Origin of the sequence: Sorangium sp. So ce117, assembly GCF_051524395.1 — a bacterium.
Classification (GTDB): Bacteria; Myxococcota_A; Polyangia; order Polyangiales; family Polyangiaceae; genus Sorangium; species Sorangium cellulosum_B.
The window spans coordinates 9,376,686-9,838,058 of sequence record NZ_CP150309.1; the positions used below are offsets into that span (position 1 = coordinate 9,376,686).

The window sequence follows — 461,373 nt, forward strand, 5'->3', positions numbered from 1 at the left end:
CGACGGTGAGCTCGGGGTGCCGCTCCCGCAGGATCTCGATGAGCTCGTACCGCAGGCGGGATTTGCCGATCCCGGGCGGCCCGGTGATCAGGATGGCGCGGGGCTCGGGCCCGCCGAAGCTGTCCTCCAGGAGCTCGCGCAGGTTCCGGAGCTCCCTGTCGCGGCCGACGTAAGGGCTCGGCTTGCCGAGGAGCGTCCGCGCCGACCGGCCGACCTCGCGCTCATGCAGCAGGAAGAACGTGCCGTGCCGCGCCGGCTCGATCTCGAACCGCGCGTCGAGCAGCGCCCGCGTCACGTCGTCGATCCACACGGGCGCGGGCCTCCGCTCCGGGCGCGCGTCGCGCTCCGCGAGGGCGAGGAGCGCGGCCGCGCGGTCCATGACCGGGCCGACAGGGAGGCTGCCGGTGTGCTCGGCGCGGCCGGTCGTGAGCACGACGGAGGCCTCCGGCACGAGCTCGACGAGCTTCAGGGCGCACCGCGCCGCGCGCGCGGCCTGCAGGGCGGCGTCGCCCACGCCGGCGATCGAGAGCACGATCGTCCCGTCGGCGAGCGCGTCCACGCGGGCCCCGAACGGCTGCGCGCTCGTGTAGAGTTTCCTCGTGAGGTCGCTCGGCTCCGCGGCGACGAGCGTGCTCGCCGCGCTGTCGCAGGCCGAGAAGCGCGGCTCCCGCGCGGCCACCAGCGAGAGCAGCCGGAGCTCGCACGCCGTGATCGCCTCGTACAGGACGGGGGGCGCGGCCAGGCCGCTCGTCGGATCGCGCTCGAGGGCGTCGAGCGCCTCGACGACGGCCGAGCCGTCGCGCGGCCGCTGCTCCGGGTCCTTCGCGAGCATGCGGGCGACGAACTCGTCGAGCTCCTGCGGCACCTCGGGCCGGAGGTTCCGCACGCGCGGCGGGTCTTCCATGAGGAGCTTCGCGAGGAGGGCCATCACGTGCTGGCCCTGGAACGCGGGCCTGCCCGTGAGGCACTCGAAGAGCACGGCGCCGAGCGAGAAGATGTCGGCCCGCGCGTCGAGGCGCTCGCGCTCGCCGGTGGCCTGCTCCGGGGCCATGTAGCCCGGGGTCCCCATCACCGAGCCGGTCTGCGTGAGCGCGCCGATGGTGCGCTTCATCCGGGCGATGCCGAAATCGAGCACCTTCAGGCCGACGACCTCGCCGCCGACGAGCAGCAGGTTGCTCGGCTTGACGTCGCGGTGGACGATGCCCCGCGCGTGCGCCGCCCCGAGCGCCTCGGCGGCCGCGCGGAGCAGGGCGAGGCTCTCCTCGAGATCGAGCTTCTGCCGGGCGAGGCGCTGCGCCAGGCTCTCCCCTTCGAGCCATTCCATGGCGAGGTAGGGCACCCCGTCGGGGGTGATGCCGTGGGCCACGTGCCGGACGATCCGCGGGTGATCGAGCTCGGCGAGGATCCGCGCCTCGTGCTCGAAGCGGTGCGCGGCGCTCCGGTCGGGCTGGCCGAGGAGCTTGAGCGCGACCTGCGCCCCCGTGGCCCGGTCGACGGCGCGGTAGACCGTCCCCATCCCACCGGAGGCCGCGACGCGCTCGAGCTGGAAGCGGCTGTCGATGACCTCTCCCGGGCGCATAAGGCGGAGGATGCACCGGCGTCGAGCCGTCTTCAACGGTCCGGCGGGCACCCGCCGGTCGGTGTGCGGCTATACGCTCGCGCGGCGCGCCAGGCGGTGAGTCGCGCTTCAGCTCTTCGGGATGCGCCATGTCACGCCGGCGCGGAAGAAGAGCACGTTCGGGATGCTCTGCCCGCCTCCGGGGATGGCATCGTCCTCGTCGTTCATCGGCTCGTAGCGACGGAACAGGCTGTGTCCCGCCTGGGCGGTCACCCACACCGACGAGAAGGCGCGCACGCCGAGGGTCACGCCCGCGGTCACGACCGAGTAGGCGACGTGATCGAGGCACTCCTCGGGCCGCGCCGCGCGCTCGTCCTGCTCGGTCGCCGGGTCGTCGGCCGGCTGGGCCGCGCACGGCCACGCCCCGGTGACGCGCGGGTCGCGCACGGCGTAGGCGTTCCCCGCCAGGTCCGCGCGCAGGCCGACCTCGACGCGATCCGAGAAGAGGAGCTTCACGGCCGCGAAGCCCGGCAGGAAGGCCTCGACGCGGAAGAGGGGGCTCGGCGTCCAGTCGACGTACGCCGCCGGCAGCGGGAGGAACGAGCCGAAGCTGTACGACGCGAGCGCGCCGCCGCCGAGGACGAGCTTCTCCGAGAGCGTGCGGGTCACGAGCCCGAGCGCGCTGACGCGGACGAGCCCGCCGTCGAAGGCCTCGAAGTCGCCCGCGAGCCCCGGCGCGACGCGCAGCGAGAGCGACCAGTCGTCGGGGAGCAGCTGGACGAACAGCACCGGGACGTCGACGGCGTGGAAGGCCCGGAGCTCGTCGAAGCCGGGCGGGGCGCCGGCGTACGAGATCGCCTCGACGTGGTACGTCGCCCCCGGGATCAGGAACGTCTTCTCCCCGAGGGGGATCGGCACGTTGGCGTTGACCTCGTACGACGAGATCTGCGCCCGCACGGGGCGCGGGTCCTCGATCGCCGCGCCCGGCATGTACTGCGCGCTCAGGTCCACGAGATCGGGGAGCTGGGCCCACGCGGCGCCCGGCGCGAGGACCGCGAGGACCGCGAGCAGCGGCGCCAGGGCGAGGAGCCGCGGGGGGCGCGCGCTCCGGCGGGAGGGGCCCCCGCCTCGGCGCTCGTCCGTGGAGCGCGCGGCGGCGCGATCGGCGGACCTCATCGCGCCACCCGCTCGTCGAGCCAGTCGAACAGCCGCGCCTGGGCGAGGAGCTGGTTGCCGCCCTGGCAGTGGACCTGCGACGCCGTGCCCGCGTCGAACACCATCATGTGCTTCGGGCACGTGAGCGCGCCGTAGAGGCGCTCCGACTCGCCTGGAGACGCGTCCTCCGCGCTACCCTCCATGATCAGCGTCTCGCAGCGGATGCCCGCGACGCCATCGGCGTTGTCGTACTTGCGGAGCTCGTCGATCACCTCGTGCGGCGTCGAGACGCCGTGCTTCCATGTCACGTCGTCGAAGTACCAGCGCGCGTCGGGCAGCACAACCGAGGCGGCGTCGATGGCGCGGTCGAAGGCCGCGGGGCCGCGCGCGTGCAGCTCGAGCAGGCCGGGCATCGACGCGAAGTGGCGCAGCATCGCGTCGCGCCAGCTGACGACGCCCGGGTTGGCGACGAGGGCGCGCAGGCGGCGCTCGCGCGAGGCCGCCCGCGGCGCGAGGTAGCCGCCGAACGAGAGGCCCATCAGGACGAACTTGCCGGCGTCGAGCCGCTCGTCGCGCTCGGCGAAGTCGAGAACGCGCCCCACGGGGACCTCCCAGTCGGGCCGGAAGGGGTGCCCGTGGAGGCGCAGCGAGGCGCCCTGGCCCGGGCCGTGGAACGAGAGGACGTGGTAGCCCCGCTCGAGCGCGCCGTCGACGACCCACATGGTGTCCTCGGGCCACGCGTGGAGGCCCTGCTGCAGCACGATCGTGGGCGCGCGCGCCACCCCGGGCGCGTAATGGATGCGGCCGTGGAGCACGCCGTTCTCGTAGGGGATATCGACCTGCCGGGAGTCGTAGCCCCGCATGCGGAGCGCCCGCCCGTGCAGGTCGAGCCCCGCGATCGTCGCCTCGACAAGGCGCGGGTCGGAGCGATCCGCGTAGCGCATCAGCCCGGCGCGATAGTAGGCGCCCGCGCGCAGGAAGTGCGACGCGGCGCTCCGGGCGTGGCCGCGGGCCTCCGCCTCCTCGCCGTAGCCCCGCACCCGCTTCGCGGTGGCCAGCCACTGGTCGAACCACGAGCGCTCGTCGCCAGGGAGGATGCGGGTCGCGGTGTCGAGCACCTCGCCGACGTCGGTCAGCCCCATCGACGCGAGGCCGAGCCAGAACACGATCTGCGCGTCCATCACCGGCTGGCCGATGAACTTGAACCGGTGCCAGACGGGCGCCGCCTGGCCCCGCCCGAGCGTGTCGTCGCCGTGGAACCGCGCGGACGCGACCTCCTGATCGACCCCGCGGCGGCCCGCCGCGAACCCGAGCGCCGCCGCGCCCCCCGCGACCGCCGTGTGGGTGAGAAACCGCCGCCGATCGAGCATCGGTGCACCTCCAGCGCCTGACGAAACAAGTGATTGAAACATGTGTTTTAAGAATTGACGCCTGCCAGGTGCATCGTCAAGGTATGTTTCAAACAATCGTATGAACGACCGTGACCCCCTCGCCCCTGCGGACGATCTCGATCCACGGCAGCGGCTCGTGGTCGCTGCGATCGATCAGATCGAGAAGCACGGCATCGGGCAGCTGACGGTGCGGAAGCTCGCGGCGGCGGCCGGCGTCAACATCGCCGCGGTGAACTACTATTTCCGGTCGAAGGAGGCGCTCGTCGCGGCGGCGCTCGAGGGGTCGATCGGGAACATGCTGTCGGACACCGAGGACTTCCTCTCCCGGATGCCGGGCGATCCCCTGGAGGCGCTGAGCGGGCTGCTCGGCTACTACCTCGAGGGCGGGATGCGGTACCCGAACGTGGGCAGGGCGCTCCTGCACGACGCGTTTCACGAGGACGACTACAGCGGTCCTTTCCCGAAGCTCTTCGCGCCGGTGATGGAGCGCCTGCGCGATCTCGTCCGGGCGGCGGTGCCCGGCCTCGAGGAGCGGGCGGCGGCGCGCCGGGTGGTGGCGGCGCTCTCGGCGGTCTTCTTCCCGACGTTCTTCGCGGGGCTTTACGAGGGGCTGAGCGCGCTCGGCTCGCCGGCAGACCGCCTCGCCTATGCGCGAGAGCTGGCGCGGCAGACGCTGGCGCCCGTCGCGGTCCCGGAGGCGGCGGCGCCCGCGCCCCAGGGCAAGCGGTCGAAGCGCGGGTGATCCGCGGGGGATCGCGCGCTCCCGCCAGAGCGGCGGCTAGTCTCTCCCGCGCCCTTGCTCCTTCACTCGCACTGGGGCGGCGACGGCGCAAAGCACTCCCCCGCCGCGTTGCAGTACGTCCTGCCACACTTGAGCTTCGGCTTCGCATCGGGCAGCGGGCCGCGCGCGCCCGGCGAGGGCTTCCTGATCCCCGCGGCGCTCATGGACGGCGCAGCGCTCGCGGGCTGCGCGGGCGGCGCAGCGCTCACGGACTGCGCGGGAGCGGGTGCAGTGCCCGGCGGCGCGGCGGTCCCGGGCGCGGTCGCCCCCTCGGGCGCCTCCGTGACGGCCCCGGGCGCCGTCGCGGAGGCCCCGGGCGCCGCCGCGGCGCTGGACGCATCCGGCGCCGCGCGGTCGGGCGACGGCGCCTGGGAGCGACCGCAACCGGAGCTCGAGAACGCCGCGAGCCCCAGGGCCACGGCAACGACGCACGCTCGCGGGCTCGTCCTGTTCATCACCGATGGCTCCGTGCCCACGCGATCTCGCTCTGCCCGGCCGCGATCGCGTCCATCCACGCCGCGAGCCCTGGATACGCCGCCTTCACCTGCTGCGCGTACCCGGCGAACGTCCCGGGATCTCGCGCGGCCTGGAGCTCCGCGGCGAGCCCGCACGCCTCGGGCGCGAACACGCCGCCGAGCACGCGGAGCCGCGCCGGGTCGACGGCGTCGAGCTCCTCCGGGCCGTGGATCAGGTACTTCATGAGCCTCGGATACCGCAGAGGATCGCCCGGATCGGCGGGCGGCGCGAGCCGGGTCGGATCGGACGGCGGCCGGCGGAGCCACCGCCCGAACGAGCCGGCCGCCTCGACCTCGGGCCGGAGCTCGTCGAGCGACGCGCGCTCCGCGCCCGTGGGCTCCCGGAAGCGCAGCCTTCCGCGGCCGCTCGCGGCGACGTGCGGCGGGGCTCCGTAGAGCAGCACGCCGTCGACCTCCCCCGCCGCCAGATCGTCCGGCAGGAGCTCGGCGATCTCCACGAGGAGCCGGCGGACCTCGCCGGCCCGCAGGCGGAAGCTCGGCGCCGAGAGATCGGCGTCCACCACGGCCGTGGGCGCCTCCTCGAAGAACGGCTCCGCCTCGCCCGGCCGCCACAGCCTGATGCCTATCGCGCCCCGCAGCGCCGCGGGCGACGGCAGCGGCAGCCGCATGAGCGACGCGCCCGGGGGCACGCTGCCGATCGTGATGCCCACGAACATCGGAAAGCCGAGCACATACTGCGGCTCGACATCGATGCCCACGAGGGCCGGGCCCGGAGGTGTGATGTCCGGAGCGCTCACTTCCACGCGAGCCCCTTGTTGTCCTCGAGGTGGACCCGCCTCACCTCCTTGAGGTGCCTGCCGCAGACGTCGCTGCCGGTCTTCCCCGACGTCCCCCGGATGAGGTTGCGCTTGTCGTCCAGCATCCAGTTGGGCCTGTAGTTCATGCAGCACGTCTTGTCCCGCGGCGCGCGGAAGTCGAAGTACCCGCACTTGTGCGGCATACCGAACGCGTGGACGAGCTCATGAACGATGGTCCCGACGATGCGGCCGCGGTACGTCGGCTTTGGCAGGCCGGTGCCCGCGTCGCGGTAGGCGTTGTGGTGCGTGAACATGATGGTCCGGCCAGCGAAGTACTCCTTGCCCTTGGCCGTCACCGTGGGGCTGATGCCGGCGGTGTAGAAGGCGCCCGGGTTGAACAGCTTGGCCTTCACCTTTGCGGCCATCCCGTAGCCGCCGGGGGTCACGGCGCCGCCCTTCTTCCGGAACCTGGGCGAGTAGTTGAACCGCACCTTGTACGCATGCGCGAGCGACCCGTCGCCCGCCGTGAAGTCCGGCTGGGCGTCGTGCTCCACGATCCAGCAGCGCGTGATGGGGCCGGCCGCCGTCGTCTCGGTCTGAACGCTGAACAGGTTGAAGCCGACCGTCTCCGAGCCGGAGGTCAGCTCGGCGAAATCCACGTCGGGGAACGTCCCTGGAACCTCGAAGAATTCGAAGAGGTTGGCGCCCGCGCCGGCGCTCTTCAGCTCGACGTCCCCCTCGAAGACCTTGTCGCCCTTCTTGATCGGCAGAGGGTGCGGCTCCATCGCGGAGATGACGCAGAACCAGCCGGGGTTCGACCTGTTCGAGAACACCTTGTTCACGTAGGCCACGCACTCGGTCTCGAGGTCGTCGTCCTTGGGCGCCATGTGCGGCTGGTCCGGCACCTCCTTCTCCGGCTCGCAATCGAGCTGGACGCAGCACGGCTCGAACGGCACGGGCACCTCGTCCATGGGCAGGGCGAACGCGCTCTTCATGCGGACGGACTCGACCCGGATCCGGTGCCACATCGTCATGATGCCGGTCTCGGCGCCGAACCCCTCCACGTGTGTTGCAGCGTCGATGTCCGCCCGGAGGATGAAGTTGTCCCCGGCCGTGTCCGGGCAGTGGAAGACGACCTTGCTCTCGTCGCCGACGATCGTCGTCTTCGCCTCGGTCGCGGCCGCGGACGCGAGCGCGAAGCCGGCGACCGCCTCCCAGGGCGGGCTCTTCGCTGGCTTGCCCTCGTTATCGGCCGCGCGCGAGCCCTTGTGATCCCCGGCGGCGTCATAGTCCTTCTTGTCGACGTACGCCCCCCACGCGGCGTGAAAGCCGGGATCGTCGTTGGTCGGGTCGTCCGGCTCGACGACCGTCCACCGGATCTTCGCGTCCGCGGGGAGCTTCCCCCGCTGGATCGTCACCTTGGCGGTGAGCTGGATGAGCTGCTTGTCCTTGGCCCAGCTCCCGGCGAGGTCGCTGTTGAGGTACACCCGGCCGAGGTGGTCCTGGCTCGTGTACCCGGGCCTCGCCTCGGCGCGCTTCACCCCCGGCGCCCCCGGCGAGACGGGCGCGTGAAGCCCCAGGATCTCCGTGATGGAGACGAGCACGGTGTTCGGCACGCGCAGCGTCGCGCGCGTCTTCTCCCCTTCGGCGACGCGGGGCACGAGCGCCGCGCCCGGCGCGGCGGGCACCTCGCGCGTGAGCACGTCGCAGCGCAGGAGCGGACCTCCGCCGAGCTCGTGGACCCGGGTCGCGTAGGGGCTGCTCAGGCTGCCCGTCACGGCGCCGAGGCGCTTCGGGCCGGCGTCGCCCTGATCGTCCCAGATCTCGACGGCGATCGGGATCGCCCCGTTCGCGGCGACCTCGAGCTTCCACGGGATCGCCTCCGCCGTCAGATCGACCTCCCTGGCGCCAGCCGGGATCGGCTTGCTGCGCCCGAAGCGCCGCCCGGCGATGAACCCCAGCGCATACGGCTTCTTCGCGCCGGCGAGCAGCCCGTCGACGCCGAGGACCTTCTGGAGGGTGATCGTGACCGCGGCCGTCTGTGCCATTCGTTCCTTCTCGTCACGCGCCGTCGTGGCGTTTCAGGAGCTTCGCCCGCGTCGCGTCGTCGAGGACCCCGGTCGGCGTCAGCCCCGACACCGACTGGTACCACGCCACCGCATTGGCCAGCTCGGGCCCGTCCTTGCCGTCCACCGCGCGGGAGAAATAGCCGAGGTTCTTGAGGCGCCCCTGGACGCCGCTCGGGACCTCGATGGGATCGAGGTGCCCGAGCTTCAGCGCCCAGGTGACCCCGCCTGCGCGCGCCGTCTCGTTGCCCGGCGTGTCCGGCCAGGCCGCGAGCTCGGCGTCCTCCAGGTCGGCGGGGATGGGGTGCTCGATGGGGCTCTTGCCGTCCGTCGTGCCGGCGACGACGACGTCGCGGTACGTCAGCTCGTACGCGAACGGCTCCTCGACCTCGAGGAGGAGGCGGAGCATCGTCTTCGGGACCTTGACCGTGAAGACGTGCTTCCCGCCCGTCGGGACCTCGACCTCCTTTGGCGCCGCGTCCGGGATGACGAGGACGTCGCCCGGATAGATGAGGTTCGGGTTGGGACGCTTCTTCTTGAACTCGGCGTTGTCAGGATGGTTATAGATGACGCGCCAGTCGGAGAAGCCGTACTTCGGGGCGATGCTCGAGAGGCACTCTCCCTGTCGGACAACATGCTGGTGTGGCATCGTTCATCCCATGATCCCATCCCATGATCCCGGAGCGAGCATCCGCGAGCAGGCGATGCGTCGAGCACCGTAACGCGCCCGAGCGGCGCCCTCAAGCGCCGCGAACGGGCCCGCGCGCACGGCCGTGAGGAGCGGGGGCGACCGGGGGGGGCGCGACGGCCGGGCCCCCGCATCGATGCCTGACCCGCTCCTGGCCCGCGCTTGACTCTCCCCCGCGCGGCGTGATGGCATGGGCCAGGGGCGAATCGAGAACGCGATGCGCGACCGCTGGGGTTTCGGCTGCTTCCCTGACAAGGTGTGGATCGCCCGGCGGGTTGATGCGCCGTTGCCGGACGGGGCCAAGGCCCTTCCTGCGCTGGAAGCGACGTGGCGGCTGGAGGCGTGGCTCGCCGACGGCGTCCACGGCAGGGTGCTCCTCGCCGAGATCGGCGAGGCGCTCGGCATTCCGGTGTCGACGGGGCCTTCGTTCGATCCGAGGGCGCTCGGAGCGCGGCTGCGGGAGGCGCTGCTCGACGGCCGCCTCCACGCCTACCGGATGCCGTACGTCGCTTCCGGCGCGCGCTTCGCGCCGCCCGAACCGCTCGAGCCCGACGCGCCAGCGCCTGCGCCCAGGGAGGACAAGACATGGGTCGGGATTCAGCTCATGGACGACGCGGACCCGCCGCAACCTGTCCCGTTCAAGAGATACCGTATCGAGCTGCCGGACCGCTCCGTTCGCGAGGGATTGCTCGATCAAAACGGCCAAGCCGTGATCGTCGGCATCGATGCCGGGACATGTAAGATATCGTTCCCTCAGCTCCACGCGGACGACTGGCGGCCCGCGTAGGCCCGCGTCGCCCTCCGGGCATGGGTCTGGCCTCGGATGCTCTTGCGGCTGCGCTCAGCAATCGAAGAAGCGGCGAAGCCCGGGGCGGATGACCTCGTCGATGGTCTCATCGAGCAACACCCGGGCTTTCAGGCCGCTGCACAGGCCGAGCTGCTCCCCGTCCGGCGGGGCGTCGTGGGCCGGCAAGTGCGCGTGCTCGTGCTCCACGAGGTGCCGGAACGCGACGGGCAGGTAGCGCTCGACCGCTTGCCGCTCCGCCGAGGAGAGATCCGGCGCGACCTGCTCGAGGAGGCGCCAGCCGAAGCGGGCGTGTCCGACCTCGTCGGCGTAGATGCGCGTCAGCAGATCGAGCAGCGGCCCGGGCGGCATCTCCAGCCGCTCCGCGCCGATGAGGGCCACGGCCACCGTCTCGCTCATGCAGCAGATGTGGATGACGTTGCGGAGCGCGGCGGCGCGGGGGGGCGCGTCGCGGTGCAGGGGGAACTCCGGGCGCTCCGGGACGCTCGCGGTCGCCGTCCCGCCGAGGGCCTCCACCACCGCGCCGCAGAGGATCCCGTGACGGCGCTCCTCGTCGGCGAAGCCCCGGCACGCCTCGGCGAGCTCCGGCGGGAAGCCCGCCTCGGCGAGCTGGCCTGCGAGCGCCTCGAACACGGCCGACGATCCGTGCTCGTTCACCATCCGCGCGTGCCAGGTGCTAATCGCCGACGGGAACAGCGCCGCGGGATACCCGCTCACGTCGAAGGCACGCGCGCGCGCCTCGCCGCGGAGATCGAGCGTCGCGGCGTTCATGCGACCTCCGGCCGGGCATCATAGGCGTCGAGCGCCGGCGGGACCGGGGGGCCCCAGGGCGTGCAGAACTTCTCGTTGTAGAGCTCCGCCTCGGGAGCGACCACGTTGCCGAAACAGCAGACGTGCCGGATGGGCTCGGCGTCTCTGTAAGAGATCGCGTCGGCGCCCACGCCCACGATCAGGGCCGTGCAGCAGTTCACGAAGGAGGCGTCTCCGGCGAGGGCCGCCCGCTGCTCCTCGGAGATCCCCGTCCCGGGGGCGGGCAGGCGCTGCACGCCATAGTCGACGCAGCACTCGAGCTCCGCGCGAGGGCGAGCCTCCGTGTCGTCGAGGCTCACCTGCTCGGCGCACGCGAGCCCGGTCGGCATGGACGGCGCGCCGCCCGCACCGCCCGCGCCCCCTGCGCCGCCCTCATCGGGCGCCGGAACGACCCCACTTCCCGTCGAAGGTTCCCCACCGCCGCCGGTCGTCGCGCCGACTCCGCTCGTCGCGCCGACTCCGCTCGTCGCGCCGACTCCGGCCGAAGCCGGGCCGTCCGGCTCCCCCGCCGGGATCTCCTCGTCGGGATCCAGCGGTGACGACTGCCCGCCAGAGACGTAACGTCCGCTGCAGCCCGCCAGGGCGCCACAGGCCAGCGCTCCCAGCGCGACCCTCGCTGCTGCACGCAATGCTGCCCGTCTCGTCTCCTCACGCATAAGCTCTCCTCCAGTAAAATAGGCTGTTTGCCGCAGGGCGCGGCACGGGCCGAGCACTCGGCCCATGTGGACCAGTGTAGGCGCGCAGCACAGCGAAGAGAATCTGCATTTTCCGCACACCATTGAACTGAAATTCAGAACAATGGCGCCGCGGGATCCTCCGGCGAGCTACGCGAGCAAGCGCGTCTGGATCCACGCGCGCGCCTCCGTCTCCGCCCGGGACGGTGCGATGCGCGCTGCGAGGCAGAGAACCTCGGGGCTCGGGTCGCGCTCGCGCCCCTCGGCGGCGAGCTTCGTGGCCGCCGGCTGGCCCAGGACGAGAGGTCCGAACACCTCGGGATACTCCCTGCACGATGCTCAGTTCGGAAGGGGTTGACACGCAGCGACACCTACAGTTCGCTCTACGCTCGGTAGAGGAAGCGCGTGGACCCCCCTAGCATTGTCGACCTCCATCCGGGCGCCTTGTTTCACCGGCGCTACCGCGTCATCCGCCGCATCAAGGCCGGGAACATGGGCGCAGTCTACGAGGTCACGGACGAGAAGACTCGGAGCCGCCGCGCTCTCAAGGTCATGCTTCCGGACCTGGTCGAGCATCCTGATCTCCGGAGCCGTTTCGAGCTCGAGGCGCAGGTCACGGGTGACATCGAGAGCGAGCACATCGTTCGCATCTCCGATGCGGGGATCGACGAGGCCACCGGGACGCCTTTCCTGGTGATGGACCTGCTTCGAGGCGAGGAGCTCGGAGCGCTTGTTCGCAAGCAGAAGGCGCTGCCGCCGGGTGAGGTCGTGATTTACCTGCAGCAGGTGGCGCGCGCGCTCGACAAGACGCACGCCGCGGGCATCATCCATCGCGATCTCAAGCCCGAGAACATGTTCGTCACCCGCCGTGACGACGATTCGCCGTGCGTGAAGATCCTTGATTTTGGCATTGCCAAGGTGGTGGAGCAAAGCCAGAAGGCTCGGACCACCCAGGCGCTCGGCACGCCGCTGTACATGTCGCCCGAGCAGATCCGGGGTGACCGCGAGATCGACCCCCGCGCCGATCTCTACGCGCTGGGCCACATCGCCTATGCGCTCCTCACCGGAGAGCCGTACTGGGCCGAGGAGGCAAACCTTCACGAGGCTATCTTTCCATTTCTGTCGACGGTCCTCGGGGGTGTGGTCGAATCGCCCAGCCACCGCGCCCAGCGCCGGCGCGGCGCGGCGCTGCCGCCTGCATTCGATGCGTGGTTTCAAAAAGCCACGGCGCCGCGTGCCGAGCACCGCTTTGACCGAGCGAGCACCGCGGTCGCCGCGCTGGCGACGGTGCTCGGCGTGAGGACATCGAAGCGGCCGGCATCGTCGCCTGGCGTGTACGAGGCTCCGCGCTCATCGCCATCCTCGCATGCGCTCGACGATACCGTCCCTGTGGAAGACGCCGTCCAGCGTCCGCCGGAGCAGAGCAGCAAGCGACCGCTTCCAACGTTGGTCAACGCCGCGCAAAGTGCGCAGGAGCAGAACGGCACGGTGCCGCTCCCCACGCTGGTCGGCGCCGCGCAGCGTGCGGCGGAGCAGCACAGCACGGTGGCTCTCCCGACATTGCGCCGAGCGACGCACCGGCGTAGTCAGGACGGAAGCACCGTCCTTGCGCCCGTCAACACGGCTGCGGTTCGATCGAGGACGTCGAGGACGCTCCCACCCGTGCTGGGTGCGTTGCTGGTTGGGGGCGCTCTATGGTTTGGCGTCGCCATGCTCCGCGATCAGGCTTCGACGAGCCAGGCGGAGGAATCCGGCCTGCTCGCAACGACGACGCTCGCCGCAACTGGAGCGCCCAGCGCGTCGGCGGTCTCCTCGGTGGCGCGACTGGCGGACGAGAGCGTGTCGCTTGGCTCCTCACAACCCTCTGCGACCGCCGAGCCACCCTCTGCGACCGCCGAGCCGTCCGCAACGCCTCCCATGAAGGCGCAAGCTCCTGCTGCACAGCCCTCCGCCAAGCCTATATCCATCGCCGAGCGTGCTTTGCCGCCGAACGTACCTGCGAGCACTCCTACCGCGAATCCGAACCCACCAACGACGAATGTGCCTCAAAACCAGCAACCGGCCGCAGCCGGCGTGAATGTCGCGGCGCCGCAGACCAGCGTGGCGACGCTCAGGGTTGTCATACCGAACCCGGTGGCGGCATTGCCCGGACTGAAGGTCACACGCGACGGACAGCAGCTAGGACAGGAAGAGTGGAACACGCCGCGGCCGATCGACAAGGGGACGCACGTGCTCATGGTGACGGCCCACGGGAAACAGCCATGGATCAAGCAGGTCCATATCCATGCCGACGGTTTTGACGCATCCTTTACGGTCCCTATGCTGCGTGATGCCGAACCTGCCGCGCCAAAGCCACCTACCTCGCCCTAGCGAGGGCGATGGCGGCCGCGCCGTGACACCGTGGATTCAGGGGTCGCCCCCTCGCCCCGGTAGCGCGGTCGTCCGAGAGACGACGCGCTCGCGCAAGCTCAGGAGCGCGGCTCTCCGCCTCCGGCTCGGTACGCCCCAGGCGGGACCCCGACCTCTCGGCGAAATGCGACGTTGAAGGCCGCCTCGTCCTGGTAACCCACGGACGACGCCACCTCGGCGAGCGCGAGCCCGGGGCGCTCTCGCAGCGTCTCCTTCGCCAGCTCCATGCGCCAGCGCGTCAGGTGGTGGAGGGGGCCCTCTCCCACGTGCTCGCGGAAAGCGAGGGCGAAGCCCGAGCGGCTCATGCCGGCCTCCCGCGCGAGCGAGGCCACGGTCCACGCGCGGGCCGGGGCCTTGTAGAGCGCGTCCAGGGCGCGGGCGACGCGCTCGTCCGCGAGCGCCGCGCGAAAGGAGCCGGGAGGCGCGGGGCGCTCGAGCTCCGCGCGGATGGCCTGCAGGAGGAGCAGCTCCGCGAAGCGCGCGGCCATGACCGGCGCGCCCGGCCGCCGGCCGCTGACCTCGTCGCGGATGCCGTCCAGGAGCCGGCCGAGACCGGGCACCGGCTCACCGGCCCCGCCGTCGAGGAGCACCACGGAGGGCAGCGCGCGGAGCAGCAGCGACCGCCCGGCGCCCGCGACGTGCATGGCAGCGCAGAGCACCACCGTCCTCGCGCCGTCGCCGCCCAGCCGGCGCCGCACCGTCTGCGCGCCCGGCCGAGGCGGCGAGAGCCAGCGCTCCTCGTCGACGACGGCCGCCCCCGGCCGGTGCCTCAGGCAATGGGGGACGCCGTGGGGCAACAGCAGCAGATCGCCCTGGCCGGCGCGGATCTCTCGGCCGTCGAGCTCCAGCCACATCTCGCCTTCGAGGAGGTGGTGGAGCAGGACGACCTCTCGGGGGCCGATACGGGCCCCCCACGGCGCGCCGAGCTCGACGCGGCCGAAGAGGCTGGTCTCGATGCGCACGTGGCGGAGAAGCGCTGTCAGGACATCGGGCATTGGACGATCACAAAAGAGCGCTGGACGCTATCACATGGAGGGTCCCCCGGTCCGTCGCCATGGTTCAGCCACCGATTCACGAGGAGGCAACCATGGACGTTTTCATCACCGGCGCGAGCGGCTTCATCGGATCTGCGGTCGCCCGCGCCCTGGTCGCGCGCGGCCACCGGGTGCGCGGGCTCGCGCGCAGCGACGCGTCGGCAGCGAAGGTGCGGGCCGCTGGCGCGGAGCCGATCTGGGGCAGTTTATCGCAGGTCGACACGCTCGCGCGCGCGGCGGCGGCCGGCGACGGGGTTGTGCACACCGCGGCGACGACAGGAGAGGATCGCCCGGCGACCGACGAGGCGGCGGTCACGGCGATGCTCTCGGCCATGAGCGGCGGGGTCTTCATCACGACGACCGGGGCGCCGCGCGCGCGCTCCTCGCGGGTGCCGGTGTCGGAGGAGGAGAGCGTCAACCCCGGCGGAGCGCTCGAGTGGCTCGTCGCGGCCGAGTCGCGCGTGCTCGGCGCGAAGGGCGTCCGCGGCCTGGTCGTGCGGCCGCCGATCGTCTATGGCGACGGCGGAGGTCCGGTCGCGGGCCTGGTGCAGGGCGCGCGCGCCGCGGGGGTGGCGCGTACTATCGACGATGGCGAGAACCGCTGGTCCACCGTCCACGTGCGGGACCTGGCGGTAGCCTACGCGATGCTGCTGGAGTCGGACGCGAGGGGCGTATTCCACGCCGCCGAGGCGGCGCCCGAGCGCATGGCGGCGCTCTTCGCGGCGATAGGCGACGCCGCCGGGGTCCCCGTGGGCTCGTGGAGCCTCGCGGAAGCCCTCGCAGCGCACGGCCCCATCGCCGGCTTCCTGGCCATGGACGCCGCCCTCGACGCGACAAGGCTGCGCGGCCTGGGCTGGTCCCCGGAGGTCGGAGAGGCGCTCGGAGGCATCTGCGGCGCCCTGCGCGACCCGGCGCAGGGGTACCGCGCGCCATGAGCGGCGCCGCAGGCTTCAGGGCGAAGCGCCGTCGCGCGCGGCGCTCGCCTCCTCCCCTCCTCGCTTGTTGTCGAGGGCGAGCAGCACGAGATAAGAAAGCGCACAGACAACGAGGCTGCCGAACACGAGCATCGGCAGCGAGTAGGCCAGCCGCTCCAGACCCGCCCCCTCGATCAGCTTGCCTGTGAGGGCCGGGAGGACCATGCCGCCGAGGCTGTCGCCGACCAGCACGAGCCCGGTCACGAACGCCGTCATGGGCACGATCTGCCCCGCGAGCGTGAAGCCGCTGGGCCAGAGCGGCGCCATGAAGAGCCCGAGCCCGAGCGCGACACCCCACAGGAGCGCGCTCGAGGGCGGCAGGAGCAGCATGATCGCGGACAGCACGAGACAGCCGCCCAGCCCCACAGGGATGACCTGGCGCGGCGTGAAGCGGATCGCCACCGGGATCGAGAGAAGCCTCCCGATCGTGAACGAGAGCCAGAACCCCGAGGTGAGGTACGCGGCCCCGGTCGCCGAGACGACGCCCAGCGTGAGGGCATAGGTGTAGATCCAGCTCCCGAACGAGATCTCCCCGCCGACGTAGGCGAACAGGTACAGCACCGCGACGAGCACCGGAAGGACGGGCAGCGCGCGATCCGCGCCCTTCGCCGCGGCGTCCTTCCCAGCCTTTTCCTGAGGCTCGGGACAGTGTCGCATCGAGAGCATGCCCAGGGCGACGAGCGCCGAGAAGGCGGCCACGGCCCAGTACGCCGCGTGGTAACCGCCCCAGGCGCCCGGGACGCGCGCGACAAGGAGCGGCGACAGGAACGCGCCCAGCCCGAAGCAGAAATGAAGCCCGTTCATGTAAGGGCTGACCTTCTCCCCGTGCGTCCAGAGGAGCAGCGCGTTCGCGCCCGTGTTGACAAGCCCCTCCGCGAGACCCCGGCAGAACGCCACGACCACGAGCAGCCATAACCACGGGACGGCCGGGATGACAGCGAGGCACGCCGCGGCGATCAGGTGGGCTCCCCCGAGCAGGTTGTGCCCGTGCACGCGATCGAACAGCTTGCCTCCCCAGAGCGTACCGAGCGTGTAACCAACCCCCCCGCCGAGGAACAGCGAGCCCATGTCCCCGACGCTGGAGCCCGTCTGTCGCGCCAGGTCCGGCAGGGTCGGCCCGGTGATCGCCGTGATGAGGCCCAGGCAGATGAAGAGCCCGTAGTAACCGGCCGTCTGGCGCAGCGCCCTGTCGCTCCACCGGCTCGAGACCGGACGCTCCTCCACGGCTGCAGTGCTCATCGCTTCGCTCCTTTTACCCGATGCGGGGACTCATGTGCCGGCCCCGGCGCGGCAGGGGATCCGGGGGGATCGTCGGCGCGCGAGGCGCTGGCCGCGCGCTCCCGCTCGTGCTCGATGCGCCACGACTCGAAGGCCAGCGCCTGGAGCGCGGAGAGGACAAGGACGGAGACGTCGGTGTTGACGTAGAGCCAGATGAACCCGAGCCCCAGGCCGCGCACGAGCAGGGCCACCGCCGCCCCGACGGCGACGTTGCCGCCCCAGAACAGGAGGCACACGCCCACGCAGCGGATCGCGCGCCGGAGCGCGGGCGGGAGGAGCCCGGCGCGCATCCCCCGGCGGCGCCCCGCCGCGTAGACCACGCAGGACGTGGCGGCGACGACGCCCAGGATGTAGAGCGCGTCCGGCACCGCTACACCTCCCCGCGGAGCCGCGACAGCGCGCGCGCCGCGAGTTCCTGGAGCAGCCGGCCGATCGCCGAGAGGCGCTCCCCCGGCAAGCTCGACGCCGGCGACCCCTCCTGGACGGGCGCGGCGAGGACCTCGAAGCCCGCGCGCTCGAAGAGCCGGCGCGCGCGGGCGATGCGGTGCGCGCCGGTGACGAGCAGGATCCTCCTTGCGCCCCTGGGCAGCAGGAGCTCCGCGCTGCGCTCGGCTTCCACCGCGGTCGTCAGCCCGCGCGGCTCCGTGAGCAGGGCCGACGCGGGGACGCCGAGGCCCTGCGCGAGGCGAGCGCGCGACTCGGCCTCGCTGGCCGGCCCGTTGCGGCTGCCGAGCATCAGCACGAGCGGCGCTCGCCCCTCACGGTACAGCGCGACGGCCTCGACGGCGCGCCGGAGCGAATCCTCCGGGAGCCGCCCGTCCGGATCGACGTCCGCGCCGAGGGCGACCACCGCGTCGGCCTGCCCCGCGTCGGGCGCCGACGCCATCCAGCGATCGAGCGGCGCCGCGGCCGGGGTGAACGCGGCGACGGCGAAGGCCACGAGCCCGATCACGCCGGCCGCGGTGCTCAGGCGGTCCCACGCTCCTTCCATGCGCATGCGTCGGATCCCTGGAGCCGCCCCTACGTGGCGCCCAGGAGCGCGGGCCCCGAGGAGCGCGCGGACAGCCGCCGCGCCTCCAGCTCCTCCGCGACGCCGTGGATGGCGGCCTCGACGCGCTCGAGCGTCTCCTCGCTCATCCGGCCGTGCAGGGGCAGGCAGACCTGGCCCGCGCAGAGCCGGTCCGTGTTCGGGAGGGCGACGCCCGTGGGGAAGCCGTCCAGCGCGTGCAGGGGCGGGTAGAAGTAGCGGCGCGCCTCGACGCCGCGCCGCGCGAAGGCCGCGATGACGTCGTCGATCGGGGCGTCGATCAACCCGACGCCGAGGTTCTGCCCGTTGGGGTTCACGCCCGGCGGGATGCGCTGGGTGCGGTACACCTGCGGGTGCCGGGACAGGGCCGCGCGCAGCCGCTCGAGGTACGTCCGCCTGCGGGCCAGCGCCTCCGGGAGCCGGCGGAGCGACGAGAGCGCCAGGGCGGCGCGCAGCTCGTCCAGCTTGGCGTTCATCCCCGGGACCGACGCCGAGAGCGGCTGCGCGAGCCCGTGGTTGCGCAGCCGGCGCATCGCCGCGCTGACCTCCCGGTCCGGGGAGACGACAACGCCGCCCTCCGCGGCCACGAGGACCTTGGTGGCGTGCAGCGAGTAGGTCGTCGCGGTGAGGAGCGCCTCGGCCTCGCGGCTCGCCGCCTCGGTGCCCATGCCGTGCGCGTTGTCGTAGATCACGGCCGCGCCCGCGCCGCGGGCCTCGCGCGCGATGGCGGCCAGATCGGGCGGGACGCCGAACACGTTGACCGGGAGGACCAGCGTCGCGCCGCGCTCCGCGAGCAGGCGGCGCAGGTGCCCCGGATCCAGCGTCCAGGTCTCCGGGTCGACGTCGCAGAAGACCGGCTCGAAGCCCGCGTGCACCGCGGCGTTGAGCGTCGCGATGAAGGTGAAGGCCGGGAGGATCGCCTTGCCCCGCCGCACCGCCGCGGCCTCGATGGCGAGGCTGATCGCGACGGCGCCGTTCGAGACGGCCACGGCCTCCTCGACCCCGAGGAACGCCGCGATCGCCCGCTCGAAGCCCTCGGCGAGCGGGCCGCCGTTGCTGAGCCGCCCCGAGCGCAGGACGTCGGCGATCTGCGCCGCGATCGCGTCCGGCTCGTCCACCTGCGGCGAGACCATGGGGATGAAGGGTCGCTGGTCGCTCATACTTGTCTCTCCGGACGAAGGCGCTGGTGGACGACGCGGCCGATGAACTCCGGGATGCCGAGCAGGTACCGCCGCCAGAGCCGCCGCGGCTCGACCGCCAGGCGGTAGAGCCACTGGACGTGGCTCCGGCGCACCCACTCGGGCGGGTACGCGACGGCGCCCGCCACCTGATCCAGCAGCCCCCCCATACACCAGGTGGCGCGCACCTGGAGCGCCCCGAGGTGCTGGCTCACCCAGAGCTCCTGCTTGGGCGGGCCGAGGCCGACGATGAGCAACGCGGCGCCCGACCCGTTGATCTCCCGGACCACCGCCGCCTCCTCCTCGGGGGCGAAGTACCCGTGGTGAACGCCGGCGATCCGGAGCCCCGGGCGCTCCGCGACCAGGCGGCGCGCCACCTCGTCGGCGATCCCGGGCGCGCCGCCGAGCAGGAAGACCGAGGCCCCACGCTCGGCGCAGAGGTCGACGATCCGGCCCAGCTCGACCGGGCCCACGTTGATCCGCTCCGGGCACGGCCCGCCCAGCAGGCGCGCCGCCCAGACCACCCCGATGCCGTCGGCGTACACGACGTCGGCCCGGGAAACGGAGGCGCGGTACGGCGACTCGCGCGCCGCCAGCGTGGCGCAGTACGCGTTGACGTAGGTGTAGTAGTCGGGCCTTTCGCGCTCCGCCTGCAAGGCCTCGTCCAGGCGGCGCAGCAGCTGCTCGAAGGAGAGCCGCGTGACGGGGACGCCGAGGACGTCGACCCGGGACGCGATCGAGGGCGGAGCGACGGTCATGCCTCTCCCCTCGCCGGCTCCACCTTGTCCTGCGCGCTGATGAACGCGCGGGGATCGCTGACCGGGGCGCGATCGAGGACGGGCCGCGCCTCGTCGGTGCCGAACATCGCGACGTAGTCGCCGTGAAACCCGTCGCAGATGTCGCGGAGCGCGCAGCGCTGGCACCCCGCGCCCTTCTGGTAGCCGTTGTGCTCGACGCGGTTCAGCGCGTCGTGGCGGTAGGCCGCGTCGCGATCCCCGCGGCGGCGGAGGAGCCGGTAGGACAGCCCTTCCAGCTTCCTCATCACAGGGCCGAGCCGCGGGTCCGTGTCGGCGCGGAGCATCCGGCCCCGGAGGTCGATCGCGTCCGCCAGGCGGAGGAGCGGCTGCCGGAGCCGGCCGAGGCGGGGCCGCGCGCCGAGCGGGACGGGCGGCGACACCGCGCCGGGCCGCATCCGCTGCGGGCCCTTGTTGGTCCAGGTCCAGCTCGCGAAATCCCACTCGTGCGGGTCGTACGAGAGCTGCTGGTAGTTGTACACCGACGGCCAGTGGCGCTCGGGGACGATGCAGTGGGGCAGGTACCGGACGTTCGCCTCCACGCCGGCCTGCGCGAGCACGTCCAGGGCCTCGTCGAGCGGGCCCCGCAGGTCGCCATAACGAGGCACGTTCTCCGCGGTGCGGGCGCCCTCCTTGCGCTGATCCGCGAACGGGTTGAAGGCGAGGAAGTTGACGGCGCGCGCCCCCAGCTCCACCGAGAGCCTCGCGATCGCCGGGAGCTGCGGCACCGCGAGCTTCGACATCACGCAGTTCACGCGGAACGGCACGTCGAGCGCGATGAGGTGGTTCAGCGCGCGCATCTGGCGCACGTGCGCGCCGCTCACGCCCACGGCCACGTCGTGCGCCTTCCCGAGCCCCTGGACGCTGACAAGGAAGTCGGCGACGCCGGAGTCCTTGAACTGCTGCGCCTTGTCCCGCTTGTCGAGCACCAGCGCGTTCGTGATGAGCGTCGGCGCGAGGCCGATCCCGGCGCAGTACCGGATGAGCGCATGGATGTCGCGCCAGATGGTCGGCTCGCCGCCCTGGATGTCGATCGCGTCGTTCCCGTAGAAATCGACGAGGGTCCGGCAGATCTCCTGCGCCTTCTCCAGCGACATGAACGGGTGCTCGGGGTGCTCCTTGTCCTCGATCCGGTCGAGGAAGTAGCAGAAGTGGCAGCGCAGGTTGCACGTCTGCCCGAGCCACAGCACGCCGCGGCGCGTGAGCTCCCGGGTCTGGCCGTGGGGCCGCGGCGCGGCGGCCGGGCGCGTCGCCGGCACCGCCAGGGCGCGGGCCCGCTCGAGCAGGATCTCCGGCGGCTCGATGTCCGCCGAGACCAGCGACTCCTTTCGCCTGAGCTGCACCAACGAAACGTTGCTATCCGTGCTGGTCTTCACGTGGTCCTCTCCTGGATTGGATCCTTCACGCGCGGCGCGGCGCCCTGCCGCTCCACGTGACCGCTGACGGGAAGTTGAACCGCACCGCGATCGGGGCGATAGGGGAGCGGCATGCGCGCGCGGCGACCTCCGGTCAGGGATCTCCTCCATCCATGACGTCGTCGGCGCTCCGCGAGGACGCCCCGCCGCCGGCGAGGCGAAGCGTCTCGGGCAGCATGGCGCTGAAGACCGCGAGCGATCTCGTCTCGCGCGGCGTCCGCATGCTCCTCGCCGTCGTCGCCGCGCGGCTCCTGGGGCCCGCGGGCTTCGGCGACTACAGCTACGCCTTCGCCGTGGGCTTCCTGCTCGGCGAGCTCGCGGACCTCGGCCTGCACCTGTTCATCGCGCGGGAGGTGGCCCGCGATCCCGGCGCTCCCATCGGCCCGCTCGTGCGCCTCAAGCTCGCCGTGACGGTGGCCGCCGGCGCCGCCGGCCTCGTGGTCGGCCTCCTCGCGGGCGCGGCCTCGCCACGCCGGACGCTCGTGTGGCTGCTGACGGCCGCCTGGCTGATGGCCTCGTTCGTCGAGATGCTCAACCAGGTGTTCCGCGGGCACCAGCGGATGGAGCGCGAGGTGCTGGTGGCGGTCACCATGGCGGTCACGTCCTTCGGGCTGGGGACGGGCGCGCTGCTCTCGGGGCTCGGCGCGCTCGGCCTGGCGTGGGGCCTCGTCGCGGGCCACCTGGTCGCCCTCGCGCTGGCCCTGGCCCTCGCCGCCCAGCTCCTCGATCGCCGGCAGTGGTCCAGCGAGGGCGCGGCGCTGCCGCAGGGCTTCCTCCGTGAGGCCGGGCCGCTCGCGGTGGTGATGGTCGCCAGCCCCCTCTACTTCCAGCTCGATCTCCTGATGCTGGGCTGGATGAGCACCCCCCACGCGGTCGGCGACATGAGCGCGGTCCAGCGCATGATCGGCGGCGCCATGATGCTGCCGGGCGTCGTGCGCGCGGCGGTCTTCCCCGCCTTCGTCGCCAGCCGCTCCGCGAGCGCCCGCAGGCGCCTCGCCACGCTCACCTTCGTCGGGCTCATGGCCGCGGGCGCGCTCATGAGCGCCGTTGTGTGGTGGATGGGCGGGCCGCTCGTCCGGCTCGTGTTCGGCCCCGACTACGCGAGCGCCGTGCTGCCGCTGCAGCTCCTGACCACGGCGCTCGTGTGGATGGTGCCGGAGCTCGCCATCGGCCCGATGCTCTTCGCCGCGGGCCAGCAGCGCCCGTACGCGGCCCTCTGGACGGTCACCGTGCTCCTCATCGCGGCCGGGGACCTGTGGGCGGTGCCCGCGCACGGCGCCGCCGGCGCGGCCGCGGTGAAGCTCGTCGTCACGCTCGGCCTGGTGGCCGGCGAGGTGATCGTCCTCTTTCGCGTCAGGGACCACCTCGGGGCCTCCTGAGCGGCCGGGGAGCGGTCCTTTCGCGGCGTCGTCGATCGCCCGGCGCACGGCGTCAGTAGCTCCCCACGCCGAAGAGCATGCGCAGCGGCGTGATCGCCATGATCTTCAGGTCGCCCCAGAAGCTGGCGTTGGTCAGGTAGTAGATGTCGAGGATGACGCTCTGGTCGAAGGTCACCTGGTTGCGCGCCACGACCTGCCACAGGCCGGTGATCCCGGGCCGGCCTTCGGTCCGGAGGCGGTGCCACGGCTTGAGCGCGTCGAACTCCGCCATCGGATAGGGCCTCGGCCCCACAAGGGCCATGTCGCCCGTGAGGACGTGGAGGAGCTGGGGGATCTCGTCGAGGCACAGCCAGCGCAGGACGCCGCCCAGCCGCGTGACGCGCGGATCCCTCGGGTCCTTGGGGATGACGACCCCGTCGTCGCGCACGAAGCCGGGGATCTCGCCGCGGATGACCGAGAGCCGCGCGGCGTCGCCCCTGTCCTCGCCGTCCCGGCGCTGCGTCCGCATCGTCCGGTACTTGAAGAACCGGAACGGCTTCCCGCGCAGCCCCGCGCGCGGGGCGATGTGGAACGGCCCGCCCGGGGACTCGAGGTGGATCAGCAGCGCGATCGTCAGCCACAGCGGCGCGCCCCCGAGCAGCACCGACAGGGCCACGAGCTTCTCGACGGCCCGGCTGGCCGCGGCGTCGAGGCCGCCCCGCTCGCCCGAGCCGAACCGGACCACCGGGAGCCCCTCCGCGGTCCGCTCGGACAGGCCGAGGCGCGCCGCGAGCCACTCGAGGTCCCGCGAGGCGATCGCGACGGCCTGCGCCCGCCCGCGCGCCCGCCGCAGCACCTCCCCCACCGCGTCGAGGCCCTCGACGACGACGGGGGCGCCCGGATCCAGCGGAGCAGGCGGCGCGGTTGCACCTTGAGGGAAGGACGTCGTTGCACAGGTCAAGAAAACCTCCTGGTGGTCTCCGGTCCGGCGTCGCGGCGGTTCCCCCGCCCTGCCGTCTCGCCTCAGCCCTCTCTCAGCTGCTCCCCGAACGCCCGGCGCGTCCGCCACCGCGCCCACGCCGGAAAGAGCTCTCCCACCACGCTGCGGAGGCGGAGCCGCAGCGGAGCGCCGCCCTGCGCCCGCGGCGCGCGCCAGAGCGCGGCCACGCTCTCGGCGACCCGCTCCACCGGGACGCCGCCGTCGTGCGGCCGGGCCACCGAGCCCCGGCGCCGCCGCTCGTCCTCGTGCAGGCCCGTGTCCACCCAGCCGGGGTGCACCTGGGAGACCCGGATCCCGCGGGGCGCGAGCTCGAGCTCGAGCGCGTCGCTCAGCCCGCGGACGGCGAACTTCGTGGCGCAGTAGACGCTCTTCATGGGCACGGCGCGGAACGAGACCTCCGAGCCGACGTTGATGATGTGGCCTCCGCCGTCCCCCATCGCCTGCGCCGCGTGCCGGCATCCGAGGATGACGCCGAGGAGGTTGGTGCGGACGATCGCCTCGACCTCTTCGAGCGCCATCTCGTCGAGGCGCCCGTAGCCCTCCCGGGCGGCGTTGTTGACGACGACGTCGATCCTGCCGAGGAACGCGCGCGCCGCGCCGAAGAAGGCGCGCAGGGAGGCGTCGTCGCCGACGTCCACCGCGCCCGTGCCGAGCCGGCGGCCGGCGCCCTCGGGCGCGGCGCTCTGCTGCAACGCGAGGAGCGCGCGCTCGTCCCGCGCGCCGGCGAACACCCGGTGCCCCTCCGCGAGCGCGCGCGCGACGATGGCCCGCCCGATCCCGCGCGAGCCGCCGAGCACGACGATGGCGAGCGTCCGCTCAGGCACGCGCGACCCGCGCCAGCAGATCGCGCCCCAGGCTGCGCGCGAGGAGCTGCTCGCTGCTCACGAGGTGCTGCTGGTTGAGCCACGGCGCCGCGCAGGCGAAGCAGCCGTGATCGCGCAGGTGCTCCCACGCGGCCCGGACGCCGACCTCGAGCACGCTTTTGGCGGGGAAGTCCGCGAGCCGCTGGTTGCACGGATACATGCGGCCGTCGCCGTCGATGAAGGCGTAGTACCGGCCCGCGCTGCACGGCAGGTACTCGAAATGCTCCCGCCGCTCCTCCCGGGTGACGCGATCCCCCTCGTGGTGTTTCCACCAGCGCGCCATGTTCTCCCAGACGCGCTCGCGGAAGACCATCGGCGCCCCCCGGCGCTTGTGATCGAGCAGCGCGTCCGCCAGGGCCTGCCGCTCGCCCGCGTCGAGGGAGTTGTCGCCGTGCATGCGCAGCTGCCGATCGGACTGCGGGGCGTAGGTCATGACGACCTCGAGCCGCGCGCCGAAGCGGCCCGCCAGCTCGAGGAGCCAGGGCACCTGGTCCTTGTTCCGGCGGTTCAGCACCGCCTTCACGATGCGCGGAATGCCCCGCGCCTGGCACGCCTCGAGCGCCGTCATGGTCACGGCGAAGGTCCCCTGACCGCGGTTCAGATCGTTAATCGGCTCCGGACCGTCGACGCTCACGACGATCGAGCTCAGGCTGGCGAGCTCATCCACGCGCTCCTTGACGCGGAATCCGCTGGTGACCATTCCCACCGAGATCCCTCGGCTCACCGCCCGCTCGACGATGCGGCCGATGGATTTATGCAGCATCGGCTCACCGCCCGTGAGCGTCAGGACCGCCGTCCCCAGCGCCGCCGCCTCGTCCACGATCGCGAACAGCTGCTCGACCTTGAGCTGTCCGATGTCGTCGTGCCGGTGGTGGTAGTCGCCGTAGCAGTACTCGCAGCTCAGATGACATCGATTGGTAACACACACATCCACCCAGATTGGACGCGCTTCGCGGGCGAGCTTTGCGCGGACGAGCGAGCCCAGGTAACGAGGTGAGCGGTGCACGCGCTGCATGATAAGGAACTCGCCTCCAGATGTCATCCGGTCTTTGTAATATCTATTTCCTATGGTAAGGAGATTTCGACCAATCACGGCGCCACGGCCCAGAGCTTTACCGAACAGCGCGTCAAGGAGGTATTTTTCCGATGAGTGCGAGCAAGCGAATCCTGGTCACGGGTGGGGCTGGTTTCCTCGGGTCGCACCTCTGCGCGCGGCTCCTGGCCGACGGGCACCACGTGATCTGCGTCGACAGCATGGTGACGGGGCGTGACGAGAACCTCGGGCCGCTGCTGAAGAACCCGCGGTTCGAGCTGCACCGCTGCGACGTGAGCGAGCCGCTCCGCTTCGAGGTCGACCAGATCTACAACATGGCCTGCGCGGCGTCGCCCGTGAAGTACCGGGCTGATCCGGTGCACACGCTCAACACGAACGTGTTCGGCGCGATCAACGTCCTCCGCCTGGCGCAGGAGCTGGGGGCCCGGGTCCTGCAGGCCTCCACCTCCGAGGTCTATGGCGACGCGCTCGTCCACCCTCAGCACGAGGACTACTGGGGGAACGTCAACCCGATCGGGCCTCGGGCCTGTTACGACGAGAGCAAGCGGGTCGCGGAGACGTACTTCTGGGAGTACCGCCAGACCCGCAACGTCGATACCGTCATCGTGCGCATTTTCAATACCTACGGCCCGAACATGGACCGGAACGACGGCCGGGTCATCGCCAACTTCGTCGTGAAGGCGCTGCGCGGCGAGGCGCTGGAGCTGTACGGCGGAGGCCACCGCACGCGCTCGTTCTGCTTCGTCAGCGACCTCATCGAGGGGCTGGTTCGCGTGATGAACGCCAAGGACCTGACCGGGCCGGTCAACCTCGGGAATCCGGCCGAGACGAGGATGCAGGACCTCGCCGAGCTCATCATCCGCAAGACCGGCGGGCGCGCGAAGCTGACGATGACCGATGCCCTCATCGACGATCCCCATCGGCGCAGGCCCGACATCTCCCGGGCCACCGAGCTGCTCGGCTGGCGTCCTCTGGTGGACCTCGACTCGGGCCTCGATCGGACGATCGACTGGTTTCGCCCGCGCGTTTGACGCCTGGTGGTGCTGGCGCGTCCCCTCGAATTTTCCGGAGGGAAAGTTCACAGGGAGGCGGGGAGGCGGGGAGATGAGAAGGGGATTAAAATCCCATCAATCTCCCCGTCTCCCCGTTCAATTTTCCGCTTGACTGCCAACGGATTGAGGGAATCTGTCAGCCAGCGATGAGCAGAGTCGCCCTGCCGGGACGGGCGCTCAGCCGCCCTTCGACGGGAGGCGGCCGGAGGTGGCCATGACGCGCCCGCCGCGGCCGGCGCTGACGTCTGCCAGGATGCGATCGCGCTGCGCCCGGATCCGCTCTCCGAGCACGCGGTGGATCGCAGCCCTGAGGGCCATCCCTCCGAGCCCGCGCGTGACCGCGAAAGGCCCCGGCGCGGATCTCAGCCGGTCCAGGAGGATCCTTGGCGCCGACTGCGCCGAGAGCAGGCGGGCGCCGTCGCGCCGGTAGAGCTCCGGGTAGCTCGAGCGGAGCTGCTCTCTCGCGGCGGCATTGCGCGCCAGCGCGCGGACCACGTCGGCCATGCTGTCCACCTCGAAGTGGATGGGCGCCTCGGGGACAACGACCAGCGCGTCGCCGGCGACGAGCGCCGTGAGCCACGAGTCCTCGGTCACGAGGTCGACGGGCAGCCGAGGGAGCGCCCCGGCAGCCAGGAGCCCACGATCGGCCATCACCGCGCCCAGCCGATCGCGATCGATGGCATAGAGGCGACCGGAGATGTAGTCCTGACCGAGGCTGGTCGTCAGCAGGCGGAGGACGGTGCCGAGCGGCGGCGGCGGCGTCCCGCGCGGCTGCTCGAAGGCCGCGGCGACGGCGGCGTGCGGAGAGCGCTCCAGGGCGCGCAGCAGGGCCGAGATGGATCCCTCGGCGGGGCGCACGTCCGCGTCCGTGAACACGAGGCGACGGTTGCGCGCCCGGGCCACGAGGGCGTTCCATGCGTTGTTCTTTCCGAGCTCGCTCTCGATGACGGCGAGCCGCGGCTCCCGCCCCCGGAACGCCTCGACGACACGCTCGGTGCCGTCCGTGCACCCGTTGAGACAGACGAGGATCTCGTCCACCTCGGGGCCGAGCCGCGACAGCTCGGTGAGGGTCGCCTCGATGGTGCGGACTTCGTTGTACGCCGGCAGGCAGATGCTGGCAGCCATCGACTCCGACGCATACCACCACGCCGGCTCGGGTGTCACGCGGCGCGCGCCGCGCGGGATGGCCACCCAGGAACGGACGATGCCGGCGATGCCGACGATGCCGGCGACGCTGACACCCCCGCATCCATTGCACGAATTTTATGCTTGGGTAAGGCTCCTGATTATGTTAGCGTCGAAACAACCCCGCGTGACCACAAAGTCCGCCGGAGGTTCGCGCCGTCGCGCTGGTTTCGCGCCTGACGTCATCGTGATCCTTGGGTGTGCCGGTCCAGGTGCGGCGCTGAAGGAGAGCTTATGCACAGGCTTTTTGCGTTCGGGCTCGCTGGCACGGTGCTTCTGGGAGCCTCGCCGCCGGCGCATGCGAAGCGGCCGGTCCTCGCCGAGGGGTCGCCCATGCACGGCACCAATGGGATGAATGTGGGGCCGGATGGTCGGCTGTACGTCGCGAGCTTCCTTGGCAATGAGATCGCCATCGTGAACCGCAAGAGCGGCGTCATCGTGGATCGGCTCGACGCGTCGGACGGGATCGATGGCCCGGACGACCTCACGTTCGGCCCGGATGGCTCGCTCTACTGGACCTCGCTCATCCCTGGCAATGTCGTGCGGCACGCGCCGTCCGGGGAGATCACCCAGCAGTTCGTCGCGCCGGGCGTCAACCCCATCACGTTCTCCGATACGGGGCGGCTCTTCGTGGCGCTCGACTTCTTCGGTGACGGGCTCTACGAGGTCGATCCGGAGCTGTCGGCTCCGCCGCGCCACATCGCGAGCAACCTCGGCTTCCTGAACGGCATGGACTGGGGGCCCGACGGCAGGTTGTACGGGCCGATCTGGACGCAAGGCAGGGTGATCAGTATCGATGTCGACTCCTGCACCGGCGCGGTCGACCCGGAGGTGGAGTGCGATCTCCAGACGGTCGCGGACGGCTTCTTCATCCCCGCGGCCGCCAAGTTCGACGGGCTCGGTCGGCTCCACGTGGTCGATCAGAACGGCGAGGTGGTGCGGATCGACATCGAGACGGGCGAGAAGGAGGTCATCGCGGAGCTCACGCCGGGGCTCGACAACCTCGCCTTCGACCCGCAGGGCAATCTCTACGTGTCGAGCGCCAGCGACGGCTTCATCGTCCGGATCAGGCCGAACGGCCAGGAGCGCACGATCATGCCGGGCGGCATGATCATGCCCGGCGGCGTGGCCGTGACGACCGAAGGATGCGCCGAGTCGGTCTATGTGGCCGATCTGTCGTCGCTGCGGAAGTTCGATGGAGACACGGGCGCTCCGCTGGGCGTCGAGCGGTCGTTCCTCGGCCAATCGGAGTTTCACGCGCCTGCCACGGTGTCGGCGGACGGCTCGAATTTGATCTTGACAGCGTGGTTCAGCAGCGTGGTTCAAACCTACGACCCGGCGACGGCGACGGTCCTCGAGACGTACAGCAACTTCGTCTCGCCGCTCAACGCGGTCCGGTTCCAGGGAGATCTCGTGGTGGCCGAGCTCGGCGCGGGCCCTGGCGCGGCGCGCGTCGCCCGCCAGACGGCCGGCGGCCCCGTGACGCTCGCGCCGATGACCGTGCCCTCGGGCCTCGCGGTCTCGGGAGGCGACCTCTGGGCCGCCGACTGGGCCACGGGCCAGATCCTCCATGTGGCGGGGGGGGGCGTGACGCTCTCTCCGCCGCTCGTGGTGGCCGACGGCCTGGATCAGCCGGAAGGGATGGCGGTCGATCTGGACGGCACCCTGCTCGTCGTGGAGGTCGGGAAGCGCCGCCTGCTGCGCGTCGACCCGTCGACGGGGGACACGTGGGTCGTGAAGAAGCACCTCAAGGTGGGGCTCGAGGCGGTCACGGGGACGGTGCCGACCTATGCGTTGAGCAGCGTCGCCGTGGGCCCGTCAGGGACGATCTATGTCTCTGGCGACAAGGACAACGTGCTCTATCGATTCTGACCCAATCGCGACGAGGCGGCGCTGTTCTCGCTCGTCCTCGCCCCTGAATCCAGACGTGAGGCGCGCGACCTGCGGCTCTGGCCAGGAGCAGCGGGCGATCGATAGAGGAAGAGCCTCGTTTCGAGTAAGCTCGCGGGCTGCATGCCTGCCCCGACGCTGACACGAAGAGACCTCAACCGGGCCACGCTCGCGCGGCAGATGCTGCTCGCGCGGGAGCAGACCTCGGCCGTCCACGGGATCGAGCGGCTGATCGCGCTCCAGGCCCAGCTGGCGCGGCCGCCGTTCATCGGGCTGTGGTCCCGGCTCGCGGCGTTCCGGCGCGAGCAGCTCGTCCAGCTCGTCGTGCGCCGCGAGGTCGTCCGGGCGCCGTTCCTGCGCGGCACGCTGCACCTCGTGAGCGCAAGGGACTATCTGGATCTTCACCCGGTCATCGCGCCGGTGCTCCACGCCGGGATGCGGTCGGTCCTCCGCGAGCGCGCGGACACCCTCGACGTCGCTCGGCTGGTCGCCGAGGCGCGCGCGTACTTCGACGCGGAGCCGCGGACCATGGACGAGCTGCGCGATCACCTGGCCGAGCTCTACGCCGACGGCGACGTGCGGGCCATGGCCCTCGCGGTTCGCATGCACCTGCCCGTCGTCCAGGTGCCCGGCGAGACCCCGTGGGGATACCCGGGAACGGCGGACTTCGCCCCGGCGGCGTCCTGGCTCGGCAAACCGCTCCGCGACGGCGGCGCGCCGCAGGCGCTCGTGCTCCGTTACCTCGCGTCGTTCGGCCCGGCGACAGCGGCCGACGTGCAGACGTGGTCCGGCCTGACCCGCGTCAAGGAGGTGCTTCACGCCTTGCGAGAGCAGCTCTGCGTATTCCGCGACGAGCGAGGCCGGGAGCTCTTCGATCTGCCCGACGCGCCGCGGCCGCCCGCGGACACCGCCGCGCCGGCCCGGTTTCTACCCGATTACGACAACCTCCTGCTCGCGCACGACGACCGCACGCGGGTCATCGCGGACGAGCATCGCCCGCGGATCGTCCTGTCCGCCAACCTGCGCATCCTGCCGACGTTCCTCGTGGACGGCTTCGTGGCCGGCACATGGACGATCGAGCGGAAGAAGGCCACCGCCGCGCTCGTGCTCGAGCCGTTCGAGGCGCTTGGCAAGGCGGCGCGCGAGCAGCTCGCCGAGGAAGGGGAGGCGCTCCTCCGATTCATGGAGGAGGACGCCGGCACGTTCGAGGTGCGCTTCGGGAAGGCGGGGTCCGCGAAGGCGCCGGCGGCACGGGCGAAGGCGAAAGGCGGGGGAGCCGCGAAGGCGCCGGCGGCGCGGGCGAAGGCCGGGAGATGAGGTCGCCAGCAGACGAATCCCTCACGTTATTGGCATTTACGAGAAATTGAACAGTGAGGCGGGGAGACAGGGAGATCCGGAGGTCTCGCGCTGGATGCACGTCATTGCCGCCCGCAGGGCATCCATCGCTTCGTCATCGTGCACGTGAGGAGTGAAGCAGCAAACGGTGCGTTCGACCTACGGCGCCAGCTTCACGAGGAAAGCGTCTTCCGTGCCGTCCGCGGCGAGCGCTCCCCCGCCGAGGTCGACCTCCCCCACCGTGCTGCCAGCGACGAACACGTGACCCGCGCTGTCCGCGGCGACCGACAAGCCCCGCTGGACGTCGGGACCAGAGAGCTGAGCGACCGACAGCAGGTCGCCCGCGCCGCTCAACGTGGCCGTGAAGGCATCGTAGTCGCTCTCGCTCCCGGTGGAGAAGGGGCTCCCGGCGAAGTCGCCCGACCCATAGAAGCTGCCGCCGAGCAGCAAATTCGCCCCGTCGCTCGCGATGCTCGATACCCACACATGCAGCCCGAGACCTTTGCTCCAGAGGTGGTTGCCGAGCGGATCGAGCTTCGCCAGGAAGGACTCGTTGGCCTCTGGCAAGCTCGACAGCGGCCCGCCGCCGAGATCCAGGGTCGACCCGAACTTGCCCATCACGAAGAGGTTGTCGTCCGCGTCCACCGCGACGGCCCGGCCGGACTGCCACGCGTCGTCGCCGAAGTTCTTGCTCCACAGGTGATTGCCGAGCGCGTCGTACTTCGCGATCAAGACGTCGTCCGAGCGCCGCGTGGCCTTCGACAGCGGCCCACCGCCGAAATCGGCGGTCCCCCGCAGCGCGCCCACCACGATCACGTTGCCGGCCCCGTCAGCGGCCGCGCTCCACGGACGCATGTAGTCCGTCCCCACGAAGCCCCTGCTCCAGAGGTGCTCGCCGCCCGGAGAGAGCTTCACGAGGAACGCATAGCGGCCGACCGTGTTCGTAGGAGGGACGCGGCCGCCGCCGAAATCGATGCCCGAGTCGGAGCTGCCGGACAGGAAGATGTTCCCCGCGCCGTCGACCGCCAGCGCATCGAGCGACCTGACGCCGCCGGTGCTCAAGCGCTTGCTCCAGAGGTGGGCGCCGGACGGGTCGTATTTCGCCATGGCGACCGTCGGGATGCCGCGGCCGACCGGCCCGCCGCCGAGGTCGATGTCGAGCGTTCCCTCGGCGCCCACGAGGACGACGATGTTGCCAGCGCTGTCCACGACCATGCGCCGGATCGGGTTTGGCGAGAGCGGCGGGCCGACGTCGAAGGCCCGGCTCCATAGATGCTCGCCGGCCGGAGAGAGCTTTCCCAGGAAGATCGCGGGCCCCCCCGGCGCGAGCTCTCCGCCGCCGAGATCCACGGCGCCGCCGAGCGCGCCCAGGAAGACCGCGTTGCCGTCGCCGTCGGCTGCCACCTCCAGGATGGAGTGCTGTACGCCGTCGTCCTGCCTCCCTTCGCCGAGGTGGCACTGCCGCGCATCGCCGCCGGTCGATGGCGCGAACTCCACCACGAAGCCGTCATCCCAGCCGGGGGCGCAGCCGAGGAAGTTGTAGTCGCGGCACTCGATGAGATCGCCTGGCTGGAACTGGCCGTCGTAGCGGCCCGCGAGCATCCCCCGCGGACCTTGTCCGGTGACCTTCCAGGCGAGCCCCGCTGCGCGCTGGTCCTGGGCGTCGCCCGCGCGGCGGCTCCAGAGAGGCGCGCCGCTCTCGTTGAGCGCGGCGTAGAAGAGGTCGTCGCCGCCGGCGCTCGTGAGCGGCCCCGCGCCGAGAGCGATCTGGCCCTGGAACTCGCCCGCGAGCAGGGTCACGTCCCCCTCCGCAGCAGCGATGGCCTTGCCGCGCTGATCGGCCTCGTCTCCGAAGCGCGCGCTGTGGAGGTGGTCCCCGGTCACGCTCAGCCAGGCCACGAAGACGTCGCGGCCGCCCGCGCTCACCAGCGGCCCCCCGCCGAAATCCGCCTGTCCCTCCAGGTCGCCTGTCAGCAGCACCTCGCCCGTCTCGCGCGCGTCGAGGTCCCCGACATGCTGGTCCTGAGCGTCGCCGAAGCGCTCGCTCCAGAGGTGCTCGCCGTGGGCATCGAACCTGGCCACGAACACGTCATCGCCGCCCGCGCTCACGAGCGGGCCGCCCCCGAACTCCGCCTGTCCCTGGAGATCGCCGGCCACGATGACGTCGTCCGCGCTGTCCACCGCGATCGCCTCGCCGCGCTGGTCCGCGGCGTCGCCGAACCGCTGGCTCCAGACGGCATTGCCGTCAGGATCGAGCTTGGCGACGAACGCGTCGTCGCCTCCGGCGCTCACGAGGGGGCCGCTGCCGAGGTCCACAGTCCCCTGGAACCGGCCGGTAATGAGGATATTTCCTTCGCTGTCCGCCGCGACCGCCTCGCCGCGCTGATCTGCGGCGTCGCCGAAGCGCCGGCTCCAGACGTGCTGTCCGCCGGCGTCGAGCTTGACGACGAAGATATCGTCGCCGCCGGCGCTCGTGAGCGGGGCGCCGCCGACATCCACGGTTCCCTGGAACACGCCGACCACGACGACGTTCCGGGCGGCGTCTACGGTGACGGCGCGCGCCCGCTGTCCGCCGGGGCCGCCGAGCCGCCGGGACCAGAGGGGGATGTACGCCCAGTGGGGATCTTCGCTGTCGCGCACGAGCTTCATCACGAAGGCATCATCGCCGCCGGCGCTGTACATCGAGCGCCAGCCGTTGCGATCCATGGCTCCCGCGAAGTGGCCGGTGACGATCATGCCGCCGTCCGGATCGATGGCGACGTCGGCGGCGACCTGCGCGTGGGCGCCGCCGAAGCGCTTGCTCCAGACATGGCCTCCTGTTCCGTCAGCGCCTCCGGTGCCGCCGGCGCCGCCTGTTCCCCCGACACCGCCTGTTCCGGCAGCGCCTCCGGTGCCCCCGACACCGTCCGTTCCGCCAGCGCCTCCGGTGCCCCCGACACCGTCCGTTCCGCCAGCGCCTCCGGTGCCCCCGACACCGTTCGTTCCGCCAGCGCCGCCGGTGCCGGCAGTGCCGCCTGTTCCCCCGACACCGTCCGTTCCGCCCGCACCGCCGGCGCCGCCCGTGCCCCCGACTCCACCGGTGCCGCCCGTACCCCCGGCTCCGCCGCCGCCCGTGCCCCCGGCTCCGCCGTCTCCGCCCGTGCCCCCGGCTCCGCCGCCGCCCGTGCCTCCGGCTCCACCGGTGCCGCCCGTACCCCCGGCTCCGCCGCCGCCCGTGCCCCCGGCTCCGCCGTCTCCGCCCACTCCCCCTGCGCTCGCCTCGCTGGTAGCCGGAGATGATCCCGCTCCGCTGCTGGAGCCCTCCTGCTCACCGACGTCGCAGGCCAGCGCGGGCACGGTGATGGCCAGCAGGACAGCTGTCCTTGTCAGCCCTCGCGCCCCGCGGACCGATCGCCACCGCCCTCGCGACTCATCCTTCGCGCACATGCATCCTCCACCCGGCTCGCTATGTTGCGCCAGCTCGACAGGACATTCACGAGAAAGCTGGATCCCGTCCGGGTTCACCCGCGTGCGGAAGGAGAAAAGAACACCTACACCGAAACACTTTGCAAGTAACCTTGCCAAACAAACGGTGCTGGAACGCTCTGACTCGCTGTCGCCGGCGCTTCTCGGGTATGGTCCGTGTCCGAGGGATCGCACCGATGCGCAAGAATTTGATTTCGATTGGGTTGCTCAGCTGCCTGCTCTGGTCCTGCACCTCGTCCACGTCAGCTCCGGACGATGCGGCAACGAGCACGACCACCAGCAGCACCGCGAGCACGGCTCAAACGAGCGGAACATCGGCGAGCGCCGGGGGCGGCGCGGGCGGCAGCAACGCGGGAGGCAGCGGCAGCACGTCGGCCGGTGGGGGTGAGACGAACGAGGGTGGAGGCGGCGGCACGGACAGCGCTACGTCCGGAGGCACGGGCGGCGCGGGGACAGGCGGCGCGGACACGGGCACGGGCGGCATGCCCGATGAAGGCCCCAAGAACCTCGCGGAGAAGTACGCGAGCCTCTTCCCGATCGGGGCAGCGGTGGATTCGCAGTCGTACATGACGCACGCCGCGCTGCTGAAGACGCACTTCAACAGCATCACCGCCGAGAACGAGATGAAGTTCGAGTCGCTCCAGAGGAACGAGAACAGCTTCACCTACGACGCGGCGGATCGCATCGTGAGCTTCGCGGTCACGAACAAGATGAAGGTCCGCGGGCACGCCCTCGTCTGGCACAGCCAGAACCCGGCATGGCTGTTCTCGAACGGCTCGGGCGGCACGGTGTCGAGGCAGACCTTGCTGACACGCATGAAAAACCACATCAGCAACGTCGTGCGCCACTTCCGGGGCAAGGTCTACGCGTGGGACGTCGTGAACGAGGCCATGATGGAGGACGGCTCGTACCGCACGGGCAACCTGGCAGATGGCCAGAAGAGCCGCTGGCACGAGATCCTCGGCGAGAGCTACATCGCGGAGGCCTTCAAGGCCGCGCACGAGGCCGATCCGGACGCCAAGCTGTTCTACAACGACTTCTACAACTACATCCCCGCGAAGCAGCAGGGCATCTACAACATGCTCAAGGGCCTGCTCGATCAGGGCGTGCCGGTCCACGGCGTCGGGCTGCAGGCCCACCTCAACATCGAGCCTTCCGCGGTGACCACGAACCAGGCGTATCACCAGAACGTGGCCAACATGGAGGAGGCGATCAAGCTCTATTCGTCGCTCGGCCTGGATGTGCAGGTCACGGAGCTCGACATCTCGCTGTACATCCCCGGGGTGACGTACAACCAGAGCACGTTCTACACGACCGCGACCTTCACCGACGCGCTGAAGGCCAAGCAGGCCGCGCGCTACCGGGAGTTCTTCGAGCTGTTCCGGAAGTACAAGTCCGTGATCACGGGCGTCACCTTCTGGGGCATCGCGGACGACAACACCTGGCTGTCGGAGTTCAGCTCGGGGCGCAAGGACTTCCCCCTGCTCTTCGATCTCAACCACAACCCCAAGCCCGCCTACGACGCCGTGGTACGCTTCTGAGGGGTCATGACAGCCAGACGAGCCGGCGTGGCCCGGCTCGCGCTCGCGCTCGCCGAAGCGCGCCCGCACAGCGGGCGATGACCTGAGCCTCCGGCCTCCCACGGGCGTGGCCGTTTCCGGCCACCCCATGGCCACTCATGGCCATTGTGCACGTGATTCCCGTGCTTTATCCCTCTGCCATGAGCTCCGAACGCGCGCCATCCTCCACGGCGTGGGCCGTGGGCAAGGCCCTCTGCATCCTGGCGGCCGTCGCTTACGGCCTGTTGACCGGGCTGATCGATATCCTCGATCCGCATCACCTCCGGAACCCTGACTGGCCCGGACACGCGAGGTTCCACCTGCTCTGGCAGATCAGCGCCGGCGCCCTCGGCGCGCTCGCTTCCATCTACCTCTTCTGGACGGCCACGCCGCGCACCGTGGAGCGTGTCCGGACAGGCGCCTTCCTGGGCGCCCTCCAACTCGGCGGATTCATCCTGGCCGCCGTCTTCACGAGCGCCGCCGGCGCCGAGTTCGACGCCGGTGGCCGGGTCCTGCTCGGCTTCCTCCCGCCGAACATGCTGCACCTGGGCACCTCCGCCGCCCTGCTCTTCGCCGGCGTCTCCCTGTGTCACAAGAGAGGGGCTGCCACATGAGCCATCGCACTATCTCTGCTCCTGTCCTCATCATCGGCGCTGGCCCCTCGGGGATGGTGAGCGCGCTGTGCCTCGCCAGGCGCGGCGTCGACTGTGTGCTCATCGAGCGCCGGCCGGGCCTGGAGAATCACCCCAAGGCCCACGAGCTCTCGGCGCGCTCGATCGAGATCCTCCACGAGCTGGGGCTCGGCCATGGCGAGCTGTCCGCGGAGGCGTCGCCGGAGGAGGACGCCGCCAAGATCCTGTTCTGCGGCACGATCGGCGAGGAGTTCGGCTGCATCGATCTGCGAGCCAACGGCGTCGGGCGCAAGTACCGAGAGCACCTCGAGGCGCCCATGCCTTACCTCAACCTCTCGCAGGTCGAGCTGGAGAAGCTCCTCCGCGAGCGCGTCTCGGCGTCGCCGCGCATCCAGGCGCTCCATCACCATCAGTGGGAGTCCTTCGAGCAGGACGCGGAGGGCGTCACGAGCCGGATCACGGACCGGACGACGGGCGAGACCTTCTCGGTCCGGAGCCAGTACGTCATCTGCTCCGACGGCGCCGGGAGCCGGAGCCGCAAGGCCCTCGGGATCGAGATGAAGGGCCCGGACAAGCTGCTCGACGTCGTCAACGCCTATTTTCAGGCGGATCTGCGCCACGTGGTCCGCACCCGGGGCAAGCTCTACTTCATCTTCTCCCCCAAGGCGCCGGGCAGCGTGTTCATCGCCCACCACATCGAGAAGCGCTGGGTCTTTCACCTCCCCGTGGCGACGCCGCACGAGAAGATCGAGGAGTACACGCCCGAGGTGATGCAGAAGAAGATCAAGGCGGCGCTCGGGCGGGACGACATCGATATCGAGATCACCTCGATGAGCCACTGGCGCATGACAGCGCAGGTGGCGGAGCGCTTCCGCAGCGGGCGCGTCTTCCTGGTCGGCGACGCTGCCCATCGCTTCCCGCCCACGGGCGGGCTCGGCATGAACTCCGGCATCGGCGACGCGCACAACCTGGCCTGGAAGCTCGCCATGGTGATCGAGCGGCGGGCCGCGCCCGGCCTGCTCGACAGCTACGAGGCCGAGCGCCGCCCGGTCATCGAGACGAACTGCGACGAGAGCCGGCTCAACTTCGAGAGGATGAGCGAGGTCGCGGAGGCCTTCGGGATCGAGGTCGAGGAAGCGCAGTGGGTCAACGAGAAGCTGGCGAGCTCCACGATGCGCGCGCTGCCTGCCCCGCTCCGCGCCTGGACCGAGCGGCAGGTCCAGCACTACGGCGAGAGCATCCTCTCGCGGTACCATCGCGATCCCTCGGTGCGAGAGCGCGTCCTCGCGGCCATCGCGCAGCAAAGGTCGCATTTCGACAGGATAGGGCTCGACCTCGGCTACACGTACGAAGAGGGCGCGCTCCTCGGCGACGGCACGAGGCCGCCGGAGGTCGACGATCGGGTGTCCTCGTACCTCCCGTCGACGCGGCCGGGCGCGCGATTCCCGCATTTCTGGCTGGATGGCAACAGGAGACAGCGCGGCAGCCGCTCCATGATCGACTACGGCGCGTCGATCCTGCTGCTCGGCGCGGCCGTCGAGGCGCTGCCCGCGGACATCGAGGCGCTGGAGACTGTCGAGGCGCGCCACGGCGTCCGGCTGTTCAGGCTCGGCGCGGCCGACATCCCTGCCTGTCACCAGGCCGCGGTGCACGCGCTCTCACAGATCGAGCAGGACGGCGCGCTCCTGATCCGGCCGGACGGGCATGTCGCGTGGCGCCAGCAGCGCGGCGTGACGCTCTCCGTGGAGCTGATCGCGTCGATCGTGGAGCAAGTCTACGGGGTGTAGCCGCCCGGTCAGGCGGCGGCTCAAGCCGTGTCCGGCGGCGCGCCGACGAACGCGCTCTCGTCGTAGTGGCTGCGGGGGTTCCACGCCGCGTAGCCCGCGCAGCCGGCGTCGTCGTTCGCGCGGATCTGCTCCCGGATGTGCCACGGCGTGTACTCGTACCGCTGCATGGGGCGCGAGCTGTCCAGATCGAACGCCTGGATCCAGCTGCGCAGCAGCCCGATGCGCCCCGGGAGCGCTGCCACCCTGCGCCAGCCGGCCGAGAGCGAGGCATACAGGGTCTCGTAGGGGTGATGCGCAGGGTTCGCGAACCCGAAGCTGCCAGGACCCCAGTGCGATGGGTACGGCATCGGCATCACGTAGTCGAAGAGCTCCACGGCGTCCTCCAGCCGCTGGCCTATCCCGTCCTGCGGCCCGAGCAGCGTGAACCCGAAGACATCCGCGGAGATCGGGCGAGACGCGGCATTGCCGACCTCCGCGCGGAGGAACTCGAAGAAAGCGCGGATCGTCGGCGCCCTCTCCTCGATCGGCGTCCGCGACCGCGGCTCCCGCGCCGCGCCATAACGCACATAATCGTAGTTCACCTCGTCGAAGCCGGCGTCGTACGCCCGGAGCGAGATCTCCGCGATCTCGTGCCATCGCGGCTGCGAGGCCGGGTCGTACCAGCCCCGCGGGCCGCCCTTGAACGCGACGAGCCGGGCGATGAGGTAGATGCCGGCCTCGCGCAGGGCGCCCAGCTGGGCCCTTGTCACCTCGTCCCGCTCGAAGAGGAGCGCGCCCCCCTCCGACCGGATATCGATCACCAGGGAGTTCAGCTCTGTCCGCTGGACCAGGGAGGAGAGCCGATTCAGCCGCTCCACGTTCCTCCCCGCCGCGAAGTTCACGTAAATCGCCTTGGTGATCGTGGGCATGCTGTTCCCCCCGCCGAGGGGAGAGCACGTCCCTGGCCAAGGGAGCGCCGCGCGCGCCGGAACACCTTTCGCGGCCCTTTTCAGCTGGGAAATTGAACAGGGAGGCGGGGAGACAGGGAGTATTTGAGGATTTACCTCCCCGTCTCCCCGCCACCCTGTGAATTTTCCGAAGAGTTTGTGGGGGATGCCTCAGGCGCCGCCCCCCGCGCCCCGGGTCACCCCCGCATCGCCTGGATCGGGCTGATCCGCGCAGCGCGGAGCGCCGGGAAAAACCCGCCGAGCAGGCCCATCACCGCCGCGATCGCCACCGACGTCAGCAGGATCCCGGGCGTCGGCTCGAACGTGAACACGACCTCCGACCAGCTCGCGAAATTGACGGTCGAGAAGCGCACGAACCTCATCCCGAGCGCGGCGAGCACGCCGAGCGCCCCGCCCGCCAGCGCGAGGAGGACCGACTCGATGAGGAACGACACGAGGATGCTGAACCGCGAGAAGCCGAGCGCCCGCAGCGTGCCTATCTCGCGCTGCCGGTTGGCGATCGACGAGTGCATCGTGATCATCGCGCCGATCATCGCGCCGATCGAGAAGAACACCGCGATGAGCACGCCCATCACCTTGATGAACATGCTCGTCCCCTCGGACTGCTTCTCGTAATAGACGCTCTCGCGCATCACCTCGAGCCCGAGGTTCCGGTTCTGCTCGATCGACGCCTCGAACGCGTCGAACTTGCTGGCCGAGGCGAGCCGCGCCCGCACCGCAGAGACGCCCCCCTCGCGGCCGAACGCCGAGCGCGTCGTGTGCAGGTCGGCCCAGACCTCGGACTCCAACGAGGAGCCGCCGTCGTCGAACACCCCCACGACCTTCACCGGCCGGTTCTTTCGCAGCTCGAACGACTCGCCGATCGACAGGCCCTTGAAGCGGCCGCTGATCGCCTTGCCCACGATCACCTCGTCCGTGCCCGGCTGCGCCGGCCGGCCCTCGATGATCTTCACCTGCGAGCGGAACGCGAGCACGTCGTCGGGCACCCCGCGCACCTGCACGTTGGAGATGCCTTCCGTGCCGAGCTTCTCGAGGAGGATGACCGCGATCACCTCCCCCACCCCGTCCGGCTTGCCGTCCTGCCGCTTCGCGACCTCGGCGCTCGCGAGGATCACGCCGATCTGCTGCTCCTCGATGCTGCTCACCATCTCGGCGTCGGAGCCCTTCCGCATCACGATCGCGACGTCGTCCCGCGCGGTGCGCCCGAGGGTGCGCTCCACGCTGTTCGCGAGCATCAGCACCGACGCGAACACGAACACCACGAGGCCGAGACCGGACGCCGTCGCGAGGGTCGTCGTCTTGCGCACCACCAGATTTCGAACGTTGTAAGCGACGGGGATCATGAGCGCTCTCTCCCGCTTTCAGGGTGTCGAAGACAGGCTGCGTGGGTCGCTCACGCCACGCGCCGGAGCGCGTCGGTGACCGAGAGTTTCGAGGCGTTGTACGCCGGGATGAGCGACGCGATGAGCGACAGCCCCATCGAGAGCAGCACCGCCATGACCATCGTCGAAGGCTCGATCCGGAAATATGGGAACCAGGCGCCCATGTCCTCCTCCAGCCACCGGCCCAGCCCGAGCTCGACGATCGGATACGAGACCACGAGCCCGAGGAACCCGGCCAGGAGCCCGATGGTCGCCGCCTCCCCGATGATGAAGATCCTCACGTGCTTCGGCTCGAACCCGAGCGCGCGCAGCACGCCGTACTCCCGCGTCCGCTCCCGGACGCCCATGGCGATCGTGTTGCCGAGGATCATCATCATGATGAGAAGGATGATGACGGACACGACGTTGAGGGCCGTCAGCACGGCCGACATCATCGCCATGAACGACAGGTTCATCGCCCGCTCGCTCATCGTCGCCGTCTGGACGTCCTTCTCGTCGAAGATCTTGTCGATCGCCGCGCTGATGTCCGCGCTCCGCGACGGGTCGTCGATCCGGGCGGCCATCCAGCCGATCTGGTCGCGCTGCCGCTCGGGGAGCGACTCGTTCAGGTAGTCGTAGTGAAAGATGAACTGCGACCTGTCGATCGACTTGCGCGTCGCCGTGTAGATCCCCGAGACGTTGAACTGCCAGTTTCCGGGGTAGATCGTCCCCTCCAGCGTCACCGTGTCGCCCGGCTTCACCTTGAGCCGGCCCGCGAGGACGTCGCCGAGGATGGCGCCCTTCCTGTCGCCCTGCCACCGCTCCATGTCCTCCGGCGAGACGACCATCTCGTCGTAGACCTTGAAGAAGGTCTTCGACTCGACGGCCATCGAGGCGAAGAAATTGTTGGCGTCGCGCGGGTCCTTGGCGCCGAACCAGCTCATGAAGGACCCCTCCGTCACGCCGGGGACCTCGCGGACCGTGTCCATGTAGCGCTTCGGCAAGGGGAGGATGAACGAGATCTTGTGCCGCGTCGCGATCCGGTCCTTCGCGGCGTGGTCGGCGGCGACGTTCCACGCCGAGAGCACCGTCCGGAGGAGCACGAACGCGAGCACCGCCACCACCGCGCCGATCACGGTCAGCAGCGTCCTGAACTTGTTGCGAAGGACGTTCCTGGCGGCGACGGAGACGAGGTTCATGACAGGTTCCCCTTGTCGAGCCGGCGCGTCACCGTCGCGCGCTCGGCGGCCTGCGGATCGTGCGTGACCATCAGGATGGTCTTCTTGAACTCCTTGTTGAGCTTCTCCAGGAGCGCGAGGATCTCGTCGGCGCTCTTGCGATCGAGATCGCCGGTCGGCTCGTCCGCGACGATGATCGTCGGGTCGTTCACGATCGCCCGCGCGATCGCGACCCGCTGCTCCTGGCCGCCGGAGAGCTGCCGGGGATAGTGGCCCATCCGCTCCTCGAGCCCGACGACGCGCAGGGCCGTCTGCGCGCGCTTCCGCCGCTCGGACGACGACAGGTTCGTGAGCAGGAGCGGCAGCTCGACGTTCTCGACCGCGGTGAGCACCGGCATCAGGTTGTAGGCCTGGAAGATGAAGCCCATCGTCCTGGAGCGGAAGCGCGCCAGCTCGCCGTCGCTCATCCGCGTGAGGTCCTGCCCCGCCACGCGCGCCGAGCCGCGCGTCGGGCGATCGAGCCCGGCGATCAGGTTCAGCAGCGTCGACTTGCCCGAGCCCGAGGGCCCCATCAGCGCCTCGTACGACCCCTCCGGGACGTCGAGCGTGATGTTGTCGAGCACCACGATCGGCTCCTTGTCGCGGAAATAGCTCTTGCCGACCCCCTGCAGCTCGACAATGGGCTTCGGCTTCCCGTCGCGATACCCCTCGGTCATTCGCTCCCCTTTTCCTTCTCTTTGATCTTCTGACCGTCCGCGAGCTCGGCGGACGGCCTCGCCACGAGGCGCGCCCCCGGGGTCGGGCCGTCGAGCAGCTCCAGCCCGCCGGGCGCGGGGCCGCCCACCTTGATGGGCACCATCTTCACCTGGCCCTCGTTGACCACGAACACCACCTTGGCGCCGCCCCGCTCGACCACCGCGGCCTCCGGGACGACCCGCTTCGGCGGCTCCTTCATCGCCTCCTCGGACAGCGCCTCGGCGAGGAAGCTCACCCGCGCGCTCATCTCCGGCAGCGCCTCCTTCGGCTCTCCGACGAACTTCACCTTCACCGGGATGGTCGCCTTGGCGCGGTTCACCCGCTTGCCGATCTCGAGCGTCGTGCAGCGGTGCCGCTTCGAGGGGTACGCGTCGAGGACCACCTCGCACGGCTTGCCGGGCTCGACGAGGTAGAGGCGCGTCTCCGGGACATCGGTCTCGACGACGAGCGACGTGAAGTCGGCGATCTCGACGAGGTGCGGCAGCTCGAGGCCGACGACCTCCCCGATTTCCGGCGGCTTCGACATGATCGTGCCGCTGATCGGCGCGACGATCTTCCGGTCGGCCAGCGTGACCCGGAGGCTCTCGACGTCGGCCGCAGCGGCCTTGACCTCGGCGTCGGCCGCCGCCGCCGACTGGGTGAGCGAGTGCATGCGCGCGGTGAGGTCATCCATCGAGGCGCGGCCGGTCACCTGGCGCTCGACGAGCAGCCGCTCCCGCGCGAGCTGCTGCTCCACCTCGCCGATGCTCGCCCGGGAGGCCGTGGCGCGCGCCCGCGCCGCCGCCACCTTGGCCTGGGCCGCGGCCACGAGGCTCTTCTGGTCGGCGTCGTCGAGCTCCACGAGCAGGTCGCCCTGCTTCACCACGTCGCCTTCCTTGACGTGCACCCGCGCGATGCGGCCGGGGAACTTGGCCCCGACCTTGGACACGACCTGCGGGACCACATACCCGGTCGACGTCACGGAGATCGACGCCTGCGCCGGCGAGACCAGCGCGACCTCCGTGGTGGTGACCTCGGTCTTGAAGAGCGCGCTCTGCGCCTTCGGCACGGCGAACGCGGCGGCGCCGGCGACCGCCGCGAGCACGACCACGGCGACGAGGGCGGTGCGGAGCGGGCTCCGCCGATCGGGATCGACGTCCCGCTGGATCCGCAGCGAGGCGAGATCCGAGCTGAGCTGATCGGACACGGCCCCTCCTTAACACGCTTCGGGCGTCGCGTTGAACTTCTATCGCCCATTTCTGACGCGCGGCGCCACCCGCGCCCGACACGCAGGATGCGGCCTCGCGCCCGGCCCTGGAGCGGCGCTTGCTTCGTATCGAAATCGCCTCCCGCCGTGACAATCCGCCCGTCCAGACCGCAATGCGCCGCGCGGCTGTGCCCGCCGCGCCTCACCCGTGGCTGTGCGCTCCCCGGCGCGCAGCGGCGCGCGGACCTTCGCGCGAAGCGCGGCGGGCCTCACGTCCGTTGGCTGGCGCACCGGCGCATCGCTCCAGCGATGGAGCCGGAGCGGAGCGAGAGGAGGGAAACCGCCACAAGTAATCGAAAGTATAAGCATTTATCGAACCAACGTTCCCGAACGACGGCGCAGCACGACGGCGGAAGTGCCAATCACCGATCCACGCGGCGGAGCAGGCGGAAGGCGCGCTGCGCGCCCCACACGGGGTGGGATGGGTGCCTGCGGCGCTGTGCGGCGCTGTCTGTGTCGACGCGGGGCGCGGGGCCGCGGAGCGGCGATGGTGCGAGATGCGCGCCTCACGCTCGCGGGCTCCCGAGACCAACACCCTGTCTCGACGCCCCGACGCCGCACGTCTACGCTGTCACGATGGGTTTTGTCGCGAGCCTTTTCATCGTCTACGGGGTCGCCGGGGTGGTGCTGGGTGTCGCGGTCGCCATCGCGATCGGGCGCTGCCACCACCACCGGCGGCGCTCGCAGATCGCCGCGTATGCGCGGAGCCCTTCGGCGTCACCCGGCGCGATACGCGAGGGGTTTGCGCTCCTGCGCGGCGAGGTGAGCGCGGAGGACGCCGCGCCGGGAGACGCGGTGATCGCGGTCGAGATCCCGTGCGGCGGCCAGGCCGGCGCCGCGCCGAGCGCGTGGCAGACGCGGGCGCGCGCGTTCTCGCTCCGGCTCGCCTCGGGCGCCACCGTGCGGGTCGAGCCGGCGAGCGGCAGGCTGAGCCTCGACACCACCTTCGTCCCGACGAGACGAGGCGGCGCGCCCGCCTACGTGTCCGAGGTCCGCCCCGGCGACACGATCTACATCGCGGGCTCAGTGCGCCGCGAGATCGACGCGAGCGCCGCCGGCAAGGGGTACCGCGACGCCGCGCGGGCCTGGGTGCTCCGGGCGCCCGCGCACGGCAGCCTCTGCGTCGCTTCCGAGACGGTCATCGCCCACCACGCCCAGCGCGCGCGGTTCCACCGCTCCTGGGCGCTCGCGCTCGGCGGGGCGCTCGCCGCGCTTCACCTCGGCCTGTTCCGCGCGTTCCACGCGAGCATGCTCGGCGCCGTCGATTCGGCAGGGAGCATCGACATCGGCCCGGCCGCGCTCGCGCTCTTCTTCGTCGGCGCCGCGGCGCTCACCTACCGCACCCTGGCCGAGCAGACCTCTCCCTGGATCGAGCTCCGCGTGGATCGCTCCAGGACGGCCTAGATCAGGCTGCGCGTTTCGTCCCGTAGCGGCGTCTTGCCCACGGCAGCGACGAAGTTGCCGGTGCCGCACGAGGCGACCCGCTCGCCGCAGGCTCGAACGAGACCCGGACGGCCGTCACGCAGCTCTCTCGGCTTTCCACCAGCGCACGCCGCACCGCGCGCTGAAATGAGGACACAGGAGACGCGCCGATGGAGAAGCTCATTTCCTACATCGAGCAGCACGACCCCGGATTTGCTCCACGCATCCGTGGCGCAACGCCAGACGAGATCGATTCCCTGGAGCAGACCGCCGGCCATCCGCTGCCTCCCGATTACAGGTATTTTCTCTCCGTCATGGGCCACGACGACGGTCAACTCTTCAGCCAGGAGGGCATCAGCACAGACGTCCCGAGTCTCCTCTCATTCTATCGAGAGAGCGTGGCGACTGGAGAGAACGCAGTACCGGAGGACTGCATCGTCATCGCGGTAGGCTGCGCCGCCATTGAACAGGTCTATCTCGAGCATGACGGGCTCGGCCGCGTCTTCGAAGGGGGCGAGGGCGAGAAGTTCTCGCTCTGGGCAAAATCCTTCAGGAACCACCTTTATCAAAACGCCTACATGGCGCATCGCCAGCGCTGGCTACCGCACGCGGTCATGTACAACAGCACCGATCAAACGAACCTGTCAGAGGATGTTCGTGCGGTGGTGCGTTCGGCCGGGCTCCTCGAGCTCGATTTCTCTGAATCCGTGACGATCTGCGCGGAATCTTCTTCAGCGACGCTCGCCTTCCGTCAGATCACCGGCGAGACAGCCTGGGTGCGTGTGGCTGGCATGGACAAGGCTGCCGTGAACGATGTTTCCAGACGACTGATGAATATCAGAGTAGAGAGACAATTCGACGCTCATGGATCTTACCCATTTTCAAGGTTCCGCTGAGCGGGACATTCATATATTCCGCGATGGCGTACGGCTCGAGGACGTGGAGGCAGCACTGCGGCAGGTCGCGCGCGATCTAGCGTATCATTTCATCGCGCTTCGCGGCGATCGAATGACGAATGAAGCGGAAGCATTGACAGAGATCGCTCGAGCGTTCGAGCTGCCTCACCATGACGACCCGGGTTACAGGCGGAACTGGGATGGCACCGCAGATCATATCATGAACATGCGTTGGCGGCATCGGCCGCAGTCGCCGAGCCAATTCCAATGTGGTCATCTCGTGTTATACTGCGAGCCGGCGCATCTCATTGCCGGCGATGCGCTCTCGTTCGCAACGTTGCTCGATCTCCTTGGGACGCGACCCGAGTCCTCCGAAGGCCGCGAGGTGCCGCTTCATATCGCTATCGGCCCGATGAGCTTCCGCCATGAATTCTTTGCGACCCTCCTCAAGGTGGAACGACACTTCTGCCATGACTGCCAGCTTCTGGGCCGAGCCGAGGCGGACGAACAGGATCTTCGCGTCGAGGCCAGGGACTGACGGCGAAGGAGTGAAGGAGTCCGTTGTCCACGCCGAGCAAAGAATCCGAACCATGTCCATGCGCCTCGTGAAGACGCCGATGCCAGATAGATTGTTGCATGGCAAAGGGAGCGCAAACGATCATGAGGCGGCTGGTGAAGTCGTGGGCGGCCTCCTATCCCGAGGCGCGCCGAAACCCGCCAGCGCGGTGGGTGCAGAGATCGGGACGATCGTGATAGCCAAAGATGAGCCAGCAAGAATACGCATCCAGAGAGTTCCGCCGTAGGATCGGCGCTTCCCAGGTGGTCGTCCGCTGTGGCGCCGATCTCGAATTGCAAGCTGAGATGCTTCTCGATGTCGTGGCCAGGTACCACGAGGGAGGCAATGAACTGAACGATGGAGCGACCGTAGAACTCGAGGACATTTCCTTCACGCTTCGCCACGTGGGTGGCGAGATTGTCGTGCACGAGCCAGATTTCAAGGGCAGCCCACCACGCGATGCTGTTCCTGGGGCGGACCAAGCCCTGCGAATTCTGTACGAGCAAGAGGCGGTCGTGAGGCGTGTCGGTGGTCACGGTAGGGACGGCCCTTTCGGGCCGCCCCCCGTACAGAACCCGGCGTGCGGTTTTCCCGCACCGGGCTCCCACCTCCGGTCTACGGATGAGAAGCGCACGGTGGGATAGGGGTGTGTGATGCGCGGCGGAGGAAGCGGGAAACGCTCGTCGAAACGGGTCCGTTGGTCGTTCGTCCAACGAGCCCGCTGGCTGCGACGTTGCATGCCCCTGTGCCACGCCTCGCGCACTTGGTGGCGAAACGAGCCCAGGGCTCGCGCGTTTCCAGGTACCCCGTAGTAGTTGTAGTGCCCTCGGAGCACGGCGCTCAGCCATCGGTGTTGCTCCCTGGCTGGGTCGTGCGCCTTGCGCCTCATTTTCCTACGGAGATCCCGCAGCTTTGCTGCCCTCTTCTTCCGGGAGGTCCGGCGCACGAGCGCGAAACGTCCATCCACGCGCTTCGCGCTGATGTGCGTAAAGCCGAGGAAATCAAACGTCTCTGGCCGCTCGTGTCCTTCCTTGCCGCAGTGCTCCGATGCGTACCGCCCAAACCGGAGCACCCGCGTCTTCTCAGAATGCAACTCCAGTCCGAACTGAGCGAGGCGCTCCGCAAGCGCTTCCTGCATCGCCCGTGCGTCCCGCTCGTACTGGAAGGTCATCACGACATCGTCGGCGTAGCGCACGATGTACATCTCCCCGCGCGCGTGCCGCTTCCGCCATCGATGCGCCCACAGATCGAGCACGAAGTGGAGGTAGATGTTTGCCAGCAGGGGGCTGATGATCCCCCCCTGCGGCGTTCCCTCCTCCACGTCGTGGAGCTGGCCGTCCTCCATGACGCCCGCGTGCAGCCACTTCATCAGCAGCCGCACCATGCGTCGATCCACGATCCGGTGCTCGACGAACTTCTGCATCCACCCGTGATCGATGGTGTCGAAGAACGCCCGGATGTCTGCGTCGAGCACCCAGTTCGTCTTTCTGCTGACGATCGCTACGCTCAGCGCGTCCAGAGCCCCGTGCGCCGACCGGCCTGGCCGATAGCCGTACGAGAACCCCAGGAACTCGCTTCGCTCGTAGATCGGTTCCAGGAGCATCCGCGCCGCCAGCTGGACGATCTTGTCTTCCAGCGCGGGGATCCCGAGCGGCCTCGTGCGGCCATCGCCTTTCGGGATGTGCACGCGCCGTACCGGTTGCGGATGGTAGCTTCCGCGTTGTACGCGGTCCTGAAGGTCGAGCAGCCGTGCGTCCAGCCTCTCGCCGTAGCTGCTCCACGTCTCACCGTCGACGCCAGGTGCCGCGTCTTTCCGCAGGCGCTCGTACGCCTCCTTCAGCAGCGGCGCCTTGATGTAGCTCAGCAGGTTATCGAACCGCGTCCCTTTCTCCTTCGTCGCTCGCTTTCCGACTCGATCCAGGTGCGTGAGCGCGTCTTGCCGATCCTGAGCCCGGGACGCGTTTCGCTGGTCGAGATTCCCGTTGGCCTCGCCCCTTCCCTCCATCGACTCCTCGGGCGTTACCCGCGAGTTCGCCGACTTCTTCGGTACTATGGGCTCGTCCGACTCCATCGGGGCATGCGGCTCCGGGGCTTTCGCCCTTGCGGCTTGCGGCTTGTCGCCTTCCCGCGCCTGCCTCCCGCCCACCACTGGCGAAGAGGCGCCTCCGAGGCCTCCCGGTTCCCGTTCATCAGGCAAGTGCTGACGTGCCGAACTCTCCGACCCCGAGGGGAGTGCAGTGCCATCGCCCACCGCTGTCTTTGCGGCCGCTGCACCGTGGCCTTCCGCGGTCTTGGAACGCGTCGGCTCCCACTGACTGACTTGTTTTCGAGGCTCCATCGCCCGGCCCGTCCGCTCGTCTTCCTACGCTTCGCCGTCGTGGTCGCCCACGCCGCCGCAAGGTTGACTTCCCGGGGGTGGGCACCTCCCGGGGTAGGACTTGCTTCTGTACTGCTGCATGCTCACCTACTTCCTGATGCCGGTTTTACCGGCGCACCCAAGCGGTCAAGCGCGCCACTCCGTGCCCTGGTAAGGATGGAGCAGAGTAGTCTGAGGTCACTCCGCGTCTGTCTACGTCGAATGGTCCCGAGCGATCCCCAGGATTCCGGCTGGACCATTGGTGCGTTGCGCGATCCCGCCGGACCGGAGGAAGATATCGTCACGACGACGGTTTCAGAGATACTCCGCGTGCGCCCCTGGTTGGGAAAGGTCCTGACGCTGCCAACTGGATACCGCGCGGCGGCGAACTTCCACAACATCGAGTCTATCGAGACCGACACCGGCGAGCACGCCTGGATAGTCGATCCATTGATGCTGGCGCACCTCTCGCGATCGGCGCTGAAGGAGAGGAGGCTCGCCGATCTCGATCGGACGGTGAACGCACTGCTCGAGTGCACAACAACGGAGATCGAGAGCCTTCGCCCGCTTCGCCAGCTCGCGCGGCGATGGGGAGGTGGCCCCTGGATGGCGTACGCCAACGCCCTCACCACGCTAACCCGCCTGAGGCATGACGAGGACAAGGCCGTGGAGGTCCGCTCTCTCGTAGAAGACCTTTGTACTGCGCTCTCACCGGGTGGAGGGCTCGCTGGGGAAGAGGCACCGTTCGCGATCACCGAGAATTTCACCACGCTCTATCGCCACTATTGGCGGGTTGAAGCAGCGGAAGTGCTCGAGGGCTTGCTCGCTCCAGGCTCGGCCCAGCAAGCAGCGCTTCTCTTCCAGCGCGCCGCGCTTGCCAGGGACGCGGGTGATTATGCGGGCACCGTCGAGGCGCTGCGACGCTCGGTCGCGATCGAGCCACGCTCGCCCACCTTGTGGTTCCTTCTCGGGACAGTTCTGCTCGAAGCCTCGACGCTCGAGGAGACTCCCACCGTCCTTCTCGATCCAGCGGGTGAAATGGTCGAGGCTTTCGACCGCGCGCTCACGCTCCTCGATGTCAGGGACACGTTGACGGTGGATCACTGCGTCCGCGCCCTCGATCACCGATATCTGAGGGCAGACTGAACGCTGGTGGATCTTCTCTGCAAGCGCACCGTAGCGCTCCGCGATGTGGGTCGACTCGACGAAGCACTGGCGTCGGCTAACCGCCTCGTTGCCGCCGCCCCGGATGAACCGCGATCATGGGAAATCCTGGGCACTGTGCTGATCTACCTCAGTCGTCACGACGACGCGATCAACGCTTATAGCGCGGCCATCCGATGCAGCGCGCAGGCGCCTCCAGAGCACTCGATATTGGCACACCATTTCGCGAGCCCATGGTATAACCGCGCCGCGATGCACGCTCTGCTGGGCCAGCGCGCTGAGGCTTTTGCCGATCTTAGGCAAGCCCTCGCTGTTGCGCCGAGTTGGGCCGAAGCCGTGCCGTTCGACGAGCGCTTCAAGGGGCTCACTGCGGACGGTGAGTTCCAGCGCCTCGTTGAGGAAGGGCGTGCGGCGGCTCGGACGTGCCAACAGCAGAATCTCGACGATGGGACAGCTGAACCGGGCACAGGTGTCTGCGTTCCGCCTTCGTCCTCCGAGACATCAAAAAGCTGAATCGCGAAGCGAAATCGAACTCGTTATTGTATACAGCAACTGATGAAACAGACCTCGGAGCGTGAAACGATAGGCCACAAGCCATGAGCGAACAGAAAATGGCGAAGCAATACATCAATGCATTGATCCATGGAGATTTTCAGAACGCGGAGCGCATCTTCGAGCGGCTCCCACACAAGGGGCGCCAGCGCTCGTTTGATCCGGGACAGGTTCTAGTTGAGCACAGGGCCACCTATGGCGATCGTGCACTTACCTGGCTTGGAGCAGAGGGAATGAAAGGTGCTTGGCGCGCTGCGGTGAACGGGAGGTGGGTGCTCTACGGCTTCGACGAAAATATCGTCTTAAGTCCACTCATATCCGCTGATGACCAGCAGGCGCTGGCGCGCCATGGGTTTGTGGACTAACGAAGCCAGGAACGTCTTCCCGTGCGGCAGTTGTTATCCCGACCCGCTTCAGGTCATAGATTTCCTCACCGCGAACCACGCGGTCTGCAGAGCGGCTGCGTAACGTTTGCGGCGGGCCATAAGACGCCCCACTCAGGCCATGGCCGAGGCGGCTGAGCGCCGGATGCCCAAGTCCAGCGGCGGAAGGCGGCCGTACAGCGTGACAATCGACAAGCGTTTGCCCGAGTTTGGGGACATGCTAGAATACGCGCCATGGCCGCGCCTCAGCCAACAGTGACACCGCGGCGCATCTTCGTGATGGGCGACCCGCAGGCGCCGATGGCCAAGGTGATGGCCGTGCTCGCGTCGCACGCGTTGCTCGGCGCGGACGGCCGGCTGGTCGACGACGTCGTGCTCGTGTCGATCGGCGATCACTTCGACTATGACCTCGATGATCCGGTGGGCGCTGGCGCGGAGGGGCTCCGCACGCTGCACTGGCTGGCCGGCCACGATCCCGCGCAGGTGCGGCTCCTGTTCGGCAACCATGACGCGGCGCGGGTCATGGAGCTCGCCGGCCTCGACGACGTGCGGTTCGCTGCGGCGCGCGCGCTCGGGCGCTCGATCAAGGAGACCAGGCGGCGTGAAGGCGCCGAGGCCGCCATGCGGCGCGAACACGACGAGTTCGCAGCGCAGTTTCCCGATGTGGCGACCCCGGGGCTCGCGGCGCGCGATTACGCGTCGTTCAGCGAGTCCCAGCGCGAGCTCGTCATCGAGCTGCTGCTCTGCGGCCGTTTTCATCTCGCGCTCTCAGGCGTGCTGCCCGACGGCCGCGCTGTGTTGCTGACCCACGCGGGCGTGACCACGCGCGAGCTCGCGATGCTGGGCATGCCGGACGAGCGCGACCCGCACCGGCTGGCGGCGGCCCTCGAGCGGCAGTTGCGCGCCGCGGTCGACGCGCGGCGCACGGAATGGCAGGGCGGCGCACGCACGCCACTTTCGCTCGATCCTCTCCACATCGCCGGCGCCGCGGGCAACGAAGGCGGCGGCCTCCTCTATCATCGACCTGCGTGCGTCGATCGCGTTGGTGGCGATCCGGCATGGGAGCTCGATCCGGCGCGGCCGCGGCGCTTCGAGCCGCGTTCGCTCCCGCGCGGCCTGCGGCAGGTCGCCGGTCACACCGGTCACAGGAAGTGCAAGGCGGAGCTCGGTCACGACTGGCTCACGGCGGCAGCGCACCAGAAGGAGATCGGAGGAATCCGCACGCTGCGCGTCGACGGCGACGTCGTCACGTACGACCTCGGGATCCTGGACGATCGACCCGGAGCGGCCGACCTCTACCTGATCGACGGGGAGATGCGGTTTACCGCGGCCGCCGATTACGCTTTGCTCCCGCTCGCCGAGCTGATCGTCCCCGCGTGAAGCCCGCCCCGCGGAGCTCCGGAAGCAGCGACGGCCGGCAGGGCGCGCGGCGAGCGCGCCAGTCCACCTACATCGCCGCCCGCGCCCTCACCGAATAACTCACGCGCTCACCCGCGACCACGGATTGCCACCCTCGCGGCAAATCGCGCAGGACGCTGGCCGTGTTCGCTCGATCGGACGACCACAAGAGCTCATCCACCAACTGACGTGGCCTCACTGGGGTGGTGTTTTCATGTCCATTCAGGATCCCTCGCGATCCACGCCAGTCGCGCAAACATCATATCGGATTGGATCACGGGCCGTCCTCACGTGATTGTTTCACTCAGAGAGGCGCGCTGCCCGTGTCAAGCCGATAGCACGACTGTGGCCGCGGATTTGCTCTGAAGGCAAAGACACTCGAGAGGGTGCGTGGACGGCGGCACGGCGCGGCGATCGCGAGCGATCGTCGCCCGGATCCGCGAGCGGATTGGCCGTCAAGTTACATCAGCAGCGGAGAGGCTGGCGGCGCTTGCGGCCTCTCCTTGACAGCGCTCCGTCTCGCCGCGCCCTGGCTCCTGAGGGGGGTGGTGCGGCGCTCTCCGACATCGGGGGAGATGGGCGCATCGGACCGAGCCAGGAAAGGAAGATCCAATGAAGCGCTTCAAGTCACACCTCACCGCGGCTGCCCTCACCGCAGCGTGCGCGTTCGCGCCCGGCTGTCTGAGCCTCGACGCCGGTGACGAAGCGGGGCCGACCCCGACCGCCTCGGGGACGCTGACCGTCGCCGTCGCCAATGGCGAGGCGCGGTACATGCTGGAGCGGGAAGATGGGGTGTTCGTGCGCCTCGACCTGGGCTCGATGACGGACGCGGCGCCGGGCGCCGAGCCGTCGACCGACTGGCGCACGGCGAGCGGCTCCCCGGTGGACGTGTTCGGCACCGTGACCGACGACGGCATGATCGTGGTCGACATGATGCGGCCGGCGGAGGGCATCGGCGAGCTGACGAACGCGCTCGTCACGACCGGGACCAAGCGCGTCCTGGTGCTGCGCGTGCAGTTCAACGGCGGCCAGACGATGGGCACGGAGCAGGACGTGCGCAACATGATGGCCGGAGCGGCGACCCACCTGGCGGGCTCGTCGTTCGGCAAGATGCAGCTCGAGTACGACGTCGCCGGCCCGTTCAACATCACCTTCGGCAAGTGCGACGACTACGACCGATGGCAGAACGAGGCCAGGACCGCGGCGAAGAACGCCGGCTTCAATCTGAGCGCGTACCAGCACTACATGGTCATGGGGAACATGGATTGCGGGTACGCCGGCATGGGCGCGCAGCCCGGCAACGCCACCTGGATGGCCGGCCTCTGGCCCGAGGTCGTCGTGCACGAGCTCGGCCACAACTTCGGCCTGTGGCACGCCTCCTCGCGGACGTGCCGCAACGGCGGGGCGACGGTGACGATGAGCAACGACTGCACCTTCGACGAGTACGGCGATATTTTCGACCCGATGGGCGACGGCATGAAGCAGCACTACAACGCCAACTACAAGGTGAACCTCGGGTGGATCCCGTCGTCGCAGGCCCAGACGGTCACCGCGGACGGGACGTATACGCTCGCCCCCTTGACCGAGGCGAGCACCGGGATCCAGCTGCTCCGCGTCAAGGGCCCGAACGACATCATGTACCAGATCGAGTTCCGCCAGCCGGCGGCGACGAACGTCGTCGACTCGCGCAACCTCTCCACGAAGGGCGTGCTCATCCATGCGTTCTTCACGCAGTCGCGGGAGAGCGGCCGGGCGCACCTGCTCGACATGGTCCCCGGCGGGAACTTCAGGGACGCGCCGCTCGTCGTCGGCGCTTCCCATCAGCTCTTCGGGACGAACGCGACGCTGAAGGTCCTCTCCGTGTCGGCAACCGGCGCGCAGGTCCAGATCTCCGGCCTGGGCGGCGGCACGACCGATCCCGGCGGCGGCACGACCGACCCCGGCGGCGGCACCGGCGGCACGACCGGCCAGAGCCTGACGGCCCTCCATTCCGGCAAATGCATGAGCGTCAACGCGGCGAGCCTGGACAGCGGCGCCACCGTCGTCCAGCGGCCGTGCACGGGGGCGAGCGACCAGCAGTGGCAAGTCGAGATCATCAGCGGCACCACGGCGACCGTGAAGAACGTCAACAGCGGAAAGTGCGCCGACGTGCAGGGGTCCAGCCGGAACAACGGGGCGAACATCACGCAGGCGGACTGCAACAGCAGCAGGAACAGCCAGAAGTGGGATCTCATCGATCGCGGCAACGGCGTCGTCTCGCTGCGCTCGGTCAACAGCGGAAAGTGCGTGGACGTCTACGGGGCCAGCACCGCCGACGGCGCCAGGCTCGCCCAGTACACGTGCAACAACGGGACGAACCAGCAGTTCCGGCGGCAGTAGCGCACCTCGCTTCGATGAACCGTATCGCCCTCGGGCTCGCCGCCGCCGCGGCGGGCCTCGCCCTCTCCGCCGCCCCGCCCGCGCGCGCCAACGGCCGATACCCCACCGCCGGCCAGATCCTCGTCGATCCCGCCGATCCCCAGCACATCGTCGTCCGCGCGACCTACGGCGTCCTCACCACCCACGACGGCGGCGAGCGCTGGTCGTGGATCTGTGAAGCGGCCATCGGCTACAGCGGCTTCGAGGACCCCATGCTCGTCGTCACCGCCGACGGCTCGATCCTCGCCGGGCTCTTCGACGGGCTCAGCGCGACGCACGACCGCGGCTGCGACTGGCGCATCGCCGAGGGCGCGCTCGCCCAGCGCAACATCGTCGATCTGTCGATCGATCGCGCGGATCCCGCGAGCGTCCTCCTGCTCGGCTCCAGCGTCATGGCCAGCGACGCGATCTTGACGCAGGTCTGGGAATCGAAGGACGACGGACGGACCTGGACGCAGGCCGGGGTCGATTTCCCGAGCACGTTCCTCGGCGTGACCCTGGACAGCGCGCCCAGCGATCCGCGGCGCATCTACGTGAGCGGGCGGCGCAATGGCCCCACGTTCGAGGGGATCGTGCGGCGCTCGGACGATCGGGGCGCGACCTGGGAGGAGTTCGACGTCCCTGGCAGCGACGATCGCAACCTGCCGTACCTCGGCGCCGTGGACCCGAAAGACCCTGACGTGGTGTACGTGCGCCGCGACGGCGACGGCGCGGACGCGCTGCTGGTCTCGCGGGACGGGGGCGCCACGTGGCGCGAGGTGTTCCAGGCGGCGAGCCTCCTCGGCCTCGCCCTCTCGCCCGACGGGACCGAGATCGCGGCCGGCAGCGATCTGGACGGCCTGTGGGTCGCGCCGACGGATACCCTGGAGTTCACCCAGGTTGGGCAGCTCGGCGTCCGCTGCCTCACCTGGACGGCGCGGGGCCTCTTCGCCTGCGCCGACGAGCCCGTGGATGGCTTCTCCGCCGGCGTTTCCACGGACGGGGGCAGGACGTTCTCGCCGCTCATGACGCTCGACCGGCTCTGCGGCTCGCCGGAGGCCTGCGGGGGCGACAGCTCGACCGGCCGGACCTGCCCCGGGCTCTGGCGGGCGACAGCGCGCTTCGTCGGCGCCGGGGCCTCGTGCGAGGCCGGCGGCGCCGCGGGCGCGGGCGGAAGCGATGCGAGCGCCGGCGGCGAGGCCGGCGCGGGCGCAGCCGAGCCGAGCGCCGGCGGCGGCTGCTCCTGCGGGGCGTCGGGCGGGGGGCGCGCCGGGGCGCTCCTGAGCTGCCTCGCCGCGGCCGGCGGCGCGCTCCTGCGCGCGCGGCGACACGGACGCCGCCGCGCTCAGGCGCCAGGAGCGCGGTGACGGCCCGGGCCGTTCCCGCGTCGGGCGCTCGCGTTTGGAGCCCCTAACGCGCCTGCACGTAGAGCGAGAACGGGATATTGCCCTCTCCGCCGGCGAAGGTCGCGTCAGGGACGTCGATCACGAACTCGTGCGTGCCGGCGCTCGCGGCGCCCCACGGGACGATCCGGGTGTCGATCACGTCGCCGGGGCACCAGTTGCTGAACGACTGCCACTTTTTGTCCGACTGCGGGGACGCCCCGTAGATGCCGTTGCCCTGGGTGTTGTACTTGCGAAACGGCTCGCACGACGTGCGCCCGGGCTTGTACTGCAAGGCCAGCTCGCCGTCGACGTACACGTAATGCTCGCGGCGAATGTACTCCTCGCCGCCCTGGTTGGCGCCGTGATTCGACGTGATCAACACGAGCTGTGCATTCTGTGTATCCGCCGGCAGTTCGAAGCTGACGGTCTTGCGGGTCGTGCCGACCTTGTCGCTGGCGCCCGTGGCGTAGTTGTTGAATTCTTCGCTGATCGCCAGCGGCAACAGGACGCTGAAGTCCTGGGCCTCCTGCGTGCTGTCGGTGTACAACAGCAGCGATCCGAGCTGCGTGTCATTGCGACCAGCGCACCCGGGGATCTCGTCGTTCGCGGCATAAGGCACGCCGAAGATGCCCAGTTCGAACCAGAAATCGTGTTCGGCCAGGAGGTCGGGGTCATTCAAGATCGGCACGAGGTTGCTGGCCTCCCATTCGTAGGGGACCGTCTTCGGCTGCTTGTTCATGTCCATGAACGGCGTGACGAACCGTGCGATCTCGATCCGGTCGACCTCGTCGGGAACGTAGGTCTGAGCGCCCTTGGGGACCAGCGCCAGGTTGACCGAGCCGAGTCGGTCGTAGTTATCGCACAGCGCTCCCACGACCACGCGGACCTTCAGGGTGGTCTGGATCCTGGCGAGCAGCTCGTCGGTCAACCTGGTCGCAACCAGCGAGTTGTTGTGGCGGATCACGCCGTCCGGGATCGGCTCGTCGACGGTCTCGGCGTAGCCGTCGTAGAACGTGATGTTCTCCAGCACCGGGACCTCCTCGGGCTCCTGGAGCGGCTCGTCGCCGCTGCCGCTGCTGCCGCCGCTGCCGCCGCTGCCGCCGCTGGCCGCAACGCCACCCGTGCCGCCACTGCCTGCGCTGGTCCCGGTCTCTGCGCTCGTGCTCCCGTTGCTCTCGGAGGTCCCGGTGCCTCCGCCAGTGCCCGCGTCAGAGCGCTGCTCGTCCGTGCACGCGGCGAGCAGGGCCAACGGACAGAGGTAGGGGAGCGCGCGACGCAGGTTCATTCGTCGAACTTATCAGATCGCCGGCTCGATGTCGTGCTGGAGCGGCGGCGGAGGTTGAGAGATCCGGGGGCGCGTACCAGGCCGAGCGTCTCCCTCCGGGGCTGGATTTATCCAGCGCAACAAGCGCCGTACTCACGTCGAGATCGTCCCGGCGAAACCGATGCTTGTGGATAAATAGGTAATACAATGGACGCGATGAACGAGTTGCTCTCCTTCCTGCAGCGGTTGCATGCTGGCCATCTTAGCTACACCCTCGCGCACAACCGAGATGAGTCGATCATGGTGCTCGTGGCGGTGCCGGGCGAACGGTGGGAGGTCGAGTTCTTTTCCGACGGAAGTGTGGAGGTCGAGGTCTTCACGAGCAACGGTAAAATCCTCGCCGGCGATGCGCTCGCGGGACTCTTTGCGAGGCATTCGAGCGCTGAGCATGAATGAAAAATTTCGAATCAAATAAAAGCTGAATCGAACCCAGGTTTGTGCTGGCTACCTCCCACGCCGGCCGGCCACCCGGCGCGTCGCGTGTGATGGTCCGGTGTCGGTGCTCATCGCGTCCCGCGTCGGGTCGGTGAAGAAGCCGGTCACGTGATGGCCGGTATTCACCCTTCACTGCCGGCACCCCCGCCGTTCTGGGTTGCGCTCGCCGGCGCGGGAGCGCCCGACGGCGCGGAGCCAGGCGGCGGCGCCGATCGCGACGGCGGCCAGCGGGGCGCTCCACCCTGGGCCGCCGGCGGCGGGCGGCGCCGCGCTGCAGCGGACCATCTGATCGTCGGCGCACTCGGGCGAGAACCCGTGCGGAGGGATGGGGTTGCAGGTCGACGTGGAGAGATCCCGAGGGGGGTAGATCTGGCAGATGCCCGCGATGTCGTCGTCGTGCAGCGTCCTGAAGTTCATCGGGTCCGCCCTGTCGTACCTCGAGTGCATGGTCGCCTCGGGGCCGGCCATGCTGTGGTCGAGGCCCAGGAAATGCCCTGCCTCGTGCGTGACGATGGCGAGCAGATCTTCCCTCGGCGCGGCGGAGTCGTCCCCGACGGTGAAATCGTAGAGATCGGTGTTGATCTCCATGTCGGCCCCCCAGAGATTACCGGTCTTCCTGTCGAACTGCACCGTCGTGAGCGCGAGCATCTCGCTGTTGTGCCCCGAGCTCGCGAGCCACTCCAGATCGCGGAAGACGACCACGTTGGTGTTGCCCGGCACGAGGCCATCGACGATCCTTGTCTTGCCGTCCCTCGCGTTGAGCTCCACCGCTCCGCAGGCGACGGGCCCGAGGTTCTGGACGCGGAGCCCCGGCGTTCCCCCGTCGCACGGCGCCTGCATCCACGTGTCGAACGCGGCCTCGAGCACGTCGGAGATCTCCTGGTAGGAGATCTCGCTGGACGCGTCTTCCTGGATGCTGAAGCCGATGCAATCGCCCGCCCAGCGGAGAGGCTTGCATTCGCCGACCGGCTGGTCGTCCTGCAGGCAGAGCTCCGACCTTTTGCAGGTGTTCGAGCGGCAGTAGGCCGACGCCTGCTGCGCGCTCGCCAGCACGGCGAGGGCGGCCGCCACGCAGGAGCACCATGCACGCTTCATCGACATCGACTCCTCCACGATCGGTTGACCCTACGCCGACGGTAGCAGCGCGCGGCGGGCGCGTGGGGATTTCGCCGGGGGCGCCCTTGCCGCCCGCTGGCCTTCCGCCATCCTGAGGTGATGGGGCATGCTCGTGGGTGAGGCGGGCGGCGGAGCCGATCCAGCGCAGGGCGGCGCGGCCCCGGCGCAGGACGGCGCGGCCCCGGCGCAGGGCGGCGCGGCGGCGCAGGACAGCGCGGCCCCGGCGCAGGGCGGCGCGGCGGCGCCGAGCTTCCTGTGCGACGCGATGCTGGGCGGCCTGTCGCGCTGGCTGCGCGGCGCGGGCTACGACGCCATGTTCGAGCACGGCATCGACGACGGCGATCTCGTGCGCCTCGCGCAGCAGACCGGCCGGGTGCTGTTGAGCTCCGACGCCGGCGTGTTCGAGCGGCGCTCCCTGCGCACCGCGGCCGTGCGCGGGCTCTACGTGCCGCGCGGGCTGCGGCCGACGGAGCAGGCCGGCTTCGTGCTGCGGGAGCTCGGGCTGCCCGTGCGGGATCCCCGCTGCATGGCGTGCGGCGGCGCGCTCACGGCCGCCCCGAAGGAGAGCGTCCGGGATGCGGTGCCGGCGGCGGTGGCGGATCGCCACGACGAGTTCTGGCGGTGCGATCGATGCGGCAAGGTCCTGTGGAAAGGCAGCCACTGGGGCGGCATCGTCGCCGGCGTGTCCGCCGCGGCCGGGGTGGCTGCCGCGACCGAGGCCCCTGCACCGCCGGCGGGCGGCCGAAAGCCTCCGCCGTGACGCGCCGCCGGGCACGCCTTCCCACCCGGCCTCGGTGAGGCGTCCGCCCTGACCGTCGGCGCCGGCGCGCCCGGCGCGCCGTCTTCGCCATTGCGGCCGTGCTCGCCCCCGGCGCCGTCCTTCGCGCCTGCGCCGGCCAGGCCTGCGTTGCTGGGTTCGGGTCGGCAGCGGCTCCTCGTCCTCTCCATCCCCGCGATTCGGGGTCCCGTCACCGCCTTTGCCGCCCGTCGATACTTGGTCGCTACACACGCTCGTCACGGCGGGCGCGCCGGTCACGGGGACTGCCGAGCAGGCGTCCTTCCCGATCCCGCCGATCTCCCTTTGCAATGGCAGTGCGAGCAAGTCGTCGCCGTCCCCCTTTCTCCACATTCAGAACCGAACAGCGTGTTCCGCCCGTGTGGCCCTCGGCCACACGGCGCTGCGCCGCTTGCCGGCAGTTCATCCGCCGCTCGCTTGTGGTGGGAGAGCGCGCATGCTACGCGGCTGGAAGCTTGGCAGTGTGGCCGAATGCGACCCGCTATATTTCAGAGCGGGTGCGACGGACGTGCCCGGACTTCGTGAACGAGCTCCTGCAGAACATCATGATACGAGCGTGGTGCTCCTATGTTTGCGTCAAGACCGGGACCTCGCCGCCCGAGGTCGTCGCCGTCGGTGCCGGCGCCATCTCGGCACTCAGGAACATCTACTTCGGACCCGTCTGTGTGCCGTATCCGTGAGCAGGAGCGACGATACCGTGAAGCCTACCCAACCGCGAGAGCCGCGCACCATCCGTCGAAGATCGGACCCTGACGACAAGGAGGGCGAGGCCCTCAACAACGCCTTCGACCTGTTGCGTGAGATGACCTCGGCCCGCAGGCTGTCGACCCTCGTGAGACGACCGACGCGCGCGGAAGTCCTCCTGGCGGCCGACGACTACATCGCGTATTTCCCGCTCGATGAGCCCCGCGAGCGAGCGCGAGAGCTCCGTGAAGCGGTTCTTACCTGGAGAGAGGGCGAGGAGGTCCCGCAGGCAGTGTACGAGGCGGCCCGGCGTTTCTGTCTTTCGCTCGGCATAAGGGTGCCCGCCTGCGGCTGGGAGAACGACGACGGCTACCAGGTCCGGGCGACGGATCGCGACACAGACGACGCGGAGCCGCCGCCCGAAGCGGAGGCCGTGGGCGCGCCGCGGGGTTACGGCGATGCGTCGAAGAAGGCGGCCCAGCTGGCCCAGGCACTCGCGGGCGCAGTGAACGTCGCCGAGCTGCTCGCCTCGCCGTTGCTCTGGGCCAAGGCGACGTCGTGGCCGTCGCGAGAGCATCTGGTCGAGCATATGGACCAGCTCCTGTCCGCATTCGGAACGGAGCTCGATCAACAGAAATTCGCCGCGCCCGCTCGGAGGCTTCGCGCGCTGCTCTCGGCCTGGGAACCGGGGCCCGAGATCCCCAAAGGCATCTCGAAGGCCGCCCGCGAGCTCCTCGCCGCACTGGGAATTGAAGAGCCTCCCGGCGGGTGGGACGCGCCCGAGGGGCCGCTGGAAGGACCAAGCAACGACAACGCATAAGGCCTGCTCGCCGGCAGCGCTGCACGTGACGGGAGCAGACGAGGCGCGATGGAAGTTCCCGGCGCAGACGGCGAGATGGGAGCGGCCGTCAACACAGCGGCTGGTCCTGGGGCGAGGCGATCGTCCTACCCTGTTCCCGACCGGTCAGGGGAACCGGTCGCGGCGCTCCCGCGCGCGCACCTACCGCGCGAAGCGCATCGTCTCGGCGGCGAAGCCGTCGCTGCCTCGGTTCGCCTTGTCGCGCGTCTCGTCCTCCACATCCGCGATGCCGCCCGGGCCCCCTTCGCCGATCTCGAACGTGACGCGATCCAGGGTGAGCTGCTCGTCGTCGGCATAGGCGATGCCGATCGAGGGCCCGCCGGCGCCGCCGCCGCCGTAGCCGCCCGTACCGCCCCAGCCGCCGTAGCCGCCTCGGCAGGCGTGTTCGCCGCCCTGGTCCGGCGGCTGCCCCGGCGGGCCTCCTTGCACGCCTTGCCCGCCCATCTGGCCTTCGCCTCCCCGGCCGCCGTAGCCGCCCTGGCCCGTGATGACCCGGGTCTCCCTCAGTGTCAGCTTGCTGCCCGCATGGGCGAAGATCGCGATGCTCGCGCCGCCCGCGCCGCCGCCACGGCCGCCCGAGCCGCCACAGCCGCCGCCGCCGCCCGAGCCGCCCGACGCGCCGCCCAGCGCCGCGTTGCCGCAGGCGCTCCGGCCGCCCGGCGCGCCGCCGCCGCCGCCGCCCCCCTGACCGGGCGCTCCCGTGCCGCCCTGGCGGCCGGGCACGCCTTCCCACCCGGCCTCGGTGAGGCGTCCACCATAACCGGCTGCGCCGGGCTCGCCCGGCGCGCCGTCATCCCCACGACGGCCGTCCGCGCACGGGGCGCCATCCTTCGCGCCCGCGCCGCCCAGGCCCGCTTCCCTGGGATTCGGGGCCGTCAGCGGCTTGCCGTCCTCGGCATCGCCACCGCGGTCCGGGGCCCCGTCGCCCCCTTTGCCGCCCGTCGACACCATGTCGCCGCATACGGTCGTCACCGCGGGCGCGCCGGCCACGGTCGCTGCCGAGCAAGCGTCCCTGCCGATCGCTCCGATCTCCCCGTACGCTGGCTGCGGATCAACGTAGACCGCATCCTGGCCGGCCTCGCCCGACCCGCCCCTGTCCGCCTCAATCACGCTCCGAAGCACCTCCACGACCGCGCCCGGCTGGAGCCTCATCGCGATGGAAGAGCGATCCGAATGCAGTCTGCGCTCGTGCTGCACATGCATGTCCACGATCGTGGATACGCCGTCGGTGGCCCCTTCGCCGTCGCCCAGTGCTGCCACCACGGTGATCGGGGGACCTCCAGCGTCCGGTGAAGCGAGGTTCGCCGGCTTGTTGGTCGCCCCTTCCGTGTAGTGTCTCCATCTCGACCAGCAAACGAAGCCGCCCCACAGATCGATGCCGGAGGGCAACGTGATGGCCTCGGTGTAAGCGTCGGTGCAGGCGAACACCCGCCCGCGCGCGTGCGGCGCGAGCGCGAGCGCCCGGGTGAGCGTCTTCACCGGCTTGTCCATCGTGCCAGGATTGCTGTCGTCTCCCCACGCCCGGCTGGCGAACACCCCGCAACCGGCTTGCACGCGCAGCGCGGCGAGGCCCTCGAGACATTCCTCCTCCGAGGGCGCGGCCGAGGGCTCTGGGTCGCAGGTGCCCCCCTCGGCGCACGGTGGGGCGAACGGCTCCGCTCCGCACCCCAGGGCGGCCGGAGAAGACAGCACGAGGACCCATGCAACGGCTGTGATCTTCATGATCTTCTCTCTGCCCATCCCCGTGCGAAATCCATCATCCGGGCGGCACGATCAGCTCGGGGAAATCCCAGAGCGTTGCGGCCTTGCCGCTCTCCCCGCTGGCTGTGTCCTCGGTTGGGTTGCCTCCGAGTCCCCCGGTGCCGGGGGCTCCGGTGCGCCCGAAAGCGCTCTCCGTGAGGTGAACGCTGCTGTCCACGCGCGCGACGGCTATGGAGACGCCCCCGAGCCCTCCGCCGCCATCGCCGCCTTTGCCGCCATCGCCACCCATCCCACCCTCGCATGCACGGTAGCCCGTGCCTGGGATAGTTCCACGGGCACCTTCCCCCCCGCCCCAACCACCCTCTTGCCCCTGCCCTCCGTTGCCGCCGCGACCGCCGTCCCCCGTGATGATGTCGGTCTTGTCCACCATGACGTGCGCATGCAGCGCGATGATCCCGAAGCTGCCACCCCCGTAGCCGCCGCCTCGGCCACCGCGTCCCCCGCAGCCGCCGCCCCCGCCCGAGCCGCCGGACGGTCCGCCTTGCGGATCCACCGGGCGGCACTTCCCGTTCGGCCCGACGCCACCACCGCCGCCGCCCCCCTGGCCGATCCCCCCGTTCTGGCCGTCCTTTCCCGAGAAACCCTGCCAGCCGCGCGCGCTAATGCTTCCGTACTTGAGCGGGTCGTCTACGCCCGTCCCGCCGCCGACCCCGTGCGCGCCGGCCTCCCCAGCGCCGCCATTCTTGCCGGGCGTGCAGGTCATCGGCCCGCCCGTTCCCCCTTCGCCGTTGTCGACCGAGCCAGGCGCTGGTGCCGGTGCGCCCGGCCCGCCGTCGCCGCCCGCAGCGACATCGCCGTCACCACCCGTGCCGCCGATGGATGTCGTGCCGTCCTCGCATACGGTGACCGCCGACGGAGCGCCCTCCGTCCAGTCCTCTAGGCACCCGTCCCCCCCCTTTTGGCCACCCGCCCCATCCGGCGCCCGCCATCCTTGCGGAGCGCTCTCCCCGTCCGCCCCATTCGCGCCGTTCCCCGCCAGGATCTCGCTCGACACCACGTCCACCGCGGCGCCCTCGCGCACGATCATCGCGATAGACGACCCGCTCAGGCGGATCGCGTCCGCCGCCACCAGCCGCACGCCGAACACGGCCGACGTCATGCTCGCCTCTCGCGCCTCCACGATGAGCGGCACCCGCTCCGGCCCCGGCGCGACCTCGGTGAAGTGGTCCTTGCCGCCCCAGGTCCACGCCGCCGTGGAGCAGTCCCGGCCGCCCCAGATCGCGACGCCCGACGGCAGCGTGACCGCCTCCTCGAAGTCCTCCGCGCACGCGTACACCCGCCGCGTCCCCCCAGGTTCCGACGCCTTCTCCACCGCGCGCTGCAGCGTCCGGACGGGCGCTTGCCTCGTCCCGTCGCTCGCGTCGTCCCCGCGCCGCGCGACGAACACCCCGCACCCGTCCTTCGCCGGGCTCGTCGCGGGATCGCCTTCACACGGAGACGCCGGCAGCGCCGGCGGCGTCTCGCCAGGGAGCGGCTCGCAGCTGTACGTCGTCGTGCAGTCCTCGGCATAGGAGCACCCTGCGCTCCCCGCGGCGCTCCCGCATCCGAGCGCGATCGCCGCGGCCGAACGCAGCATTCCTCGACCCTGCCTCCCGCGCGTCCCCATCACCCCTCGTCGTCTCACCACACGCCCCGAAGAACGAGCCCGGCCTGCGTTCCCGTCGCGCTCGGGACCACGTGAACGCCTGCACGGGCCGGCGTGCCGTCGAGGAGCCATCCCTCCACAAGGAACGATGCCGCCGTCGCGATCCCGAACACGGCCCCCGCTGCCAGCGCCACGTTGCCGAGCGTGGCGAACCGACCCCGCTCGGTCGCCTCTTTGCGGATCTCCGCGCACGCCGAGGGCGCGTTCGGCCCAAAACACGTCGTCGACGTCCATCCGCGCTGGCGGAGCACCACGTCCCGCTCGGCCAGGTTGCCGTCGATCACATCGGCCCGCAGCAGGAACACCGTGCCGGCCGCCAGCGCGGCCGTCACCAGCGCCGCGCCCCCGATCCGCAGCTCCGTCAGGGGAAGCGCCCGCCGCGCCGCTGGAGGAGGCGACGGCGCTGCCGGCCGCGCCGGACCGGCGCCGGCCGCCGTGAGCGCGCCGCGCTCCTGTGCGCTGCGCTCCGGCGCGCGAGGCAGCTTCAGGGTCAGCGAGCTGGCCTTGCCCGCCTGCCCGTCGAACGCGCCCACCGCCTCGCTGTGGCCATCCAGCCGCGCCCGCACGGTGTGCTGCCCCGGCTCCAGGAACAGCTCGTACGTCGGCGCCCGGCGACCCAGCGCTCTGCCGTCGACGAAGACCTCGGCGTCCGGTGGACTCACACCCAGATAGAGCGTCACCACCCGGCTCTCGGCCTTCAACAATCCTTCTTCGGCCCGCTCCGCCAACGGGCTGCGGAGCACGCCGCGGTGTCTCAAGCTCTGCGCCAGGTGGTCCGCCGCGTCTCGATAGCTGCCCAGCGCCAGCTCGCACAGGCCGAGCTCCGCGGCGATCTCGGCGCGCGCCGCGTCGGTCGTCCACGCCACGTCGGCCGCCTTCAGCGCCGCCTCGTACGCCGCCTCGGCCTCGGCCCATCGCCTGGCATCGCGCGCCTGCCGAGCACGGCGCAGCAGATCCTCCGCGGTCGATGTCTCCTGCGGCCCCGCAAGCCCATGGGCATCCTGCGCGCTCGCCACGCCCTCTAGCGCCACGACGACGCCGAGAAAGACGCACGGCAGGACGGAGAGGAGCGCATGGCGCACGCCGCCCCGGAATACTCCTGTGCGCGGGCCCATGTCAACGAGCAGGGACCCGCGAGCGCCGAGCCTCCTCGTATTTCGGCCTCGTGGTCCAGTGAGCTCACGATGGTCAGAAATCGTCCGTAAGCCACCGGATACACGAGAATTTCAGCAATGATGATACAATGCACGACTCCGCTCCGGAGGGCCTTTGAGGACGGAAAGAGCACCGCCCCCACGACGGCCGCTGGGCACGCGTTGAGACCCGCAGCCGGCGGAGGAGGAAACCTCACCGAGCCGCTCGGTCCTCTCTTCGGGCTCGCCCACCGTGGAGCCAGTCGCCGCGCTCCTTGCGAGGACTCGGTCGATTCTTTCGATTTTTTGACCGTCGAGCCGGGGCCGGATCGTCTGCTGGATCGTGGACCGACCAACGCCGACCTGCCCTGTACCCACCCGCGTGAGAGCGCTCATCAGCTACGCTGGCGTGCCCGAGCGGGACCGCGACGACGTCGCGCAAGACGCGATGGTGCGGCTCTGGGAGCGGCGGGAGCAGGCCCGATTGGCCAAGAACCCGAGCGCGTGGTGCGACAGCGTCGTCCTGAACACGGCCCGCGATCACCGGCGAGCGTCGCGCAGGCGCGAGGAGGCGCTCACGGGCCTCGACGAGGCGGCGCTCTGCGATGAGCGAGAGAGCCCCGAGGAGCACGCCATCGCTCGCCAGGAGGCGGAGCTGGTGCGGCAGTTCATCGAGGAGATCGGCGAGCGGCGCCGCGGGGTGTTCATCGCGTGCGAGCTGCTCGAGCGGCCGATCGCCGACGTCGCTCGAGAGCAGGAGATCCCGCTGGAAACGGCACGAAGTCGGCTGCGCCGGGCCTGGGAGGAGTTCGAAGAGGCGGCGGCCCGCTGGGAAGCGAGGCAACGACGCCGCGGCGCTCGCCGGCTGCGCGCCGCGCTGTTCCCGCCCTGGCTCCTGGAGCGGTGTTCCTGGCGGCCAGGTAGTCCCGCGCGCTGGATGGCGCGAGGGTTCGCCATCGCCTGCGCGGCGGCGCTCGGTGTGCTTGCCGTGGGCCCGGTGGAGCCCGTCGAGCTTCTCCGCCCCTGCATGGCTCCCCTGCTCTCCAGGAGGACGACCGGGCCGGCGACCGAAAAGACCGCGCGTAACCCCGCCGGGCCGGCGCGCGCGAGCGGCGCGCTGGGCGGGGCGATGATGGCCCCTCCGGCGCTGGATGGGGCGATGGCGGCCCCTGCCGTCCCCGCCATGCCGACAGGCTGGCCAGCGGCGCAGCGCCCGCGGATCAGCTCCCGCGAGCAGGAATTGATCGCCCGCGCACGGACGGCCATGGCGGCCGGTGATGCCGTGTCGCTCGTCGAGGCGCGACGCCTGCTGGAGGAGCACGGGCGGCGATTCCCGCGCGGTCGCCTGGCGGGTGAACGCGAGGCGCAGCTGGCCGGGCTCAGGTGATGACGGCGCCATAGGCATCGCTGCGCACACGGCGTGCCCTTTCGTCACGGAGGCGGTGCTGGACCACCGTGGTTCGCGGCCTTCGTCGCAGGGGATTGAGCACCTCCTGAGAGCGCGTCGCGCGCCGAGCGACGCCCGCAGAGGAGCGATCGTGTCCGCGCGCGGACGAGCGTTCGCGCGGAGCATTCACGTTTCACCTGGAGGCGAGCCATGGAGCTCCTGGCGCTGCCCCCGCGAGGGGTGATGATGCATTCCATCAGAACACACGTCTTCGCCAAGGAGGCGGCTCCTCCGGCGCGACACAACAGGACGGTTCTTTCGAGCGCATCCGGCGCGCCTCGCGCCGCGCAGCGGACGACGGCGCAGCCGGGACCTCGGAAGAACGAGGTGAAGCCTGCCGCGAGCCCGTCTCGGGCTCATGCGTTCCAATGCCTCTTTCAAGCAGAGACGATTCGGCGCGTTCGCCGGTGGCTCGCGCGGCTCCGTGTGCCCGAGCGCGATCGGCACGACCTGAGCCAGGACGTCTTCCTGGCGGCTATCATGAGCTTCGGCAACTATGACCCCTCGCGCGGCCCGAGCGCGCGGTGGCTGAACGGCCTCGCGGTGAACCTGGCTGCGCGTTACCACGCGAAGGCTCCTCGGCGGAACGAGGTCATCACGGATCCCGTGGAGCTGAGCGAGGGCGGCGGGGGTGCGACTGCCATCGAGTTCCTGCTCGCAGCGGAGCGGCGGCGCCTGATGAGATCACTCCTCCGGGAGCTGCCGTTCGAGCTGCGTTCCGTGCTGGTCCAGCGCGACCTCCACGAGATCTCCATGAGAGACATCGCCGAGACGAGAGCGATGCCCCTCAGCACGGCGTACAAGCGGCGCACGAGAGCGCTCCGGGGCGCGCAGGAAGCGCTCGCGAGGCGCCTCGCTGCGGAGGAGGAGCGCACAACAAAGCCCCGGGTTCACATGCCACCGGGGGCATGGTGAAGCAGCGAAAGAAAGAGCAGCCTCGCGAAACCGGACCCGATCACGGGCAGGCAGCCCGGCAGCCTCGCGACCGGATCCGGTCGCCGGCAAGCAGCTGGCTACAGGCACGTGTTGTCGACGACCACGCCGGTCTCCTGGAAGCGCACGGTCCCCGGCTCCCCGTCGAGCGTGACGGTGATATCCATGTCGATGATGCACGGGATGCCGGTGTTCGGCTCAGCCTCCCACGACATCGTCCCGGTGGCGCCGGTCACGGCATGCGTGCGCTCGTCGTCGGGCGGCATGCCCGGCTCGGTGCAATCGCCCATCTGGTCGGTGAGCGCCACGTCCAGCACGCCCCAGAAGTCCTCCAGCTCGACCCCGGCATAGAGCGGATCGCTGTCGGCGAACGCCGCGATCGAGATCGCCAGACACCGATCTTCTCGCAGGTCGGCGTGGTGCACATAGACACGGTCGTGATCGGCGATCACGTAATCTGCGCTTGCGCAAACCGTGTCCCTCGACGCGTTCACTCCGGCCGCGTGCGCCATGCACTCATTGCAATAGGTGCGCTGATCGCACCCGCAGACCCCCTGACATTCGTCCGGACATTCCCCGACCCTCGGCCTCGGCGTGCATTCGCCCTGCGCCTCTGCGGCGCACGCCAGGTCGGGCGTCGCGCAGTACTCCGTCTCGCCGCAGGTCGCTCCCGCGCTCCCTCCGCAGGCGACCGGCGCAGCGCCTCCGCTTCCGCCTCCGCCGTCGCCGGTCGCACCGCCGCCAGCGCTGCTGCTCGTGCTGCCGCCCGCGCCGCCCATGCCGCCCGCTCCGATCGGGGACACGTTTTCATCATCGCCGCAGGCGGCGAGGAGCAGTCCGCACAGCACGGAGCCAAGGAGTTCACGTCTCATGAACGGACTATGCCATGACCGCTCGCCGGAGAGGAGCGGCCACGGCGCTGTCATGGCCCTGCCTATCCCCGAGGCGCCTGGCCCTCCGCGGAGGCGCTGCCGCGCCGCCGCCGGCGGAGCGCGCCGGCCAGCGCCAGCGCGATGGCCGCGAGCGGCGCTCCGAGCGAGCCGTGCGCGCCGGCCACGGTGCAGCCGCACCCGCTGTCCGCGCCGGAGCCGCCCGCGGCGGCCCCGCCCGAGCCGCCGCCGCCCGAGCCGCCGACACCGCCGCTGCTGCTAGCCGTGGCGCCGCTGCCGGCCGGATCGGTGAGGCCGCCGCCCGCGCCGGAGTCCAGGCCCGCGCCCGTCGAGCCGCCGGTCCCGCTCGCCGCTGTCGTGCTCGTGTCCTCCACGCAAGCGCCGCCGGCGCAGGTCTGCCCGCTCGGGCACACCGCTCCAGCGCACGCGTCCACGCACGTGCCCGCGTCGCAGCGCTGGCCAGGCGGGCACTCGACGCCAACGCAGGCCGACTCTCTGCAAAGCCCGCTCGCCTCCTCACACGCGCGCCCGCTCGGGCACGGCGTGCACGGGCACTCCGGCTTGCACACGCCGCCGTCACAGACCGTGCCCTCCTCGCAAGTCACGGTGCTGCACGGGTCGACGCACACCCCGACCCGGCACACCGTCGGCGAGGGGCACTGCACTCCATCACAAGGCGCGCGGCACTGCCCGCCGACGCACACCTGGCCCGCGTCGCAGGCGACCTCGGCGCAGGCCGGCTCGACACAGAACCCCGCGGCATTACATGCCTTGTCCGAGGGGCACACGAACTCGCCCCTGCCGCACGCCTGCACGCACACGCCCCGGTCGCAGACGTGCTCCGGCGGGCAGAGGTCGCCTTCGTCGGCGGTGCCGTTGCAATCGTTGTCGAGCCCGTCGCAGGTCTCCTGCGACGACGGCACGAGCCCCTGGCAGGTGAGCCCATCCGCCGCGCACTGGGTCACCCCTGGCGCGCACACGCCGGGCAGCCCGGTGTCGCACGGCTCGCCGCCGCCGGTGCAGGTGAGGCCGCTGAAGAAGTAGACATAATCGTTGTAGTCGCCATCGTTGTTGAAGTCGCCAGGCTTCGGGCCGACGTTGCCATCCTCGAACGCGACGTAAAACGCGTTCGGCGTCACCGTCGAGGCATAGATGACGGCGGTGACCCAGGGCCCGGGCGTGGCGCAGCCCGTGCACACCTGATTCCAGCGCTGCTCGGAGTAGTGGGTCTGCGCGCCGATGAGGGCGAAGCCGATCTGCCCGCCCGCATAGGCTGGATTGCTCCGGATATCCGCGGCGGTGATGATGGTGCCGACCGAGGAGCCGGCGGGGACGATCTCGTGGATGTCGTCGATCGCCGGCGGCGCCGTGGCAGCGGGGTCGACGTTGTACCAGCCGACCCCGAGGCGAGAGCCTGTCTGCCGGAGCACCAGCTCCGCCGTGAAGCCGCAGAGCGGCGAGAACGTGGACGGCTCGGTGTTCCCATCGGCCTGGTAATCGAGCGCCTCCTCCCGGTTGGCGAACAGGGTGTAGAGCTGGACCTCGTTGTTCATCGAGTCCTGCGGCATGACGCTGCCGTTCGGCTGCGTGACCAGCGCGCTCGCGGGGAGCGACGAGAGGCCGATAAAGAGCGCTCCCGAAAGGCTCAAAGCGTATTTCATCACCTGGTGATACAGAGACGCGCGCCCCAGCGTCAACGGAAACATTCCGTGACAGCAGACAGGCGAAATGTCGGGCGCCCGCCTACAACACCGCTCCGGCCGGCCCGGGCGCTCAGGCGACGCTGCGCGCGGGCCCGGACGCGGGCGCGGCGCCGTACGTGGCGCGATAGCGCTCGTACCGATCGAGGAGCTCGCCCGTGGTCTTGGGCATCGGCACGCGCGCGCGCGTGATGTACGAGATCACGTTCTTGCCACGGACGATCAGCTCGACGCCCCGGGCCGCCTGCTCCCGCTCGTGAGGCGAGGCGTCCGCGCCGAGCAGCGGCTGGAAGCCGGCGAGCTTCTCCGCCGACACGACGAACGACGTCCAGACCTCGAAGATGTCGTCGTCGGTGCGCAGCGTCTCGCACTTGATCTTGGCCGCGTGCGCGAACTCGCGGGCCAGGCGGTCCAGCCCGGCGAACATCGGCGAGCCCGCGAAGGTGGCGATCATCGCGTCGCGAATGCCGTCGATCGCCCTCATGCTCTGGGCGATCTTGACATACCGGCTGTTGTAGAACGCCTCGATCGGGAACGAGAACGCCTTGAAGGGCTCGCCCCAGAGCTCGTCGAGCCCCTCCTCGCCGCTGCGGTGGAGCACCATCTTCCCGAGCGTCAGCGCCTCGAGGAGGTGCTCTCCACACTCGCGCATCAGGGCGTTGTCGGGCTCGATGGTGACCCCGAGCGCCTGGATCTCGACGAGCTTGGTGAAGATATCCGTCGCTCGATTGAAGATCGCGCCGGCGAGCATGGCGCCCTTGACGCGCTTCCGCTGCGGATCGGTCTCCGACTCGAAGGCGAGCCGCGCCTCGTCCAGCCGCTTCCCTGGGACGTTGATGCCGTGCTCGACGTGGTTGAACAGGCGCCGCGTCAGCGCCTCGATGAGGCGCTTCTTCGCGAGCAGCGTGTCGGCCGGCGCCTCGTAGGCCTTGATCCAGTAACCGTAGTAGTAGACCCGCAGCTGGCCGTCGATGATCTGCTTCTTCCCGAGCGGTATCGCGCTTTCCATGGCCCGCCTCCGATCGGCTGCCAGGCGGCGCCCCTGCGCGGGAGGCGCGCGGGGGAGCATGCCCGTGCGAAAGCCGAGTAGCATGGGCGCAAGGCGGCCCGCAAGACGTGAGCGACGCGATCCGGCGGAGTTCTCCGCCGGAAACCGGGACTTAACCGACAGGAAAGACAGCGGCTCGCGGCGTCGCCGCGGCCGAGCGCCGGCCCGCGCGCCCGCCGACCTCGGGGGCTACTGCGCGCACCCCTCGAGCTCGGCCATCATGCGCCAGAACGCCATGGCCTTGTTCTCGCAGGCGCCCTGGGTCGTGTGGGTGTGCTCGTATTCCGCGTTGCCGGAAGTCTCCACGTCGTAACGCGGGTGCTGCATCGGGATCTCGACGCCGTCCACCGTGATGGTGTGCCGCTCGCCGTCCGCGTGGACGTCGAGGTCCTCGAAGTCATAGAGGATCTTCCCATGCTCCCGGCAGAAATCGCGGATCTGCTGGTTGCGCTCCGTGCGGTTCACGCCGTTGTACTCCTCGTCACCGGGCCCCGTCATGTAGATGAAGGTCACCTCCGGGAACTCCTGCCCGAGCGCGTCGAGCACGTCGAGGTACCGCTGCACGTCCTCCTCGGTCTGCTCGGAGATCTCCGAGGACCACGCCCACATCGAGTACCGGATCTCCGGGTGCCCTCCGAGGATGGTGCGCACGTCGTCGATCCCGGCCTCGGTCGCCCAGTACTGCTCGCCCGGGATGAGGTCGGTGTCGATCATCCCGTCCCACATCAGGAAGGCGCCTTCCTGCTGCGGGACGTCGCAATACTCCGTCTCGAAGGCGTAGGTAGGGGTCTTCGCCTCGATGCTCTCGGCGCCGACGATGATCTGGAAGCCGTGCGAGCGGTGGGCGTAGTGGAAGACGAAGTCCCCCGACTTGAGCGCCTCGGCGCAGCTCGCCGGGATACCGTCCAGGCTCGCGTGCCGGTGGTCGAAGGTCCGCGCGTTCGCGGGATCGGGATTGGGATCGCCGCCGGACGCCGTCGTCACCCCGCCGCTCGAAGCCGACGCCGACGTCGACGCGCCGCCCGACCCGCTGGTCGCCCCGCCGCCCGACCCGCTGGTCGCCCCGCCGCCCGACCCCGCCGTGGTCGCCCCGCCGCCCGACCCGCTCGTCGCCCCGCCGCCCGTTCCAGTCGGGTCTGCCGGGCTGTCGTCTTCTCCACAGGCCAGCGCGCCGAGAGCGAGGGAGAGACCAGCTGCGATGATAGTTGAATTGCGAAATAATTTGTTCATTGCAGTGTGGATTCTAGACGGAGGCAAGGGGATCGCAATAGCTCTCGCGGGCGGTCTCGTGCTGCCGCGCGGGGGTTCGGAGGTCGGGGTGTCGTGGCTTTTTGGCGACGCCGACGCCGACGCCGACGCCGGCGCCGGCGCGGGCTCCGGCGGACCGCCGCGGAGGCCCGGCGTGCTGCGCTGCGCAAGCATGGCCCCCGGTGCTCCGCTCACGAACGCGCGCCGACGTTGCGCGCGCAGCGTCCGCGCTCGCCGTCATCCCGAGCACATCCCCCTCGCCGAACACCGCCGCTGTCAGGAACGTCACGCACCGGCGGCGCTCTCGACGCCCGCGTCGGACCCGGACCTGCCACGACGATCCGGGGAGCCATCTCGCGGCCGTGTCGAGCCCGAGGCGCCCGGAACGTGGCGCACAGAAGGATAATCCATCTGACATCTCCCGCCTCGTCGTGGCCGGCGCCTTTCCTATCCTGTACGCTCCCCTCGCCTCCCTCGGCTATCAGGAGGAAGCCATCACCATGCAGTTCGCTCCGGATTCCGTCGTAGGTGGGAAGTATCGTCTCGAACGACCTCTCTCGCACGGCGGGATGGGCTCGGTGTGGGTGGCGCGACACGTCAACTTGGGCTCTCTCGTCGCGGTCAAGTTCATGGACCCGACCTATGCTGCGTCGTCGACGTTCCTCGCTCGCTTCGAGCGTGAAGCCAGGATAGCGGCGAGCCTCCAGAGCCCACACGTCGTCTACGTCCAGGACTTTGGCGTCGACGACGACACTCCGTACCTCGTGATGGAGCTGCTTCAGGGCGAGGACCTGGGCACGCGCCTCTTGCGCGTCGGCCGGCTCTCTCTCGTGGACGCCACCCTGATCCTTGTGCAGGCCGGCAAGGCCATCCGTCGCGCGCACGACGCCGGCCTCGTCCATCGCGATCTCAAGCCTGCCAACCTGTTCCTCGTGCGCGTGGAGGGAGAGCAGGACGAGGTCGTCAAGATCCTCGACTTCGGCATCGTCAAGGACACCGGCGCAGCGCTGACGGAAGAGGTGACCCGCACCGGGGAGCTGCTCGGCTCGCCCCATTACATGAGCCCGGAGCAGGTCCGGGGCGAAAAGGACATCGATCAGCGCAGCGATCTCTGGTCGCTCGGGGTCATCCTCTTCTATGGCGTCACCGGCGAGCTGCCCTTTCAGGGGGCCCAGCTCGGCGCGGTGATCGCCAACATCCTGGTCGGTCAGGTGCCCAGCGCGTCCCTGATCGCGCCCGACCTGCCGCCGGAGATCGATGCCTTCTTCGCGCGGGCGCTGGCCCGCGAGCGGGCGGAGCGCTTCCAGTCGGTCGGAGAGATGATGGGCGAGCTCCGCCGTGTCGCGGGCATGGCGTCTCCATCGATTCCGGATCTACAATCCCCGTGCTCCGGCGTGCCGAGCACGGCTCGGCCGAGGCTCAGCGGGACGATAGCGCTCGACGTCGCCAAGCTCGACGAGCCGGCGGCCGCGCCCCGCTCGGCGAGGCCTGGCACCCTGACCGGCGCCGGATCGACGGCGCAGGAGGCCCGACTTCAGGGGCCTCAGCGCGCGAGGCTGGCGATCGGCATCGCGATGGCGATGCTCGTCGGCGCAAGCGTCACCATCGTGCTGCGTCGGGGCGGATCGAGCGCCGGGGGCGAGGCGGGCGCGAAGGTCGCCTCGGCCGGCGCGACGGCGTCGGAGGAGGTCGCCGCCAGCGCGTCGGCAGAGGTCGAGCGCTCCTCGGAGCCGCTGGAGAGCGTGACGCCCGCGGCGCCCCTTGCAGAGGCGACGGGCTCTGCAGCGGACGCCGCCGGCGAGACCGCGGCGCCACCGGCGCCCTCGACGTCCGCCACGGCAGCTCGGCCACCGTCGAGCCCCACGCCCAGGACACCGCACACGGGTGTCCCCGCTCCTTCCAGGAGGCCGCCGAACCCGCCGACGACCGCGCCGGGGCATGACCGCGCGCCCATTCCGGAGGTGCCCTTCTAGCGCGGAGACCCCTTGTTGGCATTTTTAGGAGAAGAAGAAATTGAACAGGGAGGCGAGGAGACGGGGAGAGTGATGGGATTTCGCTCCCCGTCTCCCCGACTCCCTGTGAATCCTCTCGAAAAAACCGAGGGGTCGCGTCAGCTCACCGGCAAGACACGTGTCAGCTCCGGGCGTTTCGCTGCCGGCGACGGAGCGTCAACAGCGCAAGGCCCATGGCGACGACCGCTGCGTACGAGCTCTTCGGCTTGGCATCGCCGGCGGTGACGGCGCACCCGCCCGTTTCACCCGATTCACCTGCAGACTCCGAGCCCGCGCCGGTGGTGGCGCTGTCCGCAGCGCCGCTCGTGCCGCTCGTGCTGCTCGGATCGCTGCCGCCCGTCGTGGTGACCTCGCCGCCGCCAGCGGGCTGCCCGCCAGAGCCGACGGTCACGCCCTCACCGGTGCTTCCGCCGTCCCCCGATGCGCCGCCGCTCCCCGCAGCAGGCCCGGCGCCGCCGACGTTCTGATCACCCCCGGAGCCGTCGCCCGAGCCACCCGTGCCGCCGCTGCCGGCAGCCTCGGAACAGTCGGTCTCCGGATCGGCGCCACCGGCCTTGTCGAGCCCGAAGAAGGCGAGGATGGCATCGGCCTCGTACGGCATGGAGTGCGCGCCGTTTCTTCCTGACCAGGCCTCGAACACCGTCTGGCCACACTCGTTCTTCCAGAACTGGCGATCGTAGGTGGTCCCGCTCGCGGTGATCATGTCGGTCGAGGACGGGGTCTCGCTCAGCTCGAGGACGTTCGTCCATTCCTTGATCGCCTCGGCCTGGTTCTTGTAGTTGATCGTCGCGTCCGCCGTGCCGTGGAAGATCTGGAGGCGCGGGCGATGCCCCGTGTACCCAGGAAACATCCCGCGGACCTGGTCTCCCCATTGCTGCGCCGACTTGCTCGTCCTGCCCCCCGCGCAGTTGTTGCTCCATTGCTGGCCCCCGTCGAAGCCGTCCGCCCAGCACCCGGCCGCCACCCCCGCCCTCGCCGCGCCGGCCCGGAAGATGTCCGGGTACACCGCCAGCATGGCTTGCGTCATCATCGCTCCGGACGAGCCGCCCATCACGTAGACGCGCTTCGGGTCGCCTTTGTACTTCTCGAGCGTGTACTTCACCATCTGAGCGACGGCCTGCGTGTCGCCGCCGCCGTCGTGGGTCAGCGATTTCGTCGTGCCCACGTCCCAGCAGTTCCGGCCGGTGGCCTCCGGAAGGATGATGATGAAGCCGTTCTTGTCGGCGCCCGCTTTGACACCCGAGATGCTGTTGAAGAACGAGCTCACCGGCGTGCTGCACGAGTGGCAGCCCACCACGATGGGCGGATTCTCGGCCAGCTTGTCGGGCACGTAGATGTTCATGTTGACGTAGCTCGGGACGCCGTTCGCTCCCCACGTCGCCCGGCTCACCGCCTGCACTGACGCCGCGTACACCGGCATGGCCGCGAACAGTCCCAGAGAGAACGACGCGACCACGAAAACGCGATTCTGAAATCGACGCATGTTCGATTACCTCTAAAGCTGACGTCACCGACGATGGCGCGCGATCGGTGCGCGATCGGCGCGCGGATGCTATCGACACAGGAACTTGGGCGCAAGCCGCTTTGGGTTCTTCCAGTCCGCGAAAATTGAACCAAGACCTTGCGCATCATGGCGCCTTCTCGCGCTGTGAATGGCCGTAAGCCCGCAGCTCACCCCTTCACGCCGGGCGGGCCGCCTTTCGACCTCGCTGCCGCGCACCGCTCTGCATAGACGGCCGGTGTGAAGCCGACCTGGGCCTTGAATTCCCGGATCAGGTGCGCTTGATCATGATACCCGAGCTCTTGCGCGAGCGCCGCCCACGCGACGGACGCGCCCGTGGCCACGCGCTCCGCGGCCTCCTGCACGCGTGACCGCCGGATGATCCACTTGGGCCCGACGCCGATGTACCGCTCGAACGCGCGGTGCAGCGTGCGCACGGAGACGCCCGCGATCCGGGCGAGATCCTCGGCGCGGTGGATGTCGCGGTCTTCCTGCGCGCGGACGGCGAGCGCCATCGCCTCGTCGAGCCCGGCGTCCTCCGGGCCCTTGCGCGCGCGCAGGAGCTCCTCCACCGCGCGGATCGCGACGGCGTCGTCCGGCTGGTCGAGCGCGGCGCGCTCGAGCGGCCCGGCTGCGCCGCCGAAGATCTCGGCGAGGGGGACGACGCTGTCGACCAGGCGGCGCATGGGGAGGGGCGCGAACGGGAAGAAACCGCCTGGCTTGAACTTCGTCGCGACGACGCGCCCCGTGCCCTCGAGCCGGACGACCTCGCGGCGGGTTCCGATGCCGTGCACCGCCGAGCCCGGCGCCTCGATGGCCAGGTTGACGCAGGGGTGCGGCAAGAGCTCCTGCTCGAACGGCCCGGTGAGCGACCAGCGGACGACCCAGTGCCAGTCGACGAGCCTGGCCAGGTCCGGCGCGGGCGCGTGGCGGTGCAGCTCGAAGCGCTGGAGACCTGCGGCCGGGTTCAGGATGCCGCGGGTGGGGTCCTCGGGGGTGATGCTCGGGCTCATGATCGCGCGTGGCGCTGTTTTACAATACCGCGCCTGGCCCGGGCAGTAGCGTCCGCCCCGGAGGCAACAACATGGCTGATTCGACCACGACCCCGAGGGGCAACCTCGTCTTGTTCCATTCACCGAACTCGCGCTCGGTGGGCACGCGCATCCTGCTCGAGGAGCTGGGCGCGCCCCACGAGCTCCGCGTGCTGAACATGAAGGCCGGGGAGCAGCGCAAGGCCCCTTACCTCGCCGTGAACCCGCTCGGCAAGGTGCCCGCGATCCTGCACGACGGCGCGCTCGTCACCGAGCAGGTCGCGATCGTCATTTACCTCGCCGATCTGTTCCCGGAGGCCGGCCTGACCCCGGCCATCGGGGATCCGCTGCGCGGGCCGTACCTCCGGTGGATCGCGTACTACGGGTCGTGCTTCGAGCCGGCCGTCGTCGATCGGGCGATGAAGCGCGATCCGGCCCCGGCCGCGACGTCTCCGTACGGAGATTTCGATACGATGTTCGGCGTGGTGGCGGAGGCGCTCCGGAAGGGGCCGTACCTGCTCGGCGATCGATTCTCGGCGGCCGACGTCCTCTGGGGCAAGGCGCTGGAGTGGATGGTGAAGTTCAAGCTCGTGCCCGAGCTGCCGGAGGTGACGGACTACGTCGCGCGGGTGTGCAGCCGGCCGGCGTTCGCGCGGATCGCGGCGAAGGACGCAGAGCTCGCCGCGGCGCACGAGGCCGCGGCCGCAGCGGAGGCGCGGGCGAGCTGATCGCCGCCCTGGCTGCCGTCTACTCCGGCTGCCCCCCCAGCTGCTTCACCGCCCTCGATCCCGCCTCGATCCCGCGCCGCAGGCACTCCGCCTCGCGCGCGCCCTGGAGCTCCGCGGTGATGAACCCGGCCGCGAACGCGTCGCCGGCCCCGGTCGAGTCCACCACCTCGACCCGAGGCGCCGGCTCGTCGAGGCGCACGCCCTGCCGTCCGCCCACCGCCGCGCCCCGCGCGCCACGCTTGATGATCACCCGCTCGAAATAGGCGCCCAGCGCGATCATCTGCGCTGTGAGGTCCCCCGTGCCCGAGAGCGCCTCTGCCTCGTCGGCGTTGGCGAGCAGCGTCGACATCCCTCGTGTCCACTCAAGGAAGCTCCCGACCCCCACCTCCCGCAGAAAGCCCACGGACGCGGCGTCGAGGGCGATCGGGACGCCGCGGCGCCGCGCCTCTTCGGCGAGCCGCAGCACGGCCTGCCGAGGCCCTTCGGCAAAGAGCGAGTACCCCGAGAGGAGCACCAGCCGCGTCTCGTCCAGGAGCCCCACCGGCATGTCCGAAGGCTCGAGCGCGAGGTTCGCCCCACGGTCGGTAAGGAAGCTCCGCTCCCCGTCGGCGTCGACGAGGATGACCAGCACGCCCGACGGACTCTGCGGGTCGGCCGCGAGGATCGGATCGACATGAAAGCCCTTGAAATAGGCTTCGAGATGCGGCTTGTCCCTGGCTCCGACCCGGGCGACGAACGACACCTTCGCTCCCATCGAGCCGAGCCACACCGCCTGGTTGGCCCCCGAGCCTCCGGGGCGGCTCTCGATCTTGGCGCGCCGGTCCGAGCCGCGCACCAGCGGCCCCTCGGGGCGGACGATCACGTCCGTCATCACGTCGCCCACCACGAGCACGCGGCCGGCCTCGCTCATGCCTTCGACTTCGACTTCGACTTCGACTTGGGCCTGGCCCCGAGCTCGCTCATCGCCACCGCGATCTCCGCCGCCACCGCCGCGTTGTTCTCGACCAGCGCGATGTTCGCGATGAGGCTCTTGCCCTCGGTGAGCTCGAAGATGCGCTTCAAGAGGAACGGCGTCAGGTCCTTGCGGCTCACCCCCTCTGCCTCGGCGCACCGGATCGCCTCCTCGATCCGCGCCTCGATCGCCCTGGCGTCCATCGCATGGCTCTCGGGGATCGGGTTGGCCACCAGGACGCCGCCCATGCCGAGCTCGAACTGCAGCGCGATGACCCTGGCCGCCTGCTCGGCGCTCTCGATCCTGTGGTCCACCTTCTGCCCGCTCTGCCGCGCCCAGAAGGCCGGGAAATCCTCCGTCCTGTAGCCCAGGACCGGCACGCCATGGGTCTCCAGTGTCTCCAGCGTCTTGGGGATATCGAGGATCGACTTGGCCCCCGCGCAGACCACCGCCACCTGCGTCTGACTCAGCTCCTCGAGGTCGGCGGAGATGTCGAAGGTCGTCTCCGCCCCGCGATGCACGCCGCCGATGCCCCCGGTGGCGAACACCTGGATACCGGCCCAGGCCGCCGCCATCATCGTGGTCGCCACGGTCGTTCCGGCCAGCCCGCCAAGGACGAGGAGCGCCGCCACGTCGCGCCGTGAGGCCTTGGCCGCCTTGCCGCCCCCCCTGGCCAGCCGCTCGAGATCTTCTCCCTTCACCCCCACCCTGAGCTTGCCGTCCATGATGGCGATCGTCGCCGGCACGGCGCCGTTCCGGCGGACTACCGCCTCCACGCGCTGCACCATCTCGAGGTTCTGCGGATACGGCATGCCGTGCGTGATGATGGTCGACTCCAGCGCGACCACCGGCCGGCCGTCAGCGAGCGCTTTCCTGATCTCGGGTGAGATGGAGAGATAGTCCTTGATCGACACGCGGAGATCCTTGGGCGGCGAGGGTTTGGCGGCTATAGAGGCACCGGGCACGAGCGTCAAATTCTGCCGTGTTCAGGAGGTTTCAGTCCGTTTATCGCTCTAGGACCCGGTGGACTGGTACCGCCGCTCCCCGAACCGCCAGATGCGCAGCGACACGAGCAGGAACGCCACCCCCACGAGCGGCGACGCCCAGCGCGCCGCCTCGGGCAGCGCGGGGACCGTGGGGCGATCGAGCAGCGCGCCCGCGGGGATGTAGCTCACGAACGCGAGTGGCACGACGAACGTGAAGAAGCGCCGGAACCAGTCGCGGTACAGGGTCAGCGGGTACTGCGCCGCCTCCGTGCCGCCATAGGTCAACGCGTTCATGATCTCCAGCGACTCGACCGTCCAGAAGCACAGCGTGGCCTGGAGCACGAGGAGCCCGTAAAACACGCAGGCCCCGCCGACGATCGCGCCGGCGAGCAGCGCCAGCCTGGCCGCTGTCCACCCCACGCTCAGCGCGCTGCCGGCCCACACGAGCATCACGAGGCCGACCGCGAGCCGCCCTGCGCGCAGGAACTGGAACTCCCCGGTGGCGACCTGGAACGCCGTGGAGCGCGGGCGCAGGAGGAGCCGGTCGAAATCGCCCGATTTCACCATCGCGGAGAAGGTGTCGAACCCGCGGCCGAACGACTCGGCGAGCGCGAACGAGACGTTGACGAGGCCGAACAGCAGCGCCACCTCCGCGAAGCGCCACCCTCGGACCGCGCCGAACCGGTCGAACAGCGCCCACGCCCCGAGCAGCTCGATGCCCACCGTGATGAACTGCCCGACAGACCACATCACGAACGACGCGCGATACTGCATCTGCGCCCGCAGCGACGCGGCGGCGAGCCGGAGGTAAAGCCTCGTTGCATCGAGCGACATCTCGTCTGTTCCTCGCCCTCGCCCTCGCCCCTCAACCGCCCTGCACCACGAGCCGGCGCAGGCCGCGCGCGACCATCGCCCTGCCGAGCGCCACGAACGCGGCGGTCCACAGCGCCTGGTGCAGCAGCACGCCGGGGAGCGCCCCCGCGGGCAGGTGCCCGAGGTAGAGCCGGAACGGCGCGTCGACCATGCCCCGGAACGGCAGCGCGTCGAACCACGGCAGCATCCACGCCGGAAACAGCGGCAGCGGCACGATCATGCCGGAGGCGACGAGGACGAGCGACGGCACGATCCGCGCGATGCCGTCACCGGACGTCGTCCACAGCATCGTCGACGTCACCGCCGTCGCGAACGCGCCCACGAGCGCCGCCGCGCCGACCATCGCCGCCGCCCACGCGCCCGCGGCGGCCAGCGACGGCGGCAGCCCCATCCCGAGGAGCGGCACCGCGACCGCGAACATGGGGACCGCGCGCAGCAGCGTCGGCGCGACGCGCGCGGCGAGCGCGCGGGCGAGCCAGAGCGCGTGAAGATCGAGCGGGCGCGCCAGCTCGTAGCCCACCGCGCCGGTGCGGATCAGCTCGCGCACCTCGGGGTCGGGGTTCGTCGAGAACGGCAGCAGCTGGAAGAACGCCTGTCCGAGCCACGTGTACGTGATCGCCTGTCCGAGCTCCATCGGCGGCGGCGCGCCCGAGACGGCGTTCCCGTAGAACGCCTCGAGCACCATGACCTTGATGAACCCCCAGAACAGCTGCGTGCCGAACCCGGCCGCGGCGGCGGCGCGGTACTGCAGGAGCGCGCGGCAGCGCGCCCGGAACACGGCGGCACAGGCGGCGAAATTGGCCGCAAAGCGCTCGAACGGCGCGCTCACGGCGGCGCCCCCGCCTCGCCGCCCTCGCCGTAGAGCCGCGCCACGATCTCGTCGATGGGCGGGTTCTGCACCAGGAGGTCGCGCACCGGAGTGCGGGCCGTGACGCGCCCGACCAGCTCCGCCGTCGAGATCGCGGCGGGGTCGAAGCGCAGCGTCACGCGGGCGCCCTCCCGGCGGATCACCTCGGCGCCCGGCTCGGCGATCTCCGCGGCGGGGTCCGCCAGGTCCACGATGAGCCAGCGCTCGGCGGTGACCTGCGCGCGCAGCGCCTCGAGCGAGCCGTCCGAGAGCACCCGCCCCCCGGCGATGAGGATGACCCGCGAGCAGAGGGCCTCGATGTCATCCATGTCGTGCGTCGTCAGGATCACCGTGACGCCGCGCTCGCGGTTGAGCCGCTGCACGAAGCGCCGCACCGCGAGCTTCGAGACGGCGTCGAGGCCAATCGTGGGCTCGTCGAGGAAGAGCAGGTCGGGCGCGTGGAGCAGCGCGGCCGCGAGATCGCACCGCATGCGCTGGCCGAGGCTGAGCTGCCGCACCGGCGTGTCGAGCAGCGGCCCGAGATCGAGCATCGCGACGAGCTCGTCGCGCGCGCGGGCGTGATCGGCCGCGCCGACGCGGTAGATGTCCCGGAGGAGCTCGAACGAGTCGATCACCGGCAGATCCCACAGGAGCTGGGTGCGCTGGCCGAACACGACGCCGAGGCGCCCCACGTGCGCGATGCGCTCGCGCCACGGGACGCGGCCGGCCACCTCGCATCGCCCCGAGTCCGGCACGAGGATGCCCGCCAGGATCTTGACCGTCGTCGACTTGCCGGCGCCGTTCGGCCCGATGTACCCGACGAGCTCGCCCCGCTCGAGCGAGAACGAGACGCCCGCGAGCGCTTCGACGGCGCGGTAGCGCGGGCGCACGAGCCCGGCGAGCGCGCCCAGGGCGCCCGGCCGGCGCTCGGCCACCCGGTACGCCTTGCGCAGGTCCTCGACGACGATCAGCGGCATGACGGCGGCAAGGGTCTCACGGGCGGCCCGGGAGCATACTTGACCTCGGCCGGGCGGCCAGCGCCGCGGGCCCCGATCTCGATCGAGCCGCCAGCGCCGCGAACGCGGCCTACGTGCTGAGCCTGCCCGCTTACGATCCCTGCCGCGCCCTCACTCCGGCTTCGCGAGCGGCGAATAGCGGCTGTAGCGGTAGTCGTTCGAGGTCGCGTAGAGCACGCCCGGGGGATTGCGCGAGTTCCCCGCGGCGATGCAGGTCCGGTACCAGGGGTAGCAAGCCTGGAGCGTGTCGTAGACGAACGACGGCACGGCCGGCGCGCCGCCCCGTTGCACCCAGCACGCGACGGCCGCGCCGGTCTGCGGCTCGACGAGGCAATAGCGCTGCATGTCGGAGGCGCAGCCCGTGCAGTCGGTCTGGATCGCGTTGATCGCGTGTCCGACGTTCGTGCAGCCGAAGCTGAAGATCGCTGCATTGAGCCCGTTTTGCTGCGCTTGCCACCAGAAGCCGTTCGCGAAGTTCGAGCACACGTACGAGCCAGGGGTATACGTGCATTGCTGCACCGTGATGTTGCCCATCGCCGTCGCCAGCGGAGTGCCGCCCCACGTACCGAGGTTGGGTGCCGGTGGGCACGCGGTGCCGGGCGGAACGGCCGACGGCGCGGTCTCGTCGGGCACAATCCCGGTCGGCTCCGCCACGACCCCACCGAGGTCGGTGGGATCTGGGGCCTCGTCGCGCGGAACGCACGCGGATCCCGAGCTGTCATCACACAGCGCCACGTCGCTGGTCATGGCGTAGGCCGCAGGCTCCAGGTCGAGGTCGTCGAGATCGCCGCTCGCGCTCGAGCACCCGCTCAGGGCGCCGAGCAGGCTCACTGACGCGACGAAACCCGCAGCGAAAACCATCGCATGACGATTCATAAGAACGCCTTTCTCGCGGTGAAATGCAACGCGCCGCGCCTGTGGCGCGCACGGATTGGCGGCGCAGCGCGCCTCCGCGTGGGTTACGCGCGAAGTCCGGCGCCGGTTCCGTTTTCGGGTGGCCTTGGTCAGCGGGCCTCCCGCCCTCCGCCACCCACCATCGGTCACCAACGTTTACGTTTACGTTTACGTGGTCGTGAACGTTTACGTGGTCGTGGTCGTGGTCGTGGTCGTTCACGGCCTATCGTCGACGACCACGACCACGACCACGACCACGTAAACGTCAACGTAAACGTTCGGAGGCAGGAGAACGCGACACGCGGCTCGATTCCGCGATGGCCGCGCGGGCGCGCGCGGGGTACGGTACCCTCCGCCTCGATGCCGCCCGACCCCAGCGCGCCCCCCGGCGATCGATCCCTGTTCCCATCGTTCGACGGCCCCGGCGGCTTCGACCGGATCCGCGCCGACCTCCCGGCCTTTCTCCCGGCGATCCGCGCGGTGTGCGAGCGCCACGGGCTCTCGTCGGGCGGGCTCTCCGCCTTCGCGCACGGGACCAACGTGGTCGTCTCGAACGACGCAGGCCAGATCATCAAGCTGTTCCCGCCCTTCCTCCGGCACCAGTTCGAGGCCGAGCGCCTCTCGCTGGGGCGCTTCCACGGGAACGTCCCCGTGGCCACGCCTGAGCTCCTCTGGCAAGCGGAGCTCGAAGGCTGGCCCTATCTCGTGATCTCGCGCCTCCCGGGGCGCACGCTCGAAGAGGCCTGGTCCGCGATGAGCGGCGCGGAGCGCGCCGAGGCGCTCGCCCGCGTCGGCGAGATCATGAGGGCCGCCCACGCGCTGCCCACCTCTGGACTGGAGAGCATCGATCTCGGCTGGGATGCGTTCCTGGAGCGCCAGATCGCCGGATGCGAGGGCCGGCACCGGCGGATGGGCTTGCCCGAGCGCCTTGTCTCGCAGATCCCGGCTTACCTCGAGTCTGCCCGCGCTCTGCTGCCGACGTCGGTGGTCCCGGTCCTGCTGACCGGTGAATACACGCCGGAGAACCTCCTCGTGACCCGAGCGGGCGGGAGGTGGAGCGTCACCGGCATGATCGACTTCGCGGACGCGTGCCTCGGAGCACCCGAGTACGATCTCCTGGGCCCGTGCCTCTTCCTGTCGGCCGGCAACGCAGGCCTCCAGCGCGCATTTCTGGGCGCCTACGGCTACACGCCTGCCGACCTGGGCCCAGCGCTGAGCCGCAGGCTGATGGCCCTGGCGCTGCTGCACCGGTACAGCAATCTCAGGTTCCAGCTCAGGCTCGAAGGCTGGGAGTCCCAGGTCTCCTCGCTGCCCGAGCTGGAACAGACGATCTGGCCGTTCTGACGGGAGATCTGGCCGAGCTCAGTGGCTCGCGGCCGGCGCGCCCCGCCGCGCTCACCCGGCCGCGAGCAGGGCGGCGACGTCCTCGCAGGAGTGCTCCTCGACGGCCCGGCAGTTCGCCACGTCAGCCCACGGCCACCAGCCGCACCCCTCGGCGTCCTCCTCGCACGCCGCTTCGAGGTCCGGAGAGACGACGAGGTCGCAGATCTGATGCGGCGACGGCCCCTCCCACACCAGCGTCGGCCCGCACTCCATCCCTTCGCGCCCGCAGTGCCTCTCGCGCGTCTGCACCAGCGCGGTGCCGTCGCCCAGCACGAAGATCAGCGATTCGGTCTCGTCGACGTACGGGCCAGGCGCGAGCATCGAGCTGAGGACGCCCGTGCCGCCTCCAGTCACCAGCTTGGCCGCGCACGAGAGCGCCTCTGGCGGGCTCGGATAGGCGTGCATCGTGACCGGCTGACAGCTCGGCTCGAAGCTGCAAGCGAACAGATCGAGAGCCGGATCGGGCGCGTCCGCGCCGCCGCCCGACGTGGTGTCGGACGACTCCGGCCCGGGATCCGCGTCGTCGCCCCTGTCCGGCTCCGCCTCGGCCTCGGCGCCGTCCGAGCCCTCGACGACGCGAGCGCAAGCGATGACGAATGGAAGCTGCGCCGCTGCCAGCAGGAGCGCTCCTTGAATGACGCGATGTGCTCTCATGGTATTGCCCTTTCCCAACGAGCCTGTGGAGGTTGTGCCAGGCATGGCGCAACGCAAGCGGCGCGCCACACCGTCCTCGCATCGCGGCGGCGCCGTTGCGCTCCGCGGCTCCAGCTCTCACCCGCAGGCGGACAGCGGCGGGGCGACGTCGACCCCCGAAGCGCCACGAAAATGACGCGCCGCCCACAGGGCTTGCCGCTGACCCACGATGGCACAAACGGGCCATCAGACCCACCACCCGGCACATAATGGCGCAGCCCCGCGCCTCGAAGCCCTGTTGGAGCGCCCCAAAGCCTCCTCTTGCAATGGCGCTGTTCTCGAAGCAGTATCGCGGCGGAACGGGCCAGCCTGCCTGTGCCCCTCCCTTGGTTTTATTTGTAATGAGTCTTACTTATCCTTGTCCACTTCGAGGCAGCGTGACGGACGCAGCATCTTGGCGTTTTGAATGTCGTTACGGCGTCGCTCTCGACGGTTGCAGATGCCCAGGGAAACATCGTTTACCAGAACAACGCCTTCTTCCCCGTCGACGAGCGGAGCTTCATAAACACCGTCACTCATCACCGCTGCCGTGAGTCAGGAAACGCGCGCACCAGGCCACAGCCACCTCGACGCATGGCGGCGTCCCCCCGTGCGCCACGATCACGAAAACGGATGCCAACCCGAAAAATCGAGGCGATTGCGTGATCAGATCGGCGTGCTGCGGGAATTCCCCCGGGCCACACCAGCGAGGTGCAACCTGGGTGACACCCAGCCAACTCGTGCAGAGTAGGCGAACTCTGCCTCCGAGCTTCATCTGTCAACAACTATCGACCACGGAACCCAGCCCGACCGCAGGCGACGCGGCGTGCAGCGAGGGGCCTTCCGCGCCGGACCGTGTCCGCGCGTCAGGGGCGCCTCGCTCCCACGCGCCTCCGGCGGCCCGGAGCGGGCGCGTCCTGACCGGCGCTGCCGGTGCAGGCCGAGCCTGCGGGGGCCTCGGGACCGTCGGTGTGCATGTCGCGCCGTGGTGATCACCGGGATCGCCACGGCGTGATCGCTCGGAACAGCGCCTCGTGATCACCGGGATCGCGATCACGATCGCGCGGATCGCCGCAGGGATTTGGACGATTGCATAGGAGCGCCCGGCCTCAGCGCCGGAGGTCACGGCCCGTGTCCAGCGCGGGCGCGTCGACGACGCCGGTCAGCCGCATCAACGAGGGAAACACCGTTATGAGTTACGCACGCATGGTCATCAGGAAGGGTCGAATCGGATCCTCGCTACTCTGCTTGCTGCTCCCCATGTCGCTCGCTTCGTTGACCGCCTGCGGGTCGGATGGAGCGAAGGGCGATCCGGGAGAGCCGGGCGCGCCCGGCACGCCCGGCGCGCCCGGCGAGCCGGGGCCCGAGGGTCCGCCCGGCGAGACGCCTGTGTCGCCGGTCGACCCGGTGACGGGCTCCCTGGAGAAGTACGTTTCAACCGAAGGCGGAGCGGATCGCTTCCCCCTCGCCGTGAGCGGCAAGGTCGCTCCGCTGGTCGTCAGCGAGAGCGATTATGCGGGCGTGAACCGCGTCGTGGGCGACCTCGCGACGGACATCCAGCGGGTGACCGGCACTGCCGCGGCCGTCAACAAAGAGATCCCGGCGTCGGCGAAGGAAGTGGTCCTGGTCGGGACGGTGGGCAAGAGCCCGATCATCGATCAGCTGGTGGCGGACGAGCGGCTCGACGTCTCCGGCTTGACGGGCAAGTGGGAGACGTTCGTCACGCAGATCGTCGAGCAGCCGGTGGAGGGCGTGGACCGAGCGCTCGTCATCGCGGGCAGCGACCAGCGCGGCACCATCTTCGGCGCGTACGACCTCTCCTCGCAGATCGGCGTGTCGCCCCTGTACTGGTGGGATGACGTCCCGGCCCAGAAGAAGCAGGCGCTCTTCGTGCTCCCCGGGCAGCACACCCAGGGCGAGCCGAAGGTGAAGTACCGCGGGTTCTTCATCAACGACGAGAACCCCGCGACGGGCAACTGGGCGGCCAAGATGTTCGGGCCGGGCAAGGCGGAGGGCTTCCCCGGAGGCCTCAACCACCTTTACTGGGAGAAGATCTTCGAGGTCGCGCTCCGCATGAAGGCGAACTACATCTGGCCGGCCGTCTGGGGCCGCGCGTTCGCCGAGGACGACCCGGAGAACCACGCGACGGCCACGCGGTACGGCGTCGTGATGGGGACCTCGCACGAGGCCCCCATGATGATGGGTATCGAGGAGTGGAATCGCCACGTGGTCCCCGAGGTGAAGGACGCGGCCGGCACCGTCACCAAGCCGAAGACCGATCCGTACGGCGGCACGGGCGACTGGCGCTTCTCGGTGAACGCCGAGGCGCTGAAGAAGCACTGGACCAAGGGCATCCAGCGGATGGTCGACGAGAACATCGAGGGCGTCGTCACGCTCGGCATGCGCGGCCCCGGCGACGTCAGCCTGCCCCCGGCGGACGGCATCCCGCTGATGAAAAACATCGTCGACTCCCAGCGGAAGATCCTCGCCGACGTGACGGGGCGGGACGTGACGACCATCCCCCAGGTCTGGACGCTGTACAAGGAGATCCAGGGTTACTGGGACGCCGGCATCACCGTGCCGGACGACGTCACGGTGGTCTATTGCGACGACAACTGGTCCAACATGAAGCGCCTGCCGGAGCTCGGCAAGGAGCGGGCCGGCGGCTTCGGCCTCTACTACCACTTCGATTACGTCGGCGGCGGCCGTAACTACAAGTGGGTCGACACGATCCTCCTGCCCAACGTCTGGGAGCAGCTCCACCTCGCCTACAACTACGGCGTGGATCGGCTCTGGGTCGTCAACGTCGGAGACTTCAAGAACGAGGAGCTCCCGCTCCAGTTCTTCCTCGATTACGCGTGGAACCCGGACCGCTGGCCGGTCGAGCGCATCGGCGAATGGGAGCGGCGGTGGACCGAGCTGCAGTTCGGCTCCGAGCACGCGGACATCATCGCCGACATCCTGCACAGCTACGCGCTGCTGCAGTCGGATCGGAAGCCGGAGCTCACCAACCGGAAGATCACCGTCGATTACGATCTCATGGTCAGCGCGCCCACGACCGACGTCCCGGATCCCGACACGGCCGCGATCACGTACGACGACGGCGCGAGCCCGTTCAGCCTCACGAACTACCGTGAGCTCGAGAGCGTCACGGAGGAGTGGGAGGCGCTGGCGTCGCAGGCGGAGTTCGTGGAGAGGCTCCTGCCGGAGGAGGCGCACGACGCCTACTTCCAGCTCGTGCTCTACCAGGTGAAGGCGACCGCCAACCTGTATGCGCTGCGCCTGGCAGGGTTCAAGAACAAGCTCTACGCGGCGCAGGGGCGCGCGGCCACGAACGACATGGCGGCCGTCGCGGAGGCGCGGCTCCAGGACGATCTGGCGCTCGCCTCGTACTACAATCACGATCTCGCCAACGGGAAGTGGGAAGGTTTCCAGACGCAGCCGCACATCGGCTACGGCGCGCCGGGGAACCCGTCCTGGCAGCAGCCCGAGCACCAGTACAACAACATCCAGGAGTTCATCTGGCCTGAGCTCGTCTCGATCGATGTCCCCGCGGGGGCGGAGCTCGGCGTGGCGATCGACGGATCGAGCAACTTCTGGACGGGCGAAGGCGCGGGCGACGGGACCACGGTGACCCCCGAGCTGCCCGCGTTCAGCCGGTATCAGACGCAGCCCGAGCAGTACATCGAGGTGTTCAACCGCGGCAGCGGGCCGCTCGAGTACGCGATCGACGTCGCTCTCCCGGTCGAGTGCCCCACCGGTTGGGCCGCGAACACGCCGTGCCCGCCGTGGCTGAACGTCTATCCGAGCCACGGTGTCGTCGACAAGGAGGTGCGCGCGACGGTGAGGGTGGACTGGGTCATGATCCCCACGAACCAGACCTTCCCGGTCGATGTCCCGATCACGGTCACGGGCTCGGACGGGAGCTCGGTGCTGGTCACGGCCCGCGTCGAGGACCCGCGGCAGGTCGCGTGGAAGCCGAACCGCTTCATCGAGGCGAACGGCTATGTCTCGATGGAAGCGGACCACTTCAGCCGCGCGATCAGCACGGAGGACGTCGAGTGGAAGCTGCTCCCGGACATCGGGCGCACCGGGTCGGGCGTGACGCCGTTCCCTGTGACGGCCGAGACCCAGGAGCCCGGCGGCGCGTCGCCTCGCCTCGAGTACGACATGCACCTGACGAGCAGCGGCCCGGTGAATGTCTATGTCTACGTGTCGCCCAGGAACAACTTCCAGAACTGGAAAGAAGGCCTGCAGTACGCCGTGTCGTTCGACGACGGCCCGGTCCAGAAGGTCAACACGAGCCACGCCGTCGAGCTCAACGGCAACGGCAACAAGATCTGGGAGCGGCACACCTCGGACAACGCCAACATCATGCGCACCAAGCACACGATCGCCGCGGCGGGTGACCACACGCTGAAGGTGTGGATGGTCCATCCGGGCGTGATCGTCCAGAAGATCGTGGTGGACGCCGGGGGCGTGAAGGAGAGCCTCCTGGGCCCGCCCGAGAGCTACTGGATGGGCAAGGGGCCGGAGCAGCAGTAAACCATCGTCTGTGAGCAGTCCGAGGGCCCGCCGCGCACACGCTGTGCGGCGGGCTCTCGTCATTTCTGCGCCCTGCCACCTATCGACAGCGGATCTTTCTACCGGCGGCGCCGCGATCGTGGACGCGCCCTCTTCGTGCGCGGTGATCGCGCGAATGGCCGATGGTAGGATCCTCGCCGGGATCAGGGATGCTGCGACAGAAGCTGGGATGGATGGGTGTGGTGACGCTGCTTCCGGCGCTCGCCGCGTGCGGTGAGAGCTCGGGGGCCGGGGCGGCCGGCGGGGGCGGCGCCGGTCAGGCCGCATCGACGGGCGCCGAGGCGTCCACGGGGAGCGGAGCGGGCGGCGCGAGCGCCAGCACGAGCGGCAGCGGAGCCGGCGCGGGCGGGACGTCCGCGAGCACCGGCGGCGCGGGTGGAACCTCCGCGAGCGCCGGCGGCGCGGGCACGGGCGGGAGCGGAGGCGACGGGACGCCGGGCGCGCCCCAGGGCTTCATCCTCGGCGCGGACATCTCCTGGGTGCAGGAGCGCGAGGCCGGAGGCAAGGTGTTCCGCGACATCGATCCGCGGACGGGTGAGCTCGTCGAGAAGGACATCCTCGAGATCTTGAAGGCGCACGGGTTCAACTGGATCCGCTTGCGCCTGTTCAACGACCCGACCGCGGTGTACGCCGACGCGGCCGTCGACGACGACCCCTACTCGCGCGAGGGCTTCTGCGATCTCGAGCACACGATCGAGATGGCGCGGCGCGTGAAGCGAGCGAACATGGGGTTCCTGCTCGACTTTCACTACAGCGACGTATGGGCCGACCCCGACGATCAACACAAGCCCGTCGCCTGGACCGATCTCGAGGGCGACGCGCTGGCGAGCGCCATGCGCGAGTTCACGCGGGACGCGATCGAGCAGCTGAGCGCCGCCGGCGCGCGCCCGGACATGGTGCAGATCGGCAACGAGACCCCGCAGGGGCTGCTGTGGCCTGACGGCTTCGTCACCGGGCAGGCGTTCCAGGGGCTGGGCTCGCTCCTGAAGGCCGGGATCCAGGGCGTCAAGGACGCCGACGACACGATCACCGTCATGCTGCACCTCGACCGCTGCGACGACAACGCGGCGACGCGCTGGTGGGTCGACGGGGTGCTCGGGCAGGGCGTCAAGTTCGATGTGCTCGGCCAGTCCTGTTACACCGAGTACCAGGGGCCGCCCTCGGGGTGGAAGGCGAACTTCGATGATCTCGTGAAGCGCTATCCCGACCTGAAGTTCGTGGTGGCGGAGTACTCGTGGGAGAAGCGCGCGGCCAACGACCTGATGTTCAACCTCCCGGACAAGCGCGGGCTCGGCACCTTCATCTGGGAGCCGACCGAGTGGCACGAGCGCATCTTCGCGCCTAACGGTGATGTCATCGAGAGCATGATCGCTCCCTACGATCAGATGAAGGTCGACTACCGGAACTTCTAGAGCGACAAACGGATTGAAAAGGCGAAGAAGGCGCGAGAATTCAACGCAAAGGCGCAAAGGCGCAAAGGCGCAACGAGAAGATCTCTTTTTTTGCGCCTTTGCGCCTTTGCGTTGATCTCCCGGCTGCCTCATCGTCGGTGCTCCAGAGCGAGCCGATGTCGGCCGCCGCACCCTCGCCGAGGCTGCCGAGTTCGGGCCTGCCGATGATCGCCGCGGGGTAGAGGGCGCGGCGGGCGGCGAGCAGCGCGCAGGGTGCGCCGCGCCCGAGCGCACGGCAGGCACGAGCTCCCGCAGGCTGCGGCGTGACGGCGGCGTCCTTCGACGCATGGGGCAAGTCGTTGATATAGCGTTGCTTTTTCTCATGATGGTGCGCCAGATCGCAGCGACGGATGGGCCGCCGACCGGGGCGAGGTTCCGCAGTTGGCGCTTGACGTTTCGGAAGGCTTTGGATTTCCTTCTCCCTGCGTTGGTTCGTCGAGTTCTCGTCGTCATGCAGAGCACGCCGCCGACCCTTCTCCCTCGGGAGGCGCCAGGAGGAGAGCGGAGGCGACGGGGGCGCAGCGGGGGAGCGGCTCCCGGCAGGGGGGTCGCGAAGCGCTGTGTGTCCTTCAGCCATCAGGGGGAACGCAACTCTCGAGCACACGGCAGAACCAGCGTCGGCCGACGAAAGCGAGCGAGACGCAGATCAATGAACCGAAACAGTCAAGCGCACCTCGGTGAGGACGCCTATCAGATCACGGAAACCGTGGCCGTACTGCCGCGCAGCATCTGGCGGCGCGCGCGCCGCGCGACGTCCGGCGCGAGCGTCCTTTTGCACTCGCTCCGGGACGAAGTCGCTCAGCCGCGCCGGGCCCTGGAGCTCGAGCTGCAGATGTGGCGTCGAATCGGCACGCTCGCGATCGACGGCGGCGTGCGCGAGGTGGACGGCGAGCTCTCGCTCATCATGGAGGACTTCGGAGGCGCGCCGCTCGAGATTCCCGCGAAGGGTCTGGAGGTCGGAACGTGCCTGGAGCTCGCGCTCGGCATGTCTCGCTTGCTGCATCGCTTGCACGAGCAGGGGCTGCTTCATGACGACGTGAGCCATGGCAGCTTCCTGGTCAATCTCGAGACTCGACGTGTCGAGTTTGCTGATCTCCTGGCAGTCTCCGGAGACGCGGCGAGCGGCGCCGCTTTCGAATCCTCGCCCTCGCTCGCCCACGTCGCGCCGGAGCGGACGGGCCGCCTCAACCGTCGCCCTGATCATCGAGCAGACTACTATTCTCTTGGCGTCACGCTCTTCCAGATGCTGACGGGCCAGCTGCCGTTCGCGGCGAGCGACGCCATCGGCTGGGCTCATGCGCACGTGTCCAAGCGCGCTCCGCTCGTCACGGAGCTGTCGCCCGACATGCCGCCAGTCCTCGCACAGCTCGTGTCCAAGCTGCTCGCGAAGAACCCTGACGAGCGCTACCAGAGCGATCACGGGCTGCTGAGCGACCTGACCACGCTCTGTGAGAGCTTCCGGCGAACGCAGACCCTCCCTGCCGTGGTCCTGGGGGTGAACGACGTTTCCAGTCAATTCATGGTCAGTCGAGACGTCCAGGGACGCGACGCCGAGCTGTCGGCGCTGGGAGGCGCCCTCCACGACGTGTGCTCCGGCAAGAGGCTGCTCGTGCTCATGCCAGGAGCCGCGGGCATCGGCAAGTCAGCCGTCGTCGCGGAGTTCCTGCAACAGCACGGCGGGGCGCCGGCGCGCCTGCTGTCGACGGCGTTCGAAGAGCGATCTCAGGCAGTGCCGCTGTCTGGATTGGCGCAGGTGCTACGAAACCTGGCAGGGGACCTGCTGTCGCTCTCCGAAGCCGAGCTGACGGAGCTGCGGCAGCGCGTGACCGCGGCGCTGGGGCACAACGCAAGCATGATGACCGAGCTGGTGCCGGCGCTCTCCTGCGTCACCGGTCCCTCCACGGCCATCGTCGCGTTGAACCCCATCGAGGCGCAGCGCCGGTTGCAGCATGTCTTCCTCTCCTTCATCCGTATCTTCGCCACGCCGGAGCGTCCGCTCGCCTTCGTGCTCGACGACGCTCAGTGGCTCGACGCCGCCTCCGCCGAGGTGCTGGCTGCCATTCTGACGAATCCCGACTCGAGTCACGTGATGGCGCTGGCCGCGTTCCGCGGCGGTGACGTCAGTGACGTACCGACGCTCCTGAACCTGCAGAGAGCGTTGCACCGGGCGAACAAGGTCGTGCTGACGTTGCCGCTCGGGCCGCTGTCCTCCGAGGCGGTCGCGGAGATCGTGGCTCGCTCGCTGCGCGCGCCTGTCGCCGAAGCCCGTGGGCTCGCGGAGATCGTCAGGCGCAAGACCGACGGTAACCCGTTCTTCATCGGTCAGCTGCTCGTCTCCTTGCATCGACAGGGCATCCTGCGCCTGGAGGTCGAGCGCGGCCGATGGTCCGCTGACGTGCAGCGCGCGGAGGCGCACCCCGCTTGCGACAATGTCGGCGCGTTGATGGCGGATCGCCTCGAGAACCTCGGTCCCGAGGCGGCGAGGCTGCTGTCTACCGCAGCGTGCTTCGGCATGCGCTTCGATCTGCAGACCCTGTCGGAGGCCGTGGACAGACCGCTCGCGGCCTGTCTCGAGCTCGTTCGGGAGGGGCTGGCCCATCATCTCCTGTCCGAGGTCTCCGTCGAGGCTCGAGAGGAGCCGTCTGCGCCTGGCCGGAGCCACGAGCCTGCATCGTACGCCTTCGAACACTCGCGCGTGCAGCAGGCGGCGCTCTCACGCGCCAGCGACGCGGAGCGCGTGGCAGCTCATGGTCGCATCGGACGGATCCTGCGCGAGCGCCTGCGGGGCGATCGCGCGCCGAGTCGAATCTTCGAGGTCCTTCATCATTTAAACGCCGCTCGCCGCGTGATCCATGACCGGGAAGAGCACCTCGACCTCGCGGAGCTCAACCTGACCGCGAGTCACCAGGCGCTCCAGAGCGGCGCGTGGAGCATCGCGGGGACCCACGCCGAGATCGCCGTCGAGCTGCTGGCCAGCTGGGAGAGCGAATGTTCGCCGGATCTGGCCTTTCGAGCGATCTTCGCGCGCGCCGAGACGGCGTTCGTGCTGGCGGATCCGCAGGTCGAAGCGCTCTGCGAGGAAGCGTTCAGGCTCGCCCCCGACCGCCTGGCCCGCGGCCGAGTTCATGTCTTGAAGACCCGGATCCTCGAGCACGGCGGGCGAATGCTGGACGCCGTGGCCCAGGTGCGCGCAGCGCTGGCCGAGTTCGGCGTGCGCTTGCCGGAGGCGCCCGACGAGATCAACCAGGGCATCGGTGAGGGTATCGGCAAGCTGCAAGCGCACTTGGCACGCGTGACGATCGAGGGCCTGCCGGCTCTTCCGACGGCAGAGGACGCAGAGTCGCGCCTGGTCCTCGAGCTGCTGGCCCAGGTGATCCCTCCGGCGTTTCAGACCTATCCGCCCTTGTTCTTCCTGGCGGAGCTCATCATGTTCGACCTGGCGCTATGCCGCGGCGTCAACGCGGTCTCGTGCAAGAACTTCGCTGACTGCGGCATCATCCTCCTCGCGATGCTGGGCGACTACGATGCCGCCTATCGCATCGGCCTGGCTGCCTTCGAGCTCTTGAAGCGCTTCTCGCCGACCCCGGTCGAGTCGGGCGTGTGCTTCGTGTTCGCGGGCTTCCTCGCGCACTGGAAGGCGCCTTACCGGGATCTGTTCGCGGTCTACGACCGAGGCGAGAAGAGCGGGCTCATGCTCGGCGACCTGCAGCACGTCGCCTACGCCAAGAACGATCGCGCCCAGCGCTCGTTCCTGGTTGGCGCGCGGCTGCGGGCCTGCCGCGAGCAGGTGGCGGAGCTGCGGCGGTACCTGACGCACATTTCGGCGGCAGGTCAGCTGGTCGATGCGCTGGTCGTCGAGCGAGCCGTCGCTCGATTGACGGCGCGCGAATCGGAGAAGCAGGCCGTCGCCGCGGCCGACGGCGAAGCGACCGCCGTGGTGGTTGCCGAGAAGAGCACCCAGTACTCCTACGCCTACGGGCAAGCCCAGATGATGACGAGCTTCATCCTGGGCGACTTCGCTTCGGCGCGTCAGTGGATGGAGTTCACCCGGGAGTTCTTGATCATCGCGTCGGGGCAGTTCTCGCTCCCCGATTACAAGCTCCTGGAAGGGCTGCTGGCGGCGAGGGCGTGCCGCGAAGGAGGCCCGGAGGCGCGGGAGGCCCTGCTCGCTGTCGTCGAGGAGAACCTGAAGCAGCTCGAGGCCTGGTCCCGTCTGTGCTCGGAGAACTTCGCTCACAAGGCTCACTTCCTGGCCGCCGAGCACGCGCGCGTGACGGGGCAGCCGCTGGAAGTCGTGCTCGCCCGCTACCGCGACGCGATCAGAACGGCCGGAGACGGGTTCATCCACTTGCGGGCGCTCGTCCACGAGCACCAGGCCCAGATGTGGCTATCGCTGGACGAGCCCCTTCACGCCAGGGCATGCCTCGAGACGGCTTACCGGCTCTACGCGGACTGGGGCGCCACGGCGAAGCTCGAATCGCTGGCGCGTGAGCACCCCGCTTTGCTCGCGGATGCCGTCAGAGGAGACATCGCGACACCACGCGGCGCGATGGTGGCCGGCCAGGGTTTCGACAGCGCGTCCCTGCTCAAGGCGACGCAGAGCATCTTCGTCGAGGTCGAGACCGAGCGGCTGTTCGCCGCGCTGATGGCCACGTTGATCGAGAACGCCGGGGCAGAGCACGGCTGCCTCGTCTTGCGAGACGACGCCGATCGCGCGTACTACGTGGAGGCGCGCGCCCACGTGGAGCGCCCGATCACGAACCTCTCGCAGCGCGTGGAGTACTCGGAGGCCGATTTCTTGTGCCCCACCGTCGTCAGCTACGTGCTGCGCACGGGAGAGGCCGTCACGCTGGACGACGCATCGAAGGCCGGCGCCTTCCAGGCGGACCCGCAAGTTCGAAAGCGGGGCGTGCGTTCGGTGTTGTGCGCTCCCATCATGCGCAAGGGCGACGTCCTGGGCGCGCTGTACGTGGAGAACAACCTGAGCGCGTATGCCTTCACGCTCGATCGATTGGCTGCGTTGCAGGTGATCGCCAGCCAGGCGGCGATCTCGATCTACAACGCCCAGCTCTACGAGAGCCTGGAGCGACGCGTGGCCCAGCGCACCGAGGAGCTGGCGCTCAAGAACGGTCAGATCGCTTCGATGCTCGACAATCTGGACGAGGGCGTCTTCACCATCGACCGGAACCGGCGCGTCGAACCGGGATACTCTCGACGATTGGCGGAGATCCTCGGCGATGCCGAGCTGGCCGGTCGCGACTGCCTCGCGCTGCTGTTCGGTGGCTCCAACGTGCGACCGGACGCGTGGAGCGCGGCAGAGGCAGCGCTCACCTGCGCCTTCGGTCAAGAGCAATGGCTGGCGGCGCTGAACACCCATCACCTGCTCCGTGACGTGGAGCGCACGGGTCCCGGCGGCAAACCTCAGTTCCTGGAGATCTCTTGGAACTTCATCGAGTCGGAAGCGGGCCAGGTGGAGCGCATGTTGGTCACGGTTCGCGACGTGACCTTGCTGCGTAGCTTGAGGCAAGCGGCGCACAACAAGGAGCGCGAGGTCGACATCATCGTGCAGGCGCTCGATTGCGGCGTCGAGACCACACGGGCGTTCTGCGTCGACTGTCGCGAGCTGCTCGCCGCAAATCGCGCGGCGCTCGGGCCGAACGTCGAGAGCTCCGAGCAGCTCTGTGATGCCGCCTTGCGCGACCTGCACACCCTGAAAGGCAACGCCCGCCTGCACGGCTTCACGCACCTCGTGGACTGCCTGCACGCTGCGGAGCACGCCTGCCAGGCGTTGCGCCGGGAGCCAGAGCGGCCGATCGACAGGCACGAGCTGCTGCAGCAACTGGATGCCGTCGAGCGAGCGGTCGCGGAGTACGAGTCGGTTTGCCAGCAACGGCTGACGGCCGTGATCCAGAGGCTGGATGAACGGAGCGAGGGTGTCCTTCACGACATCCGGGGCCTGGTCGCGACGGCCGCTCCCACCGACGCGGCCGAGGAGCTGGTGCGCAAGCTGCGTGGAGCCCTCGCGCGCCTCGACCCTACGTCGGTGGCGCGCTTGGTCGACGAGACGCGCGAAATGCTGCCGGGCTTGGCCGCCGAGCTCGGGAAGCCCGCGCCCGCGGTGCTCACGGAGCAGGCCGAGGCGCAGCTGGCCAGCGACTGGACGGGACTCGTGAAAAACATCCTGGTTCAGTGCTTTCGCAACTCCCTCTATCACGGCATCGAGATGCCTGACGTGCGAGAGCTCGCCGGCAAGCCGGCGCAGGGCCGCATCGATGTTCGCGTGCGGAGCGGAACGCGCGCGCTCGAGCTGCAGATCTTCGACGATGGCAGCGGACTTTCACTCGAGAAGCTGCGCCGGCGGGAGAGCGTTCATGGGCTGCCCGATGAAGCCCTGGCCGACCAGATCTTCCTGTCCGGCGTCTCGACCGCGGAGACGATCGGTCAAGTAGCCGGTCGAGGTGTCGGGCTCGACATCGTGCGCGCGAGCCTCCGGGCTCGCGGCGGTGACGCCCTTGTGCGCTTCACCGGGGAGGAGCGCGATGGCCACCGGCCGTTCATGCTGGTCCTCCTCATGCCGAAGAGCGCGCTCGCCTCCCGCTCCTTCGAGCCCCCGGTCGTTCGGCCCTCTCCCTCGCAGGCCTCCTGACGCGCGCCTGGGCCGTCACGTCGACCCGCGGCGCCCGGCGCCCTCGGTCACGGCGGCTCGTGTCTGCATCTGCATCTGTCGCGCGCGCCCGCGAGGGGTATGCTGGCGGGCGTCGTGGACTGGGATGACGTGCGCCATTTTCTCGCGCTCGCTCGAACGGGCTCCGTCCGCGCGGCGGGCGCGATGCTCGGCGTGAGCCACTCGACCGTGGCGCGGCGGGTCGAGGCCCTCGAGGCGCGGCTCTGCGTGAAGCTGTTCGACCGGCACCGCGACGGGTACCAGCTGACGGACGCGGGCAACGAGATGGTCGCGGGGGCGGAGCGCGTCGAGCGGGAGATGGCCGCGCTGGAGCGCGGCCTCGCCGGGCAAGACGCGCGGCTCGAGGGGCCCGTGCGGGTGACCTGCACCGACCCGTTCATCGCGAAGCTCCTCCTCCGCGCCCTGGCCGGCCTCTGCGAGCAGCATCCTGGCATCGAGCTCGAGCTGGATGCCGACGCCAAGAACCTGGATCTGTCGAAGCGCGAGGCCGACGTCGCGGTGCGCGCGCTCTTGCCCGGCGCGTCCCCGCCGGAGCACCTGATCGGACGGCGGCTCGTCCCCATCACCCTCTGCAACTACGTCGCGACCGCGCACGCTGCCCAGCTCGACCCCGAGCGCGGCGCGCGCCCCGCGCGCTGGCTCGGATCCACCGTGAACAGGATCGTCAAGGAGCTCGTCGCGTCGTCGAGCTATCCCGAGGTTCCCCTCTGGGGCACGTTCGAGTCGATGGCGATCATGATGGAGGCCGCACACGCGGGCCTCGGCTTCGTGATGTTACCCACGTACGCCGGCGATCCGGAGCCCGGGCTGCAGCGCCTCGCGAGGCCGGACCTGCGCCACGTCGCCGATTTCTGGCTCCTCAGCCACCGCGACCTCCGGGACAACGCGCGCCTTCGGGCCGCGCGCGAGGGCATCACCGCGGCGCTGACAGCGCGCGCGGCGCTGTTTCGCGGCGAGGCCGAGGGTTGGCGCGAAACTGCGCCCCTGCGTCACGAACTTGAACCGGGCGCGGGCGCGCCGCGTGCGTAGATTCGTCGACCATGACGACCGCCGACGCCAAGTTCTGGGACGACCTCGCCGAGAAGTACGCCGCCAAGCCGGTGGCGAACGTTACCGCCTTCGAGCGCAAGAAGGCCATCACCCGCGAGCACCTGCGCCCGGGCTCGACGGTCCTCGAGATCGGCTGCGGCACCGGCTCGCTCGCCCTGGAGATGTCGCCGTGCGCCGGCCACATCCACGCGATGGACGTCTCGGGCGAGATGATCCGCATCGCCGACCAGAAGAAGCAGGCCCAGGGCGCGACCAACGTCACCTTTCGCCAGGGCACGCTGGACGGACCTACCCCGTACGAGCCCGAGCACTTCGACAGCGCCTGGGCCTACTCCATCCTCCACCTCGTCCCCGATCGGCGGCGCACCCTCAAGACAATCTTCGACCTCCTCAAGCCCGGCGGCTCGTTCATCTCGTCCAACGTCTGCCTCGGCGGCACCTGGGTACCTTACGGCGCGATCATCACGGTGATGCGCTGGTTCGGGAAGGCGCCGGTCGTCCACAGCTACGATCGCGAGACGATCCTCCGCGAGATGCGCGAGGCAGGGTTCGTCGACATCGAGGAGCGGGAGGTTGGCGGCGGGAGGATGGTTGCGTTCGTCGTGGCGAAGAAGCCGAGGTAGCGCGCAGCTCGCCACGACCGACCCTCATGCGACCAGCCAACCCTGGTTCCGATCGGAGATCGGATGCTCCCCGCGGCGCTCGCGGACGGCGCATGGGGGCACGGGGATGCGCGAGCAACAATAACGGCAAAATCCGAGTCAGAACTGCGGCCGGGAACCGTGGCGGGGAACCGCGCGATCCCGTGCCAGCATAGTTCGTCAAGCTCTCCGTAAGCACCGATGAGCTTGGGGGACAGTCCCCTACAATCCACGTTACTTCAGGTCGATTTCGCGACGCCTCGTTGCTCGTCGAATTCTTGCTCCGACCAGCTTTTCACTCGGCAGGTCTGCTAGCACACTGCATTCATTCGTTGGAGGCGATCGTCTCCGGGCGAAGCACGGCGAGCAGGTGGCAGGGCGGCAGGGGCGTACCGCGCTCGCGACAGCTCGCCCCCTCGACGCGTGGAAGCCCATGAAGGCGCCTCGAGCCTGCGGACCGGCCGAGGCGCTCGCATCCACGTTGACCTGTGTCCGCTCCTGGAGAACACCCATGTTCAACCTCACCCATCATCGCCTCTCGCTGCTCTCCCTGCTCGGCGTGCTGGCCGCGCCAGCGCTCGCCTGCGAAGCCCCGCGCGAGGGCGGCGTCGCGGGGGACCTCGCCCAGGCCGAGCTCGACGTCGAGGACGATGTCGGCGCGCTGGCCGCGGCCGAGGTCGCCGTGGCGGACTATTTCATCGCGACCCGTCCTGATTACCGCAGATGCGCCGCGCCGATGTGCGGCGGCCATTTTGTCGCCCGCGTCAACACCAGCGTGACCCGCTGCGCCGATGGAACTTGGCAAGAAGAATGCCACATGTTCGAGCTGGATCTGTCCGGGCTCGGGCTCGACCGCTCGACCGAGGCCAAAGCCAGAGCGGCGTTCGGCGCCGGGCAGGCGCTGGTCCGCGGCGGCCTGAAGCAGGTCCAGCTCGGCGACCTGCAGTCGCCGCCGGCTGACGTCCTCATCGCCAGCGAAATCTGGCTCGGGGTGACGGGCAATGCGCCGAAGGGCCACTTCTCTCGGGTCGACAGCAGCGGGATCGTGTGCGTGACGTACCCCTGTCCCTCCTTCTCCGAGCACAGCCTGAACACCAACCTGAGCGGTTCACTCGACGGCCTCGATCTTCTGTCCGCGTCCGGGGCCACGGAAAAGCAGGTCGACGGCGGCATGAAGGCGCTGTCCGGGCCCGGTCTGCTGGTCGCCGGTCAACATGCGATCACCGCCGGTCCGGCCGGCTCGATGAACCGCCTCGGCGTGGCGGAGTTCTACCTGCGCCTGAAGTGACGCCGGCTGGGCGGCTCGTGCTCCTTGCGCGCCGCGTTCACAACGAACCAGATCATGGCCAGCGCCGCGAAGGCGATGACGCCCGTGGCAAGCGCCTTTGCCCCGCTGGTGAGCTCGCGGAGCCGAGTCCGACCGGTTCGTTCCATGTTGAACGAGAGCCTCCGCGACCCAGAACGGGCTCGCCCGCACGGCCGGGAGCTGAACGAGCGCAACGACTTATCCATGGCTCGAAGATGCCGTGTTCGCCCGACAGCCAGCGAGCGAGATCCTTCACCGACCGCCAGGGCAGCGTGACATGTCACGTGACATGTCACGATCGCGGCGTGACATGTCACGTGGAGGCCCTGGAGGCGGCAGCGCCGGCCCGAGGGGGCGGCGCTGCGCGGGGGCGCGCGCCAGCCACGTGACGGCAGCGGGCAGCAGCCTGCGACGGGCCAGACGACGGCGCCGACGAGCATCGTAGAGCGGGGTAGCGAGAGAGCGGCGCGCCTCTCCACGTGCATGGGCAGGTACGCCTTCTGCATGCGCGTACGCGCACATGGGGGCCTGCCGTCTCCAGGCGCCGGTGGTTCAAGAGGAGATCCGTGATGCATTTTCATTCACCATTACAACGGTGGCTATTCATCTTATCGACATGGCTGTTCGGTGGGGCGCTGCTGGCCTGCGGCGCCGGCTGCGGCGTTGAAGCGCCCGCAGGCGTCAAGCTGCGGCAGCAGTTCCCCGATCAGGCAGCGCAGGTCCTCGAGGCCAGCGAGGCGTTCGTCGCTATCAACGACGGTTTCTCGCTCGCCTCGCTCGGCGATCCGAGCCGCGAGCTCGACATCGAGGCAGCGTTGCTGCGCCGCGGCGGGCTGCACGCCGCCCTGCCGGCCCGCGGCGAGGGCGAGATCCGGTTTCATCTGCCCGGCGGGTTCGAGGCGCGCGTGCGCGAGCTCGACGCCGAGGGCGAGGGCGAGCTCGCCGAGCGCGCGGTGGCGTATCCGCGCAAGGGCGGCACGTCGTTCTGGTCGGCGATCGACGCGGGCTACGAGGAGTGGCTGCTGCTCGACGCGGGCGTGGCGCGCGCGGATGCGCCCGCGGCGGTGTGGCAGGTCGAGGGCGCGACGCTCCGGCAGCAGCGCGACGCGGTCGAGGTGGTCGACGAGGCCGGCGCGGCGCGGCTGCGCGTGACGGCGCCGGCGGCGTACGCGCGCGGCGGGCGGCCGATCGCCGTGCGCCTCGAGGTGCGCGGGGCGACGATCGAGCTGTGGGCCGACGCGGGTGGAGAGCCGGCGCTTGTCGACCCGGTCTGGACGTGGGCGCCCGCGATGAGCACGGCGCGCAGCGGGCATACCGCGACGGTGCTCTCGAGCGGCGACGTGCTCATCGTGGGCGGCTACAACGGCGCTGTGGTTGCGAGCGCGGAGCTCTATGACCGGGACACGAATACCTGGTCGCCGGCCGGTTCGCTGACCACCGCCCGCCGCTACCACACGGCGACGCGGCTGAGCAACGGCTGGGTGCTCATCGCGGGCGGCAGCAACGCCTCCAACGTGTCCCTCGCGAGCGCGGAGCTCTATGACCCGAACACGAACAGCTGGTCATCGGCCGGGAGCCTGACCGTGGAGCGCTCCGGGCACACCGCGACGTCGGTCGAGGACGGCAAGGTGCTCGTGACCGGCGGCCAGAGTGACAGCTCCACCTACTTGGCGAGCACCGAGCTCTACACTCCCGGGTCCAATAGCTGGTCGCCGGCCGCGCCCATGACCACGAGCCGCAGCGGGCACACGGCGACGCGGCTCCTCGACGGCAAGGTGCTCGTCGCGGGCGGGCGCAATGGCGCCTACCTGACGAGCGCGGCGCTCTACGACCCGAGCAACAACACATGGTCGACGGCGGGATCGATGGGCGTCGCCCGCAACAAGCACACGGCGACACTGCTTCCGGACGGCAGGGTGCTGATGGTGGGCGGCGCCGACTCGAACTCTCACGAGCTCTCGAGCGCCGAGCTCTACACCCCGGGGACGTCGCCCACCTGGACCCCGGCCGCGTCGATGACCACCCCCCGCATGTCCCACACGGCGACTCGATTCCTGAGCGGCAAGGTGCTCGTCACGGGCGGAACCACCGCGAGTAGCACGGAGACCGACAGCGCGCAGATGTACGACCCGGCGACCAACACCTGGATCGCCATCAAGCCAATGGGCAGCAAGCGCACCCAGCACACCGCGACGCTGCTGGGCTTGAGCAAGGTGCTCATCACGGGCGGCTTCAGGCACGACGGCCTGACGACCGGGTACCTGGCGAGCGCCGAGCTCTACGACCTCGACGCCGAGACATGGAAGTTCGTCGCGCCGATGGCCATGGCCCACCCCGCCGGTGCCGCGGTGCGGCTCCAGGACGGCAGGGTGCTCGTGACGGGCGGATACGACGACGATGACGACGAGGACCCCGAGAATACTGCCGAGCTGTACAACCCGACGACCAACACCTGGACGTCCGCGCCCGACATGCCAGTGGACCGAACATGGCACACGATGACGCTGCTCGGGAACGGCAAGGTGCTGGTTGTGGGGGGCTTTGAGGACGTCTCTGCGCTGGAGAGCGCCGCGCTCTACACGCCCGCCACCAACACGTGGTCGTCGATGGGACCCACGGGCTTCGATTTCGCCCGGACCTCCCATACCGCGACGTTGCTTCAGAGCGGCAAGGTGCTCGTCGCCGGGGGAGATCCCAATAGTGTCAACGGTCAGGCGCCCACGGCGCTCTTCAACCCGTCGACCAACATCTGGTCGACGGCCGCGCCCATGGTCGTTTCCCGTCGGGGTCACACCGCGACGCTGCTCCAGAACGGCAAGGTGCTGGTCACCGGAGGCCGGCGCAATAGCAACGATAGCTATACCAGGACCGCCGAAATTTACGATCCGACGACCGACGCGTGGACGGCTGCGAGCGACATGGTTGCCGCTCGCGGAGCACATAGCGCCACGCTGCTCGCCAGCGGTGACGTGCTGGTCGTCGGAGGGCGCGATGCCTCGAGTTATCTGTCGACCACCGAGATATATCATCCGGCGTCGAACGCCTGGTCAGCCGGTCCTGCGATCATCGCCCGTTCCATGCACGGCGCGACGCGGCTCAACGACGGCAGGGTGCTCATCGCGGGGGGGCGAAACGGCGCCGGCATGCTCCGGAGCACCCAGGTCTACAGCCCGGTGTCGAACACGTGGACCACGACGGGGCCGATAGACCAGCCCTATACGTTGGACAGCATGATGCTCCTGCTCGCGGACGGCAGGGTGATCAACGTGGGCAATTACGACGGGAGCGTCGAGATCTACACCCCCTGACGCCCGCGGGGCTATCGCGCCCGGATCGCGACGGTTCGCCACGGCAATTTCGTCCCTGGGCAACGCTGTACTGGCTAGTCTCTACGCACGTCCCGCCCGCCCAGGCACACGCCCACGTAATCGGCGACCATCCTCTCCAGCGAGAACCGCTCCTGCGCGCGCTCCCACCCCGCCGCGCCCATGCGCCCCCGCCGCGCCGGATCGGCGCCGAGCTCCACGAGCGCCCCGGCGAGCGCCTCGGCGTCGCCCGGCGGCACCAGGCGGCCCGTCACGCCGTCGTCCACCTGCTCGGACATGCCGCCGACCGCCGTGGCCACCACCGGCAGCCCCTCGGCCATCGCCTCCAGCGACGCGTTCGGGCACCCGGCGGGCTCGGCGATCAGCGCGAACACGTCGAGCTCGCGCAGGAACGCGCGCGTATCGGCGAGCTCGCCTACCCACTCGACCGACAGCCCCGCCGCCATCCGCCGCAGCTCCTCGGCGTGCGCCTCGGCGCCGCGCTCCACGCCGCCTGCGATGCGCAGCACGTGCGGCGGCAAGCGCGGCGCCGCGAGGCGCAGCGCGGCGAGGAGCTCGTCGAGCTTCTTGTGCGGGTGGATGCGCGCCGCCGTCCCGATCGCGAGCCGCCCGTGCCCGCCGCCGGACGCGCGCTGCTCGGGCGCCGGCGCGCGCAGCGCCGCAGACGGGCGCGGGCCGAGCGCCACGCCGTTCGGCACCACATGCGCCGGCGCCCCGAGCACCTCGGCGGCGAGCGCCGCCTCGGCCCCGTACTTGACGATCACCCCCGCAAGACGAGCTCCATAGTCACGCGGCGCGCGGTACGGCAGCCCGCGGCGCGGCGACGCGAAATACCGGCGCAGCGAGGCGAAGTACATCTCGCCCGGGCTGATGTCGAAGAGCGGGACGTCGAGCAGCCCGTCGGCCAGGAGCACCTTGTGCTCGGCGATCACGTTCCACATCAGCACGGCCTCCGGCGGGTCCTCCTCTATCGCGCGCAGCAGGCGCTCCACCGCCTCTGCAGGCTCGATGTCGGCCGGCGGCGGTACCGCCAGCACCGGGATGCCCGCGGCCTCGAGCGCGCGCCGCCCCGGCGTCGGGTACTCCGGCTGCTCCTCGATCACGGACGCCCGGCCACGGACGCCGGCCGCCGCGAGGCCGAGCAGCAGCCGGCGCGCGCTCGACTGGGCCCCGCCCATCGAGAAGTTGTTCGTGACGAGGAGCAGCCCGTCGCCCCGCCGCACGCCGCGGTTCCGCGCGATCGCCCGCGGGTAGAGCCGCGCATACCCCTCGGCCATCCGCGCGAGGCTGAAGTGCCGCACCACGACCTCCCGGCCGCTCGTCGACCCGTCGCGCGCGTCGCCCGCGCCGCCCGCGGCGCCCGCGCGCGCCGCCGCCACGATCGCCCCGGCGAACCGCTCGGGCGCGGCGTCGAGCGGCAGGTGGACCATCGCCGGCGTCTCGGCCGCGATCTCCGCGGTGCCGCCAGCGCCGGTCGCGACGACCGGGAGGCCCGCCGCGAGCGCCTCCAGGTGCGCGAGGCTCAGCCCCTCGTGGGCGCTCGGCGACACGAGGACGTCGGCCGCCGCGAGCAGCCCGGCGACGTCGCCGACCGCGCCCGCGAAGCGCACCTCGGCGCGCAGGCCGAGCCGGTCGACCTCGCGCCGGATCTCCGCCTCCGCGGCCAGCGCCTGCTCGCTGCCCGGCGAGGCGCTCCCGGCGATGACGAGCCGAGCCGCCCGCGGATCGCCGGCCGCCGCCAGCGCGGCCCGCGTGGCTTCGAGGATTCCAGGCAGCAGGTGCAGCCGCTTCTGCGGCCGCGGGTTCGCCACGGCGAGCAAGACGAGGTCGTCCGGCGCGATCTCGAGGCGCCTCCGCCACGCCGCGGCCTCCGCCGACCGGGATCGGCGCACCGCCTCCGCCCCGCTGGACCGGCGCACCGCCTCCCCCGACCCGGATCCGGACCGATGCGCCTCCGCCGCCTCAGCCCGGCGCGCCGCCTCCGCAGGAGCGAGGTCGATGCCGTTCCAGACCGTGCGCGCCGGGATCGGCAGCGCGCGCTCCGCGAGCTCCGCCTCGACCGCGCGCGCGCACGCAACGAGCAGCGTGGCGCCCTCCGGAGCGAGGCGATCGAGCCCCGCCGGCCAGCCTGCAGCCACGTTGTGCACCGTGACGAGCGGGCGGTACCCGCGCGCGGACAGGCGCGCGAGATCCTCGGCGTCGAACAGGTGCGCGTGCGCGAGATCCGCGCCCCACGCGGCGAGCCCGCGGGCGAGCGCGTCGAAGCGCGCCTCCCGGTCTCCGCGCGCATCGGACAGATCGAGCGCCCCCGGCGGCGCGGCGAACGTGGCGCGGGTCGGCCGGTACACCGCGCAGACGAGCGAGCGCACGCCGCGCCGCGGCAGCTCCCTCGCGAGGTCGATCGCGATCCGCTCGGCGCCCCCCTGCTGCAGGCTGGTCACCACCTGCGCGACCCGCGGCGCCGCGTCGTCGCACACGTCGAGCGGCGCGTGCCGCACCACGCGCGCCCGCCGCGCCCCGAGCTGGCCCTGAAGCGCGGCGTCGAGCGGCTCGCCCGCGCCGAGCCGCGCCGCGACGCCCGCGGCGAGCGCCCCGTCGAGGTACACGCTCGCCGCGCGGGGCAGCCCCGGAGCGCGGCGGGCGCGCGCGGCGCGGCTCAGCTCGCCGCCCGTGGCGCGCAGAAGCTCGGCCCACGCCGTGACGTCCGGCTCGGGCACGGAGGGCGCGGCGAGGTCGATCGGCGCGAGGACGGCGCCGAGCGCGCAGAGCGGCAGCCCGGTGTCGCTCGGCGGCGGGAACGGGTCCGGCTCGATCGCCGCGGAGGGCGCAGGCCAGGCGCCCCCGCGCACGAGCCACACCGGCCCCGCCGCGAGCGCCTCCGCCGCGGCCGCGAGCGGCGCCGCCGTGAGATCGACCGGCGCGAGCCCGGCGAGCCGGAGCGCGCGCAGCGTGCGGCCGGCGCGGGCGCGGTGCGCGGGCGCCTCGGCGAAGACGGCGCAGAGGGGGCGGCGCATGCGGGAGCTGCGGAACATGCGAAGCATGCGAGAGAGAGCGGCGCGGCTCAGTAGGCCGACGGATAGCCGCGGAACGGCGCGGCGACGGCCACGTCCGGCGCGCTCGAGATCCGGTCCCTCGACCGGTGCCCCGCGGCGGCCGCGCGCGGCGCGGCGGACGGCGCCGCGGCCCACCCGGCCGCGCGCGGAGCGGCCCACCCGGCCGCGCCGATCTGCTCCACCTCCACGCCGGAAGGGACGCCGCCCGTGTAGACGAACTGCCCGCGCGGCCCCGGCTCGATCGGGACCGACGCGCGCCGGATCGCGCCCTTCACGAGGCAGCGGTAGTGGAGCATCGACCCGTGCAGGTGCGGGGGCGCGTGCAGCCAGAAGCCGTCGCCCTGCGGCCGGAACGTCACGCCGGGCGGCGCCCCGGCCATGGGCCTGCGTCCGACCGCGCGGTGCACGAGCAGGCCGATGAGGCCGATGACGGCGCTGGCCAGGACGAGGCCGCCGCCGACGAACCCCACCGTCGCCGCGGTCGACCAGGAGCTCGAGCGCGGCGCCTGCGCGGTCGCCGCCGGCGGCGGGGTCGGCCCAGGCGCCGCGGCAGGGGCGCTCGCCGAGAGCGCGGCGACCACGCGGAAGCCGTTGTCCGCGTTGCGGCTGCCGGGGTCGTTGCGGTACCGCGCCGCGGCGCGCAGGTGCTTCGCGTCCTTGAGCCACGACCCGCCGCGCAGCACGCGCCGGGGCTTGTCGCCGGCCGGGGGCGCCGTCTGCTCGGGGTCGGCCGCCGGGCCGGGCGCATAGGGCCCGTACCAGTCGCGGCACCACTCGTAGACATTGCCGCTCATGTCGTGCAGTCCGAAGGCGTTCGGCTGCTTCTGCCCGACAGGCCTCGTCCCGCTCCCCGCGTTGCCCTTGAACCACCCGATGGCGGCCGCGGCGCCGTCGGCATCACCCGCGTAGAACCGCGTCTGGGTCCCCGCGCGGTCGGCGTACTCCCATTGCGCCTCGGTCGGCAGGTCGAAGGCGCGGCCGGTCTTCTGCGTCAGCCAGCGCGTGAACTCGCCCGCGTCCTTGAAGGTCACCAGCGTCACCGGGTGCAGATCGGTCTGCGGGAAACCGGGAGTCCTCCAGGTGAACTCCTTGCGCTGCGAGAGGCCCTTGCCGTCGAACCCGAACCCGCCGGAGGCGCCGACCTCGGCCTCCGTGCGGTAGCCAGTCTCCGCGGCGAAGCGCCCGAACTGCCCGACCGTGACCGGAAACTTCCCCAGGTAGAAGTCGCGGCCGAGGGTCACGTCCCGGACCGCCTCGTCGTCGCCGCGCCCGGCCTCCGCGGGCGGCGAGCCCTGACGGAAGCGCCCACCCTTCACCAGCACGAGCTCGAGCTGCACCCCCCCGAGGTCGATCGCGACGGCAGGCGCCGGATCCGCGGCCTGCGCCGAGTCCGGGGCGAGGAGGGCGACGGCCGCCCCCAGGACGATCGCAGGAAGGACGCGGCATGCGGTGGCGCGAGGCTGCACGGGCCCACGCTACCAGAGAGCGCGGCCGAGGTGCGCTCGCAGCGGCCCGAGCGGCGCAGCCGACCGAGCGGCGGAGGGCGCCCGGAGCGCCCTCGCCCCGCCGGAAGAGCGGGCGCGCCGGCGCGCGCCCCTACCTCGCTACCTCGCGCCATGCCCGCGACATCACGCTTATCAAAGTGTCTTTACAGTTCTTCACTCAACACATGATCTGACCGGCACCAGCGCGAAAACAAGCACAAAACAGCCTGCCAATGCCACTCCGGGTGACCCATCGGCGCCGGGATCGAGGCTCGACAGGCGCTCGTCCGCATGGCATCCAGCGATGCTCGACGCCGGGCTCAACCGCGGTCGCCCGCGCCCTGGTCACAACTCACAGCGAAGCGAAAGGATGTACGCACTGTCGGCCGAGGTGTTCAATGGGCCATGGCACGCGGACGAGCGCGGGGCGCGCGGCTCGTCCTCCGGCGCAGAGGACGTCGTATCCTTGCTGCGCGATGGCCGCCTGACGACCGATCGTTCAGCGTGGGAGCTCACGGCGAACGACCCGCAGCTCGCCCTGAACAGAACAGCGAGCTGCGAGCGGCTGCACGAGCACAGCCTGTCCGCGCTCTCGCGGCAGATCCACGTGTGCGTGGTGGGGGGATTCCCTCATCCCGCCGGCACGAAGGAACCGCCAAGTCGCCCCATGCGCCCCTCGCCGCGGCGCGTGGCAGCGAGGACAGTGGGGAGTTCGGCGCGGCGCCGAGCGTACGTGTCGACATGGTGAGCGGTGCGATCATCGACCCCCGCGCGTCCGCGTTTGATCTGCGGCGGGGCGCCGACAAGGACATTGCTTTTGGCGGCGGCAATCACTATTGCATCGGGGCGACGCTGGCTCGCCTCGAGGTGCGGCTCGCCATCGACACGCTGCTCGACCGCTCTCCGAGATGGGGCTCGCGGGACCGGCCGAGCGGGCGCGGCCGCCCTCGATCCTGGAGATGACTTCATTATCCGTCCGCCTCCGCCCTCGATGGGATGAGGTCGGCCGCGGACATGCCGGCGCGGACCAGCCGGCGTCGATCGATTTCCCCGGGTGCGCGCCCCTCCGCGAGCCCCCGGGACCCATGTGCGCGCGACACGACCGGAGCGCGCGAGATGCGATACCAACACACGGCAGGGATCAACGCATGCGAACAACGAACTCACTCATTGCTCTCCTCGGCGCAGTCGCGCTCTTCGGCTGTTCTTCCTCGGACACCAACCCTCAACCCTCCGAGGACGAGCTGCTGGCGCCGCCGGCCGAGGGCACCGGCGTGCAGTATCGGATGGTCTCCACGCTCGATCCGGCGCAGGAGATCGAGCGCTGCCAGCTCTTCGTCGCGCCGCCGGAGGGGCTCAACGTCAACCGGGAGATGGTGCGGTTCTCCGGCGGGAGCCACCACGTGCTCCTGTACACGACGCCCTACACGTCGATCCCGACCGAGACGCGCCGCGGCGTCGCCCTGGACGCGACCCAGGTGCACGACTGCAACGACGGCCCCCAGGCCGACTGGGAGGTCGACGGCGTGGTCGCGGGCTCCCAGTCGCCCAGCGGCAACTCCTTCCTCGGCGAGCTCCCGGAGGGCGTGGCGCTCAAGGTCCCGCCGGGCACGGTGCTCCTCATGAACACCCATTACCTGAACTCGTCGTCCAAGCCCGTCGAGACCGACGCGCGCATCAACCTCTATACGATCGCGGATGACGAGGTGAAGGTCGAGGCGGGCATGCTCTTCCATTACAACCCCTTCATCAGCGTGCCGGCGCACGGACGCTCCACGGCGCGGATGCGCTGTGTCGCCGAGAACGACATCTCGGTCGTGAGGATCCAGTCGCACATGCACCGGCGCGGCGTCGGCTACGCCGCGAACAAGGTCGATCTCGACGGCAAGATGACGGAGCTCTATACCCACGACCGGTGGGAAGGGGTCCCGTCGCAGGAGTTCTCGCCGTTCCTCGAGGTCAAGGCGGGAGAGTCCCTGGACTACCGCTGCGATTTCAACAACGTCGAGGATCGCGCCATCGCGCAGGGCCTGACCACCCGCGACGAGATGTGCATGCTGATCGGGCCGTACTTCCCGCGCTCCCCGGCCTACGAGAACTGCCAGACCGAGGAGGGCCTGGTCGCGGCGACGTGGTACGGCAACGGGACGACCACGTGCGTCGAGGCGTTCGAGTGCCTCGGCAACGCCCAGGATGACGCCGCGGCCTACGGCTGCGTGGTGAACAGCTGCGAGAGCGTCGGGCCCCAGCTCTCGGCGGCGCTCGCCTGCCAGATGACGGGAGGGAACGGCGCCTGCAACGAGGCGTGCAGCGGCGAGGACGCCGAGGCCTGCAATGCGTGCGTGGGCGAGGCGTGCGCCGCGGAGATGGAGGTCTGCCAGACCGCGACGTGCAACTGACGTCGCGATGACAGGCGCCGCGGGGCGGCCCTGCGCCACCCCGCGGCGATCCTCCCGCTCCCGGAGGCGATCCTCCCGCTCCCGGAGGCGATCCTCCCGCTCCCGGAGGCGATCCTCCCGCTCCCGGAGGCGATCTTCCCGCTCCCGGGGGCGATCCTCCCGCTCCCGTGGCGCTAGCTCAGGGAGCCGCGAGGAGCTGGGCCGCGAGCTGGATCCCCAGCTCCTCGGCCTTCGCGTGATCCTCGACAGGATCCACGACCGCCCGCGGCCCCGCGAACGCGATGTAGGTGACGCCGCTCTCCACCCCGGCGCCAGGCTGCTCGATGCCTATGGCCTGCGCCATCGCGTACGATCCCATCCCGATCGTGTCGCACTCCCCTGTATCGCCGAGGATGCCATAGGCGACCGTGTCGCCGCGGATGACCGCCACCACGGCCCCCAGCGCGACACCGGCGTCCTTGTGATTCCACGCCACAGCGTCGCATTCGTCGGGCCAGCTGTTGGGGGCGACGACGAACGGGAGATGGACCGAGTCGAGCGCGTTTCCCTGCGAGTCGGCCAGCGCCGTGTGAGCAGTCGACGAGGGACACTCGGAGGACTCATGGGATAGACCGTCGCAGTCGATCCCCATCCCGGCTTGCCAGAAGAACGCCCCGTTCAGCCCGCAGACAGGGATGCCGGGCTCCGCGTTGCCGTCAAACGCGTTCCTGAAGAGCCCCGACGAGGCCGGGCGGCACGACGCCGTGAGCGCGAGCAGCTCCGCCGCCGTCGGAGGGCCCGGCGCCTGACCCCCGCCGGCTCCGCCCTCACCGGCGCCCCCCTCGCCGGCGCCGCCGCCGCTGCCGCCGGCTCCTCCCCCGCCTGTGCCGCCCTCGCCAGCACCCCCCTCGCCGGCGCCAGCGCCTCCCTCGCCGGCGCCGCTCCCGCCTGTGCCGCCGCCGGCGCCGCTCCCGCCTGCGCCTCCCTGGCCGACGCCTCCCTGACCTGCGCCTCCCCCGCCCTGGCCGGCGCCAAACTCGAGATCGCCGACCCCGGAGAGGCTCGTACACGCGCCGCCGCCGGAGAGCGCCAGGGCCGCGAGCGCTCCCCCCATCCACGCCCTCCTCGCGCGTGGCGCCGGCGCTCGCATCAGAACTTCCCCTGGAGCTCGATCCGCCCGAGGCCCACCCCGGCGCTCCAGACCACGCCGCGCGGCGCTCGCGGCGGCGCGCCCGCAGCCACAGGCGCGCCAGCGGCCTCGGACGCGCTGCCGCCGCCGGGCCGGACCACGAGCAGCACGACGCCCGCCGCGGCCGCCGCCGCGCCCACGACGAAGCTCACGGTGGACACATGGCCCAGCGTGGCCGCTGCATCGGCGTCGGCCTGGAGCTCGGCCGGGCAGCGCCGGCCCTCGCAGCGCGACCTGATGTCCGAGACCTGCGACAGCGACATGAGGCCGGTCACGGCGCCGACGCCGATGCCCACCGCCCCGAGCCCGAACGCGACGCCGGCGGGGACCAGCGAGCCGCCGCCCTCCGCCCCGGCCGGCGCCGCGGGCTCGGCTCGAGGGGGCGCCTTCGCCGCGGCCGCGTCCAGCGCGGCGCGCACGCCCGCGAGCTCGGTCTCGGCGTCCTTCCGCGCCTCGAGGAACGCCGTCGGGGGATCCTCCGGGAGCGGCTCGCCGAGGACCTGCTCGTACAGGTCGCGCGCGGCCTCCAGGCGGCCGAGCTTGCGCTGGCACCGCGCCATGTAGAGCACCAGCGTCGGCGCATGAAAGAGGCGATCCGCCTCCTGGAAGACGTCGAACGCCTCCTGCCAGCGGTCCGCGCCGTACAGCTTGAGCCCCTCGTGCGCCTTGGTCCGGGCCGCCTGCTGCGCCTCGGCCGAGGCGCCGTCCGGCGGAGGCGCCCCGAGCGCCGGCACGGCAGCCAGCAACGTCACGACGAACGCACACCGGCGAAGACAGTTCGAGAGCATCATCATCCTTGTCCGTCAGAAGCCGTCAGAAGCGGTGAGAAGCTGGAGCAGAAGCCGGAGAGGGCGCCGCGGCCGTCGCCTGCTTCACGGCCTCGCGCGCGCGCGCACGCCGCCTCGCCGCGGCGGCCGACACCTTAAGGGGAAGAGCGCACCACCGTCCAGCGACGACTCGGACGACTCGGATGGCGAGCGCCGTGCTCTCCCAGGATCCCCGGCGCGCCCGCCGCCCGCCCGGCGAGGTCACCGCGGCGCCGCGGCGCTGGCCGGCGACCGCGCGCGCCGCTCCGGGCAACGGCAAACGAGCGAAACGAGCGGACAGACGACGACGCCGCGTCGAAACGGATTCGATACATGGCGCATGTTACGGCTTCATGCATGACTTGCCCCCTCAAACGCTCGGATGAACTGGCGGCGCGAGCTCGATTGAGGCTCGACAATGTCCTGACGGATGAGCGGTCGCTCGTGGACCTGCTCCGGGTGGTCACCGTCGACGTCCACGAGGCTGCGAGCGTCGAAGAGGCGCTGCATCGTACCATCACGCACATCTGCAATCACCTCGGCTGGCCGGTCGGGCATGCGTACGTGCCGGCCGCGGACGATCCGTCTCTGCTCCTTCCCACGGCGCTCTGGCACCTGAACGATGAAGCAAAGTTCGCGACGTTCAAGGCTGTCACGGAAGCGACACAGTTCACCGCGGGGCTCGGTCTTCCCGGGAGGGTGCTCGCCTCGAAGCAGCCGGCGTGGGTGCGCAACGTCACGGTGGACGCCAATTTCCCGCGCGCCCGGCTCGCGAGGAACCTGGGCGTGAAGGCGGGGTTCGCGTTCCCCGTGGTCGTCGGCGCGGACGTCGTGGCCGTGCTGGAGTTCTTCTCCGACGCCGAGCACGCGGACGACGGGAAGTTCACGGCGACCATCGGCCGCATCGCGCAGCAGCTCGGCCGCATCTTCGAGCGCAAGCACGGGCAAGAGATGCTGAGCAGGGAGCGGGACTTCATGGCGGCCGTCATGGATCTCGTCGACGGCCTCATCGTGGTGCTCGACGCGCGCGGCCGCATCGTCCGCATGAACAGCGCCGCCGAGCAGGCGCTGGGGAGCGCGCGGGGGCTCCGGGAGGCCCGGTTCCTCTGGGATCTCACGCCCGATCCGCGCGCGTCGGCGCAGCTCAAAGGCCTCTTCGAGCAGCTCGGCGCGGGCGGGTCGACGAAGCAGGTGGAGGTGCCGTGGACGGCTGCAGACGGCGCTCGCCGGGTGACGGCGTGGTCGGGCGCCGTCCTGCGCGGCAGGGACGAGAGGGTCCGGTTCGTCATCATGACCGGCATCGATCTGACGGAGCGCAAGCGCGCCGAGGAGGAGCGCGCGCGGCTGCAGGAGGAGGTCATCAAGGCCCAGGACGCCGCGCTGGCGAAGCTGTCCGTGCCGCTCATCCCCATCCGCGACGACGTGGTGGTCGTGCCGCTCATCGGCCCGCTCGAGGCCGGGCGGGCGCGCCGCATGATCGAGGCGCTGTCGCGCGGCATCGCGGACCGCCGCACGCGGATCGCCATCATCGACCTGACCGGCGTGGACGAGATCGATCCGCCGGCGATGGAGGCGCTGCTCGACGCGGTGCGGGTCGCGGGCCTCCTCGGCGCGCGGGTGGTCCTCACGGGGATCCGCCCCGAGGTCGCCCAGCGCCTCGCCGAGCGCGGCGCCGACATGGGCCGCTGCGCGGTGAAGAGCTCCCTCCAGAGCGGGATCGCGTTCGCGATGGCGAGCCGCTGAGCCGCCGAGGCGACCAGCGCGCCCGACGTCGGGTGTCGTCCGTCCGTGACCGGAACGGCATCATCACTGCATGGAACAGGGACGAACGCGACACCGCCGCGCCCTCGTTCCGTGCTGTAATGAGACGCTCCTGACAAACCCCTGGTTTTGCTCGCATTTTCGGAGAAGGATTCAACAGGGAGGCGGGGAGACGGGGAGATCAGCGGTATTTCACTCCCCGCCTCCCCGACTCCCTGTGAATCTTCCCGGGAAATTCGAGGGGATGCTTCAGGAGACGATCCCCAGAAAGGTCCGGTGCAGCGCTATGCGATCGACGTCTTCCCTCTTGAAGCGATGCTTATGGGTTCGGCTGCCTCTGCTCGCCTCGGCGCTCGCCATGGCCGCGTGCGCGGCCTATCCGCCGCTCGACGTGGACGAGGGCGCGGAGGCGGAGCTCCTCGGCGAGCACAGCGACGCGCTGTCGACGCGCGTCCGGCTCATGGCCGCCAACATCACGAGCGGCAACAACCAGAGCTACGATCCCGGGCACGGCAAGCGCATCCTGCAGGGAATCAAGCCAGATATCGCCCTGCTGCAAGAGTTCAACTACGGCGGCAACACCACCTCCGAGCTCCGCTCCTTCGTGGACGCGACGTTCGGCGCCGGGTTCAGCTACTACCGCGAGAGCGGGGCGCAGATCCCGAACGGGATCGTGAGCCGGTGGCCGATCGTGGCGTCCGGCGAGTGGGACGACACGTCGGTCAGCAACCGGGACTTCGCGTGGGCGCGCATCGATATCCCCGGCCCCGGCCACGTGTTCGCGATCAGCGTCCACCTCCTGACGTCCAGCGCGGGGGCGCGCGACACGGAGGCGCAGAACCTCGTCTCGTTCATCGAGGCGAACGTGGCCCAGGGCGACTACCTGGTGATCGGCGGTGACTTCAACACGGGGAGCCGGACCGAGGCGTGCGTCTCGAGCCTCTCGGACGTCGTCGTCACGGCCGGGCCCTATCCCGCCGACGGGAACGGGAACGCGAACACCAACGCCGGCAGGACGAAGCCCTACGACTGGGTGCTCGTCGACGGCGACCTGGAGGCGTACGAGACAGCCGTCGTGATCGGCGGGAGCAGCTTCGCGAACGGCCTGGTGGCGGACACGCGCGTCTACTCGCCGCTCTCCGAGATCAGCCCCGCGCTCTCGTCGGACAGCGGCGCCTCGAACATGCAGCACATGGGCGTCGTGCGCGACTTCCTGGTCCCCGACGGCGGCGGCGGGGCCGGCGGAAGCGGCGGGGCCGGCGGCAGCGGCGGAGCCGGCGGAAGCGGCGGGGGCACGGGCACCGCCGTCGTGATCATCAACGAGGTCCTCGCGAACGAGCCGGGCAGCAACACGGCCGGCGAGTTCGTGGAGATCGTCAATGTCGGCACGGCCACGACGGCCCTCGCCGGCTGGACGCTCTCCGACGGCACGTCGACGCGGCACACCTTCCCGACCGGCGCGTCGCTCGCGCCCTCGACGGCCATCGTGGTGTATGGCGGCGCCTCCGCCGTGCCCAGCGGCAGCGGGGCCGTCGCGGCGTCCACGGGGTCGTTGAACTTCGGCAACAGCGGGGACACGGTCACGCTGCGAACCGCCTCGGGCGCGACCGTGGACACCGTCACCTACGCGAGCGGGCTCGCTGCGCAGGACGGCGTCTCGATGAACCGCAGCCCCGACGCCTCCCCGGGAGCGCCCTTCGCCCTGCACAGCACCCTTGGCGCGAGCGCCTCTCCGGGCCGTCGCGCGAACGGCTCGGCGTTCTGAGGCGCCGCCCGGACACAACCCATCGAGGTCGAGGCCGAGCGCTGAAGCGCCAAGTGCGCCTCTAGCACGAGCCTGCTCGCGGCCGCGCAAGGGCTACGCCAGAGGCCGGTACACAGGGTTGACGGGAACCATCAGGGCTCTAGATGGTGGAGCGCGTCAAGGCCGTAGGAGAACCTGACGCCCAGCCGATCGTTCGAGGCGAGCATCGTTCTCTCAATGGCAGGAGGGGTGATCCATGAGCAGGCTACGCCGCGGTCTCGCTACCCTGGCCGTCGTGTCGCTCACGTCGACGGCCGCCTATGCGCAGATGATGATCTATGCGCACTCCGGGCCCGTCACGAGGGCCGGAGGGGTCACCGGGACAACCCATCAAACGTTCACCTATGTGTCGATGGGCAGATGGGAGGCACGAACGAAAAATATCTGGAGTGATGGGATACAGGACCCCGAACTGGTGGATTACTATCTCGAGTACGACAGAGGGCCCGGGAAGGTCTGCTTGAGGCACGAGCGCCTGGACCCGATCTGTCTCCTGGATGACGGGATCTTCACGTATCGCGCGGGGCCGGGGGCCCCCTACCCGCAGAGCGCCGAGGTGAAGTGGTGGAAGCAGCAGGGGAACGGATACTGGCAGTCCGGGAGGCCGTGATCGGCGGGCCGCGCTACGGCCGCTCCTCGCCTCGCCCGGCGCGCGCGACGCGCGCCTCGAGCGCCGCCGGAGCGCCGCGCCGCAGCGCCGGGAGCCGCCAGAGCGACTCGACGACGCCGAGAAGGACATAGACGCCGAGCCCCCAGGCGAGGACGAGCGCGGGCCCCCAGCGGACGGAGAGGAGCGCGCTCGATCCGAGCGCAAGCGCGATGGCCAGCAGCGTGCGGGGGCCCGGCCGGAGATCCTTGAACGAGCGGAACCGGAGGGTCGACACCATCAGCATCGAGACGAGCAGCGTTGTCGCGAGGACCGCCGGCGCGACGCCGGCGCCGCCGAGCTGCCCGCCCGCGCCGCGGCGGGTCATGACGATCGCTATCAGGATCCCCGCCGCGCCCGTGACAGGGAGGCCCACGATGTACCTCGCGGGCGACGGCGGCCCGCCCGCCTCGCCCATGGAGAGGACGTTGAAGCGGGCGAGCCGGATCGCGCCGCACGCGGCGAACACGGACCCGCCGAGCACGCCGGCGAGACCGAGGCGGTGGAGCGACCACTGATACACGAGCAGCGCCGGGGCCACGCCGAAGGAGACGAGATCGGCCAGCGAGTCGAGCTGGACCCCGAACGCGCTCTCGGTCCGGGTCATCCGCGCGACGCGGCCATCGAGCGTGTCGGCGATCATCGCGACGAGGATGAGGAGCGCGGCGCGCCGGAGGTCGTCGTCGGACCGCGCGGAGGCCGAGAGCCGTATCGCGTCGAAGCCGCAGAAGACCGAGGACAGCGTGATCAGGTTGGGAAGGAGGTACAGGGCCCGCCTTGGCGCGGGCCGCGGCCGCTCCGGCGCCACCTCGCCGCGCGGGCGCTCGGGGCGCGCGCTCGTCGCCTGCCCCGGGCCCGCGGGACACCACGGCCCGACGCCGGTGTCCCACGCTGCTGGATGATGTTCTGACATGGTGGCGATCCCGCGGGACATCGGCGCAGCGCGGCTGAAGGCCGCGGCCCGACGAGCACGCCCGGCCGGCCTCGTAGTACACGAGGCGGCTCGCGTTCAAGCGGCAGGCCGATCGGCGGCGGCGGCGCGGAGGCGCGCAGGCGGGCCGCCGTCGACCCTCGGGGTGTCGAGGTGGGTGGGGGCGAGCTCGGGAGCCAGGCCGTCGCCCCGTCGCCCGTCACGACGGCCTGGACGTCAGAGCAGCACCGCGATGACGCCGGCCCCGATGAGCGCGACGGCCCAGGCCCGATCGAGGTTGAACCAGGCGGTGCGAAGGATGGCGACGCCGAGCTTGTGATAGACAACGAGCGCGACCGCGGCGGCCGCCGCCATCATGGCGGCCGTGTGGACGAGGACGGCGGCGAGGTAGCCCAGCGGGCTCGCGAGCGACAGGCCAGCCGCGTTGTGGCACCCGCCGCCGTGGCACGGAGCGGGGCTCTCGGCGCCGAGCAGGAAGACCGGGAGCAGCATGAGCCCCGCGCCGTGCGCGGTGGCCATCAGGAAAGACCACCAGGTCAGGTCGAGGAAGCCAACGCGCATCCCGACCCACCTCGGGTGGCGCGGCCTCACCAGCTTGAGCACGCCGAACGCGACGAGCGCGGCCGCCGTGAGCCACCGCAGCGCCGCGGCGGGGACGCTCGCGAGCCCGACCCCGAGCAGCGCGACCGTGAGGCCGATCGACGCCGCGTGGCCGAGCGCGATCGGGACGAGCGCCCGCCGCACCGCGCCGCTGCTCTTCTCCTGCAGGCCCAGGGCGACCGCGAACAGCCAGCCCATGCCAGGGTTGATGCCGTGATAGGCGCCGAGGAGCGCCAGCGTGAGCCAGGGCATCATGGCCGGTTAGGGGTAGCAGAACGAGTCGGACGACGCGTCGCCCCCCTCGAGACGCACCTGGTGAGGGCGCAGCGAGCCAAAATCGACGAAGAAGTCGGGATCGACCGAGAGGCCCCCGCCCGCCGCCACATCGACCTTGGCCATCCAGCCGCCGACGCCCTCGGGATAGAACTGCTCGTCCCACGACGCGTAAAGCGAGTTGGTGAAGTAGACGCGCCTGCCGTCGCGGCTCACCTCGACCATCTGCGGCGCGCCCCGCAGCGGTCCGGAGCGGGGATGCGCCGCCCGGCGCACGATGCCGCCGAGGTGCACCGAGCCAACCAGCTTCGGGTGGAACGGGTCCGATACATCGTACTGGCGGAGCTCGCCTGTGCCCCAGCACGACACGTAGAGGAACCGGTCGTCGAGGGAAAGATTGATGTCGGTGATCAGCGGCGGCACCGCCTTGAAGCCCTTGAGCAGCGGCGGCAAGAGGTCGGGATCCGCGGGCTCGGCCGGCACCTCGATCACCTTGCGGATCGCCCACCGGTCGCCGTCGCGATGCCAGAGCCAGATCGAGGCGGAGAGGTCCTTGACGCTCACGACGACGCCGACGAAGCCATAGGCCTTGGTCGGGTCGTGGGCGGGGCGGAGCTCCAGCGCCATCTGGTGCTCATCGCCGAGATCCAGCGCCTGGAGGTGCTTGCGCTTCCGCAGGTCCCATACATGAACGCGGTGACCGTACTTCTTGCCGAGCAGGAGCTCCGGATTCACGCCGTCCTCGATCATCTTCGGCGTCCCCCACTCGCTCGTGAGGAGGGTGTCGTGGCCGAGGTGCCACCAGAAGTCGTAGTGGAGGAACTGGGGCCCGCGATCGATCTCCCATCGGCCGAGCACATCGAAGCTCTCGCAGTCGAGCACGAAGATGCCCCCGGGCCCGTCGCCGTCCGGGCCGCCGAGCGCGCTCACGTAGATGCCGTCGGGGCCGCAGTGCAGCGTGTGCGGGCGAGAGTAGCCGGCCCGCTTCGCGATCTCCTCGGCGCGCACCGTGTGGACGAGCTCGGGGCGGCGCGGGTCCGGCTTCACGTCGAAGACGAAGATGTTCGACGAGCGGAGCGCCGGGAGCAGGAGAAAGCGGCGCTCGACGTGGGGGTGCGGCGCGTAGGGGCACAGGGCGGCGCTGCACGCGTTCCAGCCGGAATGGTGCAGCTCGTCGCCGTAGGTCGGCAGCTCGTTGACCGAGACCAGGGTGCCATACGCCGGCGACCTCGGATCGAGATCGACGACCGTGAGCGCGTCATGGCGCAGCTCGCCCGGGCGCTTCAGAGCGGCGCCCGCGTCGAGCGCGGTCACGTAGGCCAGCCGCTCGGGCGGCGCCTCCATCGCCAGGCGCGGCGACGGGTAAAAGGTGGGATCCGGACGAAACCGCATGCGCTGCGTCTCCTTGGTTCTGGGCGTTCGCGTGTTCTTCCAGGCGCCGCCGGCGAGGACTGCGCGCCCTGCCCGCGGCGCGAGGCCGTGAAGGGCGGCAGGCGACCTCGCCGATGCGCCTCCTCCCCGGGCGGCTCCGCGCGTCGGGCCGGATTCAATCAGACCGTCGACGTGGATCCGTTATAACAGAGGTCTCGGACCGGGTCTACCGTCCCGGCAGGCGCCGCGCTCGATCGCCGGCGCGCTCCCTACCCCTTCAGATCGGTGCTGAGGAACACCTCGTGGATATCGAGCTTGCTCGGGCCCGCGAACATCTCCTTCGGCGCGCGGTTCCGGTGCGCCTCCGCGAACGCGGGGCTCCTCGTCCAGGCGATGAAATCGTCCATGGACCGCCACCAGGTCTTCACCTCGTAGAACCCCTGGGCGTCCGGGTCCGGGCTCCACGCGCCGGTCGCGTGGTCCAGCTTCATCGGCTTCGGCCTGTGGACCTCGTTCCGGATGAAGCCGGGCGCCTGATCGACCAGGTGGACCCTGTTCTTGAAGCGATCCTCGAAATCGGCCTCGTGGCCCTCGGCGACGGGAATGCGGTTGGTGACGACGATCATCGCTCCTCTCCTTCTTGCTTCCTTCTTGCTTCTTGCTCGTACGGGAGGCCCGCGCGCTGCGGGCGGCGGCAAGCTTAGCAGCGCCCGTGCCCGGCCGGGGCCGCGCGGCGCCGGCGCCGCCCGCGCGCTCCCGCGCTGGCGCCGCTCGCACGCCGGCAGAATGCCTGGGAATCCCTCGGAGCTCAACGCAATGCCGCTGGCGACACGCAACCGTTCAGAACCATCGCTACGGGTTCACCCTAACCGCTCCGACGTCAGCGGATCTCGCGCGCTCGAACGGTACAGACTGGCCTGGTAGACAGACGGGAAAGCCCCTATGGGCTCGCCAGACTCGAGCATTCGTCAGCGGAGCACGGAAAATCGCACGGAGCAGGCCTTTGTTGAATACCTCACAAACCATGTTGCGTGATCGTGAGTCGCATGATACTCGGATGGCGTCCGGGGCAACGATCATGCCCTGTTTGCAACGAACGGAGCCGAACACGACGCGCAGCGATCCGCCGGGGCACGATGTCATCACAAGGGAACCTCGTCCTCCGGCCTCCTCTGGCCTCGCTCGCCTCGCCTGTTCCGCCTGGGCTCGCGGCGCCTCCGCCGCGCGCTGATCATCGAACCAGAGGGATATGACGAGTCACGTCCTCATCACCGGTGGAGCGGGGTTCATCGGATCTCACGTGGCCGACGAGCTCCTGCGCCAGGGGGTCCGCGTCCGGGCGCTCGACAGCCTGGTCCCTCAGGTGCACGGCCCCGACCGCGGCCGCCCGGCGTACCTCGACCCGGAGGTCGAGCTCATCGTGGGTGATGTCCGCGACCGGGACGCGGTGAAATCGGCGCTCCGCGGCGTGGACGCGGTCGTCCACTTCGCGTCCGCGGTCGGGGTCGGACAGAGCATGTACAAGATCGCGGAGTACACCTCGATCAACAACCTCGGCACCGCCGTGCTCCTCGAGGAGCTCGCCGAGAAGCCGGTCTCGAGGCTGCTCGTCGCCTCCAGCATGAGCGTGTATGGCGAGGGGCTCTACCGGGCGGCCTCCGGCGCGGTGATCCCCGGCGCGGGCCGGCCGCTCGAGCAGCTCAAGCGCGGCGACTGGGAGGTCCGGAGCGAGGCCGGCGAGGCGCTCGTGCCCATCCCGACGCCCGAGTCCAAGCCCCCGTCGCTCGAGTCGGTGTATGCGCTCTCCAAGTACGACCAGGAGCGGCTCTGCCTGATGATCGGGCGCGCGTACCAGATCCCGACCGTCGCCCTCCGCTTCTTCAACGTCTACGGCCGCCGTCAGGCCCTCTCCAACCCGTACACCGGCGTCCTCGCCATCTTCGCCGCGAGGCTCCTCAACGACCGTCCGCCCGTGATCTTCGAGGACGGGCTGCAGCGGCGCGATCTCGTGAGCGTCACCGACGTCGCCCGCGCCTGTGTCCGGGCCCTCGGCGCCGACGCCGCGGTGGGCCAGGTGCTCAACATCGGCAGCGGACGGTCGTACACCGTGCGCGAGGTCGCCGAGCGCGTCCGCGACGTGATGGGGAAGAGCGGTATCGAGCCCGAGATCGTCGGGAAATCCCGGCTGGGCGACGTCCGGCACTGCTTCGCCGACATCGGCGCGGCGCAGCGGGAGATCGGGTATGCGCCCCGGGTCTCGCTCGAGGAGGGGCTCCGCGATCTCGCCGACTGGCTCGAGGGGCAGGTGGCGAAGGACGCTGTCGCCCAGGCCCGCGCCGAGCTGGAATCCAGGGGGCTGACGGTATGAGCGCCGCGGCGGATGGCCCGGGCGGCCCGACCGCTGCCCCGGGGCGCCCGGCGCTGATCACCGGCGGCGCCGGCTTCATCGGCGCCAACCTGGCCCACCGCCTGCTCCAGGCGGGAGAGACGGTGATCCTCTTCGACAACCTCTCCCGCCCCTCGGTGGCGCGCAACGTCGAGTGGTTGAGGCGCACCCACGGCGACCGCGTCACGCTGATCACCGGCGACGTGAGGGACGCCCGCGCGGTCGCGGCCGCGGTCCGGCGCGCCTCCAGCGTCTTCCACTTCGCCGCCCAGGTGGCCGTGACGACGAGCCTCGTCCAGCCGGTGGAAGACTTCGAGATCAACGCCCGCGGGACGCTCAATGTGCTCGAGGCGATCCGCGCCGAGAGCGCGCCGCCGCCGCTCCTCCTCACGTCCACCAACAAGGTGTACGGCGGCCTCCCCGACGTCCCGCTCTCGTGCGGCGGCCGGCGCTACGAGCCCGCGGATCCGGAGCTCCGGGCCTCCGGCGTCTCCGAGGCCCGCCCGCTCGATTTCCACAGCCCCTACGGCTGCTCCAAGGGCGCGGCGGACCAGTACGTCATCGATTATGCCCGCACCTTCGGGCTCCCCGCGGCGGTGTTCCGGATGAGCTGTATCTACGGTCCTCGCCAGTTCGGGACCGAGGACCAGGGGTGGGTGGCGCATTTCCTCCTCCAGGCGCTCCGGCGCGAGCCGATCACCCTTTACGGCGACGGGATGCAGGTGCGGGACGTGCTCTTCATCGACGACCTCGTCGACGCGCTCCTCCTCGCCCGCAGGGACATCCGGCAGATCTCGGCGTCGGCGTTCAACGTCGGCGGGGGCCCGGAGAACACCCTCAGCCTGCTCGATCTGCTCGACCTCATCGAGGAGCTCGACGGCAAGCGCCCCCTGATCGGCTTCGAGGGGTGGCGGCCGGGTGATCAGCGGTACTACGTCTCCGACTGCCGCCGGCTCTCCGCGGCCACGGGGTGGCGGCCGCGCGTCCGGGTCCGCGAGGGGGTGCGCAGGCTGCACGGCTGGCTGCGGGAGATGACGGAGGCGACCGGCGCCGCGAAGGCCGCCGCCGGCGTCGGCCAGCCCGCGAAGGAGCCGTGCGCGGGGGGCGTCCGGTGAGGTTCGCGCTCGTCAACCCGGCCTGGAGCTTCGAGGGGAGCATCTATTTCGGCTGCCGCGAGCCTCACCTGCCCCTCGAATACGGCTACGCCAGGGCGCTGCTCGAGGCCGCGGGGCACGAGGCGACCGTCGTCGACGCCCAGGCCCGGGGCCTCGCCGACGGCGCCCTCCGCGACGAGGTGGCCGCGCTCCGCGGCGACGCCATCGTGGTGACCACCGCGCCGAGCTACCTCTTCTGGCGCTGCGCCCCGCCCGAGCTCCGCGTCCCGCAGCAGGCGCTCCACGCGCTCCACGGACTGCCAGGGCTCCGGCTCGCGGTGGGCCCCCACGCCTCCACCACCCCCCGCGCCACCCTGCGCAAGCTCGGCGTCGACGCCGTGGTGATGGGCGAGTGCGAGGACGTGCTTGTGGAGCTCGCCGATCGCCCGCGATCGCGCTGGAGCGAGATCGACGCGATCGCCTGGCTGGAAGGCGACGAGGCGCGCGTGCAGGGCGGCCCGCGCGCGTCGGACATGGCCCGGCTGCCGGCCCTCCGCTGGGACGAGGCCACGGTGGCGCGCCACGCCCACCACCACCACCGCTTCGACACCGCGCCGGTCGGCCCCGGCGCCGAGGTCGAGGCGTCGAGAGGGTGCCCCTACCACTGCACCTTCTGCGCGAAGGACAACTTCCGCGACGGCTACCGCAAGCGCCCGCTCGAGGTGCTCCTCGACGAGCTCGACGGGCTCGTCGCCCAGGGGGTCCGTTACGTCTATTTCATCGACGAGATCTTCCTGCCGGATCGCCCGCTGCTCGAGGCGCTCGTCGATCGCCCGGTGTCGTTCGGCGTCCAGATGCGCGTCGACAGCTGGAGCCGGGAGATGCTCGACCTGCCTGCGCGAGGTGAGGGAGGTCTACCCGCGCCTCGATCCGATCCGGTACGACCTTGCCTCGCTCGACCTGGACGAGGCGCTCGAGGGCGCCTCGCTCGTCCTCGTCCACGAGTGGAGCGAGCCCGAGCTGGTCGCCCGCATCGGCGCGCATCGGGCACGCGCGTCGCGCGCGCCGTACCGGCTGCTCTTCCACGACACACACCACCGGTCGGTCACGGATCCCGGGGCCATGGCCCGCTACGACCTCGCCCACTACGACGGCGTCCTCGCCTTCGGCCGGGTGATCCGCGATCTCTACCTCGAGCGCCGCTGGGCCCGCCGGGCCTTCGTCTGGCACGAGGCCGCGGACGTCCGCGTGTTCCGCCCGCGCCGCGGGGCCCGGCCGGAGCGCGATCTCGTGTGGATCGGCAACTGGGGCGACGAGGAGCGCACCCGCGAGCTCGACGCGTTCCTGATCGACCCGGCGCGCGATCTCGGCCTGTCCGCCCGGGTGCACGGGGTGCGTTACCCCGACCACGCCCGCGCCGCGCTCGACGCGGCCGGGATCGAGCACCGGGGCTGGCTCCCCAACTACCGCGCTCCCGAGGCGTTCGCGCGGGCCAGGGTGACCGTCCACGTCCCGAGGAGGCCCTACGTCGCCTCGCTCCCGGGGATCCCGACCATCCGGCCGTTCGAGGCCATGGCCTGCGCCATCCCGCTCGTCTGCTCGCCGTGGAGCGACGCGGAGGGGCTGTTCTCGCCCGGCCGCGACTACCTCGTCGCCCGGGACGGCGACGAGATGAAGCGGTGCCTCGCGGCCCTCCTCGCCGAGCCCGCCCTGGCCGCCGAGCTGGCGGAGCGGGGGCGCGTGCCTCGTCACGGACGCGTGGGAGGGCATCGAGCTCTTCCTCGAGCCCGGGCGCGAGGTGCTTGTCGCGAGGAGCGGCGACGACGTCGCGGAGATCCTGCGGGCGCTCACGCCCGAGCGGGCCCGCGCCATCGGCAGGGCGGCGAAGCAGCGCGTGCTCGCGGGGCACACCTACGCCGAGCGCGCGAGGCAGGTCGAGGCCCTGCTGGCCCGCCCCGACGGCGCAACCCTCACCGCGATCGCGCCGCCGTGAAGCCCATCTCCTTCGTCTTCCTGGGCCTGTCGATCACCTCGTCGTGGGGCAACGGCCACGCGACGACGTACCGCGGGCTGCTCAAGCGGCTGGCCCAGCGGGGGCACAGCGTGCTCTTCCTGGAGCGGGACCTCTCGTTCTACGCCGAGAACCGCGACCTCCCGAGCCCGCCCTACGGCCGGACCGAGCTCTACCGGGGGCTCGACGATCTCCGCGCGCGCTTCGGGGGCGCGGTGCGCGACGCGGACCTGGTGGGATCTCGGCTACCTCGGCACGTACAGCGCCGATCGCCAGCCCACGCTGGACCGGCTCCTTGTCGCGCCGGCGCGCCGCTGGGGGCGAGGCCGCTTCGTTGTCGCCGGCCCGCAGTACCCGGCGGACATCGGCTGGCCCACCAACGTCGAGCGCACGGATCACGTCCCGCCGGGCGAGCACCGCGGCTTTTACGGCGCGCAGCGCTTCACGCTCAACGTCACCCGCCGGGACATGATCGAGGCGGGGTACTCGCCGAGCGTGCGCCTCTTCGAGGCCGCGGCCTGCGGCGTGCCGGTGATCAGCGACGACTGGCCGGGCCTCGACGAGCTCTTCGAGCCGGGCAAGGAGATCCTGGTCGCCCGCTCCCCGGAGGAGGTGCTCCACCTGATCCGCGAGCTCCCCGAGCGGGAGCGGATCGCGATCGGCCAGCGGGCACGCGAGCGCGTGCTCGCCCGACACACAGCGGCGCACCGCGCCGAGGCGCTGGAGAGATACACCCGGGAGCTGCTCGACGGGCAGGACGCGCCGGAGCGCCCGGGAGACCGGGGACGAGGACGTCGACGTGGGCAGTCGACCTGGAGAGGAGGTCAGAGAGACATGAGCGCAGCGCTCCGCATCCTGGTGACCGGGGGCGCCGGATTCGTCGGCTCCCACCTGTGTGATCGGCTGATCCGGGAGGGCCACGAGGTCGTCGCGCTCGACGATCTCTCGACGGGCTCCCGGGACAACGTCGCCCATCTCCTCTCTCACCGGCGCTTCCGGCTGGTGGAGCACGACGTGATGCAGCCGTACCAGCGAGAGGTCGACCGCATCTACAACCTCGCCTCGCCGGCGAGCCCGCCGCATTACCAGCGCGATCCGGTCCGGACCACGCTTGTCAACGTGCTCGGCGCGCTCCACGCGCTGAAGCTCGCCGAGGGCCGCGGGGCGCGGGTCTTCCAGGCGTCGACCAGCGAGGTCTACGGCGATCCCGAGGTCCACCCGCAGCCGGAGGGCTACCGGGGCGCGGTGAACCCGATCGGGATCCGCTCCTGTTATGACGAGGGGAAGCGGTGCGCCGAGTCGCTGATGATGGACTTCCACCGCCGCGGCGTCGCGGTGCGCCTGGCGCGGATCTTCAACACGTACGGTCCGCGGATGGCGCTCGATGACGGTCGGGTGGTGTCGAACTTCATCGTGCAGGCGCTCCGGGGTGAAGACCTCACAGTGTACGGCGATGGCTCCCAGACACGGAGCTTCTGCTACGTGGAGGACCTCATCGACGGGATCGTCCGGCTGATGGAGCACCCGACCGAGACGGGCCCGGTGAACCTGGGCAATCCCGAGGAGTTCACGGTGCTCGAGCTCGCCGAGGAGGTGCTTCACCTGACCGGGAGCCGGGGTCGGGTCGTGTTCCGTCCGCTGCCCGAGGACGATCCGAGGCAGCGGCAGCCGGTGATCGACCGCGCGCGGCGGGTGCTCGGGTTCGAGCCGAAGGTGCCGTTGCGCACGGGTCTGCGCCGCACGATCGAGGGTTTCCGGAGCGCGCTCGGGCTGGGTCATCGCGCACCTGGGCTCCCGGTGTCGGACGAAGACGCACCGTTACCCCATGCGGCGAACGGCTGAACCGCGCCGACCGTAGAGTCGCTGCGGCGCCCATGATACCGTCAGCTCTCTGACGCCCGATTGCCGCACAGGGCCGTGCGGCGAAGGGCAGGGGCACTGCGCCCTTAACTTAGAGCGAAGGAGAGCGGCATGGATCTCAGGGCATGGTGCGCGGCGCTCTGCGCGGCGACGGTGGGTCTCGTGGGCTGCGGCGGGGATTCGGGCACGAGTGATACCGGCGGTTCGCCGGGCGGCTCGAGCTCGGGCGGTGAGCCGGCGGGGGGTACCAGCGGCCAAGGGGGTTCCTTCGGCGAGGGGGTCGGCTCCGGGATCGGGTCCGGCAGCGGGACCAGCGGGGGAGGAGGCAGCGGCGCGGGCTCGTCGGGGTGCGAGCACGTCGATGTCGTGTTCGCGCTCGACAACTCCTCGAGCATGGATGAGGAGAAGGCAACGATGCGCGACGTCGTGTTCCCGGCGTTCGCGCAGGCGTTGCTCAATATCGATAGCATCCTCGACTTCCGCGCGGCCGTGATGGACGCCTGCCCCCTTCCCGCCAACTTCCACACGCGCGGCGCCGCGGGCGAGTGCTCGTTCCAGAGCGGCAAGGCGTGGATGGAGAGCTCGAGCACCGCCCTCACCAGCGAGTTCCAGTGCGCTGCAGATCTCTATGGGGACGACGTCGAGTGCACAGGTGACAGCGACGACGAGCAGCCCGCGTCCTCCGTCGCCGCCGCGCTGGAGCCGCCGTTCTCGACCGCCGAGAACGCGGGGTTCCTCCGCGACGACGCCCTGCTCGTGGTGGTGACGATCAGCGACGAGGACGAGCAGCCCGTCCCGCGCCAGACGCCGCAGCAGATCCACGATCGGCTGGTCGCCGCGAAGGGCGACGCGAAGAACGTGGTGTTCCTCGGCATCGCCGGGAGGCGGCAGTGCGAGGGCGTATATGGGAGCGCGGAAGCGGCCGAGGACATGCAGGAGCTCGTGGACCTGTTCGCCGCCGACGGCCGTGGGTTCTTCTGGGATCTGTGCGAAGGGAACCTCGAGGACGGCCTCACGAACGCCTTCGCGGCCATCGAAGAGGCGTGTGTGGAGTTCGTGCCCATCAACTGACCGCACCGGCGAGGCGCGCTGACGAAGGGCGGCGCCGTGAGGCGCCGCCGGCAGGCTACCGCGGCAAGCTCTCCTGGTCTTCCTCCGGCGCTTCGCCCTCCTCGGCGCCGAGCAAATCGACTTCCCCCCACAGCGCATCGAGATCCAGCCGGAGCCCTTCGCATCCAGGCACATCGATGCTCCCATCGGTCGCGTCGAGCGCGTGCGCGTAGCGCCCATCCGCCCCGAGCTCGAGGACCTCGATGCTCCGGAGCTGCGGATCGACGATCCAGTACCAGCGCACCCCGAAGGCGGCATATTCGCGGAGCTTCTCGACACGATCGCGGCGCCCGTCGCTCGGCGTGGGAGAGACGACCTCGACGGCGATATCGGGCGGGATACGCACGAGCCCCCGCGCCGGCGGCCTCCGGTTCCCGGGGAAAAAGACGGTCACGTCGGGCTTCCGGCCCCGCTGCGGCTTCACCGCGAATTTCGCGTCCGAGCCGCCCACCAGCCCGCCGCGGGGGGTGATCCAGGCGCGGAGCATGTGGATCAGCCAGCCGACCACGACCTCGTGAACGTAGCCGGACACCTCTTCCTCCACGAGCAACCCGTCCACGAGCTCGCCCGGCTCATCCTCGGGCAGGCCCGCCCACTCGACGAGCGACATCCGCCGGCCTGACGCGGGTGCGGGTGAACGAGCCGCAGCCTGGACCATGAACAGAGCCTATCACGCCTGCCGCAAGGGGTGTACCGCGAGGGCGGCCCGCCACTTGCTCCCACCAGGCGCGCGCAAGCATCCGCCGCGTGTCGGCGAGGCGCGAGGCGCGAGGCGTGAGGGCTGGCAGGGGGTGACGGCGGGCCCGAGAGACCGCCGCAACGCGCTCGATAAGGAGATCCTTGACGGCAGACGATGCTGTCGTTATAAAAAGTAACACTGTTACGAACGACGACGGGGGCGGCGGCTGCGCCGCCCGGAGGCCAGGCGACACGGACATGGCGAGCGCGCGCCCGAAGACCACGAAGACCAGCGGCACGACCCAGGCGGAGCGCCTGCAGGCGTCGAGCCAGCAGCGCCGCGAGCAGCAGAAGGAGAACCTGCGGGGCGCGATCCTGGCGGCGGCGGGCGAGCTGTTTCTGGAGCAGGGCTACGAGGCGTTCTCGATGCGCCAGGTGGCCGAGCGCATCGGCTACTCGGCGACGACGATCTACCGCTATTACGAGGACAAGGACGATCTCCTGTTCGCCATCGTCCACGACGGCTTCACCGAGTTCCAGCGGGCGCTCGTCGCGGCCGCCGAGAGCACGGCGGACCCGATCGAGCGGCTCGTGGCGCTCGGCGCCGCGTACGTGCGCTTCGGCATGGACAACCCGGTGCACTACCGGCTGATGTTCATGCAGCGCTTCGATTTCGTCTTCGACCAGCGGAAAGCGCGGCAACAGCCGATGATCGATTCGTTCAACGTGCTGCAAGACGCGGTCGCGTCCGCGATGGACGCCGGCGCCATGCAGCGCGGCGACGTGGAGCGCCACAGCCAGGTGGTCTGGGCCCTGGTCCACGGGATCACCGCCCTCGGCCTGGCCGATCGCGGCCGCTTCACGGCCGACGACGTCGACCGGACCCTGGAGATCGCCATGAAGATGATGGTCCGAGGCCTGCGCCCCTGATCGCTCTCTTTTTTTCCCGCAAAGTTAACACTGTTACGAATAGTTTCATCGTTACAACCAGCAGCCGGTGGAGGGTATGATGGATAGGGTCTTTGGACTGAGCGGGCTCCTCGTGATGCCGTTCTGGTTCCTGATGATTTTTCTGCCCCGCTTTCGGTGGACGCGGCGGATCATGGAGTCGCCGCTCGTGGTCATCGCGCCCGCGCTGCTCTACGCGGCGCTCGTCCTCCCGGTCATCCGCGAGGTGTTCCCGATCGTCAACCAGCCGAGCCTCGCCACGGTCGCCCCGCTGCTCGGCTCGCCCGCGGGCGCCACGATCGCCTGGGTCCACTTCCTCGCCTTCGATCTCTTCGTGGGCCGGTGGGTGTACCTCGACAGCCGCGATCGCGACATCTCGCCGTGGCTGATGGCCCCGGTGCTCTATCTGACGCTGATGCTCGGGCCGCTGGGGTTCTCGCTCTACCTCGCCGTCCGCGCGATCGCCGCTCGATCGCCGCGCGCCGTCGTCACGACCGCGGCGCCGCGCCGCGCCGGGGAGGCCTGACATGAGCGCGCGCTCACTGAGCCCCTCGCTCTCGCTCCCTCGCTCGATCGAGGAGCTGCTCCGGCGAAGCCCCGTCCTGTTCATGGCGGCGGCCGCCCACGTCGCGCTGCTCGTCGTGCTGCTCGCCGTCGCCCCGCTCGACGCGCGCCTCGTGATGGGGGTGAACCCGTGGATCAAGCCGGCGAAGTTCGCCGCCTCGATCGCCATCTACCTCCTGACGATCAACTGGCTCGTCGGCGATGTCGCGCTCCCGCCGAGAGGCCGCCGGGCCGTCGTCTGGGGCACGGTGGCGATGGTGAGCTTCGAGATGATCGCGATCACCGCGCAGGCGGCGCGGGGCGTGGCGTCGCATTTCAATCAATCGACGCTGTTCGACGGGGCGGTGTTCGCGCTCATGGGCATCGCCATCCTCGTGAACACGGCGCTCGCGGCGTACCTCGCGTACAGGTTCTGGGCGACGCGACCCCCGCTGCCGGCCCCGTATCTCTGGGGCATCCGGCTGGGTCTCCTCCTGTTCCTGCTGGCCTGCGCGGAAGGCGGCTTCATGTCGGCGCACAACGCGCACAGCGTCGGCGTCGCCGACGGCGGGCCCGGGCTCCCCGCCGTCAACTGGAGCACGCGAGGAGGCGACCTGCGCATAGCCCACTTCTTCGGGATGCACGCGCTGCAAGCCGTCCCGCTGGTCGGCTACTGGCTGTCGGCGCGGGCGCCGGGGTCGGGGCCGCGCACGCGGCGGGCCGTGGGATGGGTGTTCGCGTTCGGCGTCGGCTACGGCGCCGTCGCGCTGGCGCTCTTCCTGACGGCCCTCGCAGGGCGACCGCTGATTCGGATGTAGCGCGCCGAGAGGACGGCGGTCCTGCGCCGGTGGCGGCGAAGCGGCGAGCCGGCGCAGAGCGCCGCCGCGTGACGATGGGCGCGAGCGGGATGTCATCAACAGGACGACGGCGCCTGCAATGAATCCGTCACTTCATCGTCGCCGACAGACAACAACAAGCAGGCGCCACGCCACACAACTGACACAAATTCCGTCTAGGCTCTCCAGCGCGTCTGCGCCTGCCGCTGTTTCCCACCCGCGAGGCTCGCCATGCCTGACAATTTCGTCGTCCAATCAAGCGCCCTGCCCTCTTCCACCAAGCTCGTAGCTTTTCATGGAACCGAGGGCATCTCGAAGCCCTATCGCTTCGAGCTCTTCCTGGTGATGACGAACGACGTCGGCCAGAGCTTTGATATGGCGGCGGCCGTGGGGCAGCCGGTGAGCATCTCCCTGGAGCGGAGCGACGGCGGCGAGCCCTTCCTTCGGAGCGGCGTCCTCGGCAGCATCGAGCTCATCAACGAATTCGCCGGCCGGTCCGTCTTCCGGGCCACCATGGTCCCGCGCCTCGCCTTGCTCGCCATGTCGTTTCACAGCCGTGTCTTCACCGCGCAGGCCATCCCGGCGATCCTTCAAGCCGTCCTTCAGAAGGGCGGCGTCACGGACTGCTCCCTCCAGCTCCAGGGCTCCTACACCGCCGAAGAGCATGTCTGCCAGTACCGCGAGACCGACTATGCCTTCGTCGCCCGGTGGATGGAGCGCGAAGGCATCTATTATCACTTCGAGCACGGGGAGGGCGGCGAGACGCTGGTGCTGGTGGATGACAAGTCGGCCCATCAGCCCCATGGCGGCAAGCCCATTCGTTATTACCCGCAGCCAGGCGGCGCCAACACCGCGAAGGACACGTTCCACGCCTTCACCTGCCGGCATGACGCCATGCCCGGCACGGTCCGCCTCAAGGACTACAACTACGCCACGCCGGCCGTACCGGTCACCGGGCAGGCGTCGGTCAGCCCCAATGGCTTCGGCGAGGTCAGCCTGTACGGCGCGCGGTTCTTCTCGTCGGGCGACGGGGCGCGGCTGGCGCGGATCAAGGCCGAGAGCCTCTCCGCGACCGGCGTCGTCTACCAGGCGATGGGCAAGGCGGCGACGGTGGTCCCCGGGTTCACCTTCGAGATCGAGGACCACCCGCGGGCCGCGTTCAACACGAAGTACCTGACCACCGAGGTCGAGCACTGGTCCAACCAGGCCCCGGACATGCCCGAGCTCCGCGACTTCGCGACGTGGACCGAGAACTACCGCATGGAGGCCAAGGCCATCCCCGTGACGACGCAGTTCCGCGCGCCGCAGGTCACCGAGTGGCCGCGCATCTACGGCACCGAGATCGCGGTCGTCGAGGGCGCGGCGGTCAGCGAGTACGCGCAGATCGACACGCATGGTCGCTACCGGATCAAGTTCCTCTTCGACGAGAGCGACCTGAGCGGGGGGAAGGCGTCGACCTGGGTCCGGATGCTGCAGCCCCATGGCGGCGGGATCGAGGGCTTCCACTTCCCGCTGCGCGCCGGCGTCGAGGTCATGTGCGCCTTCGAGGGGGGCGATCCCGACCGGCCGGCCATCGTCGGCGTCGCGCCCAACGCGCTGACGCCGAGCCCGGTCACGTCGGGGAACAACACGCGGAACGTGATCCAGACGGGCGGGCGGAACCGGCTCGAGCTGGAAGACCAGGCCGGGCAAGAGCGGGTCACGCTGTCGACACCTTATGACAACACCTACCTCCGGATGGGGGCGCCCAACGGCGGCGCGTCGTACGAGGTCAAGTCGCAAGGCCACGCTTATGTGTGGATCGGAGGCAGCTCCGAGAACATCGTGACCGGCAACCGAACGGCGATCACCGTGGGCATCTCCGAGAGCGTGATCGGGGGCTTCAGCTTGAGCGCCGTCGGGGGATACGCCGGGAGCTTCATCGCCGGATACTCACAGAACGTCATCTTGGGCTATCGCCACACGACCATCCTCGGCAATGAAAAGACGATCCTCCGCGGCAACCGAAAGACCACCATCACGAAGGATCGTACCACGAGGATCGGGGGCGACGACACGTTCATGCTCGTGGGCGATCGCGTCGCCACCATCAGGGGCAACAGCAGCTTGCGCGTCTTTGGGAGGCGCAACACCCACATCCAGGGCCGCGACAAGAGCACTTTCTTCAACGGGCGAGAGACGACGATCCACGTGTCGAACCAGACGACGGTCAACGGCACCAGCGAGGTCGACATCAACGGCACGCGGCGCGCGGACGTCCGCGGTCACGCCACCAGCAACTTTTACGCAGGGCGAACGACCACCGTTCACGCGGGGGGAAGCAAAAAGACGATCAGGGGTGGTAACACCGCCGAGGTCTTCGGCCCAGTCAAATTCACGCTTCACGGGCCGAAGCAAAGCACTGTCAATGGCCCTGCCGAGAGCACCATCACCGGGCTCTACAAGACCACGATCGGGTCGCGCATCGAGATCATCAAGGGAACCAAGACCGAGAGGATCAACGGGCTGGCATACAAATATGCCCCCAAAGAGATAAAGAAAGTGACGTTCGCCGAGGTCAACGCGAAGGGGCTCAAGCATAGCGTCGAGCTGTATCGCATTCAATACCAGCTCGGCTTCCACAAGGGGCAGCTGCACCTCATCCAGTAAACTCACCTGCTGCTTGTGGAGCAGGCTCGCGCTGAGCGCCGAGTCGAACGACCCATCGAGCCCGCCACCCTGGAGTCCGTCGGATGAAAATCGTCAAGCCCATGCGCCTCGGGGTGGTGCCGAGGGTCTTCATGCACCAGCGCGCCCCGCACCTCGTGGTCACCACCTTCGTCGGCTTCTCCTACGACAGGCCGGCCCGGCTGCTCTATGAGCCCACGGTCTGGAAGATGGCCATGGAGGAGCTCGGCGACGACGGCCTCCTCGACGAGTTCAACCCCAAGACCCGGGGCGAGCTCCTCGTCACGGGCCGCTGCTATCCGCCGGGGCGCGTCGCCCGCCCCGCGAGCTCGGTCCGCGTCCAGCTCGGACCCATCAACAAGAGCCTCTACGTCATCGGCGACCGGACGTGGGGGATGCTCGGCATGTCGGACCCGGCGCCCTTCACCGAGATGCCCGTCACCTGGCGAAACGCCTTTGGCGGGAAGGATTTCGCCAGGAACCCGCGGGGCAAAGGCCACGGCGACAAGAGCGCGGCGCTCCCGAACATCGAGTCGCCCAGGCACCTCATCCACGCGCGCAGCGACTGCCCGACGCCCGCCGGCCTCGACGGCTACGACCTGACGTGGCCCCAGCGGTTCTCCAAGATCGGCACCTACGATGCGGCGTGGCGCGACGAGTGCTTCCCTGGTCTCGCGCGGGATCTGGACCCGACGATGTTCAACATGGCCCCGGAAGACCAGCAGATCGACGGGTTTTTCCGGGGCGACGAGGCCTTCGTTGTCGAGAACATGCACCCTGACAAGCCCCGGATCGAAGGCGTCCTCCCCGGGGTTGTAAGTCGATGCTTCGTCGTCCTCAAGGCGAGCGACGGTGTGGAGATCCACGAGCCCGCGATGAAGCTCGACACGGTGCGTCTGTTCCCGCACCGCGAGCGGGGGGTCGCCCTCTTCCGCGGCGGCATCGAGATCTCCGAGGACGACGCGGACGACGTGGTGGCCGTGCTGGTCGCCTGCGAAGCCATGGGCGCTCCCAGGCCCGTCGCGTATTACCACGACTACCTGATCCCCCGGCTTGGCCTTCCGAGCAACGATCTCCCGGATGACCAGGACGACGTGCTCATGCCCGAGCCCGAAGATCCGGAGGCGCCGCCGCTGCCCGACGACACGCTCTCGGGGCTCGCGTCGAAGCTCAGGCGAGAGGGGTTTCTGGGAGGCACTCCGGCTCGATCCGTCAAGCGCGCGGCTGGAGCCGCGGCCGCCGCCGGTGTCGTCACCACCGGTGTCCACGAAGCGGGAGCAGAGGAGGACCCCGACGTCGAAGCGGCCGAGGCCGAGCTCGAGGGGGACCAGGACGTCGAGGCGACCGAGGCCGAGCTCGCCGAGGTGGGGACCGACTCCGAGCACCTCGCCGCCGCAGCCGACGAGGACGAGGACGAGGCGGAGCCAGCCACGGGCCTCCCGGAGGGCACGGAGACGGAGGAAGAGGAGAGCCCCGCGTGGTCCCAGGCGGACACGGGGGTGGACAACGAGGCGGACCCGGAGGCGCTCGCGTTTGCAGCCTCGGCGACGACGCCCGCCCTGGAAGACGACCCCGAGGAGGCTGAAGCGCTTCGCGCGCAGGAAGCGCTCACCGAATGGGGCAAGAAGCAGCTGCGAGACCATGGCATCGATCCAGAGGCGCACCTCGCCCAGGAAGAGCCCTCCGACGACCTCGCGTCCCTCGATGACCCGGAAGCATCCGAAGAGGCCGTGGTCCGCCTGGTCCAGGGCCGGCTCGGCAGCGGGCTGACGGCGCACGGGGTCGACGTCGGTGCCTTGCTGGCGAGGGCGCCTCAGAATGCCGCCGAGCATCCGAGCGAGATCAGGATGTCGGAGGTCCGCGAGCGCATGCGGCAGTCGCTGACGAGCGAGGGCTTCACGCCGGAGAAGACCGAAGAGCTGGTGTCGTCGCTGGATTGGCAAGCCTTCGAGGACGAGACCCAGGCCGCCGCTGACGAGGACCTCGACGACACATTCCACCTCCCCGACGAGGCGCCCGAAGCTGCCCACGCGCTGCCCGAGGACGAGGCCTGGGGCGGTGAAGCCGCGGACGATGAGGGCTTCGCGTCCGCGGAGGATCTGGACGACAGGGCTTCGTCTTTCGCCGAGCTGGGCGAAGACGGGCCGCGGCTCGCGCACCTCCTGGCGGCCGCCGCGCCCCTCGACAGCGAAGAATCCCTGCGACTTCGCCGCGAAGTGGAGGCAGGGCACAAGGAGGGGCGGAGCTTCGCGGGGTGCGACCTCACGGGCGCCGACCTCTCTCACCTCGACCTCGAGGGGATCGACCTCGAGGGCGCGATGCTCGAGTCGGCCTTTCTCACCGGGAGCGTCCTGCGAAAGGCGAAGCTCACAGGCGCCGTCCTGGCGCGAGCCAACCTGGAGGCCGCGGATCTCTCGGAGGCCAGGCTCAACGGAGCCAATTTTGGCTCGGCGTGCCTGCGGGACGTGAAGGCCACGGGAGGCGTCGATTTCGGCGAGGCCGTGCTCGTCAAGGCGGACCTCTGGGGAGCGGATCTGTCCGGCGCCAATCTCTCGCGCGCCGACCTCTCCGAGGCCAATTTCTGCGACACCAACCTGGAGAACGTCGTCGCGGAAGAGGCGATGTTCCAGCAGGTGGACCTCACGGGAGCGCGCCTCGTGGGCGCGCGGCTCACGGGGTGCACCTTCAACGAGGTGAATGTGACCGAGGTCGATTTCACCGGCGTCGACCTGAGCTCCGCCACCTTCATCGCCGCCCAGGGCGACGGCGCCGTCTTCCGGAACGTGATGGCAAAGGACCTCACGAGCGTGATGGGCTCGTCCTTCGCCGGCGCAGACTTCTCCGGCGCGACGCTCACCGGCGCGAACCTGATGGGGACGAGCCTTGCCGGCAGCGACCTCTCCGACGCCGACCTGCGCGGCGCGCTGCTCAACGAGGCCGACCTGACGGAGGCGAGCCTCGATCGCGCGAACCTCGCCGAAGCCATGCTGACCCGCGCCAACCTCACCAGGGCGTCGCTCTACGCGGCTGACCTGAGGCAGAGCATCATGAACCATGCGTGCGTCCAGGGAGCCAACTTCGAGAAAGCCAACCTGTTCAGCGCATGCGCCGATCGAATGGTTGGAGATGACGACACGAGCTTTGCCGGCGCCAACCTCAAGCGACTCAGGGTAATACCGGCCTAGAGGGAGCATGGACAGGGAAGCGCTGTGCAAGCTGATCGAACAAGAAGAGGTCGTTTCGGAGCTGGACCTGTCGGGCTTCGACCTGTCCGGGCTCGACCTCTCCGGCGGGATCTTCGAAGATGTCCGCTTCACCAACGCCAATCTGACCGGCGTCAAGGTGCGCGAGGCGATCTTTCACCGCTGTGACCTCGCGGGAGCCAACCTGAAGGGGCTGGATTTTCACCTTGGCACCGCCATGGACTGCACGCTCGCGGGGGCCGTGCTCACCGGCGCCTCGCTGGTTGGAGCGAGCGTCTCGGCCGTGGACCTCGAATCGGCCGATCTGACCGGAGCCGACCTCTCGTCGACCACCATCGATTATGCCCAGCTCAAGAACGCCCGACTGGTCCGTGCCAACCTGACCGACGGCACCCTGTTCGGCGTCACGCTCGAGGGCACGGACTTCTCTCAGGCCAACCTGACCAGGGCGGTCCTGTTCCGTCAGGACCTGTCCCAGGCCATTCTCACGGGGATCACCCTCGTGGAAGCGATCCTCGTCGAGGTGCGGATGGGGCCCAAGGACTTCCGGCGGATGGACCTCAGCAGAACGCAATTTACCAGCGCCGACCTGCGTGGTTGCGACTTTTCAGGGGCCACGCTGACGCAATGCGGCTTCAAGGGCGCCGACTTGACCGGGGCTCGGCTGGACGGCGCCGTCGCCCAGCTTGCCGACTTCGTCGAAGCGACCCTGATGAACGCGAGCCTCACCCAGGCCGATCTGAGCCAGGCGCTCTTCGTCGACGCGCGCGCGGGCGCCACGAACCTCTCGGGCGCGCGGCTCGAGATGAGCGTCTGGCACCGGGCGAGCTGCCCGGGTGCCCGCTTCTGCCGGGCAGACCTGAGCTACGCAGATTTCTCCCACGCCGACGTGTCCTTCGCCGACTTTTCCGACGCGACGCTGTCGCGCGCGCGGCTGCACCGCGTGACGGACAAGGGCACGATCTGGCCGCCGGGCAAGGCGCTGGCGCACGGAGACGACCAGGAGCTCAAGGAAGCAGAAGAATGGCAGGCCAACGTCCTTGGGAGGCCTGCCGGCAGTCAACGCACCCCTCACTCATGAGGAAACCATGCAGAGCGCAGCAAGAGCGAGACAAATCCAGCGGGAAGCCCACGGCGAACACGGCGCCGTGCTCCGCGTCGATGGCTCCGCGTACATCGTCGAGATCGAGAGCGGCGAGGTCCGCGCGAAGCGCGCGACGAGCTGTCTGCTGGAGCCCGCCGCCGGCGACCTGGTGCTCCTCACCGCCGTGAACGGCGCGCATTACATCCTCGCCGTTCTCGAGCGGGAGGAAGGCGCGCCCTTACACCTCGTCTCCGAAGGAGATCTCCAGATTCGCCTGCGGCGCGGCTCGCTGGGCATCGCGGCGCCCGACGGTGTCCACGTGGCCGCCGGCAAGGACCTCTCGATGGCCGCGTCGACCTTCCGTGTCCAGGCCAAGGAGGGGCACGTCGCGCTGGAGCTGTTCACGCTCCTCAGCAAGATGGCCCGCGGGGAGGTCGACCGGGCCAAGCTGATCGGCCGGAGCCTCGACTCGACGCTCGAACGGCTGTCGCAGAGGGTGAAGCGCTCCTACCGCATCGTGGAAGAGGCTGACCATGTGCGCGCCGAGCGCATCGACTACGCGGCCAAGGGCAACCTCGCCATCCACAGCGAGAACGCCAAGATCACCGCGTGCCACGTCGTGAAGATCGACGCCGATCAGATCCAGGTAGGGTGACCGAACATGTTTGCAATCACATCGCGCGGCGGAATGGACTTTGGCATCCCGGACGTCTGCCGTCTTCCGACGACCATCCCCGTCCCGTTTCCAAACTTCGCGGCGAAGCCCATGGGGACGTCCCCCGCGTACAAAGTGCGCATCGGGCCCGCTCCCGCCCATACGCTGGCGACCACCATTCCGATCACCTCCGGCGACAACCCTGGGCTCCTTGGCGGCGTGATCTCCGGCCGCAACATGGGCCCCGCGAGGCGTCTCCGATTCTCTCGCAACACGTTGTGGCAGGGAAAACCGGCGGTGGTGCTCAGCGCGAACGGCCTCGGGAACCAGATCAACACGAACTCGACGACCATTGTCCCGAGCCAGACCAAGGTCCTGATCCTCAAGTGACGTCCGCTCGGTCATCCGCGAGAGCCGCCAGCGAGAGCGCCCGAGATCCCGCCCTGTTCTGACCGCCGAGGGACACCCACGTGGCCATCGATGAAACTACCCGCATCCGCCTGGGGATCATTCAAAAGAAATACGGCGATCGCCTTGCCCGGAGCACGAACGGCTCCAACCCGCCGGACCGGCGCCAGGTGTTCATCGATGAATTCCGGCGGATCCTGGCCGACATCTTCGTTCCCACGTTCGAGACCATCGGCCGTGAGCTCGCCTCGTCAGGCCACGCTTACCGGATCGAGCAGGACGTGGGCGAGAAGACCCCCAGCATCGAGTTTCACCTCCTGCTCCGGGGCGTTCCAGCGAACGCGAACAACCTGATCCGCCTCTTCTACAGCGCCGAGGCCGCGGGCGACGGAGAGGTGATCGCCGAGGTCAACGTCTACCAGACCCTGACCGAGCTCACGCGGTTCCGGGTGCTGGCTCGGGTCACCCGGGAGGTCGCGGAGCAGATGTGCGTGGACGCCATCGAGCACGTCTTCGCCTGCAACGCTCGCTGAGGAGTGCTGCACGAGCTCCGGAAGCGCCGGCGCCGCGCAGCGCGATCACCGGCGTGCCCGCGGCCAGCGCCTCGAGTGCGACGAGCGAGCTGGTCTCCTGCGCCGGGCTGGGGATAACCGACGAGCAGGACCGTCAGAGGCACAGCTCGCGCTCGAGGCCGAGCAGCGTGAGCGTCTTCGCCGCGAGCCGCCGCCAGCGCGCGCCGTCGATCGGGAAGCCGAGGCGCTCGTAGTGGAGCGGGCCTTCGTGCGGGGGCCTGCGGAAATCGTACGCGGGCGCCGGCCGGAAGCGCTCGACCTCCGCGCCGAACGGGGCGAGCACCTCCCGCTGGCTGGCGAAGCAGGCCAGCATGGCGCGCTTCCGCGACGCCTCGATGTCCGAGAGCCGGAGCGCGATCTCGGGGACGCCGGGGTGCGCGATGAACTCGCCGGTGAGGAGGCGGCCGCGCGCGGCGTGGTACGACGCCGCCTCGAAGATCAGCGGCGCGGTGACGCCGTTCCAGAGGGCGAGCACCGCCGCCGCGTGGACGATGAGCGCCGCCGCGTCGTGATCGGGGTGGCCGCCCTCGTAGGGGTGGGTGAACACCACCTCGGGCCGCGTCCGGGCGAACAGCTCGACGAGCCGCCGGGCGAGGCTCGGCGCCTCCTCGATCGCCTCCTGGTCGACCGCGCCGAGGCACCTGAGCCGCCCCGCGGGCACGTTGCCGGCCGACAGGGCGCGGGTCACCTCCTCGCGCCGGAGCGCGGCGTAGCGCTCGCGCCCGATGCCGGCGAGGCCCGCCGGCACGAAGCGCTCGTCGCGGGGCGCCCCGTCGGTCACGTGGACCACCTCGATCGGGCTGAGCCGGCCGATCCGCGCGCCGAGCCCGATGGTCTCGTCGTCCGGATGGGCGAGCACGACGAGACAGCGCGGCGCCCGGCCCGACGAGAGCCACGAGAACGGCGGCCACGCGAGCTCCTGGGCGGAGGGGCCCTGACGGCGGAGCACGGCGAGGTTCACGACGGCACCTCCACGCGCCCGCGGCGCAGCTCGGCCCGCGGCTCCGGTCGCCTCCCCGGGATGCCGCGGTGCTCCTCGGGTCTCTTCTTTCGCTTCGGCGTGCTCGCGACGTGGGACATGAGCCACCTGGAGCGCATGCGGCCAGGTCGTCCTGGCGCAAAACGCAGCGATCCCCACACTACCAAACGGCGACGCGGCGCGCCAGACGGCGCGCAAAGCGCGGACAGACGGGCAGACGCGTACCCGCCCCTCGCCTCTTCGCGCTCTTTGCGCGCTTTGCGCTCTCTGCGCATGTTACGCACGGCGTCGTCTCATGCGTAGCGCCGCGTCATCCGGGCGCAGAAGTCGGCGAACTCCTCGATCCGCTGCGGAGGGCTCGTGTGGTGGGGCCGGAGGCCGGCGTGCTCCGGGGTGAAGCAGTAGGTCAGGGTCACCTCGAACGGCTCGAGCGCCTTCATCTGCCGGTCGAACCAGGCCTCCGCGCCGGGGCGGAAGCTGTCGGCCCAGCTGAGGCCCGTGCGGAGGTGGCGCACCCCGAGCTCCTTCAGCCACGCCACCGCGTCGTCGAGCCGGTGGTCCTCGAAGTGGAACCACTGGCACAGACCGAACTCAGGGGTGTACTCCGGGAAGAGCCGGAGCGCGCGCTTGGGCGTCCCGTCCTCGCGGAGCAGGCCCATGTAGAAATGCCGGTAATACGACGAGCCCTCGGCCTCCCGGTGCCGGGTCGTCGCCGGCCACGCGCGCGGCAGATCATAGAGGCTGTACCAGTGGATCCGCTCGACCTTGCCCCGGAGCAGCTCGGCGCTCCGCCGGAGACCGAACTCCTGCACCTCCTCGGCGCCGAACGTGGAGACGCCGATCTCGGTGATCCAGAGCGGCCTGTCGGTCACCACGCGGATCTCCTCGAGCCTGGCGGGCCACTCGTGGATCTGCCAGTGATTCCAGTCGAGAGGGAAGCCGTGCACCGCGACCACGTCGACGTGCTCGAGCACGCCCTGCCGCCCCATGTTGGCGATGAACCCCGGATCGATCGGCGAGATGCCGCCCAGCACGCGCAGCAGCCAGTGGCGCTCGCTCCGGATCGCGTCCGCGGCGAGCTTCACCATGGTTCCGTACGTCGTCCACTCGGGATCGATCTCGAAATCCCAGTGCGACCTGTTGTTGGGCTCGTTCCAGAGCATCACCGCCTCGATCACGCCTGCTCTCCCTTCACGAAAGCTCGCCTCGCCGAGTAGACGGCGCCAGGCGGACGACCGGCGGCCCTCTCGCGCCAGCGGCAGAGGTAGACCTCGGGCTCGGGGTGGTTCACGATCTCGAAGCCGGCGCTCCGCAGCATCGCCTCCGCGCAAGCCCGGTTGGGCACCCACCAGTTGGTCGGGTCGTGCGCGTAGCTGTGCTCCACGAAATGGAGCCTGGGATAACCGGCCTCGTCGAAGATCTCCTCCTCGGAGAAGGGGAAATCTTCCTCCAGCGGCGCCACCTCCGCGCTGCCGCGCTGCATGCTCTGGAAGATCAGCGTGTGTCCGACCACGTGCTCGTGGAGCAGATCGAGCGCCAGGAGCGGGTGGCGGAGGTGGTAGAGGACGCCCAGGAAGAGCACGGGATCGAAGCGCTCTCCGAGGCTGCCCACGTCGTACACGGAGAGGTTCCGGAGCTCGATGTCCGCTCCGGAGACCTCCGCGGCGAAGCGCGCCTGCGCCAGGTAGTCCTCGTCGCTGTCGATCCCGAGGACGCGCGCCGCCCCGCGCCGCTTCATCTCGAGCGAGTAGAAGCCGGCGTTGCAGCCGATGTCGAGGACCGTCTTGCCCGTGAGATCCGTCGGGACGGCTTCGGCGAAGCCCCTCCATTTGAACGCGGGGTAGTCGCCGAGGAAATGGTCGGGCGCCGTCTTCACCCCGCGGAGATCGAGGTTGTGGAACCACGGCCCGAGCCCGCGCACGCGCTCCTGGATCTGCTCCCGCGTCCGCTTCGCCGCTCCCTCGACGCACCTCTCCATGGCTCCTCCCTTCACGCGGCGGCGCGGCTGAGGAGCTGGATGGCCTCGTGGTAGCCGTGCAGCGTCCCCACGTCGACAGAGGCCTCTCCGGCCCGCACGGCGCGCGCGGTGCCGCCGCGGGCGAGGTACTCGTTCACGAGCGTCCCGATGTACGGGTCCTCCCGCCCGCGCTCGCGCCAGAGGTCGTGGAGCTCCTGCATCACCGCCCCCGTGAGCCTGAAGGCGCCCCAGACCCACCGCGAGCGCGCGTTGCGCTGCTTGACCTGGATCTCGAGCACCCGGCCCTCCTCGTCGGTGACGACCGCGTCGAAGAACTCCGGATGCTCGACCGGAAAGAGCAGGAACGAGAGCGCCCCGCCGCCGAGCGAGCAGAGCCCGTGCTCCGGGAACCACACCGTGTCGGGGAGCCCCACGAGCACGTCCTCCTCCGGCCGGATCCAGGGGAGCGACCGGAAGATGGCGTCGCAGAGCCCGGCGGCGGCCGGCTGCACCACATAACAGATGTGCGCCGGGCCGACGCTCGCGCCGTAGTACTCGACGATATCGGACTTGCCCGGCGAGATCACCATGCAGAGCCGGGTCGCGCCGGCGAGCACCATCCGGTCGATGAGGTACTCGCTGACCGCGCGCGGCCGCTCCACGTCGCCGTCCCTGCGCGTCCCCACCGGGAGCAGCTCCTTCGAGAACGCGAGCGGCTGGATCCTGCTGCCCAGGCCCGCCGCCGGAATCACTCCCCACATCGCGCCGTCCCTCCGTTCGATGAGCCGACCTCGGCTCCGTTCAATGAGCCGAGACCGACTCGAGAATGGCCACGAGCTCCGCCGCGCGGCGCGCGGCGCTGTGCTCCGCGAGCACCCGCTCCCGCGCCGCGCTGGCGATGGCCGCGAGCTCGCCCTCCGGGAGCGAGAGCGCCGCGACCGCGTCGTCCGTGGTCGCCGCCACGAGGATCTCCCTCCCCGGCGTGAAGAACCGGTCGAGCCCCTCCCACGCGTCGCTCAGGATGGGTGTCCCGCAGGCGGCGGCCTCGAAGAGCCGGCCGGAAGGACAGTAGCCCATCGCCGCCATCGCCCCCCGCGTCACGTTGAGCGTCATCCGCGAGGAGCAATAGAACGCCGGGTGATCCGGCGGGGCCACGTGGCGCAGGTAATGGACGTTGTCGCCGTTCTGCGCCCACGGGAAGTCCTCGGGGTAGAGCGAGCCCCCGATGACGAACCGCTTCTCGGGCAGCCTCCTCGCCGCCTCGAGGAAGAGGCGGGAGAGCGCCGCCTGCCGGTCGGCGGCGTACGTGCCGAGGTACGAGAGATCCCCGCGGAAGCCGTCCCGCGGCGGGACCGGGCGGTGCACCGCCGGGTCCGCGCTGCCGTAGAGCGGGAACACCCGCCGGGCGCCGAGCTGCGCCTGGAGCCGATCGAGCGCCGCGCCGCCCGTGTAGCTGAGCACGCAATCGAAATCGACGAGGCCTCGCGGGCCGATGTAGCCGACCGGCAGTCCGGCCTGGATGCGATCCAGCGTCACCGGCGTGTCGAGATCGTAGAAGACCTTGAGCGCGCCGGACTCGAGGACAACGTCGGTCGCAGGGCCGCCGTCGGGGCAGTACGACGTGACCATCGCCGCGTCGGCCTCGCGGACGGCGCGCCTGGCCTCGGGAAGGACGTCCTCGAACGAGGTGTAGAGCCGGAGCGTGTTGCCGTGCGAGAGCGCTGTCAGATCCCGGTGCGCGGCGTAATACGGGACGTCGCGCTCGAAGAAGGTGACACTGTGCCCGGCCCGCCCGAGGGCGGAGACGACGCCGCGCCACAGCGTGGCGTGGCCGTTGCCCCAGGACGAGCTGATCGTCAGACCGAAGATGACGAGCCTCATGGCGGAGCGGACCTCCTCGATGCCTGCGTCTCCGGCGCCGGCGGCCTGCCCGGCTCGCCGGGGATCATCGCTGCCACCTCGGGGCGGCAGCGGATCCGCAGCAAGAGCGCCCTTGCCTCGGGCCGGAGTCGGCGGAGCGTGTACGCCACCTTGGCCCGGGTGTGCTCGGGCCCGTAGCAGTCGAGGAACCCGGCGCTGTTCAGCGAGAAGAACGAGAGCGCGTCAGCGTCGTTGAGCAGGGCGAGCTCGGCGTCGTCCCCCGGCCGCTCGTGCGACGCCACCAGGGCGCCGATCCGGTCGAGGACCTCCGGCGCGAGCCCGACGCCGGCGAGCGCGGCGCGCGTCAGGGCGGCCCCGCGCCGCGCGTGCTCGTCCTTGAACGCCTGGTAGTCCGGGGCGCGGTGCTCCATCCGGACGTCCGCCTCGGAGACGAGCCGCTCCACGTCGTGGAAGAGCGCCGCCACCTGGACGGCGACGCCGGCGCGCGGCTCGAGGCGGAGCATCCATTGCCAGACGTCGATCGCATGATCGTGGTCGGCGCGGACGAGCGGCCTGTCGAGATCGTGGAGCTCCCGGTGCCGCCCGAGGACCCGGGCGAAGACCGCCGTCGCGGAGGCGAGGTTCCTCCTGCGGATGAAGCGCTGGCACCGTGTGAGCACCTCGTAGGCGGCGCGCGCGGCGCCCGCTCGCTCGAGCCCCTCGATACGGAGGTCGAAGAGGCCGCCGGCGTCGAGCGCGTGCAGGCGGGTGTCGAGCGCCCACAGGTCGAGCGCCGACGCGCGCCACGCGCGGGCGTCGACGACAGCGTGGAGCGCCCCCCCGGACGGGCCGGGCGCGCCGCTCTCCACTTCCACGCCAGGGAACTCCCTGGAGAGCGCCGCCCTGTCGGACGGGGAGAGGAGCGGCGTCCCGCGGATCGAGCGTCCATCGCTGCTCGAAGAGGGGCCGTCGATGAGGATGAGGCGCTTGAGCATGAGCGTGCGCTCTCCGGTCAGCCACCAGGATGGAGCTCGACACAGCTGCCGCGCACGGCTGCCGCGGACGAACCGGGATCGCAGGTGGGGAACCTATCGCCGTGGTCCTCACCGCACCATCGCGGAAATTCCGTAGAGCAACGTCGGGAAAGAAATGAGCGCGAGACATGGGATCGCCGTAGCCGCGCCGGCCGCGGCCAGCTCTCCTCGACGGGCCGCCGCGAGCTCCGGCGTCCGCTCCGCGGCCGCCCTGCCACGACGGCCGTACCTGGTCCGCCTGGGCTGCGCGCGCGCCGCCTCGGGTCGCCCGGGCGTGGCCCACCGCCCCTGATACCGCATCTCCCGCTCACTGCGGAGTCTCGGGAGGGATGACGACGGGGTTGATCGCTCGAACGCTCGCGCCGGCCGGGTAAGCGTAGCTGTTGTGGTGGAAAGGCACCTCCGACCCCCAGCCCCACACGGTCACGCTGAACGGGCCATCGCTGTACGCCTCGTGTTTGCCGTTGCTGCACCCCTCCTGGCTCTGAAAGTTGTTCCGCACGAGATCGCGCCAGGTCACCTCGACCTGCCCTCCGCTGTCCACGGGCGTCCACCCCGAGAGCGCCCCGGCGCAGTCGAGCACGACGTCGTGGAATACGCCGTCAGCCCCCTTCTTGCGCACGAACACGAGGTTCGTCTCCGGGTAGGTCGGGTCCGTGAAGAAGATATACCGCGACAGGTACTGCCCCGCCGGAACCACGTTGACGAACTCGGGGTCCCCGGCATTCTGGAACGCCGCGCCGCCCGTCATGTACGTCGAGACGTAGAACGGGTGCTCGTCATCCTGGCTCTTGACGACGAACGGCGTGCTGGACCGGACAACGAAGCTCTTCCCCTTGTCCACCGTGGCCTGGGCGCCAGGCGGCGGCGCTGGATCCCACGAGAGGGTCGTGCCGTCGACGGCCCCGGTGATGCGCGTCGGAGGCGTCTCGTCCTGACCCTGCACGCGGTTTCTGTAACGCGCATAGACGTACTCGCTGCCGAGCGCGCGCACCGGCGGGATCTGCTCGTGCGCGCTGTCGGCATACCCCTGATCGATGTTGATGCCGGTCTGCTCCGCCCACACGCCGATCGGCTTGTTCGCGCTGATGATGCTGCCGAGCAGGTCCTCCTGCTGCTCGAGCCTGAGGACTTGCCCCTTGCGGAGCGCGAAGTGCGCCGGCTGGCCCTTCGGCGCGGCGGGGACGCCCTTCCCTGCCTGGATGTCCACGGTCGGGTTGATGACGACGTCCGTGTCGTCGGACGAGGCCACGATCGACAGCCCCGGTGGCCCCTCGTTCTCGCCGAAGGGCCACGGCGTGATGGCGATGTAATTGGTGTCCCATGTCGATGTGGGCAGGAGCATCGTGGCGTCGGCGATCGCGGAGGAGCCGCCGCTGAACGGCATGATGTCGTAGACGACGATCGGGACCGACGCGACGAGGCGGAGCGCCGTGGCGGTGTTGTCGGTAGTCCACGCCGGGTCGGTCCACGCCGAGGCGGCCGGATCCATCTCGGCCACCTCGACGGGGTAGCCGCAGCCGGAGACGTCGCCGCGCATGAAGGGGTCACCTCGCAGAAACACGATCCCCACCTCGCCCGGCTGGATCGTCCCCCCTGCGCCGATGGGCGTCAGGGTGAGGCCCGGCCCGCTGCCCTCGGGTGTATACGTGTACTTCGAGAGATCGATCGTCTCGCCGCCGACGTCGCCCTCGAGGGAGACCGGCCCGCTCCACGTGTTGGCGACGAAGAGGGCAAAACATTCTCCCGACGCCGCCGGGACGTGGGCGAAGAACTCGCACCCGACGGAGCTCTTGGCGGCGGCCGCCGCGTCGCACGCGGCGATGCACGCGCCGTTCGAACATCCCTCCGAGGGCCCGCACGCCTTCACCGGATTGCCGTTGCAGTCCACGATGGAGTGCATGTCCGCCGAGCACACCGGCGGCGCGCTGCCGCAGCTCGAGCCCGCCCCTGCCGAGTCGACGAGGGAGCCGAAGCCGCCGATCCCCGAGTCAGGCCCTCTCCCACCGCTCCCAGCGCTCCTGCCGCCGCCACCCCCGCCACCGCCGCCGGTCCCTCCTGTGTGGGTCGTCGCGGCGACTTGCTCGCGCTGGCTGCAGCCAGCGACCATGGTGACCGCGGCGACGCACAGCGCTGCACCGCAGATCCCTCCACGCCGAAGCGCCCGGGTTGCTCCAGCTCTCGCGGCTGCCCGGATGACGATCGCTCGGCGTCGCAAGGCTGCTCGCCTCTGGACTTCTACTGGGCAAGAAACTTCTTTTCGCAGGGAGAGAGAGGACAGGTCCATCCACCAGCTATGCGAAATCGCGACGTATGCAACGACAGAGAGCAGCCTCCTCATCGGAGCTCTTCCGCATGGCGGCGGATCGAGGAGGGCAAGGCGGCATGTTTCCGCGCGGCGCGGGAGCTGGCCCAGGAGGATGGCAGCGCGGCCAGGTGGTCCTGCCGCCGCTCTAGGCCGAATTTATGAGAAGCATCACACGGCGGACCGGCGCCCATTGCGCGCCGCAGCCCGGTAAGCGAGTGTGATGCCGATGCACCTTGCGCAGCGCCTGGCCGGGCTTGAGCTGTCGGCCATCCCCGTGTGGGTCCTCGACGTGGACAGCTCGCGGGTCTGCTGGGTGAACGAGGCCGGCCTGGACCTGTGGCGGGCGCAGGATCGCGACGAGCTGTTCGCGCGCGATTACTCGACGGTGCCGGCGCCGATCCGGACGCGCTTCCAGGCCCTCGCCGCGCAGCTGCGCGAGGGGGGCGTCGTGCGCCAGAGCTGGACCTTCTACCCGCGCGGGGTGCCCGTGACGGTGACGCTCCACTCCTCGGGCGTCGCGCTCGACGATGGGCGATTCGCGATCTTGAGCCAGGCGCTTCCCATGGAGGGAGCGCCTGAGCCGGAGCTCGTCCGAGGCATCGAGGCGCTGCGCCACACCTCCGTGATGATCGCGTTCGTCGACCCGAGCGGAGACCTCCTGATGCAGAACCCAGCGGCGCTGCGGGCGTTCGGCCGCACCGGGACGTGGAGCGCCTGGCTGGGTGAGCCCGGCGAGGCGGTCGCGATGCTCCGGGCGGCGCTGGACGGCGACATCGTGGCGCGAGAGACGCTCGTCCGCACCGTGGATGGGGAGCGCCTGCACGTGATCGAGGGGCGAGCGGTGCGTGATCCCGTGACGGGCGTCCTGGGGGTCTTGTTCCACCACACGGACGAGACGGCGCGGATAGGCGCCGAGCGCTCCGCCGAGGAGCGCGGCCGCCTGCTGGACGAGCTGAACGCGACGCTGGCGCTCGTCGAGCGGCAGCGCGGTGAGATACTCGCCCTCTCCGCGCCCATCCTGGACGTGGGCGAGCGCGCGCTGGCGCTGCCGATCATCGGGGCGCTGAACCGAGAGCGGAGCGCGGAGATCGCGGCGCGGCTCCTGCCGGCGATCGCCGGCAGCGGGGTCGACCGCGTGATACTCGACATGACCGGCGCCGCGGCGCTCGACGACGCCGGCGCCAGGCACCTCATCGACATGGTACGCACCATCCGGCTGCTCGGCGCGTCCGCCATGATCACGGGCATCCAGCCCGCGCTGGCCCGCACCCTGGTGGCATCGGGCTTCGACGGGACCGGCATCACCCTCGTGGGCTCCATCGCCCAGGGCCTCTCGCGCTCCAGGAAGCGCTGAGCCGGAGCTCCCGTCGTGCTCCGCCAGGCGGCCGGCGTCTCCTGGCGCATGCCTTCGGCCAACTGGCACACACGGGTCGAACTCCTGGCACAAAGTGCCACAACAAGCTCGTAACATATCAAAATTTCATCACATTCAGGACGGCACAAAGCATGCTCATCCTGGCCATCATGAACATCGAGATGGCAAGGCGAGCGGTTGGGGTCGGGGTGCTGGCGGCGTGTACGGCCTTCGTGGGGGGATGCATGGCCGAGGTGGTGGACGGAACCGATGAAGCGCAGGATGAAGTGAAAGAAGAGGAGACCTCCTGCTGGGCTGACTTCGGCCCCGAGGCGCCCGGCGAATGCGCCATCGGCGAGGAGCGGGAATGTACGGACGATGATCCCAATACGCTGACCGGGTTTTGCCGTGAAAAGTGCGTGAACATCGACGGCAAGGCGGTCTGGGGGCTCAGGACCAACGACTTCCAGTGCCCCTATTATGAATCAGCCTGGCACATCGGCACATCGGTTGAATGTGACTGTTTCACGCCGCTCGTGCTCTCCTTCGACAATCGCGCGGTGGAGTTCACCGCCGAGGCGGGCGCCGCCTTCGATCTGACCGGCACCGGCGTGTGCCACGCGAGCGATTGGCCCACCTCGGCGACGCCCTGGCTCGCGCTCGATCGCGACGGCGACGGCGTCATCCAGGATGGAGGCGAGCTGTTCGGCTCGGCCACGCGGCTGGGGAGCGGGGGGTTCGCGAAGAACGGCTTCGAGGCGCTGCGCGAGCTCGACGCGGACAACAACGGCGTCTTCGACAGGCAGGATCCGGCGTTCGCCAGGGTGGTCGTCTGGTCGGATAAAAACCTCGACCGGAACAGCGCGCCGAGCGAGATCACGCCCCTCGAGGCGCTCGGCGTGACGTCGATCGATCTCCGCGACTTCCGCGACATGCGCTGCGACGCGCGCGGCAATTGCGAGGGCGAGCGGAGCGCCTTTGCCTTCACGGACGCCACAGGGACGGCGCGCCGGGGGACGGTGATCGACGTGTACATGTCTCGTCGATGAGCGCTGCGCGGTGCTCACCCGGGCAGCGAGCGACGAAAAGACGAAGTCGGCGCCTTCGCGATTGAACCACATCTCGCCGGGTCCCACAAGCCGTACCAAGGTACGGATGGTCGATCCCACCTCGTATCGCTAGCTTGCGCGCGGCACCTTTCCGGAAAAGGAGTATCGCTGATGAAGCGCAAGACACCGCTCGTCCTCGTGTCCCTCTTCACGCTCCTGGGCGCGCAGTCCGTCACCGTGCTCAACCGGTGTACCCCCACGCCGGCGGAGGACGACCACCTGGGGAGCGGCCGGAGAACTCGGCCTGCCACTCAGCCCCTGGGCAGCGTCACGGGTCGTCGCGCCGAGGAGACGTAGGTGTGAAGCTATTCACGTGCCTTTTGCAGCAGGATCCCGAGCTCCACCGCGGACCTCGCCCCCAGCTTGGCCATCACGCGCGCACGGTGCTCCTTGACCGTCCGCTCGGTGATCCCGAGCGCGTCCGCGATCTGCTTGTTGAGCAGCCCCCGCGCGACGGCCTCGCAGACCTCGCGCTCTCGCGCGGAGAGGAGCGCCATCCGCGCCGCGAGGGTGGCAGGCTCGATGGCGGCGGAAGGCGCCGCGCACCGGCTCGGCTCGGCCTCGCGAGGCGCCGTTCCGGCGGCGAGGAGACCGCGCCGGCGAGTCTCTTCCGGGCGCTCTCCGAACGCGCGCACGTACGCCGACTCGAAGACCTCGCGCCGGGCGAAGCCGGCGGCGCGCGCGACGTGCAGCACGGCGAGGTGCGGCTCGGCGAGCAGCGCCCGCTGCGCGCGGACCAGGCGCCGATCGCGAAGGAACGTTCCGAGCGAGGTCCCGCGGTGCGCGCGGAACGCCGCCTCGACCGAGCGGGCGCTCGTCCCGGCAACGGCGGCGAGATCGATCGCGCTGATCGGCCCGGCGGCGTGCGCGTCCACGTATTCTTCGACCCGCCGGAGCACCGTCCGGCTCGACGGCGGCGTGGGTCGCTCCAACAGGTAAGCGAGGTTGTGAGGCTGCCCCATCAGCAGGGCGCGCGAGAGCGACTCGGTCAGCCCGGCGAACACCTGGGGGTGATCGATGTCCGTGCCGGCGTTGATCTCGGCGGCCATGAAGCGGCAGAGTCGCTCGACGTAGGATCCGCTTCCGGCGCGGGAGTCCAGCGAGAGCTGGAACTGGAAGTCCTCGCGGACGACCTCGCCGGTGATCGACTCGAGCTGGGAGCAGAGATACCCTCGGTCGAAGCGCACCGTGATGTCGTCCATCGCGCTGTCGTAGCGCACGTTCGAGCGGCCGTGAGCCGAGAAGATAGCTGGGCCGCCGCCGTGTCCCAGGGTCGCGCTGTCGCGTCCCAGCGCCGCGCGTCCGCTGCCGCGGAGGGGCATGACGAGCAGCGGCGCGTCCAGCTGGGCGTCCAGGGAGATCGCGTCGCTGGTATGGTCCTGGACGAAGAGGACGGGGCCGAAGTGCACGGCGTGGGCGCGCCACTCGAAACCGCGCGGGAGCGCGGCGTCCAGTTCCCCGTAAAGCCCCTCCCATATGGATACGGCGGTGTGGTGGTCGCGGGTGTGGATCTCGAACCGGCGGGGCACGTCCTCGTGAGTCGCGCGGGGCATGGGGGTTCGCCTCCAGAATCGATCGCGGATCGAACGGCATGAAACGTCAGCGCTGTCAGGAAAGCAAGCGCGCCCTAACGACGCAATCGTGGGATGACCTGCGGCGGGTACTCGGACTGCGGGCCGGTCTGTCATTGCCAGGGCGGCGCGTGGTCCTGCACGACGCCGGCCGCGTGTCAGCCCCTCGTGTGCCCCACGGACAGCGACGCGCGGTCGCCGCTGAAGGCCCTGATGCGCCGCCTTTGGTGGGCGTCTCGGACGTATCGTGCTCCTGAAATCACCGAGCTATTTCCCAAGCGCTCCCAGAGCCTCATCCAGTACTATCTATATTTTCCAATGATCGTGCATATTCCTTAGCAACTTCCCATCGAAAGGAGTCACCCATGCCGTTGGATCGAGACCTTCTCAAGCGCGAAATCCTGCCGATTCCGGACCGGCCCTATGTCGGCCCGGTGATGTACAATGCCCAGGACCCAGCTTCCCACTTCCCTCCCATCGAGCCGATCAAACCGCCCTCGAAGGCCCCCAATGTGCTCCTCATCCTGCTCGACGATGTGGGCTTCGGCGCCGCGGAGCCCTTCGGAGGGGTCATTCGTACCCCGACAGCCAAGCGGCTCGCCGAAGGCGGACTCAGATTCACCCGTTTCCACACGACAGCCCTGTGCAGCCCGACGCGCGCCGCCTTGCTGACTGGCCGCAACCCCCACTCCGTCGGCATGGGTTGCATCACCGAGCTGTATACCGGCGCGCCTGGCTACACCTCGATGATCCCCAACACCGCCGCCTCGATCGCCAAGATCCTCAGGTACAACGGCTACTCGACGGCTCACTTCGGCAAGTGCCACGAGGTGCCCGTCTGGGAAACGGGCCCATCGGGGCCCTTCGACCACTGGCCCACCTACATGGGCTTCGAGAAGTTCTATGGCTTCGTGGCAGGCGAAACCAACCAGTTCTACCCTACCCTCTACGATGGAACGACCTACATCGAAACGCCTCACGACGGGGACTACCACCTGACCACAGATCTGACAAACCAGACCATCAAGTGGATCGAGCAGCAGAAGGCCATGGCGCCGGACAAGCCATTCTTCATCTATTTCGCTCCCGGCGCGACCCATGCGCCCCACCAGATCCCGGACGACTGGCTTGACAGGTACAAGGACAACGAGGACTTCGCCAAGGGCTGGGACGAGCTGCGCGAGACGATTTGCAAGAAACAAAAATCGCTTGGCGTCATTCCAGAGGACGCGGAGGCGGCGGTCAACGAAGACGTTCCAAAGTGGGACGATGAGATGTTCGACGGCATAAGGGATTCCCTTCGCCGCGAGATGGAGCTCTACGCCTCTTTCCTCCAACAGACCGACGAAGAGGTCGGCAGGGTGATCAAGACGCTCGAGGACCTCCACCTCATGGATAACACGCTGATCATTTACATCCTCGGCGACAACGGCGCTTCCGCCGAAGGCACCTTCATGGGCACCTTCAACGAGATGATCGGCTTCAACGGCATTCAGAAGTCGCTCGATGAACAAAAGACGCTCATCAAGGACAACATAGACAAGTTCGGTACCAAGGAAGCGTACAATCACTATGCCATCGGCTGGGCCCAGGCCATGTGCACGCCGTACAAGTGGACCAAGCAAGTTGCCAGCTTCTTCGGCGGCACGCGCAACGGCATGATCGTCCATTGGCCAGGCCACATCGACCGGGGCGACAGGGGGCTGCGACACCAATTCACTTACGTGATCGATGTGCTTCCGACGATCCTCGAAGCGGCCGGATTGCCGGAGCCGTTGAGCGTCGACGGAGTGCTGCAGATGCCCATCGAGGGTACGAGCTTCCTCCGGACGTTCGGAGAGCAGAATGCTCCCGAGTTCCGCACGACCCAGTACTTCGAGATGTTTGGCAACCGTGGCATCTACCATAACGGCTGGACCGCCGTCACCCTCCACTCGAAGCCCTGGGACTGGGAATCCAATCCGGACTACGAAAAGGACACGTGGGAGCTCTACTACACGTACCCATGGGGCGAGAAGTCGCCGCATACGGTGGACTGGACCCAGGCAAACAACCTCGCCCAAAGGGAGCCCGAAAGGCTAGCGCAGCTGAAGAACCTTTTTGAAATCACTGCGGCCCGATATAACGTCTTTCCCCTCAACGACGAAAAGACAGAGCGCCTAGAACAGTCGCCCCCCCCGGTCGGCGCGAAGCAGAGGTACGTCGACGGCAGTTTCGTCTCCGACCCGTGCGTGATCAACAACTTCAACCGCTCATTCATGATCACGGCAAAGATCGAGGGCCCCCACGGGGAAGCGCCGAACGGCGTGATCCTCGCCCGGGGCAACGATTTCGGCGGCTTTGGCCTCTATGTCAAAAACGCAAGGCTTACTTACGTCTACAACTACCTTGGGCTCGAACGGTACTACGCCCAAGCCGAATCTCTGCTGCTGCCTCTGTCCGAAGCGTACGAGGTCCGCATGAAGTTTACCTACACAGGCGCGGATACGGGCGAGGGCGGCAGGGTGGAGCTCCTCATAAAATGGCCCAGGGAGAACGACTTCAAGCCTCTCACGCTCGTCGCGTCCCCGGCCATCGGTGAGGATCCGCTCGACTATACACCGAAGGATATGCCGCCGGGCCATATCCTTAAGACCAATCCGATTATCTTCAACGTGGACGCCTTCCTGATGGTCGGCAAGAAGACTGGCGGCCCGTTGTGCCCCGACTTCGCAGGTAGCGGGAACAACCGCTTCCCCGGCAAGGTGCACTGGGCGGAGATCGAGCTAACGGGCGAACCCGCCAAGGTGAGCCCCGAACACAAATTGCACGCGCTGGAGGCGATCCAGTGACACGTTGACCCGGCCGCGGGCCAGCCGCCCGCAGCTCCCCATGGCGAACCCGTCGTCGGGCTCGACCTCGACGTATCGCGCAGATCGCCATCGTTCGCGCGCGCGAACGATGGCGCCTGTCCAGAAACCGGGAACCGGCGGCGCGCACACGGCAATGGCACCGGCGGTATGGGCACCGGCGTCGCCGGCGGCGATGGCACCGGCGGTACGGGCACAGGCGGCGACACGACATCCGCGAGCACGGCCGCCACGACCGGTACCGGCGGCGCGGCCGGCAGCGAGGATGACGGCGGTTGCGGCTGCCGCATGACCGGCGACGAGTCGCCGCGGAACGCGTCCTACGCTTCGCTCTTCACGATCGCAACGGCCGCGCTCGGGGTGCGGCGCCGGCGCTCGCGATCCCGCTAGACCGACAGCAGCTGGAGGAGACCTTTCAGAAGATCTCCCCGCCGCACCGCCTGGAGAGCTTCAAAAAATGCGGGGCGGCCCCAGCGTCCGTCGGATCACATGCGACATGCAGGGATGCGGCGCCCGCGACTGCACGAGCAGCGGTGGCCGCATCCGCCGATCGGGTGGGATTGGTCATCCGAACGTTCTGGCTACGACGTTTTCAGCGCGCGGGTCGAGGCAAACACGAGCGCCCGGCCGAGGTCCGGCAGCGCGAGCACGTCATCGAGCGGCCGCTCGGGCAGCGCCCTGCGGACCCGCGCCGGATCGGCGCAGGCCGCCGCGACGCCCTGCTTCACGTTGGCGAAGGCGATCCGGACGTCGGCGCGACAGAGCTCGACGTCGCGGTCCAGAAGCGCGAGGGCCTCCGCGACGAAGCGCTGAAGGCCGCCTGGGCCGTTCACGAGGCGATCGGTCGGCAGCTCGGGCTGGGGGAAGAGGCCGCGCGCTGGAGCGAGCACCACCGGCCATACGGGGGGCGCCGAGACGGACGTACCGGGTGGGCCGGACCGGCGCCATCGAGGTGGCGGGGGCGTACGCGGCTCCTCGCCTCGCCTTCGCGGCCCCGTCGGCATCTCACGAAACTGACCGCGGCAGTGCTAGGGTGCCCCGCGTGCCGACGATCTTCACCAAGGGCGATCTCCTCAACACCCCGGATCTTCACGCGTACGCGCACGGCGTGAGCTGCGCGGGCAACATGGACACGGGGATCTCCGTGACGTTCAAGAAGCGCTGGCCGGGCCTGCTCCCGGCGTTCGAGCAGCGGAGCGCCGAGCGGAAGCTCCAGCTCGGGGAGGCCTTCATCTGGAGCGAGGGCGGCGACACGGTGTACACCCTCGCGATCCAGGAGAACGCGACGAAGAGGCCCTCGCTCGCCGCGCTCGAGCGCTCGCTCGCCGCGATGGTGGCGCACGCCGCCGGGGCGGGGATCGCGCGGATCGGCGTGCCGCGCGTGGGCGCCGGCAAGACCGGCCTCGAATGGCTGCGCGTCAAGAGCATCCTCGTCAAGGTCGCCAACGACAAGCCGGTCACGCTCGTCGTCTACGAGCAGTTCGTGCGCGCCCCGGGCGCCTGACGAGACCGCGCCGCTCCCGGCTCCCGGTGCTCGGCGTGCGATCGAGCGGGCCGGTCACGGGCTGGGCTTGGCTTTGTCCCGCACGTAGAGAGCCTCCACCTGCTGCCGGGCCCACGGGGTCCGTCGCAGGAAGTGCAGGCTCGATTTGATGCTGGGATCGTACTTGAAGCAGCGAATGTCGATCATGCGTCCGAGCTGCTCCCAGCCATGCTGCGCGACCAGGTGCTCGAGGATCATCTGGAGCGTGACACCGTGAAGAGGATTGGCGGGCTGGGGCTGAGTCATATCGATGCTCGGGGGGCGATCGCCCCGGAGGGCCAGCGTGAGCCCGCGGTGTAGCACGTCGCGCGGCGGCCGCCGCACCCACGCCGCCCACGCGGCCCCCACGCGGCCAAAGACTGGTGGATGAGAAGATTTTACTTCTTCACCCAGGTCTGGGTCCTGCCGAGGAGGGAGATGCCCAAGAAGCCGCGCACCTTCAGCTTCTTCCCGCCCTCGATCGCCTCGAGCTTGCAGCTATAGGTCTCGCCGTTGTTCGGATCCAGGATCGTACCGTCATCGTACTCGTCGTCATCGCGGACCATGTTCCAGATGATGACGAGCCCCAGAATGGGCTTGTTCTTGTAGGCGCCCTCACAGGCGGTGCAGATCTTCGGCTTCCCTTTCTCGTCGAGCGGCTGCTTCAGGCTCACGATCTTGCCGAAGATCTTCCCGCCCCTCTCGTAAATCTCGACCACCGACTGCTCGACCCCCTGCTCATCGATCGTCCGCCACTGGCCGGTCACAGGGAGAGGATCCGCGAGCGCGAGCGAAGTGGCGAGGGAACAACCCAGGGCGGCAAAAAGAGCCAAGAACCTCTTCATGTCGTCAGAACTCCTTTCATCGGTCTGCGAAGCCACGGCGTTCGGCCCTGGCGTGGTGCTTGATTCGCATGTCGGTGCGCGCCGCTGAGCGCGACATGCCTCGGAGGGGGGACGGGGCGCCGCGCCGTTTGTTCATCGGACCGGAGGGAGCGGCGGCGGGAGGCAGGGCTCTGGTCAGAGGGGGAGCCGAACTGTCGACATGGCTCCTCTCGCGGCAGCCCTGCGGCGCGGTGGACGTCATTTTTCCCCCGAGGGTACCGAGCGGGTTCGTGGAGCGCAACGGCGCCGTTCGGCGAAGCGCCGGGAGGTCTGGTGGCCAGAGAACGGTTGATTCCACGGGGCTGGATCCCGCCGCGGCCAAGCTACCCACGGCCCGCGCCTCGTCCGCGCGCGTCCGTCCGTGCTGGGCCGGTGCGATTCCGCCGACCGAGGCGGTCATGTAAGGTTCTCTAGGTCAACCAGCGCGTGCAGCGTGGCCGTACGTGATGAAGGGATGGTTCGGGGAGGAGTGAGCCATCTCACCCCGAGGATCATCCGCTCGGCGCCGATCCAGGGCCGGGACATCGAGGCTGCGCGCTTCGCCAGCAGGCAGGGCGTGCTGGTCGGTCGGGTCGTGGGCCTGAACAACAACGAGCGCCCACCCCGGAGAAACCCGCTTGACCCTCTCGCGACGGGAGGGTCTAGGATCCCTTCAACTCGAGAGGAAAGGCATGTTGCTGAAGATTGGCGAGCTTGCCCGCCGCACCGGGCTGACCGTTCGCGCCTTGCGGCACTACGACGAGATTGGCCTGCTGGTGCCGTCCGGAAGGTCCATGGGTGGCTATCGCCTGTACGACCGGAAAGACGTCGCCAGGCTGTACCGCATCCAGGCGCTGCAGCGCCTGAATCTGTCGCTGGCTGACATCCAGGACGTGCTCGACAAGGCGGCCGGCGGGCTCTCGGAGGTGGTGGCCCGGCAGGTGGCGCAGCTCGACCGCGAAATCCTGCAAGCGTCCGCGTTGCGCACCCACCTGCTCGCCGTGCAGGGTCAACTGCAGGCCAACGAAGAGCCCGGCGTCGACGACTGGCTCGTGGCGCTCGAAAGCATGGTCGCGGGCTCGAAGTACTTCAGCGAGGACGAGCAGCGCACGCTCAAAGCGCAGCGCGACGGTCTCACCAGCGCTGTGGCGCCCGAGCGCGCCGGATTGTCGGCGAGGCTGCACAAGCTGGTCGCGGCCGGCGCATCGCCCGAGAGCTCGCAGGCACAGGCTCTTGCGCGACGCTGGATCGAACTGCTGCTCGAAGAGGCCGGCGGCGACGAAGGCCTGCTGATGAAGCTCTACGCCATGCACTGGAACGAGCCGGCGCTCCACGCGCTGACCGGCGTGGACCGCGCCGGCATCCGGTACATCTCGCATGCGATGGCCTTCGCGCGTCTCCAGCTCTACGCGCCCTACTGCAGCGCCGGCGACATGGCCACGCTACGCCGGCACTACGTTGCGCAGACCGACGCATGGCCGCCGCTCATCGCCGAGCTTCGGCGACAGATGGCGGCAGACGCGCCCGCCGATGGCGCAGCCGTGCGCGCTCTCGCGCTGCGCTGGCAGGCGCTGTCGCTGGCCAAGGCCGGCGGCGACGCCGCGCTGGACGCGAAGTTGCAAGCCGCATTCCGCCACGACCCGGCCCTGCGCGCAGGCTCGGGCATCGACGCGGCGCTGGCCGACTATGTCGGGCGAGCCATCGCACGGCTCGGCGCCACATCGACTTCCTGAACGAATTGAATCCCGAAGGCCTCACGTGAACGCAAGAACGCAGAAGAATCCTTATTTCTTTACCGGCAACCACGCGCCGCTCCGCGAGGAGCACGACATCGCGGCGCTCGAGATCGAGGGGACCCTGCCGCCCGAGCTGGAAGGAAGCCTGTACCGTGTCGGCCCGAACCCGCAGTACACGCCGCGCGACGACGACTATCACTGGTTCTCCGGCGACGGCATGGTGCATGCGTTCCACATCGGCGCCGGCAAGGTGTCGTACCGCAACCGCTGGGCGCGCACGCCGAAGTGGCAGCTCGAGCACGAAGCAGGGCGCGCGCTCTTCGGCACCTTCGGAAACCCCGCCACGAGCGACCCGATGGCGCGGGGCAGCAACGGCGGCACGGCCAACACCAGCATGCTCTGGCACGGCGATCGGCTGTTCGCGCTCGAAGAGTCGCATCAGCCCTTCGAGCTCGACCCCGGCACGCTGGCTTCCAAGGGGCACCAGAGCTTCGGCGGCCGCGTGACCTCGCGCTGCACCGCGCACCCCAAGATCGACCCCGAGAGCGGCGAGCTGCACTTCTTCGCGTACTCGCCCGACGGCCCTTGCTCGCCGAGCATGCTCTACGGCGTGATGGACACGCGCTGCGAGGTCACGCAGCTTCAGTCGTTCACAGCGCCGTATGCCAGCATGGTGCACGACTTCATGGTGACGCGCGGGCATGTGCTCTTTCCCGTCACGCCGCTGACGCTCAGCGTGGCGCGCGCCATGCGCGGCAAGCCGCTGCTGGCCTGGGATGCAGGCTTGCGGACCCACGTCGGCGTGATGAAGCGCGGGAGCGCGGCCGACACGCTGCGCTGGTTCCAGACCGACGCCTGCCACATGTTCCATGTGATGAACGCCTGGGACGACGGCGACACCATCGTGGCCTACGTCATGCAGTCGGAGACCGCGCCCGGCCTGCCCGACGCCGAGGGCCGCCCCGGCGACCCCGAGGCGATGGCCGCGCGCCTGTGCCGCTGGACCTTCGATCTGGCGGACGCAGGCACCGGGTTCCGGCGTGACTACCTCGACGATCTCGTGGCGGAGTTTCCACGGATCGACGAGCGCTACACGGGGCGGCGCAACCGCTACGGCTTCACCACCTGCCATGCGACCTCACGCGCACGAGACGACTCGGAGAGCGTGCTTTACAACAGCGTTGCCCGATTCGACTTCGACACCGGCGAACGCAGCCTTCACACGCTGCCGCACGGCGACGTGGTGTCCGAACCGGTGTTCGTGCCGCGCGCGGAGGACGCGGCCGAGGGCGACGGCTGGCTGCTCGCCGTGGCCTGGCGAGAACAGGAGAAGCGCAGCGACTTGCTGGTGTTCGATGCCATGCGCCTTTCCGCTGGCCCCGTCGCGGTCGCCCGCTTGCCGCACCGCGTGCCATTCGGGTTCCACGGCACCTGGCGGCCCAGCGTGTAACTCGGTTCGGGATGCCCTTCGCGGACCTACGTGCTCTCTCAGCCGGCGTGAAGGATCCGAAAGCGATCGGGGTCCGCCGGATCTCGATCAACGACCTGGACTGGCGGCCAGGCCCACTGCCAGACGCTGATGCCTGGCGTGCGGGAGAGCCGGATCTGCCCGCGGGTGCCTTCGACGGCGACGCGCGCCCAGGCTCCGGCCGTGCGCGCCCGGCCCGCGCCGTGAGAACGCAGCACATCGGCGAGGACGGCGACCGTGTCGTAGCCCTCGAAGGCGACGAAGGAGGGCGCTTCGGCCAGCCGCTCGCGCAGAGCCGTCTCGACCCGGGCGCCGAGCGGGCTGAGGCGCTCGGGCAGGTAGCGCAAGAACGGGATCGCGGCGCCGTCGCCGCCCAGCAACGTCGCCCATCCGGCGAACTCCGGTTGCCCGGCCGGAGCACCCATCATGATCTCGGCGAGGCGCTTGTCGCGGCGGACAGACTTGACGATCGACACCGCCGGCTCAGGGTAGCCGACCAGAAGAAGGAGGGCTGTCGCGCGATTGTCGACGAGCTCGTCGCACACGGCCGCGGGGGCGAGCGCGCGCATGTCGAGCTCGATGACGGCGCCGCCGCGTGGAGCGAGGTAGTCCCGCAGAATGCGGGCCCCAGACGCCCAGTAGACGCTTGAATCGGCCGCCACGGCGATGCGCCTGTGGCCCGCGCGGAGGAGGAAGTCCGCGTAGATCCGCCAGCCGTGGGACTGCGCCGGGGCGAGGCGCGCGACCCATTCCGCTGGCTGTTCGGTGAGCGCGTCAAGGACCGCTGACGAGCAGAGGAACGGCAGGCCGAGGGCGTCGGCCCTGCCGGCAGCGGCGCGAGCGACGACGCTGTGATACTCCCCCGCCAAGGCAGCCACGCCCAGGCGAGCCAGCTCATCGACGGCCGCCGCGGCCCTCTGTGGATCAGCCGCGGTGTCTCGGACCACCAGCTCGAGGGGTCTTCCGACGATCCCGCCGGCGTCATTGACCTCGCGAACGGCCAGCTCGAGTCCAGCGAGCAAGTGCCGGCCTGCCTCGACCCAGCCGGGCCGAGTCAGCGGAACGAGAGCGCCGATCTGGACGGAGGATCCGTCGGGCCGCTCCGCTCCAGGTAGCGGCGGTGGCGTACTCATGGGTTGGCGTCACGCATGCAACGATTCGTTGCACTATGCCCGGAAGGGGCCCACTGAGCAAGGCTCGCGAGAGCGCGCTGTCCTGGCCTCGCGCGGCCGGCGTGGGGATGACTCGGCGCTCGCGTCGCCTCGCCTCGCGACGCGACGCGACGCGAGGAGCGCTGGCCGCTCCGCGCGCTCGCTCGCTCCTACAAGCGCTCGATAAGGAAGCTCCGGGTCTGGTTGTCGAAGGTGTGGGAGGCGAGGTTCGCGTCTGCCGTGAGGACGCGCCACTCGGCCGAGTAGCGCCAGAGCCCGTTGTAGAGCGTCAGCTGGAAGCCGGAGGGGACGCGGACGGAGCTGACCCTCTGGTCCCATGGGGTGCTTATAAAGTAGCTGGAGCCGACGCCGTAGATGACCGATTGGCCCGAGTAGCCGGCGTGCTCGTAGAAGGTGACCACGTCGAGCTGCGGGTCCGAGGCGTTCGAGACGATGATGCCCGAGATCGTGTCGTTGAAGCCCGCGGCCACGAGATCCGTGTCCGAGGTGAAAACGCGCGCCTCGCCCCCGAAGCTGCCGTGCATGAAGGCCGTGACCCGGAGCCCGGCGGGGACCCTGATGGCGCTCGCGCGGTTGTCTCCGATGATCGTCAGGTTCGGGAGGTCGTAGCGGCCGATCCCGAAGCCCTGCGAGACGCCGGAGAAGTTCGAGAGATCGTGGAGCACCACCTTGTTGCTGGGGTGGACGGTGGGGCCGGCGGCGATCGTGGCGTCGATCCAGGCGCGGTGGCGCGCGACGTCGACGCCGAGCTGCTTCGCGTGCAGGTTCGTGCCGTTCTGCCCGTTCGAGGCCGAGAACACGGCGACCTGACGCCCATCGACGAACCACGGGCCGCCGGAGTCGCCGCTCCAGCCCGCGCCCGTCACGCCCGTCGCCAGGAGCTCCTCGACGGAGTACCAGCCGTCGATGTGGATGCTCGCCTTCTTGAGCGACGGCGCCATCACCAGCGGCGTGCCCTCGCTCCCCCAGCCGTAGGCCGTCGCGTCGCTGCCGACCGCGACCGACGTCGACTCGGCCAGCTGGACGAACGGTCCATTGGCGTCCGCGGTCAGGTGGAGCAGCACGATGTCGGCGGCGGCCGAGGGCACCTCGACGGCGTCGACCGCGATGCGCTGGCCGGCGCCGTACGTGTTGCTGCCGACGCGCACCGCCGACGTCTCGCCCTCGTCCGCGATGCAGTGCTGCGCGGTGAGCACCCAGCGCGCCGCGACGAGGGTGCCGGTGCACTGGTAGAAGTCGCCGGTGCTCCCGCGCACGTCGAAGACCTGGACGGCCCAGGGGCTCGCCTCGGCGAGCTCGCCGCCGACGATCGCGGACGAATGCGACCCGAGCGCCTCGATCGGCTCGTCCGATGCGCCTTCAATCGAGCAGCCCGTGAAGAGGCCGAGCGCGGCGCCCGCGCACGCCGCGAGACCAAGCTGATGACCAAGTTCTCTCGTCTTCATTCTGCCTCCACATCATGATTCTGTTCAGACGATCGCTCGCGCCGGCGGAGTCCGCCTCCGCCAGGAGCCAGCGTTCGTCAGCAATCCAAGAGACGGGGCCTGTGATTGCGGCGTGCCAGGCTCGGCGACGGCGTCTCCGAGCAGACTCATGGGGGCACCGGGCTGAAGCCGGTAATAGGGACAGCCGGAGCGGCAGGCCCGGAGGCGGGCGTACGAAATCCGCCCGCGACGCTCAAGAATGACGTCGAGAGTATGCTGCGCTACCCGGAGCGGCGCCAGGCGGCGATCTGGAACGGCCGCGTTCGAGGCGTGGAACGAGGCGGCATCCCGCCGCACCTCGCCCGCGCCGGCAGCCTCCCCATGACCCTGAAAACGAGTGGCCCATGAGGGTGAGGACCAGCGTACAAAAGACCGCGGACTGCTCGGGCTGCAACTCCGATCACGAGCGACGCGACGTCCCCGAAAGCCGAGGAGATCTCATGAAGAGAGCGACCCATCGTCCAACAGCAGGCCTCGGACCGGGCTTGCCGGGGGTGGTCTTGCTGAGCGCCCTCCTCGCAGGGTGCGGTGACGGCGAGATGAAGCCGAGCGCCTCATCCATGTCGTCAGGCACCGGAGGCAGCGGCGGCGGAGGCACGAGCGGCGGCGGAGCAGGAGGCGGCGACGCGCCAAGCAGCAGGGCCTACCCCGATCGCTTCACCGTCGGCGCCCCCGGCGTGGGCACCTACGCCCAATCCGATCCCCAGCTCCCTGTGCCGCCCGGGTACACGGAAGTGTGGCCCAGCGACGACGAAAGCAAAGAGTGGGATCTGTACGATTGCAACGGCACTGTCAATCTGGACCGCATGTACTTCCACGCGTTCATTTACATCGGCACCGGCTGCCACGGCACGGTCAACATCACGAACTCGATCATCGCGCCGCCGCCCGGCTCCACGAACCGCAGCATCCTGGTCAACGCCGACGAGTCCGCGCCGCTCACGTTGAACATCAGCGACACCACCATTCGCCCCGAGCCGGTCGGTCTCGGAGGTACGAACGCCGCCCTTACCGAGCATGCCGTGAACGCCTGCGCGACGTGCACCATCCGGTTGACCCGGGTGGACGTGGCCAACACCGGTGGCATGTGTCTTTGCGGCCAGAACACCATCATCGAGCAGAGCTGGTTGCACGACAACTACATCGCGCACCTGGCGGACCCCTCTCTCGCGCATACGGGCGGTGTCTTCCCGTACGGGGGCAGCGGCCCGCTCGAAATCAGCCGCAACCGACTCGAGCCGGGCGTCGACGCCGCCACGGGCAACGAAGTGCCGAACTATTGGCAAGCCATCACCGCCGTGCTCTTCACCCAGAGCGTCGACGGATCGACGCTGCAGGACTACGACGTCCACGACAACTTCGTCTCGCTCGGCGCCTATGACTTCTACCCCGAGAACGGCAAGGACATGATCCTGCGCAACAACGTCTTCGGCCCGAGCCACTGGGGTTACACGACGTCGTGCGCGACGTGTACGTACGCCGATTGGTCCAACAACGTGGTCGGCGACATCGACGGCAACCCCACGAGCGAGGTCGTCCCCCAGCCATGAGGTCGTTCGGTATCAACGTGGATGGCTTCCTTGGCGCTCGTGTGGAGGAGCCGAGCTTGCCCTCTCAATCTACGGTGTCCTCGCGCACCGGGCCGTGATGCCGCGCCTGCGGAGCGCCGGGTCGAAGTCGTCGCGGAAGGAGGAGACCAGCTCCGACGCATCCACGTAGAAGCTCCCGCCGCGGATCACCCGGTCCGAGGAGGGGGCTAGATTTGCACAATCATCGCACGACGGGTCGTACGGGTTCTCGTACCAATCCAAGACCCACTCCCACAGGCTCCCGCCCATGTCCGCCTGACCCCACTTTCCATCCCCCTTCGGCGACTTCGACCCGACCGCCTGAACATCGCTGAACGCGCACGAACCGTCGGGCCCGCAGTCATACACCGCGTACGTGCTGTCGATCGTCGTCGAGCTCGGCGGGTTCGACCACGGATACACCCGCTGCCCGTCCGCTCCGCCGCCTCCCGCCGCCGCGTAGTTCCACTCCGCCTCCGTCGGCAGCCGGCCTCCGTCCCACGCGCAGAACGCGAACGCGACGTACCAGTCCAGGCAGTTCATCGGAAGGTGCTCGTTCGCGCCGGGGCCATCCGTCCATGTATTGAAGGTCGACTCGCACTTCACAGCGGTCTTCAATGCCTCCGCACCGGCGGGCAGGCGGCTGTCCCACGTCGCGTCCCACCCGCTCCCCGGGATCTTCGGGTGCTCTCCTGCTCGTGCCCTGGGCTTGCTCCCTGGATATGCATCCACGAACTTCCGGAACCGTCCCACGGTCACTTCGTACCTATCCAGCAAGAAGCCGCTCACCGTCGCCGGATACGCCGCGCCGTTGCTCCGGTTGAACGTTCCCCCGGGTATGGCCGCGCCCGTCGCGCAGCAGCTCTCGTTGCGCCCAGGACCGCACGTCTCCGTCAGCCCGACACAGCTCCGCGGCACGCACTTCCCTCGGTCGCACGCCGGCGCTGCCCCTCCACACGGCGCCGCATCCTCCCATTCCCCGCGCTCATCGCAGCGCTGCGGCCGGTTGTCCGTCGCCGTACACCGCACCAGCTCCGGTCTGCACTCCCCACGACACTTCCCCTCCACGCACGCCTGGTCCACGCACTCCTTCCCCCCGGGCGTACACGCCACGTCTCCGCCGCTCCCGCCGTCTCCGCCGCTCCCGCCGTCTCCGCCGCTCCCGCCGTCTCCGCCGCTCCCGCCGTCTCCGCCGCTCCCGCCGTCTCCGCCGCTCAGGCCATCTCCGCCGCTCCCGCCATCTCCGCCGCTGCCGCCAGGCCCCGCGCCGCCTGCCTCGCCGCCTGCGCCTGTGGCTCCTCCGCTCCCGCCGCTCGCCTCGCCGCCGGTCCCGGCAGCTCCACCGCTCCCGCTCCGGCCGCCTCCCTCGCCGCCTGCGCCTCCTCCGCTCCCGCCGCTGCCCGCCGCCACCACGTAGTAGCTGGGCTCCAGCCCCGTCAGCCACCCGCACCCGCCCGCCGTGAGCGCCCACCCCGCCCACAGCCATGTCGCGCCCTTCCGCTTCGCCATACCTTGTCCTACTGCCGCACCGCTCTCGCTGTCCACCGGCGCTCGCCTTCCGCCTCGTGCTCGGCCGCGCCGCCGAGGAGCGACCTCACGGTCGATGCCAGCACGGTCCTCGGGGCCAAGGGCGTGGACCGGCCGCCGGCGAGAGCAAGAAAGCAGAGCAGGCATCCTCGGCAGGAAGGCTCCGCACCTCTCAGATCAGGCGTGCAGGTTCACCAGCACCCCGCGCTGTGAACGCGTTGAATCACGTCGTGTCATTTCGAGTGCTCTACTGTAAACGTCCAGGCACACGTCGTGTCATTTCGGATGCTCTCCTGTAAACGTCCGGACACACGTCAGGGCCGGACGGACACCAGCACGGACAGCCGGCGAGCGACGGGACGCAGCGTTCCATCAGGGCCATCCGGCGGTGCGCCACGATCTCGGCGAGCGCTGCGAGGCCGAAGGCTGGGGTGAGGCCGCGACGAACGCCGGCCTGCCGACCGGGGTGTACGTGCCCCTCCGCGCGGGCGGAGAGGCGCTCGGGGTGCTGGGCGTCGGCAGCTCGGACGAGCGCATGACCGAGGACGAGGTCGTGCGCGAGCTCTCGACGCCGGCGGGAATCGCCCACGCCCTGCGGCGGCGGGGCCTGGAGATCCGCCCGCTCCAGGCCGCCGCGGCGGCGCCGCCCGGCGCCGGCGGAGACAGGCTCCGCAAGGTCCGGTGAAGCGCTCGCGAGAGGAAAGACGCCCCCAAAAACCATCAAATCTTGGCGTCTTCTGGCGTCTCTAGGCGTCCTCTGGCGTCTCAACTTCTCGCTGCTTGCGTGCGGCTTCAACCCGTTTGTCGCTCTAGAGCGGTTTTCAGCTGAGCCTAGTACGAGCCTCGCAGAGCGGCGGTCACCCGCACAGGAGACGGGTCCAGATCGGCGTTTTCGGCGCGGAAGCGCACTCCAGTGCGCTGAGCACCGAAAACGTCGAGATGGGCCCGTGTCCGAAGCGGGTGACCGCCGCTCTAGCGTTGCAGGAAGACGAAAGCACCCTTCTTGTTCGAGATGACGATGTCCGGCCGGCCGTCTCCGTTGCCGTCCGCGACCGTGAGCTGGGTGCCTACCCCCGAATCGTCGTCGATGAGAACGGGCTGGAAGTCGATGCGTTCCGCCGCTCGCGCCTGCTCGAACCAGTAGAGCCGGGCCGGCGCGTCGAAGTCTGGCATGCCGGCAGGCACATGACCCCAGAAGCGCTCGCCGCTCACGAGGTCCTGGAGCCGGTCACCGTCGATGTCGGCGTGAGCGAGCGCGTGCGGCTCGTGCATGAACACGCTCGACGCGGCATCGGGTGGGGTCCTTGGAACGACGACATGCTCCACGAACGCGGTGCCGGCCGCGTTCGGAACCTGCTCGAACCAGGAGAGCCCGTAGCCGTGAGCGGCGAGCGTGGTCGCTATGTCCGCGTCCCCGTCGCCGTCCACGTCGATCACCGGCATCTGCGCTCCCCCGGCACCGAACGGCTGCTCGACGCGCGTGAGCGGCAAGCCGTCGGGCGACCCTGGGCTCCGCGTGAAGTAGCCGCTCGCCTCGACCAAGTCGCTTGCGCCGTCCCCGTTGACGTCGCCTGCGCCGAGGCCGTGCGTGAAGGCGCCGTACCCCCGATTCTCGGTGAGCGCCCGGAAGACCCACGGCTCGGTCGGGTCCACGCCGGGCGACGACGTTCCGAGCATGCCCCCCGACATGTGCACGAGCTCGGGCACGCCGTCGCCGGTGATGTCGGCGAACAGGGGCGACTCGTTGTCGATCGGCCACGGCAGCGTGTCGTGACGAGCCCAGAGCGCGTCGCCGCCGCGCGGGTTCTGGTACCAAGCCGCGGGCACACCCGGAAAGCCGACGACGAGGACGTCGATGAACCCGTCGTGGTCGAAGTCGTAGGGGAACTCGAAAAAGCAATCCGAGTAGCCGTGCGGATCGAAGGCTTCCCTCGGCCACACGGGATGGCTCGTGCCATATCCTGGACCCTCGTACCAATCCGGGCCCGCGATGACATCCGTCACCCCGTCGCGATTGAAGTCCGCAAAGCTCGCCCCCTCGCAGTAGAACTCGCGGTGCAGGGTGATCTTCACGAAGCGCGCGTCGAGGGCGGCCTCACGCGGGAGCGGTGGGGGCGCGGTGACGGTGCCCGGGGGCGGCGCGTCGGTGCCCGCGTCGACGGGCGCGCGCGAGGATTCGTCCGCGCAGCCGATGACCAAGGCGAGCGGTGTGCAGCGCAATAACCCCATTCCCGAAGCCATCTCCGAGCGCTTAGCACGTCGTGGTAGAATTGACGACGGATCGCACCCCCTCGGGAGGCATGGGCCCAACCCGGGCCCAATGGTCTGTTGACGCTCGCGATGGTTGATGCTCGATCGCCCAGGCTGTTCGATGGCCATCGCGGGGGTGAGCGCTCCCGGTCACGGCCGTGATGGTCGGCCCATGACGAGGTCGCGTTCGAGGCGTGGCGTCGCCACGAATCACGCGCGGGAGACGGCGCTGTGGCTGCGTCTCCTTATCCCTCGGCCCCCCGCACGCGCGTCGTCGCTCGCTCGCGGCATGAATGCGGCGTCTGCGTCGAGCATCAGAGGCGGCATGGCAAGACCGTTCGAGTCCATCGGTTCGACTTCCGGGCTTCACCGGCGTGCCTCCGCCGCCCTGCTCCTCGCCGCCTTCGGCCCCACGAATGAATGCGGTCCGAGCGCGCCCGGCAGCAGCAGCAGCGGCGGCGCCGCGGGCGGCGGCGGGTACAGCTCCGCAACCACAGGAGACGGCGGCGGCTCCGCTGCCACGGGCAGCGGCGGCTCCGCAGACCACGGCGGCGGCGGCTCCGCTGCCACGGGCAGCGGCGGCTCCGCAGGCCACGGCGGCGGCGACGAGAGCACCTCGACCGGGAGCGGCGGCTCGCCGGCAGCATGCGTGCCGGGATCCATCGTCGCGTGCTACTCCGGCCCCGAGGGGACCAACGGCGTCGGGCGCTGTACGGCCGGGACGCAGACCTGTCGTCCTGACGGCTTCGGCTACGGGCCCTGCACGGGTGAGATCACCCCTGCTGCGGAGGTCTGCGCCACGCCGCAGGACGAGAGCTGCGACGGCGACCCCCATTGCCCGCAACCGGCCGCCTGGGCGCGCGGGTTCGGCATCGAGCCCACCTATCCCACATCGACCATCGCCGTCGACGCCATGGGGAATTACTACATCCTCGGCGCCTTCAAAGGAACGGTCGACTTCGGCGCCGGCCCTCTGATCAGCGCCGGTGGCAGCGACATCTTCCTTCTCAAGCTCGACCCCTCGGGCGCGCCGCTCTGGAGCAAGCGCTTCGGCACCCCCTTGCGCGAGACAGGAGATGCCCTGGCCATCGACGGAAACGGCAACGTCCTGATCGTCGGCAACTACGAGGACGACTTCTCTGGCATTGTCATGGACCTCGGCTTCGGCGGGTGCGCCCTGCCGGCTCCGCCCGATCGTTCCGGGCAATTCATGGCCAAGCTCGACCCCGACGGCAATCACATCTGGAGCGATGGATTCCGCTTCTACCCTTCGCATCCTACCTGGGCGACGAAGGTGGCCATCGATGCTCTCGACGACGTGTACGTCGCCATCGGGCTGGAGGACGCGACAGCGGTGGTGAAGCTGGACGCGATGGGCAATGTCCTCTGGAGGCGTAGCACTCCGGGCAGCCCGAGCTTCCACATGAACCTCGCGCTCGACAGCGCCGGCAACGTGGTGACAGTGAATGAAGCAGGCATCGATGGCGACTACATCGCCCTCTACACGTACGTCTCAAAGCTCTCTCCGGATGGAGATTTGCTCTGGTCCCGGAGATTGGACGACTACGGCTTCCGTGGCAAGGTGGCGGTCGACTCGGCGGGCGAGATCTTCGTGTTGGTCGAGGGAGCTCTCATCAAGCTGGATCAGGACGGCGAGGAAGTGTTCACCCAGCCCGTCCGCCACACCGGCGACATCGCGGTCGACCCTGCGGACAACATCTTCCTCGGCGGGGGTGGGCTCACGATGCTCGACCCGAGCGGCACCGAGCTCTGGACGCGCGACTTCGCGGCCTCTGTAGCGGACATAGCCATCTCCCCGAACGGCGCGGTCGCCGTCACCGGCGTCGTGAGCAGCCCTGTGGACTTCGGGACCGGCCCGATCGCGTATACAGAAGGCTGGGATATCTATGCTGCCACATTCAATCCGCCGGCGAGCGGCGACAGCGGCGAGGGAGGAGGCAGCGGCGGCAGCGACGGCGGAGGCGGCGGAGACCCGTCCGAGACGTGCGTGCCGGGCTCGGTCATCGCGTGCTACTCCGGCCCTGCCGGGACCAGGGGCGTCGGACCCTGCGCTGCGGGGACGCAGACCTGCCGGCCCAGCGGCCTTGGCTTCGGCGCCTGCGTGGGCGAGGTGACGCCTGCCGAGGAGTTCTGCTCCACGCCGGAGGACGAGAACTGCGACGGCGACCCCCATTGCCCCATGCTGTCGTGGGCGCGCGGGTTCGGCAGCACCGGCGCCGACGAGGGCCTGAACATCGCGAGCGATGCCGCAGGCAACTACTATGTCACCGGCAGCTTCACAGGAACCGTCGACTTCGGCGCGGGCCCTCTGACCTCCCCGCCCGGACGCCACTTCCTGCTCAAGCTCGATCCATCGGGCGCACCGCTCTGGAGCGAGCGCCTGACGAGCGGCCACCCGCTCGTCATGGCCGTCGATGGCAACGGCGACCTCCTGCTCGCCGGCACATACTCGGGTGGCGGCGCCAGGGTGTTGAACCAGTGCCTCCCCCCCTTCGAGCCGTCCCACAATACCGTAGCCTTCGTGGCCAAGCTCGACCGCGATGGCAAGGCCATCTGGAGTCAAGCGCCCATCTACACGTCGGACGCGATCGAGAGCTACAGCGTTCCCGAGCGGATCGCCGTCGATGCGCTGGGCAACACCTACCTGGTCTACGTCGACCTTTGGGCGAACGGCGCCTACCTGTCAAAGTTGAGCCCTGGCGGCGACGTCCTCTGGAAACACAGGATCACGCCCCCTCCCGGCCCGGAGGACTATTTCAGGTCCCTGGACTACAACGCCGATCTCGCGATCGACAGCGCGGGCAACGCGCTGACCGTGACCGCACCGCAGGCCGACGCAGGGTATCTCACGGTCAGCAAGTTCGACCCGACCGGCGCCGCGCTCTGGAGCCGCCCGTTCGCGCCGGATCCGTCGATCCCCCCTGGCGGCGCGTGGAAGGCGGCTTGGTCGGTGGCCGTCAATGCGGCTGACGAGGTCCTCGTGACCGGCATCACGGACGGGACCGTCGATCTCGGCGGCGGGGTGCTGCCCGCCGGCCCCGTGCTCCTCAAGCTGGACGCCGCGGGTACCCACGTGTTCAGCGACTCGATCCCCTTCGGCGACGCGCTCGCGCTCGATTCCGCTGGTAACATCGTCGTCGCCGGAGACGGGCTCGCCAAGCTCGACCCGAGCGGCGCCGAGCTCTGGACCCTCGGCTTCGGCGCCCGCGCACATGGCATCACGATCTCGCCGAGCGGCGTGATCGCCCTCACAGGGGCTGCGAGCGCGGCGGTCGACTTCGGGACCGGCCCCATCCCCCACGCCGGCGGCTCCGACATCTTCGTCGCGACGTTCAATCCCTGAAACCCATGGGGGGAAGGGCGCCATGGGCCGATCAGCTGCCCTTGCAGACGTCGGCGCAGGTGCCCGTCGCGCTCGGAGGCGGCCCCTGTTCCCCTGCAGGCGAGACGCCCCGAGCGCGGCGCTACGCGCGGGCGAGGGTCCCGCCCGCGGCGAGGACGTCGGTCAAAACTGCTTGAAGAACTTCCACGACTCGATGGGAATCCAGTTCGGATTGCCGTCGATGTTCGTGTGCCCGCCGCCGAAGGTGCACACCCGCGTCGGATGCTCCGGATCGCAATCCTGGAAATCGAAGCAGCTGTACTTGCCGTTCGAAGTCGGGATGTCGTTCGGGATCGTGCAGCCGTTGTCCTCGGCCTTTTCGAGGGCGATGAACTTGGCCCCTCGCTTTTGACCTTCGTTGTTCACCCAGGGGCACGTCCCGTCGCTCATGCCCGTCGTGTGCATCCAAGCGATGGGCTTACGTGTCTTCTGAGGCAACCAGATATTGTAGTTGGCCGGGGCGATGCCCACGGCCGCGCGGATCTCCGCTTGATGGTTCGTCGACAGCGAATAGGTGATCATCCCTCCGAAACTGAAGCCGGTCGCGAACACGCGGGTCGTGTCGTAGCAGACGCTTTCATTCATGAGCTCCATGATGTCGTCGAACAGCGCGTGATCCTTCTCTTGCCACGTTGCACCGTCCGAGGAGGGTGCCACGAAAATGGCCTGCTCTCCGTCGGCCTCCAGCTGCGGTTTGAGAAAGTAGAAGTCTTGCCCCTTGACGTCTTGGTAGCGGCTGCCGATCCAATGCGAGGTGTAGAACAGCCGGTAGGGCTTGTTCATGTCGTAGTTCTTGGGCATATCGACGTAGTACACGCGATTTTGGCCCGAGCTCGAGATCGTATACTCCTTGCTCGTCAGCGTGGTTGCCTTGCCGCACCCCGCGCTCTTCACAGGCGCGTTCCCCATGGGAATGGCTCCTTCGGGCCAGCCACCCGTGCCAGCACCGCCGCTGCCGGTCGGCTCAGCCCCGCCACTCCCGCCGCTGCTGTCACCGCCGGTCCCAGCCGCGGTGGTGCCGCTGGAGGTCGCAACGCCGCTGCTGCTCGTGCTGCCGCTCGCGCTGCCGCTCGCGCTGCCGCTCGAGGTCGCAACGCCGCTGCCGCTCGTGCTACCAACGGAAGCGGCCGCCGTCGCTCCGCCCCCTCCGTCGTTGTTCGAGTCGGACTCGGCGGGGGCGCACGAAATCGCGACCCAACTCGCAAGGGTGACACCAAAGGCGAGTCGGCTGAATGTTTGATATTGCATCACAGGTCTCCTACGTACCGGAATCAGGTGAAAAGGAAACAAAACGATTCGAGCGTATCAAGGGCGACTCGCCACACTCACCTCAGGTGACAGAGCGTTCCTCACGGGATCCGCCTCCCTGGCAAAGTGCCTCCCACCCGGCTCAGACGAGCTCCCGGACGGGGCCGATGTGATGACGCCGGTGCGCCCGAGGAGCGTCTCAGCACGGCCCGCCGCACCATAGGTTCCCTCGTTCCCGAGCTTGCCATCCGGCCGCTTCGCCAGCATCGCCGGATTCTTGACGAAATCATCTCCGGTGGACAGCACGCAGGATTTCACGACCGCCGTCGAACAAGCGAGGGTTGTCGCGCCCTCTATTGGATCGCTCTTGGCAAAACGCCGATCACCATCGATCAGCAATCGCTTCCGCGACGACCGAGCGAACAGGATCGGTGTAAAAATCGACCGAATGGATCAGATTGACGAAGAGCTCGGTACTCAGGACGACCCGAGCAAACCGAAACAAAGGGATAGCCCTCGGCTGGAATGTGAACGCTCACACTGCCGGTGTCAATTCCAATCGACCTGCCCGCGGGTAACTTCGGGCCCGAGGGAGGACATGGCTGGCAGGGCTCCTTCGGAGCGCCGCGTTAAGAGGGGTGGGCGCCGGACCGCGGCCATCGCCGGACTGCCCGACCACAATCGTACTGCCAGCGTGTCATGTTGCCCGCGCGGGCGAGCTCGCCCTATCACGGATCAGCCCGCCCGTGCGCTCCGAGGCGCCCGATGGTGCGGCGACCTTGCAGGAAGGCTCCAGTCTTACAGCGTGAGAGACGCTCGAGTCTCCCGGTATCGGTTCCGCTCGGGGTCGCATCAGCGCTGAAGATTTCCTGCGTGACTGCGTGCTTCTCCTGTGTTCGCCGTCCTCGCGCTCATCGGCGGCTCCACGCGGCCGCAAACCGCACGAGACGACGTCGCTTCGCTCACCTGGGCCCTCGACCCGACGCCCATGGGTGCCTGGAAGATCCGCGACCGTGCCGATGTCTCCTTCGAGGATCACGCTCGCTTCGTCTACCACGCGGGCATGGAGAGGGTGCTGCTCGTCAGCGCTGGCCACAGCCGGAGTGCGCCCATGCGTGCAGGCAAGAATCTCAGATCAGGCCAAGGCTTCAATCATGGCCGCAACGTAAAGAACGTGTTTCCAGCCAACGTACGAAATCTCGCGAACCTGGGCCCTGGACTTCCAGTCCCTGCGGCTCTCCACCCGAACAAGCCTGTTGAACTTGGGTCCCGGACGGCGACCCGCGACCGAGCCACATCAATAGCATTCTGTATAAAAACCTGAAAATCCGGCTGCATTCGATCATTGTCATTGTTCGCGACATTGACCATCTGCTGCAGCCGACGACGAACCGCCTGATCGTAGTTCGGATAATCGGAGAACCCATCAAACTGATCGGCGGCGCGAATGATGTCGATCAAATTTCTCGCCCCGCGCGCCCCGAATTGAGAAGGATCGTTCGCCAGTCGATTCTCCAGGACCCGTTGCATCCACCCCATGCTATCCAATGTGTCTGCTGCCAGGTAGTCTGCGTGGGAAGGACCGCGGGCCTCCGACATCAACAATCTGGCGACAGCTCCAGCTTCAGTAGCAGGGTCCGGCAACTCTATCGCAACTTCAACCGCAACCCTCAGCGTCGCCTGGATCCCGGACCGTGTCGCCGCGGTCACCGTTACAGCGCCGCTACCTGATGTCGTGGCGAGCGCGCTGAGGTAAAACGAGAAATTACCAACGGCGCGTACGCGAGGTATGCCATCGACGCCAACCACATCAGGATCACTGCTCGTTATTTGGGGCAAACAATCCGAGCGTGGAACATCGGCGAGCTGGATGCTGGCCGAAGAGTTCCCTTCGGTGCTCGATATGTGAATCGTCACATCCGTAACATCTGTTCCATGTCGCCGAAAACGCATATATCACCCTCAACTAGCGCAAGGCCCAGATCGACGCTTTACTCCTGCATCACTCTCCAGACCCGTGCAAGGCCAGGGTCTCTCCCAGCGACTCGCGATCCCGCGGCGACGAGTCGACCCACTTCTTCGTCACGAGATAACTGCTACCTCTCAAAGCGGCTTCGTCGGGTGAGCGAACCTGGGGTTCTGTGTACGGATACGCGAGTTTATCGTAGGACAGCGGCAGGGGGAAGGCAGGAGCTCCGACGGTCTCGATGCTGGCGGATCATCGGAAACATGACCGTCCGTAGCGCAAGCGCCCGACCCACGCCAGCGTGTTCGTCGGCGCAGCGCCGGTCACCTGTCCCCCTTCGCGACGAAGGAGGAGGCGGCTGGCAATCCTTCAGGGGGCTCTAAGCCCCAGGCATCTTGAGGCCGCGCTCGTCCATCACGGCTTTGTTGCGCGCCTCGCTCTTCGCGTACGCCGGGCGGGCTTTGACCCGCTCGGCATATCCGGTGAAGCTCGGGCGCGGCTCGAGCATCTTGAAGTCGAGCATGTACGCGATTGTGCCGCCGAAGATGACGTCGGCCATCGAGAACTCCTTGCCGAGGACGAAGTCACGGCCAGAGATGGCCGATTCCATCGTCGCGATCATGTCGTCGTAGTTGCCCCAACCGGCGGAGCCGGCGCGGAACTCCCAGTTGCCGGCCCTGGCCATCGAGCCGGGCTCGATGACCGAGGGGGCGAAGAGCGCCCAGCGAAAATAGGTGCCGCGCGCCGCGTCGTCGAGCTTCGGCGCGAGGCGGCCCGAGGCATAACGATCCGCGAGATAGAGGCCGATCGCCGCGGATTCGGTGACGACGGTGCCGCCGTCGACGAGCACGGGCAGCTTGCCCATCGGATTGAGCTTCGTGACGTCCTCCTTCTTCTGGTCGCCGGCCATGATGTCGACGAACTTGAGCTCGTACTCGACGCCGACTTCCTCGAGCATCCACACAGTGTTGGCGGCGCGCGAAAACGGGTGGTGGTAAAGAACGATGGCCATGGTGGTGTCTCTTTCTCCGTTCGTCTCCGCCGGTCGGTCGGCGGCGCGGTGGAGGGTACCAGAGGCCGGCCCCGTTGGGCGCGGCGCCAGGTGCGGCAGGCTTGAATTCCTCTGCCCGCCGCGTTCCTGGCTCCCGCCTCGGCGCGTGGCGACCTCGACCGCTACCCGGCGAGGATCACCGGCGCGAGCCGCGGCCACACGAGGTGATGCGGAGGTCCTCGATCAGGGCGGCGCGATAGCGGTGTCGCGCGGCGGAGAGGCGCGGCGCCTCGCCCTCGTCCGCGAGCGACGCCGCGGCCATCGCGGCGTGACCCAGACGCAGGAGCGTGTAGGCGAGGAGATACGCCGGCAGGCGCCGCTCGGGATCATCGCCGGAGCGGCGCCGATACCGCTCCAGGAAGGCGCGCCGGGCGCCTCGCGGCATCCGCCACTCGACGATGGCGCCGGCGAGATCCCAGGCGATGTCCGTGGGGCCAGGGAGGAAGTGATCGTCGCCGTGCCCGCAGGCGTCCACCTTGACCAGCTCGCCCGAGGAGGACCTGCGCCACTCGTGGGGATCCATCCTGCCATCGACGATCACCGGACGCGCGAGCTCCAGGTGGAGCTCACCCGGGAGCTCGCTCCGCATCTCCAGCGAGAAATTGGTGCGTGCCATCGCAATGAGCTCGTCGGCCGCAGCGCCCGGCGCAGGGAAGGCCGAGGCGCGAAAGGCGCAGTAGTCGGCGAGGCGCTCGAGCTCCGCGGCGGACAGGTCATCTGCCTGGAGCGGGCGGCCAGGGAGCCATGGATACGAGCAGAATCCCTGGCCCTCGTCGCGCGGCTCCGGCCCGAAGCCGGCCCGGAAGACGCCGTGTGCCCGCTCCAGACACTCCGCCCCGTAGCGGCCCATCCCTTCGAACTTGAGGATCCGGCGTTCGTCCCGGGAAAGGTATTTGAGGCGCTCCATGGACGTCCAGGAGGGCGGCCAGCGCGATTCGTCCTCATAGCAGCGGCGGCGCCACGCCCCGGCGCCGATGGGCTCGCCCGCGTCGCCGGGGAGCTGCGCCCCGCCCTCGGCGCGCTCCGAGCGGAAGGACCGCCAGCGGCGGGCGCCGTCCGGCGCGACGAGCGCGTCGGGATCGGGCGCGCGGGAGCCGAGGAAAACGAGGCTGGCGCGCGGGACGCCCGCGCGGACCAGGGCGTCGCCGGCGGCGAGGAACGAGGAGCCGCGCCTCCGGGGCCGGCGATCGCCCGGAGGTCGCCCGCGAGCTCGTCGACGAGCCGCCGCCCCGGGACGTCGCGGCGGCCGCTGCGGAACACGTACATGCGGTATCCGGAGCTGTCGTCCATGGCGGGCTCCGCGCCTCACCGCTGCGCGACGCGCGACCCGCGCCGCTCGCAGGCCTTCCCAGCGGTAACGTCATGGAACGCGGTAACGTCATGGAACCGGCTCGTCAAGCCATCGGCCTCGTGCGTGGAGGGGAGCGAACGGCCTGACTCGGTCGTGGCGGGGGGCGGGCAGAAAGAGCAGCGCGAGCGGCTGCGGCGCCATCACCCGTCGATGACTTCGCTCAGCGCGGGCCGCCGGCCGCGAGCGCAAAATCGATGTGCACGTGCTCGTCGTGCCGCCACCACACAGGGCCGCGGGGGATCACCCCTGCGAGCGAGCCCAGCTTGCGGCCCGCGGGGCTCGCGAGCAGCAACGGCACGTACTCCGGCGCGAGGATGATCCGCTGGATCCGGAGCTTCCCTGTCCTGGCCTTCTCGTCCAGCGCCGACAGGAGCCGCGCGAGATCGTCGAAATCGATCGTCAGCTCGCCCCAGCGGCCCTGCGCGTCGAACTCGAGGCCATAACCGAGCTTGTTCCAGGGATAGGTCGACACCTCCGCGGGCCGCCCCGCGCCGTCGCGCAGCGGGACGAAGATATCGACGCTGAGCCCGTTCTGGTGCGTGCGGTGCGGCCAGAACGGGCCGCCATCGCGGTGGCCCGTCTCCCCCACGACGAAGCGCCGCCCTGGCCTGGCGGCCGCGCACGCGGCGAACGCCTCTTCCAGCGCGTCGCGAACCGCGCCGTGCACGTACTGGCGTCCGAGGCTGGCGCCCAGGTAGGAGTAGGTCACATAGCCTGGCCCCGAGGGGCGGAGCGGGTGCCCGTGCAGCAGCCGGCCGCGCGCGGGACTGCCAGCGCTCTCGGACGGCTCCGCGCCGTCGAGCCAGACGCGGCCGTGCGCCACGACGATAGGCGCGGCGAGCAGGAGACCGGCGGCGACAGCGAGTCGCTTCCACGCCCGACGGGGCGCGCTCGTCGCTCGCGGAGCCACAGGGGGCGGCGCGCCCCGAAGGACCTGGAGGAGCTTCACCCCGTTCGGCTTCCTGGACGATCGATCACGTCGTTCAAGCGAGAAACGAACCATCAAGCGCGCCAAGAGGAGTTCCAACTCCTGACGTTCTGGCGCCTCGGCAGCTCACCATTCGTCGTCTTTCAGGCAGTTTCAACTGATTTGTGGGATCGGAGGTCATCGCGCCAAAAGAGACGCGACCGGCCGACCGCGCGCCCCCGCCCTGTGCAAGACTGCGCGCCGATGCCGTACGACCATCTCCTCGGGCGCGTGGTGACCCTGCCGGTGCGGCGGTTCGGCCCGCCGGGCGCCTTCCTCTCGGCCGATCCAGACGACCTTCGCCCGGACGCGCCGGTGCTCCTCTTGCCGCGCAGCGAGGTGCCCGAGGGCGCCAGGGAGGGGGACGAGCTCGAGGTCTTCGTGTACCTCGACTCGGAGGATCGCCCCATCGCCACCACGCGCCGGCCGAAGGTCACGCTCGGCGAGGTCGCCTTTATGGCGGTCACCGACGTCGCGCCCTTCGGCGCCTTCGTCGACTGGGGCCTGCTCAAGGAGCTGCTCGTCCCCCGCGCGGAGCAGACCCGCGACCCGCGGGTCGGCGAGCGGCACCCGGTGGGGCTGCTCGTGGACAGGACCGGACGCCTCGCGGGGACGATGCGCGTGAGCGAGATGCTGCGCGACCAGGGCGAGTTCGATCTCGACGAGTGGGTCGAGGGTGAGGCGTGGCGCAACGAGCCGGGGATCGGCCTCTTCGTCATCGTCGAGCGCAGGTTCGTCGGCCTGCTCCCCGCCGACGAGCCGCACGCGCTCTCCCGCGGCCAGGCCGGGCGGTTCCGCGTGGCGAGCGTGCTGCCCGACGGGAGGATCGATCTCTCGCTCCGCGGTCACGCGCACGAGGAGGTCGAGAGCGACGCGCAGGAGATCCTCGCGCGGCTCTCGCGCCCGGGCGCGCCGAGGATCGGCGATCGATCGAGCCCGGAGGAGATCCGGGCGCTCTTCGGCCTGAGCAAGAAGGCGTTCAAGCGGGCCGTCGGCCGCCTGCTGAAGGAGCGCGCGGTGGCGATCGACGGCGAGGGGTTCCTCATCAAGAACGCGCGCTGAGCCGGGCGGAACGGGCGGAACGGGCGGAATGGAGGCGCGACGCCCCGCGGCGGACGCCGCGTCCGGAGCGCCGCGCGGGCGACGGCTACCTGTCCCTCGCGCACCGGGCGCCGATGCCGTAGTAGCGCTCGGCGGGTTTGCTAGGGAGGCGATGGGATGTCGTGAGGTTCTCGATATCGTCGTCGAAGCACCCGCCGCGCATGACGCGCTCGGAGCCGGCGGTCAGGTTCGCGCAGTTGTCGCAGAGTTCGCAGCGCTGCGATGAGATCGGATACTCGTCGCTGTACCCGTCCAGCGTCCACTCCCACAGGCTCCCTGCCAGGTCCGCCTGCCCCCACTTTCCATCCCCGGAGGTCGCCTCGTCACCGCTCGATCTGGACCCGACCGGCAGGAGATCGGCGATCGTGCATGGGCGGCCCGACGCTTCCGTGTACCCGTAGCAGCCGAAGACCGCGCGGTCCTCGTCGGCCGTATCGCCCCACGGATAGCTTCGCTCCTCGTCGCCGCCCGCCGCTGCGTAGCTCCACTCGGCCTCTGTCGGCAATCGCCCGCCGTCCCACGCACAGAAGGCCATCGCCTCGTGCCAGGTGATGCAGTTCATGGGGCGGCGCTCGTCGTCGTCCGATTCAACCGTGTCGCTCCACGTCGAGCAGCGCGCCCCGATAGCGCTGCACGTGTCGCGATCGGGAGGGGTGCACTTCCTCAGCTCCACCATCAGCGTCGCCGTGTCCGGCTGGAGGAACTGCACGAAGCTGTCCTTCCACCCGCTGCCAGGAAGCGCCGGGTGCTCCCCGGCGCCGGCCTCGGGAGGGCTCTCCCGCGTTCCTTTCCCCGCCTCGACGAACTCACGGAACCGGCCGACCGTGATCTCGTAGGTATCCAGCCAGAAGTCGTTCACGATCGCCCGCCTCTGCTCGGCGGAGCCCGTCGCGTCTTCATAGCTCCTCGTGTACGCGCCGCCGTCCACCAGCCGGCTGTCGCAGCAGCTGATCCCGTCCGGTCCGCACCGCGTCGTCAGGGTCAGGCAGCTCGGGGTCATCGACGAGATTGGGCCGCCCCCTGCGCCCGCGCCGCTGCCGCCGTCACCGTTCACCCCGCATCCCCCCGCCTGACCGCCGCTCCCGACCGCCGCGCCCTCTCCGCCGCTCCCGGCTGCCGCGCCCTCTCCGCCGCTCCCGGATGCCGCGCCCTCTCCGCCGCTCCCGGATGCCGCGCCCTCACCGCCGCTCCCGGATGCCGCGCCCTCACCGCCGCTCCCGGCCGCCGCGCCCTCACCGTTGCCCGGCTTGTACCGCTCCCAGTCCGCGCCGATGAGGTCCGAGCATCCGGCGGCGACGAGCGCTCCCACCCCGCCGATCCAACCAGCTTTCGCCCAGGTTCCACCCATGACCCGACAGCGTCACCCCCTTCGTTCACCGCTGTCAAGCCGCTCCAGTCCGGCCGGCTGCCTCGAGGGCTCCCCTCTCCGCAGCTCGGCCGGCGGCCGCGACGCGGGGGCTACTCGAGCAGGCTGCGCAGCATCCAGGCGGTCTTCTCGTGGACCTGCAGGCGCTGGGTGATCAGATCGCAGGTGGGCTGATCGTTGGCGTTCTCGGCCACGGGGAAGAGCTCACGCGCCGTGCGCGCGACCGTCTCGTGGCCCTCGACGAGGCGCTTGATCATGTCCGTGGCCTTGGGGATGCCGTCGTCTTCCTTGATGGTCGAGAGCGCGACGAACTGCTTGTAGGTCCCAGGAGCGGGGAGGCCGAGGGCCCGGATGCGCTCGGCGACCAGGTCCACGGCGAGCGCCAGCTCGTTGTACTGCTGCTCGAACATGAGGTGGAGCGTCTGGAACATGGGCCCCGTGACGTTCCAGTGGAAGTTGTGGGTCTTCAGATAGAGCGTGTACGTGTCAGCGAGGACGCGTCCCAGCCCCGCGCCGATCAGCTCGCGGTTCTTGGGGTCGATTCCGATATTGATCTCCATAGGACTCCTCTCGTGTCGTGTGCTCTCAGGCTTCTCCGATGCTGCGCATCGACATCACTTCGATCGGGCGCAGGCCGAGCAGCGCATACGCCTGCTCCCAGCGCTGGTCCGCCGCCACGTCGAACAGGATCCCCTCGTCGAGGGCCACGGGCAGCCACGCGCCCCCGGCGATCTCTCGCTCGAGCTGGCCGGGCCCCCAGCCGCTGTAGCCGAGGAGCACCGTCCTGCGCCGCGGGTCCGCGGCGGCCGTGCCACGCACCGCGTCGGCCGCGAGCGTGTCGAACGCGCTCCGGGACGACGTGACACGCACCCGGGAGCCCACCGGGATCACGCCCGTCTCCTCGGCTCCGAGCGCCGGATCGAGGCACAGGATCCACCCCGAGCTCGGCTGGACCGGGCCGCCGAGGTAAACCGGCGCCGGGTCCTTCAGGTCGTTGCCATAACCCGCGAACGACAGGAGCTCCCCAAGCGTCATCGGCGCCGGCCTGTTCACCACGAACCCCAGCGCCCCGCCCTCGCTGTGCACAGCGAGGAGCACGACCGTCCGGTCGAAGTTCGGATCGCCGAGCGGCGGCGACGCGATGAGGAACCCTGGGGCCAGCACGCTCGCTTCGCTGTTCATCGGCGATCCTCCCTCGCAACGGTCAACCGGTCACTGCGTCCCGCACGAACCCGTCCGCCGCGGCGGGGGCCGGACGGGGAATCGCCCCCACCTTACTCCGGCGTGCCGCGACAGGCGATTGGGATCTCCCTCCAGCGCCGGCGCGGCGGGTATAGTGGAGCCATGTACACCGTCGGCGTCCGCGATCACATCATGGTGGCCCACAGCCTCAAGGGCGTGCAGTTCGGCCCTGCGCAGCGCCTGCACGGCGCGACGTACACGGTCAGCGTGGAGGTGGAGCGCGAGGAGCTCTCGCCCCTCGGCCAGGTGGTCGAGACGAGCGCGCTGCGGGATAGCCTGCGCGCCGTGCTCGCCGAGATCGACTACCGGAACCTCGACGAGCACCCCGCGTTCGAGGGCAAGCGCTCGACGCCCGAGCTCATCGCGCGCTACATCCACCGCGAGCTCGGCCGCAAGCTCCCGGTGAGCGCCGGCAGCGCCCTCACGATCACGCTGAACGAGTCCCCCCTCGTCTGGGTGCGCTACCGCGCGCCGCTCCGGGGCGCCTCGGTCATGCCGACCGAGCTGGCCTGAGCGCCGGGCGTCTCCGCTTGGCACGCGGCCCTGACCGCGGCAAAAGAGCGCGCCGATGACCGAGCCGGTCCGCACAGCGCCGATCGTCCTGAGCTTTCAGGGCGGCACCCTCCGCATCGAAGGCCTCGCCCCGCGCCCGGCGCTCGCGCCTTCGCCCGCGCTCGACAGCAGCGCGCTGCCATCGAACGCAGACGAGCGCGCGGACGAGCCCGACGGCGGCGACGCCGGCGATCCCGCCGAGGGCGCGCCGCTCGACCCCGCGTGCCTGCCCGCGTCCTGCCGCTGGGACGCGCGGGAGCGCGTCTACCGCGTGCCGGCGATCGACTATGCCGAGCTCGTCCTGAGGCTCCGCGCCCGCGGCGTCCCGTTCACCGACGCCGCCCGCAAGTACGAGGCGCTCCCGCTCGCGCCGCTCGCCAAGCACGACCCGTTCCCCTACCAGCGCGAGGCGCTCGACGCCTGGGCCGGGCGGCGCAGCCGGGGCGTCGTCGTGCTCCCGACGGGCGCGGGCAAGACGTTCGTCGCGACGCTCGCGATCGCCGCGCGGCAGCGCAGCGCGCTCGTGGTCGTCCCTACCCTGGATCTCCTGAACCAGTGGTACGACGGGCTCTCCGCCGCGTTCGGCGTCCCGATCGGCCTGCTCGGCGGCGGTTACCACGACGTCCTCGACCTGACGGTGACCACGTACGACTCCGCGCACGCCCACATGGACAGGCTCGGCGCCCGGTTCGGCCTCGTGATCTTCGACGAGTGCCACCACCTGCCGAGCCCGTCGTACGCGCTCGCCGCGAAGATGTGCCTCGCGCCCTTCCGCCTCGGCCTCACCGCCACGCCCGAGCGCGCCGACGGCCGGGGCTACGACGACCTCATCGGCCCGATCGTCTTCCGCCGGGAGATCACCGAGCTCTCCGGGCAGTACCTCGCGGCCTACGACGTCGTCCGGCTCGAGGTGCCGCTCTCGGACGACGAGCGCGCCGCGTACGAGGCGGCCCGCGCCGTGTACATCGGCTTCCTGCGCGCGAACGGCATCCGCATGCCCGAGGGGTGGGGCCAGTTCATCCTGCTGAGCTCGCAGTCCGACGCCGGCCGCCGCGCCTTCGAGGCGTACCGCCGCCAGCGCAGCCTCGCGCTGTGCGCGCCCGGCAAGATCGACGTCCTCGCCCGGCTGCTCCACGCCCACCGCGCCGACCGGACGCTGGTCTTCACCGAGGACAACGCCACGGTCTACCAGATCTCGCGGCAGTTCCTGCTGCCGGCCATCACCCACCAGACCAAGGTGAAGGAGCGCAGCGCCATCCTCGACGCCTTCAACCGCGGCGCGCTGTCGGCGGTGGTCACCTCGAAGGTGCTGAACGAGGGGGTCAACGTGCCCGAGGCCAACGTGGCGATCGTCCTGTCGGGCAGCGGCTCGGTGCGGGAGCACGTCCAGCGGCTCGGCCGCATCCTGCGCCGGAGCGAGAACAAGACGGCGATCCTCTACGAGCTCGTGGCCCTCGGCACGAGCGAGCAGCGGGTGAGCGACAAGCGCCGGGAGCACATTGCTTACCAGTGACCTCGTCCGCGTCCGCCGCCGGGGCGGGCTCGTCGTGCCGCAGTACCTCCGCGGGGCGGCCGCCGAGCGCCTGCTGCCGGTCGCGCGGGCGTACCTCGACATCCTCTCGCAGCGCGTCGGCGAGCGCCGCGACGACGTCGAGGCCGCGCTCGACGCCATCGAGGTGCCCGCGCGGGATCGCGTGGCCTCGCTCGGCCTGAGGAAGGTGCTCGAGGACGGCTCCGAGTACGAGGTGCAGGAGGGCGTCGATCCCGAGGCGCTCCGGCGCGAGCTGTTCCACGCGGCGGCGGCGGCGCACCGCGCCCTCGACGTCCGCGCCCGCTTCGACCGGGCCGCCGTGCTCGACGAGGTGGCCGCCCGGCTCGGCACGACGCCCGCCGCGATCGAGGCGGGCCTCTACGCCGACCTGCGCGGCGCCGAGATCCTCCGGCGCGCGGCCGCGGACGCGCCCGAGATCCTGCTGGATCGGTACAACCTGGCGCTGGCGCAGTCGATCCTCCTCCGGGCGACGCAGGTGACGATCCGCATCGAGGGGGAGAGCGCCCAGCGCTACCGGCGGATCTTCCGGGCGGCGCGCTTTCACGGGCTCATCCACGTGGTCCAGGGCGATCCGGTCTCCGGCTACACGATCGCGCTCGACGGCCCGTTCAGCCTGTTCGACGCGGTGCAGCGGTATGGCCTGCGGCTCGCGATGTTCCTGCCGTCGGTGCTCGCGTGCGCCTCGTTCCGGCTGCGCGCCGACCTGCGCTGGGGGCGCGACAAGGAGCCGCTCGCCGTCGAGATCGGCCCGGCGGACGGCCTCCTGTATCACGGGCGCGAGCTCGCGGAGACGACGCCCGAGCTGGACGCGTTCTGCGAGGGGTTCAGGAAGCTCGGGTCGCCCTGGACCGTGTCGCCGAACGAGCGGCTGTTCGCGCTGCCCGGAGAGGTGGTGTGCGTCCCTGATCTGGTGTTCCTGAACGCGGAGACCGGGGAGGAGGTGTACCTCGAGGCGTTCGGGTTCTGGAGCCGAGACGCGGTGTGGCGGCGCGTCGAGCTGATCCGGAAGGGGTTTCCGGCGAGGATCCTGCTCGCGGTCGGCAAGCAGCTCCGCGTGAGCGAGGAGGTGCTGGGCGACGACGAGGCCGGGGAGATCTATGTCTACCGGGCGACGATGTCGCCGCGGGCGGTGCTGGCGCGGCTGGACGGGAAGCGCGGGGGGGCGTGAGCCGCTGCGGAGAGCAATCCGGCGCCGCGACGCCCTCGCCCGCCCCTACTCCACGGTCGCGTACGCCGGCGTCCACGCCCGCTTGCCGTCCGGCCGCGTGACCCGCGCCCGCACGTACCGCTCCCCGCCGCGGAGCCGGTACGTCGCCCGCCCCTCCGCGGGCTGCTGCCGCTCCAGCACGAGCCCGCCGCGCCCGACGAACTCGACGACCGCGCCCGCCGCCACCGGCCAGACCGAGAACGCGTCCCCGGCGATCGCGATCCTCCGCAGCCTGGCCCCGGACGACGCGTAGAGCCGTCCCCCGGCGAGCGCGCTGCAGATCGCGGCGCGCGACGCCTCCCGCGAGAACACCTCGATGAACCCGCGGCCGGGCCCCGCGGGCGGCGCGCCCGAGCCGGCCGTGAGCTGGTGCAGATCGTCCACCGCGACGCCGACGATCCCCCCTCCCGCGGCGCCGCGCATTGTCAGCACCGCATCCCATAGCGCCTCGTGCGACGGGCGCGTGGCGTCGCCGTCCGTGTACACGTACGGGTGCCCGCTGTGGATCTCGAGGAGCTCCGCCGCGGGCGCCGCCAGGAGGTCGCCGGCGGATAACGACCAGTCGAAATTCGGATGGTTGATGAGCGCCACGCCCCCCTCCGCCCACACACGCCCGATCGCCCACTTCAGCGCCTCCCCCTTGGTCAGGAAGGCGCCCCCGCCGATCGTCGCCCGCGTGCAGAGCGCGTTCACGTGCACGGCCTTCCCCTCGGCCCACATCGTGACCTCCTCGCCGGGGATCACGGCGAAATTGGACGTCGACGACGGTTCCTGGAACATCGCGGGATCGACGCGCTGGTTGTGCTCTGTCAGCGCCACGAAGGAATACCCGTTCTCGCGGTACCAGCGGACGACGTCGCGCGGCTCGCTGTCCCCATCGCTCAGGGACGTGTGCGTGTGGATGTTCCCGCGCTGGAACACCTCCACGTCGAGCGCCTTCTCGAAGCGCGGGCGGCCCGGCGGTCCGTGCCCTCCGGGAGCAGAGCCCGAATCGGGCGAGGCGCGCTCCGCCCTGCCGGCGAGCGCGAGGAGCGCCGCTGCGCCGATGAACAGGAGAGCGCTCCAGCGTCCGCGCATGTTCATTGCAATGACATGGAGAGTATACAGAACGCCAGGGCCGCGACCAATTCGCGGAGAGCGCGCCCACACCTCCGCCGCCGCGCGTTACCTCTCCCGCTCTCCGGCGCGCGCGAGGTGGCGCACGCATGCGCGCGCCGCCTCTTCTTCAATTTTTAATGACCCCGGTCCACCGGCGTCCGGCGGCATACTGCTCCCGTGACGCTCCCCCTCCTCGCGCTCGTCATGATCGTCAAGGACGAGGCCCCCTCCATCCGCGAGACCCTCGCCTCGGCCAGGCCCCACGTCGACCGGTTCACCCTCCTCGACACCGGCTCCACCGACGGCACACAGGCCCTCGCGCGCGCCGCCATGGCGGGCGTCCCCGGCGATCTCGTCGAGGAGCCCTTCGTCGACTTCGGCGCGACGCGCAGCCGCGCCCTCGACCTCGCGGGCGACGCGGCCGTGTTCACCCTCATGCTGAGCGGCGACGAGCGCCTCGTCGCGGGCGGCGCGCTCCGTCGCTTCTGCGAGGAGCGCCGCGACGCGTCGGGCCCGGGGCACGGCGCCTACCACGTCCGCGTGCACTACGGCGATTCCGTCTACGACTCCGCCCGGCTCGCCCGCGCCTCGGCCGGGTGGCGCTACGTCGGCGCCACCCACGAGGTGCTCTCCAGGGAAGGCGAGCCGCCCCCCTCGATCCGCGTCCCCGACGCCCACATCGTCCACGACCTCTCTCGCCGCGACGCCGCCGCCCAGACCCGGAGGTGGCAGCGCGACCTGGAGCTGCTCTCCGCCGCGCTGGCCCGATCCCCCGGCGACGGCCGCGCCGCCTTCTACCTCGCGCAGACGCTGGAGTGCCTCGGCCGGCACGCGGAGGCGTTCGAGGCCTACAGGCGGCGCGCCGCGCTCGGCGGCTGGCAGGAGGAGGTCTACGAATCGCTGTTCCGCATGGCGCGCGCCGCCGCCGCGCTCGGGCGCTCCTGGCCCGAGGTGCAGCAGCGCTACCTCGACGCCCACGCCCACAGCCCGCACCGCGCCGAGCCGCTCTTCGCCGTCGCCTGGCACTGGTACGGACAGCGGTGCTGGCCGCTCACCTACCTCTTCGCCTCCCGCGGCGCCGCCCTCCCCTTCCCCGCCGAGGCCACCCTCTTCGTGGACGCCGAGGTCTACGAGCACAAGCTGCTCGACCTCGTCGCCACCAGCGCGTTCCACGTCGGCGAGCTCGCCGCCGGCGAGGCGGCGCTGCGCAAGGCCCTCGCCCGCCGCCCCGGCGATCCGCGCCTGCTCGGGAACCTCGCGTTCTACGCGCCCGCGAAGGAGCGCTGACGCGCCGCGCTCGCCGCCGCTCAGGCGCCGTCGTTGTCCTTCCTGATCCAGCCCTTGCGGCGATAGTACATGAGCAGCCCGACGACGCTCGCCAGCATCAGGCACCATACGAACGGATAGCCGTAATACCAGTCGAGCTCCGGCATGTTGTACGGCGAGCTCTCGTGGTGAAAGTTCATCCCGTAGATGCCCGCAATGGCGGTGACCGGGAGGAAGATCGTCGAGATGATCGTGAGCACCTTCATGATCTCGTTCATCCGGTTCGACATCCCGGAGAGGTGGAGATCCATGAGGCCCGAGCTGAGCTCGCGGTAGGTCTCGACCATATCCATCAGCTGCACCGCGTGATCGTACGTGTCGCGCAGGTAGAGCCGTGTGTCCTTTGCGATGAGCGGGTTGTCCTCGCGGAGCAGCGCGTTGACGAGATCGCGCTGCGGCCAGATGGCGCGACGCAGCGTGAGCAGATCCCGCTTCAGATCGTGGATCGGCTTCGACATCCGGCGCTTCGCGTCGATGACCTCGACCTCCAGGTCCTCGATGTGCTCGCCCATCCGCTCGAGCACCGGGAAGAAGCCGTCGACCACCGCGTCGAGCAGCGCGTACGCCAGGTAATCGGCGCCCCGCTCCCGGATCGAGCCCCGACCGGTGCGGATTCGCTCCCGCACGGCCTCCATGACGTCCCAGTCGGCCTCTTCCTGCACCGTCAGGACGAAGCTCTTGCCGACAAGGATGGCCAGCTGCTCGGTGCGCAGCACGCAGCGCTCGTTGACCTGCGCCATCCGCGCGATGATGAGGACGTGCTCGCCGCCGTAGACGTCGGCCTTCGGCCGCTGGGGCACGTTGACCATGTCCTCCAGCGCGAGCGGGTGGACACGGAAGATCTCGCCCAGCCGCTCGAAGGTCCCCTTGTGCCCGAGCCCCCGGACATCGACCCACGTGATGGAGGGCCGGTCGTCCGTGAGGTAGGGGATGCACTCGTCGACGCTCTGGATCTCCTTCTCGGACACGACCTCGGCGTCGTAGTCGATGACGAAGATCTTCGGCCGCTGCGTCTCCTCGATGACGAGCGTCCCGGGCGGCGACGCCGGCGGGGGCTCGTGCACGAGCCGGGCGCGCCTGGGCCGCAGCGTCGTCCGGTCGAGGTCGGCCCTCTCCTGGACCCAGGCGGCGTGCGGTTGCGGCACGCTGCTGCGCCGCGACTCGGGGGGTAGGGTGGTGCTCGTCACGGGGGCGTGATGGTAGACCAAGATCGCGCGGCATCGAGCACGGGATGACGCGCAGGATGACGTGCGCTCTCGCGCTCGCTCCGCGGCGCCGGGTGGCGTATGCTGATCGGGCCGCGGAGGGGAGTTGCTGGTCGGGCCGCGGCGGGGAACGGGCGCTCGCAGGGCCGCCTCTTCCTCCCTGTCCCTGCTGGCCGGGGGAGCGCGCGACGCGCGCCGGCCTGCGCCTCGCGCCGCCGCGCGCCCTGCCCTTCCGGATGCCCATGGGAACGACCCTCGACATCGCGATCGGCCTCGTCAGCGTCTTCTTCCTGCTCAGCGTCCTCTGCTCGGCCATCCACGAGGCGCTCGCCGGCGTGCTCCGGCTGCGCGCGATCAACCTGGCGCAGAGCATCGAGATCATGCTGGCCGACAGCGAGCTCGACGCGCACGTGAAGCAATCGCCCAGCGCCGCCGACACCGCCGCCCCCAAGAGCTCCCCGCTGGAGCAGGCCATGAAGCGCGCGGCGCGGCGCGCTCTCGAGCTCGTGCGCACCCGGGTGATGCCAGGGCCGCTCCCGAGCCCGCTCGCGGCGAAGCTCCGCGAGCACCCGCTGATCAAGGATCTCAAGTACGGCTGGGTAGGTCCGTCCTACATCCCGTCGCACGCGTTCGTGGCCGCGCTCATCGACACCCTGCGGCACGTCCCCTGGCCCGACAGCGCCGCGGCGCCGCCCCCGCAGGCCGGCGCCACGCCTTCGCAGACCGGCGCCGCGCCTGCGCCGGCGGGCGACGCCGCTTCCGCGCCCCTGCAGCAGGCGAGCGACGGCGTCCCTGCGCCGCAGGCGAGCGCCGCCGCGCCGGCGCAGGGCGAGATCGCGGCGGCGCCGAGCCGCGACGAGGACCCGCTCGATGAGCTCAAGCAGATCATCCGGAGCATGCCGCCGAAGAGCGACCTCCGGCGCGCGCTCACCACGATCGTCGACTCCACGGTCAAGGACATGCGCGAGGCCAACATCCGGCTGGAGCGCTGGTTCAATGACGCCATGGACCGGGCCGCCGGCCGGTACAAGCGCCGCGCGCAGCTGATCATCAGCGCGACGGCGCTCGTCCTCTGCGTCGGGTTCAACGCCGACAGCATCCGCCTCGCGGGCGCCCTCTCGCGCGACGCGGTGGTGCGCGCCCGGCTGATCGCGGCGGCGCAGGAGATCGCGAAGTCGCCGCCCCGCGCCGCGCCCCAGGCCGGCGGCACCAACCAGAACGAGGACATCATGGCCGCGATCGCCGAGGGAAGCAGCGCTCGCTCCCGGCTCGCCGGGCTCGACATCGAGATCACCTGGGGCGTGAAGGCCCCCGAGCACACGAGCGTCCCGAAGCTCTGGAGCGCGATCGCTGCGATCCTCGGCCAGGGCATCGTCGGCTGGATCCGCGGGGTGCTCGACAGGCTCCTGACCCCCGGCATCCTCATGACCGCGGCCGCCGCCTCCCTCGGCGCGCCGTTCTGGTTCGACCTGCTCAACAAGCTCGTGAACCTCAGGACCGTCGGCAAGAGCCCCGAGCCTTACGAGCCCCCCAAGGGCGCCGGGCCGGACAGCAGCGTGACCCGCTGACCATGCACCGCGCTCAAGGGGACGACACGCCCGGTCGTCCTACCACGACGCCGGGTACTCATCGTGGGTTGGAAGCCCTCCGCTTTCGCACCCCCACGGCGCTCTGGATCCCCAGAAGATGTGATCCGTCGGAGAGATGGGCGGCGCTGTATCCAGCGAACCGGCCGGGACGACCACGATGTTGCCGGCGCGCCTCAGGCGCGGGACGGGACACCCGCAGTGACTGCAAAACCACTTCCCGAAGCTCTTCGCCGTGGGCAGCTCATAACGCGTGATGGCCTCTTCCCCTGACAGCCATCGGAGCTGGCTTGGATCGACCGCCAGATTCGTGGCGTGGCCCGTGCCCGTGCCTTTGCGACACCGCGAGCAATGGCAATGGACCATCAACTTGAACGGCGGATCGACGTCGAATGTCACCGCCCCGCAAAGGCAACCCCCGTGAATGCTGGACTCGCTCATCTGCTCTCTCCAGGCGCCTGACGCCGCGATGGAATGGGATGCTCAGCCTACCCGATCTGGCCGGCGAGGATCGAGCTCGGCCCGCCCGACGCGCCCGGAACACGACGCCGTGGCCGCCCCGACACGCGCCGCGGCCGCTCCTTGGACCGGCAGCGACGGGCAGCGGCATTTCGCCCGTGCCTCCGACCTGGTACGCAGGCTGCTTGGATCGAGGGGACCGGACCATGAAGACCTTGAGCGCTTGCTTTCTGCTGGGGATTCTCGCTGGCTGTCAGAAATCCGAGGAGGCCGGCCTGCCGGCGGCGAGCTCGGGGCCGAGCGCCGGCTCGAGCGCACCGGCGGCGGCCGCCGCGGAGACAGCGTCGCCGGCCGCCGCGGAGGCGGCCTCGTCGGCCCCCGCGCCCGCGACCGCGGCGCCCACCGAGCCGACTCCGTCGTCGACCGCGCCGGCGTCTCCTGGTGCGCCGGCGTCCTTCAAGGACGGCCGGAGCGAGTCGATCGCAGCGGCCGTCGGCCTCGGTTGCGAGGCGAAGAGCCTCGACGGCTGGCTCGAGCTGCTTTGCCGGAAGAAGAACGGGACCGGCGGGCACCCTGTGCGCGCGGTGATCCACGATCCGAGCGCGGAGGCCGCGGCCGAGAAGCCGAGCGAGCCGGTGGCGGCCGACGACGCCGGCGAGGCGCCCGACGCGGGCCCGTCGAACGAGGTCCTCGCCGACGAGCGCGGCGAGCTCCGGCTCGTCGCGCCGTTCCGGGCCGAGGCCAAGCAGAGCGTCACGCTGGAGTGGACCGACACGCGCTACGAGCTCCAGATCGACGGGACGAGCGCGAAGCTCGACTGGGCCGGCTCCGTGGTGTCGCACCGGCGCGCCTGCCAGGAGCTCCTCGATCAGAACCGAGCGCGCATCTCCGGCGCGCAGAAGCTCGAAGGGCCCGAGAAGGTCTCGGCGGCCGAGGCGACGCGCCTGCCGAAGTTCGGGGTCTGCCAGCCGGCGGGGCTCGGCTCCTGGGCGCTGTCGCTGACGCGCTTCGCGGGCGCCGGCGAGGGCGCGGCGCGGGCGCTCGCCTTCGACATCGAGGTCGTGCGGATCGACCTTGAAGGCAAGCGCTTCGCGGCGCCGCTCGGAACGATCGAGGTCGCGCCCGGCGGACTCGCGATCTCCGCGTTGAACGTCTATGACTTCGACGACGACGGCAACGACGAGCTCATCGTCCCCTACGAGCTCAACGCGCTTGCCGCGGGCGCGAAGCCGGCGGCGCCGAGCCCGATCTGGACGTTCTCGAACGGAGCGGTGTCCGCCTATGCGAAGGCCCCGAGCGTCTCCGGCGGCCTCGGCATCGAGCACCTCGACCACGACATGCGGCCGGACTTTGGGACCTACGGTCCCTTCGTCGCGTGGCTCGGCGCGGACTGCGGCGTGAAGAGCTGCCCGCCGCGTGTGACCGGGCCGAAGTTCTATTTCCACTCGGTGCAGGACGGCTCGTTCTCAGCGACGGACGCCGGCGCGACCGGGGCGCTCGGCCGCGCGTGCGGCAAGAAGCCCGCGGCGATCGTCGTGACGGCCGGCAGCGGCGTGAACGTCGCTCAGACGGCGAAGAACCTCGTCTGCGCGCGCGTGCTGGGCGTCACGCGGGAGGCGCTCGAGGGCGAGCTCACCGCGAAGCGCGCGGATCTCTGCGGCGGCGCGGCGACCTGCGCGCTGTCGAGCACGTTCGAGGCCTGGCTCGACGCGGCGCTCCCGGCGGAGCTGGGGAGCGCCGCGAAGCCGTGAAGGCTGCAGGTATTTCGAGGCCTCAGCGCACGGAGACTCGGGCCGTCATTTGCCGTCCTTCTCCGTGAATCCGAGCACGTGCATGCCGAACGAGGCCGCGAGGAGGATCGCTGCCTCGAGCGGGATGCGGGCGCCCTTCACGTTGTTCTTCGCCGGATCGATGAACAGATCCTGGGCTCGAGAGAACTGCGCGTTTCTAAGGTCGCAGTCCTCGAAGCGCGTCCCCGCGAATCGGCACTCCTCGAACACCGCACCGGCGAGGTCCGTCGCGGCGAAGACCGATTCGGTGATCGCGCACCGCTCGAAGCGCGTCTTGCGCAGCGCGAGCGAATCCATGATGACATACCGCAAGTCACAATCCTCGAACGACACGTCGGGGAATTTCGCGATGTTCGTCCAGTCGACGCCCATCAGCTTGCAGGAGTTGAACGCCACGCCGCGCAGCGACAGCATGGTGAGGTCGGCCTTGGTCAAGTCGCAGCTCTCGAAGACACAGTTCTCGAGCCGAGCGCGCGTCCAGCGGCTCTCACCGAGCTTCGAACGCCGGAACACGCAACCGCAAAAATCTCGGTCGCTCAGGTCCGCTCGTTCCAGGGTGAGCCCATCGAACGTCTCGCCGTCGAACGAGTCCTTCCCTTCGAACGGATCCAGCTTCCCTGGAGCGATTTCTCCACCGCCGCCAGCGCCGGGCCTGGGCTTGTCTCCGCTGCTCGATCGTCCTCGTCCGGCCATTCCCTGCTCCAGTCCACCCCACGATTTCAGACAGGGTGTCATCGTCGGGTGGTGGGCGTCAAGGCGCTCACCCGGAGCGTGACTCGGTCGTACGGTGGTTGAACGGCCGCGGCCGCCGAGCGCGTCGCCTGTGGACACGCGCGCTCGGCGGGGACCCCGCGCGGCTCAGGAGAAGCCGTCGATGGCCGCGTTCAGCGTGGCGCTGGGCCGCAGCGCGGCGAACGTCTTCTTGTCGTCGAAGTGGTAGTAGCCGCCGAGGTCGACGGGCTTACCCTGCGCGCCGATCAGCTCGCCGTCGATCTTGGACTCGTTGTCCGTCAGGGTCTGGGCGAGCTTGCCGAACTTGGCCGCCAGCTCCTTGTCCTCGGTCTGCTTGGCGAGGGACTGCGCCCAGTAGAGCGCCAGGTAGAAGTGGCTGCCGCGGTTGTCGATCTCGCCGACCTTGCGCGCCGGGCTCTTGTTGTTCTCGAGGAACAGGCCGACCGCCGTGTCCAGCGCCTTGGCGAGCACCTTGGCCTTGGCGTTGCTGGTCTTGTTGGCGAGGTCCTCGATCGAGACCTGCAGCGCCAGGAACTCACCGAGCGAGTCCCAGCGCAGGTAGTTCTCTTTCTGCAGCTGCTGGACGTGCTTCGGCGCCGAGCCGCCGGCGCCGGTCTCGTACAGGCCGCCACCGGCCAGCAGCGGCACGATGGAGAGCATCTTGGCGCTGGTGCCCAGCTCCAGGATCGGGAACAGGTCCGTCAGGTAGTCGCGCAGCACGTTGCCGGTGACGCTGATGGTGTCCTTGCCCTCCTTCATGCGGCCGAGCGTGAACTCGATCGCCTCCACAGGGCTCTTGATCGGGAGCTCCAGGCCCTTGGTGTCGTGCTCGGACAGGTAGCCCTTGACCTTGGCGATCAGGTTCTTGTCGTGGGCGCGGTTCTCGTCGAGCCAGAACACCGCCGGGACGCCCGTGGCGCGCGCGCGGGAGACGGCCAGCTTGACCCAGTCCTTGATCGCGATGTCCTTCGTCTGGCAAGCGCGGAAGACGTCGCCGGCCTCGACCTTCTGCTCCAGCAGGGCGTTGCCGGCGGCGTCGACGACGCGCACCGTGCCGCTCTCGGCGATCTTGAAGGTCTTGTCGTGTGAGCCGTACTCCTCCGCGGCCTGCGCCATGAGCCCCACGTTCGGCGAGGTGCCCATCGTGCGCGGGTCGAACGCCCCGTGCTGCTTGTGGAACTCGATCGTGGCCTTGTAGATGCCGGCGTAGGAGCGATCGGGGATCGTGAACTTGGTGTCGTAGAGCTTGCCATCCGTGCCATACATCTTGCCGCTGGAGCGGATGGCCGCCGGCATCGAGGCGTCGATGATCACGTCCGAGGGCACGTGCAGGTTGGTGACGCCGCGGTCGGAGTCGACCATGGCCAGCGTCGGGCGTTGCTCGTAGACGGCCTTGATGTCCGCCTCGATCGCCGCCTTCTCGTCTGCCGGCAAGCTCTGGATCTTCGTGTACAGGTCGCCGATGCCGTTGTTCGGGTCGAAGCCGACCTTGGCCAGCGTGGCCGCGTGCTTCTCGAGCGCCTCGGCATAAAACACGCTGACGGCGTGCCCGAAGAGGATCGGGTCGCTGACCTTCATCATCGTGGCCTTGAGGTGCAGGGAGAACAGCACTCCCTGCTTCTTCGCGTCCGCCACCTGCTCGGCGTAGAACGCGCGCAGGGCCTTGGCGCTCATCACGCTGGCGTCGACGACCTCGCCCGCCTGCACCTTGACGCTCGCCTTGAGCACGGTCGTCTTGCCGCCGGCCACAAGCTCGATCTTCAGCTCCTGCGCCTTGTCGACAACGACCGACTTCTCGCTGCCGTAGAAGTCACCGCCCGACATATGAGCGACGTGGCTCTTCGAGTCGCGGCTCCACGCGCCCATCGAGTGCGGGTGCTTCTTGGCGTAGTCCTTGACGGCGGGCGAGGCGCGACGATCGCTGTTGCCCTCGCGCAGGACGGGGTTCACGGCGCTGCCGAGCACCTTGGCGTAACGCGCCTTGACCGCCTTCTCCTCCTCCGTCTTCGGATCGGAGGGATAGTCCGGCACGGCATAGCCCTGCTGCTGCAGCTCCTTGATGGCGGCCACGAGCTGCGGGATGGAGGCGCTGATGTTCGGTAGCTTGATGATGTTGGCGTTCGGCGTCTTGGCCAGCTCACCGAGCTCCGCCAGGTGGTCGCCTAGCTTCTGGCTGTCCGTCAGGCGCTCGGGGAAGTTGGCGAGGATGCGGCCCGCCAGGGAGATGTCGCGGGTCTCGACTCGAACCCCGGCGGCCTTCGTGAACGCCTCGACGATCGGGAGGAGCGAATAGGTGGCCAAGGCCGGCGCCTCGTCCGTCTTCGTGTAGATGATGGTAGAATTTTGCGTTTCCACTGTTTTCTCGAGGGTTGAACGGGTCGGGATTGTTGGAAAGGTTTCGCCCGGTGCCAAGGGCCCGTCGCACCGGCACAATGCCTGGCACCGAAATTTGCGCAAGCCCCTGGCTCCGGGCCGCGGCGCCGCCGACCTGGCCCGCCGGATGCACGAGCGGCGGGCCGTGGCGGAGCCGCAGCCGGAGCGCGGCGCAGCGCGTAAGCAAAAGAAGCCGGCTCGCTGCGCGATGAGGTGTGCGCGACGAGCGGCTCGGGCGGCGTCGCGGGCGTCAGATGGCGAGGTCGTGGGAGCTATGGCGCGCATTCGGGCGCGGCGCAGAGCGCAAAACGCGGCGCGTCATAGGCCGGCAGCAGGCACACGTCGCCCTTGACAGGCGCTCAGCTGTAGACCCCCTGCACGTACTCGGTCAGCATCTTGATCTCGGCCTCTTGCTCAGGGCTCACCCAGTGCACGAGATCGCCGATCGAGATCATCCCGACCACCCGCCCATCCTGGACCACGGGCAGGTGGCGGCAGCGTCGCTCGGTCATGACTGCCATGGCCTGCCGCGCCGGAGTGCTCAGCTCGACGCAGACGACGCCGAAAGTCATCACCTCCGCGACCGGGGTCTCCGCCGGATCGCGCCGAGCCAAGATCACCCGCGTCATCACGTCCCGCTCGCTGATCGTGCGTCAGGTCTGCCGGGCAGTCGACGTGCTCCAGGTCATCGAGGATGTCGCCGAGCTCGAGCGCGTGAACAAAAGAAGCCGGCTTGCTGCGCGAAGAGTCCGCCGTTCATTCAGGAGGAGTGGGTGTCCACTCCACATGGGTTTGGACCCGCAGGCTTGCGCGCAGGTAGTCGTCGCAGCTGTCGGCGAGGGCGCAATGGTAGGCCCGCGCAGCGACTCGAACCTTGTAGTTACCGGCAAAGTCGAAGTTGGGCGGCAGCGTAGAGTTGGGCCAGTCCACGTCGCCGACGCAGCTGTTTCCATCCCAGTGACCATCAATAACCTGCTTGTAGACATAGGGTAAGCCGTTGACGCTGTTGGGCCAGACGTAGAACCCTGTCAGCAAATGAGATCTCTCACAGTCCGACTCGTTCGTGATGTCCTCGAACTCCGTACCGTTCAAGAAGGTCGTTCGGATGTTGAGATACTCGGCTGACCTCGTGGCCGGTATATTCTTGTACTCCACGACGTACTGATGAGGACAATCCGAGCCTGCGTTGTAAGTCCAGTCCGGGCTCGCTTGCGTACCAATGGTCGTACGCACGATCCCGTTCCGATCGCCCGTGGGCACCAGCGCGACGGTCGCGCAGGTCAACTCGCCGAGCGCCTGCTGGTTCTCGCCGACAATCTCGTCCGCATTGCCTGACGGCCCCGGCCCGTAGGCCTGGCCTTCGCAGCCGACCGAGAGCGCGCCCAAAGTTGCTGCAACGACAAGAAATGTAGTTTTCATGAGTCCTTCGAAGGATGGATATGTGTTGTCATCACCGCGATAGAGCTCCTCGGGAGCCTGACCGCGGTGTCACGCAATGCAGGGGCCGTGCCCGGCATCCGGGCTCAGGAGCGTCGCCCCTTCGAGGGCGGCGAGGCCGTCGAGCCGTTGAACCGTCAGTCTCCGACCCTGCCGAGGAAGCCTTCTTCGCGCGCGCGATTGTTGATGCTCACGCGGGGCGGCCGGCGGCCGCGCGGCGAACCGTGCGACGAGGCCGCCTCTCCAACGCTCCCGGAGCACCGTCTCAACGTGTCCACGCCGCCGGTCGAGAGCGTGACATGTCACGGTCGAGGGCGTGACATGTCACGGTCGAGAGCGTGACATGTCACGCGGGACGCCACGGGGGGCCGCCGCGTCAGGTACACACACTCATCCCCAACACACTCTGGTCGCAGCCGCTGGCGAAGCGCGTGCGCCGCGCGGCTGCCGGCGGCCGGAGGCATGACAGGCCTCCACGGTGCGGGATGACTGGATTGCGCCCTGCCTGTCGCCCGCGCGTCGTCCAGTCATGCCCGTCCCTGGTTCTCTGGGAGGACCGAGCGTGTCGACGGCTGCCGCGAGCACGATTCTGACGTGATGCGCTGGAAGCTACCGCGAAGGTGGGGAAGAGGACCAACTCAGCGTGAGACGGAAGCCGGATTTGTCTATCGGCCCACAAGAGCAGGCGCGAGGTCGGGATCCCGGAATCCAGACAAGGTTCATCAATCACCAGCACCCGCATGCTCCCAAATACAAACTGGCGTCGTGGTGTCCATACTTCATACTGCGTAGCGTGTGCATCGCGCCCCCTCGCGATGCGGCCGACATCGATTTATCATTTTTCTGCATTTTACAAGCTTTGGCCCCGCTTGGCGCCTGCTCCTCGTGCCCAGGTGACCAGGCGGCCCTGATGTCTGAAGAGCGTACGACAGATCAGCAAGCACGGTGTGCGCGCAGGTGTGCGCGCGTCGAACGTCCGACGCGGCGCGCGGTTGCTCCACGCGCATCGATGCAACCGACCCCTACCAGCAACAAGGAGGTCATCCGCGATGAACGAAATTTCCTATTCCCCGCTCTCTCTGGAGCAAGAACGTATTTGGCTGCTAACCCGGGGCCGAGGCGCCGCGCCGGGCTTGAACGAAGGGGGCGCGGCGTGGCTGGACGGCGAGCTGGATGTGCCCAGGCTGGTCCATGCCATCGAGAAGCTCACGGCGCGTCAGGCGATCCTGAGGACATCCTTCGCAGAGCACGAGGGGAAGCCGGTGCAGGTCGTCTCGCCGCGGGCAGACATCGCCTTCCTGGAGGTGGATCTCGGCGCCGAGGGGCAGTCCGCCTCGGATGGAGCCGCGCTCGAGATGGCTCGCCGGGAGCTCTCTCTGCCCCTCGATCCGGAGCGCGGCCCCCTCTGGCGCGTGAGCCTCATCCGGGTGCATCCAGGGCGCCACCTCATCGCGCTCGCCATGCACCCCCTCCTCTCGGATGGCAAACCGAGCGTGGCGCTGTTCTTTTCGGAGCTATTCGACGGCTATCATGGCGTCGAGCGGCAGGCGCCGCCGCTACGCTACCAGGACCACGCACTGCGGCAGCGGGAGCACAGGACCACCGAGCTCCTCGACCAGCAGCTCGCGCACTGGCGTCGCGAGCTCTCGGGAGCACCCGAAGCGCTGGAGATCCGGACGGATCGGCCGCGGCCCGCGGTGCGGACCTTCGCCGGAGGTTCGGTGGAGTGCGCGCTCGATCAGGAGCTCGTGCGAGAGCTCCGCGCGCTGGCCCGGGAGGAGGACGTGGCGCTGTCCGCCGTCCTGCTCGCGGGAATGCACGCCGTGCTCCACCGCCATACCGGCCAGGACGACGTCCTCATCGGCGTTCCGCTGTCCGGACGAGACGAGGAGACCCAGGGCCTCATCGGGGCATTCGGCAATCTCGTGACCGTACGGGGCAGGCTGGGCGCGGATCCGAGCTTTCGCGCGCTCCTGCGTCAAGTGCGCCGATCCCTGCAGGAGGGGAGCGAGAACGGGGATCTCTCCTTCACCTCTCTTGTCGAGCAGCTCTCGCTGCCGCGGGATCCAAGCCGCGCACCGCTCGTCCAGGCCACCTTCTCCAGCGAGCCGAGCCCGCTGGAGCCGAAGCGAGGCCCTCTGCTCACGCTGACGGAGGTGGCGCTCGAGGCGACCGAGGTGGCCTTCGAGCTCGCCGTCCGTGTCGAGGAGACCGACGCGGGCCTCTTCGCGCGCGTCGATTACAATCGAGACCTCTTCGATCGCGCGACGGTCGAGCGGCTGCTCGGGCACTGGGCGGCGCTGCTGCGCGGGGCGGCGGGCGACCCGGAGCAGCGCGTCTCGGAGCTGCCGGTCCTGACCGAGGAGGAGCGCCGCGCGCTGCTGGCGTGGAACCGCGGCGAGGTGTTCGATCCGCCGCGCGATCGGCTGCACGAGCGGGTCGAGGCGCACGCCCGGCGCGCCCCGTCCGCGGTGGCGGTGGTGTTCGAGGGACAGCGTCTCACCTATGCCGAGCTGGATCGAAGGAGCAACCAGATAGCCCACCTCCTCCGGGAGAGCGGCGCGGGGCCCGAGGTCCCGATCGGCGTCTGCCTGGAACGATCACTCGAGATGATCGTGGCGCTGCTCGGCGTCCTCAAGTCCGGCGGCGCCTATGTCCCGCTCGATCCCTCTTATCCGGCGGACCGGCTCGCCTTCCTGCTGGAAGATGCCGGCGTCCCCGTGATCCTCACCGAGGAGCGCTTCGCCTCCCGGCTCCGGAGCGGGAGCGGGAGGGTTGTGTGCCTCGACGCGGATCGGGCCATGATCGAGCGGCAGCCCGAGGACAAGGTAGGGCCCGCGCCGAACGAGGGCCCGGACGACCTCGCGTACGTCATCTACACCTCGGGATCGACCGGGAAGCCCAAGGGGGTGATGGTCAGCCACGCCAACGTGGTTCGCCTCTTCGACCACACCGCCAGCGCGTTTCGCTACAGCGACCGCGACGTCTGGACGCTGTTCCACTCGTATGCCTTCGATTTCTCGGTTCTGGAGATCTTCGGCGCGCTCTGCCACGGCGGACGGCTTGTCGTGGTCCCGTTCGTCACGAGCCGGACGCCGGACGCGTTCTACAGGCTCCTCGGTGATGAAGGGGTGACCGTCGTCTGCCAGACGCCCTCGGCGCTCCGCCAGCTCATCCACGCCGATGCGGCGGCCGAGCCAGCGCTCCGCGACCGCCTGCGGCTGCGTCTCGTGATCTACGGCGGCGAGGCGTCCGACGTGGCGATGCTCGAGCCGTGGTGGGACCGCCACGGGGACGAGCACCCCAGGCTCGTCCACGTCTATGGCCCCACCGAGACGACCGTGATCGCCACCCACCGCGCGATGGGAAAGCCCGATCTGGAGCGGCCGTGGTCGAGCTCGATCGGCGTCGCGTTCCCCGACGTCCGGGTGCTCGTCCTCGATCGCAACCGCGCGCCCGTCCCCGTCGGCGTCGCCGGCGAGATCTACATCGGCGGCCCCGGCGTTGCGCGCGGCTACCTGAACCGCCCCGAGCTCACGCAGGAGCGCTTCCTCCAGGATCCGTTCGGCGACTCCCCGGATTCACGCCTGTACAGGACTGGCGATCTCGCGCGCTATCTCGCCTCGGGTGAGATCGAGTTCCTCGGCCGCATCGACGATCAGGTGAAGATCCACGGCCACCGCATCGAGCTCGGCGAGATCGCGGCGGCGCTGTGCCAGCACCCCGGGGTGCGCGAGGTCGCGGTGGTGGTGCGCGAGGACGCGCCGGGCGACAAGCGGCTCGTGGCGTACGTCGTCCCCCGCGCGGTCCAGGGCGCCTCCGCCAGCGACGAGCAGGCGCTCCTCCCCGCGCTGCGCGCCGTCGCGCAGGGCCAACTGCCAAGCTTCATGGTCCCCTCCGCCTTCGTGGCGCTCGACGCGCTCCCCACGTCGCCGAACGGCAAGGTCGACCGCAGGGCGCTCCCTGCGCCCGGGGGCGCGCGCCAGGAGCTCGCGCGCGCCTTCGTGGCGCCGCGCTCCGAGCTGGAGGAGGCGCTCGCCGGCCTCTGGAAGGAGCTCCTGCGCGTGGAGCGCGTGGGCGTACACGACAGCTTCTTCGAGCTGGGCGGCAGCTCGCTGCACGCCGTCCAGCTGTTCTCCCGCCTCCGCGGGGCCTTCGGGATCGATGTCGGGTTCCAGGAGCTCTTCGAGCATCCGACCGTCGCCGGGCTCGCCGCGCTGGCGACGGCGGGCGGCCGCGCAGCCCCCCGGGGGGAGCATGCCATTCCGAGAGGCGCCCGGACAGGGCCGGTCCCCCTGTCGTTCGCGCAGGAGCGCATGTGGTTCCTCTACCGGCTAGCGCCGGAGAGCAGGGCCTACAACTGCCTCTGTCCCTTCCGCCTCACCGGAGAGATCCACATCGCGGCGCTCGACAGGAGCCTGCGTGAGCTCGTCCGCCGCCATGAGATCCTGCGCACCGTCTACACGGAGATCGACGGCCTGCCCGTCCAGATCGTCGTCGAGGACGCCTCTTTCCGGCTCGAGGTCGCGGATCTCCAGCACCTCTCCGAGGACGAGCGCGAGGCCGAGGCGGAGCAGCTCCTCGCGGGGGAAGCCCGGAGGATCTTCGATCTGAAGCGCGGCCCCGTGTTCCGGGCAGGGCTGCTCCGGCTCGGGCAGCGCGATCACCTCCTCTGGCTGCATATCCATCACATCGCCGTCGACGGCTGGTCGCTCGAGGTGGCCTACCGCGAGATCGCGGCGCTCTACGAGGCCTTCCGTCGGGACGCTCCCCCTCCCCTGCCGCACGCGCCGCTCCAGTATGCCGATTTCGCGTCGTGGCAGCGCGAGCAGATGACCGAAGAGGCCCTGTCGGAGCTGCTCGCCGGCTGGAAGCAGAGGCTCGTCGACGTGCCGCCCTTGCTCGAGCTGCCGAGCGATCACGTCCGGCCGCCGGTCCAGACCTTCCGCGGCGCGACCCTCCCCTTCCAGCTCGATCCGGAGGTCGGAAGGGCCGTCCGGGACCTCAGCGCGCGAAACAATGTGACCGTGAACATGGTCCTCCTGGCCGTGTTCGCCGTCCTGCTCCACCGCACCACGCAGCGCGACGACCTGCTGATCGGTCTGCCGAGCGCTGGCCGGGATCACGCCGATCTCGAGGCGGCGATCGGGTTCTTCGTCAATGTGGTCCCCGTCCGGATCGACGTCTCCGGAGAGCCGTCGTTCGAGGAGCTGCTCCGCCGCGTGAGGGACGTGTGCCTGGACGCTTATGCGCACGACAGGCTCCCGTTCGAGCGGCTCGTGCAGGAGCTCCAGCCGGTGCGCGACCCGAGCTACAGCCCGCTCGTGCAGATCGTGTTCGCGCCGCAGCCGCCTGCAGAGCGCGATCTCCACCTCAGCGGGGTCGAGGCGCGCGCCATCGACACGGACACGCAGAAGACGATCTTCGACGTGTCGCTCTATGCCTGGGAGAGCGCCGGCGGCGTGGCCGGGATGCTGGAGTACAGCACAGACCTCTTCGAGCGGGCGACGATGGCGCGGATGCTGGAGCACCTCTTCATGCTCCTCGCGGCCGCCACCTCGGATCCTGCGCGATCCGTCTCGTCGATGCCGCTGCTCCCGGAGCGCGAGCGGCGCCAGCTGCTCGTCGAATGGAACGACACCGCCGCTGATTTCCCGCGCGACCTGAGCGTCCTGGATCGGTTCGAGGAGCAGGCGGCGCGCGCGCCGAACGCCGCCGCGGTCGTGTCGGATCGCGGATCGCTCACGTACGGAGAGCTCGATCGCCGGGCGAACCAGCTCGCGCACCGCCTGCGCGCGCTGGGCGTCGAGGCCGATACCCTGGTCGCGATCTGCGCGGAGCGCTCGCTGGAGATGGTGGTCGGGATCGTCGGAGTCCTGAAGGCGGGCGCGGCGTATCTCCCGGTGGACGCGGAGATCGCGAGAGAGCGGCTGGCGTTCCTCCTCGAGGACTCCGGAGCGCCGGTGCTCCTCACGCAGGCGCACCTCGCCGATCGCCTCCCGCCGTTCGCGGGCGCGGTGATCCACCTCGACGCCGGCGGGCCGGAGCTGGCGGCGCGGGACCGGTCGCCCCCTCCGGCGTGCGCAGGCCCCCGGGACCTGGCCTATGCCATCTACACCTCGGGCTCGACCGGCCGCCCCAAGGGCGTGCTCGTGGAGCACCGGAGCCTCATGAACCTGGTGGCGTGGCACGCGCGGCGCTTCGCCGTCTCCAGCGCGGATCGCGCGACCCTCGTCGCGAGCCCCGGCTTCGACGCGTCGGTATGGGAGCTCTGGCCGTACCTATGCACGGGAGCGTGCCTGTTCATCCCCGGAGAGCCGCTCCGCCGCTCCCCGGAAGAGCTTCGAGCGTGGCTCCTCGCGCGAGAGATCACCGTCTCGTTCCTGCCCACGCCGATGGCGGAAGAGCTCCTGCGCCTCGACTGGCCTGCTTCCGCGGCGCTCCGGTGCCTGCTCACGGGAGGAGACAAGCTCCGCGTCTGGCCTGCCGCGGCGCTCCCCTTCGACGTCGTGAACAACTATGGCCCGACCGAGGGGACCGTGGTCGCGACCTCGTGCCCGGTGCCGAAGGCGCGGCCGAGCGGCGAGACAGCGACGGTCGACCCCTCGATCGGCCGTCCCATCGACAACATGCGGGTCTACCTCCTCGATGCGCGCGGGGAGCTCGTGCCGGTGGGCGTCCCGGGCGAGCTCACCCTCGGGGGCGCCGGCATCGCCCGCGGGTACCTGCGCCGGCCCGAGCTCGACGCCGCGCGGTTTCTGCCCGATCGGTTCTCGGACGAGCCGGGCGCGCGCATGTACCGCACCGGCGACCGCGCCCGGTGGCTCCCCGACGGGAACATCGAGTTCCTGGGGCGGATCGACAACCAGGTGAAGATCCGTGGTTATCGCATCGAGCTCGGCGAGATCGAGGCCGTGCTGCGGGAACACCCCGCCGTGGAAGAGGCCGTCGTGGTGGCGCGGGAAGACACGAAAGGCAACAAGCGGCTCGTCGCCTACGTCATCCCTCGCCTCGATGACGGCGGCGCCGCGGAGCAGACCCCGGCCGTGCAAGCGGAGCACGTCTCGGCGTGGCAGGCGCTGTACGACGGCACCTACGGGGAGGGCGGCGGCGGCGTGGATCCGGGCTTCAACATCACGGGCTGGAACAGCAGCTACACCGGAGATCCCATCGACGCCGGAGCGATGCGCGCCTGGCGGGACCACACGGTCGAGCGGATCCTCTCGTTCCAGCCGCGCCGGGCGTGGGAGATCGGCTGTGGGACCGGACTCTTGCTCTTGCAGCTGGCCCCGCAGTGCGCCGGCTACCTCGGGACGGATTTCTCGGAGAAGGCGATCTCGCTCCTCCGACCCGCGCTCGCGCGCGGCACGCTCTCGCATGTGTCGCTTCAGCGCCGGGAAGCGAACGATTTCAGCGGGGTCGCTCCGGGCAGCTTCGATGTGATCCTCCTGAACTCGATCGTCCAGTACTTCCCCAGCGCCGATTACCTGCGCTCGGTGATCGAGGGCGCCGCGCGCGCGGTGGCGCCGGGTGGCGTCGTGTTCCTGGGCGACATCAGGAGCCTTCCCCTGCTCGAGGCGTTTCACACCTCGGTGCAGCTCCACCGCGCGCCAGCGGGCGTGGCCCCGGCCGAGCTCTGGGCCCGGGTGCGGCGGGCGGCCCTCGCCGAGAAAGAGCTCGTCCTCGCGCCCGAGTTCTTTCACGCGCTGCGTGGCCAGATCCCGGGCGTGGAGCACGTGGAGTGCTGGCTCAAGCGGGGTTCGGGCTCCGACGAGATGACGCGCTTCCGTTACGACGTGGTCCTGCACGTGGGAATGGCGCCCGAGCCCGTCGCCATCGGCCGATCCATCGAGTGGGCTGCCTCGGAGGGCCTCGCGGGCGTCGAGCGCGCGCTGCGCGAGGCGGGAGCCGGCGGGCTGGAGGTCCTGGGGATCCCGAACGGGCGCGTGTACGCCGACGCGATCGCCGCGAGCCGGCTGCGGGAAGGGGGCGGCGCCGAGGTGGACCGCGCCGCGATCGCCGCGATCGAGCCGGAGGCGCTATGGGCGCTCGGCGCGCGCCTCGGCTGCTCGGTCCGGATCACCGGATCGAGGACCTCGGGCCCGGGCTGCATGGATGTGCTGTTCGAGCGCTCGGTCGAACGTTCGGGCGGCGCGCCGCGACCGCGCGCCTGGATCCAGGCGCGACCCGTGGAGACCCCGCCGGCGCGGGCGCTCGCGAACAGCCCTCTCCGGCGGCAGAAGACGCGCGCGATGCCCGCAGGTCTGCGCGATCTCGCGGCGGCCAAGCTCCCCGACTACATGGTTCCGGCCGCCTTCGTGAAGCTCGACGCGCTGCCGCTCACCGCGAACGGGAAGGTCGACATGGCGGCTCTTCCGGCGGACGACCGCGCGAAGCCCGAGCCGCGGGCGGCCGAGCCGCGGGCGGCGGCGCCGGCCCCCGCCGGGGCCATCGAGGTGATCCTGGGCGAGATCTGGCGCGAGGTGCTCGGGCTCGCCGAGGTCGGCCTCGATGACCCGTTCTTCGAGCTCGGCGGCCACTCGCTGCTCCTCACCCGGGTCCGCGCCGGCATCCGGGCGCGGCTCGGCGAGGACGTGCCTATCATGGATCTGTTCCAGTACCCGACGATCCGCACCCTCTCTGCCCACCTAAGGAGGGGCCCTCTGGCGGCCGCCCCGGGAGAGAGCGTGGTCTCCGCGCGTGGACCCGGCGCCGCGGCCCCCGCGACCGAGGCTCAGGCGCGGGAGCCGATCCCCGACAGCGCCATCGCCATCATCGGAATGGCCGGTCGCTTCCCGAAGGCGCGCAGCGTCGAGGCGCTGTGGTCGATGCTCAAGGATGGAGTCGAGGGGATCGCCTTCTATTCGTCCGACGAGCTGAAGGCGCTCGGCGTGGAGTCGGAGCTCATCGGGTCGCCCAAGTTCATCCCGGCGGCCGGCCTGCTCGAGGACGTCATGTGCTTCGACGCGGCGTTCTTCGGCTACAGCCCGCAGGAGGCCGTGCTCATGGACCCGCAGCAGCGGGTCTTCCTCGAGTGCGCCTGGGAAGCCATGGAGAGCGCCGGGTACAACCCGCTCGCCTACCCGAAGCCGATCGGCGTGTTCGCCGGGAGCGACGCCCCGAGCTACTGGATCGAGCGCGTCGGGCCGCCTCCGGCCGCGCCGAACTCGGAGCACTACCGGATCTACACCGGGAACGTGACCGACTCCCTGACCACGCGCGTGGCCTACAAGCTGGGGCTCCGGGGGCCCGCCGTGAGCGTCATGACGGCGTGCTCGACGTCGCTCGTCGCGGTGCACCTCGGCTGCCAGAGCCTCCTCACCAGGGAGAGCGACATGGTCCTCGCGGGGGGTGTCGGCATCCTCTCGCCGCGGAGGATCGGTTATCTCCACGAGGAAGGCGCGGTCACGTCGCCCGACGGCCATTGCCGGCCCTTCGACGCCGAGCCGAGCGGCATCGTGGCCAGCAACGGTGTTGGCCTCGTCGTCCTCAAGCGGCTGAAGGACGCGCTGGACGACGGCGACACGATCCACGCCGTGATCCGCGGCTCCGCCGTCACCAACGACGGCGCGCTCAAGGTGGGTTACACGGCGCCGAGCCTGGAGGGGCAGATCGAGACCATCACCCGGGCCCACGCCGCTTCCGGCGTGAGCCCGGAGAGCATCACGTACGTGGAGGCGCACGCCCCGGGCACGCGGCTCGGCGACTCGATCGAGGTGGCCGCGCTGTCGCGGGTGTTCCGGAAGGCGACCGACCAGGTCGGCTTCTGCGCGCTCGGCTCGGTGAAGAGCAACCTCGGCCACCTCCGCGCGGCCGCCGGGGTGACCGGCCTCATCAAGGCGGCGCTGGCGCTGGAGCACGAGCTCATCCCCGCGACGCTCCATTTCCGTCGTCCCAGCCCCGAGATCGACCTCGCGAGCAGCCCGTTCGTCGTCAACTCCAGGCCGCGCGCGTGGAAGCGCGGCGGAGCCCCGCGCCGCGCCGCGGTGAGCGCCTTCGGCATCGGCGGCACGAACGCGCACGCCGTGGTCGAGGAGGCGCCGGAGCGGGCGCCGTCCGGCCCGTCCAGGCGCTGCCAGCTGCTCGTCGTCTCGGCGAAGACAAGCGCCGCGCTCGAGCGGAGCACCGATCGGCTGGCCGAGCACCTGCGGCGCGCGCCGGAGAGCTCGCTCGCCGACGTCGCGTTCACCCTGCAGCGCGGCAGGGTGCCTTTCGCGCACCGCCGCGCGGTGGTGTGTGCGGATCCGGCCTCGGGAGCGGCCTGCCTCGATCGGCGCGACCCCGCCCGCGTCTTCACGCAGGTCGCCGGCAAGCGGCCGCCGGAGGTCGTCTTCATGTTCCCCGGCGCGGGCGCGGAGCATGTCGGCATGGGGCGCGAGCTCTACCTGCACGAGCGCGCCTACCGCGAGAGCATGGACCAGTGCGCCGAGCTCTTCCGCCGCGAGCTGTCGGTGGACATCCGCCACCAGCTCTTTCCCGAGGAGCAGGAGCGCGCCCGCGGCGACGCGGAGATCGGCTCTCCGCGCTTCAGCGCGGCCGCGGCCGCCCTGTTCTCGACCGAGTACGCCCTGGCGCAGCTCCTGATGTCGTGGGGGATCCGCCCGGCCGCGCTGTTCGGGCACGGCGTGGGCGAGGTCGCCGCCGCGTGCGTGGGCGGCGCGCTCTCGCTCGACGACGCGGTCGCGCGGGTCGCGCTGCGCGGGCGCGCGGAGGAGGAGGCCACGGGATCGGCTCGCCCCGAGGATCGCATCGCCATGCTGCTGGCCTCGGCCGATCGCGCCCTCCTCGAGGTCGGGCCCGGCTCCGCCCTGGCAGCCGTGGCGTCGCGGCACCCGGACGCGGAGCGACGGGTCGCGACCACCCTGGCGGGCCCGGGCGAGGGCCCCGGCGACCTCGAGGCGTTGCTCGCCGCGGTGGGCCGGCTCTGGTGTGCCGGCGTGGACGTGGACTGGGCCGCGTTCTCCCGGGACGAGCGCCGGAGGCGCGTGCCGCTCCCCACGTACCCGTTCGAGCGCACCGCTCACGTGCTCGACACCACATGCACCGTGGGCCCGGCCACGGTGCGATCCCTGCCGCCGAAGATCTGGAGTCCGCCGGCGTCGTCCGGTCCTCCCTCGGTCGCAGCGCTCACCGAACGCGTCCGGGAAGCGCTGCCTCCGAGCTCGAAGGCGCCCCTGAGCCCCGCGATGACGCAGCGGAGCGGGAGCGCCGCGGTCCTCACGGCCAGGCGCGCTGCCGGACAGCTCCTCGTCTCGCTGCAGGCGGGGGCGCCGGACGCCACGCCGCTGTTCCTGATCCCGCCGCTCGGCGGCACAGTCCACCTCTATCGCCCCCTGGTGCAGCGCCTGGGCGGCGAGCTGCCCGTCTGCGGGATTCAACCCACCGGGGCGGAGGCGAGCGAGCCGAGCTTCACGAGCGCCATGTCCGCCATGTCCATTCCCGCGATCGCCACCCGGTACGTGGAGGAGATCCTGAGCGTCAGGCCCGAGGGTCCGTATCTCCTGGGCGGGCATTCGGCCGGCGGCGTCGTCGCGTACGAGATGGCGCAGCAGCTGCTCGCGCAGGGGCGCAAGGTGGCTTTGCTGCTGCTGCTGGACACGGGCAGCGTACAGGGAGCGAGCGACCGCTCTCCGGCGAGCGCCCTGGGCCACGAGATGGCGAAGATCCAGGCGATCGCGTCGCAGAGATACCGCAGCTTCGTGGCTGCCATGGAGGACGACGCGCGGCTCCGCGCCGAGGTCACGAGCACGTGGCAGGCGCTCGCGAGCTACGTGCCGCAGCCGACGGACGCCAGCGTCCTGTTCCTGCGCGCGCGAGAGCAGGTCAGCCCGGACGACGCGCGCGCCGTCAATGCCTGGATGGACCTCGCGCGAGGGGAGTTCGCGCTCCAGGTGGTGCCTGGCAACCATTTCACGATGATGGATCCACCCCACGTCGCGCACGTCGCCCGCGCGATCCAGCAGCGCATCGCGGCCGCGGCGAGGCCTGCATTCGTCGACCCGCTGGAGGGGCGGGCGCTCCGGAGGTCGAGGGCCAGGCCGCTCGGCGCGGAGAGCGGGCCCGAGAGCGGCCCGCCGTCGCACTGAGCGAGGCGCCCCGGCCGCACCTCATCGCGCGCGCGCTCCGAGGGGCGCGCCGCGGCCCCCCACCCGCTGCAAGGCGTAGGCGATGCCGCTCTGGAGCGTCCCCTGCGTGACCACCGCGCCCAGGTCGATCTGCAGCCGGATGAGCGTCTGTGCGACGTCCGGGCGGATGCCCGTGATCACCGCCTGCGCCCCGAGCAGCCGGAGGGCGAGGGCGGCGTTCATCAGGGTGCTCGCGACGTCGCCGTCGACCGTCCTCACGCCGGTGATATCGATGATCACGACCTCGGCGCCGCTCGATTCGACCCCCTGGAGCGCCGTGCTCAGGACCTGCTCCGCCCGCTGCCGATCCATCATCCCGATGAGCGGCATGACCATGATCCGGTCGGTGATCGGGATGATGGGCGTGGAGAGCTCCGCCAGGCGGGCGCTCTGCACGCGGATGATCTCCTCCTGGAGCTCGGCGCGCGCGTGCTCGCTCCGCTCCCGCGCCGAGAACTCGACCCTGAGCTGCTCCTCGGCGAGGCGCAGCGACTCCGTGCGCCTGTGCAGGTTCGCGTAGAGCACGGCGTTCTCCACCGCGGTCGCCGCCTGCGCCAGGAGGAGCTTCGAGAGCTCCAGTCGGGCCGGCGTGAACACGTTGGTCGCCGTGTCGTTCTCCAGATAAAGAACGCCGTTCGTGCGCCCCTGGTGCACCATCGCCAGGCAGAGGATCGATCTCGGGTTGTTCGCGGCGACGTACGCGTCCGCGGCGAAGCGAGGCTCATGGCTCGCGTCCGCGAGGACCACCGGCTGCATCGTCCTCGCGACGTACTGCACGATCGAGGCGGGGACCTCGGCGCTGCCCTCGACGGGGAGCAGCAGGCCGACCCTCACAACGTTCGGATCCACGGTGATGGACGCCTCGATCATCAGGTGATGATCGCGCTCCAAGACGAGGACCCCCTTCTTCGCGCCGGCGTTCTGGATCGCGATGTCGAGCAGCCGGCTGACCACGCTCTCGAGGACGACCTCGCCGGCGATGGCCTGAGCGGCCCGGATGACCGCCTCGACGTCGAGCACGCTGGTGCTGAGCCTCGTCGTCGAGGTGGTCTGGACCGCGGCCCGGGCGTGCTCCAGCATGCCAGGCGGCGCCGACGTGAGCGCGATCTTCTGCACGAGCTGCGGCACCTCGGCCGCCAGTCGGTCCGCCTTGGCAGTCGCCCCCCACTGCATGTAGCCGTGGTGGGCGTCGGTCATGTGGGCGCGCGCGCTCCGGGTGAGGCCGTTCGCGTGGTGGAACTTCCCGGCGAGCTCGCTCGCCAGCGCCTGGTCGCGCGTGAACCCGGCCTCCTCGGCGCCCTCGATCGCCCTGTCATAGAGCTGCGCCACGGCGTGCCGATCGCCGCCCGAAATGCGCGCGATCTCCGCCTCGGCGAGGAGATGTTTGTGCGCGTAGCTCCGGGGGCAGAGCTCGGCCCAGCGGGCGAGCTTCTCCCGGTGCGCCGACAGCGCCGCCACGAGCCGCTCCTTCTCGGAGGCCGAAGCGCCGTCGCACGAGGCGGCGAGGGTCAGGCACGAATAGAAGACGAGCTCGGTCGCCCAGAAGTTGTTCACGCAGCCGGCGGTCATCTTCTCCGCGGCGGCCATGAGCGAGCGCGCGGCGCCGTAATCGCCGTGGAGATAGGCCAGCTGGACCTTTTGCGTGTGGTACCACGCGGCCACATAGGTGAGCTCCGGGACCGAGACCATGCTGGCGAACGCGGCCTCGTCGAAGGTGCCGTCGCTGAGGGTGTGTGTCCCGGCGGTGCCCCCCGTGAGGTTCGCGACGACCTGCCTTGCGCACGTGAGGATGAGCGTCGTGAGCTTGTCGTTCGTCCGCCGCATGAGCGCGAGATCCTGCTCGATCTCCGTGGCCACCGCGCCGAGATCGTCGCCGAGGCTCAGGCTCGCCGAGACCATGTGGATGCAGCAGTACGACGAGTACGCCAGATCTCCCGACTCCAGGCCGGCCTGCCGCGAGCGGGCCAGGAGCTTGATCGTGTCCCGGAGCGGCTCGAAGAAATGAAGGATGGCCCCGAAGGTCGTGAGGAGCATGCACGTGATGCGCGGGTTGGGGATCCGCTCGTTCAGCTCGATACCGACCTTGGCGAACTCGTAGGCTTCCTTGTACCGGTCCTCCGTCGTCCGCGGCTCGAAGACGCCGTCGATCAGCAGCACCGCATAGAGCACGTACGCGTACGCGGAGGTGCTCGAGTTGCCGCACTCCACCGCGAGGTTGATCTGCATGATGAGCGTGAGCGGCCCGAGGACCGGCAGCCCGAGCGCGGAGGCGGGCTGCGTCATGTCGGCGAGGAGACGGTGGACGGTCTGCTTCTCTGGATCGGCGACGGTGGGCAGCCCCAGGAGAGCGGAGATCGGGCGGCTCGCGAGGTGGGCCTGCATCGCCTCGAGCTCTCTGCCGAGCAGCGCGCGCTGCTCCTCGGCCCCCGCGGGGATGTCGACCCCGAGCAGCGCGAGGGCCTCGAGGCCGCACCGCACGACCTCGGAGAGGTCGCCGCGCATCAGGTGGAACGACATACGCAGGTTGCGGACCTGCGCGCCGTCCAGCGGGGATCTCGCGTGTTCGAGGAGCGCGTCGAACAGCCGCTCGCCGACGTCGAACTGGCCTGTCAGGCAAAGGCTCTCCGCGAGCCCGGTGGTCAGCGCGAAGGTGAGATCGTGCCGCTCGTCCCAGCGCTTCGGGCCGAGCGCGCTCGTGCCGGCCTCGAAGTAGCTCGCGGCCGCCTCGTACGCCGCGCCGGCCTTCGCCCTCCTGCCCGCCTCGAGGTTCAGGCGCGCCAGCGCGACGCGCTCTTCCGGATCGGTGATCCGCGGCATGCCGAGGTTCATGTGGGTCGCGACCTCGAAGACCTCACCCTCCATGCCGCCAGGGTCGCTGTCCGCGAGCATGAGCCGCCCGATCTGGAGGTGGATCTCCTGCTTGCGGGCCTCGTCGAGGAGCCGGTAGGCCGCTTGCTGGACCCGGTCGTGCAAGAACCGGTAGGCGGCGTCGAGCGCGAGTTCCGGCTCGTCCGCCTCGCCGGTCATCGCGCCGCTCAGGGCCGCGTCGAAGAACCTGGAGTCCGCGCCGACGGCGAGGATCAGCCCCTCGCGGAGCGCCGCCGACAGCTCGCCTGCCACCTCGCGGCGCGGCCTGTCGGCCACCCTCGCCAGCGTCTTCAGGTCGAAGCGATAACCGATGCACGCGGCGAGCATGAGGGTGCGCTGCGCGCGTCCGTCGAGCTCCAAGAGCCTGCCCGCCATGAAGTCGACGACGTTGTCCGTGACCTTCATCCGCTGGATGCGCGGCAGATCCCAGGTCCACTCGCGCCGGGCCGGATCGAAGGAGACGAGCTTCTCGGCGTGCAGCGCCCTCATGAACTGGTTCATGAAGAACGGGTTGCCGTGCGTCTTGCTCATCACATGGCGCGCGAGCGGCTCGGCCCGCTCGGGGTCGCAGGAGAGCGTGTCGGCGAGGAGCCGCGTCACGACGGGGAGATCGAGCGGCTTGAGGTCAATGTCGCCGACGGCGACCCCGGCCTTGCGCAGCTCCCCCAGGGTGATCGAAAACAGGTGGCTCTCGTCGACCTCGTTGTGGCGGTACGCGCCGATGACGAGGAAATGCTTGATCTCCGGTTCGGTCAGGAGCTGCTCGAGGAGCTTGAGCGAGGCCGGATCCGCCCATTGCAGGTCATCGAGGAAGACGACGAGGGGGTGCTCCTGGGCGGGGATGGCGCTGCAGAACTTCCGGAACGCGAGGTGGAAGCGGACCTGCGCCTCGGTCGGTCCGAGCAGCTCGACGCCGGGCTGGGGGCCGAGGAGGAGCTCGAGTTCGGGGATGAGGTCGACGAGGTGCTGGCCGTTCTGCCCGACGGCGTTCGCGATTCGCTCCTTCCACAGCGCGAGCGCCTCCGCGGGCTCGGTCAAGAGGGCTCGGACGAGCTCCCGGAAGACATGCGCCACGGCCGCGTAGGGGACGGTCCGGTTGATCTGGTCGAACTTGCCTGCGACGATGTACCCCTTGCCCTGCGCGATGGATTTCTGGATCTCGCCGACGAGGAGCGACTTGCCGATACCGGCGTGGCCGGACACGAGCAGCAGCTCGCTCGCGCCCTGGCTGACGCGCCGCCACGCGCCTTCGAGGACCGCGAGCTCCGCCTCGCGGCCGTAGGCCTTCTGCGGGATCCGGAGCGCGTCCACGTAATCGTGGCGCCCGAGCACGAACGGCTCGATCGCCGACGCCGCCTCGAGCTGCGCGAGGCACTCGGCGAGATCCATCCGGAGCCCGTAGGCGCCCTGGTACCGATCATCGGGGCTCTTCGCCAGGAGCTTCATGATGATGTCAGAGACGGAGCGCGGTACGTCGGGCGAGACCCGCGCCGGCGGCGGCGGGAGCCTGGCGATGTGGCAGTGCACGAGCTCCAGGAGGTCCTTCGTCGGGAAAGGGAGCTTGCCCGTCACCATCTCGTACAGGGTGACCCCGAGGGAGTAGAGGTCCGTGCGCAGGTCGATAACGCGATTCATCCGCCCGGTCTGCTCCGGGGACATATACGCCAGGGTGCCCTCGAAGGCGGCGGGGCTCCTCGGCCGCTGTGCCTCCTGGGAGAGGCGGGTGGCGCTGCCGAAGTCCATGATCTTGGCGTTCCACGTGGACGGTTCGACGATGATGTTCTGCGGCTTGATGTCCATGTGAACGGCCCCGCCCCGATGAATGGATTCGAGCGTGCTCGCGATGGATATCGCGATCCGGAGCGCGTCTTTGAGCGTGAGGGAGCGCGCCGTGATGAGCTCATGGAGCGTGCAGCCCCCGGCGTCTTCCATGATGAGCGCCAGGCTCGCCCCGATCTTCACGATGCCCAGGACGTGAACCACGCCGGGCAGCGCGAGCTCCTTGGCGATGGCGTACTCGTAGCGAAGCCTCGCGACCTCGGCCGCCGCCGGGCGCTCGTTCCTGAGGCGCTTGACCGCGACAGGGGCCCGGTCCTCGTTGCGGTATCCTCGGTATACGGTTGACGCAGCGGATTCGTGGATGAGGCCTGTCAGGGTGTACCCGGGGATACCGATCATGGACTACTTGTAGAGCGCTTCTGTGCGCTGCATCAAGCGGGTCGGCGCCGCCATTCGAGGGAAATCCGCCCCGGCGCCGCCGTGCTCTCCAACCCAGGTGCAGCCGGTCCACAATGTGCGGGCATGAAGTCGATCTCGGAGCGCGCCGGGCCCAGCGTGCGCGGCGAACGGATCGGAGCAGGTGGCGTCGATCCTCACCTCGCCCCGCCATGGATTCGCCCGGCCAAGGTCGCCACGTGCGCCACCAGATCCGGTGGCTTCACCGGCTTGGCCAGGTGCATCTGGTATCCGGCCATGAGCGCCCGCGCGCGATCCTCGGCGCGCGCGAATGCGGTCAACGCCAGCGCCGGCACGCTCCCCCCACGCTCTTCCGGCAACTGCCGCACCTTCTGGATCAGCTCATACCCGCCCTCGTGCGGCATACCGATGTCGCTCACCAGGACCGTCGGCTGGTCCCGCTCCAGCTCCGCCAGCGCCTCCACGACGGAGCCCGCCGTCCGCACCTCCGCCTGGCACTCCGCCAGTATCCGGAGGAGCAGCTCTCGCGTGTCCGGCTCGTCGTCCACCACCAGCACCCGCACCCCCTTCAGGCTCAAGAGCTCCCCGGCGCGGTGCCATGACGGCCGGCGCTGCGGCGTCGGCGGCGGCTCTCCTCCGGCCAGCGCCTCGGCGTGCTTCGCCGAGAGCGGCAGCTTCACCGTGAAGCTCGCCCCCTGATCCTTGCCCGCGCTTGTCGCCTCCACCGTCCCCCCGTGCAGCTCCACCAGGTGATGCACGATCGAGAGACCCAGACCCAGCCCGCCGTACTCGCGCGTGGTCGAGGCGTCTGCTTGCCGGAATTGCTCGAATACGTACGGCAAGAACTCGGGCGCGATGCCGATCCCCGTGTCGCTCACCGCGAGGCGCGCGTACGTCCCCTCGCGGCGCAGCGATACCTTCACCTGCCCGCCTTGCCGCGTGAACTTCATCGCGTTGCTGACCAGATTCCACACGATCTGCTGGAGGCGATTCGGATCCCCCATGACCTGTTCTCCGGCCGACTCGACGCTGAGCTCCAGGCGGATCCCCTTCGCCTTCGCGGCCGGCTCCGCCGATTCCAGCAGCGTTTCGAGCATCTCGGCCAGATCGATCACCTCCACGTCGAGGCTCAGCCGCCCGCCGACGATGCGCGACATGTCCAGGAGATCGTCGACGAGCTTGGATTGCGCCCGCGCGTTCCGCTCGATCGTCCCGAGCGCCCGGACCAGGATCTCGTCCGACGGGCCGCGCATGCGGAGCAGCTGCGACCAGCCGAGGATCGCGGTGAGCGGCGTCCGCAGCTCGTGGCTCAAGAGCGCCAGGAACTCATCCTTCAGCCGCCCCGTACGCTCGAGCTCCGCCCGCGCCGCCTGCTCGCGAGAGAGGAGCATCTCCCGCTCCGCCTCGGTCCGCTTTCGATCGCTGATGTCCGTGGAGATCCCGCAAACCGCATACGCCCGGCCCGACGCGTCGAAGAGCGGACACTTGATCGAGATGTACGTGTGGAGCCCATCGTCCTGGGGCACGATCTCTTCCATCTCCAGCGGCCCCCCGGCCGCCGCCACCTGCTTGTCGACAGCGCGAAATGCGTCGGCGCGCTCCGCGGGGAACAGGTCATGGTCGGTCTTGCCGGCGATCGACCGCGTGGTCACATGAAACAACTCTTCGTAGCGGCGGTTGACCATCAAATAGCGGCCGTCGATGTCCTTGACGTAGATGACCGCCGTGGAGTTGTCGATGATGGCCTGAAGCAGGTGCTGGCTCTCGCGCAAAGCAAGCTCCGCGCGCCGGCGCTCGGCGTTCTCCGCCTCGAGAGCGGCGTTCGAGCTCGCCAGCTCGGCCGTGCGCTCTCGCACCCGTTGTTCGAGCTCCTGGTGGGCACGCAGGAGCTGCGCGTTCTTCGCTTCGAGCTCCTTCTGCGCCTCGCGCAAGCTCAGGTGCGTCCTGATCCGCGCGAGCACCTCTTCAATCTCGAACGGTTTGGTGATGTAATCGACGCCCCCCGCCTCGAACCCAACGAGCTTGTCCGCCACTTCTCCGAGGCAGGTCATGAAGATCACCGGGATGTCCCGGGTGCCCTCGGCCGCCTTCAGGCGCCGACAGGTCTCGAACCCGTCGATCCCAGGCATCACCACGTCCAGCAGGATCAGGTCGGGTTTCATGAGGCTGGCTCGCTTCAGGGCCGCCTCCGCGTCCTCGGCGGCGAGCGCCTGATGACCCGCGGATTCCAGATGATCCACGAGCAGGGCCAGGTTGGCGGGCATGTCGTCCACGATGAGGATCGTGGGCTCACGAGCGCCGGGCGCGGAGGCTCTGCTCATGATCGCCGACCGTCGGCCACCACGTGGCCTACCGCGGCGTGCTCCTCGACGAACTCCTGCAGCTTCCGCATCTGGTACGTTCGCGCCAGCGTCTGGAGCTGATCGAGCCAGGGGCCGAGTCGCGGCTCATCTTGCTGCATCCGCTCCGCCTCGGCCAGCACCTTCCGGATACGGCCCGACGCCACAAGCCGCGACAGCAGCGACAGCTGTTCGGCCGAGGGCGGCACAAGCACGTCATCCCCCTTCACCGCCGTGGGGGCGGCGGCGTTCACCGGTTCATGCGTCCATTCCACGCGCAGGAAACGCGCGATCTTCTCGAAGAGCACGCTGGCATGCACCGGCTTCGGCAAGAAGTCGTCCCAGCCGGCGTGGGCCCCCTTCGGCTGTTCGGCGGCGGTGACGTTCGCCGACGAGGCCAGGATCACCACCCCGTCGAGCTCGGGCATCTGCCGGAGGCGGCGCGTGGTCTCATAGCCGTCCAGGCCTGGCATGGCCAGGTCCATCAAGATCAGCGCCGGCCTGTGCTGCAGGGCGAGCCGCAGCGCGGATTCGCCGCCGTCAGCCTCGACGAGGTCGAAGCCGATGGGGACCAGCAGATCGCAGAACAGGGCGCGGTTGCCGAGGTTGTCGTCCACGACGAGGATCGTGCGGCGCTCGCCGCGATACCCGGTGATCGTGGCCCACGCCGGGGCCTCGTCGACGGCCGCGGAAGAGAGCGCCTCGGCGAGCGTGAGCGTCACGGTGAACGCGCTGCCTTTGCCGAGCTCGCTCTCGACATGGATGGTCCCGCCCAGCTGCTCGATGATCCTCTTGCTGATGGCGAGGCCGAGCCCGGTGCCCTCGCTCTTCGCGCGCAGGTCTCCCACCTGCTCGAAGGGCTCGAAGATGCGCGCGAGGTGCTCCGGGGCGATGCCGGTGCCCGTGTCCTCGATCCGGAAGCGCACCTCGCGCTGCCCATCTCCTCCCTCATCAAGAACGTCGACGAGCAGGGTGACCGCGCCGCGCTCGGTGAACTTGATGGCGTTGCCGAGCAGGTTCAGGAGCACCTGCGTCAAGCGCTTCTCGTCCGCGTGCACGGCGGCGAGCGCCGGGCCCCGCACCTCGTGGGTGAAGGCGATGCCCCTCTGTTCGGCGCGCACGCCGCAGAGATCCACGACGTTGTGCACGAAGGAGGGAAAGTCGAACCTCCGGGGGACGAGCTCCATCTTGCCGGCCTCGATCTTCGCCAGGTCCAAAAGGTCGTTGAGCAACGCCAGCAGGTGCTCGCCCGATTTCTTCACGATCTGCACCCCTTCGCGGCTCTTTGGCGAGAGCTCGGGCGCTCGCATGAGGAACTGAGCGTACCCCAGGATGCCATTGAGGGGCGTGCGCAGCTCATGGCTCATGCTGGAGAGAAAATCGCTCTTCGCGCGATTGGCGCGGTCGGCCGCCTCCTTGGCGATCCGCAGCTCCGCCGTCCGCTCCTGGATCTTGACCTCCTGGTCCCGGTACAGCACGGCGTTCTCGACGGCGATCGCCGCCTGCGAGGCGAGCACCGACAGGAGCTCCACGCGCGCCGGAGGGAACGCCGACGGCACGTCCCGGTGCTCCAGGTACAGCACGCCCACCACGTGGCCCCGATGCGTCAAGGGCAGCGCCAGCAGCGAGAGCACCGCGTGCAATGCCAGGTACGGGTCGCCGGCGAAGCGCGCGTCGGACCTCGCGTCGCCCGTCACCACCGGCTCGCCTGTGCGGGCCGCATATTGCACCACCGCCACCGGCACGTCGTGGCTCTGCCCGAGAGGCTCCGACAGGCCCGCCTCGATGCGGGTCCCCTCCACCCATAAACGAGCCACGACCGAGAGCGCCTCCCGTTCGCTGAGCACCAGGGCGCCGCGCTGCGCCCCCGCGTTCTCCAGCGTGAGCTCCATCAGCCGGCCCACAACGCGCCCCGGGTCGAGCTCACCCGCGAGCGCCTGCGCCGCGCGCACCGCGGTCTTCACGTCGAAATGCGCGCCCGTGGACCCGCCCGTTGTCGTGGTGGTCGCCGTCACGGTCGTTCGGTCGGAGGCCGACTCGTGCATGGGCGCCTTGAGCACGGCAGGGTACCTCGCGTTCAGATAGGCGACCACCGCGTCAGCACCCCAGCGCGCGTAGGCGTCGCGCGCCTCGCGCAGGTACATCACCCCGACATGGCTCATGCCCGCCTCCAGCCGAGACTCGGCGGCGAGCTGGGCTGCCAGGGCCTCGATGTGCAGGAAGCGGTGCTCGCGGGCCAGCTCGATGGCCTCGTCGTATCTGGCCGCTGCCTCCTCGGGCTTGCCCAGGACGCGGGCGTACTCCGCCTCGCCGAGGCGCAGCTTGTGGAGGAAATTGGCCTCGCAGCCCTCGGTGAAGTAGCGCAATCGCGCGAGGCTGTGCTCGATGTTCTGCCGCAGCCGCGCCCGCTCCTCGTCGGTGACGGCGTGGGGCCAGCGCTTCGCTGCTGCGAGCGCGAGAAAGAGCGCGATGTCCGTCACCATCGGGATCCCGAGGAGATCCGCCTGGAACTGCTCCGCCTCCCGCATCCTCGACAGCGCCCGCTCCCACTTGCCGACGGCGCAGAACAGATACCCTTCCAGGGCACGAGCGAACCCTCCGGTGTACCTGTCCCCGTCGGCGAGGAGGGAGCGAGAACCTCGCGGCAACGGCTCCTCCTCCAGGAGGCGCCTTTCGCCGTCAGGAGACATCAAGACCTCGCAGAACGACGCGACCAGCTCGAAATGGTGTCGCCCGACGGCGTCCCCTGCGCGCTGCACCAGCTCCCAGCGCGCCTTGTGCTGCGCATCGACCTGGCCGAGCGGCAGGCCGCGCCACAGCCGGTAATAGAGCAAGTCGCACAGGAGCCCCCAGCTCGTGCCTTGAAACGACCCGATCTTCAGGCCGGCCGCGATGGCTTGCTCATAGACGGGAGACGCTTCATCGATGGGCCTCGAGTGGCCCAGGTAGATCCCCTTGAGCGCGAGGCACTCGGGGAGCATCGGGGAGCCCACGCGCTCTGCGGCGCGCACCCCGGGCGTGAGCCAGCGCATGGTGCGGCGATACATGCCCGTCGCCACCGACCACGCGTTGGCGAAGCTGCAGATCATGAGGGTGGCGGCGGGCGTGAGCGCGTCCCGCCGTATCGCCTCGGACACGATGCGGGCGATGACGAGCGAATACAGCATCGGCCGGCCACCGTAGATCGCGCAGAGCTGCGCCTGCGTCATCAGGGCATCGATGAGCCGGTGCTCCAGCGACGGATCGACCTGCATTCGATCGAACCCGTCCGGCTCGTGATCGAGCCATTGATCCAGCGCGGTGGACTCTCGCAGGAGCGCGACCTGGCACGCCTCATCCGTGTCCGGGAACGTGATGCCCTGCTTCGCGAGCGCGGCCATCCCGAGCCCGATTCCCCGCGTGTACTGGCCCGTGGCGACGCAGCAGCGCGTGCGGATCTCCTGCGCCGAGAGCCAGGCGACCTCCGGCAGGGGCCTGTCCAGCAAGGCGAGCGCCCGCGCCTCGACGTCGTCGAACTCCCGCAGCAGGTAGGCGGCCTCCAGGCGCTCGAGCCCGATCTCCACCGACAGCGCGCGCTCCTGCTCCCAGGCCCGCTCGCCGAGGAGCCCCTGGGCGCTGTCCAGCAGGTTGGCCATCAACCGGTACGAGCTCGCCGCCATCGCGGCGCGCGCGGCCTCCAGGTTCAGCCGCGAGAGCTCCTTGCGCTCCTTTACGGACTCGAGCCGCGCCGCGCCCAGGTTCAGGTGCCGCACGAGCTCCAGGAACTGCTGGGCCGTCCCCCCCTCGGCGCGATGACGCGCCTGGAGCCGGCGGCCGATCTCGAGGTGCGCGAGCACCCGCTGCTCCGGCGAGATCCGCTCATAACTCGCCTGCTGCACGCGGTCGTGCAGGAACCGGTAGGCCGCGTCCATCGCCGCCGCGCCGATGACCCCGAGCGCCTGCGCTGGGCGGTAGGCCCCATCGACCGGCACCACAAGCTCGGCGTCCAGCGCCGGCCATAACGCCCCCGTCACGCGGGCGCGCTCCCACCCGCTGAGCCGCTCCAGGTCCTGCAGGTGGAACGTGTGGCCTGCGCAGGCCGCGAGCCCCAGGAGCTGCTGCGTCGGCTCGGGCATCTCACGGACCTTGCCGGTCAGGAGCGCCACCACGTTATCGGTGACGCCCGCCTTCTCCAGCGACGATTGCTCCCACCGCCACGCCCCGGTCTCCGGGTCCCTCACCACCTGCTTCTGCCGGTGCAGGGAGAGCAGCAGCTGCTCCAGGAAGAAGGGGTTTCCGCGGGTCTTGCGCGAGAGCACGCGCGCCAGCGGCTCCACCCGCGCGGGCTCGCTCTCCAGCGTCCGCGAGCACCACTTTTGCACCTGCTCTGCCGACAGCGGGCCCACCGTCATCCGCGAGACGTTGGCCTCGCTCTTTTCCACCGCCTCAACGAGCTTCCACAGCGGGTGCTCGGGCGGCGTCTCGTTGTCGCGGTACGCCGCGATCACCAGCAGCGATTTGCGCTCCACGTCCGTCAGCAAGGTCTGCAGGATGATCAGCGTGGCGCTGTCGGCCCATTGCATGTCGTCAAGGAACATCACGAGCGGCGGGTTCGGCGCCGTGACGGCTCGCACGAAATTCAGCCACGTGAGCTTCTGCCGGTTGAGCACCTGCTCGCCCTCCACCGGCGGCACCGGCGGCAGCTTGCCCATGACCAGGTCGAGCTCCGGCACCACGTCCGCGATGAGCCGCGCGTTGTCCCCGACCTCGCGCCGGATCCGCTCCTGCCAGGCCTCGAGCACCACCTCCGAGCTGGAGAGCCACTGGCGCATCAGCGCCCCGAACGCTTGCGCCAGCGCCGCGTAAGGCGTCGACCGCGCGAGCTGATCGTGCTTTCCCGCGATCAGGAGCCCGCGCCCCGCCTGCGCGATACCCCTGTAGACGGTCCGCACCAGCGCCGTCTTGCCGATGCCCGACGGGCCGCCGACGAGCAGGAGCTCCGTCATGCCCTGCGCGGCGCGCGCAAAGGACTCGCCCACTCGCTCGACATCGCGCTCCCGCCCCACGAGCACCTGCGGCAACCGGAGCTTGCGCGAGAAGTCCTTTCTTCCCAGGTCGAACGGCGCGACCGTGCCCCGCTCGTCCCATTGACGGAGGGCCTCCTCCAGATCCTCCGCCGCGCCGCGGGCCGTCTGGTAGCGCCGCTCGGGATCCTTGGCCAGGAGCTTCGCAATGATGGCTGCCACGGCGCTCGGCACCTCCGGGGCGACGGCGTCGAGCGGAGGCGGGTCCTTGGCCAGGTGCGCGTGCACCAGCGAGAGCGGATCGCGCTCCGTGAACGGCAGCCGCCCCGACATGACCTCGAAGAGCGTCACCCCCAGCGAGTACAGGTCCGTGCGCGTATCGAGCGCGCGCGCCGTGCGCCCCGTCTGCTCCGGGGAAATATAGACGAGCGTCCCCTCCAGCGCCTCCGGAATGCTCGCCTCGGTCGCCTCCTGGGACAGCAGCGAGGCGATGCCGAAGTCGAGCAGCGTGACCCTCTCACACGCCTCGTCCACCAGCACGTTTTGCGGCTTGATGTCCTTGTGCATCACGCCGGCGGCGTGCACGCCCTCGAGCACCCGTGACAGGAGCCGGCCGAGCCGCAGCGCGGCCCCGACCGGCACGCGCCCCTGCTTGGCGAGCAGGCGATCGAGCGAGCCGAGGCCGGGATCCTCCAGCACAAGCGCCGCGGAGCCGCCGCGCTGCTCCAGCGCCCGTGCGCGCGCCACCCCGGGCACCTCTGCGAGCTGCATCAGCACCTGGTGCTCGTGGATCAGCCGCCCCATCACGCGCGGACTGGCCACCTCGGCCACCGGGATCTTGATCGCCACGCGCGCCCCCGAGGGGACATGGACCGCGCGCCATACCCGTGTCTCGGTGCCGTCGTAGATTACCTTGTTCAGCGTGTAATCCCGCAGCTCCATCATTGCCCCCCTCACATCCTTCAGGGGCGCTGCTGTCGGGGCCTCATCGTAGTGTCGAGCAGGACGGAATGCGACCAGCGATCCTCCCTGTGGGGATTTTTTCGGGCGACCTCTGCTTCACGACAAGGCCGTGGTCGTCTCCGCGCTGATCGGCGACCGAGCGGGTTCCTGCTCAGACTGGCCCCCCGCACCAGTCAGCTTGTCAAGCGCTCCAGTACTACAGTTGCACTTGGTCCGACAGCTCGCCGCGCCGGCGGAGCACGCGCTCAATAGAGTTCGGAACCGGTAGGGAGAATTCGAGACGTGCGCAGGTAATTGAGCGGCATATGATCGTACAAGGACACCTGCGGGAAGTATCGCCTCCAGACATCCTTCGGAAGCAGCGGCAGCAGCGGGCGCAAGGGTCGCAGCGGTGAGAGGAGCGGCAGGGTCCAGAAGTCGGGCAGCTGCTCCGCGAGGAAGGCCGCCGTGCCGGAGATGACGGTGGTCAAGAACGAGCGCGCTTGCGCTACGCCGGTGGCCTGGGGCAACCAGCCCTGCTCCGTCGAGCGAAGCTCCGCGCCGATGTGCTGGAAGGACCCCGCCGTCCTCGATGGCAACATCGGGACGAAATCGTCACCATAAACGTGACGGAAGAGCCTGCCTCCGATGATGTCCTTGAATTTCTCCGCGAAGTCCTCGCTCCCGACCATCGGCTGTCCATAGGTGTAGATCGCGCGGAGGCCATTCCATATAGGCTCGGCGTGTCGGTCTCGATAGATGAGGGCTGCGGTGAGCACCGCGAGCGCGCCGCCCAGGCTGTGGCCGGTGATGTAGACCGCCGGCGGCGACTCCTCATCATCCTCGCTGGACGACACGCTGGGTTCGTCCTGCGCCACGCCGGCGCGGAGCTTGCACTCGTCTCGCGTCCTGCTTCGCTCCGACTCGGCGCCACTGCAGAGCGAGCGCCCGCCCAGGGCGAAGAGGAGCAGCTTCTTCACCGTGGGCCACAGCGCCAGGGCGGCGCGGAAGAAGCTCCCGTGGACACTGCCCAAGGTCCAGAACGTGTCCCTTTTCGGGGTCGCGTCCAGCAGCAGCTGGATCAAATTCACAGGATTTGTCCCGCCAAAGGCGAGGATCACAAGCTTCTTGTCCTTGCTCTGACAGACGAAAGCCTCTGAGTCTACCAGGAGCGCATTGTTCGTGAAGCGCACGCTGACCGTCTCGTTGTATGGAATTCCACCCCTACGATGCATCATCCTCGCGAAGGTATCCGCGTCCGAGTAGGCCCATGCCGATGCGTTCCCGAGGCACCTGGCAACAACATTGTCGTGTATTTCGCCTCTTGCTACCTTCATCCTTTCAACGTAATTTGGTTCGGTGTCATCTTCCACTTCGAACGGGCTGATTCCCTCTCCAACCTCACCCACGGTAGCCGTACTGATCCTCATGACTAGCTCTGCTTTCTCCGATTTGGCGTGATCGAGCTCAGAAGCGAGAGGACGGACAGCTATGTCCCTCCGTGGAGCGACTGGACTAACTTCGGCCCATCGCGTTCTGCTCTGTCATATCGTCGGCTCAGTCGCACTCTCCGTAGTCCCGCTGACAGCCTGCTCCACAGTAGTACTTCGTCGTGCCGCAAAATCCGGCTCTGCTGCAGCAAAATCCACGGCGGCACTTCTTTCCCCCATGCTGCTTGCCGCATTTTCCTGCATCTGCTACCGGCGTGAACGATGGCTCCGCGGGAAGGGTCATGCCGGCATCGCGGGCAGGGGGCGTCCCTTCGAGCTCCTGCGCGCGCGGGCTGACTGACGGCAATGCCACCTCCGAGGTCGGACTCGAGGTCAGTGAACCGCCGCACGCGGTAGGAGCGACGATGAGAGCAAATCTGATCCATTGGACGACGGACTTCATGACTCATGCACCTCCACACGTCGATCCGGCATCTTCGGCGATTCAATGCCGAGGATGTCGTCGGTCACTGTCGCCGAGGCGGATGATGAACTACGCCCCATGCAGACGACATGCCGATCCGGTCGGGAAGGTACGGCGCACGCCGGACGTGCAGAGTCTCTCGTGACAGCGCGCAGCCGGCAAAGAACGAGAAATCGGAAGGCGCTCGAAATGGCGTGCTCGAGACCTGCGCCAGAGCGTCAGTCTCCGCTCGGCACCTCTCGCCGCGCTCCTCTCTTCGTCGTTCGCCTTGCGCTTCGCTTGTCGCTGGCAGGAAGCTCGGCGGTCGCCGCCTCGCGCTTGCGGAACTCGGCGACGAGCATGTCGACGAACAGGCGGACGCGCGGCGAGAGGTGGCGGTTGCTGGGGTAGACGACGCGCAGATCCTTGCGATCGATCGACCAGTCCGCGAGCACGCGGGCGAGGCGCCCCCTGCGCACGTCCTCGGCGCAGAGGATGCTGGGCACGGGCGCGATCCCGGCGCCGGCGCGAACGGCCTCGTGCAGCATCACAAACGAGTTCATCGAGAGCACCCCGCGGACGTCGACGCGACGCGCCTCGCGCCCGCGCTCGAACGTCCAGCGCGTCACGCGCGATTCGCCGTAGACGATGCACGCGTGTTCGTCGAGATCGGCAGGCGACTCCGGCCTGCCGCGCGCCTCGAGGTACGACGGCGTCGCGCACAGCCACAGGTCACCTCCCTTCAGGCGCTGCGCGATCAGGCTCGAGTCGTCGTCGGAAGCGAAGAGCATGATGGCCACGTCAAAGCCGTCGCTCGAGGAGTCGCACGCCGAGCGACGCCTCGAGGCGGGCCACACGCTGGCTGACCGTCGAACGCGGCAGCCGCAGCGCCTTCGCCGCCGCGCTGAAGCTCCCGAGCTGCACCACCTCCACGAACGTCGCCATCGCGTCGAAATCGAACATTGTGCAGCCTGGTCGAACAGGCTATTCGCCCGCCGCTACCTGGTCAAGCGCAGCGGGAGAAGCTACCGTCGTTCTCGACACTGCCACGACTGGCAGCGAAGGACTGGAGAACTCCGAGCTCGGCTGAGAGATTCTCTACCAGCAATTGCCATCCACGAGGTACCGCGATGCAAGACGAAATGCAGGTCGAGGAGTGGGGGGAGCTATTCGTTACGCGCAAGTGCTGCGGCGCCGGCACGTGCCGGAACTACGCGCCGGAGCTCCTGGGCGAGGTGGTGCCGGCCAGCGACCTCCGGGGAGGCCGTCGCCTCTCGGTGCTGCCGGGCTCCTACGAGGAGGGCGCCTTCACGGGTGTGCTGCGGCAGCCGCGGAGCAAGGAAGAGCTGATGGCGGCGCGGACGGCGGTCGCGGCGTGCCCGTTCGGCGCCATCACGCTCAAGCCGGGCGCGGCGAAGGTGCGCCGGGGCGATCTTGGGTCACCTTGGCGCGGTTTTCCGCGGCCCATCGAGGATCATGTCTGGGTCATCGGACAGCCATCCATCAAGAACTTCGGCGCCGTGTCCTATTTCATCGAGCGCGACGGAGGCGGGGTGCTGATCGATCCCCCGAAGCCGAGCGAGGAGGTCTTCCGCTGGCTCGCGGAGCACGGCGGCGTGCGATGGCTCTTTCTGACGCACCGGGACCATACGAACCACCACGCCGAGTTCGCCAGCCGCTTCCCGGGTTGCCGCCGCATCCTCGGCGCCGCGGACGTGAACCTCCGTGAGACCAAGTACATGCCCTCGACCGGCGACGTGGAGATCAAGCCCGGGAACGAGCTCGGCCCGCTCTCGCTCGAGGGGGAGCCGCTCTCGAGAGAGGCGGCCAGAGAGGCCGAGTTCATGCTATTGCCGCAGCCCGGGCACACGCCGGGCTCGTTATGCCTCCTCTATCGAGGCCGCTTCCTGTTCACCGGCGATCACCTGAGCTACTCGCGCTTCCTGGGTCAACTCGTGGCGCACCGATTGCAATGCTGGGAGGATTGGGAGCGCCAGATCCGCTCGGTGCGGTATCTGCTCGCGGCGGCGGAGGCCGGCTGGCTGAGGTTCGCGTGGGTGTTGCCGGGTCACGGGGAATGGGCCCGCCTGCCGGGCGAGGGGAGCGCGGCCGAGACGGCCGCCGAGCTCCGCCGCGTCATCACGTCGATGGAGCAGAAGCCGAAGGGGCATACCCCGCTGGGCCGCTGGATCATGTACGTTCAGAGCCGGATGGCGCCCGAGAAGACGCTCGGGCGCGCCATGCGCGCGATCGGCGGCGGGAGCGACGCGTGGGTCTTGCCGCGCGGCTCGCGGAGCTCGCTCACCGACTTCGATCCCGACAAGACGGGGGCCGCCCTGCGCCGGCTCTATGTCCTCGGCGCCGCCGCGCTCCTGGCCGCCGCCGGGACGGCATGGCTCACCGGGCGCCGAGACATCGGTGCCCCTTCTGGTCGCTCCTAGCGACCCCGAGCACCTCCGCGATCTCGACCTGTCGCTCCTCGACGGCGGACCGCCGGAAATCCAGCGTGTCGAACACCGAGCTCGCCGCCCGGCCGATCAGCTCACCTGGGTCACGCGCGTCGCCGCGCTGGCCCGCTGCACGGCGGGAGAGAGGACGGCGATCACGGCGCTCGCGAGGACGACCCACACGAGCGCGCCGCGCAGCGACACGTACGACGCGGTGAGGCCGATGAGCGGCGGACCCATCAGGAAGCCGAGGAAGCCTGCGGTCGAGACCGCAGCCATGGCCGCATCGGCCCCGGGGCCGCCGTCGCGGCTCGCAGCGCGCAGCGCAATCGGGAACACCACCGACGACCCCGCGCCGACGCCTGCGAAGCCGACCGATGAGCACCGTCCAGAAGCCCGGGGCCGCGAGCGCCAGGCCGAGCCCGAGCGCCGAGGCGAGGCCGCCGAGGTACACGAGCCGGCGCGGCCCGAGCGCGGCGTCGAGCCGGTCGCGGTATGGCGCCGCGATCAGCCGAACCCCGCGGTCGAGGCGTTCCGGGCGCTCATCGAGGCGGATCTCGCCCGCCGCCCGGCCCGGGCGCGATGAGCTGGTGACCGCGGGCCGAACCGCCCGCGACGGGATCGCCTCAGCGCGCCCGGGCTCTGCGGCGTGTCGCGGCCCGGGATCTGAGCCAGCGCCCTGCGGGCGAAGCCGGCGGTCGGCGAGACGCGACGTGGTTACGCCTCGGCCCGGCGAGCGCGATTGAGGTAGTGTGGATGGCCGCCGTGTCGAGCTAAAAGCCCATGTCGGCCACGGGGAGGGATCATGGATCGTTCCGTCTACATCACCAGCACTGGCGCCTTCTTGCCTGGCAAGCCGGTCCCCAACGAGGAGATGGAGCAGTACATCGGCACGATCAACGACAGGCGCTCCAGGCTCGGGCGCTTCGTCCTCCGGCAGAACGGCATCAAGACACGTCACTATGCGTTGACGCCGGACGGCGTGTACCTTCACAGCAGCGCAGACATGGCGGCTCGCGCGATCCGGGACGCGCTTTCCCGCAGCGAGATCGCCGCGGAGCGGCTCTCCTTCCTGGCGGCGGCGACCACCCAGGGCGACCTCCTCGTCCCCGGTTTTGCCAGCGCGGTCCACGGCGAGCTCGGCCTGCGGCCCATGGAGATCGCGAGCTTTCAGAGCGTCTGTGCCAGCAGCATGATGGCGTTCAAGTCCGTCTACCTCCAGCTGAAGGCGGGCGAGCACGACTGCGGCGTGGCCTGCGCGGCCGAGCTCTCCAGCCGCTTCTTCCGACCTGGCTTCTATGCCGGTCGGGAGCAGGAAGGCGAGGACTCCTCCGCCTTGATGGAGACCGAGTTCCTCCGCTGGACCCTCTCCGACGGGGCCGGCGCCTGGCTCCTGGAGACCCGGCCGAACGAGGGGCGCCGCTCCCTGAGGGTGGAATGGATCGAGCTCTGCTCCTACGCCGACCGCTTCGACCCCTGCATGTACGCGGGCACCTCCAGGAACCGGGCGGGTGAGATGAAGCCCTGGAGCCACTACGAAAGCCCTGCCCTCGCAGCGCAGCAGGGCGCCATCGTCCTCAAGCAGGACTTCGATCTGCTCTACCGCATGTTCCCCGTGTGGGCGAAGCACTACCTCGATCTCGTGGATCGGCGGCAGCTGCGGCCCGGAGCCATCGACCACTTCATCGCGCACTACTCGTCCCACTCTCTCCGCGGAGAGATGGTCAAGCTGCTCGCGAAGACCGGCGCGATGGTGCCCGAAGCTCGCTGGTTCACGAACCTCTATTCCCAGGGGAACACGGGGGCCGCATCCATTCTCCTCATGCTGCACCAGCTGATCGAGGAGCGGGATCTGCAGCCGGGCCAGCAGGTCCTCGGCTTCGTCCCGGAGAGCGGCCGCTGCGTCATCGCCTTCATGCTGCTCACGGTCGTGTGACCCGCCGTCATCACCAGGGAGGTTCAGGATGCTTCCGGAACGCACATCGCCTCGAGACGAAGATTCACCGCAGGCCGTCCTGCGCGGGCTGTCGTCCATCTGGCTGGATTTCGAGTCCCAGGTGCATCACATCCCGATCGTGCGGCGCGTGATCGAGCGTCGTATTCGCCTGGCCGATTACCACGAGCTCCTGCTGAACCACCGGGCGCAGGTCATGAACGGGGCGCTCTGGATCGCGCGCGCCGCCTCCAACGTCGGCCACGAGTTCGCCGAGCTGCGCTCGCGCTTCATCCGCCACGCGGCCGCTGAGCACCGCGATTACCTGATGCTGGAGCAGGACTACCTGAAGAGCGGCGGCGACCCGGCCGGGCTCGCGCGGCGCGAGCTGAACATCGGCAGCGAGGCCCTGTCTGCCTGGATCTTCCATCGAGCCGATCAGCCGAACCCCTTCGATCTCCTCGGCGCCATGTACATCATCGAAGGCCTCGGCAAGCGGGTCGCGGCCCAATGGGCCGAGCACGTGCGGTCCGCCCTTCACCTGGAGGCGCAGGCCGTCAGCTTTTATCTCTATCACGCGAAGGCCGACGAAGATCACCTGGGCGAGCTGGAAGAGGCGCTCCGCTGTGGTATCTTGAATCTCCCGCAGATGGCGCCGCGGATCCTCAAGACCGCCCGGGTCACCGCGCGGCTCTACCGCCTCCAGCTCGAGGAGATCGGGAGCTACTGACATGGATTTTCAGGACTCTTTCAGGAAGATGAAGCACGACCCCAGGGATCCCGATCCGTGGCTGGCCTTGTACCTGGACCGGTCCTTGCCGATCGACGAGAGGGCCAAGGCCGCCCTCCTGAAGAGCCAGCGCAGCTATACGCGCAGGGTCGTGATGCCGATCATCAAGCCGTTCGCCCGCCTGTCGATCTCCGGCATCAAGCTCATGAAGATTCTCGTCCCGACGAGCTGGCAATCTCCGTGGTTGTTGCACCGGTCCATTTACTGGGGTCTGAGGCTCTTCGTCGCCCCGGAGGCCAATTACCTCATCCTGCGCCACTTCACCATCGGCACGGAGATCTTGAGGTTCATCGAGGACAACATCCCGGGCATCGAGCTCGAGACGACCACGCCGCTGAGGACCAGGAGGCTGGAGGATCTGCTGGACGACACGTTCACGATCCACGATCTGACCTTCTACAACTTCATCATCGAGCTGAACGAGAAGCTTCGCGCAGAGGGGCGTGAGATCGAGCCCCGGAGAGCGATCGATTTCTCTGCCATCACCGATGACGACGCGAGCATCGACGACCTCCCGAACACCTGGCTGAACGTCGTCGACCTGCAGACCGCCATCGAGATCTACACGCCGCTCTATGCGCTGTTCCTGTCCGATCACCATTTCTGGCGGGCGAGCAATTCGCTGCAGCTGGACGAGATCATCGCGCTCTATGTCGGCAAGATCCTGAACGATCCGCTGCCTGTCGCCCTGGTGCACAACCATCATCCAATGGTGCCCAGATCGACGCTCGAGGCCGGCTTCCGGTTGACGCTGCACGGCCTCGACTCCGAGACCCTGCACGGACACCTGAGGAAGCTGAAGGCAGAAGCGAAGGGAGCGGCGGCCCCGGGAGCCATCACGCCGGGACGGTCTCCTGAATCCTGAACTTGCTCCTCTCGCGGGCGGACGTAACGTCACGTGAACGGAGATGATCGAGGCAATCCAATGAGCGACATGAAGGGCTGGGCGACCGCAGCGGCGCTGGCTGCTGGTCAGCGGGACCAGGCGAGCGAGCCGACAGGGACCCGCGTGGAGAAGCGACCCCGGCGTGCTGGTGGGCTCCGATGAGCGGCGCCAGCGCGATCCAACCTGCCCGGGGGTTCCACAAGAGCCTGCGCGCGACCCTGTTCATGGCCATCGCGGCGGCGCTGCTCACGTGGTCGCAGGTCGCGCTGCGGTTCCTCTCGGAAGCTCAGCCGGGCGCCGACGACATCACCCTGGTGATGCTGGTCAATTTCTGGACGAACGTCGCGATCTTCGTGGCCGTCGCCCTCCTCCTCTCGCGAAGCAGCCGCCGTGTCCCGGTGGCCGCCCTCCTGGAGCGGCGCCTACCGCTTGGCGCCTACGCCCTCTGCGACCTGCTCGGCATCACCTTCTTCCTCATGGGAAGCCTGTTCCTCCCCCTCGCCACCAACTCGCTCCTCTATTCGCTTCACGTGATGTTCACGCCCTTCCTCCTCTGGGTCGCGCTGCGAGAGGCGCCCGGCACGAGGCGAGGTCTCATCACGATCTGGGCCTTCATCGGCGTGGCGATCTACTTCCACGAGGGGCTGCTGACCTACCAGGATCTCCACGGGTACCGCTGGCTGGCCCTGATCTTACCGCTCACGGCGGCGCTCTTCATGTCCCTCGTCAACCTGAGCGGAGATCGCCTCCAGGACATCCCGTTCGAGTACACCCTCCTCGTCACCGCCCTGGTCGGCATCGTGGCCAGCCTCCTGGCGCTCGTGACGACGGCCTCCGGCTCGATGATCCTCGGAGGCAGCATCTGGTCGTCCTGGGATCAGCTCGTCGTCTCGGCCGGCGCCGGGGCCGCCGCCCAGTTCTGTGTCGTGCTGGGCCTCACCTCGGGCAGCCTGCTCGCGGCGGTGATCACCGAGGCGCTGACGGTGGTGCTCACCGGGATCGCCGGGCTCTTGTTACTCCGGGAGTCGATCAGCCCTGCGCAGGGCCTCGGCATGGCCATCATCCTGTCGGCGATCGTCCTCATCAACCTGTCGAACCGGAGCCCCCGGGCCGGCGAGCCGGCGTGACGACTCCCCTCTGCGGCGGTACGTTGCACCGCCGTTACGGGGCCAGTCTCGGCGACTCCGCGCGCGCCGCGGCGCACGGCGTGCTCGCTGTAGAACCGCTCTACGGGGTCCACAACGATGCGCGCCAGCGCGCCGAACAGCGCACCATCCTGGACGAGCCTCCGCCTCCTCAGCGGTTGTCCGCGCGCGCCTCCCACTTCACCGAGCCGGCGATCTGCCTCGTTGTCACGTTGACCCGATTGAAGAGGTTGGTCAGCCCGATGTGCAGGGTCAGCGCCGCGAGCGCCGGCTCGTCGTAATGCCGCGCGGCCTCCTCCCAGACGGCGTCGGGCACAGGATCCGCGCGATCGTTGAGCCTCGTCGCGGCCTCGGCGAGCGCCAGCGCGGCGCGCTCCGCGTCGGTGAAATAGGGCGCCTCGCGCCACGCCGCCACGGCGAACATGCGCTCGTCGGTCTCGCCCGTCTTCTTCATCTCGCGCGCGCCCATGTCGACGCAGAAGCCGCACCCGTTGATCTGGCTCACCCGCAGGTGGACGAGCTCGAGCGTCCGCGCCGGCACGCCGCTCTTCTTCACCGCGCCGATCAGGGCGTAGATCGGCTGCATGACGTCGGGGATGACCATCGCGGGGTTCTTCATCCGTGCTTTCAGCATGTTCGTGCTCCTTCCGAGGCGTTCGGGTGTGCTCGCCAACGGTGACGGGGCGCTGAACGTCCGTTCGCGTCGTCACATCGGCTAGGGTTCGTCCGTCACAGCCATGACGAAGCACGACGAGGGAGTGTGACCGATGGATGAAAATAGTTGGCTGGCGGAGCGGTTCGAGGCCCACCGGGCCCATCTGCGGGCCGTGGCGTACCGGATGCTCGGCTCCCTGAGCGAGGCGGAGGACGCCGTGCAGGAGTCCTGGCTGCACCTGAGCCGCGCCGACACGAGCGGCGTCGAGAACCTGGGCGGGTGGCTGACGACGGTCGTGGCGCGGGTGTGCCTCGACATGCTGCGCTCCAGAAAGGCGCGGCGCGAGGACCCGATGGCCGCGCCCGACCCCGCCGCGGACCGCGAGGCCGGGACCGACCCCGAGCGCGAGGCGGTGCTGGCCGACTCGGTCGGCCTCGCGCTGCTCGTGGTGCTCGACACGCTGACCCCCGCCGAGCGGCTCGCCTTCGTGCTGCACGACCTGTTCGCGGTGCCCTTCGAGGAGATCGCCGCCATCGTGGGCCGCTCCCCGGCCGCGGCGAGACAGCTCGCGAGCCGCGCCCGCCGCCGCGTGCAGGGCGCGCCCCCGTCCCCGGACGCCGACGTCGGCCGCCAGCGCGAGGTCGTCGACGCCTTCATCGCGGCCATGCGCGGCGGCGACTTCGACGCGCTCGTGGCGATCCTCGATCCGGACGTCGTGATCCACGCCGACGCGACGGCCGAGCCCCCGGCCGGGGGCGAGATCCGCGGCGCGCGCGCCTGGGCCAAACAGGCGATCCCCGCCGCGCGCGGCGCCAAATTCGCCCGCCCCGCCCTCGTGGACGGCACGGTGGGCATCGTCGTGGCCCCGCAAGGGCGGCTCTTCCGGGTGCTCCGCTTCACGCTCGAGCAGGGGAAAATCGCCCGGATCGACGTCATGGGCGACCCCGAGCAGCTCCGCGATCTCGACCTGTCGGTCCTCGACGGCGGACCGCAGCCGGAAATCTGAACAAGCCCTGTGGGAAGCGCGCTTCACGGAGGCGTGCTCGCCCGCAGCCTGCTCCTGATCGGAGCGCTCGCGCGCCTCGGCTGCGGCGGCTCGACGCCGCAGCCCCACGCCGCGCCGAGGTCGCCGCCCGCCCGATCAGCTCACCTGGGCCACGCGCGTCGCCGTGCGTGACGTGGTTTACACGGCTTCCTCACTCGGCATACCTTTTTTAAATGCATTCTCTTACCGTTCTGCGGCCTCGTGGAGGGTGGTTCCGCGGCGTCTTCGCCGCTGCCATGGCCGTCGTGGCGGCGTCGTGCGCCACGGACGGCCTCCCCGGGAGCCCTCCCGAGGCATCGGAGCGGGCGGGGCTCGAAGCGAAGGAGGCGCCGGCAGCGGGGTTATCGTCGGCCACGACGCCCGAGGACCTGCGCGCGGCGTACATCGCCGCGGTGCAGGGAGCGGCGTCGGAAGCGTACGCCGCGATGGTCCTGCAGCCGGGACGCCTTCTGGTGGAGAACGAGGCGCAGCGGTTCGCGACGACGCTCGACCGCTCAGGGGTGTGGGTCGCGTCGGACGATGCGCCGTGGTCGCTGTCGATGCGCGCGGCGGGGCTCGGGTGCGAGGGGGCGGTGTCCGCGGTCTCCGAGGCCGAGCCCGAGGCGGAGGGCAACCGGGTCCTGTATCGTCACGAAGGGCTCCTGGCGTGGTATCTCAACGGCCCGCTGGGGCTCGAGCAGGGCTTCGTGATCGCCGAGACCCCCGCGTGCGCCGGGACGAAGGTCGTGACGATCGAGCTCGGCGGGGATCTCCTGGCGGAGCTCGACGACGCAGACGGTGACGGCCGCGGGGAGGCGATCCGGCTGGTCGACGCCGAGGGCCGGGCGGCGCTCTCGTATGCGGATCTGCTCGTGAAGGACGCGCAGGGAGACGCGCTGCAAGCGTGGCTCTCGGTGGAGGCGGGGCAGATATCGATTCACGTGGACGACGCGGGGGCGGCATATCCGGTGGAGATCGATCCGCTGATCACGACGCAGCAGGCGAAGCTCCTGGCGAGCGATGGCGCAGAGATGGACCGTTTCGGCGATTCGGTCGCGCTCTCGGGCGATACGGCGCTCGTGGGGGCGGAAGGAGACGACGACGCTGGGCACATCGCCGGCGCGGCCTACGTGTTCGTGCGCAGCGCCGGCGTCTGGACCCAGCAGGCGAAGCTCCTGGCGAGCGACGGGGCGGAGAGCGACTATTTCGGCGGCTCGGTCGCGCTCTCGGGCGACACGGCGCTCGTGGGGGCGAGCGGAGACTCCGACGACGGCTTGAGCTCCGGTTCGGCCTACGTGTTCGTGCGCAGCGCCGGCGTCTGGACCCAGCAGGCGAAGCTCGTGGCGGCCGACGGGGCGGAGCGCGACTATTTCGGCGGCTCGGTCGCGCTCTCGGGCGACACGGCGCTCGTGGGGGCGCAAGGAGACGACGACAAGGGCTCGAGCTCCGGTGCGGCCTACGCGTTCGTGCGCAGCGCCGGCGTCTGGATCCAGCAGGCGAAGCTCGTGGCGACCGACGGCGCGGCGCTCGATAGTCTCGGCAGCGCGGTCGCGCTCTCGGGCGACACGGCGCTCGTGGCGTCGCCCGGCGGCCATGGCTTTCAACCCGGCTCGGCCTACGTGTTCGTGCGCAGCGCCGGCGTCTGGACCCAGCAGGCGAGCCTCCATGCGCGCGACGCGGGGCGGGATGACCATTTCGGCAGCGCGGTCGCGCTCTCGGGCGACACAGCGCTCGTGGGGGCGCAAGCAGACGACGACGACGTCTTCGTGGACACCGGCTCGGCCTACGTGTTCGTGCGCAGACTCGGCGTCTGGACCCAGCAGGCGAAGCTCGTGGCGACCGACCGCGAGACGTGGGACTATTTCGGCATCTCGGTCGCGCTGTCGGGCGACACGGCGCTCGTGGGGGCGTTCGTGTCCGACAGCGCCACTTGGGACGCCGGCGCGGCCTACGTGTTCCGGCGCAGCGCTGGCGTCTGGACCCAACAGGCGAAGCTCGTGGCGACCGACGGGAGGAAGGACGACGATTTCGGTTTTTCGGTCGCGCTCTCGGACGGCACGGCGCTCGTGGGGGCGAAGGGAGACAACGACAAGGGCAACTCCTCCGGCTCCGCTTATGTATACGTGATGCAGAAGACAAGCGGCGAGCCGTGCGCCACCAGGGCCGAGTGCGCGAGCGGGTTCTGCGTCGATGGCGTGTGCTGCGACACGGCCTGCGGCGGGGGCGTGCCAAACGACTGCCAGGCGTGCAGCGCGGCCGCGGGCGCCGCGGTGAACGGGACATGCGGTGCGCTGGAGGCGAACACCCAATGCCGAGCGGCCGCGGGGGGCTGCGACGCGGCCGAGGTATGCGATGGGACGAGCGTTGAGTGCCCCGCGGACGCCAAGCTCGCGGCGGGGACGCAATGCCGCGCGTCGGCTGGCGTGTGTGACGTCGCGGAGGTCTGCGACGGCAGCACCGGCGCTTGCCCGGCAGACACCAAGGTCGCGGCGGGGACACAATGCCGCGCGTCGGCTGGCGTGTGTGACGTCGCGGAGGTCTGCGACGGCAGCGCGGGCGCTTGCCCGGCAGACACCAAGGTCGCGGCGGGGACGCAATGCCGCGCGTCGGCCGGCGCGTGTGACGTCGCCGAGGCCTGCGACGGCAGCGCGGGCGCTTGCCCGCCGGACGCCTTGGCCGCCGCGGGCACGCAATGCCGCGCCGCCACGGGGCCCTGTGACATCGCGGAGAGCTGCAACGGCACCGACTTGGCGTGCCCGGCGGACGCCGTCGCCGGCGTGACGACGGATTGCCGACCTGCGGCGGGCCCCTGTGATATCCCGGAGAAGTGCGACGGCGCCGACAAGACCTGCACGCCCGATGTGCTGGCGCCGGCGGGGTGGGTCTGCCGTGCCGCCGTCGGCGAATGCGATGTCGCCGAGACGTGCAAGGGCATTTCAGTGAATTGCCCCGCGGACGACAGCGCCCCCGATGGCGCGATGTGCACCGGCGGTCTGTGCGTCGGCGGCGCGTGCATGAGCGGCAGCGGCGGCTCCGGCGGCGCTTCTACCACCAGCAGCGGCTCCGGCGGCTCTGACGGATCGAGCGGCGATTCCACCATCAGCAGCAGCTCGAGCAGCGGCTCCGGCGGCTCCGGCGGCGGCGGTGGCTCCGGCGGCGGCGATTCCACCAGTAACAGCAGCTCGAGCGGCAGCTCCGCCGGCGGGGAATCCGGGGACGACGGCGGTTGCGCGTGCCGCGCCGCGGGAGCTACATCGAGCGATCCGCGCCGGGGCGCCGGCGGGGCCGCGCTCGCCTTGCTCGGCCTCATGGCCCTCCGGCGCCGGCGCGCGGCGGACCTGCTCTGCTCTGCGCTGCGTCCCGGCGCCGCGTGGACACGAGCCCACCTCTCGCGGCGGTCATTCACCAACTCATCCACTCAGCGTGGATTTCGCGCCTACGAAACCGATCCGAGGCGTGAGAAATCCGCCGTCGTAAACGGAAGTCCTTGAAAGAAAGGCTCGGCGTGGCGACCCGTCCGGGTTGCTATGACCAAACGAAGGCACACGCCGAGCACCTCCAAGGTGCGTCGACGCGAGCTCGGGTTCAAGAGGAAAGGCGACGGACGGCACCAAGAGCGAATCCGGCGGCCAGACCCTCGCAGCATTCACGTCGAGCCCACGGAGAAGAACCTGACGGGCGTCGCAGGGCTCGCCCCGTTCGGCGCCTTCATCCGCGAGCTCGGCATCGACGCGGCCCTGAGCCGCTGGTTCTCCCGGCTGAAGACCGGCCGCACGGTCATCTACCCGATGGCTGCGCAGATGCGCCTGCTGATGGACAGCGCGCTCGCCGGCGAGGAGCGCGTCTTCGGCATCGAGGCGCTCGCCGTCGATCCGCTCTTCGTGCGTCTCGCCGGCGGCGTCGTCCCGAGCATCGACACCGTCTACCGGGACCTGTGCCGGTTCGATGAGGAGGCGCTCGAAGCGCTGCACAGCATGGTCGTCGACCACGGGCTCGCCCTCGTTGCTCGCCGAAAGCACCGTTTCGTGCACATCGACGTCGACACGACCGTGGAGCCGCTCTTCGGGATGCAAGAGGGGGCACTTCCGGGCCCGAACCCACGCTACCGTGGCCGGCCGAGCTATCATCCGATCCTGGCGCGCATCGCCGAGGTCGAGGCCATTGTCGGGGCCAAGCTGCGACCGGGCGACACGAGCTTCGGCGAAGCCGATGTGCCCTTCGTCGAGGAGTGCATCGACCGGGCGCGCGCCGCAGCGCCGAGCGCGGCCATCTACGTGCGGATCGACGGCGCGGGGGATTGCAGCGCCTTGATGCACGCCGTCGCCACGAAGGAATGCTTTTTCCTGACCAAGGCGCGGATGAGCCCTGATCTGGTCGGCAGGGTCGCGTACGCCACCGGATGGCGTACCATCGACCGGGATGCCGACGGTCGTCCTCGACGGCAGGTGACCGAGGTCCCCTTCCGGCGCAGCGGTTGGCCGAATGGAGTCCGCGTGATCGCCGTACGCACACGCGATCGGGAGAACGGCAAGCAGATCTACCTCTGGGAGGGCCTCGACTACACGGTGCAGGTCTTCTTGACCAACGAGCCGGTCGAAGCGCCGGAAGACGTCGCGGCGCGGTATGACCTGCGCGCGGGCATCGAGCCACTCATCGGCGATCTCAAGCACGGATGGGGATGCGGTCGCGTGCCGAGCCATAGCTTCAACGCCAATCATGCCGCGCTGCTGCTGAAGTTGCTGACCGCCAACCTGATGCGCCGGTATGTCCTCGACCATGTTCCGCACCTCGCGACCTGGCGAACGCCGTGGTTGCGGCGCGCGCTGATCCTCGTCCCTGGAAGGTTGGCCCGCTCGAGTCGGTGCACGAAGCTGCACGTGCCGGAGCGCTCGCAGCTCGCTCGCCGGCTCAATTGAGCCCAGAACCAGCCGAAATCATGGTGGGGGGTAAGGGGGGCGTGTGCCTTTGCGCCGCGCTGAGCGCACCCGATTGTAATCGACGTCGCATTCGTCGGCGGAACGCCACTCGCGCGTCGCCGTCGGCCCACTCGTGCCCCGTAGGCGCGAAATCCACGCTCAGTAGGGTGTTCCGTCCTTGTGCGTGAAGGCGTACTCGCCGCCCACCTTGCGGAAGGCGAGATCCTCGTCGGGATACTCGACACTGTCTTCGGGATCGCGGTTGCTGATCTCGAGGTAACGCGCTGGCGCGGCGCTGCGGTTGACGAAGTGATGCCCGTCGCGCGCGCCGGCCGGAAAACCCGCGCACTGACCCGCCGTGAGCACCTGCTCGCCGTCGTCCGTGCGCAGCACCACCTCGCCCTCCAGCACGAAGACGAGCTCGTCCTCGTGAGAGTGGTAGTGCCGCAGCGCCGACTCCTTGCCCGGGAAGAGCGTGGTGAGGTTGACGCCGATCTTCGTCAGGCCGAGCGCATCGCCGAGCGCGCGCTTCTCGCGCGGCGTGACGCGCGCGCGAAGCGGCTCGGGGTACGCCGAGCTGCTGCGGGGCTCGAGATCGCTGGGGTTCAGGGCAGGGCGTTCGAGGGGCATGTTCATCTCCGAGCAAAGCGGCTGCGCTCAGCGGCCGCGGTGTGGGCATGAGCGTGGAGGCGAGCGTCGCCGGGCTCAAGGGGATCGCGGGGGCTCACGACCAGCCCCGCACCCCGATCCTCTTTCGGAGGGAGAGGGAGGAGGCTCCCGGGAGCGCAGTCACACCGGTCGGGCGAGCGCGGCGCGCGCGGCCAGCAGGGCGGCGCGGCGCTCGGGAAGCTGGAGCAGGGCGCGCTCGCGGACGCGCGTGAGCACCTCGGCGGGCGCGGTCTCGGGGGAGCCTGCGTCAAAAGGAGGCTGCGGATCGTACTCGATGCTGAGCTGGATGGAACGAGCGACGTCCGCGCCGGCGATCTCCTCCACCAGGGTGAGCGCGAAGTCGATGCCGGCGGTGACGCCGCCGCCCGTGATCACGTTGCCGTCGCGCACGACGCGCGCCGCTTCGGTCTGGATGCCGACCTCGGCGAGCAGCGGCCGGAACGCCCAGTGGCAGGTGGCGCGTTTGCCGTCGAGCAGGCCCGCGGCGGCGAGCAGCAACGAGCCCGTGCACACCGAGGTGACGTAGCGCGCAGCGCGGCCGAGGCGCTGGACATGCGCGACGAGCTCCCGATCACCGAGGGCCGCCGTGAGGCCGTAGCCCCCGGGCACGCAGATGGCGTCCGCTTCGGTGATGTCGGACAGGCGGGCGAGCCCGCTGAAGGTGAGGCCGCTGTCGGCGGACAGCGAGCCGCCCTCGCGGGAGGCCGCCACGAGGCGCGCGCCGGGCAGGCGCTGCAACACCTCGAACGGGCCCGTGAAGTCGAGCTGCGTGAGCTGGGGGAACAGGATGAAGACGATAGTAAACGGCCTTTCCATGGCGCGCCTCTCTGCCGGAGTTGACCTGACCATCCCACGATGGCACCTTGGCAGAAAGGACAAATAGTCCTCCTTTCCTGCCAAGCCATGCCCCACGCGATCAGCGTCGTCATCTTTCCGGGGTTTCAGCTGCTCGACGCGGCGGGCCCGATCGCTGCGTTCGAGATCGCGGCGGCCTTCGTCCCCGGCGCGTACGTGCTCGGGCTCTGCGCGGTAGAGCCAGGACTCGTGCGTTCGTCCTCGGGCGTGGCGTTCGAGACGCAGCGGCTGCCGCGCTTGCCGCAGGTCGACACCCTGCTGATCGCCGGAGGGGACGGGGTGCGGGAGGCGCAGCGAGACACGCGGCTGCTCTCGTTCCTGCGTCGCGCCGGCGCGCGCGTCCCCCGCATCGCGAGCGTCTGCTCCGGGGCGCTGCTGCTCGCTCGCGCCGGCTTGCTCGACGGCAAGCGCGCCACCACGCACTGGTGCCGTGTCGCCGAGCTGCGGAGAGAGTTTCCGAACGTCAGCGTCGAGGGCGACCGCATCTGGGTGCGGGACGGTGAGTTCTGGACCTCGGCGGGCATCTCCGCCGGCATCGATCTCGCGCTGGCGATGATCGCGGAAGACCTGGGCGCCTCGGTCGCCCGCGACGTGGCGCGCCAGCTGGTCGTGTACGCGCAGCGGCCCGGCGGGCAGACGCAGCACTCGGATCTGCTGGAGCTCGGGCCTGCCGGAGGTCGCTTCGCCGAGCTGCATGGCTGGATCCGGCAGCGGCTCGGCAGCAAGCTCGGCGTCTCGGAGCTGGCCGCCCGCGTGAGCATGAGCCCCCGGACCTTCGCTCGCGCCTACGTGGCGGAGACCGGCGTCACCCCCGCCAAGGCCGTCGAGCGCCTCCGGGTGGAAGCGGCGCGCTCGTTGCTCGACGCGGGGGCGCTGTCGCTGCAAGACATCGCCGACCGCACCGGCTTTGGCGACATCGAGCGCATGCGCCGCGCCTTCATCCGGCTCTTCGGAGCACCGCCGTCGGCGCTGCGCCGGACGGGGCGGGCACCAGCATCCGGGCCCGCCCGCGCCCCCGCCCCCTCCCCGAGGCGCCCCCCTGCCCCGCTCGCCCCGATCGAATCAGCACGCGTCCGCGCTGAATTGCCCCACCCCCGCTCCAGCGGCGTCGTCAGGAGCCGCTGAGACGCTCCTTGGCGCGCGCCCTCACGAACATCGCTCCGTCGCGCGCAAGCCCCGACAGCACGGCGGCTGTGGCTCGCGGGTGGTCCGCGACGGCGTAGCGGACATGCTTGTTCTCGTCGGCGGCGCGCCGCTCCAGGATCTCGAGCGGGCAGTCGGCGCGCCACACGATGTGACGGCGCACGACGAAGTCCGGGTCGTGTTCGAGGTCGAGCAGCAGGGACAGTGGACATGTCTCGTTTCTGCCAACCTGCAAGCGCACATAGGAGTCGGCGTCCCGCGCGAGCTGCGACAGCATGCGCTCGGTCGTGCTCGGATTCTGCGCGACGGCGCCACGGACGAAGAGGTCGGCGGAGTCGGCCAGCTGGACGAGGATATGCTCCGGTGTGAGCGGGTGCTTTCCGATCTCGCAGTGGTTGTCGCGCAGGGCGCTCGCGGTGACAAGGATGTCCGGCGTCACGCCTGGATGCGCGAACACGGCGCGACGCAACAACTCGCTCGAGGCACGGCTCCATTGGCGCAGGTACGCTTCGGGACAATCGGGGCGCTTCACGAGCTCGAGCTTCACCCAGGTGTCGTCGTCGCTCGCAAGCACTTCGAACTGCTCGGCGCTCAGCGCGCGGCGCCGCGCCAGACGTCGACGAACACCCGCGAGCGGGTCGCGCAGCAGGCCCTGCAGGTGCGCGGCATCGAGCGCTTCGTGGGTTGCGAGCAGCAGACGCACGGCGGGCGGCGGACTGTCTGTGATCTGGGGGTAAAACGCGGCGGGGAAGTCCGGCCGTCGCAAGAGCGCGAGCAAGACGCGTTCATTCCGATCAGCGAGCAGCTCGGGCATCCTCGCGTCGTCCCACGGCAGCGACGCGGCGGCGATGGCGCGATAAGAAGCCAGTCGGTGTCGCGCGAAGGCACGCAGTGTGTCGAGCGAGAGACCCATGCGCGTCTCGGCGACGAGCCGCACGGCTGCGTCGGCGTCGTGACGGAAGCGTTCGAGCCAGTCGCGCGGACACTCGCGATGCGAAGCGACGGCGCGGCGTGCCTGGCCTCCGAGCTCGGCGAACTCGGCGAGCACGGAAGCGGGCACCGGCTCGTTGCGCGAGATTCGCGCGAGGTCTTCGCCAAAGTGATGCGGAATCGCCGCGGCGTGTCTTGCGACCGCGCGCACATTACCGTCGCTGTCGGTCCAGAGCCGGCGGCGAAGCGGCTCGTCACAACCTGGATGGGCGGCGACAGCGCACCGGACGGGGCGCGTGGGGTCACGCGCGAGCTGCGCGAGGACCTCGCGAGGAGCGCCCATGCGGCGGGCGAGGGCGCGACGAACGCCGATGGCCTTGTCGGTGGCGAGGGAGAGCAGCGTCGCGAGCGGCGTGTGCGGGTGCAGCGCCGCCTTCACGCGCAGACCTTCGTCGGGGGAGCGCGCGAGCGTTTGCAGATCATCGGCGCTGAGCTCTGCTGTCCGTCGCTTCATTCACAGGGATATTTAGCAGACCCCCCGTGCCAGCACAGGTCCCTCCCGCAGGCCCTGTCCCTTCGCGCCACGCGGCCGCAGCCAGCTCAGAATCTGGCCCCCACCGCGAGACGGAGCGTCGCGAGCTTGCCCTGCTCCAGGCCGAACCCGAGCGGCTCGTCCAGCGCCACGAGCAGCCCGGCCCGGAAGTACAGGCCCGACGCGGGTGGCTCCACCCCGACGAAGGGCTCGGCCGCGAGCTGCATCTTGTCGGCCTGAGTGAGCGGGAACGCGGCCTGGAGGCGCGCGCCGACCCCGAACCCACCCACGCTGCGCAGCTCCGCCTCGTTGCTCTGCTCGATGAAGAACTCCGTGTCGCCGCCGCCCGTGGGGATGGCGAACATCGCCACGAGATCGCTCCGCACATAGAGCGCCTCGATCGGGCGCAGCTCGATGCCACCGCGGGCCCGCAGCGGGACGTGCTCCAGGAGCGCCCGCTGCGTGTCGAAATACCCCCGCACGGCCAGCGCCGCCGCCGCGGCCGCCTTCGTGTCGTCGGACGGATCCTGCGTGATGGGGATGGAGGCCGAGAGCCCGCCGACGAGCATCATCATGGTGGAAATGTTCCCGGCGTAGTGAAGTCCTATCGAGGGATTGCCGAAGAAGAACCCCTCGAGCTCCGGCGCGACCGTCGCCGCGTCGTGCTCCCCCGTGCCTGGCTCGCTCGCCTTGCTGCTCCCGTACGCAAACGGCAGCTCGGCGTCGAGGTGGAGCCCCCCGATCAGCTTGATCTGGGCGACCGCCGCGAAGGACGCCACGAAGGAGTTCCCCTCCCACGCGCCGCTCGGCCCGTCGCTGCTCACGGTTTCCCAGTCGGGGAGGTTCGCCTCGATGGTGCTGGTGAGCACGTCCGCCTCCACGCCGAGACGGAAGCCGTGGGACTTGGCCCACTGCGCATCCGTGACGGTCTCCTCGGCGAGCGCTGGCGGGGTGAATGAGAGCAGGAGGGAGAGGGCGGCGAGGGACGAAGCAAGCTGGCGCATGCGGACAGCGTATCTTTTTTTCCGTCCGGGGCCATCCGGCGGGACGATGGCACAGGCAGCCCGGAGGAGAGGTGGCCGCCCGCCGGGCGCTCAGCTGTAGACCCCCTGCACGTACTCGGTCAGCATCTTGATCTCGGCCTCTTGCTCGCGGCTCACCCAGTGGACGAGGTCGCCGATCGAGATCATCCCGACCACCCGCCCGTCCTGGACCACGGGCAGGTGACGGCAGCGTCGCTCGGTCATGACCGCCATGGCCTGCCGCGCCGACGTGCTCGGCTCGACGCAGACGACGCCGCACGTCATCACCTCTGCGACGGGCGTGTCCGCCGGATCGCGTCGGGCCAGGATCACCCGCGTCATCACGTCCCGCTCGCTGATGATCCCGCTCGGGGACCCGTCGATGCTCACGAGCAGCGCGCCCACGCGCCGCACGCACATCGACTGCACAGCCTCGAAGACGGTTGCATCCGGCGAGATGGTGTAGACGTTCCGGCCCTTCCTGTTGAGGATTTCGCCAATGCTATCCATGGTCATCCCCTTCCTGAGGGAATCATGACAAAAAAATCGCGCGTGCAGCGTGCTCATGCGCAATTTTTTGGCGGCTTTTCACCTGGACGTCTGGCTTCCGGCGCTTCACGGCCGGGCTCGCCTTGGCGTCGAGAATGCGGCCGGGCTGAGGCGGCCGCCCTTTGTTGCATGGATATTTCAGACCGAGGGCATCGCTCTTTTCGACGGATCGGAATCGATGAGGCCCTCTCCGGCCTACCAGCCGGGGGGAGCTCTCAGTAAGCGAGCGTGCAGGTGTTGCCGGCTCCGCACTCCTTGGAGGTGACCGCCGCGACGACCTGGGACGCCGGCATCGGCGTGTAGCGGTACGGGATCTCGAAGACGGTGCCCCTCGAGTCGTTCAAGTCGTCGCCGGTCCCCTGATTGCCGATCCCCTTCCAGCCTCTTGGACTGCCCATGTCCGTCCAGATCGACCTGTTCTCATCATAGACACAGTTCTCGGCGATGAGCGCCATGTCCTTGCCCACGCCGTGGATCTGGCTGCCGCCGGTCTTGTGGTAGTTGTTGAGCATGTGGACGTTGCCGTACCGCCCGCGAGGCTGACGTGAATCGACGCGCTCGCCCCAGTGGCTGTTCATGTACGTGATGTGCAGCTTGCCCTGGCTCGCCGGCTCGTCGTCGCTGCCGGCGATCAGGTTCGAGAACCGGTGCTCCTTGTCGTATGTATAGTAGAAGCGCGACCAGGAAACGGTGACGTAGTCGGCTCCCTGGGTGATGTCGCAGTTGCCGTCCTGGCCGTCGGAGATGTCCAGATGGTCCAGCCAGACGTGGTGGGCGCCGTTCCCCGTGTAGACGGCGTCTGCGCCGGCCTTGCACTCGTCGTAGCTGGCGCAACGCGCGCCCCGCACGGCGAGGTTGCGGAGGATGATGTTGTGCACCTCGGCGCCGCTCATCCGGATGTTGCCCGTGATGGTCACCCCCGGGCCGATGCCGATGATCGTCTTGTTGGCGCCTGGCGCGAGCGTCCCGCTGTAGTTCCCGGGCTTCACGAGGATGATCGCCGGGGTCGAGCCCTTCGCCGCGTTCTGGAGCTCGCTCATCGAGTCCACCGTGATGGCCGAGCTCAGATCCGTGCCGCCGCCGGTCGTGCCGCCAGCGACGCTCGCGAAGCCCGGAACGGGATCCGTGATGTGGAGGTCCCCAACCGGGGTCGACCCGCCGGTGCCCTCACCACCGACGCCCGCTCCACCTGTGTCCGCTCCACCCGTGTCCCCTCCACCAGCGCCCGCTCCACCCGTGCCGGCCGCGCCCCCGGTGACGCCGCCCGTTGCGCCGGTTGTGGCTCCGGTGCCGCCTGTTCCGGCCGTGGTGGTACCGGAACCGCCCGTCGCCGTCCCCCCACCGCCGCTGGTCGTCGCCCCCGCGCCGGAGGTTCCTCCAGAGCTCGCGCCGGGGCCGGGCGTGACATCGGGATCCGTCGAGCTACAAGCGATCAGCAAGCCGAGAAGCGAGAAGGAGGCGAGTCGATACGACTGGGGCATGGTTCCTCTGCGGGTGATGGAAGCCAAGCTTCTTTCCCTCAGGTTGCGCTGCCCCCCCGCCAGCCGTCACAAATCGCAGGGGCGCTCCCGAACGGCGATCCGCGTCGGATCCTTAAGAGCGCCGAACAAAACCGGACCGAGCCAGGCGGATGAGGGCATCGGTATTCACCAAGCTCGTTCAGTCGCGCTCAGGGCACACCGCGCCCCCACCATCGCCCACCGTCGTGGTCGTGGTCGTGGTCGTGGTCGTGGTCGTCAACGGCCCATTCGTGAACGTGAACGTCCTCCGGAAGTCGCCTCTCTCCCTCCGCGATGTTGAGCGGAACGGAAAGCGCCGCTCGATGTAGCCAGTCAGCCGGAGGCGGCGACAAGCGCCCACCGAGGATTCGGCAGAACGTTCACGTCCACGATCGTGTCGTCGACGACCACGACCACGACCACGACCACGACCACGACCACGACCACGACCACGACCACGACCACGACCACGACCACGACCACGACCACGATTACGACCGCGTTGGTGTCCGAGGGGGTGGGGGCGGGCCTTGTGCCCTCCCGCGCCCCCGCCTCCCCTCACCGGTCCACGCGGTCGAGCCACGCGCGCGCGTCCTTCTCCAGCAGCGGATCCCCGAGCCGCACCGACAGCTCCAAGAGATCCTCGAACTCCCGCCGCGCCAGCGCGTCATTGCGCGCGTTCTTCAGCAGCATCGCCGCCGCCCAGCGGCCCCGCAGCACGTCGTGCCAGTAGCCCTGCTCCTCCGCCCGCGCGATGAGCGCCTGCAGCCGCTCCCGCGCGTCCCCCGCCCCGGCCACCCCGTCCAGGTACGCGAGGTACATCCGGTTCGCCGCAGCCACCCGGTCGTACCCCGCCTCGTCGGCCCGCTCCAGCGACTCGGCGAAGAGCGACCGCGCCCGCTCGTGCTCGCCCAGCCGCACGCACGCGTACGCCAGGTTGTGAAGGTTCACAACCCCGTCGAACCGCAGCCCGAGCGCCCGGTCCAGCGCGATCGCGCGCTCGCACGCCCCCGCCGCGGCCCGGAAATCCCCCGCGTAGAGCTCGATCGCCACGAGCAGCTTCGCCCGCACCGCCTCCGCGACCCGATCGCCCGGGGCGGCCGCCTCCCAGCGCGACAGCGCCTCCAGCGCCCCGGCCCTGTCGCCCGAGGTCGCCCGCGCCAGCGCGATCGACTGGAGCGCCCGCGGATCGTCCGTCGGCCCGAGCGCGGCGAGGTCGAGCGCGGCCCGCCGCGCGCGCGCGAGCTGCCCCTGAAGGCACGAGACCTCCACGTCGACCGTCAGCGCCTCCTGCAGGAGCTCGCGGCGACCTACCGCCATCTCGACAACGTCGTCGAGCAGGTCGTGCGACAGCCGGAACAGGTTGGTCGCCCCGAGCGCGCGCGCGAGCTCGATGCGCAGCTTCACCCGGAGCTCCAGCGAGCCGACCGCATCGACGCGCGCAAGGATGCGGTCCGACGCCGCCGGCAGCGACGGCGCGCGGCGCGCGTGGCCGACCGCCTTCGAGAGGATCGCCACCCACCGGGCGAGCTCGTCGGGATCGCGCCGCGCGACGTCCGAGAGCTCGAACGCCCGCGTCATCGCCGCGATCGCCGCGTCGAACTCGCCGCGGCGCACGCGGACGCCCGCCGTGCGCGCCAGGTGCCCCGCCGCGCCGTCCGCGTTCCCGAGCGAGAGCGCCCCGTCCACGGCGCGGCCGAGGTGGCAGTCGACGAGCGCGAGCACCGCCGGATCGTCCCCGCCCACGCGCTCCAGCCACTCGGCCGCAAGCCAGTGGCCGAGCGCCCGATCCGCGTCCGTCAGCATCTCGTAGGCCGCGTCCCGCACGAGCGGGTGGCGGAACGCGAACTCCGGCTCCCCGCGGAACATCGACTCCGGCCGCGGCTCCAGGAGCTCCCGCTTCTCGAGCGTCAAGAGCCACGACTCGAGCTGCGGCACCTGCCCGCCCCCGCCGAGCATCGCCTCCAGACCGCCCCGCCAGAACACCTCGCCCATCACCGCCCCGGCCCGGAGCACCCGGCGCGCCTCGGGCTCGAGCGCCGCGATCCGCGACTGCATCATCGCGAGCACCGTCTCCGGCACCTCCCCCGCCCGCCTGTCCGCCGTCGCGCGCACGAGCTCCTCGAGGAAGAACGCGTTCCCCGCCGACCGGTCGACGAGCGCCGCGAGCTCGGCCTCCTGCGGCGCGTCGCCGAGGACCTCCCGCACGATCCGCTCGCACGCGCGGCGCGACAGCTCCCCGAGCCGCATCTCCGTCGCCTCGCGATCCTCCCACAGGCCCGGGAACGCCTCGCGCACCCCGGGGCGCGCCAGCGCCAGCACCATGAGCGGCTGGTGCCGCAGGAACCGGAGCGCCGCGTCGAGCGTGTCCACCGTGGCGCGATCGCAGAAGTGCAGGTCGTCCAGCACGATCAGCACCGGCCGCGCGTCGCACTCGGCCCGCAGGAAATCGAGCCACGCCCGCCGCGCCTGCTCCTCCATCACCGCGCGGTCCTGCCGCGCCGCGCGCAGCGCCGGGCTCTCCGGGAACGGCACCCCGACCAGCTCGCCCAGCAGCTCCGTCACCCGCTCCCGCGCGGCCTCGCCGACGTGCCGCGCGACCCGCGCCGCGAGCTTCTCCCGCCGCGCCTCCGCGGGCTCGTCGTCGAGCAGGCCCGCCGCGCGCCGCACCGTCTGCGCGAGCAGCCCGAGCGGCGCCGCGCCGCACATCGGATCGCCGTGCGCGCGCCACACCGTGACCGGCTCGCTGCGCGCCTCGACCCGCCGGAGCAGCTCGTGCGCGAGGCGCGACTTGCCGACGCCCGCCCCCGCCGTGACCAGCACCACGCGCGCCACCCCCTCGGTCGCGCACTCGTCGAGCACGTCCTCCAGCGCCCGGAGCTCCCGCTCGCGCCCCACGCACGTCGTGAGCTTGCCGAGCACCTTGCGCCCGCCGTCCTGCGGCTCGCGCGCGCCGAGCAGCGTGGGGCCCTGGCTGCCCGCCGCGATCTCGAAGCGATCGCCGAGCAGCGCGGCCGTCATCTGATCGATGAGCACCGGCCGGCCCGAGGACGGATCCTCCGCGGCGTGGCGGACCCGCGCGTCGAGCAGCGCGCCCGTGCGGTCGATGACCTGCCCCACCGCCTGCGTCCCGGCGATGACGTCCCAGCCCGTCGCCAGCGCCACCCACGCCCCGGGCAGCAGCGCGTGGATCGAGAGCGCGCAGCGGGCGGCCTTGCCGGCGAGATCGGTCGGCGAGCCCGCGCCGGCGACGACCGCGGCGACCGAGCCGTCGGCGAGCACCTCCAGGACCGCGCCGTGCGCCTGCGCGGCCTGCCGGACCTCGTGGAACGGCGTGGTCGGCGGCGGGGCGGGCCGGGGCTTCACCGGCGGCGCCGGCGCGAGCAGGCCCTCGGGCAGCGCCTCCTTGCTGCCGGAGACGACGGTCGCGTGGTGCCCCGACAGCATCGTGTCGCTCGCCCGCTGGGGGCCCGCGATCGCCTGCGGGCGGGCCGACGGGGGGCCGCGCCTGCCGGCGCTCATCTCGGCGGCGAGGACGACGCTGACGAGCCGCCGCTCGCTCTTCGTCAGCGCGGGCGTCGGCAGGCCGTTGCCCGTCGACATGTTGCCCTCCACGACGCTCAGCATCCGGAGCTCGGCGGCGACCTCGCCCGCGTCCGCGGGGCGCTCCGCGGGGTTCTTCGCGAGCAGCCGGGCCACGAGCAGATCGAGCGACGGCGGGATGTTCGGGCAGAAGGTGCTCGGGCGCGGCGCGGCCTCGAAGAGCACCTTGGCGAGGACGGACAGCGGGTGCTGGGCGACGAACGGCGACCGCCCCGTGAGGCACTCGAACAGGAGGCACCCGATCGAGTAGAGGTCGGCGCGCGCGTCGACGTCTACGTCGCCGCGGACGCGCTCCGGCGCCATGTAGGCCGGCGTGCCGATCGCCGATCCGGTGAGGGTGAGCTCGTACGTCGCGTCGGCCTGGCGCGCGATGCCGAAGTCGATGAGCTTCGCGCTCCCGATGTCGCCGCCGGGCAGGAACACGTTGGTCGGCTTGAGGTCGCGGTGCACGATGCCGCGCGCGTGGACGGCGGCGAGCGCCTCGGCGACGCGGCCGACGAGCAGCAGGCTGTGCTCGATTCCGAGCGGCCCGCGCGACAGCCGCGCGCCGAGGTCCTCGCCCTCGAGCCACTCCATGGCGAGGTAGTAGAGGCCGTCCGCCGTGACGCCGTGGTCGATGTAGCGGGCGACGACGGGGTGCTCGAGCTCGGCGAGCAGGCGCGCCTCGCGCTGGAAGCGCACGACGTGCTCCCTGCCCTGGTTGAAGATCACCTTGAGCGCGACCGCCTGGCCGCTCTGCCGGTCGAGCGCCCGCCACACCGCGCCCATCCCGCCGGAGCCCGCGAGGCGTTCCAGCTGGAAGCGGTTGGCGAGGACGTGACCTGAATGCATGGCGCAAGTATCGGTGTGCAGACCTCCGCGGTCCAGGCGGCCGGGGCGCGCGTGGACCGCGAACCGTGGGCCCACCGCCCACGCGGAGCGCGAGGATACTCATCTCGCGGCGCGGCTACGAGCCTCGAGGGCCCCCGGGCGCAGCCGCCGGGCCGGCGGGAGCGCGGCCTCGACCCGCCCTCGCCGGCCGACGGGGCCGCTCACGCCCGCGCGAGCGCGCCTGTCGGGCTCGCAGGGGCGCGCTCGCAGGGGCACGCGGCCTCGCGCCGCCCGCGCCGCCGCGGCGGAGCCCTCAGCTGGCGAGGCGCTCGAGCCGCGCGTCGACCTCGCGCTCGGCGTTCAGCCAGTCTTCAACGGGGTTGTTCCGGAAGCCGGCCCTCTCGGCATATCCATAGGCCAGCTTGGCGATCAGGCCGTGGCGCTCCTCGCGCGACAGCCGCGGGCGCGGCAGCGCGGCCTTCGGGGCGCCGGCGCTCGCGCGCTCGGCGGCGCGCTGCACGGCCGCAGAGGGCGTCTCGACGGCGGCGGGGGCAGAGACCGCGCTCTCGGGCTGCGCCGAGGCGACCGGGCTCGTGGCCCGGGTGGTCTTCGTGCGGGCCGGGGTCTTGCGCTTCGAGCTCATCTCGTCGTCTCTCCTTTCGGGTACACGGGTCGACTAACCCAGGTCCGCGCGTACGCACAAATTTTGAGCACGTAGTTTCTCGGCGCCCCCCCCGCCGCCGGTCGGGATCTCCCTTCCAAGAGACCGTGATTCGCGGTAGGGTCGATGTCGCTGACCGGGTGAGATCACCCGGCATGTGTCAGCCATCATCCCTCGTTGTTCGTCGCCGCCTCGTGGCCGACGTTCATCCGCCATCGTCCGTCTATCGTTCCCACCGTCGTTCCCGTTTTCGCTCACGGCGGCCCATCCCTGGTCGCCGCCTGCGCTGAGGACAGCTCGGTAATCCAGAAAACGGCAGGCGCGTCGCTCGCCGTCTGCCCACGAATCGAGGAGATGCGATGTGGAAGAAAGCGCGGCCCCTTCCCGGCGCACGGAACACCTCTGCTCGTCCGGCAGCGGGATGACGCGCGTCGTCTGGGTCGAGGACGACAGCGAGGTGCGGCTCATCGGCGCCTCGGAGCGCTGGGCGCGCGCGATGGAGCAGCTGCGCCGGCTGGCGGAGCACGAGCGCGCGCCGCTGCTCATCACGGGCGAGCCTGGCACGGGCAAGGAGCTCTGCGCGCGGCGCCTTCACGCGGCGAGCCCGCGCGCGGGCGGCCCCTTCGTCGCGGTGAGCGCGGCGCGGCTACCGGCCGAGCGCCTCCGGGAGGAGCTCTTCGGCGTGGCGGCCGGGGCGGACGGGCGGCCCGCGGCGCGCCCCGGGCTGCTCGAGCTGGCGCGGGGGGGCACGCTGTTCCTCGCCGAGATCGGCGCGCTCCCGCTCGAGCTCCAGCCGCGGCTCCTGGCCGTGCTCGACGGGGAGCCGCTCTGCCGGATCGGCGGCGGGGAGGCGCTGGTCGCGGACGTGCGGGTCATCGCCGCGACGAGCCAGGATCTCGCGGCGCGCGTCCTCGGGCGGTCGTTCCACGAGGCGCTCCACCGGCGCGTCGGCGGGCTCGCGCTCTCGCTCCCCCCGCTGCGCGAGCGCGACGGCGACGTGCGCAGGCTGGTCGAGCACTTCCTCCAGCGCCAGAGCGGCGCGACGGGGCTCGCGAGCGCCGGGGTCACCCCGCGCGCGCTCGCGCAGCTCGAGGCGTACCCCTGGCCGGGGAACGTCCGCGAGCTCCGGGGCGTCGTCGAGCGCGCGTTCCTCCGGGCCCACGGCGCGCCGCTCGATCTGGAGCACCTGCCGCCGGAGATCGGCGCGGCTGCGCGTCCGCCCGCGCCGCCGCGATCGGGCCCGCCGGGCGCGCCGCGCTCGTCGCCGCCCGCGCGCGGCAGCGCGTCGCTCGGGGAGGCCGTGCGCCGCCACATCCTCGCGGTCTACGCGGCCCAGAACGGCAACGTGACCCGCACGGCGAGCGCGCTCGGGATCACGCGGGTCTCCCTCCGCCGACACCTGCGCCAGTACCTCGCCGCGGACGCGCGCGACAAGGAGCCGCTGAGCGATCGCTAGGGCCGCGCGTCAGGGATCCCGCCTGGACCGTCCCTGAACGCTTCACCGCCCGGCGCGCAGGAGCGCTCACAGACCGGGGCGAGCTGATCCTCGCAAGAGCACGACGGCCCCCGGCGCCGCTCCGCCAGTGAGGCCAGCGACCTGGTGAACGCTCACACGACGCCAGCTGGCGTGCCCTCGCGCCCCTAGAGCGACAAACGGGTTGAAACCCCGAGAAAAACAGGAATTTCACAGGGAGGCGGGGAGGCGGGGAGCGAGAGACGGCAAGAGGGAGAAATTCATTTTTTTCTTCCTCCCCGCCTCCTCGCCTCCCTGTGAAAATTCTCCGGGTTTCAACATGATTGGTGTTCTAGACCACGTTCGTGCCGCGCGCCGCGCTGCATGCGTCGGCGCCGAGCATGGCGTCAGCCTTCTGTCACATAACGGATAACGGCGCTGGAAGAGCCGCCTCTGGGATCGAAGCCAGACCACACGGAGCCCCACGCGTAGTGCTCCCCGGGCGTGAGGCCGTGAGCCAGCAACCACTGATCATTCGCCGCTTTCCGCTGCAACTCTTTCTCCTGGCTCCAGTCGTCCCAGCCGGTGCCAAACGTTGGATCGACCACGGTGATGTGCACCGACTCGAGCACCTCGGCCTTGAAGAACACAGCGAGCACGACGCTCTCCGCTCCCTCTTCGAAACGAAACGAGCACCATGGCTCGTTTCTGACCAGGACGGCGCTCCCCATGCCCACCGATGACGCAAGGAACTCGGAGCGACTCAGCGCCGGCGACAACACAAGACCACTTTCCAGCTCAAGCGTGCCTTCAAACGAGTCGATCTTCATGCCCGACAGCTACCCCTTGCTCGCCCCGTGTCAGGTCCAGCGGCCCGTCATGCGGGCCCATCCATCCTCTTCAAGTACGAGTCAAGTACGAGTCCACCGCGCGCCTGTAGTCGGCCTCGGAGACCAACGGTTCGACATCTTGCGGGAATCGATAGGGCGCACCGGAGCTCCCGCCCTTGACCTTGAGCGCTTTGCAGAGGCGCTCCACCCTCTTCAGGTGGCCGCCCGATTGCGGCAGATTTCGGGCCAACTCGGTGGGCACGACCCCATCGACATCCGAGACCAGACGGTGCTGCCGGAGCCGCATCAGCGCACCGTTGAGCTCATCCCAGGTCACGATCGCGTGATTGACCATATCGGCAGCAGCAATCACGTTGGCCAGCTCTGCCCTGCCGTCGCCCGCGACCAGCAGCATCGCGTACAGCACCCAGATATCGCTCGAAAGCAGCTGTTCCACGCCGTCTCCAACCTCCCCACAAAACGTCTCACGACCCGGCTCCGCGCCGCAAGGCCCAGCCGGCACCGGGCGGCCTGCGCGCCCCCTCAGGACGGCTGCGCGAGGCCGAGCTCTCCCTTCGGCTCGACGGGCAGCTCGACGACGAACGTGGTCCCCGAGCCCAGCTGACTGCGCAGATCCACGCGCCCTCCGTGCGCTCGCACGATCTCCCGGACAAGGTACAGCCCGAGCCCGAGGCTCTGCGCTTGATGAAGCCCCGTCGCGCGCTCGAACGCCTCGAACACGCGCCGCTGGTCGGCCTCGGAGATCCCGATGCCCTGATCGGAGACCGAGAGGCGAGCCACGGCCCCGTCCCCGTCGGTGACGATCCGGACCGGCTTTCCGGCGCCGTACTTCATGGCGTTCGTGAGCAGGTTCGTCACGACCTGCTCGAGCCGCAGCCGATCCCACTGGCCCACGACGGCGCGCTCCGCCTGCACGTGGAGCGCACATCCAGCCAGCTCGGCCTGCTCGCTCAGCCGCCCGACGACGTCCCGCACGAGGGCCGCCAGGTCCACCGGCTCACGCGTCAGGGCGAGCCGCCCCTTCTGGACGCGCGAGAGGTCGAGCAGGCTGTCGATCAGCAGGTTGAGCCGGCCGAGCTGGCGCTTGAACGACGTGAGGGACGACGATAGCCAGGACGAGGAGACCGTCTCCTGCTGCTTGATCGATCGCGCGAGCGCGTCGAGCTTCAGATGGAGGCCTGTCACCGGCGTCTTCAGCTCGTGGGCGAGGAACGCCGTGCGCCGCTCCGCGGCCTCCGCCGCCGCCCGCGCCTCGCGCTCCCTGGCGAGCAAGAGCGCGTTCTCGAGCGAGATGGCCGCCTGCGTGGCGAGCAGCTCGAGGGCGAGGAGCCGCTCTGGCGTGAACGCGTGCGTGGTGACGTTGTTCTCGAGGTACAGCAGACCGAGCACCTCGGCCTGCCGCAAGATGGGGACGCAGAGGACCGACCTCGGGTTGTGCCGGACGATGTACTCGTCCCCCGAGAACCTGCCCGCCTTCGCGGCGGCGTCATCGAGGAGCACGCGCTCCTTGGTGAGCCGCACGTAGTGGAGGAGCGAGGCAGGGAGGAGCGGAGAGGACGACACCGGCAACGACTGGAGAACCCTGGTCACGGTCCCCTGTCGCTCCTCGATCGCGGCCTCCGCCTCGATCGTCAGGCCGCCGTCCCGCACCAGGATGAGGCAGCCCTTCTGCGCACCTCCCTGCTCGAGGACGAACTCGAGCAAGGTCCGCAGGAGCTTCTCGAGGAGGATCTCGCCCGAGATCGCCTGCGATGCCTTGACGACAGCGAGCACGTCGAGCTGCTCCGCGCGGGCCGCGAAGGTGGCGGTCGGCTCGATCGGCCGCCGCTCGAGGAGCTGCGAATAACGCTGCTCGAGCTGCTTCACCTTGCCGTCGGCCCCCCAGCGCACATAACACGAGCGGGCCTCGCGCAGGTACGTATCGGAGAAGCGCTCGAACCCCCGCGCTCGATAGAACCGAGACGCGAGCTCGTAGGCGAGCGCTTCGATGTGGACGAAGCCGCTCTCGCGCGCCGCGCGGATGGCCTCTTCATAGAGGCGCATCGCGTCGAGGTCCCGGCCCTCGACGCGGGCGACCTCGGCGGACACCAGGGCGTAGCGGCTCCGGAAGTTCTCGGGGCAGCTTTCGGCCCAGCGCCTCAGCTTCTGGAGCGCGCTCTCGAGCGCCTGAGCGAATCGCTGCCGCTGCTCGGCCGGCGCCTCCGCGTGGAGGGCAGTCACCGTGAGCGCGTGGTAGAAGTGGTGCGTCGCTTCCATGGCCAGAGACGCCGCCTGCCCCTGCATCAGCGCGGCGGTGGCCGCGGACTCCAGCGCTTCGGCGTGACGCTCGTGCGTGAACGCGGCGATCTGCTTCATGATATGAAACATCGCGATCCCAAGGCCGAAGCCCGCCTTCTGGAGGATCGCGAGGGAGCTCGCCTCGTCGAAGTCGCCGCCGTCGAAGCTCGTGGGCCCCCGCGTCGCTCCCTTCAGGCTCGCCGCGAGCTGCTCTTCAAACCGGACCACGTTGTACACAACGTCGTTGTGGGTCTGCCGGGCGAAGGCGGTGTATCTCCGCGCGACCTCGATGACGCGGTCGAGCGGATCGCCGTTCTCGAGGACGATCCACACCATGTTGTACGTCAAGTAGCCGGCGAAGATGAAGTCTCCGACGTCGAGGCAATCGAAGAATGCCTTGTCCATGAGCGGGATGCTCGTCGCGTAGTGCCTGTGCCAGATGCTGATGACGCCCGCGTGGTGGAAGAGCAGCCTCCCCTTCAGCATGGCCGTGATGCTCTTGAATTTCTCGTTGAGCCTGATCGCCATCTCGGAGAACTGGAACGCGCAGGGGACGTCGCCGAGGAGGGACACCATGACCGCGGCGTAACAGCTATAAACGAAAGAGGACTCCTCGGCGTGTCCGTGCTGCAGGGACGCGTTCACCCCCTTGGCGGCGAGCAGCGGCCAGAGCGCCGGTCGCACGGAGAACATGAGGGGCGCCGACTCGGCGACCAGGCTGATGAACGCCCGCACGTCCTCGTCGGTCGCCACGGGCGCATCGACGAGATCGGCGACGCGACGGCCCCGCAAGGCGATCGGGACCTGCCGTATCTCGGCCTCCACGGCGGCGTGGATCTCCTCGTCGGCCTCCGGGAGCGTCGCCCCGTAGAGCCGCAGGGCCTCGATCATGACCGTCATGGCGTCGCGGTGCCGCCCGGCGATCTGGTAGAGCCGCATGCGCAGCCGGTGGGCCCTGGCTCGGTCGGGCCTGGAGCGGGCGTTCTGGAGGATCAGATCGAACAGCTCGTCGGCCGGCTGGAAATTGCCGGTGATGGACTCGCATTCGGCGAGCTCCAGGTGGAGCCTGAACGTGTCCTCGTACCGCGCGCTCCAGGCGTCCTGCGGCAAGAGGGACGTCGCCTGCGCCAGGTAGCTGCGCGCGGAGGCGTAGGCGACAGAGGCCTTCGCCTTGATCCCCGCCAGGAGGTTGAGCCGGCAGAGCGCCTCCCTCTCGCGTGGATCGGTGATGAGGTGGGCGCCGTGATTGAGCTGGGTCGCGACGTCGAAGGCCCGCTCCTCGACCGCCCCGCCGGGCAGACGGGACACGAGGCGCCGGCCGATCTCGAGGTGCACAGCCGCCCGCCGGGCCGCCGGGATGAGCGAATAGGCCGCCTCCTGGACGCGGTCGTGGAGGAACTTGTAGGTGCCTTCGTGGCAGAGGACGAGCCCCGCGAGGATGGCCTGCCAGACCTCCGCGTGAAGCGCCTCCTCCGAGCGATCGCACGCTATCGTCAAGACGCCGACCTCCGCGGCGTTCCCGAGACAGGCGAGCTGCTTCAGCGCCTCCTGGGTGCCAGCGGGGAGCCGCGCGAGCTTGTCGACCATCAGATCGACCACGTTGTCGGTGAAGCCTTTGGCGCGGATCTTCGCCATGTCCCACCGGAAGGCGCCCGCCTGCGGGTCGAGCTCGATCAGCTGCTCTTCGTGGAGGGCGAGGAGGAACTGGATAGCAAAGAAGGGGTTGCCGGCCGTCTTCTCGTGGACCAAGGCCGAGAGCGGCGCGGCGTCCTCGGGGCGGCACTGAAGCATATCGCTGACGAGCATGGACAGGTGCTCGCGGGAGAGCGGGCCGAGCACGATATTCCGGACGTGCGCGCCCTCCCTCCTCACGCCGTCCAGCGCCGCCATGAGCGGGTGCGAGGGGGTCACCTCGTTGTCGCGGTACGCGCCGATGACGAGGAGGTGGCCCGTGTCGAGGTGCGTCACCAGATCCTGCAAGAGCGCGAGGCTCGCCGAGTCGGCCCACTGGAGATCGTCGAGGAAGAGGACGAGGGGGTGCTCCTTCCGGGCGAACACCCCGATGAAGTGCCGGAAGACGGTGCGGAACCGGTTCTGCGCCTCGACCGGCGGCAGCTCGGGAGCCGGCGGCTGCGGGCCGATGACGAGCTCGAGCTGCGGGATCAAGTCCACGATGAGCTGCGCGTTGACCGTGAGGACCTCGAGCAACCGCTGCTTCCAGGCCGCGATCCTCTCGCTGTCGGCGAGGAGCTCGAGCACGATCTCCTGAACGGCCTGCACGATGGTGGAGTAAGGGATCTCGCGCTTGTGCTGATCGAATTTTCCCGAGGCGGAGAACCCCCGCTCGCCCGCGACGGCCCTGTCCAGCTCGTGGACCAGCGTCGACTTGCCGATGCCGGAGTAGCCCGAGAGGAGCACGAGCTGTGGAGAGCCGGTGTCGACCACGCGCTCGAAGGCGCGCAGCAGCGCCGCGATCGCCTCGTCGCGCCCATAGAGCTTCTGCGGGATGCACAGGCGGCCCGACGCGTCCTGTTCGCCCAGCGGGAACGGCGCGACGCTGCCGTCGCAGCGCCATGAGTCGAAGCACCGCTTCAGGTCATGGCCAAGGCCGCGGGCCGTCTGGTAGCGCTCCTCGGGCATCTTCGCGAGGAGCTTGATCACGATGCGCTCGACCGCCTCCGGCACGTCGGGGACCATCTCGGACGGCGCCGCGAACGCGCGGGCGACGTGACAATGGATCCATTCGAGCGGGTCGCGGGCGTCGAAGGGGAGCTTCCCCGTGAGCATCTGGTAGAACGTGACCCCCAGGGAGTACAGATCGCTGCGGCTGTCGACCCCACGGTTCATCCGCCCTGTCTGCTCGGGCGACATGTAAGGGAGGGACCCCTCGATGACGCGGGCTGGTTCCAGGGCGTGCTGTTCGCGGGAGAGCCGTGAGGCGAGCGCGAGATCGGCGATCTTGACCTCGCCCGTGGCGGGAATGACGAGGATATTTGCGGGCTTGAGGTCTCTGTGAACGACGTTTCGCTGATGGATGTCGGAGACGGCATCCGCGATGCGGACGGCGAGCTCCAGGAACCTGCCAATCGCCATCGGCGCGCCGAGCAGCCGATCGAGCGGCTCAGCGCCCGAGTCTTCCATGACGAGGGCGAGCGCCCCGTCGTACATCTCGAGGGCGAGGGGCCTGACGACGGCTGCCGCGTCGAGCATCTTGCCCATCTCGTACTCCCTCTTGAGCCGGGCGAGGTCCTTCGGCCGGCAGCTCCTCGGGTCGAGCACCTTGAGGACGACCGGATGGCCGTCGGCGTTTCGAACAGCGCGGTACACGGCAGTACCGCGGCCCTCGCGAATGGTCTCGGAGATCGTGTACGGGAAGGGAGGGGACGGGCTCGTCATGCAGGCGATGGGCAAGGCAGCCTCGGCAGTGGCAGCAGGAGCCCCTCCCCGACAACGTATACCATTCCCCGCCCCCGCATCATGGCCAGCGTTGCGGGCGATCCGGCGCGGATTCGCGTCGGCCGGCGGGCTCGGCCGCGCGCGCGGCGCCCGAGGGCGCCGTCGCCAGGCTGCCTCGGCCGAGAGCCGCTGCGTTCAACGCGCCTCAGGCGATCGAGGACGGCACGCTCGACGCCCCGGGCGTGCGGGCTACCGGGCGCACGTCGTCCAGGAGAACCTGCCGGCACCTGCCTGGCGAGCGATGGAGTCCGCCAGGTCACCGGATATCACGGTTACCCTCCGTGCATCGGCGCGGTCATTTCGGTCAGCGCCGCGCGCTGGCCGCCGAAATAGCCCTGGGGCGCGCAGCCGAGGGCGCGCGTGAAGACGCGGTGGCATTGCGCATAACTCCCGAACCCGACGGCGTACGCCGCGCGCGCGAAGCTCGCGCCGCGATCCACCTCGGCGATGAACTGCATCAGCTTGAGCCGCGCACGGTACTCGACGACATTCACGCCCACGTCCTTGCGAAAACGCCGGCTGATCCCGCTCTCGCCCGTGCGCAGGCGCGCCGCGAGGGCTGCCCCGGGGAGATTCGGGTCGAGCCGCAAGAGCTCGAAGATGCGGCGGCTCACCACGTGGGGGAGCGGCACGTTCGACAGCGACCGCTCGAAGAGCTCCGCGAGGCGATGCTCCACGACCGAGACGTCGCGGGCTCGGTCGAGCGCGCCGAGGAGCGCGAGTTCGTCGGCGAGCACGGCCGGCGTGAGCTGCACAGCGTCGAGCGCGACCTTCGACGCGGCCCCCGCGACGCGAGCCCCCAGCTCGGGGCGGAGCGCCGCGACGTACAGAACGAAATCGCTGCTCTCCTCGAGGAGCGCGTGATCTTGCCCCGGCGCGAAATAGAGCAGCGTGCCCGCCACGAGCGGCACCACGCGCTTTCCCACGCCCATGATGCCCGTGCCGCGGGCGACGAGGTTGATCTCCGGCTCCTCGTGGAAATGCCGGGGACGACGGTACTGCGGCTGGTGACGAAAGACCTGGGCGCGCCGGCCGGCGAGCATCGGAAAGGGCTGGAACAACGCGGGCCGAGCGCTCAAGGCCAGGTCAGTGTGCGGCAGCGGGGACGCGGACAGAAAGCAAAAAATGCGAAGCGCTCTCGCCCCCGGCGCGCCACGTGGAGCTCATGATGTCTTCGACGCGCTGCACGGTCGCTTCGCTTCTGTTCTCCGCATTCACCGCGCTGGCCTGTGACGACTCCAGCCAGCCCCCGGGCTCGGCGACGGGGGCTGGCGGGGACGGCACCGGCGCGGGGGCTGGTGGTGGTTCCAGCGCCGGAACGGGTAGCTCCGTGGCGGGGGCTGGGGCTGCGGATGGCGCCTCCAGCGCCGGAGCCGGCGCAGGCGGCGCGGGAGGCGCAGGCGGCGCAGGCGGCGCAGGCGGCGCAGGCGGAACGGCGGGTGGCACAGCAGCGGCGGGCGCCACGGGTAACGGCGGCTCAGCGGGCGGCCCTCCCCCGGCCGAAGAGGCCTTCACGCTGCTCTTCCGCGACGATTTCGATCGGCTGGACGCAGCTCGCTGGCAGCTGATGACACATTCCTGGACCGAGAATCTGGCGCTGTTCTCGCGATCCGCCGCGACCGTCGAACGTGGCCAGCTGGTGCTCCGGCTCACGCCGGCTCCCCAGGGCACCACCGACAGCTCCGGAGCCGCCAAGACCTTCCTGGGTGCCGAGGTTCGCTCCGTCGACTCGCTCACGTACGGGCGCGTGCGCGCTCGCGTCAAGCTGGCCCGAGGGTCGGCGGTCATCTCGTCCCTGGTCACGATCTACACCCCCTGGCCAGCGGACAACTGGAACGAGCTCGACATCGAGTGCCTGGGGGCCGCGCCGAAGGACGTGCAGTTCAACGCCATGGTGTACACCGGCGCTCCGGTACGGCCGCCGGTGACGCAATCCGTCAGTCCGACTCAGTATCCGCGGAAGGTGGACCTCGGCTTCGATCCGAGCGAAGACTTTCACACGTACCAGATCGAATGGACACCGTCCGGCGCCCGCTTTTCCGTCGACGACGTGCTCCGACACGAATGGACGGAGCGCATCGATCTCATGGTGCTGCCGCAGAACGTGCTCATGACCATCTGGGCGTCGTCGAGCGCGGCCTGGGCCGGGGCCGTGACGGCCGAGACGGGCAGGGCGAGCGCGACCTACGATTGGATCGAGCTCTATCGGTACACGCCTTGATCGGGTCGCGAGACCAGGCCGCTCCGAGCGCGTGAGCTCACGCGGTTCGGCCCGACGAAGCGCGAAGCGAACGCCCGGGTGCGGGGCGGAGCCCCGACGGAACCTGCGCGCGCCTGTTAGCGACACGACAGCATGGGCGGAGCATCGCTGTTCTCCACAGCGGCTGCGGTGATTCAGGGCGACGCGCGCGCTGACATGCCTCTCGCGATCGGATACTGCTCGAGGCCATGTCGCGCCGCCGTTCTGCCGTCATGATCGCCGCTGTCTCCGCCGTCATGCTCCCTGCCGTCCCGCTCGCGTGTGGGGGCGATCGCGAGCTCGACGCGGGCCAGGGGCAGGGCACGAGCGGCGCCGGGACGGCAGGCGCCGGTGCTGCTGGCGGCGAGGCGGCTGGCGTGGGCGGCGCAGGCGGCGAGGCCGCGGGCGCCGGCGGGGCAGGCGCCGGCGGGGCGGGCGGAGGTGCGCAGTACGGGAACGTGCTCTGTCCGACCTCGTTCACGTTCAACGCGCCTCCCGGGGCCACGGATGTCCGCGTCGCCGGCGAGTGGAACGGCTTCGATCTCGGCGCCGCCCCGCAGCTGCAGGGCGGTACGCAGGGCCGGCTCACGGCCACCGTCGACCTGCCGCCGGGGCTTCACGGCTACAAGATCGCCTATCGGTCCGGCGGCGAGGTCTCGTGGGTGCTCGACCCGGCGGAGGGGCGCCGCAAGTACGTCGACGGGGTCGAGAACTCGGCCGTCAAGGTCCCTGACTGCCGCCTCCCGTCGTTCTCGGTCGCGTCCAGCCAGGCGACGCGGCCTGCCGCCGGACAGGGCGCCTTCGAGGCCCGGCTCGTGTACCGGGACGGCATCGAGGGCGCGGGCCCCGAGGCGGCCGCGTTCGAGGCGGTTCTACAGGACCAGGACGGCGAGGCGCGCCCGCTCGCGGATCAGGAGCTCTCGGTCGACGCGCGCGGCGACGTGCGGATCCAGCTCGGAGGCCTCGGCGACGGCAAATACCGCGTCACCCTCCGCGGGGCGACACGGAGCGGCCGCGCCGGTGAGCCGCTCCGGCTGGTGTTCTGGGTCGAGGCCGAGGCGTTCTCCTGGGAGGACGCGCTCATCTACATGGTCGTCACCGATCGTTACCGCGACGGCGATCCCGCCTTGAACCCGCCCGCCACGCCGGGCGCCGATCCGCGGGGCGACTGGGCCGGCGGGGACCTCGAGGGGCTGCGGCAGGCGATCGAGGACGGCACGCTCGACGCGCTGGGCGTCCGGGCCATCTGGCTCACGCCGTTCCAGGAGAACCCCGCCGGGGCCTACCTGGCGAGCGATGGAGTCCACCAGGTCGCCGGATATCACGGTTACTGGCCCATCAAGGCGCGCGAGGTGGAGCCGCGGCTCGGCGGCGCCGGGGCGCTCCGGGCGGTGGTGGCCGAGGCGCACCGCCATGGGATCCGCGTCCTCCAGGACTTCGTGGTGAACCACGTCCACGAAGATCACGAGTACGTCTCGTCTCACCCGGAGTGGTTCAGGACGGGGTGCGTCTGCGGGACGGACGGGTGCGACTGGACGTCGCACGCGCTCGATTGCATGTTCGCGAGCTACCTCCCCGACGTGGACCACACGGTGCCCGAGGCCAACGCCGCGTTCGTGGCGGACGCGATCCACTGGCTCGACGCGTTCGATCTCGACGGGCTCCGCGTGGACGCCGTGAAGCACGTGGAGGAGATCGCCACGCGCAACCTCGCCGCGGAGGTGCGGGAGGCGTTCGAGCCGGCCGGCACACGTTATTTCCTGATGGGCGAGACGGCGATGGGCTGGAGCGACTGCGCCGACCCGTGCAACGACGAGAACTACGGGACGATCGCGAGGTACATCGGCCCTCATGGGCTCGACGGCCAGCTCGATTTCGTCCTCTATCACGGGGTCTCGTACCGGACGTTCGGCTGGGGCGAGGAGGGCATGCTGCACGCCGCGTACTGGGTCGAGCACGGGCAGCGGCGGTGGCCGGAGGGCGCGATCATGACGCCGTACATCGGCAGCCACGACACGGCCCGGTTCGCGACGCTCGCCGACTACCGCGACGAGGCGGGGCCTCGCGGCCGGGAGGTCCCGGGCCGCCAGTGGTCGGACACCGCGGGAGCGCCCGAGTCGCCCGAGGTGTACGCGCGGGCGCGCCTCGCGATGGCGTGGCTCCTGGGCCTCCCGGGCGCGCCGCTGCTCTATTACGGCGACGAGTACGGCGAGTGGGGCGGCGCCGACCCGAACAACCGCGGCGTGTGGCGTCCGGAGGAGGATCTCACGGCGGACGAGCTGGAGACGCTCGATTTCGTGCGCGCGCTCGGGACCGCGCGCCGGGGCATCCCCGCGCTCCGCCGCGGCGCCTACGTGAACCTCACCGCCACGGAGGACACGCTGGTCTTCGGCCGCCGGCACGGCCGGGGGGAGTCCGCCGTGGTGGCGCTGACGCGCGCGGGGACGGAGCAGCGCATCTCGGTCGAGGTCGCTCAGGCGCTCGGCCTCCCGCCCGGCGCCGGGCTCAGGGACGCGCTCGGCGGCGCGAGCGAGGTCGTCTCCGCGGCCGGCGTGCTCTCGATGAGCGTCCCGCCGGGCGGGGCGGTGATCTTCGCGCCGTGATCGCTGGCAGGCCGGCGGGAGCGGGCTCCGGCGGCGAGCGCAGGCGCAGCGGGAGCGGCCAGGCGCCTGGACGAGCGCGGGATGACGCGGCGACGCGCGCGCTGTCCGATTGAGCTCCGCGGCCGCCCCGGGTATGTCGGAGCGGAACGACATGCAGCCGCCCGACGCGAGCCAGTTGCCCGAGGAGCTCCGCGCGCCGCCCCCGCGCCCCTGGGCGGCCTTGCGGCACGTCCGGCACCAGCTGTCTGGCGTGGGGTACTCGCTGCTCTTCTGGGCGGGGCTGGTCGGTGTCTGCTGGTTCTTCCGGCACATCGATTTCGTCGCGATGATCCTCGCCTTCTCGTACGCCGTCATGCCGGTCGTGCTCCTGTATCAGCTGCTGGGCAGCTATGCCGCGTGCCGCCTGGCGCTCCGCGGCGCGCCGTCGGCGGCGCACGTCTACGAGGGAGCCGTCGTGACGAGGTACGGGACGGTGAATATCTGGCACGTCGTCGTCGCCGGCCAGCACGTGCGGATTCGCGCGAACGCGCCGCTCGACAAGAGCGTTGTGGTCCTCGTGACGCCCGAGACGCGGAGCGGCAAGCGCCGAGTCGGGGTCTATCATCCCCGGCTCGGGATCTGCACATCGCTCGTGTGAGCCGCGCTCGCGGCGCTGTTGTTGCGGACGTAACCGCGTGAGACATTCGCCAGCATGCGAGCTGCGTCGGGTCTTCGCGTGCTGGTCATGGCCGTCCTGGTGCTGGCCGTGGTGGGGTGGATGGGCGCGCTCGGGTGCGCGGCGGGGCACGACGGCGCGGCGGCGGCGGCGCTCGTGCAGCGCCGGTTCCCGGCGCAGGCCGCCGAGGTGCTGGGCAGCGGCGCTCCCGGCGCGCCAGTGGCGATCGGCGGCGGCTTCGCGCTGGGCGCGCCTGGCCTTTCGGGGCGCGGGCCGCGGCTCCAGGCCGAGCTGCCGCGCGACGGCGGCGGCTGGATGCGGCTCTCGGGCGCGGGCGGCTTCGAGGTCCGGGTGCGCGAGGCCGGCGCGTCCGGCCAGGGGGCGGTGGTCGACGGCGCGGTGATCTACGGCCGCGCGGGCGGCGCATCGTTCTGGCGGGCGGTCGCCGGGGGCATCGAGGAATGGCTCACGGTGGAGCCGGGCGCCGTGCCGGCGGGTGAGCCCGCCGCCGTCTGGGAGGTGGACGGCGCGGCGTTGCGGCAGCGCGGCGAGGCCGTCGAGGTGCTGGACGCCGCGGGGACGCCGCGGCTGCGCGTCACCGCGCCGCGAGCGTTCGCGGAAGGCGGGCGGCCGATCGCGGCGCGCCTCGAGGCGCGCGGGGCGGAGATCGCGCTGCTTGTCGAGGCGTCGGGGGAGCTGCTGCTCGTGGATCCGCTGTGGCGCCCCGTCGGGGCGATGGCCACGAGGCGGGACGCCGGGCACACGGCCACGCTGCTCGGCGGCGACGACGGGCGGGTCCTGGTCGCCGGCGGCTGGGGTGGCGAAAGCTATCTCGCGAGCGCGGAGCTGTACAACCCAGCGGACGACAGCTGGGCGCCGGCTCAGCCGATGAGCGCACCGCGCCAAGATCACGCCGCCTTGCTGATGGACAGCGGGCAGATCCTCGTGGTGGGCGGCTCCGACGGCTCGCGTGCGGTGGCGAGCGCGGAGCTGTACGACCCGGCGGAGGACCGCTGGACGCCGGCGCGGTCGATGAACGCCGCGCGCCAGGGCCCCACGGCGACCCGGCTGGACAGCGGGCTGATCCTCGTCGTGGGCGGCTGGAGCGACGGCACCTATGACGCGAGCGCGGAGCTGTTCGACCCGCGGGAGGGCATCTGGATCGCGGCCGCGCCGATGAGCGCCGGGCGTTACGGGCACACGGCGACGCTGCTGGCCGACGGGCGGGTCCTGGTCGCCGGCGGCTTCGGGGGGGAGAGCGACGTCTCGACCGTGGAGGTGTACGATCCGTCGACGAACGCCTGGACCCCGGTGCGGCCGATGAGCACCCCGCGCCGAGGGCACACGGCCACGCTGCTCGACGACGGGCAGGTCCTCGTCACCGGCGGCTTGTTGAGCGACGGCACGTTCCTCGCGAGCGCGGAGCTGTTCGATCCGGCGAATGGCAGCTGGACACCGGCCAAGTCGATGAGCTTCACGCGCTTTGATCACACCGCGACGCTGCTCGACGACGGGCGGGTCCTCGTCGCGGGCGGCCTCCAATCGTACCTCTGCCTGGCGGACGCGGAGATCTACGATCCGAGGGAGGGCGCCTGGTCGAACGCGCCCGCGATGGCCGTCGGCCGCAACGGTCATACGGCGACGCTGCTCCCGCGCGGCGGCGTGCTCGTGACGGGCGGCAATCAAGGCGTCGAAACGAACGCCGAGGTCTACGACCCGCCGGGCACGAGCCCGTGGGCGGAGACAGCGCCGATGCGCCACCCGCGCTACGTGCACACGGCGACGCTGCTCGACGACGGCCGGGTCCTCGTCGCGGGCGGCTACGGGGCCGACTCTACCGGCTTCAGGAGCGCGGAGATCTACGACCCGGCCGACGGCGCCTGGACCGGGGCGATGGAGATGCGCGACGCGCGCTATGCGCATACGGCGACGCTGCTGGACGACGGGCGGGTCCTGGTCGCAGGCGGCTACGGGATCGACGAGGAGCGCCCGGTCGCGACCGTGGAGCTCTTCGACCCCGCGACGCGCAGCTGGACACCGGCAGCGCAGATGCTCGCCGCGCGCCAGGGGCACACGGCGACGCTGCTGGCCGGCGGCCGGGTCCTGGTCACGGGCGGCGTCGGGGACGACTACGTGAACCTCGCGAGCGCGGAGATCTACGACCCGCGGGAGGACACCTGGACCGCGGCGTTGGCGATGATCGCCGCGCGCCAGGGGCACACGGCGACGCTGCTGGCCGACGGCCGGGTCCTGGTCACAGGCGGCTACGGGCCCCGCGGTGACGCCCCGAGCGCGGAGCTCTGGAGCCCCAGCGAGCGCGGCTGGACAGCGGCAGCACCGATGATCGCCGCGCGCCGGGCGCACGCGGCGACCCTGCTGGACGATGGGCGGGTCCTGGTCACGGGCGGCTCCCCGGATTCGGAGGGGATCAGCGGGCTCGCGAGCGCGGAGCTGTACGACCCTGCGACCGGTCGCTGGGCGACGCGGGCTCCCATGAGCGCCGCGCGCCAGAACCACACGGCGACGCGGCTCCTGGACGGGCGGGTCCTTGTCGCGGGCAATGCCTCTGTCAACGGCCATGGCAGCGCGAGCGCCGAGGTGTACGACCTGGCCGCGGACAGCTGGTCTCCGGCAGGGACGATGTACTCCGAGCGATCTCATCACGTGGCGACCCTGCTGCGCGGTGGCAAGGTCCTGGTCACCGGCGGCGTGGGCCCCGGCATGTACATCTCCAGCGCCGAGCTCTACACCGCGGCTTTCCCCGGCGACCCTTGCGACACCGACGCGGACTGCGCCGGCACCTCCTGCGTCGACGACGTCTGCTGCGACGTCCCTTGCGCGGGCGCGTGCATGGCGTGCTCCGCCGCGAAGAAGGGCGCCGGCCCCGACGGCGCATGCGGGCCCATCCAGGCCGGCGCCGATCCGGACGACGACTGCGCCGCGGAGCCTGCCTCCTCCTGTGGCACCACCGGCCTCTGCGACGGCCGCGGCGCCTGCCAGCTGCGGGCGCAGGGCGCCCCCTGCGGCGCGGCCTCGTGCAAGGGCGCCTCCGAGCTCGTTGAGGCCCCCCTCTGCGACGGGCGCGGGGTCTGCGCCGAGGGCGACACCCGATCTTGCGCCGAGTACCGCTGCGTCGCGGGCGCCTGCCTCACGGGCTGCACCTTCGACACCCAGTGCGCCGACTCGGCCTACTGCGCGGCGACCGGCGGCGACTGCCTGCCGAAGAAGCCCGTCGGCGCCCCGTGCTCGCTCCCGAAGGAGTGCCTCAGCGGGCAGTGCAGGGCCGGAGCCTGCGCGCTCGACACCGACGAGGACGGCATCCCCGACAGCGAGGACAACTGCCCTGCGGTCCCCAACACGCTCCAGGCCAACACCGATGCTGGCCTGCCTTCGGGCGATCTCCTCGGCGACGCCTGCGACGAGGACGACGACGCCGACGGCGACGTCGATACGGTGGACAACTGCCCCCTCGTCGCGAACCCCGACCAGGCCGACGTCAACGGCGATGGAGTCGGCGACGCGTGCGATTGCGACAACCCGCGCAAGCCCGACGGCAGCCCCTGCGACGACGGCAACGCCTGCACGCAGACCGATACTTGCCAGAACGGCGCCTGCGTCGGCGGCGATCCCTTCGTGTGCCCGCAGCCCGACACGTCCACCTGCCGGCGCGCCGTCTGCGCGCCGGCCACCGGCACCTGCCAGAGGCGCTACAAGCTCGACGGGGCGCCCTGTCCAGGCGGCGAGTGCATCGCCGGGGGCTGCTTGCTCGCGGAGGCGGCCAGCGGCTCCGGAGGCGGCGCGGGGGGCGAGGGCCAGGGCGGAAAGGGCGACGGCGGCGGAGGCCAGGGCGGCGAGGAGCACGGCGGCGGGGGTCACGGCGGCGACGCCGCCACGAATGGCTCCGGCGGGTCCGGCGGCTCCGGCGGCGACGCCGGCGGCGCGCCTCCGGCGCCGGCTCCGGAGGGGAGCGCCCCGCCGCGCGCGCACGGAAACGGCTGCGCCGTGGCGCGTGGCGCTGGCCCTGACCAGGGCGGCTCGCCCGCGCCCTGGCTCCTCCTCCTCGCCGCGCTGCTCGCCGCGCGGTCCAGGGGGTTTCGCAAGGCAGGCTGATTTACCGCCGTTCGCCGGGTTCTCGCTGGTCGTGCCCTTCCGACAGGCTCCCGGGCGGTTCGGTCATGCCTCGCTCACGCGCAACCAGGGAAGTCCTTGGGCTTCTTCCCTGGTTCCGGCGAACGTCCGGAAGAAACAATAACGATTTCAACTGGTTCCGGCTTGCGGCCGACCAGGTCCTCTTCCGGCTTGGCCCAACGCGGGCCCAACCGGCCGTCTTCGGGTGCGTCCACGGTCACCGCGAGGGCGTCGGCAACGTCGCTCCGGGTCGCCACGTCGCACGGGGGCGCGGCGGCGAGGGAGCCCTCGTCGCTCGCTGCTCCCGCCCCGTGTTCGCCGGACGCCGGACCACATCCTGCTGCCGAGCCGCCCTTGCCGCTCAGCTCGGGGAGCGCCTCGTCCAAGGGGGCGAAGTCGCCCAGGGCGAGCTCCGCGACCTTGCGCGCAGCGCGCTTGTAGTTGTGGATCTGGTCGCTCGAGCTGTGTCCCGTCCGATCGGAGATCCACGTCTCCGTGCGGCCGACCGCGAGCTTGACCGTGATGAAGGTCGCGCGCGTGTCGTGCAAACGGATATTCAGCCTTGCATCCGTGGTCTCGAAGAGCTCAGGCCGATCGATTCCTGCGCGTCGGAGGTGATCTCTGAAGTTTTTCGCCCCGTTGTGCCCCGGCAAGGCGTTGCCCCACTTCCCCACGAAAACACGTGCATTGTCCGGGCAGAGCTCGCGCCACTTCCGGAGCGCGCGCACTACGTCGGGCGAGAGGGCCCACGCGCGGGGATCGTCCGTCTTGTTCTCGTCGAGAACCACTGCGCCGCGCTCCAGATCGACATCCGACCATTCCAGCCTTCCGGCCTCGTCGGCTCGCATGCCTTCCCGGTCGAGGAAGCCGTAGTAGATCCGGAAGCAGAGAGGGATCGCCTGGCACTGCATAAGGCGGTTGTCCTCGTCGGGGTAGAGGTAGCCCTTTGCCTTCTCATCACCGGCCTTGGGGATCCACCCGCGTGGTAATGGGTTGCTCCCGATGATCCGCGCCGGGTAGGTCGCGAGCGCTAATATACGATGGATGAGCTGCGCGATCTTTTGGCGCGTTCCTGGCTGCAAGTGCCCTGGGAGCGACGACATCGCGTGATCGGCATGATCGAGTGTGAAGCGCGCGAGAGGGACAGGGCTAAGCACCTCAAGAATGTGAGCCAGTCTCGTCCTATAGTTATTCGCGCTGCGAATCGCCTTCACATGATCCGGGTACTGCTCGGCGAGCTGCCCGGACAGAACCCGCTCAGCGAACTCCGCGAAGGTCGTCTCTCCGGTGGCACGGGCGCGCGCTTCTCCCTTGCACAGCTGGTCGATGGCGAGCCGGACATCACGGAGCGCGTTGCCATCGCGCGCGCCAGCCTGCTCCAGCAGCGGCATGCCGAGCACGATCTGCCCGGCCGCGAGCAGACGCCCCGCAAGCTCCGCCAGCACCTCCAGGCGCGCGTTGGCTTCTTGCTCGGTCCGGCACGTCGGCAACTTGAACGTGGCTCGACCGGCCTCGCCGAGGCTAAGGCGCGCGGTCCACGTCTTGCCGCGCAGCCGGACGGACCCGGAGCCGTTGGTGCGCTTGTCTCCTGCTGGCCTGCCAGGCGCGCGAGCAGCCAGCTTCGGGCGCTCGATCTTGCCCGCGGAGCCCGGCGAGTCTGCGACGGGCGCAGCTGGCTCCGCCACCGGTGAGGAGCGCCCGCTAGACCGGCTCGAGCGCAAACGCCGGTCGGTCGGTGCCTGTGCAGGGAGGGATGAGGCGGGGGAGGAAGGCGAGCGCTTGGCGCGCGCCCGTCGCTGGGGTACGTCGGTCATGGGTCGGTCTCCGGTGAAAGCGGGGCTCGATCAAGGGCCCGTCCGGCGTTGGTAGCGCCGAGCGGGCCCGCTCTACTTCGGCGGCAGCCTAGCACGGCGTGTTCCTGTGGGAGGAGCGCTCGCCCGGTCGGTTTTCGGGCATGGGACCGATTCAAGGCCGACAGAGGCCAGCACAGCGGCAACCCGTGTGCGCTCATCCACCTCTGCGGTACGACGCGAGGCCGGCTCACCGGCCAGGGCGCGCAGGTACGCCACGAACGCCTCGCGCTCGACCAGACGCAGCTTGCCGAGCTTCGTGACCGGCAGGGGAAAGCCCGGCGCGCGGATCGTGTCGAGGAAGACGCGCGCCGGGATGCCGGTGACTGCCTCGACGTTCTTCTGCGAGAGCATCTCCGGCTGCGGCGCCGTGATCGTCAGCCCATCCAGCGGGATCGCGAGCGTTGCGGTTGCCGTCGTCATGGCTGACTGATCGATCACCTTCGGGCTGGACCATCCGCCGGTGGGCGTCTCCAGGCTCTCTCTGTCGATGGCGCGCGTGCCGTTACCAGCCTGACGAAGAGAAAGCGGTGCCGATACACGCGCGAGAGCCGCTCGTGTCATGCCATACCTCCATCCGTGTTGGGTTCCTGAATAGGATCGGCGAGCGGCCACGATGGGCACGCACGGAAGACGCAAGCGGCGAAAGTCCAACTCGACGCCGTTTCATGTGCTCGACTGGCGCGCTTCCCGCCGCGCAGCGCTGCACCGCAGACGAGCATGCCGATCGCCCGGACGTGGGCTTGGCACCGCGCGCGTCCCGCGCTCCGCCGCCTCCCACGCGGCTCGCAGGCTGCTTGCAAGTTTTCCTCCCCCCTCCATCGGCGGTCCCATTCGCTTCAGCGCCTCCAGGCGCACAGCCTCCAGCCTCGACCGGCGCGGCGCCGTCGCCTGGCGCTTCTCCACGAGCTCACCGAGCACCTGCGCCGCGCGCTCCCACTGCGCCGCCGCCCCCGGCGCGTGCGCGATCCTTCGCACGGCGTTCCAGGGCGCTTCAAGCTGATCACACAGGTTGCCGATCTCGGGGTGCAGCCGTGCGATCGCGCGCAGGTGGCACCGGGTCTGCTTGTTCATCTGGAAACACTCTTCCAGGACGTGGCTCGGCGCGCGGACAACTCCGCACGCGAGCTCGTACCAGCGACGCGAGCTCATGCGTCTACAAAAGCACCGAACCACAAACCTGCCAGAGCGAAGCCTTCATTTTCCGTTCAACTTTAAAGAGCGTTAAAGCACAGTACAAGAGTCGGCTCCTGGCGAGGGCGACGGCATTAAAGTCTGATGTAGCGTGCGACCAAGAGAACGCCGGTCCTCACGTGGCACCGTGCCCTGACTGGCGTTCGCTGGGACCCGATCACGTGAGCTCGGTCTGCGGGGTGACCCCTCCCGGCGATCCCACGGCCCGGCCATCGAGCGGGGCCAGCTCGCCCGGCGCCGCGGCCGCGAGCCGCGCTGGCGTCCACCTGGGCGAGCTCCGCCTTGCGCCAGCCTCCCGCCTGGACGAGCTCCGCGGCCCCGTGCGCCGAGTTCGCGTTCGCGGCGTGTTCGGCTCCAGGCCCAGGCCGCTCCGGCGTCCGCCGGGAAGAGCTCACGCTGCACCCTTCGGGCCGCCGCCCCGAGGTCGTGCTCGCCGCGTGCCGCCCTTATGCGACAAAACAGAGGTCGGCGGCTCGCCGGAGCCCCTCAGCCGACCCCGCGCAAAATTACCAAATCGACCCCCTTCGCGCCCCCCCAAATCGGCCCCTCGGACGCTCCCTCGAAGCCGTCTAACTGCGCGTCACCAGAGCGGTTTCCACACCTGACCAGATCCCGGTAACTCGCGACGAGATACCGGGTCGTCAGAATTACCATTTCGGGCCTCCTCACGGGCTCTCGTTCAGGCTCCGCCCCGAACCCGAAACACCGCAACAACGGAGGTTCGGATGTGGCAGGAGCAGCTACCCTCGCGCCGTCGGCGGCTCCAGACGCGCGGTCGTCAGGCCGCACTGGCGGGCAACGCTGCTACACGTGCGGCATCGTGCACAGCCCTAGGCGTTCGCCCGCCAGTGGAAATCGAACACGCCCCTCGTCGTGGTCCCGACCACATACCCTTCGGTTCGTCTGGATCATCTCATGTCCGAGGGGATCTGGAACTTCATCTTTGCCAATCAGTCCATCCGGACGGTGGTCTCCGCCTTGAAAGAGAACCTGCGCACCCTGCGCGCCAGCGCCGATCTCATGTCCGTGGAGGGGCGGATCTCCTCGGTGGAGGAGATCTTTCGCCTCCAAGGCGCCGACGAGCTCTGCCGGGCGGAGCGAAAGGATTTCGACCCGACGCGTCGATGACACCGGCGCCTGTGCTAGGCTCCGGCCGAATTGAAGGCGCGAGGGTCGAGGGCGGCGTGAACGACTTGGTGGACACGAGGCGAACCGCTCTCGACGTCGAGGACTTCCTTCACGGGCTCCGGGGCGCTGCAAGGAGCGATGTGAAGACGTCCAACCCCGAGCTGCGCGCCTGGTTTGTCGACCTGGGGGGACGATCTTTCTTCGTGAAGTGGGCGAAGCGCGAAATCTTCGACGAGACGCTCCGCAAAGACGCGGAGATCTGCTCGCTCGGCCTTCACCCAGCGATCGTCCGTCTGTACAATGTGCTCGAAGCGCGGGACGGGACGGCGCTCGTCTTCGAGAAGATAGAGGGGACGCCGCTCATCGAGAGACAGAGCCGCGGCCGGTTCAACGCGCTCCCGGTGGCCGAGAAGATGCGCGCGCTGCGCCTCATCTTCGGCGCCATCGACGCCATCGCCGGATCAGGCTACGTCGTCGTCGACTTCTATGAAGGCAATGTGATCTACGATTTCGCCCACAGAACGGTCAAGATCCACGATTTCGAGCTGTTCGAGCGGGGCGAGGGCTTCACGCTGAAGGTCCAGCGCAACTACGGCTCCACCCGGCTCATGGCCCCTGAAGAGTTCATCCAGGGATCGTGGATCGACGGCCGGACGAACGTCTTTCAACTCGGGCGTTATGCCATCTGCGCACTGAGCGACCGCGTCGGCGAGGACTGGCGCGAAGGGTTCCGGTGCTCTTCCGAGCTGGCAAACATCCTCCTCCGGGCGACCAGACCGGATCCGGCGGAGCGACACCCATCCGTCAAGCGGTTCTGGGAAGAGTTCGACGCGGCGACGGTCGATGTCGCCGCCGGATCCACCGACTAAACAATTTCTCAACGCGGGGCGCGCGGCCCAGACGACGATCGCGGCCAGCGCGGCGTGAGCGATCTCCTCCTGGACGTCGGCGGCATGCCCGCCGATGTGCGGCGCCGAAAGGACGCGCGGGTTCTGGAGGAGCTCCCCGTCCAGCGCCGGATCGAGCACGTCGGAGCCGTACCCGTCGAGCAGCCCCTCGTCGAGGTAGCGCCGGACGGCGTCGTGATCGACGACCTCGCGTCTGGACATGTTGACCAGCCCCCCGCCACGGCGCGCTCGCGCCAGGATCGCGGATCCGATCAGGTGCCGCGTCTCGGGCGTCAGCCCTCGGGCCTTCGACTTTTCGGCGGGCGCAACGTCTACGCCGGCGAGGCGAACGCGGCCCAGATCGGCGTAGGTGCCGTGGGTGAACGGTGAACGCCGGCGATCTCGTGGCCGCGATCTTCACCGACCCGACGCGGGACGCGATGATCACCGACAGGCGCGCCGTCAACGGCGGCGGCGGCCCGCCCAGGGCGTCGCGGCGGGTCGCGCTCGCTCGTGGCGCTGGCATACGGGCGACGTCGTGCAGCACAGGCGCACGCCGTCCGTGCGCTCTCACGGCCACGTGGACAGACCGCCAGTGACAGCAGCCTGACGAACGCTGGCGCCGCGGACAGCTGCGCAGTGGCCCACGCTCTGGACGGTATGACCCATGTCCATTGGGATACCCTCCTCCAGGTTGCATTTGACGCCCAATCCTGCCATCAGAAGAATTGGTTGCATCGCCAGGTTCTCCGGGCGGTACCAAAGGGGGAAGTAACCGATGAGAACGGAATGCGGACGGGTCGCATCGGCGGCGATGTTCGCTCTCGTGCTCGGTGTCGCTTCGACGCAGGCAGAGGCATCAGAGCTGAGCGCCGGTGTAAGTCTCGGCTGGATCCAGGCTGGCACTGCGCCGCGCTTCGCGGTAGGCCCGCATGCTGGGATATCGTGGCACCTTCAAAAGAACCTCCTGTTGAAGGTTCATGATCTGTGCAGCGTCGTGCCTCCAATCCAGATAGGCGGACCCGGCGTTTACAATCACACCTCCGTTGCCCTTGGATATAGCTGGAGGGATGGCGACATTGGCTTGGGCCCATCGGTTGCGCTCTACTTCATGCCAGCGTGCGGAAGCACCTTGTGTGGACAGGTTGCCGGGATGGCGGTAGGCGGACATGCGCAAGCAAGCGCGTACATTGCGGGGCCGCTGGGCATATCAGCGAGCGCCAATCTGGACTGGATCGACGGAAGAAGTCTTGTTCTACCAGGCTACGCATCCGTCGTTGTCGTTGCCGGTCCCGTGATGCGATGGAGTTCCAGATGAGCTCAAGAACGAGCCTGTTTCTCATCGTCGCTGTCGCAATCTGGGTGTTGGCGGCATGCAACTGGACGGTGGGAGACTGCTACCCTCGCGAGGAATGGACCTCGGGCGCAGGTGCGGGGCCAGGTTCGGAGCCCGTTCCGGTCTTCAGCTCCAGCGCAGCCGGTGACTTCGGTGATGCGCCATCGGGAGAACGGCAAGGCGCCGGAGAGCAAGAGATCCAGTGCAACAAGACGGATAGCTCAGACGAAGAGGAAGAAGAGCGCCCGAGAGATAGCTCGGAGAGTCCGACAAATGGCACATGCTCAGGCCCCGGTGACACCGTCGGAGACGGCCAGACTTACGTATTCTGTAGCGACATCTGCAGTTCGAAGTGTCCGCCGGCCGGAGTGAACGGCTTCTCGCCAGCCATCTTCAGTTTCGTTACAACGATCCCCGACGACGGAACAGGCGAATCGGGAGGCTGGCAAAAAGCCACCGTCAGTCTGAAGGTCAAGCGGTGGGTCGAGATATATCCGGAGTTCTGGGAATGTCCACAGATGACGTTCGGGATGCCGCTGCGAAACAAAGATCAGGGGCAGATTCCAGCGGGCGAGGCCGCGCGCATCAGTGCCGACGTGGCGACCAGAGCTTCGCGTAAAATAATGAGGGCAAACCCCACTATTCCGCGAGGAATCTACTGTACCATGTTAAAGGACGAGATGGACATCAGCCTCCGCAAGCGCGTGGCCGGGTCCAGAGTCACACAGCCATGAAGCACGGGGTCGAGGAGTTGTTCGACGTCGTATATCGCTACTATCCTCGGCGAGTTCCGTACGAGGATCTTGGTCGCGTGCGAACAGAAGAGGATCGGCGGCTGGTGGACGCCCGTCGCCGAGCCAGCGCCGATTGCGAACGGTGGCTTGGCATGTTGCGGCGCCTGCGTGAGCAGTTCCCCGAGAACGAGGTCGACAATTTTTCAGCTCATCTCGCGATGGGAAGCCACGACGGCTGTTATTCCGGTTCTCTCTATCTTCCGAAGGTCACCGGAGAACACCGACATGCAATCGAATTGAGGGTAAGCTTCCTGGTCCCTTATTACACCGTCTACAGCTCGCGCCTCGTTGATGATCTCGAGGGGATCGAGAGCCAGAAGTCGCTCCGCGCGACGCCACCTCGTGCCGTCACGATCTTCGTCCATGATACGGCCTACATCCTGCCCGCCTGGATTGGCAAGCTGATCAAGCTGATCAAGCCCGAACTTGTTGAACCACCTTCGATGGAAGATAAACCCACGCGGCAGGTCATCTCCTTTGAGCTATCGCCCGATGAGCAGCCGTACGCTGCAGGGATCGCCCAAGAGATCGAAGCGACATGGGGATACGAGCGCATGCCGCCGGAGGTCGGCAACGTGGTCGTGCCGGACGTGGCGACCAATCTACGACGTTTGGGAGAGGCCAGGCTATACGATTGCCTTTTTTCAGACGCATGGTAAGCGGGTGATTCTCTCAACCTCGACATTCACCGACACCCCAAGCGATCTGGCAGAGCATGAAGCGCAGCGGACCGGGCTCGAACCGTCCAGAGCGGGCCGAGCTCGCCGACGTGACCTTCGACCTTCGCGCCCGGTTCTATCGAGCCGGATAGCTCGCTTCGGTAAGCTTCAATCCGGTTATTCAGGAAAACGCAGCGTCCCGACCTGAATGCCGTCCTCCCCCGTGATCGTCTCACCCGACCAGTCCCAGCTGATGCCGCCCTTGCCCGGCGGACCGAGCTCGTAGGTGACGCCCTCCAGCGTGAGCTGGTCCTCGTCGAGGTAGGCGATGCCGATCGAGTCGCCGCCGCGCCCGGGGCCGCCGTAGCCGCCGTCGCCCCCTCGGCCGCCGTCGCCACCGTCGCAGGACCACGTGCCGTCCCCCACGGCGCCGCCGAGCTCGCCTCGCCCGCCTTTGCCACCTTCCTCGGGCTCCCCGCCGTCGCCGCCTGGACCCGCGTCGATGGTCGTGATGACGCTATCGCGCAGCGTCACCTTGGCATGAAGCGCGACGATGCCGATGGTCGGGTGCCCGTTTTCGCCCCCTCGGCCACCCCTGCCACCGCAGCCGCCTGCGCCGCCGGAGCCGCCGCCGGCGCCTCCCCTGGTGGCCACGCCGCACACCGCGAGCTCGCCTCGACGGCCGCCGCCCCCGCCGCCGCCTTGACCCGGCATCCCCCTGCCGCCGTCACTTGCCCACTCGCTCACCCAGCCTGTCTCGGTGATGCGTCCGATGCCTTGACCCGCGGCGCCGACGGCGCCGATCATGCCGGAGAGCCCGGGGGAGCCATTGCTGCACTGGGCGCCTGGCACGTCCCCGCGTCCTCCCCAGCCACCCTGCCTGGAGTTTGGGTCTGGCGTCGGCTCCCCGTCGTTCCCGTCCTCCGCGCCGTCGGGGAGCCCGTCGCCTCCCTTGCCGCCAACGCTCGGGATTCCACCGTCGCACGGATTCACCACCGCCGGGCCGCCGGGAACGGTATCCGCCGAGCACGCATCGTCACCATACAGGCCATCCGGTCCGTCCGCTGCACGATGTGGCCCGCGCCCCCCATCATGGCCTGCCCAGCCGTACGACGTGCGAACCTCGCTCCGTATGAGCTCCACGGCCGTGCCGGATTGCACGAGCATTCCGATCGGGCCGCCCGACTGGAACCGCATGTCGACGATCGTCGATACCGCGTCCGCGGCTCCCGTATCTCCGGCGCTCGCCGGTACGACGGTCAGAGCGATGCCATCGGTAGCTGCAATCTGAATCAGCGAGCGCGTGTCGAGCATGCGATCCCAGTCGATGCAGCTGAAGCCGCCGATGAGATCCACGCCGGAAGGCAGCGCGAGGGGCCCGAAGAAGCCGTCGGCGCACGCGAACACGCGCCCTCGTGCGGTGCGTGCGAGCTCCACGGCACGCTGCAACGTACGCACGGGCCGCTCCTTCGTTCCCGGGTTCGCGTCGTCGCCGTCGCCCCAGACGCCGGCCACGAACACCCCGCAGCCATCCTCCCACACGTCCGCGGCGAGGCGCTCGAGACAGAACGACTCTGGCGGGGCGTCACCCTGACACGACGAGGTGCCGTCGCACCCCGTTCCGCCCGGCTCGTTGGGACCCGGTGCGGTGCCGCAGCCGGCTGCGACGAGGAGCAGCGCGGGGGACAGATAGATCACTCTTGTGGTTCGCATCGTTCTCCCTCGATGTCGTGTCGTGCATGGGGGACATTCACTGGGGCGGTGGGGGATCGGGGACGTCGAATTGACGGTAAGACATGGAGTCGCCTTGCAGACCCCTGCCGACATGGTCATCAGGCGCGGCATTGCCGGCCAGTCCGCCGTCCCCACCTCTTCCGGCCTTCGCGGGCGCGTCCGGCCCGAAGCTCACGGAGGCAGCGATGGACGCCACGCCGTACGAAGGGCCGCCGAGGCCACCCCCGGCATCACCTCCGCGACCGCCGTTGCCCCCACGGCCGCCGCTGCACGCTCTCCACATGTTGTTATAGCCGACCCCACCGTCACCGCCCTGAAGCCCCAGGCCGCCTGGTTGACCCGTCCCGCCAACGCCACCGCCGCCGCCGTTGCCTGCAAACACCTCCGTGCGCTCGAGCGTCAGCGCGCTCCCGTGTAACGCAATGATGCCGATGCTCGCCCCGCCATAGCCGCCGCCCTTGCCTCCCTGGCCGCCGCAGCCCCCACTTCCTCCCGAGCCGCCGGCCGCCCCGGCTTGCGGTCGGCCCGCCGGGCACGCCGTCATCTCGCCTCGCGATTTGCTGCCGCCACCGCCGCCGCCCCCCTGGCCGACGCCGCCCTTCTTCCCGTCCTCACCACGGACACCGATCCATCCATCCTCGCTGAGGAATCCTGGACCCGAGGCGCCACCCGCGCGATCGGCGGGGGCGCCGTGTGCGCCATCGCCTCCGTCGGTGCATCTCGTGAGATCCGGGCCGAGCCCCGCATGGCCGTCGAGTTCCGAAGTCTCCGCAGGTGCGGGCTGTCCCGCAGCGCCATCGCCCCCCGATTCAAGGTCGCCGTAGCCCCCAGATCCGCCCGTCGACTCGATGCCGTCGTCGCACACCGTCACGACGGGGAGCGCGCCTTTCGCGAAGTCCGCGGTGCAGGCGTCCGCGCCGTCGTTCCCCTGCACGCCGTCGCTGGTCGGTTCGCTGCGCGCGTCCTCTCCCGGCTCCCCGTCCTTGCCGTTGCCCGCGATGATCTGGCTGTCCCGCACGATCGCCCGGGCCCCCGAGCTCAAGATCATCGCGATCGACGACTTTCCATCGATCGCGGAAGCGTCGGCCGCCACGGCGCGCACGCCGACGATCAACGACGTCGCGTTGCCCCCCGCGATGCCTGCATCTTCACCCCCGAGGACCCGCACCGGGATCCTCGCAGGCGGTGCGATGACGGTCGACGCCTTCGGTCCGATGGCCGACCATTCATACGACCAATCGCCGCCGCCCTCACAGAGGCGGCTGCCCCAGAGGTCGACCCCGGAAGGCAGCGTGACCTCCTCCTCGAACAACCCGCCGCACGCATACACGCGCCGGGTCGCTGCCTCGCCGTTGCCTCGTCCGCTCGCGGCGAGCCCGATCGCGTGTTGCAGGGTCTTCACCGGTGCGTCCTTCGTGCCAGGGCTCCTGTCGTCACCCGACAACGGGCTGACGAATACGCCGCACTCGTCGAGCGCCATTGTCGTCGCCGGGTCGCCGTCACAGAGAGTCGGCTCAGGCGCAGGGGCGCACTCCATCACTTCCCAACAATCGTCGCGGTACGAAGTGCAAGCCAGCAGCGTGCTGCTCGCTCCCCACGCACAGACCACGACAGCAACGGCGGCGGCCAACGCTCTTCGGTTTTCCCGTTGCCGCATCCCCTCGGTACCCGGCATGGTCACCACACCCCCTCGATGCTCACGCCCGTCTCGTGCCCGGTCACGACGGGCGATACATTGACCCTATCCTGAGCTGGCGTGCGTCCCAGGAAGGAGAAGTCGGTGAGGAAGGACGCGGCGGTGGCCGCGCCGATCACACCGCCTGTGATGACGAGGGCCGTACCCACCCGATCGGACAGGTTGCGCGCGTCGCGCAGGCGCCGCAGCTCGCCGCACGGCGAGCGCTCTGGCGCTTGCCAGCACATGGACGAACTCGCGCTTGGGTCGCTCTTGAGCTGGTCCCGCCGAGCGCTCATATCCTGGTCGAGCTTGCTGGCGCTGATCATGAGGATGGCGCCTGTCGATACGGTGCCCGTCGCGAGCGTGATTCCCACGACACGCAGCGTCCCCGGCCAGGATGCCCACGGGCTGGGGGCCTGCGCGCGCGGAGCGGGCAAAGCGCGCACGGGGGTCGGCGTCGCGGTCGCGGTCCCCTTGGCGCCGCTCGCCTCCTTGGTGCCGCTCGCCGCCGCACACAGCAGCGGCATCGTGAACTCGTGCTCCGCGCCCGCCACGGCGCGCAAGTAATGAAGCGCGTCCTTGCAGCCCGGTGCACGGCCTCGCACCATGTGTTGGCCCGGCTCGAAGAACAGCGTGTAGGTCCGCGCGGTCCGGCCGATGCGCTTGCCGTCGATGAGCACCTCGGCGTCGGGCGGATCGACGCCGAGCACGAGCCGCGCGACGTGCGGCGCTGCGTTGCGCTGCCCTGCCTCGAATCGCTGCTGGAGCGCTTCTGGCAACGCTTCGCGCTGTTCGAGGCTCCTGGCCAGGTGCTCGGCCGCATCACGGTACTTGTGCAGCGCAAGCTCGCAAAGGCCGAGCTCGCCCGCGAGCTCCGCGCGCTCCACCTCGGTGCTGGTCGCCGCGTCAGCGGCCTCGAAAGCCGCCTTGTAGGCAGCATATGCCTCGATCCACAGCCCGGCCTTGCGCGCTCTCCGACCACGGCGAACATGCTCTTTCACCGTCGACCCGTCGCTCGGTCCCGCCTTCGGATGGATATCGTCCGCGCTGGACGAGTTCGTGAAGGCTGTTGCGGTCCCGAGCATGAGAAGAATCGAGAGCGAATGCGCAGTGGAACGCATCCAGCGACGGTACTGACGCCGGCTGCTCGGCGTCAACCGGCAGGAAACCGCCACGTCTCGGCGGTTTTGGAGAGAATTGGCGGTCGGATGACGGAATGCGTTCATCCATCCGCCAGGTCGGGCCAGATGTGGTCCATGTGGCCACAAATGGGTACACTATCCGACCGAAGTCGCTCCTCCACTCAATTTTCTGAACCCTTTTGGCCGCCTCGGGTGTGCTGCTTACTGTGGCCAAGCCAGCGACCGCCTCCCTCGGCTTCGAGCTCTTCCGGCGCCTGGCCAGGCGCCACGGTGTCCCGGCGCGAGACGCCGAGGATGTCGCCCAGGAAGCGCTGCTGCGGGGGTTGGACGCTGACAAGCGGATCGAACCGGGCGGCGACCCGGGGCCGTACCGCGTCACGATCGCCGTCAACCATGCGCGCAATCACGTCCGTGACGCGCGCTGCCGCGGCGAGGTACTGACGTCGTTCGATGAGTGCGAGATCCGAGATGAGTGCCTCACGCCGGAAGAGTTGCTCCGGAGACGGCAGCGGGAAAAGCTCGCCCGGGAGCTGATCGACCAACTCGATCCCAAGTACCGGGATCTCGTGATCAAGCACGACCTCGAGGACATCCCGCTCGCCCAGATCGCCGCCGAGCAGGGGATCCCGCTTGACACGGTGAAGACGCGACACCGGCGGGCGCTCGAGGAACTCGAGGTGCAGGGCGGACGGCGGCGGGCGCGGCAGCGCTCTCGTGGATGGGACGACAGCGCGTGCGTGCCGGTCGCGTTGGGGTTCGGCCGCCGCGCGTCGTGGGTGGCCTCCCTGCGCCGTTTCGGCATGAGGATCCTCGTTCAGGCCGCGCTCGTCCTGGTGACGGGCGCGCTCGTCTCCGCGGTGCCGCCCTTGCCCGGCCTGGAATCGTGGACCAGGGCGGCGGCGCTCCGCGCCCCTGCCACCGCGCCCGCGGAGCGGGACGCCGTGGCGCTCCCTGCGCGAGGTGGCGCCCACAGCGCCGCGGGTCCCGCCGGCGGAGACGGGGCGCCCGACGCAGCGGCGCCCGCCGCGGCGATCGCCCACGAGATCTCGTCGCGCACGGAACACGGAAGCGCGCACGGCGAAGCGATGGCGATCGGCACGCCCGCTCCCTCGAACGCGCAGACGACAAGTCACCGGGCCGCGCCTCCGGCGAGCGCCGTTCGACCGACCGCCAGCGAGGTCGAGAGGAGCCTGGTCGACCAGGCGCGGAGGGCCATCGAGGCCAACGACGTCATGGCCGACGTCGAGGCTCGCCGGCTGCTCGAGGCCCACGCGCGGCAGTTCCCGCGAGGGCGGCTCGCCGCCGAGCGCGAAGCGCTGTTCAGGCAGCTTCGCTGAATCGTCGGCTACCCATCAATAGCTAGCAGGCGGGGATAGCGGTGCTGCTTTCGCGCAGCTCAAGGCCGAGATCCGCCTTGTGTCGGACAAGAATGCTCAAGTCCAGGAGGCGAAAGATCATGGAAGACATGCTGGGTGCGATGTGGCTCGTGTCGCCGCTCGGGCTCGCGATGATCGCGTGCGTCGCGATCGGCTTCGCGGTCACCGCGCGCGAAGCGCTGGGACGAGAGCGCGGGCTTCGCGAGGCGCGCGAGCACGCGCATGATGACGAGGAGGCAGCCCTCACCGATGCGAAGGAGCAGGTCGCGCGGGAGAGGGATCGATACCGGCGCCTTCTGGACTGTCACGTCGATGCGGCGCTTGCAGAGCTGACAGACGCCCGGGCGCGCCCCGTCCCTTGGCCAGGGAGGGTCCTCGAGTCGTTCTGCGCGACGACGCCTTCGTGGAGGAGGAAGCTGGCCGAGAGCACGGGGTTGGAGCCGAGGGAGGTGGAGCGGCTGCTGAGGAGTGACCTCCCCATGACGCCCGGCCTCGCGCGGCAGCTGGAAGCCTTCACCGGCACCCCGGCGCGGTACTGGGAGCGCCTGTGGCGGCTGCACGACGACTACCGAACGGACGCAGAGGAGACCGTGGTGATTTCGCTCGGCGAGCCCGTGACCAAGCGCGAGAGCTCGGCGCCGCCGACTCCGCCCACGATACCTGCCCGCGCGCTCGACGTTCCTCCGCCTGTGGTGCCGTCTCCCGAGCTTGCGGCCACGAGCCCGCGCGCGAAGCTCCCGCCGCCTCCACAGCCGCGCCTCAGGTTGCCGCTTCCTGTCCGCGCCGCCACGGGGAGAGAGTTCGTCCGGCGCGCTGCCACGCTGACGAGCTTCCCGGTACAGCGCGACGAAGGGGGGACGAGCTCCCCCAACGGGGCCGATTGGGAGGAAGCAGAGCGATCTCCGCTGAACACGACACTTCCGGGAGTAGGGAGCCATGGATGAGCGCCGTCGCGCCTCGCAGCTACACGCCATCACGAGCCTGCTGGCAACCATGCCACCGCTCCGGGAACTGAGCAGCTACGGCTGACGTCTTCCTTTGGTCGCGGACGCCTACGGGGAAGTCTGCGAGCCTGCGCCGCATGCGTGCGGAGACGCGGCATCATCAGATTACGAGCGATCGCCCGCAGGGGACGGTGAAGCCATGGGTCGTCCGTCGAATGAAGACGAGCGCGCCGCCGCGTGCGCGCGCCTGTTTTGCCCGGCGGTGGTACGCGCGGTGCTGCGCTGGCTGGGGAGGCTGGGGGTCCCACCGTGCCATCGTACCGACGTCGCAGGCCAAGTCTGGCTCAACGCCTGGGAGAGCTGGCCCAGGTTCGATCCGAAGCGTGGAAGACCGGAACGCTGGTTGAACGCAATCACCGTACACATTGCCTCGCACTATCACGAGCGTATGCAGCAACGAAGGGAGGAGCTCGTCGATTTCATCGATGTGGCCGATCCAGTACCGGATGCCGCTGCTGCGATGGAATCCGACAGCGTCAGATCGGACTTCATCGATGCGGTGAACGAGCTCGATCCGCAGCTGCGCTTTGTTCTCGTGGCACACGATCTGGATGGGATCCCGATGGCCCGGGTGGCAGAAGACGCGGGGCTACCTCTCTCTACGCTCTACAAGCGACGTACAAAGGCCATCGGTGCGCTGCGCGACATTATTGGGCTCCGGGTAACCATGGAGGATTTCGCCCGGAGAGTGGGTCGGAATGAGCATCAAAGACCTGCTTGTGCACCGTCGGCGCGACTTGGACGACCATGAGACCGAACGAACCATCGACGCTCTCATGATGATCCAAGGGGGCATCAAGGTGTCCCCTGTCGCAGCCGGTTACGAGGACGACCTGAACCGGCAGCGGGTCAAGCGCGAGCTGCGCGACAAGATCCTCGCGCTTCTGGGTGAAGAATAGGCGTCGGGCTCGGCTCGAGCGCCGCCCAGCCGAGCTCGTTCGGCCTCGGACGGCAGCGGGAAGAAGTCGCCGGCGACGCGGCGCAGCACCAGGCTCTCGAGCCGAGCCATGTCGTCGAGCCCAGAGTGCGCCGCGATCCGCACCGCGGCGAGCAGCGGCTCTCAGGGGCAATCACGCATTATGATGACCGTCAGCCTGCGCAGGGTGCGCAGCGACCGGCCGCGCCGCTTGAGCAGCGCGACCTACCGATCCACCTCGTCGCCGCCGCGCGAAACCTCGCGCTCCTCGGGAGGTGGCGCGTCGCGCGCGAAGACCTTCTCGCTGCGCGGCGGGCGGTGCTTGGGCACGGTCACCCGCGCGTCGAGAGCTTCGCACCGTCGATCCATCGCGTTCTGAGCGTGCCGGGGTGCTCGGACGCGTCAAGGGTTCCCTCGCAGGGCTCGGCGGCTGCGCCGCCCTTGACGCGCCCTGCGCGCCACGGCGACCGCGCCGCGCGGGCGATGGGCGGACGGAGCCTCCGCGGGGGGCTCCGGCCACCGGATGGGCAGGCGATGGCCATCGCGCGCGTGAGCAAGCCATTGTCCTGCGTGAGCGAAAAGCGGCCACCACCCATCATCTACCGGGAGCGTCAACAACTGGCCCCTCGACGGCCCCTTCGGTCCGAGGTTGTCAACGGACCGGTAGGTGTCCGGCAACCTCCCGATGAGGTGGCCCGCGGCGTGTCGCCCACGCGCGACGCCTCCGGTTGCGCGTCCGCCGCGCCTCCAGCCCCCGGAACGGCGGCAACTGCCGCCGGTGTCAGACTGACCTACCCCACGGTACTGGAAACCATTTGGACCTTGCGGCGCAGACCCGATTTGTGAGATTTTCCGTGGGGGGAGGTTACAGAAGGCGACGATTTAGAGAGACCTGGTCCGGCGGCTTCGGTTGACCAATCGGCTGATAGTTGGGTGGAGAGAGCCCTGTTACCGACAATTTCTGAAATACTGGAGCTATTATGAGTAGCGGGAACATCCGGAACGTAGTCGTCATGGCGCTCAATGCTGCGCGCCATATCCGCGACGCCGTTTACCTCGACACCAACGCGTGGAGCATGCTCGCCAAGGGCGACATGCCCATCGAGCCTCTCGCCGCATGGGTACAACAGAGCAACTGCGTGCTCTGGATGGCAAGAATGCAGCTCGCTGAACTCGCCGCACGGCCCGATATCATCAAGGGCGTCGCAGATACAATTGAGAAGATTCCTGTTGTCATCATTGATCGTGGCGTAAATGATCTGCATGGCCTACCCTGGCACAGCGTGCCCGTCAATCTTCGCCAGCCGCTTCATCTTACGACACCCGCCCTCAAGGCTGAGTTCATCGACCAGTTCTCCGGATCGCTCATGATAGAGGCACGCGATCATCTGGCCACCGACCGGGACCGCTTCAGAGCTTGGCTTCAGCAAGCACTTCTCGTCGCCGCGCAGAGCAGCCCCAAGGGCTGGTCTGCATTCCCCGAGCGAGTAAAGAACTGGATCCGGCAGATGTGCACGAAGAACGGGTGCAATGTTGTCGAGGACGCGCTTGAGAATCCTGAATGCTACGCTGGAGCGCGACTGTCCTTTGCGGTGCTCTTCAGCCGATACCTGGTTAACGGCCAGGGATGGAGAGAAAGCGACTATCTCGACTACCTGCACGCTGCCGATATGGCATACGCCAAGATCGTGGTTACGGAACGCAACATGGCGGAGTGCATTCGACAGGCCCTGCGCAGACCGGAAGTAAGCGGTCCGGAGCTGACGGTCGAGACTGATTGGTTGCGTGCTCCGCATGGGCCCCCGTGAGCACACCATGCTCCGGCCGCCGCTCCCGCCGAACAAGCCGCTGCCTGCCGACGGACCGCGCAGCCTCACTCCGTTCGGCAGCGCGGCCCCCGGCAGAGCGGCTACTCGTTGGGCGGAAGAGTATCAGGTCGATGGCATCGGGATCGGCGACGTTGCATGAACATGACCGAACTGGACAAGCTCGTTCAAACATGGCCCACCGATTGGTCGGAGCCGGCTGGTGCGCTTGTCTCACAACGGCACCGCATCGGACTCAATCAGGACGCATTCAAAGTTCTATGCGGACAAATCGAAGACGCGCTCATGTCAAGCCTAGGCGCGAGGGCACGCAATTGGACGATCCTAGGTCTCGCCGCGTCAGGAGGCTCACTCTTTTCGAATGCTCGGTTTTCCGAAATCTTCAAACCTGGACGCCGCCCCGCTGAGTATCTTCGCAAGGCGGAGTGGGTGCTTCGGCATGTCGAAGAGTGGACAGCCCGATTTCTACCAAGTTGCGCTACAAGGGCGCGGTCGTGGCTGGAGTTCCTGCGCCTCGCTGTTCGGGTGAAGAGAGACGAGCATCTGTTGATTCGTCACGTCAGGGCCACCCCCGGCGTCATACCGATAGTTCTTGGCTTCGTGGAGGAGGCATTTGGGAATTACCCGAACCAACCAAACAGCCCGCTGATCCCAGATAAGCTGAGTAGCCTGAGCTGCGAGGACCTCGCGTCAGCCGCATCCTTTCTCCTCGCAAGGAGCAACGATGAAGCGCCGCTGACCGAACGGGACCTCTTCTACCAGGATCTGTCTCATGCGTTCCGAACGCAATGCGCTGATTATCTGATTACCGCTCACTGTCTCCGCCAAGTGCGCGATCTCGAAGTCAGCGTCTTCCGACTCGGGTACGAGGTGACGCAGGTATCACCCTCGCTCTGGCGCATTGCGCCACCCACGCCACAGTTTGGAATGGCGCTGGAGTTCGGCTATGTGCGCACTAAGGCACTGAATTTATCACATCAGATTGACGACACAATTTCGCTAAATGACGTGCCGAGCTTCTTCGAATTCTGCGAGCGATTCGACCAAGATGCAAAGACCCTTCCGGGCCCACCACTTTACCGCCTCCATGGACTGCCAGCACCTAGACTCCAGTTGCTCATACGAGACGATGTCGCAAAGATGCTAGCTGAACATGTGCTCGCCAAAAAGTCAATGTTCCGCGAAGAGATCGTCCATGCGCTGAATGCATGCTACGAATTGTTCGCAGAGCCTAAAGAGCTTTGGGAGTTTGAGATCGAGCCGGGATTTACGATTGGTCGCTTTTTTACGCTCTGCCGAATACTGCGTTTCTATGCAGTATTGTGTCGAATTGAGCTCTCCCGTCTCCGAGATCAAGACGAGGCCGCATACATTCGGTCTTTGGTTGGCGGTGGTCACACTACAGATATTACGACATTACTGACCGCGCATGGAGCTACCTCCTTTGAAATCGACGCCTTCATGCGGCTCTCTTCGTGGAGCTCGGCTTCAGATAGCCACGTCGACATTCAGTACTCTCCAATTCTTCGAGCGGGCAAAAATGCCGCATTCCTGCGGATGACTCATGTTCATTCAAACATGATTCGCAATGTTTTTGCTCGCGCAAAAAAGCGGATATTTTCCGACGGGACTCGTGATCCCCTGTCCGAAGAGATTTTTCATTCGCTCCAAGACCAGGTCCTCGCGGCTCAAGATGTAGAATACACCTATGCCGGACTGCGTGGGCAACTCGATGTCGTTGCCGCTTCTGACGACACGATATTTGTGTTCGAGTGCAAGAACACGCTGTTGCCGTGTAGTAGTTTCGAGCAGCGCACCTTGCTTGATCATTTGGACAAGGCCGTGGACCAACTAGACCGCCTGAGACTCCTTTGGGCCGACGACGGGTTTCGCAGATATCTCGCTAGCAAGCTCCGCTGGGATCTCTCGCGGGTTGTGACCCTTCAAACCGTAATTGTACCGAGCGTCCGACTGTTCTCGGGGATTCAATATCGCGGCCATCCCGTGCGACACGCGCGAGAACTCCAGAACTTTGTGCGGACTGGCACGGCTATATTGCGTAGTCCGGACGGCCACTTTCAGTTTGACATGTGGGAAGGGTCTCCCTTCAGTGGAGCGGTTCTGAGTACCTATCTCGGCGAGTCACCTGGTCTGTACGAGGCCATCTGGGATTCCGCTCATGAGGCAGTCGAAAACCTGCAATCGGTACGGTGGGGAGTGGACCGAGTGTATTACAATTTCGACGTCGAACGCCATTTCGCTACGCTAAGCAAGATCTACAAGATCGTCCCGGTACCAGATGTTGAGGCGGTTACCTCCGAGTCAACCTCTACCTCTGATAGTAGTCTATCCGCCCAACCAGAACTTGCGGCCGATGACGCTATACACCGTGGCTGAATCTACGTTAGCGGGACCGGGAGTGCAGGAGCACCGGATGAGGCGGGCAAAATGCGAGTCTATCAACGAATTGCTGACTGGACTGATCTTCCGAAACAACCACCCATTCTCGCGCGCGAGACCTATGAGCTTGACTACAAATCTGAGCACACATCGGACGCCAGTGAACACGCCAAGGATATTGCTTCGTTCGCCAACGGACTCGGAGGCGTCATTCTGATTGGTGTAGCCGAGAAAGCGGATAATTTCAGCCGAAAGGCTATGCCGTTAATTGATGCACGCGCGGTCGCACGTGCATACGAGGACGCAGCACGAGATCTTCTCTCACCGCGCCCGCGCGTCGATCCTATCGTTGTTCCTCTTCCGGAGGATGGCGGTCGAGCTCTTGTGGCTGTCAACGTGGATCCGTTTCCAGGACAACTTGTAGCGGCGCGCTTAGCAAACACCGATGCATGGCGCTTTCCGGTTCGCGTTGCCGCAAGACACACCACTTACCTCAATCCGGAGGAAGCCATGATTCACAGCATTCCCAAGGTGCGCAAAGCGGCGATTCTCCTAATGTCGATCCCAGAGACTGAGCGTGCCGGCGTCTCCGTTCAGCTCATGGAGCGCACAGAGGGCAACGACAGTCCTTCGAACACAGAGGAGGTATTTGGAGCCAAATTGGAGGCAGTGGACGTTACCAACAATGTCGTTCACTTTGTTGTTAAGTTGACCCATGAGATGAGCATATCTGTATTTGCCCCTCTCGAAGACGTGGCAGCCGTATGGAAGTCTGTGCACAAATGGACTGTCCGACTGGACGGCTCCGTTCGACATAAATTCTGGGGGAAAGGCTCCCGCAGTACAGGGTACATGTCCGGACGCGGTCCCTATAATTGGGAATAGCCATATGGTCGATGCATAGACTCAAATGGACTCTGACGAGATCGCGGAAACCGTGCTAACTCACGGCTGCATCCGACGGCCAGCTCCGTGGCGCCTGACGTCGCTTCTCGGTCCCCCACTGGTGAACCGAGCGTTGGGCAGGCTAAAGGCTCTGGGTGCTGACGCGCAGAGGGAATCCGGACGGTCTACCCCCGACATCTCCTGCGTGGAGTTCAACTCTCCTATTGTCCGCCGAAAGGCTACCTGCAAGTGAACGGCCACGATCCGTCCATTTTGAACCATCGTGCGGTCGCGGACAAATGGCCGCCTCACAGTTATAGAGTTTCCCATGCCCAAACGGTCCCCTCCACGCGGCATTGTTCTGGACACTTCGTGCGTACGAGGAACGCCACGGCCGGCGCTAACAGCCCTGGCCCGCCGAGGATTCAGTATTCACATCAGCGCGTTGGCGCTCGATGAGTTTGCTGTTCATTTCGCAAATTCATTACCAGACACCGACGTGCTCCGAAAACGGATGCGCTTCATTTCTAGCTTGTTCGAAGGGCCTCCTCGGCTATCGCCAACGCACGGTCCTTTGGTGGACAAGCTTGGAGGACACGCCGAGGGTATTCCGAGGGGGTCGTATGTCGAGTGGCTCCGACTTGCGCAATTGGCTTGGTCGGAGATCTGTTCCGGCAAACCACTATCGAGCGATGCTCGTGGATACGTTGATCGCATCGCCGCCTACGTAGACGACATTGGTTCCCATTTTATCGAAACATCCGCCATGGCGGCATCGCTTGGTGAACTCACCGAAGGCGAGTTGGCTCTCGCTAGGTACTTCGGGCGGTTCATGGATGACATAGTGAACCGGATTCGAATTCCGGGGCATATTTCGGCCGCGGACCGCTTCGACGCTCACTACCGACTTCGCGAACTTCATGGACAACGAGCCCACGCGCGCGCGACGGGCCATCGGTCTGCACACACTGAGAACCACGCGATCGACCTTAACCTGATGCAGCACCTTGCCGAGGGGCTCATCGTCGTCACGCGCGACTACGAGATCATTGAAGAGGTCGATGCTTGCGGCACAGTTCAAGCGCCGTGGGTTCGTACCGTCGGTGAGCTACTTGAAGACCGCGTCCCGGCTGGTCCTCCGTTCGCATACAATGCGAGGAGACGCGCAGCGAAACACGGCGCGCGTCGGCGCGCTGACCTACACATCATTGATCAACGGGCCGAGAAGGTGGCTCGTGAAGAACAAGCATCAAAATGAAGTCCGCTCCTATCCGGGCGCCTCGTCAATGCGGCCTGCTACCATCGGCGCGCCCCTGCGCGCCCTCCGGTGCTGGCGCCAGGTCGAGCAGCCGACCGATCGCCTCGAGGACGACACGAGCCGCCATGTGGTCCCCGAGGGCGACGGTACGGCTGAGGACGTTGGCGAGCGCTGCGAGCACGGCGGTGCGAGGCGACGGGTCGGCCGTCGCGATCTCTCCGGCCTCGGGGCTTGCCGGCTGGGCCCGCGTTGGGCCCACGCCTTCCGAGGGGCTGCGATCCGTCGCCACGCCCCTCCCAAATCCCGGAGGATCCAACGGCTCGCGACGGTTCGCCGCCGCCAATTCGTCCTTGGGCAACGATTTTGTGGTGGCGAACCGGTGCCATTCGTCGCTTTCGCCGCGATTTGGGGCGCACCAGACCACCGATCGACCCCGTTCGGAGGGCATGGACCCAACCCGGGCCCAGCCGCCGACACCCGGGCTTGGAGAGCCGGCGCCGACCGACCCGTCGCCTCGGTCCGCCGTCGTTGCCTCGCTCGCTGGCACCCTGAGCCGTGCCGTCGCGCTCGGGGATGTAGAGGCGGCCCGTGTAGTTCACGAGGCGATCGGGCGGCTGCTCGGGCCGCCGATGGCGCCGGAGAGACGCCTAAGCTCGCACCGACAGTAACCTGCCGTATCGAGACGGCCTGCCTCCGCCCGCAGGCAGAAGGCGGCTGTCTGGCCGCCGTGCTCCCGCGCAGGGGACAACGGCGCCGGTTGTGCGCCGCCGGACAGGGGCAGCTTTCCGTCGCAGATCGGCTGGCCCACATCGCCGGTAGGGAGCGAGTGCCATAAGGACGACTTGCGGTGGCGAACCGACGCGATCCGTTGGAACGACGTTGTGGTGGTGACCGGCGCGATCCGTCGCGTTGCCTTGATTTGAGGGGCACCAAACCGCCGATCGCACCCCGGGCCCAACCAGCTGGACCTAAGCCAGGCGAGCTCGCGACGGTCGAGCCGTCGCCTCGGGCCGCCGTAGTCGCTTCGTTCGCCCGCACCCTGACCCTCACCGTCACGCTCGGCGATGCGGAGGCCGCCCGGGTCGTTTACGAGGGGATCGGCCGACTGCGCGGGGTTCGGGGGCGCTGGAGGGGCGAGCCTGCTCGCGCCGGCGGGTAGCAATCTCTACCGCCGCCGGGAGGTGGCCTTCGCGGATCCGCACCGCCTGCCGAGCGTCCCTGCCGCGACCCGTCTTCTCGACGGCGCCGAGCCTCCGCTCGGTCGTGCCCGCCCCGAGCAGAGCCAACAAATCTATTCATCGATAGTCTGCACCCGCCCCGGATGAATAAATCTGCAGATTGAGCAAGCGACACCCCCGTAGCGAAGCTTTCGCATCATAAAGTCAGCCAGCGAAAGATCGTGAGTCGAAACCACTACCTGATAACCTTCTTCCAGAACCAAATTTCGAACAACATCGATAAAAGCCGCCGCATGAATTATATCATTCTGCTGAAGCGGATCATCCATCAGCAGAGCGCGCCAGCGAGACCACCTGTACACGGCACTCATGGCGAGCAGCAGACTGATCGCCACCTCAGATAATTGCCCCTCGCTCAATAGGTGCGAAGCAGACAGGCCCTCATCGTCCCTCCCAGAAGCATCACGACGCAGCCGGACCCCCATATACAACGAGGTCCCATCACGACGGTTTGTTTTAGGAAGCAACTCAACACGACGAAGAGGAAACGTCGATAGCGCAACATGAAACCGATCGCTGATCGCATTAAACGGAGCAATAACTCGCCTAATATACTGCTCCGTCTCGTCCTTGATCCGCACAGCGACCGTTGCAGCCAGACTCTTAGCGCGCCCGATGCGCTGAACGCGCGCGGCTTCCTGTTCAACCGAAGATCCAAGTCGATGAGTGAGCTCAGATTCACTCATGGCCACATCGAGTCGGCGACACATCTCGGTCAGATACTCATCGACAGATTGTTCAGTCCATCGCGCCTGTTCCCATCGGTCCATCGCGCTGCGAATGTTCTCAAATCTTACCTTAAGCACATTTGACGATTGACTGACTTGGCGAAGAGCCTCGACAGCCACCTGTAGCACGTCGAAGGACGGAGAACCTTGTAGTCCAGAGTTGGACCAACGACGCAACAAGCCATCAAGACGACCTTCAGATTCGATTCTAACATTATCGAGGTCTCTCTGCTCACGGAGCCTCCCCCTGCGATCTTCGAGCTTCTCAGCCAGAGCGGCCTTGGCCCTCTCGCAAACTTCGACTGCGTTACTTACCGCAATGTGCGATTCGTCCAGCTGGCGCTTCAGCACGGGGAGAGCCAACTCCACATCGCCATAAACTTCTCGAATGTGAGCCAGATACTCGCGCTGAAGTTCGATCGTTCGCTCAATCTCATTCACACGCTCGTCAGCGGCACCCGCGCTTCTCCGAGCTCGGCCCAAGGCGTCCGCTGCGGCGCCATGGCTTCGCTGTGCAGCGACCCATCTAGACTCGAGATCTATCACATTCGATCTACGGGCAACTCTATCACCCACGACACCCAATCGTTCGCGAGCATCAGCGTATTGCTTGGCGAGATACGACACAACATTCTCTTCGGGAACGCCTTGTAGGACTCGCATGGCAAGCACAGATTGCCGTTGCGCTTCGACACCTTGGAGAAACCTGCTTGCCACCTCAATCGCCGAAGTCGTAAGTTTGCGCTGGTTGACAAGTTGCTGCAGTTCCAACTTCAAACCAGCAACCGCATTCCTCGTATCGCTAAGACTCTTCTGCACGCTAAGTAGGACCTCGCTGTCAGTGTCCAATACAGCAAGAGCCCGCCTCAGAAGTTCGGCACTTTCATCGAACTTCGTCATGCATACAGGACACGCCGCGGTATGCTCATCGATTCCGGAAACGACAACAGACAGAGCTCTCTTAGTGGCATCATTGCGACTACGAACCTCGTCATATTTGCTAAACAGCGATCGCTCTAACGTCATCTTTTCACGTAGCGCCTCCTCTACAGCAGCGATCTTGCCCGCCAGCTCCTCGTGCTCTCGTTGTGCGTCCCGAAGCTTACGCTCTTGCTCATCCTTAGCAGCAACCGCTGTATGCCAATTCTCAATTTCAGTCGTAGCATATTCGACGTCTCTGACAAAATCCAGAGTCGCTTGATAGACACGCTCGTCGTCTCGCGCTAAAGCGACAGCCGCTTCAGCTTCCATCAAAGACTTAGCGGCTTCCGACGCAACAGACTCACATTGACTCAAATTGTTCCTGAGTTGCTGAAGCTCCTCGCGCGCACTCGTCAAGCTCCGGGCGGCCGATACCGCACGATTTGCAGATTCGAACTCACGCTCCGCTCGTGAATGCCCAGCACGAATCTCTTCGCGTGCCGCGGTTGCTTTCTCGAGATCTGCCTGCAGATGCCGGATCTCTCCATCTGCTGATGCAATTCGCGCTCGCAGCTCGTTCAGCTTCCCAACAACCTCGTCCTTGAGCGCGGATTGCTGACGCCACGCCAGAGGGACATCGTCGATCGACTTGAATCCAAGGTTACGCCGAACGAGCTCTTCCTCTACTTCGTTGATCAAGTTCTCAGTGGATTGGAGGCTGTTGAGCACAGCGTCAAGCGCAAGAGGTCGCAGCCCAAGTCGTTCTCTAATATTTGAAAGTTCCCTGAGCAGCTCGCGCAACTGCTCGCTTGCGGCACTTGGATCGAGTGCACCGAGCGCGCTTACCGAAGCACGATACTCATCTCGCTTGCGCAGCCGCGCGATCCATTGCTCTTGATCCACTCTTGCGCGTCGAAGGTTTCCCTCGGCCTCGGCGAGTAATGTCGATAAGGCCCTAGTTGTTCCTGGTCCAAGGCGATCCCCCGCCCTGGCAAGTCGTTCGAAACCAGCAGGACCTTGAAAGCGAGCCCATCGCTCTTTTGGATCTAAGGTGGTGAAGCGTCCGCCTGTTGGTTGCCCCAGGAAATGAGTCTCCATGAGGTAGTGGCTGAGATCGGTGATCGGGAGGTTCCAGCCTGGGTCTCGAAGCAATTCAATTATTTCTCCCGTCGGCGATGCGCGGACCTCATCGAACTTATCACCTGTTCTACGAACCCATTCACGACACACTTCCTGCGCTTCGCCACCCGGAGCAACAAATCTTCCAACTACGCTGATATTGGATTCGATTCGTCTACCGGTCCTGCGAACGTAGTACGTTCGCGTAGCAGACTGACGTTCTACCTCTGATCTAAGGTCCTCCAGCCTCGCCACCTTGCCGGTCAAAAGCCACTCTATTGCTTCAAATATGGAACTCTTCCCGAGCCCGTTCTGCCCAACTAGAATTGTAACGCCAGGCGCCACCAGGGGGATCGCGAAACCAGGGGAGAAGGTCCGGAAGTTCGATATCTCGATTCGATCCAGATAAATCATATAATTTCATTTACGTTCGCTAGTCACGTCGTCTGGAAGCCCGCGAATCAGCAGCTCGGCAATGTCCTTATCTGAAATTGTTCTGGACTCGAGAACCTCATACCATGTCGCAGGCAGTTGAGCGGCAGCCAATACAACGCGTAATGGATCAAGTTCCTCGGCGTTGCGGGATGCTTCCAACCACGGGCGCGCCATGAATGTTCTGTTGCAGAAGCGAACAGACTCGCGCTTGAGTAGCGAGTCGTCTCCCGGAGGAAGCCATACGAGTTTTCGGCAGATACGCTCGTCACGCTCGAATCGATACTGATTATCTCTCCACTCCTTAATCTCCGCAGAGCCGAGTGGGCCTACAAGAAACAAGTAGAAGTTCTCTTTCTTTGCACTATCAAGCCAGGTTCTGACCTTTGCGGCCTTCTCAAGACAATGAATCAATTGTTGCCCGACAGTATCAGGAGAATCGACATCCTCGCCTAGTGAGGCAATTAATACGGCATACACGTCAACAAAAATGCCGATAGTCTTCAGTGTATCAGTTGGCTCGGCGTGCTTCTGAATTGTTTCGATTGTCCCGCTTCGGTAGTCCCGATGACGCAACGGCTTCGGATCGACTGTATAGGCCCATTTCCGGCTTTCGGCATCCGTGCGTATCGTATCTACTAAAACTTGTACACCTACGTCGGACATGGCATTACCTTTCACGCTAATACTTGGATAGACTGCATGACCCGACGCCTCACCGCTTCGTCTTGAGCTACGATTACTCTTAAAATATGCTTTGCCAGTGCCTCCGGCCCGTTTCGGAGTCCATCCAAAAAGCCCCCATCACGTGGAATGATTGTCACATGAGTGTCATCGCTCCGGCCAAGCGTCAGGTTAATCTCATCGGGTTCGCTAAATCGCCGACTGAGCGCACGAAGTTCACCAGCCGGTCTGCGCGCATGCGCAAGGAATGCGTAACCCGGGGCCCAGATCAAGTGCCCGAAGTGAGAGTCGAGTTCAAATCTTTCGATCAGGCGAAGGCCGAAGAGTTGCGCGTTTTGGCTGGCATGCTTTAGGTTGATGCGATCTCCGCTGCAAGGTATTGTCCCGCGCCTAGTAGCAATCTCAACAGCCATGGCGAACACAACGGCTTCCAGCACGCATGACTTCACTGTTCGTGGACCAAGCCGGATCAGAGCTGCACCTCCATCATGCGAATTCTGAACGTCTGACACTGCAAGCATCGTCGAAAGGAAATGCCTGCGGAACTCGGAGGATTGCTCAAGAGCGGATTTCCAGCTTTGCCACAGTACCTCGACTTCAGGAAGAAAATCGCCATGGATCGGGTATGGAAGTGTTTGGATGCCATTTACGAGACGGGACATAAGATCGTCCAGGCGAGTTGCGATCCACGCATCCATGGCATTATGAATCTCTGTGGCGAGTGCGTCTGCCGCATGAACTTCATCACAAGCAAAGAGATCGTTATTCCACTGTGGTGCATTGTCTAAATCTGACACGCACCATTGCTGTGATGAACCCAGAAGCCCTTCGCGTGGCTCCCACGATTGTTCAGGAGTCCCGATGCAACCGGGCAACCTTCTCGTGATTGCTTCCAGCCAAAGCTTAGGATTCGGTGCATACAGAATACCAATTCCACCGTGTACACCAAGTCGAATGACGGCCTGGCTCAGAGCCTTATGCCTACGCCACGCCGGCTCAAAAACAAGCTCACCCGGCTGCGGCGAAGCTTCGCCTTCAGGCGAGCCCCAGCAAGTTGATATATACACTGTTGGGCTGTGGCTACCGATCCACCTAAGTTGATTGGGCGCGGCCGAGTCGATGCGGATCTTGGGCTTCGGCGCGATATGTACCGCGCCGCGCATAATTGCCGGACCTGGTGTCGCCGTAACGGATGGCGAGGTTGAGTTCAGTTCAGACGAGGACCCGCCATCGGCGGAATCAGTGGGCTGACGTCCACTTTTGGCACTGCCAGAGCGAGGCTTGACATAGCCAGACCGGACAAACGCATAAGCAAAAGCTGCCGCCGAAAAGCACGCGTAGCGCGTCCATGACTCATCTCTCCTCAGACCAACGATGTCACTGATTCCACGAATTGACATGGCTGGATATGGGTGACGCGTCACACGCCCTTTGGCCGCCAGATAAACTCCAGAACTCTCCATTTCAACGGCGCGAATTTGACGAAACAAACGCATCCAGGTCGCGAGGACATCATCGTCCTTTATGAGACGATCACTGGAAGCAACCATGGCTGCGCGCGCGATTGGATTTGTTCTAGGGTTTGTGGCGTGCCACTTGAGTGATTCCCGTACGGAAGCTCTCCATTCCTTGCTGCCATACAGCTTAGTTGTCCTTGGATTGACCGGTGGTTTAGTTAGGGCTATTCGGCTATCGCCTGATGCGCTCCGTATGGTGAGGTGATTCCAGTTGCCCCAGGTTGCCGAATGAACCTGAACCATGCTCGCGAAGTTCTCAACCTCCGGGTGGACTAAGCGGCCTTCCGCTGCGAATTCTGGCGGTCTTCCTTCTTTGACCGCCTCAACGGTAGTATCAACAAGACTTGATGCGAGAACCACGTCACCCAGCGTGAATTCATTCGTCGGAGCGCCCCCGGCGATACCCACCAAAAGTAGCCATTGAGGATCTAGGTCACTGATTATGTCTCTAGCCAAATCTTGAGAGATTCCGTTTCCTTGAGAAGGGCACTTTGTCACGGCCACAACAGCAGCGCTCGACTCAGCCTCGGGCCGGGTCGGAACGCGAATGATTGCATAGTCGCGATTCGCTTTGACGGTCTCACATACGGCTGGGAATTGCTCCAAGACTGCGGCCAACTCCTCATCCTTGATGGTGATGATCGCAAAGTCTACGTTGCCTTTTAGATTTTCGATCGAGGCGAAGGAATCCTCGACCTTCGACGCCCGCAGGGGCGCTTGGTGCATCGGGTCTTGAGAGGGCAAGTGCATCGTTCGCACAGTACCACACTCTGATCTCCAGGGCACGACCAGCCGCAAGCGCTTGTGCGGCTGGGCGGGAGAGGTGGCACACAATGGGCTGTGGTGCACGCACGTGGGTGGCCACAGCATCCGGAGACACTGATCTAATGATCAGTTCCCTGGGAGGATCGAGAATCCTAACGCGCGACAAGCGATCTTGCGTCACCGCTCACACCTTCCTCGGCGTTGCTGTGACCCGAGAGCCGTCGTCTGGGCCGGCGAATGTCGAGTGTTGGCGCTCAGGCTGGTTGATGGTCCGCCGACCAATTCCCTTGATGGTCGTCGCGGCCGCGCTCGGTTGTGATGAAATTGAGCAGATCGGCAAGGGCGGCCGGCAGCGTCGTGTAGCGCACGGTGTAGCCGCTCGAGCGCGAGCATGCCGAGGTTCTGGGCGAGCATGGTCTTGCCGTCGCCGCTCGGACCTCGGAGCAGGACGTTGTGCCCCTTAGCGCCGATGTCGAGGGTCATGAGCTCCTCCCCCCCCCCCGCGCAGGGCCACGGACTGGCCGCGAGCCGCTGACGAGCATCGGCGTGCTCGATGGTCTGCTTCCAGGACTTGGGACCAAGCTCGATGAGACGCTCGGGCGGCCAGGTGGGCAGCAGGATGAGCACGTCGCGCAAGTAAGCCCAGGGCTCGATGCCGTGCAGGGCACAGGAGGCGATGAGCGAGACGATGGTGGCGTTCCACTCGGCGCCGTCATTGCTGCCGACGAAGATCCAGTTCTTACGGTTATGTCGAGCTCCACATAACGGGCCTCATGGGCGAGGCGGTTCTCGCCGCGGGGATCGGGGCCGGTGAGGAGCTTGAGGGCGACCGGGGCGCCACGCTGGGCGAGGTAGACGGCCCGGTACACTGTCCCCATGCCGCCGGCGCCGGCCGGGCGCTCGATGACGAAGCGGTTCGCGAGGACATCGCCGGGCTGCACGGCGTCAGCATGCCTGAAAGAGGCGGAGGGAGGGAGAGCCCTCGTAGTTCGAGATCGTGGGTCTCAGACCGGACGGTGATCCTCGGCGAGCATCTGCGTTATCCACGCCTGGTCGAAGACGGTGGCGAAGATCCGGTTGCGAACCCGGACCAGATCGCCCTCCATCTTGCAGAGACCGATGGAGAGCAGCGTTCGGTAGACCTCGCGATCGGGGAGCCAGTAGGCGTGCGCTCCGCGGAGTATGCCGGCGTAGACCTCCAGCAGAAGGCGCCGATTCTCATACGTACGCACGAGGTGCTCAATCTGCGAGAACGTGGAGACCTCCGCCCGCTCGGCATCGAGCAACTTGTGTCGCACGAGCGACGCGACGCGTTCCGCTCCGTCGACTGCCCCGTGCTGTGACTCGCGCTGGAGCTCGGAGCAAAGAAACCTGGTGAGGTAGGGGTGCCCGTCAGTCCAGGCGAACACGGCTTCCAGGAGCTGTTCCGTCCAATTCGAGCCGATATCCATCACCTCGAACATCTGCGCGACGTCCTCGAACTGAAAATCGCCGACTTGGATCACCTGCAGCGAGGTCGGGTCATCCGGGAGCAGATCCTCTGGCCACATGAAGCTCACCAGGCAGGGAATCAAGGCCGTCTGTTCATCGCCGTTGACGAGGCTCCTGAGGGCAAAGAGAAACTCGTTCTTGAACGACAAGAAACGAATACGGTCGATCTCGTCAAGGACGAGCACGGTGGGGCCGCTGATCGAGCGGCGTAGCGTGTCCACGAGGTTGCGCGCCCAGATTCTCGATAATGAGACGCCCAGTTTGAACACCCTCGGCCGAGCCGCTGGCAGCCTGAGATCCTTCAGGATGGCGCTCGTGAGCGCGCTCAACCATGCGCCCGTGTCCTCGACCTCGGCGAGGAAGGAGAGATCGACCACCGCACATCGGATCCCACGGCGTTCGAGCTTTCGAGCAGCGTGGCGTACCAGGCTGCTCTTGCCGCTCTGACGAGGCGCGATGACGTAGCAAGCCCGGAGCGAGGACAACGTCACCAGGAGTTCCTGATCGGCGCCGCGTTCGATGTAGAAGGATTCCGTCTCGCCCGGGCCGCGCACCTCGACAGGCGTGAGCAGATCGCGCACATTGCCGCCGAAGCAAGCGTGGAGGTGGAGGAACTCGGGGTTGTCGGGCGCCGGTCCGACGTACCCGGTGAGGTGCCCGACCACCCGTCCGTTCACCTCCACGGGTGCTCCGGCAAGGCCTCCGGCAAGGGCTCGGGAGAAGAAGGGGCACTCCAGCAGCAGGAACACGGAGGCGCCGGGCTTCACGTCGCCTACCACCCTCCCTTCGAGCCGAAGGCCACCGTCGCTGGGCCAGCGCGCCATCCATCGCTCGCCCGTGTTCGCGCCTGGGGCGAGGTCGACGACCTCGACCGGAGCGGGTTCATCGAGGCGGAGGAGCGCGACCCCACGTTGCGGATCCAGCTCGGAGAGCTGGGCAGATCGGGTCCCGTGGCGGAAGGCCAGGGTGGTTCGCTCGCCGGCTTCGTGGAAGAGGGACGCGGAGGTCGCAGCCAGCGTCGGCGTCACCAGGTACGCAGTGCCCGTCACGCCGCCCTGCACGATGGACGCGCACGCGGGCAGGAAGTCGCTCTGCTGCGGCCCGAGGAGGTCGCGCACGGCACCGGCGGGGCACGCGAAGAGATCGCGCTCCCCTCCGTGCGCGACGAGGTGACCGACGACCGCGTCGCCCAAGAACACGGGCGCTCCGGTCATGCTCTGCAGAGAATGAACGAAATCGTCCGTTTGGAGGAGTTTCAGGACAGGCGACCCGGATCGATCCGCGTTCCCGATGAATGTGCCGAAGAGCGAGACTCCATCCGCGCGGTTTGAAGCAAAGCCGAAGAGCGTCAGCCCATCTTGGGGCGCAACGCCGCGCGCGAGCGAAACGGGCTCGACGCCATCGGGTGGATGGGCAAGGCGGAGCACCGCGCAGTCCGTGCCAGGGTCGACGCGGAGCACACGGGCATCGATGGCGAAGTCCATCCCGGCCCCAAACCGGAGCTGGACATCGGAGAGCCGTCGCTCGGGACCGACGCCATCTGCCACGACGTGCGCGGCGGTTACGGCGAGCTCCGTATCGACGAGGTACGCCGTGCCAGTCCACCAGTGCTCACCGGGCCTGAAGAGGCGCGCGCATGCACGCGATACCTTCGCGAGGTCCGTCGGGCTCTGCACTGTCGGGGCCGGCGGCGGCGGTTCCGCCATGACCAAACGCAGCAGTGCAGCAACGGCGTCGACGTCGGATACGAATATGCGGGTGACCGTGAATCCGGGGGCGACAAGGCTGGACCCCTCGGCATGCCGGATGTGACCCACGACATTCCCCCGGACGAAGACAGGAGCGCCAGCGAGGCCGTCGCGGACCGGGCGCGAGGCGAGCTCGGTGAGCAGCCCTCTCTTCGCGTCTACCGTCGGGAGCTCGAAGATGCCGCTCGCGTGCGCGATCTTCGTTGCGTCGAGCGGCCCCTCCAGCAATATCGGCTCGCCCTCCCGGCTGAGGCCCCGCGCGCGCCACCAATCCTCGCTCTTGATGACCCCGGTGAGATCGTAAGGACGGACGTGGTCAATGGGCGCGTCGAGACGGAGGAGCGCGGCATCCACCTCGCGATGCATCGCTACGACCCTGGCCTGGCGATCGACACCGCTCACGACGACCCACGCGGACTCCTCCGTCCCTCGGAGCGCTTCCGGGGTAATGTGTTCGCGCTCCTCCTCGAACGGATAACTGCACGTTGCCACGAGATCCGGCGCCACCAAGTAGCCACCGATGCGCCTCCGGCCGCGGACAACGACGCGCGCGCAGCCCTGGAACAGCTCGTGATTAGGCTCAGGCGTGTGCTCGGCGTCGGGCGCGGGCGCCTCCTCGCCGGCAGGCGGTGATTCCACGAGGTAAGCCCGGCCATCCAGGGTATCCAGGCGCACCGTGGCTCCTGTGACCTGCACCTCGGTCCACCCCTTGGGCGCCAGAGCCACGCTGATCGGCGCGCCGGTTGAGGTCACCTCCAGCACGACCGGCCGTGTAGCTGGCACCTCGATCGTCCCCGGGCCCGCCGCCGTCGCCGGACGGAGGCGCAGCGTGTCGGCTTCGCGTTCAAGCGCCAAATGGGCCGCACCGAGGCCCTTGAGCACGCTCGGCGAGATGCCACGCAGCGCCGCGGGCGGCGGTGTGATGGCCGGCACCGAGGTGGCCCTCAGGGTCGCGCTCGCGACGAACAGCAACATCCAGAAGGCGGGGCTCTTACGGGCCGCAGGCGGGAGCCGCGGCAGCGCTCGAAGCGCCCACGCCGAGAGGTCCTGGCACCGGCTCGCATCGGTGAGCATCGCCGCCAGCACCTGCTGGAGCTTTTCGGTGATCTGATCGTGTCCGCCTGCTGACAGCGCCAGCCAGGTGATCTCCTCCTCCAAGCGCACGATCTGCGGCAGCACGCGGTGGACGCCGCGAACGACCGCCCAGGCACGGTAGACGCCGCCCGGGATCTCGGTCCTCAGCAGCGCCGCGACTTCGGGGAACAGCACGATGGCGCCGGGGCTGCGGATCTCGACGATCTCGCTGAACCAGAGATCCGACTCCGCGGACACGTCTGCCCCCGGGAGCAGTTCCAACCGGAGCGCGCGTAGGAGCTCGGGCTCGATCTTCACCGCCACCGACGCGAGGCGCGCAAGATCGGCAGCGTCGCGGTTCCTCTGCTCGAGAAGCTCCACGAACTCGCGGGCGACCTGTACGTCCATCACCGCGCCCCGCCGGTGTGGCCGAGCGCGCGCCGCGCCGCCGCCAGGGTGGTCGAGCGATCCCAGGATATCAGCGGGAACACCGAGGCCAGCGCGTGCGGGAAGCGGTGCGGCGGCGCCGGGACGAGGGCCACAAGCCGGCAGCCCGCCTGGCGGTTCAGGCGCGCGAACAGGTGCCACTGCTCGACGAGGGCAGCGGGGGTCGTGTCCGGTGCGTGGATGCCGATGTCCGTGAGCGCCACGACCGTGGTGCCCGGCGCCGGCGGGTGATACCGGCGCCACTTCCGCCGGGCGCCAGGGCCTGCCTCGAACGGCACCTCGGCGAAGTAGAGGAGCGTCGTCACGCTCGCGCCCGCGAGCGCGCGAATACCCGCCGCCAGCTCGGCGGCGTCGCGCGTGAAAGGCATCATGCCGGTCCCGCGGTCTACGAGGATTTGCACGCCGGCGCGCAGCGTGGGGCGCGGGCGCCGAGGCACGGTGTCCACGGGCCGGCCGCGCGAGATGCGCTCGACCAGGCGCTCGCTTTCCACCTCGCCCTCCGGGTGCAACGTGGAAATGAGGGCGGACACGAGGCTCCGCGACCCGGCCGGCTCGAACAGCGGCTGGAGCGCGGGGCGCGCAGGGGCAGCCTCGTCCGCTGAGGGGGACGAGAGCGGCCGCGAGAGCCACGGCGGATCGAGCTCGGGCGTGGCAGGCGCCGGGAGCGGGACGATTGTCAGCGACCTGCGTTCCACAGACGGCAGCGGCTCCACAGCGGGCGGGTGCTCGTCATCCGGCGCGCGCGGGAACGGAGGGAGCGGCTGCTCGACCGGAGGCGATAGGGGAGGCGTCGCGCCCGCCTCGGCCGACGCCGACTCGCGCGGTCGGATCATGATCTCCAGGAGGGCAGCGATTGACTTGGCGGTCGTCGCGTCAGCATGGAGGCGACCCACCGCGCGCACGAGATCGCCGAAGCCAACCGGAGCGCTGCGCGTCACGCAGCACCCCGCGCGCGCGACGCGTGCTTCCACATCGCTGCTTCCACCACGGTCCGCCACTCGGCGGCTTGTGTATCCGTGATCCCGAGCGCTAGGCACGAGCGCACGGCGTCGATGGTCTCGGCCGTGCTGGGCGGCCGCAGCTGCGCGCCTTTTGCGTCGCGGGTGAGCTCCTCGTGCACGTCGAGGATCCCCTCGAGCAGGGCTTCGGGCGCTCCGGGGAAGTGCGCCTGCGCGATCTTCTTCATGCGCGGCCGATCCGGTGCATGAATCTCGAAGACGACGCAGCGGCGGACGAACGCGGACGGCAGATCGCGCTCGCCGTTCGTCGTGATGATCAGGAAGAGATCGATCCCGGGCTGCGCCTCGACGCGACGGCCCAGCTCGCGCACGAAGAACCAGCGCTGGTCGAGGACGACGAGCAGGTCGTTGGGCACGTCGGGGTCGGCTTTATCGATCTCATCGAGCAGCACGACGAGCCCCTGGTCCGGCGCGGGCTGGGCAGGGACACCCGTGCCCAACTGCTGTGCGCTGGAGGCGTTGAGCGCCCGCCACAGGATGCCCGGCTCGACGTAGTGGGCGTCGTCCCGCCTCGCGCCCGCCTGTACGTCGGCGAGGCGGCGTACGACGTCGAACCGATAGAGCAGATCCTGCGCCTGCGTGCGGGAGGTGATGACCTCCTCGTCGTAGTTGCGCTCGAGGCAGAGCGCGACGTTAAGCGCCAGCGAGGATTTGCCCGCTCCGGGGGCGCCCCGCAGCAGCAGCGGTCGCCTGGCGGCCAGCGCGACGTTCACGGCGAGCTCGAGACCGGGCTCGTAGACGTAGGGCGAGGCGCCTTCCGGCCGCGCGCTGGCCTGGGTGGCAGGGTTGAAGATGGGTGTGTAACTCATGGCGGCTGTCCTCCGAGGGCACGGTAGGCGTCATCAAGTCGCTTCTGGGCGCGGAGAAAGGCGCGTTCCTGCGCGGCTTCGTGCTCGGCCACGAGGAGCGGCTCGACGACCACCACCGTGGGGTACTCGGCCGGGAACTCGGAGGCGACGGTCTCGCCGGCAAGGAACACGAAGCGCGCCGTGGCGAACCGGGCCCGCAGCGCCGCTGAGACAGCCGGCGCCGGCAGCGGCGGGGGCACCACGACCACGAGCGGCGGGTCGTCGTGTCCGTAGTCGTCGAGCTCGCTGTCCAGTTCGTCCTCGGGACAGTTGAGCGCGTCGGCGAGCACCGCCTTGACCTGCGCGATGATCGCCGCGGGCTGCCCCTCGGCCCCGATGTTGTTGACCGTGCGCAGGTACTTCTTCCAGCCCGGGTACGAGGCGCCGGCCCGGAGGACGTAGCGCTCGCCCGTCGCCGGCCGCGTTGCGTTCACGCAGACCGCCCGCCTGTCCACCTTCTCCGAGAACGCCTGCCGGAGCCGGTCCGCCGCGTGGCGGTGTACAGAGCAGGCGGCGATGATCTCGAGGATCCGCAGCGCGTTCGGCTTCGGCACACCTGCGACGATCTTCTCCAAGGCGGCACACGCCTCCTTCACGCCGAGCTCGAGGAGCTGATGCGCCACCTCGCGCACCAGCTGATCTGGAGAAAGCGCGCCGGACGGGATGCCGAGCGCCCCGACCAGCTCCGGCAGGAGGTGCGGGGCGGCCGGCTGGAGAAACTGCGCCACGTAGGGCGCGAGCTGGGGCCTCTCGGCGGGCAGCGTGAGCTCGCAGCAGCGCGCCGCGATCTGGGCGATCGACCTCGCGTAAAGCGTCCCCTCGCGGGCCGTCTTCAGCTCTGGCGCGTCCTCTTTCATGTTGGCGTTCAACACGATGCCGACAGCGCGCCCGTGCACGATGCACGGGCTCCCCGACAGCCCCCTCACGCGGCTCGACTCACCCGCAGAGGCTTCCTCGCTGAAGAGCTGGATCCTGCTGCCCAACGAGCGGACCACCCCGCCGTAAACCTGGCCGCGGACGGGTGCGGCGTCCGGGAACCCGTAGGTCTCCCAGCGCAGCTCGTACCCCGGCTCGAGGCGCGCGAGCTGGAACGCGGCGGCTCCTTCTGGGACAGCCTTGCACCTGAGCAGCGCCCAGTCCTCCGCGGCGCTGAACCTGTCAGCCACCAGCTCCGCGGTCGTGACGAACGGCTCCTGATCGCCAGGATCGCCGAATGCGAGCCGGATCGTTTTGGAATACAGCTCGCCGGTCTTGCGATCACCGATGGCGTGGAACGCAGTCAGCAACCCCCCTCCCTCCGCGACGAGGAACCCGGTCCCGCGACTGGTGCCTGCACTGGAGGTGACGGACACGCACGCAATGGCTCGCTTCTGAACTGTGTCGAGGGGCATGACGCGATCGGCCTGGGCGTGGATGCGTGGGAGGTAGGGTTATACCACGTTGCGGCGTTCCCTTGACATGTGGCAGCATCGCCCGGTGAGTCACGCGAGGCGAGCTGCGGCGAGGTGGCGCGTCAGCGCGCTCGGGGTCGCGGCGGCGCTCGCGGCCGGTAGCTGGCCGCGCGCCGCCCTGGGCGACGAGCCGCTGGTGAAGGCGGTCGCCGTGTCCGAGCAGGAGATCTACGACGATGGTCGGCAGGGCGAGCACCGCTTCCCGTTCACGCCCGCGGACGGCGTCGATCCGTCCGCGCTCACCGCCCACGTCACACGCGTGCTCGTCGGGCAGCGGCCCGATCTGCAGCGCATCCAGGTATTCCTAGTCAGCGCGAAGGTGCTACCCGAGGCGGGGCCGACGATCCTGGTGAAGATCCAGAAGCCGGAGCTCGTGGCCAAGCCGGCCAGCTACGAGCTGGGGCTCGTCCTCAAGGGCAAAGCCAGGGACAGCGAGGTCACGCAGACGGTGTCCCTGAAGCTCGTCCACCCCGCGGCGCAGCTTCGCCTGCCGCCCACGCTGGTCATCTCTCGCTCTCAGCTTCCGCTGCTCGACCTGAGCTGGGGGGATTACCCGAGCACGCTCGAGCTCACGGAGATCTCGCAGCGATCCAGGCTCTCGGGGGTCACGCTCCGTCAAGTCGACGAGCCCCTGCACCAGGGCGAGCCGGTCCACGGGAGAGTGCAGCGCCAGACGATCGCCGCCATCGGCGCCGGGTGGACCGAGCCGGCTCCGATCGCGCTGAGTGGCTCCTTCCCGATGGGCACGACGAAGGGGCGCCTCGAGGTGAGCGCGCCGCAGCTCGAGGCCCCCGTGCTGTTCGACTACGAAGTGCGCGCCCGCGCGCCCACGATCCTGGTTCCCCTCGTCTTCCTCGCCGGCGTGGGGCTCGGGCAGCTGCTCCGAGGACGCCTCCTGAAGAGAGAGGAAAAGCTCGCGCGGGAACTGCGCGCCAGCGACATCCGCGACAAGCTCAAGCGGCTGGCGCAAAGATCTGAACGAGACGCCAAAGTCGCGCTGCAACAGCAGCTTCAAGCGCTGGACGACGCGGGTGGCGACGAGGAGAAGCTCGACGCGGAGATCGTCAAGGCGGACAAGCTGCTCGAGGCCACGCGCCTGGCCCGCGCGGAAGCTCGGCAAAAGCTGCTGCAGAAGCTCGCCCGCGAGGCCGCCGTCCTCGACCGGGGGTGGATGCTATCCCCGGTCATGGAGCTTGCGCCGGTCGCGGACGCGCTCGCGGAGGCGCAGCGGCGTGCAGCTGAAGATGACCTCGTGGAGGCCAGGAATGCGGAACGCAGGGCCGAGGAGGCGACCTACGCGCTCGCGCGCTCGGCGCGCGATTGGGCCGGCAAGCTGGTCATCCGGCTGGAGGAGATAGAGCGGCTGTTCCAGCCTGCGCGATCCACGTTCTCGGCCATGATCCAGGCGGTCCGCAGCTCCTGCGCCGCCGTCAAGGCGGAACCTGGATCCGTCGCCCTAGAGCCGCTGCTCACCGCGGCGCACGCCGCGAACGACGCGGCGCTCCAGCTGGCGCAGCAGCTCGACAGAGCCCTCTCGGCGCTGGCGGACGAGGCGGCATCGGCGGCCCGGCCCGAGCAGGCGGATCGCATCCGCGTCTCGATCAAGCCGGCGATCCCAAGCGCCGATCGAGCGGACGCCGAGCGCGCGCTGGGCCACCTCGGAGAGGACGCCGAGCGCATGCTGGGCCACCTCACCACGGCGCTCAGGGCCCTGAACAAGGAGGTGCGGGCGGCGGTCGATGAGCTCCTCCCCCCGGAATCTACCGGCCAGGACGAGGTGAAGCAGCACCTCCAGGCGCGCCGTTATCCCGAGGCCCTGAAGCTGGCCGCGCAGCTGGCGCAGGCCGTCGAACCCGAGGACATATCGAGCTTCGAAAGCTTCTCAGCGCCAGCTTCCGGAGGCGTGCAGCCGATGGAGGAGAGTCCGACGCCGCTGCGCGGACCCCGACCGTCACCGAGCGGAGGCACCCACCTGATCGTGGTATCGAACGGCGACCCGGCGACGCGCGAGCGCGCCGCCCTGGAGCGGCAGCTCCGCGGTACGCAGGCGATCCGCACCTGGGCGACCGCTGCGGTACTGGCCCTGTTCACCTGGGCCCTGTACCATCTCGAGTTCATTGGCACGACCCGGGAACTCCTGACCTTGTTCGGACTGGGCTTTACCTCGGATCTCACGGCCGCCAGGCTCTCCGCCGCGTTCGAAACGGTCAAGAAGGCCTGAAGAGGGCGTCGCCCCGGTGCAGGTGGTCCATGACGAGGCGACCGCTCGTCACGCCACGGCACGGTTCTGGTTGGCGGGCGCCCGGCGAGATCGTCGCTGGATGCTCCGAGCGCCGGCGACGCCGACGCGACCTGAAACAACCTAGGCTTCGGTCTGGGCAGGCGGCGACCGCCTCGCCGGGCATCAATCCAGGCCTGCCCCGCCCGTGCCGCGCCCCGTACCGCGGGCCGACGCCGCCCCGCGCCCAGCATCGTCGACCCCGGCGAGCGCCGCAAGGGGCCGTGCCCATGGCGATGGCCGGGCGCTTACCCCGCGGCGGCGCGGCCAGGCAGCTGGCGCCAGCACGTCGACACGCGCTAGAGCCGCGCGGGTAGCTGCCCGCTGGCGCACGCTGTGGACGGTACGACCCCTGGCCAGTGTAATGTGCTCGCCTAGATTCCGTTTGACGCCGATCCTCTGATCAGAAGAATGGCCCGCGTCGGCACGTTGCTCACGAGTTGCGGAAGACGGGAACGGGACGATGAGGATGACAGGTCGGCAGATCCCATCGGGGACAGTGCTCGCTCTCGTCCTCAGTGTCGTCCCGACGCAGGCAGACGCTTCGGAGGTGAGCGCCGGAATTAACTTCGGGTGGCTCCAGGCTGGCACCACGACGCGCCTCGCGGTGAGCCCGCATGCGGGAATATCGTGGCGCATCAAGAGCGATCTCCTGTTTAGTCTTCGCGATCTGTTCAGTGTCGTGCCCCCAATCCAGATAGGTGGAGCTGGTGTCTACAACAGCACCATCGTTGCCCTCGGATATAGTTGGGAGAACGGCGACTTGAGTGCGGGGCCATCGGTTGCGGTCTACTTCATGCCGGCTTGCGGACGTACAATGTGTGGGCGTGTTGCCGGGATGGCGGCAGGCGCCCATGCGCAAACCAACGCGTACGTTGCCGGACCGCTCGGCGTGTCGGTGAGCGCGAACGTGGATTGGGTCGGCGGGAGCAGTCTTGTGCTTCCAGGTTATGTGTCGGTGCTTGTTGTCGCCGGTCCGGTGCTTCGATGGAGTGTAAAATGAACACAAAAGGAGTTCTGCTGCCGATCGTGGCCGTCCTCATCTGCATGCTAGCGGCATGCAACTGGACGGTAGGAGACTGCTATCCCCTCGAGGAGTGGGAGAGGGGTGCAGGTGCAGGTGGACCAGTCGGGCCGTCTGTTCCCGTCATCACCTCCGTCTCGTCAGGCGACTTCGGGGATGCGCCTCCGAGCGGATCGCAGTACCGTAACGAGCGCAAGCTGCAGTGCAACAAGACGGACGACGAAGACGAAGACGAGGAGGAGAGCCCGAGCGACAGCTCGGAGAGGCCGACAGATAGCCCGGAGAGCCCGCCAGACCCGTGCCCTGGATTCGGCGACATATCCGGAGATGGAGCAACCTTCTTGAGCTGTAGCGATGCGTGCAGCTCGAAGTGCCCGCCGCCTGGAATGGCCCCGTGGGTATATGTAGATTTCGATCCTTCGATATTCAAGTTTGTTACCATTGTCGAGGACGATGGCGAGGACAACGGCGGAGGGTGGCAAGAGGCCAGGGCCAAATTGAACTTCAAGAGACTCACGATTCCGCATAAGATCAAGGAGTGGTCCTGCTCTTTTACCATCGGCATGCCGCTCCGGACTGAGATTTATGGACAAATCGATCCAGACCGTGCGGCCAGCCTCAGCGAGGAGATCACGGAGGAGGTCGCAAACCGCATTGATTACCATCTCCCGCAGGAGACGTTCTGCGACACGTTTCGCAAAGAGGCGGACGCTGCGTTCAAGTCTAAGTATAAGCGACTCGGTGCCAGGGTGACGAAATGATGGTGACAACTCGTTCCGAGCTGCTCGACGTCGTTTATCGTTTCTACCCACGGGGCGTACGTTGCACCGAACGCAGCAACGCACCTCCCAATGAGCCCTTCTACGACGACACGGAGGAGCACCGCCGCCTGGTGGAAGCCGCAAACCGAGGACGAGCGGAGTACCCAACGTGGAAAGCGATGATCCGCCGCCTGGGGGATCGATACGGCCTTCAGAACGAGTCGCTCCACCTGTTGGCGGGAGGGGGCGACCCGGCGTACTCGGCCCGCATCTGGCTCACCGACGAAATGGCGCTCAGCTTCCACGTGTCCCTGCTCGGGCCATACTACGGGATCCACCTCCCCGGCATCCCCGAGGAGGAGCCGGTGGCGCGCGAGATCGCTCGGGAGATCGAGGCCACGTACCCCGGTTACCGACCGATCCCGGCGGAGCTCGGGAACGAGGTGGTGCCGGATGTGGCGATGGACACGGTGTTGATGGGCGAGGCGACGATCTACATGTGCCTCTTCTCGGTCGTGTGGACTTGGGTGGATCCGGAATAGACCTTCCCTGGCGTCCGCCGTCCACGTGGTCGGGCTCGTGCCGGGCCGCGGGCGAGGAGCTCGAGGTGAGCTCGGCGGCTTCGGCGCGCGGCGGCGCGGGCGCTGGGGTCGAGGCGCACGTCGGCGAGCTCGGGAGCTATGGCCGTCCACCTGGGCGAGCTCGGCCATGTCGCGGCGGACGCCGGCGACCTCGCGATCGCGCTAACGTACACGGCGCCCGAGCAGATAGCGGGGCCGCGGCGTCGAGGAGCACCGCGGCGGGGTCCGCACCTTCCGGCGGACTGAAGGGAGCGGTTTATGAGAGGATGGGCTGTCCGATGAAAAGAAGAGCGTGGTCTCCCGGGTGCGGCGCGGTGGCCGTCTCCTTTAGCTCGGATCCCTGGGATTGGGCGTGGTTCGCCGTGGCACTGCTCGTGCTCGTCGGCATGGGCGCCGCGGTCGTCCTCGGCATCCGGCGCCGTCGCTGACATGGCTGACATGGTAGAGCGGCTGTACCCCGCAAGGGCGGCGCCGCTCGGGCGTCCGCCGTTCGCGTGGCCGGCGAGGAGATCGAAGCGAGTTCGGTGGCGCTCCCCGGGGCGGCGCGACTCCGTGGAGGTCGAGGCGCACGTTGGCCAGCAGCTTGCCGACAAAGTGGGGGATGGGTTCAGATACGAGCCCGTCCTCCGCCGAAGTGATGCGGCTAGTCAGGAAACCGAAACGTCTCGTGACGCTCGCCGCTCGGCCCTGTCGTCATCGTGCCATCGTGGTGCCAGCTGGTGCCGCCCGAGCCCGGCTGTCCGATCTCGAAGGTGACGCCCTCAAGCGTGAGCTGATCCTCGTCGAGGTAAGCGACGCCGATCGAGTCACCGCCGCGCCCCGGTCCGCCATAGCCGCCAGGCCCTCCCTGGCCGCCACGGCCGCCCATGCAGCCCTGAAAGACGTCCGCTTGTGCGGCGCCGAATGCGCCTCTGCCGCCTCTGCCGCCCTCCTGGGACGGCCCGCCGTCGCCGCCCGGACCGCCGTCACCCGTCGTGATCGTGCTGTCACGCACGGTCAAGCGAGCGTGAAGTGCGACGACGCCAATCGCCGGCTGTCCATTCGCTCCCCCGCGGCCCCCTCGGCCACCACAGCCTCCGGCGCCGCCCGAGCCCCCTCCCGCGCCTCCCTTGGAGGCGACGCCGCACATGGCGAGCCCGCCCCGACGACCGCCGCCGCCGCCGCCGCCTTGGCCCGGCGTGCCCCAACTCCCCTCGGCCCCCGTGTCACCCTCCCATCCTGTCTCGGTGAGGCGTCCGATGCCCTCGCCGGGCGCTCCCTGCGTTCCCGGAGCCCCGGGGCCCCCGTCGGACCCGGCGTAGCACCGGACATTGTCCTGCTCCGCGGTACCACCGATGCCCGAGGGCGACGGTTGTCGCTCTGAGGCGGGCTCACCGTCGCCTCCATCCCCGGCGCTGTCGGGCAGCCCGTCCCCTCCCTTGCCGCCGATGCTCGTGAGCCCGCTCTCGCACCGGTTCGCGGCTGCAGCCCCGCCGGCGACGATGGCCGCCGAGCACGCCTCCGCAGCGAACGTGCCGTCCGGTCCGTCGGGTGGGCTGTACAGGGGCCACTTCTCGCCATCGCTGCCCGGCTTTCCGCTGCGCACGCGGATCTCGCTGCGCAGGATCTCCACCACCGTGTTGGACTGAGCGACCACGCCGAGCGCGCTAGACGCATGGAAGTTGAGATCGGCGAGCGTCGAGACGCCGTCCGCGGCCCCCTGGTCCTCGTGGCGCGCGGGCTCGATCGTCACCAGGGCATCGTCGAACAGCCGGTACTTAAGCGTGGACCGCGGGAGCAGGGAGTCGGGCACCCATTTCCGGCAGTTGAAGCCGCCGAGGATGTCCACCCCAGAAGGGAGTGTGATCGGATCCACCTCGAAGTAGTCGTTGCAGAGGAACACGCGCCCTCGTCCAGCGCGCGCGAGCTCGATGGAATGCGCGACGGTGTACACCGGCTTCGCCTTCGTGCCGGGGTTCCTGTCGTCGCCGCCACCGAAGTTTCCGGCGACGAACACGCCGCAGCCATCGTCGAGGATACCGGCGGCGACGTGCTCGATGCAGACCGACTCCGGGGGCGGCTCGTCATCGCACGAGGTGCCCTCGCAAGGCGCGCCAGGATCGTTCACGTCGGGCACAGTTCCACAGCCGGTCGCCCACGGTGACAACAGAAGGCACAGGGTAGCGGCGGTGGTCTTTCTCATGTGCGTCTCCTGCGGTGTGCCGCCAGCAGAGGGCGGCTCATTGGGGCGGTTCCGGATCTGGCGCATCGAACCTGTACCAGAACAGCGCAGGCCCCTCTCGCCCCTGGCCTGGCGCGTTGTCGGTGACTGCACTGTCAGGGCGGCCGCCCTGGCCAGGTTGTCCTGGCAAGACGATCGCATCCTCCAGAAGGTTCACGGAGGCGCTCATGGAGGCGATGCCGAAGGACGCACCCCCGAGACCGCCGCCGCCGTCGCCGCCGCGGCCGCCCTTGCCTCCGGTTCCACCGCTGCACGCGGGCAACATGTCACCTAAACCCGCAGGGCGCCTTCCACCGTAACCGCCCATTGACCCGCCGCCGCCGGGTTGGCCCGTTCCGCCGACGCCGCCATTGCCGCCCGTGCCTCCTAGGACCTGGCTGGCCTCGACCGTGAGAGCGCTCCCCTGCAACGCCACGATCGCGATGCTCGCGCCGCCGTAGTCGCCCCCCTGGCCTCCCTTGCCACCGCAGCCGCCGCTGCCCCCTGATCCTCCGGCCGCGCCGCCCTGGGGCCGACCGGTCGGACACGCGAACGTGAGGGTGCGCGAGCTGCTGCCGCCACCCCCGCCACCGCCCTGGCCGACGCCGCCTCTCTTACCCCCCTCCCCGCGGACGCCGATCCATCCGTCAAGGTCCAGGCGGCCAACGCCAATCGCTCCGGCAGCGTGTCCCGCGTCGGCGCCGTCTGCTCCGCGGCCCCCAGTCGTACACGGCATGCTGGACGCGCCGCTCCCAGCCAGGCCGCGGTTATCCGGACTGCCGACCGGCTCCGGCAGCCCTGAAGCACCATCGCCGCCCGTGTCCATCCCGCCGTCTCCGCCGTACCCGCCCGTCGACTCGATGCCATCGCCGCACACGGTCACGACCGGAAGGCCGCCCATCGCTGCGTCCGCGGTGCAGGCGTCCGCGCCGTCGTTCCCCACCACGCCGGAGTTCGCGCGTACGATCGGCCCGTCCTCGCCCGGCTCTCCATCCTTGCCATCGCCTGCGAGGATCTTGCTCTGGCGCACGATTGCCCTGGCTCCAGGGCTCAAGATCATCGCGATCGACGACTTGCCGTCGTCCGCGGACGCATCCGCCGCCTCGACGCGCACGCCGAAGACCGTTGACGTCGCGTGCTCTTTGTCATCCGCGATCACCCTCAGCGGGATACCCACCTGCGGAGCGATGATCGTCGGGTGATTCGGTCCGCCGAACGACCCGTCATACGACCAATCGCCGCCGTCACACAGGCGCCCGCCCCAGAGGTCGACCCCCGAGGGCAGCGTGATCTTCTCCGCGAACGACCCGCCGCACGCGTACACGCGCCGGGTCGCTGCCTCGCCGTGGCCTCGCCCGTACGCGGCGAGCCCGATCGCGTGCTGGAGCGTCTTGACCGGCGCTCCCTTCGTTCCGGGGCTGTTGTCGTCGCCCTGCTCGCTGACGAACACGCCGCACTTGTCGAGCGCTGGCGCTGTGCCGGGCGCTCCCGCGCATGGGTCTGGCGTGTGCTCCGGATCGGGAGCACACGCCAGCTTTTCCGAGCAATCCTCGGAATAGGCAGTGCAAGCTGTCAGCGTGCTAGCTCCCCACACGCAGAGTGCGAGAGCGACGAACGCCGTCGCAGCGCCTCGGTGTGCCAGCGATCCCGTTCTCTCGGCCCCCCGCGTGCTCACCATACCCCCTCGATTCGCGCGCCGATTTCGTTCCCATTCGCCACGGGCGATACGTTGACCCGATCCTGAGACGGCTTGAATCTCAGGAAAGAGAAGTCCGTGAAGAAGGACGCGGCGGTCACGGCACCGACGACACCGCCCGTGATCACCGTGGCCAGACCGGCGCGGCCGAACATGTTTCGCGCGTCCTGCAGGCGGGCCAGCTCGCCACACGGCGAGTTCCGAGGCGCTTGCCAGCACATCGACGCGCTCGCTGACGGCTCGTCTTGGAGCAGATGTCGCCGGGCGCTCAGATCGTCATCGAGCTTGCCCGCCCGAACCATGAGGATGGTGCCCACCGTCACGCCAGCCGTCGCGACGGCGATCCCCGTGATGCGCAGCGTCCCCGGCCAGGAGGCCCACGGGCTGGGAGCCTGCGCGCGCGCAGCGGGCAACGTGCGCAAGGGGGTCGGCGTCGCTGGCGCGGTGTCCTTGGCGCTGCTCGCCTCCTTGGCGCTGCTCGCCGCCGCACGGGGCAGCTCCATCGTCATCTCGTGCTCCACGCCCGCCACGCCAAGGAACCCCTGAAACGCGTCCGCGTGGCCGGGTGCACGGCTCCGCACCATGTGTTTGCCCCCCGGCTCGAAGAAGAGCGTGTAAGTGCGCGCGGTCCGCCCGATGCGCTCACCGTCTATCAGCACCTCGGCGTCGGGCGGATCCACCGAAAGCACGAGCGTAGCGACGCGCTTTACAGCCTCGCGCTGGCCTGCCTGGAATCGCCGCTCGAGCGCGTCCGGCAGCGCTTCGCGCTGTTCGAGGCTCTTGGCAAGGTGCTCGGCCGCATCGCGATACTTGTGCAACGCGACCTCGCAAAGGCCGAGCTCGCCGGCGATCTCCGCCCGCTCTCGCTCGGTGCTGGTCGTCGGGTCCGCGGCGTCGAAAGCAGCCTTGTAGGCAGCAAATGCCTCGCTCCACCGCCCGGCATTGCGCGCTCTCTGACCACGGCGAACATGGTCCTTCACCGATGAGCTGTCGTTCGGTCCCGCCTTCGGGGGGGACATCGGCGGCGCTGGCAGACTTCGTGAAGTCTGTTGCGCCTTCGGGGGGGCATCATCCGCGCTGGCCGAGTTCGGGATGCCTGTTGCGACCCCGAGCGTGAGAAATATCGAGAGCGAATGCGCAATGCAACGCATCCAGGGACGGTACTGACGCCGGCCGTTCGGCGTCAACCGCCAGAAATTGGCGGCGCCTCGGCCGTTTGGGCGAGAATTGGCGGTCGTATGACGGAATGTGCTCAGTCGTCCTCTAGACCCGCTGCCGCGTGGTTGAAGATGACACCTTGGCTTACATTGTCCGACCAATATTGCTCGCTGGTTCTCTTTTTTGAAGCGTTTGGGCCCGCTCAAGTGTGCTGCTTACCGTGGGCAAGCCACCGACCGTCTTCCCCGGCTTCGAGCTCTTCCGGCGCCTCGCCAGGCGCCACGGCGTGCCAGAGCGAAACGCCGAGGATATCGCTCAGGAAGCGCTGCTGCGCGGGCTGGAAGCCGACAAGCGGCTCGACCCGGGGGGAGACCCAGCGCCGTACCGCGTCACGATCGCCATCAACCAGGCGCGCAATCACGTCCGTGACGCACGCTGCCGCGGCGAGGTGCTGACGTCGTTCGATGAGTGCGAGATCCGAGACGAGTACCCCACGCCGGAGGAGCTGCTCCGGAGACGGCAGCGGGAAAAGTTCACGCGGGAGCTGATAGACCAACTTGATCCCAAGTACCGGGATCTCGTGATCAAGCACGACCTCCAAGAGGTTCCGCTCGCCGAGATCGCGGCCGAGCAGGGACTTCCGCTGGACACGGTGAGGACGCGACACTGGCGGGCGCACCAGGAGCTCCGGGTGCAGCGGGAGCGGTGGCAGGCGCAGGAGCGCTCGCAGGGAAGAGACGATCGCCTCTGCGTGCCGCTCGCGCTGGGCTTCGGCCGTCGCGCGTCGTGGGTGGCCTCGCTACGCCGCCTGGGCGTGAGGATCCTCGTTCAGGGTGCGCTCGCCGTGCTGACCGGCGCGCTCGTCTCCTCGATGTCGTCCCTGCCCGACCTGGAATCGTGGTACGGGGCGGCGGTGGTCCCTGCCACCCCGCCCGCCGCGCAGGAGGCTGCGGCGTCGCCTGCGCGAGACGGCGCGCACAGCGCCGAAGCGCCCGCCGGTGGAGAACGCGCGCACAGCGCCGCAGCACCGGCCGCGCGCGGGATGTCGTCGCCGAGGGCGCAAGGAAGCGCGCGCGTGCAGGCGGTGGCGAGCAGCACGCCCGTTCCTTCAACGACGACAGATCGCCGGCCCGCGCCTCCGGCGAGCGCCGTTCGACCGACCGGCAGCGAGCGCGAGCGGAGCCTGATCAACCAGGCTCGGAGGGCCATCGAGGCCCGCAATGTCACGGCGAACGTCGAGGCTCTCCGGCTGCTGAACATCCACGCGCGGGAGTTCCCCCGTGGGCGGTTCGTCGCCGAGCGCGAAGCACTCCTCCGGCAGCTTCGCTGAATCCTCGACTGTCCTTCGGCAGCTCACAGGCGGTGACCTTGGTGATGTCAGCGGACGGCACAAGGCGAAGATCCGCCTTGCATCCCGACATGAGCGATCACGTCTAGGAGACGAAACGCGATGAATACCATGGAGGATTTACTTGGTGCGATGTGGCTCATTTCGCCGCTCGGGCTCGCGATGATAGCCTGTGTCGCGATCGGCTTCGCGGTCACCGCGCGCGAAGCCCTGGGACGGGAGCGGGGGCTTCGCGAGGCGCGCGAGCACGCGCATGACGACGAGGAGGCAGTCCTCACCGATGCGAAGGAGCAGGCAGCGGCCGAGCGAGACCGATACCGGCGCCTTCTGGACTGTCATGTCGACGCGGCGCTCGCAGAGCTGACGGAGGCCCGCACGCGCCCCGTCCCCTGGCCAGGAAGGGTCCTCGAGTCGTTCTGCGCGACGACGCCTTCGTGGAGGAGAAAGCTGGCCGAGAGCACGGGGTTGGAGCCGAGGGAGGTGGAGCGGTTGCTGAGGAGCGACCTGCCGATGACGCCCGGCCTTGCCCGGCAGCTGCAGGCCTTCACCGGCACGCCGGCGCGGTACTGGGAGCGCCTCTGGCAGCTGCACGACGACCACCGGACGGACGCCGAGGAGACCGTGGTGATCCAGGTCGGCGAGCCCATCACCAAGCGCGAGAGCTCCGCGCGTCCCGCGTCGTCGCCGGCGCAGAGCTCGACAGCGCCGACGCTACCTCCCCGCGCGCTCGATGTTCCTCCGCCTGTGGTGCTGCCTCCCGAGCTTGCGGCCAGGAGCCCGCGGGCGAAGCTCCCGCCGCCTCCACAGCCGCGGCTTCGGTCGCCGCTCCCTGCCCGCGCCGCCACGGGGACCGAGCTCGCCCGACGCGCTGCGACGCTGACGAGCTTCCCGGTACAGCATGACGAAGGCGGGCCGGGTTCCGCAACGGCTGCCGATTGGGAGGACATAGAGCGCTCTCCGCTGAACACGACACTTCCGGGAGTAGGGAGCCATGGGTGAATTGCGTAATATCATTATGCTTCGGGAAGCCAGCGAGATCTCTGTGCGGGGAGTGGGATTGCAATGAGCGTCAAGGGCCTGGTTGTCCACTTTCGGCGCGACTTGGATGACGATGAGGCGCAGCGAACGATCGACGCTCTGATGATGATCAAGGGCGTTGTCAAGGTGGCATCTGTCAAGGCCGGTTACGAAGACGAACTGAACCGGCAGCGGGTCAAGCGAGATTTGCTAAGCAAGATTGACGGGCTTTTGAGGGATGACGAGGCCACGATCTAGCTGCCGACGAACCCGCGTCATCGTGGCGTCGACGCAACCGGCCCGCCGCGCCGCAATTGGGATGCGCTCGAAGGCGACGCTGGCGCACGGACGACGTCGTGCCGCTCCAGGCGTGCGCCCCTGAGCGCGCCGTTAAGAGCCGGCCGCCGGTGCCGCGACGGGCAGCGTTCGAGGTCGCACCCGCGCCGCTCTCACCGGTGGGCGAAGCCAGCCGGATCTCAGGCGACCGTCGCCTTTGACCATCCGCCTCGAGAACCCTGCGGCGGTGCGACGCCGCGCTGAGGGCATCGCTGCCCGCGCCGGCGGGGGCGCTGCGGCGCCCGTCAGGGCGGGTTGCGCCGATCGACGCAACGAGACCCGCTGCGGTGGCGGGTGCTGGATCGTGGGCGGTGCTACGGTGGCGTGCGCCGGTCGGTCCAGAAGATCGCGCCCGTGCGGCGAATGCTGCGTGAGCGCCGTCACGACGGCGTGCGCCGGTCGGTCCGGAGGGACCCACTGGAAAAGTGACGCTGTATCAGCAACTTATCCATGCATGCACTCGGGGCCACCTTCCTCTTCAGCCCGCGGGAGGAAGGGTGCTGATTTGGGAGCATCTAAGGTAATTGATGGGGGAGTGGTCGGCCCACGAGAGAACGAACCATCGAGTGAAGGGGAGATGCTCGGTCACGAACGAGAGGACCGGATTAACCCATTTCGTGGCAGTGAAGAGCCTGAGCGCGAAGGGGAATACCCCTAACAGGTTGGCCAGGATCGCGGTGTATGCCTGCCTGACGGTTTCCCCACGCACCCAGCCTTCGGCCGTGCTATGGTACGTCGTCCCGAAGTGCTGGAAGTTCCCCGTCGACAAGGGCGGCATACGCGGCACGATGTCGTTCTCGTAGACGTGCATGTAGGTTCGGGCCACGAGCTTAGGCGAAAGTGCATCCACCATGGTGGGATCTCCGACCGCCGGCGCTCCGAATGTATACAAGCCGCGGAACTTACCCTGAAACGCTTGGCGGAGCTTCTCATCCTCTCGATCGGCCCACAGCATCACCGTCGCCACGGCAGCCATGGCGCCCCCGAGGCTGTGCCCGGTTACGTAGAGCACGTCGATCGCCTGCTGCGCCTTCAGCAGTTCATTGCGGAGCGTTTTGCGGATCTCACCTCCGAGCCGCCAGACATTTCGCATAAAGCCGCTGTGCACATGGCCGTAGTCCCCGAACTGCGTGGTCTCGACGCTCGCGTCGATCACCCAGTCGAGAGCGTTCCCCCAGGACGTCCCCCGGAAGACGAGGACGCCGATGTGCTTCGGTGGCTCCGATTCCTTGACCGTGACCTCGATCACAATTAAGTAGGCATGCGCGTTGACGAGGAGCGCGTCGTTGGTGAGGGAGAAGGAGTGAAGCCTGGCCGCGTCTCCGAACATCTGGACCAACACACGGTCGAAATCTTTTCGCTCTGCATACGACCACGCGGAGAGTTGTGCGAGGACGTATGTCGCCATCGCGAGATGTTCCGAGTCGTCGCCAGGGCCCAGAAGCGACGCGAATTTCCGCGATGCGGTGACGTCCGGAAAATAGGGCGATTGATCCGGAAAATAGCGCGATTGTCTGAACTCCGGACAACGGGGCCCCGCGGCCTGAGCGGTGGGGGCCTGGAGATCCCCGTGCTCCATCTTCACTCTCCTCCTGCCTTGTTTGCTCATCTTCCTTCTCCTCTGGGAGCGAGCCAACGGCACGAAGGTCCGCGCCGTGCCCTTCCCAACGTCTCCACGAGACCGGTTTGCGACTCCCTGCAGCGGACTGGAGGGCCTCCAGCCGAGGCTCGCCGCTGCGGGTTCTCGTGTTGCCGTGGACGGGCGAGCGCAAGGTGAGGCGCTCCCTATACGTGACGTCCGACGGTGCCCATGGCCGCGCCGAGGCCACGACTTGCTTCCTCAGCGGATAGGGAGCCCTACCGACTTCCCGAAGTGAAGAGGAAATTTGCCCCGCCCATCCAGTTAACCTAACGCCACAACCACGATGTGGTCGTGTCATCCAGAAAAACCGAGTAATTTAGCAGGTAAGCGTGTCCCGTTGGGCTCAGCGGTTACCACTCTACTGTACGCGCCGTCCAGATTGAGCTCGTCCAAACGGGGGCGCCTGCGTGCCACGCGCCCACACGTTCGCCTCGTCCCGGCGTCTGGTCGGGTGACATTCGGCGGTCTCGTGGCGGCTCGCCACTTTGCGGCGCCGTCCATCCAGGAGGCCGGGTCGCGGGTCCGGGATCGCGGCAAGTTCGGATCGGCGGGCAGACCGAGGTGTTCCAGGATCTTCCTGGCGGTCGCCTTCTCGGTGATGGCGGAGAGAAGGCGCAGGCGGCCGGCGCAATGCGCGCAATGGAGGGCGTCGAGCCCGAACGTTCGACGGATGAGCTTGGCCCAGTCGATGCGCGGCGACGTCGCGAGCAGCAGGCCGCCGAGCAGCCAGTCGAGGTGGCGGACGGAGATGCCGAAGTCCGTGATCACGACGTCGCCGGCAACAGCGGCCACCGCGCAGCAAGCCGCGGGCATCACGGCGGACCCGGCGGGTGCTGCTGCGAGCGGCGGTGAGGAGAACGTTTGCGGGCTGAAGGGTACGGCGGCGCCCCCCGGCGCGGATGTCCGCTCCGCGCGAGGTGGCACGGGGCCGGGCGAGGCGCGCTTCGGCGTTGGCGGCTGCTCCTGGCACATCCGAACCTCCGTTGTTGCGGTGTTTCGGGTTCGGGGCGGAGCCTGAACGAGAGCCCGTGAGGAGGCCCGAAATGGTAATTCTGACGACCCGGTATCTCGTCGCGAGTTACCGGGATCTGGTCAAGTGTGGAAACCGCTCTGGTGACGCGCAGTTGGACCGCTTCGAGGGGGCGCCCGAGGGGCCGATTTGGGGGGACGCGAAGGGGGTCGATTTGGTAATTTTGCGCGGGGTCGGCTGAGGGGCTCCGGCGAGCCGCCGACCTCCGTCTTGTCGCATACCTATGCAAGGGCGGCGCGCGGCGGGCACGACCGCGGGGCGGCCCGAAGGGCGCGGCGTGAGCTCTTCCCGGCGGACGCCGCGCTGGCCTGGGCCTGGAGCCGAGCACGCAGCAGGGCGCGAACTCGGCGCACGGGGCCGCGGAGCTCGTCCAGGCGAGAGGCTGGCGCAAGGCGGAGCTCGCCCAGGTGGACGCCCAGCGCGGCTCGCGGCCGCAACGCCGAGCGAGCTGGCCCCGCTCGACGGCCGGGCCGTGGGATCGCCGGAGGGGTCACCTCGCACACCGAGGTCACGTGATCGGGCCCCTGCGAATGCCAGTCAGGTCACGGTGCCACGTGAGAACCGGCGTCCGCTTGGTCGCACGCTACATCAGACTTTAATACCGTCGCCCTCGCCAGGAGCCGACTCTTGTACTGTGCTTTAACGCTCTTTAAAGTTGAACGGAAAATGAACGCTTCGCTCTGGCAGGTTTGTGTTTCGGTGCTTTTCTAGGCGCATGAGCTCGCGGCGCTGGTACGAGCTCGCGTGCGGAGTTGTCCGCGCGCCGAGCCACGTCCTGGAAGAGTGTTTCCAGATGAACAAGCAGACCCGGTGCCACCTGCGCGCGATCGCACGGCTGCACCCCGAGATCGGCAACCTGTGTGATCAGCTTGAAGCGCCCTGGAACGCCGTGCGAAGGATCGTGCACGCGCCGGGGGCGGCGGAGCAGTGGGAGCGCGCGGCGCAGGTGCTCGGTGAGCTCGTGGAGAAGCGCCGGGCGACGGCGCCGCGCCGGTCGAAGCTGGAGGCTGTGCGCCTGGAGGCGCTGAAGCGAATGGGACCGCCGATGGAGGGGGGAGGAAAACTTGCAAGCAGCATGCGAGCCGCGTGGGAGGCGGCGGAGCGCGGGACGCCCGCGGTCTCAAGCCCACATCCGAGCGATCGGCATGCTGGTCTGCGGTGCAGCGCTGCCCGGCGGGAAGCGCGCGAGTCGAGCACATGAAGCGGCATCGCGTTGGACTTTCGCCGCGCACCTCTCCCGTGCGTGCCTATCGCGCCCGCTCGCCGATCCCAATTCAGGGAGCAGACGACGCTGGCGCATGCGCGACGTCGTGCAGCTCCAGGCGCGTCAAGGTGCAGCCACGGTGCGGGTACGGCGCCGCGCTCGGCCCGATGGACGAGGCCGACGGCGCAACGTTCGCCGACGTCCGCCTCGATCTCTGCGACGGCGTCGCGCTCGCCCGGGGTGGACAAGGCCCGATGGGTGGCTCTACGTCGCCTCCACGCGCGGCGTCGCTGGAGCGCGCGAAATTACCAAATCGAGCCCTTCGCACCTCCCATTTCGGCCCCTCGGCAGGGCTTTCCAGAACACCCAACCCCGCGATGCGACAGGGTGTTTTCCCCAGGCAGGTCTCAGGGAAAGTCGTGTCGAATTACCGGCGACACAGAATTACCGCTTCGGGCTCCTTCCAGAAGCGGCGGTCACGGTTGCGCACGAACCCAACACAGATGGAGGTATGGCATGACACGAGCGGCTCTCGCGCGTGTATCGACACTGCTTGCTCTTCGTCAGGCTGGTGACGGCACGCTCGCCATCGACAGAGAGAGCCTGGAGACGCCCACCGGCGGATGGTCCAGCCCGAAGGTGATCGACCAGTCAGCGATGGCGACGGCAACCGCAACCCTCGCGATCCCGCTGGATGGGCTGACGATCGCGGCGCCGCAGCCGGAGATGCTCTCGCAGAAGAACGTCGAGTCGGTCACCGGCATCCCGGCGCGTGTCTTCCTCGACACGATCCGCGCGCCGGGCTTTCCCCTGCTGATCACGAAACTCGGCAAGCTTCGCCTCGTCCAGCGCGAGGCGTTCGTTGCCTACCTGCGGGCGCTGGCCAGTGAGCCGGCCTCGCGTCGTGCCTCGGACGCGGACGAGCGCACGCGGGTTGCCGCGGTGCTGGCTTCTGCTGGCCTCGAATCTGTCCCATGTCCACGCACCGGCCGGGCGAGCGCTCCTCCCGCCGGAACACGCCGTGCTAAGCTGCCGCTGAAGTAGAGCGGGCTCGCTCGGCGCTTGCAACACCGGACGAGCCCTTGATCGACCCCCGCATCACCGGAGACCGATCCATGACCGACGTACCCCAGCGGCGGGCGCGTGCCAAGCGCTCGCCGGTCCTCCCTTCATCATCCCTTCCCGCATCCACATCGCCCGACCGGCGTCCGCGTTCGGGCCGCTCCGGCGGGCGCCCCTCGTTGCCGGGGGAGGCCGGTGCGCCCGACGCGGCCCCGCCTGGTACGGCCAGTTCGACGGAGAACCCGAAGCCGACCGCCCGCACCACCGGCAGGTCCGCAGGAGAGAAGCGCGCCAATGGCTCCGGCTCCGTCCGGCTGCGCGGGAAGGCGTGGACCGCACGACTCAGCCTCGGCGAGGCCGGTCGACCCACGTTCACCCTGCCGACGTGCCGTACGGAGCAAGAAGCCAATGCGCGGCTGCAGGTGCTGTCGGAACTTGCGGGGCGACTGCTCGCCGCCGGGCAAATCGTGCTCGGCGTGCCGCTGCTGGAGCAGGCTGCCGCACGCGAGGGAAGCGCTCTTCGGGATATCCGGCTTGCCATCGACCAGCTGTGCAAGGGAGAAGCGCGCGCCCGCGCAACCGGGGAAACCACCTTTGCCGAGTTTGCTGAGCGGGTGCTTTCCGGAAAGCTGGCCGAGCAGTACCCGGATCATGTGAAGGCGATTCGCAGTGCGGATGATTACAGATCGAGGTTGGCGCACGTACTCGACGTGCTCGGTCCCGTTCCTCTCGTGCGCCTCACGATCGATCATGCCGATCGCGCGATGTCATTGTTGCCGGGGCACCTGGAGCCTAGCACGCGCCGAAATGTTGCGATGGTCGTTCACCGCATACTGTCGTTGGCTGTGTATCCAGCGCGCCTCATAGGCGGCAATCCGTTGCCGCGCGGATGGGTTCCCAAGGCAGACCACGACAAGGCAAAAGGGTACCTGTACCCGGACGAGGATCAGCTCCTCATGGGGAGCAAGGTGATTCCCTTATGCTTCCGGATCTACTACGGCTTCCTCATTCGCGAGGGAATGCGAGCCGACGAGGCCGGACAGCTGGAGTGGTCGGATGTGGATCTCGACCGGGGAGCCGTTGTTCTCGATGAGAACAAGACGGACGAGCCCCGGGCATGGGCGCTTTCGTCCGACGTCGTGCGCGCGCTCCGGAAGTGGCGCGAGATCTGCCCGGACCAGGTACGCGTCTTCGTAGGAAAGTGGGGCTGCAACTCTTTACCGGGTCGCAACGGGGCGGAGCGCTTCAGAGACCACCTCCGACGCGCGGGCATTACTCGGCCTGAGCTGTTCGAGACCACGGATTCAAGGCTGAACATCCGCTTGCACGACACCCGCGCGACCTTCATCACGATCAAGCTCTCGAACGGCCGCACGGAGACGTGGATCTCCGATCGGACCGGGCACAAGTCGAGCGGCCAGATCCATCACTACAAGCGCGCCGCGCGCAAGGTCGCGGAACTCGGCCTAGGCGACTTCGCCCCCCTTGATGAGGCGATCCCCGAGTTGACGGGCAAGGAGCGTTCCGAGGGCACTCCCGCGCCGGCTGGCCCAGCTACGCGAGCGGCGAGCGCGGAGGCCGCCATCGCCCCCGCACAGACCGTCCAGGTGCCGGCGCGGGCCGACCTCTCCGTCCCCGTCGCGGCGGAGGCCGAGGCCCCCGAACGGGCCCGGTTGGGCCCGCGTTGGGCCAAGCCGACCGCGAGGGTGTCCGAGCCCCAAGTTGAACCCATCGAAATCATTGATCTTATCCCCGATCGCTCCTCCGTACCAGGGAAGTCCTTGGGCCTCGTCGCTGACGCGGCGGAGCGAGCGACGGAAAGGCCAACAATTCTCAATACCTTTACGGGACACGGGCGGCTGGATCCTCCTCGGGTGTGGCCCAACGCGGAGCCAACCGGCCGACGTCGGATGCTTCAGCGTCCACCACGGCGGGGACGGCAGCGTCGCTCGGGGACGGCGCCAGACGGGAGGTTGCCGAGGCGAGGGGAAGAGCGAAGCGCGGTTCTCCGGCGCGTTCACGGACAAGCTGCTGGGATGAGGTGCGCGACCCGGGCCAGGTCCCGACTCCCCAGCTCATTGAGCCCGGGCAGTGTCGCGCGGCCGCCTCAGTCGAGCGGATCCCCGTCCTCATCCATGGCGACGGCGAAGGGCCCCTCGCCCGGTCCCGCCGGCATGACCCACCGGCCGGCCACGGCGTCGGGCGCGACACCGGCGAGTTCCGCGATGCGCTCCTGCCAGTGCTCGGACGCCTCGGTCGCGCAGCGAATCACCGAGGACGCCGTCTTCCCCGCCGCCGGCTCGGCCTCCAGCTCCACGGCGACCTCCGTCGCGAGCGCCGTGTCCGTCTCGACGATCACGGCGTCTGGATCGGACCGGCGGATCAGATCCGCTACGCTCGCGGCTCCCGACGAGCCGAGCACGTACGTCCCCACCTGCGCGCGCTGCGCTTCCACGAGCCGGCCCAGCACGTCCTTGTCCGCCTCGCCCAGCGAGGCGAGATCGAGCGGCACCGCCCGCGCGCGGGCCGAGAGCCCTGCCTCGGCGAGCGCCTTGGCGACGGCGCGCTCATCCACGATCTCGCCTCCGAGCACGGCGACGTCGCCAAAGCGGTGCCGGCGGACCACCTCCCTGGCGGCCAGCGAGGCGCCCTCGTGGAGCGCGATTCCTGCCCGCGCGCACGCTATCCGCACGGCCGGGAGCGCCGCGCGGGACGCCGCCGCGCTGGCCAGCAGCACCGCGGAGATGCCGTATCCCCGCACCAGGTCGAGGCACAGGAGCACGAGGCGGGCCGCCGACACCCGCGAAAGCGTGCCGTAGGGGGCGTGGCGCGTGTCGGAGAGGTAGATGATCCGGTACCCCTGCACGAGCGACGCGATCTGCGACGGGAGGCGCGCGGCGGCGCCGCGCTCGTCGAGAATGACGAGGGTTCGCTGGCTGGATGAGCTCATGATTGGCGAGGAGCGAAATGTAGCAGGTGGAGCTGACCGTTAGGAAGGCGCCCGATCGAGTAGGTGACGCGATTCACGCACGCGCGCTGCGCAGGCTGCCCTGACTGGGACTCCAGCCCTTCTAGCGTCTCCCTGGGCGTGTAGGAGCCCGAGTGCACCTGCCCCGGCGCGAGGGAGCGGAGGGCCGCGTCGTCGCGGGTCATGATGTCCCGCAGCGAGCGCAGCGCCTGGTTGCGCGAGCGGAAGACCGTGTTCGTCTGCTTTGTCGGCCGCGAGGTCGCGAGCGCGGACGGATCCTGTCCCGGGCCCGGCACGTGCGCGCGCGCGTGCCCCACGTTGTTCCCGAAGCTGCGATTCTCGGAGTCTTCCAGCAGCCGCTCGGCCTCGCGCAGCGACGCGAGGCCGAAAGGATCGATCCATGCAAACGGGTTGACCGCATAACCGTAGTAACCCGACCCCCCGGCCACGCCGAGCGGATCCGGGGAGACGAACATGCCATCGGCCGGGTCGTAATAGCGATAGCGATTGTAGTAGAGGCCGGTCTCGGCGTCCTCGTACTGCCCCGGGAACCGCAGCGGGGTGCTGGCGTCGCCGTCGCGCGGTGCCTCGAGCCCGAAGGCCTGCCGATCCAGCGAGCCCACGATCTCGCCCGCGTCGTCGAGGAGGTGCTCCGGCGTACCGACAGGATCGTTAACGTAATGAATCCATCGCCCGTCGGCCTCGCGGTGCGCCGCCGGGACGAACGAGTCGTCCATGAAGCAATAGGTCCGCACCGAGGCCGCAGCGCCCCCAGGCGCGGCCGCGCTCTGGCCCGGAGAGCGCGTGATCTCGTGCACCAGGACGTCTCCATCCCACACGAACCGGGTCTCGCGCGCGAGCCGCAGCGCGCCTGCCGCCTCGTCCCACGCGAGGACTCGCTTCCGGACACGCCTCGCCAGCGGATCGTACTCGAACTCGATGCGGGCGCCGTCCGGCGCATCGACGCGCTCGAGCAGCCCTGCGCCGCTCCAGCCGTAGCGGTAGACGCGCGGCTTGTCCCCTCCTGCGTCCTCGCGCCGCTCGACGAGCCGCCCCTCGGCGTCCCAGCGGTACTCCGCGTTCCCCTTCCGGAGGAGCTTCCCGCCCCTGCCGTACCTGCGCTCCGGAGCGCCGTCTCCCTCGTGCAGGTTGCCCGCGGGATCGTAACGGAACACCTCGCGCCGCCCCACCTCGGGCGTCATCGCGAGCAACTGGCCCACGGGATCGTAGCGGAGCTCCGTCACCCCGCGCGCGCCGCCGCTCCGCGCCACGAGCTCGCCGGTCGGATCATGGCGGTAGCTCATCAGCGCCACGACGGCGTCGGGCGGCTCACCCACCCACGCCGGATGGCCCGGCGCGGTCGGCGGGCGCTCCCCAGGGCGCGTGAGGCGCTGCTGCGAGAGGCGGCCCAGCGGGTCGTACGAGGTCCCGATCGCGCCGCCGCCCGGGAGACGCCGGAAGACCTCGCGACCGAAGGGATCCAGCCCGTGCTCGATCAACGCCGCATCGTCCAGCACTGTGCGCACGCGCGAGCCCATCGCGTCGCGCGCGATCGCCTCGCTGTGCCCGAGCGTTGTGCGTCGCGAGATCCGGTTGCCCAGCGCGTCGTACCGCGCCTCGACTGCGTGCGCCTCGCTCCCCAGGACCTGGATCTCCTTGACGATCTGGCCGAGCGGATCCCTCTCGAGCTCGATGCGCCCGCCGGGCCAGCGCGTCTCGACCAGGTTGCCGAGCATGTCGTACTCAAAATGCTCGTCGCCCGCCGGCGTCGTCCGCTGGACGAGGCGCCCCGCCAGATCGTACGCGAGATCGGTATGCACGGCCGGCCCCGCCGCCTCGGCCGCCATCGACTCGCCCGTCGTGACCCGCGTCGGGCGCCCCGCCGCGTCGAGGCGATAGCGCAGTACGCGCCCATCGAACGTGCGCTCCTCGATCAACCGACCATAGATATCGTAAAGGAGCTGGTGCTTCTCCCCGATCTCGTTCACGACCGTGGTGAGCTCGCCCTCGCGGTTGTAGAGCAGGCGGGACACGTGGCCGTTCGCGTCCTTGCGCCAGCAGAGCCGGTGATACCCGCCCCACCCCCACTCGGTGACATGCCCGCTCGGGTTCTGGGCCCGCACGAGGTGCCGCTCCCCGTCGTACTGATACCGCGAGACGCCTCCCTGGGCGTCGATCACCGCGATGAGGTCGCCGCGATCGGAGTAGACGAAGCGCGTCTCGGCGCCCGCCGGATCGGTGCGCCCTGTGACCCGGCCGAGCGCGTCGTACCGGAAGCGCCATACCGCGCCGTTCGGCGACGCGACCGAGATCAGGTTCCCCTGCGCGTCAACCTGGTACGATGTCCTCGCCCCGTTCGGATCAATCCGCTCGCGCAGCAGGCCCCGCTGGTCGGGGCGGTAGGTGGTGGTTTGCCCCAGCGGATTCGCAATGTGCTCCGGGTTCCCCCACGCGTCGCGAAAGATCTGAGTCACCCCTCCATGCGGGTCGGTGATCTTGACGGGGGAGCCCGCCTCATCCCGGACGATCGACGTACGGGCGCCTAGCTGGTTCGTGTAGCCAACCAGGTTCCCGCGCCCGTCGCGCTCGAAGCGCTCGAAGCCGCCGTCCGGATACTCGAGGACGGCGAGGAACCCGCGCGCGTCGTACACGGCGCGCACAGGCGACGGCCCGGCGTCGTGCGCCATGGTGAGCAGGCCGAACGCGTTGTGCGCGAAATGCCCGACATGCGTCGAGTCGATGACGTGCGTGTAGTCCTCGTCGAGGTACTCGAAGACGCAGTGGTGGACGCCCCTGGCGGGGTGGCGGCCCGAGGCGAGCACCGAGGGCACGTCCGGGTCCACGCTCGGATCGGGGCTGGATAGGTAGTCGCCCCAGGACTCGATGCACCGCCCCTGGGCGTCGTACACGAAATGGAAGCAGAGGCCGGTCCGATCGACGTCGGCGGTGAGCCGGGCCTCGTCGTCATACTCGTAGCGCGCGGAGAAGCCGTCGGCGTCGGTCGCCGTGACGAGCCGTCCGCGCGCGTCGTAATCGTATCTCTCCAGGGCGATCCACCGCCCCTGCTCCAGCGCGTTCTTCACCTCGATCGAGGCGATGTGCCCAGCGCCGTCCCTGCGCACGCGGAGCTTCCGGCCGGCGCTGTCCGTCACCTCGACGAGCTGGCCATCCTCGTACACGAGCGCGATGCGGTTCTTGTTCCTGTCCTCGATCGCCGTGAGCAGGTAGAGGTGCTCGCCGAGCTTCTCCGAGAAGGCGTAGAGTCGCCCGTCGTTCGGGTCGACGACATAGCCCCACGGCTCACGGCGGAGGCGGAAGCCGAATGAGGAGACCACGTCATCGCCCGTGCGCAGCGACTTCGGGAAGGAGACGCGCGTGCCCTGGTCCGTCCAGACGTCGATGGAGCGGCGGCGCTCCTCGACGCGCCAGCCGAGGCTGTGGGCCCATCCCCACCCGAGGCCGACGTCGCGGCAGTGCGCCTGGGCGCTGTAGCTGCGCGTCAGTTGGAGCGGCAAGGGTCCGGGCAGCTCGACGATGAGGATGGGATGGGTGAACGCGCGCCCCGTGGCGACGTCGACCGGGTGCGACTTCGTGCCGCAGAGCGGAAAGCGCTGCGGATCCGGGGCGCCCTTGCCGCCACCCTGCGCCTGGTTCCCGCCGCTCCCGCCCCCAGCGCCCTGCCGGCCCGCTCCGGCGCCGCCGCCGGGTCCTCCCGCTCCGGCGCCGCCGCCGCCGCCGCCCATCACGAAGACGCCGGGGTTCATGCCGGGAATGGCCGGGATGTTCGGGACCGGAGCCGTGCGCGCCATACTCTGAGGTTCGCTTGAACGTCCCCCCGGAGACAAGCCAGCAGTTCAGACCCTGCGGAGCTCGACCACCGGCAGCCCGAGCAGCCGAGCGATCGCCTCGTGAACGACCCGGGCTGCCGCGACGTCCCCGAGGGCGACGGCGCGGCTCAGGGAGCTGGCGAGCGATGCGACGACGGCGGCCCGAGGCGACATCTCGGTCATCCCGAGTTCGCCAGGCGCCAAGCTCGGTGATTGGGCCCGCGTTGGGCCCACACCTTCCGAGGGGCTCCGATCCGTCGCCATGCCCCGCCGAAATGCCGTCGATAACGACGGATCGCCCCGGTTCGGCACCGCAAATTCGTCCTTGGGCCTCGTCACTCGTGCGGAGGAGCGGACGACCGAATTGTCGACAATCTCAGTAGCTTCACGGGACACGGGCGGCTGGATCCTCTTCCCGCGTGGCCCAACGCGGCCCCAACGAAGAGGCCTTTGCGGGGCTGCGCCCGATCATCAGCGGCGGCGAGGTCCCGGCGCAGCCCCGCAACCCCCGCCGGGTCACCGCCCCGCGCCGCCGGCCTCAGGGGCGAGCTGCGGGTCGGGACCCCGAGCTGAAGGTGGTGAACCCCGTCTCCCCGTCGGGGGCGGCGCCCCCGCCCGTGAACGGCGCCGTGCAGAACAGCGCCTCGACATTCGCCTTCTGGCAGTGGCCGTAGGCGCTGGGGGTGCGGTCGCAGCTGAGGGACCGGCACTCCGCAACATCGAAGCAGATGGCGCCTTCGGACTTGCTGCCGGGGGCGACGTCGTTCAGGCCGTCGTGACAGACGCCCTGGTCGCAGTAACCGCTGTACGTGTCGATGCTGACCAGACCGTCGAACGTGTCGGTGTTCGCGCTGGAGCAGTCCTGGTGGCTGCGGCAGGCGGTGCATGTGGCGGCCAGGCTGGCCTGGGAGGTGATCTTCATGAGGCCGCTGGCGCAGTCGCCAGGGTCCAGGGCCTGCTCGCCGTTCTTGTGGAGGGGCTGGCAGGCGTGCTCCTCGGGATAGTCCCCGCCGGCGAAGTAGGCGCGCAGGGCGGCCGTGGTCGGCATGCAGTGGAGCCCGGGCGCGCACAGGTCCGTGTCCGTGTTGCTGTCGCAGGGGCTCCCCTCGGCTGGCAAAGGCGGAGCGGGGCGGCAACGGCGGTCGTCCGACTCGCTGGTGCAGGCCAGCCCGACGGCGCAGAGCAGGTCGGGGCAGAGCTCCCCCTCGGCGGGCAGCACCAGGCATGTCCCGGCGGTCGACTCGGAGCTGGCCGGTTGGCAGATGGTCCCCTTGCAGGGGTTCCCGCCCAGCGCGGCGGCGCCGGCCAGGTCGCAGGCGCTGCCCGGCTCCAGGGCCGGCTTCAGCAGGGCGGTGATGTCCAGGCCTCCGTCGGGCTCGCGGCAGCCGTCGCCGGACCGGCGCAGGCGGGCAATGAGGTCGCCGCCGGCCTGCTCGTCGTAGATGTACTGGGGGTTGCCGAGGGCGGGCAGCATCGTCGCCTCGCACAGGGCGGTCTCGCCGGCGCCGCAGGCGGCGTCGTCCGCGTACTTGCCGGTCGTCTGCGTGCAGCAGCCCTGCACCCCGGCGCAGCGGGCGGCGGACCATTTGGCGCAGAACGCGGTCAGGGGCACGGGATCGGCGGGCGCCGGCGAGTTACCACCCGAGTCGCCGCCCGACGAGCAACCGGCCAGGGTCAGGGCGGCGGCGAGGGCCAGGGCGGTGCGTCGCAGCCACGGGGCGGTAGAGCGGAAGCAAGTCGATGTCATGGGCTCAGCTTCTATCATGTTAGGTAGCGGAGTTGACGGGCGGTGGAGCCCTGGCAACGAGCCGATCGCCTCGTCGACGACACGGCCGCGACATGATCCCCGAGGGCGACGGCGCGGCTGAGGGCGCTGGCCAGCGAGGCGACCACGGCGGCGTGAGGGCCCTCTGGGCCACGCGCCCATGCGCTCCGACACCGGCGTCATCCCTCCCCCGGAGCCGGACGCTCTTGCGGCTCGCGACTTCGACGAGAACATCCGGCTCGATCTGCTCAATTGCTCGAAGGACGACCTGCGGGACGACTTCGCATCCGCGAGTGCGACCGACACGAGCGGGCTTCACGCCATCGTCTATGCGCGCGCCATCGGGCGCGGGCACGAGCCGTACGGCGCCATCCTCGCGAACCTCGAGTTCGGCCCGGCGCCGGAGGACGTCACCCTGCTCCAGCGATGCGCGACGGTGGCGCTCCTGGCCCAGGCGCCCTTCGTTGCGGGCGCCTCGCCGCGCCTCCTCGGGGTGGAGAGCTACCACGCCCTCGGGGCAGCGGGCCTGGCCCAGGGCTCCGAGGCGCTGCAGCAGCTGCGCGCGGAGGAGTGCTCACGCGCGATCGGGCTGGCGCTGCCGCGGTTTCTGCTGCGCGCGCCGTTCGGTCGCGGCGAGCCCGCCGAGGCGAGCTTCGCCTACGAGGAGAGCACCGAAGACCACGAGAGCTACTGCTGGGGCAACGCGAGCTTCGCCTTCGCGAGATGAATTACAGGCTTGGGACCCAGCTTCCCTGGCTCTTCGTCCTCGCCCGCATCGTTCATTATCTCAAGGTCATCTACCGCTCTTACCAGCACGCCTTCGAGACGCCGCAAGAAGCCGAGAAAGAGCTGAACGACTGGGTGTCTCAGTACGTCGCGGACCGGGAGGTGGTGGCCGCGGCGTCGCGCGCCCGGAGACCGCTGCGCAAAGTGAAAGTGCTCGTCCTGGACACCGAGCACGAGGGCGATTGGTACAGGCTCGGGGTGCAGCTCAGGCCTCACTTCAAGTACATGGGCGCGTTCTTCACGCTGAGCGTGCCCAGCCGGATCGAGAAGAGATGATCGCGCTCGACACGGACGATCCGATCCTCGCCCGCTTCGCTCGCGATCTCGACGCCCAGACATCATTCGGCGTCGACGATGGGCTCGGCGTGAGGCCCGATCTCGGGCGCTTCTCCGCGGAGGATATCGAGCACGCCCAGCTCGGCTGGAACCACCGTGTCCTGGGCGAGTACCGCGGGGTGGTGATCTACACCGAGCTGCTCGCCGCCCTCGTCGAGGCCGAGGCGCCGTACCCGGCGCTCGCCGCCGTCCACCGGATCATCGGGGACGAGCTCCGCCACAGCCGCCAGTGCGCGGAGGTCGTCGGATGGCTCGGAGGATGGGAGTCGCTCCACCTCGACCTCGGGGGGCAGCGCATGCCCCGCACCGACGATCCTCCGGCGGCCAGGGCGCTCGAGATCGCCGCCCGCGAGCTCGTGCTCGTCGAGGAGGAGTCGGTGAGGACGCTCCGCGCCCACGTTCGCGCGGCCGAGGAGCCGTCGATCCGGCGGGTCTTCGAGTCGTTGCTGCGCGACGAGGTGCGCCACGCCGCCGCCGGGCGCTCCCTCGTGGCGCTGATCGAGCGCTCGTACCCGGAGAGCGAGCTCGCGGGCGTGCAGGCGCGCCTGCACGCCCGCCTGCCCGAGGAGCGACGGCACCTGCGCGAGCAGGCGCTCGCGCGGGCCGTGGGCGGCCCGGGGCGACAGCTCGGAGCGAGGCTCGCACCGGGCGATCTCGAGGCGTGAGCTGAGACATCGACTTCGTCGTGAGACGCGGAGCGGCAAGCGCCGAGTCGGGGTCTATCCTCCCCGGTTCGGGATCTGCACATCGCTCGTGTGAGCCGCGCTCGCGGCGCTGTTGTTGCGGACGTGACCGCGTGAGACATTCGCCAGCATGCGAGCTGGGTCGGGTCTTCGCGTGCTGGTCATGGCCGTCCTGGTGCTGGCCGTTGTGGGGTGGATGGGCGCGCTCGGGTGCGCGGCGGGGCACGACGGTGCGGCGGCGGCGGCGCTCGTGCAGCGCCGGTTTCCCGCGCAAGCCACCGAGGTGCTGGGCAGCGGCGCTCCCGGCGCGCCTGTGGCGACCGGCGGCGGCTTCGCCCTGGGCGCGTCTGGCCTCTCGGGGCGCGGGCCGCGGCTCCAGGCCGAGCTGCCGCACGACGGCGGCGGCTGGATGCGGCTCTCGGGCGCGGGCGGCTTCGAGGTCCGGGTGCGCGAGGCCGGCGCGTCCGGCCAGGGGGCGGTGGTCGACGGCGCGGTGATCTATGGCCGCGCGGGCGGCGCGTCGTTCTGGCGGGCGGTCGCCGGGGGCATCGAGGAATGGCTCACGGTGGAGCCGGGCGCTGTGCCGGCGGGTGAGCCCGCCGCCGTCTGGGAGGTCGACGGCGCGGCGTTGCGGCAGCGCGGCGAGGCCGTCGAGGTGCTGGACGCGGCGGGGACGCCGCGGCTGCGCGTCACCGCGCCGCGAGCGTTCGCGGAAGGCGGGCGGCCGATCGCGGCGCGCCTCGAGGCGCGCGGGGCGGAGATCGCGCTGCTTGTCGAGGCGTCGGGGGAGCTGCTGCTCGTGGATCCGCTGTGGCGCCCCGTCGGAGCGATGGCCACGAGGCGGGACGCCGGGCATACGGCCACGCTGCTCGGCGGCGACGACGGGCGGGTCCTGGTCGCGGGCGGCTATGGCGGCGAAGGCTATCTCGCGAACGCGGAGCTGTACGACCCGGCGGACGACAGCTGGGCGCCGGCGCAGCCGATGAGCGAGGCGCGCGGCCAACACGCCGCCCTGCTGCTGGCCAGCGGGCAGGTGTTGGTCGTGGGTGGCCGGGGCAGCGATGGCTTGTTGATGAGCGCAGAGCTGTACGACCCGGCGGAGGACCGCTGGACGCCGACGCGACCGATGAGTGCCCCGCGCGAAGGGCACACGGCGACGCCGCTCGGCGACGGGCGGGTCCTCGTCACGGGCGGCCTCGACGGTGAGGTCGCGCTGGCCAGCGCCGAGATCTACGACCCGGCCGAGAACATCTGGACCGCCGCGGCGCCGATGAGCGTTCGCCGTTACCAGCACACGGCGACGCCGCTCGGCGACGGGCGGGTCCTCGTCACAGGCGGACTCGAGTGGCAGGGCACGCTGGCCAGCGCGGAGATCTACGACCCGGCCGAGAACATCTGGACCGCCGCGGCGCCGATGCGCATCGCGCGCCAGGAGCACGCGGCGACGCGTCTGAACGACGGACGCGTCCTCGTCACGGGCCTCTCAACGAACGACCGGTACGGCGAGGGCGAAGAGGAGGAAGAGGAAGAGGGAGCGTTCGCGAGCGCGGAGATCTACGACCCGGCGAGCGACAGCTGGGCGCTTACGGCGCCGATGAGCGTCGGGCGCACTCGCCACGCCGCGACGCTGCTGGACGGCGGATCGGTCCTCGTCACGGGCGGGTCCGCGTCGTCCGAGTCCGGGCCCCTGGCGGGCGCGGAGATCTACGATCCGGCGGCAGGCTCGTGGTCGAACGTGCCGGCGATGGTCGCGGGCCGCAGCGCTCACACCGCGACGCTGCTCCCGGGCGGCGAGGTGCTCGTGACGGGCGGCAACCAGGACTCCGAGGTGAGCGCAGAGATCTACGACCTGACGGGCGCGAGCCCGTGGTCGGAAGCAGCACCGATGCTCGACGCGCGCTACGACCACACGGCGACGTTGCTGAGCGACGGGCGGGTCCTCGTCGCGGGCGGCTACGGAACCGCCCATGTCAGCCTCTCGGGCGCGGAGATCTTCGACCCGGCGCAGGGAGCCTGGACCGCGGCGGAGGCGATGAGCGGCTCGCGCAGCGCGCACACGGCGACGCGGCTGAACGATGGGCGGGTCCTCGTCGCGGGCGGCCAAGGGAGTGACTATGTCAGCCTCTCGGGCGCGGAGATCTTCGACCCCGACACGCGCGGCTGGAGAGCGGTAGAGCCGATGATCACGGCGCGCCAGCTCCACACGGCGACGTTACTGAGCGACGGGCGGGTCCTCGTCGCGGGCGGTTATGGGGCCGACTATACCAACATCTCGAACGCGGAGATCTTCGACCCCGACACGGGCACCTGGTCGGCGACGGAGCCGATAAACACCGCGCGCCAGAGTCACACGGCGACGCGGCTCCGCGACGGGCGGGTCCTGGTCACAGGCGGCGTCGGCGCCGACTATTCCAACCTCTCGAGCGCGGAGATCTTCGACCCCGACACGGGCACCTGGTCGGCGACGGAGCCGATGAACGCCGCGCGCCAGAGCCACACGGCCACGCTGCTCGATGACGGCCAGGTCCTCGTCGCAGGCGGTTATGGGGCCGACTACGTCAACATCGCGGCCGCGGAGGCATATGATCCGGCGACCGATCGCTGGACGGCTCGGGCTCCCATGAGCACCGCGCGCCAGAACCACACGGCGACGCGGCTCCAGGACGGGCGGGTTCTCATCGTGGCGGGCATCGCCGGCGCTTACGGCTATGAGGGTAGCGCGACGGCGGAGGTGTACGACCAGACCACCGACAGCTGGTCTCCGGCAGAGACGATGTACTTCCAGCGATCCAACCACGCGGCGACGCTGCTGAGCGATGGCAAGGTGCTGGTCACCGGCGGCGACGGGCCCGGCGGCATCCTCGCCGACGGCGAGCTCTTCATCCCTGCCCTCCCCGGCGATCCTTGCGACACCGACGCGGACTGCGCCGGCGTTTCCTGCGTCGACGGCGTCTGCTGCGACGTCCCTTGCGCGGGCGCGTGCATGGCGTGCTCCGCCGCGAAGAAGGGCGCCGGCCCCGACGGCGCATGCGGGCCCATCCAGGCCGGCGCCGATCCGGACGACGACTGCGCCGCGGAGCCTGCCTCCTCCTGCGGCACCACCGGCCTCTGCGACGGCCGCGGCGCCTGCCAGCTGCGGGCGCAGGGCGCCCCCTGCGGCGCGGCCTCGTGCAAGGGCGCCTCCGAGCTCGTTGAGGCCCCCCTCTGCGACGGCCGCGGGGTCTGCGCCGAGGGCGACACCCGATCTTGCGCCGAGTACCGCTGCGTCGCGGGCGCCTGCCTCACGGGCTGCACCTTCGACACCCAGTGCGCCGACTCGGCCTACTGCGCGGCGACCGGCGGCGACTGCCTGCCGAAGAAGCCCGTCGGCGCCCCGTGCTCGCTCCCGAAGGAGTGCCTCAGCGGGCAGTGCAGGGCCGGAGCCTGCGCGCTCGACACCGACGAGGACGGCATCCCCGACAGCGAGGACAACTGCCCTGCGGTCCCGAACACGCTCCAGGCCAACACCGATGCTGGCCTGTCCGCGGGCGATCTCCTCGGCGACGCCTGCGACGAGGACGACGACGCCGATGGCGACGGCGATACGGTGGACAACTGCCCCCTCGTCGCGAACCCCGACCAGGCCGACGTCAACCGCGATGGGGTCGGCGACGCCTGCGATTGCGACAACCCGCGCAAGCCCGACGGCAGCCCCTGCGACGACGGCAACGCCTGCACGCAGACCGATACCTGCCAGAACGGCGCCTGCGTCGGCGGCGATCCCTTCCTCTGCCCGCAGCCGGACACCTCTACCTGCCGGCGCGCCGTCTGCGCGCCGGCCACCGGCGCCTGCCAGAGGCGCTACAAGCTCGACGGCGCGCCCTGTCCAGGCGGCGAGTGCATCGCCGGGGGCTGCTTGCTCGCGGAGGCGGCCAGCGGCTCCGGAGGCGGCGCGGGGGGCGAGGGTCAGGGCGGCGGGGACCAGGGCGGCGGAGGCCAGGGCGGCGAGGGCCAGGGCGGCGGGGGCCAGGGCGGCGACGCCGCCGCGAACGGCTCCGGCGGGTCCGGCGGCTCCGGCGGCGACGCCGGTGGCGCGTCTCCGGCGCCTGCACCGGAGGGGAGCGCCCCGCCGCGCGCGCACGGAAACGGTTGCGCCGTGGCCCGCGGCGCCGGTCCTGACGCGGGTGGCTCGTCCGTGCCCTGGCTCCTCCTCGCCGCGCTGCTCGCCGCGCGGTCCAGGGGTTTCCGCAAGGCAGGCTGATTTACCGCCGTTCGCCGAGTTCTCTCGGGCCGCCGTGGTCGCACGAGCGCCCGCGCTGGCCGGGCCCGACTCGCCGATTCGGCGCGCCTACTCGTCGACCCCGGCTGAATAGAGGCCAGCCGTCGTACCGGGGAGGTCCGTCGTGAAGGCGAGGCGGCGGCCGCCGTGGCTGCTGAAGTAGGTCAGGTTCGCCCCCGGCGCGATGAGCCGAGGCTTCAGGCGCTTGCGCGACAGGTCGACGACCTTCAGGTCGGCCGTCGACCTCGCGAAGTCTTCCGCGTCGAAGTGGGTGTTGTCGTTGAACGACACGAGGCCGCGAACGGCCGGCAGGTAGCTCCAGCCCCCGTCGTCGCTGAACTGCCGCACGCCGCCCTCGGCCGAGGCGAAGAGGGGGGCGGTGCCGGCCGTCAGGTCGACGATGCGGGCGAACAGAAAGTGCTTCGAGTCGGCGCTGAAGGGCGGGCCGCCGAGCACGTTCCGCGCCTGCGGGTCGACCGACAGGGGCGGGGTACCGTCGCGCGCGTCGGCGAGCGCGACGTCGGAGAGGCCGGTCGCCGGGTCGCGCTGGGTGAAGAAGGGCACCTTGCTGCCGTCCGGCGACGCCCACGCGTCGGTGATGACCTTCGACCCGGCCAGGACGGTGAGAATGCCCCCGACCTCGTCGGCGATGGTCTCGGTCGACGGACAGTCGCCCTGCGTGGCGCGGCGCAGCTCGAGGCCGGCCTCCGTTTGCGCGGTGTACACGACGAAGCTGCCTCTGGTGAAGAAGCCTATTCTCGAGCGCACCTCGTCGAGCGCGCTCACCTCGCCGTCGTCGGAGACGACGACGGGGTGCCCCGAGCCCGCCAGCGTCGTGAAGAACGACCCGCCGTCGGCGTCGGCGCTGAAGAAGGGGGGCGTCGCGACGCCGCTGAACAGGTCGACCCTCTCGCCCCGCTCCCAGCTCGACAAGGTGGCAGAGCTCGTGGCGCCCTCGCAGTGCAGCGCGACAGGGTGCGAGCGGCCGTGGCGGCCCACGAACGCGGCGAAGGGCCGACAATACCCCCGGGGGAAGCCCATCGGCACGGCGCCGAGCAGCGTCGTGCGCTCGCTCATGTCGGTCGAGGCGAGCTCGACGTCGCCGACGCTGCCGTCGGCGTTGCCATGGGTGGGGAAGAGCACCGAGCGGCCGTCGGCGCTCGCCGAGGTCGCGAAGGTCCCGATGGGCGAGGCGGCAGACGCCTCGTGCGGGCCGGATGCCGCGCTCCACACGACAAGGGGGCTGACCCCGAAGCCGGGCAAGGTCCGGTCGGGGTTGGTCCAGCAGAACGCGACCTTGCCGACGGTGTAGACGAACGCCGTGTTCCCGAAGGGCACCTGGGCAACTCGCTGCCTCGTCGCGCCCGGCTTGAGCGCGGTCGCGTACACGTGCTCTCCCTCCTGGTAGAGGGCGTGATTGTCGCTGGTGACGCCGAGCAAGACCAGGCGCGCGCCCGGCTGCACCAGCCATTTCGCGGACGTCGTGAGCGATGCCTGGCTCTCCGATTCCCCCTCCGCGGGGGGCGGGTTCGGCGCCTCGGTCTGGGCGCAGCCGAGCAACGCCGCGCCGAATGTCATGCTGGCGAAGAAAGCTTTGACCATGTTCGGGTCTCCTATTCGGTCAGACCCTAGCCCACGCAGGCACCCTGCGTTGGGGCCAGATCGTCGATGTCGAGTAGTCCAGTCGCCCGCGCGCCGCGGGGAGCGAGGCGCGCGTCAGGGGCGATCACCCGCGGGCCTCGACCGGGCCTTCGGCAAGGTCTGCGCGAGCCGCCGCGCCGCGTCCGCGAGCTGGGCCTCGTCGCACGCGGCGAACCCGAAGCGGGCGAAGTCGAGCGGCCAGCGACCGAGCGCGAAGTGACTCGCGGGCTGGAAGGAGACGCCCGCCGCGTGCGCGCGCCGGGCCCACGCGTCGATGTCGACGCCGGGGGCCCGCGCCCAGAGGGCCATGCCCCCGCTGGGGGGGTCGAACTCGAGCCCGGGCAGGTGGCGCGCGAGCGCCTCGCAGAGCGCGTCGCGGCGGGCGCGGTAGGCGCGCCGGACCCGCTGCGTGTGCCGATCGATCTCGCCGTCTTCGAGCAGCTCGGCGACGGCGCGCTCGATCGCGTGGTCGCCCTGGTGGTCGACGAAGGCCCGGTAGGCCGCGATCCGCTCGGCGACGTCGGGGGTGGAGACGACGAAGCCGAGCCGCAGCCCCGGCGCCAAGATCTTCGACAGGGTGCCCAGGTAGACGACCACCCCGTGGCGGTCGGCGGACGAGAGGGGCAGCACCGGCCGCCCCTCGTAGCGGAACTCGTGGTCGTAATCGTCTTCGAGCACGAGCAGGCGCCGGCGCCGCGCCAGCTCGAGCAGGCGCACGCGCCTCGGCGCGGTCAAGGTGACGGTCGTGGGTAGCTGGTGGTGGGGCGTCGTGTAGACCGCCTTGATCCGCCTGGCCGCGCAGAGGGCCTCGAGCGCGGCGACGTCGAGCCCCTCGCCGTCGAGCGGCACGGGCACGAGCTCCACGCCGGAGAGCTCGAGCGCGCCGCGGGCGGCGGGGTGGCTGTACGCCTCGATCGCCACGCAGTCGCCCGGATCGAGCAGCGCGCGCGCCGCGAGGTAGAGGCCCTGTTGGCTGCCGCGCACGATGTTGACCGACTCGACGCTCGCCCGCACGCCCCTCGCCCGGGTCAGCAACTCGACGACCGCCCGGCGCAGGCGCGGCTCGCCCCGGGGGTCGCCGTAGTCCATCAGCGCGCGCGCCCCGGCGCCGAGCAGCGCGCGGCGGTAGGCGCGGCACAGCTCCAGCCTCGGCACGAAGCCGAGCTCGGGCACCCCGCCGAGCAGGAGCAGGCCGGCGCGCGGGGTCGAGGAGGGGGCCGGCAAGGGGCGTCCGGGCAGGTCGAACCCGGCCCGGTCGGCGAGGGCTCGTCGGCGGAAGGGGGGCAGCTTGGCGGGCAGGTCGCTCGAGACGTAGGTGCCGGAGGCGGGCGCGCTCGTTATCCAACCTTGGCGCGCGAGCTCGAGGAACGCGGCGATCACGGTCTTGCGGTGCACGCCGAGCTGGATGGCGAGCTTGCGGCTGGAGGGCAGCCGCTCGCCGGGGCGCAGGCGGCCCCGTTCGATGTCTTCGACGATGGCCCGCGCGATCTGCAGAAAGAGCGGCCCCTGACCCGCCGCGCCGAGCTGAAGAACGAGTTCTCGGGTCACCGCCACGCCGCCCGTGCCTGCGTCGGAGGGGCGGGGCGCCCTGGCGCCCGCCCCCGAGCTCTCGATGCCCCGCCGCCCGGAATCTGTCAACCGAGGCGCGCCGCGTGCGGCGACCACGCGCTCGACGCTGCGGTGGTGTCCCAACATCATCGGTCCCGGCGGCGGCGGGCTGAGTAAGCTCTTCCAGACGCTCGGTCCACGCAGGATGATGTCCGCTTGCCGAGGCCCCCTCTGCGACGGGCTCGGGGTCTGCATCAAGGGCGACATGCCCCCGCCGGGGAGGATGCGTGCAACTGCGCGCCTGGGCGCGTACCCTCGGCGCATGGCACGTCCTCACCTGCTCCCATTCACCGTGGTGTCGATCGCTGCGCTCGCAGCCTGTGACCGCTCCGAGTCCGCGAGCGCGCCTGCGTCCGCGGGCGCGACCACCGCGGCCGCGCCGGCTGCGCCTGCCCCGAGCGGAGCGTCCGCCGTTGCGCCGGCGTCGAGCTGCCCGACAGGCAAGTGGGAATACGACTATGCCGATATGTTCCTCGAGACGCTGGCGCGCAACTCGTCGGGTGCGCGCGTCGTCAGCGAGCGCGGGAAGTACATCTGCACGTTCAACGGCAACGAGCGTGGCAGCTACGTGTGCGAGACGAGCGAGGGCGGCGTCGAGAACGTGTTCGAGGCGCCCACGGCCGGGATGGCCCTGAGGATCACGCTCAAGATGAACGGCCGCTCCAGCGCCGAATACGAGCCCGCGGGCCCTGGCCGCTGGAAGACGACGCGCGCCGACATGAGCGGACTGCGCGTCGAGACCAAGGCCACGCTCGGCGGCCGCGACATGCCCGTGCCCGCGACCAACGCCTTTTCTGGCATGGACCGCCCCGGAACCCTCTTCGAGTACCGCTGTGAAGGCGACGTGTTCAAGCTCAAGCCCATCGTCGAGGGCATGGCGACCGACTTCATCACGATGAAGCGCGTGCCTTAGCGCCTGTCCCGGGGCAGGGCGGACCGAGCCAGGCGGCCGAGGTCGGGTGCAGCGCCAGACGCGGCGAGGAGTCCTGCTGTAATTGCGGAAATTGAACAGGGAGACGGGGAGATCGGTGGGATTTTACTCCCCGTCTCCTCGCCTCCCTGTGAATTTTCCCGAAAAATTCGAGGGGGCGCTTCAGATCGCCGACTTCACGAGGCGCAGCCGCTTCTCGGCCTGTCCCCGCTCGCTGAGCCGCAGCTCCGAGGCGGCGGGCGCGCGGCGCCGCACCGGCTGGTGCAGCCTGGCGCTCGCCAGGATGGCCTCGCAGAGGTCGCCGAACTCGTAGCCTGCGGCCTCGGCGATCTTCGGCAGGAGGCTTGTCTGGGTCATGCCCGGCAGGGTGTTCACCTCGAGCACGTACTCGTTCTCTCCGCCGGTCACGAGCAGATCCACCCGCACTGCGCCCGTGCATCCGAGCGCCTGGGCCGCCCGCTCCGCCAGGTTCAGGACGCCGCGGTAGCGGGTCGGCGGGAGGCGCGCCGGCATGTGGTACTCGGTCATGCCCGGCGTGTACTTGGCCTCGTAGTCATAGAGCCCCTTCTTCGGGACGATCTCGATCGCGCCAAGGACCTTCCCGTCCAGGATGCCCACGTTGACCTCGGTCCCCGCCACGAACCGCTCCACGATGGCGGCGTCGTCGAACTCGAACGCCAGCGCGAGCGCCGACTTCAGCTCCTCGAGCGACCCGACCTTGGTCACGCCGAGGCTCGACCCCTCGCCGCGCGGCTTGACGATGACGGGGAACCCGAACGAGCCATGGACGGCATCAAGCTCCTCGAGGTCCTGATTCGCACCCACAGTGTAGTAGGGAGGCGTCGGCACGTTGTGCAGCCGGAACATCTCCTTGGCCTTCAGCTTGTCCATCGCAAGGGCGCTCCCGAGCACGCTCGACCCCGTGTACGGGATCTGGGCGAGCTCCAGGACGCCTTGCACGCACCCATCCTCACCGAGACGTCCGTGCAGTGCCAGGAAGGCCGCGTCGAGCTGCGCGCGCTGCAGCGTCGCGCAGAGCTCCGCGCCGAACCTGTCCCCGAGCGTGATCCGCACGACATCGTACCCGCGGGCCTCGAGCGCCTCGGCGACGGCCGCGCCCGAGCGCAGGGACACGTCGCGCTCACCCGACGAGCCGCCCATCACGACGCCCACCCGCTTCCGGACTTGCCGCTCCACCATCGAAGAACCTCCGTCGCCTTCCCGTGCGGACACCAACACCACGTCAGCTCCTTCCAGTACAGTCCAGCTGCCGGAGAGGTGCTGCGCAAAAACCAAGCCAGCTGCTCCCAAGGCCAAAATCCGCGGCCTTGTCAGCGGAGGGCGCTATTCCTGAGCTGTGGTTGAGGAAAACCGCGCCCGCCCGCCGTGTTCACCTGCCCACGGCGTGCCGACCGCCAACCCGGTATCAAGGCCCGCGGCGGAGGTCAACTAAACGGAGCGATCGCGCCGTCGAGGGAGACGGGCGCAGCTGGGGCCATCTCGCGGCGTATTCGGGAGTCTGCGGCCACGGCGGGGCGGCTCCGCGCGCGCTCTCCCCCCCGCGCGGCGGCGCAGGCGCGTCGGGCGCTTCGCACCTGGCAAATCGATGGCGCGGAGCACCCGAGATCCGGCACGTGAGATCCTCTGAAAGGCGATCGCGCTCTCGCCTGCTCGCGGCGCCGGCGGCGACCGAGCGAGGCACTCGCCTGCAGATGACATGATAATTCTTCGCCCCTCCCCGCAAGTGGTTCCAAGCGGGAGTGACCGTCATTCCGGCGCGGGAGAGCGCTTTTCTGCTCCGCGGCCTTACACCCTTTGGTAGGCTCTCTCGGCCCATGCGGAGAACACTTGGCGCCCATGGGCCAGGTTCGATCCTGCGGAGTTCCCCGGCTCGGTTGCGGAGGACACCCTGCAGCGGCCTCGTCAAAAGACCCGTCGAGCGTGAGCTCTCGAGGTGCCAGGGTAGGGTTGCCCGCGTGCTCGTTTCCGACCTTGTCGCCACCTCCGAGCGTGTCGCCGCGCTCTCTCGCCGTGTCGAGAAGATCGGCGCGCTCGCCGCGCTCCTGCGCCGCCTCTCGCCCGCGGAGGTGCAGATCGGCGTCGACTGGCTCACCGGTCGGCTGCGTCAGGGGCGGCTCGGCCTCGGGCCTTCGGTGTTCGCGGAGGCCCGCCGGGCCTCTCCTTCCGTCGCCCAGCCTGCGCTCACCCTGGGGGACGCCGACGCGGTCTTCACGGAGATCGCGCGCGCCTCGGGGCCGGGGGCCGGGGGCGAGCGCCGCGCGGCGCTGGCGGGGCTGTTCGCGCGCGCCACCGATCTCGAGCGGGACTTCTTCGCACGGCTCCTCGCCGGCGAGCTCCGCCAGGAGAGGCTCGAGCCGGTCATGGTCGACGCGGTGGCGCGCGCGGCGCGGGTGCCGCCGGCCTCGCTGCGGCGCGCGGTGATGCTCGCCGGCGACGCGGTGGAGGTGGCCAAGGCCGCGCTCCTCGAGGGGGCGCTCGGCCTCCAGCGCTTCTCGCTGCAGCTGCTCCGCCCCGTGCAGCCGATGCTGGCGCAGTCGGCCGACGACGTGGCGACGGCGCTGAGCGAGCTCCGCGCGATGGCGCTGGAGTGGAAGCTCGACGGCGTGCGCGTGCAGGCGCACAAGGCCGGCGACGAGGTGCGCGTCTTCAGCCGCGGCCTCGGCCCGGTCACGAAGGCGGTCCCCGAGATTGTCGAGATCGTCCGGGCGCTCCCGGTCCGCTCGGTCGTGCTCGACGGCGAGGCGCTCACCTTTCGCCCGGACGGCGCGCCGCACCCGTTCCAGGTCACGATGCGCCGCTTCGGCCGCGCGCACGACGCGGCCGCGCTGCGCGCCGAGCTGCCGCTGCGCGCCCTGTTCTTCGACGTGCTGTACCTCGACGGCGAGGATCTGCTCGACCGGCCCGGCAGCGAGCGCACCGCCGCGCTCCGGCAGGTGCTCGACAGGTCGCTGCGCGTCCCGCGCATCGAGCTGCCGACGGCGGCCGAGGCCGAGGCGTTCTTCGCCGACGCGCTCGCCCGCGGCCATGAGGGCGTGATCGCCAAGTCGCTCGCCGCGCCCTACGAGGCGGGGCGGCGCCGCGGCTCATGGCTCAAGGTGAAGCGGGCGCGCACCCTCGACCTGGTGGTGCTCGCGGCCGACTGGGGGACCGGCCGGCGCCGGGGGCTGCTCAGCAACCTGCACCTCGGGGCGCGCGATCCCGCGGCCGGGGGCTTCGTCCTGCTCGGCAAGACGTTCAAGGGCATGAACGACGAGGTGATCGCGTGGCAGACGCAGCGGCTGCTGGAGCTCGAGATCGGCCGCGACCCAGACACGGTGTACGTGCGGCCGGAGATCGTCGTCGAGGTCGCCTTCGACGGCGTGCAGGCGAGTCCACGGTACCCCGGGGGGGTCGCGCTGCGGTCTGCGCGGGTGAGGAGATACCGGCCTGACAAGACAGCAGAGGAGATCAGCACGATGGATGAGGTACGCGCGATCCATGCCGGTGCACTCGCGCATCACGCGGCCGAGAAAGGGCAGGCGGCGGGAGGAGGAGAGGAGGAGGACGGATGACGCTCTGGACGGCGGCCGGCCGCCGGGCGGGGTCCGCGATACCGGACGGCTTCGCATGTCGCGCGGGTGGCGCATCCCGGGGTGGGATGCGTCACCAGGAGGACGGACAGCCCGTGATGACTTCCGCTCCCCGCGCCAGGAGCGCAGCGATGTTGCTCGCCTGAACGGCGCAGTCGATCGGGTTGCTTACCACGAGCACGGCGCTTCCTTCGCCGAAATCCGGGTTGGCGACGAGGGGCGTCAGATCGGACACCGAGTTGTAGTCGAGATTAAGGAGGAGCGGAGATGAACCGCTCGCGAGCGGAGAGAGGTCGGAGATGCGGTTGATCGCGAGGTCCGCATACCTCAGGTCGGTCAGGGTCGACAGGGGCGAGATGTCGCTGATCCCGGTGGCTCTCGCCTCCAGTTCGTACAGCTCCCGGAGGCCTGACAGCGGCGCGAGCGTCGAAATGGGCGAATCGCTGAGATGGAGCCGACGGAGCCGGATCAGCGAGCCGAGCGGGCCGATGTCGCTGACCGAGGTGTGGGAGAGCCCCAGGTACGACAGGTTCGTCAGCGAGCCGAGGACAGTGACGTCCGAGATGGGGTTGTTGCCCAAGCTCAGCGTCTCCAGCCGGATGAGCGAGGACAGCGGCGCGGCGTTCTCGATCCGGTTGCTCGGCGCGACCAGGATGCGCAGCTCCGTGAGCGAGGACAGCGGCGCGAGATCTGCCACGTGATTGTTCACGATGCTCAGGCTCGTGAGGGAGCGGACGCACTCGATGCCGGAGAGGGATTCGATCCCGCGGGTGGTCGCGCGGAGGGCGTCGAGTGACGCGACGTCGGCCGGAAGGATCGGGCCCTCCGGCTTCGCCACGGCCTCGCGCACCACCGCCTCGAGCGCCGGGTCGGCGAACTCGAGGGGTCCAGCGCACGCCGCGGTGGCGCTGCCGCCTGTTCCGCCGCCTCCGGCGCCACCGATGCCGCTGCCACCACCTCCGGCGCCACCGCCGCCGCTACCACCGCTGCCTGGGCCGCCGCCGCTGCCACCGCCGCCGCTGCCGCCAGTGCCACCGCTACCTGTGCTGCCGACGCCGCCGCCGCCGGCCTGCGGATCCTCTCCGGGGTCCCTCCACCCGCCCACGCCGCCCCCTGATGTGGAGCCAGAGGGGTCCACCCCACCTGAGGCTCCGGTCGAAGCGACGACGCCCTCGGTCTCACGGCCCTTACCGCATCCGGCGAGGGTGATGGCAGGGACAAGGATCAGCAGAACAGAAGCGATGTTGCGCATGGCGTGACCTCCGCCGAACAGGCTAGGTCCCCGCCAGAGGACCGCGCCTTAATCCCCTCTTAAACCGATTCGTGCGCGCCCTCCGCGGCGCCATCGCCCTTACCCTCCCGTCCATTCCGCAGGCCCCCGGAGAGGGTGTTCTTCGGGCGGGGTGGGGGATGGGCCGATGTTTGAGGCGGAGACATGGCTCATCCGGTTGCCGGATGAGCCATGTCTCCGCCGAGTTCGGCGGGGCCCCCACCCCGCCCGAAGAACACCCTCTCCGGGGGCCGGGCCACCGGCAGCCCCCCTCCCCCTACCGCCGCTTCCCCGCGCCCCCGCCCTCGTCCGTCTCCCCCCCGCGCGACTCGCCCCCTCCCCCCGCGGCCGGCTCCACCGCGACGTAGTGGACCGGCAGCGCCGGATCCAGCGAGTACCCCTCTGCGTCTCTCCGGAGCCACGGCTTCATCCCGAGCTTCCGCAGCTGGTTCATCGCCACGTAGATCCGGTTCGCCGCCGCCTCCGGCAAGATCCGCTCGCCGGGCCACCCCGCCTCCTTCAGCGCGGCCAGGGAGAGCCCTCGGCCGGGCGCAGACCGCTGCTGCTCGGCCAGCGCGTGCAGCAGGCGCCGCGCCGCGTGGCGCTCGCGCAGGTCGTGCCAGCCGCCGCCCGGCGGGCGGACGAAGCGCGCCCCCTCGGTCAGGAGGAGCTCGCCCTCCGCCCGCGCCTCGGGCAGGCCGCCCAGCGCCGCCAGGCTGCGCTCCAGGATCCGGAGCAGCAGCCGCACGTCGTCGGATCGGCTCGCGCTCGACGGCGATCCCTCCCGGGCGCGCGCGATCCTGCGCCGCGCCTCGCCCGCGTGCGCCGCCGCCTCCTCCCCCCGCCCGGCGCGGCGCGCCGCCTGGGCGAGCGCGAGGTCGACGAAGCCGGACGCCACCCGCGCGAGCTCCACGTCGGGCTCGTCCCCGAGCTGCGCGAGCAGCCGCGCCGCGGGCTCGACCGCGCGCCGCGCCTCCTCCACCTCGCCGACCGACGCGAGCGCCGCCCCGAGGCGGCAGAGGGCGATCCCCTCGGAGCGGCGGTCCCCGACCTCGCGGAGCAGCCCCACCGCGCGGCCGTGGCACGCGCGCGCATCGGCGAGGCGCCCCTCCTCGTGGTGGAGCGCGCCGAGGTTGCCGAGCGTGATCGCGAGCAGCCGGAGATCGCCCACCTCGCCGAGGATCGCGGCGGCGCGCTCGTAGCGCCGCCGCGCCTGCGCGGGCGCCCCGCGCTCCTGCTCGAGCAGGCCGGCGTTCGTCGAGAAGATGCCCTCCATCCGGCCGTCGCCGATCTCCGCCGCGATCGAGATCGCCTGCTCGTAGTAGGCGGCGGCCTCTCCCTCGCGGCGCTCGTCGTGGTGGAGCGCGCCGAGGTTGCCGAGCACCCGCCCCTCGGCGCGGCGGTCGCCGAGGGCGCGGTGGAGCGCGAGCGCCTGCGCGTAGTGCTCGCGCGCGCGCTCCATGTCGCGCCGGCCGTGGTGGAGCACGCCGAGGTCCGCGAGGATCCCCGAGAGGAGCGCCTCTGCGCCGAGCGCCGCCGCCTGCGCCCGGGCGCGCTCGAGGTCCTCGAGCGCCGCCTCCGCCTGCCCTCGGAGCCGCCGCGCGCGCCCCCGCGCCCCGAGCGCGCGGGCCACGACGCGCGGATCGGCCGCGAGCGCCTCGGCCGCCGCGAGCGCGCGGTCGAGCAGCTCGAGCTGCGCCCCGAACGGGCCGCGGGTGCTGAGCACGGGCTCGATGGCGCAGAGGGCCCGCAGCGCGCGCTCGGCCGCCGCCTCGGAGCCGGCGCGAGGCATCGTCGCCAGGGCGAGCGCGCCCTCGGCGACGGCGAGCAGCTCCTCCAGATCGCCGGCGATGCGGTTGAGCGCGTCGAGCGCGCCGCGCCGCTCGAAGTCCGCGGCCGCCGCCTCGCCGGCGGCCAGGTAGAACGCCGCGTGCCGCTCGATCGCGGCCTCGCGCTCCCCGCGCTCGGCGAGCTTCTCGGCGGCGAGCTCTCGCACCACCTCGTAGAGCGCGAAGCGCGTCGCCCCGTCGCTCCTCGGGGGCGCCGCGCGGAGCAGCGACTTGTCGCGCAGCGCCTCGATCCGGTCGATCGCGGCGGCGTCGGGCTCCGCGAGGACGGCGGCGGCCGCCGCGAGCGTGAACGGCCCGTGGAAGGCGGAGCAGCAGGCGAGCGCCCGTCGCTCGCGGTCGTCGAGGAGGTCCCACGACCACTCGATCGCGCTGCGCAGCGTCGCCTGCCGCGCCTCCCTGCCGCGCGCCGCCCCCGCGAGCAGGTCGAGCCGGCTCCCCAGCCGCGCGAGCAGGCCGCGCACGCCGAGCACGCCCTCGCGCGCCGCCGCGAGCTCGATCGCGAGCGGGATGCCCTCGAGCCGCCGCACCAGCGCGGCGACGTCGGCGAGGTGCTCGTCGCCGGGCGGCGGCGGCGGAGCGGAAGCGCAGTGGGCCGCGGCGCGATCGAGGAAGAGCGCCACGGCCGCGCTGCGCTCGGTCGAGCCCTCCGCCGGGAGGCCGAGGGGGCCGAGCTCGTAGCTGATCTCCCCTGCCAGGCGGGTGCGCTCGCGCGACGTCGCGAGGAAGCGGAGCTCGGGCGCCGCGCGCACCCACGCGTCGAGGGCCGGCGCGGCCTGCTCGAGCACGTGCTCCAGGTTGTCGAGCACGAGCAGCGCCGGCCCCTCGGTCGCGAGGGCGCGGCCGATCCGCTCGACGAGCGTCGCTTCCCGGCGCCCTGCCGCGACCTGCGCCCCGATCGCGCGCGCGACCGCGCCGCAGACGGCTCGCAGGTCGCGGCAGGCGGTGAGCTCGCAGAGCCACACGGCCTCGCCGGCGTGCGCCTCGGCCCAGCGGCTGGCCAGCTCCAGGGCGAGCCGCGTCTTGCCCATGCCGGCCGGGCCCCAGAGGGTGACGAGCCGTTCGCCGCGCCGGAGCAGCTCGGCGATCGCGACGAGCTCACCCTCCCGGCCGATGAAGCGCGACGCGGGCAGGGCAAGGTGCCGCCTCCGCGGCCGAGCTGCGTCCGCCATGCGCCGACCTTCGATCGGACGGGGGCTGGATTCAACGCCGGAGCGGGCGGACGGCGGGGCGGCGGCGCGACAGGCGCGGTGGGACGACGGCAGAGACGCGGCGGGGCGGCGGAGATGCGGCGCGACGGCAGAGATAGGGCGGGACGGCGGAGATGCGGCGGGGGCTCAGGGTCGCACGAGCGGGGTCACGAGCAGCTTCTTCCGTGCGCCGCTGAGCTCGACCTGCACCTCGATCCCGCGCCGGTCGAGCACCGACAGCGGGCGGATCGGCGTCACCTGGGCATAGAGATCGCCGGCGCCGCACCAGGTGCCCTGGAGCGCTGGCGCGTCGGTGTCGTCGGGCGTGAGGACGACGGCGCCGGTGCGGCAGCCGCCGTCGACCGCCGCGTAGAGGCCCTCGATGCGGTCGAGCGCCGCGGGCCGCGCGCGAAAGGCCAGCTCCGCGCCCTCGGGCGTGCGCAGCCGGCCGGATTCGCCGCCCGGATCGGCGATCGCCGTCCACCCGTCGCTCTCGAGCGAGAACGCGCCGCTCGGGTCCTCGGTTCCCTCGAACCATCGGGTCATGGTCGCGTAGCTGCTCACGCCGCCGCAGACGTAGAGCGTGACCGCGCCCTCGCCGCGCACGAGGGCGAGCACGGCGTCCGTGCCGTCGACCGTGCCGACCGAGATCTCGGGCGGCGGGGCCTCGGGGTCTGCAGCGCACGCCGCGCAGAGCACGGCGCCGAGCACCCCGGCGGCGCGCGCGAGCACGCGAGCGCTCTTCATGGAGAAAACGATCCCACCGGAGCGATGAAAAAAGCGCATGGGGTCTTATTTTAGTCGAGACCCGGGGCGGAGGGAGCGGCGGTTCCGTGCCAAAGGCAAATGGGAGTCCGTGAGCGCTACGCCCCCCCGTCCGGCGGAACATCGCCGGACAGCCCCTTTCGTCGCGCGGCGCGGACCGCCGCGAGCCAGTGCACCTTGGCCGGGTCGCTGTCCCACGGCGGGGCCTCCCGGTAGAGCGAGTCCCAGAATTCGCGCGCTGCCGCCTCGGCGGTCGCGAGCTCGCTCTCGCCTTCGGGCGCGTCCTCGACGGCATCCACGAGAGCGCGCCATGGGTCCGAGTCGTAGCCTCTCAGGTTCGGCCACGGCCTTGCGGGCTCTCCGTCGAAGAGCCCGTCGCTGCTCTGGAGATAGCCCTCGTACGCGCTCTGGGCCACGGCGTCTCGCCGGCGACGGTTGACCTCGTTCACGCAGGAGTGGCGGTAGGACTCGGCCCATTCGCGGTCCTCCTCCGGCACGTCGTCTCGCCAGGCGCTCGCATAGAGATCGCGCAGTTCCTGCTGGAGCGCCCGGTACTCCTTGGTATCCGTGCAGTGAATCGACGCGTCCCAGAGGGCTCGGTTGCGCGCCGCGCTCGGTCCGGGGAGATGGGGCAGCGTACGCATCGGCCAGAACCGCGCAGCCTCCAGCCTCTGAGGGATGGGCCTCGTCATGGAGCTCGGGAGCCCGCGACGCCCACGCCAAAACCCCCTCCGAAAGGCGCGGAGCGCCGAGGGCCGGTCTACCTCGGGGGCGTCATCGACCGTCAGCGCCCGCCAGACGGACGTCCGGTGAAGGCGCGCCGCCGGATCGCCCGTCGCACCCTCGCCCTCGCCCTCGACCGTCTGCCCGAAGTCGACGACAAAGGCAAAAAACGCGCTCTTGACGGCTTCGAGCAGCATCGGCCATGGCGGAGCGGGCTCCTTGCCGAACCTGCCCGTGAGGCTCTCGGGAGAGCCCGCGTCCACCCTCGGGCGGATGGCCTCGGGCCGCGAATCGTCGACCCACCTCCCGAATTTCTCACGATGCGCCTCGGCCCATGCGCGGTCCGCCTCGGGCAGGTCGTCGTGCCATGCTTCGGCGCACAGCCTGCCCAGGGTCTCGAGGTCCATGTTCCGACCCAAGGCATCCTGGGGCGAAAATAGGTGACTCGCCGTGCCCGCCTCGACCTCGTTGCGCCGCATAAGGAACCACACGCGCGACGTTTTCAGCTTCATGGATGATCCCCTGGCTCACCGCCTGTCGGATCGGTGGGTTGCTCGCCCGGAAGGTCCGTTGGCCGAGGTGGGCACCCCCAGCCTGGTCCAGCGCCGAGCGGGCACAGGAGCGGGACGAGCTGAGGGGCAGCAAATCCCGGAGGCGGCGCCGGGAGCGAGATCAGCCAGTCGATCAGCTCGTCGACTGTGATCGATCTGGGGTTCGTCAGGTTGGACGGCACTTTCTCCGGCTCGTAGCGGGAATCCCAAACGAACCTGCACTCGACATTCGTCACCCCCGGCACCTGTTCCTCACGCAAGATCTTGCTCTCCCTGCTTTTGCCGTCCACGGCTTGAAGTTTGTCGGCACACATCGTGTAGGTTACGGCGATATCTCCTGATTCGAGGAGGCAGTCGAGCAAGTCGGCGACGGTATACGTCGGCTCCTGGTCGTTCCAGCCGCTCCAGGTGCCGCCGGCCTTCAACCGGCACTGGAGCTTGCCCACCTGATCATTCGGGTCCTTGTATAGCTTGAGCCACTTCACCGCGTTAACATTCATGTTCCACTTATCCCAGGACGACAGCGTCTCGGGCGGCAGCATCGCGATCTGTTGTCTCAGCTCCTCACGGTCGCTGGGATCCACGATCGAGCAGCCAAGGGCGATCAGTGTGGCCGCAGCGGCCGCCATAGTCTTCAGGAGCAGCTTCATGCGCGCAGCGTCTCATGGGCAGGCGGTGAGCATCAAGCCATCCGCGCTCCCGTCCCCGCGCCGCGCCTTCCCGATGCGCACTGCAGGCGCCGCTGTTCCTGAGCGAGCTCGCATGGGCGCGAGAGAGGACCGCGCTTCACCCCCGCGCCAGAGCACCGCCACCGCCCCAAACCCGACACTGACGCCTGGGACGATATAGCCAGAGGCCGGTGGGATGAAAGATGCCCATGCGATCGTATTTTAGTCGAGCCCCGGGGCGGAGGGAGCCGGAATTCCGCGGTGGACGGCGCCGAGTGCGTGGTGCCCTCTCAACCCAGGTCGAGCGGCGCGAGCGTTCGCGGAGCCGCGCTCGAAGGAGCGGCGCAACTCTGCGCTGCTGGTGAAGGGCGGCTCGGGCGGGCGTCCCCGACCCGGCGATGTTCGGCCAATTGTTCGGCACCGTCACTGTAACCTCTTCGAAGGCGAAGCCCCGGCCAGCGGCGCCGCTTGGGCGCCGGTCACCGTCCTCCAGGTGGTCCGCCGCGGCTTGACCGGCGGCGGCGACCGCTGGTAAGGTCGGCCACCGTCTGCGGGTACGTGGATCGGTGAATCAGGGGAAAACCGATGAACCATCGGCGCGGCGTTCTGCTCGCCGTGTTTGCCTGCGGCTGCTCCATCGCGGATTCCAGCGTTCGCGACGAGCTGAGAGACCGGATCGCGGCAATGCCATTCGATCCGACCGGCGGCCAATCCGGAGATTGGCTGTGAAGTGGTGGTCGAACTTCCCACCGGGAGGGGTTCAACTGCGCGAAGCAGTTTTCGGACACGGCCTCTTTACAACCAAAGACCCCAAGTCATGGAACTGGGACCTCGAGAATCTGGGCAGGCATTGCGCCGAAGCGTGGCGAGCCGACTTGCTGGAGGACGACCGCACATGGGCAGAGCGGCACCGCAAGAAGTTCAGACGGTGGATTGACGATTCGCGCCCCCCGGGCGTTGGCCAAGGGAACGCGGGCGCTCTCCCGAGCCGCCACGGACGCTTCGACGGACAGCCGGCTCCACCTTGGCCGATGCTGCTGGAAGCCGTCCAGAGCGCGTTCTTTTTCATGCTCGAGGCCTTCAAGAACGAGAACGGGGGCACAAGCGAGCTCGCTCCGATTGACCCCACGTCTCGCCTCCACAGGACCTATTTCTGGCGAACGCTGACGTCCGACGATACGGCCGTGGAGATCCGGGCCGAGGCGCTCCGCGCCTTTCGTAGGGGATTTCGGATCGGCCGCCGCGGAAAACCGAGGACGTTGACGCGGCCCATCCCGCCGATGCTGACGTCACCCCGTTACTGCGGGGGACCCGGATATCCTGAGTTCCCCGGACCGAGCGCCGCGCGCGAGCGCGCAATCAAGGCGCTGCCGTTTCCGGCGAATCGAGAGGAGCTTACGGCGCGCGACGAGGAACTGCGCACGCTGTATGCGACCGCATGGCGAGACGATGTGCCGGAGGAGGACCGCATCTGGGCCGCAGAGCTCCGCAACGCGTGCACGATGTCGGTCAACAGTGCCCGGCGAAACGCCCTCGCGCAAAACGCCTACGAAGGCTATCTACAGAGCAGCGATGGACGCTTCGGTGGGGAGCCTGCTCGGCCGTGGCCGAGCCTGTACCACCTCGCCGCGGAACCATGGCGTTCGTTCGTGGACCGCGTCGAGGATGCGCCCGAAGGCGAGAGCGAGCAGGCGACGGCCGAGGCGGCCGTATGGGAATACTGGGACACGCTCTACCAGGAGGCCCCCCCATGGGACAGCGACCCCGACCGGGCGCACTGGCTCACGGCGGTCCGCGCCGCTCGAAGGAAGGCGCAGGCCGACGATGGTCCGCCGGCGATGGACAGGTAGCGCTCGGAGGGGGTCGCGCGCCGGGCTCGTCGCGCTGTCGCTCCTGCCCGCGGTCGCGCGGGCGGAAGAGAGCGCGCCGCCGCGCTGGGAGATCGACGTCAAGGCGACCTACGTCGTGCTGGGGTCGCGTGCCACGCGCGCGACAGGCGGCATCATGCCATCGGTCACCGGCTTGCGCCGATGGCCCGTCCGCGACGCCGTGGACATCGGCATCGGCGCCGACGTGGGCCTCTTCGGCCTGGGCGGCGACGCGCGCTGGCTCGGCGTGCTGACCGGCCCCACGGCGGCCGTCCGGGGCATGCCGTTCCGTGCGCCGGTGTCCTTCGAGCTCGCGGCGCGGCTCGACTTCGGGCGCATCCCCGTGTGCAACGCATGGGGGTTGTGCCTGCGTTATCTTGGATTCTTCCCGGCCATGGAGGCCGGCGCGGCCTATCTATCGACGCAGCATGTGGCGATCGTGGCGACGTGCGGTGTCCGCTTCATCCGCACGCGCGCGTGGTCGGGTGTCAGCGTGGAGCCCGCAGCGGCGGGCCGAATCTTCTGGTAGGTATGACGTTGACGGGCGTAGAGCCCACCGACCCCAGGTGCGGTCGACCCGGAGATTGCTCATGAACCCTTCGCTGGGGGAGACGAAGCCCTTCGTGCCTCGAGTCGTGCGCGAGGCGGCGAGCGCGACAGCCCCAGTAGATCCCGCCCGGCTAGTCGGCCCCGCTGCAGTCCGAGACGTGAAAGACCGCCGTCTCTACGCGCGCCGTTGCCCCGTCGAAGAGCCGGATGATGTCACACGGCCCCGCCGACACGTCGGCCTCGTACGGGTCGGTTGGCTGCTCCTGGACGATAATCTCACACGGGCCCTGGTAGAGATCTCCGTCGATCGTCGCAGATACATGAGGCAGGCCGCCCCCGCGCATGACGTTGATGAAGGAAAGCCGGGCGTTATCCCCCTTTTCGACCACCACGCTGAGGCCACCCGAGTTCCGCACGACGCACAGGCCTGTCGGATCGTCGTCCAGGCCTACACGTTTCGTTCCGTTGCCGCCGGTGTCGATCACCAGCTCTTCGCCAGCGCGCGTCACAACCGCCTTGCCCGAGACCTCGGGCTCGGCTTGAGCGAGGCACCCTCCACCCGAGCTCCACACGACAACCCAGAACAGCGGCGAGAGCGCACGTGCGAGAGAATTTGCCATCGGCTCGCTCATGTCGTGCATTCGCCGAAGCTTAGAGGGATCACCGTCGGCGGGTGCCCCGCGGGCGTGCAGCACATCACGTGCTCTTCACCATTCTCCTCGACATACACCGCGCGATCCTCGTATCCCTCGTAGCAGATCTCCTCGTCCTCGGTCGGGATCACGCAAAGGGTGTACCCGTCCGGGAGGTCATCGCGGACAACGCCCGCGCAAGCACGTGCGAACGACGGCGACTCGGGTGAGGTGGAGGTATCTTCCCGCCAGCCATCCCAGAGGACCTCCGTCTCTTCCGCGCAGTCTTGCACCTCGTTCTGCGTGCCCTTCCAGAGCCACACGGCACGATCCCCCTCGTGGGGCCCTGTGCCAGGGCAGTCGCGGTCGGGGACACAACCTACCGCGGCCGCAGCGCCGATGAACAGAAGAACACATCGCATCGACAGAAGCCCTCCTAGTACATCGCAGGACCACAGCTCACATCGCCGGCCTCGCAGTACGGCAGGCGCAGCTCGGCTCTTGTCGCCACGCTCATTTTCCGCGGGAGCGCTGTGCGCGGCCGATTGTCCGCTTCCCTCAACGCGGTCGGCGCCCAGCCCAGCGTTCGCGTCGAGGGCTGCACCTCTCGTGGCGGAGAGATCATATCCATCAGGGTCGCTGCATGCTTCTCCGCGCGGAGCATGATCCGAGCCGGGTGGATCAGGCAGAGCACCCCGGCGCCTATCGCAGCCAACGCAGCGAGCGAAGCAGCGATGCGTAGAGGGAGTGAACGAGGCGACATTCCGGAAGGCCAGCGCCGGGCGGCCATGAGCTCTCGATCCGGTTGCCGTATCAACGACGGCGGCGGTGGCAAAACCGGCTCCTCCGGAGTGGAGGCCGGCCACGAGGGCACATCAAGCGGGGGAACCTGCGGCAGCGGAGGCTCGTCCTTGTCCGACGGCGCAACCCCCGATGGCACAGCCCCAGGCGCGACCTCGGACGGGCCAGTATTCAGGCCTCCTATCACCGCTGCTGGCGACCGTGGCCCTTCCAGGTGCGAGCTGCGCAGCGTTGACGGCGCCGCGCCAGCGCTCGAAACCCGGTCATCACGGCAGCTCGGCGCCTGGTCCAACGCAGGCCATGCGTCCACGAGGTCTTCGAGTACCGTGATGAAGTGGTTGACGTTCCTGTATCTGCGACGCGGATCCTCGGCCAGGGCCATCTCGATCGCGGCGGCGACAGCGCGTGGGGTATCGTTCGGGATGACCGGGGTGATACGCCGCGCCCCAAGTTCACCGGTCTGGCCGACGTCCAGCGAGCGACGGCACACGAGTTCGTACAGCAGGGCCCCGAGGCCATAGACATCTGCCCGTGGGCCAACACGGTCGCCGCTCAACAGCTCCGGCGCCACCAGCGGCTCTCGTGCGGCTTCGTGCGGCTCGACCCGGAACAACCTGACCAGGCCGAACTGGCGGATGCAGTAGTCGCGCTGCGACGTAATGAACACGCGCTCCGGACTCAGCGCCCCATGGCACCAGCCCAGCGCGTGGCAGCGCTCGATCGTTCGGGCGATCTCGATCACCATCCGCAGCGCGGTCGCCCCGAGATCGGCCCCGGAGATTGCGTCCTTGATGCCGATACCGTCGCTCCGCCGGCATGCGACCCAGGCAGATAGGCCGCTTGCGTCACCGTAGAGAACGGGCTCGATCTGCTGCACCGCTCGCGAGATATCCTGCAGGCGCTTCAGCTCGGACGTGAAGGCCTTCCTGTCCAAGGCCTGGCCCTCACGAACGTGCAACCACACCGTCGCTCCCTCATCGCCTACTTGCCGGGCGAGGAACGTGCGGACCATGCCATCGTGAACCTCGCCGAGGATCCGGTGACCTTCCCAGACGGCACCAGGCTCTACCACGAGAACTGCACCTCCGCGCCAGCCCTACGCGCGCGGATCTGAGCGCCATTCGGCAGCACCGCAACCGCGAGTGTCGCGGCACCGAGCGCGGTCCCGGCAACAAGCGCTGCCGTGCTGAGGTGCTGCTTTACCTCGACGGACTGCTGCTCTTTTCGAAACATGCCCGCAGTCTGGATGTCCGAGTGGGGCTTGCACATCTCGTCCCTCAAGGCGGTGTCCTCGATCGATGCCACGATGTGCAGCACGATTCCTGAGACCAGGAATGCGCCCGACGCTGCGGAGCCCGTATAGAGAAGCCACGGCGCCGGACCGGGTTCCGGCTGCGCCGGCGGGCCCGCCAGCGTCACCTTCAACGGAGCGACCGAGCGCACGCTCGCGGGTTCGGCGCTCAGGAGGACAACGCGCGATTCTCTCGCGGTGACGTGCACCATGGAGCGTGCCTTGCGGCCATCCGGCAACATCGTCGTGACCTCATGCTGCCCAGGCGCGACGTAGATCTGACCGCTCTCGTCCACGAGGCGCCCGTCCACGAGCACGGGCGCCGCCCCCGCGGGCGCGAACACATGGAGCTGCGCCACCTCGAGCCGCGCCGCCGCCAGGTCCGCATGCCGCGTCTCGTAGAGCCGCCGCTCCGTAGGCGTGGCCGGCGGACGCATCTCCTGCACACACCGCGTGAGCTCCACCACGGCGTCCACCCAGCGCCCGAGTCGGCGGTCGAGCTGCCCGAGCTGGCAGATCCCCACCGTAGAACGCTCGATATCGTAGATCTGCGCCCACAGGTCGCGAGCGCGCGCGATGTCGAGCCGCTCCAGGGCGGCCTCTGCCTCCTTGATCAAAGCTGTCACGCGCGGCGACCGTGGCGGCGGCGACGCGGCAAACGCCGACTGGAGCCCGAGGAGGAACATCGCTACGGCGGCCACATGCGACCAACAGACGACCAGCGCAGAACGCAGCAAGGTTCACCTCGGCCCAACGCGGGGGCCTGGATGCCGCGCTGGCCTAGTCCGGCACAGCATCACTCTTCCCGCCCAGCCTCGGCCGGGCGGCATCTATGCCTCGCGCAGAGGTTGACTACCATGGATCTCCTTGCGCTTTGAATCCTCAATGGACCGAATTTCCGCGTGCGCGTGCATTGCAGATCACGGCCAGAAATTCTCATGCCCTATCGCGGTTTGTATGCATTGCAGATCGCGACCAGAAATTCTCATGCCCTGTCGCGATTTCACGGCCAGGTGATGGTGAGCACCTCAGGCCCTTCGCTCGCCGCCGCAAGTCGGTCCGAGCCGACCAGCGCGGTCGCAGACGCGCCGCCGGGCGCGCGGCGCGAGCCGGCGCCGGCCAACGACATGGCGCCGCCCCCGCCGGCGCCAACAACGACGATTCCCTCGACGGCACCGGAGCCTAGCGCTCTTGCGCTCACCGCCCGCAGCCCATCCCCGGCCCCTCGGCCATGCCTGCAGCAGGCGCTCGCGTGGCGCCCCGGCGCCGTGAAGCCGCCGCTCAGCCGAACCGGTAGTGCTTCCGCACCGGCGAGCGCACCTCCCAGGTGCAGCTCAGCCCCGCGGGGAACGTCACCAGATCCCCCGCCTGGATCCGCACCGGCGCGCCGCCTCCCTCCGCGGGCGTCACGATCACGTCGCCCTCGAGCAGGTAGCAGATCTCCCGCTCGTCGTAGTGCCACGAGAAGGTCGACACCTCCTTCGTCCAGATGGGCCAGCCGCGCGCCCCGAGCTTCGCCAGCTGCTCCTCCGACGGACCGTGCTCCAGCTTGATCGACTCCATGGCTCCTCGTCCTCGCTCGATGCGCCGCGCTCGATGCGCCGCCGGGCCCGCCCCCGCGGCGCCCTCCGCGATCGTCGCGCCGGATGTTAGCAGCTCGGCTCGTCCCCTCGGCACAGCTCGCGCACCTCGCGCGCGATCGCCTCCATGCGCCCCAGGCTCGCGAGCAGCGCGTCCGCGCCCTCGCCGGGCGCGGCGAGCGTCGCCTCAACCCTGTCGGCGAAGCCCTGAGGACACCGAGAGAGCGCCCGCGTCCCCTGCAGGGCTCCCTTCTCGTTCGAGAGGTAGCGCTCGTTCAGCGCGAACAGCGCCTGCACCAGGCAGGCCGCGGCGCGGAACAGGCAGCCGCTCACGTAGAACACGTCGCCGCGCCGCCCGGCCTTCTTCGCGGTGTCGATGGCGAACCCGGCCTCCCACAGGAACCTCTCTAGGAGCGCCCTCCGCAGGGCCGGCGGATACGGCGTCACGAGCGCCTTCAGCGGGGCCAGCGCGCCCTCCGGATCGTAGAGCGGCCGGCAGTCGTGGATATCGACCAGGTAGTTGGCGCTGAGGAAGCCGTGCGGGTGACCGGGCTGGTAGTCGCACGTCACCTGCCCCGCCCGGCACTCCCCGATCACGCGCCGCACACGCGCGAGATCCCGGTAGAGCCAGTCGACCCGGTGCCCCTCGATCTCCAGCCACGCGCCCCCGTTGATCCACGGTCCCCAGGCGCCGGGCGGCGTGACGACGTCCTCGGCGGCGCTCGCGTGGAGCTCCCGCGCGAGCGGCGCCACGTCGCCCTCGGCGCCGCCGGCGCAGAGCTCCCGCGCGAGCGCGCGCAGCGCCGCGAGGTCGGGCGGGCTCTCGGGCTCGTAATAGATGCCCAGATCGACGTCCGAGTCCGGGTGGCCCGCGCCACGAGCGCGCGATCCGCCCAGCACGACCGCCACCACGCCCGGGATCGCGCCGAGCCGAACCGCCACGCGCGCCGCCACATCCACTGCCCCGTCCATGCCGCCTCCGCCTCTTGTCGACCCGCCGCGACGCGGCGACCCTAACATCGAGGCGCCCGCGCGGTCCCACCCCGCGCGCTGCGCCCTCGGCGCCTCGCCCGCTGTGCCTGCGCCCGCCGTTCTGCTACACGGCAACCCGTGCCCGACCTCATCGTCCACCCGGCGGAGCGGCCGCTCATCGGGAGCGTGCCGGTCCCTGCGGACAAGAGCATCGCCCACCGAGCGCTCCTCCTCGCCGCGCTCGCCACCGGGCAGAGCCGCATCCGGGGCGGGACGCTCGGCGGCGACGTCCTCTCGACCGTGGGCGCGCTGCGCGCCATGGGCGTCCGCGTCGAGGAGCCGTCGCCGGGCGACCTCGTCGTCCACGGCGCCGGGCTCTCCGGCCTCCGCGCCCCCGGCGGCCCCATCGACTGCGGCAACTCCGGCACCACGATGCGCCTCCTCGCGGGCATCCTCGTCGCCCAGCGCTTCGCCGCGCGGCTCGTCGGCGACCCGTCGCTCTCGCGCCGCCCCATGGATCGCGTCGCGAAGCCGCTCCGGCTCCGCGGCGGGCACATCGAGGGGCAGCTCGATCCGCGCAAGATCGGCGAGATCACGGCGCCGCTCGACGTCGGGCCGCTCCCCGAGCCGCACGTGCTCTCGTCGATCGAGCACGAGATCCCCGTCCCGTGCGACCAGGTGAAGAGCGCCCTCCTCCTGTCCGGCCTCTACGCCGACGGCCCGACGTTCGTGCGTGAGCCGATCGTCTCGCGCGATCACACCGAGCGCATGCTCACCGCGCTCGGCGTGCCGATCGACTCGGTCGGTGCGATGGTCTGCCTCGACGCGGCCCGCTTCTCCGGCGCGCTCCCGGCGTTCGAGCTCGACGTGCCCGGCGACCTCTCCGCGGCCGCGTTCCTCGTCGCCGCCGCGCAGATCGTGCCGGGGAGCCGCGTGACCGCGCGGCGCGTGGGCCTCAACCCGACGCGCACCGGGCTGCTCGAGGTGCTGCGCGACATGGATGGCGGCGTCGCCGTCGAGATCAAGGGAGACGCCCTCGGCGAGCCCACCGGCGACATCCACGTCGCGCCCGCCTCCTCCGGCGCCGGCCTCCGCGCCGGGCGCGCGGGCGGCGAGCTCGCGGCGCGCGCCATCGACGAGCTGCCGATCCTGCTCGGCCTCGGCGCGCGGGCGCGCGGCCTCACCGAGGTGTTCGACGCGCGGGAGCTGCGCGCGCAGGAGACCGACCGCATCGCGGCGATGGCGTCCGTGCTCGGCGCCTTCGGCCTGCGCTGCGAGGAGCGCACCGACGGGCTCCTCGTCGAGGGCAGGCCCGACCGGCCGCTCGACGCGGCCGACGTCGACAGCCGCGGCGATCACCGCATCGCGATGACGGCCGCCGTGCTCGGGCTCGCCGCCGGCGGGCCCACGCGCGTCCGCGACGCGGGCTGCATCGCGACCAGCTTTCCCCTCTTCGTCGGGACGCTGCGCGCCCTGGGCGCGCGCATCGAGGTCGAGGGCGCCCGCGCCGCGTGAGCGCGCGATGGTGAGCGAGAGAGGAGGAGCGCAGGTGACCGAACGACAACGACAGGACGACGCGCACCACCTCCCGGCCCGGGGCGAGCCCCGGCGGCTGCGCGTCGCGATCGACGGACCGGCCGGCGCCGGCAAGGGCACGGTCGCGCGTGGGCTCGCCGAGCGGCTCGGCTACCTGCTCGTCGACACCGGCGCGATCTACCGCGCCGTCGCGCTCGCGGCCCGCCGCGCGAGCCTCACGTGGGAAGAGGAGGGCGAGATCGGCGCGCTCGCCGAGGATCTCGCGCGCGGCGGGCGCATCGCCCTGGAGCGGAGCCCGCACGGCATGCCGCCCGACTCCTCCGCCCCCCCGCCCGCGAACGCCCCGCCCCAGTCGGGCCTTGGCGGCAGCGGCATGCGCGTGCTGCTCGACGGCGAGGACGTCTCCAGCGCGATCCGCGCGCCCGAGATCAGCCTCGGCGCGAGCCGGGTCTCGGCCATCCCCGCCGTGCGCCAGGCGCTGCTCGCGATGCAGCGGCAGGCCGGCGCGGGCGGCGGCGTGGTGCTCGAGGGGCGCGACATCGGCACCGTGGTGTTCCCGGACGCCGAGGTGAAGTTCTTCCTCACGGCGCCGGCCGAGATCCGCGCGAAGCGGCGGTACGACGAGCTCGTCGCACGCGGCATGCCCGTCAGCTTCGAGGCGACGCTCTCCGACGTGCTCCGCCGCGACAAGGCCGACAGCGAGCGCGCGGTCGCGCCGCTCCGCAAGGCCGACGACGCGATCCTCGTCGACTCGGGGCACAGGAGCCCGCAGGAGATCATCGACGAGATGGCGACCCTCGTGGAGATCCGTGCGCGCGGCGGCTGAGGTCCGCGCCGCCGCCGTCGCCGCCGCCCTGATGGCGCTCGGGCTCCCGGCCTGCGGGGACGCCGCGCCGCGGCTCGCGGGCGGCGGCCCCCCCGCGCGCGCGGCGAGCCCGGCCGGCCCGCGCGTCGTCCGGCGCATCGAGCCGGCCGATCTGCTCCCGGCCGATCTCGATCTCGTCGTGCGCGTCGACGTCGCCCGCATGCGCGACGGGCTGGGCCAGGCGGCATCGGACGAGCTCGCCCGGCGCGCGCTCGACGAGGTGCCCGACGAGGCGCTGGAGAGCGCCCTCCAGCGCGCCGACGTCGTCTGGCTCGGCCTGCGGCTCGCCGATCTCGAGGAGGGTGATCGCGTTGTCGTCCTCGAGGGCCGGATGGCCGGGCTCACGCCCGATCCCGGCCGCTGGGAGCCGGCGCCGGCGGCGCAGGACGGCGTCGCCGTCTTCGACCGCCGCGGCGGCGTCGCGGGATCGCGCGCCGACACGGCGCGGATCATCGCGCTCGGCGATCGCGCGGTCGCGCTCGTGTCGGCGGTCGAGGTGAGCAGCGTCGCGCGCCTCCTCCGTGACGGCCCCGACGCGCGCCGCGGCGACCCGGCCGCCGAGGGGCTCGTGAGCCTCGACCTGCGCGCGCGCCGGCTCCCCCCCTACCTCGCGCGGCGCTTCCCGTCGATCGGCGCGCTCGTCGCGGGCGTCGCGCGGGTCCGCGGCGTGGCGTCCCTCCACGACGAAGGGGTGCGCCTCGACGTGGAGCTCGTCGGCGTCGACGCGGCCGGCGCGGCGCGCGCCCGCCGGTTCCTCGAGGTGTTCCGCGACAACGTCGAGGATGCACGTTACGCAGATCTCATGAAGGAGCTCTCGATCGAGCAGGTGGAGAGCACCGTGCGGCTCCGCTGGCTCTTCCCTGCGCCCCTCGTGCTCGCCCTGCTGTCCGGGCGCTCCCCGGGCTAGTGCCTCGGGTGAGAGATCCTGTCAGGGATCGGTGTCGCGAGGGGAGAAAGATTTCAACGCAAAGACGCAAAGACGCAAAGGCGCAAAGGCGCAAACCTGCACAAAATCTGTTCTTTTTTGCGTCTTTGCGCCTTTGCGTCTTTGCGTTGAAATCTCTCCCCATAACGCTGGCCGGACTTCTGGCGGGCGGAACTAGCCGATGCCTGACACCCTGATCGAAGAACCGATCCGACCGACCGTGACCGACGACCTCGCCGCGCCGGCGCCGGCGCCCGAGGGCGACCCCGCGCCGACGCCCGAGGGCGACCCCGCAGACTCGCGCCCCGCACCGCCCGGCGAAGCCACCCCGCAGCGCCCGGGCCGCCCCCGCGGGGCCGCGTGCCTCGTGGTCGCGATCGCGCTCGCCGCGTTGCTCGCCGGCGCGGCGCTCGGCGTCTACCTCTTCTTCTGGCGCTATGTGCCGACGGCCCGGCAGCACATCCCGGGCGACGCGAACATCGTGGTCCGCCTCGAGACCGCCGACCTCGCGCTCTTCGGCCCCGTGCGCCAGCACTTCCTCCCGCTGCTCGACGACGCGCCCCAGACCGCGTCGCGCAGGGCGCGCATCGAGGCGGCCACCGGCCTCGATCTCCCGTCGGATCTGCGCGAGATCGTCGTCGCGTCGACCGACGCCGCGAGCTGGGTCGCGCTCGCGGGCGGGCGCATCCCGAAGGGCCGCTTCGTCTCCGGCATGGAGAAGGTCGCCCGCGACGAGGGCTGGACCGGCGTCCGCCGCGAGGGCGATCTCCTGCTCGTCGGGCCGCGCGCCGTGCTCGGCCAGGCCGACGACGGCACGATCGTCCTCGGCACGGACGTCGAGATCGTGAAGGCCGCGCTGCCCGCGTCGCCCGACGCAGACGAGTGGCGGCGCCTCGATCTGCCCGAGCAGGGCGCCGTCACCTTCGCGCTCACCAGCGCCGCGTGGTCCGGCGCCGCCGCCGCGGTCTCCGGCGCGCTGCCGCGGGCCGGAGCGCTGTTCCGCCGCATCGACCACGCCTCGGGCGCCCTCACGCTCGGCGCGGAGCCCGCGCTCTCGATGCTCCTTGCGCCCGCGTCGGGCGAGGCCGCCGCTGCGCTCGCCCCGGACACCCAGGCGCTCCTCGGCAGCCTCAAGCTCGCCCTCGCGCTGCTCCCCGACATCGCCGGCGCACGCGCCGCGCTCGAGGGAGCCCAGGCCCTCGCGCAGGGAGAGCGCGTCGAGATCCGGACGAAGTGGCCCCACGAGGGCCTCGATCGCGCCTGCGCAGAGCTCGCACACCGCGCCCGCGCCGCGCGCGACGCGCTCGATGCCGGAGGGAGCGCGCCCGGCGCCGCGCCCCCCTGAGATCGCGCTGCTTTGGGCGGGCGGGCACATCCTTCCCACCAAAACGGACCGGACCTACAAAAACCTCCAGTGGCTCGGTCGTTGCATTGACAGAGGCCCCTCCTCAGACTACAGGCTCGCCTCTCCCGAGGGGCCCGGGTGCATCGGTACGCGTGTGCCTGCCCCTCCGCCGCTCGTGCGTGGCACCTAGGGTCCACGCCTGCGCCCGCGCGGCGAATCCCAGGGAAGGAAAGGAAACAAGAACGAACAACATGACTAGTAACATCCATATGGAGGCTGGCTCGTCCGGGGCGAGCATGGAGAGCTTTGCCGCGCTCTTCGAACAGAGCGTGGAGGGGGGCGATTTCGCGCGTGAAGGAGAGATCATCTCCGGCACCGTGGTCGCAGTGAACCGCGACTCCGTCGTGGTCGACATCGGCGGCAAGAGCGAGGGCGTGATCGCGCTCCGCGAGTTCGCGGACGCCGCGGGCCAGAGCGCCGTCAAGGCGGGCGACAAGGTCGACGTCTACATCGAGAGCCGCGAGAACGACGACGGCCTCGTGACCTTGTCGAAGGAGAAGGCCGACAAGATGAAGGTCTGGGATGAGATCTCGAACGCCTGCGAGGCGGACGAGCTCATCGAGGGCACGATCAGCCAGCGCGTGAAGGGCGGCCTCTCGGTCACCATCCGCGGCGGCGTGAAGGCCTTCCTCCCGGGCTCTCAGGTCGACCTCCGCCCGATCCGCAACTTGGACAAGCTGATCGGCCAGACCTACAAGTTCAAGGTCATCAAGTTCAACAAGAAGCGCGGCAACATCGTGCTCTCGCGGCGCGTGCTCCTGGAGCGCGAGCGCGACGAGATGAAGGCCAAGACGCTCGAGACGTTGACGGAAGGGATGACCGTCAAGGGGACCATCAAGAACATCACCGAGTACGGCGCGTTCGTCGACCTCGGCGGGATCGATGGCCTCCTGCACATCACGGACATGTCGTGGGGCCGCGTGAACCACCCGAGCGAGGTGTTCCAGGTCGGCGACGAGGTCCTCGTGAAGGTCCTCAAGTACAACGCCGACACCGAGCGCGTCTCCCTGGGCCTCAAGCAGACCCAGGAGGACCCCTGGAACCACGCCGAGGAGGCGTATCCGGCGGGCAAGAAGGTCCGCGGCAAGGTCATGTCGATCACCGACTACGGCGCGTTCGTCGAGCTGGAGCCGGGCGTCGAGGGCCTCATCCACGTCAGCGAGATGAGCTGGACCAAGAAGGTCAAGCACCCGTCGAAGCTGCTCGAGGTGGGCCAGGAGCTCGAGTGCCAGGTGCTCGAGGTGGACGCGCGCGCGAAGCGCATCAGCCTCGGTCTGAAGCAGCTGGAGCCCGATCCGTGGATGCTGTTCACGGACAAGTACCACCCCGGCGACAAGATCGCGGGCAAGGTCCGGTCGCTCACCGACTACGGCGTCTTCGTCGGGATCGAGGAGGGCGTCGACGGCATGGTCCACAAGAGCGATCTCTCGTGGTCGGTGCGCGTCAACAACCCGAGCGACCTCTACCACAAGGGCGATGACGTCGAGGCGATCATCCTCTCGATCAACCACGACGAGAAGAAGGTCTCCCTCGGCATCAAGCAGCTCTGGGACGACCCGTGGCCGAGCATGCTGACGGAGTACCCGCCCGGCCGCGTCCTCGACGAGGCCCAGGTGGTGAGCATCGTCGACTACGGCGTGTTCGTGCGGCTGCGCGAGGGCGTCGAGGGCCTCATCTCGCAGAGCGACGTGCAGGAGCCCGAGGAAGGCAAGCTGAAGGTCGCCGACAAGGTCAAGGCCGAGATCTCCTCGCTCGACACGGTCGACCGCAGGCTCTTCCTGACGATGAAGAACATCGGCATGGAGCGCCCCGCCCCGGTCCGGCAGCAGCAGCAGAAGCGCAAGGACGACGACGACAAGCCGGCGGCCGGGACGATCGGTGATCTCATCAAGGAGAAGTTCGGCGCCAAGCTGGACCTGAAGTGACGCGGATCGGCGCGCGGCGTCGCTGAGGCGGCCGCGCGCCAGGCGCTCACCCGCCGCACGTCAGGTGCGGCGGGCCGAGGGCGCCCCCGGTGCCCCCGGCTCGCCGTGTGGACCCGATGTCGACGAGAGGCGAGGCCCTCCCCAGGGCCTCGCCTCTTGCTTTTTCCGCGAGGCCGCGGACGATGCCGCGATGAGAGGCCTCCTCGCGCGCTCCGCCCTCGGGGCGCCCATCCTCGCCGCCCTGGTGCTCAGCGCTCTTCCTGCCCGCGCCGACGGCCCCCGCGCCGCGGCCGCCGACCCGTGGTTCGGCGATGACAAGGCGCGCCATTTCTGCGCGTCAATGGCCCTTGCCGGCGGCGGGTACGCGCTCGGTTCGCTCGCGACGAACGACGTTCGGCAGCGGCTCGCGCTGGGGGCCGCGCTCGCGCTCGGCGCTGGCCTGGCGAAGGAGGTCTACGATGCCTCCGGGCACGGCACCCCCTCGGTCCGCGACGTCGTCTGGGATGCGCTCGGCACCTCCGCCGGGCTTGGCCTCTCGCTCTGGTTCGATCTCGCGGCTACGCCGATCCAGTTCTGAGCCCGCATCGGCGACGCGGCGGAACGCGAGGCGCGCCTGAGAGAGAGCGGCGTGACGACGAGCGAGCGGTGGTCCCGCGCGCGTTGCCGCCGTGCTAGCGTCTCCGCGACATGGGTAACCCCCTGTGGGCGCCCTGGCGCATCGATTACATCCTTGCGCCGAAGGGCCAGGCCGACTGCATCTTCTGCGGCATCCCCCGCGCATCCGAGCAAGAACAGCGCGATCGGCTGGTCGTGGCGACGACCCGCCGCGCGTTCGTCATGCTCAACCGCTACCCGTTCGCCTCGGGCCACCTCCTCATCGTCCCGCACGCGCACGTCGCCTCGCTCGACGCGCTCGAGCCGGCCGATCACGAGGCCCTCTTCCGCCTCGTGCGCGAGTCGACGACCCGCCTGCGCGCCGCGCTCAAGTGCGAGGGCATGAACGTCGGGATCAACCTTGGCACCGCGGCGGGCGCCGGCATCGCCGAGCACCTGCACGTCCACATCGTCCCGCGCTGGCCAGGCGACACCAACTTCATGCCGGTGCTCGCCGACGTCCGCGTCGTCCCGCAGGCGCTCGAGGCGACGCGAGACCACCTGCTCGGCTTCTTCGCCGACCTCCCTGCGTCGCTCGTCGACGAGGGCGCCCACGGCCGGGCCGCGCGCGGCGAGGCGCTGTGAGCGAAGGCCCCTCGCAGCGCACCGTGTTCCTGACGGTCAGCGCCGTCCTCACGGCGGCGCTGCTCATCGTCTCCCACGCGGTGCTGCTCCCGTTCGTGCTCGCGCTCGTGGTCGCCTACGTGCTCACGCCGGCGGTCCTCCGGCTCGAGCGCGCGCGCGTCCCGCGGTGGGCGGCGATCCTCGTCGTCTACGCGCTCGTGCTCTCCGGGATCGCGGGCTTCTTCGCCCTCAGCGTCCCCCGCCTCATCGCCGAGGGGAAGGCGCTCACCACCGAGGCCCCGCGCCTCGCCGCGCGCCTGCGCGAGGAGTACCTGCCCGCGCTCGACGCGCGGCTCGACCGCTGGTCGGGCCGCGAGCCCGCGGCGGCGCCGCCGGCGGTCGCGCCCGCCCAGGAGCCCGATCAGGCCGCGCGGCCGCCGGACGCCATCGCGGTCTCTCCTGGAGGAGAGGAAGGCGTCGAGCGCCCGCCGATCCGCATCTTGCCCGGGCCGGACGGCTCGTTCGACGTGCAGATCGCCGACGACGTCGAGGTCCGCGAGACGCGCGACGGCGTCTGGCAGATCGCGCAGGCGCGCCCGAGGCACCGCGGGCTCTCCAGCGCGAACATGCTCCAGGAGGGCTACGAGAAGGGGGCCGCCTACCTGAAGGAGAACTCGCTCGCGGTCCTCCGGATCGGGCAGGCCATCGCGACGGCCATCTCGCGCGGCATCTTCAACCTCTTCATGACGTTGATGCTCGCCGGCTACATCATCCTGACGCACGAGAAGATCCTGCGCTTCTTCCGCGAGCTCTGGCACCCGACCTCGCGCGACTCGTTCGATCGGTTCCTGCGCCGGCTCGACCGGGGGCTCTCCGGCGTCGTCCGCGGGCAGCTCCTCATCTGCCTCGTCAACGGCGTCCTCTCCGCGATCGGCTTCTGGCTCTTCGACCTCAAGTACTGGCCGATCCTCTCCGTCCTCGCGGCGGTGATGTCGCTGATCCCGATCTTCGGCTCGATCCTGAGCTCGATCCCCGCGGTCCTCATCGGCCTCACGCAGTCGTTCGGCACGGCGGTCGGCGTGCTCGTGTGGATCGTGGGCATCCACCAGCTCGAGGCGAACTTCCTGAACCCGAAGATCATCGGCGACGCGGCGAAGATCCACCCGGTCCTCGTGGTGCTCGCGCTGCTCGTCGGCGAGCACTTCTTCCAGATCACCGGCGCGCTCTTCGCGGTGCCCTGCCTCTCGCTCGCGCAGACGATCTTCCTCCACTTCCGCGAGTCGACGCTGGGCCTCGCCGATCCGACGGCCACGATCCCGCCGCAGCGCGGCGTCCCGATCATCGCCCCCACGATCGAGCCGCTGCCGCCGCTGCGCGGCTTCGAGACCGCCCGCCCGGCCTCCACGCCCGTCCCCGCCCCCGAGCCCGAAGGCGAGCCCAGCGCCCGCGGCAACGACCCCGACACGGCCGCGAGCTAGCCGTCCACCGCCCGAGCCCCCTCCCCGGGGCCGATCGGCTCGTCCGTCCGCCTCCGCTGGCCGCTCCCCCGCAAGCCGGCTATGAGACCCCGCGCCCCGCGCAGGAAATCAGCTCCACGACCTCGATGAAGACCCCCGGCAAACCCACCCCGAAGAAGCAGAGCCCCAAGCAGCAGCGCGAGCAGGCCATCGCCGCCCTCCGCAGCGGCGGAAAGCCCCCCGCCGACCCGCTCTCCCAGCTGAACCCGCGCTCGCTCGCCATCCGCGTCGGCATCCCGGCGCTCATCGTCTGGGCCATCGCCCTGGCCATCCCGGGGATCTGGCCGAAGGCGGTCGCCGGCGTCCTGACGGTCATCGTGGGCGGCGTCATCGTGTGGGCGCTGCGCTTCGCGACCCGGACGCGCGCCGTCGCGAAGATCGTGCAGACCGCCGACTCGGCCGAGGCCCGCAAGGACGCGATCGCCAAGCTCGACACGGATTTCAAGAAGGACGACACGGCCGCGACGTTCGCGAAGGCGCAGCTCCAGATGCAGGAGGATCCGCGGGCCGCGCTCCGGACGCTGGAGACCATCAACCTCGACAAGGTGATGGCCCCGATGGCCGACGAGGCGCGCGCCCAGCGCGGCATGATCCACCTCATCCTGAGCGAGACGGACGAGGCGCGGGCGCTCGTCGACAAGATCGACATGACCCGCCACAAGGAGCCGAGGATCCGCGCCATGATGGCCGCCATCGTCGGCGAGGCGTGGGCACGGACCGGCCAGGCCGGGAAGGCGGTCGAGCTGCTCGAGACCTTCGATCCGAACGACGAGGCGTTCGCCGAGCTCAAGCCGCAGCTGCTCCGCTCGCGCGCGTTCGCCTATGCGTGGGCGAACAACACGAAGCAGATGAAGACCACGCTGCGGAGCCTGAGCGCGCTCAACCCGCAGTACCTGAGCGGCTTCGTCACGAAGAAGAAGAGCCCCATGGGCGTCCCGCCGCGCGGCGTCCACCCGATGCTCGAGAAGGAGGCGTTCGAGATGCTGATGCGCTCGGGCGCCATCCCTCGCAAGATGCAGCAGGTACGGCGCGGCTGACGCGCGGCGCGGCTGACGCGCGGCGCGGCTGACGCGCGGTGCGCGGTGCGCGGTCAACCAACGAGCGGCCGAGGCCGACCAGCGCCGCGCCTCGTCGTTGGCGCGCCGAGCCCGTCCGCCGAGAGCGGCCCCTTGACGCGCGGCGCGGCGAGCGGCTCAACTGCGCGCCCCCATGAGAGGAACCGCGCTGCTCTACAGCTCCCATAACCGCTGCAACTTCATCCACGACCACTACATCGCGCAGCGGGCGCTCTCGGGGCGGGACAACAAGCGCATCCTGTTCCTGCCGATGTCGGAGGCGCCCCGCGACGGCAACGAGCGCGAGCGGCAGGAGTTCGCGTACGGCAACTTCAGCTGGTTCTTCCGGTTCTACGAGCGGTTCGGCCTCGAGCACGTGCCGTTCTACTGGAGCAGCGACCTGCGCAGGGAGGACGTCGACGTCCTCTGGCACTACCTCGCGTCGTCCGAGGTGGTGATCCTCGGCGGCGGCTACAGCACGACAGGGCTCTGGCGCTACAAGCAGCTCGGCGCGATGTTCGACGGAGAGCCCGGCAAGTTCGGGCGCCTCCTGCACGAGCGCCGGCAGCGGGGCCTGCTCACCGTCGGGTTCTCCGCCGGGGCCGACCAGCTCTGTCAGCACCTCTTCCGCCGGGTGTGGGACAGCCCCGGCGACAACGACGCGTTCGGCCTCGCGCGCGACACGCTGGTCACGCTCCACCACGAGCCGAGCCGCAACGGCGATCTCTGGCACGCGGCGCGGCGCATGCCCCGCTGCTTCGTCTTCGGGCTCCCGAACGACTCCGGGGTCCAGGTGGACTGGGGCGTGCTCCCGTCCGGCAACATCTGGCAGGTCTACGAGCTCATCATCGACACCTCGTGGGACGATCCCTCCGACGCGCTCCACGTCAAGACGCGGCAGGGCGCGCTCATCGACCACTTCGACCACACGGGCCGCCACTGGGCCTTCCACGGCGGCGACCACGTCGTGCGCGTCACGTCGCAGGACGGCCGCTTCGACCGAGCGTGGATGACGGCCGGCGGCCTTCTCCTCGATTACTGGACGCGCGAGCCTGCCACCTACGGATCGATCGACGACATCCTTGCGAGCCACTGATCGCGCGCCCCCTGCGCAGCCGCGCCCGCCCTGTGTGGCCGCGGTCGCGCGCTCCCAGCGTGACCGCGGACGCGCTCCGCTGCTCGCGCCCCCGGCATTGACGCCAGGCAGGTGGCGCGGCATCGAAGAGCGCGAGGCCCGCCATGCCGCCCCGCCCCTGCGTGTTCTGCAGCATCGCCCGGGGCGAAACGCCGGCCCACGTCGTGCTCGACGAGCCGGAGGCCATGGCGTTCCTGGATCATCGCCCGCTCTTCCCCGGCCACTGTCTGCTCATCCCGCGTGCCCATCACGAGGTGCTCACCGACGTTCCGGCGTCGCTCGTCGGTCCGCTCTTCGCGACCGCGCAGCGCCTCGCGCGCGCTGTAGAGTCCGCATGCTCGGCTGATGGCTTCTTCGTCGCCATCAACAACCGCGTCAGTCAGAGCGTCCCCCACGTGCACATCCACGTGGTCCCGCGCCGTCAGAGGGACGGTCTCAAGGGCTTCTTCTGGCCTCGTTATAAATATGCGGGTGAGCACGAGATGTGCTGCCTTCGCGACGCCATCGTGACGGCATTGGCTGCGGGTTGAATTCTGTCGCAGGTACGGGTATTTGGACGGGCGCCGTGCTGGCTCAGGCGCGAGACGTCCGTCCCAGATCGGGACATTCTGCCACACACGGTCTGCACCTCGTTGTGTCTTGCGATGAACCGAGACCGCTGCCAGGTTAGGGAATAGACAGGGCGCCTCCCTGGTTCCCGGGGCCGACAGCCTCTCACTCCTCGAACGATGCTGGCTCTCCGGTCATTTTTCCCTCGGATCGCGCTGCTCTTCATGCTGATCCTCGCCCCCGCTGCGCTGGGACGGGCGAATATCAGCATCATCGAAGCCGGCAACTCCGATGTTTCGGGATCGTTTCGTACCGGGGCCAGCGAGAACGAGGCGGGGGGCCTCGAGGCCTTGCAGCCGCCCCACCGCGACGGGGCCCATCGTTCGGTCGCCTCGCGACCGGCGCTGCGCGCCGGCGCGGCGCGGCCGCGCGGCGTTCTCGTCGCCGATCTCCGGCCTGTCCGCGTCCCGTCCCCCGTCCCCCACCCTCCCCTCCGTCGTCCTCCACCACGCTTCCTGAACTGACAGGCTAGCTCCGTGGCTGAGGCCGCTCGCGGTCCGGCTCGGAGTCGCTGGAATCGGAGGTGTTCATGACGATCGCCGCGCCCGATGGGCGCGGTCAACGAGAGGGTTTATTCCATGCAGAAGCTCGCGGACGGGTTGCACAAGTTCCATGCCGAGGTGTGCGGTACACATCAAGACCTCTTTCGCAGCCTGGCGAGGGGTCAGCGGCCCGAGGCGCTGTTCATCACGTGCTCGGACAGCCGCATCAACCCGAACCTCATCACGCAGACCCAGCCGGGCGACATCTTCATCGTGCGCAACGTCGGCAACATCGTGCCGCCGTACGGCGCCAGCAACGGCAGCGAGTCCGCCGCGATCGAGTTCGCGGTCGCGCACCTCGGGATCAAGCACATCATCGTCTGCGGCCACACGCACTGCGGCGCGATGCGCGGGCTGCTCGATTCCGCGGGCCTCGACGAGCTGCCGGCGGTCAAAGGGTGGCTCCAGCACGCGGAGCTGACGCGCCGCCTGGTGCAGGAGAACTACCCGCACATCGAGGGGGAGGATCGGCTGACGATCACGGTGGAGGAGAACGTGCTCGCCCAGATCGAGAACCTCCGGACGCACCCGACGATCCGCGCGCGGCTCGCGCGCGGCGATCTCTCTCTCTACGCCTGGGTCTTCAAGATCGAGACCGGACAGGTCTTTCAATTCGAGGCTTCGACCGGCCAGTTCGGGCCGATCGGTGACGCTGCGCCCCCCTCGGCGCTGCCGGAGTCGACGGTCTACCGGCGGGCGATCTGAGCGCCTGTTCGTCGCCGCTCCACGTCTTAACTCGAATCGAGAGGGCCAGTCCGATGCAGCTTCCGAATCCTATCCATGCAGGCGCGGGGGTGAATCCCGCCGGCGCCGTGGCGCTTAGTTCCGAGAGCCCGGGTGCGAGCCGGGAATCGCCGCCCGCGGAGAGCGCGCCGCCGCTCGACCCGCGCCTCACCGCGAACCTCAAGTACGACATCCCCGCCGGCCTCGTCGTCTTCCTCGTCGCCCTGCCGCTCTGCCTGGGCATCGCGCTCGCGTCGGGGGCCCCGCTCCTCTCCGGCATCGTGGCCGGCATCGTGGGCGGGCTCGTCATCCCGCTCGTGAGCCGCGCTCAGCTCAGCGTGAGCGGCCCGGCGGCGGGGCTCGCCGCCATCGTGCTCGCGGGCATCACCAGCCTGCAGAGCTTCCAGGCCTTCGCGATGGCCGTGGTGATCGGCGGCGTCCTTCAGCTCGGGCTCGGCGTGCTGAGGGCCGGCGCGATCAGCCATTTCTTCCCCTCCTCGGTCATCAAGGGGATGCTCGCGGCCATCGGCGTCCTGCTCATCCTGAAGCAGCTCCCCCACGCCGTCGGCTTCGACAAGGACAACTTCGCCTCCGAGTCGTTCAAGGCCGAGGGCGGCAACACCTTCACGGTGATCGGCCAGGCGGCGCAGGCCATCGAGTGGGGCGCGTTCCTCCTCAGCGCCGTCTGCCTCGCCATCCTGGTCGGGTGGGAGAAATCGCGCCTCGCGAAGATCTCCTGGCTCCCCGCGCCCCTCATCGCCGTGCTCGTCGCGACGCTCGGCAACGAGCTGTTCAAGACGGCGATCCCGTCGCTCGCCCTCGAGCAGAAGCACCTCGTGACGCTGCCCACGGGCGACCTGGTCAGCGCGCTCCAGCTCCCCGACTGGTCGGCGATCCTGCGGCCCGAGGTGTGGGTGCTGGGCGTGACGCTCGCGATCGTGGCCAGCCTCGAGACGCTGCTCAACCTGGAGGCCGTGGATCGGATCGATCCGTGGCACCGCAAGTCGCCGCCGAACCGGGAGCTCGTCGCGCAGGGCCTCGCCAACATGCTCTCCGGGTTCGCCGGCGGTCTCCCGGTCACGTCGGTCATCGTCCGCAGCAGCGCCAACACGAACGCCGGCGCGCGGACGCGGGTCTCCGCCTTCGCGCACGGCGCGCTCCTGCTGCTCGCGGTGGTCTTCGCCGCGGGGCTGCTCTCGCGCATCCCGCTCGCGTGCCTCGCGACGATCCTGCTCGCGACCGGCTACAAGCTGGCCAAGCCCAAGATCTTCGCCGAGATGCGCCAGCTCGGCTGGAACCACTTCATCCCGTTCGTGGTGACGATCGTGGCCATCGTGCTGACCGATCTCCTGAAGGGCATCGCCATCGGCCTCGCGGTCGGAGTCCTCTTCGTGCTGAGGACCCATATGTCCCGCGTCTTCGACGTGATCCACGAGGGGGCTCGCGTGACCATCCGGTTCAACAAGGCGGCGTACTTCTTCACCCAGGGCAACCTCGTCGCGCTGCTCGATCGGCTGCCGAGCGACACCCACGTGGTCGTGGACGCCCAGGGGGTTTCGTACATCGACCACGACGTCGCGGAGCTGATCCGGCGCTTCCAGCAGTCGGCGCATCGACGCAACATCCACGTCGAGCTCCGCGGCTTCTAGAGACACTCAGACACCTGCCCGCCCCCACCCCGCGCGACGAGCCCCCTCCCCGGGGGCCTCCTAAGCGTTAACCAAGCTTCACGCCGCGCTCTCCTACATCCGAACGTTTACGTGGACGTTTACGTGAACGTAGTCGTGGACGTTTACGTGGTCGTGGTCGTGGTCGTGGTCGTCAACGATACGCCGTGAACGACCACGACCACGACCACGTAAACGACCACGTAAACGTTCACGTTGGTGATCGATGGTGATCGATGGTGGGGTGAAGGGGGGGCTTCGTGCCCTGAGCGTGACCGAACGAGCTCGGTTAACGCCTGGGCCCCGGCCGCACGCGAAAACAGCGGCCAATTTGGCCCGCTGAGCCGACTCGAGCGAGGCTGGTGGGATGCGCGCTGCTCTCGATCGGGCCAGGACGACGGGCGAGATTCTTACGCCACGGCTCGACGAGATCCGACGGAGACCGCTCTACTCGCTCCAGGGCTACAGCGGGCTGCACCGATCGTGCGGAGACGTGTACTTCCCAGCGTCGGTCGAGGAGCTGAGGGTGCTGTTCCGCATGGCGAGGCGGACAGGGCGCAGGATCACGTTCCGCGCCGGAGGGCAGTCGTTCGACGGCCAGGCGCTGAACGACGACATCGTGATCTCGATGCACCACTTCCGATCCATCGAGATCGACACGCATGGAGCGCGGATGACCGTGGGCGCCGGCGCGACCTGGGGAGCCATCGCCCGCGCGCTCGCCGCCCGCGGCTTCGTGCCCTACACGGTCGTCTCGACGAGCCACGCCACCGCGGGAGGCACGGTCTCGGGGGACTGCCTCTCGCGCTTCTCGGGCATCGCCAGCAAAGAGGGACACTACGTCGAGCGGCTCTCCCTCCTCTCCCTCGACGGACAGCTGCTCTCCCTCAGCCGCGATGAGGCGACGAGCGCGCTGTTCCACGCGGTGATCGGCGGGCTCGGCTACCTCGGCGCGGTGATCGATGTCACCTACCGCATCGCGCGCGTCGCCCCGGAAGGGACGCCGATCCGGGTCGTCACCCAGGCGACGCGCTGCGCCTCGCTCGAGGAGCTCGCGACGGCGCTCCTCCCGCGCGCGGAGCAGCTCCTGCAGTCCGAAGGAGGCACCGCGGACGAGGACGGGTGGATCCCGGAGGCGCTCTTCTCTATCGCCTTCCACACCCTGGAGGGGAGCAGGGGCATGGTCCTCCGGTCGCGGTACGTCCCGGGGACCTCGCACGAGCTCCGCCCGCTGCTGATCCATCGCCCCCGGCACGCGCTCCGCGTCCCGATCGAGTGGCTGATGCGCGCCTCCGTGGTGAGCCGGGGCCTCTGGACGCTCATCGACCGCTTCCTCTTCGATGTCTCACGCCCGTACGTCGATGAGCTGATGGGCTACCTGTTCTTCATGGACGGCAACGTCCGCGCGAAGCGCATCGCGCAGACCTTCGGGATGCCCATGCTCACGGTGCAGCAAGCGTTCATGATCCCCTACGACCCGGGCGCCCAGGAGGACAGCCTGCGCCGGCTCGTGGACTTCCTGGGCAAGGTGGATGAGATCGCTGCCCGAGACGGCATACCGCCGCTCCTCCTCGACGTGCTCCACATCCAGGGCGACCAGTTCCTCCTCTCGGCGAACCACGGGACCGATGGGTTCGCGGTGACGCTCGCGTTCGAGGCCTCGGAGGAAGAGAGCGCCCACCGGATCGGCCTCCGCCTCAGCGAGCTCAGCGCGCGCGCGCTCGAGCTCGGCGGCCGCGTCTACCTGGTGAAGAACGTCCACGCGACAGCGGAGCACCTCCAGGCGATGTACGCGCACGCGCTCCCGGAGTTCGTCCGCCTGAAGCGGCTCGTCGATCCCGACGGGCTCCTGCGCAACGAGTTCCTCGAGCGGGTGTTCCCCGCGCACTTCGGCGCGGCGCCACGGCCCGCCAGCCCGTGAGCACAGCGCGTCGGGGGACGGACACCCTCCCTGCTTTCCGGTGAGTCCAAGGCGCGAGGACGCCGCTCGGGCTCGCGAGAGACGGAGCTGCGAGGGCGCAGCGAGAGAGAGAGAAGAACGCTCTCCGCGCCCGCCTCGCCCCGGTCTTCGCGGCGCGCCGGACAACGGCCCGGACAGCGGCGGGGAATCGATGGTTGGGATCTTGCAGCTCTCGACGTGAGCGACATGAGCTGACGTGAGCGATGTGAGCACGCGTGCGGACGCGTGGTGAACGCGCGGAGGACGCCGAGGCCATGCATGGCAGTCAACAGCGGGATCAGCCCCTCCGTGCGCGCAGCGCGTACGGGTGGGCTCGACGCCTCTCAGGGGTGCTCACGCCGCTCGTCCCGCTGGCGGTCAGCGCGTGCCGCGGCGACTGCCCGCGCGTCGAGGCCTCGCAGCAGCGCGTCGAGGCCTCGCAGCAGCGCCCCGAGGACACGCAGCAACGCGCCGGCGCGCCGGCGAGCCCGGCGGCGACCGCAAGGCCAGAGAAACGCGACAACCGGTCGAGCCGCGCGCCGACAGCCACCTCCGTCCCGGCGCCCTGGCTGCTCACCATCCAGCCGACCACGGGGGAAGGCGCGAGGATCGCGAGCATGGATATCCGCAGCTTCACGTCCCCGCTCCTGGAGCCGGGCGACGTCATCCTCGCGGTCGACGGGCAGCCGGTCCACTCGCTGGCAGGGCTCGAGGGCTACCTGCGCGCCCGCGTGCCCGGCGACATGGTGGTGCTCACCGTGCTCCGCAACGAGACCACGATCAACTATGCGATGCTCCAGGTGCCGGCCGGCGACGCTCCGGCGCCCCCGTCGGCCGCGGCGACCAGGCCGAGAGGCGGCGGCTGACCACCTCGCGTCCGCCCGCGGACCCGGCCCGGCGCGTGTTCGTCAGGGCGGCGGCGCGCGCTCGACGACGAGCGCCTCGATGCGCGCCGCGAGCGCCTCGATGTCCCCGTCCGTCGTCTGCGGGTTCATGATGACGAGGCGCAGCCACGACTCGCCGCGCAGCGTGGTTCGCGTGATGTAGAAGCTCCCCTCCTCCACGATCTGCCGCCGGACGCGATCCTGCGTCGCCGAGTCGCGGCCGATCCGGAAGCAGAGGATATTGGCCTGCGGGGCGCCGAAGCACTCGAACGCCGGCCGGCGCGCGAGGAGGCCGTGGAAGCGCCGGGCGGCGTCGAAGAGGCGCTCGACGTGCGCGGACAGGCCGGCCTCGCCGACGAGGGCGAGGTTGAAGAACAGCTTGAGCGACAGCTGCGCCTTCGTGCACTCGAACGTGAGCTTGGACAGATCGACGCCCTGCCGCTCGTCGTCGCCGTGCAGGTACGGCGCGTACTGCTCGTAGGTGCCGGCGAGCGCGGCGGGATCCCTGACGAGGACCGCGCAGGCCAGCGTCGATGTGCCGAGCATCTTGTGCATGTCGCAGACCAGCGAGTCGGCGAGCTCGACGCCGTCGAGGAGGTCCCGGTAGCGCTCGGTGAAGCGCGCCGCCGCGCCGTGGGCGCCGTCGACGTGGAGCCAGAGCCCCTCCCGCCGGCAGAAGGCGCCGATCTCCCGAAGCGGGTCGAAGGCCCCGTTCGGCGTCGCGCCCGCGTTGGCCACCACGGCGAGCACCCGCTTGCCCGCCCGCTTCACCTCCTCGTACGCCCGCGAGAGCGCCCGCGGGACGATCCGCAGCGCGTCGTCCACGGCGACCTTCACGACGGCATCGACGCCGAGGCCCATGATGGCGGCGGCGCGCGCGACCGAATAATGCGCCGCCTCCGAGGCGAGCAGGACGAGGCCGGGCGGGACGCCCGCCTTGAAGCTCCCCGGGGCGACGCGCTCCCTGCACGCGAGCAGCGCGCTCAGGTTGCCCAGGCTCCCGCCGTGGGTGATGACGCCGTCGCCCTCGGCGCCCCAGCCGATCTTGCCCCGCATCCAGCGGAGGAGCCCGCGCTCGATCGCGGTCCCGGCCGGCCCCATTTCATAGACGGCCATGCCGTTGTTCAGGACGCCGTGCACGAGGTCGGCGAGCGACGACGACAGCATCGGCACGGCCACCTGGTGACCGAAGTAACGGGGGTGGTGCAGCCGGTTGCTGTTGTCGAGGACGGTGGCGACGAGGGCGGCGAGATCCGCGCCGCCGTGCGCGACCGTGCGATCGAAGTCGAGCGCGGCGAGGATCTCTTCGATCGATCGCTGCACGAGCACCGGCCCTTCCCGGCGCTGCGCCCTGCGCACGTGATCCGCGAGCAGCGCGCCCAGGCGGGCCGCCTCGCGCTCGAGGAAATCGGGGGAGAGCGCGATCGTCAGCGCGTCCTTCATCGCGTCCGCGCTCCTCGCCCTCTGCCGGGCGCCTTGTCGCCGCCTCGCCTGCCGCTCAGGAACGCGAACGCCTCGTCGACCTGCTCGTCGGTCATCGCGTGCCCGGCGCGCGGCTTGCCGAGCGACCTCGATGGCCACTTCAGCGTGCGGAGCATCTTCGCGAGCGCCACCTGGTCCTTGTGCGCCGGGTCCTTCCCGCCCCAGCCGACGAACACCGGCGCGCGCAGCTTCGTCTGCGCGCCCGCCCGCTGCAGGTAGCGCGCGCCCGAGCCGCCAGCGAACGCCGCGTAGCCGTCGACCGGCAGCCGCCCGCGCATCGCGAGCGACGTCGCGTAGTACGCGCCGTTCGAGAAGCCGAACACGAGCACCCGCTCGAAGCGCGCGCCCGCGCGCCGCTCGAGCTCCGCGCGCGCCGCGTCCCACTCGGCGAGCAAGGCGTCCTCATGGGCCGTCTGCGCGGCGGAGGCGGTGGGCCAGCACCACCAGTCTTCCATCGAATTTGGACCGATCCCGCGCCGGCCGCGCGGCATCATCACGGCGGCCCCGTGCCGGGCGCCGGCCCGCGCCGCGCCCCGCTGCTGCGCCCACTGCCACCCGGAATCGGGCTGGACGACGCCGTGCAGGAAGATCACGAGCACCCGCGGGCCAGGCGCCGGCCTGGACGGCAGGAAGGCGCACACCTCACCGGGCAGCGACGCGAGCTCGGGCGCACACCAGCGGGCCGCCGCCGGGTCCTGCGGGGATGCGGCCGCGCTCGCCGCGGACGCGGCCGCAGGGGGCGCGCTCGCCGTGGGTGCTGCTGCGGAAGGAGCGCTCGCCGCGGGCGCGGCCCCAGGGCGCGGCGCGCTGGTCCCGTCGCCGTTGGCCGAGGCGGATGCGCCCGCGGCCACGAGCGCGGCCAGGGACAGCACCGTCACGAGCGAGCGCATGGGCGCGCAGTACCATGTCCGCGCTTCCGCCGGGAATACCCCTCGCCGCCTCTCTTTTGCGTCTTTGCCCCGCGTCTTGGCGTCGAGCGCTCGCCGCCCGCCGTGGGTTCAGCGCGGGCCGCGCGGCGTCAGAGCCGCACCTCGATGCCCGCGCCGGACGCGCTCAGCCATGGCGTCACGGAGCCCGCCTTGGTCGTGCTCGGCGCGGGATCCTTCAGCAGCAGGTAGAGCCCGACGCCCACAGTCGCGACGCCGGCGACGCCGAGGACGTCGCCGGCGATCCCCTTGGCCCGCGCGGCGCCCGCGTCCGCGCCCGTGCTCGAGCGCGCATCACCTGCCTGTTTCAGGCCCGAGAGCCCGAGGATGGCTCCGCCGGCGAAGAGCGCGCCGCCCGCGCCCAGGACGACGAGCGGGAGCGTCCGGCTCGATGATGCATCGGCAGCGCCGGCCACGGGAGGCAGAGCGCCCCCGGCAGCCGAGGCTTGCCTCGTCTCGGCCGTGGCTCGCGTCAGGGTGATCGGGACCTCGACCGAGCTGCCCGCGCCGACGCTGAACCGGGCGACCGCGGCGCGGAACCCCGGAGCGCTCGCTGCGATCTCGTGAGCGCCCGGGTCCAGCTCGATGACCTGACCAGGGGCCGCGCTCAGCGGACGCGCGTCCATGGTCAGCGTCAGCCCGCCGATCTCGGCGGGCCTGACGGCGATCGTCGCTCGGCCGATGCGCCCTTCGAGCGCCGCGACCGCCTCGCGCGCCGGCACGACGTAGGGAGAGGTTGTCGGCGTCGGCGGCTCGGCCAGGAATGCGCGAAAGCTGGCGAGCGCTTCGACGAGGTGCCCGGTCTCCTTCTGCGCGACGCCGAGGCTGTAGCGCGTGAGGGGAGCCGCCTTGATCTGGAGCGATCGGGCGTACAGCGCGCGCGCCTCCTCCCAGCGCCCCTGCTTCGCCAGCTTGGCCCCCTGGACGAACAGCACGCGCGCGGACTCCACATCGCCCGCGCCCTGCGCCGTCGCGGGGAGCGGGACCGCGGCCATGAGCAAGGCCGCAGCGAGCGCGACGCCGAGGCGTGCGGGGCGCGCGCTCATGAGCACTCTCCTCGCCGGCACTTCGTACGGGCGGAGCATCGGTTGCCACAGGCGCCGCAATGAGCGTCGTTGTTCCACAGGTTGGTCTCGCAATGATGCGCCGCGTCCCCGTCGCAATCGGCGTAATGGCCATTGCAGGTCGTCTCGGTGCCTGCGCCGCTGCTCGCTGCAGCGCCTCCCGCGCCGCTCCAGCTGCTCGCGCCCTCGCCTCCCGCGCCGCTCCCACCAGCGCCGCCTCCGCCTCCGTCGCCTCCCGCGCCGCTCCCGCCGGCGCCGCTTCCGCTGCCGTCACCTCCCGCGCCGCTCCCACCGGCGCCGCTTCCGCTGCCGTCGCCTCCCGCGCCGCTCCCACCGGCGCCGCTTCCGCTGCCGTCGCCTCCGCCGACGCTCGCGCCAGGACCGCTACCGCCGCTAGCGCCAGCGCCGCTCCCATCGCTCGCACCAGCGCCGCTTCCGCTGCCCTCGCCTGCACTGCTGCTCGCGCCAGGGCCGCTCCCGCTGCTCGGGCCAGGGCCACTCCCGCTGCTCGGGCCAGGGCCACTCCCGCTGCTCGCTCCAGCGCCGCTTCCGCTGCTCGGGCCAGGGCCGCTCCCGCTGCTCGGGTCAGGGCCACTCCCGCTGCTTGGGCCAGCGCCGCTCCCGCTGCTCGCTCCAGCGCCGCTCCCGCTGCTCGCTCCAGCGCCGCTCCCGCTGCTCGCTCCAGCGCCGCTCCCGCTGCTCGCGCTCCCGCTGCCTCCGCTGCTTGTCGCGCTCTCGTCGCCACCGCTGCCCACGGTGGTCCTGCTCGTGCTCGCGCCGCTGCTCCCGATGAGGTCGCCCCCGCCGCGCCCGTCGCCGACCTGGTCCTCGAGCCCTCCAGCGCCCTCTGTTTCGTCGGCCTTGTCGGACAGCTCCTCGCTGATCAGAGCGGAGCAGCCTCCCGGCCCGAGCGCCGCTGCAGCGAGCGTGACCAGGAGGAGCATCAGATCGCCAGATGCACGAAGGGAGCGGTGCTTCACCCCGGGAGTGCGCATGACCACCTCAGAAGTCGGGCGCCGCCGGCAGCGGCATGGACGTGGAGACAGGCCGCGGACGCGGCGACGCAGCTCGCTGAGCGCGCGGCTCGACCACCGGAGCGCGCGGCTCGGCCACCGGAGCGCGCGGCGCCGTCCGTTGGCCAGCCGGCTCGGCCACCGGAGCGCGCGGCTCCGCAGGCGCCGGCAAGAGCTCATCCCATGGATCGCTCGGCTCCTCCCACGGATCGCTCGGCTCGTCCCGCTCGGCAGGCGCGCTGTCCGCCGGCGCACCCCTCACGGCCGTCTCGGAAGCAGCCGCGCGCCGCGCGCCGGCGTCGGGGGGCGCGGCGCCGATGGAGGGCGCAGCGGACGCCGTACCCCGCAGCGCTTCCGACGCGCCCAGGGCGACGGCAGGAGCAGCCGCCAGGACCGCCGGCCGAGCGGTGCCCGCGCTCGCGCTCCCACCCCGCGCGCCCAGCCCCAGGACGACCACCAGAGGCGCGGCGAAGGCGAGGACCCCGGCCACGAGCGCCTTCTGGAGCCACGGCGAGGCCGTGAGCCCGAGCCGAGCTCCGCGCCATGCCTCGGCCATCTTGATGGTGCCGCCCCGGCGCGCGACGGGCGTGGCCGCCGGCGTCGGCAGCGCGCCCGGCGCCTCCCGCGCGCCGGCGGAGAGCTGCGCCGCCACCTCGGCCCCGGAGGGCGCGCCCGCAGGCGCGGCGATCGGAGCCGCCTTCTCCGCTGTTAGCAGCGGCTCGGCCCCTCGCGCGAGCCACTGGTGTGCGAGCGACGTGCCCGCCACATCCGCCGTCACCCCGCGCTCGACCGCCCAGGCAGCAAGCGCGCGGCCGAGCGCGCGCATGCTGGGCCATCGATCGGCCGGCGACTTGGCCAGCCCGCGCTGGAGGATCGCCCACAGCGCCTCGTCGCCGGCGCCGAGCTCTGTCGTCGGCACGGGCTCCTTGCTGAAGATCGCCACGATCACCGCGCTCAGCGTCTCCCCGCTGAACGGCCGCCGCCCGGTGATCATCTCGTACATCACCACGCTGAACGCCCAGACGTCGGTCTGCTCCCCGACGTCCAGCTGGCCGTCGGCCTGCTCCGGCGACATGTACTCCGGGCTGCCGACGATCATCCCTCGCTGCGTGATCGCAGGGCTCGCCGCGTTGGCGAGCTTGGCGATGCCGAAGTCGACGACCTTGGGGACGTGGCCGCCCGCGCCGTCGGGCACGATGAGGATGTTGGCAGGCTTGATGTCGCGATGGACGATGCGCTGCGCGTGGGCCGTCGCGAGCGCACACGCGACCGGCAAGAGCATCTGGACCGCCTGCTCCGCCGGCACCCGGCCCCTCGCCTCCAGCCAGCTCGAGAGCGGCGTGCCCTCGAGCAGCTCCATCACGAGGAACGGCTCGCCCGCGTCGGTCTCGCCGAAATCGAACACGCGCACGATCGCCGGATGGCCGAGCTTCGCCGTCGCGCGCGCCTCCCGGAGCAACCGCTCGGCGGCGTGGCCGTCGAGCTGCTCCTCGTGGAGCACCTTGATCGCCACGTCGACGTCGAGCCAAAGGCTGCGCGCACGCCACACCGTGCCCATGCCCCCCGCGCCCAGCCGGCCCACGATCTGGTACTTGCCCGCGAGGACCTCGCCCACGGCGCGCTCCCTCTGCGGCGATCCACGGACGCTCGACGAGACGCCACCCGTGCTCTCATCGCCTCTCCCGGCGAGCGCGAGCCATCCGCTCTGGCCGGGGACATGGTGCTCGTCCATCATGGGTCGCCCTCCTGGAAAGCAAGCAGCGAACCAGGAGCCGTCTCCTCACCTCCGCCGGCGCCTGCGCGACCCCCCAGCCCGCGTCCCGCCGCGCGCGCAGCGTCCGGCGAGCTCGACGCTCGCCCGCGCGCCCTCGGGGCGAGACGACAAGACGAGCACGGATCCCCCTTTCCGGCCGGGAATCGGCCGCGCGCATCGGCCACGCTGGGGCAATTTGCACCAAGGCATTGCGCGGAGGAGCGAGGCGCCCGCCATGATGCTCGGCAAAGCCTCGCTCCCGGCCTCATCGATTCGATCCGGGGATCGTCGGATCGATCCCAGTGAGCGCGCGCAGCGCCCGGGGCCGCGCAGCTGCGCTCTCACTCGTGCAGATGCACCGCGGTCTGTCTCGTCAGGACGGCGGCCGAGTGTCCCGCATGCAGCGTGTACACGCCGGGCTCCACCTGCCATCGGCCTGCCGCCCAGTGCGCGAACGCCCGCGGCTCGACGGTGACGGCGACGTCGACCGTCTGATCGGGCTCAGCCTCGACGGACGCGAAGCCGGCCAGCCAGAGCGCGGGGCGCTCGACCTCGGAGTCCGGCCGCGACAGGTAGAGCTGGACCACGTGGCGCCCGCGGCGCGTCCCGACGTTGCGCACGCGCACCCGCGCCTCGACCGCCGCGCCGGCGGCGACGCTCGGCGCTTCCACGTCGAGGATCTCCCACCGCGTGTAGCCCAGGCCGTGCCCGAACGGGTAGGCCGGGGTGACGCCGGCACGCGCCCAGGCCCGGTACCCGATGTGCACCCCCTCGGCATAGACCAGCTTGCCGTTCTCGGGCTTCGTCGAGAGCACGGGCACGTCCTCCGCGCGCGCGGGCCAGGTCGTGGGCAGGCGGCCGCCGGGCTCCACGGCGCCGAGCAGCACGTCGGCGACGGCGGCGCCGAACTCCTGGCCCGGGAACCACGTGAGGAGCACCGCGGCCACCTCGTCGCGCCACGGCGTCGTCACCGGCCCGCCGGAGTTCACAAGCACGATCGTCCGGGGGCTCACGGCCGCGACGGCGCGGATCAGCTCGTCCTGGCGGCCGGGGAGCCCGAGCGTGCTCCGGTCGAAGCCCTCGCTCTCGATCGCCTCGGTGGTGCCGACGACCACGATCGCGACGTCGGCGGAGCGCGCGAGCTCCACGGCGCGCGCCAGCTCCTCCTGGTCGGACAGCGCCGGAACCTCGGCGCCCAGGGAGAACGCCACCGCGAGCGTGCCCACGGGGACGGTGTGCGTCAGGGCGAGATCGATCTCCTGGCCGGCGGCCAGGGATAGCTCGGCCGCCCGCTGCGGCGGGGCGAGCAGGGCCGCGGCCATGTCGTCCTTGTCCGGCAAGACCGCCTCGTCGAAGAGGACGTGCCCGCCGGCGGTGAGGCGGTAGACGCCCACGCCGGCCACGCCGATCCGGTGGAGCCCGGCCTCGGCGGCGCGGAACCGCGCCGTCACCTCGATCGTCGCGGCCTCGTTCGCGCGCTGATCCCCGATGAACGTGAGGCGCCCGACGTCGCGGTGCTCCTCGTGCAGGACGCCGCCCTTCGCGTCGAGGAGCCGCACGTGGACGCCGTGCTGGCCGCTCACGGGGTCGACGACCTGGTCCCCGGCCACCGGCACGAGCCCTTCGTGGATGCGGGTGCCGACGGCGTGGAGCACCTCGGCGCGCCGGCCGAGCGCGGCGCGCAGCCCGTCCAGCGGCGAGACCGCGTAGTGCGGGTGGACGCTCGCGCTGCCGCCGCCCTGGATCCGCCCCGCCGCGGCGCTCGGGCCGATCACGGCGATGCGCCGCAGGCTGGCCGCGTCGAGCGGGAGCGCGTCGCCCTGGTTGCGCACGAGCACCATGCCGGCCGCGGCGGCCTCGCGGGCGAGCGTCCCGGCCTCGGCGCTGGAGAGCGGGGCCGGGGCGGGCGCGGCCGGCGCGACGCCGTCGAGGGCGCCGACCCGGGCGGCGAGGCGCAGCAGGCGGCGGACCTTGTCGTCGATGGCCTTCTCGGGCACCGCGCCGCGGCGGACGGCGGCGACGAGCGCCTCGCCCCACGGCCCTCCCGGGCCCGGCATGGCGAGGTCCAGCGCCGCGCGCGCCGCGGCCTCGGTGGAGCGGGTCGCTGTCCAGTCGGAGATCACGACGCCGTCGAAGCCCCACTCGTCCTCGAGCGGCGACGCGAGCAGCGGGCTCTCGGTCAGGGTCACCCCGTTGACGGCGTTGTACGAGGCCATCACGAGCCACGCGCCCGCGCCGGTGATCATCCGCTCGAAGGGCGCGAGGTAGAGCTCGCGCAGCGTGCGCTCATCGACCCGGACGTCGACAGTGAACCGCTCGGTCTCCGAGTCGTTGGCGACGTAGTGCTTGGGCGTGGCGCCGACGCCGTGGGCCTGCAGTCCTCGGACGTAGGCGGCGCCGATCCGGCCGGTCAGCAGGGGATCTTCCGAGAAGCACTCGAAGTGCCTGCCGCCGAGCGGGCTGCGGTGCAGGTTGACGGTCGGCCCCAGGACGACGTCGACGCCCTTGCGCCGCGCCTCCGACGCCAGCGCGGCGCCGACGCGCTCCAGCAAGGCCTCGTCCCATGTGGCCGCGAGGGCGGTGGAGGAAGGGAGGCACACCGAGGGGTCGCGCTCGTCCCAGCGCTCGCCGCGCACGCCGACCGGGCCATCCGAGACGACCATGCGGCGCAGGCCGATCGCAGGCTCGGGGTGCGTGCTCCAGAAGTCGGCGCCCGTGAGCAGGCGGACCTTCTGCTCGAGCGACAGCGCGGCGAGGGCGTCCGCCACCCGCCGTTCGACGGCCTCGGACAGGTGATCGGTCTTCTGGGGACGAGCGGAGCGCGAGTCAGCGACGGCCATGAACCCTCCTGGAAGCGCGGAGGCGCCGCCGGCGAGGCGGCGGCGCGCACGGGACTACCGCGGTCGAGGAAACACCAGGTTCGCAGGAGAGTCACGGTCGCCGAGAGCTCGCGCTCGCCACGAGCCGTGGAAGCTGCCGAGAGGAGCGCCGCGCGCGCCTCGGCGGCGCTCCGGCCGGCGCCCGCTCGCGAGCGGGCGGGCGGGCGTCGCGGTGGTGCGGTGGTAGAGGACGCGCCGCCCGTTGCGCGGGGGTGGGAACGGCGCGATGCTCGCCGTCCCTCGAGCGAGGCCGCTGCCATGAGCCTCTCCACCGTGCTCCGCGTCCTCGGCCGCAAAGACGGCGAGGTCCACAGCGTGTTCCGCGCCGGTTCGCGCGTGTACGGGACCGCGTCCGCGACGTCGGACGAGGATTTCGTCGCCGTCCTCGCGCGGCGCGACGCGCGGCAGGACCTCGCCTTTGCGCCGGGCGTCAACGTCGTCGTCCACGGCCTCGACACCTTCCGCGACGCCATCGCCGAGCACAGCGTCTTCGCGCTCGAGTGCCTGTTCCTGCCGCCCGAGCACCGGCTCAAGGAAGGGAGGCCGCCCTTCCCGTTCAAGCTCGACAGGAAGAAGCTCGCCGCGTCGGCCGCGAGCCGCTCCGCGTCCGACTTCAAGAAGGCCGGCGCCCGCTTCGACGACGAGCCGGAGGCCTCGAAGAAGAAGCTCTTCCACGCCCTCCGGGTGCCGCTCTTCGCCGTGCAGATCGCCGAGTCCGGCGTCCTCCACGATTACGGCGCCGCGAACCCGTACTGGCGCGAGATCGTCGCGGACGAGCGCCTCGACTGGGAGGAGTACCGCAAGGTTTACGGCCCGATCCGCGAGGGCCTCTGCGATCGGCTCGCGGCGCTGGCCTCACGGCGGTGACGCGTCGATCGGCGCCGGCCCCGGGGCGAGGCGCTGAGGCCGGATCTCCTGGTACATCCAGTGCTCGTCCGTCTGCACGTGCCCGCGCCGCACCCACTTGGCGAGCCGCCGCTGGAACGCCGCGTCCGGGAACTCGCCGGCGGCCCGCACAACCACGCCCTCGCGCGGGCCGCCGAACGCGGAGGGCTCGCGCGCGAGCGCGGTCGTCAGCGCCTCGAGCTCGCGCTCGCCCTCGACGGTGCCCCGGAACAGGACAGGCACCGTGGGGAGCCCGAGATCGTTCGCCTGGGCCACGACCATGTCCCACTCCCAGAAGAGGCCCCGCACGTCGTCCCGCACGCCGAAGACCAGCGAATACCCGGGGAGCGCCTCGTACTCGATGGAGTGGATCGCATAGCAATACTCGCAGAAGAGCGACATGCCCTCCGAGAGCAGGTGCGCGATGCTCGCGTGCGTGGCCTTCGCGAGGTCGAAGCTCGGGTGGGACGGAGGGCCCGAGTGCGAGCGGGAGAAGACGCTCGCCCGCGTGTACGTGAGGTTGCTCCCGTCGCACTTCTCGGTGATGACGATCTCGACGCCGAGGAGCCCCGACACGTCTGCCATCCTCTTGTCGTCGGACGTTCCGCCGGGGGACCACGGCAGGTGGAACGAGCGAGGGTATTTGGCGGACATGGCGGTGCCAGGGTAGCACCGGCGTCCTTTCGCGGACATGCTACGGCCCTCACGCGCGCTGCGCGTCGCGCGGCGCGCGGCGTTGACTGCGCGCTCGCCAGGGGTCCTCCGTCATGTCCTCCGCGTCCTCGCTCCTCGACCTGCTCACGCCCGATCCGGGGCGTGTCCCCTGGAACGAGCTCCAGGTCTTCGACTGGGTCCGCGCGCTCGAGGCGTGCCCGCAGGACCCGATCCACCACGCCGAGGGCAACGTCTGGATCCACACCCGGATGGTGCTGGAGACGCTCCTCGGGCTGCCCGAGTGGCAGGCGCTGCCGGCCGAGGAGCAGCGCGTCGTGTACCTCGCGTGCCTCCTCCACGACGTGGCGAAGCCGGCGACCACCCGCGAGGAGGACGGGCGGATCACGGCGAAGGGCCACTCTCGCGCGGGGGAGCTCCTCGCGCGCCGCCTGCTCTGGGAGCTCGGCGCGCCGTTCGCGCTGCGCGAGCAGGTGTGCGCGCTGGTGCGCTATCACCAGATCCCGTTCTATCTCATCGAGCGCGACGACGCGCGGCGCGTCGCCGCCGAGATCAGCCTCCACGCGCGCTGCGACCTGCTCGCGCTCGTGGCCGAGGCCGACATCCGAGGGCGCGTCTGCGCGGACATGGGGCGTGTCGTCGACAGCATCGAGCTCTTCCGCGAGTTCTGTCGCGAGGAGGGGTGTTACACCGCGCCGCGGTCCTTCGCCTCGACGCACACGCGCTTCGTGTACTTCCGCTCCGATCCCGCCGGCGGGCGGCACCCGGACGTCGAGGTCTACGACGACACGCGATCCGAGGTCGTGGTGATGAGCGGGCTCCCGGGCGCCGGGAAGGATACCTATGTTCGCCACCACCTCGCCGACTGGCCGGTCGTCTCCCTGGACGCGCTGCGGAGCGAGCTGGAGATCGATCCGGCGGACACGCAGGGACAGGTGGTCCAGGCCGCGCGCGAGCGGGCGAAGGAATACCTGCGGCGCGGCGAGCGGTTCGTGTGGAACGCGACGAACCTCTCGCGGCAGCGGCGCGGCCCGCTCCTGCAGATGGCGGCCGACTACGGGGCGAGGATCCGCGTCGTCTACGTGGAGGTGCCTGCATCGACGCTGTTCGCGCAGAACCGGGCGCGGGAGGCGGCGGTGCCGGAGGCCGTCATCCGCCGGATGATCGAGCGCTGGGAGATCCCGGCGAAGACCGAGGCCCACGAGGTGGTGCTGGCGGTGCGCTGACGCCTGACGTCCCCTGCCCTCGTGCCGGAGCCCCCGGGCGGAGCGGCACGGAAGAGCAGGCTCGCGCCGCCAGCGATGAGGCGAAGCAGCTCGCCGCCCGGCTCGCGGCGTACGAGAAGCAGTTCGGTCCGCTGCCCGGCGGCGGCTCGAGCTAGCGGCCACCCGGCCGTCGACGCCAGGTTCAGCCCCAGCCGACCCGCTCGCCCCGCCCGAAGCCCGGCGCCAGCATCGCCGCCCACCGCGCCGGGCTCTTGATCCGCTCCCGCGCCATCACAGCGTCCGCCACGAGGAGCCGCTGGAGCCCCTTCTCCCCGCCGAGCAGCTCGCCCGCCTGGCGCCGCGCCGCCGCCGCGTAGAGCGGCATATCCGCCGCGTCGAACCCGGCCGCCGCCGCCTCCAGCTGCGCGATCGCCCCCTCCCTGTCGCCGTGCAGCTCGGCAGCGCCCGCGCGGATCAGCGGCACGAACGGGTCCGACCACGCCGTCTTCTCCCGGGCGAGCGCCGCGGCGTCCCGGAGCGCCGCCTGGATCAGCGGCTCCGGCTCGGGCGCCGCCTCGGCCACGGCGAGCGCCGTGCACGCGCGCTCGACGTGGGCCATCACCCGGCTGTTCTGCATCAGCAGCAGCATCGAGCCCTCGATCCTCGGCCAGGCGTCCGTGAGGCGCTTCATCGCGGCGCCGGCACGGCCCGCGTACCGGTCGACGTAGGTCTCGCCGAGCAGCCCGACGAAATGCTCGAGGTGGAACCCCGACGTCGTCCACCTCGACAGCGCCTCCGCGATCGCGCCGCGCGCGCCCGCCACGTCGTCCGACGCGAGCGCCACCCACGTCGCCTGCACGCTGAAGATCGCCACCGCGTAGAGATCCCCCCGCTGCTCGGCGGCGCGGAGCACCGCCGGCGTCGTCCGCGCGAGCGCGTCGATCTGCCCGCGGTAGTACCGCGCCCACGACGCCATCAGCTGCGTCGTCGCGAGCTCCCAGGACACGCCTGCGCAGCGGTCGCGCAGGAGCTCGTCGGCCACCTCGTACCACGCGGACGCCGCCTTCCAGCGCCCGGCCGTGAACGCCTCGAGCATGCCCGACACCATCATCGACAGGCCGAGCAGGTGCGGGCTGTCGAGCCGCTCCGAGAGCGCCCGCACCGCGGCGACGAGCTCCTCCGCGCGCGCCCGGCCCGGCGCCCCCATCATGCACGCGGACGAGGCCTCGAACGCGAGCGCGCGGCCGACGCGGTACGGCTCACCGGCCCGCAGCGCGAGCAGCAGGGCGCGCGCCGAGAACTCCGCGGAGCGGACCATGTCGACGCCGGACAGCCCCACCGTCACCGTCCAGCAGGCGTCGATGCGCGCGAGGTCCTCCGGCCGCACCTCCGCCTCGGACCGCTCGCGGAACCGGAGGCCCCTGAGGCGCAGCTCCGCCCGGTGCAGGAGCAGCGCCACCAGCGCGCGCCGCGGCGTCTCCGGGAACGACAGGCCGACGGCCCGGAGGACGGCGCGGACGAGCTCGATCCCCTCGTCGATGTGCCCGCTCCGCAGGTAGTGCTCCGCGGCCCGCCGGCGGAGCTCGAGCGAGAGCGCGCCGTCCGCCCCCTCCGCCGCCGCCGCGTAGATCCTCGCCGCCTCGGCGCTCTTGCCCGCGTTGACCAGGGCGTCGGCGCACCGCACGCCGAGCGCGCGCCGCTCGGCCTCGGGGACGTCCGCCTCGCGCGAGCGCAGGCCGAGCGCGAGCTCGTAGAGCCGCGCCGCGCGCTCGAACGCGAGCGCCTCCGCCGCCTCCTCGGCCGCGCGCTCGGCGAGCCGCCCCGCCCGCGCCGCGTCGCCCGCGCCCAGCCAGTGCCGCGAGAGCGCCTCCGCGTCCGCCGTCCCCAGCGCCTCGAGCGCCCGCCCCAGCCTCCGGTGCCGCGCCGCGAGCTGCTCGGGGCCGAGCCGGCCGACCACGGCCGCGCGCACCCTGTCGTGCGACGCCTCGACGAGCTCGCCCTCGCCGGCGCGCCGCGCGGCGATCAGGTCCTCCATGAGCAGCAGCGTCATCGCCGGGGCAAGCTCGTCGTCGCGGAGCTTCGCCGCCCGCGCCACGACCGCCGCGTCGATCGGCTCCCCGGCGACCGCGATCACCTCCAGCAGCCGGAGCGCGTGCTCCGGCAGGCGGCGGAGCCGCGCGTCGAGCGCCCTGCCCCACGCGGCGTCGCCCCGGGCGCCGTCCTCGCCCGAGAGCTCCTGCGCGTCGCGGGCGAGCTCGCCGAGCAGCCGCGGGTTGCCCCGCGAGGCGCGGGCGATGGCGTCCGCCCGCGCGCGGGTCACGTCGTCGCGCGCGAAGAGGAGCGCGAGCGAGAGCTCCTCGGCCTCGAGCGGCGAGAGCGGGCCGACCGCGATCTCGCGCAGCTCGCCGTCCCGGCGCGCCGACTCGATCCGCCCCCGCGCGCCGGCGGTCTCGGCCTCGGCGTCCCGGCGCTCGAGGCCCATCCCGTCGAGCAGCGCGCGGAGCGGCGCGCTCGTGGCGACGTCCTCGTCCCGGAAGCTGCCGAGGAACATCATCGCGGGCGCGTCGGGGGGCCGCGTGAGCTCGAGCAGGAGCGCCACGCTGTCGATGTCGCTCCACTGCAGGTCCTCGATCGCCACGACGAGCGGGCTGCGCTCGGCGATGCGCCAGAGCAGCTGGCGGAGCGCGGCGAAGCTGCGCTGCCGCAGCTCCTGCGCGTCGGGCGACTCGCACGCGCGCGGCGCCGACGCGACGGCCGGCACGCGCGAGAGCACCGGGAACACCCGGGCGAGCGCGCGGACGTCGCGCGGCAGGAGGCGCTCCACATCATCGCGCGAGACCCGCCGGAGGAAGCGGCTCAGCGCCTCCATCACGCCCCCGAACGCCTTGTAGGACTCGGCCGCCGCGAGCGCGCAGCGCCCCCGCAGGATGACCGGCCCCTTGTCGCGGCGGAGCCCCATCAAGAAGTGGTGGATGAGCGCGCTCTTGCCCATGCCCGCGGCGCCGTGAACGAGCACCGCGACGGGCCGCTCCAGCACGAGGGCCTCGGCGGCGCGCTGGAGCGCGCGCAGGTGCGGGCGGCGGCCGATGAAGTGCTCGATCGTCGGCGGCGCCGGCGGGAGCAGCGCGCTCGCAGGCGCGGCCTCGGCGATCGCAGGCGCGAACTCGGCGCTCCCCGGCGCGGGCTCCGCGCCCTCCGGCGGGGGCTCGGCGCCCTCAGGGTACTGCCGCTCCGCGCCCTCCACGCCGCGTCACCGTCACTTCTTGCTCAGGAACGTATCCATCGCACGCCGGTGCTCCGGGCCGTTCCACTGCTCGGCGAACGCCCGTCGCTCGACCTCGGCGGCGGAGGCGCGCAGCGCCTCGCGCACCTTGTGCAGGGACCGCTTCATGGCCGCGACCGACGCGCGCGGGCCCCCGGCGATGCGGCCGACCTGCGCGATCGCCCGGCTCCGCGCCGCGCCGGTGGGGACGACCTCGCTCACGAGGCCGACGCGGAGCGCCTCGGCGGCGTCGATCCTCTCCGCCGTCAGGAGCAGCCGCGCCGCCGCGAGCGGCCCCACCCGCTCGCAGAGCCGCGTCAGCCCGCCCCAGGCCGGGGACAGGCCCATCTTGACGTGCCGGAACGAGAGCGCGGCGTGCTCCTCGACGACGACGAAATCGCAGAGCAGCAAGAGCTCGCAGCCGCCGCCCAGCGCGTCGCCCTGCACGGCGGCGACGATCGGCACCTCGCTCTCCTCGAAGGCCGCGAGGCCCTCGAACAGCCGGAGGACCTCGCCCCCGTCCGCGCCGCCGGCGGCGAGCGCGTGGAGCTCGCGGATGTCGCCGCCCGCCACGAAGACGTCGCTGCTCGTCGCGGTGAGCACGACGCCGCGCACGCGCGGGTCGGCGCTGGCGCGGCGGATCGCCTCGCCGAGGCGGCCCGCGAAGTCGCTGTCGATGGCGTTCCTGCGCTCGGGACGATCGATGGTCAGGACGACCGCATCGCCGGCCGCCTCGACCCGCAGGGTCACGAGAGGACCCTCCGCGCGCCCCTCCCGCCGGTGAGCGCCGCGGCCTTCCGGCGGCTCGCGCCCGCCCCGTTCTCGGCCGCCGCGCGGCTCAGCCGGCGCGGCGCCGGCATGCGCTCGTCGTGGATCACCTCGGCGATCCGCGCCTCGAGCGTGCGGCGGCTGAGGCCGCGCTGCTCCGCCGCGTACCGCTCGGCGTAGCTGATGATCGCGCCCGCGACGTCGACGCCGCTCGCGCGCTCGATCCCCTCCAGGCCGGGCGAGCTGTTGATCTCGAGGATCTTGGGCCCGGAGCGCGCCTCGAGCATGTCGACGCCGGCGACCTCGAGGCCCATCGCCTTCGCGGCGCGGATCGCGACGCTACGGTAGGCGCGCGGCAGCTTCACCCGATCGCCCTTGCCGCCGCGGTGGAGGTTCGAGCGGAACTCCCCCGGCTTGGCGACGCGGCGCATCGAGGCGACCACGCGGCCGCCGACGACGATAACCCGGATGTCGCGCCCCTTCGACTCGCGCACGTACTCCTGGAGCACGATGTCCTGGCCCATGGCCCAGAACGTCTCGAGCAGCGCGTGCACGGCGTGGGGCGTCTCGGCGAGCATGGTGCCGATGCCCTGGGTCCCCTGCTGGAGCTTCACGATCGCGGGGCAGCCGCCGACGAGCGAGAGCGCCGCCTCGACGCCGGCCGGGTTCCGGGCGCACACGGTGATCGGCACGTTGAGCTTGCGGCGCGTGAGCAGCTGGAGCGCGCGCAGCTTGTCGCGGCTCCTCGCGATCGAGACGGCGCCGTTCAGGACGGGGACGCCCATGAGATCGAACTGACGGACGACGGCGAGGCCGTAGTTCGTGATGCTGGCGCCGATGCGCGGGATCACGATGTCGAAGCGGGGCACCGCCGAACCACCGACGAGCAACGACGGGCGGCCGCGCGACACGACGATCTGGAAATCGAGCGGATCGATGACGCTGACGTCGTGACCACGCGCGCGCCCCGCGAGCACGATCCGGCTCGTCGAATAGAGGGACGCGTTGCGGGACAGGACGAGGAGTCGCATGTGGCCCGGAGGCTAGCAGAGCCGGCAGACTGCGTGGATGGATGCGCGTGCCGATTCATTTTTCGCTCTTCGGCGGTTCTTCTGACGCTCGCGCCGCTCGCGCCGCGGCCCGCACGGTCGCGCGCCGCGCCATCGGCCCTCGTTTTCCATGGGGCTCCGCGCGGCCCGTTCGGCGGACCAGGCGCGGCAGAAGCGCGGAGGTGCAGCGCTTGCGCTGGAAAATGTTTCGTGTACGAATCATCTCGGTCGTGCCGGCGAGGAGGGGTTCGCGATGTGGCAGCCGTTCACGGAAGAACATCAGCAGTTCAGGAAGACGGTGCGGGCCTTCGCAGAGAAGGAGCTCGCTCCTCATGTGGAGGAGTGGGAGTCGTCGGAGTGCTTCCCCAGCTGGGTGTTCAAGCGCGCCGGCGAGCTCGGGATCCTGGGCGCGCACTTCCCGGAGGAGCACGGCGGCGCCGGGCTCGACTACTGGTTCTCGGCGGCCAAGGCCGAGGAGCTCGTGCGCTGCACGATGGCGGGGGTCTCGATGGGCCTGCTCGTGCAGAGCGACATGGCGACCCCGGTGATCAGCGACATCGGCACGAAGGAGCAGATCGAGGAGTTCCTCAAGCCGGCGCTCGCGGGCGACAAGATCGCCGCGCTGGGCGTCTCCGAGCCGGCGGCCGGCAGCGACGTGGCCGGGATCCGGACGATCGCGCGCAAGGACGGCGAGGATTACGTGCTGAACGGGCAGAAGACGTTCATCACGAACGGGACGCGCGCCGATTTCGTGACGCTGCTCGCCAAGACGTCGCCGGACAAGGGCGCCCACGGCTGCTCGTTCTTCCTCGTGCCGACGGCGCTCCGCGGCTTCAACGTCGCGAAGAAGCTGAAGAAGATCGGCAACAAGTCCTCGGACACCGCGGAGCTCTTCCTGGAGGACGTGCGGGTGCCGGGGCGCTACCTGCTCGGCGAGCCCGATCAGGGCTTCGCGTACCTGATGCAGAACTTCCAGACCGAGCGGCTGGTCGCTGCGGTGAGCGCGATCGCGAGCTCGTTCATGACGCTCGACGGCACGGTCGAGTACGGGCGCGAGCGGGTGGCGTTCGGCAAGCCGATCATCAAGCGCGAGTCGTGGCAGCACAAGCTCGTGGACCTGTACACGCGCTGCGAGGCGGCGCGCGCGTTCGCCTACAAGTGCGTCGACCACTACAACGACGAGCGCTACGTGCGGAAGGTGCCGATCAGCTTCGAGACGGTGAAGCTCATCTCGATGGCGAAGATCCTGGCCGGCGACGTGGCGAACGACGTCGTGGACACCTGCCTGCAGTTCCACGGAGGCTGGGGCTACATCGAGGACTTCCCGATCGCGCGCGCCTGGCGCGATCAGCGGCTCCTCCGCATCGGCGGCGGGACGACCGAGACGATGAAGTACTACCTGGCAAAGCTGATGAACTTCTGAGCGCCCCTGCGGCCCGGCGGCCGCATCGCCGCCAGGCCGCGCGGAGCTCGCCGCTGGGAGCACCCACCCGGCAACGGGCGCAAACACGCGCAAACGGGAGCAAACACACGCAAACACGCGCAAACAGCCGCGAACCGACGCCCTCGGACACAAAAGCGCGCCGGTCGAAAAAAAGTAGAGACAAGCGGTGCGAGAGGCTGTAGATATCCCGCTCCCAACGACCGGGGCTGTAGCTCAGCTGGGAGAGCGCATGACTGGCAGTCATGAGGTCAGGGGTTCGATCCCCCTCAGCTCCACCGATAGGACCGAAGGACTCCTGTTCCTGTGAAGGAGTCCGCATCGCCGTGCCCGCTCGCCGGCGTGTCGGAGTAGAGAACCCGGACATGGCTCTCTCGCCTCACTGGGTCTTCCCGGAGCTCGACGCGAGCGCGGTGAGCGCGGCGCGGGCGCGGCAAGACACGCTGACCAAGCCGCGCGGCAGCCTCGGCGTGCTCGAGGATCTCGCCGTGGCGCTCGCCGGCATCCAGGGCGGGGCGCCTGCGAGCCGGCCCGCGGCGGCGGTTCTCTTCGCCGCCGATCACCCCGTCGCCCGGCACGGCGTGTCGGCGTACCCGCCAGAGGTCACGGCGGCGATGGTGGCGAACTTCGTGCGCGGCGGCGCCGCCGCCAGCGTCCTCTGCCGGAACCTCGGTGTCGATCTGCGGGTCGTGGACGTCGGGGTCGCCCACCCGTACGAGGGCGTGGACGGCGGCGATGGCGCGCGGCTGCGGCGCGATCCGGTCGCCGACGATCCCATCGGCGACCTGCGGATCGAGGACGCGCTCTCGGAGGCCGTCTACGAGCGCGCGCTCCGCGCGGGCGCCGCGGAGATCGACGCGCTCGGGGGCGACACGCGCGTCGTCCTGCTCGGCGACATGGGCATCGGCAACACAACGGCGGCGGCGGCCATCACGGCGCTGCTCCTCGGGATCGCGCCGGAGGACGTCGTCGGGGCGGGGACCGGCGTCTCCGGCGACGCGCTGTCGCGCAAGATCGAGGTCGTGCGCGACGCGACGCGACGCGCGCAGGAGACCTCGGGCGTCCAGCGCACCGACCCGCACCGCGTCGTGCAGGCGGTCGGCGGGAAGGAGATCGCCGCGCTGGTGGGCGCCATGGCGCGGGCGATCGAGCGGCGCATGGCGGTGCTCGTCGACGGCTTCATCGTCTCGACGGCGGCGCTCGCGCTCGTCCGGATGTGCGCCGAGGCGCGGTCGGGCATGATCTTCGCCCACCGCTCGGCCGAGCGCGGCCACGCCCACGTCCTCGCGGCGCTCGACGCGCGCCCCTTGCTGGACCTCGGGATGCGCCTCGGCGAGGCGAGCGCGGCGCTGGCCGCGCTGCCCCTCCTCGACGCGGCCTGCGCCCTCCACGCCGGCATGGCGACGTTCGCGAGCGCGAGCGTGCCGGATCGCGCGCGGCCCGGGACTCCATGACGACGCCGCCGGTGCTGCGCGGCGCCCGCGCAGCGGCGACCTTCCTCACGCGCGTCCCGGTCGGCGGCTTCCCCTACGCCGAGGCGGACTGGCGCTGGGCCTCTGCCTGGTTCCCGTTCGTGGGCGCCGCGCTCGGCGCCGTCCAGGCCGCGGTGTGGCTGCTCGTCGATCGGAGCGGCGCGCTCGTCGCGGCGAGCGTCACCGTGGCCCTCGGGCTGCTGCTGACCGGGGCGTTCCACGAGGACGGCCTCGCGGACACGGCCGACGCGCTCGGCGGCGCGCTCGATCGCGCGCGGATCTTCGAGATCCTCAAGGACAGCCGCATCGGCGCGTTCGGCGCGGCGGCGCTCGTCGTTGTCCTCGTGCTGCGCGTCGCCCTGCTCGCGCGGCTCGACGCCGCGGCGCCCGTCGCCCTCGTGCTGACGCAGTGCCTCTCGCGCACCCCGCCGATCTGGCTGATGGTCGCGCTGCCCTACGTGACCCAGAGCGGCTCGCGCAGCCGCCCGGTGGCGCAGGCGGCGCTCCCGCAGGCGCTGCTCGGCTCGCTCTGGCCGGCGCTCGCGCTCGCCGCGGCGCACGCCGCCGGGGCCCTCACGGCGGCCGAGGCGGCGGGCATGCTCGTCGCGGCCGCCGCCGCCGCGGCGATCTGCGGCTTCCGCTTCCACGCCCGCGCCGGCGGGCTCACGGGCGACTTCCTGGGCGCGGCGCAGCAGATCGCCGAGTGCGCCGCGCTGCTCGCCCTCGCGCTCGTGCGGGGCGGCTGAGCCGCGGGCGCGCGCGTGGATCCCCTCGCCCACGGCCTCCTCGCCTTCCGCCACGCCCCCGTCGCGCTCTCCGGCGTCTGCTACGGCCGCCTCGACGTCGCCGCGGAGCTCCCCCCCGAGGCTGCAGCGGCCGCGATCGAGCGCGCGCTCCACGAGCTCTGCGTCCGCCCCGGCGTGGTCTTTTCGTCGCCGCTCTCCCGCTGCGCGCTCCCGGCCGCCGAGCTCGCGGCGCGCCTCGGGGTGCCGCGCGCGATCGACGATCGCCTGCTCGAGATCTCCTACGGCGCGTGGGAGGGGCGCGCCTTTGCGGACATCGAGCGCGACGATCCGGCCGCGTACGCCGCGTGGCTCGACGGCTGGGAGCGCGTCGGGCCGCCCGGTGGCGAGTCGGCGCTCGACGTCGAGTCCAGGGTGCGGTCGATCTGGCGCGAGCTCGGCACCCCGCGCGGCGTGAATGGCGTGGACGTCGCGGCCGTCGCGGCCGACGCGGACGTCGCATCCCGCGCGCGCCCGCCGCTCCTTGTCGCGCACGCCGGGGTGCTGCGCGCGCTCCGGGTCGTCGCGTGCGGCGCCAGCTGGCCCGCCGCGATGAGCGCGCCGGTCCCTCACCTCACGGCCGAGCGCTTCCCTCTCCCTCCGTCCGCCCTTTCGCTGGCGGACCTTTGAGGGGCGCGTACCCTCGTCCGGCATGACCCCGCAAGAAGAGCTCGCGCTCCTGCTGCGCCCGGCGGCCGGAGGCCTCTACCTCGTCTCGACCGGCCGCGCGCAGCAGATCGAGGTCCAGCGGCGGCTCTACGGCGCCGCGACCGAGGAGGAGGTCCTCGCGCGGTTCCGCGCGTCGCTCGACCGCATCGCCGGTGCGCGCGCCGTCCTGCTCGGCGTGCCCTCCGACGTCGGCGCGGGGTTCCTCCGCGGCTCCAACATGGGCCCGCAGGCCATCCGGACCGCGCTCCTCGACGCCTTCCCGGACTTCCCCGAGCGGGCGCGCCAGGTCGGGCTCGTCGACATCGGCGACGTGTTCGTCGTGCCGCAGCTCCTGCACGACGACATGCTCTCCGAGGCGCAGAAGGCCGCGTCGCGCCGCGCGCTCTACCCTGGCGTACCCGAGCCCGTGGCGTCGCGGCTGCCGGTCTCGCCGCTCTCCATCGCGGAGCGCGCGCTCGATCTCGTCTTCTCGATCAACCCGGGCGTCGCCCCCATCGTGCTCGGCGGCGATCACTCCACGGCCTTGCCGGTCGCGCGCGCGCTCGCCCGCGCGCGGAAGCGGCCGTGGGGCATCGTCCAGCCGGACGCGCACACCGATCTCCTCGAGGAGCGGCTCGGGATCGCGTACTGCTTCGCCACGTGGTCGTACCACGCGAACGAGCTGGTCGGGCGGGGCGGCCGGCTGACGCAGGTGGGGGTCCGCGCGTCGCAGAAGCCGCGCGAGCACTGGGAGAGCCGCTACGGCGTGCGGCAGTTCTGGGCGGCCGAGTGCCGCGCCGATCCGGCGGCGGCGCTCGACGCCATCGTGGCCCACGTGAAGAGCACCGGCGTCGAGGGCGTGTATTTCTCGAACGACATCGACGGCACGGACGCCGCGTACGCCGACGCCACGGGGACGCCGGAGCCGGACGGCCTGTCGCCCGAGTTCGTCGTGGCCCTCATCCGCCGGCTCGGGCGCGAGGTCGGCCTGATCGGCGGCGACGTCATGGAGGTCGCGCCGGCGCTCCAGCCGACGCCGGAGAGCGCGGCGCGCACGGTCGCGCTCGCCGCGCGCTACCTGCGCGAGACGATCGAGGCCACCGTCGGCCGCGCGCTCGCCTGACGCCGCTCAGGGCTCGGGGCCGCTGGCCGCGGGCAGGGCGGCGTCGCGGGCCCAATCGCTCCAGGACCCTTCGTAGAGGATCGCGTCCTCGCGGCCGAGCGTCGTCAGGGCGAGCAGGTCGTGGCAGGCGGTGACGCCGGAGCCGCAGTAGCAGACCACCGTGGCTGCATCGAGCGCGCCGAGGTCGCGGTAGCGCCGCTCGAGCTCCGCTCGCTCGCGGAAGGCGCCCCCGGGGGCGCTGAGGTTCTCGACGAAGGGGGCGGAGCGGGCGCCGGGGATGTGGCCCGGGCGGGCATCGACGGGCTCGGTCTGCCCCTCGTAGCGCTCGCGGGCGCGCGCATCGAGGATCACCGCCGCGGAATCGCGGCGCAGCCTGTCGACAGCCACCTTGTCGGCGACCGGGGCGCCGCCGGGGGCGAGATCCATGGCGGGCGCTTCTGCGATCGTGGGTGCCGCGGTCGAGAGGCTGTGTCCCGCGGAGGTCCACGCCTGGAGTCCCCCGTCGAGCACGCGCCCGCCTGGATGGCCGAAGTAGCGCAGCAGCCACCAGAGACGGGCGGCGATGGCGCCCCCGGCGTCGTCGTAGCCGACGACCACCGAGCCTGGGACAACCCCGATGCGGGCGAGGACGCGCGCGAACGCCGCCGCATCGGGCAGCGGGTGGCGGCCTGGTCCGCCGTGCGCCGGGCTGGAGAGATCGGCGTCGACGTCGAGGTGGACAGCGCCGGGGATGTGCCCGCGGGCGTACTCGTCGGCGCCGCGGCGACCGCCGAGGTACCAGCGGCAATCGACGACGCGGACGCGGGGATCGCCCGCGTGCGCTGCGAGCCAGGCGACATCGACGAGCGGACCGGGGGGCACGAGGAAGGGATCGCGCATGGGCGAAGGGTACCCACCCTGCTCGCGTCGGGCCACATCGCATCCTCGCCATCCCCGACGTGCTCGGCTGTGCCCGATGGCGCTGCGCGGCCGGACGCGACTCCGGCGCTCGACGGAGCGCCCAAAGCGACGGCATTTGCAAGCACTTTTGACAGTTGAAATAGGGCTTGAGGGCATCAGGCATGAACGTCAATCGGCGCGTGCAGCACGCCTGTATGCGAGGATAGCCGCCACAAACCGCTTGATCTTCAAACGCATTGGCTCGCCTACCCGCCCCGCAGCACCTCCCATCCCGGAAGACACCCCTGGCCTCGCTCAGCGCTTCACCGAGCGGGAGCCGCCGGCGCCACGGGCGACGTGCTCACAAAAGTTCACCAGAGCCATTCATTGATCACGCCTCGTCTTGAAGGTCCGACGGATCGAAGCCTTTCCATTTGTTTCAATCGGAAAGAGGGCTATACTTTGCTCTCTAACCACTTTAATTACGATCCATGAAACTTCGACTCTCAAACTTTGCCGCCGCAGCGATCCTCACCCTCCTGTCAGCTCTTTCAGGCTGCTCCGATGATGGAAGCACCGGCAGCTCGGAAGCCGGCACGACCACTACCTCAAGTGCGTCCGGGTCTGGCGGGCAGGGCTCGGGCGGGGATGGCGCCGGAGGCGCCACGGCCTCGAGCTCGACCTCCGCTGCAACCGGCGGTGGCGGCTCGGCGGTCGACCCGACCTTTGAAACGGTCAGAGCGGTCGTCGCGCAAACCGGCTGCTCCGATGCGAGCTGCCACAACGGCGAGGCGGAACCGAGGCTGCTCGACGACGACACCCTCTACGCGACCCTGACGACGCACATCTCCGAGGCGTGCGGAGACATTCCGCTCGTCACCCCCGGCGCGCCAGAACAGAGCGCCCTCGTCAAGATCCTCAAAGGCCCCTGCGGGGATATCGCCCGCATGCCCAATGGATGCGTCGGCGAGCCCGGCCCAGAATACACGTGCCTGCCCCAGGCATACATCGACGCGATCGAGCAGTGGGTCGCCGACGGCGCGCAGCAGCAGCAGTGAGCGGCCGATGACAACGACGCGGGCTCCGCCCCGGAGCTCCGCGTCGTTGTGTTAATGACACGGGGTCATCTCAGTCTCTGCGACCCGGCGCCAAGCAAAGGCCCCTCCTGAGGGGAGGGGCCTAATCTTCAATTCGCCCAAGCCGGCAGCCCCGGCGCGAGCGACGCTCAGCCGTTCGCGCGAAGCGCCTTGAACTCACCAGCGTCCTTGATGGACACTGGATTGGTCTCGCTGGCGAAGAGCTTCGTGTCGTCGTGCTTGCCGAAGTGAGTCACCTCTGCCGAGCCGCCGATCGCCGGGAAGCCGTCCGCGCCGGCCTTCACCCCGATGGCGTTCAGCAGGTTGCAGAAGTACTTGTTGATCGGCTGCGTGGCGACATCCGGCGGAGTCCCCGTGCCATCGATCTCGCCGAACTCGAGCTTCGTCTGGCCCGGCCCGCAGGCAGCCTCGCTGTTACCGACGGCCAGGTCAGCCTTGCCGCCTTCGACGTTCACGGCCTGACCCGTCTTGAAGTAGCCGCCGCAGCTCCCTGCCTGGAGGATCGGCAGGTTGTTGAGGTTGTGGCTGTTGCCGTCGGAGTCTTCCTGGAACCAGACGGTCGCGGTGTTGTCGAGGAGCTTCCCCTCGCCCTCATCGATGCTGTCGAGCCGACCGACGAGGTAAGCGAACTTCTTCGCGTACCAGTCGTCGATCTGCTGGATCATCTCGATGACACCAGGAACGCAATCACCACCCATGTTGGCGTCGCCAACGCGGTGGGAGATGCCATGGGAGTCCTTCGAGTGATTGATGCCGTCCCACTTGAACGTGAGGGTGCCGGGGAACTTCATGAAGATGACGCGGTTCTGGTCGCAGATGGCCGAAAGCACCGCGAGGTCCATCATGACGTTCGTCGACTTCGACAGGTCGATGCCGAGGCCACCCCCCTGCGAGGCCGCCTGCACGGACTGGGCCGTCAAACCGAGCGCCTCTGCCTGGGCGGCGCTGCACTGGGCCCTGACCGTGTTCGTGGTCTGGTGGAGGAGGTCCTTCCAGTCGGAGAGCCGCTGCTTGTCCGCCTGGCTCATCCTGACCCTCTCGAGGGTCTCCAGGTCCTCCCGCACGACGTCGATCACGCTCTTGCCGCGGACCACCTTGTACGTATCCTGTGACACGGGGCCCTGGCCGAAGAGGCCCGTGAGGTTGTTGTAGATCGTCGTCGGAGACCCGATGCCGGGGAAGATCTGCTTGGGCTTGTCGTACGAGAAATTCGAGAACGAGTCCTGCCGCACCCCGCCGATCTGCATCACGAGCGGAGCGGCGCCGTTGGGGTTGACCTGCTCCGCGGCGATGTGATCGAGCGACCGCCCTGTCGACTTCGCGTTGAACTTGTCGCTCTCGGGCGTCACCGGGTAGCAGGTGAAATACGACCCCATGACCTGACCGTGGGGGTCGTTGTTCTGGCCGTGGGTCCGCCCGAAGCTCCACTCGTTCATCCCCCGGATGCCACGGGGCATCAGGAGCTTCTTTGCGAAGGGCGCGAGGTGCTTGAGCGTCGTCGCCTGGTAATCGGCGGCGGTCAATTCGCCATGGGACTTCTTCGGGAACCACCGGTTCGTCAGGCAGCCATAGTGCGTGAAGAGCACGATCAGCCGCTTCGGAGCGCCGCCGCCGGCCGACTGCGCCTCGGCGTCACGCTCGGCGACAGAGCCCAAGAAAGGTGCAGCGACGACGGCTCCACCCAGGCCTCGGAGGAATACTCTTCGATTAAGGTTCTTCATCATGGTCGTATTCCTTCTCAATCCCCGAGGACGGTGCGCAGGCGGAACGAATCGGCCTGGGTAAGATCCGTGAGCAAATTGATGATGGTATAGCCGTCGCTCGACAGCTTGTCGCTGAGCTCGTTGACGGCGCAGGCGTCGTTCGTGTTCGGCACCCTCCGGCGGGCCCAGGACACCCACTGCTCGGCATAGTGACGCTTGGCGATCGCACCAGCGCCGAGCTCGGCCATCATCTCGAGTGGCGTCGTGATCGTCTTCGTGTTGGTGTCGCTGAAGTAGACGTCGCCCGTCGCGTCGATGTCGCCGCCGAGCGGATCCTTCGTCTGCACCTTGCCGACCGAGTCGAACCTCTCGAGCACGAAGCCCGGCGGGTTGACGAGCTTGCTGTGGCAATCGACGCACCCCGCAGGGGAGGTCAGCGCCTCGATGGCCTCACGCTCCGTGGAGAACGGGCCCGGAGGCCGCGGCGTCTGGTCCGCGCCCGGCGTCGGCTTCAGGGTGAGCCCGAGCAGCCTGTTGGCGACGTACGCGCCCCGGAGGATCGGGCTCGTGGCGCCAAAGGACGAGTAGGAGCTCAGGAACCCGACGCGGGTCAAGAATCCCGGCCGCTCGTTCCGGTCGAGCTCCACCCGCGTCAGCTCCGCGCCATAGTCGGCGGCGTTGAGCCCGTAGATCGGAGCGGTGTCCTTGTTCACGTAAGCTACGTTGCTGAGGAAGATGTCCTTGAACGACCCCCCCTCGAACGCCACCTCCTCGAAGAAGGCGTCGACCTCGGCCAGCATCGGAGCGACGATGTCCGGGGAGTAGTCGGGGAACTTGGTCGTGTCGTGCTCGACCTGTCCCCAGTGCGAACCCTCACGAATGTCCGCATAAGCACGATGGAACAGGGCCACGATCGGCGCCGTCTTGGTGCGGTCCTGAACCATCCGCTCCGCCTGCGCGAGGATCTGCTCCCTGGTGGTGAGCTGCCCTGCGTCTGCGGCGGTGTTCAAGGCGTCATCCGGAATGGATCCCCAGAGCAGGAACGCGAGCCTCGTCGCCACCTCGTGGCTGGAGAGCTTGATGGCGCCGTTCTCCGTGTCGTCCGTCAGCTCGGGGACCGTGATGAACGAGGGCGAAGCGAGCATGGCGAACAGGATGGCCTCGGCGACCTCCGCGGGCGTGCCCTTGGGCTCCAGCGCGTTGAACCGCATGTAGCGCTGCACCTCTTCGTCCGTCACAGGGCGGCGGAAAGCCTTGCGCCCGAAATCGCGGATCGTCGACTCGAGGCACCCGGCCGCCGCCGGATCGCAGGCGATGAACCTGGACTTGTTCGCCCCAGCCATCACCTCGGCGGCGATGCTCTCGGCGGCCACGAGGTAGGAGTTCCAGGCGATGTCCGTCATGCTGCCCTCGAAGTCGGACACGAGGAGCGAGGACGGGTTGCCCGTGGGAGCGTTCGGCACGCTCGTCACACCGAGCAGATCCCTCACCACCGCGTCGTACTCCCGGTTCAAGAGCCGCGGGACCTGGGACGTGGCCCAGATGCCGGGAGTGCAGACATCCGGGTCGCCGGGGTCCGGCTCCACCGGCCCACCCCCCGTACCGGTGCCAGAGGTCTCCCCGCCACCGGAGGAGACCCCAGGTTCACCGGGCGCAATCTCGCCAGTGCAACCAGCGAGAAAAGGTGATGACGTCAAAAATGTTGCCGTACCGATGTACGCTAGTTGCCGCAGCGTTCGCATAATGTGACTATCCCCGCCCTGCGTCGAGCTGATCCCCCTGCGCATGATTCCAACGCTGGCCCAACCGGCGAGCCCCCGACTCGGGGAGCCGGCGCCCGCAAGCGCTGCAAAGGCCGCCCGTGCGGTGGAATCTTCGCGCATGCCTTGACGAGAACGTGTCACGGGCGCGGAGCACCGGGCGCACGCGGCGCATTCATCACCAGAGGGCGCGACAGGCTCGGGAACGAGATCGCTCAGGCGTTCGCTCTGAGCGCGGCGAACTCGCCTGGATCGTGGATGGTGGGAGGATTGGTCCCGCCACCGATGAAGTCTTCCGTCCGGTCGTACCTGCCGAAGTGGGTCACCGGCTCCGAACCGCCCCGTGCCGGGAAACCATCCGTGCCTGCCCTGACGCCGAGCGCGTTCATCAAGTTGCAGAAGTACTTGTTGATCGGCGCGTTGGCGAGCGACGGATCGGTCCCCGTTTCCTGGGAGCCCCCATCGACCTGGTCCGACGTGCCGTCGGCACACGTGATCTCGCTGTTCCCTGTCGTGAGATCGGGCGAGCCGTCCTCGACGTTCACGGCCCAGCCGGTCTTGAAATAGCCGCCGGCGCCGCCGGCCTGGAGGATCGGCAGGTTGTTGAGGTTGCGGGCGCAGCCGTCCGACACGTCCTGGAACCAGACGGCCGCGCAGTTGTCGAGGAGCGTCCCGTCACCCTCGTCGATACCGTTCAACTGCCCGACGAGGTGCGCGAACTTCCTCGCATAGTAGTCGTCGATCGTGAGCAGCATGTCGATCACCCCCGGGACGCAGGTCCCCGTGATGTTCGCATTGTCCAGGCGACCCGAGATGCTGGCGCTCTCGTATTTCAGGCCGAGCCCCCGGAAAAAGAAGGTCCCGGGGTACTTCAGGAAGATGACGGGGTTCGCGTTGCACGCCGCCGCGAGCACGGCGAGGTTCGAACAGAGGTCCGCTCCGTCCAGACCATCCGAGATTCGCCGCGTCAGCACATCGTCGACGCTCGGGGTCGTGCTCGCCAGGTTGACGTTCTCTTGCGTCGCGCCGAGCGCCGTGGCGAGGGACGTGTCGCACTGCGAAGAAGCCACCACGCTTCCTGTCGCGTGGAGGAGCTCCTTCCAGGCTGCGAGTTTCTGCTTGTCGGCGCGGCTCATGTCGAGCCGCTCGAGCCTCTGCAGATCGTCCTTCACGATGTCGAGGATGCTCTTGCCGCGCATCGCCGCGTAGGTGTCCGGAGACGTCGGCTTCCCCGCCTCGAAGACGCCCGTGAGGCTGCTGAAGGCCTGCGACACGTTGAGGCCCTTGAAGGAGGTCTCGGCGGCGGAGTAGGAGATCGCCGAGAAAGCGCCGTCATTCTGACCAGCCGTGTTCAAGAGCAACGGAGTGCCTTGCGGGCTGAGCTGTCGTGCGATGACGTGGTCCAGCGAGGGACCGGTCGGTCGGGCGTTGTACTTCGTCCTTTGGTCGAAGCTGAACGGGTCGTTGCTGTTGGGAGTGACCGGGTGGCAAGTGAAGTACGACCCGTTCACCTGCAAGTGGCGATCGTTGCCCTGCCCCCGCTCCATCCTCACCGTCCACTCGTTCATCGCGCGGATGCCCCGGGGCATGAGGAGCTTGTCGACGTGGGGCGCCAGGTGCTTGAGCGTCGTCGGCTCGAGGTCCGCGGCGGTGAGCGGGCCGTGCGACTTCTTCGGGAACCACCGCGTCGTGATGCAGCCATAGTGCGTGTACATCACGATCAGGCGCTTCGGTGGCGTGACCGGCTGCGCCATCACGGTGCGGTCGGCGAGCGAGCCGAGGAACGGCGCTGCGACGCAAGCCCCGCCGAGCCCGCGGAGGAAGATTCTTCGGTTCACGCGCTTTGCCATGGTCGTATCTTTCCTGCCTCAGTGAAGGCAAACGCCCGGCTGCCCCTCGGAACGCCCTCCGAATGCTCGCGCTTGCCGCGTCTCCATCACCCCTACAATGCCCGCAGGTACGCGAACGTATTTGATTTTCGCTCGGCCGGGCGCGTTCGCCGAGCGGCCTTCGCCTCAGGATCGAGCGCAGAAACGGCGCCAGATGTCGCGGTAGATCGACTCGAGATTGCGGGCGAAGCGCGGGCCGTCCATGAGCGGCGACTGCTTCATGCGATCGCGAAGCGTTCGGCGAAGCTCGTCCAGGTGCTCGAGGTTCTCGGCGAGCGAGCTGGCGACCCGAACGTAGTGTTCCGGCGTCGTCGCGATGAGCTCCGGCAGGCCCAGGTTCATCGCCTGGCAGACGCCGGCGCGGCCGACCACGGTTTCACCTGCGAGGGTCACCACCGGGACGCCCATCCACAGCGCGTCGAGGCTCGTGGTGTGGCCGTTGGAAGGGAACGTATCGAGACAGATGTCGATCTCGCGGTACCGTCGCAGATAGTCGAGCCGCCCGCACCGATCGACGAACTCGATCCGATCGAGCTGGACGCCCCCTTCCTCGAAGATCGAGCGCACCCGGTCCCGCGCCCTTCCCCGAGGCGCCATGAGCGTGAGCCGCGAGCTGGGCACCGCGGCCAGCACCCTCGTCCAGACATGAAGCACCCCTTCATCCACCTTCCTGAAGTGGTTCAGGCAACCGAAGTTGACCCTCCCCTCCGTAAGAGCGGGGAGAGCGCTCACGTCGGGCACGTCGGTGAGCGGGTCGTAGCACCAGAAGGAGTCGGGGAGCCGAAGGGTCTCCTCCGTGTAGACGTCCGTGCTTGCGCCGGGGGGATCGAGGAAGGGATCGGACACGCGATAGTCCATCGATTCGAGGCCCGTCGTCCCGGGGTACGCCAGCCAGCACACCTGAAGGGGAGCGGGCCGGCGGGCAAAGACCAGGACGCGGCGGTCGGTCATATGCATGGTGAGATCGACCAGGATGTCGATCTGATCCCGTCGGATGACCTCGGACAGGGCAGCGTCGTCCAGCGCCGCGACCTCGCGAAAAACATCGGCATAACCGCGAATGCGATCTGTCAGGCTATCCGGCTTGTCCGTGCTCGAGTAGAAGAAGATCTCGAACTGCCGGTGGTCATGGTTCTGGAACAGCGGGATCGTGAAGAGGGACTGGACGTGGGTTCGGAAGTCGGGTGACACGTAACCGATGCGGAGCCGCCGGTCGGACGAGCGATCGGTTGTGTGAGGGGGAGCCTGCGCGGTGAGGGGGCGGGCATGCCGGGCATTCCACGCGCGCGCCTCGGCGAGGATGTCGCTCTCGGTGACGTTCGGCCAGAACGGCATGTTGAAGAGAAGAGCGCTGTGCGCGGCGGGGTCGTCGGGACACAGGGCGACCGCTTCGCGGTACATCGCCTGGGACTCGTCGAGGAGCCCCGACTCGCCGAGCGCGGCGGCGAGGTAATCCCGAGCGACATGGAAATTTCGGTCGATCTCGAGCGCTCGACGCAGATCGTCGATCGCTTCGTCGAAACGGCCGGCGTCCGCGTGAATCGCGCCGAGCGCAGTGTACGCGTTGGCCATCCGCGGATTGAGCTTCAGCGCCACGCGGTACCAGGCCGCGGCGTCGTCCGACCGGCCGCCGAGGCGCAATGTCTCGCCGAGGGCCGCCAGGGCATCGGACGCGCTCAAGCTCGACTCAGGGCTGCGCGTCGCCGCCGGACCGACCCCGGCGGCGGATGCACCCCGCTGGTCTCTCAGGCTCGCGAGGCGCTCGCCAGCCTGCAATAACCCAGGTTCGAGATCGCGGGCGCGCTCGTAGCACGCCGCCGCCGCGTCCAGGTCCCCTTGCTCCTCGAACGTGAGAGCGAGGTTGAACACCGCTTCGGCGAAGTCGGGCTTCCGAGCGACGGCCATGAGCAACACGGCGACCGCCTGGGGTCTCCGGCCGAGGCAGCGATACACGTCGCCGAGATGCGACAGGTAGAGGGCGTTGTTCGGGGCGACGCGGACGGCTCGCTCGAGGAGCGCGGCGGCCTCCGCGAGCCGACCGGATTGGACGGTGATCACGCTGAGAAGAAGCAGCGCGTCGCCATGCCCGGGCGCTTGCTCGAGCGCGCCGCGATAGAGGAGCTCTGCGCGATCGACCTGCCCGGCCCGATGAAACTGCACTGCCAATTCGAAGAGCGAAGCGGCGGTCACGGGGAGTTCCTTGTCGGAAGAGTGCGGGATCTCGCCGAGCAGGATGGCTGCGCCCGGGCGCTGAGCGCAAGCCGGTTTTCAGGTCGACCGGCACGTCCAGCATGGCTGTACGATGGGAGGGCCACTTCTGGAGAACCACTTCGAGGAGCTTGACTTTCGGATCGCGCCCGGAGCTCCTCTCCCCCCGACGTCGATCGTGCCGGACCAACCAAGCAACCGAGCTCGGGCGCAGCGCCTGGCGAGGCGAAGAGCCCTGCTGACATGGTGCGACGAGGAGCAACGACGCGACGCGCCCGCCCCGTCTGCCTGGTGACGGGAGGTTTCGAGAGGCGCTCTTGGGCACGTGAGACCGGCTTGAGCGCACAAGGCACGAGTGTCAATCGACGCGTACAGCATGGCTGTACGCCAGAATGGCCTCCACGAACCGCTTGATTTTCGCGTGGCGTTTGCTCATTCTACCCACACAAGAGGACGTTCTTCGTCTCGCGCAGCTCTTGCCCACGGGCGACGCGGATCGCGCGTCGCCTCTGCAGTCCGAAGCTCGAAGCCCTTTGCTTCGATCCACGGAAACGAGAGCTAAACCTTCTCTCTCACCATCCTCGTCGTGAACCATGAAATTTCGATTCTCAAGCTTCATCGCGGCAGCATTCGTCGCCGTCCTGTCACCGCTTTCAGGCTGCTCCGACGACCCTGACGATACCGGCGCTGGAGGCGCCGGCGGCACGGATGCCGGAAGCACGAGCGCCAGCGTGTCTACCTCGAGCGCGGTCGGGTCCGGCGGCTCGGGCGGGGCTGGCTCGACCAGCGCGAGCACCGGTGGCGACGGCGGCTCGACCGGCAGCGGCAGCGGGGAAGCGCCGACGTTCGAGACGTTGCAGTTCGTCATACAAAACGCTTGTTTCGGGGCGGGTTGCCATAACGACGATATGAACCCCCTGAACTTGATGCTCGACGGAGAGCTTCACATGAGGGTGAGCTCCCACGTAACCGAGCATTGCGGCGATCTCATCAATACCGAAAATCCGGAAGAGAGCGCGCTCATCAAGATCTTGAAGGGGCCGTGCGGCGGAACTCCGCGAATGCCCCTTGAGTGCGTCAACGATGAGGATGCCAAGTGCATCCCCCCCGACTACATCGAAGCGCTCACGCAGTGGATCGCCGACGGCGCGCAGGAGTAGCCGGGCTTCGCGAATAGCCGCCGACGGGTCGCGGCGCCCCACGGGCGCATCGTGTCAGGGGATAGCCTAGCGACCCGTCGGATGGTTCACTTCTTTCCCATCGCGCCTGCCGGATATGCGGCTTGATCAGCGCCGGGCATGTCCACGGTGTTCGTCTCGAAGGCCCAGCTGCCACCCGGCGGAATCTGGACTGTGCCGGTGGCGATCGCGACGCCGAGCGGACGCCCGACGCGATTGACCGAGAAGACCGTGACAGAGGGGTCGCTCACCGCCACGTCGAGTCCGTTGGAGAGCGTGCCCGTGTACACCGTGCCGGCGCCGCCCGTCACGGCCTTCACGTCGCTGACGGTGAGGCCATCGATGGGAACGACGTCGAGAGCAAAGTAGGGGCACCGGTAGACGACGTACCCCACATCTTCGATCGCGATGTCCGAGGGCAGGTCCCTCACCGCGGTCATGGTCACGTCACCTGGACCCACGCACGCAGCGATCGCGTCCGAGCCATCCGTGACTCGATAGAAATGCTGAGTCAACAACCCGTTGATCCCGGATGCCACGGACTGCTGAGCCTTGTTGTAGAGCTCGACGGAGAGGGCCGCGCTGCATGCCGGGGTATCCCCGTCGTTCCTCAAGGCGGCGTAGAGCTCGGTGTTGGTCGGTCCTTTGCGGAGAGTCAGCGCGATCACGTTGAGCACGCCGTTCCCGCCGGGGAGCGCCATGATGGAGAGATCTTCGGGGACGATGATCGCGTCGTCACCAGCGTCCCCGCCCACCCCGGCACCGTCGCTCGCCTCGCTCGAGCAGGCCAGCGGGAGGAGCACAGCAGCAGGGAGGAGGAGACGCTTCGCCAGCATGAACATGAGAAGAGATGCCCAGCCTATCGCTGCCCGCCATCGTTGGACAGCACGGAGTCGCGACGTGAGGCGCACCACGAAGAGCGGCAACCTCGCGATGCCCGCGATCGCCGGCGGCGCACAAACGCAAAGACCCCTTCGGTAGGAAGGGGTCTTTGGACCCGAGCTCGTCGGGGTGTTCAGGACCTGGCTCCGAGAGTGCTCAGGCCTTGAGCTCCGTGAACCCGCCCGGATTCTTGATCGAGGCGCCGGCGACTGCGCCCTTGCCACCGATGAACTCCTCCGTCTTGTCGGAATAGCCGAACTTGGTCACCTCCGCGGAGCCACCCTTCGCAGGGAAGCCGTCCGCGCCCGCCTTCACGCCCATGGCGTTCATGATGTTGCAGAAGTACTTGTTGATCGGCGCGTTGCCGACCTTCGAATCGGTCCCGGTGCCCTGGTTGATACCGTTGACCTGGCCGCTGCCGCTGGCGCACTGCGACTCGCTGTTGCCGTTCGTCGGCGTCGACGAGGGGTCAACGTTGATGATCTGACCGGTCTTGAAGTAACCGCCGCCGCTGCCGGCCTGGATGATCGGAGCGTTGTTGAGGTTGTGCGCGTTGCCGTCCGACATCTCGTTGAACCAGATAGCGACGCTGGTGTCGAGGACCGTCTGCCCATTCCCCTGGGGGATGCTGTCGAGCATTCCGACGAGCTTCGCGAACTTCTGCGCGTAATAGGTGTCCACCTTGACGAGCCACTCGAGCGCGTTGGGCAGGCAGCTGCCGGTCATGCCGGCGTTGTCGAGGCGGTGCGAGAGGGAGTGCGACTCCATCGTGATGCCGAGCCCCTTGAAGTTGTAATTTCCCGGGTACTTCAGGAAAATGACGGGGTTCGCGTTGCAGGCCGCCGCGAGCGCCGCGATGGCCGAGCTGATGTCCGCTCCATCCAGATCGCCGGAGACCTTGGTCGTGAGGACGTCGACGCCCAGGCCGCCCGACGACGCCTTCGAGGCGTTCGCGGAGGTCGCGCCAAGCATCGCGCCGAGCTCCTCGCTGCACTGCGCGGAAGCCACCACGGTCCCTGTCTGGTTGAGGAGCTCCTTCCAGGCTGCGAGCTTGCGCTTGTCGGCCTGGCTCATGTCGAACCGCTCGAGCGTCTGCAGATCATCCTTCACGAGGTCGAGGATGCTCTTGCCGCGGAGCGCCGCATAGGTGTCCGGATTCATCGGCTGCCCCGTCTGGAAGAGGCCCGTGAGGCTGCTGAAGGCCTGCGACGCGTTGAGGCCCCTGAAGATCGTCTCGGCGGCGGAGTAGGAGATCGCCGACTGAGAGTTGTCATTCTGGCCAGCCGTGGCGATGAGCATCGGCGTGCCCTGCGGGCTGAGCTGCTGGGCCATGACGTGATCCAGCGAAGGACCGACAGGCTTCGCGTTGAACTTCGTCGCCTGGTTGAAGCTGAACGGGTCGTTGCTGTTCGGAGTGACCGGCTGGCAGGTGAAGAACGACCCCACGATCTGCGTGTGGGAGTCGTTCCCCTGTCCGCGCTTCATGTTGGAGGTCCACTCGTTCATCGAGCGGATGCCGCGCGGCATGAGGAGCTTCTTCGCGTAGGGAGCGAGGGACGCGAGGCTCGTCGACTGGAGGTCAGCGGCCGTGAGCTCACCCTGGGTCTTCGTGGGGAACCACTTGTTCGTGACGCACCCATAGTGGGTGAACATCACGATGAGCGCTTTCCCACCACCCGAAGCGGACTGGGCCTTTGCGTCGCGCTCCCACACGGAGCTGAGGAACGGGGCAGCCAGGGCGGCTCCGCCCATGCCACGAAGGAAGATTCTGCGGTTCAGTTGCTTGCTCATGGTCAAGATTCCTCAGCTTTCACGGCGTTTCGCGGACGCGCACGCGGAACGAATCCGCTTGAGTGAGATCGGCCAGCAGGTTGAGGATGCTGTAGCCACCCTCGGACAGCTTCATGTCGATCTGATCGACGACGCACTTATCTTTCCCGTTCGGATCCCGCCCAAAGGCATAGGAGACCCACGACTCAGCGTAGAGCTGCTTGGCCTTATGAAGCTGAGCGATCTCCTGCATGAGCGCCAGCGGAGAGGAGATCTCCTTCACGTTACCGTCGCCGAAGTCGATGGTGTTCGTCGTGACGCTCGCGTCGATAGCACCACCAAGAGGATCGGTCGTCTGCAACTTTCCGATACCGTCGAAACCTTCCATCACGAATCCCGGAGGATTGATGACCGAGTGGCAGCCTTTGCAGCTAGCCGGCTCCGTCAGCTTTTCGATCCTTGCGCGTTGCGTTGTGAAGTCGCCGGTAACGGTCTGCATGGTGGCGCCGGGGATGGGCGGACCCGGATTGACACCGAGCAGGTAAACCGAGATGAACGCGCCTCGCAGGATCGGGCTCGTGGCGTCGTAGCCCGCGTAGGAGCTCAAGAACCCGACGCGCGTCAGGAAGCCCGGCCGCGCGTTGGCGTCCAGCTCCACCTTGGTCAGCTCGGTGCCGTAGCTCGCAGGATCGAGCCCATAGATCGCCGCGTTGTCCTTGTTGACGAAGGCGACATTGCTGAGGAGGAGATCGTCGAACGAACCGCCCTCGAACGCGACGTCTTCGAAGAAGGCGTCGAGCTCTGCCTGCCAGCTGGGCTTGGCGGCGTCGGAGTACAACGGATACGTCTCGGTGTCGTGATCCATCTTCCACCAGTGGGCGTTTCCATTGTTCATCTGCGCCCAGTTGCGGTGGAACGCTGTCACGAGCGGCCCGGTCTTCTCGCGCACATCGATCATTCGCTGCGCCTGGGCCAGAATCTGCTCCTTGGTCTGGAGCTCGCCGTTGTCGGCGGCCGCGCTCAGCACCTCATCCGGAGCGGAGCCCCAGAGCAAGTACGAGAGCTTCGTCGCCACCTCGTAGCTGGACAGCTTGATGCCCTGACCCGACGCATCCGCGTCGGTCGCCAGCTCGGGGAGCATGAGGAACGAGGGCGACACGAGGAAGCCGACCAGCGTTGCCTCGGCGACCTCGGCGGGCGTTCCTGCCGGCGTAATCTGGCCCAGCTTCTGGAATCGCGCCACCTCCAGATCGGTCAGTGGGCGACGGAACGCCTTGCGGCCGAAGGTCTTGATGGTCTGCTCCAAGCAGCCGGCCGCCGCAGGGTCGCAGCTGATGAACTTGGACTTGTTCGACCCAGCCATCACCGCCTTGGCGATCTTCTCGGCAACCTCTTGATAGAGCCGCCACGCGTCGGGGGTCATCGGGCCGTCGAAGTCGTCGACGAGCTGCTCGGACGGCAGCTTGCTGTCGACGCTGGTGACGCCAAGGAGATCCCGCACCGTGTTGTCGTACTGCCGGTTCAGCAGCCGAGGGATCTGGCTCGTGATCGGGACGCCGGGGATGCACTTCTCGGGGGGACCGTTGTCGGGTTCGTCCGTGCCCCCCGAACCGGTGCTGCCGCTGCCGCTGCCGCTGCCGGAGGTCTCCCCGCCGCCGGTGATCCCACCCTCGCCGGGCGCTATCTCGCCGGTGCACCCAGCGAGGAAGGTCAATGAGGTGAAAAATGTTGTCGTACCAATGTACGTTAGTTGCCGTAACGTTCGCATGACCTCACTATTCCCGGTCCGCGCCGGAGTGATCATGGGAGCGGATCAAAAGTGATGGATCGGCCCGAGGGTCGCCATCCGCGAGATCACGCGCGTCTTGCCGAACGCTTCCTCTGGAGACGTGATAGTGAAACGCCGGCGTACGAGCGGCGTCCTGATGCTCTCTTCGATCTCGTGAAGCTGCCCGATTGGCGCGCGGACGCCGAGTTCGCTGTGGAACAGCGGCGCGCGGGGGCCACTGCAGGGGCCGCCAAGCGCGTCATTGCGACGCGGCGCGGCGGCGCGGTCAGGGCCATAGAGTGCTCGACGAGAGCTCGCTCGGCCGCGAGAGGCCGGCGTTTCCTGCGCGAGCGCGCGGGCCTCACGAATCCAGTAGGTTCTCAAATGTGCAACCATGGCATTCCAAGCCTCGTGTCATTCGTGGGCAACGCACCGCATCACCCAACGTGAGGGCCATCACGCCAATCGGGTCATGCGCTCAGGGCGGTCATTTCTGGCTCGTAAAGCCGGGTTCGCTCGCGACGTCGTCGACCTGGTTGATTGAGAAGGACGCGGCGTCCCCTTCCTCCGGGGCCTTCGCGAGAGCGGGCGCGGGGCCCCGCTCGACCGAGCGTTGGGTGGATGATGTGCGGGTGTCGACCGGGCGCGCCGAGGCGCCCGTCGAGGAGATTCGCCCGGCGGCCGCTGAGAACGCGGGGGCTACCGCGGATGAAGACTCGGTGTCGTCGTCCTGGAGTCGTGGGCGTGTGGACTTGGACACTCGCTCTCCAAGCGTCAGAAGGTTGACGCTTGCCCGTGAGACGGTGTGACGCTAGCGTGAGCCCCCGGAAGCCAGCTTTCCTGCCCATCGCCCTCTGCACAACGATGCAATCGAAGTCCTTGATCGTCATCGGGGCTGTCGCTCTTGCCCTCCCTCTCGCGTGCTCGGCGAGCCCCCCCGATGATGGGGCGGGCAACGGCGGGAGCGGCCCCGGCGGGGGCGGCGGCGAGGCGGGAGCTGGCTCGAGCGGCTCGGAGACCGGCGGGGGCGGCATGGGCGGGGACCCCGGCGAGGGCCTGCATTTCGTGCCGGAGGGCTTGTCCAGCACCGACACGGACGAGGACGGGGCTGGGCTCAAGCTGGTTGCCTTCACCCTGGTGCAGGGGGCGACGGGCCCAGAGCTCTACGCCGCGGTCAGAAATGACGGGGAGACCCCGTCCTGCGACGCCGGCCTGATGTTTTACTTCATCGACAAGGCCGATCAGCTCGTGACAACCTGGGGCGGTAGCTTGCTCAGCGGCCGGCTCTATCGGCTGGACGACGGCTCTGGCGTGATGATCCCCTGCATCGCCCCGGGCGAGATCGCGATGACCGGCTCAGCGGATCTCCCCGGTGACCTCGTGATCGAGGAGCTCGGGTATCTGAAGCACAGGTTTCCGGCCTTCACCGTGGACGTGGTCCCTGTCGATGCCGTCACCGTCAGCGAGGTGAAGACCGTCGGCGGGGGCGCCGGGAGCGCCTACACGGGCACGCTCGAGAACCGACTCGATGTGGCAGTGAGCGATGCCAAGATAACGGTCTTCCCGGTGAATCGAGTCGGACGGCCGCTCGGCATGGCGACGAGCAGCGCGGCCGCCGACATTCCGCCCGGCGGGTTCTGGACCTTCGAGACGACTACCGTGGACGACGTCGGCGTTGCTCACGTCGCCTATCCGACGGTTTCGGTTCCTCCGTGAAGCGGGGTGCAGGTTCGTGGGATACGGATTTGGCCGGGGCAGGCGAATGATGTGCAGGAAAGTACGCCGCCGGGGCAAGAGCTTCGGCGTCGGGGTCCTCTGCGAGGAGCTGCTCGCCGCCGGCATCCCTGTCGTCGCGATCGATCCCGAGGGGGAGCTCTACACGCTGCGCGAGCGGTTCCGCGTCCTCGTCCTCGTGGGCGCCCACGCGGACCTGCCGCTGCCCTCCGGCTGGGCCGGCGAGCCCGGCGGCGCGCCGCGCGGGCGCCGCCCGAGCTGCGCTAGCAGTAGGAAACGAAGATCAGGCGGATCGTCGCCAGCGTCCCGAGCACGAACAGCCCTGCATAGAAGATCGTCCGCTTGCGCCTCAGCTGCTCGGCGCTGAGCCCGGTAGTCGCGGGCTCCTCACCGGGCGCCACCTCCCCGCCGGCGTGCACCGCCGGCACCGCGATCGGCTCGCTGCCTGCCGGCGGCGCGCTCGCTCCGGACGGCCTGCGCGCGACGGGCGGCGTGCTCGCTCCAGACGGCCTGCCGGCGGCGGGCGGCGTGCTCGCTCCGGATGGCCTGCCCGCGGCGGGCGGCCTGCTCGCCGTGGAAGCAACGCCGTTCGCAGCCTGGGCCGTGGGCAGCCCTCGCTGGAGCTCCCCCTCCGGCGTGCTCGACATCGCGTGCTGGCGCGGGCGCTGCGGAACATCGTCCGGGCCGTCGAAATCGAGGTACTGCACCGAGAGCGAGCCCGTCGCGGCGCCGAGAGGGAGCGGGGCGTCGCTGCGGCCCGCCGCAGGAACGCTGTGCCGTCCATCGGGCGATGAGGGGCGGACCGACCTACGGTCGGCGGACGTGGCCCCGACCGCCGGCGCCTTTCGCCCGAGGCCCGGCGAGCTCTGTCTCGGCGCGCTCTCGGGAGGGAGCGACGGTGAGGCGCGGGAACCGGCGCCGCTCAGCGAGCCCGTCCTCGCGATGCAAGCCTCGACGTGCTCCTTCAGCTCGCTCCGGGCATCTTCCTCGGCGCCGTGGCCCATGTCGCGGAGCACTTGCTCCAGATCGCCGGCCAGCTTGCCCGCGCTGACGGTCCGCTTCTCGATGGAGAACTCGGTCGCCGCGTCGAGCGCAGCCGAGAGCCGCGCGCCCAGGTCGGGCAGGAGCTCGCGCGCGCGAGGGATCGGCAGCGACGCGACGCCCATGATCAGCTGCCTCTGCGTCTCGGCCTTGCGCACCCGGCTGCCGAGCAGCGCCTCCAGGAGCGTGATCCCCAGGGAGAACACGTCCGCGCGCCCGTCGAACGGCTCCCCGCGCGCCTGCTCCGGAGGCATGTACGGGAGCTTCCCCTTGAACACGCTGCTCTCGGACTGCTCGTCCGCGAGGCCCGGTATCCGCGCGACGCCGAAGTCGGTCAGGCAGACGCGGCCGTCCCGCCCGATCAGGATGTTGGACGGCGAGACGTCGCGGTGGACGACCGCGTAGCTCTGCCCTTCGTCCTCGCACAGGCCGTGCACCGCCTCGAGCGCCCTCGCCATCTCCCGGCCGATGTAGGCCACGGCGCGCGGCGAGAACGCGCCCACCTTCCTGAGCACGCGATCGAGGGCGGGGCCGTCGATGTAGTCGAGCGCGAGGTACACCGAGCCCTCGAACTCCCCGAACTCGACGAGCCGGACGACGTTCGGGTGATCGAGCCGCGCGATCACCAGCGCCTCGGCGAAGAACGACTCCCTCGCGCTCTCGCCGAGCCCTGGCCTCGGGACCAGCCGCTTCAGCGCGACGTGGCGCCGGAGGTCGGGAGGCCCCTCCTCGGCGAGCCACACCTCCCCCATCCCGCCCTTGCCCAGCATCCGGATGAGCCGGTACTTGCCGGCGAACAGCTCCGGCGGCGGATCGGACTCGGCGTTCTTGCGACGCGGGCGGGAGGCGGGCATCTCGTTGTGTGCAGCGCTCGATCTCGACTCCGTCGAGGCTAGCCCTCCTGCTCGGGGTGGAGAGGGTGCAAGCAAGGCATGCCCGATCCTACCGCCGCCCGCGCGCCGCAGGAATCACCGCGTCGATGCCCGGCGCAGATCCAGCCTGCGTGGACTGGGTCCCGCCTCACCGAGAGGGCGCCGCTCACGCCTCGCTCACTCCTGCGTGTGCTCCTCGCGGATCGGCTCCCGCATGGTCGTCGCCGGGAACCACTCGAAGAAGCGGTGGATGAGCTGGCGCCGCTCGGGCTCGATGTACTCGAACACGGCGCCCCGGTCGTTGATCTCCCAGAACTCGTTGCTCGTCACGGCCAGGAGCTCCGCGCGGATGGAGCGCAGCCTGTCGGGCCGCTCGTCGCGCATGTCGCGGTAGATCTTCCGCGCGAGCGCCTCCTCACCCTTCTGCAGGTAGTACGTGGCGAGCTTGACCTGCGCCTTGCGGACGCCGCGGAGCGACGGCTCCTGCTGATCGAGCTCCGCCTCCTTGTCCACCTCGAGGAAGAGCTGGAGCAGCTCGTCCCGGGCAGGTGCGTGCAGGTCGTACGCGCGCTCGTTGACCACGCAGAGATCGAACGCGACGGTCTCGGTGAGGAACGCGAGCCCCATCGCGTGCGCCGTCTGCGCGTAGTACTTGAAATGACGCGCGATCTCGAGGACCTGATCCCCCCACCCCGCCTTGAGCAGCTCCTCCGCGAGGTAGCGGTACTGGTTCAGGTTGTTGTAGGCCGCGGCGATGTCCTTCGCGTTGAGCGACCTGCGCATGTAGGTGTTGAAGAACTTCACGACGACCGCGACGGCCGCCCGGTCTCCAGCGGCGATGGCGGTCTGCCCGATGTAGCGCGTGTCGATGGCGATGCGCGTGATGAGGTCGGGCATCGCCGTGAGCGCCTCGCGATAGACCATCAAGAACTGGCGGAGCGCCTTGTACTCAAGCCAGGTCCGCGCGGTCGACAGCTTGCCGAGCGCCTCGGCGTTCATGCTCACGAAGTCGGTGTCCTTCGCGAGGCGATCGCGGATCTGGAACCAGCGCGGATCGAGCGTCGACTTGTGGGGCAGGTACGCGACGACGAGCTCCGACAGCGAGTCGATCGTCTTCGACGCGATCCCCTTGTCCTTCTGGTCGATCGCGTTGAGCGCCACGTCGGCGAGCTGCTCCAGCGACGAGAGCGCCGTCACCCGCCGCTCGTCGACCTCGGCTTCGTCCTCTCCGCCCGCGGGGCGCAGCGCCTGCTCGACGCCGCTCGTCTTGATCCGCCGGACCACGTTGTCGGGCTCGACGAAGTCGAACACGTACCCGAAGTAGGGCGCCATCATGAGCAGGCTCGCGGTGAGCAGCCCCATCGTGACGAGGACGCCGTACGTGGGGACGAAGGCGTCCTCGGTCGAGCCGCCCCCGCCGACGCGGATCGAGAAGTTGACCCACAGCGAGAACACCGCGCTGACGACGAAGAAGCCCATCACGAGCATGTTCGTCCGGTCGCGGAAGAACATCTCGGTGATCCGCGGCGTGTAACGGTTCGCGGCGAGCTGCACGATGATGGACGCGACCGTGATGACGATGCCGAGGATGGCGGCGATGACCTCGCCGATGCCGCCCATGATGTGCTCGGCGTCGCTCGGCGACATGCGCGCGAACACCTCCCAGAGCGAGAGGTGCGCGTTCTCGTGTCGCGCGACGTCGAGCAGGTGGACGACGGCGAGGGTCGCGACGCTGACGCCCAGGAGATACGACATCGGCCGAAGCCAGATGCGGGCCACGGTCGCGCCCCTGCGACGCTGTCGTTCGGCGTCGTCTGCGATCTGATCGGGTCTCACCAGATGACCGCCGCTCGGTCGACCTGCTTGCCGATCCGCCTGCCCACCCGCTCCACGCTGCCCCCCACGCACCTGCTCCACGCGTCCGCCACGCCAGGCGGCGGCCCGGCTATTTCTTCTCCGGGGGGCTGTCGAGATCTTCCGCGAGGTAGCTGAGGATCACCTCGTCGAGCGATTTCTCGCTGATCAGGTCCTCACCGAAGATCGAGGCGCCCTCCGCCGGCCGGTTCGTCGCGAAGATGCTGGCCGGGCGCGAGGCCGCGTAGCGGCCGGAGCCAGGGCCGCCCGAGAAATGCTCGACCGCGACCTGGGGCGCGGGCGGCGCGACGGGCTGCTCGGGGTGGACATTGCTGTAGACCCCGGCGCCGGAGGCCGCGGACTCCGCCCGCCGCCCGATCACCGACGCAGGCGGCGGCGGGAGGTCCTGGATCTGCTGAAAGAACGGCGTCTGTGCCTCGGCTGCGGCGCGCTCCAGCGCGTCGAGATCGAGATCGATGGACGGTTGTTCGTGCTTGATCTCGGCGGGCGACGCCGGGCGTACGGCCCTGCCGGCGAGCGGGCTGGCCGCGCGCCCGCCGCCGAGAGCCTGGAGCGCGACGGGATCGAGCTCGAGCCGGGGGCGCCCGCTGGCCGGAGCGGGCGCCGGCTCGGCCGCTGGGGCGCGCGGCGCCGTGGCGAGGGGCGCGGCCGCTGGCCTCGCGGGCTGCGCGGCGGGCCTGGGCGCCGGCGTCGGCGCGGGTGCCGGCTTCGGGCGCGGCGACGCTTCGGGCATGACGGGCGGCGTGAGGGGCCGGGACGGCGGGGGCGGCTTCGGCGCGCCCGTCACCTCGGGCGACGACGGCGACGACGCCCGCGCGGGCTTGCTCGCCTCCGGATGCGACGGGGCGGGGGCGGGGCCTGCGGACACGGCGCCTGCGGACACGGGCGGGGCGGCGGTGTCGTCGAAGAGGTAGTCGAAGTGGCCGTCGCGCAGGGCGATGAACATCGCCTTGTGCTGCTCCTTCATGAGGCCGCGAACCGTCTCCGCGAGCGAGGCCTGACCGACGTGCTCCGCGTACGAGGTCTTCGTGGTCTTGAGGATGCGCCCGCCGTCGGCGAAGAGGTGCGTGATGATGTGAGGATGGCGAATGCCCGAGTCCTCAGTCTGTATGTGGAACAACCGCCCCTTGTGCCGGACGTTGTTGTTGAAGCCGAGCAAGGGCGACGGGGCTTTCACGACAGGCAATCCGAGGGTGGGGAGGTGAGGAGATCGCGCCAGCGGGGAGCGCTCGCCACGGCCGAGACTATCACAGCGCGGCGCGCCCGGAACGATTCGCAGCGCGCCGGCGTCCCTTCACGTTCCTCCGCCGCTCTTCCGCCTTCCTCCGCCGCGCCTTCACCGTCTCCGCGGTAGGGGAGCATGTCGGGGCTGGTCCTCCGCGGACCGCGCGCGGGTCGCGTCAGGGCAGACAGCGCTCCAGGTCGTCCGCAGTTCCCGCCTGGAGGGCGCACGCCACCTCCGCCTGCGTGAGGTCGGCCTCGCAGCGGACGAAGCCGCGCTCCCCGGCGGCCGCGCGCGCCATCGCGGTCCTCTCGGCCACCTGGGACGCAGCGGGCTCGGGGTTGGCCGCGCGCAGGACGAGCTCGACGTACCGATCGAGGAGCGTGGCGCACTCCTCGGCGGACGGGCGTGGAGCAACGCGGCGGAGCGCGGCGCGCCCCACAAGGATACCGAGCACCAGCAGGACGATCGCCAGGGTTGCCAGGACGTCGGCGCGGGTCGCGGGGCGCGTCACTCCAGACACTTATCGACCTGCTCCGGGGTCGTTGCCTGCCGGACGCACACCATCGCAGCGTCGGTGATGCGGCGCCCGACGCACCTGTCGATGAGCTCCTTGCCGCGGGCGTCCCGCACCGCCGCCGTGCGCTCCTCGACGAGCTTCGGGTCGACGACGTTCTGCGCCCGGAGCTCGATCTCGGCGCTCCTCCGGAAGATGGCCTCGCACTCGTCGCGGCTGGCCGGGTGCCCGCACCCGGCCAGGAGCGGCAGGCCGGCGAGCAAGGCCAAGCATGGCGCGAGCCCGAGGACCCGACCCAGGTTGAGGACCCGACCCAGGTTGAGGACCCGACCCAGGTTGAGGACCCGACCCAGGTTGAGGACCCGACCCAGGTTGAGGACCCGACCCAGGTTGAGGACCCGACCCAGGTTGAGGACCCGACCCAGGTTGAGGACCCGACCCAGGTTGAGGACCCGACCCAGGTTGCCGGAGACCGTGGAGACGGAATACCGCCTCCTTTGAAGGAAAGTTGAGCCAGGACGGCGACGCATGGCCGCGACGATGGCGCCACGCTCGATGGGGCGCAACAAGGTCCAGCCGAAGCCGACAGCCCGTACTGGCGCACGGGCAACCCCAGCCGGCACCCCGCCGTCGTCCACGACCGGCCACCTGCCAGCCATGTGGCCCGAGTCAAGATGGAATCGTCGCGTATTGCTGGAACGCGTGTGCAGGTCTGTTAGGATTGCTTTCTGTGCGCAAGGCGAGCGAGCACGGTGACAGCGTGGGCGGCGCTCGATCCGTCCGTACGGGCCCCGGGGGTACGCGGCGACGCACGAAAGCGACGGCGCAGTCCGTTGCGGGCAGCGGGAATGACGCTGGCCCCAATCCTCCACGAGAGAAACGGCCGAGCAAGGCGCCGCGACGGCGCGCGCCCACGGCGGCGCTGACCGCGGAGGAGATGTTGCGGCGCGCGCTGGGCGCGGCGACCCCGCGGTCGCGCGCCCTCTGGGCGCGGCGGGGCCTGTCGCTCCGGGGGCCGCTCGACAGGACGACGCAGGCCATGCTGCTGCGGCAGCTCTACCTCGCGTATTTCGAGACACGCCGCTTTGAGCGGGCAGCCGAGGTGGCGGAGCAGATCCTGGCGCTCGACGTGCTGAGCGACGTCGCCCACCAGGACGCGGCGCGCGCAAAGCAGGCCCTCGGGGACATCGAGGGGGCCGTCGGGCACCTCCGGCTGGCGGCGCGCACGGGGCCGGCGAGCCGGAGGGCGTTCCACTGGTGGACGCTGGGCAGCGTGTATCACCTGGCACGCCGGTACGACGAGGCGATCGGCGCGCTCACGCGCGCGGCGCGCTGGGGCACGCGGGACAAGCCGCTCTACCAGGGGCACCTCGCCGTCGTGCAGTGCGAGAGCGGCCAGCCGGTGGAGGGGCTCGGCGCGCTGATCGATCGGCTCTCGGAGGTGCCGGCGGGCCAGGGTTACGGCCGGTTCGTGCTCGGGCAGATGGCCTACTTCGACCAGCGCTGGGACGAGGCCAAGAAATACCTGGAAGCCTTCGTCCAGCGGAGCACCTCGGGGAGGGCCGCGGTCGCGATCGCGCTCGGCGCGGAGATCGAGGCGGCGCGCCGGACGCTCGCGTCCCTCGCGGAACGCTGATGCCGGCCTGAACGGACGGCGGCTCGCCGCACGACCCCGATCGCTTTGCTATAGAACCTTCGTGATGACCGCTTCGACTCGTTTCAAGGCAAGCGCCGGCGCCGCGCCGGCGGGTGTCCGACGCGGCGCGCGCGGCGCGCTCGGACGCGCGCTCCCGGCGCTGGCCGCGCTCTCCGCGCTCGCGTCCCCGGCGATCGCGCTGGCCGGCGATGAGCGCGATCTCTTCACCCGCGGTCTGGAGGCCGGCCCGCTCTTCGCCGCGCTCGCCGCGCTCGGGGGCGGGCTGCTCACGTGCCTGACCCCCTGCGTGTACCCGATGATCGCCATCACGGTGAGCATCTTCGGGGCGCGGGAGGCGAAGTCCCGGCGCGAGGCGATGCTGCTCTCGACGAGCTTCGTGCTCGGGATCGTCGTGCTCTTCACGACGATGCTCGTGGCCGCGGCGCTCACGGGCAGCCTGTTCGGCGGCGTGCTCTCGAACAGGTGGGTCATCGTCGGCATCGCGGCGGTGTTCATCGCGCTCTCGCTGTCCATGTTCGGCGCGTTCGAGATGACGCTGCCGGACACCCTGATGCAGCGGCTCTCGCAGGTCGGGGGCATCGGCTACGGCGGCGCCTTCCTGCTCGGTCTGGTGAGCGGCCTCGTCGCCGCGCCGTGCACCGGGCCCGTCCTCACGGGCATCATCCTCTGGATCGGGAAGACGCAGAACGTCGGCCTCGGCGCGCTGGTCGGCGCCACCTTCTCCCTCGGGCTCGGCCTGCCGTTCTGGCTCGTCGGCGCGTTCGCGTTCGCGCTGCCGAAGGGCGGCAAGTGGATGCTGGGGGTGAAGTCGTTCTTCGGGATCGTGATGATGGTCGTCGCGCTCTATTTCCTGAAGACGACCTTCCCGGCGCTGTCGTCGCTCGCGCAGCCCACGCCGCAGTTCATGGCCGTCATGGCGGGCCTCGTCGCGGTCGGCCTCGCGCTCGGCGCGGTGCACCTCTCCTGGGACGACGGCGGCACCGGCGTGAAGGCCCGCAAGGGGATCGGGATCGCGCTCACGGTGGCCAGCAGCTTCCTGCTCGTCGCGAGCCTGGATCTGCCGAAGCTCTCCTCGCCCGTCCCGTCGGCGGTGGCCGGCGAGGCCGTGTCGCCGCAGCTCACGTGGCTGCACGAGGAGCCGGTGGCCGTCTCCAAGGCGAAGGCGGAAGGGCGCCCGCTGCTCGTGGACTTCACCGCGGAGTGGTGCGGCGCCTGCAAGCAGCTCGCGAAGGAGACCTTCTCGGATCCCCGCGTCATGGCCAAGGCGGCGCACTTCGTCGCGGTGAAGGTCGACGCGACGGACGACGAGGATCCGCAGATCGACGCCGTGAAGGGCAAGTACAAGGTCGTCGGCCTGCCCACGGTGGTGCTGTACGACTCCACCGGCGCCGAGCGGAAGCGCTTCAACGACTTCGTCGGCCCGGACGTGTTCCTGGCCGCGCTCGAAGGCATCCAGTAGCGCGCTGCGCCTGGCAGCAGCGCGCCGCACACGCCGCCGGCATGGCTCAGGAGGACCGAACGCCGCGAGGAGGGACCGATGGGCGCCGCGCCCATCGCTGCCAGGCCGCCACGAACATGCGCTCCTTCCTGCTCGCCGCCGTCGCGCTCTGCGCCCTGCTCTTCGTAGGCTGCGGCGCTGCGGGGCCCACCACCGGGACCGTGGTGATCGGGGTGACGAGCGAGCTCCGCGCGGGCGCCGACATCGACCTGCTGCGCGTCGTCCTGCGGGCCGACGGAGACGTGGTCCACGAGGACGCGCTGGCGCAGAAGAACGGCCAGCTGTTCTTCCCGCGGGAGTTCTTCTTCAGCGATCTCGAGGATGGCACGGCCGTGGAGATCTCCCTGGAGGCGTTCGGAGCGGAGGACGCCGAGACGCCGCTGCTCACCCGCACCGCGTCGACCCGGGTGATCGGCGGCCGCACGCTGCTGCTCCGGGTGCGCCTCGAGCGGGAGTGCGTCGTCGCGCCCGGGGCGGCCACTTGCCCGGCGCCGCAGACCTGCGTGGCCGGCGGCTGCAGCGCCCCCGACGTGGATCCCCGGCAGCTCGAGCCCTACAGCACCTCGTGGAACGCGGGCGCGGAGCCGGACGTCTGCAAGCCGGCCGCCGGGGGCGAGCCGGTCGTCATCGTCGGGGAGGGGCAGGCCGACTACTTCCCGCTCGATGACCTCGACGAGGTCCAGGTGGAGGCTGGACCTCAAGGCGGCTACCACATCTTCGTCGCCATCCGGCTCAAGAACCTGCGCCGATCCGGCTCGCTCACCGTGGTGAACGGCATCGTGCCCGAGCTCGGCTATGCGATCGAGCCGCTCGAGGTCATCTTCACCCTGGATCCCGACGAAGGCGGCTTCTGCACGCTCGCCGGGCTGCGGTTCCGGCTGGATGGCGAGCGAAAGATCGAGGAGCTGCTCGGGAAGGTCGTGGAGGTCGAGGTGAGGGTGACCGATCCCGACGGAGACGCCGGCACCGGCAGGCGCGCGGTGACGCTCTCGCAGACCATCCTGTAACCCTGCAGGGCGCGGGCGCCCTGCGCAGGCGGAGGCGCGCGGGCTCACTCGCGCGCAGCGCGCCACCGCGTCATCCAGCCGCCGGTGAGCAGGTCGAGGGACGCCTCCGCTTCGAGCGCGGCGAGCGTCGCGGCGCGGTGCTCCTCGGGGCTCTGGCCCGGATCGGCCGCGAGCGCGACGGCGCGCTGCCACGCGAAGAGCAGCTCGAGGACGCGCGCCGTGAGCTTCGTTTGCAGCTCGGCGCGCTCGCGGCGGAGGCGCTCCAGCGCGATCTCCTCGTCGGCGAAGACGATCCGGTCGAGCCGCCACGTCGCGCGCGCCTCGAGCCACAGGCTCGTGCCGCCGGACGCCGTCCTTCGCGCCGGATCGTACTCCGTGGGGGCCAGGCTCTCCGCTTCATCGACGAGCCGAGAGACGCGGAGCCGGAGCTCCGGGAAGAGCGACGACGTCCGCGCGCGCGACGCGATCGCGTCGATGCGCGCCTCGGGATCGAGGAGGCGCGATCGCCGCAGCGCCGCCTCGACGATCGCGCGGGCCATCGCCGGCGTGACCCGGACGGGCAGCGGGAGCGGAGGCTCGGCCTCGGCTGGCTGCGCGGGCGGAGGTGGCTCCGGGAGCTCGATCTCCGGCGCCGCGCGCGGCGGGCTCGGGGTCGCCGGGGCAGGCTTCAGCCGAGGCGCCGCAGGTTCGGCGACGGCGGACGATGGAGACGGCGCGCCAGGGCGGGCAGATAGCCGCTCGAGAGGGATGCTCGCGAGCAGCATGCCGGTGAGGGAGCGCTCGCCCCCTTCGAGCCGAGCGATCCCGAGCTCCACCGCGAGCCAGAGCGGCTGAGCGCTGCCCGGGGACGCAGCCCAGAGCTCGTGGGGCGCTGTGTCGAGGCGGTCCACGCGCGGGTCGAGCGCCGTGGGCTCGTCGTCGAGGGGGAGCTCGGCGCGCGCCTGCCGGGTGAACAGGGCGCAGGCGAGCGCGCCGAGGAGGAAGAGAGCGGAGCTTGCGATGGATCGGTGGTTCGGGTGCACGCGAGGTGGGTCGACCGCCGCGCGTCGCGAGTTGCGTGCGCCGGGTCGACGCGCGAGTTGCGTGCGCCGGGTCGACGCGCGAGTTGCGTGCGCCGGGTCGACCAGGTCGCTCAGCGGCCCCGGGAAGGCGGGCGCGCCCGGGTGGCGAAGCTCCGCCAGAGCTCCGCTCCACCGCCCAGGGATCGGACCCGATCGGCGCCAAGGCGCGGCCCGCCGCCTGGTGAGAGGCCCCGCTCCGCGCTCGTGCGCCGGAGCGCCTCGCTGGCGTGAGGTCCCGCGCTCCTACCTCCGCCTCGGAGCAGCTCGCTCGAACCGCCGCGGGTCGCCGCGACCGCCTGCGCGATCGCCTCCGGCGTCGGCGCCGTTCCTGACGGGAAGCGGGCTGGCCCCTCGTTCGCCGCGCCGCGGCTCGCCGCGACCGCCTGCGCGATCGCCTCCGGCGTCGGCGCCGTTCCCGAGGAGAAGCGCGCCGGCGCCTGGTCGGGCAACGCGAGCGTCGGCTCCGCGACGAGCGTCGCGCCGCGGCTCGCCGCGACCGCCTCGAGGCCGTGAGGTGCGGCCGCTCGGACGGCCTCGGCGGCCACGTCGCTGATCGCGGCCGGCGCAGCAGGCGCCACGTCGCTGCTCGTGACGACCGCCGCCGCAGCCGCCTCGACCTCTGCGTCACCGCTGGCGACCGGCGCGCTCGACGCCGGAAGCGCCGTGGTCACCGAGCCTCCGCTCACGCCGACCACGACGACAGGCTCGCCGTGCTCTCCCCTGGCATCGGGGATCGACAGTGACGCCGTCCCCGCGGCGATCAGCGCCGATGTCGCATCGCCGGCGCCGCCCTCGAGGTGCCGCTCGGCGACGTTCATCGCCGCAGTGGGGCTGCCCGGCGGGATCTCGCTCGTCAGTTCCGGCGCAAAGGCCGGAGGCTCCTCCGAGGTCTCGCCCGACAGCGCTGGCGCAGAGGCTGGAGGCTCCTCCCAGGTCTCGCTCGTCAGCGCTGGCGCAGAAGCCGGTGGCTCCTCCGCGGACGATCTCGGCGAAGCCGGCAACGCGCGTGGCACAGCGACCTCGAGGCCGACCGCGAAAGGCTCGAACACCTCGCCGGCGAGCCAGCCCGTGCACATACGGAGGTTCGCGCCAGACGGGATGTCGCGCACGAACATGTCCCCGAAGAGCGCGTCGATGGCGAGATCCCGCTGCTCGACCACGGGCCGCTCCCAGCTCGGGAGCACCGCGACGACGCGGATCGCGAGCTGCCCTTCCGGGCGACGCGCCCGCGCTCGCGCGAGCGTCCTGGGACGCACTTCCCAGTAGAGGTAGATCGTCTCGTGATCGACCGCGATGCCGACGATCTCGTCGACGTCATACCGCGCCGGGAGCTCCGCCCGCTCGTCGCGCAAGGCCGCCGCAAGACCCAGCACCACCCCAGCGGCGACGGGCGACGCCGTCGCTCCGGCACCTGCGGGCGAAGGATCTCGCGGAGGCTGCACCGGAAAGCCGCCAGGCGCTCCGGCGACAGGCCCGGGCTCCCCCTGATGCTCGCTCGCGATGGCGGCCCCGCGTGGCTCGGTCGCGCCATCGTCTCGCGCGAGCGGAGCAGGGGAAGCCTCCGCGGCGGCGCTCTCCGCATCCTCCGCGTCCGCGCCCGCATCCTCCGCGTCCGCGCCCGCATCCTCCGCGTCCGCGCCCGCATCCTCCGCGTCCGCGCCCGCATCCTCCACGTCCGCGTCCTCCGCGTCCGCGTCCTCCGCGTCCTCGCCCCGCGCTTCCACGCCTGCCCCCTGCCCGCGTGGCGCGTTCTCGATCAGCCTCTCCCGGAGCCGCCGCGCGTCCTCGTCCTCCGGCGCTCGCGCGAGGATCTCGTCGAGCATCGCGATGGCGCGATCCGTGTGCCCCTGGGACGCATAGATCTCGGCGAGCGTCGTGGTGGACCGCGGCGGGGGCGGGGGCGGCGGCCACTGCTCCGGCGGCGCCTCGCCGCGCAGCGCGCGCGCGGTCTCCGGCATGTGCAGGCCCCGCTCGACCACGCGCGAGAGCAGATCGCGCGCCCGCCCGAGGAAGCCGCGGAGGCGGGCCCGCTCCGGCTCGCTCTGCGCGGTGCGCGCCACGATCTCGTCGATGAGCTCGGCCTTCGTGAGCAGGCGCGGTCGGGGCACCCCGAGCCCCTCGGCGCGCGCTATCAGCTCCTCCCGCGTCAGCCCGTCGAGCTCCCGGCGCTCCATCGCCGCCGACGCTACCACATCCGACGCTCGCTCACCCTCGCCGGACCGCTCAGCGAAACGCCCCCTCCGCCGCCGGATCCGCGCTGAGCGACGCGAGCCGCGCGCGCGCCGCCTCGGCGTCTCTGGCGATCTGCGCCTTGAGCTCCGGCAGCCCGGAGAACCGCCGCTCCTCGCGCAGCCGGGCGATCAGGTGCACGCGCAGCGCCGCGCCGTAGAGATCCTCGTCGACGTCGAAGAGGTGCACCTCGAGGTTCGGGCGCGCCTGCCTCGACGCCTCGACCGTCGGGCGGACGCCGAGGTTGGCCACGCCGCGCGCGAGCGCGATCGCGCTGCCCGACGAGGTCACCCGATCGACGAGCGTCGCGTACACGCCGAACGGCGGGAGCGCCTCGTCGATCTCGTCGATGTTGCAGGTGGGGAAGCCGATCGTCCTGCCCCGCTTCGCCCCCTGCGCGACGACGCCGGACAGCATGTGCGGGCGCGACAGCATCCGCTCGGCCGACTCGAGATCCCCGCGCGCGAGGGCCGCTCGGACGCGGGTGCTCGACCACGCCCCCTCGGCGTCGCCGACGAGCGGGTGCGATCGCGTCTCGAAGCCGAGATCCTCGCCGAGGCGCCCGAGCGTCGTGAAGTCGCCGGCGCGCCCGCGGCCGAACCGGAAGTTCGCGCCGACCAGGACGACGCGCGCCGCGAGCCGATCGAGCAGCACGCGCCGCACGAACTCCTCCGGCGTCTGGGCCGCGAACGCGCGGTCGAACGTCACCGCGTCGACCCGGATCGCCGGCTGCACGCGCTGGATGAGCTCGATCTTGCGCGGCAGCGCCGTCAGCGTCGCCGGCGGGGTCCGGCCGAGGACGCTCGCGGGGTGCGGCGCGAACGTGAGCGCCACCGGCTCGAGCCCCCGCCGCTCCGCGTCCAGCGCCGCGTCGGCGAGCAGCGCCTGGTGCCCCAGATGAACGCCGTCGAAATTGCCGATGATCACCAGGCTGCCCCGCGGCCCGGCCGCGGCGCGCCCGCCCTGCCCGGAAGCGGCGGCAGCGAAATACTCCACGGCCGCTACCTAACCCGAAGCAGCGCCGAACGAAATGCGGGTGGACGCAGGCGAGAACGCAGGTGAGCGCAGCGCCGCCCGTCACGATACGCACGTACAGCCAAGCGATCGCTGTACAGAGTCGCTTGACGTGCCCATGTCCGACTGATAGAGCCGCGCTCCCCGAAATGGGCTGGAGGCGCGCCGTGTTCAAGAGAGTCAGTATCTTCTCCGGCAACGCCAATTTCCCGCTTACCCAGGAAATCTGTCAGGTCCTGGAGCAACCGATGGGGAAGTCGCGCGTGTCGCGCTTCTCGGACGGCGAGACGTTCTGCGTCATCCAGGAGAACGTCCGAGGCGTCGACACCTACGTCGTGCAGCCCACCTGCTCGCCGGTCAACGACAGCGTGATGGAGCTCCTGATCATGGTCGACGCGCTCCGCCGCGCCTCGGCCGGCTCCATCACCGCGGTCATCCCCTACTACGGCTATGCCAGGCAGGACCGGAAGGTCGCGCCGCGGACGCCGATCACCTCGAAGCTCGTCGCCGACCTCATCGTCGCCGCCGGGGTGAACCGGATCGTCGCGCTCGACCTGCACGCCGGGCAGATCCAGGGGTTCTTCAACATCCCGTTCGACCACCTGTTCGCGATGCCGGCGCTGCTGGAGCACCACCTCCGCGAGCACTACGGCAAGGACGTGGTCATCGTCTCCCCGGACGCGGGCGGCGTGGAGCGGGCCCGCGCCTACTCGAAGCGCCTCCAGGGCACGCTCGCAATCATCGACAAGCGCCGCGAGCGGGCGAACGAGAGCGAGGTCATGAACATCATCGGCGAGGTGGCCGGCAAGAACTGCCTCATCCTCGACGACCTCATCGACACCGCCGGCACCCTGGTGAACGCGGCCAACGCCCTGATGAAGCAGGGCGCCAGGAGCGTCGCCGCCTGCGCCACGCACCCGGTCCTGTCCGGGCCGGCGGTCGAGCGCATCAAGGACTCGCCCCTCACCGAGGTCGTTGTGACGAACTCGATCCCGCTCTCGGACGAGGCGAGGGCCTCCGGTAAATTCAAGGTCGTCTCGGTGGCGCGGCTGCTCGCCGAGGCGATCCGCCGCATCCATCACTCGGACTCGGTGAGCTCGCTCTTCGTCTGACCGGCCGCGCGCGTTCGGCGGCGGGACGCACCGGCGACGCAGGTCGCCCGCGCCCCCTCGCCAGGACACACCAAAGAACTCACAAAAGACACAAAACGCGCCCTCCGTCGACGAAGGCTCGACTTCCTCTTCTCCGTTCTGCTATAGCGCCGCACCCTACGCCGGGGTGGAACCGCGCACCGCGGACCCCCGGATCACTTCTGGAGCCGTCGTCATGGACATCATCAAGCTCAACGCCACGAGGCGCGAGGATAGCGGCAAGAGCGCGTCGAGCCGCCTGCGCCGCGCCGGACAGATTCCCGCCATCGCCTACGGGCGCGAGCTCGCGCCGCAGTCGGTCGCCATCTCGCCGAAGGCGCTCCTTCAGGTGCTCGGCTCCGATCACGGCAAGAACTCCGTGGTCGAGCTGGCCATCGAGAACGGCCAGACGCTCACCGTCATGGTGCGCGACTACGACTACCACCCCATCTCGAGGGAGCTCGTCCACGCCGACTTCATCCAGGTGAAGCTCGACCAGCCCGTCGACGTGCACATCCCCTTCCGCTGCGTGGGCAAGCCGAAGGGCGTGGTCACCGGCGGCGTGCTCCAGCAGATCTTCCGCACGATCCCCGTGCGCTGCCTGCCGGAGAAGATCCCGTCGTTCGTCGAGATCGACGTGACCGAGCTCGACCTGGGCGACTCGTACAAGGCCAGCGGGCTGAAGCTGCCGGAGGGCGTGAAGGCGCTCCTCGCGGACGACCAGACGATCGCCGTCGTCAACGCGCCCGAGAAGGCTGGCGCCGAGGAAGAGGCGAAGCCCGCCGCTGGCGCGCCTGCCGCTGGCGCGGCCGCTGCGCCTGCCGCTGGCGCGGCCGCTCCCGCGAAGGGCGCGGCGGCCCCCGCGGGCGGCGACAAGAAGGACAAGAAGTAGTCCGGGAGCGGGCCGCCTCGCGCCTCCGCACCGCGAGGCGCGCGCGGCCCGCCCTGCCCCGCTCCTCGCCTGCCCTACCTGCCTCGCCTACCCGATTCCAGGGACTCAGCAGAACCAGCTCGTCATGCTGCTCGTGGTCGGCCTGGGGAACCCCGGCAAGGAATACGCTGCTCACCGGCACAACGTCGGCTTCATGGCCATCGACGCGCTGGCCGACGAGGTCCGGGCCGATCCGTTCCGCGAGAAGTTCTCGGGCGTCCACGCGCGGGCAGAGATCGCCGGACAGCAGGCGATCCTGCTCAAGCCGATGACCTACATGAACGAGTCGGGGCGCAGCGTGCAGCCGGCGATGGCCTTCTTCAAGGTCGCGCCCTCCGAGCTGATCGTGCTCCACGACGAGCTCGACCTGCCGTTCGGCACCGTTCGCCTCAAGGTCGGCGGCGGGCACGCGGGGCACAACGGGCTTCGCTCGATCATCTCGCACGGCGGGACGGGCAACTTCGGGCGCGTCCGCCTGGGGGTAGGACGGCCGCCGGCGGGTTTCCGGGGCGAGGTCGCGGATTACGTCCTGTCGGGGTTCGACGCCGTCGAGCGCGCGAGCCTGCCCGACTGCTTGAAGCAAGCTGTCCAAAGTGTGCTAGAAGTCGCCGCCCGCGGCTTCGAGGCCGCGATGAATGTCCGAAACACCCGGCCCAAGCCGGGCAAGAGGCAGAAGGACGAGGGGGATGGGTCGACGGATCCAGCCCCCGCCGCGAAGGAAGGGAAGGGTCCCCTCCCCCCGACGCAGAAGCCCTGATCCTCTACGGGACAGCCTGCCGAGCTCGCCGGTGCGTCGCTCGACAGGCTGTTCCTTTCCTCGCTCCGGGGCGCCGCCCCGGGGCCATTGGCCGAGAGGGAAGACTGAATGAGCCGACAGGTAACGGCGCCCGGGCGCGCCAGAGAGTACGAAACGATCTACATCCTGCGACCTGACATCGACGCCGACGGCGCCGAGCGGATCGGGTCGCGCCTCGCCGAGGTCGTCGGCCGCGAGTCGGGCCGGCTGACCAAGGTCGAGACCTGGGGGCGCCGCCGCCTCGCGTACGACATCGCCAAGCACCGCCGCGGCGTTTACGTGTACCTGAAGTACCTCGGGGGCGGGAAGGTCGTCTCCGAGATCGAGCGCAACCTGCGCCTCTCCGACGGCGTGCTGAAGTACCAGACGGTGCTCGTGCGCAACGACGTCGAGGTCGAGGGCGTCACGATCGCCGACGAGGACGTGAAGTTCGAGCGCCTCGAGCTCACGCCGCTGGAGGACGACCGCGACGATTCGCGCGAGCGCCAGCTCGGCCTGATCGAGCCGGAGCGCCGCATCGACCGGAGCTCCGAGCAGGCCCCGGCGAGCGATCTCGACGATGCCGAAGAGGCTGAGGCGGAAGGCGCCGCCGACGAGGAGGAGAGCTGAGCTATGAACGGCCGCAACAACGACATGGGCCGCAACGGCGGCGCTGACTACGACGATCGCGACTTCGGGCGCACGCCCGACCTGAACGCCGACGCCCCTGGGCGCCGCCGCACGGGCCGGAAGCGCGTCTGCCGCTACTGCGCGGACAAGGCGCTGGTCATCGACTACAAGGACCCGCAGGCGCTCAAGTACTTCATCTCGGAGCGCGGCAAGGTCGTCCCGCGCCGCATCAGCGGAAACTGCGCGCGCCACCAGCGCAAGGTGACCCTCTCGATCAAGCGCGCGCGCAACATCGCGCTCTTGCCGTTCACCGTCACGGCGTAGGAGGTCGATCATGGCAACCCACATCCATGTGGTCCTCACGGAGGACCTCCACAACGTCGGCAAGAGCGGCGAGCTCGTGAAGGTTCGCCCCGGCTTCGCCCGCAACTACCTCATCCCGCGCGGCCTCGCGGTGGGCGCCACCGCCGAGAACGTGTCCCGCATCGAGCACGAGAAGCGGGTCGCCGAGTCGCGCGCCGCCAAGACGCGCTCCGAGGCGGAGCAGCTCGCGTCCAAGCTCAACCAGGTCAAGATCAGGATCACCCGCCCGGTCGGCGAGGGCGACAAGCTGTACGGCTCGGTCACGGCGCGCGACATCGAAGAGGCGCTCGCCGCGCAGGGCTTCAGCGTCGACCGGCGCCGCATCGAGACCGACGCGATCAAGTCGCTCGGCGCCCACCCCGTCGTGATCCGCCTCGCCCCGTCCATCACGGCGTCGGTCGAGGTCACGGTCGCCGCCAAGTAGCGCAGCGCCAGGGAGCGCGGCTCGACCCGCGCTCCCGCGCTTCCCCTCCCCTCTCCAGCCGCACCCGCGCGCCCCCTTGGGCCGCGCCCCCGCGGCCCCCTTCAGCCGCGCTTCCGCCTCACCCACGCCCGCGCGACGTCGTGCCCCCGCGCCACCGCGCGCAGCATGAGCGCCGCGTCCCCCCACCGCGCTCGCTCCTCCCAGACGAGGCTCGCCAGCATCCCGGCGCAGAAGGCGTCGCCCGCGCCCGTCGGATCGTGCGGCCGCACCGGGCGCGGCGCGACGGCGCGCTCGCCCCCGGGGCCGAGCAGGAGCGTCTCCCGCGCGCCATCGGTGACGACCAGCGTCGCCTCGGGGCGGAGGCGCTCGCGGAGCGCGCGCGCCGTCGTCCCCAGCACGTCGAGATCGCCGGCGCTGCACTTCACGAGGTCCGCCTGCCCGAACAGCCGGAAGCAGCCGCGCACGCCTGCGCCGGCGTCGGAAACCGGCGCGGCGCCGGCCTCCGCGCCGGGAACGGACGCGGCGCGCTCGGCGCGCGGCCACATCCGCGGGCGCGCGTTGACGTCGACCGAGACGGCGCACCCTTCGCGGCGAGCGCTCGCGGCCGCCCGCGCGAGCGCGCCGCTCGCCCCGCGCACCGGCGCGATCCCGGTGAAGTGCACGACCCGGGTCTGCCATCGTTCCGGCAGCGCTGCAGCGAGCGCCTGCGCCTCGCTCTCGCCCTGCCTGTACCCGGCGAAGCGCGCCTCGCCGCGCTCGATCGCCACGAGCATGAGGCCTGTGCGCGCCGCGCTCAGCGAGAGCCGTCCCACGTCGATGCCGGCCGCCGCGACCTCATCCCTCAGCCCGCGCCCCATCGCGTCATCGCCCAGCGCGGCGCACAGCCCCGAGCGTATCCCGAGCCGGACGAGCGCCGTCGCGGTGTTCACCGCCCCGCCCCCCGGCACACGGCGCAGCAATTTCGCTTGCTCGAGCGGAATGCCTTCGGGCGCATAGAGATCCCACAGCGCTTCACCGACGCAGACCACCTCGGCGGGCTCAATCCTTGTATGGCGTGTTTTGTGATCCACAATGGCGGCTCCCCGCGATGGCTCACGCCGAGGCGCGAAGCGTCATCGCAGCTGAGTCAAGCGCGAAAAGAAATGCCGATGAGACCGGGGTTGCTCAATTTCCATACCGCGCCGCCGGCGGCAGCGCCTCGCCGCGAGGCCCCTCGGCAGCGACCGCCGAGGAGGCCTCCGCGAAAGCGTCCGAGCAAGCCGCCGAGCCTGCCTCCGACGATGCCTCCGACGATGGAAAAGCGCCCCCTCGACGTGGAACCTGCATTGGGATGCCGACCGCACGAACGCTCACTGCAATGCAAACAGAAACCCTTCTCAGGGCTGCCCATGTTCTGGTAGACGGAAATCGACCCTGCACCCGACGCCCCGGAGGAACGTTTCCTCTCCGGGGCGTCGCCCATTTCGGCACCTGTGGAAAAGCTCGGGGCGGGATGGGGGGAATCGGTGGGGAGGAGAAGCACGGATGATGAGAATGATGGAGCGCCGGGGCCAGCGGCCTCAGAGGATCGAGCCTCCCATCGTCGCCGGACGCGTGCCGCCGCACGACCTCGACGCCGAAGCGGCGGTGCTCTCCGCCATCCTGCTGCACCGCGACGCGCTCGATCGGGTGCTCGAGATCCTGAAAGCGGACCACTTCTACAGCGAGGCGAACAGCCGGGTCTATGAGGCCGCGCAGGAGCTCGCGGCCGCCGGCACGCCCATCGACATCGTCTCGGTCGCGTCGTGGCTGCGCGACCGGGAGCGCCTTGCGCAGGTGGGCGGCGCGGCGTACCTCGCCCAGCTCGCGGACGCGACGCCCGCGGTCGCGCACGTCGCGGCGCACGCGCGGGTCGTCTACGAGAAATGGCGCGTGCGGCAGCTCATCGCCACGTGCCAGCGCGTCGCGGCCGAGGGGTACGGCGACGTCGGCGTGGTGCAGGAGTACATCGACGGCGCGGAGCAGGCGGTCTACCAGCTCGCGCGCACGCCCCAGGGGACGGCGACCCAGCCGATCGCCCAGGTGCTCAAGGCCGCGTTCGAGCAGATCACCGCCGCCGCCGAGCGCGGCGACCGGATCACCGGCATCTCGACCGGGTACGAGAAGCTCGACGCCAAGACGGCCGGCCTGCACGACGGCGACCTCTCGATCATCGCCGCCCGCCCCGGCATGGGCAAGACGTCCTTCGTCCTCAACCTCGCCGTGAACGTGGCGTCGCCGCGCACCGTGAGCTCCCCGGGGCCCGACCAGTCGGGGCACGGCGTCGAGCGGCACGATCCCGGCTTCGGCGCCGCCGTCTTCTCGCTCGAGATGCCCCGCGAGCAGCTCGCGACACGTATGGTCTGCAGCGAGGGCCGCGTCGACGTCGGCAAGCTCCGCCAGGGCTTCCTGCAGCCCGACGACTGGCGCCGCCTGACGGAGGCCGCCTCGTTCCTGTCCACCCTGCCCATCTGGATCGACGACACGCCGGCCATCTCCCTCCTCGAGCTGCGCGCCAAGGTGCGGCGCATCCAGGCCGAGTACGACCGGCCGCCCAGCGACGGCAATTCGGGGCGGCGCATCGGGCTCATCGTCATCGACTACCTGCAGCTCATGAAGGGGCGGGACGGCGTGAGCAGCCGCGAGCAGGAGATCAGCGAGATCTCCCGCGGGCTCAAGCAGCTCGCGAAGGAGCTCAAGCTGGCGGTCATCGCGCTCTCCCAGCTGAACCGCGCCGTCGAGACCCGGACCACCAAGGACAAGCGCCCTCAGCTGTCGGACCTCCGCGAGTCGGGCGCGATCGAGCAGGACGCCGACAACATCATCTTCATTTACCGCGACGAGTACTACAACCCGGAGACGACCAACCACAAAGGCATCGCCGAGCTCATCGTCGCCAAGCAGCGCAACGGGCCGACGGGCAAGGTGCTCACGCGGTTCACCTCCTCGTGCACCCGGTTCGACAACCTCGCGCCCGGCGACTACCCGGAGATGGCGGACGACGAGTAGGCTGCGACGCACGACATGTCCGCCTGGTATGTCCCTGCCCTCCTCGCCGCGCTCTGCATGGCCGGTCACTACCTGATGCTGCGCGCGGCGGCAGGCCGGATCGGAGACGCCCTTGGCGCGCTGTGCCTCGAGGGCACCGCGGCCGTCGGGATCCTCATCTTCCTCCTCATCCGCCCTGGCACGGAGACGCCGCCGTCGGCCCAGGGGGTGCTCTGGGCCTGCGCCGCCGGCCTGTGCATCAGCGGCGTCGCGACGCTCACCTTCATGGCGCTCCGCATCGGCGGTCCGGTGACCGCGACGGGGCCCATCGTGTTCGCCGGCGGCATCACGATCGCCGCGCTCTTCGCGCCGCTGCTCTTCGGCGAGGTGTTCACCGCGCGCCGGGCGCTCGGCGTCGGCCTGGGGCTCGCCGCCCTCTTCGTCCTCGCCACCGAGCGCACCTGACCCAAGGCGCGCCGCGGCCGCGCATCGGAGTCGGAAGAGGATCGATGACCCGCTCGCCCGAGTGCCCCCGCACTTCCAGAAGCCCCGCGGGGCGCGCGGCGCGCCGCGCCCTCCGCTCGGCGCGCCTCTTCGCGCTCGCGCTCGCTTCCGCGACCTGCGCGCCGCCCGTGCAGGGCGGCAGCGTCGTCGTGTCCTCCGGCGCTGTCGAGCGCCTCGGCATGCTTTGCAGGTGGGGCCGCGGCGGCGCGGAGCAGGGCGATCTCTGCCCGAGGGACGGCGGCGCCGCGCAGCCGGCGCGCGTCCGGCGGATCACGGGGCCCGCGGACGCGCTCTCCGGTCCGCTCGCGGCGGGGCGGCCCGGCGACTACGTGCTCGAGAACGACGAGATCGCCGTGGTCGTCGATCAGCCCGGCCCCGGGGCTGGCCTCGCCGAGAGCGGCGGCAACCTCGTCGACGCGGCGGACGCGCGGGCGCGCCGCGACGAGCTCGGGCAGATCGTCACGCGGCTCGGCGCGCCACCGCGGCAGGTGATCTACCGCGACATCACGACGGGCGGCGGCGAGGACGGCGCCGCCTGGATCGAGGCGCGCGGCGAGGTGCGCGGGCGGGATCTCACCGGCGGCGCGCTCTCCGTCACCACCCGCTACACGCTCGGGCCGCGCGACCGGGCGGTCATGATCACGACGTCGCTCCGGAACGACGGCGACCGCCCGGCCGAGGCGCTCGACCTCGGCGACGTCGTCCACTGGGGCGCTGCGGAGCACGCCGCGCCCGGCGTGGCGCCGGGGCTCCGCGGCGAGCACGAGGCGCCGTACCTGGCGGGCGTCGGGGCCGGCGTCGCGTACGCGCTCGCCCCGGTGGACGGCGCGGCGGTCCGTGCGCGGAGCGGCGAAGGCTTCAGCGACGTGACGTTCGCTCGGCAGGCCGCGCTGCCGCCCGGCGGGCGCGCCGCGTACCAGCGGATCCTCGCGATCGCGCCGCGCGGCGACTCGCTCGCCGTCGAGACGGAGCTCTTCTTTCTGGGCGGCGGCGCGCCCGGCGGCGTCGCGCTCGAGCTCGTGGACGGCCGCGGCGCGCCGCTCCCGCCCCTCGCCGGCAAGGCGACGCTGACGCCGATCGCCGAGGACGGCGCCGCGCCGCCCGCCGCCGCGCTCGATTTGTGGTTGCGGACGGGCGACAGCGCGCCGCTCGCCGCCGAGGTGCCGCCCGGCCTCTACCTCGTCGGCTTCGAAGGGAGCGGCCGCCGCGCGCTGGGGGGCGCGCGGATCCGGATCCGCGCCGGCGAGATCGCCCCCGCGCGGCTCACGCTCTCCGGCGCCGGCCGGCTTTACCTCGGGGTGCACGAGGGCGGCGCCTCCGCGCCCGCCGCGGACCCCGATCCCCTCGGTCCGCTCGCGCCGGCGAAGGTCGGCCTCTTCGACGCCGCGACCGGCGAGGCCCTCTCGCCGCCCCGGCTCGCGCTCATGGGCGAGCTCGATGTCGCCCTTCCCCCTGGGCGAGTCCGGGTCGTCGCCTCGCGCGGGCCCGAGTACGCGCTCGCCGAGGCGACGGTCGACATCGCGGACGGCGGAACGTCGCGGCTCGATCTCACGCTGGAGCGGGTGGTCGACACGTCGGGCTACATCGCCTGCGACCTCCGGCAGCACACGGCGCGGAGCGCCGACGCCGGCGTCTCCTCGGCCGCGCGGCTCGTCTGGAACGCGGCGGAAGGCGTGGAGTGCGCGGTGGCGAGCGAGCACAACCTCGCCTCGGATCTCCAGCGGGACGTCGCTGCCCTGCGGCTCGAGGCGCGGCTGCGCGCGCTCCCGGGCGTGGAGCTCACGAGCGGCCGGAGCGGCGCCGGGCTCGGGAGCCTCAGCGTGTTCCCGCTCGGCGGGGAGGCGGCCGCGCCCCGCGAGGGCGCGCTGCGGTGGGTCGACGAGACCGCGAGCGAGATCCTCCGCGAGGTGCGCGCGCTGCCCGGCGAGCGCGTCGTCCAGGTGAGCCGGCAGCACGGCGGCGGCTCACCGCTGCACGGATCCGGGGCTCCGCAGATCGCGCCGGATCCGGGCCCGAGCCTGCTCGCGCAGATCGTCGGGGCCGGCGCCGATGCCGTCGAGGTCTGGACAGGGCGCGACGCGGCCGCGCGGGACCGCGCGCTCGAGGAGCTCTGGGCGTTGCTCCGCGCGTCCCACCCGGTCACGCCGACGGCGACCAGCGACAGCCACGGGCTGCGCGGCGCGGAGGCGGGTTATCCGCGCACCTACGTCGCCGTGGCCGACGATGATCCGGGCCGGCTCGACGTGGCCGATCTCGTCGCGGGCCTGCGGCGCCGTCGGGACGTCGTGATCACGAACGGCCCGTTCGTGACGATGCGCCTCGGCGACACCCGCCAGGGCGGCGTCACGTCGCCGCGGCGCGGATCCCGCGGTGGGCCGCTGTCGCTCTCGATCCGCGTCGAGCGCGCCCCGTGGGTCGACGCGCGCGAGCTCCACGTGCTCGTCGGCGGCGTCGCGAGCGGCGCGCCGATCCCGCTGGAAGGCGCGCGCACGACGCCCGCGGGCGCGCTCCTCGACGAGATCACGATCCCCATCGTCCTCGGAGCCGGCGGCGGGCGACGACCGCCGCGGCCCGACGCCCGCGCCGGCGCAGCGCGGGTCGACCGCGGGCCCGGGCAGAGCGCGCACGGCGCGATCTCCGTCGCCGAGGACACCTTCGTCGTCGCGATCGTCCGGGGGCGGCGCCCGCTCGAGCCGGTGCTCGCGGGGGACCCGGGCGAGATCCTCCCGTTCGCGATGACGGCGCCGCTCTGGATCGACGCCGACGGCGACGGCCGCTCCCTGGGCCGCGCCGCAGCGCCGTGAGCGCGGCGAGCTCCGTGGCGCGCCGAGCACGGCAGCGCAGCCCCGCATGAAGAGGGCAGCACGTGTTGCCGCAAGCTGGCCGGCGCCTGACCCGGCTGTGCGGCATTACGTGTAGCCGTCGAGCTTTGCTTTTAAATCGTCCTTGGCGCGCGAAAGAAGCGAGCGAAGAGGATTTCAACGCAAAGACGCAAAGGCGCAAAGACGCAAAGACGTATGAAGTTTGTTCTTTTTTGCGGCTTTGCGTCTTTGCGACTTTGCGTTAAATCTCTCGCTGGATCCCTCGCCGGACTCCTGGTGAGTGGAACCAGTACGACCAGAGGACCGGTGGCTGGCGCTCCAGGACGACGCGAGCTGCCCACCCTTCCGATACGAGCGCACCGACGGTGCCATTGGATCTGTACGATTGATACGGCGCCCTTGGTGCGTGCACGTCGAGAAAAGACCTGTACCCAAGGTCACGACCAGCGCCGGCGCTCGTTTGCGGGTGGTGCCCTAATTTGCCCCGAAGTGCCCTAGTTTGATTCCGGACCTTCGATAAGCGGCTAAGTTCGGCCGGAAGTAGTGCAGCCCGCGGCGATTGGCGTCGCCCGGGCTGCGTGGCCGAACCCCGTTACCCGGAGTCCGACGATGCAGTTGTACTTGATCCCGCCCGACGGCGGGCAAGGCGAACGTGCGCCCGCGCGCCGTCGCCGAACCGCCCCCTGTCTCTCACTCACACCTACCCAGCGCAAGCGCCTCCGGGCGGCACTGAAAAACCTCAGGTCCGCCTATGGCAGCTGGGAATGCCTTGCCGAGGTCATGGGCATGTCGCCCGTGACCCTCCAGGGCATCGCTGGCGGTCGCGACGCGGGCTCCCCCGGGACCGTGCAGCGTGCCGCGAAGGCGGCAGGTGTCACCGTCGAGCAGCTCCTCGGCGGGCTCGCTGCGGCGGACCGCTGCCCAATCTGCGGGAGATCCGGGTGAAGCGCCCGCGGAAGGGGGCCGGACGCCCGCCTGCCGCGCGACACCCGAAGAAGAAGCCGAGCGTCGAGGCGATCCTTGCCGAGCGCTCGACCATCATGGCGGTCATCGTCGCCAGCGGCGTGCCCGCTCGCGATCGCGCCGATGTCTTCCAGAACGTCGTCATGGGCGCGTGGAGCTCGATCAAGCGAGGCCTCTACCGCCCGGCGCCCCGGGACGACCCGCGCAAGGCCCTGCGCGGCTACCTCTATGCGGTCGCGAGGCACCTCTCCATGCATCACGTCAACAGCGCGTGGGCGCGGCGCGCCGTGCTGACCGAGCAGCCGCTCGGCATGCTCCGCGAGCTCGTCGGGCCAGACCTGGAGGCTCAGGTCGCCGCGCGCGAGGTGCTGGAGGCCGTGGCCAGCCTGCCGGACTGGCAACGCGAGGCGTTGCTCATCGTCGATGCGCCCGAGGCGCTCACCGCGTGGGCGAAGGCCCGCCGCATGAACCCGAGCACGGCAGCGTCCCGGCTCAGGATCGCCCGCGAGGCGCTGGCGCTGAAGCTGCGCCGGTGGCGCCGGTGAGCGACCTGACCAAGCGGAGGCGCATCCGCTGGCGACGTTGCAACCGGTTACAACATTGACACCTGGAGAAACATGGATCCACCACCAAGTGTGAAGGGACGACGTTGCAGACCTGCAACCAGGCGACCCAGAACAGAAAGCCCCGCCACGAGAACCGTGGCGGGGCTCCTGCCCCCATCCGCGCCCCTGGCGGGGCGTCTTTCAGTCAGGACTCAGCGCGAACCAAGTAGCCCAGCCGGTTACGCCCCGGCGGTCCCTTCGTTTCGCAGCCTCACCCGGAGGACGAAGCACCGCTTGCCGTACTGCCACGCGAAGACCCGGCGACCCAGGCCCTTGTGGAAGTAAGACGCGACGCAAATGTCCTCGTACCCCTCGGGGCACGGCCCGACCGGTTCCTTGTGTGCCATCGTCAGCCACTTCTGACGCCCGACTCAAAGCATTCGGAACCGTTGACGATCGTCCACCCGCATGACACGGTTGGCTTGCATCGCTCGCTAGGGCTCCTTAACGGGCTCGGGCGTCTTGTAAACCCGGGAGACCGGCCGTCGGGGGGTGAGATACCCGGCGGTCCGGCTCCTGCTTTCTTGAGTTTTACTGGATAATTCCGCCCTCCCCGTGCGGAACGGCGCCGTTTGCCACCTTCGCATCGGCACACTGCGCGGACTTGTAGCGCCCGCGTCCAACTCTGACGATCTCGAGGTTGTCCGCCATGCGCGCGAGCGTCGACCTGACCGAGGTCGGCTTGTAGTCGCCGCCGAGGCGCTCGATGATCTCTTCTGCGGAGAACTCGGTCCCTGGCTCCGCGGCCAGGAGGTCAGCGACAGCCTTCGCCATGGAGCCAGCGTGCTGCCTGCCGGAACCTTCGGGCGGGTCGGGCGGACCTTCGCCTCGCAGCAGCGCATCGAGTTCGGCCTCGTTCGCCTTGAGCCGATCGCGGATCTCCCCCTGGAGAACTCGGTCCGCCTGGATCATGGCGCCAAGCTGAATCACGCGGTCGCGACGATTCATGTATTGCACCCTAGCGTCACGCACTTCGTTTCCACGCAACTTTGCTAGCCCGCGGCCGAGCTCGACGCAAGGAACGCGACACCACAAAACGCACGACCTCGGAAATAACACGCAACGTGCAACGTTGCATCGATTGTTATTGACTTTGCTCTCGATCTATGGAAGCCAGCGCCTCTACTCGTCGAAGAGGCTCAGTTGCACCATCCTGCGCGGTGCGGGCGGAGGTTCGGGCTCTGGCTCCGGCGAAGCGCCTGAGGGCGCGATCGGCGCCACGGGAGGCGGCTGAGGGGCGGAGGGGGCTGACGGAGCGGACCCGCCCGGAAGCACCCTGAGCCAGCCACGGCCAGCGGGGAGCTCTCTCGCGGGCCCCGCCGGCTTGGGGATGGCGAGCGGCTGCGGCTCCGGCTTCTCGCCCGCGGGCTCGGTCAGTGCGGCGACCATGAGCTGCTCCAGGGTCCACACGGTGTCCGTGATGCCAGCGGCCATCGCTGGGGTGACCCTCATGTTCCGCGGGATGTGGCAGAGGTTCACGTTGACGTAGTGCAAGGCGACCGCCGCGCGGTGCCGCGTGAGCTTCTTGCTGAACGCGAGCGTCCTGCGCCGGAGCCGCGCGTTCCACTGTCGCGCCGTGAGGTTCGACCTCTCGATCGCGTAGTTCGTGGCCTTCGCGGGGTCGGGCGTCCCGAATACGGCGCGCTTCTGGATGAAGTCGACGCCGCGCTCGACCGCGAACTTCTCCGACGTCCCTGGCCTCCCAGGGCGGGACGAGAAGTTCTTGACGGTCTGCATGTACGGCACGGCGCGCCCGAAGTTCGCGGCGATCGGCTGCGCGTAGAGTCCGAGCCCGTCGGTGGTGATCTGCGGCATGACCGCGAGCCGCGCGCGCACATCCTCGACGAGGGCATCGGCGCTCTCCTGGTCGCGCTTTCCCACGTGCCACGCGACGATGAGCTTGCTGGTGCGGCAGATCGCGGCCCAGGTCCACTGCTCCCCGCTGGTCGCGGGGTCGTGCTTCGTGGGGTCGACGTGGATCTGGCGACGGGAGACCCAGGAGTGCATCTCGTCGAGATCCACGAGCGGGGACGTCAGATCGCGCACCAGCCGGTCATGCAGCCGCGCGCAACCCTCCCCGATCACCTGTCCGAACCGGCCGATGGTGTCCTGATGGACGCCGGTCATGCGCGACGCCGCGCGGATGCTGGTGCCGTTCACGAGCGCGGCGAGCACCTCTAGCCGCCGCTCTGCCTGGAGCACGTTCGCCATGGGCCTTGCACCTCTCCGGACGCGAGCCCATGATCGCAGTGCGTCGTGCGACGGGTGGGCCACCATCCGGCGTTCCGCAGCCCCGCTTCGGGTACCAGCCGAGGCGGGGCGCTTTGCCTGTGCAAGTGAGTATAGCCTCTGTTTCCCGCGTCTCCAGCGCGGTAGGACATACGGTGTCACGGCCTCAGCGCCGGATCCAGCGGCAAACGTAGGCGTTTCGAGTCGGTCAAGTGGAGCGGGTGCGCCGCGTGACGCGCCTCGTCCTATAGGCGACTGGACGCCTTGGCGGGCATCGGAGAGATGCAAGCCCGACGTAGATCGCCTCAACTCGTGGTACAGTTGGCCCCATGAGCCGGGTCGACGCACGCCTTCGAGAGATGCAGTTCCTTGCACGGCTAGAGCGCGACGGGTCGCAACCATATCAGGAGCGATATACTGGGACACCGGAACAACAGATGATCGTGTCGCTGCTTGAAGCTGGTTGCCTAAATGATGGGCTCGAGCACGCGGCGCGAGTAGCGTCTATGGACCCGGCGATGGCGCTGCCATCGAAGCAAGACTATGTCACATGGATAATCACTGATTTTCTGCGTGGGGCAAAGGTCGCTTTGAGCATCGGCCATAAGGGTCGCGTACGCCTGTCCGAGCTCGCGCAGCAGCTCCGAACTGGACGTGACCGCGATGAAACTGGCCTCCTCTGGGCCAAGCGTCACCTCGAGACAGACCTCGCCATTGCACTCCTGTCGGCAAGCAGTGATGCGCCACTGTCGGTCGCCTTCCTCGACATGAACGGGCTGGGATCGATCAACAACACCCACGGGCACGCGGCGGGCGATGAGGCGATCCGCGCGTTCTTTCAGGCCACGGTGTCGACAATCGCGCAGCACGGCGAAGCGTACCGCAATGGCGGAGACGAGGTCGTCGTCATCTTGCCAAGTACCACCGATGAGCAGGCCAGCAAGCTCCTCGACGTGTTTGTGCGGCAACTAGGCAAGGATGTGCTGCGACTCGGCGAAAGCGGGGACGAATTGGCACTGACGGCCTCGTGTGGGAGTGTCAGCGCCACGGACCCAGCCGAGAATGCCGAGGCGCTCCTCAAACGCGCGGACAAGGTGCAGTACCGCTCGAAGCACAAGTCGAAGGAGCAAGACCCGCGCGTGAGCGCCATCGCCGTCGGCGACGGCGACGTGATCACCTACGCGCCCGGCGTGGTGTAAGGTGAGTGGCTGGGGTCGCACCGATGGCGTCGGTCCGGATTGCCCGGGTGCCCCAATTTGAATGGCCGTCTGCCCTAATTAGGGCACCACCCGTTTGCGAGGCCGCCGATAGGTAACGACCTATCGCGGAGGATCTTTTCGGCCCCGGAGACAGGTCCCGATCTCAAGAAATGAATCTTTTCATACAAGTGGCCAGGTCGCGACCAGGCCATGGGCTCGCGAGCAGCCTCCGCGCCAGATCGCGGCCTCGCCGTCGGCTCGCGAGCAGCCTCCGCGCCAGATCGCGGCCTCGCCGTCGGTTCGCAAGCAGCCTCCGCGCCAGATCGCGGCCTCGCCGTCGGCTCGCGAGCAGCCTCCGCGCCAGATCGCGGCCTCGCCCTAGGTTCGCGAGCAGCCTCCGCGCCAGATCGCGACCTCGCGGGGGCATCCAAACGAGCGGCCGGAGGGGATCGCTTTTCGTTTGCCTCCCGCGCGCCCGGGCAACATGGACCGCGGCGCATGCGAACCGAGCGGCTCGCCGCTGACGCGGCATCCATCGCACGGGCCGCCGAGATCCTCCGCCGCGGAGGGCTCGTCGCCTTCCCCACGGAGACCGTGTACGGCCTCGGCGCGCGCGCCGACGACGCGCGCGCGGCGCGGGGCATCTTCGAGGCGAAGGGGAGGCCGCCCGGCAACCCGCTGATCGTCCACGTCCCCGATGTCGCGTCCGCCCGCGCCCTCGCGGACGGCTGGCCGCCGGACGCGGAGCGGCTCGCGCAGGCCATGTGGCCAGGGCCCCTCACCCTGATCGTCGCGCGCCGGCCCGACCGCGTCGCCGACGTGGTCGCCGCCGGCGGGCCGACGGTCGCGATCCGCATCCCCGTCCACCCGGTCGCGCGCGCCCTGCTCGACGCGGTCGGGCTGCCGATCGCCGCGCCGAGCGCCAACCGCTCCACCGAGATCTCGCCGACCACGGCCGAGCACGTCGAGAAGAGCCTCGACGGGCGCATCGACGCGATCCTCGACGGCGGGCCGACCGCCGTCGGCATCGAGTCCACCATCGTCGACGTCACGCACTCGCCGGCGCGGGTGCTCCGCCCGGGGCACGTCACGGCCGAGGCGATCGCCGCGCTCGTGCCGCTCCAGACGGCCGCCGGGCTGATCACCGCCCCGGCCGAGCGCGCCCCGTCCCCGGGGACCCACGCGCGCCATTACGCCCCCCGCGCGCAGGTCGCGCTGGTCCCCGCCCAGGCCGTCCGCGGCGAGCTCGATCGCGCCGCGCAGGCCGGGTCGCGCGCCGGCGCCGTCGAGCACGGCAGCCGCACCGCGACCGGGCCGCACGCCGAGCTCCTTCCAGGAGATCCCGCCGGCTACGCCGCGGCGCTCTACGCCGCATTGCACCGGCTCGAGGACGCCGGCTGCGACGTGATCGTCATCGCCGCCGTCCCCGAGGATCCCGCGTGGGACGCGGTGCGCGACAGGCTGACGCGCGCCTCCGCGACGCCTTAAGCGCACGCCGCCACGCTCAGGGCACGAAGCCCGCCCATCGGGTCACCAACGTGAACGTGAACGTTTACGTGGTCGTGAACGTGGTCGTGGTCGTTCACGGCCTACCGTTGACGACCACGACCACGACCACGACCACGTAAACGACCACGTAAACGTAAACGACCACGTAAACGTAAACGTTCGGATGTAGGAGAACGCGGCGCGAAGCTTGGTTAACGCCTGGGGTCCTCCCCCGGCGGGTGGGTTTTCATCCCCCGAGCTGGCGGTTTGTGGCAAATCAGGGTCGCCCTCCCGCTGGGTGAGCTACCTTCCTCGCTCGACTCGCGTCCCCTCGTCGATCCCATGCCGGCAACGTCCCGCGCCGCCGTCCATACCCTCGCGACCGCCCTCGGCCTCGCTGCGTCGCTCGTCGCCGCCCCCCAGCGCGCCGGCGCCAGCCTGCTCGACGAGCCGCCGAAGCGCGCGAGCTTCAACCTGAACGAGACGGTCGCGCCGGAGCTGCCGCTCCTCCGCGCCTTCCACAACGCCGCCGTCGAGCGCCCCGGACCGTTCCGGCTCTACCTGAACAGCGCCTACGGGAAATGGCGGCAGCAGCCGTGGTGGCAGCTCGCCTGGGGCGGCGCGCGGCCGGACGCCGCGGACGCGCTCGGCGAGCACGCGCTCGCCTCCCCTGCCCTCGGCTCCACGGCGTTCGCGAGCGCCTGGTCCCCCTTCACCCCCTTCGATCCGCCCGGCACCCTCCGCCTCGATCCGGCCGCGCCGGCGTGGTTCCGCCAGCTCGATCCGATCCTCAGCCCTCCGGTGCTCGCGACCACGGGGCCGAGCCTCTCCTCGAACGGCTTCGATCTGCTCTGGGATCCGCCGAAGAAGCAGCCGCTCGACTGGCGTTGCCGCAGGAGCCCTGTCCAGTTCGCCCGGTACGGCGGCCAGCACGACGCCTTCGAGCTCGTGCGCTGCGACGGCTCCGTCGCGCCCGGCGCGCTGGATCGCCTGTCGATCATGGCACGTCCGCCCGACGCGCCCGACCCGGGCGCAGAGCTCCCCGACGAGCCCGACGCCGACACCTGGCAGCGGGCGCTCGAGTGGGTGCCCCAGGTCCGCCTCGTCCACCCGCGCCTGCTCTGGCTGCTCCAGCAGATCGCCGACGCCTTCCCGCGCCGCGGGATCCACATCTTCAGCGGGTACCGGCCGCGGCCGGCGGGCGACGCGCCGGCCACGCGCAGGCCGACCTCCGGCACCCACCACAGCCAGCACGCCGAGGGGCGCGCCATGGACATCCTCGTGATGGGCGTCCCGAACACCGCGCTGTTTCAGTTCTGCCGCACGCTCGACGACGTGGGCTGCGGGTTCTACCCGAACAGCAAGTTCGTCCATGTCGACGTGCGCCGCCCGGGCGCCGGGCACGTCTTCTGGATCGACATCTCCGGCCCCGGCGAGCCGTCGGAATACGTCGACTCCTGGCCCGGCGTCGTCGAGAGCGGCGGGCTCTCCTGGGGAAGCGCGCAGGGAGCGCGCTCCGGCGGGGCCACGCCTCGCTGACGTCGCCTCCCCGCGGTCGCCCTCGCACCTCGCACCTCCACCCGCGCGACCGGCCGCTCCGCCGCGCGCTCCCGTTCCGGATGATGGCGCGCGCCTCGGGGCGCGGTGACTTGCCTCCCCGAGATCGGTGTTAAGCTTGGCGTCTTCCCCCTGGGCGCGCGACGCGAGACGGGGGCGGAGCTCGGCGAGCCGAGATCTGTCCCCCGCACCTCCGGCGGCCAAGGCCGCCCCGCGGTCGCCCTGGAGAAAAAGGGTGCGAAATGGGCGAGTTGCGGACAGGGATGGTTGAGAAGATCGCGGCGATGCAGGACTTCGCGCTCTACCGCGATCTCGCGTGGGAGGGCACGTTCGAAGAGTACCTCCAGATCGTGCGCCAGAACCCGCAGGTGACGCGCAACGCGTTCCAGCGGGCGTACGACATGATCATCCGCTACGGCATCGAGGAGTACACGGACAACAAGAAGAAGCTCATCCGGTACAACTTCTTCAAGGACGAGATGCACGGCGGCGCCGACGCCGTGTACGGGCTCGACATCCCGCTGATGCGGCTCGTCCACGTGCTCCGGGCGGCCTCCGAGGGATACGGCCCGGAGAAGCGCGTCATCCTGCTGCACGGCCCGGTCGGCTCGTCGAAGTCGACGATCGCCCGGCTCCTCAAGAAGGGCATCGAGCACTACTCGACGACCCCCGACGGCGCGCTCTACACGTTCGACTGGGTGAACCTCGACGACGTCGGCATGGCCGGGACGGAGAGCGCCCGCTTCAAGTGCCCGATGCACGAGGAGCCGCTGCGCCTCGTCCCGCCGGCGTGGCGCGACCGCGCGTTCCGCGAGCTCGGCCTCTCGAGCGCGCAGCACCACGTCCGCACCGAGGGCGATCTCGACCCCGCGTGCCGCTTCATCTTCAACCGCCTGATGGACAAGTACGGCGGCGACTGGTCGAAGGTGATGCAGCACGTGCGCGTGCGCCGCCTCGTGCTCAGCGAGAAGGACCGCGTCGGCATCGGCACCTTCCAGCCGAAGGACGAGAAGAACCAGGACTCGACCGAGCTCACCGGCGACATCAACTACCGCAAGATCGCGGAGTACGGCTCGGACTCGGACCCGCGCGCCTTCAACTTCGACGGCGAGTTCAACATCGCGAACCGCGGCATCGTCGAGTTCATCGAGGTGCTGAAGCTCGACGTCGCGTTCCTCTACGACCTGCTCGGCGCGTCGCAGGAGCACAAGATCAAGCCGAAGAAGTTCGCCCAGACGGACGTCGACGAGGTGATCATCGGCCACACCAACGAGGCCGAGTACAAGAAGCTCCTGAACAACGAGTTCATGGAGGCCCTCCGCGACCGCACGATCAAGATCGATATCCCCTACATCACGAAGGTGTCGGAGGAGATCCGGATCTACGAGAAGGACTTCAACAAGGAGAAGATCCGCGGCAAGCACATCGCCCCGCACACGCTCGAGGTCGCCGCGATGTGGGCCGCGCTCACCCGGCTCGAGGACCCGAAGAAGCACAACCTCTCGCTCGTCCAGAAGATGAAGCTCTACGACGGCAAGGTCCTGCCCGGCTACACGCAGGACACCGTGAAGGAGCTCCGCAAGGAGGCGTCGCGCGAGGGCATGGAGGGCATCAGCCCCCGCTACGTGCAGGACAAGATCTCGAACGCGCTCGTCAACGACCTCGGCGAGGGGACGATCAACCCCTTCATGGTCATGAGCGAGCTCGAGAAGGGCCTCCGGCACCACTCGCTCATCACGAACGACGAGCAGCGCAAGCGCTTCACCGAGTGCATCGGCATGGTGAAGCGCGAGTACGAGGAGATCGTCAAGAACGAGGTGCAGCGGGCGATCAGCGCGGACGAGGACGCGATCCAGAAGCTCGCGGCGAACTACATCGACTCGATCAAGGCCTACACCCTGAAGGAGAAGGTGAAGGACCGCTTCACCCGCGAGGACGTCGAGCCCGACGAGCGGCTGATGCGCTCGATCGAGGAGAAGATCGACATCCCCGAGAACCGCAAGGACGACTTCCGCCGCGAGATCATGAACTACATCGGCGCGCTCGCGGTCGACGGCAAGAAGTTCGAGTGGCACACGAACGACCGGCTGCGCCGCGCCCTCGAGCTCAAGCTGTTCGAGGATCAGAAGGACGCGATCAAGCTCCAGACCCTCGTGTCGAGCGTCATCGACAAGGAGACGCAGGAGAAGATCGACATCATCAAGACCCGGATGATCAAGTACTTCGGGTACAACGAGGTCTCGGCGCGCGACGTGCTCGACTACGTCGCCAGCATCTACGCGCGCGGCGACACGAAGTGATCCGGCGCGGGGGCGCGGCGGCGCTGCTGCAGCGCGCGCCGCGCCGCTCGCCCTCGCCCCCCAAGCTCAGCCTTCGCGCCTGACCTTCGCGAGCTCGCGCTCCCCGTCCCGCCGGAGCTTCGCGAGCTCGCGCTCCAGCGTCGCGACCTCGCGCTCCAGCGAGGCGACCGTGCGCTTGAGGTCGCGGACCTCCTCGACAGACGCCAGGCCCATCGCCTTGGCGAACGTCTCCTTCTGCTCCGAGGTGAACGAGGAGACCCGGCCGGGCACGCTCATCGCCGTCATGAACAGCCGCATGAACCGCTCGTCCTGCATCAGCTTCGCCACGTTCGGGTTCGCGGCGAGCTTCATGCCCTCGGTGACCAGTCTGTCCTTCAGCGCCATGCGCGCAGCGTAGCCGACTTTCGCGCGGGCGCGTCAGCCCACCTCGACCAGCACCGCCGTGATGTTGTCCCGCCCCCCGCGCCGATTCGCGAGGTCGATGAAGAGGTCGACCGCCGCGTCGCCGCCCTTCGAGGCGATGCTCGCGACCTCCTCCTCGGCGTGGAGATACCCGTGCAGCCCGTCGGAGCAGAGCAGGTATCGATCGCCCTCCTCCACGGCGACGATCGAGGTGTCGACCTCGACGTAGTCCCGGTTGCCGACCGCGCGCGTGATCACGTTGCGGTGGGGCGAGCTCTTGGCCTCGTCCACGGAGATGAGGCCGTTCTTGATCTGCCACGCGATCAGCGTGTGATCCTCGGTCATCTGCACCGCGGTCCCGTTGCGGACCTGGTAGATGCGGCTGTCGCCCACCTGGCCGGTCACGAGCGCGCCGCCGACGATGAGCGCCGCGCTGATCGTCGTGCCCATGCCGCTCTTGTCGCGATCGAGCTCGGCGATCGCGAAGACCATGTACGTCGCCGCCTGGATCGCGCCCTCGAGGATGCGCAGCACGGCGCGCGCCTTGGGCTGCGTCAGCGGCTCGTTCGGATCGCCGATGGCGGGCAGGCCCCGCTTCACCATGCCGTAGATCGTCTCGACCGCCTCGGCGCTCGCGACCTCGCCGGCCGCGTGCCCGCCCATGCCGTCCGCGACGATGTAGAGACGGAGCTCGTCGTCCCGGAAGAACGCATCCTCATTGGCGCGCCGGTGGCGCCCGACATCGGTGCGGCCAAATGATTGGATCCTCATCGAGCTTGCCCGGTCCTTCGCTTGCCGTCCCGTGAGGAAATCCCCGAGGCGCTGGCGCGACTGTCGCACGATAAACTTCTTAAGCGGGGCCTGTCGAGTGGTCGGAGGCTCGATTAGGATGGGCGAGCCAGCCATGGCACGAAGCTTCTCCGCGACCTGTGGGCCGGATGGCCTTCTCCAACACCTGGCGGACCTGCGCAGCGCGGTCCCGTCGCCGTCGGGCGGGGTCGTCTTCGTCTCCGGACAGCTCGCCCAGCGCGCCTCGGGCGTCGCCGAGCTCGTCCGTGGCGCCTGGCGCGGCGTCCCCGCCTGCGTCGTGCCGGCCGCGGGCGTGCTCAGCGAGCGCGGCGAGATCGAGGGGGACACCGGCGCGAGCGGGGTGCTGTGGTCCGGCGGGCAGGTCACCCCCTTCGCGCTGCCCGAGCGCGCCGAGGAGCCGGGCCGCCTGCTGCGCGAGGCGCTCGCCCGCGCCGTCGGCCAGCGCCCCGCGACGGCCATCCTCTTCGCCCGGCCCGGGGCGTTCGCGCCCGAGCGGCTCGAGGCGCTCGCCTTGTCCGCGCCGAACACGTGCCTCTTCGGCGCCGGGACGGCCTCCGGCTCCGCCATCGGCGTGACGTCGCAGGGCGAGCTCATCGAGGGCCCGGCGACGGGCCTCGCCATCACCGGGTTCGCCCCGCCGCTCGTCGACGCCTCGCCCGCCGCCAGGCTGCTCTCCGGCTTCCACCGCATCGACGAGGCGAGCGGCGGCGTCGTGCTCCGCGCCGGCGGGCGTCCGGCGCTCGACCTGCTCTCCGCCGCGACCGCCACGCTCGGCGAGCCGCCCAGCGCGCAGCAGCTCATCCTCGCCGCGCTGGCCGACCCGCCGCTCGATCCGTCGGCCGCGCCGGGCGCCGGCCGCGGCGACGCCGAGGCGGAGGCGCTCGATTCCGTGCGTTACGTGCTGCGGCCGGTCCGCGGCATCGATCCGTCGCGGCGGGGGCTCCTGCTCGGCGACGAAGCGAGGCCCGGCGCGCGCCTCGCCTTCGCGGTGCGCGACGCCGCCATCGGCCGCGCCGGGCTCGAGGGGATCGCCCGGCAGGTGTCCCGGAGCGCGCTCGGGTCGGCCCCCCGCTTCGCGCTCTACCTGACCTGCGCCGGGCGCGGCCAGGGCCTGTACGGGACGCCCGACGTCGAGGCGCGCATCCTGCGCCAGCGCTTCGCCGACCTCCCGATCGCCGGCATGCACTCGAGCTTCGAGATCGCCCCCTGGGCCCGGGGCCAGGCCAGGCTCTCCCTCTACACCGGCGTGCTCGCGCTCTTCCGCGCGCCGAGCTGAGCGCCGCGCCTCAGCGCTCGCGGTAGACCGCGACCACCGCGGAGGCCCGCCGCTGCACCGCCGCGTGGACGGCCGCATACCGCGGCTCGTCGCGCAGGGGCGCGAGGACCGGACAGCGCTCGAGCCAGATCAGGTCGAACAGGCCGTCTTCCAGCGAGAGCTCGAGCGCGGCCAGCGCGAGCTCTCGCTGGCCGAGGAAGGCCGCGAACTCCGCCTGGAGCTGCCGGATGAACGACGTGCGCCGCAGCGCCGTGACGGCCGGGCGCTCCCCCTCGACCTGCACGGGCCGGACGTCCGAGAGCCGCCCCTCGATGAGGTCATCGATCACCTGCGCGAACGGCGTGGGGAGGTCCGGGAAGGCCTCGCTCACGCGCCTCTGAGCGAGCTTCTCGACCACCTCCGGGTCGCGCTGCCAGAGCGCGCGGCGCATCCGCAGGACGGTGTAGCCCGAGCCGCTCCCCACCGTCGGATGCGCCCGGATCACGTCGTCGGCCTCCGACCACCTGTCCAGCAGCGTGTACGCGCGCGCCAGCGCCTGCGCCGCCAGCACCACCTCGGGATCGCGCGCCAGCGCGGACCGGGCGCGCCGCGCGCCCTCCTCGAAGGCGCCGCACTCGAGCAGGATGTGGCCGATGAGGCCCTCCGCCTCGGCGTTGCCCGAGCGGGTCGCGAGCGCCGCCTTGAGCTCCCGCATCGCGCCGACCACGTCGAGGCGCTGGAACCGCACCGACGCCATCGCGAGCCGCGCGTCCGGCAGCCCGGGCGCCGCGGCGGCGGCGCGCGACGCCGCCTCCGTGGCGAGCTCCCCGCCGCGGTCCGTGAAGAACCAGAAGCGGGAGCGCGCGAGCGCGTAGGCTGACAGGATCATCGGATCCTCGGGCGCGCGCGAGAGCGCCTGCTCGAACAGCGCGATCGCCCGCTCCTGGTGCTCCGGCCAGAACCTGCGGTACTCGTGGCGCCCGCGCAGGAACAGGTCGAGCGCGACGGGATCGCTCGGCGCCGTGCGGTTCGGCGCGGCCCCGTCGAGCGTCAGCGCCTCCGCGACCGCCTCGGCCACCTCGTCGTTGATCCGCAGCACCTCCGCCTCGGGGCGATCGAAGCGCTTCGCCCACAGCTGGAACCCGTCGGCGACGCTGATGAGCCGCGCGTTGATCCGCACCGTCCCGTCGCGCCGCCGCACCGAGCCCCCGACGACCACCTGCACCCCGAGCTCGCGCCCGACCTCGCGCGGATCGAGCTCGGAGGACGAGCGCCGCCCGAGCGCCCCGCGCGGCCTCACCCGGAGGCCCGGCGTCATGGAGAGCGTGTCGACGAGATCGTCCGTCAGCTCCTCGGCCAGGTACGCGTCCGACGCAGGTCCCTGGTTCGCGAACGGCAGGACAACGACGCTCTTGCCGCCGTGCTCGGCCACCCCGGAGCTCGCCCCCGGGGTCACCCCGGAGACCGCCGTCCGCCCCTGCGGCGGCGTGAACGCCGGCGGCGTCACCGTGGCCGGGCGGGTGAGCGAGGCGAGGTCGTGCACGACGCTCTCGACGGACGGATACCGGTCGCCGCGCTCGCGCGCCATGCAGCGGAGCATCACGCGCGCGAGCGCGTCGGGCAGGTCGGGGCGCCGGAGCCGCGGATCCGGCGGGTCGGCGAAGAGCCGCGCCGCGGCGACGGCGAGCGGCGCGTCGCCCTGCCACGCGCGCTCGCCCGTGAGCATCTCGAAGAGCATCGCCCCGAGGGCGTAGATGTCGGCGCGCGCGTCGACGTCGTCGGCGCCCTGCACCTGCTCGGGCGCCATGTACGCCGGCGTCCCCATGACCGAGCCCAGCGTCTTGCCCGCCTCGCCGCTCGCGACCGCGCGCGCGATCCCGAAGTCGGTCAGGACGACGCGCCCGTCGCGCCCGAGCAGCACGTTGTCCGGCTTGAGGTCACGGTGGATCACGCCGGCCCGGTGCGCGGCGTGGAGGCCCGCGCAGACGCCCTCCACGACGTCCAGCGCGCGGGTCATGCCGAGCCGCCGCTCGCGCGCGAGCAGCGCGGCGAGCGGCTCGCCGTCGACGAACTCCATCGTCAGGAACCGGTCGCCCTCGTGCTCGCCGATGTCGAAGACCCGCGCCACGTTCGGGTGCGTGACCTTGCGCGAGAGCCGCACCTCGCGCCGGAACCGATCGGTCACCTCCGGCGCGACGCTGAGCTCCCGGCGCAGCACCTTGACCGCGACGAGCTCCTCGAGCTCCAGGTCGCGGGCGCGGTACACGCTGCCCATCCCGCCGATGCCGACAAGCCCGAGGAGCTCGTACCGGCCTGCGAGGACCTGCCGCGGGCCGGTCGCGACGGCGTCCGCGGGGTCGGCCGCTTGCCGCGCGCCGCTCGCCGCGAGCGGAAGGTCGTGGATCGTGTCGTCCTTGAAGCTCTGCGGCATAGGGGAATTCCGGCGGCCGTTGCCCCCCGCGTCACGAGATTAGCCCACGGGATCGGCCGGTCGAGCGCCGACCGTCGCGGGAGCTCCAGCACGGAGGTGCTAGTCTCCGCCGCCCATGGCAGAGGCGTCGAGCTCCATCGTGGTGGAGTCGCTCTCCAAGACGTACCAGGTCCACGAGCGCGCCGCCGGCTTCTCGGCCTCCGTGCGCTCGCTCTTCCGGCGCCGCACCAAGATCGTCCACGCCGTCGAGGACCTCTCGTTCTCGATCGCGCCCGGCGAGCGCGTCGGCTTCCTCGGCCCGAACGGCGCCGGGAAGACGACGACGCTGAAGGTGCTCTCCGGGCTCCTCCACCCGTCGGGCGGCAAGGTCGAGGTCGCCGGGTTCGTCCCGCGGCACCGTGAGCCCGATTTCCTCAAGCGGATCACCCTCGTGATGGGGCAAAAGCAGCAGCTGCTCTGGGACCTCCCGCCCGCCGAGACCTTCGCGGTGAACCGAGCGATCTATGGGATCGGCGACGCGGATTTCAAGGAGACCCTCGGTGAGCTGGAAGACCTCCTCGGCATCGCCGAGATCGCGACGAAGCCGACGAGGCAGCTCTCGCTCGGCGAGCGCATGAAGTGCGAGCTGGCGGCGGCCCTGCTGCACCGGCCGGAGATCCTGTTCCTCGACGAGCCGACGATCGGGCTCGACGTGGCGATGCAGCTCGGCGTCCGCGAGTTCATCCGCCGCTACAACGAGCGGCGGCGGGCGACGATCGTGCTCACGTCCCATTACATGGATGACGTGGCGGCGCTCTGTCCGCGGGTCATCGTCATCGACAAGGGCAGGCTGCGCTACGACGGCGACCTCGCGGCGCTCGTCCGCAGCATGCGGCCCCACAAGCGGATCGCGCTGCACTTCAAGACCCCGGTCGATCAGGCGCTCCTCGAGCGGGTGGGCGCCGTCCTCTCGCTCGATCCTGGCCGCGCGGTGCTGCAGGTGCCGCAGGCGGAGCTGCGCGAGGCGATGTCCTGGCTGCTCGGCCACACCGACATCTCGGATCTCACGGTCGAGGATCCTCCCCTGGAGGAGGTGATGCGCGAGCTCTTTTCGGGCGTGGAGCCCTCGGCGGAGCCGGAGAGCGCGCCGGATGGCGAGGCCGCGGGCTCGACGGGCGGGGCGGCGTCGTGAGCGGGCTCGCTCGGGCCGCCCGGGCGTTCCCGACGCTGCTCCGCGTCGGGGTCGCGGCCGCGCTCGCGTACCGGGCCGAGATGCTGATCTGGATGCTCACGACGACGATGCCGCTCGTGAGCCTCGCGCTCTGGTCGGCGGTCGCCGCGAGCGCGCCGGTCGGCCGCTTCGAGGCGCGCGACTTCTCCGCGTACTTCCTGGCCATCCTCATCGTCCGGCAGCTGACCGGCTCGTGGCTCGTCTGGGAGATGAACATGGACATCAAGAGCGGCGCCCTCTCGCAGCGCCTGCTCCGGCCGATCCACCCGCTCTTCTCGTACGCCGCCGAGAACCTCGCCGCGCTGCCGCTCCGGGCGGCGCTCTGCCTGCCCATCGCGGTCATCGCGCTCGTCGCGACGTCGGGCGAGCGGTTCCAGCCGACGGCGCTCGAGCTCGGGCTCTGGGTCGTCTCCCTCGCCGGCGCCTGGGCGATCAACTTCTTCACCATGGCGCTGATCGGCTCGCTGGCGTTCGTGATCGACAGCTCGACCGCGGTGTTCGACGTCTACCTCGCGGCCTTCATGGTCTTCGCCGGCTACCTCGTCCCGATCGAGCTGTTCCCCTCGTGGCTCGCCGATCTCGCGCGGGTCCTGCCGTTCCGTTACAGC

341 protein-coding genes, 1 tRNA gene and 9 pseudogenes (2 of these 351 running past the window's edge) are annotated in these 461,373 nt (G+C 69.9%); 169 read left to right on the forward strand and 182 right to left on the reverse strand.

The window, feature by feature from the left end; translation table 11 throughout:
- The 3 genes from WMF46_RS35160 to WMF46_RS35170 all read right to left on the reverse strand — a co-directional run.
- Positions 1-1,579, reverse strand: the 5' portion of a protein-coding gene (locus tag WMF46_RS35160) for a serine/threonine-protein kinase (protein ID WP_437981196.1). The gene continues 1,256 nt to the left of window position 1, outside the view; 1,579 of the gene's 2,835 nt are visible here — the first part of the coding sequence; it begins with the start codon at positions 1,577-1,579; the stop codon falls past the left edge of the window.
- A gap of 108 nt (positions 1,580-1,687) precedes the next feature.
- Positions 1,688-2,734 (reverse strand): DUF6268 family outer membrane beta-barrel protein, encoded by a 1,047-nt coding sequence (locus WMF46_RS35165; RefSeq protein ID WP_437981197.1) that lies wholly within the window; start codon positions 2,732-2,734, stop codon positions 1,688-1,690.
- Positions 2,731-4,083, reverse strand: a complete 1,353-nt coding sequence (locus tag WMF46_RS35170; protein ID WP_437981198.1) for an alpha/beta hydrolase family protein — start codon at positions 4,081-4,083, stop codon at positions 2,731-2,733. The genes WMF46_RS35165 and WMF46_RS35170 overlap by 4 nt, the downstream gene beginning before the upstream one ends.
- Positions 4,084-4,183: 100 nt before the next feature.
- Here WMF46_RS35170 and WMF46_RS35175 point away from each other — a divergent pair, with 100 nt between their 5' ends.
- The gene (locus WMF46_RS35175) at positions 4,184-4,846 is read left to right on the forward strand and encodes a TetR/AcrR family transcriptional regulator (RefSeq protein WP_437981199.1); all 663 of its coding nucleotides are present in this window, start codon (positions 4,184-4,186) and stop codon (positions 4,844-4,846) included.
- A 62-nt stretch (positions 4,847-4,908) separates the two neighbouring features.
- Here WMF46_RS35175 and WMF46_RS35180 read toward each other — a convergent pair whose 3' ends face one another.
- The 4 genes from WMF46_RS35180 to WMF46_RS35195 are packed head-to-tail and all read right to left on the reverse strand — an operon-like array spanning position 4,909 to position 8,873.
- Positions 4,909-5,340 (reverse strand): hypothetical protein, encoded by a 432-nt coding sequence (locus tag WMF46_RS35180; RefSeq protein ID WP_437981200.1) that lies wholly within the window; start codon positions 5,338-5,340, stop codon positions 4,909-4,911.
- The gene (locus tag WMF46_RS35185) at positions 5,340-6,164 is read right to left on the reverse strand and encodes a hypothetical protein (protein WP_437981201.1); all 825 of its coding nucleotides are present in this window, start codon (positions 6,162-6,164) and stop codon (positions 5,340-5,342) included. Before WMF46_RS35185 ends, WMF46_RS35180 begins: the two co-directional genes overlap by 1 nt.
- Positions 6,155-8,206, reverse strand: coding sequence for a hypothetical protein (locus WMF46_RS35190; RefSeq protein WP_437981202.1), 2,052 nt, complete (start codon positions 8,204-8,206; stop codon positions 6,155-6,157). Before WMF46_RS35190 ends, WMF46_RS35185 begins: the two co-directional genes overlap by 10 nt.
- Positions 8,207-8,219: 13 nt before the next feature.
- Complete coding sequence (locus WMF46_RS35195; RefSeq protein ID WP_437981203.1) at positions 8,220-8,873, reverse strand: peptidoglycan-binding protein; 654 nt, start codon at positions 8,871-8,873, stop codon at positions 8,220-8,222.
- Between the two features lie 229 nt (positions 8,874-9,102).
- Between WMF46_RS35195 and WMF46_RS35200 the strand changes: the two genes are divergently transcribed.
- Entirely contained in the window at positions 9,103-9,699 is a 597-nt protein-coding gene (locus WMF46_RS35200; protein ID WP_437981204.1) for a hypothetical protein, read from the forward strand.
- A 54-nt stretch (positions 9,700-9,753) separates the two neighbouring features.
- Here the strand turns inward: WMF46_RS35200 and WMF46_RS35205 are convergent, their stop codons facing one another.
- The 3 genes from WMF46_RS35205 to WMF46_RS35215 form a co-directional block, all read right to left on the reverse strand.
- Positions 9,754-10,488, reverse strand: coding sequence for a ferritin-like domain-containing protein (locus WMF46_RS35205; protein WP_437981205.1), 735 nt, complete (start codon positions 10,486-10,488; stop codon positions 9,754-9,756).
- Positions 10,485-11,183 (reverse strand): hypothetical protein, encoded by a 699-nt coding sequence (locus tag WMF46_RS35210; RefSeq protein WP_437981206.1) that lies wholly within the window; start codon positions 11,181-11,183, stop codon positions 10,485-10,487. Before WMF46_RS35210 ends, WMF46_RS35205 begins: the two co-directional genes overlap by 4 nt.
- Positions 11,184-11,351: 168 nt before the next feature.
- The gene (locus tag WMF46_RS35215) at positions 11,352-11,516 is read right to left on the reverse strand and encodes a hypothetical protein (RefSeq protein ID WP_437981207.1); all 165 of its coding nucleotides are present in this window, start codon (positions 11,514-11,516) and stop codon (positions 11,352-11,354) included.
- A 90-nt stretch (positions 11,517-11,606) separates the two neighbouring features.
- Between WMF46_RS35215 and WMF46_RS35220 the strand changes: the two genes are divergently transcribed.
- Entirely contained in the window at positions 11,607-13,571 is a 1,965-nt protein-coding gene (locus WMF46_RS35220; RefSeq protein WP_437981208.1) for a protein kinase domain-containing protein, read from the forward strand.
- Between the two features lie 98 nt (positions 13,572-13,669).
- On the opposite strand, the gene WMF46_RS35225 is transcribed toward WMF46_RS35220, so the two are convergent.
- Positions 13,670-14,605 (reverse strand): AraC family transcriptional regulator, encoded by a 936-nt coding sequence (locus WMF46_RS35225; RefSeq protein WP_437981209.1) that lies wholly within the window; start codon positions 14,603-14,605, stop codon positions 13,670-13,672.
- Between the two features lie 92 nt (positions 14,606-14,697).
- Between WMF46_RS35225 and WMF46_RS35230 the strand changes: the two genes are divergently transcribed.
- Positions 14,698-15,579, forward strand: a complete 882-nt coding sequence (locus tag WMF46_RS35230; RefSeq protein ID WP_437981210.1) for an NAD-dependent epimerase/dehydratase family protein — start codon at positions 14,698-14,700, stop codon at positions 15,577-15,579.
- A gap of 15 nt (positions 15,580-15,594) precedes the next feature.
- On the opposite strand, the gene WMF46_RS35235 is transcribed toward WMF46_RS35230, so the two are convergent.
- From WMF46_RS35235 to WMF46_RS35260, 6 genes are read right to left on the reverse strand one after another with little or no spacing between them, the layout of a single operon-like run.
- A complete protein-coding gene (locus tag WMF46_RS35235; RefSeq protein WP_437981211.1) occupies positions 15,595-16,857 on the reverse strand; it encodes an MFS transporter in 1,263 nt (420 codons plus the stop codon).
- Positions 16,854-17,264 carry a hypothetical protein gene (locus WMF46_RS35240; RefSeq protein WP_437974100.1) on the reverse strand — a complete coding sequence of 137 codons (411 nt, stop codon included), beginning with the start codon at positions 17,262-17,264 and terminating at the stop codon, positions 16,854-16,856. Before WMF46_RS35240 ends, WMF46_RS35235 begins: the two co-directional genes overlap by 4 nt.
- A gap of 2 nt (positions 17,265-17,266) precedes the next feature.
- On the reverse strand, positions 17,267-17,893 hold the full coding sequence (locus WMF46_RS35245; protein ID WP_437981212.1) for a YdcF family protein: 627 nt from the start codon (positions 17,891-17,893) through the stop codon (positions 17,267-17,269).
- Positions 17,894-17,916: 23 nt separating this feature from the next.
- Positions 17,917-19,083 (reverse strand): DegT/DnrJ/EryC1/StrS family aminotransferase, encoded by a 1,167-nt coding sequence (locus WMF46_RS35250; protein WP_437981213.1) that lies wholly within the window; start codon positions 19,081-19,083, stop codon positions 17,917-17,919.
- Complete coding sequence (locus WMF46_RS35255) at positions 19,080-19,859, reverse strand: WecB/TagA/CpsF family glycosyltransferase (protein ID WP_437981214.1); 780 nt, start codon at positions 19,857-19,859, stop codon at positions 19,080-19,082. The genes WMF46_RS35250 and WMF46_RS35255 overlap by 4 nt, the downstream gene beginning before the upstream one ends.
- Complete coding sequence (locus WMF46_RS35260) at positions 19,856-21,238, reverse strand: radical SAM protein (protein WP_437981215.1); 1,383 nt, start codon at positions 21,236-21,238, stop codon at positions 19,856-19,858. The genes WMF46_RS35255 and WMF46_RS35260 overlap by 4 nt, the downstream gene beginning before the upstream one ends.
- Positions 21,239-21,423: 185 nt before the next feature.
- On the opposite strand from WMF46_RS35260, the gene WMF46_RS35265 reads away from it, so the two are divergent.
- A complete protein-coding gene (locus WMF46_RS35265) occupies positions 21,424-22,689 on the forward strand; it encodes an oligosaccharide flippase family protein (protein ID WP_437981216.1) in 1,266 nt (421 codons plus the stop codon).
- A 52-nt stretch (positions 22,690-22,741) separates the two neighbouring features.
- On the opposite strand, the gene WMF46_RS35270 is transcribed toward WMF46_RS35265, so the two are convergent.
- The 3 genes from WMF46_RS35270 to WMF46_RS35280 form a co-directional block, all read right to left on the reverse strand.
- Positions 22,742-23,629, reverse strand: coding sequence for a sugar transferase (locus tag WMF46_RS35270; protein ID WP_437981217.1), 888 nt, complete (start codon positions 23,627-23,629; stop codon positions 22,742-22,744).
- 62 nt (positions 23,630-23,691) lie between these two features.
- Positions 23,692-24,492: an SDR family NAD(P)-dependent oxidoreductase gene (locus tag WMF46_RS35275; RefSeq protein WP_437981218.1), complete on the reverse strand. Its 801-nt coding sequence runs from the start codon at positions 24,490-24,492 to the stop codon at positions 23,692-23,694.
- On the reverse strand, positions 24,485-25,573 hold the full coding sequence (locus WMF46_RS35280; protein WP_437981219.1) for a radical SAM protein: 1,089 nt from the start codon (positions 25,571-25,573) through the stop codon (positions 24,485-24,487). The genes WMF46_RS35275 and WMF46_RS35280 overlap by 8 nt, the downstream gene beginning before the upstream one ends.
- 104 nt (positions 25,574-25,677) lie before the next feature.
- On the opposite strand from WMF46_RS35280, the gene WMF46_RS35285 reads away from it, so the two are divergent.
- A complete protein-coding gene (locus tag WMF46_RS35285; RefSeq protein ID WP_437544270.1) occupies positions 25,678-26,616 on the forward strand; it encodes a UDP-glucuronic acid decarboxylase family protein in 939 nt (312 codons plus the stop codon).
- Positions 26,617-26,814: 198 nt separating this feature from the next.
- Here WMF46_RS35285 and WMF46_RS35290 read toward each other — a convergent pair whose 3' ends face one another.
- A complete protein-coding gene (locus tag WMF46_RS35290; protein ID WP_437903893.1) occupies positions 26,815-27,762 on the reverse strand; it encodes a glycosyltransferase family 2 protein in 948 nt (315 codons plus the stop codon).
- A gap of 294 nt (positions 27,763-28,056) precedes the next feature.
- Here WMF46_RS35290 and WMF46_RS35295 point away from each other — a divergent pair, with 294 nt between their 5' ends.
- Positions 28,057-29,694 (forward strand): hypothetical protein, encoded by a 1,638-nt coding sequence (locus tag WMF46_RS35295; protein WP_437981220.1) that lies wholly within the window; start codon positions 28,057-28,059, stop codon positions 29,692-29,694.
- A gap of 141 nt (positions 29,695-29,835) precedes the next feature.
- Positions 29,836-31,029, forward strand: coding sequence for a winged helix DNA-binding domain-containing protein (locus WMF46_RS35300; protein ID WP_437981221.1), 1,194 nt, complete (start codon positions 29,836-29,838; stop codon positions 31,027-31,029).
- Positions 31,030-31,206: 177 nt separating this feature from the next.
- Here WMF46_RS35300 and WMF46_RS35305 read toward each other — a convergent pair whose 3' ends face one another.
- On the reverse strand, positions 31,207-34,473 hold the full coding sequence (locus WMF46_RS35305; RefSeq protein ID WP_437981222.1) for a hypothetical protein: 3,267 nt from the start codon (positions 34,471-34,473) through the stop codon (positions 31,207-31,209).
- Between the two features lie 215 nt (positions 34,474-34,688).
- On the opposite strand from WMF46_RS35305, the gene WMF46_RS35310 reads away from it, so the two are divergent.
- The 3 genes from WMF46_RS35310 (at position 34,689) to WMF46_RS35320 (ending at position 38,490) form a co-directional block, all read left to right on the forward strand.
- Complete coding sequence (locus WMF46_RS35310) at positions 34,689-36,053, forward strand: endo-1,4-beta-xylanase (RefSeq protein ID WP_437981223.1); 1,365 nt, start codon at positions 34,689-34,691, stop codon at positions 36,051-36,053.
- Between the two features lie 179 nt (positions 36,054-36,232).
- Positions 36,233-36,685 (forward strand): hypothetical protein, encoded by a 453-nt coding sequence (locus WMF46_RS35315; RefSeq protein WP_437981224.1) that lies wholly within the window; start codon positions 36,233-36,235, stop codon positions 36,683-36,685.
- Complete coding sequence (locus WMF46_RS35320) at positions 36,682-38,490, forward strand: FAD-dependent monooxygenase (RefSeq protein ID WP_437981225.1); 1,809 nt, start codon at positions 36,682-36,684, stop codon at positions 38,488-38,490. The genes WMF46_RS35315 and WMF46_RS35320 overlap by 4 nt, the downstream gene beginning before the upstream one ends.
- Before the next feature lie 20 nt (positions 38,491-38,510).
- On the opposite strand, the gene WMF46_RS35325 is transcribed toward WMF46_RS35320, so the two are convergent.
- The 5 genes from WMF46_RS35325 to WMF46_RS35345 form a co-directional block, all read right to left on the reverse strand.
- Positions 38,511-39,398, reverse strand: a complete 888-nt coding sequence (locus tag WMF46_RS35325) for a putative glycoside hydrolase (protein ID WP_437981226.1) — start codon at positions 39,396-39,398, stop codon at positions 38,511-38,513.
- A 215-nt stretch (positions 39,399-39,613) separates the two neighbouring features.
- Positions 39,614-40,780 carry an ABC transporter permease gene (locus tag WMF46_RS35330; RefSeq protein ID WP_437981227.1) on the reverse strand — a complete coding sequence of 389 codons (1,167 nt, stop codon included), beginning with the start codon at positions 40,778-40,780 and terminating at the stop codon, positions 39,614-39,616.
- A gap of 50 nt (positions 40,781-40,830) precedes the next feature.
- Positions 40,831-41,997: an ABC transporter permease gene (locus WMF46_RS35335; RefSeq protein ID WP_437981228.1), complete on the reverse strand. Its 1,167-nt coding sequence runs from the start codon at positions 41,995-41,997 to the stop codon at positions 40,831-40,833.
- A complete protein-coding gene (locus tag WMF46_RS35340; protein WP_061620404.1) occupies positions 41,994-42,692 on the reverse strand; it encodes an ABC transporter ATP-binding protein in 699 nt (232 codons plus the stop codon). The genes WMF46_RS35335 and WMF46_RS35340 overlap by 4 nt, the downstream gene beginning before the upstream one ends.
- A complete protein-coding gene (locus tag WMF46_RS35345; protein WP_437981229.1) occupies positions 42,689-43,918 on the reverse strand; it encodes an efflux RND transporter periplasmic adaptor subunit in 1,230 nt (409 codons plus the stop codon). Before WMF46_RS35345 ends, WMF46_RS35340 begins: the two co-directional genes overlap by 4 nt.
- A 636-nt stretch (positions 43,919-44,554) precedes the next feature.
- On the opposite strand from WMF46_RS35345, the gene WMF46_RS35350 reads away from it, so the two are divergent.
- From WMF46_RS35350 to WMF46_RS35360, 3 genes are all read left to right on the forward strand, one after another.
- Positions 44,555-45,382, forward strand: a complete 828-nt coding sequence (locus WMF46_RS35350; RefSeq protein ID WP_437981230.1) for a hypothetical protein — start codon at positions 44,555-44,557, stop codon at positions 45,380-45,382.
- Positions 45,383-45,570: 188 nt separating this feature from the next.
- Positions 45,571-46,296 carry an SMI1/KNR4 family protein gene (locus tag WMF46_RS35355; protein WP_437981231.1) on the forward strand — a complete coding sequence of 242 codons (726 nt, stop codon included), beginning with the start codon at positions 45,571-45,573 and terminating at the stop codon, positions 46,294-46,296.
- Positions 46,265-46,834 carry a barstar family protein gene (locus tag WMF46_RS35360; protein WP_437981232.1) on the forward strand — a complete coding sequence of 190 codons (570 nt, stop codon included), beginning with the start codon at positions 46,265-46,267 and terminating at the stop codon, positions 46,832-46,834. Before WMF46_RS35355 ends, WMF46_RS35360 begins: the two co-directional genes overlap by 32 nt.
- A 550-nt stretch (positions 46,835-47,384) precedes the next feature.
- On the opposite strand, the gene ltrA is transcribed toward WMF46_RS35360, so the two are convergent.
- Positions 47,385-48,923 carry a group II intron reverse transcriptase/maturase gene (gene ltrA, locus WMF46_RS35365; RefSeq protein ID WP_437979957.1) on the reverse strand — a complete coding sequence of 513 codons (1,539 nt, stop codon included), beginning with the start codon at positions 48,921-48,923 and terminating at the stop codon, positions 47,385-47,387.
- Positions 48,924-49,430: 507 nt separating this feature from the next.
- Between ltrA and WMF46_RS35370 the strand changes: the two genes are divergently transcribed.
- The 6 genes from WMF46_RS35370 (at position 49,431) to WMF46_RS35395 (ending at position 56,469) form a co-directional block, all read left to right on the forward strand.
- Positions 49,431-50,354: a hypothetical protein gene (locus tag WMF46_RS35370; protein ID WP_437981233.1), complete on the forward strand. Its 924-nt coding sequence runs from the start codon at positions 49,431-49,433 to the stop codon at positions 50,352-50,354.
- A 6-nt stretch (positions 50,355-50,360) separates the two neighbouring features.
- Positions 50,361-50,885 (forward strand): TPR end-of-group domain-containing protein, encoded by a 525-nt coding sequence (locus tag WMF46_RS35375; RefSeq protein ID WP_437981234.1) that lies wholly within the window; start codon positions 50,361-50,363, stop codon positions 50,883-50,885.
- Positions 50,886-50,968: 83 nt separating this feature from the next.
- Entirely contained in the window at positions 50,969-51,289 is a 321-nt protein-coding gene (locus tag WMF46_RS35380) for a hypothetical protein (RefSeq protein ID WP_437981235.1), read from the forward strand.
- A 252-nt stretch (positions 51,290-51,541) separates the two neighbouring features.
- Entirely contained in the window at positions 51,542-52,687 is a 1,146-nt protein-coding gene (locus tag WMF46_RS35385) for a metallophosphoesterase (protein WP_437981236.1), read from the forward strand.
- A gap of 630 nt (positions 52,688-53,317) precedes the next feature.
- Positions 53,318-55,084: an RICIN domain-containing protein gene (locus WMF46_RS35390; RefSeq protein WP_437981237.1), complete on the forward strand. Its 1,767-nt coding sequence runs from the start codon at positions 53,318-53,320 to the stop codon at positions 55,082-55,084.
- A gap of 14 nt (positions 55,085-55,098) precedes the next feature.
- Entirely contained in the window at positions 55,099-56,469 is a 1,371-nt protein-coding gene (locus WMF46_RS35395) for a WD40/YVTN/BNR-like repeat-containing protein (protein WP_437981238.1), read from the forward strand.
- A gap of 43 nt (positions 56,470-56,512) precedes the next feature.
- Here the strand turns inward: WMF46_RS35395 and WMF46_RS35400 are convergent, their stop codons facing one another.
- A complete protein-coding gene (locus WMF46_RS35400) occupies positions 56,513-57,772 on the reverse strand; it encodes a peptide-N-glycosidase F-related protein (protein ID WP_437981239.1) in 1,260 nt (419 codons plus the stop codon).
- A 195-nt stretch (positions 57,773-57,967) separates the two neighbouring features.
- On the opposite strand from WMF46_RS35400, the gene WMF46_RS35405 reads away from it, so the two are divergent.
- Complete coding sequence (locus tag WMF46_RS35405; RefSeq protein ID WP_437981240.1) at positions 57,968-58,207, forward strand: hypothetical protein; 240 nt, start codon at positions 57,968-57,970, stop codon at positions 58,205-58,207.
- 168 nt (positions 58,208-58,375) lie between these two features.
- Here the strand turns inward: WMF46_RS35405 and WMF46_RS35410 are convergent, their stop codons facing one another.
- The gene (locus WMF46_RS35410) at positions 58,376-59,341 is read right to left on the reverse strand and encodes a matrixin family metalloprotease (RefSeq protein ID WP_437981241.1); all 966 of its coding nucleotides are present in this window, start codon (positions 59,339-59,341) and stop codon (positions 58,376-58,378) included.
- A gap of 127 nt (positions 59,342-59,468) precedes the next feature.
- On the opposite strand from WMF46_RS35410, the gene WMF46_RS35415 reads away from it, so the two are divergent.
- The 3 genes from WMF46_RS35415 to WMF46_RS35425 all read left to right on the forward strand — a co-directional run bounded on the left by WMF46_RS35415 (position 59,469) and on the right by WMF46_RS35425 (position 61,662).
- Positions 59,469-60,122, forward strand: a complete 654-nt coding sequence (locus WMF46_RS35415) for a Mut7-C RNAse domain-containing protein (RefSeq protein WP_437981242.1) — start codon at positions 59,469-59,471, stop codon at positions 60,120-60,122.
- A 533-nt stretch (positions 60,123-60,655) separates the two neighbouring features.
- Positions 60,656-60,838, forward strand: coding sequence for a hypothetical protein (locus WMF46_RS35420; RefSeq protein WP_437981243.1), 183 nt, complete (start codon positions 60,656-60,658; stop codon positions 60,836-60,838).
- 296 nt (positions 60,839-61,134) lie between these two features.
- Complete coding sequence (locus WMF46_RS35425) at positions 61,135-61,662, forward strand: hypothetical protein (protein ID WP_437981244.1); 528 nt, start codon at positions 61,135-61,137, stop codon at positions 61,660-61,662.
- 180 nt (positions 61,663-61,842) lie between these two features.
- On the opposite strand, the gene WMF46_RS35430 is transcribed toward WMF46_RS35425, so the two are convergent.
- From WMF46_RS35430 to WMF46_RS35440, 3 genes are read right to left on the reverse strand one after another with little or no spacing between them, the layout of a single operon-like run.
- Positions 61,843-63,423 (reverse strand): hypothetical protein, encoded by a 1,581-nt coding sequence (locus WMF46_RS35430; RefSeq protein ID WP_437981245.1) that lies wholly within the window; start codon positions 63,421-63,423, stop codon positions 61,843-61,845.
- 34 nt (positions 63,424-63,457) lie between these two features.
- A complete protein-coding gene (locus tag WMF46_RS35435; protein ID WP_437981246.1) occupies positions 63,458-65,038 on the reverse strand; it encodes a hypothetical protein in 1,581 nt (526 codons plus the stop codon).
- A 44-nt stretch (positions 65,039-65,082) separates the two neighbouring features.
- The gene (locus WMF46_RS35440; protein WP_437981247.1) at positions 65,083-66,189 is read right to left on the reverse strand and encodes a PEGA domain-containing protein; all 1,107 of its coding nucleotides are present in this window, start codon (positions 66,187-66,189) and stop codon (positions 65,083-65,085) included.
- A 433-nt stretch (positions 66,190-66,622) separates the two neighbouring features.
- Here WMF46_RS35440 and WMF46_RS35445 point away from each other — a divergent pair, with 433 nt between their 5' ends.
- Together WMF46_RS35445 and WMF46_RS35450 are read left to right on the forward strand one after the other, a co-directional pair.
- Positions 66,623-67,627, forward strand: a complete 1,005-nt coding sequence (locus WMF46_RS35445; RefSeq protein WP_437981248.1) for an RNA polymerase sigma factor — start codon at positions 66,623-66,625, stop codon at positions 67,625-67,627.
- 246 nt (positions 67,628-67,873) lie between these two features.
- Positions 67,874-68,602, forward strand: coding sequence for an RNA polymerase sigma factor (locus WMF46_RS35450; protein ID WP_437987969.1), 729 nt, complete (start codon positions 67,874-67,876; stop codon positions 68,600-68,602).
- Positions 68,603-68,700: 98 nt separating this feature from the next.
- On the opposite strand, the gene WMF46_RS35455 is transcribed toward WMF46_RS35450, so the two are convergent.
- The 4 genes from WMF46_RS35455 to WMF46_RS35470 all read right to left on the reverse strand — a co-directional run bounded on the left by WMF46_RS35455 (position 68,701) and on the right by WMF46_RS35470 (position 73,242).
- The gene (locus WMF46_RS35455; protein WP_437981249.1) at positions 68,701-69,423 is read right to left on the reverse strand and encodes a hypothetical protein; all 723 of its coding nucleotides are present in this window, start codon (positions 69,421-69,423) and stop codon (positions 68,701-68,703) included.
- Between the two features lie 131 nt (positions 69,424-69,554).
- Positions 69,555-71,171 (reverse strand): MYXO-CTERM sorting domain-containing protein, encoded by a 1,617-nt coding sequence (locus WMF46_RS35460; RefSeq protein WP_437981250.1) that lies wholly within the window; start codon positions 71,169-71,171, stop codon positions 69,555-69,557.
- 112 nt (positions 71,172-71,283) lie between these two features.
- Positions 71,284-72,219, reverse strand: a complete 936-nt coding sequence (locus tag WMF46_RS35465; protein WP_437981251.1) for a hypothetical protein — start codon at positions 72,217-72,219, stop codon at positions 71,284-71,286.
- A 228-nt stretch (positions 72,220-72,447) separates the two neighbouring features.
- Positions 72,448-73,242, reverse strand: coding sequence for a hypothetical protein (locus WMF46_RS35470; protein WP_437981252.1), 795 nt, complete (start codon positions 73,240-73,242; stop codon positions 72,448-72,450).
- A gap of 764 nt (positions 73,243-74,006) precedes the next feature.
- Between WMF46_RS35470 and WMF46_RS35475 the strand changes: the two genes are divergently transcribed.
- Positions 74,007-75,479, forward strand: a complete 1,473-nt coding sequence (locus WMF46_RS35475) for a protein kinase domain-containing protein (protein WP_437981253.1) — start codon at positions 74,007-74,009, stop codon at positions 75,477-75,479.
- Between the two features lie 160 nt (positions 75,480-75,639).
- Here the strand turns inward: WMF46_RS35475 and WMF46_RS35480 are convergent, their stop codons facing one another.
- Together WMF46_RS35480 and WMF46_RS35485 are read right to left on the reverse strand one after the other, a co-directional pair.
- Positions 75,640-77,001 (reverse strand): extracellular catalytic domain type 1 short-chain-length polyhydroxyalkanoate depolymerase, encoded by a 1,362-nt coding sequence (locus WMF46_RS35480; RefSeq protein ID WP_437981254.1) that lies wholly within the window; start codon positions 76,999-77,001, stop codon positions 75,640-75,642.
- Positions 77,002-77,189: 188 nt separating this feature from the next.
- Positions 77,190-78,032 (reverse strand): DUF6597 domain-containing transcriptional factor, encoded by an 843-nt coding sequence (locus WMF46_RS35485; protein ID WP_437981255.1) that lies wholly within the window; start codon positions 78,030-78,032, stop codon positions 77,190-77,192.
- A gap of 71 nt (positions 78,033-78,103) precedes the next feature.
- Here WMF46_RS35485 and WMF46_RS35490 point away from each other — a divergent pair, with 71 nt between their 5' ends.
- Complete coding sequence (locus WMF46_RS35490) at positions 78,104-78,778, forward strand: glutathione S-transferase family protein (protein ID WP_437852330.1); 675 nt, start codon at positions 78,104-78,106, stop codon at positions 78,776-78,778.
- A gap of 19 nt (positions 78,779-78,797) precedes the next feature.
- Here WMF46_RS35490 and WMF46_RS35495 read toward each other — a convergent pair whose 3' ends face one another.
- The 6 genes from WMF46_RS35495 to WMF46_RS35520 all read right to left on the reverse strand — a co-directional run bounded on the left by WMF46_RS35495 (position 78,798) and on the right by WMF46_RS35520 (position 84,313).
- Positions 78,798-79,688 (reverse strand): carbohydrate kinase family protein, encoded by an 891-nt coding sequence (locus WMF46_RS35495; RefSeq protein ID WP_437981256.1) that lies wholly within the window; start codon positions 79,686-79,688, stop codon positions 78,798-78,800.
- Positions 79,685-80,638, reverse strand: coding sequence for a pseudouridine-5'-phosphate glycosidase (locus WMF46_RS35500; RefSeq protein ID WP_437987970.1), 954 nt, complete (start codon positions 80,636-80,638; stop codon positions 79,685-79,687). Before WMF46_RS35500 ends, WMF46_RS35495 begins: the two co-directional genes overlap by 4 nt.
- Before the next feature lie 105 nt (positions 80,639-80,743).
- Positions 80,744-81,550 (reverse strand): ABC transporter permease, encoded by an 807-nt coding sequence (locus WMF46_RS35505; RefSeq protein ID WP_437981257.1) that lies wholly within the window; start codon positions 81,548-81,550, stop codon positions 80,744-80,746.
- Between the two features lie 31 nt (positions 81,551-81,581).
- Positions 81,582-82,418, reverse strand: coding sequence for an ABC transporter permease (locus WMF46_RS35510; protein WP_437981258.1), 837 nt, complete (start codon positions 82,416-82,418; stop codon positions 81,582-81,584).
- Entirely contained in the window at positions 82,415-83,413 is a 999-nt protein-coding gene (locus WMF46_RS35515; protein ID WP_437981259.1) for an ABC transporter ATP-binding protein, read from the reverse strand. Before WMF46_RS35515 ends, WMF46_RS35510 begins: the two co-directional genes overlap by 4 nt.
- Positions 83,414-83,563: 150 nt before the next feature.
- A complete protein-coding gene (locus tag WMF46_RS35520; RefSeq protein WP_437981260.1) occupies positions 83,564-84,313 on the reverse strand; it encodes a hypothetical protein in 750 nt (249 codons plus the stop codon).
- 393 nt (positions 84,314-84,706) lie between these two features.
- Between WMF46_RS35520 and WMF46_RS35525 the strand changes: the two genes are divergently transcribed.
- A complete protein-coding gene (locus tag WMF46_RS35525; protein WP_437981261.1) occupies positions 84,707-85,690 on the forward strand; it encodes a phosphotransferase family protein in 984 nt (327 codons plus the stop codon).
- Between the two features lie 51 nt (positions 85,691-85,741).
- Here WMF46_RS35525 and WMF46_RS35530 read toward each other — a convergent pair whose 3' ends face one another.
- Entirely contained in the window at positions 85,742-86,383 is a 642-nt protein-coding gene (locus WMF46_RS35530; protein ID WP_437981262.1) for a hypothetical protein, read from the reverse strand.
- Between the two features lie 1,278 nt (positions 86,384-87,661).
- Between WMF46_RS35530 and WMF46_RS35535 the strand changes: the two genes are divergently transcribed.
- Together WMF46_RS35535 and WMF46_RS35540 are read left to right on the forward strand one after the other, a co-directional pair.
- On the forward strand, positions 87,662-90,946 hold the full coding sequence (locus WMF46_RS35535; protein WP_437981263.1) for a glycosyl hydrolase 115 family protein: 3,285 nt from the start codon (positions 87,662-87,664) through the stop codon (positions 90,944-90,946).
- 188 nt (positions 90,947-91,134) lie between these two features.
- Positions 91,135-92,397 carry a glycosyl hydrolase 53 family protein gene (locus WMF46_RS35540; protein WP_437981264.1) on the forward strand — a complete coding sequence of 421 codons (1,263 nt, stop codon included), beginning with the start codon at positions 91,135-91,137 and terminating at the stop codon, positions 92,395-92,397.
- Between the two features lie 40 nt (positions 92,398-92,437).
- On the opposite strand, the gene WMF46_RS35545 is transcribed toward WMF46_RS35540, so the two are convergent.
- Positions 92,438-92,731 (reverse strand): hypothetical protein, encoded by a 294-nt coding sequence (locus WMF46_RS35545; RefSeq protein WP_437981265.1) that lies wholly within the window; start codon positions 92,729-92,731, stop codon positions 92,438-92,440.
- Between the two features lie 354 nt (positions 92,732-93,085).
- Between WMF46_RS35545 and WMF46_RS35550 the strand changes: the two genes are divergently transcribed.
- The 4 genes from WMF46_RS35550 to WMF46_RS35565 all read left to right on the forward strand — a co-directional run bounded on the left by WMF46_RS35550 (position 93,086) and on the right by WMF46_RS35565 (position 102,100).
- The gene (locus WMF46_RS35550; protein ID WP_437981266.1) at positions 93,086-99,082 is read left to right on the forward strand and encodes an AAA family ATPase; all 5,997 of its coding nucleotides are present in this window, start codon (positions 93,086-93,088) and stop codon (positions 99,080-99,082) included.
- 114 nt (positions 99,083-99,196) lie between these two features.
- Positions 99,197-100,150, forward strand: a complete 954-nt coding sequence (locus WMF46_RS35555; RefSeq protein ID WP_437981267.1) for a LysR family transcriptional regulator — start codon at positions 99,197-99,199, stop codon at positions 100,148-100,150.
- Between the two features lie 11 nt (positions 100,151-100,161).
- Positions 100,162-100,794 carry a class I SAM-dependent methyltransferase gene (locus WMF46_RS35560; RefSeq protein WP_437981268.1) on the forward strand — a complete coding sequence of 211 codons (633 nt, stop codon included), beginning with the start codon at positions 100,162-100,164 and terminating at the stop codon, positions 100,792-100,794.
- 529 nt (positions 100,795-101,323) lie between these two features.
- Positions 101,324-102,100, forward strand: a complete 777-nt coding sequence (locus WMF46_RS35565) for a DUF6748 domain-containing protein (protein ID WP_437981269.1) — start codon at positions 101,324-101,326, stop codon at positions 102,098-102,100.
- On the opposite strand, the gene WMF46_RS35570 is transcribed toward WMF46_RS35565, so the two are convergent.
- A complete protein-coding gene (locus WMF46_RS35570; protein WP_437981270.1) occupies positions 102,082-102,246 on the reverse strand; it encodes a hypothetical protein in 165 nt (54 codons plus the stop codon). The two genes, WMF46_RS35565 and WMF46_RS35570, sit on opposite strands and share 19 nt — an antisense overlap.
- A 441-nt stretch (positions 102,247-102,687) precedes the next feature.
- Between WMF46_RS35570 and WMF46_RS35575 the strand changes: the two genes are divergently transcribed.
- Positions 102,688-105,426 carry a kelch repeat-containing protein gene (locus WMF46_RS35575; RefSeq protein ID WP_437981271.1) on the forward strand — a complete coding sequence of 913 codons (2,739 nt, stop codon included), beginning with the start codon at positions 102,688-102,690 and terminating at the stop codon, positions 105,424-105,426.
- A gap of 74 nt (positions 105,427-105,500) precedes the next feature.
- Here the strand turns inward: WMF46_RS35575 and WMF46_RS35580 are convergent, their stop codons facing one another.
- Positions 105,501-108,476: a glycosyltransferase gene (locus WMF46_RS35580; RefSeq protein WP_437981272.1), complete on the reverse strand. Its 2,976-nt coding sequence runs from the start codon at positions 108,474-108,476 to the stop codon at positions 105,501-105,503.
- 29 nt (positions 108,477-108,505) lie between these two features.
- The gene (locus WMF46_RS35585; RefSeq protein ID WP_437981273.1) at positions 108,506-109,963 is read right to left on the reverse strand and encodes a formylglycine-generating enzyme family protein; all 1,458 of its coding nucleotides are present in this window, start codon (positions 109,961-109,963) and stop codon (positions 108,506-108,508) included.
- Positions 109,964-111,129: 1,166 nt separating this feature from the next.
- Here WMF46_RS35585 and WMF46_RS35590 point away from each other — a divergent pair.
- Entirely contained in the window at positions 111,130-112,380 is a 1,251-nt protein-coding gene (locus tag WMF46_RS35590; protein ID WP_437981274.1) for a hypothetical protein, read from the forward strand.
- Positions 112,381-112,430: 50 nt separating this feature from the next.
- Here WMF46_RS35590 and WMF46_RS35595 read toward each other — a convergent pair.
- From WMF46_RS35595 to WMF46_RS35605, 3 genes and pseudogenes are all read right to left on the reverse strand, one after another.
- Positions 112,431-112,535 (reverse strand): annotated as a pseudogene (locus WMF46_RS35595) (hypothetical protein); the annotation flags it as partial.
- Between the two features lie 23 nt (positions 112,536-112,558).
- A complete protein-coding gene (locus WMF46_RS35600) occupies positions 112,559-113,473 on the reverse strand; it encodes a glycoside hydrolase family 75 protein (protein ID WP_437981275.1) in 915 nt (304 codons plus the stop codon).
- 35 nt (positions 113,474-113,508) lie between these two features.
- Entirely contained in the window at positions 113,509-114,300 is a 792-nt protein-coding gene (locus tag WMF46_RS35605) for a tetratricopeptide repeat protein (protein WP_437981276.1), read from the reverse strand.
- 498 nt (positions 114,301-114,798) lie between these two features.
- On the opposite strand from WMF46_RS35605, the gene WMF46_RS35610 reads away from it, so the two are divergent.
- The 3 genes from WMF46_RS35610 to WMF46_RS35620 all read left to right on the forward strand — a co-directional run bounded on the left by WMF46_RS35610 (position 114,799) and on the right by WMF46_RS35620 (position 118,529).
- The gene (locus WMF46_RS35610) at positions 114,799-116,097 is read left to right on the forward strand and encodes an STAS domain-containing protein (protein ID WP_437981277.1); all 1,299 of its coding nucleotides are present in this window, start codon (positions 114,799-114,801) and stop codon (positions 116,095-116,097) included.
- A gap of 304 nt (positions 116,098-116,401) precedes the next feature.
- The gene (locus WMF46_RS35615; protein WP_437987971.1) at positions 116,402-117,880 is read left to right on the forward strand and encodes a lamin tail domain-containing protein; all 1,479 of its coding nucleotides are present in this window, start codon (positions 116,402-116,404) and stop codon (positions 117,878-117,880) included.
- A gap of 235 nt (positions 117,881-118,115) precedes the next feature.
- Positions 118,116-118,529 (forward strand): hypothetical protein, encoded by a 414-nt coding sequence (locus WMF46_RS35620; RefSeq protein WP_437981278.1) that lies wholly within the window; start codon positions 118,116-118,118, stop codon positions 118,527-118,529.
- Between the two features lie 13 nt (positions 118,530-118,542).
- Here the strand turns inward: WMF46_RS35620 and pssA are convergent, their stop codons facing one another.
- The 4 genes from pssA to WMF46_RS35640 form a co-directional block, all read right to left on the reverse strand.
- On the reverse strand, positions 118,543-119,478 hold the full coding sequence (pssA, locus tag WMF46_RS35625; protein ID WP_437981279.1) for a CDP-diacylglycerol--serine O-phosphatidyltransferase: 936 nt from the start codon (positions 119,476-119,478) through the stop codon (positions 118,543-118,545).
- Positions 119,479-119,712: 234 nt separating this feature from the next.
- Complete coding sequence (locus WMF46_RS35630) at positions 119,713-120,351, reverse strand: hypothetical protein (protein ID WP_437981280.1); 639 nt, start codon at positions 120,349-120,351, stop codon at positions 119,713-119,715.
- Between the two features lie 6 nt (positions 120,352-120,357).
- Positions 120,358-121,761: a selenium-binding protein SBP56-related protein gene (locus tag WMF46_RS35635; protein WP_437981281.1), complete on the reverse strand. Its 1,404-nt coding sequence runs from the start codon at positions 121,759-121,761 to the stop codon at positions 120,358-120,360.
- Between the two features lie 248 nt (positions 121,762-122,009).
- Positions 122,010-122,366: an antibiotic biosynthesis monooxygenase family protein gene (locus WMF46_RS35640; RefSeq protein WP_012239378.1), complete on the reverse strand. Its 357-nt coding sequence runs from the start codon at positions 122,364-122,366 to the stop codon at positions 122,010-122,012.
- Between the two features lie 623 nt (positions 122,367-122,989).
- Here WMF46_RS35640 and WMF46_RS35645 point away from each other — a divergent pair.
- The 8 genes and pseudogenes from WMF46_RS35645 (at position 122,990) to WMF46_RS35680 (ending at position 130,162) form a co-directional block, all read left to right on the forward strand.
- The gene (locus WMF46_RS35645) at positions 122,990-124,108 is read left to right on the forward strand and encodes an NAD-dependent epimerase/dehydratase family protein (protein WP_437981282.1); all 1,119 of its coding nucleotides are present in this window, start codon (positions 122,990-122,992) and stop codon (positions 124,106-124,108) included.
- The gene (locus WMF46_RS35650; RefSeq protein ID WP_437981283.1) at positions 124,105-125,241 is read left to right on the forward strand and encodes an SDR family NAD(P)-dependent oxidoreductase; all 1,137 of its coding nucleotides are present in this window, start codon (positions 124,105-124,107) and stop codon (positions 125,239-125,241) included. Before WMF46_RS35645 ends, WMF46_RS35650 begins: the two co-directional genes overlap by 4 nt.
- Positions 125,238-126,113: pseudogene (locus WMF46_RS35655) on the forward strand (TIGR04295 family B12-binding domain-containing radical SAM protein); the annotation flags it as partial. The gene WMF46_RS35650 and the pseudogene WMF46_RS35655, both read left to right, overlap by 4 nt.
- 1 nt (position 126,114) lies before the next feature.
- Positions 126,115-126,960 (forward strand): annotated as a pseudogene (locus WMF46_RS35660) (CgeB family protein); the annotation flags it as partial.
- Positions 126,956-127,213: pseudogene (locus tag WMF46_RS35665) on the forward strand (glycosyltransferase family protein); the annotation flags it as partial. The pseudogenes WMF46_RS35660 and WMF46_RS35665, both read left to right, overlap by 5 nt.
- 300 nt (positions 127,214-127,513) lie before the next feature.
- A pseudogene (locus tag WMF46_RS35670) lies at positions 127,514-127,897 on the forward strand (glycosyltransferase family protein); the annotation flags it as partial.
- A gap of 168 nt (positions 127,898-128,065) precedes the next feature.
- A complete protein-coding gene (locus tag WMF46_RS35675; RefSeq protein WP_437987972.1) occupies positions 128,066-129,073 on the forward strand; it encodes a UDP-glucuronic acid decarboxylase family protein in 1,008 nt (335 codons plus the stop codon).
- Positions 129,074-129,202: 129 nt separating this feature from the next.
- Complete coding sequence (locus WMF46_RS35680; protein ID WP_437981284.1) at positions 129,203-130,162, forward strand: hypothetical protein; 960 nt, start codon at positions 129,203-129,205, stop codon at positions 130,160-130,162.
- A gap of 55 nt (positions 130,163-130,217) precedes the next feature.
- Here the strand turns inward: WMF46_RS35680 and WMF46_RS35685 are convergent, their stop codons facing one another.
- Complete coding sequence (locus WMF46_RS35685; protein ID WP_437981285.1) at positions 130,218-130,859, reverse strand: Uma2 family endonuclease; 642 nt, start codon at positions 130,857-130,859, stop codon at positions 130,218-130,220.
- A gap of 182 nt (positions 130,860-131,041) precedes the next feature.
- On the opposite strand from WMF46_RS35685, the gene WMF46_RS35690 reads away from it, so the two are divergent.
- The 9 genes from WMF46_RS35690 to WMF46_RS35730 all read left to right on the forward strand — a co-directional run bounded on the left by WMF46_RS35690 (position 131,042) and on the right by WMF46_RS35730 (position 141,756).
- Positions 131,042-131,809, forward strand: a complete 768-nt coding sequence (locus WMF46_RS35690; protein WP_437981286.1) for a TetR/AcrR family transcriptional regulator — start codon at positions 131,042-131,044, stop codon at positions 131,807-131,809.
- A gap of 76 nt (positions 131,810-131,885) precedes the next feature.
- A complete protein-coding gene (locus WMF46_RS35695; protein WP_437981287.1) occupies positions 131,886-132,353 on the forward strand; it encodes an ABA4-like family protein in 468 nt (155 codons plus the stop codon).
- A gap of 1 nt (position 132,354) precedes the next feature.
- On the forward strand, positions 132,355-133,188 hold the full coding sequence (locus WMF46_RS35700; RefSeq protein ID WP_437981288.1) for a hypothetical protein: 834 nt from the start codon (positions 132,355-132,357) through the stop codon (positions 133,186-133,188).
- Positions 133,189-133,437: 249 nt separating this feature from the next.
- Positions 133,438-135,855, forward strand: coding sequence for a type VI secretion system Vgr family protein (locus tag WMF46_RS35705; protein WP_437981289.1), 2,418 nt, complete (start codon positions 133,438-133,440; stop codon positions 135,853-135,855).
- An 83-nt stretch (positions 135,856-135,938) separates the two neighbouring features.
- Positions 135,939-139,058: a DUF2169 domain-containing protein gene (locus WMF46_RS35710; RefSeq protein ID WP_437981290.1), complete on the forward strand. Its 3,120-nt coding sequence runs from the start codon at positions 135,939-135,941 to the stop codon at positions 139,056-139,058.
- A gap of 7 nt (positions 139,059-139,065) precedes the next feature.
- Complete coding sequence (locus tag WMF46_RS35715; RefSeq protein WP_437981291.1) at positions 139,066-140,157, forward strand: pentapeptide repeat-containing protein; 1,092 nt, start codon at positions 139,066-139,068, stop codon at positions 140,155-140,157.
- A gap of 7 nt (positions 140,158-140,164) precedes the next feature.
- Entirely contained in the window at positions 140,165-140,815 is a 651-nt protein-coding gene (locus WMF46_RS35720) for a DUF3540 domain-containing protein (protein WP_437981292.1), read from the forward strand.
- A gap of 6 nt (positions 140,816-140,821) precedes the next feature.
- A complete protein-coding gene (locus tag WMF46_RS35725; RefSeq protein WP_437981293.1) occupies positions 140,822-141,205 on the forward strand; it encodes a DUF4150 domain-containing protein in 384 nt (127 codons plus the stop codon).
- Between the two features lie 80 nt (positions 141,206-141,285).
- Positions 141,286-141,756 carry a hypothetical protein gene (locus tag WMF46_RS35730; protein WP_437981294.1) on the forward strand — a complete coding sequence of 157 codons (471 nt, stop codon included), beginning with the start codon at positions 141,286-141,288 and terminating at the stop codon, positions 141,754-141,756.
- Positions 141,757-141,889: 133 nt separating this feature from the next.
- On the opposite strand, the gene WMF46_RS35735 is transcribed toward WMF46_RS35730, so the two are convergent.
- From WMF46_RS35735 to WMF46_RS35765, 7 genes are all read right to left on the reverse strand, one after another.
- Positions 141,890-142,756 carry a PIG-L deacetylase family protein gene (locus WMF46_RS35735; protein ID WP_437981295.1) on the reverse strand — a complete coding sequence of 289 codons (867 nt, stop codon included), beginning with the start codon at positions 142,754-142,756 and terminating at the stop codon, positions 141,890-141,892.
- Between the two features lie 311 nt (positions 142,757-143,067).
- Positions 143,068-143,952: a beta-xylosidase gene (locus tag WMF46_RS35740; RefSeq protein ID WP_437981296.1), complete on the reverse strand. Its 885-nt coding sequence runs from the start codon at positions 143,950-143,952 to the stop codon at positions 143,068-143,070.
- Positions 143,949-144,752 (reverse strand): TIGR04290 family methyltransferase, encoded by an 804-nt coding sequence (locus tag WMF46_RS35745; protein ID WP_437981297.1) that lies wholly within the window; start codon positions 144,750-144,752, stop codon positions 143,949-143,951. The genes WMF46_RS35740 and WMF46_RS35745 overlap by 4 nt, the downstream gene beginning before the upstream one ends.
- Before the next feature lie 11 nt (positions 144,753-144,763).
- On the reverse strand, positions 144,764-145,492 hold the full coding sequence (locus WMF46_RS35750; protein ID WP_437981298.1) for a sugar phosphate nucleotidyltransferase: 729 nt from the start codon (positions 145,490-145,492) through the stop codon (positions 144,764-144,766).
- Positions 145,493-145,532: 40 nt separating this feature from the next.
- Positions 145,533-146,612, reverse strand: a complete 1,080-nt coding sequence (locus WMF46_RS35755) for a CgeB family protein (RefSeq protein ID WP_437981299.1) — start codon at positions 146,610-146,612, stop codon at positions 145,533-145,535.
- The gene (locus tag WMF46_RS35760) at positions 146,609-147,586 is read right to left on the reverse strand and encodes a DUF4202 family protein (protein ID WP_437981300.1); all 978 of its coding nucleotides are present in this window, start codon (positions 147,584-147,586) and stop codon (positions 146,609-146,611) included. Before WMF46_RS35760 ends, WMF46_RS35755 begins: the two co-directional genes overlap by 4 nt.
- A gap of 346 nt (positions 147,587-147,932) precedes the next feature.
- Positions 147,933-149,735: an IgGFc-binding protein gene (locus WMF46_RS35765; protein ID WP_437981301.1), complete on the reverse strand. Its 1,803-nt coding sequence runs from the start codon at positions 149,733-149,735 to the stop codon at positions 147,933-147,935.
- A gap of 418 nt (positions 149,736-150,153) precedes the next feature.
- Between WMF46_RS35765 and WMF46_RS35770 the strand changes: the two genes are divergently transcribed.
- The 3 genes from WMF46_RS35770 to WMF46_RS35780 all read left to right on the forward strand — a co-directional run bounded on the left by WMF46_RS35770 (position 150,154) and on the right by WMF46_RS35780 (position 152,693).
- Positions 150,154-151,287, forward strand: a complete 1,134-nt coding sequence (locus tag WMF46_RS35770) for an STAS domain-containing protein (protein WP_437981302.1) — start codon at positions 150,154-150,156, stop codon at positions 151,285-151,287.
- Positions 151,288-151,439: 152 nt separating this feature from the next.
- Positions 151,440-152,336 carry a calcium-binding protein gene (locus WMF46_RS35775; RefSeq protein WP_437981303.1) on the forward strand — a complete coding sequence of 299 codons (897 nt, stop codon included), beginning with the start codon at positions 151,440-151,442 and terminating at the stop codon, positions 152,334-152,336.
- 171 nt (positions 152,337-152,507) lie between these two features.
- On the forward strand, positions 152,508-152,693 hold the full coding sequence (locus tag WMF46_RS35780; protein WP_437981304.1) for a hypothetical protein: 186 nt from the start codon (positions 152,508-152,510) through the stop codon (positions 152,691-152,693).
- A gap of 8 nt (positions 152,694-152,701) precedes the next feature.
- Here the strand turns inward: WMF46_RS35780 and WMF46_RS35785 are convergent, their stop codons facing one another.
- Entirely contained in the window at positions 152,702-153,949 is a 1,248-nt protein-coding gene (locus WMF46_RS35785; protein ID WP_437981305.1) for a LuxR C-terminal-related transcriptional regulator, read from the reverse strand.
- Between the two features lie 383 nt (positions 153,950-154,332).
- Between WMF46_RS35785 and WMF46_RS35790 the strand changes: the two genes are divergently transcribed.
- Positions 154,333-156,798, forward strand: a complete 2,466-nt coding sequence (locus WMF46_RS35790; RefSeq protein ID WP_437981306.1) for an arylsulfatase — start codon at positions 154,333-154,335, stop codon at positions 156,796-156,798.
- Between the two features lie 168 nt (positions 156,799-156,966).
- Positions 156,967-157,206, forward strand: a complete 240-nt coding sequence (locus WMF46_RS35795; RefSeq protein ID WP_437981307.1) for a hypothetical protein — start codon at positions 156,967-156,969, stop codon at positions 157,204-157,206.
- Between the two features lie 191 nt (positions 157,207-157,397).
- On the opposite strand, the gene WMF46_RS35800 is transcribed toward WMF46_RS35795, so the two are convergent.
- Positions 157,398-157,709 (reverse strand): hypothetical protein, encoded by a 312-nt coding sequence (locus WMF46_RS35800; RefSeq protein WP_437981308.1) that lies wholly within the window; start codon positions 157,707-157,709, stop codon positions 157,398-157,400.
- 149 nt (positions 157,710-157,858) lie between these two features.
- On the opposite strand from WMF46_RS35800, the gene WMF46_RS35805 reads away from it, so the two are divergent.
- A complete protein-coding gene (locus WMF46_RS35805; RefSeq protein ID WP_437981309.1) occupies positions 157,859-158,320 on the forward strand; it encodes a macro domain-containing protein in 462 nt (153 codons plus the stop codon).
- A gap of 54 nt (positions 158,321-158,374) precedes the next feature.
- Here WMF46_RS35805 and WMF46_RS35810 read toward each other — a convergent pair whose 3' ends face one another.
- Entirely contained in the window at positions 158,375-158,605 is a 231-nt protein-coding gene (locus WMF46_RS35810; RefSeq protein ID WP_437981310.1) for a VF530 family DNA-binding protein, read from the reverse strand.
- A gap of 131 nt (positions 158,606-158,736) precedes the next feature.
- On the reverse strand, positions 158,737-159,183 hold the full coding sequence (locus WMF46_RS35815; RefSeq protein ID WP_437981311.1) for a DUF2147 domain-containing protein: 447 nt from the start codon (positions 159,181-159,183) through the stop codon (positions 158,737-158,739).
- Positions 159,184-159,893: 710 nt separating this feature from the next.
- Here WMF46_RS35815 and WMF46_RS35820 point away from each other — a divergent pair.
- Together WMF46_RS35820 and WMF46_RS35825 are read left to right on the forward strand one after the other, a co-directional pair.
- A complete protein-coding gene (locus WMF46_RS35820; protein ID WP_437981312.1) occupies positions 159,894-160,934 on the forward strand; it encodes a MerR family transcriptional regulator in 1,041 nt (346 codons plus the stop codon).
- A 25-nt stretch (positions 160,935-160,959) separates the two neighbouring features.
- A complete protein-coding gene (locus WMF46_RS35825; protein WP_437981313.1) occupies positions 160,960-162,387 on the forward strand; it encodes a carotenoid oxygenase family protein in 1,428 nt (475 codons plus the stop codon).
- Between the two features lie 38 nt (positions 162,388-162,425).
- On the opposite strand, the gene WMF46_RS35830 is transcribed toward WMF46_RS35825, so the two are convergent.
- A complete protein-coding gene (locus WMF46_RS35830; protein ID WP_437981314.1) occupies positions 162,426-163,538 on the reverse strand; it encodes an ABC transporter substrate-binding protein in 1,113 nt (370 codons plus the stop codon).
- A gap of 188 nt (positions 163,539-163,726) precedes the next feature.
- Positions 163,727-165,022 carry a trypsin-like serine protease gene (locus WMF46_RS35835; protein WP_437981315.1) on the reverse strand — a complete coding sequence of 432 codons (1,296 nt, stop codon included), beginning with the start codon at positions 165,020-165,022 and terminating at the stop codon, positions 163,727-163,729.
- Positions 165,023-165,501: 479 nt separating this feature from the next.
- Between WMF46_RS35835 and WMF46_RS35840 the strand changes: the two genes are divergently transcribed.
- Positions 165,502-166,611, forward strand: a complete 1,110-nt coding sequence (locus tag WMF46_RS35840; protein ID WP_437981316.1) for a hypothetical protein — start codon at positions 165,502-165,504, stop codon at positions 166,609-166,611.
- A 69-nt stretch (positions 166,612-166,680) separates the two neighbouring features.
- Here the strand turns inward: WMF46_RS35840 and WMF46_RS35845 are convergent, their stop codons facing one another.
- A complete protein-coding gene (locus tag WMF46_RS35845) occupies positions 166,681-168,138 on the reverse strand; it encodes a formylglycine-generating enzyme family protein (protein WP_437981317.1) in 1,458 nt (485 codons plus the stop codon).
- Positions 168,139-168,523: 385 nt separating this feature from the next.
- On the opposite strand from WMF46_RS35845, the pseudogene WMF46_RS35850 reads away from it, so the two are divergent.
- A pseudogene (locus WMF46_RS35850) lies at positions 168,524-168,841 on the forward strand (GAF domain-containing protein); the annotation flags it as partial.
- A gap of 287 nt (positions 168,842-169,128) precedes the next feature.
- On the opposite strand, the gene WMF46_RS35855 reads toward WMF46_RS35850, so the two are convergent.
- Entirely contained in the window at positions 169,129-170,385 is a 1,257-nt protein-coding gene (locus WMF46_RS35855; RefSeq protein ID WP_437981318.1) for an FG-GAP repeat domain-containing protein, read from the reverse strand.
- 346 nt (positions 170,386-170,731) lie between these two features.
- On the opposite strand from WMF46_RS35855, the gene WMF46_RS35860 reads away from it, so the two are divergent.
- On the forward strand, positions 170,732-173,770 hold the full coding sequence (locus tag WMF46_RS35860) for an outer membrane protein assembly factor BamB family protein (protein WP_437981319.1): 3,039 nt from the start codon (positions 170,732-170,734) through the stop codon (positions 173,768-173,770).
- A gap of 162 nt (positions 173,771-173,932) precedes the next feature.
- On the opposite strand, the gene WMF46_RS35865 is transcribed toward WMF46_RS35860, so the two are convergent.
- From WMF46_RS35865 to WMF46_RS35885, 5 genes are all read right to left on the reverse strand, one after another.
- The gene (locus WMF46_RS35865; RefSeq protein ID WP_437981320.1) at positions 173,933-175,057 is read right to left on the reverse strand and encodes an alpha/beta hydrolase family esterase; all 1,125 of its coding nucleotides are present in this window, start codon (positions 175,055-175,057) and stop codon (positions 173,933-173,935) included.
- A 1,152-nt stretch (positions 175,058-176,209) separates the two neighbouring features.
- On the reverse strand, positions 176,210-176,974 hold the full coding sequence (locus WMF46_RS35870) for a hypothetical protein (protein ID WP_437981321.1): 765 nt from the start codon (positions 176,972-176,974) through the stop codon (positions 176,210-176,212).
- 428 nt (positions 176,975-177,402) lie between these two features.
- A complete protein-coding gene (locus WMF46_RS35875; protein WP_437981322.1) occupies positions 177,403-178,035 on the reverse strand; it encodes a glutathione S-transferase family protein in 633 nt (210 codons plus the stop codon).
- 175 nt (positions 178,036-178,210) lie between these two features.
- Positions 178,211-178,981 (reverse strand): hypothetical protein, encoded by a 771-nt coding sequence (locus WMF46_RS35880; RefSeq protein WP_437981323.1) that lies wholly within the window; start codon positions 178,979-178,981, stop codon positions 178,211-178,213.
- A gap of 604 nt (positions 178,982-179,585) precedes the next feature.
- The gene (locus tag WMF46_RS35885; RefSeq protein WP_437981324.1) at positions 179,586-180,374 is read right to left on the reverse strand and encodes a penicillin-insensitive murein endopeptidase; all 789 of its coding nucleotides are present in this window, start codon (positions 180,372-180,374) and stop codon (positions 179,586-179,588) included.
- Positions 180,375-180,596: 222 nt separating this feature from the next.
- Here WMF46_RS35885 and WMF46_RS35890 point away from each other — a divergent pair, with 222 nt between their 5' ends.
- On the forward strand, positions 180,597-181,454 hold the full coding sequence (locus tag WMF46_RS35890) for a CvfB family protein (protein WP_437981325.1): 858 nt from the start codon (positions 180,597-180,599) through the stop codon (positions 181,452-181,454).
- Positions 181,455-181,539: 85 nt separating this feature from the next.
- Here the strand turns inward: WMF46_RS35890 and WMF46_RS35895 are convergent, their stop codons facing one another.
- From WMF46_RS35895 to WMF46_RS35905, 3 genes are all read right to left on the reverse strand, one after another.
- Positions 181,540-182,802, reverse strand: a complete 1,263-nt coding sequence (locus WMF46_RS35895; RefSeq protein ID WP_437981326.1) for a formylglycine-generating enzyme family protein — start codon at positions 182,800-182,802, stop codon at positions 181,540-181,542.
- Positions 182,803-182,951: 149 nt separating this feature from the next.
- A complete protein-coding gene (locus WMF46_RS35900; RefSeq protein WP_437981327.1) occupies positions 182,952-183,419 on the reverse strand; it encodes a Dps family protein in 468 nt (155 codons plus the stop codon).
- Between the two features lie 25 nt (positions 183,420-183,444).
- Positions 183,445-184,041 carry a YqgE/AlgH family protein gene (locus WMF46_RS35905; protein ID WP_437981328.1) on the reverse strand — a complete coding sequence of 199 codons (597 nt, stop codon included), beginning with the start codon at positions 184,039-184,041 and terminating at the stop codon, positions 183,445-183,447.
- Positions 184,042-184,203: 162 nt separating this feature from the next.
- On the opposite strand from WMF46_RS35905, the gene WMF46_RS35910 reads away from it, so the two are divergent.
- From WMF46_RS35910 to WMF46_RS35920, 3 genes are read left to right on the forward strand one after another with little or no spacing between them, the layout of a single operon-like run.
- Positions 184,204-184,614: a 6-pyruvoyl trahydropterin synthase family protein gene (locus WMF46_RS35910; protein WP_012239418.1), complete on the forward strand. Its 411-nt coding sequence runs from the start codon at positions 184,204-184,206 to the stop codon at positions 184,612-184,614.
- 55 nt (positions 184,615-184,669) lie between these two features.
- Positions 184,670-186,166 (forward strand): DEAD/DEAH box helicase, encoded by a 1,497-nt coding sequence (locus WMF46_RS35915; protein ID WP_437710556.1) that lies wholly within the window; start codon positions 184,670-184,672, stop codon positions 186,164-186,166.
- Positions 186,153-187,373, forward strand: a complete 1,221-nt coding sequence (locus tag WMF46_RS35920; RefSeq protein ID WP_437981329.1) for a DUF790 family protein — start codon at positions 186,153-186,155, stop codon at positions 187,371-187,373. Before WMF46_RS35915 ends, WMF46_RS35920 begins: the two co-directional genes overlap by 14 nt.
- A gap of 45 nt (positions 187,374-187,418) precedes the next feature.
- On the opposite strand, the gene WMF46_RS35925 is transcribed toward WMF46_RS35920, so the two are convergent.
- Positions 187,419-188,489 carry a PHP domain-containing protein gene (locus tag WMF46_RS35925; RefSeq protein ID WP_437981330.1) on the reverse strand — a complete coding sequence of 357 codons (1,071 nt, stop codon included), beginning with the start codon at positions 188,487-188,489 and terminating at the stop codon, positions 187,419-187,421.
- A 198-nt stretch (positions 188,490-188,687) separates the two neighbouring features.
- Here WMF46_RS35925 and WMF46_RS35930 point away from each other — a divergent pair, with 198 nt between their 5' ends.
- Positions 188,688-189,797 (forward strand): glycosyl transferase, encoded by a 1,110-nt coding sequence (locus tag WMF46_RS35930; RefSeq protein ID WP_437981331.1) that lies wholly within the window; start codon positions 188,688-188,690, stop codon positions 189,795-189,797.
- A 20-nt stretch (positions 189,798-189,817) separates the two neighbouring features.
- On the opposite strand, the gene corA is transcribed toward WMF46_RS35930, so the two are convergent.
- Positions 189,818-191,023 carry a magnesium/cobalt transporter CorA gene (gene corA / locus WMF46_RS35935; RefSeq protein WP_437981332.1) on the reverse strand — a complete coding sequence of 402 codons (1,206 nt, stop codon included), beginning with the start codon at positions 191,021-191,023 and terminating at the stop codon, positions 189,818-189,820.
- A gap of 260 nt (positions 191,024-191,283) precedes the next feature.
- Here corA and WMF46_RS35940 point away from each other — a divergent pair, with 260 nt between their 5' ends.
- A complete protein-coding gene (locus WMF46_RS35940) occupies positions 191,284-192,609 on the forward strand; it encodes a hypothetical protein (RefSeq protein ID WP_437981333.1) in 1,326 nt (441 codons plus the stop codon).
- A 39-nt stretch (positions 192,610-192,648) separates the two neighbouring features.
- Here WMF46_RS35940 and WMF46_RS35945 read toward each other — a convergent pair whose 3' ends face one another.
- Complete coding sequence (locus tag WMF46_RS35945; protein WP_437981334.1) at positions 192,649-193,068, reverse strand: GFA family protein; 420 nt, start codon at positions 193,066-193,068, stop codon at positions 192,649-192,651.
- A 224-nt stretch (positions 193,069-193,292) separates the two neighbouring features.
- Here WMF46_RS35945 and WMF46_RS35950 point away from each other — a divergent pair, with 224 nt between their 5' ends.
- Positions 193,293-194,837 carry a hypothetical protein gene (locus WMF46_RS35950; protein WP_437981335.1) on the forward strand — a complete coding sequence of 515 codons (1,545 nt, stop codon included), beginning with the start codon at positions 193,293-193,295 and terminating at the stop codon, positions 194,835-194,837.
- 45 nt (positions 194,838-194,882) lie between these two features.
- On the opposite strand, the gene WMF46_RS35955 is transcribed toward WMF46_RS35950, so the two are convergent.
- From WMF46_RS35955 to WMF46_RS35970, 4 genes are all read right to left on the reverse strand, one after another.
- Positions 194,883-195,569, reverse strand: coding sequence for a pentapeptide repeat-containing protein (locus WMF46_RS35955; protein WP_437981336.1), 687 nt, complete (start codon positions 195,567-195,569; stop codon positions 194,883-194,885).
- A gap of 165 nt (positions 195,570-195,734) precedes the next feature.
- The gene (locus WMF46_RS35960; RefSeq protein WP_437981337.1) at positions 195,735-197,963 is read right to left on the reverse strand and encodes an NADP-dependent isocitrate dehydrogenase; all 2,229 of its coding nucleotides are present in this window, start codon (positions 197,961-197,963) and stop codon (positions 195,735-195,737) included.
- Between the two features lie 377 nt (positions 197,964-198,340).
- A complete protein-coding gene (locus WMF46_RS35965; RefSeq protein ID WP_437981338.1) occupies positions 198,341-198,610 on the reverse strand; it encodes a CBS domain-containing protein in 270 nt (89 codons plus the stop codon).
- 127 nt (positions 198,611-198,737) lie between these two features.
- Positions 198,738-199,400, reverse strand: coding sequence for a hypothetical protein (locus WMF46_RS35970; protein WP_437981339.1), 663 nt, complete (start codon positions 199,398-199,400; stop codon positions 198,738-198,740).
- 1,067 nt (positions 199,401-200,467) lie between these two features.
- Here WMF46_RS35970 and WMF46_RS35975 point away from each other — a divergent pair.
- Entirely contained in the window at positions 200,468-211,504 is an 11,037-nt protein-coding gene (locus tag WMF46_RS35975; RefSeq protein ID WP_437981340.1) for an amino acid adenylation domain-containing protein, read from the forward strand.
- 21 nt (positions 211,505-211,525) lie between these two features.
- Here the strand turns inward: WMF46_RS35975 and WMF46_RS35980 are convergent, their stop codons facing one another.
- The 6 genes from WMF46_RS35980 to WMF46_RS36005 form a co-directional block, all read right to left on the reverse strand.
- Entirely contained in the window at positions 211,526-216,589 is a 5,064-nt protein-coding gene (locus tag WMF46_RS35980) for a protein kinase domain-containing protein (protein ID WP_437981341.1), read from the reverse strand.
- Between the two features lie 194 nt (positions 216,590-216,783).
- The gene (locus WMF46_RS35985; RefSeq protein ID WP_437981342.1) at positions 216,784-218,928 is read right to left on the reverse strand and encodes a response regulator; all 2,145 of its coding nucleotides are present in this window, start codon (positions 218,926-218,928) and stop codon (positions 216,784-216,786) included.
- Positions 218,925-224,894, reverse strand: a complete 5,970-nt coding sequence (locus WMF46_RS35990; RefSeq protein WP_437981343.1) for an AAA family ATPase — start codon at positions 224,892-224,894, stop codon at positions 218,925-218,927. The genes WMF46_RS35985 and WMF46_RS35990 overlap by 4 nt, the downstream gene beginning before the upstream one ends.
- A gap of 263 nt (positions 224,895-225,157) precedes the next feature.
- A complete protein-coding gene (locus WMF46_RS35995) occupies positions 225,158-226,084 on the reverse strand; it encodes a lipase family protein (protein WP_437981344.1) in 927 nt (308 codons plus the stop codon).
- A 939-nt stretch (positions 226,085-227,023) separates the two neighbouring features.
- A complete protein-coding gene (locus tag WMF46_RS36000; RefSeq protein ID WP_437981345.1) occupies positions 227,024-227,575 on the reverse strand; it encodes a substrate binding domain-containing protein in 552 nt (183 codons plus the stop codon).
- Between the two features lie 10 nt (positions 227,576-227,585).
- Entirely contained in the window at positions 227,586-227,747 is a 162-nt protein-coding gene (locus tag WMF46_RS36005) for a helix-turn-helix domain-containing protein (protein ID WP_437981346.1), read from the reverse strand.
- A 167-nt stretch (positions 227,748-227,914) separates the two neighbouring features.
- On the opposite strand from WMF46_RS36005, the gene WMF46_RS36010 reads away from it, so the two are divergent.
- Complete coding sequence (locus WMF46_RS36010; RefSeq protein ID WP_437981347.1) at positions 227,915-229,225, forward strand: MBL fold metallo-hydrolase; 1,311 nt, start codon at positions 227,915-227,917, stop codon at positions 229,223-229,225.
- Positions 229,226-229,321: 96 nt separating this feature from the next.
- Here WMF46_RS36010 and WMF46_RS36015 read toward each other — a convergent pair whose 3' ends face one another.
- Positions 229,322-229,510, reverse strand: coding sequence for a hypothetical protein (locus tag WMF46_RS36015; RefSeq protein WP_437981348.1), 189 nt, complete (start codon positions 229,508-229,510; stop codon positions 229,322-229,324).
- Between WMF46_RS36015 and WMF46_RS36020 the strand changes: the two genes are divergently transcribed.
- The 5 genes from WMF46_RS36020 to WMF46_RS36040 all read left to right on the forward strand — a co-directional run bounded on the left by WMF46_RS36020 (position 229,509) and on the right by WMF46_RS36040 (position 233,967).
- Positions 229,509-229,817, forward strand: coding sequence for a hypothetical protein (locus WMF46_RS36020; protein WP_437981349.1), 309 nt, complete (start codon positions 229,509-229,511; stop codon positions 229,815-229,817). The two genes, WMF46_RS36015 and WMF46_RS36020, sit on opposite strands and share 2 nt — an antisense overlap.
- A gap of 219 nt (positions 229,818-230,036) precedes the next feature.
- A complete protein-coding gene (locus WMF46_RS36025) occupies positions 230,037-231,167 on the forward strand; it encodes a beta-ketoacyl-ACP synthase III (RefSeq protein WP_437981350.1) in 1,131 nt (376 codons plus the stop codon).
- Positions 231,168-231,195: 28 nt separating this feature from the next.
- On the forward strand, positions 231,196-231,894 hold the full coding sequence (locus WMF46_RS36030) for an iron-containing redox enzyme family protein (protein ID WP_437981351.1): 699 nt from the start codon (positions 231,196-231,198) through the stop codon (positions 231,892-231,894).
- Between the two features lies 1 nt (position 231,895).
- Positions 231,896-232,819 (forward strand): DUF6999 family protein, encoded by a 924-nt coding sequence (locus WMF46_RS36035; RefSeq protein WP_437981352.1) that lies wholly within the window; start codon positions 231,896-231,898, stop codon positions 232,817-232,819.
- Positions 232,820-232,998: 179 nt separating this feature from the next.
- On the forward strand, positions 232,999-233,967 hold the full coding sequence (locus tag WMF46_RS36040; RefSeq protein WP_437981353.1) for a DMT family transporter: 969 nt from the start codon (positions 232,999-233,001) through the stop codon (positions 233,965-233,967).
- A gap of 169 nt (positions 233,968-234,136) precedes the next feature.
- Here WMF46_RS36040 and WMF46_RS36045 read toward each other — a convergent pair whose 3' ends face one another.
- On the reverse strand, positions 234,137-234,616 hold the full coding sequence (locus WMF46_RS36045; RefSeq protein WP_437987973.1) for a carboxymuconolactone decarboxylase family protein: 480 nt from the start codon (positions 234,614-234,616) through the stop codon (positions 234,137-234,139).
- A 136-nt stretch (positions 234,617-234,752) separates the two neighbouring features.
- On the opposite strand from WMF46_RS36045, the gene WMF46_RS36050 reads away from it, so the two are divergent.
- The 3 genes from WMF46_RS36050 to WMF46_RS36060 all read left to right on the forward strand — a co-directional run bounded on the left by WMF46_RS36050 (position 234,753) and on the right by WMF46_RS36060 (position 240,580).
- Positions 234,753-235,646, forward strand: a complete 894-nt coding sequence (locus WMF46_RS36050) for a sigma-70 family RNA polymerase sigma factor (RefSeq protein WP_437981354.1) — start codon at positions 234,753-234,755, stop codon at positions 235,644-235,646.
- Positions 235,647-235,921: 275 nt separating this feature from the next.
- Positions 235,922-239,155 carry an MYXO-CTERM sorting domain-containing protein gene (locus WMF46_RS36055; RefSeq protein WP_437981355.1) on the forward strand — a complete coding sequence of 1,078 codons (3,234 nt, stop codon included), beginning with the start codon at positions 235,922-235,924 and terminating at the stop codon, positions 239,153-239,155.
- A gap of 36 nt (positions 239,156-239,191) precedes the next feature.
- Positions 239,192-240,580, forward strand: coding sequence for an IS1380 family transposase (locus WMF46_RS36060; RefSeq protein WP_437980858.1), 1,389 nt, complete (start codon positions 239,192-239,194; stop codon positions 240,578-240,580).
- 159 nt (positions 240,581-240,739) lie between these two features.
- Here the strand turns inward: WMF46_RS36060 and WMF46_RS36065 are convergent, their stop codons facing one another.
- Positions 240,740-241,210 (reverse strand): cupin domain-containing protein, encoded by a 471-nt coding sequence (locus tag WMF46_RS36065; RefSeq protein ID WP_437981356.1) that lies wholly within the window; start codon positions 241,208-241,210, stop codon positions 240,740-240,742.
- 159 nt (positions 241,211-241,369) lie between these two features.
- A complete protein-coding gene (locus tag WMF46_RS36070; RefSeq protein WP_437987974.1) occupies positions 241,370-242,065 on the reverse strand; it encodes a DJ-1/PfpI family protein in 696 nt (231 codons plus the stop codon).
- Positions 242,066-242,152: 87 nt separating this feature from the next.
- Between WMF46_RS36070 and WMF46_RS36075 the strand changes: the two genes are divergently transcribed.
- Complete coding sequence (locus tag WMF46_RS36075; RefSeq protein ID WP_437987975.1) at positions 242,153-243,229, forward strand: GlxA family transcriptional regulator; 1,077 nt, start codon at positions 242,153-242,155, stop codon at positions 243,227-243,229.
- On the opposite strand, the gene WMF46_RS36080 is transcribed toward WMF46_RS36075, so the two are convergent.
- The 7 genes from WMF46_RS36080 to WMF46_RS36110 all read right to left on the reverse strand — a co-directional run bounded on the left by WMF46_RS36080 (position 243,216) and on the right by WMF46_RS36110 (position 252,835).
- A complete protein-coding gene (locus tag WMF46_RS36080) occupies positions 243,216-244,691 on the reverse strand; it encodes a hypothetical protein (protein ID WP_437981357.1) in 1,476 nt (491 codons plus the stop codon). The two genes, WMF46_RS36075 and WMF46_RS36080, sit on opposite strands and share 14 nt — an antisense overlap.
- An 86-nt stretch (positions 244,692-244,777) precedes the next feature.
- Entirely contained in the window at positions 244,778-245,713 is a 936-nt protein-coding gene (locus tag WMF46_RS36085) for a hypothetical protein (protein ID WP_437981358.1), read from the reverse strand.
- Between the two features lie 90 nt (positions 245,714-245,803).
- On the reverse strand, positions 245,804-246,241 hold the full coding sequence (locus WMF46_RS36090) for a CBS domain-containing protein (RefSeq protein ID WP_437852422.1): 438 nt from the start codon (positions 246,239-246,241) through the stop codon (positions 245,804-245,806).
- 254 nt (positions 246,242-246,495) lie between these two features.
- Positions 246,496-247,761 carry a pectate lyase family protein gene (locus WMF46_RS36095; RefSeq protein ID WP_437981359.1) on the reverse strand — a complete coding sequence of 422 codons (1,266 nt, stop codon included), beginning with the start codon at positions 247,759-247,761 and terminating at the stop codon, positions 246,496-246,498.
- A 351-nt stretch (positions 247,762-248,112) separates the two neighbouring features.
- Entirely contained in the window at positions 248,113-248,268 is a 156-nt protein-coding gene (locus WMF46_RS36100) for a hypothetical protein (protein WP_437981360.1), read from the reverse strand.
- A 69-nt stretch (positions 248,269-248,337) separates the two neighbouring features.
- On the reverse strand, positions 248,338-252,213 hold the full coding sequence (locus tag WMF46_RS36105; protein ID WP_437981361.1) for a protein kinase domain-containing protein: 3,876 nt from the start codon (positions 252,211-252,213) through the stop codon (positions 248,338-248,340).
- 292 nt (positions 252,214-252,505) lie between these two features.
- A complete protein-coding gene (locus WMF46_RS36110) occupies positions 252,506-252,835 on the reverse strand; it encodes a DUF2934 domain-containing protein (protein ID WP_437981362.1) in 330 nt (109 codons plus the stop codon).
- Positions 252,836-253,214: 379 nt separating this feature from the next.
- Between WMF46_RS36110 and WMF46_RS36115 the strand changes: the two genes are divergently transcribed.
- Positions 253,215-254,309: a sigma 54-interacting transcriptional regulator gene (locus WMF46_RS36115; RefSeq protein ID WP_437981363.1), complete on the forward strand. Its 1,095-nt coding sequence runs from the start codon at positions 253,215-253,217 to the stop codon at positions 254,307-254,309.
- A gap of 404 nt (positions 254,310-254,713) precedes the next feature.
- Here the strand turns inward: WMF46_RS36115 and WMF46_RS36120 are convergent, their stop codons facing one another.
- From WMF46_RS36120 to WMF46_RS36135, 4 genes are all read right to left on the reverse strand, one after another.
- Positions 254,714-255,136 (reverse strand): hypothetical protein, encoded by a 423-nt coding sequence (locus WMF46_RS36120; RefSeq protein ID WP_437981364.1) that lies wholly within the window; start codon positions 255,134-255,136, stop codon positions 254,714-254,716.
- Positions 255,137-255,206: 70 nt separating this feature from the next.
- Complete coding sequence (locus WMF46_RS36125) at positions 255,207-255,593, reverse strand: hypothetical protein (RefSeq protein ID WP_437981365.1); 387 nt, start codon at positions 255,591-255,593, stop codon at positions 255,207-255,209.
- Between the two features lie 86 nt (positions 255,594-255,679).
- The gene (locus WMF46_RS36130; protein ID WP_437981366.1) at positions 255,680-260,830 is read right to left on the reverse strand and encodes an AAA family ATPase; all 5,151 of its coding nucleotides are present in this window, start codon (positions 260,828-260,830) and stop codon (positions 255,680-255,682) included.
- A 332-nt stretch (positions 260,831-261,162) separates the two neighbouring features.
- The gene (locus WMF46_RS36135; protein ID WP_437981367.1) at positions 261,163-261,969 is read right to left on the reverse strand and encodes a helix-turn-helix domain-containing protein; all 807 of its coding nucleotides are present in this window, start codon (positions 261,967-261,969) and stop codon (positions 261,163-261,165) included.
- An 86-nt stretch (positions 261,970-262,055) separates the two neighbouring features.
- Here WMF46_RS36135 and WMF46_RS36140 point away from each other — a divergent pair, with 86 nt between their 5' ends.
- The 4 genes from WMF46_RS36140 to WMF46_RS36155 all read left to right on the forward strand — a co-directional run bounded on the left by WMF46_RS36140 (position 262,056) and on the right by WMF46_RS36155 (position 270,497).
- On the forward strand, positions 262,056-263,111 hold the full coding sequence (locus WMF46_RS36140) for a glycoside hydrolase family 16 protein (RefSeq protein ID WP_437981368.1): 1,056 nt from the start codon (positions 262,056-262,058) through the stop codon (positions 263,109-263,111).
- A 251-nt stretch (positions 263,112-263,362) separates the two neighbouring features.
- A complete protein-coding gene (locus WMF46_RS36145; RefSeq protein ID WP_437981369.1) occupies positions 263,363-265,732 on the forward strand; it encodes an alpha-amylase family glycosyl hydrolase in 2,370 nt (789 codons plus the stop codon).
- 151 nt (positions 265,733-265,883) lie between these two features.
- On the forward strand, positions 265,884-266,369 hold the full coding sequence (locus WMF46_RS36150; protein ID WP_437981370.1) for a hypothetical protein: 486 nt from the start codon (positions 265,884-265,886) through the stop codon (positions 266,367-266,369).
- Positions 266,370-266,423: 54 nt separating this feature from the next.
- A complete protein-coding gene (locus tag WMF46_RS36155) occupies positions 266,424-270,497 on the forward strand; it encodes a kelch repeat-containing protein (protein WP_437981371.1) in 4,074 nt (1,357 codons plus the stop codon).
- A 74-nt stretch (positions 270,498-270,571) separates the two neighbouring features.
- Here the strand turns inward: WMF46_RS36155 and WMF46_RS36160 are convergent, their stop codons facing one another.
- From WMF46_RS36160 to WMF46_RS36170, 3 genes are all read right to left on the reverse strand, one after another.
- Entirely contained in the window at positions 270,572-272,200 is a 1,629-nt protein-coding gene (locus WMF46_RS36160) for a tyrosine-type recombinase/integrase (protein WP_437981372.1), read from the reverse strand.
- Positions 272,201-272,401: 201 nt separating this feature from the next.
- Positions 272,402-272,929 (reverse strand): hypothetical protein, encoded by a 528-nt coding sequence (locus tag WMF46_RS36165; RefSeq protein ID WP_437981373.1) that lies wholly within the window; start codon positions 272,927-272,929, stop codon positions 272,402-272,404.
- Between the two features lie 102 nt (positions 272,930-273,031).
- The gene (locus tag WMF46_RS36170) at positions 273,032-273,517 is read right to left on the reverse strand and encodes a hypothetical protein (protein WP_437981374.1); all 486 of its coding nucleotides are present in this window, start codon (positions 273,515-273,517) and stop codon (positions 273,032-273,034) included.
- A 957-nt stretch (positions 273,518-274,474) separates the two neighbouring features.
- On the opposite strand from WMF46_RS36170, the gene WMF46_RS36175 reads away from it, so the two are divergent.
- A complete protein-coding gene (locus tag WMF46_RS36175; protein ID WP_437981375.1) occupies positions 274,475-274,687 on the forward strand; it encodes a hypothetical protein in 213 nt (70 codons plus the stop codon).
- A gap of 56 nt (positions 274,688-274,743) precedes the next feature.
- A complete protein-coding gene (locus WMF46_RS36180; RefSeq protein ID WP_437981376.1) occupies positions 274,744-275,556 on the forward strand; it encodes a protein kinase domain-containing protein in 813 nt (270 codons plus the stop codon).
- A gap of 150 nt (positions 275,557-275,706) precedes the next feature.
- On the opposite strand, the pseudogene WMF46_RS36185 reads toward WMF46_RS36180, so the two are convergent.
- Both WMF46_RS36185 and WMF46_RS36190 read right to left on the reverse strand, forming a co-directional pair.
- Positions 275,707-275,934, reverse strand: a pseudogene (locus WMF46_RS36185) (NAD(P)-dependent oxidoreductase); the annotation flags it as partial.
- A gap of 499 nt (positions 275,935-276,433) precedes the next feature.
- On the reverse strand, positions 276,434-276,745 hold the full coding sequence (locus WMF46_RS36190; protein ID WP_437981377.1) for a hypothetical protein: 312 nt from the start codon (positions 276,743-276,745) through the stop codon (positions 276,434-276,436).
- A 143-nt stretch (positions 276,746-276,888) separates the two neighbouring features.
- Here WMF46_RS36190 and WMF46_RS36195 point away from each other — a divergent pair, with 143 nt between their 5' ends.
- Positions 276,889-277,644, forward strand: a complete 756-nt coding sequence (locus WMF46_RS36195; RefSeq protein WP_437981378.1) for a hypothetical protein — start codon at positions 276,889-276,891, stop codon at positions 277,642-277,644.
- A 77-nt stretch (positions 277,645-277,721) separates the two neighbouring features.
- Positions 277,722-278,363 (forward strand): hypothetical protein, encoded by a 642-nt coding sequence (locus WMF46_RS36200; RefSeq protein WP_437981379.1) that lies wholly within the window; start codon positions 277,722-277,724, stop codon positions 278,361-278,363.
- 177 nt (positions 278,364-278,540) lie between these two features.
- Here WMF46_RS36200 and WMF46_RS36205 read toward each other — a convergent pair whose 3' ends face one another.
- The 3 genes from WMF46_RS36205 to WMF46_RS36215 form a co-directional block, all read right to left on the reverse strand.
- Entirely contained in the window at positions 278,541-280,076 is a 1,536-nt protein-coding gene (locus WMF46_RS36205) for a hypothetical protein (RefSeq protein ID WP_437981380.1), read from the reverse strand.
- Between the two features lie 37 nt (positions 280,077-280,113).
- Entirely contained in the window at positions 280,114-281,499 is a 1,386-nt protein-coding gene (locus WMF46_RS36210) for a hypothetical protein (RefSeq protein WP_437981381.1), read from the reverse strand.
- A 275-nt stretch (positions 281,500-281,774) separates the two neighbouring features.
- Complete coding sequence (locus WMF46_RS36215; protein WP_437981382.1) at positions 281,775-282,860, reverse strand: hypothetical protein; 1,086 nt, start codon at positions 282,858-282,860, stop codon at positions 281,775-281,777.
- Between the two features lie 251 nt (positions 282,861-283,111).
- Here WMF46_RS36215 and WMF46_RS36220 point away from each other — a divergent pair, with 251 nt between their 5' ends.
- From WMF46_RS36220 to WMF46_RS36255, 8 genes are all read left to right on the forward strand, one after another.
- A complete protein-coding gene (locus WMF46_RS36220) occupies positions 283,112-284,254 on the forward strand; it encodes an RNA polymerase sigma factor (protein ID WP_437987976.1) in 1,143 nt (380 codons plus the stop codon).
- Positions 284,255-284,373: 119 nt separating this feature from the next.
- On the forward strand, positions 284,374-285,237 hold the full coding sequence (locus WMF46_RS36225; RefSeq protein WP_437981383.1) for a helix-turn-helix transcriptional regulator: 864 nt from the start codon (positions 284,374-284,376) through the stop codon (positions 285,235-285,237).
- 199 nt (positions 285,238-285,436) lie between these two features.
- Complete coding sequence (locus WMF46_RS36230; RefSeq protein WP_437981384.1) at positions 285,437-286,048, forward strand: sigma-70 family RNA polymerase sigma factor; 612 nt, start codon at positions 285,437-285,439, stop codon at positions 286,046-286,048.
- 25 nt (positions 286,049-286,073) lie between these two features.
- Positions 286,074-286,196 carry a hypothetical protein gene (locus WMF46_RS36235; RefSeq protein ID WP_437981385.1) on the forward strand — a complete coding sequence of 41 codons (123 nt, stop codon included), beginning with the start codon at positions 286,074-286,076 and terminating at the stop codon, positions 286,194-286,196.
- A gap of 1,030 nt (positions 286,197-287,226) precedes the next feature.
- The gene (locus tag WMF46_RS36240) at positions 287,227-288,021 is read left to right on the forward strand and encodes a hypothetical protein (protein ID WP_437981386.1); all 795 of its coding nucleotides are present in this window, start codon (positions 287,227-287,229) and stop codon (positions 288,019-288,021) included.
- A gap of 162 nt (positions 288,022-288,183) precedes the next feature.
- Positions 288,184-290,436: a hypothetical protein gene (locus WMF46_RS36245; protein ID WP_437981387.1), complete on the forward strand. Its 2,253-nt coding sequence runs from the start codon at positions 288,184-288,186 to the stop codon at positions 290,434-290,436.
- A 51-nt stretch (positions 290,437-290,487) separates the two neighbouring features.
- A complete protein-coding gene (locus WMF46_RS36250; RefSeq protein WP_437981388.1) occupies positions 290,488-291,324 on the forward strand; it encodes an AlbA family DNA-binding domain-containing protein in 837 nt (278 codons plus the stop codon).
- 577 nt (positions 291,325-291,901) lie between these two features.
- Positions 291,902-292,582, forward strand: a complete 681-nt coding sequence (locus WMF46_RS36255; protein WP_437981389.1) for a hypothetical protein — start codon at positions 291,902-291,904, stop codon at positions 292,580-292,582.
- 1,291 nt (positions 292,583-293,873) lie between these two features.
- Here WMF46_RS36255 and WMF46_RS36260 read toward each other — a convergent pair.
- The 8 genes and pseudogenes from WMF46_RS36260 to WMF46_RS36295 form a co-directional block, all read right to left on the reverse strand.
- Positions 293,874-297,002 carry an AAA family ATPase gene (locus WMF46_RS36260; RefSeq protein ID WP_437981390.1) on the reverse strand — a complete coding sequence of 1,043 codons (3,129 nt, stop codon included), beginning with the start codon at positions 297,000-297,002 and terminating at the stop codon, positions 293,874-293,876.
- Between the two features lie 6 nt (positions 297,003-297,008).
- Entirely contained in the window at positions 297,009-297,686 is a 678-nt protein-coding gene (locus tag WMF46_RS36265; RefSeq protein WP_437981391.1) for an ABC-three component system middle component 1, read from the reverse strand.
- Positions 297,687-297,697: 11 nt separating this feature from the next.
- Positions 297,698-299,947: an ABC-three component system protein gene (locus WMF46_RS36270; protein ID WP_437981392.1), complete on the reverse strand. Its 2,250-nt coding sequence runs from the start codon at positions 299,945-299,947 to the stop codon at positions 297,698-297,700.
- A gap of 429 nt (positions 299,948-300,376) precedes the next feature.
- Positions 300,377-300,718: pseudogene (locus WMF46_RS36275) on the reverse strand (transposase domain-containing protein); the annotation flags it as partial.
- A 272-nt stretch (positions 300,719-300,990) separates the two neighbouring features.
- Positions 300,991-304,707, reverse strand: coding sequence for a trypsin-like peptidase domain-containing protein (locus tag WMF46_RS36280; protein WP_437981393.1), 3,717 nt, complete (start codon positions 304,705-304,707; stop codon positions 300,991-300,993).
- Positions 304,707-305,579: a hypothetical protein gene (locus tag WMF46_RS36285; RefSeq protein ID WP_437981394.1), complete on the reverse strand. Its 873-nt coding sequence runs from the start codon at positions 305,577-305,579 to the stop codon at positions 304,707-304,709. Before WMF46_RS36285 ends, WMF46_RS36280 begins: the two co-directional genes overlap by 1 nt.
- A 101-nt stretch (positions 305,580-305,680) precedes the next feature.
- On the reverse strand, positions 305,681-306,574 hold the full coding sequence (locus WMF46_RS36290; protein ID WP_437981395.1) for an AAA family ATPase: 894 nt from the start codon (positions 306,572-306,574) through the stop codon (positions 305,681-305,683).
- Positions 306,571-308,004 carry a S1 family peptidase gene (locus tag WMF46_RS36295; RefSeq protein WP_437981396.1) on the reverse strand — a complete coding sequence of 478 codons (1,434 nt, stop codon included), beginning with the start codon at positions 308,002-308,004 and terminating at the stop codon, positions 306,571-306,573. The genes WMF46_RS36290 and WMF46_RS36295 overlap by 4 nt, the downstream gene beginning before the upstream one ends.
- Positions 308,005-308,089: 85 nt before the next feature.
- On the opposite strand from WMF46_RS36295, the gene WMF46_RS36300 reads away from it, so the two are divergent.
- The 4 genes from WMF46_RS36300 (at position 308,090) to WMF46_RS36315 (ending at position 313,136) form a co-directional block, all read left to right on the forward strand.
- On the forward strand, positions 308,090-310,285 hold the full coding sequence (locus WMF46_RS36300; RefSeq protein WP_437981397.1) for a hypothetical protein: 2,196 nt from the start codon (positions 308,090-308,092) through the stop codon (positions 310,283-310,285).
- A 1,056-nt stretch (positions 310,286-311,341) separates the two neighbouring features.
- Positions 311,342-312,127, forward strand: a complete 786-nt coding sequence (locus WMF46_RS36305; protein WP_437981398.1) for a hypothetical protein — start codon at positions 311,342-311,344, stop codon at positions 312,125-312,127.
- 179 nt (positions 312,128-312,306) lie between these two features.
- Positions 312,307-312,669 carry a hypothetical protein gene (locus tag WMF46_RS36310; protein WP_437981399.1) on the forward strand — a complete coding sequence of 121 codons (363 nt, stop codon included), beginning with the start codon at positions 312,307-312,309 and terminating at the stop codon, positions 312,667-312,669.
- A 317-nt stretch (positions 312,670-312,986) separates the two neighbouring features.
- Positions 312,987-313,136: a hypothetical protein gene (locus tag WMF46_RS36315; protein WP_437981400.1), complete on the forward strand. Its 150-nt coding sequence runs from the start codon at positions 312,987-312,989 to the stop codon at positions 313,134-313,136.
- A 215-nt stretch (positions 313,137-313,351) separates the two neighbouring features.
- Here the strand turns inward: WMF46_RS36315 and WMF46_RS36320 are convergent, their stop codons facing one another.
- Genes WMF46_RS36320 through WMF46_RS36330 form a run of 3 tightly spaced genes read right to left on the reverse strand, consistent with a single transcriptional unit; the run spans position 313,352 to position 317,584 of the window.
- Positions 313,352-314,890 carry a hypothetical protein gene (locus tag WMF46_RS36320; RefSeq protein ID WP_437981401.1) on the reverse strand — a complete coding sequence of 513 codons (1,539 nt, stop codon included), beginning with the start codon at positions 314,888-314,890 and terminating at the stop codon, positions 313,352-313,354.
- A 37-nt stretch (positions 314,891-314,927) separates the two neighbouring features.
- Positions 314,928-316,586: a hypothetical protein gene (locus WMF46_RS36325; protein WP_437981402.1), complete on the reverse strand. Its 1,659-nt coding sequence runs from the start codon at positions 316,584-316,586 to the stop codon at positions 314,928-314,930.
- Complete coding sequence (locus WMF46_RS36330; protein WP_437981403.1) at positions 316,580-317,584, reverse strand: PEGA domain-containing protein; 1,005 nt, start codon at positions 317,582-317,584, stop codon at positions 316,580-316,582. The genes WMF46_RS36325 and WMF46_RS36330 overlap by 7 nt, the downstream gene beginning before the upstream one ends.
- A 398-nt stretch (positions 317,585-317,982) precedes the next feature.
- On the opposite strand from WMF46_RS36330, the gene WMF46_RS36335 reads away from it, so the two are divergent.
- From WMF46_RS36335 to WMF46_RS36345, 3 genes are all read left to right on the forward strand, one after another.
- Entirely contained in the window at positions 317,983-319,092 is a 1,110-nt protein-coding gene (locus WMF46_RS36335; protein ID WP_437981404.1) for an RNA polymerase sigma factor, read from the forward strand.
- Between the two features lie 120 nt (positions 319,093-319,212).
- A complete protein-coding gene (locus tag WMF46_RS36340) occupies positions 319,213-320,109 on the forward strand; it encodes a helix-turn-helix transcriptional regulator (RefSeq protein ID WP_437981405.1) in 897 nt (298 codons plus the stop codon).
- A 63-nt stretch (positions 320,110-320,172) separates the two neighbouring features.
- Positions 320,173-320,385: a hypothetical protein gene (locus tag WMF46_RS36345; RefSeq protein ID WP_272104003.1), complete on the forward strand. Its 213-nt coding sequence runs from the start codon at positions 320,173-320,175 to the stop codon at positions 320,383-320,385.
- A gap of 556 nt (positions 320,386-320,941) precedes the next feature.
- Here WMF46_RS36345 and WMF46_RS36350 read toward each other — a convergent pair.
- A complete protein-coding gene (locus tag WMF46_RS36350; protein WP_437981406.1) occupies positions 320,942-322,072 on the reverse strand; it encodes a lipase family protein in 1,131 nt (376 codons plus the stop codon).
- A gap of 327 nt (positions 322,073-322,399) precedes the next feature.
- The gene (locus tag WMF46_RS36355; protein WP_437981407.1) at positions 322,400-322,897 is read right to left on the reverse strand and encodes a hypothetical protein; all 498 of its coding nucleotides are present in this window, start codon (positions 322,895-322,897) and stop codon (positions 322,400-322,402) included.
- 1,031 nt (positions 322,898-323,928) lie between these two features.
- On the opposite strand from WMF46_RS36355, the gene WMF46_RS36360 reads away from it, so the two are divergent.
- The 3 genes and pseudogenes from WMF46_RS36360 to WMF46_RS36370 all read left to right on the forward strand — a co-directional run.
- A complete protein-coding gene (locus tag WMF46_RS36360; RefSeq protein ID WP_437981408.1) occupies positions 323,929-324,336 on the forward strand; it encodes a hypothetical protein in 408 nt (135 codons plus the stop codon).
- Between the two features lie 519 nt (positions 324,337-324,855).
- Entirely contained in the window at positions 324,856-325,383 is a 528-nt protein-coding gene (locus WMF46_RS36365) for a hypothetical protein (RefSeq protein WP_437981409.1), read from the forward strand.
- Between the two features lie 1,037 nt (positions 325,384-326,420).
- A pseudogene (locus WMF46_RS36370) lies at positions 326,421-326,786 on the forward strand (tyrosine-type recombinase/integrase); the annotation flags it as partial.
- 722 nt (positions 326,787-327,508) lie between these two features.
- On the opposite strand, the gene WMF46_RS36375 reads toward WMF46_RS36370, so the two are convergent.
- The 4 genes from WMF46_RS36375 to WMF46_RS36390 all read right to left on the reverse strand — a co-directional run bounded on the left by WMF46_RS36375 (position 327,509) and on the right by WMF46_RS36390 (position 333,943).
- A complete protein-coding gene (locus WMF46_RS36375; protein WP_437988038.1) occupies positions 327,509-328,351 on the reverse strand; it encodes a hypothetical protein in 843 nt (280 codons plus the stop codon).
- A complete protein-coding gene (locus WMF46_RS36380) occupies positions 328,348-332,178 on the reverse strand; it encodes an RHS repeat-associated core domain-containing protein (protein ID WP_437981410.1) in 3,831 nt (1,276 codons plus the stop codon). Before WMF46_RS36380 ends, WMF46_RS36375 begins: the two co-directional genes overlap by 4 nt.
- Positions 332,179-332,223: 45 nt before the next feature.
- Positions 332,224-332,379: a hypothetical protein gene (locus WMF46_RS36385; RefSeq protein WP_437981411.1), complete on the reverse strand. Its 156-nt coding sequence runs from the start codon at positions 332,377-332,379 to the stop codon at positions 332,224-332,226.
- Positions 332,380-332,734: 355 nt separating this feature from the next.
- Entirely contained in the window at positions 332,735-333,943 is a 1,209-nt protein-coding gene (locus WMF46_RS36390) for a hypothetical protein (protein WP_437981412.1), read from the reverse strand.
- A gap of 178 nt (positions 333,944-334,121) precedes the next feature.
- Between WMF46_RS36390 and WMF46_RS36395 the strand changes: the two genes are divergently transcribed.
- The 4 genes from WMF46_RS36395 to WMF46_RS36410 all read left to right on the forward strand — a co-directional run bounded on the left by WMF46_RS36395 (position 334,122) and on the right by WMF46_RS36410 (position 340,006).
- Positions 334,122-334,688: a type VI secretion system contractile sheath domain-containing protein gene (locus WMF46_RS36395; protein WP_437981413.1), complete on the forward strand. Its 567-nt coding sequence runs from the start codon at positions 334,122-334,124 to the stop codon at positions 334,686-334,688.
- On the forward strand, positions 334,685-335,023 hold the full coding sequence (locus WMF46_RS36400) for a hypothetical protein (RefSeq protein ID WP_437981414.1): 339 nt from the start codon (positions 334,685-334,687) through the stop codon (positions 335,021-335,023). The genes WMF46_RS36395 and WMF46_RS36400 overlap by 4 nt, the downstream gene beginning before the upstream one ends.
- On the forward strand, positions 335,020-335,748 hold the full coding sequence (locus WMF46_RS36405) for a ferritin-like domain-containing protein (protein ID WP_437981415.1): 729 nt from the start codon (positions 335,020-335,022) through the stop codon (positions 335,746-335,748). Before WMF46_RS36400 ends, WMF46_RS36405 begins: the two co-directional genes overlap by 4 nt.
- Before the next feature lie 172 nt (positions 335,749-335,920).
- Positions 335,921-340,006: a kelch repeat-containing protein gene (locus WMF46_RS36410; RefSeq protein ID WP_437987977.1), complete on the forward strand. Its 4,086-nt coding sequence runs from the start codon at positions 335,921-335,923 to the stop codon at positions 340,004-340,006.
- Positions 340,007-340,093: 87 nt separating this feature from the next.
- Here WMF46_RS36410 and WMF46_RS36415 read toward each other — a convergent pair whose 3' ends face one another.
- Both WMF46_RS36415 and WMF46_RS36420 read right to left on the reverse strand, forming a co-directional pair.
- On the reverse strand, positions 340,094-341,626 hold the full coding sequence (locus WMF46_RS36415; protein WP_437981416.1) for a hypothetical protein: 1,533 nt from the start codon (positions 341,624-341,626) through the stop codon (positions 340,094-340,096).
- A 114-nt stretch (positions 341,627-341,740) separates the two neighbouring features.
- On the reverse strand, positions 341,741-343,213 hold the full coding sequence (locus WMF46_RS36420; RefSeq protein WP_437981417.1) for a PLP-dependent aminotransferase family protein: 1,473 nt from the start codon (positions 343,211-343,213) through the stop codon (positions 341,741-341,743).
- A gap of 322 nt (positions 343,214-343,535) precedes the next feature.
- Between WMF46_RS36420 and WMF46_RS36425 the strand changes: the two genes are divergently transcribed.
- Positions 343,536-344,186 (forward strand): hypothetical protein, encoded by a 651-nt coding sequence (locus WMF46_RS36425; protein ID WP_437981418.1) that lies wholly within the window; start codon positions 343,536-343,538, stop codon positions 344,184-344,186.
- Positions 344,187-344,366: 180 nt separating this feature from the next.
- Here the strand turns inward: WMF46_RS36425 and WMF46_RS36430 are convergent, their stop codons facing one another.
- Positions 344,367-345,404 (reverse strand): D-alanine--D-alanine ligase, encoded by a 1,038-nt coding sequence (locus tag WMF46_RS36430; protein WP_437981419.1) that lies wholly within the window; start codon positions 345,402-345,404, stop codon positions 344,367-344,369.
- Positions 345,405-346,180: 776 nt separating this feature from the next.
- Here WMF46_RS36430 and WMF46_RS36435 point away from each other — a divergent pair.
- A complete protein-coding gene (locus tag WMF46_RS36435; protein WP_437981420.1) occupies positions 346,181-347,776 on the forward strand; it encodes an ATP-dependent DNA ligase in 1,596 nt (531 codons plus the stop codon).
- Between the two features lie 91 nt (positions 347,777-347,867).
- Here WMF46_RS36435 and WMF46_RS36440 read toward each other — a convergent pair whose 3' ends face one another.
- The 5 genes from WMF46_RS36440 to WMF46_RS36460 all read right to left on the reverse strand — a co-directional run bounded on the left by WMF46_RS36440 (position 347,868) and on the right by WMF46_RS36460 (position 354,790).
- The gene (locus WMF46_RS36440; protein ID WP_437981421.1) at positions 347,868-348,899 is read right to left on the reverse strand and encodes a leucine-rich repeat domain-containing protein; all 1,032 of its coding nucleotides are present in this window, start codon (positions 348,897-348,899) and stop codon (positions 347,868-347,870) included.
- A gap of 442 nt (positions 348,900-349,341) precedes the next feature.
- Positions 349,342-352,083 carry an ATP-binding protein gene (locus WMF46_RS36445; protein ID WP_437981422.1) on the reverse strand — a complete coding sequence of 914 codons (2,742 nt, stop codon included), beginning with the start codon at positions 352,081-352,083 and terminating at the stop codon, positions 349,342-349,344.
- A gap of 165 nt (positions 352,084-352,248) precedes the next feature.
- A complete protein-coding gene (locus WMF46_RS36450; protein WP_437981423.1) occupies positions 352,249-352,848 on the reverse strand; it encodes a hypothetical protein in 600 nt (199 codons plus the stop codon).
- A gap of 116 nt (positions 352,849-352,964) precedes the next feature.
- A complete protein-coding gene (locus tag WMF46_RS36455) occupies positions 352,965-353,996 on the reverse strand; it encodes a hypothetical protein (RefSeq protein ID WP_437981424.1) in 1,032 nt (343 codons plus the stop codon).
- A 101-nt stretch (positions 353,997-354,097) separates the two neighbouring features.
- Positions 354,098-354,790 (reverse strand): hypothetical protein, encoded by a 693-nt coding sequence (locus tag WMF46_RS36460; RefSeq protein ID WP_437981425.1) that lies wholly within the window; start codon positions 354,788-354,790, stop codon positions 354,098-354,100.
- Between the two features lie 603 nt (positions 354,791-355,393).
- Between WMF46_RS36460 and WMF46_RS36465 the strand changes: the two genes are divergently transcribed.
- From WMF46_RS36465 to WMF46_RS36475, 3 genes are read left to right on the forward strand one after another with little or no spacing between them, the layout of a single operon-like run.
- The gene (locus WMF46_RS36465) at positions 355,394-355,537 is read left to right on the forward strand and encodes a hypothetical protein (RefSeq protein ID WP_437981426.1); all 144 of its coding nucleotides are present in this window, start codon (positions 355,394-355,396) and stop codon (positions 355,535-355,537) included.
- A complete protein-coding gene (locus tag WMF46_RS36470; protein ID WP_437981427.1) occupies positions 355,534-356,658 on the forward strand; it encodes a hypothetical protein in 1,125 nt (374 codons plus the stop codon). The genes WMF46_RS36465 and WMF46_RS36470 overlap by 4 nt, the downstream gene beginning before the upstream one ends.
- Positions 356,633-357,205 carry a hypothetical protein gene (locus tag WMF46_RS36475; protein WP_437981428.1) on the forward strand — a complete coding sequence of 191 codons (573 nt, stop codon included), beginning with the start codon at positions 356,633-356,635 and terminating at the stop codon, positions 357,203-357,205. The genes WMF46_RS36470 and WMF46_RS36475 overlap by 26 nt, the downstream gene beginning before the upstream one ends.
- Positions 357,206-357,356: 151 nt before the next feature.
- Here the strand turns inward: WMF46_RS36475 and WMF46_RS36480 are convergent, their stop codons facing one another.
- From WMF46_RS36480 to WMF46_RS36505, 6 genes are all read right to left on the reverse strand, one after another.
- Positions 357,357-357,866: a hypothetical protein gene (locus tag WMF46_RS36480; RefSeq protein WP_437981429.1), complete on the reverse strand. Its 510-nt coding sequence runs from the start codon at positions 357,864-357,866 to the stop codon at positions 357,357-357,359.
- Positions 357,854-358,279: a hypothetical protein gene (locus tag WMF46_RS36485; protein WP_437525066.1), complete on the reverse strand. Its 426-nt coding sequence runs from the start codon at positions 358,277-358,279 to the stop codon at positions 357,854-357,856. Before WMF46_RS36485 ends, WMF46_RS36480 begins: the two co-directional genes overlap by 13 nt.
- Positions 358,280-358,293: 14 nt before the next feature.
- Positions 358,294-359,670: a serine/threonine protein kinase gene (locus WMF46_RS36490; protein ID WP_437981430.1), complete on the reverse strand. Its 1,377-nt coding sequence runs from the start codon at positions 359,668-359,670 to the stop codon at positions 358,294-358,296.
- A 53-nt stretch (positions 359,671-359,723) separates the two neighbouring features.
- Complete coding sequence (locus WMF46_RS36495; protein WP_437981431.1) at positions 359,724-360,686, reverse strand: hypothetical protein; 963 nt, start codon at positions 360,684-360,686, stop codon at positions 359,724-359,726.
- A gap of 544 nt (positions 360,687-361,230) precedes the next feature.
- Positions 361,231-361,512, reverse strand: coding sequence for a cupin domain-containing protein (locus WMF46_RS36500; protein WP_012239482.1), 282 nt, complete (start codon positions 361,510-361,512; stop codon positions 361,231-361,233).
- Between the two features lie 86 nt (positions 361,513-361,598).
- Positions 361,599-362,501 carry a nucleotidyltransferase domain-containing protein gene (locus WMF46_RS36505; protein WP_437981432.1) on the reverse strand — a complete coding sequence of 301 codons (903 nt, stop codon included), beginning with the start codon at positions 362,499-362,501 and terminating at the stop codon, positions 361,599-361,601.
- 138 nt (positions 362,502-362,639) lie between these two features.
- On the opposite strand from WMF46_RS36505, the gene aroA reads away from it, so the two are divergent.
- The 15 genes from aroA (at position 362,640) to WMF46_RS36580 (ending at position 380,428) form a co-directional block, all read left to right on the forward strand.
- Positions 362,640-364,016: a 3-phosphoshikimate 1-carboxyvinyltransferase gene (gene aroA / locus WMF46_RS36510; RefSeq protein WP_437981433.1), complete on the forward strand. Its 1,377-nt coding sequence runs from the start codon at positions 362,640-362,642 to the stop codon at positions 364,014-364,016.
- A gap of 34 nt (positions 364,017-364,050) precedes the next feature.
- On the forward strand, positions 364,051-364,863 hold the full coding sequence (cmk, locus tag WMF46_RS36515) for a (d)CMP kinase (protein ID WP_437981434.1): 813 nt from the start codon (positions 364,051-364,053) through the stop codon (positions 364,861-364,863).
- A complete protein-coding gene (locus tag WMF46_RS36520) occupies positions 364,847-365,809 on the forward strand; it encodes a hypothetical protein (RefSeq protein ID WP_437981435.1) in 963 nt (320 codons plus the stop codon). Before cmk ends, WMF46_RS36520 begins: the two co-directional genes overlap by 17 nt.
- Positions 365,810-366,008: 199 nt before the next feature.
- Complete coding sequence (locus WMF46_RS36525; protein WP_437981436.1) at positions 366,009-367,172, forward strand: hypothetical protein; 1,164 nt, start codon at positions 366,009-366,011, stop codon at positions 367,170-367,172.
- 179 nt (positions 367,173-367,351) lie between these two features.
- Positions 367,352-369,157, forward strand: a complete 1,806-nt coding sequence (locus tag WMF46_RS36530; protein WP_437981437.1) for a 30S ribosomal protein S1 — start codon at positions 367,352-367,354, stop codon at positions 369,155-369,157.
- A 190-nt stretch (positions 369,158-369,347) separates the two neighbouring features.
- On the forward strand, positions 369,348-369,734 hold the full coding sequence (locus WMF46_RS36535) for a YfiM family protein (protein WP_437981438.1): 387 nt from the start codon (positions 369,348-369,350) through the stop codon (positions 369,732-369,734).
- Between the two features lie 110 nt (positions 369,735-369,844).
- The gene (locus WMF46_RS36540) at positions 369,845-370,396 is read left to right on the forward strand and encodes an HIT family protein (RefSeq protein WP_437981439.1); all 552 of its coding nucleotides are present in this window, start codon (positions 369,845-369,847) and stop codon (positions 370,394-370,396) included.
- Positions 370,393-371,853 (forward strand): AI-2E family transporter, encoded by a 1,461-nt coding sequence (locus WMF46_RS36545; RefSeq protein ID WP_437981440.1) that lies wholly within the window; start codon positions 370,393-370,395, stop codon positions 371,851-371,853. Before WMF46_RS36540 ends, WMF46_RS36545 begins: the two co-directional genes overlap by 4 nt.
- 125 nt (positions 371,854-371,978) lie before the next feature.
- Complete coding sequence (locus tag WMF46_RS36550; RefSeq protein ID WP_437294657.1) at positions 371,979-372,929, forward strand: hypothetical protein; 951 nt, start codon at positions 371,979-371,981, stop codon at positions 372,927-372,929.
- 172 nt (positions 372,930-373,101) lie between these two features.
- Positions 373,102-374,043, forward strand: coding sequence for a hypothetical protein (locus WMF46_RS36555; protein ID WP_437981441.1), 942 nt, complete (start codon positions 373,102-373,104; stop codon positions 374,041-374,043).
- Between the two features lie 143 nt (positions 374,044-374,186).
- Entirely contained in the window at positions 374,187-374,612 is a 426-nt protein-coding gene (locus WMF46_RS36560; protein WP_437981442.1) for an HIT family protein, read from the forward strand.
- A 657-nt stretch (positions 374,613-375,269) separates the two neighbouring features.
- Positions 375,270-375,938, forward strand: coding sequence for a carbonic anhydrase (locus WMF46_RS36565; protein WP_437981443.1), 669 nt, complete (start codon positions 375,270-375,272; stop codon positions 375,936-375,938).
- A 107-nt stretch (positions 375,939-376,045) separates the two neighbouring features.
- A complete protein-coding gene (locus WMF46_RS36570; RefSeq protein ID WP_437981444.1) occupies positions 376,046-377,605 on the forward strand; it encodes a SulP family inorganic anion transporter in 1,560 nt (519 codons plus the stop codon).
- A 385-nt stretch (positions 377,606-377,990) separates the two neighbouring features.
- Positions 377,991-379,544 carry an FAD-binding oxidoreductase gene (locus WMF46_RS36575; protein ID WP_437981445.1) on the forward strand — a complete coding sequence of 518 codons (1,554 nt, stop codon included), beginning with the start codon at positions 377,991-377,993 and terminating at the stop codon, positions 379,542-379,544.
- A gap of 293 nt (positions 379,545-379,837) precedes the next feature.
- Entirely contained in the window at positions 379,838-380,428 is a 591-nt protein-coding gene (locus tag WMF46_RS36580) for a PDZ domain-containing protein (protein WP_437981446.1), read from the forward strand.
- Positions 380,429-380,470: 42 nt separating this feature from the next.
- Here WMF46_RS36580 and WMF46_RS36585 read toward each other — a convergent pair whose 3' ends face one another.
- From WMF46_RS36585 to WMF46_RS36610, 6 genes are all read right to left on the reverse strand, one after another.
- Positions 380,471-381,889 carry a pyridoxal phosphate-dependent decarboxylase family protein gene (locus WMF46_RS36585; RefSeq protein ID WP_437981447.1) on the reverse strand — a complete coding sequence of 473 codons (1,419 nt, stop codon included), beginning with the start codon at positions 381,887-381,889 and terminating at the stop codon, positions 380,471-380,473.
- Entirely contained in the window at positions 381,886-382,818 is a 933-nt protein-coding gene (locus WMF46_RS36590; protein ID WP_437981448.1) for an alpha/beta hydrolase, read from the reverse strand. The genes WMF46_RS36585 and WMF46_RS36590 overlap by 4 nt, the downstream gene beginning before the upstream one ends.
- A 128-nt stretch (positions 382,819-382,946) precedes the next feature.
- Positions 382,947-383,900, reverse strand: coding sequence for a hypothetical protein (locus WMF46_RS36595; protein WP_437981449.1), 954 nt, complete (start codon positions 383,898-383,900; stop codon positions 382,947-382,949).
- On the reverse strand, positions 383,897-384,913 hold the full coding sequence (locus WMF46_RS36600; RefSeq protein ID WP_437981450.1) for a hypothetical protein: 1,017 nt from the start codon (positions 384,911-384,913) through the stop codon (positions 383,897-383,899). The genes WMF46_RS36595 and WMF46_RS36600 overlap by 4 nt, the downstream gene beginning before the upstream one ends.
- A 7-nt stretch (positions 384,914-384,920) precedes the next feature.
- On the reverse strand, positions 384,921-386,666 hold the full coding sequence (locus tag WMF46_RS36605; protein WP_437981451.1) for a protein kinase domain-containing protein: 1,746 nt from the start codon (positions 386,664-386,666) through the stop codon (positions 384,921-384,923).
- 359 nt (positions 386,667-387,025) lie between these two features.
- Complete coding sequence (locus WMF46_RS36610) at positions 387,026-389,524, reverse strand: beta-glucosidase (protein WP_437981452.1); 2,499 nt, start codon at positions 389,522-389,524, stop codon at positions 387,026-387,028.
- A gap of 297 nt (positions 389,525-389,821) precedes the next feature.
- Between WMF46_RS36610 and WMF46_RS36615 the strand changes: the two genes are divergently transcribed.
- The gene (locus WMF46_RS36615) at positions 389,822-390,430 is read left to right on the forward strand and encodes a hypothetical protein (RefSeq protein ID WP_437981453.1); all 609 of its coding nucleotides are present in this window, start codon (positions 389,822-389,824) and stop codon (positions 390,428-390,430) included.
- Here the strand turns inward: WMF46_RS36615 and WMF46_RS36620 are convergent.
- The gene (locus WMF46_RS36620) at positions 390,419-391,033 is read right to left on the reverse strand and encodes an RNA ligase family protein (protein ID WP_437981454.1); all 615 of its coding nucleotides are present in this window, start codon (positions 391,031-391,033) and stop codon (positions 390,419-390,421) included. The genes WMF46_RS36615 and WMF46_RS36620 overlap by 12 nt on opposite strands.
- Positions 391,034-391,215: 182 nt before the next feature.
- Between WMF46_RS36620 and WMF46_RS36625 the strand changes: the two genes are divergently transcribed.
- Positions 391,216-392,346, forward strand: coding sequence for an AAA family ATPase (locus WMF46_RS36625; protein ID WP_437981455.1), 1,131 nt, complete (start codon positions 391,216-391,218; stop codon positions 392,344-392,346).
- A 181-nt stretch (positions 392,347-392,527) separates the two neighbouring features.
- On the opposite strand, the gene WMF46_RS36630 is transcribed toward WMF46_RS36625, so the two are convergent.
- Genes WMF46_RS36630 through WMF46_RS36640 form a run of 3 tightly spaced genes read right to left on the reverse strand, consistent with a single transcriptional unit; the run spans position 392,528 to position 397,386 of the window.
- Entirely contained in the window at positions 392,528-395,569 is a 3,042-nt protein-coding gene (locus WMF46_RS36630) for an ATP-binding protein (RefSeq protein WP_437981456.1), read from the reverse strand.
- A 12-nt stretch (positions 395,570-395,581) separates the two neighbouring features.
- On the reverse strand, positions 395,582-396,337 hold the full coding sequence (locus tag WMF46_RS36635) for an enoyl-CoA hydratase/isomerase family protein (protein WP_437981457.1): 756 nt from the start codon (positions 396,335-396,337) through the stop codon (positions 395,582-395,584).
- Positions 396,334-397,386, reverse strand: a complete 1,053-nt coding sequence (locus WMF46_RS36640) for a RimK family alpha-L-glutamate ligase (RefSeq protein WP_437981458.1) — start codon at positions 397,384-397,386, stop codon at positions 396,334-396,336. Before WMF46_RS36640 ends, WMF46_RS36635 begins: the two co-directional genes overlap by 4 nt.
- A gap of 271 nt (positions 397,387-397,657) precedes the next feature.
- Here WMF46_RS36640 and WMF46_RS36645 point away from each other — a divergent pair, with 271 nt between their 5' ends.
- The 6 genes from WMF46_RS36645 to WMF46_RS36670 all read left to right on the forward strand — a co-directional run bounded on the left by WMF46_RS36645 (position 397,658) and on the right by WMF46_RS36670 (position 402,870).
- Positions 397,658-398,827 (forward strand): acyl-CoA dehydrogenase family protein, encoded by a 1,170-nt coding sequence (locus tag WMF46_RS36645; protein ID WP_437981459.1) that lies wholly within the window; start codon positions 397,658-397,660, stop codon positions 398,825-398,827.
- A 223-nt stretch (positions 398,828-399,050) separates the two neighbouring features.
- Positions 399,051-399,123, forward strand: a tRNA-Ala gene (locus WMF46_RS36650).
- Between the two features lie 87 nt (positions 399,124-399,210).
- The gene (gene cobT / locus WMF46_RS36655) at positions 399,211-400,299 is read left to right on the forward strand and encodes a nicotinate-nucleotide--dimethylbenzimidazole phosphoribosyltransferase (protein ID WP_437981460.1); all 1,089 of its coding nucleotides are present in this window, start codon (positions 399,211-399,213) and stop codon (positions 400,297-400,299) included.
- Complete coding sequence (locus tag WMF46_RS36660; RefSeq protein ID WP_437981461.1) at positions 400,296-401,063, forward strand: adenosylcobinamide-GDP ribazoletransferase; 768 nt, start codon at positions 400,296-400,298, stop codon at positions 401,061-401,063. Before cobT ends, WMF46_RS36660 begins: the two co-directional genes overlap by 4 nt.
- A gap of 15 nt (positions 401,064-401,078) precedes the next feature.
- Complete coding sequence (locus WMF46_RS36665) at positions 401,079-401,729, forward strand: histidine phosphatase family protein (protein ID WP_437981462.1); 651 nt, start codon at positions 401,079-401,081, stop codon at positions 401,727-401,729.
- 22 nt (positions 401,730-401,751) lie between these two features.
- On the forward strand, positions 401,752-402,870 hold the full coding sequence (locus WMF46_RS36670) for an arginase family protein (protein ID WP_437981463.1): 1,119 nt from the start codon (positions 401,752-401,754) through the stop codon (positions 402,868-402,870).
- A 6-nt stretch (positions 402,871-402,876) separates the two neighbouring features.
- Here the strand turns inward: WMF46_RS36670 and WMF46_RS36675 are convergent, their stop codons facing one another.
- Entirely contained in the window at positions 402,877-403,749 is an 873-nt protein-coding gene (locus WMF46_RS36675) for a sulfurtransferase (RefSeq protein ID WP_437981464.1), read from the reverse strand.
- A gap of 491 nt (positions 403,750-404,240) precedes the next feature.
- On the opposite strand from WMF46_RS36675, the gene WMF46_RS36680 reads away from it, so the two are divergent.
- Complete coding sequence (locus WMF46_RS36680; protein ID WP_437981465.1) at positions 404,241-404,807, forward strand: hypothetical protein; 567 nt, start codon at positions 404,241-404,243, stop codon at positions 404,805-404,807.
- A 167-nt stretch (positions 404,808-404,974) separates the two neighbouring features.
- On the opposite strand, the gene WMF46_RS36685 is transcribed toward WMF46_RS36680, so the two are convergent.
- The 4 genes from WMF46_RS36685 to WMF46_RS36700 form a co-directional block, all read right to left on the reverse strand.
- Positions 404,975-406,570 (reverse strand): DUF1552 domain-containing protein, encoded by a 1,596-nt coding sequence (locus WMF46_RS36685; protein ID WP_437981466.1) that lies wholly within the window; start codon positions 406,568-406,570, stop codon positions 404,975-404,977.
- Between the two features lie 14 nt (positions 406,571-406,584).
- Positions 406,585-408,135, reverse strand: a complete 1,551-nt coding sequence (locus WMF46_RS36690) for a DUF1592 domain-containing protein (RefSeq protein ID WP_437981467.1) — start codon at positions 408,133-408,135, stop codon at positions 406,585-406,587.
- Positions 408,136-408,524: 389 nt separating this feature from the next.
- On the reverse strand, positions 408,525-410,159 hold the full coding sequence (locus tag WMF46_RS36695) for a DUF1552 domain-containing protein (RefSeq protein WP_437981468.1): 1,635 nt from the start codon (positions 410,157-410,159) through the stop codon (positions 408,525-408,527).
- Positions 410,160-410,324: 165 nt separating this feature from the next.
- The gene (locus WMF46_RS36700) at positions 410,325-412,388 is read right to left on the reverse strand and encodes a tetratricopeptide repeat protein (protein ID WP_437981469.1); all 2,064 of its coding nucleotides are present in this window, start codon (positions 412,386-412,388) and stop codon (positions 410,325-410,327) included.
- A 611-nt stretch (positions 412,389-412,999) separates the two neighbouring features.
- Between WMF46_RS36700 and WMF46_RS36705 the strand changes: the two genes are divergently transcribed.
- Positions 413,000-413,566 carry a hypothetical protein gene (locus WMF46_RS36705; RefSeq protein ID WP_437981470.1) on the forward strand — a complete coding sequence of 189 codons (567 nt, stop codon included), beginning with the start codon at positions 413,000-413,002 and terminating at the stop codon, positions 413,564-413,566.
- Positions 413,567-413,652: 86 nt separating this feature from the next.
- Here WMF46_RS36705 and WMF46_RS36710 read toward each other — a convergent pair whose 3' ends face one another.
- From WMF46_RS36710 to WMF46_RS36725, 4 genes are all read right to left on the reverse strand, one after another.
- Positions 413,653-414,498, reverse strand: a complete 846-nt coding sequence (locus tag WMF46_RS36710; protein ID WP_437981471.1) for an FxLYD domain-containing protein — start codon at positions 414,496-414,498, stop codon at positions 413,653-413,655.
- Between the two features lie 124 nt (positions 414,499-414,622).
- Positions 414,623-416,257, reverse strand: a complete 1,635-nt coding sequence (locus tag WMF46_RS36715; protein ID WP_437981472.1) for a DUF1552 domain-containing protein — start codon at positions 416,255-416,257, stop codon at positions 414,623-414,625.
- 19 nt (positions 416,258-416,276) lie between these two features.
- Complete coding sequence (locus WMF46_RS36720; protein WP_437981473.1) at positions 416,277-417,950, reverse strand: DUF1592 domain-containing protein; 1,674 nt, start codon at positions 417,948-417,950, stop codon at positions 416,277-416,279.
- A gap of 99 nt (positions 417,951-418,049) precedes the next feature.
- Positions 418,050-418,400 (reverse strand): hypothetical protein, encoded by a 351-nt coding sequence (locus WMF46_RS36725; protein WP_437981474.1) that lies wholly within the window; start codon positions 418,398-418,400, stop codon positions 418,050-418,052.
- A 468-nt stretch (positions 418,401-418,868) separates the two neighbouring features.
- Here WMF46_RS36725 and WMF46_RS36730 point away from each other — a divergent pair, with 468 nt between their 5' ends.
- Together WMF46_RS36730 and WMF46_RS36735 are read left to right on the forward strand one after the other, a co-directional pair.
- Positions 418,869-419,720, forward strand: coding sequence for an FxLYD domain-containing protein (locus WMF46_RS36730; RefSeq protein WP_437981475.1), 852 nt, complete (start codon positions 418,869-418,871; stop codon positions 419,718-419,720).
- 49 nt (positions 419,721-419,769) lie between these two features.
- Positions 419,770-420,105 (forward strand): helicase HerA domain-containing protein, encoded by a 336-nt coding sequence (locus tag WMF46_RS36735; RefSeq protein WP_437987978.1) that lies wholly within the window; start codon positions 419,770-419,772, stop codon positions 420,103-420,105.
- On the opposite strand, the gene WMF46_RS36740 is transcribed toward WMF46_RS36735, so the two are convergent.
- From WMF46_RS36740 to WMF46_RS36760, 5 genes are all read right to left on the reverse strand, one after another.
- Complete coding sequence (locus WMF46_RS36740; RefSeq protein ID WP_437981476.1) at positions 420,002-421,633, reverse strand: serine/threonine protein kinase; 1,632 nt, start codon at positions 421,631-421,633, stop codon at positions 420,002-420,004. The two genes, WMF46_RS36735 and WMF46_RS36740, sit on opposite strands and share 104 nt — an antisense overlap.
- Positions 421,634-421,828: 195 nt before the next feature.
- On the reverse strand, positions 421,829-423,487 hold the full coding sequence (locus tag WMF46_RS36745; protein ID WP_437981477.1) for a DUF2254 family protein: 1,659 nt from the start codon (positions 423,485-423,487) through the stop codon (positions 421,829-421,831).
- A 109-nt stretch (positions 423,488-423,596) separates the two neighbouring features.
- Positions 423,597-424,703, reverse strand: a complete 1,107-nt coding sequence (locus tag WMF46_RS36750; RefSeq protein WP_437981478.1) for a hypothetical protein — start codon at positions 424,701-424,703, stop codon at positions 423,597-423,599.
- Between the two features lie 223 nt (positions 424,704-424,926).
- Entirely contained in the window at positions 424,927-425,262 is a 336-nt protein-coding gene (locus WMF46_RS36755; RefSeq protein WP_437981479.1) for a hypothetical protein, read from the reverse strand.
- Positions 425,259-425,795: a hypothetical protein gene (locus WMF46_RS36760; RefSeq protein WP_437981480.1), complete on the reverse strand. Its 537-nt coding sequence runs from the start codon at positions 425,793-425,795 to the stop codon at positions 425,259-425,261. Before WMF46_RS36760 ends, WMF46_RS36755 begins: the two co-directional genes overlap by 4 nt.
- Before the next feature lie 407 nt (positions 425,796-426,202).
- Between WMF46_RS36760 and WMF46_RS36765 the strand changes: the two genes are divergently transcribed.
- From WMF46_RS36765 to WMF46_RS36775, 3 genes are all read left to right on the forward strand, one after another.
- The gene (locus tag WMF46_RS36765) at positions 426,203-426,901 is read left to right on the forward strand and encodes a tetratricopeptide repeat protein (RefSeq protein ID WP_437544713.1); all 699 of its coding nucleotides are present in this window, start codon (positions 426,203-426,205) and stop codon (positions 426,899-426,901) included.
- Between the two features lie 64 nt (positions 426,902-426,965).
- Positions 426,966-428,381, forward strand: coding sequence for a protein-disulfide reductase DsbD family protein (locus WMF46_RS36770; protein ID WP_437981481.1), 1,416 nt, complete (start codon positions 426,966-426,968; stop codon positions 428,379-428,381).
- A gap of 116 nt (positions 428,382-428,497) precedes the next feature.
- Positions 428,498-429,427, forward strand: a complete 930-nt coding sequence (locus tag WMF46_RS36775) for a hypothetical protein (RefSeq protein WP_437981482.1) — start codon at positions 428,498-428,500, stop codon at positions 429,425-429,427.
- Between the two features lie 44 nt (positions 429,428-429,471).
- Here the strand turns inward: WMF46_RS36775 and WMF46_RS36780 are convergent, their stop codons facing one another.
- The 3 genes from WMF46_RS36780 to ribF all read right to left on the reverse strand — a co-directional run bounded on the left by WMF46_RS36780 (position 429,472) and on the right by ribF (position 433,713).
- On the reverse strand, positions 429,472-430,449 hold the full coding sequence (locus tag WMF46_RS36780; RefSeq protein WP_437981483.1) for a hypothetical protein: 978 nt from the start codon (positions 430,447-430,449) through the stop codon (positions 429,472-429,474).
- Positions 430,450-430,559: 110 nt separating this feature from the next.
- Positions 430,560-432,662 (reverse strand): hypothetical protein, encoded by a 2,103-nt coding sequence (locus WMF46_RS36785; protein WP_437981484.1) that lies wholly within the window; start codon positions 432,660-432,662, stop codon positions 430,560-430,562.
- A 49-nt stretch (positions 432,663-432,711) separates the two neighbouring features.
- A complete protein-coding gene (ribF, locus tag WMF46_RS36790; protein ID WP_437981485.1) occupies positions 432,712-433,713 on the reverse strand; it encodes a riboflavin biosynthesis protein RibF in 1,002 nt (333 codons plus the stop codon).
- A gap of 167 nt (positions 433,714-433,880) precedes the next feature.
- Between ribF and WMF46_RS36795 the strand changes: the two genes are divergently transcribed.
- From WMF46_RS36795 to rplI, 6 genes are all read left to right on the forward strand, one after another.
- Positions 433,881-434,843 (forward strand): ribose-phosphate pyrophosphokinase, encoded by a 963-nt coding sequence (locus tag WMF46_RS36795; protein WP_437764627.1) that lies wholly within the window; start codon positions 433,881-433,883, stop codon positions 434,841-434,843.
- A 214-nt stretch (positions 434,844-435,057) separates the two neighbouring features.
- On the forward strand, positions 435,058-435,753 hold the full coding sequence (locus tag WMF46_RS36800) for a 50S ribosomal protein L25/general stress protein Ctc (protein ID WP_437981486.1): 696 nt from the start codon (positions 435,058-435,060) through the stop codon (positions 435,751-435,753).
- 124 nt (positions 435,754-435,877) lie between these two features.
- Positions 435,878-436,549: an aminoacyl-tRNA hydrolase gene (gene pth, locus WMF46_RS36805; RefSeq protein ID WP_437981487.1), complete on the forward strand. Its 672-nt coding sequence runs from the start codon at positions 435,878-435,880 to the stop codon at positions 436,547-436,549.
- 108 nt (positions 436,550-436,657) lie between these two features.
- Positions 436,658-437,197, forward strand: a complete 540-nt coding sequence (gene rpsF, locus WMF46_RS36810) for a 30S ribosomal protein S6 (RefSeq protein WP_437974357.1) — start codon at positions 436,658-436,660, stop codon at positions 437,195-437,197.
- 3 nt (positions 437,198-437,200) lie between these two features.
- Positions 437,201-437,521 (forward strand): 30S ribosomal protein S18, encoded by a 321-nt coding sequence (gene rpsR, locus WMF46_RS36815; protein WP_012239546.1) that lies wholly within the window; start codon positions 437,201-437,203, stop codon positions 437,519-437,521.
- A gap of 10 nt (positions 437,522-437,531) precedes the next feature.
- Positions 437,532-437,984 (forward strand): 50S ribosomal protein L9, encoded by a 453-nt coding sequence (rplI, locus tag WMF46_RS36820; protein ID WP_437981488.1) that lies wholly within the window; start codon positions 437,532-437,534, stop codon positions 437,982-437,984.
- Positions 437,985-438,085: 101 nt separating this feature from the next.
- On the opposite strand, the gene WMF46_RS36825 is transcribed toward rplI, so the two are convergent.
- Complete coding sequence (locus WMF46_RS36825; protein ID WP_437981489.1) at positions 438,086-439,012, reverse strand: PfkB family carbohydrate kinase; 927 nt, start codon at positions 439,010-439,012, stop codon at positions 438,086-438,088.
- A 496-nt stretch (positions 439,013-439,508) separates the two neighbouring features.
- On the opposite strand from WMF46_RS36825, the gene dnaB reads away from it, so the two are divergent.
- From dnaB to WMF46_RS36845, 4 genes are all read left to right on the forward strand, one after another.
- Entirely contained in the window at positions 439,509-441,011 is a 1,503-nt protein-coding gene (gene dnaB, locus WMF46_RS36830) for a replicative DNA helicase (protein WP_437981490.1), read from the forward strand.
- Positions 441,012-441,026: 15 nt separating this feature from the next.
- Positions 441,027-441,455: a hypothetical protein gene (locus tag WMF46_RS36835; protein WP_437981491.1), complete on the forward strand. Its 429-nt coding sequence runs from the start codon at positions 441,027-441,029 to the stop codon at positions 441,453-441,455.
- A 44-nt stretch (positions 441,456-441,499) separates the two neighbouring features.
- Positions 441,500-444,298 (forward strand): hypothetical protein, encoded by a 2,799-nt coding sequence (locus WMF46_RS36840; protein WP_437981492.1) that lies wholly within the window; start codon positions 441,500-441,502, stop codon positions 444,296-444,298.
- A gap of 959 nt (positions 444,299-445,257) precedes the next feature.
- A complete protein-coding gene (locus WMF46_RS36845) occupies positions 445,258-445,824 on the forward strand; it encodes an RNA polymerase sigma factor (protein WP_437981493.1) in 567 nt (188 codons plus the stop codon).
- A 239-nt stretch (positions 445,825-446,063) separates the two neighbouring features.
- Here WMF46_RS36845 and WMF46_RS36850 read toward each other — a convergent pair whose 3' ends face one another.
- The 3 genes from WMF46_RS36850 to WMF46_RS36860 all read right to left on the reverse strand — a co-directional run bounded on the left by WMF46_RS36850 (position 446,064) and on the right by WMF46_RS36860 (position 448,095).
- Positions 446,064-446,231 (reverse strand): hypothetical protein, encoded by a 168-nt coding sequence (locus WMF46_RS36850; RefSeq protein WP_437981494.1) that lies wholly within the window; start codon positions 446,229-446,231, stop codon positions 446,064-446,066.
- Between the two features lie 184 nt (positions 446,232-446,415).
- Positions 446,416-446,832: a hypothetical protein gene (locus tag WMF46_RS36855; protein WP_437981495.1), complete on the reverse strand. Its 417-nt coding sequence runs from the start codon at positions 446,830-446,832 to the stop codon at positions 446,416-446,418.
- 174 nt (positions 446,833-447,006) lie between these two features.
- Positions 447,007-448,095 carry an IS1 family transposase gene (locus tag WMF46_RS36860; protein ID WP_437981496.1) on the reverse strand — a complete coding sequence of 363 codons (1,089 nt, stop codon included), beginning with the start codon at positions 448,093-448,095 and terminating at the stop codon, positions 447,007-447,009.
- Between the two features lie 455 nt (positions 448,096-448,550).
- Between WMF46_RS36860 and WMF46_RS36865 the strand changes: the two genes are divergently transcribed.
- From WMF46_RS36865 to WMF46_RS36880, 4 genes are all read left to right on the forward strand, one after another.
- Positions 448,551-449,312 carry a GGDEF domain-containing protein gene (locus WMF46_RS36865; protein WP_437981497.1) on the forward strand — a complete coding sequence of 254 codons (762 nt, stop codon included), beginning with the start codon at positions 448,551-448,553 and terminating at the stop codon, positions 449,310-449,312.
- Positions 449,313-449,810: 498 nt separating this feature from the next.
- The gene (locus WMF46_RS36870) at positions 449,811-450,800 is read left to right on the forward strand and encodes an L-threonylcarbamoyladenylate synthase (protein WP_437981498.1); all 990 of its coding nucleotides are present in this window, start codon (positions 449,811-449,813) and stop codon (positions 450,798-450,800) included.
- Positions 450,801-451,142: 342 nt separating this feature from the next.
- Complete coding sequence (locus tag WMF46_RS36875; RefSeq protein ID WP_437981499.1) at positions 451,143-452,339, forward strand: YcbK family protein; 1,197 nt, start codon at positions 451,143-451,145, stop codon at positions 452,337-452,339.
- Between the two features lie 260 nt (positions 452,340-452,599).
- A complete protein-coding gene (locus WMF46_RS36880; protein WP_272104360.1) occupies positions 452,600-454,657 on the forward strand; it encodes a PrkA family serine protein kinase in 2,058 nt (685 codons plus the stop codon).
- A gap of 66 nt (positions 454,658-454,723) precedes the next feature.
- Here the strand turns inward: WMF46_RS36880 and WMF46_RS36885 are convergent, their stop codons facing one another.
- Both WMF46_RS36885 and WMF46_RS36890 read right to left on the reverse strand, forming a co-directional pair.
- Positions 454,724-455,041 carry a hypothetical protein gene (locus tag WMF46_RS36885; protein ID WP_437981500.1) on the reverse strand — a complete coding sequence of 106 codons (318 nt, stop codon included), beginning with the start codon at positions 455,039-455,041 and terminating at the stop codon, positions 454,724-454,726.
- 33 nt (positions 455,042-455,074) lie between these two features.
- Positions 455,075-455,830, reverse strand: a complete 756-nt coding sequence (locus tag WMF46_RS36890) for a PP2C family protein-serine/threonine phosphatase (RefSeq protein WP_437764615.1) — start codon at positions 455,828-455,830, stop codon at positions 455,075-455,077.
- A gap of 133 nt (positions 455,831-455,963) precedes the next feature.
- Here WMF46_RS36890 and WMF46_RS36895 point away from each other — a divergent pair, with 133 nt between their 5' ends.
- Entirely contained in the window at positions 455,964-457,145 is a 1,182-nt protein-coding gene (locus WMF46_RS36895; RefSeq protein WP_437981501.1) for an FIST signal transduction protein, read from the forward strand.
- Between the two features lie 10 nt (positions 457,146-457,155).
- On the opposite strand, the gene WMF46_RS36900 is transcribed toward WMF46_RS36895, so the two are convergent.
- The gene (locus WMF46_RS36900) at positions 457,156-459,555 is read right to left on the reverse strand and encodes a protein kinase domain-containing protein (protein ID WP_437981502.1); all 2,400 of its coding nucleotides are present in this window, start codon (positions 459,553-459,555) and stop codon (positions 457,156-457,158) included.
- A gap of 115 nt (positions 459,556-459,670) precedes the next feature.
- On the opposite strand from WMF46_RS36900, the gene WMF46_RS36905 reads away from it, so the two are divergent.
- A complete protein-coding gene (locus WMF46_RS36905) occupies positions 459,671-460,726 on the forward strand; it encodes an ABC transporter ATP-binding protein (protein WP_437981503.1) in 1,056 nt (351 codons plus the stop codon).
- Positions 460,723-461,373: the 5' portion of an ABC transporter permease gene (locus WMF46_RS36910; protein WP_437981504.1), read on the forward strand. The gene runs 156 nt beyond the window's last position; 651 of the gene's 807 nt are visible here — the first part of the coding sequence; it begins with the start codon at positions 460,723-460,725; the stop codon falls past the right edge of the window. The genes WMF46_RS36905 and WMF46_RS36910 overlap by 4 nt, the downstream gene beginning before the upstream one ends.

Excerpts from the sequence above, each read along its gene's own strand:
- WMF46_RS35165 (WP_437981197.1), bottom strand. The coding sequence starts at position 2,734 with ATGAGGTCCGCCGATCGCGCCGCCGCGCGCTCCACGGACGAGCGCCGA.
- WMF46_RS35170 (WP_437981198.1), bottom strand. The coding sequence starts at position 4,083 with ATGCTCGATCGGCGGCGGTTTCTCACCCACACGGCGGTCGCGGGGGGC.
- WMF46_RS35175 (WP_437981199.1), top strand. The coding sequence starts at position 4,184 with ATGAACGACCGTGACCCCCTCGCCCCTGCGGACGATCTCGATCCACGG.
- WMF46_RS35180 (WP_437981200.1), bottom strand. The coding sequence starts at position 5,340 with ATGAACAGGACGAGCCCGCGAGCGTGCGTCGTTGCCGTGGCCCTGGGG.
- WMF46_RS35190 (WP_437981202.1), bottom strand. The coding sequence starts at position 8,206 with ATGGCACAGACGGCCGCGGTCACGATCACCCTCCAGAAGGTCCTCGGC.
- WMF46_RS35195 (WP_437981203.1), bottom strand. The coding sequence starts at position 8,873 with ATGCCACACCAGCATGTTGTCCGACAGGGAGAGTGCCTCTCGAGCATC.
- WMF46_RS35200 (WP_437981204.1), top strand. The coding sequence starts at position 9,103 with ATGGGCCAGGGGCGAATCGAGAACGCGATGCGCGACCGCTGGGGTTTC.
- WMF46_RS35205 (WP_437981205.1), bottom strand. The coding sequence starts at position 10,488 with ATGAACGCCGCGACGCTCGATCTCCGCGGCGAGGCGCGCGCGCGTGCC.
- WMF46_RS35210 (WP_437981206.1), bottom strand. The coding sequence starts at position 11,183 with ATGCGTGAGGAGACGAGACGGGCAGCATTGCGTGCAGCAGCGAGGGTC.
- WMF46_RS35225 (WP_437981209.1), bottom strand. The coding sequence starts at position 14,605 with ATGCCCGATGTCCTGACAGCGCTTCTCCGCCACGTGCGCATCGAGACC.
- WMF46_RS35230 (WP_437981210.1), top strand. The coding sequence starts at position 14,698 with ATGGACGTTTTCATCACCGGCGCGAGCGGCTTCATCGGATCTGCGGTC.
- WMF46_RS35235 (WP_437981211.1), bottom strand. The coding sequence starts at position 16,857 with ATGAGCACTGCAGCCGTGGAGGAGCGTCCGGTCTCGAGCCGGTGGAGC.
- WMF46_RS35245 (WP_437981212.1), bottom strand. The coding sequence starts at position 17,893 with ATGCGCATGGAAGGAGCGTGGGACCGCCTGAGCACCGCGGCCGGCGTG.
- WMF46_RS35250 (WP_437981213.1), bottom strand. The coding sequence starts at position 19,083 with ATGAGCGACCAGCGACCCTTCATCCCCATGGTCTCGCCGCAGGTGGAC.
- WMF46_RS35255 (WP_437981214.1), bottom strand. The coding sequence starts at position 19,859 with ATGACCGTCGCTCCGCCCTCGATCGCGTCCCGGGTCGACGTCCTCGGC.
- WMF46_RS35265 (WP_437981216.1), top strand. The coding sequence starts at position 21,424 with ATGACGTCGTCGGCGCTCCGCGAGGACGCCCCGCCGCCGGCGAGGCGA.
- WMF46_RS35280 (WP_437981219.1), bottom strand. The coding sequence starts at position 25,573 with ATGACATCTGGAGGCGAGTTCCTTATCATGCAGCGCGTGCACCGCTCA.
- WMF46_RS35285 (WP_437544270.1), top strand. The coding sequence starts at position 25,678 with ATGAGTGCGAGCAAGCGAATCCTGGTCACGGGTGGGGCTGGTTTCCTC.
- WMF46_RS35290 (WP_437903893.1), bottom strand. The coding sequence starts at position 27,762 with ATGGCTGCCAGCATCTGCCTGCCGGCGTACAACGAAGTCCGCACCATC.
- WMF46_RS35295 (WP_437981220.1), top strand. The coding sequence starts at position 28,057 with ATGCACAGGCTTTTTGCGTTCGGGCTCGCTGGCACGGTGCTTCTGGGA.
- WMF46_RS35300 (WP_437981221.1), top strand. The coding sequence starts at position 29,836 with ATGCCTGCCCCGACGCTGACACGAAGAGACCTCAACCGGGCCACGCTC.
- WMF46_RS35305 (WP_437981222.1), bottom strand. The coding sequence starts at position 34,473 with ATGTGCGCGAAGGATGAGTCGCGAGGGCGGTGGCGATCGGTCCGCGGG.
- WMF46_RS35310 (WP_437981223.1), top strand. The coding sequence starts at position 34,689 with ATGCGCAAGAATTTGATTTCGATTGGGTTGCTCAGCTGCCTGCTCTGG.
- WMF46_RS35315 (WP_437981224.1), top strand. The coding sequence starts at position 36,233 with ATGAGCTCCGAACGCGCGCCATCCTCCACGGCGTGGGCCGTGGGCAAG.
- WMF46_RS35320 (WP_437981225.1), top strand. The coding sequence starts at position 36,682 with ATGAGCCATCGCACTATCTCTGCTCCTGTCCTCATCATCGGCGCTGGC.
- WMF46_RS35325 (WP_437981226.1), bottom strand. The coding sequence starts at position 39,398 with ATGCCCACGATCACCAAGGCGATTTACGTGAACTTCGCGGCGGGGAGG.
- WMF46_RS35330 (WP_437981227.1), bottom strand. The coding sequence starts at position 40,780 with ATGATCCCCGTCGCTTACAACGTTCGAAATCTGGTGGTGCGCAAGACG.
- WMF46_RS35335 (WP_437981228.1), bottom strand. The coding sequence starts at position 41,997 with ATGAACCTCGTCTCCGTCGCCGCCAGGAACGTCCTTCGCAACAAGTTC.
- WMF46_RS35340 (WP_061620404.1), bottom strand. The coding sequence starts at position 42,692 with ATGACCGAGGGGTATCGCGACGGGAAGCCGAAGCCCATTGTCGAGCTG.
- WMF46_RS35350 (WP_437981230.1), top strand. The coding sequence starts at position 44,555 with ATGGGTTTTGTCGCGAGCCTTTTCATCGTCTACGGGGTCGCCGGGGTG.
- WMF46_RS35355 (WP_437981231.1), top strand. The coding sequence starts at position 45,571 with ATGGAGAAGCTCATTTCCTACATCGAGCAGCACGACCCCGGATTTGCT.
- WMF46_RS35360 (WP_437981232.1), top strand. The coding sequence starts at position 46,265 with ATGGATCTTACCCATTTTCAAGGTTCCGCTGAGCGGGACATTCATATA.
- ltrA (WP_437979957.1), bottom strand. The coding sequence starts at position 48,923 with ATGGAGTCGGACGAGCCCATAGTACCGAAGAAGTCGGCGAACTCGCGG.
- WMF46_RS35370 (WP_437981233.1), top strand. The coding sequence starts at position 49,431 with ATGGTCCCGAGCGATCCCCAGGATTCCGGCTGGACCATTGGTGCGTTG.
- WMF46_RS35380 (WP_437981235.1), top strand. The coding sequence starts at position 50,969 with ATGAGCGAACAGAAAATGGCGAAGCAATACATCAATGCATTGATCCAT.
- WMF46_RS35385 (WP_437981236.1), top strand. The coding sequence starts at position 51,542 with ATGGCCGCGCCTCAGCCAACAGTGACACCGCGGCGCATCTTCGTGATG.
- WMF46_RS35390 (WP_437981237.1), top strand. The coding sequence starts at position 53,318 with ATGAAGCGCTTCAAGTCACACCTCACCGCGGCTGCCCTCACCGCAGCG.
- WMF46_RS35395 (WP_437981238.1), top strand. The coding sequence starts at position 55,099 with ATGAACCGTATCGCCCTCGGGCTCGCCGCCGCCGCGGCGGGCCTCGCC.
- WMF46_RS35400 (WP_437981239.1), bottom strand. The coding sequence starts at position 57,772 with ATGAACCTGCGTCGCGCGCTCCCCTACCTCTGTCCGTTGGCCCTGCTC.
- WMF46_RS35405 (WP_437981240.1), top strand. The coding sequence starts at position 57,968 with ATGAACGAGTTGCTCTCCTTCCTGCAGCGGTTGCATGCTGGCCATCTT.
- WMF46_RS35410 (WP_437981241.1), bottom strand. The coding sequence starts at position 59,341 with ATGAAGCGTGCATGGTGCTCCTGCGTGGCGGCCGCCCTCGCCGTGCTG.
- WMF46_RS35415 (WP_437981242.1), top strand. The coding sequence starts at position 59,469 with ATGCTCGTGGGTGAGGCGGGCGGCGGAGCCGATCCAGCGCAGGGCGGC.
- WMF46_RS35430 (WP_437981245.1), bottom strand. The coding sequence starts at position 63,423 with ATGAAGATCACAGCCGTTGCATGGGTCCTCGTGCTGTCTTCTCCGGCC.
- WMF46_RS35435 (WP_437981246.1), bottom strand. The coding sequence starts at position 65,038 with ATGCTGCGTTCGGCCGCGGCGATCGCGCTCGGATGCGGGAGCGCCGCG.
- WMF46_RS35450 (WP_437987969.1), top strand. The coding sequence starts at position 67,874 with ATGCATTCCATCAGAACACACGTCTTCGCCAAGGAGGCGGCTCCTCCG.
- WMF46_RS35460 (WP_437981250.1), bottom strand. The coding sequence starts at position 71,171 with ATGAAATACGCTTTGAGCCTTTCGGGAGCGCTCTTTATCGGCCTCTCG.
- WMF46_RS35465 (WP_437981251.1), bottom strand. The coding sequence starts at position 72,219 with ATGGAAAGCGCGATACCGCTCGGGAAGAAGCAGATCATCGACGGCCAG.
- WMF46_RS35475 (WP_437981253.1), top strand. The coding sequence starts at position 74,007 with ATGCAGTTCGCTCCGGATTCCGTCGTAGGTGGGAAGTATCGTCTCGAA.
- WMF46_RS35480 (WP_437981254.1), bottom strand. The coding sequence starts at position 77,001 with ATGCGTCGATTTCAGAATCGCGTTTTCGTGGTCGCGTCGTTCTCTCTG.
- WMF46_RS35485 (WP_437981255.1), bottom strand. The coding sequence starts at position 78,032 with ATGAGCCCGAGCATCACCCCCGAGGACCCCACCCGCGGCATCCTGAAC.
- WMF46_RS35490 (WP_437852330.1), top strand. The coding sequence starts at position 78,104 with ATGGCTGATTCGACCACGACCCCGAGGGGCAACCTCGTCTTGTTCCAT.
- WMF46_RS35495 (WP_437981256.1), bottom strand. The coding sequence starts at position 79,688 with ATGAGCGAGGCCGGCCGCGTGCTCGTGGTGGGCGACGTGATGACGGAC.
- WMF46_RS35505 (WP_437981257.1), bottom strand. The coding sequence starts at position 81,550 with ATGTCGCTCGATGCAACGAGGCTTTACCTCCGGCTCGCCGCCGCGTCG.
- WMF46_RS35515 (WP_437981259.1), bottom strand. The coding sequence starts at position 83,413 with ATGCCGCTGATCGTCGTCGAGGACCTGCGCAAGGCGTACCGGGTGGCC.
- WMF46_RS35520 (WP_437981260.1), bottom strand. The coding sequence starts at position 84,313 with ATGGTTTTCGCTGCGGGTTTCGTCGCGTCAGTGAGCCTGCTCGGCGCC.
- WMF46_RS35525 (WP_437981261.1), top strand. The coding sequence starts at position 84,707 with ATGCCGCCCGACCCCAGCGCGCCCCCCGGCGATCGATCCCTGTTCCCA.
- WMF46_RS35530 (WP_437981262.1), bottom strand. The coding sequence starts at position 86,383 with ATGAGAGCACATCGCGTCATTCAAGGAGCGCTCCTGCTGGCAGCGGCG.
- WMF46_RS35535 (WP_437981263.1), top strand. The coding sequence starts at position 87,662 with ATGTCGCTCGCTTCGTTGACCGCCTGCGGGTCGGATGGAGCGAAGGGC.
- WMF46_RS35540 (WP_437981264.1), top strand. The coding sequence starts at position 91,135 with ATGCTGCGACAGAAGCTGGGATGGATGGGTGTGGTGACGCTGCTTCCG.
- WMF46_RS35550 (WP_437981266.1), top strand. The coding sequence starts at position 93,086 with ATGAACCGAAACAGTCAAGCGCACCTCGGTGAGGACGCCTATCAGATC.
- WMF46_RS35560 (WP_437981268.1), top strand. The coding sequence starts at position 100,162 with ATGACGACCGCCGACGCCAAGTTCTGGGACGACCTCGCCGAGAAGTAC.
- WMF46_RS35565 (WP_437981269.1), top strand. The coding sequence starts at position 101,324 with ATGTTCAACCTCACCCATCATCGCCTCTCGCTGCTCTCCCTGCTCGGC.
- WMF46_RS35570 (WP_437981270.1), bottom strand. The coding sequence starts at position 102,246 with ATGGAACGAACCGGTCGGACTCGGCTCCGCGAGCTCACCAGCGGGGCA.
- WMF46_RS35575 (WP_437981271.1), top strand. The coding sequence starts at position 102,688 with ATGCATTTTCATTCACCATTACAACGGTGGCTATTCATCTTATCGACA.
- WMF46_RS35580 (WP_437981272.1), bottom strand. The coding sequence starts at position 108,476 with ATGTTCCGCAGCTCCCGCATGCGCCGCCCCCTCTGCGCCGTCTTCGCC.
- WMF46_RS35590 (WP_437981274.1), top strand. The coding sequence starts at position 111,130 with ATGCGAACAACGAACTCACTCATTGCTCTCCTCGGCGCAGTCGCGCTC.
- WMF46_RS35600 (WP_437981275.1), bottom strand. The coding sequence starts at position 113,473 with ATGGGGGGAGCGCTCGCGGCCCTGGCGCTCTCCGGCGGCGGCGCGTGT.
- WMF46_RS35615 (WP_437987971.1), top strand. The coding sequence starts at position 116,402 with ATGCGATCGACGTCTTCCCTCTTGAAGCGATGCTTATGGGTTCGGCTG.
- WMF46_RS35620 (WP_437981278.1), top strand. The coding sequence starts at position 118,116 with ATGAGCAGGCTACGCCGCGGTCTCGCTACCCTGGCCGTCGTGTCGCTC.
- pssA (WP_437981279.1), bottom strand. The coding sequence starts at position 119,478 with ATGTCAGAACATCATCCAGCAGCGTGGGACACCGGCGTCGGGCCGTGG.
- WMF46_RS35630 (WP_437981280.1), bottom strand. The coding sequence starts at position 120,351 with ATGATGCCCTGGCTCACGCTGGCGCTCCTCGGCGCCTATCACGGCATC.
- WMF46_RS35635 (WP_437981281.1), bottom strand. The coding sequence starts at position 121,761 with ATGCGGTTTCGTCCGGATCCCACCTTTTACCCGTCGCCGCGCCTGGCG.
- WMF46_RS35640 (WP_012239378.1), bottom strand. The coding sequence starts at position 122,366 with ATGATCGTCGTCACCAACCGCATTCCCGTCGCCGAGGGCCACGAGGCC.
- WMF46_RS35645 (WP_437981282.1), top strand. The coding sequence starts at position 122,990 with ATGACGAGTCACGTCCTCATCACCGGTGGAGCGGGGTTCATCGGATCT.
- WMF46_RS35650 (WP_437981283.1), top strand. The coding sequence starts at position 124,105 with ATGAGCGCCGCGGCGGATGGCCCGGGCGGCCCGACCGCTGCCCCGGGG.
- WMF46_RS35675 (WP_437987972.1), top strand. The coding sequence starts at position 128,066 with ATGAGCGCAGCGCTCCGCATCCTGGTGACCGGGGGCGCCGGATTCGTC.
- WMF46_RS35680 (WP_437981284.1), top strand. The coding sequence starts at position 129,203 with ATGGATCTCAGGGCATGGTGCGCGGCGCTCTGCGCGGCGACGGTGGGT.
- WMF46_RS35685 (WP_437981285.1), bottom strand. The coding sequence starts at position 130,859 with ATGGTCCAGGCTGCGGCTCGTTCACCCGCACCCGCGTCAGGCCGGCGG.
- WMF46_RS35695 (WP_437981287.1), top strand. The coding sequence starts at position 131,886 with ATGATGGATAGGGTCTTTGGACTGAGCGGGCTCCTCGTGATGCCGTTC.
- WMF46_RS35700 (WP_437981288.1), top strand. The coding sequence starts at position 132,355 with ATGAGCGCGCGCTCACTGAGCCCCTCGCTCTCGCTCCCTCGCTCGATC.
- WMF46_RS35705 (WP_437981289.1), top strand. The coding sequence starts at position 133,438 with ATGCCTGACAATTTCGTCGTCCAATCAAGCGCCCTGCCCTCTTCCACC.
- WMF46_RS35710 (WP_437981290.1), top strand. The coding sequence starts at position 135,939 with ATGAAAATCGTCAAGCCCATGCGCCTCGGGGTGGTGCCGAGGGTCTTC.
- WMF46_RS35715 (WP_437981291.1), top strand. The coding sequence starts at position 139,066 with ATGGACAGGGAAGCGCTGTGCAAGCTGATCGAACAAGAAGAGGTCGTT.
- WMF46_RS35720 (WP_437981292.1), top strand. The coding sequence starts at position 140,165 with ATGCAGAGCGCAGCAAGAGCGAGACAAATCCAGCGGGAAGCCCACGGC.
- WMF46_RS35725 (WP_437981293.1), top strand. The coding sequence starts at position 140,822 with ATGTTTGCAATCACATCGCGCGGCGGAATGGACTTTGGCATCCCGGAC.
- WMF46_RS35745 (WP_437981297.1), bottom strand. The coding sequence starts at position 144,752 with ATGGAGAGGTGCGTCGAGGGAGCGGCGAAGCGGACGCGGGAGCAGATC.
- WMF46_RS35750 (WP_437981298.1), bottom strand. The coding sequence starts at position 145,492 with ATGTGGGGAGTGATTCCGGCGGCGGGCCTGGGCAGCAGGATCCAGCCG.
- WMF46_RS35755 (WP_437981299.1), bottom strand. The coding sequence starts at position 146,612 with ATGAGGCTCGTCATCTTCGGTCTGACGATCAGCTCGTCCTGGGGCAAC.
- WMF46_RS35760 (WP_437981300.1), bottom strand. The coding sequence starts at position 147,586 with ATGCTCAAGCGCCTCATCCTCATCGACGGCCCCTCTTCGAGCAGCGAT.
- WMF46_RS35765 (WP_437981301.1), bottom strand. The coding sequence starts at position 149,735 with ATGGTCGCTGGCTGCAGCCAGCGCGAGCAAGTCGCCGCGACGACCCAC.
- WMF46_RS35770 (WP_437981302.1), top strand. The coding sequence starts at position 150,154 with ATGCCGATGCACCTTGCGCAGCGCCTGGCCGGGCTTGAGCTGTCGGCC.
- WMF46_RS35775 (WP_437981303.1), top strand. The coding sequence starts at position 151,440 with ATGCTCATCCTGGCCATCATGAACATCGAGATGGCAAGGCGAGCGGTT.
- WMF46_RS35780 (WP_437981304.1), top strand. The coding sequence starts at position 152,508 with ATGAAGCGCAAGACACCGCTCGTCCTCGTGTCCCTCTTCACGCTCCTG.
- WMF46_RS35785 (WP_437981305.1), bottom strand. The coding sequence starts at position 153,949 with ATGCCCCGCGCGACTCACGAGGACGTGCCCCGCCGGTTCGAGATCCAC.
- WMF46_RS35790 (WP_437981306.1), top strand. The coding sequence starts at position 154,333 with ATGCCGTTGGATCGAGACCTTCTCAAGCGCGAAATCCTGCCGATTCCG.
- WMF46_RS35795 (WP_437981307.1), top strand. The coding sequence starts at position 156,967 with ATGGGCACCGGCGTCGCCGGCGGCGATGGCACCGGCGGTACGGGCACA.
- WMF46_RS35810 (WP_437981310.1), bottom strand. The coding sequence starts at position 158,605 with ATGACTCAGCCCCAGCCCGCCAATCCTCTTCACGGTGTCACGCTCCAG.
- WMF46_RS35815 (WP_437981311.1), bottom strand. The coding sequence starts at position 159,183 with ATGAAGAGGTTCTTGGCTCTTTTTGCCGCCCTGGGTTGTTCCCTCGCC.
- WMF46_RS35820 (WP_437981312.1), top strand. The coding sequence starts at position 159,894 with ATGTTGCTGAAGATTGGCGAGCTTGCCCGCCGCACCGGGCTGACCGTT.
- WMF46_RS35830 (WP_437981314.1), bottom strand. The coding sequence starts at position 163,538 with ATGAGTACGCCACCGCCGCTACCTGGAGCGGAGCGGCCCGACGGATCC.
- WMF46_RS35835 (WP_437981315.1), bottom strand. The coding sequence starts at position 165,022 with ATGAAGACGAGAGAACTTGGTCATCAGCTTGGTCTCGCGGCGTGCGCG.
- WMF46_RS35840 (WP_437981316.1), top strand. The coding sequence starts at position 165,502 with ATGAAGAGAGCGACCCATCGTCCAACAGCAGGCCTCGGACCGGGCTTG.
- WMF46_RS35845 (WP_437981317.1), bottom strand. The coding sequence starts at position 168,138 with ATGGCGAAGCGGAAGGGCGCGACATGGCTGTGGGCGGGGTGGGCGCTC.
- WMF46_RS35855 (WP_437981318.1), bottom strand. The coding sequence starts at position 170,385 with ATGGGGTTATTGCGCTGCACACCGCTCGCCTTGGTCATCGGCTGCGCG.
- WMF46_RS35860 (WP_437981319.1), top strand. The coding sequence starts at position 170,732 with ATGGCAAGACCGTTCGAGTCCATCGGTTCGACTTCCGGGCTTCACCGG.
- WMF46_RS35865 (WP_437981320.1), bottom strand. The coding sequence starts at position 175,057 with ATGCAATATCAAACATTCAGCCGACTCGCCTTTGGTGTCACCCTTGCG.
- WMF46_RS35875 (WP_437981322.1), bottom strand. The coding sequence starts at position 178,035 with ATGGCCATCGTTCTTTACCACCACCCGTTTTCGCGCGCCGCCAACACT.
- WMF46_RS35880 (WP_437981323.1), bottom strand. The coding sequence starts at position 178,981 with ATGGAGCGCCTCAAATACCTTTCCCGGGACGAACGCCGGATCCTCAAG.
- WMF46_RS35890 (WP_437981325.1), top strand. The coding sequence starts at position 180,597 with ATGCCGTACGACCATCTCCTCGGGCGCGTGGTGACCCTGCCGGTGCGG.
- WMF46_RS35900 (WP_437981327.1), bottom strand. The coding sequence starts at position 183,419 with ATGGAGATCAATATCGGAATCGACCCCAAGAACCGCGAGCTGATCGGC.
- WMF46_RS35905 (WP_437981328.1), bottom strand. The coding sequence starts at position 184,041 with ATGAACAGCGAAGCGAGCGTGCTGGCCCCAGGGTTCCTCATCGCGTCG.
- WMF46_RS35910 (WP_012239418.1), top strand. The coding sequence starts at position 184,204 with ATGTACACCGTCGGCGTCCGCGATCACATCATGGTGGCCCACAGCCTC.
- WMF46_RS35915 (WP_437710556.1), top strand. The coding sequence starts at position 184,670 with ATGACCGAGCCGGTCCGCACAGCGCCGATCGTCCTGAGCTTTCAGGGC.
- WMF46_RS35925 (WP_437981330.1), bottom strand. The coding sequence starts at position 188,489 with ATGCGCGGACGCTGGAGCGCTCTCCTGTTCATCGGCGCAGCGGCGCTC.
- WMF46_RS35940 (WP_437981333.1), top strand. The coding sequence starts at position 191,284 with ATGGGAACGACCCTCGACATCGCGATCGGCCTCGTCAGCGTCTTCTTC.
- WMF46_RS35945 (WP_437981334.1), bottom strand. The coding sequence starts at position 193,068 with ATGAGCGAGTCCAGCATTCACGGGGGTTGCCTTTGCGGGGCGGTGACA.
- WMF46_RS35950 (WP_437981335.1), top strand. The coding sequence starts at position 193,293 with ATGAAGACCTTGAGCGCTTGCTTTCTGCTGGGGATTCTCGCTGGCTGT.
- WMF46_RS35955 (WP_437981336.1), bottom strand. The coding sequence starts at position 195,569 with ATGGCCGGACGAGGACGATCGAGCAGCGGAGACAAGCCCAGGCCCGGC.
- WMF46_RS35965 (WP_437981338.1), bottom strand. The coding sequence starts at position 198,610 with ATGACGCGGGTGATCTTGGCTCGGCGCGATCCGGCGGAGACCCCGGTC.
- WMF46_RS35970 (WP_437981339.1), bottom strand. The coding sequence starts at position 199,400 with ATGAAAACTACATTTCTTGTCGTTGCAGCAACTTTGGGCGCGCTCTCG.
- WMF46_RS35975 (WP_437981340.1), top strand. The coding sequence starts at position 200,468 with ATGAACGAAATTTCCTATTCCCCGCTCTCTCTGGAGCAAGAACGTATT.
- WMF46_RS35980 (WP_437981341.1), bottom strand. The coding sequence starts at position 216,589 with ATGATCGGTATCCCCGGGTACACCCTGACAGGCCTCATCCACGAATCC.
- WMF46_RS35985 (WP_437981342.1), bottom strand. The coding sequence starts at position 218,928 with ATGAGCAGAGCCTCCGCGCCCGGCGCTCGTGAGCCCACGATCCTCATC.
- WMF46_RS35990 (WP_437981343.1), bottom strand. The coding sequence starts at position 224,894 with ATGATGGAGCTGCGGGATTACACGCTGAACAAGGTAATCTACGACGGC.
- WMF46_RS36000 (WP_437981345.1), bottom strand. The coding sequence starts at position 227,575 with ATGCTCTTCGCTTCCGACGACGACTCGAGCCTGATCGCGCAGCGCCTG.
- WMF46_RS36005 (WP_437981346.1), bottom strand. The coding sequence starts at position 227,747 with ATGTTCGATTTCGACGCGATGGCGACGTTCGTGGAGGTGGTGCAGCTC.
- WMF46_RS36010 (WP_437981347.1), top strand. The coding sequence starts at position 227,915 with ATGCAAGACGAAATGCAGGTCGAGGAGTGGGGGGAGCTATTCGTTACG.
- WMF46_RS36020 (WP_437981349.1), top strand. The coding sequence starts at position 229,509 with ATGGCCGCATCGGCCCCGGGGCCGCCGTCGCGGCTCGCAGCGCGCAGC.
- WMF46_RS36015 (WP_437981348.1), bottom strand. The coding sequence starts at position 229,510 with ATGGCTGCGGTCTCGACCGCAGGCTTCCTCGGCTTCCTGATGGGTCCG.
- WMF46_RS36025 (WP_437981350.1), top strand. The coding sequence starts at position 230,037 with ATGGATCGTTCCGTCTACATCACCAGCACTGGCGCCTTCTTGCCTGGC.
- WMF46_RS36030 (WP_437981351.1), top strand. The coding sequence starts at position 231,196 with ATGCTTCCGGAACGCACATCGCCTCGAGACGAAGATTCACCGCAGGCC.
- WMF46_RS36035 (WP_437981352.1), top strand. The coding sequence starts at position 231,896 with ATGGATTTTCAGGACTCTTTCAGGAAGATGAAGCACGACCCCAGGGAT.
- WMF46_RS36040 (WP_437981353.1), top strand. The coding sequence starts at position 232,999 with ATGAGCGGCGCCAGCGCGATCCAACCTGCCCGGGGGTTCCACAAGAGC.
- WMF46_RS36050 (WP_437981354.1), top strand. The coding sequence starts at position 234,753 with ATGGATGAAAATAGTTGGCTGGCGGAGCGGTTCGAGGCCCACCGGGCC.
- WMF46_RS36055 (WP_437981355.1), top strand. The coding sequence starts at position 235,922 with ATGGCCGTCGTGGCGGCGTCGTGCGCCACGGACGGCCTCCCCGGGAGC.
- WMF46_RS36060 (WP_437980858.1), top strand. The coding sequence starts at position 239,192 with ATGACCAAACGAAGGCACACGCCGAGCACCTCCAAGGTGCGTCGACGC.
- WMF46_RS36065 (WP_437981356.1), bottom strand. The coding sequence starts at position 241,210 with ATGCCCCTCGAACGCCCTGCCCTGAACCCCAGCGATCTCGAGCCCCGC.
- WMF46_RS36070 (WP_437987974.1), bottom strand. The coding sequence starts at position 242,065 with ATGGAAAGGCCGTTTACTATCGTCTTCATCCTGTTCCCCCAGCTCACG.
- WMF46_RS36075 (WP_437987975.1), top strand. The coding sequence starts at position 242,153 with ATGCCCCACGCGATCAGCGTCGTCATCTTTCCGGGGTTTCAGCTGCTC.
- WMF46_RS36080 (WP_437981357.1), bottom strand. The coding sequence starts at position 244,691 with ATGAAGCGACGGACAGCAGAGCTCAGCGCCGATGATCTGCAAACGCTC.
- WMF46_RS36085 (WP_437981358.1), bottom strand. The coding sequence starts at position 245,713 with ATGCGCCAGCTTGCTTCGTCCCTCGCCGCCCTCTCCCTCCTGCTCTCA.
- WMF46_RS36090 (WP_437852422.1), bottom strand. The coding sequence starts at position 246,241 with ATGGATAGCATTGGCGAAATCCTCAACAGGAAGGGCCGGAACGTCTAC.
- WMF46_RS36095 (WP_437981359.1), bottom strand. The coding sequence starts at position 247,761 with ATGCCCCAGTCGTATCGACTCGCCTCCTTCTCGCTTCTCGGCTTGCTG.
- WMF46_RS36105 (WP_437981361.1), bottom strand. The coding sequence starts at position 252,213 with ATGCATTCAGGTCACGTCCTCGCCAACCGCTTCCAGCTGGAACGCCTC.
- WMF46_RS36110 (WP_437981362.1), bottom strand. The coding sequence starts at position 252,835 with ATGAGCTCGAAGCGCAAGACCCCGGCCCGCACGAAGACCACCCGGGCC.
- WMF46_RS36120 (WP_437981364.1), bottom strand. The coding sequence starts at position 255,136 with ATGAAGATCGACTCGTTTGAAGGCACGCTTGAGCTGGAAAGTGGTCTT.
- WMF46_RS36130 (WP_437981366.1), bottom strand. The coding sequence starts at position 260,830 with ATGACGAGCCCGTCCCCTCCCTTCCCGTACACGATCTCCGAGACCATT.
- WMF46_RS36140 (WP_437981368.1), top strand. The coding sequence starts at position 262,056 with ATGATGTCTTCGACGCGCTGCACGGTCGCTTCGCTTCTGTTCTCCGCA.
- WMF46_RS36145 (WP_437981369.1), top strand. The coding sequence starts at position 263,363 with ATGATCGCCGCTGTCTCCGCCGTCATGCTCCCTGCCGTCCCGCTCGCG.
- WMF46_RS36150 (WP_437981370.1), top strand. The coding sequence starts at position 265,884 with ATGCAGCCGCCCGACGCGAGCCAGTTGCCCGAGGAGCTCCGCGCGCCG.
- WMF46_RS36155 (WP_437981371.1), top strand. The coding sequence starts at position 266,424 with ATGCGAGCTGCGTCGGGTCTTCGCGTGCTGGTCATGGCCGTCCTGGTG.
- WMF46_RS36165 (WP_437981373.1), bottom strand. The coding sequence starts at position 272,929 with ATGACACGAGCGGCTCTCGCGCGTGTATCGGCACCGCTTTCTCTTCGT.
- WMF46_RS36170 (WP_437981374.1), bottom strand. The coding sequence starts at position 273,517 with ATGAGCTCGCGTCGCTGGTACGAGCTCGCGTGCGGAGTTGTCCGCGCG.
- WMF46_RS36175 (WP_437981375.1), top strand. The coding sequence starts at position 274,475 with ATGTCCGAGGGGATCTGGAACTTCATCTTTGCCAATCAGTCCATCCGG.
- WMF46_RS36190 (WP_437981377.1), bottom strand. The coding sequence starts at position 276,745 with ATGTCCGCCTACCGCCATCCCGGCAACCTGTCCACACAAGGTGCTTCC.
- WMF46_RS36195 (WP_437981378.1), top strand. The coding sequence starts at position 276,889 with ATGAGCTCAAGAACGAGCCTGTTTCTCATCGTCGCTGTCGCAATCTGG.
- WMF46_RS36205 (WP_437981380.1), bottom strand. The coding sequence starts at position 280,076 with ATGCGAACCACAAGAGTGATCTATCTGTCCCCCGCGCTGCTCCTCGTC.
- WMF46_RS36215 (WP_437981382.1), bottom strand. The coding sequence starts at position 282,860 with ATGCTCGGGACCGCAACAGCCTTCACGAACTCGTCCAGCGCGGACGAT.
- WMF46_RS36225 (WP_437981383.1), top strand. The coding sequence starts at position 284,374 with ATGGAAGACATGCTGGGTGCGATGTGGCTCGTGTCGCCGCTCGGGCTC.
- WMF46_RS36230 (WP_437981384.1), top strand. The coding sequence starts at position 285,437 with ATGGGTCGTCCGTCGAATGAAGACGAGCGCGCCGCCGCGTGCGCGCGC.
- WMF46_RS36235 (WP_437981385.1), top strand. The coding sequence starts at position 286,074 with ATGATGATCCAAGGGGGCATCAAGGTGTCCCCTGTCGCAGCCGGTTAC.
- WMF46_RS36240 (WP_437981386.1), top strand. The coding sequence starts at position 287,227 with ATGGCGCTCAATGCTGCGCGCCATATCCGCGACGCCGTTTACCTCGAC.
- WMF46_RS36245 (WP_437981387.1), top strand. The coding sequence starts at position 288,184 with ATGACCGAACTGGACAAGCTCGTTCAAACATGGCCCACCGATTGGTCG.
- WMF46_RS36250 (WP_437981388.1), top strand. The coding sequence starts at position 290,488 with ATGCGAGTCTATCAACGAATTGCTGACTGGACTGATCTTCCGAAACAA.
- WMF46_RS36260 (WP_437981390.1), bottom strand. The coding sequence starts at position 297,002 with ATGATTTATCTGGATCGAATCGAGATATCGAACTTCCGGACCTTCTCC.
- WMF46_RS36265 (WP_437981391.1), bottom strand. The coding sequence starts at position 297,686 with ATGTCCGACGTAGGTGTACAAGTTTTAGTAGATACGATACGCACGGAT.
- WMF46_RS36270 (WP_437981392.1), bottom strand. The coding sequence starts at position 299,947 with ATGCACCAAGCGCCCCTGCGGGCGTCGAAGGTCGAGGATTCCTTCGCC.
- WMF46_RS36280 (WP_437981393.1), bottom strand. The coding sequence starts at position 304,707 with ATGGACGTACAGGTCGCCCGCGAGTTCGTGGAGCTTCTCGAGCAGAGG.
- WMF46_RS36285 (WP_437981394.1), bottom strand. The coding sequence starts at position 305,579 with ATGATCCGACCGCGCGAGTCGGCGTCGGCCGAGGCGGGCGCGACGCCT.
- WMF46_RS36290 (WP_437981395.1), bottom strand. The coding sequence starts at position 306,574 with ATGAGTTACACACCCATCTTCAACCCTGCCACCCAGGCCAGCGCGCGG.
- WMF46_RS36295 (WP_437981396.1), bottom strand. The coding sequence starts at position 308,004 with ATGCCCCTCGACACAGTTCAGAAGCGAGCCATTGCGTGCGTGTCCGTC.
- WMF46_RS36305 (WP_437981398.1), top strand. The coding sequence starts at position 311,342 with ATGAACACAAAAGGAGTTCTGCTGCCGATCGTGGCCGTCCTCATCTGC.
- WMF46_RS36310 (WP_437981399.1), top strand. The coding sequence starts at position 312,307 with ATGATCCGCCGCCTGGGGGATCGATACGGCCTTCAGAACGAGTCGCTC.
- WMF46_RS36315 (WP_437981400.1), top strand. The coding sequence starts at position 312,987 with ATGAAAAGAAGAGCGTGGTCTCCCGGGTGCGGCGCGGTGGCCGTCTCC.
- WMF46_RS36320 (WP_437981401.1), bottom strand. The coding sequence starts at position 314,890 with ATGAGAAAGACCACCGCCGCTACCCTGTGCCTTCTGTTGTCACCGTGG.
- WMF46_RS36325 (WP_437981402.1), bottom strand. The coding sequence starts at position 316,586 with ATGGTGAGCACGCGGGGGGCCGAGAGAACGGGATCGCTGGCACACCGA.
- WMF46_RS36340 (WP_437981405.1), top strand. The coding sequence starts at position 319,213 with ATGAATACCATGGAGGATTTACTTGGTGCGATGTGGCTCATTTCGCCG.
- WMF46_RS36345 (WP_272104003.1), top strand. The coding sequence starts at position 320,173 with ATGAGCGTCAAGGGCCTGGTTGTCCACTTTCGGCGCGACTTGGATGAC.
- WMF46_RS36350 (WP_437981406.1), bottom strand. The coding sequence starts at position 322,072 with ATGAGCAAACAAGGCAGGAGGAGAGTGAAGATGGAGCACGGGGATCTC.
- WMF46_RS36360 (WP_437981408.1), top strand. The coding sequence starts at position 323,929 with ATGAACAAGCAGACCCGGTGCCACCTGCGCGCGATCGCACGGCTGCAC.
- WMF46_RS36365 (WP_437981409.1), top strand. The coding sequence starts at position 324,856 with ATGACACGAGCGGCTCTCGCGCGTGTATCGACACTGCTTGCTCTTCGT.
- WMF46_RS36375 (WP_437988038.1), bottom strand. The coding sequence starts at position 328,351 with ATGAGCTCATCCAGCCAGCGAACCCTCGTCATTCTCGACGAGCGCGGC.
- WMF46_RS36380 (WP_437981410.1), bottom strand. The coding sequence starts at position 332,178 with ATGGCGCGCACGGCTCCGGTCCCGAACATCCCGGCCATTCCCGGCATG.
- WMF46_RS36385 (WP_437981411.1), bottom strand. The coding sequence starts at position 332,379 with ATGACCGAGATGTCGCCTCGGGCCGCCGTCGTCGCATCGCTCGCCAGC.
- WMF46_RS36390 (WP_437981412.1), bottom strand. The coding sequence starts at position 333,943 with ATGACATCGACTTGCTTCCGCTCTACCGCCCCGTGGCTGCGACGCACC.
- WMF46_RS36395 (WP_437981413.1), top strand. The coding sequence starts at position 334,122 with ATGCGCTCCGACACCGGCGTCATCCCTCCCCCGGAGCCGGACGCTCTT.
- WMF46_RS36400 (WP_437981414.1), top strand. The coding sequence starts at position 334,685 with ATGAATTACAGGCTTGGGACCCAGCTTCCCTGGCTCTTCGTCCTCGCC.
- WMF46_RS36405 (WP_437981415.1), top strand. The coding sequence starts at position 335,020 with ATGATCGCGCTCGACACGGACGATCCGATCCTCGCCCGCTTCGCTCGC.
- WMF46_RS36415 (WP_437981416.1), bottom strand. The coding sequence starts at position 341,626 with ATGGTCAAAGCTTTCTTCGCCAGCATGACATTCGGCGCGGCGTTGCTC.
- WMF46_RS36425 (WP_437981418.1), top strand. The coding sequence starts at position 343,536 with ATGGCACGTCCTCACCTGCTCCCATTCACCGTGGTGTCGATCGCTGCG.
- WMF46_RS36430 (WP_437981419.1), bottom strand. The coding sequence starts at position 345,404 with ATGGTGGAGCGGCAAGTCCGGAAGCGGGTGGGCGTCGTGATGGGCGGC.
- WMF46_RS36445 (WP_437981422.1), bottom strand. The coding sequence starts at position 352,083 with ATGGCGGACGCAGCTCGGCCGCGGAGGCGGCACCTTGCCCTGCCCGCG.
- WMF46_RS36450 (WP_437981423.1), bottom strand. The coding sequence starts at position 352,848 with ATGAAGAGCGCTCGCGTGCTCGCGCGCGCCGCCGGGGTGCTCGGCGCC.
- WMF46_RS36455 (WP_437981424.1), bottom strand. The coding sequence starts at position 353,996 with ATGGACCTCGAGACCCTGGGCAGGCTGTGCGCCGAAGCATGGCACGAC.
- WMF46_RS36460 (WP_437981425.1), bottom strand. The coding sequence starts at position 354,790 with ATGAAGCTGCTCCTGAAGACTATGGCGGCCGCTGCGGCCACACTGATC.
- WMF46_RS36465 (WP_437981426.1), top strand. The coding sequence starts at position 355,394 with ATGAACCATCGGCGCGGCGTTCTGCTCGCCGTGTTTGCCTGCGGCTGC.
- WMF46_RS36475 (WP_437981428.1), top strand. The coding sequence starts at position 356,633 with ATGGTCCGCCGGCGATGGACAGGTAGCGCTCGGAGGGGGTCGCGCGCC.
- WMF46_RS36480 (WP_437981429.1), bottom strand. The coding sequence starts at position 357,866 with ATGCACGACATGAGCGAGCCGATGGCAAATTCTCTCGCACGTGCGCTC.
- WMF46_RS36485 (WP_437525066.1), bottom strand. The coding sequence starts at position 358,279 with ATGCGATGTGTTCTTCTGTTCATCGGCGCTGCGGCCGCGGTAGGTTGT.
- WMF46_RS36490 (WP_437981430.1), bottom strand. The coding sequence starts at position 359,670 with ATGGTCCGCACGTTCCTCGCCCGGCAAGTAGGCGATGAGGGAGCGACG.
- WMF46_RS36500 (WP_012239482.1), bottom strand. The coding sequence starts at position 361,512 with ATGGAGTCGATCAAGCTGGAGCACGGTCCGTCGGAGGAGCAGCTGGCG.
- WMF46_RS36505 (WP_437981432.1), bottom strand. The coding sequence starts at position 362,501 with ATGGACGGGGCAGTGGATGTGGCGGCGCGCGTGGCGGTTCGGCTCGGC.
- WMF46_RS36525 (WP_437981436.1), top strand. The coding sequence starts at position 366,009 with ATGCCTGACACCCTGATCGAAGAACCGATCCGACCGACCGTGACCGAC.
- WMF46_RS36535 (WP_437981438.1), top strand. The coding sequence starts at position 369,348 with ATGAGAGGCCTCCTCGCGCGCTCCGCCCTCGGGGCGCCCATCCTCGCC.
- WMF46_RS36540 (WP_437981439.1), top strand. The coding sequence starts at position 369,845 with ATGGGTAACCCCCTGTGGGCGCCCTGGCGCATCGATTACATCCTTGCG.
- WMF46_RS36550 (WP_437294657.1), top strand. The coding sequence starts at position 371,979 with ATGAAGACCCCCGGCAAACCCACCCCGAAGAAGCAGAGCCCCAAGCAG.
- WMF46_RS36555 (WP_437981441.1), top strand. The coding sequence starts at position 373,102 with ATGAGAGGAACCGCGCTGCTCTACAGCTCCCATAACCGCTGCAACTTC.
- WMF46_RS36560 (WP_437981442.1), top strand. The coding sequence starts at position 374,187 with ATGCCGCCCCGCCCCTGCGTGTTCTGCAGCATCGCCCGGGGCGAAACG.
- WMF46_RS36565 (WP_437981443.1), top strand. The coding sequence starts at position 375,270 with ATGCAGAAGCTCGCGGACGGGTTGCACAAGTTCCATGCCGAGGTGTGC.
- WMF46_RS36575 (WP_437981445.1), top strand. The coding sequence starts at position 377,991 with ATGCGCGCTGCTCTCGATCGGGCCAGGACGACGGGCGAGATTCTTACG.
- WMF46_RS36580 (WP_437981446.1), top strand. The coding sequence starts at position 379,838 with ATGCATGGCAGTCAACAGCGGGATCAGCCCCTCCGTGCGCGCAGCGCG.
- WMF46_RS36585 (WP_437981447.1), bottom strand. The coding sequence starts at position 381,889 with ATGAAGGACGCGCTGACGATCGCGCTCTCCCCCGATTTCCTCGAGCGC.
- WMF46_RS36590 (WP_437981448.1), bottom strand. The coding sequence starts at position 382,818 with ATGCGCTCGCTCGTGACGGTGCTGTCCCTGGCCGCGCTCGTGGCCGCG.
- WMF46_RS36595 (WP_437981449.1), bottom strand. The coding sequence starts at position 383,900 with ATGAGCGCGCGCCCCGCACGCCTCGGCGTCGCGCTCGCTGCGGCCTTG.
- WMF46_RS36600 (WP_437981450.1), bottom strand. The coding sequence starts at position 384,913 with ATGCGCACTCCCGGGGTGAAGCACCGCTCCCTTCGTGCATCTGGCGAT.
- WMF46_RS36605 (WP_437981451.1), bottom strand. The coding sequence starts at position 386,666 with ATGATGGACGAGCACCATGTCCCCGGCCAGAGCGGATGGCTCGCGCTC.
- WMF46_RS36610 (WP_437981452.1), bottom strand. The coding sequence starts at position 389,524 with ATGGCCGTCGCTGACTCGCGCTCCGCTCGTCCCCAGAAGACCGATCAC.
- WMF46_RS36615 (WP_437981453.1), top strand. The coding sequence starts at position 389,822 with ATGAGCCTCTCCACCGTGCTCCGCGTCCTCGGCCGCAAAGACGGCGAG.
- WMF46_RS36620 (WP_437981454.1), bottom strand. The coding sequence starts at position 391,033 with ATGGCAGACGTGTCGGGGCTCCTCGGCGTCGAGATCGTCATCACCGAG.
- WMF46_RS36625 (WP_437981455.1), top strand. The coding sequence starts at position 391,216 with ATGTCCTCCGCGTCCTCGCTCCTCGACCTGCTCACGCCCGATCCGGGG.
- WMF46_RS36640 (WP_437981458.1), bottom strand. The coding sequence starts at position 397,386 with ATGCGACTCCTCGTCCTGTCCCGCAACGCGTCCCTCTATTCGACGAGC.
- WMF46_RS36645 (WP_437981459.1), top strand. The coding sequence starts at position 397,658 with ATGTGGCAGCCGTTCACGGAAGAACATCAGCAGTTCAGGAAGACGGTG.
- cobT (WP_437981460.1), top strand. The coding sequence starts at position 399,211 with ATGGCTCTCTCGCCTCACTGGGTCTTCCCGGAGCTCGACGCGAGCGCG.
- WMF46_RS36660 (WP_437981461.1), top strand. The coding sequence starts at position 400,296 with ATGACGACGCCGCCGGTGCTGCGCGGCGCCCGCGCAGCGGCGACCTTC.
- WMF46_RS36670 (WP_437981463.1), top strand. The coding sequence starts at position 401,752 with ATGACCCCGCAAGAAGAGCTCGCGCTCCTGCTGCGCCCGGCGGCCGGA.
- WMF46_RS36675 (WP_437981464.1), bottom strand. The coding sequence starts at position 403,749 with ATGCGCGATCCCTTCCTCGTGCCCCCCGGTCCGCTCGTCGATGTCGCC.
- WMF46_RS36680 (WP_437981465.1), top strand. The coding sequence starts at position 404,241 with ATGAAACTTCGACTCTCAAACTTTGCCGCCGCAGCGATCCTCACCCTC.
- WMF46_RS36685 (WP_437981466.1), bottom strand. The coding sequence starts at position 406,570 with ATGATGAAGAACCTTAATCGAAGAGTATTCCTCCGAGGCCTGGGTGGA.
- WMF46_RS36695 (WP_437981468.1), bottom strand. The coding sequence starts at position 410,159 with ATGGCAAAGCGCGTGAACCGAAGAATCTTCCTCCGCGGGCTCGGCGGG.
- WMF46_RS36705 (WP_437981470.1), top strand. The coding sequence starts at position 413,000 with ATGAAATTTCGATTCTCAAGCTTCATCGCGGCAGCATTCGTCGCCGTC.
- WMF46_RS36715 (WP_437981472.1), bottom strand. The coding sequence starts at position 416,257 with ATGAGCAAGCAACTGAACCGCAGAATCTTCCTTCGTGGCATGGGCGGA.
- WMF46_RS36725 (WP_437981474.1), bottom strand. The coding sequence starts at position 418,400 with ATGGTTGCACATTTGAGAACCTACTGGATTCGTGAGGCCCGCGCGCTC.
- WMF46_RS36730 (WP_437981475.1), top strand. The coding sequence starts at position 418,869 with ATGCAATCGAAGTCCTTGATCGTCATCGGGGCTGTCGCTCTTGCCCTC.
- WMF46_RS36735 (WP_437987978.1), top strand. The coding sequence starts at position 419,770 with ATGTGCAGGAAAGTACGCCGCCGGGGCAAGAGCTTCGGCGTCGGGGTC.
- WMF46_RS36740 (WP_437981476.1), bottom strand. The coding sequence starts at position 421,633 with ATGCCCGCCTCCCGCCCGCGTCGCAAGAACGCCGAGTCCGATCCGCCG.
- WMF46_RS36760 (WP_437981480.1), bottom strand. The coding sequence starts at position 425,795 with ATGCGTCGCCGTCCTGGCTCAACTTTCCTTCAAAGGAGGCGGTATTCC.
- WMF46_RS36765 (WP_437544713.1), top strand. The coding sequence starts at position 426,203 with ATGTTGCGGCGCGCGCTGGGCGCGGCGACCCCGCGGTCGCGCGCCCTC.
- WMF46_RS36770 (WP_437981481.1), top strand. The coding sequence starts at position 426,966 with ATGACCGCTTCGACTCGTTTCAAGGCAAGCGCCGGCGCCGCGCCGGCG.
- WMF46_RS36775 (WP_437981482.1), top strand. The coding sequence starts at position 428,498 with ATGCGCTCCTTCCTGCTCGCCGCCGTCGCGCTCTGCGCCCTGCTCTTC.
- WMF46_RS36785 (WP_437981484.1), bottom strand. The coding sequence starts at position 432,662 with ATGGAGCGCCGGGAGCTCGACGGGCTGACGCGGGAGGAGCTGATAGCG.
- WMF46_RS36795 (WP_437764627.1), top strand. The coding sequence starts at position 433,881 with ATGGGCTGGAGGCGCGCCGTGTTCAAGAGAGTCAGTATCTTCTCCGGC.
- WMF46_RS36800 (WP_437981486.1), top strand. The coding sequence starts at position 435,058 with ATGGACATCATCAAGCTCAACGCCACGAGGCGCGAGGATAGCGGCAAG.
- pth (WP_437981487.1), top strand. The coding sequence starts at position 435,878 with ATGCTGCTCGTGGTCGGCCTGGGGAACCCCGGCAAGGAATACGCTGCT.
- rpsF (WP_437974357.1), top strand. The coding sequence starts at position 436,658 with ATGAGCCGACAGGTAACGGCGCCCGGGCGCGCCAGAGAGTACGAAACG.
- rpsR (WP_012239546.1), top strand. The coding sequence starts at position 437,201 with ATGAACGGCCGCAACAACGACATGGGCCGCAACGGCGGCGCTGACTAC.
- rplI (WP_437981488.1), top strand. The coding sequence starts at position 437,532 with ATGGCAACCCACATCCATGTGGTCCTCACGGAGGACCTCCACAACGTC.
- dnaB (WP_437981490.1), top strand. The coding sequence starts at position 439,509 with ATGATGAGAATGATGGAGCGCCGGGGCCAGCGGCCTCAGAGGATCGAG.
- WMF46_RS36835 (WP_437981491.1), top strand. The coding sequence starts at position 441,027 with ATGTCCGCCTGGTATGTCCCTGCCCTCCTCGCCGCGCTCTGCATGGCC.
- WMF46_RS36840 (WP_437981492.1), top strand. The coding sequence starts at position 441,500 with ATGACCCGCTCGCCCGAGTGCCCCCGCACTTCCAGAAGCCCCGCGGGG.
- WMF46_RS36850 (WP_437981494.1), bottom strand. The coding sequence starts at position 446,231 with ATGGCACACAAGGAACCGGTCGGGCCGTGCCCCGAGGGGTACGAGGAC.
- WMF46_RS36855 (WP_437981495.1), bottom strand. The coding sequence starts at position 446,832 with ATGAATCGTCGCGACCGCGTGATTCAGCTTGGCGCCATGATCCAGGCG.
- WMF46_RS36860 (WP_437981496.1), bottom strand. The coding sequence starts at position 448,095 with ATGGCGAACGTGCTCCAGGCAGAGCGGCGGCTAGAGGTGCTCGCCGCG.
- WMF46_RS36865 (WP_437981497.1), top strand. The coding sequence starts at position 448,551 with ATGATCGTGTCGCTGCTTGAAGCTGGTTGCCTAAATGATGGGCTCGAG.
- WMF46_RS36870 (WP_437981498.1), top strand. The coding sequence starts at position 449,811 with ATGCGAACCGAGCGGCTCGCCGCTGACGCGGCATCCATCGCACGGGCC.
- WMF46_RS36875 (WP_437981499.1), top strand. The coding sequence starts at position 451,143 with ATGCCGGCAACGTCCCGCGCCGCCGTCCATACCCTCGCGACCGCCCTC.
- WMF46_RS36880 (WP_272104360.1), top strand. The coding sequence starts at position 452,600 with ATGGGCGAGTTGCGGACAGGGATGGTTGAGAAGATCGCGGCGATGCAG.
- WMF46_RS36885 (WP_437981500.1), bottom strand. The coding sequence starts at position 455,041 with ATGGCGCTGAAGGACAGACTGGTCACCGAGGGCATGAAGCTCGCCGCG.
- WMF46_RS36890 (WP_437764615.1), bottom strand. The coding sequence starts at position 455,830 with ATGAGGATCCAATCATTTGGCCGCACCGATGTCGGGCGCCACCGGCGC.
- WMF46_RS36895 (WP_437981501.1), top strand. The coding sequence starts at position 455,964 with ATGGCACGAAGCTTCTCCGCGACCTGTGGGCCGGATGGCCTTCTCCAA.
- WMF46_RS36900 (WP_437981502.1), bottom strand. The coding sequence starts at position 459,555 with ATGCCGCAGAGCTTCAAGGACGACACGATCCACGACCTTCCGCTCGCG.
- WMF46_RS36905 (WP_437981503.1), top strand. The coding sequence starts at position 459,671 with ATGGCAGAGGCGTCGAGCTCCATCGTGGTGGAGTCGCTCTCCAAGACG.